At 69.7% G+C, this 444,112-nt stretch carries 422 protein-coding genes, 5 tRNA genes, 2 pseudogenes and 1 riboswitch (2 of these 430 only partly in view); of the genes and pseudogenes, 214 read left to right on the top strand and 215 right to left on the bottom strand.

Annotated features, from left to right (window positions below; all coding sequences use genetic code 11):
* Together ppk2 and RSP_RS12190 are read right to left on the bottom strand one after the other, a co-directional pair.
* On the bottom strand, positions 1-860 hold the 5' portion of the coding sequence (gene ppk2, locus RSP_RS12185) for a polyphosphate kinase 2 (protein ID WP_011338472.1). 151 nt of this gene lie to the left of the window's left edge; only the first 860 of its 1,011 coding nucleotides appear in the window; the start codon lies at positions 858-860; its stop codon lies beyond the left edge, outside the window.
* A 237-nt stretch (positions 861-1,097) separates the two neighbouring features.
* A complete protein-coding gene (locus RSP_RS12190; RefSeq protein ID WP_029534485.1) occupies positions 1,098-2,777 on the bottom strand; it encodes a LuxR C-terminal-related transcriptional regulator in 1,680 nt (559 codons plus the stop codon).
* Positions 2,778-2,922: 145 nt separating this feature from the next.
* Here RSP_RS12190 and RSP_RS12195 point away from each other — a divergent pair, with 145 nt between their 5' ends.
* Positions 2,923-3,582 (top strand): glutathione S-transferase family protein, encoded by a 660-nt coding sequence (locus RSP_RS12195; RefSeq protein ID WP_009561746.1) that lies wholly within the window; start codon positions 2,923-2,925, stop codon positions 3,580-3,582.
* 96 nt (positions 3,583-3,678) lie between these two features.
* Complete coding sequence (parE, locus tag RSP_RS12200; protein ID WP_023003707.1) at positions 3,679-5,634, top strand: DNA topoisomerase IV subunit B; 1,956 nt, start codon at positions 3,679-3,681, stop codon at positions 5,632-5,634.
* A gap of 218 nt (positions 5,635-5,852) precedes the next feature.
* Here parE and uxuA read toward each other — a convergent pair whose 3' ends face one another.
* The 6 genes from uxuA to proS form a co-directional block, all read right to left on the bottom strand.
* On the bottom strand, positions 5,853-7,073 hold the full coding sequence (gene uxuA / locus RSP_RS12205; RefSeq protein ID WP_011338476.1) for a mannonate dehydratase: 1,221 nt from the start codon (positions 7,071-7,073) through the stop codon (positions 5,853-5,855).
* A gap of 497 nt (positions 7,074-7,570) precedes the next feature.
* Entirely contained in the window at positions 7,571-9,892 is a 2,322-nt protein-coding gene (locus RSP_RS12210) for a Tex family protein (RefSeq protein ID WP_011338477.1), read from the bottom strand.
* 83 nt (positions 9,893-9,975) lie between these two features.
* Positions 9,976-10,365 (bottom strand): c-type cytochrome, encoded by a 390-nt coding sequence (locus RSP_RS12215; protein ID WP_017139951.1) that lies wholly within the window; start codon positions 10,363-10,365, stop codon positions 9,976-9,978.
* 58 nt (positions 10,366-10,423) lie between these two features.
* The gene (locus RSP_RS12220) at positions 10,424-11,098 is read right to left on the bottom strand and encodes an ABC transporter ATP-binding protein (protein WP_011338479.1); all 675 of its coding nucleotides are present in this window, start codon (positions 11,096-11,098) and stop codon (positions 10,424-10,426) included.
* Positions 11,091-12,377, bottom strand: coding sequence for a lipoprotein-releasing ABC transporter permease subunit (locus tag RSP_RS12225; protein WP_011338480.1), 1,287 nt, complete (start codon positions 12,375-12,377; stop codon positions 11,091-11,093). Before RSP_RS12225 ends, RSP_RS12220 begins: the two co-directional genes overlap by 8 nt.
* Positions 12,378-12,492: 115 nt before the next feature.
* On the bottom strand, positions 12,493-13,830 hold the full coding sequence (gene proS, locus RSP_RS12230; RefSeq protein WP_011338481.1) for a proline--tRNA ligase: 1,338 nt from the start codon (positions 13,828-13,830) through the stop codon (positions 12,493-12,495).
* A gap of 450 nt (positions 13,831-14,280) precedes the next feature.
* Here proS and RSP_RS12235 point away from each other — a divergent pair, with 450 nt between their 5' ends.
* The 11 genes from RSP_RS12235 to cobD all read left to right on the top strand — a co-directional run bounded on the left by RSP_RS12235 (position 14,281) and on the right by cobD (position 25,537).
* The gene (locus RSP_RS12235) at positions 14,281-15,357 is read left to right on the top strand and encodes an AI-2E family transporter (protein ID WP_002720964.1); all 1,077 of its coding nucleotides are present in this window, start codon (positions 14,281-14,283) and stop codon (positions 15,355-15,357) included.
* Positions 15,354-16,034, top strand: a complete 681-nt coding sequence (locus tag RSP_RS12240) for a P-loop NTPase family protein (RefSeq protein WP_002720965.1) — start codon at positions 15,354-15,356, stop codon at positions 16,032-16,034. Before RSP_RS12235 ends, RSP_RS12240 begins: the two co-directional genes overlap by 4 nt.
* A gap of 59 nt (positions 16,035-16,093) precedes the next feature.
* Positions 16,094-18,280 (top strand): RNA degradosome polyphosphate kinase, encoded by a 2,187-nt coding sequence (locus RSP_RS12245; RefSeq protein WP_011338483.1) that lies wholly within the window; start codon positions 16,094-16,096, stop codon positions 18,278-18,280.
* 136 nt (positions 18,281-18,416) lie between these two features.
* Complete coding sequence (locus RSP_RS12250; RefSeq protein WP_011338484.1) at positions 18,417-19,958, top strand: Ppx/GppA family phosphatase; 1,542 nt, start codon at positions 18,417-18,419, stop codon at positions 19,956-19,958.
* Positions 19,955-20,557, top strand: coding sequence for a VOC family protein (locus tag RSP_RS12255; protein ID WP_011338485.1), 603 nt, complete (start codon positions 19,955-19,957; stop codon positions 20,555-20,557). Before RSP_RS12250 ends, RSP_RS12255 begins: the two co-directional genes overlap by 4 nt.
* Before the next feature lie 22 nt (positions 20,558-20,579).
* Positions 20,580-21,056 (top strand): GNAT family N-acetyltransferase, encoded by a 477-nt coding sequence (locus tag RSP_RS12260; RefSeq protein WP_011338486.1) that lies wholly within the window; start codon positions 20,580-20,582, stop codon positions 21,054-21,056.
* A 31-nt stretch (positions 21,057-21,087) separates the two neighbouring features.
* On the top strand, positions 21,088-21,771 hold the full coding sequence (locus RSP_RS12265) for a molecular chaperone DjiA (protein ID WP_002720970.1): 684 nt from the start codon (positions 21,088-21,090) through the stop codon (positions 21,769-21,771).
* On the top strand, positions 21,772-22,791 hold the full coding sequence (locus RSP_RS12270; protein ID WP_011338487.1) for an endonuclease/exonuclease/phosphatase family protein: 1,020 nt from the start codon (positions 21,772-21,774) through the stop codon (positions 22,789-22,791). It abuts the gene before it with no gap.
* Positions 22,792-23,012: 221 nt separating this feature from the next.
* A riboswitch (cobalamin riboswitch) is annotated at positions 23,013-23,219 on the top strand.
* Between the two features lie 87 nt (positions 23,220-23,306).
* Positions 23,307-23,723 carry a hypothetical protein gene (locus RSP_RS12275; RefSeq protein WP_011338488.1) on the top strand — a complete coding sequence of 139 codons (417 nt, stop codon included), beginning with the start codon at positions 23,307-23,309 and terminating at the stop codon, positions 23,721-23,723.
* A complete protein-coding gene (gene bluE / locus RSP_RS12280; protein ID WP_017139952.1) occupies positions 23,720-24,553 on the top strand; it encodes an L-threonine kinase BluE in 834 nt (277 codons plus the stop codon). Before RSP_RS12275 ends, bluE begins: the two co-directional genes overlap by 4 nt.
* A 9-nt stretch (positions 24,554-24,562) precedes the next feature.
* Positions 24,563-25,537: a threonine-phosphate decarboxylase CobD gene (cobD, locus tag RSP_RS12285; RefSeq protein WP_011338490.1), complete on the top strand. Its 975-nt coding sequence runs from the start codon at positions 24,563-24,565 to the stop codon at positions 25,535-25,537.
* Positions 25,538-25,604: 67 nt separating this feature from the next.
* Here cobD and pqqE read toward each other — a convergent pair whose 3' ends face one another.
* From pqqE to RSP_RS12320, 7 genes are all read right to left on the bottom strand, one after another.
* Complete coding sequence (gene pqqE, locus RSP_RS12290) at positions 25,605-26,747, bottom strand: pyrroloquinoline quinone biosynthesis protein PqqE (RefSeq protein WP_011338491.1); 1,143 nt, start codon at positions 26,745-26,747, stop codon at positions 25,605-25,607.
* Positions 26,747-27,043 (bottom strand): pyrroloquinoline quinone biosynthesis peptide chaperone PqqD, encoded by a 297-nt coding sequence (gene pqqD, locus RSP_RS12295; RefSeq protein ID WP_002720976.1) that lies wholly within the window; start codon positions 27,041-27,043, stop codon positions 26,747-26,749. Before pqqD ends, pqqE begins: the two co-directional genes overlap by 1 nt.
* The gene (gene pqqC, locus RSP_RS12300) at positions 27,040-27,807 is read right to left on the bottom strand and encodes a pyrroloquinoline-quinone synthase PqqC (protein WP_011338492.1); all 768 of its coding nucleotides are present in this window, start codon (positions 27,805-27,807) and stop codon (positions 27,040-27,042) included. The genes pqqD and pqqC overlap by 4 nt, the downstream gene beginning before the upstream one ends.
* Positions 27,804-28,706: a pyrroloquinoline quinone biosynthesis protein PqqB gene (pqqB, locus tag RSP_RS12305; protein WP_002720978.1), complete on the bottom strand. Its 903-nt coding sequence runs from the start codon at positions 28,704-28,706 to the stop codon at positions 27,804-27,806. The genes pqqC and pqqB overlap by 4 nt, the downstream gene beginning before the upstream one ends.
* An 18-nt stretch (positions 28,707-28,724) precedes the next feature.
* Positions 28,725-28,805 (bottom strand): pyrroloquinoline quinone precursor peptide PqqA, encoded by an 81-nt coding sequence (gene pqqA / locus RSP_RS12310; protein WP_002720979.1) that lies wholly within the window; start codon positions 28,803-28,805, stop codon positions 28,725-28,727.
* A 230-nt stretch (positions 28,806-29,035) separates the two neighbouring features.
* Positions 29,036-30,043 carry a LysR family transcriptional regulator gene (locus RSP_RS12315; RefSeq protein ID WP_002720980.1) on the bottom strand — a complete coding sequence of 336 codons (1,008 nt, stop codon included), beginning with the start codon at positions 30,041-30,043 and terminating at the stop codon, positions 29,036-29,038.
* 294 nt (positions 30,044-30,337) lie between these two features.
* Entirely contained in the window at positions 30,338-30,757 is a 420-nt protein-coding gene (locus tag RSP_RS12320; protein WP_002720981.1) for a YciI family protein, read from the bottom strand.
* Between the two features lie 146 nt (positions 30,758-30,903).
* Between RSP_RS12320 and RSP_RS12325 the strand changes: the two genes are divergently transcribed.
* Positions 30,904-32,349, top strand: a complete 1,446-nt coding sequence (locus RSP_RS12325; RefSeq protein WP_011338494.1) for a cobyric acid synthase — start codon at positions 30,904-30,906, stop codon at positions 32,347-32,349.
* A 50-nt stretch (positions 32,350-32,399) separates the two neighbouring features.
* Entirely contained in the window at positions 32,400-32,783 is a 384-nt protein-coding gene (locus RSP_RS12330) for a hypothetical protein (protein ID WP_011338495.1), read from the top strand.
* On the opposite strand, the gene gltX is transcribed toward RSP_RS12330, so the two are convergent.
* On the bottom strand, positions 32,784-34,109 hold the full coding sequence (gene gltX, locus RSP_RS12335) for a glutamate--tRNA ligase (protein ID WP_011338496.1): 1,326 nt from the start codon (positions 34,107-34,109) through the stop codon (positions 32,784-32,786).
* Positions 34,110-34,421: 312 nt separating this feature from the next.
* Between gltX and RSP_RS12340 the strand changes: the two genes are divergently transcribed.
* Together RSP_RS12340 and RSP_RS12345 are read left to right on the top strand one after the other, a co-directional pair.
* Positions 34,422-34,832 (top strand): metallopeptidase family protein, encoded by a 411-nt coding sequence (locus RSP_RS12340; RefSeq protein WP_011338497.1) that lies wholly within the window; start codon positions 34,422-34,424, stop codon positions 34,830-34,832.
* 93 nt (positions 34,833-34,925) lie between these two features.
* The gene (locus RSP_RS12345; RefSeq protein WP_017139953.1) at positions 34,926-35,849 is read left to right on the top strand and encodes an MBL fold metallo-hydrolase; all 924 of its coding nucleotides are present in this window, start codon (positions 34,926-34,928) and stop codon (positions 35,847-35,849) included.
* Between the two features lie 219 nt (positions 35,850-36,068).
* Here RSP_RS12345 and RSP_RS12350 read toward each other — a convergent pair whose 3' ends face one another.
* Positions 36,069-36,326 carry a DUF167 domain-containing protein gene (locus RSP_RS12350; RefSeq protein WP_011338499.1) on the bottom strand — a complete coding sequence of 86 codons (258 nt, stop codon included), beginning with the start codon at positions 36,324-36,326 and terminating at the stop codon, positions 36,069-36,071.
* A gap of 59 nt (positions 36,327-36,385) precedes the next feature.
* Between RSP_RS12350 and RSP_RS12355 the strand changes: the two genes are divergently transcribed.
* Positions 36,386-37,525 carry a class II histone deacetylase gene (locus RSP_RS12355; RefSeq protein ID WP_011338500.1) on the top strand — a complete coding sequence of 380 codons (1,140 nt, stop codon included), beginning with the start codon at positions 36,386-36,388 and terminating at the stop codon, positions 37,523-37,525.
* Between the two features lie 341 nt (positions 37,526-37,866).
* On the opposite strand, the gene RSP_RS12360 is transcribed toward RSP_RS12355, so the two are convergent.
* From RSP_RS12360 to RSP_RS12385, 6 genes are all read right to left on the bottom strand, one after another.
* Positions 37,867-38,934 carry a dipeptidase gene (locus RSP_RS12360; RefSeq protein ID WP_011338501.1) on the bottom strand — a complete coding sequence of 356 codons (1,068 nt, stop codon included), beginning with the start codon at positions 38,932-38,934 and terminating at the stop codon, positions 37,867-37,869.
* Positions 38,931-39,686 carry an ABC transporter ATP-binding protein gene (locus RSP_RS12365; protein ID WP_011338502.1) on the bottom strand — a complete coding sequence of 252 codons (756 nt, stop codon included), beginning with the start codon at positions 39,684-39,686 and terminating at the stop codon, positions 38,931-38,933. The genes RSP_RS12360 and RSP_RS12365 overlap by 4 nt, the downstream gene beginning before the upstream one ends.
* On the bottom strand, positions 39,686-40,510 hold the full coding sequence (locus tag RSP_RS12370) for an ABC transporter ATP-binding protein (RefSeq protein ID WP_011338503.1): 825 nt from the start codon (positions 40,508-40,510) through the stop codon (positions 39,686-39,688). The genes RSP_RS12365 and RSP_RS12370 overlap by 1 nt, the downstream gene beginning before the upstream one ends.
* Positions 40,511-40,610: 100 nt before the next feature.
* A complete protein-coding gene (locus tag RSP_RS12375; protein ID WP_011338504.1) occupies positions 40,611-41,513 on the bottom strand; it encodes an ABC transporter permease in 903 nt (300 codons plus the stop codon).
* Entirely contained in the window at positions 41,510-42,580 is a 1,071-nt protein-coding gene (locus tag RSP_RS12380; protein WP_011338505.1) for an ABC transporter permease, read from the bottom strand. The genes RSP_RS12375 and RSP_RS12380 overlap by 4 nt, the downstream gene beginning before the upstream one ends.
* Positions 42,581-44,197, bottom strand: a complete 1,617-nt coding sequence (locus RSP_RS12385) for an ABC transporter substrate-binding protein (protein ID WP_011338506.1) — start codon at positions 44,195-44,197, stop codon at positions 42,581-42,583. It lies immediately after the preceding gene.
* 300 nt (positions 44,198-44,497) lie between these two features.
* On the opposite strand from RSP_RS12385, the gene RSP_RS12390 reads away from it, so the two are divergent.
* On the top strand, positions 44,498-45,076 hold the full coding sequence (locus tag RSP_RS12390) for a nitroreductase family protein (protein ID WP_011841687.1): 579 nt from the start codon (positions 44,498-44,500) through the stop codon (positions 45,074-45,076).
* Positions 45,073-45,765 carry an EI24 domain-containing protein gene (locus RSP_RS12395; protein WP_011338508.1) on the top strand — a complete coding sequence of 231 codons (693 nt, stop codon included), beginning with the start codon at positions 45,073-45,075 and terminating at the stop codon, positions 45,763-45,765. Before RSP_RS12390 ends, RSP_RS12395 begins: the two co-directional genes overlap by 4 nt.
* A 14-nt stretch (positions 45,766-45,779) precedes the next feature.
* Here the strand turns inward: RSP_RS12395 and RSP_RS12400 are convergent, their stop codons facing one another.
* On the bottom strand, positions 45,780-46,061 hold the full coding sequence (locus tag RSP_RS12400; protein ID WP_011338509.1) for a DUF1467 family protein: 282 nt from the start codon (positions 46,059-46,061) through the stop codon (positions 45,780-45,782).
* On the bottom strand, positions 46,058-46,462 hold the full coding sequence (gene mce / locus RSP_RS12405) for a methylmalonyl-CoA epimerase (RefSeq protein WP_002720998.1): 405 nt from the start codon (positions 46,460-46,462) through the stop codon (positions 46,058-46,060). The genes RSP_RS12400 and mce overlap by 4 nt, the downstream gene beginning before the upstream one ends.
* Before the next feature lie 258 nt (positions 46,463-46,720).
* On the opposite strand from mce, the gene RSP_RS12410 reads away from it, so the two are divergent.
* On the top strand, positions 46,721-47,422 hold the full coding sequence (locus tag RSP_RS12410) for a response regulator (RefSeq protein WP_011338510.1): 702 nt from the start codon (positions 46,721-46,723) through the stop codon (positions 47,420-47,422).
* A 160-nt stretch (positions 47,423-47,582) separates the two neighbouring features.
* Here RSP_RS12410 and RSP_RS12415 read toward each other — a convergent pair whose 3' ends face one another.
* The 4 genes from RSP_RS12415 to RSP_RS12430 form a co-directional block, all read right to left on the bottom strand.
* Positions 47,583-48,296 carry a GNAT family N-acetyltransferase gene (locus RSP_RS12415; RefSeq protein WP_011338511.1) on the bottom strand — a complete coding sequence of 238 codons (714 nt, stop codon included), beginning with the start codon at positions 48,294-48,296 and terminating at the stop codon, positions 47,583-47,585.
* Between the two features lie 3 nt (positions 48,297-48,299).
* On the bottom strand, positions 48,300-50,075 hold the full coding sequence (gene aspS / locus RSP_RS12420; RefSeq protein WP_011338512.1) for an aspartate--tRNA ligase: 1,776 nt from the start codon (positions 50,073-50,075) through the stop codon (positions 48,300-48,302).
* Positions 50,076-50,290: 215 nt separating this feature from the next.
* Positions 50,291-50,932, bottom strand: a complete 642-nt coding sequence (locus RSP_RS12425) for an aminotransferase class IV family protein (RefSeq protein ID WP_017139955.1) — start codon at positions 50,930-50,932, stop codon at positions 50,291-50,293.
* Entirely contained in the window at positions 50,884-52,029 is a 1,146-nt protein-coding gene (locus RSP_RS12430; RefSeq protein ID WP_009561701.1) for an aminodeoxychorismate synthase component I, read from the bottom strand. The genes RSP_RS12425 and RSP_RS12430 overlap by 49 nt, the downstream gene beginning before the upstream one ends.
* Positions 52,030-52,217: 188 nt before the next feature.
* On the opposite strand from RSP_RS12430, the gene carB reads away from it, so the two are divergent.
* The 4 genes from carB (at position 52,218) to RSP_RS12450 (ending at position 58,610) form a co-directional block, all read left to right on the top strand.
* Entirely contained in the window at positions 52,218-55,547 is a 3,330-nt protein-coding gene (gene carB / locus RSP_RS12435; protein ID WP_017139956.1) for a carbamoyl-phosphate synthase large subunit, read from the top strand.
* 600 nt (positions 55,548-56,147) lie between these two features.
* Positions 56,148-57,533, top strand: coding sequence for a DEAD/DEAH box helicase (locus tag RSP_RS12440; protein ID WP_011338516.1), 1,386 nt, complete (start codon positions 56,148-56,150; stop codon positions 57,531-57,533).
* Between the two features lie 361 nt (positions 57,534-57,894).
* Positions 57,895-58,071 (top strand): hypothetical protein, encoded by a 177-nt coding sequence (locus tag RSP_RS12445; RefSeq protein WP_002721006.1) that lies wholly within the window; start codon positions 57,895-57,897, stop codon positions 58,069-58,071.
* Between the two features lie 29 nt (positions 58,072-58,100).
* Positions 58,101-58,610, top strand: a complete 510-nt coding sequence (locus RSP_RS12450) for a cytochrome b (protein ID WP_011338517.1) — start codon at positions 58,101-58,103, stop codon at positions 58,608-58,610.
* A 39-nt stretch (positions 58,611-58,649) separates the two neighbouring features.
* On the opposite strand, the gene RSP_RS12455 is transcribed toward RSP_RS12450, so the two are convergent.
* Positions 58,650-59,420, bottom strand: coding sequence for an alpha/beta fold hydrolase (locus RSP_RS12455; RefSeq protein ID WP_002721008.1), 771 nt, complete (start codon positions 59,418-59,420; stop codon positions 58,650-58,652).
* Between the two features lie 93 nt (positions 59,421-59,513).
* On the opposite strand from RSP_RS12455, the gene RSP_RS12460 reads away from it, so the two are divergent.
* The gene (locus RSP_RS12460; RefSeq protein ID WP_002721009.1) at positions 59,514-59,885 is read left to right on the top strand and encodes a hypothetical protein; all 372 of its coding nucleotides are present in this window, start codon (positions 59,514-59,516) and stop codon (positions 59,883-59,885) included.
* Between the two features lie 67 nt (positions 59,886-59,952).
* On the opposite strand, the gene glyA is transcribed toward RSP_RS12460, so the two are convergent.
* Complete coding sequence (glyA, locus tag RSP_RS12465; RefSeq protein ID WP_011338519.1) at positions 59,953-61,248, bottom strand: serine hydroxymethyltransferase; 1,296 nt, start codon at positions 61,246-61,248, stop codon at positions 59,953-59,955.
* Positions 61,249-61,414: 166 nt separating this feature from the next.
* Between glyA and RSP_RS12470 the strand changes: the two genes are divergently transcribed.
* Entirely contained in the window at positions 61,415-62,179 is a 765-nt protein-coding gene (locus tag RSP_RS12470; RefSeq protein WP_011338520.1) for an NAD kinase, read from the top strand.
* Here RSP_RS12470 and pth read toward each other — a convergent pair.
* Positions 62,176-62,853, bottom strand: coding sequence for an aminoacyl-tRNA hydrolase (gene pth / locus RSP_RS12475; protein ID WP_011338521.1), 678 nt, complete (start codon positions 62,851-62,853; stop codon positions 62,176-62,178). The genes RSP_RS12470 and pth overlap by 4 nt on opposite strands.
* Before the next feature lie 131 nt (positions 62,854-62,984).
* Here pth and RSP_RS12480 point away from each other — a divergent pair, with 131 nt between their 5' ends.
* Entirely contained in the window at positions 62,985-63,299 is a 315-nt protein-coding gene (locus RSP_RS12480; RefSeq protein WP_002721013.1) for an antibiotic biosynthesis monooxygenase family protein, read from the top strand.
* 300 nt (positions 63,300-63,599) lie between these two features.
* Here the strand turns inward: RSP_RS12480 and RSP_RS12485 are convergent, their stop codons facing one another.
* Positions 63,600-64,211 carry a 50S ribosomal protein L25/general stress protein Ctc gene (locus tag RSP_RS12485; protein WP_002721014.1) on the bottom strand — a complete coding sequence of 204 codons (612 nt, stop codon included), beginning with the start codon at positions 64,209-64,211 and terminating at the stop codon, positions 63,600-63,602.
* Between the two features lie 297 nt (positions 64,212-64,508).
* Here RSP_RS12485 and RSP_RS12490 point away from each other — a divergent pair, with 297 nt between their 5' ends.
* Positions 64,509-65,666: an MFS transporter gene (locus RSP_RS12490; RefSeq protein ID WP_011338522.1), complete on the top strand. Its 1,158-nt coding sequence runs from the start codon at positions 64,509-64,511 to the stop codon at positions 65,664-65,666.
* A 4-nt stretch (positions 65,667-65,670) separates the two neighbouring features.
* On the opposite strand, the gene RSP_RS12495 is transcribed toward RSP_RS12490, so the two are convergent.
* From RSP_RS12495 to trpA, 3 genes are all read right to left on the bottom strand, one after another.
* The gene (locus RSP_RS12495) at positions 65,671-66,834 is read right to left on the bottom strand and encodes an alpha-hydroxy acid oxidase (protein ID WP_011338523.1); all 1,164 of its coding nucleotides are present in this window, start codon (positions 66,832-66,834) and stop codon (positions 65,671-65,673) included.
* Between the two features lie 346 nt (positions 66,835-67,180).
* A complete protein-coding gene (locus RSP_RS12500; RefSeq protein WP_011338524.1) occupies positions 67,181-68,281 on the bottom strand; it encodes an HPP family protein in 1,101 nt (366 codons plus the stop codon).
* A 44-nt stretch (positions 68,282-68,325) separates the two neighbouring features.
* Positions 68,326-69,117 carry a tryptophan synthase subunit alpha gene (gene trpA / locus RSP_RS12505; RefSeq protein ID WP_011338525.1) on the bottom strand — a complete coding sequence of 264 codons (792 nt, stop codon included), beginning with the start codon at positions 69,115-69,117 and terminating at the stop codon, positions 68,326-68,328.
* A gap of 492 nt (positions 69,118-69,609) precedes the next feature.
* Here trpA and ychF point away from each other — a divergent pair, with 492 nt between their 5' ends.
* The 5 genes from ychF to RSP_RS12530 all read left to right on the top strand — a co-directional run bounded on the left by ychF (position 69,610) and on the right by RSP_RS12530 (position 77,840).
* Positions 69,610-70,707 carry a redox-regulated ATPase YchF gene (ychF, locus tag RSP_RS12510; RefSeq protein ID WP_002721019.1) on the top strand — a complete coding sequence of 366 codons (1,098 nt, stop codon included), beginning with the start codon at positions 69,610-69,612 and terminating at the stop codon, positions 70,705-70,707.
* 340 nt (positions 70,708-71,047) lie between these two features.
* Positions 71,048-72,502, top strand: coding sequence for a mannose-1-phosphate guanylyltransferase/mannose-6-phosphate isomerase (locus tag RSP_RS12515; RefSeq protein WP_011338527.1), 1,455 nt, complete (start codon positions 71,048-71,050; stop codon positions 72,500-72,502).
* Complete coding sequence (locus RSP_RS12520) at positions 72,499-73,875, top strand: phosphohexomutase domain-containing protein (protein WP_011338528.1); 1,377 nt, start codon at positions 72,499-72,501, stop codon at positions 73,873-73,875. The genes RSP_RS12515 and RSP_RS12520 overlap by 4 nt, the downstream gene beginning before the upstream one ends.
* Positions 73,876-74,120: 245 nt before the next feature.
* On the top strand, positions 74,121-76,502 hold the full coding sequence (locus RSP_RS12525; protein ID WP_011338529.1) for a LamG domain-containing protein: 2,382 nt from the start codon (positions 74,121-74,123) through the stop codon (positions 76,500-76,502).
* A gap of 159 nt (positions 76,503-76,661) precedes the next feature.
* Entirely contained in the window at positions 76,662-77,840 is a 1,179-nt protein-coding gene (locus tag RSP_RS12530; RefSeq protein WP_011338530.1) for a TIGR03862 family flavoprotein, read from the top strand.
* Here the strand turns inward: RSP_RS12530 and RSP_RS12535 are convergent.
* From RSP_RS12535 to RSP_RS12555, 5 genes are all read right to left on the bottom strand, one after another.
* The gene (locus RSP_RS12535; protein WP_002721024.1) at positions 77,815-78,510 is read right to left on the bottom strand and encodes a hypothetical protein; all 696 of its coding nucleotides are present in this window, start codon (positions 78,508-78,510) and stop codon (positions 77,815-77,817) included. The two genes, RSP_RS12530 and RSP_RS12535, sit on opposite strands and share 26 nt — an antisense overlap.
* A 105-nt stretch (positions 78,511-78,615) precedes the next feature.
* Positions 78,616-79,608, bottom strand: a complete 993-nt coding sequence (gene holA / locus RSP_RS12540) for a DNA polymerase III subunit delta (protein ID WP_011338531.1) — start codon at positions 79,606-79,608, stop codon at positions 78,616-78,618.
* Positions 79,605-80,093 carry an LPS assembly lipoprotein LptE gene (gene lptE / locus RSP_RS12545; protein WP_011338532.1) on the bottom strand — a complete coding sequence of 163 codons (489 nt, stop codon included), beginning with the start codon at positions 80,091-80,093 and terminating at the stop codon, positions 79,605-79,607. Before lptE ends, holA begins: the two co-directional genes overlap by 4 nt.
* On the bottom strand, positions 80,080-82,623 hold the full coding sequence (gene leuS / locus RSP_RS12550) for a leucine--tRNA ligase (RefSeq protein ID WP_011338533.1): 2,544 nt from the start codon (positions 82,621-82,623) through the stop codon (positions 80,080-80,082). Before leuS ends, lptE begins: the two co-directional genes overlap by 14 nt.
* Positions 82,624-82,743: 120 nt before the next feature.
* Positions 82,744-83,280 carry a DUF3576 domain-containing protein gene (locus RSP_RS12555; protein ID WP_002721028.1) on the bottom strand — a complete coding sequence of 179 codons (537 nt, stop codon included), beginning with the start codon at positions 83,278-83,280 and terminating at the stop codon, positions 82,744-82,746.
* 283 nt (positions 83,281-83,563) lie between these two features.
* Here RSP_RS12555 and RSP_RS12560 point away from each other — a divergent pair, with 283 nt between their 5' ends.
* The 4 genes and pseudogenes from RSP_RS12560 to RSP_RS12570 all read left to right on the top strand — a co-directional run bounded on the left by RSP_RS12560 (position 83,564) and on the right by RSP_RS12570 (position 87,523).
* A complete protein-coding gene (locus RSP_RS12560) occupies positions 83,564-84,556 on the top strand; it encodes a porin (protein WP_011338535.1) in 993 nt (330 codons plus the stop codon).
* Between the two features lie 154 nt (positions 84,557-84,710).
* Positions 84,711-85,766, top strand: a pseudogene (locus RSP_RS22440) (tetratricopeptide repeat protein); the annotation flags it as partial.
* Positions 85,767-85,896: 130 nt separating this feature from the next.
* Positions 85,897-86,865, top strand: coding sequence for a sulfotransferase family protein (locus tag RSP_RS22445; RefSeq protein ID WP_011338537.1), 969 nt, complete (start codon positions 85,897-85,899; stop codon positions 86,863-86,865).
* Positions 86,858-87,523 carry a YggS family pyridoxal phosphate-dependent enzyme gene (locus RSP_RS12570; protein WP_011338538.1) on the top strand — a complete coding sequence of 222 codons (666 nt, stop codon included), beginning with the start codon at positions 86,858-86,860 and terminating at the stop codon, positions 87,521-87,523. Before RSP_RS22445 ends, RSP_RS12570 begins: the two co-directional genes overlap by 8 nt.
* Positions 87,524-87,542: 19 nt before the next feature.
* Here the strand turns inward: RSP_RS12570 and RSP_RS12575 are convergent, their stop codons facing one another.
* Positions 87,543-88,037: a L,D-transpeptidase family protein gene (locus RSP_RS12575; RefSeq protein WP_009561673.1), complete on the bottom strand. Its 495-nt coding sequence runs from the start codon at positions 88,035-88,037 to the stop codon at positions 87,543-87,545.
* Entirely contained in the window at positions 88,034-89,122 is a 1,089-nt protein-coding gene (gene ribA / locus RSP_RS12580; protein WP_011338539.1) for a GTP cyclohydrolase II, read from the bottom strand. Before ribA ends, RSP_RS12575 begins: the two co-directional genes overlap by 4 nt.
* 152 nt (positions 89,123-89,274) lie before the next feature.
* Between ribA and RSP_RS12585 the strand changes: the two genes are divergently transcribed.
* A complete protein-coding gene (locus tag RSP_RS12585) occupies positions 89,275-89,961 on the top strand; it encodes a response regulator transcription factor (protein ID WP_002721035.1) in 687 nt (228 codons plus the stop codon).
* A 348-nt stretch (positions 89,962-90,309) separates the two neighbouring features.
* Positions 90,310-91,098, top strand: coding sequence for an exodeoxyribonuclease III (locus RSP_RS12590; protein WP_002721037.1), 789 nt, complete (start codon positions 90,310-90,312; stop codon positions 91,096-91,098).
* Positions 91,099-91,128: 30 nt separating this feature from the next.
* Here the strand turns inward: RSP_RS12590 and RSP_RS12595 are convergent, their stop codons facing one another.
* A complete protein-coding gene (locus RSP_RS12595; RefSeq protein ID WP_011338540.1) occupies positions 91,129-91,752 on the bottom strand; it encodes a TetR/AcrR family transcriptional regulator in 624 nt (207 codons plus the stop codon).
* Positions 91,753-91,803: 51 nt separating this feature from the next.
* Complete coding sequence (locus RSP_RS22665; RefSeq protein WP_002721040.1) at positions 91,804-91,932, bottom strand: hypothetical protein; 129 nt, start codon at positions 91,930-91,932, stop codon at positions 91,804-91,806.
* Positions 91,933-92,097: 165 nt separating this feature from the next.
* Between RSP_RS22665 and mbfA the strand changes: the two genes are divergently transcribed.
* The 5 genes from mbfA to RSP_RS12620 all read left to right on the top strand — a co-directional run bounded on the left by mbfA (position 92,098) and on the right by RSP_RS12620 (position 96,598).
* Positions 92,098-93,075, top strand: a complete 978-nt coding sequence (gene mbfA, locus RSP_RS12600; protein WP_011338541.1) for an iron exporter MbfA — start codon at positions 92,098-92,100, stop codon at positions 93,073-93,075.
* 358 nt (positions 93,076-93,433) lie between these two features.
* Entirely contained in the window at positions 93,434-94,363 is a 930-nt protein-coding gene (locus RSP_RS12605) for an AEC family transporter (protein ID WP_002721044.1), read from the top strand.
* A gap of 15 nt (positions 94,364-94,378) precedes the next feature.
* Positions 94,379-95,209, top strand: coding sequence for an S-formylglutathione hydrolase (fghA, locus tag RSP_RS12610; RefSeq protein WP_002721045.1), 831 nt, complete (start codon positions 94,379-94,381; stop codon positions 95,207-95,209).
* Entirely contained in the window at positions 95,202-95,690 is a 489-nt protein-coding gene (locus tag RSP_RS12615) for a YaiI/YqxD family protein (RefSeq protein WP_011338542.1), read from the top strand. Before fghA ends, RSP_RS12615 begins: the two co-directional genes overlap by 8 nt.
* The gene (locus tag RSP_RS12620; protein ID WP_011338543.1) at positions 95,687-96,598 is read left to right on the top strand and encodes an ornithine cyclodeaminase family protein; all 912 of its coding nucleotides are present in this window, start codon (positions 95,687-95,689) and stop codon (positions 96,596-96,598) included. Before RSP_RS12615 ends, RSP_RS12620 begins: the two co-directional genes overlap by 4 nt.
* 4 nt (positions 96,599-96,602) lie before the next feature.
* Here RSP_RS12620 and RSP_RS12625 read toward each other — a convergent pair whose 3' ends face one another.
* Entirely contained in the window at positions 96,603-97,247 is a 645-nt protein-coding gene (locus tag RSP_RS12625; RefSeq protein WP_011338544.1) for a cytochrome c oxidase assembly protein, read from the bottom strand.
* Positions 97,248-97,621: 374 nt separating this feature from the next.
* On the opposite strand from RSP_RS12625, the gene RSP_RS12630 reads away from it, so the two are divergent.
* Positions 97,622-98,872, top strand: a complete 1,251-nt coding sequence (locus RSP_RS12630; RefSeq protein WP_011338545.1) for a DUF3419 family protein — start codon at positions 97,622-97,624, stop codon at positions 98,870-98,872.
* Positions 98,869-99,501, top strand: a complete 633-nt coding sequence (locus tag RSP_RS12635; protein WP_011338546.1) for a class I SAM-dependent methyltransferase — start codon at positions 98,869-98,871, stop codon at positions 99,499-99,501. The genes RSP_RS12630 and RSP_RS12635 overlap by 4 nt, the downstream gene beginning before the upstream one ends.
* 267 nt (positions 99,502-99,768) lie before the next feature.
* Here RSP_RS12635 and RSP_RS12640 read toward each other — a convergent pair.
* The 8 genes from RSP_RS12640 to leuC form a co-directional block, all read right to left on the bottom strand.
* Positions 99,769-99,845, bottom strand: a tRNA-Pro gene (locus RSP_RS12640).
* A gap of 61 nt (positions 99,846-99,906) precedes the next feature.
* Positions 99,907-100,860: a DMT family transporter gene (locus RSP_RS12645; protein WP_002721051.1), complete on the bottom strand. Its 954-nt coding sequence runs from the start codon at positions 100,858-100,860 to the stop codon at positions 99,907-99,909.
* Between the two features lie 364 nt (positions 100,861-101,224).
* On the bottom strand, positions 101,225-102,334 hold the full coding sequence (leuB, locus tag RSP_RS12650; RefSeq protein ID WP_017139959.1) for a 3-isopropylmalate dehydrogenase: 1,110 nt from the start codon (positions 102,332-102,334) through the stop codon (positions 101,225-101,227).
* 96 nt (positions 102,335-102,430) lie between these two features.
* Positions 102,431-103,360 carry an endonuclease/exonuclease/phosphatase family protein gene (locus RSP_RS12655; protein WP_011338548.1) on the bottom strand — a complete coding sequence of 310 codons (930 nt, stop codon included), beginning with the start codon at positions 103,358-103,360 and terminating at the stop codon, positions 102,431-102,433.
* A gap of 80 nt (positions 103,361-103,440) precedes the next feature.
* Positions 103,441-104,283, bottom strand: coding sequence for a hypothetical protein (locus tag RSP_RS12660; RefSeq protein ID WP_002721054.1), 843 nt, complete (start codon positions 104,281-104,283; stop codon positions 103,441-103,443).
* A gap of 232 nt (positions 104,284-104,515) precedes the next feature.
* Positions 104,516-105,121 (bottom strand): 3-isopropylmalate dehydratase small subunit, encoded by a 606-nt coding sequence (gene leuD, locus RSP_RS12665; RefSeq protein WP_002721055.1) that lies wholly within the window; start codon positions 105,119-105,121, stop codon positions 104,516-104,518.
* 3 nt (positions 105,122-105,124) lie between these two features.
* Positions 105,125-105,649 carry an HdeD family acid-resistance protein gene (locus tag RSP_RS12670; RefSeq protein WP_002721056.1) on the bottom strand — a complete coding sequence of 175 codons (525 nt, stop codon included), beginning with the start codon at positions 105,647-105,649 and terminating at the stop codon, positions 105,125-105,127.
* 63 nt (positions 105,650-105,712) lie between these two features.
* Positions 105,713-107,140 (bottom strand): 3-isopropylmalate dehydratase large subunit, encoded by a 1,428-nt coding sequence (gene leuC / locus RSP_RS12675; RefSeq protein WP_011338550.1) that lies wholly within the window; start codon positions 107,138-107,140, stop codon positions 105,713-105,715.
* A gap of 246 nt (positions 107,141-107,386) precedes the next feature.
* Between leuC and RSP_RS12680 the strand changes: the two genes are divergently transcribed.
* From RSP_RS12680 to RSP_RS12710, 7 genes are all read left to right on the top strand, one after another.
* Positions 107,387-107,926: an SOUL family heme-binding protein gene (locus RSP_RS12680; protein ID WP_017139961.1), complete on the top strand. Its 540-nt coding sequence runs from the start codon at positions 107,387-107,389 to the stop codon at positions 107,924-107,926.
* Positions 107,927-108,138: 212 nt separating this feature from the next.
* Positions 108,139-108,459 carry a ribosome silencing factor gene (gene rsfS / locus RSP_RS12685; RefSeq protein WP_011338552.1) on the top strand — a complete coding sequence of 107 codons (321 nt, stop codon included), beginning with the start codon at positions 108,139-108,141 and terminating at the stop codon, positions 108,457-108,459.
* Complete coding sequence (gene rlmH / locus RSP_RS12690) at positions 108,459-108,926, top strand: 23S rRNA (pseudouridine(1915)-N(3))-methyltransferase RlmH (RefSeq protein ID WP_011338553.1); 468 nt, start codon at positions 108,459-108,461, stop codon at positions 108,924-108,926. The genes rsfS and rlmH overlap by 1 nt, the downstream gene beginning before the upstream one ends.
* A 99-nt stretch (positions 108,927-109,025) precedes the next feature.
* Positions 109,026-109,481 (top strand): ribonuclease HI, encoded by a 456-nt coding sequence (gene rnhA / locus RSP_RS12695; protein WP_023003711.1) that lies wholly within the window; start codon positions 109,026-109,028, stop codon positions 109,479-109,481.
* 32 nt (positions 109,482-109,513) lie between these two features.
* Positions 109,514-110,005 carry a transcriptional regulator gene (locus RSP_RS12700; protein ID WP_011338555.1) on the top strand — a complete coding sequence of 164 codons (492 nt, stop codon included), beginning with the start codon at positions 109,514-109,516 and terminating at the stop codon, positions 110,003-110,005.
* A 243-nt stretch (positions 110,006-110,248) separates the two neighbouring features.
* Complete coding sequence (locus RSP_RS12705; protein WP_002721067.1) at positions 110,249-110,611, top strand: response regulator; 363 nt, start codon at positions 110,249-110,251, stop codon at positions 110,609-110,611.
* A gap of 111 nt (positions 110,612-110,722) precedes the next feature.
* Positions 110,723-111,073, top strand: a complete 351-nt coding sequence (locus tag RSP_RS12710) for a hypothetical protein (RefSeq protein WP_002721068.1) — start codon at positions 110,723-110,725, stop codon at positions 111,071-111,073.
* Between the two features lie 6 nt (positions 111,074-111,079).
* Here the strand turns inward: RSP_RS12710 and RSP_RS12715 are convergent, their stop codons facing one another.
* Positions 111,080-112,252 (bottom strand): MalY/PatB family protein, encoded by a 1,173-nt coding sequence (locus RSP_RS12715; protein WP_011338556.1) that lies wholly within the window; start codon positions 112,250-112,252, stop codon positions 111,080-111,082.
* Between the two features lie 140 nt (positions 112,253-112,392).
* Here RSP_RS12715 and def (RSP_RS12720) point away from each other — a divergent pair, with 140 nt between their 5' ends.
* Genes def (RSP_RS12720) through fmt form a run of 4 tightly spaced genes read left to right on the top strand, consistent with a single transcriptional unit; the run spans position 112,393 to position 114,829 of the window.
* The gene (def, locus tag RSP_RS12720; protein ID WP_002721070.1) at positions 112,393-112,926 is read left to right on the top strand and encodes a peptide deformylase; all 534 of its coding nucleotides are present in this window, start codon (positions 112,393-112,395) and stop codon (positions 112,924-112,926) included.
* On the top strand, positions 112,926-113,417 hold the full coding sequence (gene def, locus RSP_RS12725) for a peptide deformylase (RefSeq protein WP_011338557.1): 492 nt from the start codon (positions 112,926-112,928) through the stop codon (positions 113,415-113,417). The genes def (RSP_RS12720) and def (RSP_RS12725) overlap by 1 nt, the downstream gene beginning before the upstream one ends.
* On the top strand, positions 113,414-113,917 hold the full coding sequence (gene def / locus RSP_RS12730; RefSeq protein WP_011338558.1) for a peptide deformylase: 504 nt from the start codon (positions 113,414-113,416) through the stop codon (positions 113,915-113,917). The genes def (RSP_RS12725) and def (RSP_RS12730) overlap by 4 nt, the downstream gene beginning before the upstream one ends.
* A 3-nt stretch (positions 113,918-113,920) precedes the next feature.
* A complete protein-coding gene (gene fmt / locus RSP_RS12735; protein ID WP_011338559.1) occupies positions 113,921-114,829 on the top strand; it encodes a methionyl-tRNA formyltransferase in 909 nt (302 codons plus the stop codon).
* A gap of 92 nt (positions 114,830-114,921) precedes the next feature.
* On the opposite strand, the gene smc is transcribed toward fmt, so the two are convergent.
* Positions 114,922-118,377, bottom strand: coding sequence for a chromosome segregation protein SMC (gene smc, locus RSP_RS12740; RefSeq protein WP_011338560.1), 3,456 nt, complete (start codon positions 118,375-118,377; stop codon positions 114,922-114,924).
* Positions 118,378-118,514: 137 nt separating this feature from the next.
* Here smc and RSP_RS12745 point away from each other — a divergent pair, with 137 nt between their 5' ends.
* Positions 118,515-119,000 carry a GNAT family N-acetyltransferase gene (locus RSP_RS12745; RefSeq protein ID WP_011338561.1) on the top strand — a complete coding sequence of 162 codons (486 nt, stop codon included), beginning with the start codon at positions 118,515-118,517 and terminating at the stop codon, positions 118,998-119,000.
* On the opposite strand, the gene RSP_RS12750 is transcribed toward RSP_RS12745, so the two are convergent.
* Positions 118,951-119,835 (bottom strand): DMT family transporter, encoded by an 885-nt coding sequence (locus RSP_RS12750; RefSeq protein WP_002721079.1) that lies wholly within the window; start codon positions 119,833-119,835, stop codon positions 118,951-118,953. The genes RSP_RS12745 and RSP_RS12750 overlap by 50 nt on opposite strands.
* The gene (mnmD, locus tag RSP_RS12755; RefSeq protein WP_011338562.1) at positions 119,832-120,632 is read right to left on the bottom strand and encodes a tRNA (5-methylaminomethyl-2-thiouridine)(34)-methyltransferase MnmD; all 801 of its coding nucleotides are present in this window, start codon (positions 120,630-120,632) and stop codon (positions 119,832-119,834) included. The genes RSP_RS12750 and mnmD overlap by 4 nt, the downstream gene beginning before the upstream one ends.
* A gap of 54 nt (positions 120,633-120,686) precedes the next feature.
* On the opposite strand from mnmD, the gene RSP_RS12760 reads away from it, so the two are divergent.
* A complete protein-coding gene (locus tag RSP_RS12760) occupies positions 120,687-121,748 on the top strand; it encodes an NAD(P)/FAD-dependent oxidoreductase (protein WP_011338563.1) in 1,062 nt (353 codons plus the stop codon).
* Positions 121,749-121,980: 232 nt separating this feature from the next.
* On the opposite strand, the gene RSP_RS12765 is transcribed toward RSP_RS12760, so the two are convergent.
* The gene (locus RSP_RS12765) at positions 121,981-123,942 is read right to left on the bottom strand and encodes a lytic transglycosylase domain-containing protein (protein ID WP_011338564.1); all 1,962 of its coding nucleotides are present in this window, start codon (positions 123,940-123,942) and stop codon (positions 121,981-121,983) included.
* Between the two features lie 152 nt (positions 123,943-124,094).
* On the opposite strand from RSP_RS12765, the gene dapA reads away from it, so the two are divergent.
* From dapA to RSP_RS12785, 4 genes are all read left to right on the top strand, one after another.
* Positions 124,095-124,967, top strand: a complete 873-nt coding sequence (gene dapA, locus RSP_RS12770) for a 4-hydroxy-tetrahydrodipicolinate synthase (protein ID WP_011841738.1) — start codon at positions 124,095-124,097, stop codon at positions 124,965-124,967.
* Positions 124,968-125,227: 260 nt separating this feature from the next.
* Positions 125,228-125,701 carry an SsrA-binding protein SmpB gene (gene smpB / locus RSP_RS12775; RefSeq protein ID WP_002721091.1) on the top strand — a complete coding sequence of 158 codons (474 nt, stop codon included), beginning with the start codon at positions 125,228-125,230 and terminating at the stop codon, positions 125,699-125,701.
* Between the two features lie 289 nt (positions 125,702-125,990).
* Positions 125,991-126,839, top strand: coding sequence for a 3-mercaptopyruvate sulfurtransferase (gene sseA, locus RSP_RS12780; protein ID WP_011338566.1), 849 nt, complete (start codon positions 125,991-125,993; stop codon positions 126,837-126,839).
* 7 nt (positions 126,840-126,846) lie between these two features.
* Positions 126,847-128,031: an amino acid aminotransferase gene (locus tag RSP_RS12785; protein ID WP_011338567.1), complete on the top strand. Its 1,185-nt coding sequence runs from the start codon at positions 126,847-126,849 to the stop codon at positions 128,029-128,031.
* A gap of 185 nt (positions 128,032-128,216) precedes the next feature.
* On the opposite strand, the gene RSP_RS12790 is transcribed toward RSP_RS12785, so the two are convergent.
* Together RSP_RS12790 and RSP_RS12795 are read right to left on the bottom strand one after the other, a co-directional pair.
* Entirely contained in the window at positions 128,217-129,569 is a 1,353-nt protein-coding gene (locus RSP_RS12790) for an ammonium transporter (RefSeq protein WP_002721097.1), read from the bottom strand.
* A gap of 26 nt (positions 129,570-129,595) precedes the next feature.
* Entirely contained in the window at positions 129,596-129,934 is a 339-nt protein-coding gene (locus RSP_RS12795) for a P-II family nitrogen regulator (RefSeq protein ID WP_002721100.1), read from the bottom strand.
* Between the two features lie 260 nt (positions 129,935-130,194).
* Here RSP_RS12795 and RSP_RS12800 point away from each other — a divergent pair.
* A pseudogene (locus RSP_RS12800) lies at positions 130,195-132,463 on the top strand (transglycosylase domain-containing protein).
* Positions 132,464-132,639: 176 nt separating this feature from the next.
* On the opposite strand, the gene RSP_RS12805 reads toward RSP_RS12800, so the two are convergent.
* A complete protein-coding gene (locus tag RSP_RS12805; RefSeq protein ID WP_009561627.1) occupies positions 132,640-133,263 on the bottom strand; it encodes an MlaC/ttg2D family ABC transporter substrate-binding protein in 624 nt (207 codons plus the stop codon).
* Complete coding sequence (locus tag RSP_RS12810; RefSeq protein WP_011338569.1) at positions 133,253-134,041, bottom strand: MlaA family lipoprotein; 789 nt, start codon at positions 134,039-134,041, stop codon at positions 133,253-133,255. Before RSP_RS12810 ends, RSP_RS12805 begins: the two co-directional genes overlap by 11 nt.
* Positions 134,042-134,250: 209 nt before the next feature.
* Here RSP_RS12810 and RSP_RS12815 point away from each other — a divergent pair, with 209 nt between their 5' ends.
* The 7 genes from RSP_RS12815 to RSP_RS12845 all read left to right on the top strand — a co-directional run bounded on the left by RSP_RS12815 (position 134,251) and on the right by RSP_RS12845 (position 140,851).
* Positions 134,251-135,987, top strand: a complete 1,737-nt coding sequence (locus tag RSP_RS12815; protein ID WP_011338570.1) for a type I secretion system permease/ATPase — start codon at positions 134,251-134,253, stop codon at positions 135,985-135,987.
* Entirely contained in the window at positions 135,984-137,285 is a 1,302-nt protein-coding gene (locus RSP_RS12820; protein WP_011338571.1) for an HlyD family type I secretion periplasmic adaptor subunit, read from the top strand. Before RSP_RS12815 ends, RSP_RS12820 begins: the two co-directional genes overlap by 4 nt.
* 123 nt (positions 137,286-137,408) lie before the next feature.
* Positions 137,409-137,867 (top strand): RidA family protein, encoded by a 459-nt coding sequence (locus RSP_RS12825; RefSeq protein ID WP_009561623.1) that lies wholly within the window; start codon positions 137,409-137,411, stop codon positions 137,865-137,867.
* Positions 137,867-138,637 carry a glycerophosphodiester phosphodiesterase family protein gene (locus RSP_RS12830; RefSeq protein ID WP_011338572.1) on the top strand — a complete coding sequence of 257 codons (771 nt, stop codon included), beginning with the start codon at positions 137,867-137,869 and terminating at the stop codon, positions 138,635-138,637. Before RSP_RS12825 ends, RSP_RS12830 begins: the two co-directional genes overlap by 1 nt.
* Positions 138,638-138,772: 135 nt before the next feature.
* Positions 138,773-139,951 (top strand): GNAT family N-acetyltransferase, encoded by a 1,179-nt coding sequence (locus RSP_RS12835; protein ID WP_023003715.1) that lies wholly within the window; start codon positions 138,773-138,775, stop codon positions 139,949-139,951.
* 11 nt (positions 139,952-139,962) lie between these two features.
* Entirely contained in the window at positions 139,963-140,580 is a 618-nt protein-coding gene (locus RSP_RS12840) for a glutathione S-transferase family protein (protein ID WP_023003717.1), read from the top strand.
* Positions 140,573-140,851, top strand: coding sequence for a 4a-hydroxytetrahydrobiopterin dehydratase (locus RSP_RS12845; RefSeq protein WP_011338575.1), 279 nt, complete (start codon positions 140,573-140,575; stop codon positions 140,849-140,851). The genes RSP_RS12840 and RSP_RS12845 overlap by 8 nt, the downstream gene beginning before the upstream one ends.
* 153 nt (positions 140,852-141,004) lie before the next feature.
* On the opposite strand, the gene RSP_RS12850 is transcribed toward RSP_RS12845, so the two are convergent.
* Positions 141,005-141,493, bottom strand: a complete 489-nt coding sequence (locus tag RSP_RS12850) for a peroxiredoxin (protein ID WP_011338576.1) — start codon at positions 141,491-141,493, stop codon at positions 141,005-141,007.
* A gap of 100 nt (positions 141,494-141,593) precedes the next feature.
* Between RSP_RS12850 and RSP_RS12855 the strand changes: the two genes are divergently transcribed.
* The 8 genes from RSP_RS12855 (at position 141,594) to RSP_RS12890 (ending at position 148,701) form a co-directional block, all read left to right on the top strand.
* Positions 141,594-142,799, top strand: coding sequence for an NAD(P)/FAD-dependent oxidoreductase (locus RSP_RS12855; RefSeq protein ID WP_011338577.1), 1,206 nt, complete (start codon positions 141,594-141,596; stop codon positions 142,797-142,799).
* Positions 142,796-143,350, top strand: coding sequence for a 16S rRNA (guanine(966)-N(2))-methyltransferase RsmD (rsmD, locus tag RSP_RS12860; protein WP_011338578.1), 555 nt, complete (start codon positions 142,796-142,798; stop codon positions 143,348-143,350). The genes RSP_RS12855 and rsmD overlap by 4 nt, the downstream gene beginning before the upstream one ends.
* The gene (locus tag RSP_RS12865; RefSeq protein WP_011338579.1) at positions 143,347-143,991 is read left to right on the top strand and encodes an HAD family hydrolase; all 645 of its coding nucleotides are present in this window, start codon (positions 143,347-143,349) and stop codon (positions 143,989-143,991) included. The genes rsmD and RSP_RS12865 overlap by 4 nt, the downstream gene beginning before the upstream one ends.
* Before the next feature lie 72 nt (positions 143,992-144,063).
* Positions 144,064-145,143, top strand: coding sequence for a catalase family protein (locus tag RSP_RS12870; RefSeq protein ID WP_011338580.1), 1,080 nt, complete (start codon positions 144,064-144,066; stop codon positions 145,141-145,143).
* Between the two features lie 82 nt (positions 145,144-145,225).
* The gene (locus tag RSP_RS12875; protein ID WP_011338581.1) at positions 145,226-146,119 is read left to right on the top strand and encodes a metal ABC transporter substrate-binding protein; all 894 of its coding nucleotides are present in this window, start codon (positions 145,226-145,228) and stop codon (positions 146,117-146,119) included.
* Complete coding sequence (locus RSP_RS12880; RefSeq protein WP_011338582.1) at positions 146,116-147,009, top strand: manganese/iron ABC transporter ATP-binding protein; 894 nt, start codon at positions 146,116-146,118, stop codon at positions 147,007-147,009. The genes RSP_RS12875 and RSP_RS12880 overlap by 4 nt, the downstream gene beginning before the upstream one ends.
* Positions 146,996-147,856: a metal ABC transporter permease gene (locus RSP_RS12885; protein ID WP_011338583.1), complete on the top strand. Its 861-nt coding sequence runs from the start codon at positions 146,996-146,998 to the stop codon at positions 147,854-147,856. Before RSP_RS12880 ends, RSP_RS12885 begins: the two co-directional genes overlap by 14 nt.
* Positions 147,853-148,701, top strand: coding sequence for a metal ABC transporter permease (locus RSP_RS12890; protein ID WP_011338584.1), 849 nt, complete (start codon positions 147,853-147,855; stop codon positions 148,699-148,701). Before RSP_RS12885 ends, RSP_RS12890 begins: the two co-directional genes overlap by 4 nt.
* Here RSP_RS12890 and RSP_RS12895 read toward each other — a convergent pair.
* Positions 148,676-149,284: a response regulator transcription factor gene (locus RSP_RS12895; RefSeq protein ID WP_011338585.1), complete on the bottom strand. Its 609-nt coding sequence runs from the start codon at positions 149,282-149,284 to the stop codon at positions 148,676-148,678. The two genes, RSP_RS12890 and RSP_RS12895, sit on opposite strands and share 26 nt — an antisense overlap.
* Positions 149,281-151,266 carry a two-component system sensor histidine kinase NtrB gene (locus RSP_RS12900; protein ID WP_011338586.1) on the bottom strand — a complete coding sequence of 662 codons (1,986 nt, stop codon included), beginning with the start codon at positions 151,264-151,266 and terminating at the stop codon, positions 149,281-149,283. The genes RSP_RS12895 and RSP_RS12900 overlap by 4 nt, the downstream gene beginning before the upstream one ends.
* A 139-nt stretch (positions 151,267-151,405) precedes the next feature.
* Here RSP_RS12900 and RSP_RS12905 point away from each other — a divergent pair, with 139 nt between their 5' ends.
* From RSP_RS12905 to RSP_RS12915, 3 genes are all read left to right on the top strand, one after another.
* Positions 151,406-152,410, top strand: a complete 1,005-nt coding sequence (locus RSP_RS12905; RefSeq protein ID WP_002721134.1) for a TRAP transporter substrate-binding protein — start codon at positions 151,406-151,408, stop codon at positions 152,408-152,410.
* 85 nt (positions 152,411-152,495) lie between these two features.
* Positions 152,496-153,179 carry a TRAP transporter small permease gene (locus RSP_RS12910; RefSeq protein WP_002721136.1) on the top strand — a complete coding sequence of 228 codons (684 nt, stop codon included), beginning with the start codon at positions 152,496-152,498 and terminating at the stop codon, positions 153,177-153,179.
* Position 153,180: 1 nt separating this feature from the next.
* Positions 153,181-154,506 (top strand): TRAP transporter large permease, encoded by a 1,326-nt coding sequence (locus RSP_RS12915; protein WP_011338587.1) that lies wholly within the window; start codon positions 153,181-153,183, stop codon positions 154,504-154,506.
* 125 nt (positions 154,507-154,631) lie between these two features.
* Here RSP_RS12915 and RSP_RS12920 read toward each other — a convergent pair whose 3' ends face one another.
* Together RSP_RS12920 and RSP_RS12925 are read right to left on the bottom strand one after the other, a co-directional pair.
* Positions 154,632-155,252 carry an enoyl-CoA hydratase/isomerase family protein gene (locus tag RSP_RS12920; protein WP_002721140.1) on the bottom strand — a complete coding sequence of 207 codons (621 nt, stop codon included), beginning with the start codon at positions 155,250-155,252 and terminating at the stop codon, positions 154,632-154,634.
* Positions 155,249-156,001: an SDR family oxidoreductase gene (locus tag RSP_RS12925; protein ID WP_011338588.1), complete on the bottom strand. Its 753-nt coding sequence runs from the start codon at positions 155,999-156,001 to the stop codon at positions 155,249-155,251. Before RSP_RS12925 ends, RSP_RS12920 begins: the two co-directional genes overlap by 4 nt.
* A 123-nt stretch (positions 156,002-156,124) precedes the next feature.
* On the opposite strand from RSP_RS12925, the gene RSP_RS12930 reads away from it, so the two are divergent.
* From RSP_RS12930 to RSP_RS12940, 3 genes are all read left to right on the top strand, one after another.
* Positions 156,125-157,654 (top strand): DUF2125 domain-containing protein, encoded by a 1,530-nt coding sequence (locus tag RSP_RS12930; protein WP_002721144.1) that lies wholly within the window; start codon positions 156,125-156,127, stop codon positions 157,652-157,654.
* A 270-nt stretch (positions 157,655-157,924) separates the two neighbouring features.
* Positions 157,925-159,268, top strand: coding sequence for a TldD/PmbA family protein (locus tag RSP_RS12935; RefSeq protein WP_011338589.1), 1,344 nt, complete (start codon positions 157,925-157,927; stop codon positions 159,266-159,268).
* Positions 159,255-160,031: a 3'(2'),5'-bisphosphate nucleotidase CysQ gene (locus RSP_RS12940; RefSeq protein ID WP_011338590.1), complete on the top strand. Its 777-nt coding sequence runs from the start codon at positions 159,255-159,257 to the stop codon at positions 160,029-160,031. Before RSP_RS12935 ends, RSP_RS12940 begins: the two co-directional genes overlap by 14 nt.
* Before the next feature lie 247 nt (positions 160,032-160,278).
* On the opposite strand, the gene RSP_RS12945 is transcribed toward RSP_RS12940, so the two are convergent.
* Entirely contained in the window at positions 160,279-160,476 is a 198-nt protein-coding gene (locus RSP_RS12945; protein ID WP_002721150.1) for a hypothetical protein, read from the bottom strand.
* Between the two features lie 149 nt (positions 160,477-160,625).
* Here RSP_RS12945 and RSP_RS12950 point away from each other — a divergent pair, with 149 nt between their 5' ends.
* The 4 genes from RSP_RS12950 (at position 160,626) to RSP_RS12970 (ending at position 164,099) form a co-directional block, all read left to right on the top strand.
* The gene (locus RSP_RS12950) at positions 160,626-161,483 is read left to right on the top strand and encodes an SDR family oxidoreductase (RefSeq protein WP_011338591.1); all 858 of its coding nucleotides are present in this window, start codon (positions 160,626-160,628) and stop codon (positions 161,481-161,483) included.
* Between the two features lie 256 nt (positions 161,484-161,739).
* Positions 161,740-162,789, top strand: a complete 1,050-nt coding sequence (gene exbB, locus RSP_RS12960) for a tonB-system energizer ExbB (protein WP_011338592.1) — start codon at positions 161,740-161,742, stop codon at positions 162,787-162,789.
* Positions 162,790-162,792: 3 nt separating this feature from the next.
* On the top strand, positions 162,793-163,218 hold the full coding sequence (gene exbD / locus RSP_RS12965; RefSeq protein WP_011338593.1) for a TonB system transport protein ExbD: 426 nt from the start codon (positions 162,793-162,795) through the stop codon (positions 163,216-163,218).
* Positions 163,215-164,099 carry an energy transducer TonB family protein gene (locus tag RSP_RS12970; protein ID WP_011338594.1) on the top strand — a complete coding sequence of 295 codons (885 nt, stop codon included), beginning with the start codon at positions 163,215-163,217 and terminating at the stop codon, positions 164,097-164,099. The genes exbD and RSP_RS12970 overlap by 4 nt, the downstream gene beginning before the upstream one ends.
* A gap of 193 nt (positions 164,100-164,292) precedes the next feature.
* Here RSP_RS12970 and map read toward each other — a convergent pair whose 3' ends face one another.
* Entirely contained in the window at positions 164,293-165,174 is an 882-nt protein-coding gene (gene map, locus RSP_RS12975; protein ID WP_011338595.1) for a type I methionyl aminopeptidase, read from the bottom strand.
* Between the two features lie 74 nt (positions 165,175-165,248).
* Between map and RSP_RS12980 the strand changes: the two genes are divergently transcribed.
* The 3 genes from RSP_RS12980 to RSP_RS12990 are packed head-to-tail and all read left to right on the top strand — an operon-like array spanning position 165,249 to position 167,623.
* Positions 165,249-165,980 (top strand): competence/damage-inducible protein A, encoded by a 732-nt coding sequence (locus RSP_RS12980; protein WP_011338596.1) that lies wholly within the window; start codon positions 165,249-165,251, stop codon positions 165,978-165,980.
* A gap of 3 nt (positions 165,981-165,983) precedes the next feature.
* Complete coding sequence (locus RSP_RS12985) at positions 165,984-166,694, top strand: GNAT family N-acetyltransferase (RefSeq protein ID WP_011338597.1); 711 nt, start codon at positions 165,984-165,986, stop codon at positions 166,692-166,694.
* A complete protein-coding gene (locus tag RSP_RS12990; protein WP_011338598.1) occupies positions 166,691-167,623 on the top strand; it encodes an OmpA family protein in 933 nt (310 codons plus the stop codon). Before RSP_RS12985 ends, RSP_RS12990 begins: the two co-directional genes overlap by 4 nt.
* Before the next feature lie 22 nt (positions 167,624-167,645).
* On the opposite strand, the gene RSP_RS12995 is transcribed toward RSP_RS12990, so the two are convergent.
* Positions 167,646-168,551, bottom strand: a complete 906-nt coding sequence (locus tag RSP_RS12995; RefSeq protein WP_017139967.1) for a LysR family transcriptional regulator — start codon at positions 168,549-168,551, stop codon at positions 167,646-167,648.
* A 328-nt stretch (positions 168,552-168,879) separates the two neighbouring features.
* On the opposite strand from RSP_RS12995, the gene RSP_RS13000 reads away from it, so the two are divergent.
* A complete protein-coding gene (locus tag RSP_RS13000; RefSeq protein ID WP_002721169.1) occupies positions 168,880-169,020 on the top strand; it encodes a hypothetical protein in 141 nt (46 codons plus the stop codon).
* 156 nt (positions 169,021-169,176) lie between these two features.
* On the opposite strand, the gene RSP_RS13005 is transcribed toward RSP_RS13000, so the two are convergent.
* Positions 169,177-169,701, bottom strand: coding sequence for a hypothetical protein (locus RSP_RS13005; RefSeq protein WP_011338600.1), 525 nt, complete (start codon positions 169,699-169,701; stop codon positions 169,177-169,179).
* Positions 169,702-170,066: 365 nt separating this feature from the next.
* Here RSP_RS13005 and accD point away from each other — a divergent pair, with 365 nt between their 5' ends.
* Both accD and RSP_RS13015 read left to right on the top strand, forming a co-directional pair.
* Positions 170,067-171,020 carry an acetyl-CoA carboxylase, carboxyltransferase subunit beta gene (gene accD, locus RSP_RS13010; RefSeq protein WP_002721171.1) on the top strand — a complete coding sequence of 318 codons (954 nt, stop codon included), beginning with the start codon at positions 170,067-170,069 and terminating at the stop codon, positions 171,018-171,020.
* Positions 171,017-172,291: a bifunctional folylpolyglutamate synthase/dihydrofolate synthase gene (locus RSP_RS13015; protein WP_011338601.1), complete on the top strand. Its 1,275-nt coding sequence runs from the start codon at positions 171,017-171,019 to the stop codon at positions 172,289-172,291. Before accD ends, RSP_RS13015 begins: the two co-directional genes overlap by 4 nt.
* 134 nt (positions 172,292-172,425) lie before the next feature.
* Here RSP_RS13015 and RSP_RS13020 read toward each other — a convergent pair whose 3' ends face one another.
* From RSP_RS13020 to dapF, 6 genes are read right to left on the bottom strand one after another with little or no spacing between them, the layout of a single operon-like run.
* A complete protein-coding gene (locus RSP_RS13020) occupies positions 172,426-172,914 on the bottom strand; it encodes an RNA pyrophosphohydrolase (protein WP_011338602.1) in 489 nt (162 codons plus the stop codon).
* A 7-nt stretch (positions 172,915-172,921) separates the two neighbouring features.
* Positions 172,922-174,268, bottom strand: coding sequence for a S41 family peptidase (locus tag RSP_RS13025; RefSeq protein ID WP_009565257.1), 1,347 nt, complete (start codon positions 174,266-174,268; stop codon positions 172,922-172,924).
* Positions 174,269-174,275: 7 nt separating this feature from the next.
* Positions 174,276-175,388, bottom strand: coding sequence for a murein hydrolase activator EnvC family protein (locus tag RSP_RS13030; RefSeq protein ID WP_011338603.1), 1,113 nt, complete (start codon positions 175,386-175,388; stop codon positions 174,276-174,278).
* Positions 175,385-176,905 (bottom strand): 2,3-bisphosphoglycerate-independent phosphoglycerate mutase, encoded by a 1,521-nt coding sequence (gene gpmI, locus RSP_RS13035; RefSeq protein WP_011338604.1) that lies wholly within the window; start codon positions 176,903-176,905, stop codon positions 175,385-175,387. The genes RSP_RS13030 and gpmI overlap by 4 nt, the downstream gene beginning before the upstream one ends.
* Before the next feature lie 30 nt (positions 176,906-176,935).
* Positions 176,936-178,213, bottom strand: a complete 1,278-nt coding sequence (gene mtaB, locus RSP_RS13040) for a tRNA (N(6)-L-threonylcarbamoyladenosine(37)-C(2))-methylthiotransferase MtaB (protein WP_011338605.1) — start codon at positions 178,211-178,213, stop codon at positions 176,936-176,938.
* On the bottom strand, positions 178,210-179,049 hold the full coding sequence (dapF, locus tag RSP_RS13045; RefSeq protein ID WP_017139968.1) for a diaminopimelate epimerase: 840 nt from the start codon (positions 179,047-179,049) through the stop codon (positions 178,210-178,212). The genes mtaB and dapF overlap by 4 nt, the downstream gene beginning before the upstream one ends.
* Positions 179,050-179,192: 143 nt before the next feature.
* Here dapF and RSP_RS13050 point away from each other — a divergent pair.
* The 9 genes from RSP_RS13050 to purU all read left to right on the top strand — a co-directional run bounded on the left by RSP_RS13050 (position 179,193) and on the right by purU (position 187,950).
* Positions 179,193-179,267 (top strand) — tRNA-Lys (locus RSP_RS13050).
* Positions 179,268-179,446: 179 nt separating this feature from the next.
* Positions 179,447-181,093: an alpha-amylase family protein gene (locus RSP_RS13055; RefSeq protein WP_011338607.1), complete on the top strand. Its 1,647-nt coding sequence runs from the start codon at positions 179,447-179,449 to the stop codon at positions 181,091-181,093.
* A gap of 93 nt (positions 181,094-181,186) precedes the next feature.
* Complete coding sequence (locus RSP_RS13060) at positions 181,187-181,414, top strand: hypothetical protein (RefSeq protein ID WP_011338608.1); 228 nt, start codon at positions 181,187-181,189, stop codon at positions 181,412-181,414.
* Positions 181,415-181,613: 199 nt separating this feature from the next.
* Positions 181,614-182,393, top strand: a complete 780-nt coding sequence (locus tag RSP_RS13065; protein WP_011338609.1) for a DUF72 domain-containing protein — start codon at positions 181,614-181,616, stop codon at positions 182,391-182,393.
* 148 nt (positions 182,394-182,541) lie between these two features.
* Complete coding sequence (locus RSP_RS13070; RefSeq protein ID WP_011338610.1) at positions 182,542-183,549, top strand: ABC transporter substrate-binding protein; 1,008 nt, start codon at positions 182,542-182,544, stop codon at positions 183,547-183,549.
* Positions 183,550-183,606: 57 nt separating this feature from the next.
* Positions 183,607-184,500, top strand: coding sequence for an ABC transporter ATP-binding protein (locus RSP_RS13075; protein ID WP_011338611.1), 894 nt, complete (start codon positions 183,607-183,609; stop codon positions 184,498-184,500).
* Positions 184,500-185,264, top strand: a complete 765-nt coding sequence (locus tag RSP_RS13080; RefSeq protein ID WP_011338612.1) for an ABC transporter permease — start codon at positions 184,500-184,502, stop codon at positions 185,262-185,264. Before RSP_RS13075 ends, RSP_RS13080 begins: the two co-directional genes overlap by 1 nt.
* Positions 185,265-185,372: 108 nt before the next feature.
* Positions 185,373-186,755: a hypotaurine--pyruvate aminotransferase Tpa gene (tpa, locus tag RSP_RS13085; protein WP_011338613.1), complete on the top strand. Its 1,383-nt coding sequence runs from the start codon at positions 185,373-185,375 to the stop codon at positions 186,753-186,755.
* 310 nt (positions 186,756-187,065) lie between these two features.
* Entirely contained in the window at positions 187,066-187,950 is an 885-nt protein-coding gene (purU, locus tag RSP_RS13090) for a formyltetrahydrofolate deformylase (RefSeq protein WP_002721207.1), read from the top strand.
* A gap of 70 nt (positions 187,951-188,020) precedes the next feature.
* Here purU and RSP_RS13095 read toward each other — a convergent pair whose 3' ends face one another.
* Positions 188,021-189,646 (bottom strand): MFS transporter, encoded by a 1,626-nt coding sequence (locus tag RSP_RS13095; RefSeq protein ID WP_011338614.1) that lies wholly within the window; start codon positions 189,644-189,646, stop codon positions 188,021-188,023.
* Positions 189,647-189,944: 298 nt separating this feature from the next.
* On the opposite strand from RSP_RS13095, the gene RSP_RS13100 reads away from it, so the two are divergent.
* A complete protein-coding gene (locus RSP_RS13100; RefSeq protein WP_011338615.1) occupies positions 189,945-190,979 on the top strand; it encodes a DNA topoisomerase IB in 1,035 nt (344 codons plus the stop codon).
* A gap of 134 nt (positions 190,980-191,113) precedes the next feature.
* Here RSP_RS13100 and RSP_RS13105 read toward each other — a convergent pair whose 3' ends face one another.
* Complete coding sequence (locus RSP_RS13105) at positions 191,114-191,299, bottom strand: DUF3008 family protein (protein WP_011338616.1); 186 nt, start codon at positions 191,297-191,299, stop codon at positions 191,114-191,116.
* Positions 191,300-191,554: 255 nt separating this feature from the next.
* Between RSP_RS13105 and RSP_RS13110 the strand changes: the two genes are divergently transcribed.
* Positions 191,555-192,079, top strand: coding sequence for a DUF4142 domain-containing protein (locus RSP_RS13110; protein WP_009565275.1), 525 nt, complete (start codon positions 191,555-191,557; stop codon positions 192,077-192,079).
* Positions 192,080-192,131: 52 nt separating this feature from the next.
* On the opposite strand, the gene otsA is transcribed toward RSP_RS13110, so the two are convergent.
* The 3 genes from otsA to RSP_RS13125 form a co-directional block, all read right to left on the bottom strand.
* Positions 192,132-193,544 carry an alpha,alpha-trehalose-phosphate synthase (UDP-forming) gene (gene otsA, locus RSP_RS13115; RefSeq protein ID WP_011338617.1) on the bottom strand — a complete coding sequence of 471 codons (1,413 nt, stop codon included), beginning with the start codon at positions 193,542-193,544 and terminating at the stop codon, positions 192,132-192,134.
* Complete coding sequence (gene otsB / locus RSP_RS13120; RefSeq protein WP_011338618.1) at positions 193,541-194,323, bottom strand: trehalose-phosphatase; 783 nt, start codon at positions 194,321-194,323, stop codon at positions 193,541-193,543. The genes otsA and otsB overlap by 4 nt, the downstream gene beginning before the upstream one ends.
* Before the next feature lie 166 nt (positions 194,324-194,489).
* Positions 194,490-196,100, bottom strand: a complete 1,611-nt coding sequence (locus tag RSP_RS13125; protein WP_011338619.1) for a M20/M25/M40 family metallo-hydrolase — start codon at positions 196,098-196,100, stop codon at positions 194,490-194,492.
* Positions 196,101-196,432: 332 nt separating this feature from the next.
* Between RSP_RS13125 and RSP_RS22250 the strand changes: the two genes are divergently transcribed.
* Complete coding sequence (locus RSP_RS22250; protein ID WP_002721225.1) at positions 196,433-196,594, top strand: hypothetical protein; 162 nt, start codon at positions 196,433-196,435, stop codon at positions 196,592-196,594.
* Between the two features lie 103 nt (positions 196,595-196,697).
* Here the strand turns inward: RSP_RS22250 and RSP_RS13130 are convergent, their stop codons facing one another.
* The 4 genes from RSP_RS13130 to RSP_RS13145 form a co-directional block, all read right to left on the bottom strand.
* On the bottom strand, positions 196,698-197,582 hold the full coding sequence (locus RSP_RS13130) for a transglutaminase family protein (protein ID WP_011338621.1): 885 nt from the start codon (positions 197,580-197,582) through the stop codon (positions 196,698-196,700).
* Positions 197,583-199,967: a circularly permuted type 2 ATP-grasp protein gene (locus tag RSP_RS13135; protein WP_011338622.1), complete on the bottom strand. Its 2,385-nt coding sequence runs from the start codon at positions 199,965-199,967 to the stop codon at positions 197,583-197,585.
* Positions 199,967-203,290: a transglutaminase family protein gene (locus RSP_RS13140; RefSeq protein ID WP_017139971.1), complete on the bottom strand. Its 3,324-nt coding sequence runs from the start codon at positions 203,288-203,290 to the stop codon at positions 199,967-199,969. The genes RSP_RS13135 and RSP_RS13140 overlap by 1 nt, the downstream gene beginning before the upstream one ends.
* A 233-nt stretch (positions 203,291-203,523) precedes the next feature.
* Complete coding sequence (locus RSP_RS13145; protein ID WP_011338624.1) at positions 203,524-205,095, bottom strand: bifunctional metallophosphatase/5'-nucleotidase; 1,572 nt, start codon at positions 205,093-205,095, stop codon at positions 203,524-203,526.
* A gap of 158 nt (positions 205,096-205,253) precedes the next feature.
* On the opposite strand from RSP_RS13145, the gene RSP_RS13150 reads away from it, so the two are divergent.
* Together RSP_RS13150 and RSP_RS13155 are read left to right on the top strand one after the other, a co-directional pair.
* Positions 205,254-205,592 carry a DUF952 domain-containing protein gene (locus tag RSP_RS13150; RefSeq protein ID WP_011338625.1) on the top strand — a complete coding sequence of 113 codons (339 nt, stop codon included), beginning with the start codon at positions 205,254-205,256 and terminating at the stop codon, positions 205,590-205,592.
* Entirely contained in the window at positions 205,589-206,653 is a 1,065-nt protein-coding gene (locus RSP_RS13155; protein ID WP_011338626.1) for a quinone-dependent dihydroorotate dehydrogenase, read from the top strand. The genes RSP_RS13150 and RSP_RS13155 overlap by 4 nt, the downstream gene beginning before the upstream one ends.
* Before the next feature lie 171 nt (positions 206,654-206,824).
* On the opposite strand, the gene RSP_RS13160 is transcribed toward RSP_RS13155, so the two are convergent.
* The 4 genes from RSP_RS13160 to ccrA form a co-directional block, all read right to left on the bottom strand.
* The gene (locus tag RSP_RS13160; protein WP_002721241.1) at positions 206,825-207,061 is read right to left on the bottom strand and encodes an Lrp/AsnC ligand binding domain-containing protein; all 237 of its coding nucleotides are present in this window, start codon (positions 207,059-207,061) and stop codon (positions 206,825-206,827) included.
* 271 nt (positions 207,062-207,332) lie between these two features.
* Positions 207,333-208,871, bottom strand: coding sequence for an ATP-dependent DNA helicase (locus tag RSP_RS13165; RefSeq protein ID WP_043764015.1), 1,539 nt, complete (start codon positions 208,869-208,871; stop codon positions 207,333-207,335).
* Positions 208,872-208,905: 34 nt separating this feature from the next.
* Positions 208,906-209,079 carry a hypothetical protein gene (locus RSP_RS22255; RefSeq protein ID WP_023003723.1) on the bottom strand — a complete coding sequence of 58 codons (174 nt, stop codon included), beginning with the start codon at positions 209,077-209,079 and terminating at the stop codon, positions 208,906-208,908.
* Positions 209,080-209,249: 170 nt separating this feature from the next.
* Positions 209,250-210,542, bottom strand: a complete 1,293-nt coding sequence (gene ccrA, locus RSP_RS13170; protein WP_002721248.1) for a crotonyl-CoA carboxylase/reductase — start codon at positions 210,540-210,542, stop codon at positions 209,250-209,252.
* 371 nt (positions 210,543-210,913) lie between these two features.
* Between ccrA and RSP_RS13175 the strand changes: the two genes are divergently transcribed.
* The gene (locus RSP_RS13175) at positions 210,914-212,872 is read left to right on the top strand and encodes a protein meaA (protein WP_011338628.1); all 1,959 of its coding nucleotides are present in this window, start codon (positions 210,914-210,916) and stop codon (positions 212,870-212,872) included.
* A gap of 201 nt (positions 212,873-213,073) precedes the next feature.
* Here RSP_RS13175 and lpdA read toward each other — a convergent pair whose 3' ends face one another.
* The 7 genes from lpdA to mdh all read right to left on the bottom strand — a co-directional run bounded on the left by lpdA (position 213,074) and on the right by mdh (position 222,852).
* On the bottom strand, positions 213,074-214,462 hold the full coding sequence (lpdA, locus tag RSP_RS13180) for a dihydrolipoyl dehydrogenase (RefSeq protein ID WP_011338629.1): 1,389 nt from the start codon (positions 214,460-214,462) through the stop codon (positions 213,074-213,076).
* Between the two features lie 114 nt (positions 214,463-214,576).
* Positions 214,577-214,972: an MAPEG family protein gene (locus tag RSP_RS13185; protein ID WP_002721251.1), complete on the bottom strand. Its 396-nt coding sequence runs from the start codon at positions 214,970-214,972 to the stop codon at positions 214,577-214,579.
* 55 nt (positions 214,973-215,027) lie between these two features.
* Positions 215,028-216,557: a 2-oxoglutarate dehydrogenase complex dihydrolipoyllysine-residue succinyltransferase gene (odhB, locus tag RSP_RS13190; protein WP_023003725.1), complete on the bottom strand. Its 1,530-nt coding sequence runs from the start codon at positions 216,555-216,557 to the stop codon at positions 215,028-215,030.
* Positions 216,558-216,559: 2 nt separating this feature from the next.
* Positions 216,560-219,523 (bottom strand): 2-oxoglutarate dehydrogenase E1 component, encoded by a 2,964-nt coding sequence (locus RSP_RS13195; RefSeq protein WP_002721253.1) that lies wholly within the window; start codon positions 219,521-219,523, stop codon positions 216,560-216,562.
* Positions 219,524-219,577: 54 nt separating this feature from the next.
* A complete protein-coding gene (gene sucD / locus RSP_RS13200; RefSeq protein WP_002721254.1) occupies positions 219,578-220,462 on the bottom strand; it encodes a succinate--CoA ligase subunit alpha in 885 nt (294 codons plus the stop codon).
* 4 nt (positions 220,463-220,466) lie between these two features.
* Entirely contained in the window at positions 220,467-221,660 is a 1,194-nt protein-coding gene (gene sucC, locus RSP_RS13205) for an ADP-forming succinate--CoA ligase subunit beta (RefSeq protein ID WP_002721255.1), read from the bottom strand.
* Positions 221,661-221,889: 229 nt separating this feature from the next.
* On the bottom strand, positions 221,890-222,852 hold the full coding sequence (gene mdh / locus RSP_RS13210) for a malate dehydrogenase (protein ID WP_002721256.1): 963 nt from the start codon (positions 222,850-222,852) through the stop codon (positions 221,890-221,892).
* A gap of 202 nt (positions 222,853-223,054) precedes the next feature.
* Here mdh and RSP_RS13215 point away from each other — a divergent pair, with 202 nt between their 5' ends.
* The 11 genes from RSP_RS13215 to RSP_RS13265 all read left to right on the top strand — a co-directional run bounded on the left by RSP_RS13215 (position 223,055) and on the right by RSP_RS13265 (position 230,722).
* Positions 223,055-223,792, top strand: coding sequence for a sulfite exporter TauE/SafE family protein (locus RSP_RS13215; protein ID WP_011338633.1), 738 nt, complete (start codon positions 223,055-223,057; stop codon positions 223,790-223,792).
* A gap of 86 nt (positions 223,793-223,878) precedes the next feature.
* The gene (locus RSP_RS13220; protein WP_011338634.1) at positions 223,879-224,736 is read left to right on the top strand and encodes a (3S)-malyl-CoA thioesterase; all 858 of its coding nucleotides are present in this window, start codon (positions 223,879-223,881) and stop codon (positions 224,734-224,736) included.
* Between the two features lie 8 nt (positions 224,737-224,744).
* Complete coding sequence (locus RSP_RS13225) at positions 224,745-225,299, top strand: NnrU family protein (RefSeq protein WP_002721261.1); 555 nt, start codon at positions 224,745-224,747, stop codon at positions 225,297-225,299.
* On the top strand, positions 225,296-225,499 hold the full coding sequence (locus RSP_RS13230) for a DUF1737 domain-containing protein (RefSeq protein WP_002721263.1): 204 nt from the start codon (positions 225,296-225,298) through the stop codon (positions 225,497-225,499). Before RSP_RS13225 ends, RSP_RS13230 begins: the two co-directional genes overlap by 4 nt.
* Positions 225,500-226,531, top strand: a complete 1,032-nt coding sequence (locus RSP_RS13235; RefSeq protein WP_011338635.1) for a MaoC family dehydratase — start codon at positions 225,500-225,502, stop codon at positions 226,529-226,531.
* Between the two features lie 210 nt (positions 226,532-226,741).
* Positions 226,742-227,125 carry a succinate dehydrogenase, cytochrome b556 subunit gene (gene sdhC / locus RSP_RS13240; protein ID WP_009563028.1) on the top strand — a complete coding sequence of 128 codons (384 nt, stop codon included), beginning with the start codon at positions 226,742-226,744 and terminating at the stop codon, positions 227,123-227,125.
* A gap of 11 nt (positions 227,126-227,136) precedes the next feature.
* Positions 227,137-227,508: a succinate dehydrogenase, hydrophobic membrane anchor protein gene (locus tag RSP_RS13245; protein ID WP_002721269.1), complete on the top strand. Its 372-nt coding sequence runs from the start codon at positions 227,137-227,139 to the stop codon at positions 227,506-227,508.
* Between the two features lie 11 nt (positions 227,509-227,519).
* On the top strand, positions 227,520-229,322 hold the full coding sequence (gene sdhA / locus RSP_RS13250) for a succinate dehydrogenase flavoprotein subunit (RefSeq protein WP_002721271.1): 1,803 nt from the start codon (positions 227,520-227,522) through the stop codon (positions 229,320-229,322).
* On the top strand, positions 229,322-229,642 hold the full coding sequence (locus RSP_RS13255; RefSeq protein ID WP_002721273.1) for a hypothetical protein: 321 nt from the start codon (positions 229,322-229,324) through the stop codon (positions 229,640-229,642). Before sdhA ends, RSP_RS13255 begins: the two co-directional genes overlap by 1 nt.
* A gap of 3 nt (positions 229,643-229,645) precedes the next feature.
* Positions 229,646-229,924 carry a hypothetical protein gene (locus RSP_RS13260; protein WP_002721275.1) on the top strand — a complete coding sequence of 93 codons (279 nt, stop codon included), beginning with the start codon at positions 229,646-229,648 and terminating at the stop codon, positions 229,922-229,924.
* A gap of 18 nt (positions 229,925-229,942) precedes the next feature.
* Complete coding sequence (locus RSP_RS13265; protein ID WP_002721286.1) at positions 229,943-230,722, top strand: succinate dehydrogenase iron-sulfur subunit; 780 nt, start codon at positions 229,943-229,945, stop codon at positions 230,720-230,722.
* A gap of 285 nt (positions 230,723-231,007) precedes the next feature.
* On the opposite strand, the gene RSP_RS13270 is transcribed toward RSP_RS13265, so the two are convergent.
* From RSP_RS13270 to RSP_RS13280, 3 genes are all read right to left on the bottom strand, one after another.
* The gene (locus RSP_RS13270; RefSeq protein WP_002721287.1) at positions 231,008-231,370 is read right to left on the bottom strand and encodes a DUF1127 domain-containing protein; all 363 of its coding nucleotides are present in this window, start codon (positions 231,368-231,370) and stop codon (positions 231,008-231,010) included.
* 95 nt (positions 231,371-231,465) lie between these two features.
* Positions 231,466-232,116, bottom strand: a complete 651-nt coding sequence (gene agkR / locus RSP_RS13275; protein WP_002721288.1) for a GntR family transcriptional regulator AgkR — start codon at positions 232,114-232,116, stop codon at positions 231,466-231,468.
* Between the two features lie 32 nt (positions 232,117-232,148).
* Positions 232,149-232,835 (bottom strand): M48 family metallopeptidase, encoded by a 687-nt coding sequence (locus RSP_RS13280; RefSeq protein ID WP_011338637.1) that lies wholly within the window; start codon positions 232,833-232,835, stop codon positions 232,149-232,151.
* Between the two features lie 156 nt (positions 232,836-232,991).
* Between RSP_RS13280 and RSP_RS13285 the strand changes: the two genes are divergently transcribed.
* From RSP_RS13285 to RSP_RS13295, 3 genes are all read left to right on the top strand, one after another.
* Positions 232,992-233,327 carry a TIGR02300 family protein gene (locus RSP_RS13285; protein WP_002721290.1) on the top strand — a complete coding sequence of 112 codons (336 nt, stop codon included), beginning with the start codon at positions 232,992-232,994 and terminating at the stop codon, positions 233,325-233,327.
* 118 nt (positions 233,328-233,445) lie between these two features.
* Positions 233,446-233,521: transfer RNA gene (locus RSP_RS13290), tRNA-Ala, on the top strand.
* A 262-nt stretch (positions 233,522-233,783) separates the two neighbouring features.
* Complete coding sequence (locus RSP_RS13295; protein ID WP_011338639.1) at positions 233,784-234,038, top strand: glycine zipper 2TM domain-containing protein; 255 nt, start codon at positions 233,784-233,786, stop codon at positions 234,036-234,038.
* Positions 234,039-234,105: 67 nt separating this feature from the next.
* Here RSP_RS13295 and ade read toward each other — a convergent pair whose 3' ends face one another.
* Positions 234,106-235,803 (bottom strand): adenine deaminase, encoded by a 1,698-nt coding sequence (gene ade, locus RSP_RS13300; protein ID WP_011338640.1) that lies wholly within the window; start codon positions 235,801-235,803, stop codon positions 234,106-234,108.
* Positions 235,804-235,937: 134 nt separating this feature from the next.
* Here ade and RSP_RS13305 point away from each other — a divergent pair, with 134 nt between their 5' ends.
* Positions 235,938-236,894, top strand: coding sequence for a DMT family transporter (locus tag RSP_RS13305; protein WP_011338641.1), 957 nt, complete (start codon positions 235,938-235,940; stop codon positions 236,892-236,894).
* Here the strand turns inward: RSP_RS13305 and RSP_RS13310 are convergent.
* The 4 genes from RSP_RS13310 to RSP_RS13325 all read right to left on the bottom strand — a co-directional run bounded on the left by RSP_RS13310 (position 236,891) and on the right by RSP_RS13325 (position 240,548).
* Positions 236,891-237,487, bottom strand: coding sequence for a nucleoside/nucleotide kinase family protein (locus tag RSP_RS13310; RefSeq protein ID WP_011338642.1), 597 nt, complete (start codon positions 237,485-237,487; stop codon positions 236,891-236,893). The two genes, RSP_RS13305 and RSP_RS13310, sit on opposite strands and share 4 nt — an antisense overlap.
* Positions 237,484-238,260: an ATP-binding cassette domain-containing protein gene (locus RSP_RS13315; protein ID WP_011338643.1), complete on the bottom strand. Its 777-nt coding sequence runs from the start codon at positions 238,258-238,260 to the stop codon at positions 237,484-237,486. The genes RSP_RS13310 and RSP_RS13315 overlap by 4 nt, the downstream gene beginning before the upstream one ends.
* Positions 238,260-239,351 carry an ABC transporter permease gene (locus RSP_RS13320; protein ID WP_009563035.1) on the bottom strand — a complete coding sequence of 364 codons (1,092 nt, stop codon included), beginning with the start codon at positions 239,349-239,351 and terminating at the stop codon, positions 238,260-238,262. Before RSP_RS13320 ends, RSP_RS13315 begins: the two co-directional genes overlap by 1 nt.
* Positions 239,352-239,525: 174 nt before the next feature.
* Positions 239,526-240,548 (bottom strand): sugar ABC transporter substrate-binding protein, encoded by a 1,023-nt coding sequence (locus RSP_RS13325; RefSeq protein ID WP_011338644.1) that lies wholly within the window; start codon positions 240,546-240,548, stop codon positions 239,526-239,528.
* A gap of 197 nt (positions 240,549-240,745) precedes the next feature.
* Here RSP_RS13325 and RSP_RS13330 point away from each other — a divergent pair, with 197 nt between their 5' ends.
* The 8 genes from RSP_RS13330 to nhaD all read left to right on the top strand — a co-directional run bounded on the left by RSP_RS13330 (position 240,746) and on the right by nhaD (position 249,364).
* Positions 240,746-241,969: an ROK family transcriptional regulator gene (locus tag RSP_RS13330; protein ID WP_011338645.1), complete on the top strand. Its 1,224-nt coding sequence runs from the start codon at positions 240,746-240,748 to the stop codon at positions 241,967-241,969.
* Between the two features lie 124 nt (positions 241,970-242,093).
* The gene (locus RSP_RS13335) at positions 242,094-244,943 is read left to right on the top strand and encodes a monovalent cation/H+ antiporter subunit A (protein ID WP_011338646.1); all 2,850 of its coding nucleotides are present in this window, start codon (positions 242,094-242,096) and stop codon (positions 244,941-244,943) included.
* Entirely contained in the window at positions 244,943-245,278 is a 336-nt protein-coding gene (locus tag RSP_RS13340; RefSeq protein WP_002721306.1) for a Na+/H+ antiporter subunit C, read from the top strand. Before RSP_RS13335 ends, RSP_RS13340 begins: the two co-directional genes overlap by 1 nt.
* Entirely contained in the window at positions 245,275-246,786 is a 1,512-nt protein-coding gene (locus RSP_RS13345) for a monovalent cation/H+ antiporter subunit D (protein WP_011338647.1), read from the top strand. Before RSP_RS13340 ends, RSP_RS13345 begins: the two co-directional genes overlap by 4 nt.
* On the top strand, positions 246,783-247,274 hold the full coding sequence (locus tag RSP_RS13350; RefSeq protein ID WP_002721310.1) for a Na+/H+ antiporter subunit E: 492 nt from the start codon (positions 246,783-246,785) through the stop codon (positions 247,272-247,274). Before RSP_RS13345 ends, RSP_RS13350 begins: the two co-directional genes overlap by 4 nt.
* Positions 247,271-247,540, top strand: a complete 270-nt coding sequence (locus tag RSP_RS13355; RefSeq protein ID WP_002721312.1) for a K+/H+ antiporter subunit F — start codon at positions 247,271-247,273, stop codon at positions 247,538-247,540. The genes RSP_RS13350 and RSP_RS13355 overlap by 4 nt, the downstream gene beginning before the upstream one ends.
* Before the next feature lie 5 nt (positions 247,541-247,545).
* Positions 247,546-247,932: a Na+/H+ antiporter subunit G gene (locus RSP_RS13360; protein ID WP_002721315.1), complete on the top strand. Its 387-nt coding sequence runs from the start codon at positions 247,546-247,548 to the stop codon at positions 247,930-247,932.
* 133 nt (positions 247,933-248,065) lie between these two features.
* Positions 248,066-249,364, top strand: coding sequence for a sodium:proton antiporter NhaD (gene nhaD / locus RSP_RS13365; RefSeq protein WP_002721316.1), 1,299 nt, complete (start codon positions 248,066-248,068; stop codon positions 249,362-249,364).
* A 52-nt stretch (positions 249,365-249,416) separates the two neighbouring features.
* Here nhaD and RSP_RS13370 read toward each other — a convergent pair whose 3' ends face one another.
* Positions 249,417-249,971 (bottom strand): YqgE/AlgH family protein, encoded by a 555-nt coding sequence (locus tag RSP_RS13370; protein ID WP_011338648.1) that lies wholly within the window; start codon positions 249,969-249,971, stop codon positions 249,417-249,419.
* 138 nt (positions 249,972-250,109) lie between these two features.
* Between RSP_RS13370 and RSP_RS13375 the strand changes: the two genes are divergently transcribed.
* Entirely contained in the window at positions 250,110-250,907 is a 798-nt protein-coding gene (locus RSP_RS13375) for a protein-disulfide reductase DsbD domain-containing protein (protein ID WP_009563045.1), read from the top strand.
* A 176-nt stretch (positions 250,908-251,083) separates the two neighbouring features.
* Here RSP_RS13375 and RSP_RS13380 read toward each other — a convergent pair whose 3' ends face one another.
* Positions 251,084-251,866 (bottom strand): uracil-DNA glycosylase, encoded by a 783-nt coding sequence (locus RSP_RS13380; protein WP_011338649.1) that lies wholly within the window; start codon positions 251,864-251,866, stop codon positions 251,084-251,086.
* Between the two features lie 116 nt (positions 251,867-251,982).
* On the opposite strand from RSP_RS13380, the gene RSP_RS13385 reads away from it, so the two are divergent.
* The 3 genes from RSP_RS13385 to plsY all read left to right on the top strand — a co-directional run bounded on the left by RSP_RS13385 (position 251,983) and on the right by plsY (position 255,045).
* Positions 251,983-252,945, top strand: a complete 963-nt coding sequence (locus RSP_RS13385) for an aspartate carbamoyltransferase catalytic subunit (RefSeq protein ID WP_002721320.1) — start codon at positions 251,983-251,985, stop codon at positions 252,943-252,945.
* A complete protein-coding gene (gene pyrC, locus RSP_RS13390) occupies positions 252,942-254,219 on the top strand; it encodes a dihydroorotase (protein WP_011338650.1) in 1,278 nt (425 codons plus the stop codon). Before RSP_RS13385 ends, pyrC begins: the two co-directional genes overlap by 4 nt.
* A gap of 220 nt (positions 254,220-254,439) precedes the next feature.
* Positions 254,440-255,045, top strand: a complete 606-nt coding sequence (gene plsY / locus RSP_RS13395; protein ID WP_009563048.1) for a glycerol-3-phosphate 1-O-acyltransferase PlsY — start codon at positions 254,440-254,442, stop codon at positions 255,043-255,045.
* 103 nt (positions 255,046-255,148) lie between these two features.
* On the opposite strand, the gene RSP_RS13400 is transcribed toward plsY, so the two are convergent.
* The 3 genes from RSP_RS13400 to RSP_RS13410 are packed head-to-tail and all read right to left on the bottom strand — an operon-like array spanning position 255,149 to position 257,902.
* Entirely contained in the window at positions 255,149-256,513 is a 1,365-nt protein-coding gene (locus RSP_RS13400) for a glutamate--cysteine ligase (protein ID WP_011338651.1), read from the bottom strand.
* A 52-nt stretch (positions 256,514-256,565) separates the two neighbouring features.
* Positions 256,566-257,132, bottom strand: a complete 567-nt coding sequence (locus RSP_RS13405; RefSeq protein ID WP_011338652.1) for a hypothetical protein — start codon at positions 257,130-257,132, stop codon at positions 256,566-256,568.
* Positions 257,129-257,902 (bottom strand): 16S rRNA (uracil(1498)-N(3))-methyltransferase, encoded by a 774-nt coding sequence (locus RSP_RS13410; protein ID WP_011338653.1) that lies wholly within the window; start codon positions 257,900-257,902, stop codon positions 257,129-257,131. Before RSP_RS13410 ends, RSP_RS13405 begins: the two co-directional genes overlap by 4 nt.
* A gap of 11 nt (positions 257,903-257,913) precedes the next feature.
* Between RSP_RS13410 and ubiA the strand changes: the two genes are divergently transcribed.
* The 3 genes from ubiA (at position 257,914) to RSP_RS13425 (ending at position 261,386) form a co-directional block, all read left to right on the top strand.
* Positions 257,914-258,915, top strand: a complete 1,002-nt coding sequence (gene ubiA / locus RSP_RS13415) for a 4-hydroxybenzoate octaprenyltransferase (protein ID WP_011338654.1) — start codon at positions 257,914-257,916, stop codon at positions 258,913-258,915.
* Positions 258,916-258,984: 69 nt separating this feature from the next.
* Complete coding sequence (locus RSP_RS13420; RefSeq protein WP_011338655.1) at positions 258,985-260,943, top strand: OmpA family protein; 1,959 nt, start codon at positions 258,985-258,987, stop codon at positions 260,941-260,943.
* A gap of 119 nt (positions 260,944-261,062) precedes the next feature.
* Positions 261,063-261,386, top strand: coding sequence for a hypothetical protein (locus RSP_RS13425; protein WP_002721328.1), 324 nt, complete (start codon positions 261,063-261,065; stop codon positions 261,384-261,386).
* On the opposite strand, the gene RSP_RS13430 is transcribed toward RSP_RS13425, so the two are convergent.
* The gene (locus RSP_RS13430; protein WP_011338656.1) at positions 261,373-262,227 is read right to left on the bottom strand and encodes an alpha/beta hydrolase; all 855 of its coding nucleotides are present in this window, start codon (positions 262,225-262,227) and stop codon (positions 261,373-261,375) included. The genes RSP_RS13425 and RSP_RS13430 overlap by 14 nt on opposite strands.
* 86 nt (positions 262,228-262,313) lie before the next feature.
* Here RSP_RS13430 and RSP_RS13435 point away from each other — a divergent pair, with 86 nt between their 5' ends.
* From RSP_RS13435 to RSP_RS13450, 4 genes are all read left to right on the top strand, one after another.
* Entirely contained in the window at positions 262,314-263,792 is a 1,479-nt protein-coding gene (locus tag RSP_RS13435) for an NAD-dependent succinate-semialdehyde dehydrogenase (protein WP_017139973.1), read from the top strand.
* A 64-nt stretch (positions 263,793-263,856) separates the two neighbouring features.
* Positions 263,857-265,131 (top strand): hemolysin family protein, encoded by a 1,275-nt coding sequence (locus RSP_RS13440; protein ID WP_011338658.1) that lies wholly within the window; start codon positions 263,857-263,859, stop codon positions 265,129-265,131.
* Between the two features lie 42 nt (positions 265,132-265,173).
* Entirely contained in the window at positions 265,174-265,713 is a 540-nt protein-coding gene (locus tag RSP_RS13445; RefSeq protein WP_002721332.1) for an RNA polymerase sigma factor, read from the top strand.
* Positions 265,710-267,665: a vWA domain-containing protein gene (locus RSP_RS13450; protein ID WP_011338659.1), complete on the top strand. Its 1,956-nt coding sequence runs from the start codon at positions 265,710-265,712 to the stop codon at positions 267,663-267,665. Before RSP_RS13445 ends, RSP_RS13450 begins: the two co-directional genes overlap by 4 nt.
* A gap of 252 nt (positions 267,666-267,917) precedes the next feature.
* Here RSP_RS13450 and RSP_RS13455 read toward each other — a convergent pair whose 3' ends face one another.
* From RSP_RS13455 to RSP_RS13475, 5 genes are all read right to left on the bottom strand, one after another.
* Complete coding sequence (locus RSP_RS13455) at positions 267,918-268,394, bottom strand: Hsp20 family protein (RefSeq protein ID WP_011338660.1); 477 nt, start codon at positions 268,392-268,394, stop codon at positions 267,918-267,920.
* A 294-nt stretch (positions 268,395-268,688) separates the two neighbouring features.
* Entirely contained in the window at positions 268,689-269,489 is an 801-nt protein-coding gene (locus RSP_RS13460) for a trypsin-like serine peptidase (protein WP_017139975.1), read from the bottom strand.
* Between the two features lie 51 nt (positions 269,490-269,540).
* Positions 269,541-270,842, bottom strand: coding sequence for a glycolate oxidase subunit GlcF (glcF, locus tag RSP_RS13465; protein ID WP_011338662.1), 1,302 nt, complete (start codon positions 270,840-270,842; stop codon positions 269,541-269,543).
* A gap of 12 nt (positions 270,843-270,854) precedes the next feature.
* Complete coding sequence (locus tag RSP_RS13470) at positions 270,855-271,931, bottom strand: FAD-binding protein (protein WP_011338663.1); 1,077 nt, start codon at positions 271,929-271,931, stop codon at positions 270,855-270,857.
* A 64-nt stretch (positions 271,932-271,995) separates the two neighbouring features.
* Entirely contained in the window at positions 271,996-273,429 is a 1,434-nt protein-coding gene (locus RSP_RS13475) for an FAD-linked oxidase C-terminal domain-containing protein (protein ID WP_011338664.1), read from the bottom strand.
* Positions 273,430-273,510: 81 nt separating this feature from the next.
* Between RSP_RS13475 and RSP_RS13480 the strand changes: the two genes are divergently transcribed.
* Entirely contained in the window at positions 273,511-274,266 is a 756-nt protein-coding gene (locus RSP_RS13480) for a DUF599 domain-containing protein (protein ID WP_009563067.1), read from the top strand.
* Positions 274,267-274,268: 2 nt separating this feature from the next.
* Here RSP_RS13480 and RSP_RS13485 read toward each other — a convergent pair whose 3' ends face one another.
* From RSP_RS13485 to RSP_RS13500, 4 genes are read right to left on the bottom strand one after another with little or no spacing between them, the layout of a single operon-like run.
* Entirely contained in the window at positions 274,269-276,332 is a 2,064-nt protein-coding gene (locus RSP_RS13485; RefSeq protein ID WP_017139976.1) for a membrane protein, read from the bottom strand.
* Entirely contained in the window at positions 276,329-279,106 is a 2,778-nt protein-coding gene (locus tag RSP_RS13490) for a DUF4159 domain-containing protein (RefSeq protein ID WP_011338666.1), read from the bottom strand. The genes RSP_RS13485 and RSP_RS13490 overlap by 4 nt, the downstream gene beginning before the upstream one ends.
* Positions 279,106-279,978: a DUF58 domain-containing protein gene (locus RSP_RS13495; protein WP_011338667.1), complete on the bottom strand. Its 873-nt coding sequence runs from the start codon at positions 279,976-279,978 to the stop codon at positions 279,106-279,108. Before RSP_RS13495 ends, RSP_RS13490 begins: the two co-directional genes overlap by 1 nt.
* Complete coding sequence (locus tag RSP_RS13500; RefSeq protein WP_011338668.1) at positions 279,975-280,991, bottom strand: AAA family ATPase; 1,017 nt, start codon at positions 280,989-280,991, stop codon at positions 279,975-279,977. Before RSP_RS13500 ends, RSP_RS13495 begins: the two co-directional genes overlap by 4 nt.
* 82 nt (positions 280,992-281,073) lie before the next feature.
* Between RSP_RS13500 and RSP_RS13505 the strand changes: the two genes are divergently transcribed.
* The 4 genes from RSP_RS13505 (at position 281,074) to polA (ending at position 284,999) form a co-directional block, all read left to right on the top strand.
* Positions 281,074-281,640, top strand: a complete 567-nt coding sequence (locus RSP_RS13505; RefSeq protein ID WP_011338669.1) for a DUF1285 domain-containing protein — start codon at positions 281,074-281,076, stop codon at positions 281,638-281,640.
* The gene (locus RSP_RS13510; protein ID WP_011338670.1) at positions 281,637-281,861 is read left to right on the top strand and encodes a DUF2798 domain-containing protein; all 225 of its coding nucleotides are present in this window, start codon (positions 281,637-281,639) and stop codon (positions 281,859-281,861) included. Before RSP_RS13505 ends, RSP_RS13510 begins: the two co-directional genes overlap by 4 nt.
* 98 nt (positions 281,862-281,959) lie before the next feature.
* Positions 281,960-282,139 carry a zinc-finger domain-containing protein gene (locus RSP_RS13515; protein WP_002721359.1) on the top strand — a complete coding sequence of 60 codons (180 nt, stop codon included), beginning with the start codon at positions 281,960-281,962 and terminating at the stop codon, positions 282,137-282,139.
* A gap of 46 nt (positions 282,140-282,185) precedes the next feature.
* Positions 282,186-284,999, top strand: a complete 2,814-nt coding sequence (polA, locus tag RSP_RS13520) for a DNA polymerase I (RefSeq protein WP_011338672.1) — start codon at positions 282,186-282,188, stop codon at positions 284,997-284,999.
* 127 nt (positions 285,000-285,126) lie between these two features.
* Here the strand turns inward: polA and RSP_RS13525 are convergent, their stop codons facing one another.
* The 3 genes from RSP_RS13525 to nth form a co-directional block, all read right to left on the bottom strand.
* The gene (locus RSP_RS13525; RefSeq protein ID WP_017139977.1) at positions 285,127-285,510 is read right to left on the bottom strand and encodes an HIT domain-containing protein; all 384 of its coding nucleotides are present in this window, start codon (positions 285,508-285,510) and stop codon (positions 285,127-285,129) included.
* 469 nt (positions 285,511-285,979) lie between these two features.
* Positions 285,980-286,972 carry an adenosine kinase gene (locus tag RSP_RS13530; RefSeq protein WP_011338674.1) on the bottom strand — a complete coding sequence of 331 codons (993 nt, stop codon included), beginning with the start codon at positions 286,970-286,972 and terminating at the stop codon, positions 285,980-285,982.
* Positions 286,969-287,613 (bottom strand): endonuclease III, encoded by a 645-nt coding sequence (gene nth, locus RSP_RS13535; RefSeq protein ID WP_009563077.1) that lies wholly within the window; start codon positions 287,611-287,613, stop codon positions 286,969-286,971. Before nth ends, RSP_RS13530 begins: the two co-directional genes overlap by 4 nt.
* 112 nt (positions 287,614-287,725) lie before the next feature.
* Between nth and RSP_RS13540 the strand changes: the two genes are divergently transcribed.
* The 3 genes from RSP_RS13540 to RSP_RS13550 all read left to right on the top strand — a co-directional run bounded on the left by RSP_RS13540 (position 287,726) and on the right by RSP_RS13550 (position 290,383).
* On the top strand, positions 287,726-288,574 hold the full coding sequence (locus RSP_RS13540; protein WP_011338675.1) for a methylated-DNA--[protein]-cysteine S-methyltransferase: 849 nt from the start codon (positions 287,726-287,728) through the stop codon (positions 288,572-288,574).
* Between the two features lie 114 nt (positions 288,575-288,688).
* Positions 288,689-289,375 (top strand): OmpA family protein, encoded by a 687-nt coding sequence (locus RSP_RS13545; RefSeq protein ID WP_002721366.1) that lies wholly within the window; start codon positions 288,689-288,691, stop codon positions 289,373-289,375.
* Positions 289,376-289,615: 240 nt separating this feature from the next.
* A complete protein-coding gene (locus RSP_RS13550; RefSeq protein ID WP_002721367.1) occupies positions 289,616-290,383 on the top strand; it encodes a FadR/GntR family transcriptional regulator in 768 nt (255 codons plus the stop codon).
* Between the two features lie 211 nt (positions 290,384-290,594).
* Here the strand turns inward: RSP_RS13550 and RSP_RS13555 are convergent, their stop codons facing one another.
* The 5 genes from RSP_RS13555 to RSP_RS13575 form a co-directional block, all read right to left on the bottom strand.
* Positions 290,595-291,149 (bottom strand): F0F1 ATP synthase subunit B, encoded by a 555-nt coding sequence (locus RSP_RS13555; protein ID WP_017139978.1) that lies wholly within the window; start codon positions 291,147-291,149, stop codon positions 290,595-290,597.
* 5 nt (positions 291,150-291,154) lie between these two features.
* Positions 291,155-291,697 carry a F0F1 ATP synthase subunit B' gene (locus RSP_RS13560; protein WP_009563084.1) on the bottom strand — a complete coding sequence of 181 codons (543 nt, stop codon included), beginning with the start codon at positions 291,695-291,697 and terminating at the stop codon, positions 291,155-291,157.
* Between the two features lie 69 nt (positions 291,698-291,766).
* Complete coding sequence (locus RSP_RS13565; RefSeq protein ID WP_002721372.1) at positions 291,767-292,003, bottom strand: F0F1 ATP synthase subunit C; 237 nt, start codon at positions 292,001-292,003, stop codon at positions 291,767-291,769.
* A 52-nt stretch (positions 292,004-292,055) separates the two neighbouring features.
* Positions 292,056-292,841 (bottom strand): F0F1 ATP synthase subunit A, encoded by a 786-nt coding sequence (locus tag RSP_RS13570; protein WP_002721375.1) that lies wholly within the window; start codon positions 292,839-292,841, stop codon positions 292,056-292,058.
* 3 nt (positions 292,842-292,844) lie between these two features.
* Complete coding sequence (locus RSP_RS13575; protein WP_002721377.1) at positions 292,845-293,180, bottom strand: AtpZ/AtpI family protein; 336 nt, start codon at positions 293,178-293,180, stop codon at positions 292,845-292,847.
* A gap of 207 nt (positions 293,181-293,387) precedes the next feature.
* On the opposite strand from RSP_RS13575, the gene RSP_RS13580 reads away from it, so the two are divergent.
* On the top strand, positions 293,388-293,741 hold the full coding sequence (locus RSP_RS13580; protein ID WP_011841832.1) for an ArsR/SmtB family transcription factor: 354 nt from the start codon (positions 293,388-293,390) through the stop codon (positions 293,739-293,741).
* Positions 293,742-293,775: 34 nt separating this feature from the next.
* On the opposite strand, the gene RSP_RS13585 is transcribed toward RSP_RS13580, so the two are convergent.
* From RSP_RS13585 to RSP_RS13650, 14 genes are all read right to left on the bottom strand, one after another.
* Positions 293,776-295,281: a malonate--CoA ligase gene (locus tag RSP_RS13585; protein ID WP_011338678.1), complete on the bottom strand. Its 1,506-nt coding sequence runs from the start codon at positions 295,279-295,281 to the stop codon at positions 293,776-293,778.
* A gap of 27 nt (positions 295,282-295,308) precedes the next feature.
* Positions 295,309-296,118 (bottom strand): division plane positioning ATPase MipZ, encoded by an 810-nt coding sequence (locus tag RSP_RS13590; protein WP_002721383.1) that lies wholly within the window; start codon positions 296,116-296,118, stop codon positions 295,309-295,311.
* Between the two features lie 196 nt (positions 296,119-296,314).
* Positions 296,315-296,536 carry a 50S ribosomal protein L31 gene (gene rpmE / locus RSP_RS13595; protein WP_002721385.1) on the bottom strand — a complete coding sequence of 74 codons (222 nt, stop codon included), beginning with the start codon at positions 296,534-296,536 and terminating at the stop codon, positions 296,315-296,317.
* Between the two features lie 12 nt (positions 296,537-296,548).
* A complete protein-coding gene (gene rplS, locus RSP_RS13600) occupies positions 296,549-296,923 on the bottom strand; it encodes a 50S ribosomal protein L19 (RefSeq protein ID WP_002721387.1) in 375 nt (124 codons plus the stop codon).
* A gap of 48 nt (positions 296,924-296,971) precedes the next feature.
* The gene (gene trmD / locus RSP_RS13605; RefSeq protein ID WP_011338679.1) at positions 296,972-297,808 is read right to left on the bottom strand and encodes a tRNA (guanosine(37)-N1)-methyltransferase TrmD; all 837 of its coding nucleotides are present in this window, start codon (positions 297,806-297,808) and stop codon (positions 296,972-296,974) included.
* A gap of 58 nt (positions 297,809-297,866) precedes the next feature.
* Positions 297,867-298,733 (bottom strand): hypothetical protein, encoded by an 867-nt coding sequence (locus RSP_RS13610; RefSeq protein ID WP_011338680.1) that lies wholly within the window; start codon positions 298,731-298,733, stop codon positions 297,867-297,869.
* Between the two features lie 152 nt (positions 298,734-298,885).
* A complete protein-coding gene (gene rimM, locus RSP_RS13615; RefSeq protein WP_002721394.1) occupies positions 298,886-299,395 on the bottom strand; it encodes a ribosome maturation factor RimM in 510 nt (169 codons plus the stop codon).
* A 100-nt stretch (positions 299,396-299,495) separates the two neighbouring features.
* Positions 299,496-299,846, bottom strand: coding sequence for a 30S ribosomal protein S16 (gene rpsP / locus RSP_RS13620; RefSeq protein ID WP_009563092.1), 351 nt, complete (start codon positions 299,844-299,846; stop codon positions 299,496-299,498).
* A 39-nt stretch (positions 299,847-299,885) separates the two neighbouring features.
* The gene (locus RSP_RS13625; protein ID WP_002721398.1) at positions 299,886-300,185 is read right to left on the bottom strand and encodes a chorismate mutase; all 300 of its coding nucleotides are present in this window, start codon (positions 300,183-300,185) and stop codon (positions 299,886-299,888) included.
* A gap of 38 nt (positions 300,186-300,223) precedes the next feature.
* Positions 300,224-300,784, bottom strand: coding sequence for a GNAT family N-acetyltransferase (locus tag RSP_RS13630; protein ID WP_011338681.1), 561 nt, complete (start codon positions 300,782-300,784; stop codon positions 300,224-300,226).
* Complete coding sequence (locus RSP_RS13635; RefSeq protein WP_011338682.1) at positions 300,781-301,311, bottom strand: GNAT family N-acetyltransferase; 531 nt, start codon at positions 301,309-301,311, stop codon at positions 300,781-300,783. Before RSP_RS13635 ends, RSP_RS13630 begins: the two co-directional genes overlap by 4 nt.
* Positions 301,308-301,844: a GNAT family N-acetyltransferase gene (locus tag RSP_RS13640; protein ID WP_011338683.1), complete on the bottom strand. Its 537-nt coding sequence runs from the start codon at positions 301,842-301,844 to the stop codon at positions 301,308-301,310. Before RSP_RS13640 ends, RSP_RS13635 begins: the two co-directional genes overlap by 4 nt.
* A gap of 76 nt (positions 301,845-301,920) precedes the next feature.
* A complete protein-coding gene (gene ffh, locus RSP_RS13645) occupies positions 301,921-303,438 on the bottom strand; it encodes a signal recognition particle protein (protein WP_011338684.1) in 1,518 nt (505 codons plus the stop codon).
* Between the two features lie 280 nt (positions 303,439-303,718).
* The gene (locus RSP_RS13650) at positions 303,719-304,219 is read right to left on the bottom strand and encodes a hypothetical protein (RefSeq protein WP_002721408.1); all 501 of its coding nucleotides are present in this window, start codon (positions 304,217-304,219) and stop codon (positions 303,719-303,721) included.
* 213 nt (positions 304,220-304,432) lie between these two features.
* Between RSP_RS13650 and RSP_RS13655 the strand changes: the two genes are divergently transcribed.
* On the top strand, positions 304,433-305,311 hold the full coding sequence (locus RSP_RS13655) for a LysR family transcriptional regulator (protein WP_002721410.1): 879 nt from the start codon (positions 304,433-304,435) through the stop codon (positions 305,309-305,311).
* 73 nt (positions 305,312-305,384) lie between these two features.
* Here RSP_RS13655 and RSP_RS13660 read toward each other — a convergent pair.
* The 4 genes from RSP_RS13660 to RSP_RS13675 form a co-directional block, all read right to left on the bottom strand.
* Positions 305,385-305,461: transfer RNA gene (locus tag RSP_RS13660), tRNA-Arg, on the bottom strand.
* A 363-nt stretch (positions 305,462-305,824) separates the two neighbouring features.
* Complete coding sequence (locus tag RSP_RS13665) at positions 305,825-307,225, bottom strand: sensor histidine kinase (protein WP_009563098.1); 1,401 nt, start codon at positions 307,223-307,225, stop codon at positions 305,825-305,827.
* Positions 307,226-307,282: 57 nt separating this feature from the next.
* Positions 307,283-308,695, bottom strand: a complete 1,413-nt coding sequence (locus RSP_RS13670) for a dihydrolipoyl dehydrogenase family protein (RefSeq protein ID WP_011338686.1) — start codon at positions 308,693-308,695, stop codon at positions 307,283-307,285.
* A complete protein-coding gene (locus tag RSP_RS13675; RefSeq protein WP_011338687.1) occupies positions 308,696-309,424 on the bottom strand; it encodes a TVP38/TMEM64 family protein in 729 nt (242 codons plus the stop codon). It lies immediately after the preceding gene.
* A gap of 180 nt (positions 309,425-309,604) precedes the next feature.
* On the opposite strand from RSP_RS13675, the gene rpmH reads away from it, so the two are divergent.
* The 8 genes from rpmH to yihA all read left to right on the top strand — a co-directional run bounded on the left by rpmH (position 309,605) and on the right by yihA (position 316,302).
* Positions 309,605-309,739, top strand: coding sequence for a 50S ribosomal protein L34 (gene rpmH / locus RSP_RS13680; RefSeq protein WP_002721419.1), 135 nt, complete (start codon positions 309,605-309,607; stop codon positions 309,737-309,739).
* Between the two features lie 22 nt (positions 309,740-309,761).
* Positions 309,762-310,175 (top strand): ribonuclease P protein component, encoded by a 414-nt coding sequence (rnpA, locus tag RSP_RS13685; RefSeq protein WP_002721421.1) that lies wholly within the window; start codon positions 309,762-309,764, stop codon positions 310,173-310,175.
* Entirely contained in the window at positions 310,172-310,426 is a 255-nt protein-coding gene (gene yidD, locus RSP_RS13690; RefSeq protein ID WP_002721423.1) for a membrane protein insertion efficiency factor YidD, read from the top strand. Before rnpA ends, yidD begins: the two co-directional genes overlap by 4 nt.
* Positions 310,427-310,452: 26 nt before the next feature.
* Positions 310,453-311,331 (top strand): tRNA 2-thiocytidine(32) synthetase TtcA, encoded by an 879-nt coding sequence (gene ttcA / locus RSP_RS13695; protein WP_011338688.1) that lies wholly within the window; start codon positions 310,453-310,455, stop codon positions 311,329-311,331.
* 73 nt (positions 311,332-311,404) lie between these two features.
* Entirely contained in the window at positions 311,405-312,931 is a 1,527-nt protein-coding gene (locus tag RSP_RS13700; protein ID WP_011338689.1) for a putative bifunctional diguanylate cyclase/phosphodiesterase, read from the top strand.
* A 109-nt stretch (positions 312,932-313,040) separates the two neighbouring features.
* Positions 313,041-314,912: a membrane protein insertase YidC gene (gene yidC, locus RSP_RS13705; RefSeq protein ID WP_011338690.1), complete on the top strand. Its 1,872-nt coding sequence runs from the start codon at positions 313,041-313,043 to the stop codon at positions 314,910-314,912.
* Positions 314,909-315,652 (top strand): MOSC domain-containing protein, encoded by a 744-nt coding sequence (locus RSP_RS13710; protein WP_011338691.1) that lies wholly within the window; start codon positions 314,909-314,911, stop codon positions 315,650-315,652. Before yidC ends, RSP_RS13710 begins: the two co-directional genes overlap by 4 nt.
* Positions 315,649-316,302 carry a ribosome biogenesis GTP-binding protein YihA/YsxC gene (gene yihA, locus RSP_RS13715; RefSeq protein WP_011338692.1) on the top strand — a complete coding sequence of 218 codons (654 nt, stop codon included), beginning with the start codon at positions 315,649-315,651 and terminating at the stop codon, positions 316,300-316,302. The genes RSP_RS13710 and yihA overlap by 4 nt, the downstream gene beginning before the upstream one ends.
* 3 nt (positions 316,303-316,305) lie before the next feature.
* Here the strand turns inward: yihA and RSP_RS13720 are convergent, their stop codons facing one another.
* A complete protein-coding gene (locus RSP_RS13720) occupies positions 316,306-317,046 on the bottom strand; it encodes an SDR family NAD(P)-dependent oxidoreductase (protein WP_017139979.1) in 741 nt (246 codons plus the stop codon).
* Positions 317,047-317,169: 123 nt separating this feature from the next.
* Between RSP_RS13720 and argB the strand changes: the two genes are divergently transcribed.
* From argB to RSP_RS13735, 3 genes are read left to right on the top strand one after another with little or no spacing between them, the layout of a single operon-like run.
* Positions 317,170-318,051, top strand: coding sequence for an acetylglutamate kinase (argB, locus tag RSP_RS13725; protein WP_002721433.1), 882 nt, complete (start codon positions 317,170-317,172; stop codon positions 318,049-318,051).
* On the top strand, positions 318,051-318,695 hold the full coding sequence (locus tag RSP_RS13730) for a hypothetical protein (protein ID WP_011338694.1): 645 nt from the start codon (positions 318,051-318,053) through the stop codon (positions 318,693-318,695). The genes argB and RSP_RS13730 overlap by 1 nt, the downstream gene beginning before the upstream one ends.
* The gene (locus RSP_RS13735; protein WP_011338695.1) at positions 318,692-319,198 is read left to right on the top strand and encodes a SixA phosphatase family protein; all 507 of its coding nucleotides are present in this window, start codon (positions 318,692-318,694) and stop codon (positions 319,196-319,198) included. Before RSP_RS13730 ends, RSP_RS13735 begins: the two co-directional genes overlap by 4 nt.
* Before the next feature lie 83 nt (positions 319,199-319,281).
* Here RSP_RS13735 and RSP_RS13740 read toward each other — a convergent pair whose 3' ends face one another.
* From RSP_RS13740 to RSP_RS13770, 7 genes are all read right to left on the bottom strand, one after another.
* Complete coding sequence (locus RSP_RS13740; RefSeq protein WP_002721436.1) at positions 319,282-319,722, bottom strand: molybdenum cofactor biosynthesis protein MoaE; 441 nt, start codon at positions 319,720-319,722, stop codon at positions 319,282-319,284.
* A 1-nt stretch (position 319,723) separates the two neighbouring features.
* Positions 319,724-319,972, bottom strand: a complete 249-nt coding sequence (gene moaD, locus RSP_RS13745) for a molybdopterin converting factor subunit 1 (protein ID WP_002721437.1) — start codon at positions 319,970-319,972, stop codon at positions 319,724-319,726.
* Positions 319,969-320,634 (bottom strand): CDP-diacylglycerol--glycerol-3-phosphate 3-phosphatidyltransferase, encoded by a 666-nt coding sequence (gene pgsA / locus RSP_RS13750; RefSeq protein ID WP_002721439.1) that lies wholly within the window; start codon positions 320,632-320,634, stop codon positions 319,969-319,971. Before pgsA ends, moaD begins: the two co-directional genes overlap by 4 nt.
* Positions 320,635-320,713: 79 nt before the next feature.
* Complete coding sequence (uvrC, locus tag RSP_RS13755; RefSeq protein WP_011338696.1) at positions 320,714-322,585, bottom strand: excinuclease ABC subunit UvrC; 1,872 nt, start codon at positions 322,583-322,585, stop codon at positions 320,714-320,716.
* A 302-nt stretch (positions 322,586-322,887) separates the two neighbouring features.
* Complete coding sequence (locus RSP_RS13760; RefSeq protein ID WP_017139980.1) at positions 322,888-323,661, bottom strand: SDR family oxidoreductase; 774 nt, start codon at positions 323,659-323,661, stop codon at positions 322,888-322,890.
* The gene (locus RSP_RS13765; RefSeq protein WP_017139981.1) at positions 323,661-323,843 is read right to left on the bottom strand and encodes a hypothetical protein; all 183 of its coding nucleotides are present in this window, start codon (positions 323,841-323,843) and stop codon (positions 323,661-323,663) included. The genes RSP_RS13760 and RSP_RS13765 overlap by 1 nt, the downstream gene beginning before the upstream one ends.
* Positions 323,843-324,640: a S49 family peptidase gene (locus RSP_RS13770; protein ID WP_011338698.1), complete on the bottom strand. Its 798-nt coding sequence runs from the start codon at positions 324,638-324,640 to the stop codon at positions 323,843-323,845. The genes RSP_RS13765 and RSP_RS13770 overlap by 1 nt, the downstream gene beginning before the upstream one ends.
* A 476-nt stretch (positions 324,641-325,116) precedes the next feature.
* Here RSP_RS13770 and RSP_RS13775 point away from each other — a divergent pair, with 476 nt between their 5' ends.
* The 6 genes from RSP_RS13775 to RSP_RS13800 all read left to right on the top strand — a co-directional run bounded on the left by RSP_RS13775 (position 325,117) and on the right by RSP_RS13800 (position 332,009).
* Positions 325,117-326,007, top strand: coding sequence for a LysR family transcriptional regulator (locus RSP_RS13775; protein ID WP_011338699.1), 891 nt, complete (start codon positions 325,117-325,119; stop codon positions 326,005-326,007).
* Positions 326,008-326,107: 100 nt separating this feature from the next.
* Positions 326,108-326,581: a formate dehydrogenase subunit gamma gene (locus RSP_RS13780; RefSeq protein WP_002721449.1), complete on the top strand. Its 474-nt coding sequence runs from the start codon at positions 326,108-326,110 to the stop codon at positions 326,579-326,581.
* Entirely contained in the window at positions 326,578-328,107 is a 1,530-nt protein-coding gene (locus tag RSP_RS13785; RefSeq protein WP_011338700.1) for a formate dehydrogenase beta subunit, read from the top strand. The genes RSP_RS13780 and RSP_RS13785 overlap by 4 nt, the downstream gene beginning before the upstream one ends.
* Positions 328,104-330,986: a formate dehydrogenase subunit alpha gene (fdhF, locus tag RSP_RS13790; protein ID WP_011338701.1), complete on the top strand. Its 2,883-nt coding sequence runs from the start codon at positions 328,104-328,106 to the stop codon at positions 330,984-330,986. Before RSP_RS13785 ends, fdhF begins: the two co-directional genes overlap by 4 nt.
* Entirely contained in the window at positions 330,983-331,798 is an 816-nt protein-coding gene (gene fdhD / locus RSP_RS13795) for a formate dehydrogenase accessory sulfurtransferase FdhD (RefSeq protein WP_011338702.1), read from the top strand. The genes fdhF and fdhD overlap by 4 nt, the downstream gene beginning before the upstream one ends.
* Entirely contained in the window at positions 331,788-332,009 is a 222-nt protein-coding gene (locus RSP_RS13800; RefSeq protein ID WP_009563132.1) for a formate dehydrogenase subunit delta, read from the top strand. Before fdhD ends, RSP_RS13800 begins: the two co-directional genes overlap by 11 nt.
* Positions 332,010-332,030: 21 nt before the next feature.
* On the opposite strand, the gene RSP_RS13805 is transcribed toward RSP_RS13800, so the two are convergent.
* A complete protein-coding gene (locus RSP_RS13805; RefSeq protein ID WP_009563133.1) occupies positions 332,031-332,240 on the bottom strand; it encodes a hypothetical protein in 210 nt (69 codons plus the stop codon).
* A gap of 217 nt (positions 332,241-332,457) precedes the next feature.
* Here RSP_RS13805 and RSP_RS13810 point away from each other — a divergent pair, with 217 nt between their 5' ends.
* Entirely contained in the window at positions 332,458-333,675 is a 1,218-nt protein-coding gene (locus RSP_RS13810) for a glycosyltransferase (protein ID WP_011338703.1), read from the top strand.
* Here the strand turns inward: RSP_RS13810 and RSP_RS13815 are convergent.
* Positions 333,657-334,358, bottom strand: a complete 702-nt coding sequence (locus RSP_RS13815; protein WP_002721459.1) for a winged helix-turn-helix domain-containing protein — start codon at positions 334,356-334,358, stop codon at positions 333,657-333,659. The genes RSP_RS13810 and RSP_RS13815 overlap by 19 nt on opposite strands.
* A 537-nt stretch (positions 334,359-334,895) precedes the next feature.
* Here RSP_RS13815 and RSP_RS13820 point away from each other — a divergent pair.
* From RSP_RS13820 to RSP_RS13830, 3 genes are all read left to right on the top strand, one after another.
* The gene (locus tag RSP_RS13820) at positions 334,896-335,120 is read left to right on the top strand and encodes a hypothetical protein (protein WP_009563136.1); all 225 of its coding nucleotides are present in this window, start codon (positions 334,896-334,898) and stop codon (positions 335,118-335,120) included.
* Positions 335,121-335,205: 85 nt separating this feature from the next.
* On the top strand, positions 335,206-335,451 hold the full coding sequence (locus tag RSP_RS13825; protein WP_002721461.1) for a WGR domain-containing protein: 246 nt from the start codon (positions 335,206-335,208) through the stop codon (positions 335,449-335,451).
* Positions 335,448-336,503 (top strand): saccharopine dehydrogenase, encoded by a 1,056-nt coding sequence (locus RSP_RS13830; protein ID WP_011338705.1) that lies wholly within the window; start codon positions 335,448-335,450, stop codon positions 336,501-336,503. The genes RSP_RS13825 and RSP_RS13830 overlap by 4 nt, the downstream gene beginning before the upstream one ends.
* Positions 336,504-336,549: 46 nt before the next feature.
* Here the strand turns inward: RSP_RS13830 and RSP_RS13835 are convergent, their stop codons facing one another.
* Genes RSP_RS13835 through RSP_RS13855 form a run of 5 tightly spaced genes read right to left on the bottom strand, consistent with a single transcriptional unit; the run spans position 336,550 to position 341,102 of the window.
* The gene (locus RSP_RS13835; protein WP_011338706.1) at positions 336,550-337,287 is read right to left on the bottom strand and encodes an SDR family NAD(P)-dependent oxidoreductase; all 738 of its coding nucleotides are present in this window, start codon (positions 337,285-337,287) and stop codon (positions 336,550-336,552) included.
* Positions 337,284-337,844 (bottom strand): DUF3833 domain-containing protein, encoded by a 561-nt coding sequence (locus RSP_RS13840; RefSeq protein WP_011338707.1) that lies wholly within the window; start codon positions 337,842-337,844, stop codon positions 337,284-337,286. The genes RSP_RS13835 and RSP_RS13840 overlap by 4 nt, the downstream gene beginning before the upstream one ends.
* Positions 337,845-337,847: 3 nt before the next feature.
* Positions 337,848-339,053, bottom strand: a complete 1,206-nt coding sequence (locus RSP_RS13845) for an MFS transporter (protein WP_011338708.1) — start codon at positions 339,051-339,053, stop codon at positions 337,848-337,850.
* Complete coding sequence (locus RSP_RS13850) at positions 339,050-339,799, bottom strand: DUF1365 domain-containing protein (protein ID WP_011338709.1); 750 nt, start codon at positions 339,797-339,799, stop codon at positions 339,050-339,052. Before RSP_RS13850 ends, RSP_RS13845 begins: the two co-directional genes overlap by 4 nt.
* 10 nt (positions 339,800-339,809) lie before the next feature.
* Positions 339,810-341,102: an NAD(P)/FAD-dependent oxidoreductase gene (locus tag RSP_RS13855; protein ID WP_011338710.1), complete on the bottom strand. Its 1,293-nt coding sequence runs from the start codon at positions 341,100-341,102 to the stop codon at positions 339,810-339,812.
* 214 nt (positions 341,103-341,316) lie between these two features.
* Here RSP_RS13855 and rpoE point away from each other — a divergent pair, with 214 nt between their 5' ends.
* Together rpoE and chrR are read left to right on the top strand one after the other, a co-directional pair.
* Positions 341,317-341,862 (top strand): RNA polymerase sigma factor RpoE, encoded by a 546-nt coding sequence (rpoE, locus tag RSP_RS13860; RefSeq protein WP_011338711.1) that lies wholly within the window; start codon positions 341,317-341,319, stop codon positions 341,860-341,862.
* A gap of 8 nt (positions 341,863-341,870) precedes the next feature.
* Positions 341,871-342,512 carry an anti-sigma-E factor ChrR gene (chrR, locus tag RSP_RS13865; protein ID WP_011338712.1) on the top strand — a complete coding sequence of 214 codons (642 nt, stop codon included), beginning with the start codon at positions 341,871-341,873 and terminating at the stop codon, positions 342,510-342,512.
* Positions 342,513-342,567: 55 nt separating this feature from the next.
* On the opposite strand, the gene RSP_RS13870 is transcribed toward chrR, so the two are convergent.
* From RSP_RS13870 to RSP_RS13910, 9 genes are all read right to left on the bottom strand, one after another.
* The gene (locus tag RSP_RS13870) at positions 342,568-343,704 is read right to left on the bottom strand and encodes a DNA recombination protein RmuC (RefSeq protein WP_011338713.1); all 1,137 of its coding nucleotides are present in this window, start codon (positions 343,702-343,704) and stop codon (positions 342,568-342,570) included.
* Between the two features lie 10 nt (positions 343,705-343,714).
* Complete coding sequence (gene mutL, locus RSP_RS13875) at positions 343,715-345,565, bottom strand: DNA mismatch repair endonuclease MutL (protein WP_017139982.1); 1,851 nt, start codon at positions 345,563-345,565, stop codon at positions 343,715-343,717.
* An 84-nt stretch (positions 345,566-345,649) separates the two neighbouring features.
* The gene (locus RSP_RS13880) at positions 345,650-346,957 is read right to left on the bottom strand and encodes a M16 family metallopeptidase (RefSeq protein ID WP_011338715.1); all 1,308 of its coding nucleotides are present in this window, start codon (positions 346,955-346,957) and stop codon (positions 345,650-345,652) included.
* Positions 346,954-348,300: a M16 family metallopeptidase gene (locus RSP_RS13885; protein WP_002721485.1), complete on the bottom strand. Its 1,347-nt coding sequence runs from the start codon at positions 348,298-348,300 to the stop codon at positions 346,954-346,956. Before RSP_RS13885 ends, RSP_RS13880 begins: the two co-directional genes overlap by 4 nt.
* A 79-nt stretch (positions 348,301-348,379) precedes the next feature.
* Entirely contained in the window at positions 348,380-348,907 is a 528-nt protein-coding gene (locus RSP_RS13890) for a DUF3035 domain-containing protein (RefSeq protein ID WP_011338716.1), read from the bottom strand.
* Between the two features lie 53 nt (positions 348,908-348,960).
* Complete coding sequence (gene lspA / locus RSP_RS13895; protein WP_002721489.1) at positions 348,961-349,518, bottom strand: signal peptidase II; 558 nt, start codon at positions 349,516-349,518, stop codon at positions 348,961-348,963.
* Position 349,519: 1 nt separating this feature from the next.
* Positions 349,520-351,109 carry a bifunctional phosphoribosylaminoimidazolecarboxamide formyltransferase/IMP cyclohydrolase gene (purH, locus tag RSP_RS13900; RefSeq protein WP_002721490.1) on the bottom strand — a complete coding sequence of 530 codons (1,590 nt, stop codon included), beginning with the start codon at positions 351,107-351,109 and terminating at the stop codon, positions 349,520-349,522.
* Between the two features lie 37 nt (positions 351,110-351,146).
* Complete coding sequence (locus tag RSP_RS13905) at positions 351,147-352,850, bottom strand: heparinase II/III family protein (protein WP_011338717.1); 1,704 nt, start codon at positions 352,848-352,850, stop codon at positions 351,147-351,149.
* A 33-nt stretch (positions 352,851-352,883) separates the two neighbouring features.
* Positions 352,884-354,116, bottom strand: coding sequence for an RsmB/NOP family class I SAM-dependent RNA methyltransferase (locus tag RSP_RS13910; RefSeq protein ID WP_017139983.1), 1,233 nt, complete (start codon positions 354,114-354,116; stop codon positions 352,884-352,886).
* Between the two features lie 59 nt (positions 354,117-354,175).
* On the opposite strand from RSP_RS13910, the gene RSP_RS13915 reads away from it, so the two are divergent.
* Complete coding sequence (locus tag RSP_RS13915; RefSeq protein WP_011338719.1) at positions 354,176-354,364, top strand: DUF1674 domain-containing protein; 189 nt, start codon at positions 354,176-354,178, stop codon at positions 354,362-354,364.
* Positions 354,365-354,576: 212 nt separating this feature from the next.
* Here RSP_RS13915 and dapB read toward each other — a convergent pair whose 3' ends face one another.
* Entirely contained in the window at positions 354,577-355,386 is an 810-nt protein-coding gene (gene dapB, locus RSP_RS13920; RefSeq protein WP_011338720.1) for a 4-hydroxy-tetrahydrodipicolinate reductase, read from the bottom strand.
* 246 nt (positions 355,387-355,632) lie between these two features.
* Here dapB and rbfA point away from each other — a divergent pair, with 246 nt between their 5' ends.
* The 7 genes from rbfA to pnp all read left to right on the top strand — a co-directional run bounded on the left by rbfA (position 355,633) and on the right by pnp (position 362,795).
* Positions 355,633-356,046, top strand: a complete 414-nt coding sequence (gene rbfA / locus RSP_RS13925; protein ID WP_172825289.1) for a 30S ribosome-binding factor RbfA — start codon at positions 355,633-355,635, stop codon at positions 356,044-356,046.
* Complete coding sequence (locus tag RSP_RS13930; RefSeq protein ID WP_011338722.1) at positions 356,036-356,773, top strand: phosphodiester glycosidase family protein; 738 nt, start codon at positions 356,036-356,038, stop codon at positions 356,771-356,773. The genes rbfA and RSP_RS13930 overlap by 11 nt, the downstream gene beginning before the upstream one ends.
* 67 nt (positions 356,774-356,840) lie before the next feature.
* On the top strand, positions 356,841-357,746 hold the full coding sequence (gene truB, locus RSP_RS13935) for a tRNA pseudouridine(55) synthase TruB (RefSeq protein WP_011338723.1): 906 nt from the start codon (positions 356,841-356,843) through the stop codon (positions 357,744-357,746).
* Positions 357,747-357,966: 220 nt separating this feature from the next.
* Positions 357,967-359,043, top strand: coding sequence for a PLP-dependent cysteine synthase family protein (locus RSP_RS13940; RefSeq protein ID WP_011338724.1), 1,077 nt, complete (start codon positions 357,967-357,969; stop codon positions 359,041-359,043).
* Positions 359,044-359,441: 398 nt separating this feature from the next.
* Positions 359,442-359,954: a DUF1643 domain-containing protein gene (locus tag RSP_RS13945; protein ID WP_002721508.1), complete on the top strand. Its 513-nt coding sequence runs from the start codon at positions 359,442-359,444 to the stop codon at positions 359,952-359,954.
* Positions 359,955-360,194: 240 nt separating this feature from the next.
* A complete protein-coding gene (gene rpsO, locus RSP_RS13950) occupies positions 360,195-360,464 on the top strand; it encodes a 30S ribosomal protein S15 (RefSeq protein WP_002721510.1) in 270 nt (89 codons plus the stop codon).
* 180 nt (positions 360,465-360,644) lie between these two features.
* Positions 360,645-362,795 carry a polyribonucleotide nucleotidyltransferase gene (gene pnp, locus RSP_RS13955; protein WP_002721512.1) on the top strand — a complete coding sequence of 717 codons (2,151 nt, stop codon included), beginning with the start codon at positions 360,645-360,647 and terminating at the stop codon, positions 362,793-362,795.
* A gap of 322 nt (positions 362,796-363,117) precedes the next feature.
* On the opposite strand, the gene RSP_RS13960 is transcribed toward pnp, so the two are convergent.
* Positions 363,118-364,431, bottom strand: coding sequence for a calcium-binding protein (locus RSP_RS13960; RefSeq protein ID WP_011338725.1), 1,314 nt, complete (start codon positions 364,429-364,431; stop codon positions 363,118-363,120).
* Positions 364,432-364,650: 219 nt separating this feature from the next.
* On the opposite strand from RSP_RS13960, the gene RSP_RS13965 reads away from it, so the two are divergent.
* The 9 genes from RSP_RS13965 (at position 364,651) to RSP_RS14005 (ending at position 376,770) form a co-directional block, all read left to right on the top strand.
* Positions 364,651-365,493 (top strand): calcium-binding protein, encoded by an 843-nt coding sequence (locus RSP_RS13965; RefSeq protein ID WP_011338726.1) that lies wholly within the window; start codon positions 364,651-364,653, stop codon positions 365,491-365,493.
* A gap of 60 nt (positions 365,494-365,553) precedes the next feature.
* On the top strand, positions 365,554-367,599 hold the full coding sequence (locus tag RSP_RS13970; RefSeq protein ID WP_017139984.1) for a hypothetical protein: 2,046 nt from the start codon (positions 365,554-365,556) through the stop codon (positions 367,597-367,599).
* On the top strand, positions 367,599-368,840 hold the full coding sequence (locus RSP_RS13975; RefSeq protein ID WP_011338728.1) for a glycosyltransferase family 4 protein: 1,242 nt from the start codon (positions 367,599-367,601) through the stop codon (positions 368,838-368,840). The genes RSP_RS13970 and RSP_RS13975 overlap by 1 nt, the downstream gene beginning before the upstream one ends.
* The gene (locus tag RSP_RS13980) at positions 368,837-371,017 is read left to right on the top strand and encodes a hypothetical protein (RefSeq protein ID WP_011338729.1); all 2,181 of its coding nucleotides are present in this window, start codon (positions 368,837-368,839) and stop codon (positions 371,015-371,017) included. Before RSP_RS13975 ends, RSP_RS13980 begins: the two co-directional genes overlap by 4 nt.
* Positions 371,014-372,291 (top strand): glycosyltransferase family 4 protein, encoded by a 1,278-nt coding sequence (locus tag RSP_RS13985; protein ID WP_011338730.1) that lies wholly within the window; start codon positions 371,014-371,016, stop codon positions 372,289-372,291. Before RSP_RS13980 ends, RSP_RS13985 begins: the two co-directional genes overlap by 4 nt.
* Positions 372,284-374,005: a type I secretion system permease/ATPase gene (locus RSP_RS13990; RefSeq protein ID WP_011338731.1), complete on the top strand. Its 1,722-nt coding sequence runs from the start codon at positions 372,284-372,286 to the stop codon at positions 374,003-374,005. The genes RSP_RS13985 and RSP_RS13990 overlap by 8 nt, the downstream gene beginning before the upstream one ends.
* Positions 374,002-375,303: an HlyD family type I secretion periplasmic adaptor subunit gene (locus RSP_RS13995; RefSeq protein ID WP_011338732.1), complete on the top strand. Its 1,302-nt coding sequence runs from the start codon at positions 374,002-374,004 to the stop codon at positions 375,301-375,303. The genes RSP_RS13990 and RSP_RS13995 overlap by 4 nt, the downstream gene beginning before the upstream one ends.
* A 69-nt stretch (positions 375,304-375,372) precedes the next feature.
* Positions 375,373-376,179, top strand: coding sequence for a CatB-related O-acetyltransferase (locus tag RSP_RS14000; protein ID WP_002721525.1), 807 nt, complete (start codon positions 375,373-375,375; stop codon positions 376,177-376,179).
* A 3-nt stretch (positions 376,180-376,182) separates the two neighbouring features.
* Positions 376,183-376,770: a hypothetical protein gene (locus RSP_RS14005; RefSeq protein ID WP_011338733.1), complete on the top strand. Its 588-nt coding sequence runs from the start codon at positions 376,183-376,185 to the stop codon at positions 376,768-376,770.
* Between the two features lie 11 nt (positions 376,771-376,781).
* Here RSP_RS14005 and RSP_RS14010 read toward each other — a convergent pair whose 3' ends face one another.
* The 8 genes from RSP_RS14010 to dapD all read right to left on the bottom strand — a co-directional run bounded on the left by RSP_RS14010 (position 376,782) and on the right by dapD (position 387,024).
* The gene (locus RSP_RS14010) at positions 376,782-379,568 is read right to left on the bottom strand and encodes an error-prone DNA polymerase (protein ID WP_023003735.1); all 2,787 of its coding nucleotides are present in this window, start codon (positions 379,566-379,568) and stop codon (positions 376,782-376,784) included.
* Positions 379,569-379,648: 80 nt separating this feature from the next.
* Positions 379,649-380,902, bottom strand: coding sequence for a lytic murein transglycosylase (locus RSP_RS14015; RefSeq protein WP_011338735.1), 1,254 nt, complete (start codon positions 380,900-380,902; stop codon positions 379,649-379,651).
* A 182-nt stretch (positions 380,903-381,084) separates the two neighbouring features.
* Entirely contained in the window at positions 381,085-383,343 is a 2,259-nt protein-coding gene (gene rnr, locus RSP_RS14020; protein ID WP_011338736.1) for a ribonuclease R, read from the bottom strand.
* A gap of 45 nt (positions 383,344-383,388) precedes the next feature.
* Entirely contained in the window at positions 383,389-383,805 is a 417-nt protein-coding gene (locus RSP_RS14025) for a GNAT family N-acetyltransferase (protein WP_002721534.1), read from the bottom strand.
* The gene (gene dapE / locus RSP_RS14030; protein ID WP_011338737.1) at positions 383,802-384,944 is read right to left on the bottom strand and encodes a succinyl-diaminopimelate desuccinylase; all 1,143 of its coding nucleotides are present in this window, start codon (positions 384,942-384,944) and stop codon (positions 383,802-383,804) included. The genes RSP_RS14025 and dapE overlap by 4 nt, the downstream gene beginning before the upstream one ends.
* Positions 384,945-384,996: 52 nt before the next feature.
* Positions 384,997-385,329, bottom strand: a complete 333-nt coding sequence (locus RSP_RS14035) for a hypothetical protein (protein WP_011841891.1) — start codon at positions 385,327-385,329, stop codon at positions 384,997-384,999.
* Entirely contained in the window at positions 385,253-386,071 is an 819-nt protein-coding gene (locus tag RSP_RS14040; RefSeq protein ID WP_011338738.1) for a DUF421 domain-containing protein, read from the bottom strand. The genes RSP_RS14035 and RSP_RS14040 overlap by 77 nt, the downstream gene beginning before the upstream one ends.
* A 128-nt stretch (positions 386,072-386,199) precedes the next feature.
* On the bottom strand, positions 386,200-387,024 hold the full coding sequence (gene dapD / locus RSP_RS14045; RefSeq protein WP_002721542.1) for a 2,3,4,5-tetrahydropyridine-2,6-dicarboxylate N-succinyltransferase: 825 nt from the start codon (positions 387,022-387,024) through the stop codon (positions 386,200-386,202).
* An 84-nt stretch (positions 387,025-387,108) separates the two neighbouring features.
* Between dapD and RSP_RS14050 the strand changes: the two genes are divergently transcribed.
* Positions 387,109-387,915, top strand: coding sequence for an LOG family protein (locus RSP_RS14050; protein WP_017139985.1), 807 nt, complete (start codon positions 387,109-387,111; stop codon positions 387,913-387,915).
* A gap of 3 nt (positions 387,916-387,918) precedes the next feature.
* Here the strand turns inward: RSP_RS14050 and RSP_RS14055 are convergent, their stop codons facing one another.
* From RSP_RS14055 to RSP_RS14085, 7 genes are all read right to left on the bottom strand, one after another.
* On the bottom strand, positions 387,919-388,260 hold the full coding sequence (locus tag RSP_RS14055; protein ID WP_002721547.1) for a DUF2794 domain-containing protein: 342 nt from the start codon (positions 388,258-388,260) through the stop codon (positions 387,919-387,921).
* 279 nt (positions 388,261-388,539) lie between these two features.
* Entirely contained in the window at positions 388,540-390,453 is a 1,914-nt protein-coding gene (gene dxs / locus RSP_RS14060) for a 1-deoxy-D-xylulose-5-phosphate synthase (RefSeq protein ID WP_011338740.1), read from the bottom strand.
* A gap of 9 nt (positions 390,454-390,462) precedes the next feature.
* Positions 390,463-391,332: a polyprenyl synthetase family protein gene (locus RSP_RS14065; RefSeq protein WP_011338741.1), complete on the bottom strand. Its 870-nt coding sequence runs from the start codon at positions 391,330-391,332 to the stop codon at positions 390,463-390,465.
* On the bottom strand, positions 391,329-391,568 hold the full coding sequence (locus RSP_RS14070) for an exodeoxyribonuclease VII small subunit (protein WP_002721552.1): 240 nt from the start codon (positions 391,566-391,568) through the stop codon (positions 391,329-391,331). Before RSP_RS14070 ends, RSP_RS14065 begins: the two co-directional genes overlap by 4 nt.
* Positions 391,565-392,488, bottom strand: coding sequence for a histone deacetylase family protein (locus RSP_RS14075; protein WP_011338742.1), 924 nt, complete (start codon positions 392,486-392,488; stop codon positions 391,565-391,567). The genes RSP_RS14070 and RSP_RS14075 overlap by 4 nt, the downstream gene beginning before the upstream one ends.
* 120 nt (positions 392,489-392,608) lie before the next feature.
* Positions 392,609-393,307, bottom strand: a complete 699-nt coding sequence (locus tag RSP_RS14080) for a response regulator (RefSeq protein WP_009563182.1) — start codon at positions 393,305-393,307, stop codon at positions 392,609-392,611.
* Complete coding sequence (locus tag RSP_RS14085) at positions 393,304-393,813, bottom strand: MarR family winged helix-turn-helix transcriptional regulator (protein WP_011338743.1); 510 nt, start codon at positions 393,811-393,813, stop codon at positions 393,304-393,306. Before RSP_RS14085 ends, RSP_RS14080 begins: the two co-directional genes overlap by 4 nt.
* A gap of 155 nt (positions 393,814-393,968) precedes the next feature.
* On the opposite strand from RSP_RS14085, the gene RSP_RS14090 reads away from it, so the two are divergent.
* A complete protein-coding gene (locus tag RSP_RS14090; RefSeq protein WP_002721560.1) occupies positions 393,969-394,835 on the top strand; it encodes a branched-chain amino acid aminotransferase in 867 nt (288 codons plus the stop codon).
* A gap of 86 nt (positions 394,836-394,921) precedes the next feature.
* On the opposite strand, the gene RSP_RS22260 is transcribed toward RSP_RS14090, so the two are convergent.
* From RSP_RS22260 to RSP_RS14140, 11 genes are all read right to left on the bottom strand, one after another.
* On the bottom strand, positions 394,922-395,092 hold the full coding sequence (locus tag RSP_RS22260) for a hypothetical protein (RefSeq protein WP_009563185.1): 171 nt from the start codon (positions 395,090-395,092) through the stop codon (positions 394,922-394,924).
* A 68-nt stretch (positions 395,093-395,160) separates the two neighbouring features.
* On the bottom strand, positions 395,161-395,568 hold the full coding sequence (locus RSP_RS14095) for a DUF1294 domain-containing protein (RefSeq protein WP_011338744.1): 408 nt from the start codon (positions 395,566-395,568) through the stop codon (positions 395,161-395,163).
* Between the two features lie 28 nt (positions 395,569-395,596).
* Positions 395,597-396,643, bottom strand: a complete 1,047-nt coding sequence (gene queG, locus RSP_RS14100; protein ID WP_011338745.1) for a tRNA epoxyqueuosine(34) reductase QueG — start codon at positions 396,641-396,643, stop codon at positions 395,597-395,599.
* 59 nt (positions 396,644-396,702) lie between these two features.
* Complete coding sequence (gene fzlA / locus RSP_RS14105) at positions 396,703-397,368, bottom strand: FtsZ-binding protein FzlA (protein ID WP_023003737.1); 666 nt, start codon at positions 397,366-397,368, stop codon at positions 396,703-396,705.
* Positions 397,369-397,448: 80 nt separating this feature from the next.
* Positions 397,449-398,189 carry a monofunctional biosynthetic peptidoglycan transglycosylase gene (gene mtgA, locus RSP_RS14110; RefSeq protein ID WP_011338747.1) on the bottom strand — a complete coding sequence of 247 codons (741 nt, stop codon included), beginning with the start codon at positions 398,187-398,189 and terminating at the stop codon, positions 397,449-397,451.
* Between the two features lie 253 nt (positions 398,190-398,442).
* Positions 398,443-402,981, bottom strand: a complete 4,539-nt coding sequence (gene gltB, locus RSP_RS14115) for a glutamate synthase large subunit (RefSeq protein ID WP_002721575.1) — start codon at positions 402,979-402,981, stop codon at positions 398,443-398,445.
* 3 nt (positions 402,982-402,984) lie between these two features.
* Positions 402,985-403,422, bottom strand: a complete 438-nt coding sequence (locus tag RSP_RS14120; protein WP_011338748.1) for a GFA family protein — start codon at positions 403,420-403,422, stop codon at positions 402,985-402,987.
* Positions 403,412-404,140 (bottom strand): hypothetical protein, encoded by a 729-nt coding sequence (locus RSP_RS14125; RefSeq protein ID WP_227590612.1) that lies wholly within the window; start codon positions 404,138-404,140, stop codon positions 403,412-403,414. The genes RSP_RS14120 and RSP_RS14125 overlap by 11 nt, the downstream gene beginning before the upstream one ends.
* A 95-nt stretch (positions 404,141-404,235) precedes the next feature.
* Complete coding sequence (locus RSP_RS14130; protein ID WP_011338749.1) at positions 404,236-405,663, bottom strand: NAD(P)-dependent oxidoreductase; 1,428 nt, start codon at positions 405,661-405,663, stop codon at positions 404,236-404,238.
* A 164-nt stretch (positions 405,664-405,827) separates the two neighbouring features.
* The gene (locus RSP_RS14135) at positions 405,828-406,634 is read right to left on the bottom strand and encodes an undecaprenyl-diphosphate phosphatase (protein WP_002721584.1); all 807 of its coding nucleotides are present in this window, start codon (positions 406,632-406,634) and stop codon (positions 405,828-405,830) included.
* A gap of 32 nt (positions 406,635-406,666) precedes the next feature.
* A complete protein-coding gene (locus RSP_RS14140) occupies positions 406,667-407,653 on the bottom strand; it encodes a complex I NDUFA9 subunit family protein (protein ID WP_011338750.1) in 987 nt (328 codons plus the stop codon).
* Between the two features lie 151 nt (positions 407,654-407,804).
* Here RSP_RS14140 and RSP_RS14145 point away from each other — a divergent pair.
* The 8 genes from RSP_RS14145 to RSP_RS14180 all read left to right on the top strand — a co-directional run bounded on the left by RSP_RS14145 (position 407,805) and on the right by RSP_RS14180 (position 412,673).
* Positions 407,805-407,889, top strand: a tRNA-Leu gene (locus RSP_RS14145).
* 33 nt (positions 407,890-407,922) lie between these two features.
* Positions 407,923-408,537 (top strand): ribonuclease D, encoded by a 615-nt coding sequence (locus RSP_RS14150; protein ID WP_011338751.1) that lies wholly within the window; start codon positions 407,923-407,925, stop codon positions 408,535-408,537.
* Positions 408,518-409,483: a KpsF/GutQ family sugar-phosphate isomerase gene (locus RSP_RS14155; protein WP_017139988.1), complete on the top strand. Its 966-nt coding sequence runs from the start codon at positions 408,518-408,520 to the stop codon at positions 409,481-409,483. The genes RSP_RS14150 and RSP_RS14155 overlap by 20 nt, the downstream gene beginning before the upstream one ends.
* A 3-nt stretch (positions 409,484-409,486) precedes the next feature.
* On the top strand, positions 409,487-410,101 hold the full coding sequence (gene lptC, locus RSP_RS14160) for an LPS export ABC transporter periplasmic protein LptC (RefSeq protein WP_011338753.1): 615 nt from the start codon (positions 409,487-409,489) through the stop codon (positions 410,099-410,101).
* Positions 410,102-410,124: 23 nt separating this feature from the next.
* Positions 410,125-410,616, top strand: coding sequence for an LptA/OstA family protein (locus RSP_RS14165; RefSeq protein WP_009563197.1), 492 nt, complete (start codon positions 410,125-410,127; stop codon positions 410,614-410,616).
* On the top strand, positions 410,613-411,374 hold the full coding sequence (lptB, locus tag RSP_RS14170) for an LPS export ABC transporter ATP-binding protein (RefSeq protein ID WP_002721595.1): 762 nt from the start codon (positions 410,613-410,615) through the stop codon (positions 411,372-411,374). The genes RSP_RS14165 and lptB overlap by 4 nt, the downstream gene beginning before the upstream one ends.
* Before the next feature lie 225 nt (positions 411,375-411,599).
* The gene (gene hpf, locus RSP_RS14175; RefSeq protein ID WP_002721597.1) at positions 411,600-412,175 is read left to right on the top strand and encodes a ribosome hibernation-promoting factor, HPF/YfiA family; all 576 of its coding nucleotides are present in this window, start codon (positions 411,600-411,602) and stop codon (positions 412,173-412,175) included.
* 33 nt (positions 412,176-412,208) lie between these two features.
* On the top strand, positions 412,209-412,673 hold the full coding sequence (locus RSP_RS14180; RefSeq protein WP_002721599.1) for a PTS sugar transporter subunit IIA: 465 nt from the start codon (positions 412,209-412,211) through the stop codon (positions 412,671-412,673).
* A gap of 414 nt (positions 412,674-413,087) precedes the next feature.
* On the opposite strand, the gene galU is transcribed toward RSP_RS14180, so the two are convergent.
* The 3 genes from galU to cysQ form a co-directional block, all read right to left on the bottom strand.
* Entirely contained in the window at positions 413,088-413,981 is an 894-nt protein-coding gene (gene galU / locus RSP_RS14185) for a UTP--glucose-1-phosphate uridylyltransferase GalU (protein WP_009563200.1), read from the bottom strand.
* Positions 413,982-414,381: 400 nt separating this feature from the next.
* Positions 414,382-415,179 (bottom strand): 3-deoxy-manno-octulosonate cytidylyltransferase, encoded by a 798-nt coding sequence (locus RSP_RS14190; protein WP_011338754.1) that lies wholly within the window; start codon positions 415,177-415,179, stop codon positions 414,382-414,384.
* A 35-nt stretch (positions 415,180-415,214) separates the two neighbouring features.
* Positions 415,215-416,009, bottom strand: a complete 795-nt coding sequence (gene cysQ, locus RSP_RS14195; protein ID WP_011338755.1) for a 3'(2'),5'-bisphosphate nucleotidase CysQ — start codon at positions 416,007-416,009, stop codon at positions 415,215-415,217.
* A gap of 264 nt (positions 416,010-416,273) precedes the next feature.
* On the opposite strand from cysQ, the gene rimP reads away from it, so the two are divergent.
* The 4 genes from rimP to infB are packed head-to-tail and all read left to right on the top strand — an operon-like array spanning position 416,274 to position 421,686.
* Positions 416,274-416,888: a ribosome maturation factor RimP gene (gene rimP, locus RSP_RS14200; protein WP_011338756.1), complete on the top strand. Its 615-nt coding sequence runs from the start codon at positions 416,274-416,276 to the stop codon at positions 416,886-416,888.
* Positions 416,889-416,924: 36 nt separating this feature from the next.
* Complete coding sequence (nusA, locus tag RSP_RS14205; protein ID WP_002721609.1) at positions 416,925-418,532, top strand: transcription termination factor NusA; 1,608 nt, start codon at positions 416,925-416,927, stop codon at positions 418,530-418,532.
* A gap of 14 nt (positions 418,533-418,546) precedes the next feature.
* Positions 418,547-419,179 carry an RNA-binding protein gene (locus tag RSP_RS14210; protein WP_011338757.1) on the top strand — a complete coding sequence of 211 codons (633 nt, stop codon included), beginning with the start codon at positions 418,547-418,549 and terminating at the stop codon, positions 419,177-419,179.
* Positions 419,176-421,686: a translation initiation factor IF-2 gene (infB, locus tag RSP_RS14215; RefSeq protein WP_011338758.1), complete on the top strand. Its 2,511-nt coding sequence runs from the start codon at positions 419,176-419,178 to the stop codon at positions 421,684-421,686. The genes RSP_RS14210 and infB overlap by 4 nt, the downstream gene beginning before the upstream one ends.
* A 111-nt stretch (positions 421,687-421,797) precedes the next feature.
* Here infB and RSP_RS22265 read toward each other — a convergent pair whose 3' ends face one another.
* The 4 genes from RSP_RS22265 to RSP_RS14230 form a co-directional block, all read right to left on the bottom strand.
* Positions 421,798-421,938 (bottom strand): hypothetical protein, encoded by a 141-nt coding sequence (locus RSP_RS22265; protein WP_002721616.1) that lies wholly within the window; start codon positions 421,936-421,938, stop codon positions 421,798-421,800.
* A gap of 136 nt (positions 421,939-422,074) precedes the next feature.
* Positions 422,075-422,473 carry a (deoxy)nucleoside triphosphate pyrophosphohydrolase gene (locus RSP_RS14220; protein WP_002721618.1) on the bottom strand — a complete coding sequence of 133 codons (399 nt, stop codon included), beginning with the start codon at positions 422,471-422,473 and terminating at the stop codon, positions 422,075-422,077.
* Entirely contained in the window at positions 422,470-423,807 is a 1,338-nt protein-coding gene (gene argJ, locus RSP_RS14225) for a bifunctional glutamate N-acetyltransferase/amino-acid acetyltransferase ArgJ (protein WP_011338759.1), read from the bottom strand. Before argJ ends, RSP_RS14220 begins: the two co-directional genes overlap by 4 nt.
* A 22-nt stretch (positions 423,808-423,829) precedes the next feature.
* Positions 423,830-424,684 carry a peptidylprolyl isomerase gene (locus RSP_RS14230; RefSeq protein ID WP_002721622.1) on the bottom strand — a complete coding sequence of 285 codons (855 nt, stop codon included), beginning with the start codon at positions 424,682-424,684 and terminating at the stop codon, positions 423,830-423,832.
* 199 nt (positions 424,685-424,883) lie between these two features.
* Here RSP_RS14230 and secA point away from each other — a divergent pair, with 199 nt between their 5' ends.
* Both secA and RSP_RS14240 read left to right on the top strand, forming a co-directional pair.
* Complete coding sequence (secA, locus tag RSP_RS14235; protein WP_011338761.1) at positions 424,884-427,610, top strand: preprotein translocase subunit SecA; 2,727 nt, start codon at positions 424,884-424,886, stop codon at positions 427,608-427,610.
* A 114-nt stretch (positions 427,611-427,724) separates the two neighbouring features.
* Positions 427,725-429,263 (top strand): OmpA family protein, encoded by a 1,539-nt coding sequence (locus tag RSP_RS14240; protein ID WP_011338762.1) that lies wholly within the window; start codon positions 427,725-427,727, stop codon positions 429,261-429,263.
* Here the strand turns inward: RSP_RS14240 and radC are convergent.
* The 4 genes from radC to pip all read right to left on the bottom strand — a co-directional run bounded on the left by radC (position 429,241) and on the right by pip (position 434,560).
* Positions 429,241-430,005: a RadC family protein gene (radC, locus tag RSP_RS14245; RefSeq protein WP_011338763.1), complete on the bottom strand. Its 765-nt coding sequence runs from the start codon at positions 430,003-430,005 to the stop codon at positions 429,241-429,243. The genes RSP_RS14240 and radC overlap by 23 nt on opposite strands.
* Before the next feature lie 245 nt (positions 430,006-430,250).
* Positions 430,251-431,399 carry a molecular chaperone DnaJ gene (gene dnaJ / locus RSP_RS14250; protein ID WP_011338764.1) on the bottom strand — a complete coding sequence of 383 codons (1,149 nt, stop codon included), beginning with the start codon at positions 431,397-431,399 and terminating at the stop codon, positions 430,251-430,253.
* A 72-nt stretch (positions 431,400-431,471) separates the two neighbouring features.
* Complete coding sequence (dnaK, locus tag RSP_RS14255) at positions 431,472-433,382, bottom strand: molecular chaperone DnaK (RefSeq protein WP_002721635.1); 1,911 nt, start codon at positions 433,380-433,382, stop codon at positions 431,472-431,474.
* A 212-nt stretch (positions 433,383-433,594) separates the two neighbouring features.
* On the bottom strand, positions 433,595-434,560 hold the full coding sequence (gene pip / locus RSP_RS14260; RefSeq protein ID WP_011338765.1) for a prolyl aminopeptidase: 966 nt from the start codon (positions 434,558-434,560) through the stop codon (positions 433,595-433,597).
* 61 nt (positions 434,561-434,621) lie between these two features.
* Here pip and ubiG point away from each other — a divergent pair, with 61 nt between their 5' ends.
* Positions 434,622-435,365, top strand: coding sequence for a bifunctional 2-polyprenyl-6-hydroxyphenol methylase/3-demethylubiquinol 3-O-methyltransferase UbiG (gene ubiG, locus RSP_RS14265; RefSeq protein ID WP_011338766.1), 744 nt, complete (start codon positions 434,622-434,624; stop codon positions 435,363-435,365).
* Positions 435,366-435,410: 45 nt separating this feature from the next.
* Here the strand turns inward: ubiG and xylA are convergent, their stop codons facing one another.
* The 5 genes from xylA to xylF all read right to left on the bottom strand — a co-directional run bounded on the left by xylA (position 435,411) and on the right by xylF (position 441,335).
* Positions 435,411-436,712 (bottom strand): xylose isomerase, encoded by a 1,302-nt coding sequence (xylA, locus tag RSP_RS14270; protein ID WP_011338767.1) that lies wholly within the window; start codon positions 436,710-436,712, stop codon positions 435,411-435,413.
* The gene (gene xylB, locus RSP_RS14275) at positions 436,709-438,145 is read right to left on the bottom strand and encodes a xylulokinase (protein ID WP_011338768.1); all 1,437 of its coding nucleotides are present in this window, start codon (positions 438,143-438,145) and stop codon (positions 436,709-436,711) included. The genes xylA and xylB overlap by 4 nt, the downstream gene beginning before the upstream one ends.
* Positions 438,145-438,927, bottom strand: coding sequence for an ATP-binding cassette domain-containing protein (locus RSP_RS14280; RefSeq protein WP_011338769.1), 783 nt, complete (start codon positions 438,925-438,927; stop codon positions 438,145-438,147). The genes xylB and RSP_RS14280 overlap by 1 nt, the downstream gene beginning before the upstream one ends.
* Positions 438,924-440,222, bottom strand: coding sequence for a sugar ABC transporter permease (locus RSP_RS14285; RefSeq protein ID WP_011338770.1), 1,299 nt, complete (start codon positions 440,220-440,222; stop codon positions 438,924-438,926). Before RSP_RS14285 ends, RSP_RS14280 begins: the two co-directional genes overlap by 4 nt.
* 87 nt (positions 440,223-440,309) lie before the next feature.
* Positions 440,310-441,335, bottom strand: a complete 1,026-nt coding sequence (gene xylF / locus RSP_RS14290) for a D-xylose ABC transporter substrate-binding protein (protein WP_009563217.1) — start codon at positions 441,333-441,335, stop codon at positions 440,310-440,312.
* 191 nt (positions 441,336-441,526) lie between these two features.
* Between xylF and RSP_RS14295 the strand changes: the two genes are divergently transcribed.
* Positions 441,527-442,804 carry an ROK family protein gene (locus RSP_RS14295; RefSeq protein ID WP_011338771.1) on the top strand — a complete coding sequence of 426 codons (1,278 nt, stop codon included), beginning with the start codon at positions 441,527-441,529 and terminating at the stop codon, positions 442,802-442,804.
* 188 nt (positions 442,805-442,992) lie between these two features.
* A protein-coding gene (locus tag RSP_RS14300; RefSeq protein WP_011338772.1) for an autotransporter assembly complex protein TamA crosses the window boundary here: on the top strand, positions 442,993-444,112 show its 5' portion. The gene runs 704 nt beyond the window's last position; 1,120 of the gene's 1,824 nt are visible here — the first part of the coding sequence; it begins with the start codon at positions 442,993-442,995; its stop codon lies beyond the right edge, outside the window.

A 444,112-nucleotide genomic window follows, 5' to 3' on the forward strand; every position in this document is an offset into this window, starting at 1 on the left:
AGGAAGTGCCGCATGCAGTTCAGCCGCGCGCGCTTCTTGTCGTTGGACTTGACGATGGTCCAGGGCGCATCGGCCGTGTCGGTGTAGAAGAACATCGCCTCCTTCGCCTCGGTATAATCGTCCCACTTGTCGAGGCTCGCCTTGTCGATGGGCGAGAGCTTCCAGCGTTTCAGGGGATCGGTCTCGCGGGCGAGGAAGCGGGCGCGCTGTTCGTCGCGCGTCACCGAGAACCAGTATTTGTAGAGCCGGATCCCCGAGCGGACCAGCATCCGCTCGAGCTCGGGCGCCTGGCGCATGAATTCGAGATATTCCGAGGGGGTGCAGAACCCCATCACCCGCTCGACGCCCGCGCGGTTATACCAGCTGCGGTCGAAAAAGACGATCTCGCCCGCGGTCGGCAGATGTTCGATATAGCGCTGAAAGAACCATTGGCCGCGCTCGCGCTCGCCGGGCTTGGTCAGGGCCACGACGCGGGCATAGCGCGGATTGAGATGCTCCATGAAGCGCTTGATCGTGCCACCCTTGCCGGCGGCGTCGCGCCCTTCCATCAGGATGACGAACTTCTGCCCGGTCTCCTGCGCCCAGATCTGCACCTTCAGCAGTTCGGCCTGCAATCTGGCTTTCTCGGCCTCGTAGACCACGCGGCCCAACCGGCGCGGATAGGGATAATGCCCGCCCTCGAAGGCCTGCCGTATCGCATTCGCATCCACGGCCGGGAAATGGCGCGGTCCGTGCAGCGTCTGAAGAGGGGCCTCGGGCCCTGCGGGCCCCTCTTCCGGCAGGGCCGTGGGGGCGGCAGGCACCGCCTCGGCCGCGTCTGCGGCAGGCGGCATCACGGGCATCGCGCGGTCTTCGGCCATGGCATCTCCTTTCCGGCATTCCGCCAATTTATCGACAGATCGTTAAACATGAAATTGACCAGGGTCATTTTAGCCAGCTGGTCAGGAAATAATAAGGGGGTGGCGTTATCCGCCACCCCCAGCGCGGGAAACAATGCTGCGCATGAACGAGAAGTTAAAAAGTCTTGCGGGCCCTCCTTATCGGCGGGCAAGATTCCGCGCATACTCCATCTGCGGTAAAAGGTTTCCCGCCGCGCCTCAGTGGGCAACAATGCCGCAGAGACGGTCGATCACGACCTCCCACCGCTCAAGAAACAGGAGCCGCGCGGACCCAGACAGGGTCTCGACCTCTGCCCCGGCCAGAGTGGCGGCCAGACGATGGACCTCCGCCGGAGGTGCGAGCGGGTCGAGTTCGCCTTGCAGGAAGCGGATCGGCACCTGCGGCGGATGTGGCGGCAGCGCCCTGCCCGCCTCGAGACGGTTGCGGGCGAAGGCCGCATGGGCCGAGATCCCGGGCCCGAGGGCGAAGGCGCTGCCCGCGATCAGCGCCGCCCGAACGCCGGACCCGCGCAGCACCAGCCGGTCGGCCACCGCCCCGCCGCAGGCCGCCAGCAGGCACTCCTCTCGGTCCCGCCGGGCGGCCAGCGCGAAGGCCGCCCGCACCATCAGCGCCAGCGCCTCGGGCGAGTGCCGCGCCGTCTCGGCCAGAAAGCCCGGCCAGCGCGTCACCGGCCCGCCGGCAAGATCGGCCGCGCAAACGAGGATGCCCGCGACCAGCCCCGGGCGCAGCAGGGCAAGCATCCGGGCCGCCGCCAGATCGGATCCGAGCGCGAGGATCGCCGCGCGCGGCAGATCCAGATGGTCCGCCAGCGCCGCGATATCGAGCGCCCCGCCCTCGGCGATCCCCGCCCCCGCGGGCAGCGGATCGCTCCGGCCGTAGCCCGCCCGGATAGGCACGATCACCCGCAGGCTGCGGGCCCGCGCCGCGCGCTCGGCCGCCGGAGCCCAGCGGGCGAGGCTGAGTTCGCCATGCAGATGCAGGACCGGCGTGCCGCTCGGATCGCCGAATTCGAGCCATTCGAGCCGCCGCCCCTCCGGCAGCAGCAGCGCCTGCGGCACCAGCGGCTCCAGAAGCCGCCCGCCCGGCGCCGGCAGCGCCCCCTCCGGAGGCGCGAGCGCCAGATCCATCAGCCCCAGCACCAACCGCAGGAGCTCGGGCTGCGAATGGGTGTCGGTCTTCTGCTGGATCGAGCGCAGCTGGGTGCGCACCGTCTCGACCGAGCGGCCGCGCAGCGTGGCGATCTCGCGCAGCGGAAGGCCGAGGGTCAGGCCATGCACGATGTCGGTCTCGGCCGGGGTGAGCGCGAAGGTTCCCTGCAGGAAGCCGCCGAACCCGTCCGGCCAGACCGGCTCGGTCGCGAGCACCAGCGCGCGGGCCCGCCCCTCCGTCCCCTCGACCGGGCAGACCCGCAGCACCGCGGTCGCCCCGGTCGCGGTCGAGCGGAGGCGGAGATTGCGGGCGGGCTCGGCCCGGCGCGCCACCCGCCGGATCGTGGAGGAAAGCGCCACCACATCCGCCGGCTCGAACGGCAGCGCGGCGAGCGGCGCCCCGCCCGCGATGCGGAAGGCCGATTCGGCGGCGCGATTGCAGGCGGCGATCCGCACCACCCCGTCGCTCAGGAAGGCCGGCACCCGCAGGATGCCCGCCAGCACCGCCTCGGCGGAGCCGGTCTCGCCGCAGGGCAGCCGGCCGAGGATCCGGGCCGCCCGCGCGAAGTGACGCTCGAGCTCCGGCACAGGGTCCGGCTCACGCTGCAGCCGCTGCTGCCAGAGCCGCGCGAAGTCCGGCAACCGCTGCGGATCGAGCGCCAGCTCGTAGGCCAGATGCACCAGCGCCGCCTCGGCCTCCCCGCTCCCGCTCTCCCACAGCCTTGTCATTCCGCGCCTTCGCCTGTCTCGGCGCCGCTCGTGACACGGCCGCCAGGCGCCCTCCATCCGGGGCTTCCCGGATGGGCGCTTGGGTCGCAGGTCTTTCCTCTGGCCCGCCGACCGACTAGGCTCTGGGCCGATCAAGGAGAAGTCCATGCTGAAGATCTACGGCGTCTATCGCTCGCGCGCCTCGCGCCCGCTCTGGCTTCTGGCCGAGCTGGACCTGCCCTTCGAGCATGTGCCCGTGATCCAGGCGAACCGCGTGGCCCATCCCCATGGGCCGGAGGCGCCGCTGAACACGGCCTCTGCGGCCTATCTCGCGGTCAATCCGCTGGGCCAGATCCCCTGCCTCGAGGAGGAGGGGCTGATCCTCACCGAGTCGCTGGCCATCACGCTCCACATCGCGCGCACCCAGGGCGGCCAGCTCGGCCCCCGCAGCGAGCCCGAGGATGCGCTGATGGTCAGCTGGTCGCTCTTCGCCGCCACCGCCGTCGAGCCGCCCGCCCTCGAGATCCAGCTCATCCAGCGGTCGGGCGGCGGCACGAGCCCCGAGGGACAGGCCGCGATCGCCATCGCCGCCGAACGGCTGCGCCGTCCGCTCGCCCGACTCGAACGGCATTTCGCGGCCGAGGACTATCTCGTGGGCGGCCGGTTCACCGTGGCCGACCTGAACCTCGCCGAAACGCTGCGCTACGGCCAGGCCCATCCGGCGCTGCTCGAGCCCTTCCCCGCCGTCGCCGCCTGGCTCGACCGCTGCCAGTCGCGCCCGGCCTTCCGCCTGATGATGGAACGCCGCGCGGCCGAGCCCGAATAGGCGCCGCGCCGGCCTCCTTCCGGCCCCAGATCTTGCGTATCCCCTCTGCGGGATGCTCTATTGCTATTCCAATCGTCCAGAAAGAATCGAGCAGCCATGGCCAACGACCTTCTCTCCGGCCAGCCGGAAACCTATGACGCCTCCTCCATCGAGGTGCTCGAGGGGCTCGAGCCCGTCCGCAAGCGCCCCGGCATGTATATCGGCGGCACGGACGAGCGGGCGCTGCACCATCTGGTGGCCGAGATCCTCGACAACTCGATGGACGAGGCGGTTGCAGGCCATGCCACGCGCATCGAGGTCGAGCTCCATGCAGACCATTCCGTAACGGTGCGCGACAACGGCCGCGGCATCCCGGTCGATCCGCATCCGAAATTTCCCGGCAAGTCGGCGCTCGAGGTCATCCTCTGCACGCTGCACGCGGGCGGCAAGTTCTCCGGCAAGGCCTACCAGACGTCGGGCGGCCTCCATGGCGTCGGCGCCTCGGTGGTGAATGCGCTCTCGGACACGCTCCGGGTCGAGGTGGCGCGCAACCGCGAGCTCTGGGTGCAGAGCTTCTCGCGCGGCATCTCGCAGGGGCCGGTCAAGATGGTGGGCGCCGCCTCGAACCGCCGCGGCACCACGATCACCTTCCACCCCGATCCCGAGATCTTCGGCCATCTCCAGTTCAAGCCCGCACGGCTGATGAAGATGGTCCGCTCCAAGGCCTATCTCTTCTCAGGCGTCGAGATCCGCTGGAAATCCGCGATCCCCGACGGCGACACCCCGCAGGAGGCCGTCTTCCACTTCCCCGGGGGCTTGGGCGACTATCTCGCCGAACAGCTCTCGGGCGCCTCGACCTATGCCGAGCGCCCCTTTGCCGGCAAGGTGGGCTTTCAGGAGAAGTTCGGCGTGCCGGGCTCGGTCGAATGGGCGATCAACTGGACGCCCGCGCGCGACGGCTTCATCCAGTCCTACTGCAACACCGTCCCCACCCCCGAGGGCGGCACGCACGAGAGCGGCTTCTGGTCGGCGATCCTCAAGGGCATCCGCGCCTATGGCGAACTCGTGAAGAACCGCAAGGCCGACCAGATCACCCGCGACGACATGCTGGCGGGCGGCTCGGCGCTGATCTCGGTCTTCATCCGCGAGCCGCAGTTCGTGGGCCAGACCAAGGACCGGCTCGCCACCGAAGAGGCCTCGAAGCTGGTCGAGAACGCGGTCCGCGACCATTTCGACAACTGGCTCGCGGCCAACACGAAATCGGCCGGCGCCATCCTCGATTTCCTCGTGCTGCGCGCCGAAGAGCGCCTCCGCCGCCGGCAGGAGAAGGAGACGCAGCGCAAGTCCGCCACCAAGAAGCTGCGCCTGCCCGGCAAGCTCGTCGACTGCTCCGCCACCGCCCGCGACGGGACCGAGCTCTTCATCGTCGAGGGCGACTCGGCCGGCGGCTCGGCCAAGATGGCGCGCGACCGCGCCACTCAGGCGCTGCTGCCGCTCCGGGGCAAGATCCTGAACGTGCTGGGCGCCGCCTCGGGCAAGATGGGCGCCAATGCCGAGATCAACGACCTCTGCCAAGCGCTCGGCACCGGCATGGGCACGCGCTTCAACATCGACGAGCTGCGCTACGACAAGATCATCATCATGACCGATGCCGATGTGGACGGCGCCCACATCGCCTCGCTGCTGATGACCTTCTTCTTCACCCAGATGCGCCCGCTGATCGACCGCGGCCATCTCTATCTCGCCTGCCCGCCGCTCTACCGCCTCACCCAGGGGGCGAAGCGGCTCTATGTCGCCGACGATGTCGAGAAGGAACTCTGGATGGCCAAGGGCCTCGGCGGCAAGGGCAAGATCGACGTGCAGCGCTTCAAGGGGCTGGGCGAGATGGATGCCAAGGACCTCAAGGACACGACGATGAACCCGGCCACGCGCAAGCTCATCCGTGTCTCGATCGACGAGGACGAGCCCGGCGAGACGGGCGATCTGGTCGAGCGGCTGATGGGCAAGAAGCCCGAGCTGCGCTTCCAGTATATTCAGGAGAATGCGCGCTTCGTCGAGGAACTCGACGTCTGACCCCGCCCGGCGGCGCCCCGAGGCCCCTGCGCCGCATCGCGCCCCGAAGCCTCTTCTTCCCGGCCGCGCCGGATCCCCTCCGCGGCGCGCCCGGCCCCTGAACCCCGCGCGCGCCACAGGCCGCCCCGCCCACCGCCAGCCCGTCTTTCACTCTGCCCAAATATCCGCGGGGGTCCGGGGGCCGCCAGCCCCCGGCGGCCGGCTCCGGGCGCCGCCCGTCAGGCCCCGCGCACCAGCGGATGGTCGAGCGCCGTCATGATCCCGCGCAGCTCGGCCAGCCCCTTCAGCCGCCCGATCGAAGGATAGCCCGGCTGGCCCTTGCGGCCGAGGTCGTCGAGGATGTCCTGCCCGTGGTCGGGCCGCATCGGGATCGAGATATCCGTGCGCCCCTCGGCCTCGCGCCGCCGCTCCTCGGCGAGGATGGCCGCGATCATCGCCACCATGTCGGTGCCGCCCTCGAGATGGCCGTCCTCGAAGAAGGAGTTGCGCAGCGCGTCCCCGTCCCGCTCCAGCGTCACGTTGCGCAGATGCAGGAAATGCACCCGGTCGCCCAGCCGCTCCATCATCCCCGGCAGGTCGTTCTCGGCCCGTGCGCCGAGGCTGCCCGTGCAGAGCGTGATGCCATTGGCCTTCAGATCCACCGCCTCCATCACCGCGGCATAGTCGGCCTCGGTCGACATGACCCGCGGCAGGCCCAGCAGCGGGAAGGGCGGATCGTCGGGATGGCAGCAGAGCCGCACGCCCAGCTCCTCGGCGAGCGGCGCCACCTCGGACAGGAAGTCCACCAGATGCCGGCGCAGCGTCTCGGGGCGCATGGCGGCATAGTCCGACAGGTGCCGGCGCACATCGTCGAGTGTGAACTGCTCGGCCGCCCCCGGCAGCCCGAAGACCACGTTGCGGGCAAGCTCGGACCGGCGGGTCCCGTCCATCTCGGCAAAGCGCCGCGCCGCCTCCTCGACCACCGCCGCGGGCAGTTCCCCGGCCGCGCCGGGCCGCTCGAGGATATGGATGTCGAAGGCCGCGAAATCGGTCAGGTCGAACCGCATGCAGGTTGCGCCCGACGGCCGCCGCCAGGCGAGATCCGTCCGCGTCCAGTCGAGCACTGGCATGAAGTTGTAGCAGATGACCTCGATCCCCGCCGCGCGGAGATTGCGCATCGAGGCTTTCCAGGTCTCGAGATGGGCGCGCCAGTCGCCCTTCTGCTTCTTGATGTCCTCGGAGACGGGCAGGCTCTCGACCACCTCCCAGTTGAGGCCCGAGGCCGCGCCGTCGCGCATCACCCCGATCTCGCGCTGGCGGCGGGCGATCTCCTCGGGCGTCCAGAGCGCGCCGGTGGGAATGTGATGCAGCGCCGAGACGACGCCCTCCACCCCCGCCTGCCGCATGTCGTCCACCGACACGAGGTCCTTCGGTCCGAACCACCGCCATGTCTGCCGCATCGCCGTCCTCCCGCTGAGCACCCCAAACTAATATGCAAGTATGCCAGTTTGCAAGAGAGGACACAAAGCTCCGCGGAAATCCCCCACCCGCCCCGCAGTCGCCCGACGCTTCCAGACCTGCCCGTCGGCCCGTCCACCTGTCCGCCGAAGGAAGACCGGTCCGTCGGCATCCGAGGTCAGCCCTCATGAGGCTCCCGCCCGGTCACCCGCGCCGCGCCACGGCATGCGGCACCCATCGCCAAGAGGCCGATGGTCCGGCAGCCCCAGCAGCGGAAGACCTGCCTCCCGCCCCTCGCAGGGTCGCACCTGTTGCGGCTGTCAACTCCTGCGCGGCACGGTGCCCCGAGAGAGATGCGCTCCGCCCGGACGGACCCGTCGCGCGGGCGGAGCTGGCTCTCGACAGCAGAAGCGGTCCACTCCCGCGCCGGACGATCCGCCGAGGCGGCGGCGCCCAAAGCCCGGTCGGGCCTGCCGCGGCCCCGGCGAGAGCCCTTCGTTCACTCCCGACGCAGGCCCTTCAGCGCGTCCGCGAACGGGTTGCCCGCGCTCGTCTCGCGTGGTGCGGCCTGCCGGGGCAGGGGCTTGCCGCCCTTGCGTGGCGGTTCGGCGCTCCGGCGCTCGGAGGCCTGCGCGCGGGCGTCGGCGCTGTCCTTGCGCATGGTGAGGCCGATGCGCTTGCGCGCCACGTCCACCTCGACCACCCGCACCTTCACCACGTCGCCCGCCTTCACCACCTCGTGCGGATCCTTCACGAAGCGGTCGGCGAGCTGGCTCACATGCACGAGCCCGTCCTGATGCACCCCCACATCGACGAAGGCGCCGAAGGCCGCGACGTTGGTCACCGTCCCTTCGAGCAGCATCCCCGGCTTCAGGTCCGAGATCTCCTCGACCCCGTCGGTGAAGGTCGCGGTCTTGAAGGTCGGGCGCGGGTCGCGGCCGGGCTTCTCCAGCTCGGCGAGGATGTCCCTCACGGTCGGCAGGCCGAAGCGCTCGTCGGTGAAGTCCTGCGGGTCGAGCGCCCGCAGCCGCTGCGGCTCGGCCATCAGGCTGCGCAGGTCGCGCCCGCAGGCGGCCACGATCCGGCGCGCCACATCATAGGCCTCGGGGTGAACGGACGAGGCGTCGAGCGGCTCGGTCCCGTCCGGGATGCGCAGGAAGCCCGCCGCCTGCTCGAAGGCGCGGGGGCCCAGACGCGCGACCTTCAGCAGGTCACGGCGTTTCGCGAAGGGACCGTTCGCGTTGCGGTGCTGCACGATGGCCTCGGCCAGCCCCGGCCCCACGCCCGAGACGCGCGCCAGAAGCGGCGCCGAGGCCGTGTTCAGATCCACCCCCACCGCGTTCACCGCATCCTCGACCACGGCCTCCAGCGAGCGCCCCAGACGGTGCTGGTCCACATCATGCTGATACTGGCCCACGCCGATCGACTTCGGCTCGATCTTCACCAGTTCGGCCAGCGGATCCTGCAGACGGCGGGCAATCGAGACGGCGCCGCGCAGGCTGACGTCGAGATCGGGGAACTCGGCCGCCGCCAGCGCGCTCGCCGAATAGACCGAGGCGCCCGCCTCGCTGACGATCACCTTCACGGGCTTCGGCGCGTCGCCCGGCAGCGCCGCCAGAAGGTCCGCCACCATCTTCTCGCTCTCGCGGCTCGCGGTGCCGTTGCCGATGGCGATCAGCGTCACGCCATGGGCGCGGATCAGCTTCATCAGCTCGATCTGCGCCCCGCGCAGGTCGTTCTTGGGCTGGAACGGATAGACGGTCGAGGTGGCCAGAACCTTCCCCGTCGCATCCACCACCGCCACCTTGCAGCCGGTGCGGATGCCCGGGTCGATCCCCATCGTGACCTTGCCGCCCGCAGGTGCCGCCAGCAGCAGATCCTTGAGGTTCCGCGCGAAGACCCCGATGGCCTCGGCCTCGGCCCGCTCGCGCAGCTCGGCCATCAGGTCGAGCGTCAGCGAGGTTCTGAGCTTCACCCGCCAGGCCCAGGAAGCCGCCTCGCGCAGCCACTGATCGCCCGGCCCCTTCCCCGCCGCCTGAAGCGCCATGCCGGCCATCCGCTCGGCCGGGCTCTCGCCGCGGGCCGCATCGGCATCGACCTCGAGATCGAGCGTCAGCACGCCTTCGTTGCGCCCCCGCAGCATGGCGAGCACCCGGTGGCCCGCCGCGGTGGCCCAGGCCTCGGAATGGGCGAAATAGTCCGAGAACTTGGCGCCCTCGGCCTCCTTGCCTTCGACGACCTTCGCCGAAATACGGCCCACCTGCTTCATGTGCGCGCGCAGCCGGCCGAGCAGGTCGGCATTCTCCGCAAGCCCCTCGGCCACGATGTCGCGCGCCCCTTCGAGCGCCGCCTTCACGTCCGGCACCGCCTCGGAGACATAGGCCTGCGCCAGCTCCGCCGGCACCGCCGCACGGTCGGCGAGGATCGCCTCGGCCAAGGGCCCGAGGCCATTCTCGCGCGCGATCATGGCCTTTGTGCGCCGCTTCGGCTTGTAGGGCAGATAGATGTCCTCGAGCTCGGACTTGGTGGCGGCCTTCACCACCTGCGCCTCGAGCTCGGGCGTGAGCTTGCCCTGATCGCGGATCGAGCCGAGGATCGTCTCGCGCCGCGCCTCGAGCTCGCGCAGATAGGCCAGCCGCTCGGAGAGCGTGCGCAGCTGCGTGTCGTCAAGGCCGCCCGTCGCCTCCTTGCGATAGCGGGCGACGAAGGGCACGGTCGCGCCGCCGTCGAGAAGCTCGATGGCGGCCGCGACCTGATCGGGACGGGCCGCGATCTCGGCGGCGATCAGCGAGGGAATGCGGCGGATGGCGTCGGTGCTCATGGGGTCCGGCTCTGGTCAGTGGGAGGCGGACCATAGTCCCGCCCGCCCGCCAAGGGAAGCACCGCGCACCCGCCCTCCGCGGCTCATTGCTGAAGAGTGCGCAGATACTGCTCGAGTTGAACGAGCCGGATCGGCGTCGGCGTCAGGATCCCGTCGCCGCCGTCGAAGGGCACCGTCTCGCTGTCGAGAAGCGGGCCGAACTCGGGCATCACCCGGTCGCCCGTCTTCGCATAGCCCCAGATCTGCGCCATGACGCGGGTGCCGGGGAAGCGGCCGCCGTTGCGGGCAGAAAGCGTGGTGAGGTCGGCAGGCTTCCGGTCGAGCAGCGCCGCCATTTCGCCGTCGCCGTGGCCCGTGGCGCCGTGGCACCCGGCGCAGAGCACGCTGAAATCCGCGCGCCCCGTGGGCACGCCGGGCGCTGCCACACAGGCCGCAAGCGGCAGCACCGCGAGGGCGATCAAGGCATGTCTCATGGCATCCTCCCTTTCGGGCCAGATGACCACCCCGGCCGGCCGGCGGCCTTGACGCAGATCAGACGACCCGGCCGGCCTCGAGCCGCACCACCCGGTCCATCCGGGCGGCCAGCTCCAGATTGTGGGTGGCGATGAGGGCGGAGAGGCCGGTTCCGCGCACCAGATCCATCAGCACGCCGAACACCTGATCCGAGGTGCCGGGATCAAGGTTGCCCGTGGGCTCGTCGGCCAGAAGCAGCCGCGGGGCGTTGGCGAGCGCCCGGCAGAAGGCCACGCGCTGCTGCTCGCCGCCCGAGAGCGCCGCCGGCCGGTGTCCTTCCCGCGCGCCAACACCGACGCGGCCCAGCAGGTCGCGCGCCCGCGCCTCGGCCCCGCGCCGGGAAACGCCATTGGCCAGTTGCGGCAGCACCACATTCTCGAGCGCGGTGAATTCGGGCAGGAGATGGTGGAACTGGTAGATGAAGCCCACCTCGCGCCGCCGCGTCCCGGTCCGCGCCCGGTCGCCCAGCCCCGCCATCTCGGTCCCGCCGATGGCCACGCGCCCCTCGTCGGGCGTGTCGAGCAGCCCCGCGATATGGAGCAGCGTGGATTTCCCCGCCCCCGAGGGCGCCACCAGCGCCACCACCTCGCCCGTGCCCACCGAGAGCGTGGCGCCCCGCAGCACCGTCACCTCGCCGGGGCGGCCCCGGTTGTAGGCCTTGGTCAGCCCGTCCAGAACCAGCATCTCACTCATAGCGCAGCGCCTCGACCGGGTTCATGCGGGCCGCACGGCGCGCAGGGATCAGCGTGACGAAGAAGGACAGGCCCAGCGACAGCGCCACCGCCGACAAGACATCCGCCCATTGCAGCTTCGCGGGCAGCGCATAGATGCCGCGGATCGAGGGATCCCAGACGCCGCCTCCCGAGAGGTAGTTCACGAGCGAGAAGATCGGATCGATGTAGATCGTGAAGAGACAGCCCAGCGCCACCCCCGCCGCCGTGCCGATCAGCCCGGTCGAGGCGCCGCAGAGGAAGAAGACCCGCAGGATCGAGCCCTCGGTCAGCCCCATGGTGCGCAGGATGCCGATGTCGCGGCCCTTGTTCTTCACCAGCATGATGAGCCCCGAGACGATGTTCATCGAGGCGATCAGCACGAGGATCGACAGGATCACGAACATCACATTGTCCTCGATGGTCAGGGCGCGCAGGAACGAGCCCGCCGAATCGCGCCAGGTCCAGAGCATCGAGCCCTCGCCCGCCGCCTGCATCAGCGCGGGCGCCATCGCATCCACCGCCTCGGGATCCTCGACCATCACCTCGATCTCGTCGGCGAGGCCCTCGCGGTTGAAGTAGCTCTGCGCCTCGGCGAGCGGCATGTAGACCCGGGTGCGGTCGATGTCGTACCGCCCGGCGGTGAAGACATAGACCACCTCGTAGGCCGAGACGCGGGGCGAGGTGCCGAAGGCCGTCTTCACCCCGTCGGGCGAGATCAGCCGCACGCGGTCGCCCACGCTCACTCCCAGCTCCTGCGCCACGCCCGAGCCGAGCGCGATGCCCTCGTCGAAACGCTCGATGTCTCCCACATGCTCGGCCCCGATGCCGATGCGCGGGATGGTGGCAAGGTCGGCCTGCCGCATCCCGAACACCTCGACCCCCGAGGAGGCGCCATTGGCGGTGGCCATCACCTGCCCCTTCACCACCGGCGCCGCCCGCAGCACGCCCGGCACGGCGGCCACGCGCGCGGCCACCGGATCGTAGTCCTCGAAACCGCGGATCAGCTGGCCCGTCTCGGTGATGCGGCCGGCGGAATAGACGGTGACATGGGCATTCGCGCCGAGGATCGTGTCCACGAACTCGGCGCGGAAGCCCGCGCGGACCGAGAGCGTCGCGATCAGCGCGAAGACGGCGAGCGTGATCCCCACGAGGCTGATCCAGGTCATGACCGAGACGCCGCCCTCGGCGCGGCGGGCGCGCAGATAGCGCCAGGCGATCATCCATTCGAAGGCCGCAAAGGGCCGCGTCCGGTCAGCCATCCGTCCATCCTTTCGCGTCCGCCGCGAGGGCCCGCCCCGCCTGCTTTCAGTCTGGCTCAAATATCCTCGGGGGGTCCCGGGGGGCAGACAGCCCCCCGGCGGTTCCGAAGCGCCCTCAGATCCCGGCGTAGATCTGCGCCAGCCGGTCCACCGCGGCGCCCGAGGACATTTCCTCGCTCTCGCCCGTGCGGCGGTTGGTGAGTTCGACCTTGCCCGCCGAAATCCCGCGCGGCCCCACGGTGATCCGCCAGGGCAGGCCGATCAGGTCCATGGTCGCGAATTTCGCCCCCGCCCGCTCGTCCCGGTCGTCGTAGAGCGGCTCGAGCCCCCTGGCCGACAGATCCCGGTAGAGCGCCTCGCAGGCGAGGTCGGTCGAGCTGTCGCCCTGCTTGAGGTTCACGATGCCCGCATGGAAGGGCGTGACGCCCTCGGGCCAGATGATGCCCTTGTCGTCGTGGCTGGCCTCGATGATCGCGCCCAGAAGCCGCGAGACGCCGATCCCGTGCGAGCCCATGTGAACGGGCACCCGGCTGCCGTCGGCGGTCACCACGTTGGCGCCCATCGGCTCGGAATATTTGGTGCCGAAATAGAAGATCTGCCCCACCTCGATCCCGCGCGAGCTGCGGCGGCGCTCTTCGGGGATCTGGCCGAAGACCGCCTCGTCATGGGTCTCGTCGGTCCGCGCATAGGGCGCGGTCCATTCCTTCACGATGGCCTCGCATTCGGCGCGGTCGTCGTAATTCACCACCCGGTCGCCGAACTTCAGGTCGGTGATCGCCGCATCGTAGAACACCTCCGACTCGCCGGTCGAGGCCAGCACGAGGAACTCGTGGGTATTGTCGCCGCCGATCGGGCCCGAGGCCGCGCGCATCGGGATCGCCTGCAGCCCCATCCGCTCGTAGGTGCGCAGGTAGCTCACCATGTGGCGGTTGTAGGCATGGATCGCCGACTCATAGTCCAGATCGAAGTTGTAGCCGTCCTTCATCAGGAACTCGCGGCCCCGCATCACGCCGAAGCGCGGGCGGATCTCGTCGCGGAACTTCCACTGGATGTGGTAGAGCGTCAGCGGCAGGTCCTTGTAGCTCGACACATGGCTGCGGAAGATGTCGGTGATCATCTCCTCGTTCGTGGGCCCGTAGAGCATGTCGCGCTTGTGGCGGTCGGTGATGCGCAGCATCTCCTCGCCGTAATCGTCGTAGCGCCCGCTTTCGCGCCAGAGGTCGGCCGGCTGCAGCGTGGGCATCAGCAGCGGGATGTGACCCGCGCGGATCTGCTCCTCGTGCACGATCTGCTCGATGCGCTTGAGCACCTTGAAGCCGAGCGGCAGCCAGGAATAGATCCCCGCCGCCTGCTGCTTGATCATGCCGGCACGCAGCATGTAGCGGTGGCTGACGATCTGCGCCTCGGAAGGATTCTCCTTCAGGACGGGAAGGAAGTAGCGGCTCAGGCGCATGGGGGCCCCGTGTCTGTTCGGTGGACGTTCGGCAAGGGGTTTAGGCGAGGCAGCGGGGGCAGGCAAGCGCCGCCCGCAGGCGCCCGCGCCCTTCCGCCCGCGCTTTCCGCCGCGGCCGCCCCGCCGGGGCGCGCGCGGACCGGCCCGGACCGGGCCGAAGCCTCCCGCCCGTCCGGGAGCCTGCCTGTTGGGGGCCTGCCCCCGCCCGTCTCTGCGTCGGCGCCTCCCGCCCGCGCTGCTCGGGCGCGGGAGGCCGCGGCACCGGCCGCTTCGGAGCCGCCCCGCCCCGGCCCTGCCGCCCCCCGTTCGGAGGGTCCGCGCCGCCCCGGCGGCGGGGGCCTTCCCGGAGCGGAGGTCTCTCGCGACACCCGCTCCCGCTGGCCGAGCCCTTTCCCTTGCATGAACCGGGGCCATGGGCCATTTCTGCGGGACATCACCGAGGTATCAGGCATGGCCCTTCCGATCAGCGATCAAGCCAAGTGGTGGGGGCTCTCGACCCTCGTGTTCCTGCTCGTGCTCTGGCTGCTGGGCGACGTCATCCTGCCCTTCATCGTCGGCGGCGCCATCGCCTATTTCCTCGATCCGATCGCCGACCGGCTCGAGCGGGCGGGCCTGAGCCGCGTGGCGGCCACGGCCCTCATCTCGGTGGCGATGCTCCTCGTGGTCGTGCTGCTCGTCCTGTCGGTCATTCCGACGCTGGTAAGCCAGCTCACCGCGCTGATCGACGCGGCCCCCACGATCTTCCGCCAGCTCCATTCCTTCCTGCTCGATCATTTCCCGCAGCTCTCGGACGAGACGAGCACGGCGCGCCAGACGCTCCTCTCGATCGGCGACACGATCAAGGAGCGCGGCGGCGAGGTGGCCAATACGCTGCTGACCTCGGCCTACGGCGTCATCAATGCCATGATCTTCATGGTGGTCGTGCCGGTGGTGAGCTTCTACCTGCTGCTCGACTGGGACCCGATGGTGGCCAAGATCGACAGCTGGCTGCCGCGCGACCATGCGCCGACGCTGCGCCGCCTCGCACGCGAGATCGACGAGGTGCTGGCGGGCTTCGTGCGCGGCCAGATCTCGGTCTGCCTCGTGCTCGGCACCTTCTATGCCGTGGCGCTGGCGGCGGTGGGGCTGCAGTTCGGCCTCGTGGTGGGCGCCATCGCGGGGGCCATCACCTTCATTCCCTATGTGGGGGCCCTGATCGGCGGCGCACTGGCCATCGGCCTTGCCCTCTTCCAGTTCTGGGGCGACTGGCTCTCGATCGGGCTCGTGGCGGGGATCTTCGCGCTGGGCCAGTTCCTCGAAGGCAACGTCATCACCCCGCGGCTGGTCGGCGGCTCGGTGGGGCTGCATCCGCTGTGGCTCCTGTTCGCGCTCTCGGCCTTCGGCTCGATCTTCGGCTTCGTGGGGATGCTGGTCGCGGTGCCGGTGGCGGCCGCCATCGGCGTGCTGGCGCGCTTCGGCATAAGGCAATATACGAGCTCGCGCCTCTACCGCGGCACCCATCTGCTGACCCCCGAGGACGAGACGTGAAGGGCCAGCTTGCCTTCGACCTGCCGATCCGCCCGGCGCTGAGCCGCGAGGATTTCTTCATCTCTCCCGCCAATGCGCTCGCGCTGGCGAGCCTCGACGGCTGGCGCGACTGGCCGCGGGGCAAGATGGTGCTGGTGGGGCCGCGGGGCTCGGGCAAGACCCATCTCGCCCATATCTGGGCGGCCCAGGCCGAGGCACGGCTCATTCCCGCCGAGGCGCTCGCGCGGGCCGATCTGCCGGCGCTGGCCGCCGACGGGGCGGTGGCGGTCGAGGATGCCGAGCGGCTGGGCGGCGACCGCGCGGCCGAGGAGGCGCTGTTCCACCTTCACAACCTGATGCTCGAACGCGCGGGCGCGCTTCTCATCACCGCGGCCGGCCCGCCGCGCGACTGGGGACTGGGGCTCGCGGACCTCAAGAGCCGGATGCAGGCCGCCTCCGTCACCCGGCTCGAAGCGCCCGACGACGCGCTCCTCTCGGCCATGCTGGTGAAGCTCTTCACCGACCGGCAGATCGCGGTGCCGGGGATGCTCGTCCCCTGGCTCGTGGCGCGGATGGACCGGTCCTGCGAGGCCGCCCGGGCGCTGGTCGCGGCGCTGGACGCGCGCTCGCTGGCCGAGCGGCGGCCGATCTCGCGCCAGATGGCCGCAGAACTTCTCGGATTGACCGCCACAGACTGAGATCCGTCGCATAACCGTCACAAGAAGCGGGCAAACGGACCCGAACCGAGGCTGAGAGCATGACACCGGCAGATTTCCTGAGAGCCCCCTTCCCCGATCCCGTCACCCTGCCCGAGGAGGAAGTCTCGGGACCGAGGCGCTTCTTCAACCGCGAGCTCAGCTGGCTCGCCTTCAACTGGCGCGTCTTGGACGAGGCCGGCAATCCGCGCGTTCCCCTGCTCGAACGTCTGCGCTTCCTGTCGATCTCGGCCACCAACCTCGACGAATTCTATACGGTGCGCGTCGCGGGCCTGCGGGCGCTCGTCCGGGCGGGCAACCTCATGCTCTCCGAGGACGGGCGGACGCCTGCCGAGCAGCTTCAGCTCATCAACGCCGATGCGCGGCGGCTGATGCAGACCCAGCAGACGGTGTGGAACAAGCTGCGCCGCGAGATGGAGGAGCAGGGGATCTCGATCCTGACCCGCTCGAAGCTCACCGCCCGCGACCTGCGCCACCTCGAGGATCATTTCCTCTCGAAGGTCTTTCCGGTGCTCTCGCCGCTGGCCATCGACCCGGCCCACCCGTTCCCCTTCATCCCGAACACGGGCTTCACGCTCGGGCTCGAACTCGAGCGCATGTCGGACCGCCGCCCGCTTCAGGCCCTGCTGCCGATCCCGCAGCAGATCGCCCGCTTCATCGAGCTGCCGGCGAAGCCCGGCGAGCACCGTTTCCTGCCGCTCGAGGAACTGCTTCTTTTGCATCTGGGGATGCTCTTTCCCGGCTACAGCGAACGCGGGCACTGCGCCTTCCGCGTGCTGCGCGACAGCGACCTCGAGGTCGAGGACGAGGCCGAGGATCTGGTGCGCGAATTCGAGACCGCGCTGAAGCGGCGGCGCCGGGGCGAGGTCATCCGCATGAAGATCTCGGCCGGTGCGCCGAAGGAGCTGCATGCCCTCATCATGGAAGAACTCGGCGTCACCTCGGACGAGGTGATCGAGGTGCGCGGCCTGATCGGCGTGGCCGACCTGAAGGAGCTGGTGATCTCGTCGCGCGCCGATCTGCTCTGGCCCGCCTTCACGCCGCGCGTGCCCGAGCGGCTGGCCGACCACGAGGGCGACATGTTCTCGGCGATCCGGCAGAAGGACATCCTGCTGCATCACCCCTACGAGACCTTCGATCTCGTGATCCGCTTCCTCCAGCAGGCGGCGAGCGATCCGAACGTGCTGGCGATCAAGCAGACGCTCTACCGCACCAGCTGGGACAGCCCCATCGTCTCGGCGCTCTGCGAGGCGGCCGAGGCGGGCAAGTCGGTCACGGCGCTGGTGGAGCTGAAGGCCCGCTTCGACGAAGCCGCCAACATCCGCCAGAGCCGACGTCTGGAACGGGCGGGCGCGCATGTGGTCTATGGCTTCATGCACCTGAAGACCCACGCCAAGATCTCGACCGTGGTCCGGCGCGAGGGCGACAATCTCGTGACCTACACCCACTACGGGACGGGCAACTACCACCCGATCACCGCGCGGGTCTACACGGACCTCTCGTTCTTCACCTGCGATCCGGCCCTCGGGCGGGATGCGACCAAGATCTTCAACTATCTCTCGGGCTACGTTCAGCCTGCGGGGCTCGAGAATGTGGCGATCGCGCCCATCACCCTGCGCGGCCGCCTGCACGAGCTGATCGCGGCCGAGGCCGACCATGCCCGCGCCGGCCGCCCGGCCGAGATCTGGCTCAAGGTCAATTCGATCATCGACCCCGAGCTGATCGACGCGCTCTATGCCGCCAGTCAGGCCGGCGTGAAGATCAGCCTGATCGTGCGCGGGATCTGCGGGCTGCGCCCCGGCGTGAAGGGCCTGTCGGACAATATCCGGGTGAAGTCGGTGGTCGGACGCTTCCTCGAGCACAGCCGCATCGTCTGCTTCGGCAACGGATCGGGCCTGCCCTCGAAGAAGGCGCGGGTGTTCTTCTCCTCGGCCGACTGGATGGGCCGCAACATGGACCGCCGGGTCGAGACGCTGGTCGAGGCGCTGAACCCCACGGTGAAGGCGCAGATCGTGGGGCAGATCATGGCCGCCAACCTCGCCGACGAGTCGCAGAGCTGGCTGCTCCAGCCGAACGGCCGCTATGTCCGTCCGCCGGTCGCGGCCGACGAACCTCTCTTCTCCTGCCACGCCTTCTTCATGGAGAACCCCTCGCTGTCCGGCCGCGGCACGGCCGGCGCCAAGGACGTGCAGCGCCTCGCCACGTTGCGCGACGAGGGGCCGCTGTGAGGCAGAGCCGGCAGACGGCCGGCCGCACCGCGGAGGCGGGTTCGCTTCGGGCGGTCCGGCCCGCGGCCTCCGCATTCGGCATTGACGGAGCCTCCTCAGCCATTACCTTGACCGCAACCAAAGCGGGAGATGTGCCGTGAACGACCTCCCGGATCCGCATGACGAGTTCGGCCCGTTGGGCAGGCCCCTGTTCGAAGACCCGTCGGCCCGCGCGCTCTCGCGCGTGGGGGTTGTGGATGTGGGCTCGAACTCGGTGCGCATGGTCGTCTTCGACGGCGCGGCCCGCAGCCCCGCCTATTTCTTCAACGAGAAGATCATGTGCGGTCTGGGTCAGGGGCTGGCCGAGACCAACCGGCTGAACCCCCGCGGCCGCGAGCGGGCGCTGGCCGCGCTGAAGCGCTTCGCGCTGCTGGCGCGCGGCATGAAGGTCACGCCGATGATGGTCGTCGCCACCGCCGCCGTGCGCGAGGCCGAGGACGGGCCCGAGTTTCAGGCCGAGGTCCTGCGCGAGACCGGCCTCCGGCTCTGGGTGATCGACGGCGACGAGGAGGCGCGGCTCTCGGCGCAGGGCGTGCTTCTGGGCTGGCCCGACGCGCGCGGCATCGTCTGCGACATCGGCGGCAACTCGATGGAACTGGCGCGGATCGGCGACGGCAAGGTCGGCCGCCGCGTGACTTCGCCGCTCGGGCCCTTCCGCCTCCAGCAGGTCAAGGGCACACCCAAGGAGCGGCAGGCCCATATCTCGGGCATCATCAAGGGGCTGAAGGAGACGATCCAGCCCGACCACGACCGGATCTATCTCGTGGGCGGCTCGTGGCGCGTGATCGCCCGCCTCGACATGGAGCGGCGGGGCTATCCGCTGACGGTGCTGCACGAATACCGGATGATGCCGCGCTCGCTGATGGAGACGCTCGACTGGATCGCGGCGGGCGATCTGGCGGCGCTGCGCGTGCGCACCGGCACCTCGCCCGAGCGGATGGAGCTTGTGCCTCTCGCCGTCGAGGTGCTGCGCGAGCTGATCCGCATCTTCCGGCCGAAGGAGATCGACGTCTCCTCCTACGGCATCCGGGAGGGTCTGCTCTACGAGCAGATGCCGCCCCGGCTCCGCGCGCGCGATCCGCTGATCGAGGCCGCGCGCATGGCCGAGGCGACCTCCGCCCGCAGCCCCGGCTTCGGCAAGAAGCTGCACCAGTTCCTCTCGCCGCTCTTCAAGAACGCCCCCCCCGACCGGCAACGCCTCATCCGGGCCGCCTGCCTTCTCCACGACACGACATGGCGCGCCCACCCCGACTACCGCGCCGAAATGTGCTTCGACAACGCGACCCGCGCCAATCTGGGCGGGCTCGATCATCCCGGCCGCGTCTTCCTCGGGCTGGCCCTCCTCCACCGCTACAAGAACTCGCGCTCTGGCTCGCGGCTCGAACCCTTGTTCCGGCTGCTGAGCGAGGAGCAGATCCTCGAGGCGGAGGTGCTGGGCAAGGCCATGCGTTTCGGCTCGATGTTCTCGATCGAGGATCCGAGCACGGCGGGCAGCCTCAAGTTCATGCCGAAGAAGAAGATCCTCGAACTGACGCTGACGCCCGAGGGTGCGGCGCTCTACGGCGAGGTGGCGCAGGCGCGGTTCAAGTCGCTGGCGGCCGCGCTCCATGCGACGCCGCAGGTGAAGACCAGCGGATGATGCAGCTCGACCATGTGGCGATTGCGGCCACCGATCTGGCGGAGGGCACCGCCGCCGTCGAGGCGGCTCTGGGCCTTTCCATGGGGCCGGGCGGCGCCCATCCGCTGATGGCCACGCACAACCGGCTGCTGGGGCTGGGCGACAGCTACCTCGAAGTGATCGCGCCCGACCCGGCGGCGCCGCGCCCGCCCTTCCCGCGCTGGTTCGACCTCGACCGGTTCGAAGGTCGCCCCCGCCCCTCCAACTGGATCCTGCGCTGCGCGGATCTCGACGCGGCGCTGGCGCTTTTGCCCGAGGCGGGCCGCCCGCTGGAGTTGCGCCGCGGGGACCTGCGCTGGCGGATGGCCGTGCCCGAGGACGGGCGGCTGCCGTTCGACAATCTCTTCCCGGCGCTGATCGAATGGCAGGGCAGCCCGCCGTCTCTGCCCGATGCGGGCCTCAGGCTCGCGCGGATCGAGATCCGCCATCCCGAGGCCCCGGCGCTGGCGCGGCGGCTTGCGCCGCTTCTGGCAGACGACCGCGTGGCCTTTCTGGCCGACGAGCTCCCCGCGCTGCGCTTCACGCTGGACGGCCCGCAGGGCCCGCGCCTGCTCGCATGACCCGCACCCCGGAGCTTTCCCGATGATCCGTCCCGCTGTGGCTGCGGATGTGCCCGCCCTGCTTGCGATCTGGAACCCGATCATCCGCGACACGCTGGTGACCTTCAACGCCGAGGAGAAATCGGCCGACGAGCTGCGCACGCTGATCGCGGCGCGGCCCGCGTTCCTCGTGGCGGATCCGGGCGAGGGGCCGGTGGGCTTTGCGAGCTACGCCCAGTTCCGCGGCGGCGTGGGCTACCGGCACACGATGGAGCACACGATCATCCTCGGGCCTGCGGCGCGTGGTCGCGGGCTCGGGCGCGCGCTGATGACGGCGATCGAGGATCATGCGCGGGCGGGCGGCACCCATTCGCTCTTTGCGGGCGTGAGCGCGGGCAATCCCGAGGGCCGCGCCTTCCATGCGGCGATGGGCTTTGCCGAGACGGCGGTGCTGCCGCAGGTGGGCTACAAGTTCGGCCGCTGGCTCGACCTTGTGCTGATGCAGAAATTCCTCTCCTGACACCACCGGATCGGCGGTTTATGCTGGCCTCATGTCGATCTGGACCCGCATCACAGACGCGCTGGCCGCCCTCGCCTCCGGCGAGAGCCTGTCGGCCGTGCTCGACCGCCTGCGCACCCCGCCCGAGCGGTCGGTGGCCTTCACCATTGCCGTGATCGCGCTCGGCGCGAAGATGGCCAAGGCCGACGGGCAGGTGACGCGCGACGAGGTGGCGGCCTTCCGCGAGATCTTCGCGATCCCGCCGGGCGAGGAGGCGAACGCCGCCCGCGTCTTCAACCTCGCGCGGCAGGATGTGGCGGGCTTCGATTCCTATGCCCGCAAGATCAAGGGGATGTTCCGCGGCGACGACCGGATCCTCATCGATCTGATGGAGGGGCTCTTCCACATCTCGGTGGCCGACGGGAGCTATCATCCCGACGAGGACGCCTTCCTGACCGAGGTCGCCCGGATCTTCGGGATCGGCGACCGCTGCTTCCGCGCCCTGCGCGCCCGCTTCGTGAGCGATGCGCCGCGCGACCCCTACGACGTGCTGGGGGTCGAGCATGACGCGCCGATCTCGGAGGTGCGCAGCGCCTGGAAGCAGGCGGTGCGCGACTGCCATCCCGACCGGATGGTGGCCCGCGGCGTGCCGGAAGAGGCGGTGAGGCTCGCCGAGCGGCGGCTGGTCGACATCAACCGCGCCTGGGAGGAGATCAGCGCGAAGCAGGCGGCCTGAATGGCCCGCCCGCTGCGCATCGCCACCTACAATGTCGAATGGTTCAACGGGCTCTTCGACGACCACGGGCGGCTCAGGACCGACAACGAACTGTCGGGCCGCTACGAGATCACCCGCCGCAACCAGATCGAATCGCTGGGCATCGTCTTCACCGCCCTCGATGCCGACGCGATCATGGTCATCGAGGCGCCGAACCAGAGCCGGCGCCGCTCGACGGTGAAGGCGCTCGAGACCTTCGCGCGCACCTTCGGCCTGCGCGCCTCGCGCGCCGTCTTGGGCTTTCCCAGCGAGACCGAGCAGGAGATCGCGCTCCTCTACGACCCCTCGCGCATCGAGGCCCATCACGATCCGCAGTCGAGCGCCAGGGCGCCCCGGTTCGACGAGGTGTTCCGCTTCGACATAGACGTGGATGCCACGCCCGAGGCCATCCGCTTCTCCAAGCCGCCGCTCGAGCTTGCGCTCAGGGCCGACGGCCATCCGCTGCGGGTGATCGGCGTCCATGCCAAGTCCAAGGCCCCGCACGGCGCGCGCAACCCGGCCGAGGCGGTGCGGATCGGCATTCAGAACCGCCGCCAGCAGCTGGCCGAATGCGTCTGGCTGCGCAGGCGGGTGGCGGGCCTCCTCGCGCGGCACCAGAGCGTGATGGTGATGGGCGATTTCAACGACGGCCCCGGTCTCGACGAATATGAGAAGCTCTTCGGCCGGTCGGGGATCGAGATCGTCCTCGGGCTCGAGGAGCCTCCCGAGTTGCGCCTGCACGAGCCCCACGCGCGCATGGCGCTCACGCAGCGGGTGGGCATCCAGCCCAGCTCGGCCCGCTTCTGGCTCGCCCCGGAACAGCAGTATTTCGAGGCCCTGCTCGACTTCATCATGGTCTCGGCCGATCTGGCGGCGAAATCGCCCCGCTGGCGGATCTGGCACCCGCTGAACGATCCGAACTGCTTTCGCACCCCCGAATTGCAGCAGGCCCTCCTCGCAGCCTCGGACCATTTCCCGGTCACGCTCGACATCGACCTCTGACGCCTCCCGGCGCTGCGCTCTAGGCCAGGAGGTCTTCGCCGGCAAAGCCTCCTCGACCGTGCCCCTCCCCGGCGGCGCATCCGCGGCGAGAGGACGATTCCGTCGCCCCCGCCCCTATCGGGCGCGCGACCCCGGCAAGCCGGATTGCGCCCGGCCACCTCCCGCGCCCCGCGACGCGCAGCCGCTGCGATCCGGCGGGCCTTGCGCGCGGGGCGGGAAAGACGGAAGGTGCGGGCGACGGTTCCCGGAGGAAGCTCCGGGCGAAGAGGGAATGCGGTGCGGGCCTGACAGGCCCCAAGCCGCGACTGCCCCCGCAACTGTAGGCGGCGAGCGCGTCCCATCATGCCCACTGGCCCAGGACAGGCCGGGAAGGGCGGGACAAGCCCAGACCCGCGAGTCAGGAGACCTGCCGTCGACGGACCTGTAACAGCCGGGCGGGGTGTCCCGGGCGCAGGGCGCGTGCGCACGGGCGCCGCCCCTCCGCCTGCCCGCTCCCAAGATGCGCGGAGGGCGCGATGATCGTGACGCGGAACGGACGGACCTACAGCCTCACCGAATGCCGACACCGGAAGGAACCCTGCCTGAAGGGCCTCGCGGTGGTCGAGCATCTGGCCAGCTCGGCCCGATGCACCCAAGGGCTCATGGGACCCGACTTCGAAATGCAGGGCTGCGTGCGGCTCACGGGCTGCATCCGGCCCTGCACGGCGCTCTTCCGGCTAACGGCGGGCGGGCTCCAGCTCTTCTGCGACCTCGAGCCCGGAGACTGGTCGCCGGGCCTCGTGCGGCTGGCCGAGATGATCGAGGGCGGCGGCTCCTTCACCGGCACGCTGCCTGCCGAACCCGCGGCCATGGTGCTCGCCTCGGCGCCGGAGCCCGCGCCCGAGCGCGCCGCCCCGGCCCGCCCGCTCCCGCGGGAGGCGGCACTGCATTGACGCTGGCGGCGGGCCTCAGGGCGCCTGCGGAGGCGATCCGCCGGGCGCGGGTGGCGGGCCATCTGGGCGAGTTCCTGCAGGGCCGCCTCGGGCCCGACGGGCCGCTCGCGCTGGTGACCCTGCCCTGCCCCGGCCTCGGCGCCGAGGCGATCCGGGCGCCGGGTCCGCTGGCCCTCGACCAGCCCGGGGCGCAGATGCTGACGCTGCCCGCGCTCTGCGACCTGCTGGCCTCTGGCGGAGCCGCGCCGGACGGCCGCTTCCGCCTGACGCTCGACCTGCCGCCGGGCGGCGGGGCGGGCGCCTCGACCGCGGCGCGGGTGGCGCTCCTCCATGCGGCAGGCGTGACCGATCCGGCCACCGTTGCCCGCGCCTGCCTCGCCTCGGAAGGAGCGAGCGATCCGCTGATGTTCGACCGGCCCGAGCGGCTGCTCTGGGCCTCGCGCGAGGGGCGGGTGCTGGCAGAGCTGCCGCCCCTGCCGCCGATGGAGCTGGTGGGCGGCTTCTTCGGTCCCGCCCGGCGCACCGATCCGGCCGATCTCGCCTTCCCCGACATCTCGGACCTTCTCGAGGGCTGGGGCGCGGCCGACCTCGCGGGCGTGGCGCGCCGCGCGAGCCTCTCGGCCGCGCGCTGCCTTCAGCTGCGCGGCCCGGCGGAGGATCCGACCGCGGCCTTGGCCCACGGTCTCGGCGCGCTCGGCTGGGCCATCGGCCACACCGGCCCCGCCCGCGCGCTGATCTTCCCGCCGGGCGCCGTTCCGCGCGGGGCGGCCGGGGCATTGCGGGCCGCGGGCTTTTCCCGCATCACGCGCTTCCGCATCGGCGGAGCCTGAGGAGGGACCATGCGCGATCACGGCGGCAATCTCGACAGCGCGGCGGCGCTCTTTGGCGGGGCGGTCGAGGACTGGCTCGACCTCTCGACGGGGATCAACCGGGTGCCCTATCCGATGCCGCGCCTGCCCGCCCGCGCGCTGACCGCCCTGCCCGATGCAGCGGCCGAGGCGCGCCTTCTGGCCGCGGCGCGCGTGGCCTTCCGCACAGAGGCGCCGATGCTGGCCGTGGCCGGGGCACAGGCGGCGATCCAGCTCGTGCCGCGGCTCACCCCGCCCGGACGGGCGCGCGTCCTTGGCCCCACCTACAACGAACATGCGGCAAGCCTCCGCGCCGCGGGCTGGCAGGTCGAGGAGGTGAGCGAGCTTGCGGCGCTCGAAGGCGCCGATCTCGCCGTGCTCGTCAATCCGAACAACCCCGACGGCCGCCGCCACCCGCCCGAAACCCTCCGGGCGCTCCTGCCCCGCGTGGGCCGGCTTCTGGTGGACGAAAGCTTCGGCGATCCGCTGCCCGATCTGTCGCTCGCTCCCGAGGCCGGCGTGCCGGGGCATCTGGTGCTGCGCTCCTTCGGCAAGTTCTACGGGCTGGCGGGGCTGCGGCTGGGCTTCGTGCTGGGAAGTGCAGAGGATGTGGCGGCGCTGGCGCGGATGGCGGGGCCGTGGGCGGTCTCGGGCCCGGCCATCGCCGCGGGAACCGTGGCCCTGGCCGACCGAGATTGGGCGGAGACCACGACCGCGCGGCTCGAGGCCGAGGGGCCGCGGCTCGATGCGCTGGCCGCCCGGATGGGCTGGCGGCTGGCGGGCGGGGCGCATCTCTTCCGGCTCTACGACACGCCGGATGCCCGTGCGGCGCAGGATCACCTCGCCCGCGCCCGGATCTGGAGCCGGATCTTCCCCTGGTCGGACCGGCTGATCCGCCTCGGCCTGCCGGGTGGCGAAGCGGAATGGGCGCGCCTCGACGCGGCCTTCGGCGAAGGGATGCGGTAGAGGGCCGCTCCGGGAACGGGCCCATCTCCCCATGGACGCCGCGCCGCAGGCTGCCTCCGCCCGGGCCTCAGCCCTCCGGTGTGCCGCCCGAGAAGTTGCGATAGAGGAAGCGGTCGGCCCCCGCCTCCGCCTCGGCCCCCGCGAGCGAGAAGAGCTGCGCATGGAGCGGCGACTTGGCGCAAGCCGGGTCGGTGGCCGCCGCATCGCCCGCCAGCGCGAAGGCCTGACAGCGGCAGCCGCCGAAATCCTCCTCGGCATGGATGCAGGACCGGCAGGGCTCCTGCATCCAGCCGGTGCCGCGGTAGAGGTTCAGCGCCTCGGACCGCTGCCAGATCTCGGCCAGCGGCGCCTCGCGCACCGAATCGAACCGGAGCCCGGTGATCGTCTCGGCGGCGTGGCAGGGCAACACCTTGCCCGAGGGCGAGATGTTGAAGAACTGCCGCCCCCAGCCGCCCATGCAGGTCTTGGGCCGCACCGCGTAATAGTCCGGGATCACGTAGTCGATGGCGAGCACGCCCGAGAGCCGCGCCTGCGCCTCCTCGACGATCCGCGTCGCCTCGTCGAGTTGCGCGAGCGTCGGCATCAACGCCGCGCGGTTCTTCAGCGCCCAGCCGTAATACTGCACATGCGCCACCTCGAGCCGCTGCGCGCCCATCTCGACCGCCATCTCGACGATGCGCGGCAGTTCGTCGAGGTTCTGGCGGTGCATCACGGCGTTGAGCGTGAGCGCCATCCCCTCGGCACGCACCCAAGCGGCGGCCTCGATCTTCTTCGCATGGCCGCCGCGGAAGCCGCCGATCCGCTCGGCCACCGGCGCGCTTGCGCCCTGCAGGCTCACCTGCACATGGGCAAGCCCGGCCTCGGCCAGTTCGGCCACCTTGGCGCGGGTGAACATCACCGCCGAAGTGATGAGGTTGGTGTAGAGCCCCGCCCGGTCGGCATGGGCCACGAGCGCGACCAGATCGCGCCGCACCAGCGGCTCGCCGCCCGAGAAATGGATCTGCAGGACGCCGAGCGCCGCCAGCTCGCCGATCACCCGCTGCCAGTCCTCGGTCGAGAGCTCGCGGCTCGCGGCCTCCAGCTCCACCGGGTTCGAGCAGTAGGGGCATTGCAGCGGGCAGCGGTGGGTGAGCTCGGCCAGCACCGCCATCGGCAGCGCAGGCGCGGTCGGGGCGGCCGGTGCGGGCGCGGCGAAGGCGTGGTCGTCCATCACGCGGCCTCCCGGTCGATCAGATAGCCGCGGTCGGCCAGATCCTGCAGCAACGCCAGCACCTCGCGCGCGATGACGCCGGGCTCGGCCACATATTTCCGCTCGAAAAGCGCCGTCAGCCCCGCTACCGTCTCCTGCCCGTCGCAGGCCTGCAGGATCTCGACGCAGATCTCGTCGGGCGTCATCACCCGCTCGGGCACCAGAAGCACCCAGTGCTGGCGGCTCTGGTCGAAGCGCAGCCGGGCATGACGGGCGAGCTGCGGCACGCTTTCGGGCGAAAGCTCGAGGCGGCTCATCGCATCTCCTCCGGCACGAAGGCGCCGGGCGGGACATGGCCCAGCACATAGGCATGGTGGAGCGCGTCGAGCTGGGTCCAGAGCACCTGCGTCTTGAAGATCAGAGCGTTGCACACCGCCGCGCGCTCCTCGGGCGTGCGGGCATGATCGCGGACATAGCGCAGCGCATAGTCGGCGTCGCGCGGAGCCTGCGTCAGGCGGCGCTGGAAATAGGCCATGACGGTCGGATTGATGAAATCGTAATGCGACAGCATCCCCGAGATCCGGGTGGCATGGATGTTCGGCGCGAAGAGCTCGGTCAGGCAGGAGGCGATGGCCTCGAGCGGCGAGCGGTCGCGGACGAAATGGACGTAAGCCTCGACCGCAAAGCGGGTGGCGGGCAGGATGCCCTCGGTCGATTCCACATAGGCCCGGTCGAGCCCCAGCCCGTCCGTCAGGATCAGCCAGCGGTCGATCCCGCCCTCGGCCCCCTCGGCGCCGTCGTGATCCTCGAGCCGGTGGCGCCACTCGATGCGCGTGGCGCGGTCGCGGAAGCGCGAGATCACCACCGCATCCTTCACCGGGATCGTGCACTGGTAATAGTAGCGGTTCAGCGCCCAGGCCTGCACCTGACCCTTGGTGAGCTCGCCCCCGTGCAGCATGTGGTGGAACGGGTGGCGGTCGTGGTAGCGGGCCGCGCCGATCTCGCGCAGCCGCTCTTCCATGGCGTCGGCGCTTTCCAGCGGGCGGGCGGGCGACAGGCTCGTGCTCAGGTCGAGACTCATGCGACGAACTCCATTCCGGGGGCGGGAACACACCAACCGGCACGCTCGGCCTCGGCGCGCTCCGGCGAACCGGGCATCAGGACCGGGTTCGAATTGTTGATGTGGACGAAGACCTTGCGCGAAATGCCCAGAGGATCGAGCGCGGCCATCGCGCCCGCGGGCCCGCTCATCGAGATATGGCCCATGCGCCGCCCGGTCTTCTGCGACAGGCCCGCGCGGATCATCTCGTCATCCTGCCAGAGCGTGCCGTCGAAGAAGACGAGATCCGCCCCGGCGAGCCGGTCCGCCAGCGCGGGCGTGACCTCGGCGCAGCCGGGCAGGATGAAGGCGCGGCGGCCGCCGGCAGACAGCTCGAGCCCGATGCTGTCGCCTTCCGCCGCCCCCTCCTCCTCGCGCCAGAGCGCGGGCTTGCCGGGCACAGCGAAGCTCCGCACCGTGAGGCCGGAGGCGCGTCCGCAGGCCAGCACGGGCTCGAAGGGCGTCTCGGGCCGCATCGGGCGGCGCGGCACGATCTCGGGGCGCAGGACGCCGAAGATCGGGTTCGCGGCCAGCACCTCCAGCACGTCCGGATGGGCATGGATGGCGAAGGGCCAGCCCTCGCGCAGGGTCAGCAGCCCTGCCACCGCATCGACCTCGGCATTGGTGAGGATCACGCCCGCGATGGGCGAATGGCGCAGCCCATGGCGCGGATGCAGGGCCGGAGTGTCGAGGATCTGCTGGCGCAGATCGGGCGAGGCATTGACGAGAAACCAGCTCTCGCCGTCCGCGCTGGCCGCGAGCGCGCACTGGCCGTTGCGGAGCGCAGGCTCCGCGCGCGCGGCGCGGCAGCCCGCGCAGTTGCAGTTCCATTGCGGCAGGCCGCCGCCTGCTGCGGAGCCGAGGACGATGATCCGAAGCATCGCAGCAGGCTCCACTCGTTACTTGCGCTTGGCGCAGGAATACATGTTGATTTCCATCCCCACCGGGGTCTCGTCGTAACGCGGGGTCTTCCAGGCCATGGGATCTCCTCCTCCGTGATGGCGCCGCTCCGGGGCGGCTCCTTCGACTATCGGGGCTGCGTCAAATGGTCGCCAGCTATGGAGAGGATAGGCGCCGCCTATTGCGGCAGCGCAGCGGAAACCATGCTGCGGCAACAGCTTATCCGCCCCCCCCGGACTGGCGCCGAGGGCGGATGGCGGGGCTGGCGGCACAGGAGCGCAGGCCCCTGCGAGGCAGAGGCAGGGTCGCGTCAGGGCCGGGAGAGCAGGGCCGGCAGCGGCTCGATCGGGGGCAGCCGCATGGCGCTGCCTGCCGCCTGCAGCGCCGCGACGACGGCCGCGTGCCGGCCGGTCCGGTGCTGCGCAGGCTGGATCAGCGCCACGATCCGGCGCGGCTCGAGCCCCGCATGATAGAGCCGCACGCCCGGCGACGGCCCCACCGACAGCGCCGGCACGATGCAGATGCCGAGCCCCGCGCGCACCATCGAGAGCGCGGTCTCGAAGCTCCTGACCCGCGCCGTCATCCGGTTCTGCGGCAGCATGTCCGAGAACCAGCTCTCGATCCGGCGGCTGTGCTGGGTGCCGAAGGCGATCTGGATCGAGGCGCCGAGGATCGCCTGCGCCTCGGGGGCCAGATCCTCGATCCGCGCCACACAGCCGAGGTCGAGCGACTCGGGCACCGCGAGCACGGTCGGATCGGCCATGATCGGGATCTGGAGAAAGCCGGTGCTCGCCTCCGAGATCGAGTTGGCGGCGAGAAGCCCGATGTCCGCCTGCCGCGAATAGAGCATCTCGAGCACATCCGCGGGCGCGCCTTCCAGCAGGTCGCATTCGGCGGTGCCGTCGAGATCCATGTGCCGCAGCGCCTCGGGCAGGATCGTCCGCAGGAGCGATTCGACCCCTGCGAGGCGCAGCGGATGGCGCTGGCCGCTGCCATAGGCGGCGAGCGTGTCCTCCAGATCCTGCATCCCGCGCAGCACGGGCTCGGCCTTGCGCAGCATCAGGACGCCCGCCTCGGTCAGGATCATCCGGTTCGACCGGCGCACGAAGAGCGGATAGCCGAGGCTCTGCTCGAGCCCGATGATCTGCTGCGACAGCGAGGGCTGCGTGATGCCCAGAAGCTTCGCGGCCCCGGTCAGCGACTGCGACTGCGCCACGGCCCAGAAGGCCTTCAGCTTGCGGAAGGTCAGTTCCGGCCCCGCCTGCACCCCGACCCGGAGATCGGAGGGGGCAGGCTCCTCGCGCACGGCCTTCTGCATGTCCGGTCCTCCCTCCCGTCGGGCCAGAGTGGCAGCGGCGGGCCCCGGCGTCTGCCCCGACGAAGGGTGGAGGCCGCTCCCCGGAACTCTTCGGCGGCCGGCAGGGCACAGGCTCCTGACAGCAGGGCCTCCGAACTGCGCCTGCCGCGTCCGGGCCGCGCGGCATGCGGACATCGACCGCGCCTCTCCTGTGCCGTGTCCGGGCCTCCCGGCATCCACGTCGGCTTGCCCGGTCCGCAGGCGAGGCCTCGGGAGCGTGCGGTTCCTCGGCCGCCGGAGGAGATGCCCTCGCGGTCAGCTGTCGAGGCGGCGGCGATGCTCCGCCTCCTGCGCCGCCACGTCGGGGGGCAGCGCGTCGCCGAAATCCTCCATCTCGTAGAGAGGCCGGATCTCGATGTCTGAGGGGCCGGGCATCGGATTGGGGCAGCGCTTCACCCAGTCGATCGCCTCCTCGAGATCGCGCACCTCCCAGAGCCAGAAGCCCGCGACCAGCTCCTCGGCCGGGCCGAAGGGGCCGGGTGTGACGCTGCGGGACTTGCCGTCGAATCGCACGCGCGCCCCGTGGGCCGAGGGCTTCAGCCCGTCGCCCGCCTTCAGGATGCCGGCGGCCATCAGCTCTTCGTTGAAGCGGCCCATGGCCTCGAACATCTCGGGTTCGGGCATCAGGCCCGCCTCGCTGTCTCCGGTTGCCTTCACCATGACGATGACGCGCATGGCCCTCTCCTCCCCTGCTGCACGGAAACAGCATCGGGGCACGGCGGCCTCTGGCCTAGCCTTTTCTCGCGGCGCATCCGATCTTGGCAAATCGCGGCCGACCGGCGAGAACCGGGGGGGCAAGAGGATGCCCGAAGGAGACGCCCATGCCCGCCGTGATGATCCAGGGAACGGGCTCGGACGTGGGCAAGTCGCTGCTGGTGGCCGGGCTCTGCCGGGCCGCGCGGCGCCGGGGCCTGTCGGTCGCGCCCTTCAAGCCGCAGAACATGTCGAACAACGCGGCCGTCACCGCCGACGGCGGCGAGATCGGGCGGGCGCAGGCCCTGCAGGCGCGCGCCTCCGGGCTCGAGCCGCTGACCGACATGAATCCGGTGCTGCTGAAGCCCGAGAGCGATCACGGCTCGCAGGTGATCGTGCAGGGCCGCCGCGTCGGCACGCTGCGCGCCCGCGACTGGTTCGAGCGCAAGCCCGCGCTGATGGCGCCCGTGCTCGAGAGCTTCGCGCGGCTGACGGCGGCGCACGATCTGGTGATCGTCGAGGGGGCGGGCAGCCCGGCCGAGGTGAACCTGCGCCGGGGCGACATCGCCAACATGGGCTTCGCGCGCACGGCCGGGGTGCCCGTGGTGCTCGCGGGCGACATCGACCGCGGCGGCGTGATCGCCCAGCTTGTCGGCACGCAGGCGGTGATCGATCCCGAGGATGCCGCCATGATCGCGGGCTTCCTCGTGAACAAGTTCCGCGGCGACGTGCGGCTCTTCGATGAGGGCTACCGGCTGATCGAGGCCCGCACCGGCTGGCGCGGCTATGGCGTGGTGCCCTTCTTCCCCGAGGCGGCTCTCCTGCCTGCCGAGGATGCGCTGGATCTGGGGCGCCCCACCGGGCAGGGCGCGCTGACGGTCGCATGGCTCGCCTTCTCGCGCGTGGCCAATTTCGACGATCTCGACCCGCTGAAGCAGGAGCCGGGGCTGACCGTGCGGATGGTGCGCCCGGGCCAGCCCATCCCGGCCGAGGCCGATCTCGTGATCCTGCCGGGCACGAAATCGACGCGGGGCGATCTGGCCTTCCTGCGGGCGCAGGGGTGGGACGTGGATCTGCGCGCGCACCATCGCCGCGGCGGGCGGGTGCTGGGGATCTGCGGCGGCTACCAGATGCTCGGGCGGAGCGTGGCCGACCCCGAGGGTCTGGAGGGCGCGCCGGGCGTGACCGAGGGGCTGGGGCTTCTCGACGTCGAGACGGTGATGCATCCCGACAAGCGGCTCACCCGCGTGGCGGGGCGGCACCGGGCCAGCGGGGCCGAGCTCACCGGCTACGAGATCCATATCGGCGCGACCGAGGGCCCCGACTGCGCCCGCCCCTTCGCCGAGATCGAGGGCCGCCCGGAAGGGGCCACCTCGGCCGACGGACGGGTGGTCGGCAGCTACCTCCATGGCATGTTCGGCGCCGATGGCTTCCGGCGCGCCTTCCTCGAGAGCCTCGGGGCCGCGACCTCGGATCTCGCCTACGATGCGCGGGTCGAGACGGTGCTCGACGCGCTCGCGGACCATCTCGAGACCCATGTCGATGTGGCGGGGCTGCTGGCGCTCGCCCGCTGAGACGCCGGCGCGCCTCTGGCACGCGGCCGCCGCCGCCCTATATCTGGCGCATGACCCGGATCGTAGCCACCCTCGCCCTCTGCCTCTTCCTCACGCCCGCTCAGGCGGAGGACGCGCCGGCGCCCGACAAGGACGGGGATGTGGGCGAAGGGTTCAGCCTGCTGAACGAGGGGGCGAAGCTGCTTTTCCGCGGGCTGATGGACGAGATGGAGCCCGCCATGCGCGACATGGGCGAGGCGATGGGCGATCTGCAGCCCGCGCTGCGCGACCTGCTGGCAAAGGTGGACGATCTGCGCAACTACGAGGCGCCCGAGCGGCTGCCGAACGGCGACATCCTGATCCGCCGCAAAGCCGATGCGCCACCCCTGCCCGAGGAGACGCCCGCGCCGAAGCCCGACGCGCCCTCCGCGGACGCGCCCGGCATCGAGCTCTGATCAGCCCTTCGCGCGCACCTTCTGCAGAAGCGGCATGACCTCGGACATGTCCGGCCCGTGGGCCTGCCCGGTCAGCGCCTTCCGCAGCGGCATGAAGAGACCCTTGCCCTTGCGGCCCGTGGCTTCCTTCACCGCGGCAGTGAACTGCGCCCAGCTCTCGGGCCCGTAGGGCGGCGGAGGCAGAAGGGTCATGGCCTGACGGATGAAATCCTCATCCTCGGGGTCGATCTGCGGCTCGGCCCCTTCCGAGAAGAGCGTCCACCAGCCGCCCAGATCCTCCAGCACGCCGATATTGTCCTTGGCCACCCGCCAGAAGGGTTCGGCCAGATCGTCCGGCACGCCCAGCGCGGCGATGCGGCCGCGGACGGCCTCGAACGGCAGGCCCTGCACATAGTGGCGGGTCAGCGGGAACAGGTCTTCGGCATCGAACTTGGTCGGCGCCGCGCCGAAGGTGCCCACGTCGAAGCCCGCCAGAAGCTCCTCATGCGTGCGGAAAAGCTCGACCGGCTGCGACGAGCCGAGACGCGCCATCAGCGACAGGAGCGCCATCGGCTCCACCCCCCGCGCGCGCAGGTCGCGTAGGCTGAGCGTGCCCAGCCGCTTCGAGAGCGCCTCGCCCTGCGCCCCGGTCAGCAGCGAATGGTGCGCGAAGGAGGGCGGCGTGCCGCCCAGCGCCTGCATGATCTGGATCTGCGTGGCCGTGTTCGTCACATGGTCGCCGCCGCGGACGATGAAGGTCACGCCCATGTCGATGTCATCGACCGAGGAGGCGAAGGTATAGAGCACCTGCCCGTCGGCCCGGATCAGCACCGGATCCGACACCGAGGCCGCATCGATCGAGATCGGGCCGAGGATGCCGTCCGTCCATTCGATCCGCTCCTGATCGAGCAGGAAGCGCCAGTAGCCGCCGCGCTCCTCGCGCAGACGCGCACGCTCCTCGTCCGAGAGCTTCAGCGCGGCGCGGTCGTAGACCGGCGGCTTGCCCATGTTGAGCAGCTTCTTGCGCTTGAGGTCAAGCTCGGTCGGGCTCTCGAAACATTCGTAGAAGCGGCCCGCCCGGCGCAGCTCGTCGGCGGCCTCCGCGTAACGGTCCAGCCGGTCGGACTGCCGCTCGAGCCGGTCCCAGGTCAGGCCCAGCCACTCGAGATCCTCCATGATCCCGTCGGAATATTCCTGCTTCGACCGCTCGCGGTCGGTATCGTCCAGACGCAGGATGAAGGTGCCGCCGGACTTGCGGGCGATGGCCCAGTTCATCAGCGCGGTGCGGAGATTGCCCACATGGATGTAGCCAGTGGGCGACGGAGCGAAACGGGTAACGGTGGTCATCGGCGGCTCTCCTGATCCCGCTCCTGTTTCACAAGGCGGCGCGATTGTCCAGTTCGGGCCATCGACCGCAGGCGGCAAGGCAGCCTTGCCCGCCGCGGGCAGCTCGTGCGGAGGCACCTTGCCAAGCGCGGCGCACCAGTGCGCCGGCGCTCCGGCCGGCGCGGCGCGGAAGCTCATCCCGGCATCGGCGCCGCCCGCCCGCGAGGAGGCGGACGACGAGCCGTTCCTCCCCTGAGCCTCGCCGCAACGCTCCACCCGACCCGCCCCGAGAGCACGCTTCCCCGGCCGCTCCGCCCAGCCTATGGTTCAGGCATGACACACGATCTTGCCCAGGCTACCGCTCCCGACCTCGACCTCATCGAACGGCTCGCCTGCGAGGCGGTCGAGGCCCTGCCCGCCGCCTACCGCGCACCGGCCGCCGCGGTCCTCCTGCGCGTGGCCGACCTGCCGCCCGACGACATCCTCGACGAGATGGAGATCGACGATCCCTACGAGCTGACCGGCCTCTACGAGGGCGTGCCTCTCCCCGAAAAATCGGTGATGGACCAGCCCGTGCAGCCCGACGCGATCTGGCTCTTCCGGCGGCCGATCCTCGACGAATGGGTGGCGCGGGGCGATGTCACGCTGCGCGAGCTGGTGACGCATGTGATGATCCACGAACTCGCCCACCATTTCGGCTGGTCCGACGAGGATATCGCCTCCATCGATCCGTGGTGGGAATAGGGCCCCTCCCGATCACCTTTGCGTCAGAAGCGCTGTCAGCGGCCTGCGCGCCTCTATGATGAGCCATCACCGAGACAAACCCGGAGGATGCCGATGACCATGACGCGCCGAAACGCCCTTCTGGCCGGAGCCGCCCTGCCGCTCGTCCCTGCCTTCGCCGCCCGCCCCGTCCTTGCCGCGGCCGAAAAGCAGGGCGCGGCCACGCCGCCGTTCCGCCGCTACGCTCTCGGCAGCTTCGAGGTCACGCCGCTTCTCGCCGGCACCCGCGTGCAGGAGGGCCCGAAGGAGATCTTCGCGGCCAATGTCCCGCAGGAGGAATTCGAGGCCGCCGCCCGCGCGGCCTTCCTGCCGACCGACCGGGCGCAGGGCTTCTTCACCCCCACCCTCGTCAACACCGGCTCCGAGCTGATCCTCTTCGACACGGGCCTTGCGCCCGAGGGCATCGTGGCCGCGCTCGAGGCCGCGGGCCATGCGCCCGACGCGGTGGATGTCGTGGTCATCACCCACATGCATGGCGACCATATCGGCGGGCTGATGGAGGGCGACACGCCCACCTTCGCCAAGGCGCGCTACGTCACGGGCCAGGTGGAAAACGACCATTGGTCGGCGCAGGGCAACGAAGGCTACGAGAGCAAGGTGCGCCCGCTCCTCGACAGGATGACCTTCGTGGCGGGCGGCGACGAGGTGGCTCCGGGCATCACGGCGGTCGAGGCCTTCGGCCACACGCCCGGCCACATGGCCTGGCGGCTCGAGAGCGAGGGGCAGGCGCTGATGCTGACGGCCGATGCGGCGAACCATTACGCCTTCTCGCTCGGCCATCCCGACTGGGAGGTGCGCTTCGACATGGACAAGGCCGCGGCCGCCGCTACCCGGCGCGCCCTCTTCGGCCGGATCGCCGAAGAGCGCATCCCCTTCATCGGCTACCACATGCCCTTCCCGGCCATCGGCTTCGTCGAAACGACCGACGAGGGCTTCCGCTTCGTGCCCGAGAGCTACCAGCTGATGCTGAACGGCTGAGGGCACGGGGGGGAAGCGCTGCCGCGCACGGCCCTCCGTGCCCCGCGGCATCCCCTTTCCCCCCGGCACTCGGGGCCATCTCCCCCGCGCAGGCTCCGGCCTGCAGATGGCGCATCGTCAACCGAGAGGCTCGGCTGCAGGCAGCGCCGACGGAGGACCCGATCCGCAAGCGGCCATCCACGCCTTCTCCGAAAGCCGCGCCCGGCGGCCGAAGGCTCGTCAATCCAGCCGGAAGGTCTTGTCGCGGCTCGTGGCCCCCCGCACCAGCGTGAGGCGGCTCTTGGCCACGCCCAGCGCCTTGGCCAGCGCCTCGGTCACGGCGCGGTTGGCCTTGCCGTCCTCGGGCACGCAGGTGACGTGCACCCGCACCACGCCCTCCTGCAGCTCGACCTTCGCCCGCGCGGCGCGGGGCGTCACCCGCACCGCGAAGGGCACGCCCGGCCGGGCCAGATCGGCCAATGCGGGTCCCTCGTCCATCGCTTCCCCCTTGCGCGAGCCTTAGCGCGGACGCAGGCTCGGCGCAAACGGAGGACGGCATGGCCACGGGCTTCTTCTGGGACGAGCGGTGCTTCTGGCACCACGGCGGGAATTACGCCCTGACGCTGCCGGTGGGCGGCCTCGTCCAGCCGGGAGGCGGCCTGCCCGAAAGCCCCGAGACCAAGCGACGGCTGAAGAACCTGCTCGATGTCACCGGCCTCGCGGGCGCGCTCCGGATGCAGGGCGCCCCGCCCGCTTCCGAGGAGGAGTTGCGCCGCGTCCATCCCGCCGCCTACCTGACCGCGTTCAAGGCGCTCTCCGACCGCGGCGGCGGCGAGCTCGGCCTGCGCAGCCCCTTCGGCCGCGACGGCTACGAGACGGCGGCCCTCTCGGCGGGCCTCGCCACGGCGGCGCTCCGCGAGGTGCTGCGGGGCCGCCTCGCCAATGCCTATGCGCTGAGCCGCCCGCCGGGGCACCATTGCCTGCCCGACTGGCCGAACGGCTTCTGCCTCCTCGCCAATATCGCCATCGCGGTCGAGGCGGCCCTGGCCGAGCAGCGGGCGGAGCGGATCGCAGTGGTGGACTGGGACGTGCATCACGGCAACGGGACCGAGGCGATCTTCCTCTCCCGCCCCGAGGTCCTGACCGTCTCGCTGCACCAGGAGCGGAACTATCCGCTCGACACCGGCGGGGCGGAGGTGCGCGGCGAGGGTCCGGGGCACGGCGCGAACCTCAACATCCCGCTGCCGCCCGGCACCGGACACCGCGGCTATCTCGAGGCCATGGACCGGCTGGTGCTGCCCGCGCTCCGCCGTCACCGGCCCGACGCGATCGTGGTGGCCTGCGGCTTCGACGCCTCGGCCATGGATCCTCTCGGCCGCATGATGGCGTCGGCCGACACCTTCCGGGAGATGACGCGGAGGATGAAGGAAGCTGCGGCCGACCTCTGTGAAGGGCGGCTCGTCCTCGTCCACGAGGGCGGCTATTCCGAGGTTCATGTGCCCTTCTGCGGCCATGCGGTGCTGGAAGAGCTCTCGGAGAGCGGCATTCCTGCCCCCGATCCGCTCGGCGCCACGATCCGCGCGCGCCAGCCCGGCCCCGGCTTCGACCGGTTCCTGAGCGAGCATCTCTCGGATCTCGCCGCCCATTTCGGGCTGGGCGGGCCGCGCCCCCCGGGTCCCGTCCCCACCGCGTCCTGAGCCCATCCCCGCAGCTCACGGCACGGCGCCTGCCCCAGCCAGATCCCGTCCCGCCCTCAGGCCTGCCGGGGGCCCGATCAGCCTCCCGCAGGACCGGCTCTCCCCCGCACGGGCGACCCGACGCGTTGCCCAGTGCCCAGCCTCTCGCGGCCCGAGAGCCCTTCGGCCGCGCCTCCCCCCTGGCGCCCCTTACGACGCCGCCGCGCTCACCCGCCCGACACCGGCCGCGTTCCGCCTCGGCCCGCCCCCGCCGTCCCCCGACCCGCGGCCCCATCGCTTTCACTCTGCCCAAATATCCCGGGGGTCCGGGGGCAGCGCCCCCGGCGGTCGGCTCCACGCGCTCAGGCCCCCCAGCTGCGCTCCAGAAGCCCGTACCAGTTCTCGTGGCAGAGCTTGCGCATCAGCGGCTCGTCGTAGCCATGGGCGCGCATCGCGGCCTGCAGCGCGGGCAGGCCGGTCACGTCGGCGATGCCCTGCGGGATCGTGGCCCCGTCGAAGTCCGAGCCCATCCCCACATGATCCTCGCCCAGCCGGTCGATCAGATGATCGAGATGGCGCAGCACCGGCTCCCAGCCCATCTCGGCCGAGCGTCGGCCGTCCTCGCGCAGGAAGGAGGTGGCGAAATTCAGCCCCACCATGCCCCGGCTCTCGCGGATCATCGCGAGCTGGCGGTCGGTCAGGTTGCGGGTCGAGGGCGTGACCGCATGGGCGTTGGAATGGGTCGCGACCAGCGGCGCGTCGCTCAGGCGCGCGACATCGTCGAAGCCCTTTTCGTTCAGGTGCGAGAGGTCGAGCATGATCTTCAGCCGGTTGCATTCGGCCACGAGGCGACGCCCCGCCTCGGTCAGCCCCTCGCCGGTATCGGGCGAGCCGGGGAAGCGGAAGGGCACGCCGTGGCCGAACACCGTGGGGCGGCTCCAGACCGGGCCGAGCGAGCGCAGGCCCAGCGAATGGAAGAGGTGGAGCGCATCGAGATCCGCCCCGATCGCCTCGGCGCCCTCCATATGCATGATGCCCGAGACGATGCCGTCGGCATGGCAGGACCGGACCTCGGCCGCCGTGCGGCAGACCTTGAAGCGGCCGCGGGCCGCGCGTTCCATCCAGAGCAGGTGCCCCGCCATGGCGAGGGCCACGGGCTGCGCCTGCTCGGCCCGGATCATCGGGGGCAGCGGCAGTTCGAAGGGCGGAGCGTCCATCATCGCCTCGAAATGCGCGGCATCGTGGGCCTGCGGCGAGGGGACGTAGATGGCGAAGAAGCCGCCCGCAAAGCCGCCCTCCTTCATCCGCGGCAGGTCGAGATGGCCGGTGCCGTCGCCCTTCAGCCAGATCGTCTCGCGGTTGGCGGGATTGCGCAGGAGGCGCAGGAGGAAGTCGTTGTGTCCGTCGAAGACGGGGATCGTCTCGGTCATGGGCTGCTCTCGGCGGGGCGGTAGCCTTCGGACGCGGCCAGAAGGTCCCGGGTGTAGGGTTCGCGCGCGGCCCGGGCCCGGAGGCCGTCTCGGGTCAGTTCCTCGACCGCCTGCCCGTGCTGCATCACGAGGAGACGCTCGCACATGTGCGCCACGACGGCCAGATCGTGCGAGACGAGAATGTAGGTGAGCCCCCGCTCCGCCCGCAGCCGGTCGAGGAGGTTCAGCACCTCGGCCTGGATCGAGGCATCGAGCGCGGAGGTCGGCTCGTCGAGCAGCATCACCCGCGGCTCGAGGATCAGGGCGCGGGCGATAGCCACCCGCTGCCGCTGTCCGCCCGAAAGCTGGTGGGGATAGCGGAAGCGGAAGCCCTGGCCCAGACCCACCTCGTCGAGCGCGCGCAGGATGCGGGCCTCGCAGTCGTCGAAGCCGTGGATCGCCAGCGGCTCGGCCAGCACGCGGTCGATCGTGTGGCGGGGATGGAGCGAGGCATAGGGGTCCTGAAACACCATCTGCACCCGGCGGTGGAACCCGGCCGAGCGGCGGCGCCAGAGCTCCTCGCCCGCCAGCGTGACGGCGCCCGCCGAGATCGGCGCCAGCCCGCAGATCGCGCGGAGCACCGTGGACTTGCCCGAACCGCTCTCGCCCACGATGCCGTAGCTTTCGCCTTGGTCCACCTGGAACGAGACGCCGCGCACGGCATGGACCTCGCCGAAGCGGACATGGAGGCCGGAGAGGTCGATCAACGCCATCAGAGAGCCCACCGCGCGTCGCGTTCCAGCACCGGCAGCGGCCGGCGCCCCCCCTCGATCCGCGGCAGGCAGTTCAGCAGCCCCTGCGTGTAGGGATGGCGCGCCTGCGCCAGCTCAGCGGCGCGCAGCTCCTCGACCACGCGGCCGGCATACATCACCAGCACCCGGTCGCAGAAGCTGCCGACGAGGCGCAGGTCGTGGCTGATGAAGACGAGGCCCATGCCGCGGTCCTGCACCAGCCTGTCGAGGATGCGCAGGACCTCGATCTGCACCGTGACGTCGAGCGCCGAGGTGGGTTCGTCCGCGATCAGGAGGTCCGGCTCGGCGATCAGCATCATGGCGATCATGGCGCGCTGGCCCATGCCGCCCGACAACTCGTGCGGATAGGCGCCGAAGACGCGGGACGGATCGCGGATCTGCACGGCCTCGAGCATGGCCATCGCGCGGCCCTTCGCCTCGCCGCGCGAGGCGGTGCGGCGCGCGGCCTCGGTCAGCTGGCGGCCGATGGTCATCACCGGGTTCAGCGAGAACTTCGGATCCTGCATGACCATCGACATGCGGATGCCGCGCAGGGCCCGCCACTGGCGCGGCGTGGCGCGGTTGAGGTCGATGCCGTCGAAGGCGAGCCGGTCGGCGGTGGCCCGGCCGGGCGGCGGCGTGAGGCCCAAGATCGCGCGCCCGGTCTGGCTCTTGCCCGAGCCGCTCTCGCCCACGATCCCGAGCCGCTCGCGCCCGAGGGTGAAGCTCACGCCGCGGACCACCTCGGAGGGGCCCTGCCGGGTCGGGAAGGTCACGCGGAGGTTCTCGACCTGAAGGAGCGTCATCGGCGGGTGCTCCGCCCGGCGGAGGCGTCGGAGCCTCCGGCGGGGATATTTGGGCCAGAATGAAAGCCAGGGAGGGCGGCGGCGCGGGAGCGGTTCGGGATCATTTGCGGGCCTTCGGGTCGAGCACGTCGCGCAGCCCGTCGCCCAAGAGGTTGAAGCCGAGCGAGACGGCGAAGATGGCGAGACCGGGCATGGTGGCGACCCACCACTGGTCGATGATGAAGCGGCGGCCGCCCGCGATCATGGCGCCCCATTCGGGCTGCGGCGGCTGCGCGCCGAGGCCGAGGAAGCCCAGGCCCGCTGCGGTCAGGATGATCCCCGCCATGTCGAGCGTTACCCGCACGATCACCGAGGAGAGGCAGAGCGGGGTCACATGGCCCCAGAGGATGCGGGGGGCGGAGGCGCCCTGAAGCCGCGCGGCATTGATGAAGTCGCTGTCGCGGATGGTGAGCGTCTCGGCCCGCGCGAGGCGGGCGTAGGGCGGCCAGGAGGTGAGCGCGATGGCGATGATCGCATTCTCGATCCCCGGCCCGAGCGCCGCGACGAAGGCCAGCGCCAGGATCAGCCGCGGGAAGGCGAGGAAGATGTCGGTCGCCCGCATCAGCACCGTATCGACCCAGCCGCCGAAATAGCCCGCCGTCGTGCCGATGGCGAGGCCGATGGGCGTGGCGATCACCGCCACCAGCCCCACGACCATGAGCGTGAGCCGCGAGCCGTGGATCACCCGGCTCAGGATGTCACGCGCCAGATCGTCGGTGCCCATCGGATGCGCCCACGAGGGGGGCAGCAGCCGCTCGGTGCGCAGATCGCCGCCCACGATCGGATCGTGGGGCGCGATCCAGGGCGCGAGGATCGCCACCGCGATCAGTGCCAGCACGAGGCCCAGCCCCACCATGGCGAGCCGGTTGGCCCTCAGCGCGAGCCAGGTGCGGTAGGCCTGGCCCAGCCGCGCCTGCCGGCGCGAGGCGGGCTCTTCCGTGAGGAGCCATTCGGTCCGGGTCATGGCCGCACCTGCCGCCGCGTGCGCGGGTCGAGGAGCGTGTAGAGCAGGTCCGACAGCAGGTTCAGCGCCACGAAGACCGCGCCGATCACGAGCGTGCCGCCGAGGACGGCGTTCATGTCGGCCACCTGCAGGCTGTTGGTGAGATAGAGGCCGAGCCCCGGCCAGGCGAAGACCGTCTCGGTCAGGACCGAACCTTCGAGGAGGCCCGCATAGGAGAGCGCCACCACGGTCACGAGCGGCACGGCCGCGTTCCTCAGCGCATGGACCCAGACGATGCGCCACTCGGGCACGCCCTTCACGCGGGCGGTGGTGACGTATTCCTGCGCGAGCTCGGCCAGCATGAAGCTGCGCGTCATGCGGCTGATGTAGGCCATCGAGAAATAGCCGAGCAGCGCTCCGGGCAGGATGATGTGCGAGAAGGCATTGCCGAAGGCGTCCCAGGCGCCCTGCAGGGCGCTGTCGAGGAGGAGGAGGCCGGTTGTCACGGTGAAGCTGTATTCATAGGCGATGTCGATGCGGCCCGGCCCCGCGACCCAGCCGAGCCGGGCGTAGAAGACGAGAAGGCCGAGCAGCCCCAGCCAGAAGATCGGCGCCGAATAGCCGACGAGGCCCAGCACGCGGACGATCTGGTCGATGGCGCGGCCCTGCTTGACGGCCGAGACGACGCCCAGGGGAATGCCCGCCAGCGTGCCGATGAGGATCCCCACGGTCGCAAGCTCCAGCGTCGCCGGAAAGACCCGGGCCAGATCGTCGGCCACGGGGCGCTTGGTGAGGAACGAGCTTCCGAGATCGCCCGAGAGCACGTTGTGCAGGTAGATCCAGAACTGCTCCCAGACCGGGCGGTCGAGGCCCATGGCGCGATACATGGCATCGTAGGTGGACTGGCTCGCGCGGTCTCCGACCGCCCGCAGCACCGGGTCCACCGACATGTAGCGGCTGATGACGAAGGTGACGAGAAGGAGGCCCAGGAAGGTCACGGCGACGGTCAGCGCCACCTTGACGCCCTTCCAGAGCCAGAGCGAGAGGGCGCCCGTGCGCCCCCTCCCGATCTGCGGGGTTGCGGCCATCTACTTCGTCACGGCCCGGAACGAGTTGTCGTTGAACGACGGGCCGATGATGTAGCCCTCGACGTTCTTGCGCATGGCGACGACCTCGGATTCCTGGAACATGATGACGAAGGGCGAAGTCTTCAGCACCTCCTCCTGCATGTCGCGATACATCTGGGCGCGCTTCTCGGTGTCACGCTCGAGCACGGCGGCGTCCGCCTTGGCGGTCAGCTCGGGGATCTCCCAGGCGTTGCGCCAGGCCAGCGGCTTCGAGGCCGCATCGTCGGAATTGTCGGGGTTCTGCGCGAAGGTCGCGTTGGTATGCGGGTCCTGATAATCGGGGCCCCACTGGCCGATGTAGATGTCATGCGTCCGCGCGCGGTATTTCTCGAGCGTCTGGCCGCCGTCGCCGGGGATGATCTCGATGGTGATCCCGGCCTGAGCCATGGTCTGCTGGATCGCCTGCGCGATCGAGGTCACCTCGGGCGTGTTGCGGGTGTCCATCGTGACGGTGAAGCCGTCGGGCAGGCCCGCCGCGGCCAGAAGCTCCTTGGCCTTGGCCGGATCGAAGCTGTAGGGGTTCTCGTCCAGCGCGCCGAGGAAGCCCTCGGGCAGGAAGGTCTGGTGCTTCTTCTTCATGCCCTTGACCAGCGTCTCGGCGATGGCGTCGTAATCGACGAGCCATTTCATCGCCTCGCGCACCTCGGGCTTGGCCAGATTCTCGTTCTTCTGGTTCAGGCCGAGATAGAAGATCGTGCCCTTCACCCCGCTCTGGATCTTGATGTCGGGGTTCTGGCTCAGCGCCTCGATCTCTTCGGGAAGGAGCTTGCGCGCAATGTCGATGTCGCCCTGCTCGAGCAGCAGACGCTCGGTCGCGGCCTCGGGAATGTGGCGGTAGATCGCGCGCGCCATGGCGGGCTTGTCGCCGTCCCACTGGTCGTTGCGCTCCATCACGACGGCCTCGTTCGCGCGCCATTCGCGGATGGTGAAGGGGCCGGAGCCCGCGTAGTTCGTCTTGAGCCAGTTGTAGCCCCAGTCGCCGTCCGCTTCGTTCGACTGGACGAGATCCTTGTCCACCACCGAGGCGACCGTCGCCGTCAGGCAGTAGAGCAGGAAGGTCGGCGCATAGGCCTTGTCCATCTCGAAGGTGAAGGAATAATCGCCGGTCTGCTTCACCTTCTCCTCGACGTTGTCCGGCGTCAGGCCGAACTGGCCGAGGATGAAGGCCGGCGACTTGTCCAGCTTCACGGCCCGCACGAGGCTGTAGACCACGTCCTCGGCGGTCAGGTCGTTGCCCGAGGCGAACGTCTTGCCCTCGCGCACCTTGAAGCTCATGGTCAGGCCGTCCTCCGACAGCTCCCAGCTTTCCGCCACGCGCCCGAAGATGTTCGAGACGTCGTTGACGTCGTAGCCGATGATCGTCTCGTAGCTGTTGCCGATGATCTCCGATGCGGTGAATTCGAACACCTCGGCCGGGTCGAGCGTGATCATGTCGTCGATCGCCCAGGCCTGGATGAAGGTGTCGGGTGGCGTCTCGGCGGAAAGCGGAGCCGTGGTCAGGGCGAATGCGGCAACGGCCGCCGTCGCCAGCAAGCGCGCTCGGATGAACATGGAGGACCCCCTGTCGATGTTTTTCATGGCTCCTGTCCGGCAGCGCGGGGCGCTCGGGCGGGCCACCGCGCCATGGTGAGCCGCCGGTCACGAAGCTGTCAAGGCCGGCTCTCGGATTGGGAAAGATGACCCTCCGGCAGGAGCCCAGACCGTGAGCTTCGTGCATGGCGGACGGCGCGCGACGCCCATGAACCGGGCGCCACGGCGAAAGGCTCCACGCGCCGGGCGCAGGGGTCCGCGGCCCCTCCGCGCGCCGCAGGGCGGCGGGGCGATGGGCGCTTGACCCTGCGCGCCCGATCCTCAAGATCGCGGCCAAAGGAGACGCCCATGCCCGACCCGAAGCCCGAGGTTCTCGACTTCCTGCTGAGCCGCCGTTCGCGGCCCGCCAAGACGCTCGCCCTGCCGGTGCCCGACCGCGCGGCGCTGGCGCCGATCCTCACGGCCGCGCTGCGCACGCCCGATCACGGCAAGCTCGAACCCTGGCGGCTGATCGTGCTCGAGGCGGGCGCCATGCCGCGGCTGGCGGCGCTGGCCGATGCCCGCGCCGAGGCGCTGGCCCTCGACCCGGACAAGAGCGCCAAGGGTCGCGCGCAGTTCGCACAGAGCCACCTCGCCGTGGTGGTGGTGGCGCGCCCCGAGCCTTCCGACAAGGTGCCCGAGATCGAGCAGATCCTTTCGGCGGGCGCGGTCTGCCTGTCGCTTCTGAACGCGGCGCAGGCGGCGGGCTGGGGGGCCAACTGGCTCACCGGCTGGCCGGCCTACGACCGCGGCTTCCTCCGCGAGGGCCTGGGCCTTGCGGAGACCGAGTTCGTCGCGGGCATCGTTCATATCGGCAGCGAGACCGTCGCTCCGCCCGAGCGCCCGCGGCCCGATGTTGCCAGTCTCACCACATGGGTAAGCGAATGATCCGGGACTTCCTCCGCGCCATAGGCCAGATCGGCGACCCGCCCTTCCGGCGGGTCGTGCTCTTCGGCATAGGGCTCGCGCTCCTGCTGCTGATGGCCGTCTATACCGGCTTCCTGTTCCTTCTGAACAGCTTCGTGCCCGACACCGTCTCGATCCCCTGGGTGGGCGAGGTGGGCGGGCTCGACATGCTGCTCTCCTGGGGCTCGGCGGTCCTGATGCTGGGGCTTTCGGTCTTCCTGATGATCCCGGTCGCCTCGGCCTTCACCGGCCTCTTCCTCGACAGCGTGGTCGATGCGGTCGAGGAGAAGCACTATCCGCACCTGCCCCCCGCCACGCCACTGCCGCTGATGGATCAGCTGATCGACAGTGCGAATTTCTTCGCCGTGCTGATCTTCGTCAACATGATCGCGCTCGTGGTCTTCATCTTCGCCGGGCCGGTGGGGCCGATCCTGTTCTGGGCGCTGAACGGCTTCCTGCTCGGGCGGGAATATTTCACGCTGGTGGCGATGCGGAGGCTCGGCCGCGCCGGGGCGAAGTCGCTCCGGGCGCGGCACGCGGGCCAGATCTGGCTCGCGGGCACGCTGATGGCCGCGCCGCTCTCGATCCCGATCCTGAACCTCGTGGTGCCGGTGCTGGGGGTGGCGACCTTCACCCACATCTTCCACCGGCTGAACGGCCGCGGGGCCTGACCGCCCCGCCCGGATCAGAAGGCCGGCTGCGGGGGCATCCGGCCCATCACGTCGATGTCGCGCAGGCTGATCGCGCCCGACAGGATGATCCCGCAGAGAACCGCCCAGACCAGCGTGCCCCAGAGCGTCGTGAGCCAGGCCTTGCGCCGGATCACATAGCCCGCGGGCGCGCCGCGCGGCGTGCCGGGCACCACCTTCCCCGACTCATCCTGGCTCTGCACCCGCAGGGGCAGCAGGATGAAGAACACCATGAACCAGGTCACCGCATAGAGGACGATGGCGCCGGTGATGCTCATACCTGCTCGAGCTCCACGAGGCAGCCGTTGAAGTCCTTGGGATGGAGGAACAGGACGGGCTTGCCATGCGCCCCGATCTTCGGCTCGCCCGACCCCAGCACCCGCGCGCCCGCCTCCTTCAGCCGGTCGCGTGCGGCGAGGATGTCCTCGACCTCGTAGCAGATGTGATGGATGCCGCCGGCCGGGTTCTTCTCGAGGAAGCCCGCGATGGGCGAGCCCTCGCCCAGCGGATGAAGCAGCTCGATCTTCGTGTTCGGCAGGGTGATGAAGATCACCGTCACGCCGTGGTCGGGCTCGTCCTGCGGCGCCCCCACCTCGGCCCCGAGCGTGTTGCGATACTGTGCCGCCGCAGCCTCGAGGTCGGGCACGGCGATGGCCACATGGTTCAGGCGTCCGATCATTCTCTCTCCTCCGTCCGGTGGCCCGTTATGAAAGCCGCCCCCTGCCCGCGCAAGAGGGCAGCCCGTCGCGCGGACCTCCCCGGTCCGGCACGTCCGGGGCGGGCCCGGATCGCACGAGAGCCCTCCGCCCCGCCGGGCGCCGGCACCGGGCTTCGCTCGGACGGCGGCTTTTTTGTCATCGGGAGAGAGCCCGCTTAACCCGATCTTGACCCGGATCGGCTTCGATGGCGCCAGCCGAGAGCCCCGGAAGGATCCGCGATGCCCCACCTGCACCTCCTCCCCGATCCGATGCCGTCCTTCGTCCCGCGCCCCCTGCGCGGGCCGCTGCCCCTTGCGGGGCTCACGGTGCTCGCGGTGGAGGACAGCCACTTCGCGGCCGAGGCCATGCGGCTGCTCTGCCACCGCTCGGGCGCGAAACTGCGGCGGGCCGACGACATGGAGACCGCCCGCCGGCATCTGGACCGCTACTGCCCCGATGCGGCCATCGTCGATCTGGGCCTGCCGGACGGGGCAGGCGAAATGCTCATCGCCGAAATGGCGACGCGCCCCGGCCTCGTCATTCTCGCGGCGAGCGGCGACCCCTCGCGGCGCGAGGCCGCGCTCGAGGCCGGGGCGCACGCCTTCCTCGAAAAGCCGCTCGACAGTCTGGCGCTGTTTCAGCAGGTGCTGCTCGACCATCTGCCGGGCCGCCCCCGCCTCGCCGAGGACGAGATGCTGCCTCCGCCCGATCCCTTCTCCCTGCGCGAGGACCTGACCCGGGCCGCCGAACTCGCCGCGACCCTGCTGCCGGGCACGGCGCGGGCGCGCTATCTCGCAGGCTTCGTGGCCGGCGTCGCGCGCAGCAGCGGCGACAAGGCGCTGGAACAGGCCGCCCGCCACGCGCCCGACTGCCCCGACGCGCTCGACCTGCTCCGCCGGCTGATCGCCGTCCGCCTCGCGGCGGCGGCGCCGGCCTTCTGACCTATGGAAGAGGGTGATGCCTGCCCCTCAAGACGCCCGCACAAGGGCAAGCGGCGAGGCCCCGGGCCAGCCACGCTCCATCCGAGTTCCTTGGGACATCCCTCGGTCAGCCGATTGAGAGGTCTCATAAAGCCGGAGCCTCGGCGCGGCAGGATCGCACCTAGCCGAGAGCCGGATCTGCGGCTCCGCCGCGCGCCAGCGCCGTCAGATCCGACAGCCGCTCGATCTGCTGCCCCGAGGCGTCGAAATTGCGCGGCGCAAGCCACAGCTCGAATGCCTCGCGCAAGGCGGGCCATTCGCGGTCGATCACCGAGAACCAGGCTGTGTCGCGGTTGCGGCCCTTGACCACCGTCGCCTGCCGGAAGGTGCCCTCGTAGCTGAAGCCCAGCCGCTGCGCCGCCCGCCGCGACGCAAGGTTCAACGCGTCGCACTTCCATTCCACGCGCCGGTAGCCCGCGGCGAAGCTCCAGGCCATCATCAGAAACAGCGCCTCGGTCGCGGCCGGCGTCCGCTGCAGCCCGGGCGAGAGGCAGATATGGCCGATCTCGATGCTTCCCGCCTCGGGCGCGATCCGCAGGAAGCTCGCCACCCCGCCGCAATGGCCGGTGGTCCGGTCCCGGATCACATGAAACAGCGGATCGGCGCTCTCCTCGACCGTGCGCACCCAGTGATGATAGGCGGCCGTCGAGGCGAAGGGGCCGTAGGGCAGATAATCCCAGACCGCCTCGTCGGGCGAGAAGGCCTGATGGAGATCCGCCGCATGGCGGTCCGCCGACAGCCTCTCCAGCCGGACATGGCGCCCCTCGAGCCCCTCGTCCCCCGAGGGGCGCGGCGGCGCCTGCCAGCCCGGAACCGGCTCGCCGAACCGCTTCACGCCTCAGTCCTTCGGCACGACGCGCAGGCGCAGCTCGCGCAGCTGCTCGTTGGTGGGCTCCGAGGGCGCGCCCATCAGCAGATCCTCGGCGCGCTGGTTCATCGGGAACATGATGACCTCGCGGATGTTCGCCTCGTCGGCCAGCAGCATCACGATCCGGTCGATCCCGGCCGCGCAGCCGCCGTGCGGCGGAGCGCCGTAGCGGAAGGCCTTGACCATGCCGCCGAACCGCTTCTCGACCTCTTCCTTCGGATAGCCCGCCAGTTCGAAGGCCTTGAACATGATTTCGGGCTTGTGGTTGCGGATCCCGCCCGAGATCAGCTCATAGCCGTTGCAGGCAAGGTCGTACTGATAGGCATGCACCTTCAGCGGATCGCCCTCCAGCGCCTCCATGCCCCCCTGCGGCATCGAGAAGGGGTTGTGGCTGAAGTCGATCTTGCCCTCGTCGTCCTTCTCGTACATCGGGAAATCGACGATCCAGGCGAACTTGAAGCAGTTCTCCTCGGTCAGCCCCAGCTCGCGGCCGATCTCGGTGCGCGCGCGGCCCGCGACGGCCTCGAAGGTCTCGGGCTTGCCGCCGAGGAAGAAGGCCGCATCGCCCTCGCCCAGCCCCAGCTGCTGCCGGATCGCCTCGGTCCGCTCGGGGCCGATGTTCTTGGCCAGCGGCCCCGCGGCCTCCATCGCCCCGTCGTCGCCCTTGCGCCAGAAGATGTAGCCCATGCCCGGCAGGCCCTGGGACTGCGCGAAGGCGTTCATCCGGTCGCAGAATTTCCGGCTGCCGCCCGTGGGCGCCGGGATCGCGCGGATCTCGGTGCCCTCGTTCTCGAGAAGCTTGGCGAAGATCGCAAAGCCCGAGCCCGCGAAATGCTCGCTCACCACCTGCATCTTGATCGGGTTGCGCAGGTCGGGCTTGTCCGACCCGTACCAGAGCATCGCATCGCGATAGGCGATCCGCGGCCAGTCGGCATCCACGCGCTTGCCGTGGCCGAACTCCTCGAACAGCCCCTGGATCACCGGCTGCACGGCCGCGAACACATCCTCCTGCTCCACGAAGCTCATCTCGATGTCGAGCTGGTAGAAGTCGGTGGGCGAGCGGTCGGCGCGCGGGTCCTCGTCGCGGAAGCAGGGCGCGATCTGGAAGTAGCGGTCGAAGCCCGCCACCATGATCAGCTGCTTGAACTGCTGCGGCGCCTGCGGCAGGGCATAGAACTTGCCCGGATGGAGCCGCGACGGCACGAGAAAGTCGCGCGCGCCCTCGGGCGAGGAAGCGGTGATGATCGGCGTCTGGAACTCGTTGAAACCCGCGCCCCACATCCGGTTGCGCAAGGACCGCACCACGTTCGAGCGCAGCATCATGTTCTGGTGCAGCTTCTCGCGCCGCAGGTCGAGGAAGCGGTAGGTGAGCCGCGTCTCCTCGGGATAGTCGGTCTCGCCGAACACCGGCAGCGGCAGCTCGTCCGCCGCGCCCAGCACACTCATGCCGGTGGCATAGACCTCGATCTCGCCGGTCGCGAGCTTGGGGTTCACCAGCGACGCGTCGCGCGCCTTCACCCGGCCCTCGATGCGGATCACCCATTCGGCCCGCACCGTCTCGAGCTCGGCAAAGGCCGGCGAGTCGGCGTCGGCGATCACCTGGGTGATACCGTAATGGTCGCGCAGGTCGAGGAACAGGACGCCGCCGTGGTCGCGCACACGGTGCACCCAGCCCGAGAGCCGCACCTCCTGACCGACATGCGCGGCATTCAGTTCCGTGCAGGTATGGCTGCGATAGGCGTGCATTCGGCTCCCCTTCCCGAGGCTCTGGTTCGTCCGGGCCGATACACTCCGGGACGGGAGGGAAGTCAAGCCGCCGCCCTTTCACGCTGGCACAAATATCCCCCGCGGAGCGGCCTGAGCCGGGGCGGCCCCGCCGCCGCGGCGAGGCAGGAAACCGGGCGGGAACCGCCTCCTTCGGGCTTGGGAGGGATCCCCGCGCAGATCCCGGGCGCACGGGCTCAGGGCGTCTCGCCCGCCCACTCCGCCGGGATCAGCCCGCGCAGCGAATTGCCGACCCAGAGCCGCACCCGCGGCAGGGCCTCCCCCGGCAGCGGCGCCTCGCGGCACCGCCCTGTCTCGAGCATGGTCTCGCGCAGGATCCCGGGCAGGAGGCCCGCCTCGAGCGGCGGGGTCCGCATCCCCTCGCCCGCATCGAAGAAGACCGTGGTGATCGTGCCGTCGCAGACCTCGCCGCGCTCGTTCAGCAGGAGCCGTTCGTCGAGATCCGCGGGCAGGTCCGCCCGCGCCGCGTCATAGGCCGCCCGCCGGTTCGACTTCACCCGCAGCCACGGATCGCCCGAGGCGAGGCGCTGGGCGGCAAGCCCCACCCGCCAGACCGGCTTCGCCGCCGGCAGGGGGGTTGCCTCGACGGTCAGGCGACCCGTGCCATCGAGCGTGAGGCGCATCCGCGCCGGACCCTCGGGCACCGCGGCCTTCAGCGCGGCGCCCGCGCCCGCCGCGCACCAGCCCAGACGCGAGGCCGCCGTCTCGAGCCGCTGGAGATGCCGGCGCAACCGGATCAGCCGCATCCCGTCCCAGAGCATCGTCTCGATCAGCCGCAGGTCGGGGTCGTCGGCAGCTCGGCGAAGCGGGTCTTCCACAAGGCTTCCTCCCATTCACCGGGCGCGGTCGAATCCTGTACGATGCCGCCGCCCACATCGAGCCGCAGCTCCCCGCCCGGAAACAGGCGCAGCGTGCGGATCGCCACATTGAAGGCCGCGCGCCCGTCCGGCGCCATCCAGCCCATCGCCCCGCAATAGAGACCGCGGGGAAAAGGTTCCAGCTCGGCGATGATCTCCATCGCCCGGATCTTGGGCGCCCCCGTCACCGAACCGCAGGGAAAGAGCGCGGGCAGAAGCCCCGACAGGCCCGGCCGTCCGATCAGTCGCCCCGTCACCCGGCTCACCATCTGATGGACGGTGGCATAGCTTTCGATCGCGAACAGCTCGGGCACCCGGACGGAACCCAGCTCGGCGATCCGGCCGATGTCGTTGCGCAGGAGATCGACGATCATCAGGTTTTCGGCGCGGCCCTTCTCGCTCGATCCGAGGATCTCCGCGAGCTCCGCGTCGCGCGCGGGATCGGGGTCGCGGGGCGCGGTGCCCTTCATCGGCCGGGTCGAGATCCGCCCCTCGGCGTCGCAGTCGAAAAACAGTTCCGGCGAGGCCGAGATCGCCACCGGCCCGCCCAGATCGCAGAAGGCGCCCTGCCCCACCGGCTGGCGCGCCCGCAGCGCCCCGTAAAGGCCGAGCGCACTGCCCGCCTCGAGTCGGCCGTCGAGCGGGAAGGTGAGGTTCACCTGATAGCAGTCGCCCGCCGCGATATAGGCCATGAGCCGGCCGAAGGCCGCATCATAGTCGGCGCGAGCGATCCGCGGGCGGAAGGGCGCGAGCCGCACCTCTCCCGCCTCGGCCGCAGCCTGCGCCAGCAGATCGCCCGCGGGCAGCGGCGCGCGGAAGGCGCCGAAAGCCAGAAGCGGCTCCGAGCGCTGCGGCGGCATGAGGCGCGCGAGCCGCGGCTCGAACACCAGCCCCGCCTCGTAGGCCACCGTTCCCGCGATCCAGAACCCTTCGGCCCGCAGCGCATCGAGGCGCGCAAGCGCGGGCGCCAGCGCCGCGGGCTCCTCCACGATCACCGTCTCGACGGGCTCCCGGAACAGGGCCGGGCCGGACCGGGGTCCGTTCTCGCACAGGAACACGCTCTTCTCCCTTCTCGTCGGGAGCATCTAGCACGGCAGGCCGGCCCGCGGACAGCCCGGCTGCGACGTGACGCAAGAGGGTTGCGCCGCGCGGCGGCAAGTCTATAACCGCGCCAATTTGCGCAGAGCGTAGAATCCGGACAATCCTGCAGCCCGACCGGCGCGGGACCATAGATGTGGGGCCACAAATGCCGAAGAGAACCGATATCAGCTCGATCATGATCATCGGGGCGGGTCCCATCATCATCGGCCAGGCCTGCGAGTTCGACTATTCCGGCGCCCAGGCCTGCAAGGCGCTGCGCGAAGAGGGCTACCGGGTCATCCTCGTGAACTCGAACCCGGCCACGATCATGACCGATCCGGGTCTCGCGGATGCCACCTACATCGAGCCGATCACCCCCGAGGTCGTGGCCAAGATCATCGAGAAGGAGCGCCCCGATGCGCTCCTGCCCACGATGGGCGGGCAGACCGGCCTCAACACCGCGCTCGCGCTGGCCGACATGGGTGTCCTCGAGAAGTTCGGCGTCCAGCTCATCGGCGCGAACCGCGAGGCCATCGAGATGGCCGAGGACCGCAAGCTGTTCCGCGAGGCGATGGACCGGATCGGGCTCGAGAACCCCAAGGCCACCATCATCGCCGCGCCGAAGCTCGAAAACGGGCGCTACGACATCAATGCGGGCGTGGCCGAGGCGATGGCCGCCATCGAATATGTGGGCCTGCCCGCGATCATCCGCCCCGCCTTCACGCTGGGCGGCACCGGCGGCGGCGTGGCCTACAACCGCGACGATTACGAGGCCATCTGCCGCTCGGGGCTCGATGCCTCGCCGGTGGCGCAGATCCTCGTCGATGAAAGCCTGCTCGGCTGGAAGGAATATGAGATGGAGGTGGTCCGCGACCGCGCGGACAATGCCATCATCGTCTGTTCCATCGAGAACGTGGACCCGATGGGCGTCCATACCGGCGACTCGATCACCGTGGCGCCGGCGCTGACGCTGACCGACAAGGAATATCAGATCATGCGCAACGGCAGCATCGCCGTGCTGCGCGAGATCGGCGTCGAGACCGGCGGGTCGAACGTGCAATGGGCGATCAACCCCGCGGACGGCCGCATGGTCGTGATCGAGATGAACCCGCGCGTCTCGCGCTCGTCCGCGCTGGCCTCCAAGGCCACGGGCTTCCCTATCGCGAAGATCGCGGCGAAGCTGGCCGTGGGCTATACGCTCGACGAGCTCGACAACGACATCACCAAGGTCACGCCCGCCTCGTTCGAGCCGTCCATCGACTATGTCGTGACCAAGATCCCGCGCTTCGCCTTCGAGAAGTTCCCGGGGAGCAAGCCGGAGCTCACCACCGCGATGAAATCGGTGGGCGAGGTCATGGCCATCGGCCGCACCTTCCACGAATCGATGCAGAAGGCGCTGGCCTCGCTCGAGACCGGCCTGTCGGGCTTCGACGAGATCGAGATCCCCGGCGCCCCCGACAAGGCCGCGGTCATCAAGGCCATCTCGGCCCAGACCCCGGACCGGCTGCGGCTGATCGCGCAGGCGATGCGGCACGGGCTGACCGAGGACGAGATCCAGGCCGCGACGGCCTTCGATCCGTGGTTCCTCGCCCGCATCCGCGAGATCGTCGAGGCCGAGGCCGAGATCCGCGCCAAGGGCCTGCCCGTGACCGAGGCCGCGCTGCGCAGGCTGAAGATGATGGGCTTCACCGACGCGCGTCTGGCCAAACTCACCGGCCGCGACGAGGGTCAGGTGCGCCGCGCGCGCCGGAACCTCGGGGTGAAGGCGGTCTTCAAGCGCATCGACACCTGCGCGGCCGAGTTCGAGGCCCAGACCCCCTACATGTATTCCACCTACGAGGCCCCCGCGATGGGCGACGTGGAATGCGAGGCCCGGCCCTCGGGCGCGAAGAAGGTGGTGATCCTCGGCGGCGGCCCGAACCGGATCGGTCAGGGCATCGAGTTCGACTATTGCTGCTGCCATGCCTGCTTCGCGCTGACCGCGGCGGGCTATGAAACCATCATGATCAACTGCAACCCCGAGACCGTGTCGACCGACTACGACACCTCGGACCGGCTCTATTTCGAGCCGCTGACGCTCGAACATGTGCTGGAAATCCTGCGCGTCGAGCAGGACAACGGCACCCTTCACGGCGTGATCGTGCAGTTCGGCGGCCAGACGCCGCTGAAGCTCGCGCAGGCGCTGGCGGCCGAGGGGATCCCGATCCTCGGCACCACGCCCGACGCCATCGACCTCGCCGAGGACCGCGAGCGGTTCCAGCAGCTCCTGCACAAGCTGGACCTGAAGCAGCCGCACAACGGCATGGCGCGGAGCCGCGACGAGGCCTTCCGCATCGCGGGCGAGATCGGCTATCCGCTGGTGATCCGGCCCTCCTATGTGCTCGGCGGCCGCGCGATGGAGATCGTGCGCGACGACGCCCAGCTCGAACGCTACATCCGCGAGGCGGTGCAGGTCTCGGGCACCTCGCCCGTGCTGCTCGACAGCTATCTCTCGGGCGCCATCGAGGTGGATGTGGATGCGCTCTGCGACGGCGAGAACGTGCATGTCGCGGGGATCATGGAACATATCGAGGAGGCGGGGGTCCATTCGGGCGACTCCGCCTGCTGCCTGCCGCCCCATTCGCTCTCGGCCGAGACCATCGCCGAACTGAAGCGCCAGACGGTCGAGATGGCCCGCGCGCTGCATGTGGTGGGCCTGATGAACGTGCAGTTCGCGATCAAGGACGGGGTGATCTTCGTGCTCGAGGTGAACCCGCGCGCCTCGCGGACGGTGCCCTTCGTGGCCAAGGCCACCGACAGCGCCATTGCGTCCATCGCGGCGCGGCTGATGGCGGGCGAGCCGCTCTCGGCCTTCCCGGTGCGCGCGCCCTATCCGGCGGGCGTGGGTCCCGACACCGACCTGCCGCTGGCCGATCCGCTGACGCTCGCCGATCCGATCACGCCCTGGTTCTCGGTCAAGGAATCGGTGCTGCCCTTCGCCCGCTTCCCCGGCGTGGACCCGCTCCTCGGCCCCGAGATGCGCTCGACGGGCGAGGTGATGGGCTGGGACCGCAGCTTCGCGCTGGCCTTCCTCAAGGCGCAGATGGGGGCAGGCACGCATCTGCCCGAGAGCGGGCGCGTGTTCCTGTCCGTCAAGGATGCCGACAAGACCGCGGCGCTGGCCAAGGCCGCGGCCGGGCTCACCGCGATGGGCTTCGAGATCGTGGCGACGAAGGGCACCGCCGCGTGGCTCACCGGGCAGGGCATCGCCTCGACCTCGGTCAACAAGGTCTACGAGGGACGGCCGAACATCGTCGACCGGCTGAAGAACGGCGACATCACGCTGGTGATGAACACGACCGAGGGCGCGCAGGCGATCTCGGACAGCCGCGACATCCGCCGCGTGGCGCTGATGGACAAGATCCCCTACTTCACCACCGCCGCCGCCTCCATCGCCGCCGTCGAGGCGATGCAGGCCCGTGGCGAGGGCTACGGGGTGCGCACCCTCCAGGGCTGACGCGCCCGCGCCCCGGCCGCCATCGCCCGGCCGGGGCGCGCACCCTCCTCTCCCGCCCCGGCACCCCCTCTGCAGCGCGCCGACCCTTCGGTGAACCAGCGACCGGGCAGGCGACGACGCGGACCGGCTTGGTCGGAACGCCGGTGCCGACACGACCCTCGGCGGCAAGGACCAGAGCCGGGCCGGTGCGGACGTCATGACCGACCTGAGCGGCAACGACCGGATGTCCTTTCCGGCGGTCAGGGCAACGACAGAAGGATCGGAGGCGAGACGCCGACCGGTGCCGCCTCACGGCAGGTTCGGGCGCAGGCCGCCTCCGGAAGCGCTCCGGACGGGCGGCCGCCCGCGCCCGCCCTGCCGCGGGATCGGCCTCGCCGCGGGGGAAAGCGCGGCCCGGGCCAGCTATCGCTTGACTTGTGCCCCCAAATCCCCCATCTCCGCCGGGACGCCGACGATCCGCTGCCGCGTGAGCAGCCGCCCGCATGGGCCAGGATCCGGCCGACAGGTTCCCACCGTCACGCAGGGGCACCGCGACGCATCCGTGTCGCCCCGCCTCCCGCCTCCCCCCTCGCCGGGGAGACATTCCCATTCCGCGGGCCCATGCCCGCACACCGAAAGAGACCCATGGCTGATTTCAGCACCCTCGGGCTGTCCGAGCGACTCATGCAGGGCCTGGCCAAGGCCCAGTTCACCCAACCGACGCCGATCCAGGTCGAGGCGATCCCCTACGTCATGCAGGGCCGCGACCTGATGGGCCTCGCCCAGACCGGCACCGGCAAGACGCTGGCCTTCGGGCTGCCGCTCCTGCACCGGCTGCTCGGCGTGGGCCATCCGCCGCCGCCGCGCACCATCCGCGCCCTGATCCTCGCCCCCACGCGCGAGCTCGTGACCCAGATCGCGACCAACCTCGAGCTCTTCACTAAGGGCACGCCGGTCAAGGTCGTCACCATCACCGGCGGCGCCTCGATCAACCGCCAGACCGAGCGGCTCGCCCGCGGCGCCGACATCATGGTGGCCACCCCCGGCCGCCTGATCGACCTGCTCGACCGCAATGCGGTGGTGCTCGACCACACCGGCTATCTGGTGCTGGACGAGGCCGACCAGATGCTCGACATGGGCTTCATCCACAGCCTGCGGAAGATCGCCCGCTTCCTGCCGCTGAAGCGGCAGACGCTGCTCTTCTCGGCCACGATGCCGAAGCTGATCGAGGAGCTGGCCCACACCTACCTGCGCGAGCCGGTGAAGGTGCAGGTGGCCCCGCCCGGCAAGCCGGTCGAGAAGATTGCGCAGGGGGTGCATTTCACCCCGCAGGGCGACAAGGCGAAGCTGCTCGAGAGCTATCTCCAGAAGCATCCGGGCGAGCAGGCGCTGGTCTTCGGCCGCACCAAGCACGGGTCGGAAAAGCTGATGAAGCTGCTGGTCAGCTGGGGCTTCAAGGCGGGCTCGATCCACGGCAACAAGAGCCAGAACCAGCGCGACCGCACGCTGACCGAGTTCCGCGACGGCTCGCTCGACGTACTGGTGGCCACCGACGTGGCCGCCCGCGGCATCGACATTCCCGGCGTGAGACATGTCTACAACTACGACATGCCCAACGTGCCCGAGAACTACGTCCACCGCATCGGCCGCACCGCGCGCGCCGGCGCCGAGGGCAGCGCCGTGGCCTTCGTGGCCCCGGCCGAGATGGAGGAGTTCCGCGCGGTCGAGAAACTTCTCAAGCAGCCCATTCCGGTGATCGGCGGCGCACCCTGGGCCGCGGACATCGTGGCGGCGGCGCCCCGTCCCGGCCAGAAGCCGCGGCAGGGCGGACGGCCGAAGACCGGCGCCAAGCCGCAGGGCAAGCCCCAGGCCAAGGCGCAGCCGAAGCCGCAGGGCGCCGCCAAGGCCCATCCGCGGGCCGGGCGCCCGGCGGGCGCCCCCGGCGGCCATGCGGCCCCGAAGCGCGCGGCCCGCGGCCCGCGGCGCGGAGATGCCGCCCGCGGCTGAGAAAAGATGCATGGAACGCGGCCTGCTTCCTGGTGACGCAGGCCGCACTTCCGGCAGGCACTCGCATTCAGGATCGCGCATAATGAAGCTCCGGCACGCCGGAGTGGTAACGAGTATCCGGCGACTGCAGCGCCGGGGGTTCACAGTACGAGTATCATCGCATTGCGCGAAGGGGCCCGGCAGGCGCCGGTGACCGGATCACCCACCTGTCGGGCATCCTTCGCTGCGCAGACCTCCCCCTCCCCCCTCTCCGACGACGCGCCCCTGCCCCCGCAGGGTTGATGCGGATCAAGGCGATAGGATCGTCCTCCACGGCAGACTGTAGCCGGACACGCTGATCCACAGCCCGGAGACCTTACCCATGACCCGCCTGATGATGGTTCTTTTCTCGTTCATCTCCGTCACCCTGATGGGGATCTGCATCGTGGCAGCCCTCGTGACCGGCAACGACACTCTCATGCCGATCAGCCTCGCTGCGGCAATCGGCTTCGTGGCGGCGCTGCCCGCGAGCTTCATCATCGCCCGCAAGCTCGCCTGATTCCCGGCCAGCCACAGAAGGAGATCGCGATGGCGAAGGAAGCCCCCGCCGGCTATTCGAAAATGCAGATCCTGCTGCACTGGGCGGTGCCGGTGCTGATCGTCGTGCAGTTCCTGCTCGGCCCCGCGATGACATCGGTCTACGAGGGGATGAAGACCGGTACGCCCACGGGAAGCCCGGCGCTTGCCTGGGCCCATGTGGGCATAGGGCTTCTGGTGCTGGTGCTCGCGCTCTGGCGGGTGGGGCTGCGCTTCGCCCGCGGCGTGCCCGCCCCCGCCTTCGAGCCGAAGACGCCCGAGCAGGGCTTCCTCGCCTTCGTCACGAACGAGCTGACCTTCTTCCTCTATCTCGCCATCCTCGCCATGCCGGTGCTGGGCGCGGTCGGCTGGTTCTACGGCAACGGCGTCGCGGCCTCGGCCCATGCCAGCATGAAATATCTGCTGATCCTCGTCGTGGCCGTGCATGTGGGCCTGACGCTCGTCCATCAGTTCGTGCTGCGCGACGGCTCGCTCGACCGGATGCGGAAGGTGGGCGACTGAGGCCTGCGGCGGAGCCCCGGGCTCCGCCACCGCTGCGGCTCAGGCGTCGAGAAAGACGCGGACCGTATCCTCGAAGGCGCGGGGCTTCTCGGCATGGAGCCAGTGCCCCGCCCCCTTCAGTTCGGCAAAGCGCGCCGCCGGAAAGAGCCGCTGGATCGTCTCGCGATGCTCGGGCCGGACATAGTGCGACAACTCGCCGGTCAGGAACAGCGCGGGCCCCTCGAAGCGGCCCTCGATCCCCGGCCAGCCCACGATATGGGGCATCTCGGCCGCGAGCAGGTCGAGGTTCAGCTTCCAGCGCGGCGGATCGGCCCGCAGATCGAGCGACTGGAGGAAGAAGGCCCGGAGACCCGCATCCGGCAGAACCTCCGCGAGCTTCCGGTCGGCGTCGCCCCGCGTCGCCACCGTCGCCGGATCGAGGCTCCGCATCGCATCGACATTCTGCATCTGGTCGTGGCTGTAGGCCACCGGGGCCACGTCCGCCACCACCAGCCGCCGCACCCGCCCGGGCTCGGTCAGGGCGAGCGCCATGGCGGCCTTGCCGCCCATCGAATGGCCCAGCACATCCGCCTGCCCGCCCTGCGCCGCGATCACCTCGGCCAGATCGGCCGCCATGTCGGGATAGCGGTGGGTCTCGGTCCAGGGGCTCTCGCCGTGGTTGCGCATGTCGACCGCGATCACCTTGCGGGTCTCGGCCAGCCGGCGGCAGATCACGCCCCAGTTGCGCGCCGAGCCGAACAGGCCGTGCGCGATCAGGAGCGGCGGGGCGTCGGACGGGGTCTCCGCCTTGTAGAGCGTCGTGTTCAGCATGGCGGCCTTCTAGCCCTTTGCCGCACGGGCTTCCAGAGCGGTTGATCGCCTGCGCGACCCTTCCTAATCTGGCCGCCTGACGAGGGGATGGGCATGAGTGCGATTGCGATCAGGCAGATGGTGGACCGAGTGGCCGCGCTCATGGAAGAGCGGCTGCATGTGCGTGGACAGGATCTGCCCGCGAAACTGAGACGCGGCGCGGGCCGCCTGCCCCGCCGGGTGCGGGCCGCGGCGCGCGATCTCGCGCAGGCGGGCGAGATGGCGCAGAACCCGCGGCTGCTGATGCAGGTGGATTTCGAGAAGGTCTCGGCCGATTACGATCTCTGCGTGCGCCATCTGGGCAGCATCGACACGAAGACGCGCGTCGCGGGCCAGCTTCTGGCCGCCCTGCGGGTGCTCATCGTCGGAGGGCTCGTGGCGGCCGGCGCGGCCTATGGCTTCGCGCGCTGGCGCGGCCTCGTCTGACCCCCGGGACGGGAGGGCAAAGGCCCCGAAGGAGCGGCGCGCGCCGCGAGGGCGCGCGCCTGTCGGATCAGAGCGTCGGATAGAGCGGGAAGCGGGCGCAGAGCGCCGCGACCTTGGCCTTAACGGCCTCTTCCACCGCCGCATTGCCCTCTTCGCCGTTGGCCGCGAGCCCGTCGACCACTTCGACGATCAGCCGGCCGATCTCGCGGAACTCCGCCTCACCGAAGCCGCGGGTGGTGCCCGCGGGCGTGCCGAGCCGGACGCCCGAGGTCACGGTCGGCTTCTCGGGGTCGAACGGGATGCCGTTCTTGTTGCAGGTGATGTGGGCGCGGCCCAGCGCCTTCTCGGTCGCATTGCCCTTCACGCCCTTGGGCCGCAGGTCCACGAGCATCAGGTGCGTGTCGGTGCCGCCCGTCACGATGTCGAGCCCGCCCTTCATCAGCTCGTCCGCCAGCGCCTGCGCGTTCTTGACCACCTGCGCGGCATAGGCCTTGAACTCGGGCCGCAGCGCCTCGCCGAAGGCCACCGCCTTGGCCGCGATCACATGCATCAGCGGACCGCCCTGGATGCCCGGGAAGATGGCCGAATTGACCTTCTTCGCGATCTCCTCGCTGTTCGTGAGGATCATGCCGCCGCGCGGACCGCGCAGCGTCTTGTGCGTCGTGGTGGTGGCCACGTCCGCATGCGGGAAGGGCGAGGGATGGGCGCCGCCCGCCACGAGGCCCGCGAAATGGGCCATGTCCACCATCAGGAGCGCGCCCACCTCATCCGCGATGGCCCGGAAGCGGGCGAAGTCGATCTGGCGCGGGATGGCCGAGCCGCCCGCGATGATGAGCTTGGGCTTGTGCTCGCGCGCGAGCGCCGCCACCTGATCGTAATCGATCAGCTGGTCCTGCTGGCGCACGCCATACTGGATCGCGTTGAACCACTTGCCGGACTGGTTCGGCGCGGCCCCGTGGGTGAGGTGGCCGCCCGAGGCGAGCTCCATGCCCAGAATGGTGTCGCCCGGCTTGATGAGCGCCTGGAACACGCCCTGGTTGGCCTGGCTGCCCGAGTTCGGCTGCACGTTCACATAGGCGCAGCCGAACAGCTGCTTCGCCCGCTCGATGGCCAGCGTCTCGGCCACGTCGACATAGTCGCAGCCGCCGTAGTAGCGCTTGCCCGCATAGCCTTCGGCGTACTTGTTCGTCATGACCGAGCCCTGCGCCTCCATCACGGCGCGGCTCACGATATTCTCCGAGGCGATCAGCTCGATCTCGTCGCGCTGGCGGCCGAGTTCGCCGGTGATCGAGGCGAAAAGCTCGGGATCGCGGGAAGAGAGGCTTTCGGTAAAGAAGCCGTCGTCGCGGTGCGGGGCGTTCATGGGCGTCTCCTGTGGCAAGGGTTGCGCCCATTTAGAGCATCGTCGCCGCGACAGAAAGGCAGGAAAACGACGCATGTCCGGGATTGCGCGAAGCCCGGGCCCGGCAGGGCTTGAGTTTGCCGCACGGGGCGTCCAACACTGGCCGCCGCGGCAGCCGGAGGGGGACATGACGCCACAGCGCATCGGATTCGTGGCGAGCAATGCCCCCGTCGCCCAGGAGGCACTGAACGTCATGGCTGCCCGGTACGGCCAGTGCCCCCTGCCCGAGGCCGACGCCATCGTGGCGCTCGGCGGCGACGGCTTCATGCTCCAGACGTTGCACGAAACCCAGAGCCTCGACATCCCGGTCTATGGCATGAACCGCGGCACCGTGGGCTTCCTCATGAACGGCTATGCCGAAGACGGGCTGCGCGAGCGGCTGGCCGAGGCCGAGGAAGAGATCCTGAACCCGCTGGCCATGACCGCCGTCACCGGCGCGGGCGAGGTCTTCCACCGGATCGCGATCAACGAGGTCTCGCTTCTGCGCGCAGGCCCGCAGGCGGCCTGGCTGAAGATCTCGGTCGACGGCAAGGTGCGGATGGAAGAGCTCGTCTGCGACGGCGCGCTGGTCTGCACGCCCGCAGGCTCCACCGCCTACAACTATTCCGCCCACGGCCCGATCCTGCCCATCGGCGCCGACGTGCTGGCGCTCACCGCCATCGCGCCCTTCCGCCCGCGGCGCTGGCGCGGGGCGCTGCTGCCCAAGACGGCGCTGGTGCGCTTTGACGTGATCGATGCGCAGAAGCGCCCCGTGATGGCGGATGCCGACGGCCGCTCGGTCCGCGACGTGGTGTCGGTCGAGATCCGCACCGAGCCCGCCGTGCGCCACCGGCTGCTGTTCGACCCCGGCCACGGGCTCGAGGAGCGGCTGATCCGCGAGCAGTTCGTCTAGCGGAACCGGTCGGCCAGCTTCTGAAGCGCGCTGCGTTCGTCCGGCGCGGCCTCGGGCGCCTGGGCCTCGGGTGCCTTCGCGGCAGGCTTCGGCTTCTCGGGCTTCGGCGGCTGCATCCGGAGCGCCACTGCATTCTGGAACTTCGCCCCGTCGCCCCGCGCCAGCGCCTCGGCCCCGTCCGAGATCCCGCGCAGGAGATCCGCCAGCCAGTCCTGATCCGCCTTGGCGAAATCGCTCAGCACATAGGGCGCCACCGCATCCTTGTGCCCCGGATGGCCGATCCCCAGCCGCACCCGCCCGTAGGCCTCGCCGACATGGGCGTGGATCGAGCGCAGCCCGTTGTGGCCCGCATGGCCCCCGCCCTGCTTCAGCCGCAGCTTGCCCGGCGCAAGGTCGAGCTCGTCGTGGAACACGATCACGTCGGCGGGGGTCAGCTTGTAGAAGCGCATGGCCTCGCCCACCGACTGGCCCGAGAGGTTCATGAAGGTCTCGGGCTTGAGGAGCAGCACCTGCTCAGACCCGAGCCGCCCCTCCGAGGTCAGCCCCTGAAAGCGCGCGCGCCACGGGCCGAACCCATGGTCCGCGGCAATGGCCTCCACCGCCATGTAGCCGATGTTGTGCCGGTTGCCCGCATAGCGCGCACCGGGATTGCCGAGACCGACGAACAGCTTCATGGCAGGCTCCTTCCGGGATCCAGCCTGTTTACGGTCGCACCGGCCGTCCGGCAACCCGTTGCGCCACGAGACCGCCCTTGACCCCGCGGACATTCGGGGCTGAGACTTTCCGCAACCAGAGGAGTTGCGGAATGTATCTCACGATGAACCGTTTTCGGGTGAAGACCGGGCAGGAAGCCGCCTTCGAGGCGGTCTGGAAGAACCGCGACAGCCAGCTGCCTCAGGTGCCGGGCTTCGTGGCCTTCCACCTGATGCGCGGCCCCGACCGCGAGGGCTACCGGCTCTATGCCTCCCACACGGCCTGGGAGTCCGAAGAGGCCTTTATCGCCTGGACCAGGTCCGAGGCCTTCCGCACCGCCCACCGCGGCGCCGGCGGCAACGCGGATCTCTATGCGGGCCCGCCCGAGCTCGAGGTCTTCTCCTCGATCCAGTCGATCTCCGCCTGATCCCCTGGCGCCAACGGCAGCGCGGATCTTTGGGCCCGACCGGCCGTGGTAAAGGTCTTTTTCTCGATCCAGTTTGTTCCGCCCGCTCCGGGCACCCGCGGAACGGATCTGTTTGGAAAAATCCGGTCGCTGCAAGGACGGCCGCGCTCCGACCGACGCCCCTTGGGGCTCGCGCGTCCGCGCACCTTGTCGGGGGGGGGGGGGGGGGGGGCGGCCGCGGATCGCCGAAGCCCCCCGCGCCCAACGAAAAAGGGCGCGGACCCTGCGGTCCGCGCCCCCATTCCGTCCGATGACGCCGTCTCAGGCCTCTTCGGCTTCTTCCTCGTTGTCCGACGACCGCAGGCCCGACGGAGCCGAGATGTTCGCGATCACGAAGTTCCGGTTGATGGTCGGAACCGCGCCTTCCGGCAGCTTGATGTCGTTGATGTGGATGACATCGCCGATCTGACGGTCGGTCAGATCCACCGTCAGGTGATCCGGGATGTCGCCCGCGGTCACTTCCAGCTCCACCTCGGGGCGCACCACGGTCAGGGTGCCGCCACGCTTCAGGCCCGGGGCCTTGTCGTGGTTCTCGAAGGTGACGTGGATGAACAGGTTGACGCGGCTCGTGCGGCGCAGGCGCATGAAGTCGACATGCGTCGGCAGGTCCTTCACCACGTCGCGCTGGACGCCGCGGCAGATGACGCGCACGTCTTCCTGGCCTTCGACCTTGAGGTTGAACAGCGTCTGCAGGAAGCGGCCTTTCTTCAGCCGGTTCAGCAGGTCGTTGTACGGAACGTTGATCGACAGCGGCTCCTGGCCACCGCCATAGACGATACCGGGTACGTAGCCCTCACGACGAGCTTGACGAGCGGCCCCCTTGCCTGTCCCCGTCCGTACCTCGGCCTGAAAATCCGGGATTTCACCAGCCATTGAGGTTCTCCATATGTAAAACGCCCCATCCTCCAAGGGTGCATGGGGTCGCGAGGCGCCGCCATAGACGATCCCGCCTCGAAAGGAAAGGCCTGCGATGCGGAATGACCGGGGCGGGGGGCGAGAAAATCCCCCCGCGAGCGTTCGGTGCGGGCGGGGAAGCCGGGCGACACCCCTCCGGCTCCCGATCCTTCCCGCAGGGGGTTCGGCTCACGGGACACCGGGCGACGTCCATCCGGCTCCGATCCTTCCTGTAAGGGGCTCGGCGCGCGCGGGGAAACCGGCTAGGAGGATCCCATGCAGACGCTTCGCCCGACCCGAGTCGGCGGCCCCTTGCGGGTCGCCCGTCCCGCCCTCGCCGCCTTCGGCGCCATGGGCATCTGCTGGGGCGCCTTCGCCGCGGCGCTGCCCGACACCAAGGCGCTGCTCGGGGTGGACGAAGCGCGGCTCGGGCTCATGATGCTCTTCGCCCCCGTGGCCGCCATGGCCGCGATGCTGGCCGCCGCCCGGCTGGGCAGTGCGCTCGGGCGCCGGGCGCTGCCGCTCATGGTGCTGGCCATGGGGGCTGCCTTCGCGCTGCCGGGCCAGTCGCCCGCGCTCTGGGCCTTCGCCGCGGCGATGATCCTCTGCGGCGCGGCCACCGGGGCGCTCGACGTGCTGATGAACGCCCGCGTCACCGCGCTCGAGGCCGAGCGCGGGCTGCCGCTGATGAACCTCTGCCACGCGGTCTATTCGCTGGCCTATGCGGCGGCGGCCATCGGCACCGGCCTCGCCCGCGGCGCGGGTCTGGGCCCCGGCGCGATCCTCGGCGGCGCGGCCGTGGCGGCGATGCTCGCGTCCCTGATGGCGTTCGAGCGCGACGGGACGATCCACGGCCTCGCGCGGCCTCCGCGCGGCAGCGCGGCCCTCGGCGCGGCACCCTTCATCGGCGGCGCGATGGTGATGATCGCCTTTCTCTCCGAGAATGCGGCCGAGGCCTGGTCCGCGCTCCATATCGAGCGCACACTCGGCGGCTCGGCGACCGAGGGCAGCCTCGGGCCCGCGCTTCTGGCCATCACCATGGGGCTCGCGCGGCTGGCAGGCCAGGGCCTCCTCGCCCGCGTGGCGCCCGCGACGCTCCTCTCGGCCGGGGCGCTGGTGGCGGGGCTGGGCGCGCTGGTCGCCGCCTTCGCCCTCAGCCCCGCCATGGCCTATGCGGGCTTCGTCATCATGGGCCTCGGCGCCTCGGTGATCGCGCCCACCGCCTTCTCGATGGTGGGACAGGCCGCCCGCCCCGAGGCGCGGGCGCGCGCGGTGGCCCGCGCCACCTTCCTCGGCTACCTCGGCTATTTCTTCGGCCCGCCGACGCTGGGCTTTCTCGCCGCGGCCTTCGGCCTGCGCGCGGCCTTCGCCTTCGCGGCTCTGGCGCTCCTGTCGGTGCTCGTCCTCGCCCCGCTGATGGCGCGCCGCGGCTGAAGGCTCAGGCCCAGCGGCCCTCGAAATCATCGGGCACCAGCAGGTTGTGAGGCCCCAGCGCCTTCACGTCCTTCTCGCCGCAGAGCGCCATCGAGATGTCGAGCTCCTTCCAGATCACCTCGAGCGCGCGCCGCACGCCCGCCTCTCCCATCGCGCCCAGCCCGTAGATGTAGGAGCGGCCGATGAAGGTGCCCTTCGCGCCCATCGCCAGCGCCTTCAGCACATCCTGCCCCGAGCGGATGCCGCCATCCATGTGGATCTCGACCTGATCGCCCACCGCCCGCACGATCGGCGGCAGCATGCGGATCGAGGAGAGCGCCCCGTCGAGCTGGCGCCCGCCGTGGTTCGAGACGATGATCGCATCCGCGCCGAAGTCGGCCGCGCGGCGCGCATCCTCCTCGTCGAGGATGCCCTTCAGGATCAGCTTGCCGCCCCACTTGTCGCGCAGCCGGGCGATCTTGCCCCAGTCGAGCTGCGGGTCGAACTGTTCGGCAGTCCAGCTCGCAAGGCTCGAGGTGTCGCCCACGCCCTTGGCATGGCCCACGATGTTGCCGAAGCTGCGGCGGTGGGTCTTCAGCATCTCGAGCCCCCAGCCCCATTTGGTGGCGAGGTCGAGCATCACCGGCAGCGTCATCTTCGGCGGCGCCGAGAGGCCGTTCCGCAGATCCTTGTGGCGCTGGCCGAGGATCTGCAGGTCGAGCGTCAGCACCAGCGCCGAGCAGCCCGCCTTCTTCACCCGCTCGAGCATGCCATCGACGAATTCCTCGTCCTTCATCACATAGAGCTGGAACCAGAAGGGCTTGGTCGTGGCCGCGGCCACGTCCTCGACCGAGCAGATCGACATGGTGGAGAGCGTGTAGGGCACGCCGAAGGCCTCGGCCGCGCGCGCCGCCTTGATCTCGCCATCGGCGCACTGCATCCCGGTCATGCCCACCGGCGCGAGCGCCACCGGCATGGCCACCGGCTCGCCGATCATCTCCGAGCGGGTCGAGCGGCCGAGCATGTCCACCGCGACCTTCTGCCGGAGGCGGATCTTCTGGAAATCCGAGCAATTGTCGCGGAAGGTCTGCTCGGTGTAGCTGCCCGACTCGCAATAGTCGAAGAACATGCGGGGCGCCCGACGGCGGTGCATCCGCTTCAGGTCCTCGATGCAGGTGATGACGGGCATGGCGGTCTCCGGGCTGGAACTGGTCATGTTTCCTTACCGGTCAAGCGAGGCCAGATCAACGCAGGAGTGGGGTCAAGGGCGGCTTTCCCGGATCGGCGGCACGGCCGGAGGCCGCAGGGCAGGAGGCAGGGCCTGACCCGCAGTCCCCGAGCGGCCTCCGCAGGATCGACGGCAAAAGAGGGCACAGACGGCTCTCTTTTCGGGTCTCGGGGCCGCCCCGTGCGGCCCGCGCGCCGCCACGGGGCGCAGGAGGCCGGGACGGACAGAGCGCCGCCCTCGCCGGCCGGTCCGTGGCAACGCCGCCTGCGGGGGTTCGATGCCCCCGCGGGCGGCACCCCCCGGCCGGTCAGTCCCGGCTTCCGAGCCGGGTCGCCAGTGCCGCCACGAGGTCGGTGCGGGTGACGATCCCGACCAGACGGTCGTCCTCGACCACCGGGATCGCATCCATCCGCCCCTCGCCGAGGATCGGCAGCAGCGCGCCCGCGCTTGTGTCGGGCGCCACGCGGGGCACCTCGCGCTCCATCACATCGGCCGCCTCGGCCCCGGGCGGGGCGCCGATCAAATGGATCTGGAAGATCAGCCCCACCATCCGCGCGCCCTCCGTCACCGGCACCGAGGTGAAGCGGTGCTGGCGGAAGATCTGCGCCACCTCGGCCACGGGCGTGTCGGGGGTGACGGTCACCAGATCCCGCGCCATCAGATCCGCGCAGCGGATGGCGCCCAGCCTGTGGCTCGCCGCCTGCTGCTCGGCCGCGGCGATCAGGCGCGAGAGATCCTCGGGCCCGAGGTTCGCCTGCTGCCGGTTCGCCCGCAGGATGGCCTCCAGTTCCTCGGCGCCGAGCCCGAGCCGTTGCGGCGCGGGACGGTCGCGGGTGCCGAAGCGGTTCGGCCCGTGCGGCTGTCGCATCGGATAGACCCGCCCCGTCAGCCGCGCATAGAGGAAGGCCAGCAGCACCAGCGCTGCGGTCCCGAGCCCCACCGGGGCCAGCGCGAAATGATAGCCGAGCTCGCGCGTGGCATCGGGATTGAGCGCCGCCGTCATCGCCACCGCCGCGCCGGGCGGGTGGAGCGCGCGCAGCCCCATCATCGCGAGGATCGCCGCCCCCACCGCCAGCGCGAGGCCCAAGACCGGCCCGGGCACCAGATGCAGCACCGCCACCGCCGCGAGCGCCGAGGCCACATTGCCCACCAGCACCGACCAGGGCTGCGCGAGCGGGCTGTTCGGCATCGCGAAGAGCAGCACCGCCGAGGCGGCGAGCGGACCCACCAGATAGAAGCCGTGCGCAAGATCGATGTGGGGCGGCAGCACGAAGGCCGCGAGCAGGCCCAGCGCCAGCGCCACCCCGACCGAGGCCCGGAGCGCCTCGCGCGGCGGGATGGCCGGAATCGCCGGCCCGAGCGCCCTTGCCAGCCGCGCCAGCCGGCCGTCGTCCGCGTCGCCCGTCACATGCCTCTCCCGTCCCGCATGGCCCCGCCCGGAGCCCGGCCGCCTCAGGCCGCGTGAGCGCCGGCCGCGAGCGCCGCCACCCGGTCCAGCACCTCGGCCACCGGCCGGCCCTCGCCCACGAGCTTCACGATCGCCGAGCCCACCACGCAGCCGTCGGCGATACCCGCGAGGTCCTGCGCGGCCTCGGGGGTGGTGATGCCGAAGCCCACGATGACCGGCAGATCCGTCGCGGCCTTGATGCGCGCCACTTCGGGCGCCACATCGGCCGCCTGCGCGGCCGCCGCGCCGGTGATGCCGGTGATCGAGACGTAATAGACGAAGCCCGAGGTGTTCTGCAGCACCTTGGGCAGGCGGCGGCTGTCGGTGGTGGGGGTCGCGAGCCGGATGAAGTTCAGCCCCGCCGCCTGTGCGGGCAGGCAGAGCTCGGCATCCTCCTCGGGCGGCAGGTCCACCACGATCAGCCCATCGATCCCGGCCTCCGTCGCCTCGGCGAGGAAGGTCTCGACGCCGCGCGCATAGATCGGATTGTAGTAACCCATCATCACGATGGGCGTCTCGGCATTCTCCGCCCGGAAGGCGCGCACCATCTCGAGCGTCCGGGTCAGCGTCTGGCCGCCCTCGAGGGCGCGCTGGCCGGCCGTCTGGATCGTCGGGCCGTCGGCCATCGGATCGGTGAAGGGCATGCCCAGCTCGATGATGTCCACGCCCGCCTCCGGCAGGCCCCGCATCACCGCAAGCGACGTCTCGAGATCGGGATCGCCCGCCATGATATAGGCCACGAAGGCCTTCTTCCCCTCGGCCCGAAGCCGCCGGAAGGTGTCGTCGATCCGCGTCATTGCCCTGCCCTCTTCCGTGTCGGTTGCCGGTTTGCGTCAGCGGCGCGGGAAAATCAATGGGCGGAAGGCCCCGCGCGCCGCTCCGCCGCGAGGCCGGGGCCGCGGAAGGCAGGCCCGTCCCGCAGCGATCCGCAGGTCCGGCCCGCGGCCGGGTCGCGGTCCCGGGGGGCGCGGGGCGCTGCCGCAAGCGCATCCGGCGCTGGACCCTGCCACCGCCATCGGCTTCCCCCGCTCGCGGCAATCCGGTCGGGGCAGTTGCCGGCTGTCAACTCGGCTGTTCCTGGATGCCAAAGGATGACGGATGCCCGTGGGGGGCGGAGGCCTGTCGCAGACCGCGCGCCGGTGCCGTGAGTGCGGCCAGTGACGGGCTCCGCTCGGCGAACGAGCGTGCCGCGAGGCGTTGCGGGCGCCTTCGAGGCGGACTGTTCGGCGCCCGGCTTGCCTTGGCAGGGCGGCTTCCCTATGAAGCGGCAAACCTACAAGGAGTGGATCATGGGCTTCCGCATGGGGATCGTCGGCCTGCCGAACGTGGGCAAATCCACGCTCTTCAACGCCCTCACCCGCACCGCCGCCGCGCAGGCGGCGAACTTTCCCTTCTGCACCATCGAGCCCAACGTGGGCGAGGTGGCCGTGCCCGACGCGCGGCTCGAGATCCTCGCCGAGATCGCGGGCTCCAAGCAGATCATCCCGACCCGCATGACCTTCGTCGATATCGCGGGCCTCGTGCGCGGCGCCTCGAAGGGCGAAGGGCTCGGCAACCAGTTCCTCGCCAACATCCGCGAGTGCGACGCCATCGCCCATGTGCTGCGCTGCTTCGAGGATGGCGACATCACCCATGTCGAGGGCCGGATCGATCCCGTGGCCGATGCCGAGACCATCGAGACCGAGCTCATGCTCGCCGACATGGACTCGATCGAGCGGCGGCTGGCCAACCTCGCGCGGAAGCTGAAGGGCGGCGACAAGGAGGCGGCGGATCAGGACCGGCTCCTGCGCGTGGCCATGGCCGCGCTCGAAGCGGGTCGGCCCGCGCGCAGCGTGACCGTCTCGGCCGACGACCAGCGCGCCTGGCGGATGCTGCAGCTTCTGACCTCGAAACCCGTCCTCTATGTCTGCAACGTCGAGGAAGCCTCGGCCGCCAAGGGCAACTCGCAGTCGGCCCGCGTGGCCGAGATGGCGCGCGCGCAGGGCGCGGCGACGGTGGTGATCTCGGCGCGGATCGAGGAGGAGATCGCCCAGCTTCCCCCCGAGGAGGCCGGCATGTTCCTCGAGGAGATGGGGCTCGAGGAAGCGGGCCTCGACCGGCTGATCCGGGCGGGTTACGAGCTTCTGGGGCTCCAGACCTACTTCACCGTGGGGCCGAAGGAAGCGCGCGCCTGGACCATCACCAGGGGGATGCTCGCGCCGCAGGCGGCCGGCGTGATCCACGGCGATTTCGAGAAGGGCTTCATCCGCGCCGAAACGGTGGCCTATGCGGATTATGTCGCGGGCCGCGGCGAGGCGGGCGCCAAGGAGGCGGGCAAGTTCCGCGTCGAGGGCAAGACCTACGAGGTGCAGGACGGCGACGTGCTGCATTTCCTCTTCAACGCCTGACGGCTTCCGGGCGGGGTCTCCCCGCCCGCTCCGCCGCAGGGGCTTGCCAATTTCCCGTTGCAGCGGGGCGGCCTCCCCGCCCGTCCGGCCGCGGGAGCTAGCCCCATTTCCATGGCTCCGCGCGCGGCCTCCCCGCCCGTTACCTCTCCCGAGGAGGTAGATTTTCCCTCCCATCAGGTGGATGTCATCGCCCGAAAGGGCAGGCACCGCTCGCCCCGCCTCACCGGGGGGAGGATCCACGGAGGGCGCGGCCTCGCCATTCCGATGCCTCGGGCCGACAGAAAGTCCGTCGAAGCAAAGGCCTCTGCCTGCTACAAAGGTGTCATTCATTTGATGACGGATGGCCCCATTGAGCGATCTCATTCATCCCGTTCTTCTCTGCGGCGGTTCGGGCACACGCCTGTGGCCGCTGTCGCGCAAATCCTATCCCAAGCAGTTCGCCCGGCTGACGGGCGACGAGAGCCTCTATCAGGCATCGGCTCGGCGCCTGTCGGGGGCGGGGTTCGCCGCCCCCACCGTGGTGGCCGCCAGCGACTTCCGCTTCGTGGTGATCGAACAGCTCGCCGCGCTGAAGATCCAGCCCGGCTGCGTCCTGATCGAGCCCGAGGCCCGCAACACGGCGGGCGCCATCGCCGCAGCCGCACTGGCGCTCGAGGCGCGCAGGCCGGGCGCGCTGATGCTCGTGGCGCCCTCGGACCATGTGATCCCCGATGCGGACCGGTTCCGCGCGGCGGTGCAGGCCGCGGCCCCGGCCGCGCGCGCGGGGCAGATCGTGACCTTCGGCATCCGCCCCGACAGGCCCGAGACGGGCTACGGCTGGCTCGAGCTCTCGACGCCCACCGCCGATTTCGCGCCCGAGCCGCAGCCGCTGCGGAGCTTCGTCGAGAAGCCGGACCTCGCCACGGCCGAACGGCTGCTGTCGGGCGGGATGCATCTGTGGAACGCGGGCATCTTCCTCTTCACCACGACCGCGATTCTCGAAGCGCTCGAGCGGCACGCGCCCGAGGTGCTGGCCCCGGTGCGGCAGGCGGTGGAGGCGGCCGAGAAGGACCTCTCGTTCACGCGGCTCGCGCCCGGCCCCTGGGCGGACCTGCCCGACATCTCGATCGATTATGCGGTGATGGAGCGCGCGGAGAACCTGACCGTCGTGCCCTATGCGGGCGCCTGGTCGGATCTGGGCGACTGGCAGGCGGTCTGGCGCGACGCGCCGCCGCAGGAGGGGGGCGTCGTGCTGAGCGGCCCCGCCACGGCGATCGACTGCCACGACAGCCTCCTGCAGGCGACGAACGCCGCGCAGCAGCTGGTGGGGATCGGCCTCACCGACATCATCGCGGTGGCCATGCCCGATGCGGTGCTGGTGGCCCACAAGGACCGGGCGCAGGAGGTGAAGCGGGCGGTGGCGGCGCTGAAGGCCAAGGGCGTGGAGCAGGCCGAGACGCTGCCGCGCGACTACCGGCCCTGGGGCTGGTACGAGAGCTTGGTGAAGGGGCCGCGCTTTCAGGTCAAGCGCATCGTCGTGACGCCGGGCGCGACGCTCTCGCTGCAGAGCCATCACCACCGGGCCGAGCACTGGATCGTGGTGGAGGGCACGGCGAAGGTCACCATCGACAATCAGGTGACGCTCGTGACCGAAAACCAGTCGGTCTATATCCCGCTCGGCGCGCGCCATCGGATGGAGAATCCGGGCAAGGTGCCGCTGACGCTGATCGAGGTGCAGACCGGCGCCTATCTCGGCGAGGACGACATCATCCGCTACGAGGATGTCTATGCCCGCGGACAGGGCGCGCGGGGATGAGCGCGCTCGGCTGCTTCAAGGCCTACGACATCCGGGGGCGGCTGGGCGTCGATCTCGACGAGGGGATCGCCTACCGGATCGGGCGGGCCTTCGCCCGGGCGCTCGACGCGCGGACGGTGGTGCTCGGCCGCGACATCCGCGCCTCGTCCGAGGCGCTGGCCGCGCGGGTGGCGGAGGGCCTCGGGGACGAGGGCTGCCGGGTGCTGGATCTGGGTCTCTCGGGCACCGAGGAGATGTATGCGGCCACAAGCCACTTCGGGGCCGACGGCGGGATCTGTGTGACCGCCTCGCACAATCCCATGGATTACAACGGGATGAAGATGGTGCGGCAGGGCTCGGCACCGCTCGATGCGGCGAGCGGGCTTGCGCGGATCCGGGAGCTGGCCGAGGCGGAGGATTTCGGCGCGGCCCGTCCGGGCGGGGCGGTCATGCCGGTGGCAGAGGAGGCGCGGCGGGCCTATGTGGAGCGCGTGCTGTCCTTCGTCGAGGTGGAGGCGCTGAAGCCCCTGAAGATCCTCGTCAATGCCGGCCACGGCGCGGCGGGGCCCACCTTCGACGCCATCGCGGCCCGTCTCGAGGCGCTGGGGGCGCCGCTCAGCTTCGAGCGGATGCACCATGCGCCCGACGGCACCTTCCCCGCCGGCATCCCGAACCCGCTCCTGCCCGAGAACCGGCCCGCCACCGCGGCGCGCGTGCGCGAGACCGGCGCCGATTTCGGCGTGGCCTGGGACGGCGACTTCGACCGCTGCTTCTTCTTCGACCACGAGGGCCGCTTCATCGACGGCGAATATGTGGTGGGCCTGCTTGCCGAGGCCTTTCTGGCGCGGCATCCGGGAGCGACCGTCATCCACGATCCCCGGATCATCTGGAACACGCAGGATGTGGTGGCCCGTGCCGGAGGGCGCGCCGTCCAGACCCGGACCGGCCACGCCTTCATCAAGCAGGCGATGCGCGACGAGGCGGCCCTTTATGGCGGCGAGATGTCGGCGCACCATTATTTCCGCGACTTCTACCATTGCGACAGCGGGATGATCCCCTGGCTGCTCGTGGCCGGGCTGGTGAGCCGCCACGGCCGCCTCGCGGATCTGGTGGCGGACCGCAGGGCGGCCTTTCCCTCGTCGGGCGAGCTCAATTTCGTGCTGGAGGATCCGGCGGCCGCGATGGCGCGGGTGCGGCAGGCCTTCGCGCCCGAGGCGCGGGCGGTGGACGAGATGGACGGGCTCGGCTTCGACCTCGGCTCATGGCGCTTCAACCTGCGGAGTTCGAACACCGAGCCCGTGGTGCGGCTGAATGTCGAGGCGAAGGGCAAGCCGGAGCTGGTGGCGCAGGGGGTCACGGCGGTGAAGGCGCTGCTTCTGCCGACGGGCGGCTGACGGTCCGCAGGGGCGGGTGCGTTGGGTGAAGGCGCCGGTTCTGCCCGGGGGCTGAGAGCGCTCCGTCGGGGCAGGTCCGCGGGGGTGCCCCCTTCGATGCGCGTCGGAAGCTCGTGGCTCTCCCGTTTCGGGCCGCGTTGCAGGGCACCGTGCGGTGCGGTTCGCGGATGGCAAACTCTGCAGGCCATCACCCTCTGACGAAGGCGCTGCCCTCTGGCGGCGCCGGGCCCAGCAGAGGACGTGCCATGGCAATCGACCCCGACATCATCCCTCTTCTCGACGCGCAGGTGGCTCAGGTCGCCGCTCTCGAGGCGCGGCTTGCCGCCCATGTGAAGACCTCGGCGCAGCAGGACGCCGACCTCGCCGCCCGGATCGAGGGGGTGAAGGCGGATCTCCGCACGCTCGGGACGCAGGAGGGCGCGGCGAGCGCCGGGCTGCTCGTCCGGCTGTCGGCCCTCGAGGCGGCGCTGCCGGGCCTCGCCGACAGCAGCAGCCGTGGCGACACGGAGCTGTCTGCGCGTCTGGACACGCTCAGCGCGAGCTCGCGGTCGGGCGACAGCGCGCTCGGCCAGACGCTTACGGGGGTGCAGGCGGCGGTGAGCCGGATCGACACGGGCCTCACCGCCGCCCTCGGCCGCATCGACGCTCTGGAGGAGGCGAGCCCGCCCACGGCCGATCTGTTCGAGGACGGAACCGGCACGGCGCCGCGCGGCTGGACGCAGGTCTGGCACGCGCTGAGCTGGATCGAGAAAGGCGGCTACCTTCAGGCGCAGCCCGCCAGCGGCGCCCGGACGCTTCTGGCCTGCGATGCGCTGAACGGGACCAGAGATCTCGAGATGCTGGCGCTTTTCACCTTCGCCGAGGCCGCAGGCTATGCGGGGCTCGCCCTGCGCGCCTCGGGCGCGGCCGGCGCCGAAACCGGCTACCGGGTGATGTTCTACACCAACCCCGCCGGCCCCTCGCTGCAGGTGGCGCGCTTCAGCGCGGGCGTGGCGACGGGCCTGTCGAACGTCGCCTTCGCGCGGGCGGCGGCGGGCGACTACTGGCTGCGCGTGCGGCTGGTCGGCGCCACGCTGTCGTGGAAGGCCTGGGCCAGGGGCGCGGCCGAGCCCGCCGACTGGACGGGCAGCCTCACCGATCCGACCCCGGTCACGAGCGCAGGCTGGGCCGGGATCTGCGCGAGCGGAGTGAATGTGGCCGTGACGGTGCGCTGCCAGCAGATCTCGTGGGCGGTGCTGCCGCGTCCGGCCGACACGACCACGGCCGAGACGCTTCCGTGGGATCTGCTGGGCACCCTGCCGCTGCCGGTCATCGCCTTCGACGACGAGGCGGCGCGCACGGTGCATGTGCCTCCGGGCCAGCGCTATGCCCATGTGAAGGTCACGGCAGACCAGCCGATTCGCATGACCGCCATCGGGCGCCCCTCGGTCAGCAACGTGAACGGCGGCGGGATGAATGTGGGCGGCGACCAGGCGCTGTGGGTGGGGGACTATTGGGCGGTCTGGCGCCCCGGCGACGACCGCGAGATGTGGCTGACCGTCGACATGCAATACGGGCGGGCGGCGGGCAACCGGGTGGCCTTCTCGCTCGCGACGGACATGGGCGGCTGGCGCAGCGCCTCGCCGGTCACGGGCTTCATCGAGATCCGGGAGGGCGCGGTCAATGCGCTGCCCGCGACCCTGCCCCGGCACCGCGCGCCGATGCGGCTGACCATCACGGGCAGCCCCAAGGCGAGCCTCGATCCGGCCACCGCCCAATGGTCGGACACGGGGTTTGCGGGCAATGCGGCCACGGGCACGCCCTGCTGGCGCGCGCGCCTCGCCCATGGCTACACCCAGGACGGCAACGGCGAGGTCGGCCTCTACATGAACGCGGACGTCTGGCCCACGCAGTCGGCCGCGCCCCATGCCCGCGTCACCGACCGTCAGGGCCGCAAGGCGATCCGTCTGCGTTCCTGCCGGCTGCCCGCGCCCGTGACCCTCTCGGCAGAGGGGGGCGACCGGATCTTCTACCATCAGGCCTCGGCCCTCATCGCGCAGAACCTGCCCGAGTGGCGCGGCAAGACCGGTGTCTGGACCGCCCGCTGCATGACCGCGAACCGTCTCTATTCCTGGCCCGCCTTCTGGCTGCTGGCGGACGGATGGCCGCCCGAACTCGACATCTTCGAGCATTTCAACGGGATCTACGGCAGCTGGCCCGACGGCGGCTGGTCGACCTGCACCGGCCATTCCGGCCCCTATGGCGGGCTCGACGTCAAGACCCGCACGCCGCTGAAGTTCGACCTGCGCAAGCTGGGCTTCGCGAGCTTCGATGCCTATTCCCAGATCCATGACTATGCGGCCTATGTGGATCGCGACTGGATCTATGCTTTCGTCGACGGGATCGAGGTCTATTGCACGCCGAACATCGCCCGTCATCAGGACTGGGATGCGGCCTGGTCGCTCTATCCGATGTTCGATGTGGCGGCGAAGTTCGCCAACCCCTCGACCTATGCCTATGCCGACGGATCGGGCGACATGCATGTCTATGGCGCGGCCCATTATGCGACCTCGGCCGTGGCGCTGGTGCCCTGCACCGATGCCCGGCCTTGGCCCAACGGCCGGCAGCTGCCCGATCCGACCTTCTGAGCGTCTAGGCCTCTGGGACGGCCGCCCTTTGCGAGAGGGCGGCCGTCGTCTTGCGGAGGAGCGCCTTCCGCAAGGCCGCGGGCGAAAGGGCGCCCCGCGCCATTTCCAAGGCCGGACTGCTCGACTAGGGTGCCCCCGACGCGAAACGGGACGGACAGGATGGATGCTCTGGTGATCGGCGGCGGCCCGGCCGGCCTGATGGCGGCCGAAGAGCTGGCGCGCGCGGGCCTCCGCACCGTGATCTGCGAGACGAAGCCCAGCGTCGGGCGCAAGCTGCTGATGGCCGGCAAGTCCGGCCTCAACATCACCAAAGACGAGGCGCCGGAGCCGTTCCTTGCCCGCTATGCCGAGGCCGCGGACTGGCTCGCGCCGATGATCGGCAGCTTCGGCCCCCGGGAGGTGCAGGACTGGTGCCGGGCGCTGGGCCAGCCGGTCTTCACCGGCTCGTCCGGCCGGGTCTTTCCGCAGGCGATGAAGGCCTCGCCGCTGCTGCGCGCCTGGCTTGCGCGGCTGGCGGGGCTCGGGGTCGAGATCCGCACCCGCTGGCGGTGGGAGGGCTTCGGCGCGGGCTTCCGCTTCGCCACGCCCGAGGGCGGGATCGAGCTTGCGCCGCAGGTCACGGTGCTGGCGCTGGGCGGGGCGAGCTGGTCGCGGCTCGGTTCGGACGGCGCCTGGGCCCCGTGGCTCGCGGCCCGAGGGGTGGAGATCGCCCCCTTCCGGCCCGCCAACATCGGCTTCCGCATCGACTGGACGCCGCATATGGCGCGCCATTTCGGCACGCCGGTCAAGGGCGTGGCGCTGCTCGTGGGAGAGCGGCGCGAGCGGGGCGAGTTCGTTCTGTCCGAGCGGGGTCTCGAGGGCGGCGGGATCTATGCCGTCTCGCGCGCGCTGCGCGAGGGCGCGGGGCTCGCGCTCGATCTGCTGCCGGATCTGTCCGAGGAGGAGGTGGCGGCGCGGCTTTCCCGCGGGAAGCCGGGCGAGAGCCTCGCCAACCGGCTGCGCAAGCTGGGGCTGTCTCCGGCGCTGGTGGCGCTGGTGCAGGAATTCGCCCGGCCCCTGCCCGCGGGGGCGGCGCTGGCCTGCCGGCTGAAGGCGCTGCCGGTGCCGCTGGCCGGGCCGAGGCCGCTCGACGAGGCGATCTCGACCGCCGGGGGCATCGCCCGCGCCGCGCTGACGGAGGATCTCGAACTGAAGGCGCTGCCCGGCGTCTTCGCCTGCGGCGAGATGCTGGACTGGGAGGCGCCGACGGGCGGCTACCTCCTCACCGGCTGCCTCGCGACCGGCCGCCATGCCGGCCGCGCGGCGGCCCGTGTCACAGGCCCGGCGCGACCGCGCTGAGCGAGCGGCGGCTGAACATCGCCCCGCGGCCGAAGTCGAAGCGGGCGCCGATCCCGACATAGGGCTCGGTCCCGTCGAGGCCCAGATCGTCGGCATTCACGCCGCCGATCTCGGCCGTCAGCGCCAGCCCGTTCGGCAGCGTATAGTCACCCGTCAGGCCGAAGCGGGTCGTGTCGAGCCCCTCGACATCGAGATGGTTCACCTTGCCGCCGACGCCGAAGCCGTTGGCCATCAGCACCCGCCCCTCGAGGCCCATCATCGAGCCGGTCAGGCCGGAATTGTCGGCGCGCCCGACATAGGCCTCGACGTCGAACAGGTCGCTCTTCTGGCCCACTTCGAAACCGTAGAAATCGACGCTGTCGCCGGCCAGATCCTCGATGCCGTAGAAGGCGCCGATGGCAGTCTCGGGGTTCACATAGACCATGCCGTGCAGCGCGGCGGCGGTCGCATTCTCATGCACGCCGTGCAGGCGGCTGTAGCCGAGATCGCCCTGCAGCGCGAAGCTGGTGCCGAAGCCGAATTCGGCGCTGCCGCCGAGGCTGGTCTTCGAGATGTCGCTGTCTTCGGTGAAGAAGGAATGGCCGAAATCGAGGGTCGCACCCGTCATCTGCGCTGCCGCCGGCGATGCCGAAAGCGCCGCCACGAGGGCGAGCAGGGAAAGCCTGTTCATTGTCTGCTCCGCGTTTCTTGTTTTGCTTCCACAGCATGTAGCATGTTCCGAAACCGGATTCACCCCCGGTAGAGGGCGGCGCAGCGAAGCGGCCGAAATCAGCCGTCAGCGCACCGTGCAGAGCCTTATGAGGGCGCGCTCCATCACCGCCATGGCGGGCGCGCGGCTCGCCGAGCGCAGCGTGAGGTCGGTCTCGACCAGAAGCGCCATCGCCTCCTCGAGCCGGTTCACGCCCCACTGCCGCGCCTGCCGCTGCATCCGTTCCTGCCGGGGGTTGAAGCCGCCGCGGCCGGGGTCCGCGCCCGCGGCCAGACGGTGCAGGCTGCGGAAGTGGCGCATCGCGCCGATGCAGAGGGCGACCGCCGTCACGCCCTGCGCCTCGAGCCTGCGGACGAGGGGCGAGACCTCGGTCCGGCGGCCCTCGGCCACGGCATGGATCACCTCGTCGACCCCGGCCTCGATCGAGACGGGCGCCATCTCGGCCACGTCGGCGGCCGAGAGCGGCGCGGGATCGCCGAGCTTGTAGAGCGCGAGCTTCTCGACCGTCTGGCGGACGTCGCCCGGATCGAGATCGCGGGCCAGCGCCGTGAGCCCGGCCATCGCCTGCGGCTCGATCTGCCCGAGACCCGCCTGCCGCAGCATCGTATCGACCTCCTCGCGCGTCGGCGGATCGTCGTAGAGACCGATGCAGACGGCGCTGGGATGAGCCTCGAAAAGTTTTTTCAGAGAGGAGCGGCCGGTGAGGCCGCCGGCGGTCACCACCACCTGCGCATCGCCGGGGCGCCATTCCTTCAGCACATCGCCGATCAGGGCGGTAAGCCCGTCCGCAGCCTCTTCGACCAGCACGGCGCGCGGGCCTTCGAAAAAGCCTTTCGCCGTCATGGCATCCATCAGTGCCGCAGGATCGCGCCGGAGGTCGGAGGCCGGCAGGCGCGTGAGCCGCATCTCGGCCGCGCCCTCGGGACCGATCAGGCCCAGCACCGCTTCCTGCCGCTTCAGCGCCACGCGCATCGAATCCTGCCCGAAGATCAGCAGGCCGGCGCGCGAGGGATCGGGCTTCGCCAGATAGCGCACGGCCTCGGCGCCGCGCAGGATCATGCCAGCCAGCGCCCGGAGGTGGCGATCAGCTGCGTCACGATCTGGTCGGCGAGGATGCGCATCAGGCGGTAGTTCGCATCCTCCTCGGCAACGAGCGCCGCCACGGTCGAGCCCGTGGCCGACCAGGAGGTGAAGTTGGTGACCGTTCCGCTCTCGACCACCTCGCCCGTCGCGCGGCTCGTGACGGTGAAGGCGATGCGTCCCGTCAGATTGTAGCGGGTGATCGAGTTGGCGGTGGTGATGCCCACGCTGTCGATACTGGTCGAGATCCGGTAGGCGAGGTCGAAGCGCGGCGCCTCGGGACGGCCGATCCGCTCTTCCAGCCGTTCGACGAGGTCGAAGCCGTTCTTGTCGACCGGATCCGCCACGCGGATCGCGCCCTGCAGCGTCTCGGCCGGGCCGCCCGGCCCGTAGGCCGGACGGAAACCGCAGCCGGCCAGGGCCAGGGCTGCGAAGAGGAAGGTGCGGCGGTCAGATGACGACATTGACGATGCGGCCCGGGACGACGATGAGCTTCTTCGGAGCGGCGCCTCCGAGCGCCCGCTGCACAGCTTCGTCCGCCAGCACCAGCTTTTCAACCTCGGAAGCGGCCATCTCCTTCGGAACGGTGATTTCGCCCCGACGCTTGCCGTTGACCTGGATGGGCAGCGTCACCGTATCGTCGATGAGAAGCGCCGGATCGGCCTTGGGCCAGGCGGCCTGCGCCACCAGACCCTCGCCGCCGAGCATCGCCCAGACCTCCTCGGCCAGGTGCGGCACCATGGGCGACATGAGCTGCGCCATGGTCCGCATCGCGCGCTTCTTCGCCTCGGCGCCCGCGCCGGACCGCGAGAGCGTGTTGGTGAATTCGTAGAGCTTGGCGATGGCCTTGTTGAAGGCGAAGCCCTCGACGCCCTGCGTCACCTCGGCGATGGCGCGCGCCGTGGCCTTGTCGAGCGCCCCATCCTCGGCATTCGCTTCGCCGTCGGCGCGCGAGATCTCGTCCGCCAGACGCCAGACCCGATGGAGGTGCTTCGAGGCCGCCTCGGCGCCCGAGGCCGTCCATTCCACGTCCCGCTCGGGCGGGCTGTCCGACATCACGAACCAGCGCGCCGTATCGGCGCCGAACTGGCGGATGATGTTCATCGGATCGACGACGTTCTTCTTCGATTTCGACATTTTGGCCGAGGGGATGATCTCGACCGGCGTGCCGTCCGCGAGCTTGCCGTCGGTCACGTCCTCGGGGAGGTGGTAGACCGGGCGCCCCGCCGCATCGCGGGTGAGATAGATCTCGTGCGTGACCATGCCTTGCGTGAAGAGCGCGTTGAAGGGCTCGATGGCCTTCGCCGGCAGGTGCCCCGTCTTCTGCATCGCGCGGGCGAAGAAGCGGGAATAGAGCAGGTGCAGGATCGCATGCTCGATGCCGCCGATATATTGATCGACGTTCATCCAGTAGTCGGCTTCCTCGGCGTCGGTGGGCGTGGCCGCCCGCGGCGCGGTGAAGCGCGCGTAATACCAGCTCGAATCGACGAACGTGTCCATCGTGTCGGTCTCGCGCCGGGCCTTCGCCCCGCATTTCGGGCAGGTGCAGTCGCGCCATGTCGGGTGGCGGTCGAGCGGGTTACCCGGCACGTCGAAGCTCACGTCGTCCGGCAGGCGGACGGGCAGGTTCTCCTTGGCCTCGGGCACCACGCCGCAGGTCTCGCAATGGATGACCGGGATCGGGCAGCCCCAGTAGCGCTGGCGGCTGATGCCCCAGTCGCGCAGGCGGTAGTTGGTGACGCCGCGCCCCACGCCCTGCGATTCGCAGAAGGCGATGGCGGCGGCGACGCCCTCCTCGCCGGTCTGGACCTCGGCGCCGGCGAAGCCGCGGATGTAGTGCACGCGCTCGGATTTCATCGGCACGAAGGCTTCGGCGAGCGCCGTCTCTTCGCAGCCTTCGGGCAGGAAGACGGGCCGGATCGGCAGGCCGTATTTCGTGGCGAATTCGAAGTCGCGCTGGTCATGCGCCGGGCAGCCGAAGATCGCGCCGGTGCCATAATCCATCAGGATGAAGTTCGCGATATAGACCGGCAGCTCCCAGGCGGCATCGAACGGATGGCGCACGCGGAGGCCGGTATCGAAACCCTTTTTCTCCGCCTTCTCCAGCGCCTCTTCCGAGGTGCCGACGCGGCGGCATTCGGCCACGAACTCGGCCACCTCCGGATCGTGCCGCTCCAGATGCCGGGCCAGCGGGTGATCGGGCGAGATCGCCGCGAAGGAGGCCCCCATCAGCGTGTCGGGACGGGTCGTATAGACCTCGAGCCGGTCGAAGCCCTCGGGCGCGCCCGCCATCGAGAAGGCGAACTGCAGCCCGCGCGACTGGCCGATCCAGTTGGCCTGCATCAGCCGCACCTTCTCGGGCCAGTCCTTCAGCGTGTCGAGCGCCTCCAGCAGTTCGCCCGCATAGTCGGAGATGCGGAAGAACCACTGCGTCAGCTCGCGCCGCACCACGGGCGCCCCCGAGCGCCAGCCCTTGCCGTCGATCACCTGCTCGTTGGCCAGCACCGTCATGTCGACCGGGTCCCAGTTCACCACCGCATTCTTGCGGTAGACGAGGCCCGCCTCCATCATGTCGATGAACATGGCCTGCTGCTGGCCGTAATATTCGGGATCGCAGGTGGCGAATTCGCGGCTCCAGTCGATCGAGAGCCCGAGCGGCTTCATCTGCGCGCGCATGTCGGCGATGTTGCCGTAGGTCCAGTCCTTGGGATGGCCGCCCCGCTCCATCGCGGCATTCTCGGCAGGCATGCCGAAGGCATCCCAGCCCATCGGATGCAGCACCGAGAAGCCGGCGGCGGCCTTCTGCCGCGCCACCACGTCGCCCATCGTGTAGTTGCGGACGTGCCCCATGTGGATGCGGCCCGACGGATAGGGGAACATCTCGAGGACGTAATATTTCGGCCGGGCGGGATCGTGCCGGGCCGTGAAGACCCCCGCCGCGTCCCAGGCGGCCTGCCAGCGGCTTTCGGTTGCTGCGGGATCGTAACGCGACATGGGCGGCCTCTTCGGAAAGGATCGCCCGCAGTTACACCGAGGCGCGGCCCAAGGTCCAGAGCCGCCCCCGTCCGGTGCGGACCGCGGGCCGGGGCGAGCGCCCGGCCGGCGGCCTCAGCCTCAAAGGCGCGAGTCGCGCAGGCGGAGCTGCCGGGCGCGGGTGAGGATCGCATCCTCGACCGCGCGCTGCGTCTCGGCCGAGACCGGCCCGCCGCCCTGCCCCTGCAGCGCCACCTTGAGCGAGCGCGCATCGAGCGCCGGATCCTGCACATAGATCGTGGCGCGGTAGGCCCGACCGCCGCCCGGCGGCACGCCGTAGCCCGTCGAGATCACGCCGGTGAAGGGATCGACCGCCTGGACCGGCAGGAAGTTCAGCACCTCGAGCGCCGCGTTCCAGATATATTTGTTGACCTCGACCTTCGTGTTCGGGTCGTCCTTGCTGCCGAACAGGTCGAAGAGCGAGGACCGAGTGCTTCCCGTGCCGGCCACCGTCGCGCCCGCATTGCGCTCGGCGATTTCCGCCTGCCGTTGAGCCGCGCCCGCCTCGATCTGCCGATCGCCCGAGGAGGCGTCTCCCCCACCCAGGCCGCCGCAGGCAGAGAGCGAAAGCGCAAGCCCGACCGGCAGGGCAGCGCGCGCGAGGCTAAGGAAGGTCATGAAGTCCCCCGTGTGTGACGTCCCGTGCTGTCTAGCCGAGGCACCGGACCGTGCCAAGGTTTTTCAGGCATCCCGTCCGGCCCTGCCAGAAAGCGAAGGTTTTCCGACCTTTGGACGGGTGGCAGGGCACCCCGGCTCACTGTGGCAACTCTGCACCATCATCCACGTCTTTCCCCGCAACGGACCCGTTCCGTTTGCAATCGAGGCCATCCGGAGGGAAACAGAGGCAGGCCCACTCGGATTCCCCTGAGCTGGGGCGCAGACGAGACAAACGAGGGAAACTATGAAACAGATTCTTCTTGCGACCACGGCTCTGGTGATGACCGCTGGCGTGGCTGCGGCCGAAATCAGCTTCTCGGGCTACGCCGAGATGGGTGTTGTCGGCGGTGGTGACGATGCGCCGGCCCGCGCTGGCCACGCGGCTGGCGGCCAGACCGAGTTCCACAACGACTTCAACCTCATCGTCACCATGACGAGCGAGACCGACACCGGCCTCGCGTTCGGCGCCAGCGTCGAGATCTCGAAAGACGAAGGCGACTCGAACGGCAACTTCGCTGCCGACAACGAAGCCGCTTTCATCTCGGGCGCCTTCGGCACCCTGACCATGGGCGAAATCGACGGCGCCATGGACTGGGCCATGACCGAGAACGTGGGCAACCCCGGCACCATCGGTGACGACGAAACCACCCACGCCGGCTACTTCGGCGCCTACGGCGACGGCAAGTACGACAACCAGATCGCCCGCTACGAATACAGCTTCGGCGACTTCGGTGTGGCGATCTCGGCCGAGCTCGACGACACCGACACCAACGGCGACGGCTACGCCATCGGTGCGAAATACAAAGGCGACTTCGGCGGTTTCGGCATGGGCTTCGGCCTGGCCTACCAGACGTTCGAAACCGACGTGCTCGTCGGCCTCGGCAGCCAAGAAGCCGCTCTGGTCGGCGGTGACGTCGAGCTGCTCGGCGCCTCGGTCAACGCCGACTTCAACAACGGCTTCGTCGCTGGCCTCGCCTACACCGACATCAGCTCGGACGCTCAGGACGGCAACCACCTCGGTCTGTCGGCTGGCTTCACCACCGGTGCGTTCCAGATCGGCGCCAACTACGGTGTGTTCGACATGGACGTGCAAGACAAAGTCAAAGGCTGGGGCGTTGCCGCGGCTTATGACCTCGGCGGCGGTCTGAAGCTGCACGGCGGCTACGGCGACTCCGACATCGACGGCGTCGACGGCGACTTCGAGACCTACTCGGTCGGTCTCTCGATGTCGTTCTGATCGGAACTCCGATCCTGAACGGAAAGAGCGGGCTCCGGCCCACTCTTTTCATTTCCGCCTCTGCCGGCGATCCGCAACGGCCGAAGAGGTTTGCGAAAATCGACAGCGCGCCCGGTCCGTGCTAGTGGCGGGCCAGACCCCCGGATCGGATCCCATGCTGCCCCTGAACCCTGCCCACCTCCCCCGGCTCCTGACCGAGGCGCTGCGCCTGCACGAGGCCGGCCGCCTGCCCGAGGCCGAAGAGCGCTACCGCTCCGTGCTGGCCGTGGCGCCGGACGAGCCCGCCGCCAACTTCCATCTGGGCCGCCTGCTCGCCGCCCGCCGTGCGCCCGAGGCGCTGGACCGGCTGGGCCGTGCCGCCCGTGCCCGCCCGCAGGAGGCCGCGGGCTGGCAGGCCTGGACCGCCGCAGCCGCGGCCTTCGGCGATGCCGCCGCCCGCAAGGAGGTGGCCGAGGCGGCGCGGCAGGCGCGACTGCCTGCCCCGCTCCTGAGCCAGATCGAGACGCGCCTCTCGGGAGCGCCCGTGAAGCCCGTGGCGCAGCCGCGCATCGGCCGCGCCGCGCCGGCCGAGATCAAGGCGCTGCTCTCCGACTATCAGGCGGGCCGCATGGCCGCGGCCGAGCGCCGGGCCGGCGCGATCCTCTCCGCCGCGCCCGATTGCGCGCTGGCCGCCGACGTGCTGGGCAACGCGCAGATGGCGCAGGGGCGGCAGGCCCCGGCCCTCGCCGCCTTCCAGCGGGTCGTGGCGCTGGAGCCCGGCTGGCCGGACGGGCATCTGCATCTCGCGCAGGCGCTCTTGGCGCTCGGCCGGGCGGCCGAGGCGCTCGATCCGCTCGCCCGCGCGGCGGCGCTGACCCCGAAGCCCGCCCGGGCGCTGATGCTGCTCGCGGTGACGCTCGCGCGGATGGGGCGGCAGACCGCGGCGCTGGCGGCGCTGAAGCGCGCGGTCGCGGCCGAGCCCCGCCACCCCGAGGCGCAGTTCCAGCTGGGCATCCTGCAGACCGACCTGCGCGCCTATGCCGAGGCGGAGGCCGCCTTCCGCGCGGCCGAGGCTGCGGGCAATCGCTCGGCCGACCTCCAGCTCAGGCTGGGACAGGTGCTGCTCATGCAGGGCGACGAGGCCGGCGCCGAGGCGGCCTACGAGACGGGCCTCGCACGCGAGCCCGATCATGCAATGCTCCTGTCGCGGAAGGCGCTGCTCCTGCAGGGCCGCGGCGCCTTCGCCGAGGCCGAGGCGCTGCTGCGGCGCGCCATCGAACTCGCGCCCGGCACCGGCGAGTTCTACCGCATCCTGTCGGCCAGCCTGAAGATGACGCCCGAGGATCCGCTGCTTTTTCGAGATGCAGCGCCGGTTCGACGACCCGGCCACGGCCGAGGCCGACCGGATGCATCTGGGCTTCGCGCTGGCCAAGGCGATGGACGACCTGAAGCGGCCCGAGAGCCTGTTCACCTACCTCAGGCCCGCCAACCAGCTGATGCGCAAGGCGCACCCCTACGACATCGCAAGCCGCCGGGCCGAGCTCGAGGGGATCTTCGCCACCTTCGCCGATTTCACCCCCGCCCCCGCCCCGGAGGCGAGCGATTTCGCCCCGGTCTTCGTGACGGGAATGCCGCGCTCGGGCACCACGCTCGTCGAGCAGATCATCGCGAGCCACAGCCGCATGACCGGCGCGGGCGAGGCGGGCGTGGCCGTGCGCGAGGTGCAGAAGGTGATCCTCGATGCCGCGGGCCGCTACCGCGCCTGGAGCGAGATCGCGGGCGCGGAGGTGGCGGCCATGGGCCGGCGCTACGAGGCGGAGATGCGCCGCCGCTTCCCCGAGGCGGTGCAGGTCACCGACAAGTCGATCCAGACCCATGCCTGGATGGGCTTCATCGCCTCGGCCCTCCCGCAGGCGAAATTCGTCGTCGTGCGCCGCGATCCGCGCGACACGGCGCTGTCGATCTACCGCAACGTCTTTGCCGAGAACACGCATCTCTATGCCTACGACCTGCACGACCTCGGGCTCTATTTCCGCATGTTCGAGGAGCTGATCGACTTCTGGCGCGAGAAGCTGCCGGGCGGCTTCCACGAGATCCAGTATGAGGAGCTGGTGGACCATCCCGAGGAGCAGTCGCGCCGCCTGATCGCCGCCTGCGGCCTGCCGTGGGAGGAGGCCTGCCTCAGCTTCCACGAGAACAAGCGGCGGGTGCAGACGCTGAGCCTCTATCAGGTGCGCCAGCCGATCTATCGCAGCTCGACCCGCGCCTGGGAGCGGCATGCGGAGGAGCTGAAGGACTTTACCGACGCGCTGGAGGGCCGACATGCTTGAGACGATCCAGACCCGCATCGCGGCCGCCGAGGCCGCCGCCGGCCGGGCGCCGGGCTCTGTCGAGCTGATCGCCGTCTCGAAGGTCCAGCCGCTCGAGCGGGTGGTGGCCGTGCTCGAGGCGGGCCACCGGATCTTCGGCGAGAACTATGTGCAGGAGGCGCAGGGCAAGTGGCCGGATCTGCGCGAACGGTTCGGCCCGCTCTCCGTCCACATGATCGGACCGCTCCAGACCAACAAGGCGAAGGTGGCGGTGGGTCTCTTCGAGGCGATCCACACGCTCGACCGGCCGTCGCTGGCCGAGAAGCTCGCCCGGCTGGCGCAGGAGCGGGGCGCCTGTCCCCGGCTCTTCGTGCAGGTGAACACGGGCGAGGAGCCGCAGAAGGCAGGCGTCCTGCCCGCGGACGCCGACGGGTTCGTCGCCGCCTGCCGCGCGATGGATCTGCCGGTCGAGGGCCTCATGTGCATCCCGCCCGAGGGCTGTGACAGCGCGCCCCATTTCGCGCTCCTCGCGGCGATCGCGGCGCGGAACGGGCTTCAGGGTCTCTCGATGGGCATGAGCGGCGACTTCGAGGCGGCCATCGCGGTGGGCGCCACCCATGTCCGCGTGGGCTCGGCCATCTTCGGCGCGCGGGACTATTCCGGGCAGGCCCGCGGCTGACGCGCCGGGGGCCTGTCGCTCAGCGCACGATCAGCCGGCTCTCGGGCGTGAGGCTCCGCGCGAGCCACAGCAGATCGCCGCGCGCGAAGGCCACGCAGCCCGCCGTGGGATGGCGCGGCCGGCGCCATGTGTGCAGGAAGATCGCCGAGCCGCGCCCCGGCACCGCCTCGGGCCAGTTCCAGTCGGTGAGCAGGATCACGTCATAGAGCGGATCGGGCCGGCTCAGCCGCTCGTGGCTGGGGGCGTAGGGCGCGCGGACCATCTGGTTGTAATCCACGTCACGCGGATCGTCGGACCACAGATCCGCGGGCCCGAAGGGCAGCGCCCAGTCGGGCAGCTCCGAGGCGGCCACGCGGTCCGGGCGGTAGAGGAGCCCCGCGATCCGGTGGGTGCCGCGCGGCGTGGCGCCATCGCCCTCGCGCTTCGCCTGCGTGATGCCGCCGCGCCCGATGGCGCAGGGCAGGAAGCGGCGACCGAACCGGGCGCCCCAGCGGGTAACGACGAGATCCGTCATGCCAGATGCCCCGACTTGGCGGCCTTGGTGGCGAGATAGGCCGCGTTGAACTCGTTCCGGCCGACATGCAGCGGCACGCGCTCGGTCACGCGGATGCCGTTGGCCTCCATCATGCGGATCTTGGCCGGGTTGTTGGTCAGCAGACGCACCGCGGCAAAGCCCATCTGGCGCAGGATGCCCGCGCCGATGCGGAAATCGCGCTCGTCATCCTCGAAGCCCAGCCGGTGGTTCGCCTCGACCGTGTCGAACCCCTGATCCTGCAGGGAATAGGCGCGCATCTTGTTGGCGAGCCCGATGCCCCGCCCCTCCTGATTGAGATAGAGGAGCACGCCCGCCCCCTCCTCGCCCATCCGCGCCAGCGCCGAGCGGAGCTGCGGGCCGCAGTCGCATTTGAGGCTGCCCAGCACGTCGCCGGTGAAGCAGGCCGAATGGAGCCGCGCGAGCACCGGAAGGCCGCGGTCGGGCCTGCCGATCTCGATGGCGTAATGTTCTTCGCCGCCGTCCTCGGGGCGGAAGACATGCACGCGGCCCGCCTGCGAGGCGACCATCGGCACCCGCGCCGAGACGACCGGATGCAGCGGCGAACCACGGCTGAGTTCCGCCCTCGCCTCCTCGAGCGGCAGGACGGTCAGCGCGTGCTGCGCCGCGAGGCGCAGCGGATCGGCCACCGGAACGAGCACCGCGGCCGGCAGGAGATGGGCCGATTTCGCGAGCGCCAGCGCCGCGCGGGCAAGGCCCGCCCCGCCGCCCCGCAGGGCGCGCAGCGGCCCCTTCATCGGCAGGCGTAGATCGTCGGCCGGATCGGCCACCGCCCGCAGCCACTCGATCCCCGCGGCGTCCGGCAGCTCGATCCGCGCGAGATCGTCGTCATAGACCCGCGCCTTCAGCGTCTCGGCCCGCCGCGCGGTGATGGCGAGGACCGGCTCGCCCAGAAGCCGCAGGTCGGCGAGCCGGCCGGGCTCCAGCGCCTCGACGGCCACGGCCACGGCACCCGCCCCCTCCTCGGTCAGCACCACGGGCACGCCCATCCGGAGATCGCCCCGGGCGCGGTTCAGGCGTTCGACGATGCCAAGCGAGAGCGACATGGGAGGGTTCCTTTCCGCTTCTTCCTAGCCAGCTTTGCAGGAAATTGAAACATTCCGCCCTCTTGCGACACGAGCGCGTGAGAAATCCGCAGCAAATCTTGCCGTGCGAGCGAGGCACGCACATGTGATCGGCACGAACGAAGGAGTGACCGATGGCTTCCCTGAAGAAGATCCTCTTGGTGGACGATGACGACGACCTTCGCGAGGCGCTGAGCGAACAGCTGGTGATGACCGAGGATTTCGACGTGTTCGAGGCCGCCTCGGGGGCCGAAGGCATGGAGAAGGCCAAGGCGGGCCTCTACGACCTCGTGATCCTCGATGTGGGTCTGCCGGACACCGACGGGCGCGAGCTCTGCCGGCGGATGCGCAAGGCCGGCGTGAAATGTCCGGTGCTGATGCTGACCGGGCATGATTCGGACAGCGACACCATTCTGGGCCTCGATGCGGGCGCGAACGACTATGTGACGAAGCCCTTCAAGTTTCCGGTGTTGCTCGCGCGCATCAGGGCGCAACTTCGTGCGCACGAACAATCAGAGGATGCAGTGTTCCAGCTCGGCCCCTACAGCTTCCGGCCCGCCCAGAAGATGCTGGTGGACGAAAAGGAGCGCAAGATCCGGCTGACGGAAAAGGAAACCAACATCTTGAAATTCCTTTACCGGGCCTCACAAGGTGTTGTGGCTCGCGAGGTGCTTCTCCACGAGGTTTGGGGATATAACGCGGGCGTTACAACCCACACGCTAGAGACGCACATCTACAGGTTGCGCCAGAAGATCGAGCCCGACCCGTCGAATGCGCGTCTTCTCGTCACGGAGTCCGGCGGCTACAGGCTTGTTGCGTGAGATCAAATTAAGGATCACACTCCTATCATATAAAGACAGTAGAGACGGCGGGCTCGCCCGCTGCGCGAGTTCCCTCCCGTGTCGGGGTTAGAGACACGGACCCTCCCTGTTGGATCTGGCCGGGCCTCGTGCCCGGCCTTTTTTCTTGCTTCGTGCCAGCCTTCTCTCGCGCTTCCCGGCGGCCTTCTTTCGCGCTTCCAGGCGGTCTTTCCTCGCGCTTCGCGACCGGCATTTATCGCACTCTGCGCCCGGCCCTTTTCGCGCTTCGCGAATGACAGGGCCCTCGGTCGGACGGTGGACCCCTCGCGCCCGGCGGGCTAGGAAGGGGGCCTCAGACCGGAGCCTGCCATGACCTTCACCCTCGCCACCTGGAACATCAACTCGGTCCGCCTGCGCGAGGCGCTGGTCTCGCGGCTGCTGACGGAGGAGATGCCCGACATCCTCTGCCTGCAGGAATGCAAGAGCCCGGTCGAGAAGATGCCGCTCGAGGCGTTCCGGGCGCTCGGCTACCACTGGTGCGTGGCGCGCGGACAGAAGAGCTACAACGGCGTGGCGATCCTGTCGAAGCTGCCGCTGGTGGATGCGGGCGACCATGATTTCGCCGATCTCGGCCATGCGCGGCATGTGTCGGCGGCGCTCGAGAACGGCGTGACGATCCACAATTGCTATGTCCCCGCCGGCGGCGACATTCCCGACCGCGAGCAGAATGTGAAGTTCGGCCAGAAGCTCGATTACCTGACGCGGATGCGCGACTGGTGCCGGGCCGACACGCCGAAGAAGGCGATCCTCGTGGGCGATCTCAACATCGCCCCGCGCGAGGACGATGTCTGGAACCACAAGTCCCTGCTGAAGATCGTGAGCCACACGCCGATCGAGGTGGACCATCTGAACGCGCTGATGGAGGCGGGCGCCTGGATCGACGTGACCCGCAAGGACCTGCCCGAGGGGCGGCTCTATTCCTGGTGGTCCTACCGCTCGCCCGACTGGGAGGCGGCCGACAAGGGGCGCCGGCTCGACCATATCTGGGCCACGCCCGACATCGTCAATGCCGCGCACGGCAGCCGCATCCTCAAGGCGGCGCGGGGTTGGCTGCAGCCGTCGGACCATGCACCGGTCTTCGCCACCTTCGATCTCTGAGGGCCGCGCCCGATCTTATGAGGCGGCGCCTCAGGGCCGGGGCGCGTAGCGGGCGAGGAACATCTCGACCGCGCCCTGGGCCACCTTCTGCCGCTCCGCCTCGCTGACGCTGTTGCCCACGCCGAAGACGATGCGGTTGAAGAGATCCGCCTTGCAGAGCTCGGCGAACTGGTCGGCCGCCAGCTCGAGATCGTCGATGGCAAGCTCGCCCCGGCCCACGGCCTGCGCGAGATAGTCCACGATCCGCTGCCGGACGAGCGCCGGGCCGCTCTCGTAGAATTCGTGCCCGAGCTCGGGGAAGCGGTCGGCCTCGGCCACGCAGATCCGATAGGTGCGGATCCCGAAATCCGAGAGCACGAAGGCCACGATGCGGGTGGCGGCAAGCGTCAGCACGGCGCGCGGGGCGAGGTCGGCGGTGATGAGCGCCACCGCTTCCTCGGACTGGCGCAGGCATTCGGCCTTGGCCACCTCGAGAAACAGCAGCCGCTTGTCCGGGAAGTAGCTGTAGAGCGTGGCCTTCGACACGCCCGCCGCGCGGGCGATGTCGTCGACGCTCGCCCCCTCGAACCCGTCCCGCAGGAAGATCGTGCGGGCGCCCTCGAGAACCTGGGGCATCTTGCGGCCCTTGCGGGCCGGGGGCGTCTCAGCGGGCATCGGGCTCCTCCTGCCGGCGACTGTAGGCGCCGGACAGGAGGAGCCGCAAGGTCAGCGGCCGCAGGTCGTGCAGCTGTCCGGCCAGGTGAGGTGCGGAATGTCCAGCGGCAGCGCGAAGGACGGGGCCGCCAGCCCGAGCGCGAGAGTCAGGGTGGCAAGCGTCAGGGTCAGCCGTTTCATCTCGATCTCTCCCAATCTGAACCACTCGGTTCAGTTGCGATCCTGCGGTGAGTCGCGCTTTTGGGCAAGCCAAAAGTGAACGATACGGTTCAGTTCGGGCGCTTTTGCCACCTTGCCGCAGGCGCTCCCGTCCGGTAATTTAGAATGACTCTAAAAAGGTGAGCCATGTTCTCCTCATTCTCCAGCCGGCGGCGCTTCCGCGATCTGTCCGATGCCGAGATCCTCGCGCTGGCGATCTCGTCGGAAGAAGACGATGCCCGCATCTACCGCTCCTATGCCGACCGGCTGCGCGCGCCCTACCCCGGCACCGCCGCCCTGTTCGAGGCGATGGCCGAGGAGGAGGACAGCCATCGCCGCCGCCTGATCGGCACCTTCCGCGACCGGTTCGGCGAGACGATCCCGCTGATCCGGCGCGAACATGTCGAGGGTTATCCGTCGCGCAAGCCGGTCTGGCTGCTCGAGACCCTGCCGCTGGAGCGGGTGCGGCGCGAGGCTTGGGAGATGGAGAACGCTGCCCGCAGCTTCTACGAAACGGCGGCGCGGCATGTGACGGATGCCTCGACACGCAAGCTTCTGGGCGATCTCGCCGCCGCCGAGGCCGCGCACGAGCATCGGGCCGAGAGGCTGGCCGAGGAGCATCTGACCGACGAGGCGACCGCGGCGGAGGACGAGACCGCGCGTCGGCAGTTCATCCTGACCTGGGTGCAGCCGGGCCTCGCCGGGCTCATGGACGGGTCGGTCTCGACGCTGGCGCCGATCTTCGCCACGGCCTTCGCGACGCAGGATCCGGCCACCACCTTTCAGGTCGCGCTGGCGGCCTCGGTGGGCGCGGGCATCTCGATGGGCTTCACCGAGGCGGCCCATGACGATGGCGTGCTCTCGGGCCGCGGCGCGCCCTGGAAGCGGGGACTCGCCTCGGGGGTGATGACGACGGCAGGCGGGCTCGGCCATGCGCTGCCCTATCTGATCCCGGACTTCGCCTGGGCCACCGGCATTGCCATCGCGGTGGTGTTCTTCGAGCTCTGGGCCATCGCCTGGATCCAGAACCGTTACATGGAGACGCCCTTCCTGCGGGCGGCGCTGCAGGTCGTGCTGGGCGGCGGGCTCGTGCTGGCGGCGGGGATCCTGATCGGCTTCGGCTGAGCCCGGGGCCGAGGGCGGCGGGGGCTGCCTGCCCCCGTCTCCGGCCCTGCCGGAGACTCCCCCGGGGATATTTGCGCAGAGTGAAAGCGATGGGGTCGCGCGGGAGGCGGACCTGTCCGGTGGGGGCGCAGAGAGCCGCTTCAGGATACGGTCCGGCCCGGCGCACATGTCTTGCGGGAGGCGGGGCCTGCGGCACGAGCCTTGCGGCGGTCCCCGGCTTCGGGGGGCGACAGAGGACGGGCGGGCGCGGTGCGGAGAGGCGCCGGCGCTCCGTGAGGGGCGGCTCCGACGATTGGCCGAGCTTGCATCCGGCGGGGGGCCGTGAAACCTTGGCGGCGACCCGAGCCGAAAGCCTGCGATGCTGCCCGTCCTTCTCGAGACCCTGCCCTTCTTCGCACTGATCGGCACGGGCTACATGGCCGGGCGCATGGGGATGTTCACGCCGGAGGCGACGGCCTGGCTCACCAAGTTCGTGTTCTACTTCGCGCTCTCGGCCATGCTGTTCCGCTTTGCCGCCAATCTGTCGCTGGCGGAGATCTGGTCGCTTCCCTTCGTCGCGGCCTATCTGGCCGGGTCGGGGGCGGTCTATCTTCTGGCCACGCTGGTGGCCCGGATGCGGGGGGTGGGCACCGAGGTGGCGGCCATGGAGGCGCAATGCGCGGTCATCGGCAACACGGGGTTCCTCGGCGTGCCGATGCTCGTGCTGCTCCTCGGCGCAGGCGCGGCGGGGCCGGTGCTGATGATGCTCTCCATCGACCTCATCTTCTTCTCGTCGCTCATCACGCTCATCATCACCGGCAAGCGCGAGGGTCACATGAGCCTGCGCGTGGTCAAGGTGCTGGCGCTGGGGCTGCTGCGGAACCCGATGATCGTCTCGATGGTCGCGGGCCTCGGCTGGTCGGCCACCGGCGCCGCGGTGCCGGAGCCCGTGAACGAGTTTCTGGCGCTGCTGGGCGGGGCGGCCACGCCCGGCGCGCTCTTCGCCATCGGCGCCTCGCTCGCCGGCAAGTCGGCGGAGCGGCTCGAGATCGCGGCCTGGCTCTCGTTCTGCAAGCTCGTGCTGCATCCGCTGTCCGTGGCGGTTGCGGCGCTCGCGATCTTTCCCGTCGAGCGGCAGGCCGCCGGCGTGATGATCGCCGCGGCGGCGCTGCCGGTCGCGGGCAACGTCTATATCCTGGCACAGCATTACGGGGTCGCGCCGCAGCGCGTCTCGGCCTCGATCCTGATTTCCACCGCGGTCAGCATCCTGACCATCACCGGCGTGATCGCCTGGGTCACGACCTTCTGAGGAGAGGAGACCACCATGAAGACCCTATCCGAGAGCCGTTGCTTCGGCGGCACGCAGGGCGTCTACAGCCACACGTCGCAGGTCACCGGCTGCGACATGACCTTCGGCCTGTTCCTGCCGCCCGAGGCGGAGAACGAGGCCGTGCCTCTGGTCTGGTACCTGTCCGGCCTCACCTGCACCCATGAGAATGCGATGGTGAAGGCGGGGGCGCAGAAATGGGCGGCGCAGGAGGGGCTGGCGCTGGTCTTTCCCGACACCTCGCCCCGCGGCGAGGGCGTGCCCGACGACGAGAATTACGCGCTCGGGCAGGGTGCGGGGTTCTATGTGAACGCGACCGAGGCGCCCTGGTCCACGAACTTCCGCATGTGGGACTATATCACCGAGGACCTGCCCCGCGTCCTCTTCTCGGCCTTCCCGCTCGACGAGAGCCGGCAGTCGATCATGGGCCACTCGATGGGGGGTCACGGCGCGCTCACCATCGCGATGAGCTTCCCCGGACGGTTCCGCTCGGTCTCGGCCTTCGCGCCGATCACCCATCCCACCGCCTCGGACTGGGGGCGCAAGCAGCTGACCGCCTATCTCGGGACGGACGAGAGCAAGTGGGCGCCGCACGATTCGGTTCTGCTGATGAGGAAGCGCGGCTTCGACGGGCCGATCCTGATCGATCAGGGCGCCTCCGACCAGTTCCTCGACGCGCTGAAGCCCGAGGCCTTGGCCGAGGCGATGATGGCGCGCCGGCAGCAGGGCATCATCCGGATGCAGCCGGGCTACGACCACAGCTACTTCTTCGTCTCGACCTTCATGGAGGACCATATCCAGTTCCACGCCGAAGCGCTCTATGACTGACCTCTACATCGACGCCGACGCCTGCCCGGTGAAGGCCGAGGCGGAGCGGGTCGCCGTGCGGCACGGGGTGCGGATGTTCCTCGTGTCGAACGGCGGCATCCGGCCTCCGGCGCATCCGCTGGTCGAGAGCATCTTCGTGCCCGAGGGGCCGGACGTGGCCGACATGTGGATCGCCGACCGGGCACGGACCGGCGATGTGGTGGTGACATCGGACATCCCGCTCGCCGCGAAGGTCGTGGCGGCGGGGGCGCTGGTGGTGAAGCCGAACGGCGAGACGCTGACGCAGGCCAACATCGGCAATGCGCTGGCCACGCGCGATCTCATGGCCGATCTGCGCTCGGCCGATCCGTTCCGGCAGGGCGGCGGGCGGCCCTTTTCCAAGGCCGACCGGTCGCGCTTTCTCGACGCGCTGGAACGTGCGATGCGGAAGGCACAGGAGGCGGGCCGCTCCGCCTCCGGAGGAAACGAGGCAGGATCATGAGTATCGAGATCATCGGCCCGGAGGCCGAGGCCCATCTGAGCTGGGACGGACTGACGACGGCGCTGACGCAGGGCCACAAGCTGCCGCGGGCCGAGGTGGCCGACATCTTCCTCTACCGGGGCAAGGACACGGTGCTGTCGCGCGCGGCCTGGATCGACGGGCTGGGCCAGCTCGTGAAGACGGCGACCATCTTCCCGGGCAATGGCGCGGCGGGCAAGCCCACCGTCAACGGCGCGGTGACGCTCTATTCCGACCGCGACGGCACGCTCGAGGCGCTGGTCGATTTCCACCTCGTGACCAAATGGAAGACGGCGGGCGACAGCCTGCTGGCGGCCAAGAGGCTCGCCCGGCGCGACAGCCGCGAGATCCTGCTCGTGGGCGCGGGCAATGTGGCGCGCTCGATGATCGAGGCCTACGGAAGCCACTTTCCCGACGCGCGCTTCACGGTCTGGAACCGGTCTGCGGACAAGGCGCGCGCCATGGAGGGGCCGCAGGTGCGGGCGACCGAGGATCTGGAGGCGGCGGTGCGGGCGGCCGACATCATCTGCACCGCTACGATGAGCCAGGAGCCGGTGGTGAAGGGCGAATGGCTGAAGCCCGGCACCCACCTCGACCTGATCGGCGCCTATCGGCCCGACATGCGCGAGGTGGACGACGAGGCGCTGCGGCGCGCCACGGTCTTCGTCGATTCCCGCAAGACCACCATCGGCCATATCGGCGAGATCCAGGACCCGCTCGACCGCGGGATCCTTACCGAGGCCGACATCCGGGCGGATTACTACGATCTGGCCTCGGGCCTTTATGCCCGCCGCTCGGACGAGGAGATCACGCTGGCCAAGAACGGCGGCGGGGCGCATCTCGACCTGATGACGGCCTCCTACATCGCGGCCATGTGGCGGCAGCGCTGAGCGCTCAGTCCTCCGGCCCCTCGCGGGTGAGGCGCATGGTGAAGACCGCCGCGCCCACCAGATAGGGGCCGAGCCCCGCCACGGCCATCATCGCGCCGCCGAGCCGCTGGGTGTCGAGCGGCGCGAGCCCGAAGGCCGTGCCGCAGATCTCGGGCGCATAGAGGAGGCGCGGCGAGAGCGTGAGCAGCACGCCCAGCATCGTCATGTGCATGAGCGAGAAAAGCATGGCGAGGAGACCCGCTCCGGCGGCGGCCCGTCCCGGCGCGAGGCCCGGCAGCCAGACGAGCACGCCCGCCCCGAGGAAGGTCGCCTGCTGGATGCGGAAGAGAGTGGGATCGAGCGCCGCCGCCTCGTGCAGCCGGGGCGCGTGCCAGCCCCAGACCACGGCCAGTTCGAGCAGCGAGGCCGCGCCCGCGAAAAGGACGGGCCAGGCCGTCCGCAGCGGCGCGAGCCGGGCGAGGCCCAGCGCGATCAAGGGCGCCGCGCCGAGGATCACGCCGAGATGAAGCATCATGTGCCAGACGAAGGAGACCCGCGCGAGGTCGGGCAGCGGCCCGCCCCAGAGTCCCGCGAGCGCGGCGAGGCCGACCCCCAGAGAGAGGAGCCCCGGCGCCAGCTGCCGCCCCGTCTCGCTCTGCGTCCCGCTCACGTGCCCTCCGTGCCCCGTCTGCCCCACCAGCTAGCGCTTGGGAGCGGAGGGGAAGCCCCCGGCACGGTTTTCCGTTCCCGCCCGGGCCCGCTGCAGTGCCCTGAAGCGCCGCAAAATCGGACGTGGCAGCCCGGGGACAGGGCGGCTACTCGCGCGCCGATCGGAGCGCGGAGCTTTCACCACGCCGCACAGTCGGACGGGGCAGCCCGGGGACACGGCGGCCACCCGCGCGCTGATCGGAGCGCGGAGCTTTAGCCACCCACACTCGAGGCGAGGCAACGACAGGCGGATCGGCCCCCGATGCGTCCCCGGCCGTCACGCTCCCGTTGCCTGAAGGGCGTAGAAGGCGCGGCAGCCATCTCGGAGATGTTCCAGTGACGCAGTTCGCCCTCACCCACCTGCCCGCCCCGCCGGTTGCCCGCCAGATCGGCGCCGCCGTGCACCGCACGTCGCTTCTCAGCGCCGAAGGACTGATGGAGCGGATGTTCTCGCGCCTCTTCCACGGCCTCGTCTATCCGCAGATCTGGGAGGATCCGGCGGTGGACATGGCGGCCCTCGCCATCCGCCCCGGGGACCGGCTGGTGGCCATCGCCTCGGGCGGTTGCAACGTGCTTTCCTATCTCACGCAGGGGCCGGGCTCGATCCTCGCCGTGGATCTCTCGCCCGCCCATGTGGCGCTGGGGCGGCTGAAGCTCGCCGCCGCGCGGACGCTGCCCGACCATGCCGCCTTCTTCGATCTCTTCGGTCGCGCAGACCTGCCCGGCAATGCGGCCCTCTACGACCGCCACATCGCGCCCGCGCTCGACGGCCGGAGCCGCCGCTACTGGGAGGCGCGCAGCCCCTTCGGCCGGCGCATCCAGCTGTTCGAGCGCGGCTTCTACCGGCACGGTGCCCTCGGCCGCTTCATCGGCGCGGCCCATACGCTCGCGCGGGCCGCGGGCACCGACCTGCGGGGCTTTCTCGACTGTCCCGACATCGAGGCGCAGCGCAGCTTCTTCTACGCCCATATCGGGCCGCTCTTCGAGGCGCCCGTGGTGCAGGCGCTCGCCCGACGGCCGGCCGCGCTCTTCGGGCTGGGGATCCCGCCCGCGCAATATGCGCTTCTGGCGGGAGACGGCGACGGCGACGTGCTGCCGGTGCTGCGCCAGCGCCTCCACCGGCTGCTCTGTGACTTCCCCCTGCGCGAGAACTACTTCGCCTTCCAGGCCATCGCCCGCCGCTATCCGCGGCCCGGCGAGGGCGCGCTGCCGCCCTATCTCGAACCCACCGCCTTCGAGACGCTGCGCGAGAACGCGGGCCGGGTGCAGATCGAGAACCGCAGCCTGACCGAGGCGCTCGCGGCCGAACCCGAGGAGAGCATCCACGGCTTCACCCTGCTCGATGCGCAGGACTGGATGACGGACGCGCAGCTGACCGCGCTCTGGCGGCAGGTGACGCGCACTGCAGCGCCGGGCGCGCGGGTGATCTTCCGCACCGGCGGGGCGGCCGACCTGCTGCCCGGCCGAGTGCCCGAGGAGATCCTCGGGCACTGGCGCGCCGACCGGGCGGCGGGACAGGCGGGCCATGCCGCCGACCGTTCGGCGATCTACGGCGGCTTCCACCTCTACCGGCGGAGGGACGCATGACCGACGCCACCCATGCGGCGCTGATGGACGCGACCTACCGCCACCAGCGCCGGATCTACGACGTCACGCGGCGGCACTTCCTGCTCGGCCGCGACCGGCTGATCGCCGAGCTCGACCCGCCCCCCGGCGCCCGGGTGCTCGAGATCGCCTGCGGCACGGGGCGCAACCTCGACCTGATCGGCCGGCGCTGGCCCGGCTGCCGGCTCTCGGGGCTCGACATCTCGCAGGAGATGCTGGCCTCGGCCCGCGCGCGTCTGGGCCGGCGCGCGACGCTGGCGCTCGGCGATGCCACCCGGTTCGAGGCCCTGCCCCTCTTCGGCACCGACCGGTTCGAGCGGATCGTCCTCTCCTACGCGCTCTCGATGATCCCCGACTGGCGCGAGGCCCTGCGTGAGGCGGCGCTTCATCTCGTGCCGGGGGGGCGGCTGCATGTCGTCGACTTCGGCGATCAGGCGGGCCTGCCCGGCTGGGCCCGCGCCGGCCTGCGCGGCTGGATCGGGCGCTTCCACGTCACGCCGCGCGACGATCTGGGCACGGCACTGGGCGAAACGGCGCTCGGGATCGGGGGCTATGCCGAATACCGGTCCCTCGGCGGGGGATATGCGATTCTCGGCACGCTCACGCGGTGAGAGATCCCCTGCCCTGCGCGTGACGCTTGTCTGCCCGCAGGCGACCGGCCGCGCGACGGCCGGCCTGCGGGCGATCCGGCGCACTGAAGGCCCGGCGCGTCGCGCGCGGGGACGTAGCCCGCAGCGGCAAGCGGCCGACAGAGCCTGACAGACCGTTCACGGTGCGCGCTCCGGATCGGGTGTGGAGCCGGTGTTGCAGAGGTCAGGCCTCGAGGGAAAGCCCTCTGGCCCGACGGGCAAATTGTCCGGGATCTCTAATCGGGAAATTGGTCGGAGCGAGAGGATTCGAACCTCCGACCCCCTGCTCCCGAAGCAGGTGCGCTACCAGGCTGCGCTACGCTCCGACCTTGGCGTGCGGATTATAGGGTCGCGCATCCGAATGCAAGGGGGTCCGAACGCAATTCGCTACGGAGTGTCTCGCGTCTCGCGGCGGCGCAGAAGGCGCGGCATGAGGCCCACCTCGGGCCGCAGGCGCGTCTGGCTCGCCGGGCGGTTCTCCGACACGTTGCGGCGCGATTCGCGGCCGACGATATAGAGGCCGCTCGCGATGATGACCCCCGCCCCGACCCAGGTCCAGACGTCGGACCGCTCGCCGAAGATGAGCCAGCCGAAGATCGCGGCCCAGACCATCTGCGAATATTGCATCGGCGCCACGATCACGGCCTCGGCCATCCGGTAGGCAGTGATTGTGAGCAGCATGGCCACGAAGCTGAAGGCGGCGATGATGCCCATCATCCCCAGATGCTCGACCGGCATCGGGCGGTAGACGAAGGGCAGCGCCGCACCGAGTACGAAGAAGTTCGCCACCATCGGATAGAGGAGAAGCACGACCGACCGCTCGTCCTGCCCGATCTTGCGCACGATGACGGAGCCCAGCGACGAGGTGACGGCCGCGAGCAGCGCCGCGGCATGTCCGAGGCTGAGCGGCTCCGCCCCCGGGCGCAGCACGATGAGCACGCCCAGAAGGCCGGTGGCAATGGCCGCGCCCCGGTGGAGCCCGATGGTCTCGCCCAGCAGCGGGATGGCCAAGAGCGTGACGAGGAGCGGCATGGTGAAGAGGATGGCGTAGGTCTGCGCCAGCGGCAGAACCGAGAAGGCGTAGAAGGCGCAGAGGCCCGTCGTCACGATGCAGCAGGTGCGCAGCAGCACCCACCAGGGATGGCGCGGCCGAAGGTTCCCGTCCGCCCGGTCGCGCATCAGCATCATCGAGGCGAGCGGAAAGCCCAGAAGGGTTGCGAAGAAGAGGATCTGAACGGCGGTATAGTCGCGGCCCAGCACCTTCACCACGACGTCGTGGGTCGCGTAGATCGCGAAGGCCAGCAGGGCAAGAAGCGCGCCGCGCGTGTTCGATTTGGCCACGAAGAGGACCGCCGCTCGCTTATGGGAGGAACCTCGGCACCATTGCCCGGAAGCCCGGCGAGTGCAAGCGACCGGACCGTAAAAAGGTGGGCATCGGGTGTCTTATAGCCGCCGCGCGCTGCCGTGTGCGCCGGCCGCGCGGAACCGGAGGGGTTCCCGCTGGCGCTGTCCGCTATCGCGTCGGCGACGGCGCGGCAGGGTGCCGGCCGCGCCGGTCTGAAGGGCCACCCCATGAGCCAAGCGCTGAGGCTCGACAGCGGCTCCTCGGCTCCTTCCGTCAAAGAGGCACAGCGCAGCCGCCGCGGCGGTGCCGGCCCCCGCGCCGCGCGAAGGGGAAGGGGGCGGCGCGCCGCCCCCTGCATCGTCAGAGGCTCGCATCCAGCGCCGCGAGGACCGCGTCGCCCATGCCCGAGGTCGAGACCGGCGTGCCGCCCTCGGGGCCCATGAGATCGGCGGTGCGCACGCCGTCGGCCAGCACCGTCTCGACGGCTTTCTCGAGGCGGGTGGCTTCCTCGCCCATGTCGAAGGAATAGCGCAGCGCCATGGCAAAGCTCAGGATGCAGGCGATCGGGTTGGCCTTGCCCTGCCCCGCGATGTCGGGCGCCGAGCCATGGACGGGCTCGTAGAGCGCCTTCGGCCGGCCGTTCGCCATCGGCGCGCCCAGCGAGGCCGAGGGCAGCATCCCGAGCGAGCCCGTCAGCATCGCCGCGCAGTCCGACAGGATGTCGCCGAAGAGGTTGTCGGTCACGATCACGTCGAACTGGCGCGGCCAGCGCACGAGCTGCATGGCCCCGTTGTCGGCATACATGTGGCTGAGCTCGACATCGGGATATTCGTTGTCATGGACCCACTGCACTTCCTCGCGCCAGAGGATGCCGGATTCCATCACGTTGGCCTTCTCCATCGAGCAGACCCGGTTGTTGCGGCGGCGGGCCAGCTCGAAGGCCGAGCGCGCGACGCGGCGGATCTCCTCGGTCGTGTAGCGCTGGGTGTTGACGCCGAAACGGCCGCCCTCGTTGTCGGGGAAGATCCCGCGCGGCTCGCCGAAATAGACGCCCGAGGTCAGCTCGCGCACGATCATGATGTCGAGCCCGGCGACGATGTCGCGCTTCAGGCTGGAGAAGTCGGCCAGCGCGTCGAAGCACTGCGCCGGACGCAGGTTGGCATAGAGGTCCATCTCCTTGCGCAGGCGCAGCAGCCCGCGCTCGGGCTTCACCGAGAAATCGAGCACGTCGTATTTCGGTCCGCCCACGGCGCCGAGCAGAACCGCATCCACCTCCTGCGCCCTGGCCATCGTCTCATCGGCCAGCGGCGTTCCGTGCGCGTCATAGGCCGCGCCGCCGACGAGATCCTCGGAGACGTCGAAACTCACGCCGCGCTTCTCGCCGAACCAGCCGATGATGCGTTTCACCTCGGCCATGACTTCGGGGCCGATGCCGTCGCCGGCGAGGATGAGGAGGGAGGGATTGGCCAAGATGCGCTCCTGCTATCATTGGGGTTTGCCGTGGCCTATGCGCTTCCCCTCGCCCGGTCAAGCCGAGGGCGGCCGCCCCCGCCGCAGGAAGTGACGCTAAGGCAGATCCAGCTCGACCCAGACGGGGCGGTGACGCGAGGCCTGCGCGGCCACGGCCGCCAGAGGATCGCCCGGCGGGGGCCAGAGAACGCCCGACGCGGTGACAGGGAGGCCGCGCGCGGGCAGGATATAGTCGGTGCGCAGGAGCCCCGGACCGTCGTCCGCACGGAAGTCGGCGGTGGCGCGGCTGCCGTCGGGGCCTCGGGGCGCCGGATCCTGCAGCGCGGGATGGGCCAGCAGCGCCGCGATAGCGGCCCGCGGCCCGTCCCCTGCGAGGGGGTCGATGTTCGCCTTGCCCATGAGCAGCACCGGCCCCTCGGGCGCCGGGAACGGCAATCGCCCGTCGAGGAGACGGGCCCAGAACAGCGCTTCGTCCCCGGCCCGGCGGCCGTTGCGGTCCTCGGGCCCGTCGAAGACCGGGGGCGTGGCGGACCAGAGGAGGAGCTTCAGCGCAGGCCCCCCGGTCCGGGGCAGCGGCACCTCCCAGGCCCCCACCGAGGCGAGCCGTTGCACCGCGCGCGCCTCGGGCGGCATCGGCGGCAGGTTCGCCTCCGGCAGGTCCGCCCAGAGCAGGTCCGAGAAGTCGCGCGGCAGGCCGAGCGGCAGGCGCGAGAGCAGCACCATGCCCCCCTGCCCGCCGAACCGGCCCCAGCCCTGCGCGTCTCCCGGCCCGCCGAGGCGGCCGTCGCCGTCGAGGTCGATCCCGGTCGGCCGCCCGACATTGGGCCGCAGCGCCAGAAGATGGGGATAGAGATCGCCCGCCAGCGCCCGGGCCGCCAGAAGGTCCGCGTCGTAATCCACCCCCGTGAGGAAGAGCACATCCGCCCGAAGCGCCTCGATCATGCGCCGCACCGCGAGGATCTGCGGATCCTTCCCCGCGCGGATGTCCCGCAGAAGGAGACCCGGGCCCGCCCGCTCGAGATCCACGTCCCAGGTGGCGAACCGCAGCGTCTCGGCCGCGGCGGCCAGCGGCAGGAGCAGGAACAGGCAGAGCGCCGGAAGCGCCCTCAGACGGGCGCGAGGCCTCGGGTGCCGAAGACTTCGCCCGTCCGGCGCTTCTCGCGGATCATCTCGGCGATGCGGGCCATGCCCACGCCGCGCATCAAGAGGCTCGCCGGAAGGAATGCCCATGCCACCGTGATCCAGACCAGAGCCTGCGGCGAGGCCAGCGTCAGCGGATCGAGGCCGCTGGTGCCGATCTTCACCGCGATCGGGATCAGGAATGGCAGCAGGAACCCTAAGGCCAGGTTAAAGCGCGCGTCCCGGAGCAGGCGCTGCACCACGTCGCCCCCCGCCGTCGCCTCGAAGGTCGGCAGGTTCACCCACACGTTGAAGGCCAGATTGCGCGAGGGCCAGCGGTTCAGCCGGATCACCGCGACGAACATCGCGACCGCGGCGGTGGCAATGAGATAAGAGATGCCGGCGGCATTCCGCAGGACGGCCGTCTGCTCGGGCGTGGCGCGGTCGGACAGCATGAGGGTCGCGAGCCGCACGGGGCTGTAGGCGAAATCCATCGCCGTTCCGACGGCGCCCGCCGCCCGGGCCGACAGCGCCGTCAGGGCGGACGGGTCCGAGGCCTCACGCTGCATCAGGGTGAGGGTCAGCACCATCACGAGCAGGAGCGCGAAGCGCAGCCGGTTGAAGGGCGGGGCATCGCGGAACTCCACGAGCCCCGGGTAGGTCGCATTATATTCGACAAGGGTCAGGACACCGCCGAAGAGGGCCGCGAGCGCCACCATCTGCTGCCCGTCCGCCCCCACGCCCGGCAGCAGGACCGAGGGCAGTGCCAGCAGAAGAACCACGAGAGACGCGCGCAGAAGCGCCCCGGAGAGCCTTGAAAACACGTTCACCCCACCCTTCCCACGAGCCGCAGGCTCCACCGGGGCGATGGCTTCCCGCCTGTTGCGGCAGGGTCGCAGATGCCGTCCCATTGGCGCCTGACCTCACCTTCCGACGCAGGGAGACGTAGAGGAAGCTAACCTTTGTGAGGTATACACAGGGAAAAGGGCGGCATCCCTTTCCAAAAGGCGGGATGAAAAAGGCCGCCCGAAGGCGGCCCTGCATCTCAGGGTTGAAGAGGGATCAGACCCAGGGTCTCAGGGTTGCAAGGTCGCGTTCGAACCCGTCGATCGAGGCGGCCTTCTCCAGCGTCAGGCCGATGTCGTCGAGGCCGTTCATCAGGCAGTGACGGCGGAACGAATCGACCTGGAACGGGAAGGACTGCCCGTCCGAGGTCGTCACCGTCTGCGCCTCGAGATCGACAGTCATGCGCGCGTTGGCGCCCCGGCGGGCATCCTCCATCAGCACCTCGACCACCTCGGGCGGCATGACGATGGGCAGGATGCCGTTCTTGAAGCAGTTGTTGTAGAAGATGTCGGCGAAGCTCGTCGAGATCACGCAGCGGATGCCGAAGTCGAGCAGCGCCCAGGGCGCATGTTCGCGCGACGAGCCGCAGCCGAAATTGTCGCCCGCGACGATGATCTGCGCATCGCGATAAGCCGGCTGGTTCAGCACGAACTCCGGGATCTCGCTGCCGTCGGGATTATAGCGCATCTCGTCGAACAGGTTCTTGCCGAGACCCGAGCGCTGGATCGTCTTCAGGAACTGCTTCGGGATGATCATGTCGGTGTCGATATTGACGAGCGGCATGGGGGCCGCGACACCGGTCACTTTGGTGAATTCTTGCATGGCTCAGGGATTTCCAGATTTTCTGAGGGCAAAGCCCATGGCGACGAGGGTGGCGCCCATGACGATCAGCTCGACCGCGACGAGCGTGCCGAGCAGCACGAGGCTCGCTTCCGGCAGTCGCAGCAGGATGAAGAGACCGAGGCCGGCCGAGATCAGGCCGGAAAGCGCCATCAGCCAGAACATGACGGTGCCGCGCCAGGTGGCGAGGCTCAGCCCGAGCCGCACCACCCCCGAGACGAGGAAGAGCGCGCCCAGCATCAGCGTGAGCGACACCATTCCCGCCAGCGGGTTGGCCAGCATCCAGACCCCCGCGACGAGGCTGACGAGGCTGAAGAAGGCCGCGGCCCCCCGCGAGGGCATTCCCCTGTCGGAGAAGGCCGCCCAGAGCCCGAACGCCCCGCTCGCCACGAAGACACAGCCCGCAAGGACCGTGACCGCGAGCGAGACGGGCAGCGGGAAGGCCAGTGCGGCGATCCCGCCCAGAAGGGCGAGGATGCCGGAGACGATGAGCGAGCTCGTGCCTTTCATTCCGTTCTGTCCTGACTTGCTGCAAACCTGCGCGGGCGCGCTGTGCTGCGCGCCCGGCCGTCGTCACGCCGGCTCGGCCGGCGCCATCATCAGGTCGCGCACGTCGGTCAGGTGACCGGTGATCGCCGCAGCGGCGGCCATTCCGGGGCTGACGAGATGGGTGCGGCCGTTGCGGCCCTGACGGCCCTCGAAGTTCCGGTTCGAGGTCGAGGCGCAGCGTTCCCCCGGGGAGAGCTGGTCGGGGTTCATCGCGAGGCACATCGAGCAGCCCGCGAGGCGCCATTCGAAGCCCGCGTCGATGAAGATCTGCGCCAGCCCCTCTTCCTCGGCCTGCGCGCGCACGAGGCCCGAGCCCGGCACGACCATGGCCCGCATTCCCGGCGCCACCTTCTTGCCCTTCAGGATCTCGGCCGCGGCCCGCAGATCCTCGATCCGGCCATTGGTGCAGGAGCCGATGAAGACCGTGTCGATCTTGATGTCGGTCAGCTTCTGGCCCGGGGTCAGGCCCATGTATTCGAGGCTGCGGCGTGCGGCCTCGACCTTGCCGCCGGTGAAATCCTCCGGGGCGGGGACGGTCGCGGTGATCGGCAGCACATCCTCGGGCGAGGTGCCCCAGGTCACGACCGGGGCGATGTCCTCGCCGCGGATCGTCACGACCTTGTCGAACTGCGCGCCCTCATCGGTGAAGAGCGTCTTCCAGTAGGCGAGCGCCGCCTCCCAGGCTGCGCCCTTCGGCGCATGTGGACGGCCCATCACATAGGCGAAGGTCTTCTCGTCCGGCGCGATCAGGCCCGCGCGCGCGCCGCCCTCGATCGCCATGTTGCAGACGGTCATCCGGCCTTCCATCGACAGTTCGCGGATCGCCTGCCCGCAATATTCGATGACATAGCCGGTGCCGCCCGCGGTGCCGGTGAGGCCGATGACCGACAGCGTGATGTCCTTGGCGGTGACACCGGGGCGCAGGCTCCCGGTGATCTCCACCTTCATGTTCTTCGATTTCTTCTGGATCAGCGTCTGCGTGGCCAGCACATGCTCGACCTCGGAGGTGCCGATGCCGTGGGCCAGCGCGCCGAAGGCGCCGTGGGTGGCCGTGTGGCTGTCGCCGCAGACCACCGTCATGCCCGGCAGCGTCCAGCCCTGCTCGGGCCCGACGATATGGACGATCCCCTGCCGGATGTCCGACACGGGATAGTAGTTGATCCCGAAGTCGCGGGCATTCTTGTCGAGCGCCTCGACCTGGATGCGCGACTCCTCGTTGTCGATCTTCGTGTCGCGGCCTTCCGTCGTGGGGACGTTGTGGTCCGGCACGGCGATGGTCTTCTCGGGGGCGCGCACCTTGCGGCCCGTCATGCGCAGGCCTTCGAAGGCCTGCGGGCTCGTCACCTCGTGGACGAGATGGCGGTCGATGTAGAGCAGGCAGGTGCCGTCTTCGGACTGGTGGACGACATGGTCGTCCCAGATCTTGTCATAGAGCGTTCTCGGAGCGGTCATGGCTCTCTCGCGATGGCTGTTGATTTTATGGGGGGAAGGCAGGCGAAAGCCGCACGCCGACTCAAAGTCGGGCGAGGATCGAGAGGCTGGCGCCGTAGAACCGCCAAGGCAGCCGGGCGCGATCGTCCATGTCGAAGATGCGTTCCATGACTGTGGCTTTTACGCTCGAATTCCCGGACAGGCAACAACGGCGTGAACCGGAACCGCCTGCCGGCGTTGACCCCGGGCCTCGCATGGAGCCGCCCGATGAATGGAGCCGTCGACCACAAGGGATACGAACAGCCGACCTACGACCTCGAGTTCGCGGAGACCGCGACCGAGATCCGACGATACGGCCCCTATCTCGTGGCGGAAGTCACGATGGCGGGAGACCGCTCCACCGCCATCACCCGCGGCTTCCGCGTGCTCGCGCGCTACATCTTCGGCGGCAACGCCGAGAGCCGGAGGATCGAGATGACCGTGCCGGTCAGCCAGCTCCCCGCGGGCGAGGATCTGTGGACCGTGCGCTTCACCATGCCGGCGGTCCGGAGCGCCTCCCTCCTGCCCGCGCCGAAGGACAGCCGCATCCGCTTCGTGACGGTGCCCCCGTCGCGTCAGGCCGTGCGGCGCTTCTCGGGCTGGCCGACCGACCACGCGCTCCGGCGTCAGGCCGAGGGGCTCGCGCACTGGATCGCCGAGCGCGGCCTGCCGAAACGCGAAGGCCCCTACTTTTATTTCTACGACTCGCCCATGACCCTGCCCTGGCAACGGCGGAACGAGGTTGCCTTCGGCCTCGGCGAGGGCTAACCGCAGGCCGCTGCCTGCATTGAGATTGCGGGCCGGTGATGCTACCTTGAGAGAACAGCCCGGCGCCGGGGCTTGTCGGCGCGCCATACGGGAGGACGACCCTGTCACATTCTGACCCCGCGACCGGACTTCCGGTCGGGCAACGGCCGGCTCGGACGAGCACCGCACAAGACCCCGCCAACGACGCCTCCAGCGAGGAGCTTCTGCAGGCCGTGCTCGCCTCGCTCGACGACGACAAGGCCGAGGATATCGTGCAGATCGACCTGCGCGGCCGCTCGGACATGGCCGATTACATGGTCATCTGCTCGGGCCGGTCGTCGCGTCAGGTTGCCGCCATCTCGGAAAAGCTGATGGACCGGGTGAAGCAGCAGTTCGGGCGGTTCTCGAAGGTCGAGGGCAAGGAAACCGGCGACTGGGTGCTGATCGACACGGGCGACGTGATCGTGCATGTCTTCCGCCCCGAGGTGCGCGAGTTCTACCAGCTCGAGAAGATGTGGATGCCGGGCGGCGCTCAGGGCCTCTCGCGCGGCTGATGAAGCTGCAGCTCTGCGCCGTGGGGCGGCTGCGCAGCGGCCCCGAGCGGGATCTGGTCGAGGACTACCTCGCACGCTTCGAACGGACAGGCAGGCCGCTGGGCCTGCCGCCCGTGCAGCTCCTCGAGTTCGAGGATCGCAAGGGCGGCGGCATGGAGGCCGAGGCCGACCTGATCGCGAAGGCCGTCGCGCCGGGGGCGGCGCTTGTCGTCCTCGACGAACGCGGCCGCACCCTCTCCTCTCCCGAATTCGCCGATCATCTCGCGCACTGGCGCGACAGTGGTCGCGACGTGGCGCTGGCCATTGGCGGCGCAGACGGCCTCGCGCCCCGGCTCCGCGACAGGGCCGATCTCGCGATGTCGTTCGGGCGCATGGTCTGGCCGCACATGCTGGTGCGCGTGATGCTGGCCGAGCAGCTCTACCGCGCGGCCACCATCCTCGCAGGCTCTCCCTACCACCGCGTCTGAAGCCCGGGGTGCGGGCGGAAGCCTGCGATGGCACGCACTCGCCCCGCCGCCCGTCCGCACCGGCTTGTGCGCCGCCGCGGCTTCGGCTACCCCCGCCCCATGCCAGACCTCTATGCCTATACCGACGGTGCCTGCAGCGGAAATCCCGGCCCGGGAGGCTGGGGCGTGCTGATGCTCGCGCGCGAGGGCGAGGCGGTGGTCAAGGAGCGCACGCTGCAGGGCGGCGAGGTGCTCACCACCAACAACCGGATGGAACTGATGGCCGCCATCTCGGCGCTCGAGGCGCTGACGCGGCCGACCGAGATCACCATCGTGACCGACAGCGCCTATGTGAAGAACGGCGTGACGACCTGGATCCACGGCTGGAAGCGCAACGGCTGGAAGACCGCCGACAAGAAGCCGGTGAAGAACGCGGAACTCTGGGAAAGGCTCGACGCGGCCCAGCAGCGGCACAAGGTCGTCTGGCGCTGGATCAAGGGACATTCCGGCCACGCCGAGAACGAGCGTGCCGACGAGCTGGCACGCGCGGGCATGGCCCCCTTCAAGACGCGCTAGTTTTCGAGCTTTCGTTCGGTTACATTGGACGCATGGCCCGCCCCCGCACGCTTCCCGATGCCGACGTCCATGTTGCCATCTGCCGGATGCTGGCGGGCGGCGGCGAGCGGGCCGTGTCCTTCGGCACCGTCTCGCGCGCGACGGGCCTCGCCGCGGCAACCCTCGCAGGCCGGTTCGGCAGCCGCGACGGCATGATGCTGGCCGCGCTCGGTCACTTCTGGGACGGGCTCGACGAGGCGACCGACGCCGCCGCAACCGAGACGAAGGCGCCCGCCTTCCTCAAGGCGCTCGGCGAGGCGGCCGAGCCGCAGATCGTGGCCCTCTCGCTCACCCTGCCCGAGATGCGCCCGAGGGCCGAGGCCTGGCGGCGCAGCGTCGAGGCGGCGCTGTCCCTGCGCCTCGGCAAGGCCGAGCCCGCCGCGATGATGTTCGCGCTCTGGCAGGGCCAGCGGCTCTGGCAGGCGGCAGGCGGCCGCGGCTTCAAGCTGAAGGACGCGACGCGGCGCCTCGGCTCCTCCGGCTGAACCCTCCGCAGGGCCGGCTCCCGCCGGATGGCGCATGGGAGGGCAGCCGTGCCCTGAACGCTTGCATCCTCTGCGACCGTAAGTAGCAGTTGCTACGCCTTTTCCCCGCCTCTTTCGGCGACAAAATGGCGGCGATCCGCCGGTCGCGGAGCCGTTACCACTTTGATATATTCTGTTAACCACGCGTTAAAACATTCGGCCCAAAGGTAAGACAAGTTCTCGGCAAAGTCGAAGGAAGCCAGAATGCACGTCCTGATCGTGGAGACCCGCGCGGAGCTTGCCAGCCAGTGGGCAGAGCGGCTGCGCAGGGACGGCATCACTGTCCACATCACCCACAGCCAGGAATGTGCGGTGCGCGTGCTCTGCGCCCACCGGATTCAGGTCGTGATGCTGGATCTGATGCTCGACGAAGGCTCCGCCCTGGCCGTGGCCGACTTCGCGGCCTTCCGGCAGCCCTGGGCCAAGGTGATGTTCCTGACCGACAGCGCCGTCTTTTCGGACGGGTCCATCTTCACCCATTGTCAGAATGCCTGCGGCTACTTTGCCATCTCGACTCCGGTCAGCGATCTTGCGACCATCGTGGAGCATTACGTTCACGCGGCCTGAGCCGCGCAGCATTCGTAACGCCTGCACCCATTCTTGCGAAATATTCTTTCAGATAGCTTGATTTTTCGCCACATGACACCAGACTCGATTTTGAGCACCAGGGAGTCGTTCATGCTCGAATATCTGCCTCAGGACATCAGGGACGGTCTCGCTGCCGCGCAGAAGGCCGAAATGAAGCGCAAGTCACGGCTCCGCGTCCGTTTCGGAGGGACCGAGGTGCCGGTGCTGCGGCTGTGGGACGGGGGCTTCGCCCTCGACGCCGATCAGATCCGCAGCCTGCGCGGCCTCGTCAATCTCTTCGACGGCGAGCGGCTGGTCTGCCAATGCCTCATCGTCTGCGCCGTGGTGGACGGCGGCGAGCTCATCTGCGACTTCAAGCGCGCCACGGCCCCGACCGACCGGCCGCCGCTCGATTTCTGGCTCGAGAAGGAGCCCCCGGCCGGCTATCTGCCGGGAGCCTGAGATCCGCTATTGCAGATCCGAGAAGGCGCGCGCGATCCGGTCGAGCGCCTCTTCCACCTGCGCCCGCGGCGCGGCGATGTTGAACCGCAGGAAACTCTCGCCGCCCGCGCCGAAGGTGGCGCCGTGGTTGGCGGCGATCTGAGCGTCGGACTGCACGCGGCGATGGATCTCGTCGGTGCTCATGCCGGTGCCTGAAAAATCCACCCACGACAGATAGGTGGCTTCCAGCTTCATCGAGCGCAGGCCCGGGATCGCGTCGATCCGCGAGTCGAACAGCGTCCGGTTGCCGTCGAGATAGGCCATCAGCCCGTCGACCCAGTCCGCGCCCTCGGGCGAATAGCCCGCCGTCACCATGAAGAGGCCGAAGGAGTTGGGCGAGATCCCGAGCGCCGCCATCCGCGCGGCGAAGCTGGCCCGCAGCGCCGGATTGGGGATGATGACATTGCCGCAATGGGCGCCCGCGATGTTGAAGGTCTTGGTGCCCGCGGTCAGCATCACCAGCCGGTTCAGGATCTCGGGCGCGGCGAGCGGCATCACCGTGTGGCGCTGGCCCGGATAGACGAGGTCGTGGTGGATCTCGTCCGACACGAGGATCAGGTCGTGGCGCACGCAGAAATCGGCCACCTGACGCAGCTCGTCCACGCTCCAGACCCGTCCGCCCGGATTGTGCGGCGAGCAGAGGATCAGCATCCGCTCGCGCCCGGAAAGCTGGGCCTCCCAAGCCTCGAAGTCCATGACATAGCGGCCGTCTTCCTGGGCCAGGCGGCATTCCACCACCTCGCGTCCGGCGGCCCGGATCACCCGCGCGAAGGCGTGGTAGACCGGCGTCATGAGCATCACCCCGTCGCCCGGCTGCGTGAAGGCATCGACGCAGAGCGCGGTGCCGTTCACCAGCCCATGCACGGTGAAAATCCATTCCGGAGAAACGTCCCAGCCGTGCCGGTGCTCCATCCACCAGCGGATCGCGCCGAGATAGGCGCGGTCGTCGCCGAAATAGCCGTAGAGCCCGTGCGCGGTCATGCCCTCGAGCGCCTTCTGGATCGCCGCCGGCGGGCGAAACTCCATGTCGGCCACCCACATGGCGATGCCGGTGTCGGCCGGCACGCCGTAGAGGGTCTCCATCATGTCCCACTTCACCGAGTGGGAGCCGCGGCGGTCGATGCGCTCGTCGAAGTTCATGGTCGCTCCTGTTTGCGCGCGAGCGTAGCGGACGCTCCGGCAGGTGCAAGGGTGGCGCGCCCGCCGCGTGCGAAGGCGTGCCGCAGCCCGCACGCGCCCGGACCATTGCGCGAAGACCCGGCAGGTCGTAAATCACGGCCATGATACGCCCCATCCTGATCCACCCGGACCCGCGCCTGAAGAAGATCTGCGACCCTGTCGGCCAGATCACCGACGACCTGCGCCGTCTGGCCGATGACATGCTGGCCACGATGTATGACGCGCCGGGGATCGGCCTCGCCGCGCCGCAGGTGGGGGTGGTGCGGCGGCTGATCGTGCTCGACTGCAACAAGGAGAGCGACGGTGCCCGGCGCCCGGTCGCCATGGTCAATCCCGAGGTCGTGTGGCGCTCGGAGGATGTCTCGACCTACGAGGAAGGCTGCCTCTCGCTGCCCAACGTCTTCGCCGACGTGGAGCGCCCGGCCGAGGTGAAGGTCCGCTGGACCGGCCTCGACGGCCGCGAGGAGGAGGAGCAGTTCGCCGGCCTCTGGGCCACCTGCGTGCAGCACGAGATCGACCATCTCGACGGCAAGCTCTTCATCGACTACCTGCGCCCGCTCAAGCGGCAGATGATCACGCGCAAGATGGAGAAGTTCAAGCGCGCCCAGGCTTCGGGCATGGTGCAGAAGGCCTGATGGCGGTCCTGCCGATCCTGCGCTGGCCCGACCCGCGTCTGTCGCAGGCCTGCGCGCCGGCCGAGCCCGGCCCCGCGCTCGAGGCGCTGGCCTCGGACATGCTGGCCACCATGTACCACGCGGAGGGCCGTGGCCTCGCCGCGCCACAGGTGGGCCGCATGGTCCGGCTCTTCGTGATGGACACGCTCTGGAAGGAGGCTCCGGCCGCGCCGCAGGTCTTCGTCAATCCCCAGATCCTCTGGATGGCCGAGGCGCGGGTGGAGGGCCCCGAGGGCTGCCTCTCGATCCCCGGCGCCCGCCCCCTCGTGGCCCGCGCGCCCGAGATCCGGCTGCGCTGGACAAGCCTCTTCGGTGCCGAGCAGGAGGCGCACCTGACCGGCATCGAGGCCATCTGCGCCCAGCACGAGATCGACCATCTGGACGGGATCGTGACCCTCGACCGCCTGTCGCCCGCCGCGCGCGACGAGGCCCTGCGGGAGATGGAGACATGATCCGCCCCTTCGTGATGTATCCCGACAAGCGGCTGAAGACCGTGGCCACCCCCGTCGAAGCGGTGACGGACGAGATCCGCGCCATCTGGACCGACATGATCGAGACGATGGATGCGATGCCGGGCTACGGGCTGGCCGCGCCGCAGATCGGCGTGATGCTGCGCCTTGCGGTGGTGGATTGCTCGGAGAACCGCGGCAAGGCCATCCGGCTCGCCAACCCCGAGATCCTCCATGCCTCGGGGCAGTTCCGCGAGCATGAGGAGGGCAGCCCCAACCTGCCCGGCGCCAGCGCCGTCATCTCGCGGCCCCGGGCGGTCACGGTGCGCTTCCTGAATGAGGCGGGCGAGATCGAGGAGCGCGATTTCGTCGACATCTGGGCCACCTCGGTCCAGCATCAGATCGACCATCTGAACGGCAGGCTCTATATCGACCGCCTCTCGCCCCTGAAGCGCAAGATGGTGGTGGCGAAGTCCGAGAAATACCTGCGCCGGGTGGGCTGAGCCATGCGCCTGATCTTCATGGGCTCGCCCGACTTCTCCGTCCCGGTGCTCGAGGCGCTCCATGCGCATCACGAGGTGGTCTGCGTCTATTGCCAGCCGCCCCGCCCCGCGGGCCGCGGCAAGAAGGACCGCCCCACCCCGGTGCAGACCCGCGCCGAGGAGCTTGGCCTGCCGGTCCGCCATCCGACCTCGCTGCGCACGCCCGAGGCGCAGGCCGAGTTCGCGGCGCTCGGGGCCGAGGCGGCGGTGGTCGTGGCCTACGGCCTCATCCTGCCCCAGCCGATCCTCGATGCGCCCGAGCGGGGCTGCCTCAACATCCATGCCTCGCTCCTGCCGCGCTGGCGCGGGGCGGCCCCGATCCACCGGGCGATCCTCGCAGGCGATGAGGAGACCGGGATCTGCATCATGCAGATGGAGGCCGGTCTCGACACCGGCCCCGTGCTGATGTGCGAAAAGACCCATATCGGCCCCGAGGAGACGGTGCAGGATCTGCATGACCGGCTGTCCGACATGGGGGCGCGGCTGATCCTCGGCGCGCTCGGGGCGCTCGACGATCTGGTGCCCTGCCCGCAGCCCGACGCGGGCGTGACCTATGCCGAAAAGATCGCCAAGGCCGAGGCCGGGATCGACTGGACCCGCCCCGCCACCGAGATCGACCGGCAGATCCGCGGCCTCTCGCCCTTCCCCGGCGCCTGGACGCTGCTGAACGGCGAGCGGGTGAAGCTGCTGCGCTGCCGGCTGGCCGAGGGCCACGGCGCCCCCGGCGCGGTGCTGGGCGGGCTCACCATCGCCTGCGGCACCGGCGCGGTCGAGATCACGCTCGCGCAGCGCGAGGGCAAGCGGCCGATGGAGCCGGAGGAGTTCCTGAGGGGCTTCCCGCTGCCCGAGGGCAGCCGCGCCCACACGTCCTGAGCCTCACACCCGCGCGGCGCGAGCCCTGGCCTGATCTTTCTCCGCGCGGTCCCGCGAAGCGCCTCTGCCGTCCCCCGAGCCTGCCAAGAGACTCAGGCCACCAGCGCCTCGGCCCGCTTGAGATCGACCGAAACGAGCTGGCTCACCCCCTGCTCGGCCATGGTCACGCCGAACAGCCGGTCCATCCGCGCCATCGTCACCGCATGGTGGGTGATGATGAGAAAGCGCGTCTCGGTGCGCCGGGTCATCTCGTCCAGCAGGTCGCAGAAGCGGGTGACGTTCGCATCGTCGAGCGGCGCATCCACCTCGTCGAGCACGCAGATCGGCGCGGGGTTCGCGAGGAAGACCGCGAAGATCAGCGCCAGCGCCGTCAGCGTCTGCTCGCCCCCCGAGAGCAGCGAGAGCGTCGAGAGCTTCTTGCCCGGCGGCTGGCACATGATCTCGAGCCCCGCTTCCAGCGGATCGTCGCTCTCGACCATCACGAGCCGCGCCTCGCCGCCGCCGAAGAGATGAGTGAAGAGCGTGCCGAAGCTCGCATTCACCTGCTCGAAGGCGGTCAGAAGCCGCTCGCGCCCCTCGCGGTTCAGGCCCTGGATGCCCGCGCGCAGCTTCTTGACCGCCTCTTCGAGGTCGGTCTTCTCGGCCTTCAGCGTGTCATGCTCGGTCTGGACCGCCTGCGCATCCTCCTCGGCGCGCAGGTTCACCGCCCCCAGCGCCTCGCGCTGCCGCTTGAGCCGCCCGACATCGGTCTCGAGCGCCTCGACCGTGGGGATCCGCTCGGGATCGACCGCCAGCGCCTCGAGCAACTGCTGCGGTGTCCGCTCCGTCTCCTCGCGGATCCGCTCGGCCGCCAGCTGCAGCGCCTCGGTCGCGGCATCGGCGCGGGCCTCGGCCCGGGCGCGCGCCTCGCGGCTCTCGCCCGCCTGACGCTCGGCCTCGCGCTCGGCCTCCTGCGCGGCGCGGAGCGCCGCCTCGGCCGAGGCCAGCGCATCGGAGGCGCGGGCGCGGCGCTCCTCGGCGGCCTCGATCGCTTCTGCCAGCTCCTCCCGGCGGGCGGCGATCTCCTCGGGCGCCTCGGCGGCCTCGCGCAGCGCCTCCTCGGTCTCGGCCTTGCGCTCGGCCAGTTCGGCGCTGCGCTTCTCGGCGGTCTCCAGCCGGTGCTTCCAGCCCGAAAGGTCCTTCGTCACCTCCTGCCGCCGCTTGACCCGCGCCTCGCCCTCGCGGCGCAGCTCGTCATGCAGCGAGCGGCGCGACATCATCGCGATGCGCGCGGCCTCGACCGCCATCTTCAGATCCTCGAGCCCCGCGCGCGCCGCCTCGAGATCCGGCAGCGCCGAGGCCACGCCTTCCGCCTCGCGCAGCCGCGCGCGGGCCTCCATCGCCTCGTCCTCGTAGCGCTTCACCGCGAGCCGCGCCGATTCGAGCTTGCCGCCCGAGATCGAACGGTCCGCCTCGGCGCGGGCCGCCGCACGGCTCGCCTCGGTCACGCGCGCATCGGCGGCGCGGCGGGCCTCGCGGGCCTCCTGATCGGCGCGGGTGAGCTGCGCGAGCCGGGCCTGCAGCGCCTCGTGCGCCTGCCTTGCCCCCTCGGCGCGGGCCGCCACCTCCTCGAGATCGCGCTTCAGCGCCACCAGCCGGTTCAGCTGCTTCAGCCGCAGCGCCGCGGCCGAGGGCGCATCCTCGGCACCCGCGCGGAACCCGTCCCAGCGCCACAGATCGCCCGCAAGGCTCACCAGCCGCTGCCCCGGTTGCAGCAGCGGCTGAAGCGCGGCCCCCGCCTCGCGGCCGACGAGGCCGATCTGGCCGATCCGGCGGCGCAGCACCTCGGGCACGCCCACATGCGGCGCCAGCGGCTCGGCGCCCGCCGGCAGCGGGGCCGTCTCGTCATAATCGGGCAGCGCGGCCCAGCCGGAGGGCGCGTCCGCCGCCACCTCGGGCGCGCGCAGATCGTCGGACAGCGCGGCGCCGAGGGCCGCCTCGAAGCCCGGCTCGACCTGAATGCGGTCGAGAAGCTGGCTACCCGCCTGCGCCTCGCGGTCGACGAGCCGCGCCAGCGCCGCCACCTCGGCCCGCAGCGCATTGGCCTCGCCCTCGGCGGCCGACCGCTGCGCCCGCGCCTCCGCCTCGCGCGACTGCGCCTCGGCCCGCGCCTCGTCGGCCTGCACCAGCGCCTCCTCGGCGGCCTCGGCGCGCTCCTGCGCCTCTTCCTGCGCCGCCGCCGCCTCTTCCCAGGTCTCGGCCGCCCGCTCCTGCGCCTCGGCCGCGGCCTCGACCGTTTCGCGCGCCCGCGCCGCCTCGGCCTCGGATCTGGCCAGCGTTGTACGGCTGTCAACCAGCATCCGCTGCGCCGACTGGTGGCGCGCCGAGAGCCGCGCGGCATCCTCGGTGCGCTCGGACAGGATCTCCTCGCGCTCGCCGAGCGCCGCCCCCGCCTCGCGCGCCGCCTCGGCCGCCTCGGCCAGCCGCTCCTCGTGGCCCTCGTGCGCGGTCTCGAGCGCCTCGCGCTCCCATTCCAGCCGCCCGATGGTCTCGGCCGCATCGCGGTTGAGCCCTGCCTCGCGCTCGATGTCGCGGCCGAGCTGGTCCACCCGCGACACGAGCGTGGCGATGGTGGCCCGCGCGCGATCCTCCTCGGCGGCCAGCGCGTCGCGCTCGACCGTCAGCCGTTGCAGCACGGCGCCGGCGATGGCCTCCTCCTCGCGCTTCGGCGGCAGCGTCGCCTCGGCCTCGGCACGGGCAGCGGCGGCCTTGCGCGCCACGGCCTCGGCCTGCCCCGCCGCCGTCATCCGCTCGCGCAGGAGCGCGAGCGCCTCGGTCCGCGCGACATCCGCCTCGCGCCAGCGGCGATAGAGGAGCGACCCCTCGGCCCGCCGCAGCTCCTCGCCGATCTCGCGGTAGCGGGCCGCCTGTTTGGCCTGCCGCGCCAGCGTGGAAAGCTGCTGCGCCAGCTGGTCGAGCACATCCTCGACCCGCGCGAGGTTCTGCTCGGTGGCCGCCAGCCGCAGCTCGGCCTCGTGCCGGCGCTGGTAGAGGCCCGAGATGCCCGCGGCCTCTTCGAGGATCCGCCGCCGCGCCTTGGGCTTGGCGTTGATGAGCTCGGAAATCTGCCCCTGCCGCACCAGCGCGGGCGAATGGGCCCCCGTCGAGGCATCGGCGAACAGCATCTGGATGTCGCGCGCCCGCACATCCCTGGTGTTGGCCTTGTAGGCCGAGCCCGCGTCCCGGGTGATCCGGCGCACGATCTCGATCGTGTCGGCATCGTTGAAGCCCGCGGGCGCCAGCCGGTCGGCATTGTCGAGGACGAGCGCCACCTCGGCGAAGTTGCGCGCGGGCCGCGTGGCCGCCCCGGCGAAGATCACATCCTCCATCCCCGCCCCGCGCATGGCGGTGGGCCGGTTCTCGCCCATCACCCAGCGCAGCGCCTCGAGCAGGTTCGACTTGCCGCAGCCGTTCGGCCCCACGACACCCGTCAGCCCCTCGTGGATCACCAGATCGGTGGGGTCCACGAAGCTCTTGAAGCCGTTCAGTCTGAGGCGGGTGAACCGCAAGGCCGGATCCTTCTGATTCCCGATCGGGTCCGCATGGTCCGGTCTGGGGCGGCCCAAGTCAACCGGAGCCCCCTTGATCTGGCGGCATACGGCCGGTTATCCCCAAGATGTTGCAGCTCTCGGCAGGAAGGTGCGCCATGATCCCCCGCAAGGCCCGTGAGGCAGAGGACTGGGAGGCGATCCGCGGGCTGATCCTTCGCGCCTTCGCCTTCATGGAGGGGCGGATCGACCCGCCCTCCTCGGCCCACCGGCTGACGCCCGAGGCCATCGCCCGGCAGGCGCGCGAAGCCGAGGTCTGGCTGATGGGCGATCCGGCCGTGGCCTGCCTGTTCCTGACGCCCCTGCCGCAGGCGCTCTACCTCGGCAAGATGGCGGTCGAGCCCGCGCTGCAGGGGCAGGGCCTCGGGCGCGTGCTGATGGCCTTGGCCGAGGACCGGGCGCGGGCGCTGGGGCTGCCTGCGCTCGAACTCGAGACGCGGATCGAGCTGGTCGAGAATCAGGCGGCCTTCCGCGCCATGGGCTTCACGCAGGTTGCGGCCAAAGCCCATCCGGGCTTCGACCGGCCGACCTCGCTCACCTTCCGGCGCGCGCTCGGGCCCGCACCTGCTCGCGCCAGAGGGTGAAGAGCCCGGCCGAGACCACCACGCAGGCGCCGAGGACGACATTCCACCCCGGCCGCTCGTCGAAGACGAAGAAGCCGAGCATCGCCGCGAAGGGCAGTTGCAGATAGGCGAAGGGCTGCACCGCGCTCGCCTCGGCCACCTCATAGGCGCGGATCAGGCACCAATGCCCCAGCGCCGCCGTACAGCAGAGCGCCGCCATCCAGAACCAGTCGCCCGGCGCCATCGGCTCCCAGTGCCAGAGGCCCACGGCGGTCATGGCGACGGCGCCGACCGTGCCCGTCCAGAAGAAGCTGACGGCCGCCGAGTCGCCCCGCGCCACATAGCGCGTGAGCAGCGCATAGGTCGCAAAGAGCGTCGCCGCCGCGAGCGGCACCAGCGCCCAGGGCGAGAAGACCGCAAGGCCCGGCTGCAGGATGATGAGGATGCCCACGAAGCCCGCGCCGATGGCGAGCCAGCGCCGCCAGCCCACCGTCTCGCCCAGAACCGGCCCCGAGAGGGCCGCCACCAGCAGCGGATAGCAGATGAAGACCGCGTGGCTGGCCACGAGGCCCAGCTTCACGAACCCCACCACCATGACGCAGACCTCGGCCGCGAGCAGAAGTCCGCGCAGGACCTGCAGGACGGGAAAGCGCGAGCGGATCGCCGGGGCGAGGCCGCCCGCCTGCCGCGCGGCCACCGCGATCACGAAGGCCGCGAAGAACCAGTAGCGGATCATCACCACCATGAGGACGCTGTAATGCTCGGCGAGATGGCGCGAGATGCCGTCCTGCAGCGCGAAGATGCAGGTGGTGAGCACCATGAGCCCGATGCCCAGCCGCGTATTCTGTTCGGTCATCTGCCGAGGACTCCGGTCGTCATATGTCGCTTGCGCCCGTGGCCGGGCTGGCGCGTGACGGTGAAGCCCGCCTCCGCCAGCGCCCGCCGCACATGGCCCGCCGCCGTATAGGTGGCGAAGGTGCCGTCGGGGGCGGTGTGGCGGCCCACCTCGGCCATCAGCGCCTCCGACCAGAGCTCGGGGTTCTTCGCGGGCGAGAAACCGTCGAGGAACCAGGCGTCGGCCCGGCCCTCCCACCGCGGCAGGAGATCCCGCGCGTCGCCGATCCGCACCTCGACCTCCATCCCGTCGAGCTCGAAGCGCCTCTGGCCCGCCTCCCACGCCGTGAGGAAGGGGTCGGCCACCGCCCGGGCCTCGGGAAAGGCCGAGAGGGCGCGGGCGATGTCGGGGGCGGCCAGCGGGAAGGCCTCGAACGAGAGGTAGGACAGCCGCCCCGGCCGCCCCGCCGCGCGCCAGCCGATCAGCGTGGCCAGCATGTTGAGCCCGGTGCCGAAGCCCAGCTCGGCGATGGCGAAGCCGTCGCGGAACCGCTCCGGCAGGCGGTTGCCGGCCAGAAAGACATGGCGGGTCTCGGCCAGCCCGTCGGCCAGCGAGAAATAGGGATCGTCGAACCGGGTCGAGACCGGGATGGCCCCTTCGCGCCAGTCGAGATCGGGCGCTGCATTTCGCGAAGCGCGAATGGCAGGGGCGTTTTCCGCCCCCTCTGCGCCGGCAATCCGGGGGGCCGTCTCCGGGGCGCCCGGTGGCGCGGGCTCCTGCGCGGACGCGACATCCGCGCTCTGGCCTGTGGCTGGCATCTGTCCTAAGCCTGCTGTCTTCGAAAGTGCGGACATTGGGCGAGGACGGGGAAAATGGCAACGCCGGATCTGACAATTCGCGGCGGCGGGATCTTCGGGCTCGCGGTGGCCTGGGCGGCGGTGCGGCGCGGCGCGAAGGTGCGCCTGATCGAGAGCGCGCGGATCGGCGCGGGCTCCTCGGGCGGCGTCGTGGGGGCGCTCTCGCCGCATGTGCCCGAACAATGGAACGAGAAGAAGGCCTTCCAGTTCGAGAGCCTCGCCATGGGCGAGGCATGGTGGGCGGCGGTGGCCGACGCCTCCGGCCTGCCCACGGGCTACGATCGGTTGGGCCGGTTCCAGCCGCTCGCCGATGCGCGCGCCGTCGACCATGCCCGCGCCCGCGCCGAGGAGGCCCGGACCCTCTGGCAGGGCCGCTTCTCGTGGGAGGTGGTGCCGGCCGGCGGAGACTTCATGCCCGAAAGCCCCACGGGCCTCGTGATCCACGACACGCTGACCGCGCGGCTGAACCCGCGGCTGGCGGTGCCCGCGCTGGTGCAGGCGATCCGCGCGCAGGGCGGCGAGATCCTGATCGGCGAGGGCGAGGAAGCGGGCCCGGTGGTCTGGGCCACCGGCGTGGCGGGGCTCGAGGCGCTGTCGCAGGATCTGGGCAAGCCGGTCGGCAATGGCGTGAAGGGTCAGGCCATGGTGGTGGCGCTCGACGCGCGCGACCGGCCGCAGGTCTTCGGGCCGGGCCTCCTGATCGTGCCCCACGCCGACGGCACGACCGCCGTGGGATCGACCGCCGAGAAGGACTGGACCGCACCCGACACGACCGACGCCCAGCTCGACGAGGTCCATGCCCGCGCCGTGGCGCTCTGCCCCTGGCTCGAGGGCGCGCCGGTCCTGACCCGCTGGGCGGGCCTGCGCCCCCGCGCCCGCAGCCTCGCGCCGATGCTGGGCGAATGGCCCGGCCGCCCGGGGCAGTATGTGGCGAACGGCGGCTTCAAGATCGGCTTCGGCATGGCGCCGAAGGTGGGCGAGGTCATGGCCGCGCTGGTCCTCGAAGGCCGGGACGAGATCCCCGAGAGCTTCCGGGTCGAGGCCTCGCTGAAGAAGAAGGGGAAGGCCGAGGAGTAGGGGCGAAGGCCCAGCAGCGCCCTGCAGGACGGGCCTCGGAGGCGTTGCGACACGGCGCTAATGAGACCCACGGCACCCGATGGAGGGAGGCCTTGGCCTGCGCGGGACTGGGCTCCCTCCGCACCGTTCGTGGTCCGGAGGCACCAGCCTCCGCGAGACGCCACCCATTGGGCGCCCACGGGGCGCCCGTTCGTGGCTCGGAGGCTCCACTGGAGCCTCCGCGAGACGCCACTCACCCCTTCAGCTCGGGGGTGATGCGGACGGGGCCGCCGCTGCCGCGGAGCTTGGCGCGGTAGATCACCACCGACTCGGTCACGCGCATGACGTAGGTGCGGGTCTCGGAGAAGGGGATCTGCTCCACCCAGTCCACCGCATCCACATCCTCGGCACGCGGGTCGCCGAACTCGGTCACCCAGCGGCGCGGGCGGCCCGGGCCCGCATTGTAGCCCGAGGCCACCAGCGCGAGCGACGGGCCGAACTCCTCGACCAGCTGCGCGAGATAGGCCGTGCCGAGCCGCACGTTGTAAGCCGGATCCTGCGTGAGCTTCGCAGGCTCGTAGCCGAGCCCCACCTTGGGCGCCATGAGCTTCGCCGTCCCCGGCATGACCTGCATGAGGCCCCGCGCGCCGGCCGGACTCACCACCACCGGGTTGAACTCGCTCTCGCGCCGCGCGATCGACAGGGCCAGCGCCCGGCTCACCGGCAGCCCGTCGCCCGGCACGAGATCCGGCACCGGGAAATAGGCGCGCGGCAGGATCGTGCCCTCCTCGGCGGCCTGCTTGGCGATCAGCACCGCCACATGCGGCTCGCCCATCTCGAGCGCCATCTCGGACAGCCGCTCGAGATCCGGGGCCTTCAGGCTCTCGGCCAGATGCAGCAGGAACCGCTTGCCGAGATCGCGCTCGCCCGCCGCGAGAAGAAGCCGCCCCGCCGCCAGCACCGAGGAGGAGGCGAAGCCCGCCTGCCGCCAGTCGCCCGCCCGCGGCGCCGAGACGAGCGCCGGATCGAGCGGGATGCCCGCGCGCTCGGCGGAGAGAAGCCCGTAATAGGCGGTCTGGTAGCGCGCCCCCGCCGCGAAGGCCGCGCCCGCCTCGTCGTAGCGTCCGAGCTGCTCGAGCGCCCGTCCCTGCCAGTAATGCGCCCGCGAGAGGCTGATCGGCGTGCGCACCGCCGCCTGCAGCCGCTGGAAATGCTGAAGCGCCGCGGCCGGGTCGCCGAGCTTGCGCAGCGCGATGAAGCCCGCGAAGAACTCGAGCTCGGCAAAGTCGCCCCCGCCCTCGAGATGGTGGCTCGCGGCGATCCGGTAGGCGGTCTTCGGATCGCCCTCCTCGTTCAGGGCCCGCGCCAGCACCGCGCGCCGCCCCGCCCAGGCCGAGGGGCTGCCGAGGCCCGCCACGCTGGCCGACCGCTCCAGAAGCAGCTGCGCCGCATCGGCGTCGCGGCCCTTGCGCGCCCGCCAGAGGAACCGCTCGTAGGCGAGGCCGGGATCGGCGGCGAGCGCCGCGGGCACGGCCGCGATCAGCCCGTCCACCCCGTCGGCATCGGCGCGCAGCGCCATCCGCGCCGCCGCGAGCCGCTTCCAGCCGTCCGACACGCGCGGCAGCATCCGCCGCGCCTGCTCGGGCCGGTTCTCCCAGAGCAGCATGTCGAGCCGCGCCTCGTGCGCCCGGGCCAGCACCTCGGGGAAGGCGCCGATCGCGGCCGATTCCTCCTCTGCGGTGAAGGCGAGCGTCGTCCAGGCGCGGCGGATCACCGTCTCGGCCTCGGGCTGCTGGCCCGCCGCGGCGTGGGCGCGGGCGAGCGCGATGGCCCCGGTGGCGGTCGCGGGCGGACGCGAGCCGAACCACGCGATCACGCGCTCAGGCGTGGCCGAGCGGGCCACCGCCTCCTCGCCCTTGTCGCGCAGGAGCTTCAGCCCCGGCCAGTCGGGATGCTGCGCGAGGAAGGCCTCGTAGTCGGTCAGGCTGCCCTCGCCCGCCCGCAGCCGGTGCCACTCGACGAGCGACTGCGCGAGCGGGCCCGACCGGCGCGCCTGCGCCTCGGCACCGCTCCAGTCCTTCGACCAGGCGGCGCGGAGCGCGTCCTTCAGTGCGGCCGGATCCTCGGCCCGCGCCGCGAGGGGCGCGCAGAGCAGCGGCAGGATCAGCAGAAGGGCGAGGCGGAGACGGGCGGGGGCGGATCTGGGGCGCGACATGCGCGCAATCTGCCCAAGCCCGTGCCCGCCCGCAACACACAAGCTGACGAGCGCGCCGTGGCTTGGGGACAACTTGGCAAGCCCCGCGGCGGGCGATAGGAAGGCCCGGTTCAACCGGGCGAGTCTGCCCAAATCAGATGGAGATGCGTGTCATGATCAGAGGGTCCATTCCTGCCCTTGTGACGCCGTTCAAGAACGGCGAGCTGGATCTGGACACGCTGAAGAAGCTGGTCGACTGGCAGATCGCCGAAGGCTCGACCGGCCTCGTCCCGGTGGGCACCACGGGCGAGAGCCCGACGCTCAGCCACGAAGAGCACGAGACGGTGATCGAGGCGGTGGTGAAGGCCGCCGCAGGCCGGGTGCCGGTGATCGCGGGCGCGGGCTCGAACTCGACCGCCGAGGGGATCCGGCTGATCCGCTTCGCCGAGACGGTGGGCGCCGATGCGGCGCTCGTGGTGACGCCCTACTACAACAAGCCCACGCAGGCCGGGATGATTGCGCATTTCACCGCGCTCCACGACTGCTGCAGCCTGCCCATCGTGATCTACAACATCCCCGGCCGGTCGGTCGTCGACATGTCGCCCGAGACGATGGGCACGCTGGCGCGGCTGCCGCGGATCGTGGGCGTGAAGGATGCCACCGGCAAGATCGAGCGGGTGAGCCAGCAGCGCGCCTCCTGCGGGCCTGACTTCATCCAGCTCTCGGGCGAGGATGCGACGGCGCTCGGCTTCAACGCCCACGGCGGCGTGGGCTGCATCTCGGTCACGGCCAACGTGGCGCCGCGGCTCTGCGCCGAGTTCCAGCAGGCAACCCTCGCGGGCGACTTCGCCAAGGCGCTGGAGTATCAGGACCGGCTGATGCCGCTGCACGAGGCGATCTTCCTCGAGCCGGGGCTGGTGGGGGCGAAATATGCGCTCTCGAAGCTCGGGCTCTGCTCCGACGAGGTGCGCCTGCCGCTCGTGGGCCTCACCGACGCGACCAAGGCCCGCATCGAGGCGGCCATGCGTCACGCCGGCCTGATCTGATCCGCGCGGCCGGCTCTCCACGGAGCCGGCCCCCATCCGCCGCCATCCCTTCGGCGGGCTCCCGAGCCCGAGCCCGGGGCGATCCTGTGGCCTCCCACTCCGGTCGCAGGCCCGCATTGACCCCGCCTCCCGGGTCCGGCGGCCCCGTGCCCCGTCCGCGGCAGCGCCGGGCGAGGGGGTTCGATGCCCCCTCGCCCGGCTCCCCCTTTCCGCTTCGGGCGCTGGACAGCGGCCCGCCGCTCGCCTATCTCCGTCCGGTCATGGCCAAGCATTCCGATCCCAACAGCAAGCTCATCGCCGAGAACCGCCGCGCCCGCTTCGATTACTTCATCGAGGAGGAGATCGAGGCCGGCATCATGCTGCTCGGCTCCGAGGTCAAGTCGCTCAGGCAGGGCGGCTCGAACATCGGCGAGAGCTATGCCTCGGTGGAAGAGGGCGAGCTCTGGCTCATCAACGGCTATATCGCGCCCTATCTGCAGGCCAAGACCTGGGGTCACGAGGAACGGCGCAAGCGCAAGCTCCTCGTCTCGCGGCGCGAGCTGGCCCGGCTCTGGACCGCCACCGCCCGCGAAGGCATGACCATCGTGCCGATCCGCATGTATTTCAACGACCGCGGCATCGTGAAGCTGAAGATCGGCATCGCCAAGGGCAAGAAGCTCTCGGACAAGCGCGAGACTTCGGCCAAGCGCGACTGGAGCCGCGAGAAGCAGCGCCTCCTGAAGCAGAACAGCTGATCCGCGGGGGCGGCGCGTCCGTCGGGCGGCCGCGGTCCCCTGTCCCTCCCCCGCGTCCGCCCGGGCCGTCCGGCGCCCCCGCCGGATGCCGCAGTCCCCTCCCTGCGCATCCGCTCCGGCCGACCGTCGAGGACCGCCCGGACCTCGTCCGAAGATCGGCGAGCCCACCGGGCGATACGCGTCCAGTCGGGAAGACCTCCCCCTCCTTGCGCGCACCGGTCACGCCCGTCCGGGCTTGCCTGCGGGCGGCCACGGGATTAAGCGGGATTGGCTTTCCGAGGAGCCCGACATGACCGACGATCCCAGAACGCTCGTCTCCACCGACTGGCTGGCCGCCCATCTGCGCGATCCCGACCTGAGGCTCCTCGATGCCTCCTGGTATCTGCCGCAGGAAAACCGCAACCCGCGGGCCGAATACGAGGCCGAGCATATTCCCGGCGCGCGCTTCTTCGACATCGACGAGATCGCCGACCTGCGCTCGGCCCTGCCCCACATGGCGCCGCCGCCCGAGAAATTCATCAGCCGGATGCGCGCCATGGGCGTGGGCGACGGCCATCAGGTCGTGGTCTACGACGGCTCGGGCCTGCGCTCGGCGGCGCGGGTCTGGTGGACCTTCCGCCTGATGGGCAAGACGGATGTGGCGGTGCTCGACGGCGGCCTGCCGAAATGGAAGGCCGAGGGCCATCCGGTCGAGGACATGCCGCCCGTCGTCCGCGACCGGCACATGACGGTGCAGCGTCAGGCGGGCCTCGTGAAGGACGTGACCCAGGTGGCCCATGCCTCGAAGCTCGGCGAGGCCGAGATCATCGACGCGCGCTCGGCCGGCCGGTTCAAGGGCACGGATGCCGAGCCGCGGCCGGGCCTGCGCGCGGGCCATATTCCCGGCTCGAAGAACGTGCCCTTCACGACGCTCCTCGCGCCGGACGGCACGATGAAGCCGCCGGCAGAGCTGCGCGCGATCTTCGAGGCGGCGGGCGTGGATCTCTCCAAACCCGCGATCACCACCTGCGGCTCGGGCGTGACCGCGGCCGTGCTCAGCCTCGCGCTCGAGATCCTCGGGCACCGCAACCATGCGCTCTACGACGGCTCCTGGTCCGAGTGGGGCATGTATGACGATCTCAAGGTCGCGAAAGGATGACGAAGGAATGCTGACCGCCCTGAAGCCGCAGCCCGCGGACAAGATCCTGCAACTGATCCAGATGTTCCGCGAGGATGCGCGCGCGGACAAGATCGATCTGGGCGTGGGCGTCTACAAGGACCCGACCGGGCTCACCCCGGTCATGCGGGCCGTGAAGGCGGCCGAGAAGCGGCTCTGGGAGGTCGAGACCACCAAGACCTACACCGGCCTTGCCGACGAGCCGGCCTACAATGCCGCGATGGCGAAGCTGATCCTCGCGGGCGCGGTCCCGGCCGACCGGGTGGCCTCGGTCGCCACCCCCGGCGGCACGGGCGCGGTGCGTCAGGCGCTCGAGCTGATCCGCATGGCCTCGCCCGAGGCCACCGTCTGGATCTCGAACCCGACCTGGCCGAACCATCTGTCGATCGTGAAATATCTCGGCATCCCGATGCGGGAATACCGCTATTTCGACGCCGAGACCGGCGCCGTCGATGCCGAGGGCATGATGGAGGATCTGGCCCAGGTGAAGGCGGGCGACGTGGTGCTGCTGCACGGCTGCTGCCACAACCCGACCGGCGCCAACCCGAACCCGGTGCAGTGGCTGGCCATCTGCGAGAGCCTGGCCCGGACAGGCGCGGTGCCGCTGATCGACCTCGCCTATCAGGGCTTCGGCGACGGGCTCGAGATGGATGCGGCGGCGACGCGGCTTCTGGCCACCAGACTGCCCGAGGTGCTGATCGCGGCCTCCTGCTCGAAGAACTTCGGCATCTACCGCGAGCGCACGGGCATCCTGATCGCCATCGGCGAGGCGGCGGGCCGGGGCACGGTGCAGGCCAACCTCAACTTCCTGAACCGGCAGAACTACTCCTTCCCGCCGGACCATGGCGCGCGGCTCGTGACCATGATCCTCGAGGACGAGACGCTGAGCGCCGACTGGAAGGCGGAACTCGAGGAGGTGCGGCTCAACATGCTGACACTGCGCCGCCAGCTTGCCGATGCGCTGCAGGCCGAGACCGGCTCGAACCGCTTCGGCTTCGTGGCCGAGCATCGCGGCATGTTCTCGCGCCTCGGGATCACGCCCGCCGAGGTGGAGCGGCTGCGGACCGAGCACGGGGTCTACATGGTGGGCGATTCGCGGCTGAACATCGCGGGGCTGAACCGGACGACCGTGCCGGTGCTGGCGCGCGCGGTGGCCAAGGTGCTGCGCGGCTGAGCTGCGCTGCCAGAACGGATCGGAAGGGGCGCGGGCGCAGGTCCGCGTCCCTCGTCGTTCGGGGGCCGCCCTGACCGGGCGGCCCGCATCGCCTGAAGCGGAAAAACGACAGGCCCGGACCGTCGTCCGGGCCTGTCGCGGTCGGGCAGCGGGGGAGGAGGAACCCGCCGCCCGATCCTTCGTCCTCAGCCGTGGTAGGCCGACTCGCCGTGGGCGGTCTGGTCGAGACCGATCCGCTCGCTCTCGGTGTCTACGCGCAGGCCCACCACCAGATCGGCGATCTTGAAGGCCACGACCGAGACGATGGCCGTCCAGATCAGCGTCACCACCACGGCCTGCGCCTGGATGATCGTCTGGCCGACGATGGAATAGTCGTCGCCGTTCACGCCGCCGAGGCTCGCCGCCGAGAAGATGCCGGTGCCGATGGCGCCGATGATGCCACCCACGCCGTGGATGCCGAAGACGTCGAGGCTGTCGTCATAGCCCATGGCGTTCTTCACGGTCGTCACGAAGAAGTAGCAGACCGCCGAGGCGATGGCGCCGAGCACGATGGCGCCCATCGGGCCGATGGTGCCGCAGGCCGGGGTCACGGCCACGAGGCCCGCGATCATGCCCGAGGCCGCACCCAGCATCGAGGCCTTGCCGCGCGCCAGACCCTCGATCAGCGACCAGGCGACGACGGCCGCGGCAGTGGCCACGAAGGTGTTGATCATGGCGAGCGTGGCGCCGCCGTTGGCCTCGAGGTTCGAGCCCACGTTGAAGCCGAACCAGCCGAACCACAGCATCGAGGCACCGATCATGGTCATGACCATCGAGTGCGGCGCCATGTTCTCCTTGCCGAGACCGATCCGCTTGCCGACCATCACCGCGCCGATCAGCGCCGCGACGCCCGCGTTGATATGGACAACGGTGCCGCCCGCGAAGTCGATGGCGCCCCAGTTGAAGATCAAGCCCGAGGCATCCCAGACCATGTGGGCGATCGGGAAATAGGCGAAGGTCACCCAGATCACGGTGAAGATCAGCACGGCCGAGAATTTGATCCGCTCGGCGAAGCCCCCGATGATCAGCGCGGGCGTCAGCGCCGCGAAGGTCATCTGGAAGCAGATGAACAGATATTCCGGGATCACGAAGCCGTCCGAGAAGGTGGCGGCCATGCTGTCGGTCGTCACGCCGGCCAGGAAGAGCTTGCCCATGCCGCCCCAGAACGGGCTGGTGCCGCCGCCGAAGGCGAAGGAATAGCCGTAGATCACCCAGATCACCATGACGGTGCAGCCGATCAGCGTGGTCTGCATCAGCACCGACAGCATGTTCTTCGCGCGCACGAGACCGCCGTAGAACAGCGCGATCCCCGGCAGGATCATGAAGAACACGAGCACGGTGGACATCAGCATCCAGGCGACGTCGCCCTTGTCCATCACCGGCGTCACGACGGCCTCGGCGGCCTCTGTCACGACTTCGGCGGCTTCCTGCGCCCAGGCGGGCAGGGCCGCGGCCGCGGCCAGCGCGGTCAGCCCCATCAGTTGCGAGATCTTCTTCATTTTACCCTATCCCTCTGCCGGCCGCGTCAGAGCGCGTCGTCGTTGATTTCGCCCGTGCGCACGCGGACGGCCTGTTCGACGTCCAGCACGAAGATCTTGCCGTCGCCGATCTTGTCGGTCTTGGCGGTGGTGCGGATCGTCTCGACGACCGACTCGGCCAGCCCGTCCGACACGACGATCTCGAGGCGGACCTTCGGCACGAAGTTCACGGCATATTCCGCCCCGCGGTAGATTTCCGTGTGGCCGGACTGGGAGCCGAAGCCCTTGATCTCGGTCACCATCATGCCGCGCACGCCGATGGTGGTGAGCGCCTCGCGCACCTCCTCCAGCTTGAACGGCTTGATTGCTGCGATGATGAGTTTCACGACGATCCCCTGTTCTGCTTGGGCCGCTTCGGACCCCACGGGGTCACAAGGCTTGCTCCGGGCGCAGCGCACAACAAATCGGCGGCAGAAGAAGAGAGGGCGAACGGGGAAGTTGCACATCTTTTGCACTACAGCGCCCATTCGCCCAATTTTAATGCAACATGCGGAGAGGAATTGAAGACGCGCCCGCTCCACATTCGCGGCCCCTGCAGGTAGAGTCGCGGCAAAGTCCACAAGAGACAAAAGGCGGGCAACGAGGCATGAGCGGGTCGAACGGGCGGCGTCCACCGCTGATCGCGGACAGGCGGTACGGGCCGTCTGCCGCGAAGAAGACGGCATCGAACGGAGGCGGCGGCCGGGGCTCCAAGCCTCCGCCGAAAGCCGCGCCGAAACGACGGACGAAGAAGCGCGATCCGCTTTCGGCGGCGGTGGCGTGGGTCTTCGGGCTGATCTGGGGAATCGTGATGTTCTTCTGGCGCATCCTCTGGGGCGTGGGCTGGCGCATCCTCGCGGCCGTGGCCCTCGTCGTGGGCCTGTCCTCCTATTATTTCTATTCGCAGCTGCCCGAGGTGGCCCAGCTCGTCGACGGACGCGCCCGCGGCTCGGTCACGATGCTCGACCGCGAGGGTAAGGTCTTCGCCTGGCGCGGCGAGACCTACGGCGGCATGGTCACTTCGGACAAGGTCTCGAAATACCTGCGCGAGGCGGTCGTCGCCACCGAGGACCGGCGGTTCTACCGCCATTTCGGCGTGAGCCCCCGCGGCATCGCTTCGGCCGTGCGCATCAACCTGAGCGAGGGGCGCGGGCCGCTGGAAGGCAACGGCGGCTCGACCATCACGCAGCAGGTGGCCAAGCTTCTGTGCCTCGGCGTCCAATACGATCCGAAGGAATGGAAGAGCGAGGCCGACTACGAGGCCGACTGCCGCAAGGGCGGGATCTGGCGGAAGGTGAAGGAGGTGCCCTTCGCCCTCGCGATGGAGGCGAAATACACCAAGGCCGAGATCCTGACGATCTACTTCAACCGCGCCTACCTCGGCGCGGGCGCGCGCGGCTTCGAGGCTGCGGCGCAGCGCTACTTCGGCAAGTCGGCGAGCGAGGTGAGCGCCTCCGAAGCCGCGATGCTGGCGGGCCTTCTGAAGGCGCCCTCCTACTACGCGCCCACGGCCAACCTCGAGCGCGCGCGCGACCGGGCGAATGTCATCATCGGCCTCATGGAGGAGCAGGGCTACCTGACCCGCGCCGAAGCCGATCAGGCCCGCGCCCATCCGGCACAGCTCTCCGAGGCGGCGCAGAGCCGCTCCGGCGGCTTCTTCGCCGACTGGGTGATGGAATCGGGCCCGGCCTTCCTGACCCGCGACACGACCGAGGATGTCATCATCCGCACGACGCTCGACCAGCGGCTGCAGCGCGCGGCGGAAGGCGCGCTCGATGACGTGTTCAAGACCAAGGTGAGCGAGGGCTCCAAGGCGCAGGCGGCGGTCGTGGTCATGTCGGCCGACGGCGCGGTGCGCGCCATGGTCGGCGGGCGCAAGGTTCAGGCGGCGGGCTCGTTCAACCGCGCGACCCAGGCGCTGCGGCAGACGGGCTCGGCGTTCAAGCCCTTCATCTATGCCGCCGCGATGGATCTGGGCTACAGCCCCGCGGACTTCGTCGACGACAGCCCACTCACCGTGATGGTGAAGGGCTCGGGCCCCTGGTCGCCCTCGAACTACGACCGGAAGTTCCGCGGGATCGTGACGCTGACCAGCGCGCTCAAGCAGTCGCTGAACATCCCCGCCGTCCGCATCACCGAGGCCGTGGGCCGCGAGAAGGTGCGTCAGGTGGCGTCGGAATTCGGCATCCAGAGCGATCTCGCCGCCGGGCCCGCGCTTGCGCTCGGCGTGTCGGAGGCCACGCTCCTCGAGATGACCGGTGCCTATGCGGGCATCCTGAACGGCGGCTCGGCAGTGAAGCCCTACGGGCTCGTCGAACTCCGCCTGCAGGGCGAGGATACGCCACTGATCGGTCAGGAGGGCGGCATCGGCGAGCGGGTGATCTCCGAGCAGGCGGCCCAGCTTCTGACCTACATGATGACCCAGGTGATCGAGAGCGGCACCGGCGCCCGGGCCCGCCTGCCGGGCTGGGAGGCCGCGGGCAAGACCGGCACCACCCAGGCGGCCCGCGATGCATGGTTCGTGGGCTTCACCGCCGATTATGTGGCGGGCGTCTGGATGGGCTACGACGACAACACACCGCTGAAGGGCGTGACGGGCGGGGGGCTTCCCGCCGACATCTGGCGCGAAGTGATGGTGCGGGTCCACGAGGGGCTTCAGCCCCAGCCGCTGAAGAAGATCGTGCCCGAGCCGCGCATGCCGCCGCAGACGACGGCCGACGTGCGCACCGATCCCGTGCCGCAGGACACGGGCGACTGGCAGGCGCAGCGCCCGAACGATACCGGCGACTGGCAGGCGGCCCCCCCGTCCGCCGAGCGCGGGCGAGCAGATCGTGCGCGACGTGCTCGGCATCTTCGGCGGCGGCGGGCGGAACTGAGGTCCCGCCCTGCCCGGCCCCCGCCGCCTTGCCGGGCGGCGGGCCTTGCCTTGCAGACGAAGGTCGGGGCCGAGGGGCCGCCCTCCGCATCGCCCGTGCGGGCGTCACGCACAGCTCCCTGAACTGAAAACGCCGCCCCAAGGGGCGGCGTTCTGCAGTCTCGGGAGGGTCTCGCCTCAGCTCGCGCGGCGCAGCTGTTCGGTCAGCGCCGGGATCGAGCCGCGGTTGCGGTCCAGAAGCGCGCCGACCTCGGCCCGCTCGGACGCCAGCATGTTCACGCCCTCGATGATGATGTTGAAGAAGGCCGGGCGGCCCGACCGGTCCGACACATGCCAGCGGACCTCGAACGGGTTCTCGTTGCGCAGATAGGCGGTCGAGATCACCTCGACGGCGCTCTTCATCGGACGCGCATCGTTGACCTTGATCTCGCTGCCGATGAACTCGCGGAAGCGCTTGCCGTATTTCCGGGCGATATAGCCCTGGTAGGCCTGGGTGAAGGCCGAGATCTCCTGCCGGCTCGCGCTGCGGGCGGCGACACCCAGCGCCGTGCGGGCGATGGCCGGCACGTCGGCATAGCGCGCGAAGAGCCGCTCGAAATCGGCATACATCTGCCCCTCGGACTTGCCCGAGTTGATCGTCCGGTTCACCTGGGCCACCGCCTCGACCACCAGCGCACGCGCCGTGCCGGTATCGAGCGCCTGAGCCCGCCAGGGCAGAAGGGCCGCGGCAACGCCCGCCGCGAGGCCCATCGTCACGGTGCGGCGGCTGGGCCGGAGGTCGAAGGGAAGATCATTGGGCATCGAATTCCTCATATGGATCGATGGCGTAGGGGTCGATGTAGGCATCGTCCGCCCCGCCGGTCTGGCCGAGCTCGAAACGCCGGTTCTGAAGATAGAGGAGCCGGGTCTGCGAGTAGCTATCGGCGCTTTCATATAGAACCGAGTCGATCGTTTCGGAATAGCGGGCCCGATCACCAAGTATTGAGCCGGCCTCCGCCGCCCTGCCGGCCGTCCGCACGCCCGAGGGCACGATGAGCCGCAGCGGGTTCAGCGCCACGTCCACCACATCGCCCACGAGGTCGCGCTCGGTGCGCGGCCCGAGGAACGGCACCTCGCCGTAGACACCTTCGTTCGCGCCCCAGACATAGAGCGTCTCGCCGAAGTCCGTGTTGCGCCCCTCGATCCCCATGGCGTGCGCCGGGTCGAACAGGCCGCCGATCCCGATCGTCGTGTTGACGACGAAGCGGGCCGCATTCTCGACGGCGGCGCCCGGCCGCCCCTGCAGCAGGCTGTTCAGCGTCTCGCCCGGCAGGTCGAGGTTGTCGGCGAAGTTGTTGATGCCGCGCTCGACCGGGTCGGGCAGCACCGCATAGGCGCGCGAGGCCGGGCGCAGCACGGCCTTGTCGACCGACTTGTTGAACTCGTGGATCTGGCGGTTGTCCGCCTCATCCGGGTCGTTGATCGCCTGAGTGGGGTTGGCCGAGCCCGCACAGGCCGATACGAAGGCGCCGAGAAGGGCAAAGAGGGCGCCGTGGGCTGCGATTCGGCATCCACGGAGTATGGCAGTTCGATGTTCCACGCTGATGACCCCGGGCTGCGAGAGATGCCGAAAGATGAGGAATCGCTTTTCCGATCAAGGCTCAAGGCATAAGCAGCTTACCTCCGCATGGCAACGCGGGAAACGCGCCGCCGCAGGGCGGAAAGGGGAATCTCGCCGAATTCCCACGGTGTGAACTATATTGAAGTCTGGCAGTGCGACATGATTGCCACGCGGGAGACGAGGAAAGCATGACGCGAAGCGACAATCGCAAGGGACTGGAGGAGCTGCGCGCCGTCCGCCGCAGCACCATGGGCGCGCTGACGTCCGTGTTCCTCTTCAGCATCTTCGTCAATCTGCTGATGCTGACGGGCCCGCTCTACATGCTGCAGGTCTACGACCGGGTGCTCGGCTCGCGCTCCGAGGAGACGCTGCTCGCGCTGTCCCTGCTCGTGACCTTCCTGTTCGTCGCCATGGGCGTGCTCGACCATGCGCGGGCGCGCGTCATGGCGCGCGTGGGCGCAGGCTTTCAGGAGAAGCTCGACCGCCGCGTCTTCGAGGCCGCGGTGCGGCGGCTCTCGCTCGCGCCCGGCGATCCGTCGGCCGTGGCAGCGCAGCGCGATCTCGAATCGGTGCAGCGGCTCTGGGCCTCGCCGGTGCTGATCGCGCTCTTCGACATTCCCTGGACCCCGTTCTTCCTCGCGGCCATCTTCGTCTTCCACCCCTACATGGGCTGGCTCGCCATCGGGGGCGGCGTCGTCCTCGTGATCGTGACGATCCTGAACCAGCGCCTGTCCGAGGGGCCGATGCAGAAGGCCAACATCGTGGCGCTGCAGGCCGACCGGTTTGCCGAGAACCTCAAGTCGGAATCCGAGGTGGTGCAGGCGCTCGGCATGGCGGGCAACGGCTTCGACCGCTGGCACAAGGCGCGTGCCGCCGCGCTCGACGCGAACATGGCGGCGGCCGACCTGACGGGCGCCTTCGGCACGCTGACCAAGACGCTGCGCCTCTTCCTGCAGTCGGCGATGCTGGGGCTCGGCGCGTGGCTCGTCCTGCAGCAGGAACTGAGCGCGGGCGCCATGATCGCGGGCTCGATCCTGATGGGCCGGGCGCTCGCCCCGATCGAGAGCGCCATCGGCCAGTGGGCGCTGGTGCAGCGCGCCTCCGAAGGCTGGCGACGGCTGGGAGAGCTGCTGACCCGCCAGCCGGTCGAGCCGCCGCGCATCGCCCTGCCCCGCCCGCGGGCGCTGATCGAGGCGCAGAACCTCTCCGTGGTGCCGCCGGGCGAGGCGGTCGCGGTGCTGCGCGGCGTGAGCTTCCGGCTGGATCCGGGTCAGGCGCTCGGGGTCATCGGCCCCTCCGGGTCGGGCAAGTCCACGCTGGCGCGGGCCCTGATCGGGGTCTGGCGTCCGGCCGCGGGCAAGGTCCGGCTCGATGGCGCCGCCCTCGACCAGTATGACCCGGACGTGCTCGGCGGCTATATCGGTTACCTGCCCCAGCGCGTGACGCTGTTCGAGGGCACCATCGCCGAGAATATCGCGCGCCTCCGGGGCGCGCCCGATGGTGACGCCGTGGTGGCCGCCGCGCGCAAGGCCGCCGCGCACGACATGATCGTGGCACTTCCCTCGGGCTACGACACCCGCGTCTCGGCCCTGGGTGGCCGGCTGTCCGGCGGGCAGATCCAGCGCATCGGGCTCGCGCGCGCCATGTACGGCAACCCCGTGTTCCTCGTCCTCGACGAGCCGAACTCGAACCTCGACAATGAGGGCTCGCTTGCGCTGAACGCGGCGATCCGCTCGATGAAGCAGGCGGGAGGGTCGGTGTTCATCATGGCCCACCGCCCCGCCGCAATTCAGGAGTGCGACCTCCTCATGGTGATGGAGAACGGAATGCGCGCCGCCTTCGGCCAGCGCGACGCCGTGCTGCGCGACATGGTGAAGAACCATACCGAGATCGTGCGAAACGCAGGCCCCGGAGGCGTGACATGAGCCGCCCCGTCCCCTGGTCGAGCCGCAAGCCGCTGATCCTCGGCTTCGCGACGCTCGCCCTCCTCGTCGGCGGCTTCGGCACCTGGAGCGTGGCCTCCTCCATCTCGGGGGCCATCGTGGTGCAGGGCCAGATCGAGGTCGAGCAGAACCGGCAGGTCGTCCAGCATCCCGACGGCGGAGTGGTCGAGAGCATCGAGGTCTCGGAAGGATCCGTGGTGCAGGCGGGCGACATTCTGCTGCGGTTCGACGGCACGACGCTGCGCACCGAGCTTGCGATCGTCGAGGGGCAGCTTTTCGAGATGCTGGCCCGCCGCGCGCGGCTCGAGGCCGAACGCGACGACGCCAAGGGCCTGGGCGTCTTTCCGGCCCTCCTGGAGGCGGAGAAGAACCGTCCCGTCGTGGCCGAGCAGATCGAGGGGCAGAAGCGCCTCTTCGCCGCGCGGAGCGAGAGCTTCGCCCAGCAGATCGAACAGCTCGGCAAGCGCAAGGCGCAGATCGTGAGCCAGATCGAGGGCGTGGATGCCCAGATCTCCGCTCTGGGCACCCAGCTGCGGCTGATCGAGGAAGAGCTCTCCGACCAGCAGGACCTTCTGTCCAAGGGTCTGGCGCAGGCCAGCCGGGTGCTCAGCCTGCAGCGCGAGGAAGCGCGGCTCGAGGGCGAGCTGGGCGAGCTCACCGCCTCGCGGGCCAACAACGAAGGCCGCATGACCGAGCTCGACATCGAGATGCTGCGCTTGGGCTCGACCCGCCGCGAGGAGGCGATCACCCAGCTGCGCGACTTCGGCTACCGCGAACTGGAACTGGCCGAACGGCGCAGCGCGCTGATCGAGCAGATCAACCGGCTGGATCTGCGCGCCCCGGTCTCGGGCATCGTTCTGGGGCTGCAGGTGACGACCCCCCGGGCCGTGGTGCGGGCGGCCGATCCGGTGCTCTACATCATCCCGCAGGATCGCCCGCTGGTGATCGCGGGCCATGTGCCGCCGATCCATATCGACGAAGTGGCGGTGGGCCAGCCCGTGCGCCTCGTCTTCTCGGCCTTCTCCAGCCGCACGACACCCGAGCTCACCGGCCATGTCACCGTGCTCTCCGCCGATGCGCTGACCGACAACCGGACCCAGACCTCCTACTACCGGGCCGAGATCATGCTCGACCCCGGCGAGACGGCAAAGCTCGAGGATCGCAACCTCGTCCCGGGGATGCCGGTCGAGGCCTTCATCCGCACGGGAGAGCGCTCGCCGCTGGCCTACCTGCTGAAGCCCTTCACCGACTATTTCAACCGCGCCATGCGCGAGACCTGAGACGGCCGGCCGGCGGGTCCGGCCGCTCTTCCGGCCCGGGGGGCCTAAGGGTCGGAAGAGGTCGTGCTTGCCCCCCGGCCCATCCGCCTCTAGCCTCCGGCTGAAATCACCGGAGCCTGCCCCATGACCATCGAAGCCCGCCTCGCCGAACTCGGCGTCACCCTTCCCGACGCCCCCGTCCCTGCGGCGAACTACGTCCCCTTCGTGAAGACGGGCGCGCTCGTCCATGTCTCGGGCCAGATCAGCCAGGGGCCCGACGGCCTCATCCGCGGCAAGCTCGGCGCCGACATGGAGGTGGCCGCGGGCGCCGCGGCGGCGCAGGCCTGCGCGATCAGCCTGCTCTCCCAGCTGCGCCGCGCCTGCGACGGCGATCTCGAGCGTCTCGTCCGCGTGGTCAAGCTGGTGGGCTTCGTCAATTCCACACCGGACTTCACCGACCAGCCCAAGGTCATCAACGGCGCCTCGGACTTCCTCGTCGAAGTGCTGGGCGAGGCCGGCCGCCATGCACGATCGGCGGTCTCGGCGGCCAGCCTGCCCTTCGGCGTGGCGGTCGAGATCGAGGCGATCTTCGAGATCCGCTGATGCGCGCGCCCCTGCCCGAGGCATTCCTGCGCCTGCCCATCGCCCACCGCGCGCTGCACGACCGTGCCGCGGGCCGACCCGAAAACTCGCCCGGCGCGATCCGCGCCGCCATCGAGGCGGGCTACGGGATCGAGATCGACCTGCAGCTCTCGGCCGATGGCGTGCCGATGGTGTTCCACGACGAGACCCTCGACCGGCTCACCGCCGAGACGGGCCCTCTCGCCGCCCGCACCGCGGCCGAGCTCCGCGCCATCCCGCTTCGCGACGCCGCGGACACCATCCCCACGCTCGCCGAGGTTCTGGAGCTGGTCGCAGGCCGGGTGCCGCTCCTCATCGAGATCAAGGATCAGGACGGGGCGCTCGGCCCTGCGGTGGGGGCGCTCGAGGCCGCGACCGCCGCGGCGCTCGAAGGCTACGGCGGCCCCGCCGCGGTCATGTCCTTCAACCCCCAGTCCATGGCCGAGATGGCGCGCCTTCGTCCCGACCTGCCGCGCGGCCTCGTCACCTCGAGCTACGATCCCACCGACTGGGCGCCGGTGCCGCCCGAGACCTGCGCCCGCCTCCGCGCCATCCCCGATTACGACCGGGTGGAGGCGAGCTTCGTCTCGCACGAGGCCCCCGATCTCGACCGCCCCCGGGTGGCCGAGCTCAAGGCCCAAGGCGCCGCGATCCTCTGCTGGACCATCCGGTCGCCCGAGGCAGAGGCCCTCGCGCGCCGTGTCGCCGCCAACGTGACCTTCGAGGGCTACCGCGCCGCCCTTCCGGCTTGACCCCGACCCGCGCCGCCCCAGTTCACAGGCGGCGCAAGCCTCTTTCACTCTGCGCAAATATCCTCGGGGGTGCGGGGGCAGACAGCCCCCGCGGACGCCCGCCGCTTCCTGCCCTGTCCGGACAAGCCCGCCTCCATGAGCACCGCCGCCATCGAGATCACCGCCCACGCCGGACTGACCGAGATCCCGGCCGCCGACTGGGATGCGGTGGCCTGCCCCGAGGCGGCCTCCGGCCGCCCGATCGATCCCTTCACCACCCACCGCTTCCTCTCGGCCCTCGAACGGTCGGGCTCGGTCGGCCCCGGCACCGGCTGGCAGCCCCATCCGCTGGTGGCCCGGATGGGCGGACGGCTCATCGCGGCGGCGCCGCTCTATGCCAAGCTCCACAGTCAGGGCGAATATATCTTCGACCACAACTGGGCCCATGCCTACGAGCGGGCGGGCGGGCGCTATTACCCCAAGCTCCAGATCGCCGTGCCCTTCACCCCCGCCACCGGGCGCCGCTTCCTCACGCTGCCCGGGCTCGAGGACACGGGCCGCGCGGCGCTCGTGCAGGGGGCGGTCGAGATCGCCGGGCGGAACGGGCTCTCCTCGCTCCACGCCACCTTCTGCACCGAAGCGGAGGCCGAGGCGGGCGCCGGGCTGGGTCTCCTGCACCGCGTCACCCAGCAGTTCCACTGGGTGAACGAGGGCTATGCCGACTTCGGAGAGTTTCTCGACGCCCTCTCCTCGCGCAAGCGCAAGGCCATCCGCAAGGAGCGCGAGACCGCCCGCGCCTTCGGCGGCACCATCCGCTGCCTCACCGGCGACGAGATCGAGCCGCGGCATTGGGACGCGTTCTGGACCTTCTATCAGGACACCGGCAACCGCAAGTGGGGCCGCCCCTACCTCACCCGCCGCGCCTTTGCCGAATTTCACGCCACGATGCGCGACGACATCCTGCTGGTGCTGGCCGAGCGCGAGGGTCGGCCGATCGCGGGGGCGCTCAATTTCATCGGCCGCGACACGCTTTTCGGGCGCTATTGGGGCTGCATCGAGGATCATGCCTGCCTGCATTTCGAGCTCTGCTACCATCAGGCCATCGACTGGGCCATCGCGCACGGGCTTGCCCGCGTCGAGGCCGGAGCGCAGGGTGAGCACAAGCTCGCCCGTGGCTACCTGCCGGTGCCGATCCATTCGCTGCACTGGTTCGCCGACCCGGGGCTGGGCGATGCGGTGGCCCGCTATCTCGACGCCGAGCGGCGCGCGACCGACGAGGAGATCGAGGTGCTGACCGCCTACGGCCCCTTCCGCCGCGGCGGCGGAGAGGAATGACGGAGAGAGGCATGGACAGGCTCACGCTCTATACGAACCCCCGCTCGCGCGGGCGCATCGCGCGCTGGATGCTCGAGGAGGTCGGCCAGCCCTACGACCTCGTGACGATGGATTACGGCCCCGAGATGCATACGTCCGACTATCTGGCGCTCAATCCGATGGGCAAGGTTCCCACCGTCACGCACGGGTCGCGGGTCATCACCGAGACGGCCGCGATCTGCGCCTATCTCGCCGACGCCTTCCCCGAAGCAGGGCTCGTGCCCGAGAACCGGGCCTCCTACTACCGCTGGCTCTTCTTCGCCGCGGGCCCCTTCGAGGCGGCGGTGATCGACCGGGCGCTCGGGGTGCAGATCCCTCCGGAGCGGACCGTGATGGTGGGCTACGGCGACTTCGACCGGGCCGTGGCCACGCTCGAGCACGCGGTCTCGGATACGCCCTTCATCGCCGGCGAGCGGTTCAGCGCGGCCGACGTGCAGGTCGGTTCCCAGATCGGCTGGGGGCTCCAGTTCGGCACGATCCCCGACCGGCCGGCCTTCCGCGCCTACTGGGAGCGGCTGGCAGACCGCCCGGCGCGGGTGCGGGCGGCAGCCATGGACGATGCGCTGATGGCCGGGGCCTCCCATGGCTGATGCGCTCGATCTCGCTCCCCTGCTGGCCGCAGGATGGAGCCACGATCCCGAACGCGGCGTGCTCTCGAAGACCTTCGGCTTCGAGACCTTCGTCGCGGCCTTCGGCTTCATGACGCGCGTGGCGCTCTGGGCCGAGAAGTGGAACCATCACCCGGACTGGAGCAACTCCTACGGAACGGTCGAGGTCAGCCTCACGAGCCACGACGCGGGCGGCCTGACGGAGCGCGACCTGAAGCTCGCCCGCAAGATCGACGAGCTGGCGGCGGCCTGACGGAGTTTCCACCGGGCGCGCCGGTCCCCGGGACAGGCCGCGCCTCCCCCCGGGGCCGGGTCAAGAGCCTTGCCCCGCGGCAAGCGATGTCGCCCCGGGCGCGCCCCGGATCCCCGGGGCAGGCCGTGCCTCCCCCGGGGGTCGCGTCCGCGGTCAGATCGCGGCCAGCAGCGCCTCGCCGCCCGAGGTTTCGCAGACGCCGGGGCTCTCCTCGAGATGGATCACGGCGACCACCCCGTCCTTGGCCTGCAGCGCATAGCGGCGCGAGCGGCCGATCAGCCCCACGGGCGGCGCGTCGAAGGCCAGACCCAGAGCCTTGGTGAAGGCGCCATCCGCATCGGCGAGCATGGTGATGCCCGCCCCCGAAGCGCCGGTGGATTCGCCCCAGGCCTTCATCACGAAGGGATCGTTGACCGAGACGCAGATGATCTCGTCCACGCCCTTGCCCGCGAACTGGTCCTTGGTGCGGATGAAGGAGGGCACATGGGCCGAGTGGCAGGTGGGCGTGAAGGCCCCCGGCACGGCGAAGATCACCACGTTCCGGCCCTTCAGCCGCTCCGACAGCTGCACCTGCTCGGGCCCCTCGGCCCCGATCCGCACCAAAGTCGCTTCGGGCAGCCGGTCGCCTACCGAAATCACCATCTCTTGTCCCCATCGCGTTGCGTTTCCGATGCCGCGAGTTATAGGGTCGCGCCGGACGCCCGGCCAGTCGATTTGTCGCAGGGCTATGGAGTGAAGGGTCATGCCGGACATCGTGGTGGTCGGAGCGGGACAGGCGGGCGCCGCGCTGGTGGCGAAGCTCAGGGCGCTGAAATTCGAGGGCAGCATCCTGCTTGCCGGCGAAGAGCCGAGCCCGCCCTACCAGCGTCCGCCCCTGTCCAAGGCCTATCTGCTCGGCACGATGGAGGAGGAGCGGCTCTGGCTGCGCAACCGTGCCTTCTATGCCGAGGCCGGGATCGAGCTGCGTCTGGGCGCGCCCGTGACCGCCATCGACCGCGCCGCGCGCACGGTGACGGTGGGCGGCGAGGCGATCCCCTATGGCCGGCTCGCGCTGACGACGGGCTCGGCCGCGCGGCATCTGCCCGAGGCCGCGGGCGGCGGGCTCGACGGGGTCTATACCGTCCGCACCCTCGCCGATGTGGACCGGATGCGGCCCGAGTTCCGGGCGGGCCGCCGGCTCGTGGTGATCGGCGGCGGCTATATCGGGCTCGAGGCCGCGGCGGTGGGCGCGAAGCTCGGCCTTGCCGTGACGGTGGTCGAGATGGCGCCGCGCATCCTGCAGCGGGTGGCGGCCCCCGAGACGGCGGACTGGTTCCGCGCGCTCCATGCCGCGCACGGGGTGCGCATCCTCGAGGGCGTGGCGCTCGAACGGCTGACCGGCGAGGGCCGGGTGACAGGCGCGCTTCTGGCCGACGGCACCCATCTTCCCGCGGATTTCGTGATCGCGGGCGTGGGGATCCGCCCCGTGACGGAGCTTGCCGAAGCGGCGGGCCTCGCGCTCGACAACGGCATCGCGGTGGATGCGCTGGGGCAGACCTCGGACCCCGCCATCTGGTCGGCGGGCGACTGCGCCTCCTTCCCCTGGAGGGGCGGGCGGCTGCGGCTCGAATCGGTGCAGAACGCCATCGATCAGGCCGAAGCGGTGGCCGCGAACATGCTGGGCGCAGGCGCGCCCTACCTGCCCGCGCCCTGGTTCTGGTCGGACCAGTTCGACACCAAGCTCCAGATCGCGGGGCTCAATCTCGGCTACGACCGGGTGGTGACGCGCGGGCCCGAGGGCGGCTCGGTCTCCTTCTGGTATTACCGCGGCGTGGAGCTGCTGGCCGTCGATGCGGTGAACGAGCCGCGCGCCTATATGGTGGGCAAGCGGCTGATCGAAGCCGGCCGCAGCCCCGCGCCCGACGCGGTGGCCGATGCCGCGGTGCCGCTGAAGTCGCTGCTCGTATGAGGATCATCGGCGGGCAGCGGCGCGGGCTGAAGCTCGCCGAGGTGGGCGACGGCGACGCCAGGGCGCATCTGCGCCCGACCTCGGACCGGGTGCGCGAGGCGATCTTCAACCTCCTCCTGAACGGAGGCTACGGCAATCCGGTGGCAGGCGCCCATGTGCTCGACCTCTTTGCGGGCACGGGCGCGCTCGGGCTCGAGGCGCTGTCGCGGGGCGCGCAGCGGGCCAGCTTCGTGGAAAACGGGACGGCGGCGCTGGCGCTCCTGCGGCGCAACATCGCCCTGATGCGGGCCGAGGCGGCCACCGCGGTCGAGCGGCGCGACGCGACGCAGGCCCCTCCAGTGCCGGCCACGCCCGTCACGCTCTGCTTCCTCGACCCGCCCTATGGCAAGGGACTGGGCGAGCGCGCGCTTGCCGCCCACGCGGGCTGGCTCGCTCCCGGCGCCCTCGTCCTGTGGGAGGAGAACATCGCCCCGGTTCCGCCGGAAGGCTTCACGCAACTCGACCAGCGGCGCTACGGCGACACGCTGGTCACCATTCTGGAGGCGCCATGATCGAGGCGGTGATCTTCGACTGCGACGGCGTGCTGGTGGACAGCGAACCCACGGCCTTCGCGCTTCTGGGCGAGGATCTCGCCCGCCACGGCCTTGCGCTCGACCATGCGACGCTCGAGGCGCATTTCCTCGGCGGCACCATTCCCGGCGCGGCCGTGACGGCCCGCCGTCTGGGGGCCGACCTGCCTGCGGACTGGGTGGAGGATTTCTACGAGCGGCTCTATGCGCGACTGGCCGAGGGCACGCCGCTCATCCCCCATGTCGAGGAGGTGGTGGCCGCGCTCGATCAGGCGGGCATCCCCTATGCGGTGGGCTCGAACGGGTCCGACCGCAAGATGCAGGTGACGCTCGGCCAGCATCCGGCCCTGATGGCGCGGCTCGACGGGCGGCTGTTCTCGGGCCAGTCGATGGATGCGCCGAAGCCCGCGCCCGACCTTTATCTCCATGCCGCCCGCGCGCTGGGGGTGGAGCCCGACCGCTGCGCGGTGATCGAGGACAGCCCGACCGGCGCCCGCGCCGCCCGCGCTGCCGGCATGACCTGCTTCGGCTATGTGCCCGACGGCAGTCCGGAGGCGCTCGTGGCCGAGGGCGCGCGGCCCTTCTCGGACATGCGCGAGCTGCCTGCCCTCCTCGGTCTCTAGCGGCCGCCGCGATCTTCGACTGGAACCCGGCGCCGCCAGCGCCGGTTGCCCTCCGACAGTCACGGAGGCTCCATGCGCGACCCGATCCGATATGCGCCCGACATCGAACGTCCCGAGGCGGAGGAAGAGCAGACCGAGCGTTTGCTCTGCCGGGCGCTGACCGAGATCCTCGACACGACCTCGGGCAACTACGGCCATGCGGTGCGCGCGGTCCATGCCAAGAGCCACGGGATCTTCGAGGCGCGCTTCGAGATCCTGCCCGATCTGCCGCCCGAGCTGGCGCAGGGCCTGTTCGCGCGGCCGGGAAGGCACCCGGCGCTGGTGCGCATCTCGACCAATCCGGGCGATCTGCTGCCCGACAGCGTCTCGGTGCCCCGCGGGCTCGCGCTGAAGATCCTCGAGGTGGAGGGCGAGCGCCTTGCCCATGCCGAGGGCGACACGCAGGACTTCGTGATGGTCAATGGCCCGGCCTTCGCGGCACCCGATGCGGCGAGCTTCCTCAAGAGCCTGAACCGCCTCGCCCGGACCACCGATCAGGCGACCTGGGCCAAGGTCGCTCTGTCCTCGGTGCTCCGCGGGGCCGAGAAGGTGCTCGAGGCCGCCGGCGGCGAGAGTGCCACGCTGAAGACCATGGGCGGCGCCCCGAACGTGCATCCGCTGGGCGAGAGCTACTTCAGCCAGACGGCCTTCCGGCACGGCGACTTCATCGCGAAATATCAACTGGTCCCCGTCTCGGGCAGCCTCACCCGCCTTACGGGCGAGGAGATCCCCGCCGCCGGCGCGCCGGACGCGCTGCGCGAGCGTGTGGCGCAGGATCTGGCCGAAGGCGGCGTCTGGGAGTTTCGCGTCCAGCTCTGCCGGAACGCCGAGACGATGCCGGTCGAGGATCCAAGCCGGATCTGGAGCGAGGAGGAGAGCCCCTTCGTGACGGTGGCGCGCCTGACCGCACCGCCGCAGCCGGGCTGGAGCGAAGCGCGGGCCGAGGCCGTCGACGATCCGATCCGCTTCTCGGTCTGGACAGGGCTTGCCGCGCACCGGCCGCTTGGCGCGATCAACCGCGTGCGGCTGGCGACCTACAGGCTCTCCTCCGACTATCGCGCGGCCTGCAACCGCTGCCCGATCCACGAGCCGGACCGGGTGGACCTGCCCTGACGATCACTTACTTGCGAACGGCTCGCAGATTATCCTTGAAGTTTTGCGAATGCCTCGCATTATCATCCCCGGAGGTGCGAGCATGAACATGCGACGGATCGGATGGGCCGCCTCGATGGCGACGCTCCTCATGGCAGGGCCGGCGCTCGCCGACCGGCTGAAGGTCGCCACGACCTTCACGGTCATCGCCGACATGGCGCAGAACGTGGCGGGCGACGCGGCCGAGGTGGTGTCGATCACCCGCCCCGGCGCCGAGATCCACGGCTACGAGCCCACGCCGCGCGATATCGTGCGCGCCTGGGACGCGGACCTGATCCTCTGGAACGGGCTCAATCTCGAGCTCTGGTTCGAGCAGTTCCTCTCCAACCTGAAGGATGTGCCGTCGGTGACGGTGAGCGACGGGATCGAGCCGCTGGCGGTCGCGGGCGGCGAATATCGCGGCAGGCCCAATCCGCACGCCTGGATGGGCCTCGACAATGCCATGATCTACATCGACAACATCGCCCGCGCGCTGGCCGAGGCCGATCCGGCCCATGCCGAGACCTATCGGGCCAATGCGGCAGGCTACAAGGAGCGGCTCCGGGCGACCATCGGGCCCCTGCGCGACCGGATCGCGGCCCTGCCCGAGGAGCGGCGCTGGCTCGTGACCTGCGAGGGCGCCTTTTCCTATCTCGCCCGCGACTTCGGGCTGAAGGAGCTCTATCTCTGGCCGATGAACACCGATCAGGTCGGCACGCCGCAGCAGGTGCGCACGGTGATCGACGGGGTGAAGGCCCACGCGATCCCGGCGGTCTTCTGCGAGAGCACGGTGAACAACGCCCCCGCCCGGCAGGTCGCGCGCGAGACGGGGGCGGCCTACGGCGGCATGCTCTATGTGGACAGCCTGAGCCCGCGCGACGGGCCGGTGCCGACCTATCTCGACCTCCTGCGGGTGACGGCCGAGACCATCGCGAACGGGCTGGAGGGCACGAGATGAGACCGGAGATCCCCTCGGCCGGGGCGGAGGCGGGCGCGGGCATCTCGGTCCGCGACGTGACCGTGACCTACCGCAACGGCCATACGGCGCTGCGCCATGCGAGCTTCTCGCTGCCGCGCGGGACGGTGGCGGCGCTCGTGGGCGTCAACGGGGCGGGCAAGTCCACGCTCTTCAAGGCGGTCATGGGCCTCGTGCCGGTGGGCTCGGGCGAGATCCGGCTGCTCGGTCGCACGGTGCCCGAGGCACTGCGGCAGAATCTCGTCGCCTATGTGCCGCAATCCGAGGAGGTGGACTGGACCTTCCCGGTGCTCGTCGAGGATGTGGTGATGATGGGCCGCTACGGCCACATGGGCTTCCTGCGCCGCCCGAAGGCCGCCGACCGCGCCGCCGTGGCCGAGGCGCTGGCCCGCGTCGGCATGGAGGGGCTGCGCCACCGCCAGATCGGCGAGCTCTCGGGCGGTCAGAGGAAGCGCGTGTTTCTCGCCCGGGCGCTGGCGCAGGAAGGGCAGGTGATCCTGCTCGACGAGCCCTTCACCGGCGTCGATGTCCAGACCGAGGGCGAGATCGTGGCCCTCCTGCGCGAATTGCGCGCCGAGGGGCGGGTGATGCTGGTTTCGACCCACAATCTCGGCTCGGTGCCGGAATTCTGCGACCGCACCGTGCTCGTGAAGGGCACCGTGCTGGCCTACGGGCCCACCGAGACCACCTTCACCCATGCCAATCTCGAGGCGGCCTTCGGCGGCGTGCTCCGGCGCTTCACCCTGTCGGGCACGCTCCTGCACGACGACGACGACCCGCGCGAGGTCAGCATCCTCACCGACGACGAGCGGCCCTTCGTGCAGTATGGCGGCCGCACCCACCGGCAGGAGGCCGAGGATGAGCGCGGCTGAGCTCTGGGAGCCGTTCCTCTACGGCTACATGACCAACGCCATGTGGGTCTCGGCGCTGGTGGGGGCGGTCTGCGCCTTCCTGTCCTGCTTCCTGATGCTGAAGGGCTGGTCGCTGATCGGCGACGCCCTCTCGCATTCCGTCGTGCCGGGCGTGGCGGGCGCCTATGTGCTGGGCCTGCCCTTCGCGCTCGGCGCCTTCCTTGCGGGCGGGCTCGCGGCGGGGGCCATGCTCTTCCTCTCCGGCCGCAGCGGGCTCAAGACCGACGTGGTAATCGGGCTGATCTTCACCTCCTTCTTCGGGCTCGGCCTCTTCATGATCTCGGTCGATCCGATGGCGATCTCGATCCAGACCATCATCATGGGCAACATCCTCGCCATCTCGCCCTACGACACGGCGCAGCTCGCGGTGATCGGGGTGGTCTCGCTCGCGATCCTGCTCGCGACATGGAAGGACCTGATGGTGACCTTCTTCGACGAGACCCACGCCCGTTCCATCGGGATCCGCACGGGGGCGATGAAGCTTCTGTTCTTCACGCTGCTCTCGGCCTCCATCGTGGCGGCGATGCAGACGGTGGGGGCCTTCCTCGTGATTGCCATGGTGGTGACGCCCGGCGCCACGGCCTACCTGCTCTGCGACCGCTTCCCGCGCCTGCTGACGCTGGCCGTGGCCATCGGAGCCGCCACGGGCTTCCTCGGGGCCTACATCTCCTATTTCCTCGACGGGGCCACGGGGGCGGTGATCGTGACGCTGCAGACGGCGCTCTTCCTGCTGGCCTTCACCTTCGCGCCCAAGCACGGGATGCTGGCCGCCCGCCGCCGCGCTGCCGAGGCGCTGGAGCAGCCATGACCGAGACGCTCCTCTTCCCGTTCCAGTTTCCCTTCATGCAGAACGCCTTCCTCGTCTGCCTGCTGGTGGCGGTGCCGACGGCGCTTCTCTCCTGCCTTCTGGTCCTGAAGGGCTGGGCGCTGATGGGCGATGCCATCAGCCACGCCATCCTGCCGGGCGTGGTGCTGGCCTATATCGCGGGCGTGCCGCTGCTGGTGGGCGCCTTCGGCGCGGGCATGGCCTGCGCGCTCGTCACGGGCTTCCTCGCGGGCAACAGCCGGGTCAAGCAGGACACGGTGATGGGCGTGGTCTTCGCCGGCATGTTCGGGCTGGGGCTGCTGCTCTACACCTCCATCGAGACGGACGTGCATCTCGACCATATCCTCTTCGGCAACATGCTGGGCGTGGGACCCGAGGATCTTCTGGTCTCGGGGGCGATCTCGGCGGGCGTGACGGGGGCGCTCCTGCTCACCTGGAAGGATCTGCTTCTCCATGCGTTCGATCCGGCGCAGGCGCGGGCCTCGGGCCTCAGGGTGGGGCTGCTGCATTACGGCCTCCTGACCGCGCTCGCGCTGACCATCGTGGCCACGCTGACCGCCACCGGCCTCATCCTCGCCGTGGGCCTGCTGATCGCGCCGGGAGCCATCGCCTTCCTGACGGTGCGGCGCTTCGGGCCGATGCTGATCGTTGCGGTGGCGGTCTGCCTTGCCGCGATGCTGGCCGGCACCTATGCGAGCTTCTTCCTCGACAGCGCCCCCGCCCCCACCATCATCCTGATCCTGAGCGGGATCTTCGTGCTGGCCTTCCTCGCCCGGCTGCGGCGTAACCGGCGCGCGGCGCTCAGCGCGGCAGCCCCGCCTCGCTGAGCAGCGCCGCCAGCTCCACCGCATTGCGCGCCCCCATCTTCGCAATGAGGCGCGAGCGGTGCAGCTCGACCGTGCGCATGGCGATGCCCAGCGTGTCGGCGATCTGCTTGTTGAGCCGCCCCTGCAGCATCAGCCGCAGCACCTCCTCCTCGCGCGCGGACAGGGTGGCGAGGCGGCGCGCCACATCCTCGCGCGCGCCGCTGTGGGCCAGCTGCGCGGCATGGGCCTCGATGGCGGCGAGCACCAGATCGACCAGCGCATTGTCGTTGAAGGGCTTCTCGACGAAATCGAAGGCGCCGGCCTTCAGCGCGCGCACCGCCACCGGCACATCGGCATGGCCGGTGAGGAAGATCACCGGCGCGGCGCAGCCCGCCGCGCGCAGCCGGTCGAACGTGTCCGGCCCCGAGATGCCCCCCATCCGCACGTCGAGCATGATGCAGGCGCAGTCGGGCAGCGGCAGCGCCTCGAGAAAGGCCTCGCCCGAGGGCCAGCCCTGCACGCGCAGCCCCCGCGAGGCGAAGAGAAACGAGAGCGCGTCGCGGATCGCCTCGTCATCGTCGATGATATGGACGCACCCTGTCATTCGGCGGCCACTCCTTCTTCGGCGGCGGCGGGCAACGCCACCCGGAACACGGTGCCCCCGCCCTCGCGCGGGCGGTGGGTCAGGCGGCCGCGGTGCATCTCGACGATGGTGCGGCAGATGTTCAGCCCGATGCCCATACCCTCGGCCTTGGTCGAGGTGAAGGCGTCGAACAGCCGGTCGGCCACCTCGGGCGCGATGCCGGGGCCCCGGTCGGCCACCTCGATCACGGCGCGCGCGGGCCCGGGGCGGAGGCTCACGGTCAGCGCATCGACGGCTCCCGCCTCGCCCATCGCCTCGATGCCGTTGCGCATGAGGTTGATGAGGAGCTGCTCGAGCAGGATCCGGTCGGCGAGCACAAGCGGCGCGGGCGCCACGTCGACCGCGATCCGCACCCCGCGCACCCGCGCATCCGCCTCGAGGAAACCGGCGGTCTCGCGCACGACCGTCGCCAGATCGAGCGCCGAGAACCGCGGCTCGCGCTTGCGCACGAGATCCTGGATCCGGCGGATGATCTGGCCCGCCCGGTCGGCCTGATGCGAGAGCTTGGCCAGCGCCGACGACAGAAGCGCCGGATCCGCCCGCTCCTGCCGCAGGAGGTTCGCGGCCCCCGCCGCATAGCTCGCGATGGCGGCGAGCGGCTGGTTCAGCTCATGCGCCAGCGTCGAGGCCATCTCGCCCAGCGTCACCAGACGGCCCGTCCGCGCAAGGCTCTCCTCCTGCTCGCGGGCGAGGCGGGCGGCGCGGCGGGCCTCGGTGATGTCGATGATCGAGCCCATCCAGCCGCGGTGCATCCCCTTCGCGTCGATCAGCGGCGCCTCGTAGACCTGCACGTCGATCTCGGTCCCGTCGCTGCGGCGGAAGCGGGTCTCGAAGGCCTGCGGCTCGGCGCCGCCCACGGCCAGCGCCCGCTGGCGGCGCAGGGTTTCCTCGATCCGGTCGGGGGCCCAGTAGGGCATGGGCTGGTCGTGGCCGACCAGATCCTCGGCATTCCACCCCACGAGCTTGCAGAAGGCGGAATTGACATAGAGCACCCGCCCCGCATGGTCCTTGGCGCGCAGGCCCACGGTCAGGCTCTCCTCCATCGAGCGGCGGAAGGCCATCTCCTCGTTCAGCCGCAGTTCGGCCGCACGCCGCCGCTGCGCGTTGCGGTAAAGGGCGAGGAGCGCGAGGATCGCGAAGGCCGCCAGCCCCGCGATGGCCGCGGGCAGGAGGGCACGGGCGAAGGGCGCGGCCCCCTCGTAGGAGGTGATGCGCAGCACCGCGCCCGGAAGCGGCGGATCGAAGCTGATCGAATGGCTGGGGCCTTCCGGCTCGGGCGTCCCGCGCGAACGGCGGGCCCGCACCGAGTCGCTGCCGTCGAGCAGCCAGACCGCATATTGCTCGGCGATCCACCAGGGGATGTGTCGCTCGAGCATCAGGGGCAGCGAGACGGTGGCGGTGATGACCTCGTCCGAGCCCTGCGGCCGCAGGCCCATCGTCACCGTCTGCCCGTCCATCAGCGCATAGACCGGGCGGGCCCGGGCCTCGGCGCGCCGGAGCTGCGCGGCCAGCTCCTCGTCGGCGCGGGTGTCGGCGGGGCCCGGCACGGCCCGACGGATGCCGCCCTCCGCATCGTGCCAGACGATCGAGAGGATCTCGGGATTGGCCGCGATATGGGCCCGTGCCCGCGCCTCGAGCACGGCGGGCGCCGTGCCGCCCGCCTCGTCCAGCCCAAGGCGCGCCAGCATGTCCTCGTCGACCGAGAGCTGGAAGCGCAGCGTCTGCTCGACCCAGAGCGCGTCGGTCGCAAGCTTGGTGCGGATCTGCTCGGTCTCGCTGCGGCCCGCGATCCAGACCGAGGCCGCCACCAGCGCCACCAGCGCGACGATGGCCACCAGCGGCATGAGCGAGAGCAGATCCACGCGGCCACGGTCCGCGGGCGGATCGAGCGCCCACGGCTCGCTCGGGCGTGCGCCCGCCTGCCGGCCTGTCCGCTCTTCCACCCGTCCTCCCTCGCGCCGCCCCGCCTGCGACAAGCTGTCGTCCCTGCGGCCCCTTGCGGAAACCCACAATAGCGGCAGGCCGTCGCGACTGGCAAGGAAGGGCAGGACCGCCGGGAGGGCGGCACAGAGGAGGATACCCATGTTGACCCGTCGCAGCCTCGCCGCTCTGGCAGGCGCCGCCGCGCTGGCGCTCGCCGCCGCCGTGCCGGCTCTCGCCCAGCCGATCGTCATCAAGTTCAGCCACGTCGTCGCCCCCGACACGCCGAAGGGCAAGGGCGCCACGAAGTTCGAGGAACTGGCGGAGAAATACACCGACGGCGCGGTGGATGTCGAAGTCTACCCCAACAGCCAGCTCTACAAGGACAAGGAAGAGCTCGAGGCGCTGCAGCTCGGCGCCGTCCAGATGCTCGCCCCGTCGCTGGCCAAGTTCGGCCCGCTCGGCGTGCAGGATTTCGAGGTCTTCGACCTGCCCTACATCTTCAAGGGCTATGACGCGCTGCACACCGTGACCAACGGCGAAGTGGGCAAGATGCTGTTCTCGAAGCTCGAGGACAAGGGCATCAAGGGCCTCGCCTACTGGGACAACGGCTTCAAGATCATGTCGGCCAACAGCCCGATCGCCACGCCCGACGACTTCCTCGGGCTGAAGATGCGCATCCAGTCCTCGAAGGTGCTCGAGGCGCAGATGAACGCGCTCGGCGCGGTGCCGCAGGTCATGGCCTTCTCCGAGGTCTATCAGGCGCTGCAGACCGGCGTCGTGGACGGCACCGAGAACCCGCCCTCGAACATGTATACCCAGAAGATGCACGAGGTGCAGAAGCACGCCACGGTCTCGAACCACGGCTACCTCGGCTATGCGGTGATCGTGAACAAGCAGTTCTGGGACGGCCTGCCCGAAGAGGTGCGCGCCGGGCTCGAGAAGGCGCTGACCGAAGCCACCGACTATGCCAACGGCATCGCCAAGGAAGAGAACGACAAGGCGCTGCAGGCGATGAAGGACGCGGGCACGACCGAGTTCCACGAGCTGACCCCCGAAGAGCTCGCGGCCTGGGAAGAGGTGCTCGCCCCCGTCCATGAGGAAATGGCCGGCCGCATCGGTGCCGAGACCATCGCCGCCGTGAAGGCCGCGACCGGGACCAACTGACCCATCCGACCTCTCCCGGGCAGCCGGCCGCGCCGGCTGCCCGCCTTTCCCTTTCCCGCAACATCCTAGCCACAGGAGGCCCGCCATGATGCGCCTTCTCGACCGGCTGGAGGAAACGCTCATCGCCTCGCTCATCGCGGCGGCGACAGGGCTGATCTTCGTCTCGGTCGTCCAACGCTATTCGCTGGGCCTTCTGGCCGATGGCGTGGCCTTCTTCCGTGGCCACGACATGCCCGAGCTCTCGGCCATGATGCGCAGCGCCTATCTCGGCCTGCGCGAGTTCAACCTCGTCTGGGCGCAGGAGCTCTGCATCATCCTGTTCGTCTGGATGGCGAAGTTCGGCGCGGCCTACGGGGTGCGGACCGGCATCCATGTCGGCATCGACGTGCTCATCAACAAGCTCGACGAGCGCAAGCGCGGCTTCTTCATCCTGCTGGGTCTCGGGGCGGGCGCGCTCTTCACCGGGATCATCGCGACGCTCGGCGGCAATTTCGTCTGGCACATGGCCCAGACCAGCGCGATCTCGCCCGATCTCGAGCTGCCGATGTGGCTCGTCTATCTGGCGATCCCGCTCGGCTCGGCGCTGATGTGCTTCCGCTTCCTGCAGGTGGCGGTGATCTTCGCGCGCACGGGCGAGCTGCCCCATCACGACCATGGCCATGTCGAGGGCGTGGACACAGAGGACGAGGGGATCGACGTGCTCGGCAGCACCTTCCTCAAGTCGCCGCTGACGCCGCGCGACCTCGTCGAGAAGCCGAAGGACGAATGAGATGAACGCAGCCCTCATCTTCGGCGGTCTCATCGCCCTCATGCTGACCGGCATGCCGATCTCGATCGCGCTCGGCCTGACGGTTCTGACCTTCCTCTTCACCATGACGGCCGTGCCGATCGACACGGTGGCGCTGAAGCTCTTCACCGGCATCGAGAAGTTCGAGATCATGGCGATCCCGTTCTTCATCCTCGCGGGGAACTTCCTGACCCACGGCGGGGTGGCGCGGCGGATGATCGCCTTCGCCACCTCGATGGTGGGCCACTGGCACGGGGGCCTCGGCCTCGGCGGCGTCTTCGCCTGCGCCCTCTTCGCCGCCGTCTCGGGCTCTTCGCCCGCGACCGTGGTGGCCATCGGCTCGGTCATCCTGCCCGCCATGGTGGCGCAGGGCTTCCCCACCCGCTTCGGCGCGGGCGTCATCACCACGAGCGGCGCGCTCGGCATCCTGATCCCGCCGTCCATCGTGATGGTGATGTATTGCGTGGCCACCTCGGGGATGATGGTCGAGGGGCCGGACGGCACCATCGTCGATGCGGCCTCGGTGGGCGAGATGTTCATCGCGGGCGTGATCCCGGGGATCATGCTGGCGGGCGCGCTCGCCCTCACCACCTGGTATCGGGCCTGGAAGAACGACTATCCCCGCCTGCCGAAGGCCAGCTGGGGCGAACGCTGGCAGGCCTTCCGCCGGGCGATCTGGGGCCTCCTGCTCATCGTGATCGTGATGGGCGGCATCTATACCGGCACCTTCACCCCCACCGAAGCCGCCGCCATGAGCGCCGTCTATGCCTTCGTGATCGCGGTCTTCGTCTACAAGGACATGGGGCTCAGGGACGTGCCGCGGGTGCTGCTCGCCTCGGCCAACATGTCGGCGATGCTGCTCTACATCATCACCAATGCGGTGCTGTTCAGCTTCCTGCTCACGCACGAGAACATCCCGCAGGCGCTCGGCCAGTGGATGGTGGATTCGGGCCTGACCTGGTGGATGTTCCTCATCGCGGTGAACATCATCCTGCTCGCGGCCGGCAACTTCATGGAGCCCTCCTCCATCGTGCTCATCATGGCGCCGATCCTGTTCCCGGTGGCCGTGCGGCTCGGGATCGACCCGGTGCATTTCGGGATCATGATCATCGTGAACATGGAGGTCGGCATGTGCCACCCGCCCGTGGGGCTGAACCTCTATGTGGCCTCGGGCATCACCAAGATGGGCATCACCGAGCTCACCATCGCGGTCTGGCCGTGGCTGCTGACGATGCTGGCCTTCCTCCTGCTCGTGACCTACGTCCCGCAGATCTCGCTCTTCCTGCCGCATCTGCTGGGCATGCGCTGACCGCGAAGGTCCGGCGCCTTGACGGAGAACCCGGACGCCTGCCGACGGAAGTCGGCAGGCGTTCGACATTTGCAGGGGGGCGCCTCCTCGGGCCCGGTCTTCCGAAAGGCCCCGAGGCGCGGGCCTCAGGCCTCCGCGATCATCGCCTTGATGGCCGCGCCATGGCCGTCCTTCGCGCCGAGCGCATCGGCCGCCAGCGCCGCGGCCTCGGCCAGAAGCGCCTCGGGCGCCACGATCCGGTCGAGAAGACCCCAGGCCAGCGCCTCCTCGGCCGAGGCCTTCACGCCGCCCATCAGGATCATCTTGGCCCGCGCGGGCCCCGCCAGCGCCTTCAGCCGCCGCACGTCCGACGGCTGCGGCCGGAAGCCGAGCTTCATCACCGGATAGAAGAGCTTCGTTCCCGGCACGGCGATCCTCAGATCGCAGGCGAGCGCCATCCCCATGGCCCCGCCCGCCAGCGTGCCATTCAGCGCGGCGACGGTCAGGCAGGGCAGAGCCGCCACCGCCGCCGACACGCGCTCCCACACCGGGTCGACCGCGAGCCCCGCCCGCGCCTCGTCGAGATCGGCCCCGGCCGAGAAGACGCGCCCCTCGCCGGTCAGGACCAGCGCCCGCACGCCGTCGGCCGCGGCCTGCGCCACCGCCGCCTCGATCTCGAGCAGCATGGCCTTCGTCAGCGCATTGGCCTTGTCCGGCCGGTCGAGCGTCAGGGTCCGAAGCCCCTCCGCCTCCGCGATGCGGATCATGCGCCGAGCCCCACCGCCCGCCGGATCGCCTCGTCGCGCAGCGAGATCTCCTGCCCGAGCCACTTGTCCGCGCCCGGGCCGCACATCCACAGAAGCGCCTTCGCCGGCCAGTCGGCCGGGATATGGACCGAGGGATCGAGACGGCTCACCGGGTTGATGCCGCTCTCGCGGATCTTGTCCTGCATCTCGGTCGCGACCGTCCCGGGCGACAGGCCCAGGATGCGGATGCGGTGGACCGCCTCCTCGAGATGGGCGCAGCGGGTCAGCATGGCCGCGCCCGCCTTCGAGCTGCAATAGGCGCTCCAGCCCTCGAGCGCATTCTGCGCCGCGCCGGAACTCACGGTGATGATGGTGCCGCCCCTGGCGCGCATGTACGGCACCGCCGCCCGCATCCCGTGGAAGACGCCCTTGAGGTTGACGTCGATGGCGCGGTCCCAGGCGTCGGGATCGGCATCCGCCAGCCGCGCGATGGGCTCGATCACGCCCGCATTGTTGATGAGCACGTCGATCCGGCCCGCCGTCTCGACCACCCGGTCGATCGCCGTCTGCACCGAGGCCCGGTCGGCCACATCGCAGGTCAGGGCGAAGGCGCCCTGCCCCGCCTCGGCCGCCAGCGCCTCGATCTCGGCCCCGCTGCGGGAGAGGAGCGCGACGCGCGCGCCCGCCGCCGCGAAGACGCGCACCGCGGCCGCTCCGATCCCGCGGCTGGCCCCGGTGATTGCCACGACCTTGCCCTGCATGTTGCCCATTGCGCTGCTCCTTCCCTGGCCTTCTGACAAACGTGTTAGCCGATCCTTGCATTCGACGGAAAGGCTTGACCCTCCAGGACCCACGGAAGAATGTGGGCCGATTGTTCGCGTTGGGGAAGGCATATGACGTATTTCAGCACACTGGCAGGCACCACCGCTCTGGCGACGCTGGTTGCGGCGGGATCGGCGCAGGCCGATGTGACGCCCGAGCAGGTGTGGCAGAGCTGGCAGGAGCTCGGCGCCACCTACGGCCAGACCCTGACCGCCGCGAACCAGAGCCGGACGGGCGACACGCTGAAGCTGCAGGATGTGCGGATGCATTTCGCGCAGGACGGCACCGTGGTCGAGGGCACGATCCCCGAGGTGAACCTGACGCAGCGCGGCGACGGCACGGTGGAGATCACCATGTCGCCGGAGTTCCCCGTCGAGATGACGATCCCGAACGAGCCCGATGCCGAAAATCCCGCTCCCGAGCCGACCGAGCTCGCGCTGGCCCTGCGCCAGCCCGGCATGGTGATGGTCGCGGGCGGCGACGATCTGGCCACCACGCTCGCCTTCGACGCGCCCTCGACCACCATCGCCGTCACGGAAGTGGACGGCGTCTCGGCCCGCGAGATGAACCTCACGGCCGAGATGACGATGAGCGACGTGGCCGGCACCTACCGCACCGAGGGCACCGACACGCGCTCCATCACGAACGACTTCACGGCCGCGGTGGCCGAGATGACCTTCGCGATGACCGACCCCGAGACGAAGGGCAAGGTCAATGTCCGCGCCAGCGCCACCGACCTCAAGGGCACCTCCAGCGGGAAAATGGTGGGCACGCTCGGCATGGCCGACATGGCGGCGGCGCTGCAGGCGGGGGCGGCCTCGACCGGCAGCTTCACCTATGGCCCGGCCACGCTCGAGTTCGACTTTGCCGATGCGACCGACAAGGGCAAGGGGTCGGCCAGCGCCGCGGGCGGCAATCTCGACGTGTCGATGAGCGGCGACAGCCTTTCCTACGGCGGCGGGACGAAGAATGTGAGCCTCACCCTCAGCGGCAGCCAGATCCCGTTCCCGCAGTTCAACATGAGCTACGCCGAGGCCGCCTTCCAGCTGCTGACGCCGGTCACGACCTCCGAAGAGCCGCAGGACTTCCGCCTGCTCACCCGGCTCGTCAACTTCAAGGTCTCGGACGAGATCTGGGCCATGTTCGATCCCCAGGCGCAGCTGCCGCGGGATCCGGCGACGCTGGTGCTCGATGCCAAGGGCAAGGCGCGGCTCGACATCGACCTGCTCGATCCCAAGCAGGTCGAGACGCTGGGCGAGAAGGCCCCGGGCCAGATCGAGGCGCTCGATCTGGATCAGCTGCAGCTCACGATCGCGGGCGCGGACCTGACCGGCGACGGCAGCCTCACCTTCGACAACAGCGACACGACGACCTTCGGCGGCGTGCCTGCGCCCACGGGACAGATCGACCTGAAACTGGTGGGTGGCAACGCCCTGATCGACAAGCTGGTCAGCATCGGGATCGTGCCGCAGGATCAGGCGATGGCCGCGCGCATGATGCTCGGCCTTTTTGCCCGTCCGGGCGAGGGCGAGGACACGCTGACCTCGACGCTCGAGTTCAAGGACAAGGGCTTCTACGCCAACGGCCAGCGCCTCCAGTAAGCTCGGCGCCCCCGCCCTGCGGCGGGGGCGGCCCTCCATTCCGCGGGATCGCGGCCCCGCGCCACGGCGCACCTCTCTGGCCCGGCCGTCCCATCGGGCAGTCTGCGCGCCTTCCGATCAGTCCGACCGAACGCCGTTCCATCAGACAGACCGCGCGCCGTCCCATCGGCGCGCACCTCTTCCCGACGGAACGTCGGTTCCTGCGGCTCCGGCGCTTGTCACGACGGGCGCGCCCGATTACCTCGGGACGGAACCCAGAGGAGCCAGCCCATGACCGAACCGCTCGACCGCCTGACCGACCGGCTGCTGCAGGTCGCCCGCAGCGCCGGAGCAGAGGCCGCCGATGCGATCGCGGTGCGCGGCACGTCGCTCTCCATCGACATCCGCGAGCGCGCGCTGGAGCAGGCCGAGCGGGCCGAGAGCGTCGAGGTGGGCCTGCGCGTGCTCCTCGGCGGCCGGCAGGCCTGCGTTTCGGCCTCCGACATCTCCGAGGCCACCCTTTCGGCCATGGCCGAGCGCGCGGTCGCCATGGCGCGGGAAGCGCCCGACGATCCCTGTGCGGGCCTCGCCGACCCCGCCGAGATCGCGCGCGGATGGGATCTGGCGGCGCTCGAGCTGGTCGATCCGTCCGACGAGCCCTCGCCTGCGGCCCTGGAGGAGGATGCCCGCGCGGCCGAGGCCGCGGCGCTCGAGACGGCCGGCATCTTTCAGGTCGAGGCGGGCGGCGCCTGGTCGCGCCGCGAGATGCATCTGGCGGCCAGCAACGGCTTTTCCGGCGGCTATGCGCGCAGCTCGCGCTCGATCTCGGCCGTGGCCTTCACCGGCTCGGGCACGCAGATGGAGCGCGACTGGGCGGCCGAGACCCGCATCTTCGGCGCGGACCTGCCGGCGGCCGCCGAGGTGGGCCGCCTCGCCGCCGAACGCGCCATGGCCCGCAAGGGCTCGCGCAAGCCGCCCACCGGCAGCTTCCCGGTGCTCTATGACGAGCGCATCGCGGCCTCGCTGATGAGCCACCTGTTGTCAGCTGTCAACGGCGCCACCATCGCCCGCGGCGGCTCGTGGCTGCGCGACGCGCTGGGACAGCAGGTGCTGCCCGCGCATCTGTCCTTCATCGAAGATCCGCTGCGGCCGCGCACCGGCTCGTCGCGCCCCTTCGATGGCGAGGGGCTGCCCACGCGCCGCCGCGCCATCGTCGAGAACGGGATCCTGACCGGCTGGACGCTCGACCTCGCCACCGCGCGGAAGCTGAAGATGGCGAGCACGGCCAATGCTGCGCGCTCGACCTCGCAGCCGCCCTCGCCCTCGGTCTCGAACACCGAGCTCACGCCCGGCACGGCCACGCGGGCCGAGCTGCTGGCAGAGATGGGGACGGGCCTTCTCGTGACCTCGCTCATGGGCTCGTCGATCAACGGCAACACGGGCGACTATTCGCGCGGCGCGTCGGGCTTCTGGGTCGAGCGCGGCGAGATCGTGGGGCCGGTGAACGAATGCACCATCGCGGGTAACCTGCGCGACATGCTGCGGACCATCGTGCCCGCGAACGATGCGCGGCCGCACCTGTCCAGCCGGGTGCCGAGCCTCCTCGTGGAGGGCCTCACGATTGCCGGCGCGTGACCTCGCGCTGCTGAGCGAGGCCGCGCGGGCGGCGGGGCCGGTCGCGCTCCGCTACTGGAAGAATGCGCCCCGCGCGTGGGAGAAGGACGGGAATGCGGGGCCGGTGACCGAGGCCGACCTCGCGGTGAACCAGGCGCTCGAGCAGAGGCTCCGCTCGGCACGGCCCGATTACGGCTGGCTTTCGGAGGAGAGCGCCGACAGCGGAGAGCGGCAGGGGGCCGAGCGCGTCTTCATCGTCGATCCCATCGACGGGACGCGCGCCTTCATGGCGGGCGAGGATACTTTTGCCGTCTCGCTCGCCGTGGCCGAGGCAGGGCGGATCGTGGCCGCGGCGGTCTATCTGCCGGCGCTCGACCGGCTCTATACCGCGGGCGAGAGCGCGCCTGCGCTGCGCGACGGGCAGCCCATCGCCGCCAGTCAGCGCACCGAGACCCAAGGCGCCACGCTCCTGGCCACGCGCCACACGCTCGGCGACAGCCACTGGCCCGGGGGCGTGCCGGATGTAAAGCGCAGCTTTCGCGCCTCGCTCGCCTTCCGGCTCTGTCTCGTTGCCGAGGGGCGGCATGACGGGATGCTCATGCTGCGTCAGGCATGGGAATGGGATATAGCCGCAGGCAGCCTGATCGCCGCCCGCGCGGGCGCCGCCGTCTCCGACCGGTTCGGCCAGCCGCTGACCTTCAACGGCAGCCCTCCGCAGACCCCCGGCGTGATCGCCGCCGCCCCGGGCGTGCATGCGGATCTGCTGCGTCGTCTCATGCCCTGATTGCGGGACGAGACCCCGGACGGTCCCCGGCGCCCCTTCGGCTGTGAAAAAGCTGGGCGGGGAAAGAGCGGTTCAGCCGGGCCGCATCTCCTGCCGCCTTCGACTGTGGCGGAGCCGAGCGGGTAAAAGAGCGGGTCTGTCCGACTCCGGTCCTCTGCCCCGCCTCGTGATCCTGCCGAAGCTGTGAGCGCGCCGCTCCGAGGCGCACGGCAGGCGTCACCGCCAAGGCAACGCCCGCCGCAGGCCCTCACTTGTTCGTGCGGCCGCGCTGGTTGGGATCGATCCCGCCCCAGGGGTTCGTGTCGTTCATCACGTCGCCTTCGAACGTATTCTCGCCCTCCATCGGCGCCTCGCCGCGCCGCAGACCTGTCGAGCGCCCGATGCCCGGATCGCCCTTGAGGTCGGCGTCGAAGGGCTGCTTCGTCTTCGGATGCTTGCTGGACATGGATCCGTCTCCTCTTTCTGGAAGGAGGAAAACCGGGTGCGTCCGCCCTCTGTTCCGGCGCGGGCCGGGGATCGGCAAGCCCTCGCCGCACGGAACTTCGGCGGCGCCCGTCGGTTGCGCCCGCCCACCCTGCCCAACAGGAGGCTCCGATGACCCACCATCCCAAACCGCCGTTCCCCGATCAGGAACAGCCGATGCCCGGCAAGACCTCCCGCCTCGATCCGCAACCCGATCACGGAGAGAAGAGCTATCGCGGCTCGGGTCGCCTGCAGGACATGAAGGCGGTCATCACCGGCGCGGACAGCGGCATCGGCCGGGCCGTGGCGCTGGCCTTCGCGCGCGAGGGGGCGGACGTGCTGATCTCCTACCTGTCCGAGGACGAGGATGCGGCCGAGACCGAGCGGCTGGTGACGGAAGCCGGGCGCAAGGCGGTTCTGGTGCGCGGCGACCTTCAGGACGCGGCCCACTGCCGCGCCGTGATCGACCGTGCCGTCGAGGAATTCGGCCGGATCGACCTCCTCGTGAACAATGCCGCCCATCAGGCGAGCTTCTCCGATCTGGGCGACATCCCGGACGACGAATGGGAGCTGACCTTCCGCGTGAACATCCATGCGATGTTCTATCTGTCGAAGGCGGCGGTGCCGCATATGGGCCCGAACAGCGCGATCATCAACACGGCCTCGGTCAATGCCGATTCGCCGAGCCCGCATCTTCTGGCCTATGCCACCACCAAGGGCGCGATCCAGAACTTCACCGGCGGCCTCGCCCAGATGCTGGCCGAGAAGGAGATCCGGGTGAACTGCGTGGCGCCGGGCCCGATCTGGACGCCGCTCATCCCCTCGACCATGCCTGCGGAGAAGGTGAAGAACTTCGGAACGCAGGTGCCCATGCAGCGGCCGGGACAGCCCGCGGAACTGGCCACGGCCTATGTGATGCTGGCCGATCCGCTCTCGAGCTACACGTCGGGGGCGACCATCGCGGTGACGGGCGGCAAGCCCATCATCTGACCGGCTTCCGGCGGCCCGGCGCCAAGGGGCCGGGCGCTGCCTTGCCTGTCCGCGCGCGCGAGGAGCTGCCTGTCCGGCGTGGCGCGCTGCGCCAGGGGGCAGGCCCTTGGGCGGCCTCGAAACTTGACTGTTTTCGTAAACATAAGTAGAGCACGGGCAGCCGTGACCTTGCTGCGACTCGACCTTGCGTCGCGAGCGGGAGACAAGCCAGAACATCAAGCTCCGCGCCCCGCGCGGCCGAAGACCGGAAGACCTCATGGCCTTGCTCTTGCGTTCGATCCTGCTGATCCTTCTGACCGCCGCCGCGGCCCAGGCGCAGGAGCAGCCTCCCGCCGTCCCCGATCTCGCGCCCCAGATGCAGGCGCCCGCGCCCGAGACGGCGGCACCCGCTCCGGCCCTGCCCCCGGCCGCGCCCGAGGCGGGCCCGGCGCTCGATGCGCCCGCGGCCCCGGCCAGCCCCGAAGCGCAGGGCTCGCAGGCGCCCGCCGATGCGGCCGACGCACAGGAGGCCCCGGCACCGGCGGGCGAGCCCGAGGCGCCGGCGGCCGCGGGGGCAGATCCCGCCCCGGCCGCCTTCGACACCGAAGCCGCAGAGGCGCCTGTTGGGCCGGGCCTTCCGATCCCGCACGATCTGACGCCCTGGGGCATGTTCGAGGCCGCGCACTGGGTGGTGCAGGCGGTGATGATCCTGCTCGCCGCGGCCAGCTTCGTGACCTGGACGGTGCTTCTCTTCAAGCTGGTCGAGATCGCCATCGCCCGCCGCAGGCTGGCGCGGACCGCGGCCACCGTGGAGACCTCGGCCACGCTCGAGGAGGCGGTCCGGCGTCTTGCGGGGCGCAAGGATCCGGCCGCCTTCATGGCGCGGGCGAGCTTCGAGGAACTGCAACGCTCGGACGCGGCGCTCGATCTGGCCGGCACGGCGGGCCTGAAGGAGCGCGTGCGCTCGATCCTCGAGCGGGTCGAGGCGCAGGCGGGCGAACGGCTGCGGCGCGGCATCGGGCTTCTGGCCACCATCGGCTCGGTCGGGCCCTTCGTCGGGCTGTTCGGCACGGTCTGGGGCATCATGAACGCCTTCATCGGCATCTCGCAGAGCCAGACGACGAACCTCGCCGTGGTGGCCCCCGGCATCGCCGAGGCGCTGCTGGCCACGGGCCTCGGCCTCGTGGCGGCCATTCCGGCCGTGGTGATCTACAACCATTTCGTGCGGTCCATCGCCTCGTGGCGGCTGAGCCTCGCCGATGCGGGCGCCGCCATCGAGCGGATGCTGAGCCGCGATCTCGACTACCGCAGCGCCGGGAGGTCCTGAGCCATGGCGGGGTTCCGCGGCAGCGACGGCGACGATCTGAACCACGAGATCAACGTCACGCCCTTCATCGACGTGATCCTCGTGCTGCTCATCATCTTCATGGTGGCGGCGCCCCTCTCGACGGTGGATGTGCCGGTCGATCTGCCGGGCTCGACCGCGAGCCAGAGCCAGCGGCCGGAAGAGCCGATTTTCCTCACGCTGCAGAAGGATCTGACGCTGTCGCTGAAGAACACGGCCATCGCGCGCGCGGCGCTGCAGGCGGATCTCGACGCGGCGACGCAGGGCAATCGCGACACGCGGATCTTCCTGCGCGCGGATGAGGCGGTGCCCTACGGCGACCTGATGGAGGTGATGAACCTGCTGCGCGGCGCGGGCTACCTGAAGGTGGCGCTGGTCGGGCTGGAGGCGCTTCCGGGAGGCACGCCATGAGCCATTATGCGGACTGGCGGCAGAGCCTCGGGCCCGGACGGCTGCGGCGCGAGGCGGCGGGCTGGTCGCTCGCCGCGCTGACGGTGGCGGCGACAGCGACCGCCGCGGCCACGGCGGCCTTCCGCGTCGAGGAGCTGGGCCACCGGGATGCCCTGCAGGAGGCGCTCTATCTCGATCTCGAGCCGGTGCCCCCTGCCCCTGCGGCGCTGGCCGCCCCCGAGGCGGCGCCCGAGGTGCCGCAGGTCGAGGCGCCCGTCGCCCCGGAGCCCGAGGAGATCGCCGAGCAGGAACCGGAGCTGGCTCCGCCGCCGCCCGACGTCCGGCCGTCGGCCGAGACGGTGGACCTGCCCGACATTCCGGTGCCCACCTCCGAGACCTTCGCCTACGACCCACCGCCCCCGCCGCCGCCCGAAGAGGAAGAGGTGGCCGAGATCCCGCCCGATGCGCGCCCGATGCCGCGCCCCGAGCGCACGCCGCCGCCCGAGAAAAAGCCCGATCCGCCGAAGCGCGAGGTGAAGAAGGCCGCCGCTCCGCCGCCGCAGCAGGCCGCAGCGCCGACCCGCTCGACGGGCAGTGCCGCCGCGGTGGCCTCGCGCGGGCAAGTGCAGAACCTGACGGCGAAATGGGGCGCCGAGATCCGCAAGCGCATCCAGCGCCACACGCGCGGCGCGCGCGGTCAGGCGGGCGAGGTGACGGTGCGGCTGACGGTGTCGCAGGGCGGCGCGCTCGGCGGCGCGTCGGTGGTCCGCTCGTCGGGCAATCCGCGGATCGACCAGCTCGCGCTGCGCGCGGTGCAGTCGGCAGGCCGGTTCCCGGCTGCGCCGGCGGCGCTGACCGATCCGCAGTATACCTTCACCCTGCCGATCACCTTCGCGCGCTGAGGCCGCGGAGGAGCGCTCCGGCGAGGGCGCGCCTGCCGCCCTGCTCCTCCGGGCAGCAGGGGAGCATCTCGCGCCCCCGACATCCGGCGATCTTCGCCGGGGCACGCCCGCCGTCAGGATGCGGGTTGCGGCCCGTAACAAAAGGCCCGCGCCTCACGGGCAGCGGGCCTCGCTCCTCGGAAAGCGTGAATGATCAGTCGGCGGTGGGCCAGGTCGGGTAGAACAGGCCGGCGGGCGAGAGGGTGAAGATCTCGCAGCCATCGGCGGTCACGCCTACCGAATGTTCGAACTGCGCCGACAGCGACTTGTCGCGGGTGACGGCGGTCCAGTCGTCGGCGAGCACCTTCGTCTCGGGGCGGCCGAGGTTCACCATCGGCTCGATGGTGAAGATCATGCCCTCTTCCAGCACGGGCCCGGTGCCGGGGCGGCCGTAGTGCAGCACGTTCGGCGGCGCATGGAAGACACGCCCGAGACCGTGGCCGCAGAAGTCGCGCACGACCGACATGCGGTTGTTCTCGACATAGGTCTGGATCGCCGCGCCGATGTCGCCGAAGGTGGCGCCGGGCTTCACGACCTCGATCCCCTTCATCAGCGCGTCGTGCGTGACCTCGAGCAGACGCTCGGCCTTGCGGCCGAGGGTGCCCGCCACATACATCCGGCTCGTGTCGCCGAACCAGCCATCCACGATCACCGTCACGTCGATGTTGAGGATGTCGCCGTCCTTCAGCACCTTCGTGCCGGGAATGCCGTGGCAGACGACATGGTTGACCGAGATGCAGGAGGCGTGCTGATAGCCCTTGTAGCCGATGGTGGCCGAGGTGACCCCGCGCCGCTCGATCTCGTCGGTGATGAAGCGGTCGATCTCGGCCGTGGTGGCGCCGGGCACGACCAGCGGCCCCACGAGATCGAGGATCTCGGCCGCGGCCCGTCCGGCCCGGCGCATGCCCGCATAATCCTCGGGCTCGTAGATCCTGATGCCGTTCTTGGTGATGCGGCCGCGCGACTCGTCCACTGGGACTGATCCTTCTGGTCTCGGTGTCGTCTCAAGATAGTCAAGGTTCCGCTCCTTTGCCATACCTGCGCCGGCCGCGAAAGGTTTGAAACGCCGCGCGGCGGGGCCTATAGCTGAGCGATCCGAAGGAGAAGCCGATGCCCGCGAACCCCACCGCCGCCATGCTCGTGATCGGAGACGAGATCCTCTCGGGCCGCACCCGCGACGGGAACAGCCATTATCTCGCCGGCGAACTGACCCGCCACGGCATCCGCCTGAGCGAGATCCGCTGCGTGGCGGACGACCGCGCCGCCATCATCGAGGCGGTCCGGGCGCTGGATGCGCGCTGGGATCACGTCTTCACCTCGGGCGGCATCGGCCCGACCCACGACGACATCACCGCCGAAGCCGTGGCCGAGGCCTTCGGCGTGCCGATCGGCATCCGGCAGGACGCCTACGACCTGCTGGCCGCCCATTACGCGCGCACTGGGCTCGAGTTCAACGAGGCCCGCCAGCGCATGGCCCGCATCCCCGAAGGCGCCACCCTGATCGAGAACCCCGTCTCGACCGCGCCGGGATTCACCTTGGGCACCGTGCATGTGATGGCGGGCGTGCCCAACATCTTTCAGGCGATGGTGGCCTCGGTCATCCCGACCCTCACCGGGGGCGAGCCGCTGCTCAGCCAGTCGCTGCGGGTGGACCGCGGGGAGGGCGAGATCGCCGGTCCCTTCGGCGCGCTCGCGACCGAGTTTCCCGACCTGCAGATGGGCAGCTATCCCTTCGTGCAGAACGGCGCCTTCGGCTCGAACCTCGTGATCCGCGGCACCGATGCGGGGCGGATCTCGGAGGCGATGACCCGGCTGGCCGCCCTCTTCCCGCAGGCGCGCTAGAGCATGACCCCAGAGGACATCTACGCCACCGTCGAGGCCACCTGGCCCGCGGCGCGGCTGGAGCGCTCGGGCCCCTGGACGATCCGAGAGGGTCGGGGCGGCGGCAAGCGCGTTTCTGCCGCAACCGCCGCGGAGGGCTGGACGGAGGCGGATCTGCCCGCCGCCGAAGCCGCGATGGAGGCCCTCGGGCAGGAGCCGCTCTTCATGATCCGCGCGGGGGACGAGCCGCTCGACGCGGCGCTTGCCGCGCGCGGCTACCGGATCGTCGATCCCGTCACCGCCTATGCCTGCCCGGTGGGGCGGCTCTCGGCCGAGCCGCCGGCGCAGATGGCGGCCTTTCCGCACTGGCCGCCGCTCGGCATCGTCCGCGATCTCTGGACCGAGAGCGGCATCGGCCCCGAACGCGTCGCGGTGATGGAGCGGGTGGCGGGGCCGAAATGCTGCCTGCTCGGGCGGCAGAACGACCGACCCTCGGGCGCGGCCTTCGTGGGGCTGGCGGGCCCGTTCGCCATGCTCCACGCGCTCGAGGTCACGCCCGCGCTGCGCAGGCTCGGCTCGGCGCAGGCGATGATCCGCCGCGGCGCCTGCTGGGCCGAGGCCGCGGGCGCCCATTGGTTCTCGCTCGTCGTCACCACCGCCAATGCGCCGGCCCGCGCGCTCTACGAGGCGCTCGGGATGGAAGAGGTGGGCCACTACCACTACCGGCTGAAATGATCCGGCAGCTCCTTCTCGCCGCCCTCATCCTCTGCCCGGGAGCCGCCGCCGCGCTCGAGCTCGGCGCGCCCTGGACGCGCGTCGAACGGCAGGAGGAGGACTCTGCCAGCTACCGGCTGCCGACGGGCCCCTGGACCGAGGCGGGCCTGCCCATGCGCCCGATCGAGGGCCGGATCGTCCGCAGCGTCTGGCAGCGCGATCTGGCCGAGACCTCGACGCTCGACCTTCTGGCACCCCTCCGCGCGGCGCTGGAGGCAGAGGGCTTCCGCCCGCTCTTTGAATGCGAGACGCGCGGCTGCGGCGGCTTCGACTTCCGCTATGCGACGGATGTGCTGCCCGAGCCGGAGATGCATGTGGATCTGGGCGACTTCCGCTTCTTCGCGGCGATCCGCGAGGGGGCCGAAGGTGCCGAGGCCGTGAGCCTCCTGATCAGCCGGTCGGATGCGACGGGCTTCGTGCAGGTGATCGAGGCCCTGCCCCGCACCGCCACGCCCCCGGCCCCCGTCGCCGTGCCGGACGAGCCTGTCGCGGCGGAGGCCCCCGCTCCTGCCGCCGGCACCCTCATCCTGCGGCTCGAGGAGACGGGGGCCGCGGTGCTCGAGGGACTGGTCTTCGGCAGCGGCTCGGCCGAGCTCGAGGACCGCGCCTATCCCGCGCTCGCGGATCTGGCGCAATGGCTGAAAGAGGATCCGGCCCGGCGCGTGGTGATCGTGGGCCATACCGACGCGTCGGGCGGGCTCGAGGGCAATGTGACGCTGAGCCGGGCCCGGGCCGTTTCGGTGCGCGAGCGGTTGATCGCGCGGCACGGGGTCGATGGGGCGCAGGTGACGGCGGACGGCGTGGGCTATCTCGCTCCGCGCGCCACGAACCGCACCGAAGAGGGCCGCGCCCGCAACCGCCGGGTCGAAGTCATGCTGCTCGCCGGCTGAGAGCGCCCGGAAAGGCCACGCCTCAATTCCCGATCGGCCCCTTTTCCAGAAAGCGGCGCACGAGGAAGTCGATGAAGGCGCGCACCTTGGGCTGGGTGAACCGGCCCGCGGGATAGATGGCATGGATGCCCAGCGTCTCGACCGGCAGGTCCGGCAGCACCTCCTCGACCAGCCCCGCACGCATGGCCTCCGCGAAGAGGAACTCGGGCAGATGGGCGATGCCCAGCCCCGAGACCGCCGCCTTGAGCAGCGAATGGCCGTCGTTCACGGTCAGAAAGCCCGGCGCCCGCACCTGCCGCGGCTCGCCCGAGGGTGACAGGAGCCGCCAGACGTTTCCGTGCGCCTGCGTCGAATGATAGAGCAGCCTGTGATCGGTGAGGTCGTCGATCTTCATCGGCCGCCCGTGCCGCTGGAGATAGCCCGGAGACGCGATCATCCGCCGGGTGGTCTCGGTCAGCTTGCGTGCGCGCAGGCTCGAATCCTCGAGATCGCCCACGCGGATCGCCATGTCGAACCCTTCCGAGATCAGCTCGACGCTGCGGTTGTTCAGCACCATGGTCACGGTGATGTCGGGATAGTCGAGCAGGAACTCCGCGAGGATCGGCGCCAGCAGGGCCACGCCGAAATCCGTCGCGACCGAGAGGCGCAGGTGTCCCGACGGCGCGGTCTGCATCGAGGTCACCAGCGCATCCGCCTCGCCCGCGTCGGTCAGCACCCGCCGCGCCCGGTCGTAATAGGCGAGCCCGATCTCCGTGGGCGAGACCCGGCGGGTGGTGCGGTTGAGAAGCCGCGCCCCCAGCCGCGCCTCGAGCGCCGAGACATGTTTCGAGACGGCGGACTTGGAGATCCCCATCTTCCGGGCCGCATCGGTGAAGCCGCCCTGATCCACCACCATGGCGAAGGCTTCCATTTCCGTCAGTCGATCCATGGCGGCTCCCGTGCACTGTCCGGACCCTGCCCTCATGGGTGGCAAATCGGGCAGGATTGCGGAAAGCAACAGGCAAGTCCGGGATTTATGGCCGGAAAGCCCGGGGCAGGCATCGGGGTGAGTCGCCGTGCCGGGACAGGGGCCTGCGCCCTCGCGCCGCAGCTTCGACGGCGCGCCGGACAGAATGTCACCTCCCCAAGCGCCAAGACGCAACAAAATTGCGTCATCGCGTCGCGCTGCGTTGCAGCGACGGCATGGGTGGCATGCGCCTTTTGGGAGAAGTCATCAGAATTGAGGGGTTTATATCGGGGGGCAAAGGAGAACGACCATGATACACGATCCCCGCCCGATGACCGCCGCTCAGGCCGCCGAAACCGTGCCGGCCTATTTCACGCCCGAGCGGAACACCCGTCAGCTTCGCAATCTGAGCGCGCTGGAGCAGATGTACGGCTACTACAACCGCGATTGATCCTTCGCTGCCACGACGGCGGGCACAGGGCCCGTCGTCCCGGCAGAGCCCCAGGTGCGGTCTGAGGCAGACCCCTCCCGACGCCCGGCTCCCCTCTTTTCCCCTCTCTCCACGACGCGCCCGAGACCGCGGTCTCCCAGTGGGCCTGCCGCGGCCCTAGCGGTTCGCCGCTTCCATTGCATCGACGAAGCTCACCATCAGGCGCTTTCCGTTCTCGCGCCCGAGCGGGGCTTTCCCCGTGCCCGAGGCCGTCAACGTCACCATCCGCCCGTTCAGCGTGAGCACCGCGCGCCAGCTCTCCGGCGGCGCCCCGCGGCTCCGGTCCCGGATCCGGATCAGGAAGGCCTTCCCCCGCCCCAGCGCCTCGAGAACCTGCACGCTATCGGCACGACCCGAGGCGCTCAGAGCCTTCCGCCCCGCCGCCGACTGGAAATAGGCCGCCAGATCCTGCCCCCGCCGCGCCACGTCGATGCCCGAGCCGGGCACGCCGACCGTCGCGGTCAGAACCGCAGGCGGGCGATCGGTCACGCCTGCACAGCGACCCATCAGCACGAGGCCCGGCCCGGTCCCGGGCTCGCGGACGATGCAGTAGCCGGCGGGCGCCGCGACGCGCACGCCCTCCGCCACGGCAGGCAGGGCCGGAAAGAGGGCGAGGAGGCCTGCGAGGAGAAGATGCCTCATGCGTCTCCTCCGAAGCAGGCGCCGCAGTCTCGGGCGCGGGGATGGGGCGCGAGGAAGGGCTGTCTCATGGCAGGTCTCCGGTCGGTGGGCACGGGCATAGCGGCCGCTCCCGCAGCGGGCAAGGCGCGACCTGCCGGTCCACCGGCAGCTTTCGGCGCAGAGCGGCACGCACGGGCCCCGGATCCGCGACACCTTCACGGACGCTGCGCCCACTCACCCCGGATTGCCGTGATCTGTCCCAAGGCGCGTCCGCCGCATGCCCCCTCTCCCCGCGCGCGGGCGTCACAGGGGCAGCCCGCGCGATTGCATTTCCCGCCCCTCCGGACTATCTCGGCACCATCGCCGCGACCGGAAGGCTTGCCCGCATGAACTGGATCTCCAACTACGTCCGCCCGAAGATCAACTCGCTCTTTTCGCGCCGCGAGGTGCCGGAGAACCTCTGGACCAAGTGCCCGGAGTGCGGGACGATGCTCTTCCACCGCGAGCTGGCCGAGAACCTGAACGTCTGCTCCACCTGCGACCACCACATGAACATCAGCCCGCGGGACCGGTTCGCCGCGCTCTTCGACGGCGGGATCTTCACCGAGGTCGAGGTGCCGGTGCCGCTCGCCGACCCGCTCCAGTTCCGCGACCAGAAGCGCTATCCCGACCGGATGAAGGCGGCGCAGAAGACCACGGGCGAGAAGGAAGCCATGCTGGTCGTCGAGGGCGAGATCGCCCGGACGCAGGTGGTGGCCGCGGCCCAGGACTTCAGCTTCATGGCGGGCTCCATGGGCATGTATGTGGGCAATGCCATCATCGCCGCCGCCGAGCGCGCGGTGAAGCTCAAATGCCCGCTCATCCTGTTTGCCGCCGCCGGCGGCGCGCGGATGCAGGAGGGGATCTTGTCGCTCATGCAGATGCCGCGCACGACGGTGGCGGTGCAGATGCTGCGCGAGGCGGGCCTGCCCTACATCTGCATCCTGACCCACCCGACCACGGGCGGCGTCACCGCCTCCTATGCGATGCTGGGCGACGTGCAGATCGCCGAGCCCAATGCGCTGATCTGCTTCGCCGGCCCCCGCGTGATCGAGCAGACGATCCGCGAGAAGCTGCCCGAGGGCTTCCAGCGCGCCGAATATCTGCTCGACCACGGGATGCTCGACCGGGTGACCCACCGCAAGGCGATGCGCGAGGAGCTGGTCACCATCATCCGGATGCTGATGAACCAGCCGCCGGCGATCAAGGGCGACCTGCCTGCGCCCGAGCCGAAGCCGGTGATCGACCTGCCGCCGCCGCCGACGCCGGAGGCGGTGGTCGACGACAAGGCCGCCGAGTGAGCCTGCCCGCCTCCGACCTCATCCTGCAGCGGATGATGTCGCTGCATCCGAAGATCATCGACCTGACGCTCGACCGGGTGCACCGGCTGCTGCAGGCCCTCGGCCATCCCGAGCGGTCGCTGCCGCCGGTGATCCATATCGCGGGCACCAACGGCAAGGGCTCGACCCAGGCGATGATCCGGGCCGGTCTCGAGGCGCAGGGGCTGAAGGTGCACGCCTATACCTCGCCCCATCTGGCCCGCTTCCACGAGCGAATCCGGCTCGCCGGCAGCCTGATCTCCGAGCCCGCGCTGGCCGCCCTCCTCGACGAATGTCTCGCGGCAAACGGTCCCGAGCCCATCACCTTCTTCGAGATCACCACCTGCGCGGCCTTCCTCGCCTTCGCGCGCACGCCCGCCGATTACACGCTCCTCGAGGTGGGCCTCGGCGGCAGGCTCGATGCCACCAACGTGGTCGAGGATCCGCGGCTCACCATCGTGACCCCGGTCTCGATCGACCATCAGCAGTATCTGGGCGAGACCCTGCCCGAGATCGCGGCCGAGAAGGCGGGCATCCTCAAGCGCCGCGTGCCCTGCGTGGTGGGCCCGCAGCAGGCCACGGCGCTCGAGGTCATCGAGGCGCGCGCGGCCCGTCTCGGCGCGCCCCTCCTCGCCCACGGCCAGCAGTGGCAGGTCTGGGAAGAGCGCGGCCGGACGGTATTCCAGGACGAGGCGGGCCTTCTCGATCTGCCGCTCCCGGTCCTGCCCGGGCCGCACCAGATCCAGAATGCCGGCGCGGCCCTGATGGCGCTGCGCCATCTCGGCGCGCCCGAGGCCGCCTGCGAGGCGGCCCTCACCCGCGCCGACTGGCCCGCCCGGATGCAGCGCCTGCGCCAAGGACCGCTTCCCCGGAGCGCGCCGGGGATCGAGCTCTGGCTCGACGGCGGCCACAACCCCGCGGGCGGCGCTGCAGTGGCGGCCACGCTGTCGCGGATGGCGCCGCGGCCCACCCATCTCATCTGCGGGATGCTGAACACCAAGGACGTCAAGGGCTACATGCGCCCGCTCGCCCCCCATGTGACGCGCCTCCATGCGGTCTCGATCCCGGGCGAGGCCAACACGCTCCCCGCGGAGGCCACCGCCACCGCCGCCCGCGCCGCAGGCATCGCAGCCTGCACGGCGCCCTCAGTCGCCGACGCCCTCGCGTCCATCGCCGCCGAAAACCCCGCCGCCCGCGTGCTGATCTGCGGCTCGCTCTATCTCGCCGGCGCGATCCTGCGCGAGAACGGCTGACCCTGCGCCGATCTGCGGCGCAGCCTGCACGAGACGGTCCGACCCGCTTTCACTCTGCCCAAATATCCCGCGGGGGAGTCGCTCCGCCCGCAGGGCGGGGCGGCGGGGGCGCGAAGCCCCCTCTTCTCCGGCGATCAGGCAAGATGCGGCCGGAAGGTCGCCACCACCTCTTCATAGACCGCGCGCTTGAAGGGCACGATCGCCGCGACCATCTCCTCGGCCCCGATCCAGCGCCAGCAGGAAAACTCGGCATGATCCGTGCCGATCCCCACCTCTTCATCGGTCCCGAGATAGCGGTAGAGGAACCATTTCTGTCTCTGGCCGCGATACTTGCCGCCCCAGACCCTGCCCAGCAGCTCGGGCGGCAGGTCGTAGGTCACCCAGTCCGGCGCCTTGGCCACGAACTCCACCCGCTCGGCCGGAATGCCGGTCTCTTCCCACAGCTCGCGCAGCGCGGCCTCGCGGGGCTTCTCGCCCTCGTCGATCCCGCCCTGCGGCATCTGCCAGGCGGGCACCGGACTGTCGATCCGCTGCCCGGCGAAGATCAGACCCTCGCGGTTGATGAGCACGATGCCCACGCAGGGGCGGTAGGGCAGCGTCAGGGGATCGATCGTGCGCTCCATGGCCGCCTCAGGGCTTCACTTCGATGGCCGAGAGGCCCTTGAGGATGTCCACCGCATAGGCGAGCTGGTAATCCTCGTCGCGCAGTTTCGCGGATTCCTCGGCCCGGGCGCGGTCGGCTTCCAGCTGCTTCTTCTCGTCCTCGGTCATCGAATCGTTCGACAGGACGCCGCGCAGGTCGGCCTCCGACCGGTTGCGGGCGGCGCTCGTCGCGGGGCTCTCCTCCTCCTCGGGGACGGCGGGCTTCGCGGGCGGCTGGTTCACCACGATGTCGGGCGCCACGCCGAGCGCCTGGATCGAGCGGCCCGAGGGCGTGTAGTAGCGCGCCGTGGTCAGCCGCATGGCCCCCTCGCCCCGCAGCGGGATCACGGTCTGGACCGATCCCTTGCCAAAGCTCTTGGTGCCCACGACGATGGCGCGGCGATGGTCCTGCAGCGCGCCCGCCACGATCTCCGAGGCCGAGGCCGACCCGCCGTTGATGAGCACGACCATGGGCTTGCCGTCGATCAGATCGCCCGGCGTCGCGTTGAACCGCTCGCCGTCGCCCGCGGCGCGGCCGCGCGTCGAGACGATCTCGCCCTTGTCGAGGAAGGCGTCCGAGACCTGGATCGCCTGGGTCAGGAGCCCGCCGGGGTTGTTGCGCAGGTCGAGCACCACGCCGTTGATCTTGTCCTCGCCGCCGAGCGCCTTGATCTCCTTCTCGAGACCCTCCTTCAGGCCCGAGAAGGTCTGGTCGTTGAAGGTGGTCAGCCGCACGACGACCGTGTTGCCCACCACGCGGCTGCGGGCGGCCACGAGCTTGATCGTGTCGCGGACGATCGAGACGTCGAAGGGCTCGGGGGTGCCTTCGCGCACCACCGTGATGAGGATCTCGGAGCCGACCGGCCCGCGCATCATGTCCACCGCCTGATCGAGCGTCAGGCCCAGAACGGATTCGCCGTTCACATGGGTGATGAAGTCGCCGGACTGGATGCCGGCCGCGTCCGCGGGGGTGCCGTCCATCGGCGACACGACCTTGACGAAGCCCTCCTCCTGCGTGACCTCGATGCCGAGGCCGCCGAACTCGCCGCGGGTCTGCACCTGCATGTCGTCGAAATCGTCGGGCGGCAGGTAGCTCGAATGCGGATCGAGCGAGGTCAGCATCCCGTTGATCGCGGCCTCGATCAGCTTGTCGGTCTCCACTTCCTCGACATATTGCGCGCGGATGCGCTCGAAGATGTCGCCGAACAGGTCGAGCTGCTCGTAGACCGATTTCGACCGCTGCTGCTCCTGCGCGATGAGGGGCCCCGCCACCTGGGTCGCCAGCAGGACGCCGGCCACCGTGCCGCCGAGCGCGGCCATCATGTATTTCCTCATGGCGGTCCTATTCCCCGTTTGCCTCGAACCAGTCCGCCGGATCGACCGGCTCGGCTCCTTGCCTCAATTCCAAGTAAAGCGTTTCCGTATCCCGAGCGCCAGCGCCCTCTCCGCCTGAGGCCGCAGGACCGGCAGGGCGCGGCTCGCCCCCCATCAGCCCGAGCGGTGCGCCGGCGGCGACCACCTCTCCCGTCTCACCATAGACGGTGCCCAGACCCGCCAACACCAGCAGATAGCCGGCGCCGGGCTCGAGGATCATCACATTTCCGTAGTCGAGAAGCGGCCCGCGGTAGCGGATCGTGGCGGGCCAGGGCGCGGTCACCAGCGCCTGCGGCCGGGCCGCGATCAGGATGCCCGGCCGGCGCACGCCCGCCGCATCCGCCTCGTTCGCCCGCCGGAGGATCGTGCCCAGCACCGGCAGCGGCAGCCGCCCGCGCGCCGCCTCGAAATCGCGCGCCGCGGCGTCGGGATCGCCGGTGGCCAGCCCGCCCGCGAAGGCGTCGAGCGTGTCGGCGCTTTCCAAAAGCCCCTTCAGCACCGCCGGGTCGTCGGTGAAGCGCGTGGGCAGGTCCACCCGGTCGCCGATGGCCTGGCTCAGCGCCGTCCGGGCCTCCTGCGCCGCGGCCAGCCCTTCGGCCAGCGTCCTGCCCGCGGCGGTCTGCAACTCGCGCAAGTCGCGCATCTCGCTCACCTGCTGGCGGAGCGACTCGGCCTGCGCCAGAAGCGCGGGCGTCACATCCGACAGGATCATGCCTGAGCGCGCTGTGCCGAGCGGCCCCGCAGGATGCATCAGAAGGAGCGGCCCCGGCCGTGCATCCATCCGCGCGAGCACGCCCAGCAGCTGCGCGATCTCGTCCCGTTTGGCCTCGAGCAGCATCTCGAGCACCGACTCGCGGATCGCCGCCTGCCGCAGGTTCTCGCGCAGCGCGGCGAGCCCGCGCTCGTAGGCGCGGATCGTGGTCGTCAGCGCCGAGACCCGGTCGCGCGCACCCTTGGCCTCTTGCAGCGCCGTCACCGCCGCCTGCAGGTCGCGCGCCGCCTGCGCTGCCTCCTGCGCCACGGTCACGGCCGCGGCCGGCGTGGCGAGAAGGCCCAGCGCAAGGACGAGCGCGCGGATCATGCGTCGATCAGGCTCCGCCCGGTCATCTCCTCGGGCTGAGGCAGCTGCATGAGTTGCAGCAGCGTCGGCGCGAGATCGGCGAGACGGCCCGCATGGAGGCGCGCACCCGCAGGCCCGTTCACGAGGATCACCGGCACCGGGTTCGTGGTGTGCGCCGTGTGCGGGCCGCCGGTTTCGGGATCGACCATCGTCTCGCAGTTGCCGTGATCGGCCGTCACGATCATGGCCCCGCCCGCCTTCGTCACCGCCTCGACCGCCCGGCCGAGCCCGCGGTCCACCTCTTCGACGGCGGCCATGGCGGCCTTCAGATCGCCCGTGTGGCCCACCATGTCGGGGTTGGCGTAGTTCACCACGATCAGGTCATAGCCCGCGCCGATGGCCTCGACGAGATGGTCGCTCACGTCGGGGGCGGACATCTCCGGTTGGAGGTCGTAGGTCGCGACCTTGGGCGAATTGGCCATGTAGCGATCCTCGCCCGTCTCCGGCGCCTCGCGGCCGCCGTTCAGGAAGAAGGTGACATGGGGATATTTCTCGGTTTCCGCGATGCGGAACTGCCGCAGCCCATGGCTCGCCACCCATTCGCCCAGCGTGTTGCGGATCACGGGCTTGGGATAGGCCGTGGTCATGAAGCGGTCATGCTCCTTGGAATAGTCGACCATCCCGAGGAAGGCCGACCAGTCCGGCCGCGCGCCCGTGTCATAGGCGTCGAAGCCCGGCTGGGCGAGACCGGCGAGGATCTCGCGCGCCCGGTCGGCGCGGAAGTTGAGGCAGAAGAAGCCGTCGCCGTCGCGGGCGCCTGCATAGTCGCCGACCACGGTCGGCGCGATGAATTCGTCGGTCTCGCCCCGCGCCAGTGCGGCCGCCACCGCGGCCTCGGCGTCGGGCGCGTGCTCGCCCGTGGCATGGAGCATCGCGTCGGAGGCGCGCTTCACCCGGTCCCACCGCTTGTCGCGGTCCATCGCCCAGTAGCGGCCGATGACCGTGCCGATACGGGCGCCCTCGGGCAGCACCCGCACGAGCTGGCCCACGAACTCGCCCGCCGAGGTGGGGGCCACGTCGCGCCCGTCGGTGATCGCATGGATTACGACCGGAATGCCCTCGCCCGCCAGAACCTCGACCGCGCTGATGAGATGCTGGATATGCCCGTGCACGCCGCCGTCCGAGACGACGCCCATCAGATGCGCCGTGCCGCTTTTGGCCTTCACCTTCCCGATGAAGTCGCGCAGCGCCGGGTTTTGCGGAAACGACCCCTCCTCGATGGCAAGGTCGATGGCGCCAAGGTCCATCGCCACCACGCGGCCCGCGCCGATGTTGGTGTGCCCGACCTCGGAATTGCCCATCTGGCCCCGCGGCAGTCCCACATCCGGGCCGTGGGTGACGAGGGTCGCGTTCGGGCAGGTCGCCATCAGCCGGTCGAAGGTCGGGGTTTCGGCCAGCGCCACGGCATTCGCCTCGCGCTCGGCACGAAGCCCCCAGCCGTCGAGGATGCAGAGGACGACGGGTTTCGGTGCGGTCATGGAAGGGCCTTTCGCTGGAATGGCCGGGTTTTACGCCGCGAGATCGGCCTCGGCAACCGTGGCGGTCAGGCGCCCCTCCGCATGACCCGTGACGGTGGCGGACAGGATCCGCCCCTCGGGCTGGTCGGCGGCGAAGGCCACTTCGGTGAACTGTTCGGTGCGGCCTAGGCGCGGGCCCTCCATCAGCACCCGGTGCGTCCGGCCCCGCTCGCCCTCGAGATGGGCCAGAAGCCGCGCCTCACCCAAGGCCCGCAGCTGCGCCGCCCGCTCGCGGATTACCGGCCCCGCCAGCTGCGGCATCCGCGCGGCGGGCGTGCCCTGACGCGGCGAGAAGGGAAAGACATGCAGAAAGGTCAGCCCGCATTCCTCGACCAGCTTCAGCGAATTGGCGAAGGCCGCCTCGGTCTCGGTCGGGAAGCCCGCGATGATGTCGGCGCCGAAGACGATGTCGGGCCGCAGCCGCCGTGCCTCCTCGCAGAAGCGGATCGCATCGTCGCGCAGGTGGCGGCGCTTCATCCGCTTCAGGATCAGGTCGTCGCCGTGCTGGAGGCTGAGATGCAGATGCGGCATCAGCCGTGCCTCGGTGGCGATGGCCCCCATCAGCGCTTCGTCCGCCTCGATCGAGTCGATCGAGGAGATCCGCAGCCGCGCGAGGTCCGGCACGAGCCGCAGGATCCGCATCACCAGATCGCCGAGACGCGGGGCGGCAGGCAGATCCGCCCCCCAGGAGGTGAGGTCCACGCCTGTCAGCACCACCTCGGCAAAGCCGCGGTCCACGAGCCGCCGGATCTGCTCGACCACCACGCCCGCCGGAACCGAGCGAGAATTGCCGCGCCCGTAGGGGATGATGCAGAAGGTGCAGCGGTGGTCGCAGCCGTTCTGCACCTGCACATAGGCGCGGTGGCGGCCGAAGCCGTCGATCAGATGGCCCGCCGTCTCGCGCACGGACAAAATGTCGTCCACCTGCACACGCTCGGTCTCGCCGATCAGGTCGGGCGCCATCGCGGCCCAGGTGGCGGGCTGCATCTTCTCGGTATTGCCGATCACCCGGTCGACCTCGGGCATGGCCGAGAAGGTCGCAGGCTCGGTCTGCGCCGCGCAGCCGGTGACGATGATCGTGGCTTGCGGGTTCTCGCGGCGCAGGCGGCGGATCTCCTGCTTGGCCTTGCGCACCGCCTCGGCCGTGACAGCGCAGGTGTTGACCACCACCGCATTGTCGACACCCGCCGCGGTGGCGAGCTCCTTCATGGCCTCGGTCTCGTAGGCATTGAGCCGGCAGCCGAGGGTGGAGAAGACCGGCGCACTCATGCCAGCGCCATCATCTCGGGTGAGAGGTGCCCCTCGAACACCCGCGCGACCGGCCCCGAGAGCCAGACGCCCTCGTCGCGCCAGTCCACTTCCAGCACGCCCCCGTCCATCTCGAGCCGCACCTGCCGCCCCGTCAGGCCGCGCCGGGCCGCCGCCACCGCCGTGGCGCAGGCGCCCGAGCCGCAGGCGAGCGTGATGCCCGCCCCGCGCTCCCAGACGCGCAGCCGCAGCCGGTCCGGGCCGATCAGGCTCGCGAACTCCACATTGGTGCGCTCGGGAAACAGCGGATCGGTCTCGACCGCCGCCCCCCGCCCTGCCAGATCGACCGCCTCGGCATCCTCGACGAAGTAGATGCAATGCGGATTGCCCATGCCCACCGCCGAGGGCGTGCCCTCGAGCGGCAGGCTGTCGGTCTCCATCGCGCGGGCGAGCGGGATCTCGGACCACAGGAGCTGCGGCGCGCCCATGTTCACCGCGACGAGCCCGTCCTCGCGCCGCCGCGCGTGCAGGCGGCCGCGCGCGGTGACGAGATTCACCTCGTCCCGGCCCAGATCCCGCATCAGGTAGTCGCTGACGCAGCGCGTGGCATTGCCGCAGGTGCCCGAGCGCGAGCCGTCCGAGTTCCAGAAGTCGAGCGCGCAATCCGCCCCCTCCTGATCGCGGATCTCGGCCAGCTGGTCGAAGCCCACGCCGCGGTGTCGGTCGCCCAGCGCCCGCGCGAGGCCGGCCGTCACCAGCGCCCCGCCGCGTCCGCGCGAGTCGATCACCACGAAATCATTGCCCGCCCCATGCATCTTCATGAAGCCGAGGCCCGAGGAAGCGCCCATGTCCATCATGGCGCACCCTATACGCCCGTCAGGATCTTTTTGCCAGAGCAGGCGATCTTTCTGCACATTTGGCCCTTGACCCCCCGCAGCCGGTTGCGTAGAGAGCGGCGCAGTCGAGATCGACGGTCGCAACCGCGATTTCGACATGGTGAGGGCGGGTAGCTCAGTGGTAGAGCAGCTGACTTTTAATCAGCTGGTCGTGGGTTCGATACCCACCCCGCTCACCATTTTCCCTGACAGGCAGGACGGAGGAAACGTGGACTGCGGTCCATGGCGCCGCCTGTCGACCGGCCGACCCTGACCGTTTCCCCCAAGCTCTGCCGAGGCTTAGGAACCCCGCCTCTGCCGGGCGCGTTCCCTTGCGTGATCTAGGGAGGTGAACGATGCGGATCTGGGCAGGCTGAGGATGGATATCAGCCGCACGAGCGATGTCTGGTGGAAGAACGCCGTCTTCTATTGTCTCGATGTCGAGACCTTTCAGGACAGCAACGGCGACGGGATCGGAGATTTCGCGGGGCTGACCCGGCGGCTCGACCATCTCGACCGGCTGGGGGTGAGCTGCATCTGGCTGATGCCCTTCTATCCCAGCCCGAACCAGGACGATGGCTACGACATCACCGACTATTACTCCGTCGATCCCCGCCTCGGCACGCTGGGCGATTTCGTCGAGTTCCTGCGCGCGGCCCATGACCGCGGGATGCGGGTGATCGCGGACCTCGTGGTGAACCACACCTCGCGCGAGCATCCGTGGTTCCAAGCCTCGCGCGCCGATCCCGATTCGCCCTACCGCGACTGGTATGTCTGGCGCGATGAGAAACCCGACGAGGATGCCGCCTCGCTGGTCTTCCCCGGAGAAGAGAACAGCAGCTGGACCTGGGACGCGAAGGCGGGGAAATACTATCTCCACCGCTTCTACAGCCACCAGCCGGACCTGAATGTCGAGAACCGCGCGGTGCGCGACGAGATCCAGCGGATCGTGGGCTTCTGGCTCCAGCTCGGCCTGTCGGGCTTCCGCGTGGATGCCGTGCCCTTCCTGCTCGAGCAGATGTCGACGGTGGACACGGGCTTCGCGCCGCACCGCTGGCTGCGCGACCTGCGCGCCTTCATCAACCGCCGGTCGGGCGATGCGGTGCTTCTGGGCGAGGTGAACCTCGACTACCCGGACGTGCGCCGCTTCTTCGGCGACGAGGATGGCGACGAGCTGCACATGTGCCTCGACTTCAACCTCAATCAGGCGATGGCGCTGGCGCTGGCCCGCGAGGATGCGGGGCCCATCGTCCACGGGCTGCGCCACATGCCCGAACTCGCGCCCGACGATGGCTGGGCGCATTTCCTGCGCAATCACGACGAATGGTCGCTCGACAAGCTGACCGAGGCCGAGCGGCAGGAGGTCTTCGCCTCCTTCGGGCCCGATCCCTCGATGCAGCTCTTCGGACGCGGCCTGCGGCGGCGGATGCCCACCATGCTGAAGGGCAATCCCGACCGGCTGCGGATGGCCTATGCGCTGATGGCCTCGATGCCGGGCTCACCCGTGATCTTCTATGGCGAGGAGATCGGCATGGCGGAAAATCTCGAGATCCCCGGACGGCTCGCCGTGCGCGCGCCGATGCAGTGGGATGCCGGCCCGCATGGCGGTTTCTCGAACGCGAGCACCGAGGCCCTGCACCGGCCCATGGTCTCGGATCCGCAATGGGGACCCGGGAAGGTCAATGCCATCGACCAGCAGGACCGGCCGGACACGATGTTCCACTTCATGGAGCATCTCCTGCGGCGGCGGCGGGAGTGCCCCGAGATCGCCTTCGGCGAGCATGCCGTGCTGCCGTTTCCCGAGCCCGAGATCTTCGCCATCCGGCACGACTGGGAGGGCCGTACGCTCATCGCTCTCGCCAATCTCGGCGCAAAGCCGCAGAAGGTGACGCTCACGCTGCCGAAGGCCTCGGGGCTGGGCAGGCTGCGGCCCATCCTCGGCGAGGGGAAGGTCTCGCTGCGCAAAGACGAGCTGACGGTCGAGCTCGGGGGCTACGGGCTGCGCTGGGTGCGGTTCGAGAGCTGATCGCGCACCGCTCACGCAGGCTTGCGGGAACATCCGCCCCGAGCCTCCGGTTGGCTCCCTGACGGCGAAGCGATGCGCCGAAAGGAGGACCAGATGGCACATGCGGACAAGAAGCACTTCGGTCAGGGCGTGCAGGGCAAGGGCGATGGCACCGGCGCCATGACCGAGGCCGACACCGCCGAGATCCCGGCCAATGGCGTGCTGTCCAACCGCGACAAGCAGGGCAGCGAAAGCCGCGGCAAGGACGGAGGCTACGTCAAGACGCAGCAGTATCAGGACCATGCCGGCAACCGCAGGACCGACGACGAGGATCGCCCATGACCGCGAAGACGCCCCCCATTCCGCCCGCGAACCGCAGCGACAAGGGCCCCGGCGGCCCGGCCCACGAGGCGCCGCCGGACGGGAAATGAAAGCAGGCGCGGGCGCGGCATCCTCCGCGCCCGCGCCGCTTCGGCAGATGCCCGGTTGCACCGCCGGACAGGTCCGGCCATGCTCGGCTTTCCGCGGCAGGGAGGACGCCATGATCCGCATCGGCATCGGCGGCTGGGTCTTCGAGCCCTGGCGCGGCACCTTCTACCCCGAGGGGCTGCCGCAGAAGCGCGAGCTCGGCCACGCCGCCTCGCGCCTGACCACCCTCGAGATCAACGGCACCTACTACGGGTCGCAGAAGCCCGAGAGCTTTGCGCGATGGCATGACGAGGTGCCCGACGATTTCGTCTTCGCCCTCAAGGCGCCCCGATTCGCCACCAACCGCAGGAAGCTCGCCGAGGCCGGCGCATCGGTGGACCGCTTCCTGAACAGCGGGATCCTGCGTCTCGGCGCCAAGCTCGGGCCGATCAACTGGCAGTTCCTGCCGACGAAGGCCTTCGATCCCGAGGATTTCGCGGCCTTCCTCGCGCTCCTGCCGCCCGAGCACGAGGGCCAACGGTTGCGCCATGCTGTCGAGGTGCGCCACGAGAGCTTCCGCGATCCGGCCTTCGTCGCCCTGGCGGCCGAGCGGAACGTGGCGATCGTGGTCGAGGGCGACAGCGAGCATCCGCAGATCGCCGACCCCACCGCCGATTTCGTCTATGCCCGCATCATGGGCACCCGCGAGGGTGAAGCGGACGGCTATCCGCCGGAGGCCCTCGACCAGTGGGCCGCCCGCGCCCGCGACTGGGAGGCCGGGCGCGCGCCCGAGGGGCTCGCGCGCGTGACCGAGACGCCCGACACGCCCCGCGACGTGTTCCTCTATGTCATCTCGGGCCACAAGGTCGCGAACCCGGCCGCGGCCGAGGCGCTGCTCGCCCGTCTGCGCTGACCGGAGCGCCCGTTTCGCGGGCACGGCATCGACTTTCGAGAGATATTTGGGCACATTGGCCGCGGAGACTCCCGCCGCGCGGGCGGTCCGCTTGCACCTGCCCGCCAGCCGGTCAGCCTCGCCTGCAACGTCAGATCGGGAGAGAGCCATGTTCCGCGCCTCCGCCGCCCTCGCCGCGGCCTTCACCGTCACCGCCACATGGGCCGGGGCCGAGACCGCCATGCCCTTCGCGCTCGACTGGAAGTTCGAGGGTCCGGCCGCTCCCTATTTCGTAGCGCTCGACAAGGGCCATTTCGCGGCCGAGGACCTCAAGGTGGAGATTTCCGAGGGCGCGGGCTCGCTCGATGCGATCCCGAAGGTCGCGACCGGCGCCTTCCCGGTGGGGTTCGCCGACATCAACAGCCTGATGAAGTTCCTCGACCAGAACCCGGGCGCGCCGGTTATCGCCGCCATGATGATCTACGACAAGCCGCCCTTCGCGGTCGTCGGGCGCAGGTCGCAGGGCGTCGAGGCCCCGAAGGATCTCGAGGGCCGCAAGCTCGGCGCGCCGCCCCCCGATGGCGCCTGGGCGCAGTTCCCGATCTTCGCCGCCGAGAACGGGCTCGACATGGCCGCCATCACCGTCGAGCCGGTGGGCTTTCCCGTGCGCGAGCCGATGCTGGCCGAGGGTCGGGTCGATGCGGTGACGGGCTTCTCCTTCTCCTCGGTCCTGAACCTCGTGCGGCTGGGCGTGCCCGAGGAGGATCTCTCGACCCTGCTCATGGCCGATCACGGCGTGGCGCTCTACGGCAATGCGATCATCGTCAATACCGACTTCGGCAAGGACCACCCCGAGGCGGTGACGGGCTTCCTGCGCGCCGTGGCGAAGGGCTGGAAGGATGCGGTGGCCGAGCCCGGCGCAGCCATCGCGGCGCTGATCGAGCGCAACCCGGCCGCCGATGCCGCGCTCGAGGAGCGCCGCCTCGGCATGGCGATCCGCGACAATGTCCTGACCGACTGGGTGAAGGCCAACGGCATGGGCAATATCGACCCCGAGCGCATGGCCCGCGCCATCGAACAGACGAAATCCGTCTACGAGTTCCAGAACGAACCCGACGCCGCCCTCTACTTCGATCCGCAGTGGCTGCCCGCCGACGGCAGCCTGACCTTCGAGTGACGTCCGAGTGACCGGGGCGCGGGCCATCGGCCCCGCCCCCTCCCCGACGGGAAGACCATGCCCGACCTCATCGACATCCGCGGCGTGAGCCACGCCTACAGAACGCCCGCCGGCCCGCTGCCGGTGCTGGAGGACCTGAACATCTCGGTCCCCGAGGCCACCTTCTGCGCGGTCGTGGGCCCCTCGGGCTGCGGCAAGTCCACCCTCACCCGGCTGGTGGCCGGGCTGATGAAGCCCGACCGCGGCGAGGTCTGGCTGCATGGCGAGCGCGTGACCTCGCCGCGCCGCACGGTGGGCATGGCCTTCCAGAACCCGGTGCTGCTCGAATGGCGCACCATCCTCGAGAACGTGATCCTGCCGCTCGAGATCGTGGCGCCGCGGATGCCGCGGAAGGAGCGGGTCGAGCGGGCGATGACGCTTCTCGAGATGGTGGGGCTGAAGGGCTTCGAGGCCAAGCGGCCGAGCCAGCTCTCGGGCGGGATGCGCCAGCGCGCCTCGCTCTGCCGGGCCATCGTGCACCGGCCCGACGTGCTCATCATGGACGAGCCCTTCGGCGCGCTCGACAATTTCACCCGCGAGGATCTGTGGCAGACCATGCGCGACCTGCGTGCGGCCGAACCCTTCACCTGCGTGCTCATCACCCACGACCTGCGCGAAAGCGTCTTCCTCGGCGATCAAGTCATCGTGCTGTCGGGCCGCCCGGCCTCCACCCAGTTCATCCTGAACGTGGGCCTGCCCGCCGACCGGCGCATCGACGTGCTCTATACCCCCGAGGCCACCGACATGCTGCATCTCCTGCGCGACCAGATCCGCATCGCGCAGGGACGCGAGGAACCTGTCGCAGGGACCCGCGGAAGCCCGGTCTCCACCCCGCGCGGTGAGCAGACCGCTGTCCCGGGACGCGACGGCCCCCCGGCTGCCCCGTTGCCTCGCGACGGCGAGGCCCGCTGATGGATCTCCTGCGCAAGATCGGCGTGCCGCTCGCCGCGATCCTGATCTTCCTCGCGCTCTGGGAGGGGATCGTCTGGTGGAACGGCTGGCCCAACTACAAGATGGCCTCGCCCTCGGACCTGCCCCCCGCCTTTGCCCGCTACTGGGAGCTCTTTCTCACCATGGGCTGGCAGACGCTCTGGCGCACGGTGGCCGGTCTCGGCCTCGCCGTGATCTTCGGCACCCTCCTCGGCATGGTGATGGGCTTCTCGCGCATCGCCCGCGACGGGCTCTATCCGCTGCTCGTGGGCTTCAACGCCATCCCCAAGGCCACGCTCGTGCCGGTGCTTGCGCTGATCTTCATCGGCCAGCACGATTTCAACACCGTGCTCATGGCCTTCCTGATCTCCTTCTTCCCCATCGCCGTGTCGGTGGGCATTGGCCTCTCGACGCTCGAGCCGGAATATCGCGACATCCTCCGCTCGCTCGGGGCCTCGAAGCTCACGATCTTCTGGAAGATCGCCCTGCCCAAGACCCTGCCCGAGTTCTTCGGCGCGCTGAAGGTCTCGGTCACGCTCGCCTTCATCGGCACCAACCTGGTCGAGATCGTGAGCCCGCACGGCCGCGGCCTCGGCGCGCTCTTCAAGTCGGGCGAGACCAACGGCGACTATCCCCTGATGTTCGCCGTCCTCATCGCGCTCGCCTTCCTCGGCATCCTGCTCTACTATGCCGTGGTCGCGCTCGAGCGGATCTTCGCCGGATGGGCCGAGCGTCCGCAGCACTGAAATTTCACGAAGCGCGAATGGCGGGGCCGCCCCATACCGGCCTGTTGCCTTTTCGCCGGATCGCGTCTCAAACTCGACCGAACGGTCAGGAATCACGGCAGGGAGAAGATGATGGAAGGCTTGGCGCAGGCGAACGACCTCAGCGAGGTGATTGAGGCGGACCGCGCACATATGTGGCACCACCTGAGCCAGCACAAACAATACGAGACGGTCGATCCCCGGATCATCGTCGAGGGCAAGGGGATGCGGGTCTGGGATGCGGCCGGCAAGGAGCATCTCGACGCGGTCTCGGGCGGCGTCTGGACGGTGAACGTGGGCTACGGCCGCGAAAGCATCGCCAATGCAGTGCGCGACCAGCTCATCAAGATGAACTATTTCGCCCATTCCGCAGGCTCGATCCCGGCCTCGCGCTTCTCCAAACGCCTGATCGAGAAGATGCCGGGCCTCTCGCGCGTCTACTATTCGAACTCGGGCTCCGAGGCGAACGAGAAGGTCTTCAAGATGGTGCGCCAGATCTCGCACCGGCACCATGGCGGCAAGAAGGGCAAGATCCTCTTCCGCGAGCGCGACTATCACGGCACCACCATCACCGCACTCGCCACCTCTGGCCAGCCGCAGCGCGCCGAGCAGTACGGGCCGCTCACGCCGGGCTTCGTGATGGTCCCGCACTGCCTCGAATACCGCAAGCAGTGGGACGTCGAGAATTACGGCGAGCGCGCCGCCGACGCCATCGAGGAGGTGATCCTGCGCGAGGGCCCCGATACGATCGGCGCGCTCTGCCTCGAGCCGGTAACGGCCGGCGGCGGCGTGATCGTGCCGCCCGCGGGCTACTGGGAGCGGGTGCAGGAGATCTGCCGGAAATACGACATCCTCCTCCATATCGACGAGGTGGTCTGCGGGCTCGGCCGCACCGGCACCTGGTTCGGCTATCAGAACTTCGGCGTGAAACCCGATTTCGTCACCATGGCCAAGGGCGTGGCCTCGGGCTATGCGGCCATCTCCTGCACGGTCACGACCGAGGCCGTCTTCGACATGTTCAAGGACGATCCCTCCGATCCGATGAGCTACTTCCGCGACATCTCCACCTTCGGCGGCTGCACCGCGGGCCCGGTCGCGGCGCTCGAGAACATGCGGATCATCGAGGACGAGGGTCTGCTCGAGAACACGCTGAAGATGGGCGCGCGCGTGGTCGAGAACCTCTCCGCGCTGCAGGAGAAGCACGCCGTCATCGGCGACGTGCGCGGCAAGGGTCTGTTCTGCGGGGCCGAGCTCGTGGCCGACCGCGCCACGAAGGAGCCCATGGACGAGAAGCGCGTGGCGGCCGTGGTGGCCGACGTGATGGCGCAGGGCGTCATCATCGGCATGACGAACCGCAGCCTGCCGGGCTTCAACAACACGCTCTGCCTCTCGCCCGCGCTGATCGCCACGCCCGACGACATCGACCAGATCACGGACGCCATCGACCGCGCCCTGACCCGCGTCTTCGGCTGATCCCACCGGCGCCCGCCCCCCGGCGGGCGCCCCCCCTCCTGCGCCGGGTCCCGGTCTCCGGGGCCGCACCGGAGCGCCCGCCCGCCGTGGCTGCCTCGCCCGACGCCTCGCCCTCCGCACCCACGCCGCACCATCGAGCGGGCCCTCGGCCCTCTCGGCAGCCACCGGGCCGACAAGGGCGGGCCCGCGGGCTCTCTCCGCCCGCCCTGCGACCCGATGTCAGATTCCGCTCACCCTAGGTCGCTTTGTGATGTGCCCCGCAGGCCCCGGCGCTATAGCCCCTTCGGAAAGACCACCGCGAGGGAGCCCCATGCCGAAGTTCGTCCTCACCGTCACCTGCCCGACCCGCCGGGGCATCGTCGCCGCCATCTCGACCTTCCTCGCCGACCATGGCTGCAACATCACCGATTCGGCCCAGTTCGACGATCAGGAAACCGGGCGCTTCTTCATGCGCGTGGGCTTCCAGTCCGAGACCGGCGCCACGCTCGACGGGCTCACCGCGGATTTCGCCGCCGTGGGCGAGACGCTCGAGGCCGACTGGCAGATCTTCGACAGCGCCAGCAAGATCAAGGTCCTGCTGATGGTGTCGAACTTCGGCCACTGCCTCAACGACCTGCTCTACCGCTGGCGCATCGGCGCCCTGCCGATCGAGATCGTGGGCGTCGTCTCGAACCACCTGACCTACCAGAAGGTCGTCGTGAACCACGACATCCCCTTCCATCTCATCAAGGTCACCAAGGACAACAAGCCCGAGGCCGAGGCCCGCCTCATGGCGCTGGTCGACGAGACCGGGGCCGAGCTCGTCGTGCTCGCCCGCTACATGCAGGTCCTGTCGGATGCCTTCTGCGCCCGCATGTCGGGCCGGATCATCAACATCCACCACTCGTTCCTGCCCTCCTTCAAGGGCGCGAACCCCTACAAGCAGGCCTACCAGCGCGGCGTGAAGCTGATCGGCGCCACGGCGCATTACGTCACCGCCGATCTCGACGAGGGCCCGATCATCGAGCAGGACACGGTGCGCATCACCCACGCCCAGAGCCCGGACGATTATGTGAGCCTCGGCCGCGACGTCGAGGCCTCGGTCCTCTCCCGCGCGATCCACGCCCATATCCACCACCGGGTCTTCCTCAACGGCAACAAGACCGTGGTCTTCCCGGCGTCCCCCGGCGCCCACGCCTCCGAACGGATGGGCTGAGCCCCGCTTTCATTCTGGCCGAAATATCCCGGGGGTGCGGGGGCAGCGCCCCCGCTCCTTCCCGTGACGCTCAGGTCAGATCCTCGGGCTTCAGCGGCAGATCGTCGTGCAAGGGCACCGTCTGGCGCTCGATCATCCGGCGCACCCGCGGCTTGCCCGGCCCTGCGTGCAGCGCGAGCAGCCGGTCCGTCACCTCGGCATCCGCCTTCGTCCGCCGCTCGTGGTGGCGCAGATATTCCGCCCAGGTCGCGACATGGTAGCTTTCGGCCCAGATCCCCGGCCGCTCCAGATCGCGCAACAGCACCCACTGCCGCGCCCCGTCCCGGATCCGGATCCGGCGCCGGTCCGCCATGGCGGCGAGGAACTCGTCCACATTCTCGGGCACCACGTCATATTCGACCGTCACCATGATCGGCCCCGAGCGCATGCGCAGGTCCACCGGCAGGCTCGGCTCAACGAACCGCCCCAGCGGATCGAGATCCTGCATCCCGAAGGCCGGCAGCGGCATCCGCAGCCCCACCAGCGCCCCCAGCACGAGGACACCGGCCGCCCCGAACAGGGCCCCGTCCACGCCGCCCGCCTCGGCCGCCTGCCCCCAGAGGAAGCTGCCCGCCGCCATCCCGCCGAAAGTGGCGGTCTGATAGAGGGCCAGCGCCCGCCCCACGACCCAGCGCGGCGTGGCGAGCTGCACGCTCACATTGAACAGCGACAAGGCCAGCACCCAGGCCGCCCCCGCCGGCAGGAGCATGAGCCCCGACAGCCACAGCGCGCGCGACAGGCCGAGCCCGGTCAGCGCCAGCGCGAAGATCACGAAGCCCGCCCGCACGATGGTCTCGTTCTGGAACCGCTCGCGCAGGCGCGCGCCGGCGAAGGCGCCGCCGATGGCGCCCACCCCGAAACAGCCCAGAAGCACGCCATAGGTGAAGGCGCCCCCGCCCACGAGGTCGCGCGCGACGACAGGCAGCAGCGCAAGCAGGCTCACCGCCGCAAGGCCGAAGAGGAAGCCGCGGAAGAGCACCTTGAGCAGGATGGGCGACATCGAGACATAGCGCAGGCCCGCGGCCACGGCCGATCCCAGCGTCTCGCGCGGCAGCCGCCGCGGCGCATAGTCGGGCCGCCAGAGAAAGAGCGTGAGGACCAGCGGCAGATAGCTCGCCGCATTGATCGCGAAGGCCGCCGCCGCGCCACCCGCCGCTACGATGATCCCGCCCAGCGCGGGGCCCACGCTCCGCATCAGGTTGAAGCCCATGCTGTTCAGCGCGACCGCCGACGGCAGGTCCTTGCGGGGCACGATGTCGCCGACCGAGGCCTGCCACGAAGGGTTGTGCAGCGCCACGCCCGCGCCGATCAGGAAGGTGAAGGTCAGCAAGAGCCACGGCGTCAGCAGATCCGCGAAGGCCGCCAGCGCCAGCGCCGCCGAGGCCGTCAGCATGAAGAGCTGCGCCGTCAGCATCAGGCGCCGCCGGTTGAGGCTGTCGGCCAGCGCGCCCGAGGGCAGCGAGAAGAGCATGATCGGCAGGGTCGTCGAGGCCTGCACCAGCGCCACCATCCCGGCGGAATGGGTGAGCTCGGTCATCATCCAGCCTGCGCCCACCGCCTGCACCAGCCCGCCGAAGTTCGAGACGATGCTCGCCATCCAGAGGTTGCGGTAGGTGGGCAGGCGGAAGGGCGCGAGGGGAGAGACACGGTCGGGCAAGGGAGAACCTTCTGTCGGGCCGGCTGCCCCATGGGATAGGTCGCGCGAGGGCGGCTGACAAGGGAGGGCCCCTCCGGAGCCCCGCAGGCGCCCTCGGCGCGCCCGCGATCCAACGCCGGGAACCCTCGGCCCGTTCCGCCGGTTGAGCGCGGCGACAGGCAACCGCGGGTGCGGGGCCATGTCCGGGACGGGGCGGACGGGTCCGACCCTCCCGGCGCGGCAACGACCCGCAGACGGTCATCTTCGCCGGACGTCGGGGCGGCAGAGGCCGCAGGCCGGATCACAGGAGGGCTGCAAGGTGAAGGATGGCTGCGTTCTGGTCGAGATGTCGGACGGCAGCGAGGCCACCGTGCCGCGCGGCCTCGTCTATGTCACCGATGCCGAGCCGGGCATCACCCGGCGGCGCTGCGGGCGCGGCTTCGTCTTCCGCGGCCCCGACGGCAGGCTTCTGGACCGCGCCGAGCGCGCACGGATCCTGCGCCTCGGGGTTCCGCCCGCCTACGAGAAGGTGTGGATCTGCCCGCTCGAGAACGGCCATCTGCAGGCCACCGGGTTCGATGCGCGCGGGCGCAAGCAGTATCGCTACCACCCCGACTGGGGCAGCTGGCGGTCGCAGGCGAAATACGCCCTCCTGCCGGCCTTCGGAGAGGCGCTGCCCCGCCTGCGCCGCCGCGTGGCCCGCGACCTCAAGGCCGAGGCGGGCGAGCTCGCCTTCTCGCTCGCGGCCCTCACCATGCTGATCGACCGGACCTTCCTGCGCGTGGGCAGCTCGGCCTATGCCGAGGAGAACAAGACCTTCGGCGCCACCACGCTTCTGGCGCGCCATGTGAAGCTCAAGGACGGCGAGGTGCGGCTCGACTTCCGCGCCAAGGGCGGCAAGCGCGTGCGTCAGGTGCTGAAGGACCGCCGCCTGCACCGCATCCTGCAGGAGATCGAGGACCTGCCGGGCCGCAACCTCTTCACCTGGATCGACGAGGAGGGCCAGGTGCGGCGCGTGGCCTCGCACCATGTGAACGACTATCTGGCCGAGGCCACGGGCCTTGCCGGCGCCTCGGCCAAGACCTTCCGCACCTGGGGCGGCTCGCTCGCTGCCTTCGCCGTGGCCCGGGCGACCGAGGGCAAGCTCACCGTGAAGATGATGGCCGAAGGCGCGGCCGAGCGGCTGCACAACACGCCGACGATCAGCCGCACCTCCTACATCCATCCCCGGATCCTCGGCCTCGCGGATCTGAAGCCCGACGAGCGGCTCGCGCAGCTCGAGGCGGTCCAGCCCGCCGACCTGCCCGACCTGCGCAGCGACGAGCGCCGGATGCTCGGCTTCCTGCTGGGCTGACCCCCGGCACAGACGCCGCCGGCACCGATCAGCAAGCGCCCAGATGAGCGCTCGGGCGGACATTCATCCGATGGCGAAAAACAATTGCGCCGCGCCGGGGAGCGACGGCGCGGCGCAGGCCTCGCTCGCGCGGATCAGCCGGATTTATGCTCCGGCTTGCCCTTCCGCTCGGTCGCGGCCATTTCCTTCAATTCCTTCTCCGACATGGAGTCCTCCATGCTGCGGGAGGCTCCCTTCAGATCGCTCTTCTTCGTGTCGCCGCGCTTGGCCGACAGGGCGGCTCCGGCGGCTTTCTGCTGGGCCTTGGACGTCGCTGGCATCGCACACCTCGCAGGCTCGGATCGTCAGGCTGCCGGGCAGCCCGGCCTCATCCTCTGCGCAGAAAACCGCGCCGCGCGCGCCCGGTTCCCGCGGCGGCTCGCCTTTCGGGCGAGTTTTCCGTGACAGGCAGGTTTCCGGCCCCGCTCGGCGGGATGCCGCCGACATGAGCCCAGCCGGAACCTCCCCGAGGCCAGCGCGGTTGATCCCCTGTCCAGCGCGACGATGATGCGATCCGAAGTTCCCGGAGTCGAAAGATGAGACCTGTTCCGCTCGCCCTCGCGGCTCTGCTCCTCGCCACGCCCGTGGCCTTCTCGCAATCCGACGCGCCGCCGCCGCCGCTGGTGGTGGTCGATGACGCGCAGGTCTTTGCCGGCATGGCCGTCTCCTCGGCGCTCTTCGGCGTCGAGGCGAGCGAAACCGCCCTCTCCCGCACCCGGAACGAGACGGTGCGCGCCTTCGCCGAGAAGGTCCTGCAGGAACGGCGCGAGACGGCGGAGCGGCTGGTCAAGGCCGCCGAGGCCGATGCGCTGCCGATCACGCCGCGCATGTCGCCGCGCCACGAGGCCGAGGCGCAGTCCCTGCGCGGGGCGGATGACCAGATGTTCGACGACCTGTATCTTGCAGGCCAGCGACGCGCCATCGACGAGGAGGTCACGCTCTATCAGGGCTTCGCCACCGCAGGTCAGGAAAGCGCGCTGCGCGAGACGGCGGGCGAGCTTCTGCCGCGTATGGTGGCCGGACAGGAACAGGTCCGCGCCCTTGCCGCGCCGCGCGGCTGACCTCTCCCTCGGATGATCGCTCCGGCCGCGAGACGCAGCCGGAGCGCGCCCGTCAATCGCTCTCTCGGGTGAGGGCACCGTTGTCCTCGGGCGCCTCGTTCAGGGCGGCGAGGAACGTGCGGCACCACCAGAGCACATCGTGGGACTCGAGATGATCCATCATGCGCCGCCAGCGCGCGATCCGCTCGTCGAGCGGCATCGAGAGCGCACGGCCGATGGCCCCCGCCGTCTGCTCGGTGTCGTAGGGGTTGATGAAGATGGCCCCGTCCAGTTCGCGCGCGGCGCCCGCGAAGCGCGAGAGGATGAGGACGCCCGGATCGGCCGGATCCTGCGAGGCCACATATTCCTTGGCCACCAGGTTCATCCCGTCGCGGAGCGGCGTGACGAGCCCCACTTTCGCCAGCCGGTAGAGGCCCGCCAGCACAGGCCGGGTGAGCGACTGGTTCACATAGCGGATGGGCACCCACTCGATGGTGCCGTGCGCGCCGTTCACCCGGCCGCAATGCGACTCCACCTGCCCCTGCATCTCGAGATACTCGGGCACGTCCGAGCGCGAGTGGGGCGCCACCTGCAGCAGCGTGACCTTGCCCGCCTGATCGGGATTGCGCATCAGATACCGCTCGAACGCGTCGATCCGCGCGGCGATGCCCTTGGAATAGTCGAGCCGGTCAACCCCGATGATGAGCGAACTGCCATGCAGGCTCTGCTGCATGTCGGTGACCAGATCGAGCCCGTCCGTCTTGGCCGCGAGCCGCGCGAAATCCCCGGTCTCGATGCCGATGGGGAAGGCCGCGGCCGCCACCTCCTTGTCGAAGGCGCGGAGCCAGCCCGGCGTCGACCAGTCGCCCCAGCCCTCGCGGCGCAGACAACCCACGAAATTGTCGAGATCGTAGTCGGTCTGGAACCCCACGAGGTCGTAGGCCGCAAGGCCCCGCATGATGATCTCGTAGACCGGCAGAGCGGTCAGGATGTCGGCCGGGGGCCATGGAATGTGGAGGAAGAAGCCGATCCGGTTGCGCACGCCGCGCTTGCGCAGCTCCTGCGCCAGCGGGATCAGGTGGTAATCATGCACCCAGATCACGTCGTCGGGCTCGAGCATCGGCACCAGACGGTCGGCGAACAGGCGATTGACGCGGAAATAGCCCGCCATCTCCTGCCGCGCATATTCGGCCAGATCGAGACGGCAGTGGAAGATCGGCCAGAGCACCCGGTTGGCGAAGCCGTTGTAATATTCGTCGAGGTCCGCCTGCGAAAGGTCGGTCAGCACATAGCTGATCTTGTCCTGCTCCAGCGTGGTCAGGCCCTGCGGCTCCTCCTCGCCGGTCGAGCGGCCCGACCAGCCCATCCAGATCCCGCCGTTCTTGCGCAGCGCGGCATGGACGGCGACGGCCAGCCCGCCGGGCGGCGGGTTGCCGTTCTCGTCCGGCAGCGGCACGCGGTTCGAGACGACGACGAGACGACTCATGCGCCGAGCTCCGCCACGAGGTCGCGGAGCGCCTGCGGCGAGGCGAGCCGCGCCCGGGCCAGCGTCGGCGCCTCGGTCTCGCAGATCCGCACCGAGAGGCCGCCGCAGGCATTGACCACCCGGAACATCTCCTCGTCGGTCACGTCGTCGCCTATCGCAACGGGCCTCCGCCCGGCGAAGGGCGGCTCCGTCAGAAAGGCCTCGAGCGCCGTGCCCTTGTTGGCCGAGGCCGGCCGCAGTTCCACCACCATCTTGCCGTGCTGCAGCACCCAACCGTCTCCCATCACCTTCAAAGCCATTTCCATCATCGCCCGCACATCGGGCTCGCGTTCGGGCGCCTGCCGGTAATGCAGCGCCACCGCAGCCACCTTGTCCTCGAGGAGGACGCCGGGCATCCGCGCCGTGCGCCGACCCAGATCCTTGCGCAGCGCGTTCAGGGACGGCGCGAGGCCCGCGCGGTCGAGTTCTCCCGAGGCGCGGCGGCGCTCGACCCCGTGAAGACCCGCGGCAGGAAAGAGATGCGGCCCGAAGTGGGCGTCGATCCAGTCGACCCGCCGCCCGGTCACGAGAGCCAGAGCCCCCCCGAGCCGGTCGGCCAGTCGCGCCAGATCCTGCGGCAGACTCGCGGCCACGCGCACGTCGTGCGGCTGCTCGGCGATGTCGACCAGCGTCCCGTCGATGTCGAGAAAGAGCGCCCACTCGTCGGGCGCATCGCGCAGCGCGGATCGCAGGACCGCCGCGCCGTCATCTTGGTCGGGATGCAGGGCAGGTTGGTGCATGAAGCCTCCAGCGAAGTTGCGGACAGAAGGGAACGCTTCAGAGGCCGATCGGGTTCACGGAAAAGTGGGCGAACTCATGGAAAAGGCGCTCCGCGAGGGCGGAGGAGCCTTGTTCCGCGGGGATCTCGCGCCGCCGGCGCGACCGGAGGCCGCAGGGCCGGCCGCCTCAGCGTCCGCCCGTCGCCAGAACCTCCCGCGCGATCCGCAGCAGGAAGTCCGGCAGCACGTCGAAGGCATAAGGCGCATGCAGGCGCTCGAGCGGCGTGTGATAGGACCGCCCCCACGGCCCCACATTCACCGCAGGCAGGTTGGCGATCCGCCCGCTCCAGCCTGTGGCGCCCCAGGCCAGCGTGTTCGCCGCCATGAAGGGCACCTCCGACGCATCCCCCTCGCCGAAGAAGGAGAGGTCCGAGATGCCGGGGAAGAACTCCATGGTCCCGATCCGGCAGCCATGCGCGGCCTCGACCGCGGCGCGGGCCCGGTCGAGCGCGGCCCGCAGGCCCTGCGCCTCGGGCCCGTGACCCAGATGCACCGGCAGGTAGGGGAGCGCGCCGAAGCCCAAAAGGATGGCCGGCCCCGAGCGGCCCGAAAGCCGCCAGGCCTCCTCGGCGAGCAGCCGGTTCTGGTCGGGCAGCGACAGCCCCTCGCTGCCCAGAGCCGTCGCGCGGGCGGCGAGCCGCTCCGCCGCCGCCTCGGGAAGGCTCGCCGCCAGCTCCGCAAGGGTCGAGACCGGGATGCCTGGCACCTCGGCCGGTCGGCCCGTCACCGCCTCCTGCCGGGCCGCGAGGGCCGCGGCCAGACCCGCCGCCGCCTCGAGCGCGATGGCCCGGAAGGCGCCGAGCGTGGCCATCGCGCCCCGCCCCTGCGAGAGCACGTTCCAGGTCGCGAAGACCGTGGCGGGCGTGGTCACGTCGTAGCCCTCGCGCCCGTCGCGCAGGCTGAGAAGGACGGGCGGGATCCCGGCCGCACCCTCCTGCCCGTCCGCAAGCTCGGGCGCCCATTCCGCCCGCGCCACCAGCGCCGCGGCGATGGCGCCTGCATTCAGCCCCTCATAGGGCTGGCTCGCATGGGCGGGCACGCCCGCGACGAGCGCGGTCACCAGAAGCTTGCCCACGCTGCCCAAGGCCACCACCTGCCCGAGGCTGCCGTCGCCCTCGTCGGTCACGCAGTCGCAGTTGATCGCGGCCCGGACCGCAAGGCCCCTCTCGGCCGCGATCTGCGGCAGCGCCTCGGCCAAGGCCCGCGCGCCGACCGAAGTCACCTCCTCGTCCGGCACCGCGACAAAAAGGAGGTTGCCCGCGCGCTCGGGTCCGGCGGCCCAGAGTTCCAGCGCCGCCAGCGCCGCGCCGAGACCCGCCTTCATGTCGAGAAGCCCCCGCCCCGGCAGGAAGTCCCCCGACTCGAGATCGGCCTTCGCCAGCCGCTCGGCGCTGGTGCCGGGGCTCGCCAGACGGCGCAGGAGCGCCCCCGCGAGCGCCTCGGGCTCGCAGGCCACCGGCTGGAGATCGCCGTAGTCCGCATCCGTCACCGTGTCGAAATGGCCCGTCAGCAGGACAGTATCGGGCCCCTGCCCGCGCACGAGCACGGCGCAGCATTCCCGCCCCAGCGCATCGCCGCAGCCGATGGTCCAGACCTCGGCCCCGGCGAGGGCGGGCGTGGCCCGGATCCGCTCGGCGAGCCTCTGCGCCAGCGCCGCCTCGCCGGGCGTGCCCGTGACCGACCGTTGCCGCGTCAGCCACAGCGCCCAGTCCCGGGCGCGGTCACGATAATGGGCCATGTCTCTCTCCTGCTCGTCCGCCGGATCGCCTGCCCGGCTGTGTCTTGTCCGCCCGCACGGTTCTCGTGCGCCGCGCCCCGGCCCATCCTGCGCCGAAGGCCGGGCGACCGGAAGCCCCGCGCAGAGCGGGCAGTCCGAAGGCCGGCTTTCCCTGCGCGGGCTCTGCCCGCAGCTATTCCTGCGCCCCTCCGCCGGGAAGCGCCCGCCACGAAAGCGTGAGAGGGGGCGGCGTGATGTCGCCCATGGGCCGCAGCGTCGCCCTTCGGCTTGACGCACCCCCTGCCGGGCGGCAACGGTGAGGGCTGGCCCAGCTTGCATCTGAAGGAGGCACCATGCCCGAAGTCTCAGAATTCGCCTTTCGCCTGATGATGGCCGCCGTCATCTTCGTCGGCGTCGGCATCATGTTCGCCTTCGCCGGCGGTCACTGGTTCGTGGGCCTCGTGGTGGGCGGCCTCGTCGCCGCCTTCTTCGCCGCGACCCCGAACAGCAACTGACGGCGCGCCCCCGGGCTCCGGCCCGACGAGCGAAAACGCCCCGATCACCAGAAGATCACAGGGCGCCGCCACGCAGCGGCGCCCTTTCCGTTTCCGGGGCAGTTCAGCCCGGGGGCAGCGGGATCACATCGACGGCGTGGCTCGTCCTCTGTCGGCCCGCGATGCGCAGGATGCCCGAGACCGGCGCCACATCGCCGTAATCCCGGCCGACGGCCGCCACGATATGATCGGCCCCCGCGAAACAGCGGTTGGTCGGATCGTAGTCGATCCAGCCCTCGGCCCGGCCGCACCAGGCCCGCACCCAGGCATGCATCGCATCCGCCCCTTCGAGCCGCGGGCGGCCGGGCGGCGGCACCGTCCGGAGAAACCCCGAGACATAGGCCGCGGGCACGCCTGCGCCGCGCAGCCCCGCAATCATGATCTGGGCGAAATCCTGACAGACACCGTGGCGGTGGGCGAAGGCCTCCTCGGGGGGCGTGTCGACCGAGGTCGCACTGCCGTCGAACCGCATCTCGCGGTAAAGCCGCTGGCCCAGAGCCTCGACCGCGCCGCGCACCGTGGCGGCCCCCGCCATCGCCTCGCGCGCATGGTCGGTGATGGCCGTCACCGGGCGGATGCGGGGCGAGGCGGGCAGGAAATGGTGCGGCGCGGCGGGGCCCAGATCCCGCACCGCCGCGATCTCGGCGGCCAGCGCCGCGAGCGGGCCCGAACGGTCGGGGCCCGGCCCCTCGAACAGCCGGTCCACCCTGCAGGCGGCGGTGAAGACGATCTCGGAATGGTCGCAGCCGATGGCCACCTCGACCGTCCGGTTGCCGAAGAAATCGGTGAACTCGCCCCGCTCAGCCGGACGCGGGCTGATGGCGATCATGTCCTGCGACACCTCCTGCAGGCCCGGCAGATGCGCGGGCAGCAGCCGCAGCAGGTGCCGCCCCCCCGAGGCGGGCCGGGCATAATGGTAGGTGACGGAGAGGCGGACCTGATAGAGCATTCAGCGCAGCCAGCTGTCGGTGATGAGGTCGGAAATCTCCCAGATCGCGCCGCGCAGCGCCCAGAGCGCCTCGGTATCGAGCTGCTCGGCCCGTTCGGTGGCAAGGTTGGTGCGGGTGCGCAGGACGAGCCGGAGGAGGTCGGGCATCGGGCTCGCCGTGGCGCCGGGCAGAAGGCGCACCTGCTCCTCGATCCCGTCGAGCTGGAACAGGATCGAGCGCGGGTTCATCGCATCGAGCGCCAGCAGGTCCACCACCGTCTCGCGCGAGGTGGTGACGGCGAAGCGGCGGCGGTGGGTCATGACGCTGTCGCCCACCTCGACCGCCAGATCGAGCCCGCCATCGGGCGCGAACGGATCGGCCAGCGTGGCCAGCACCGCGGCCATGCCCGCCCCCCGCTCGACATGGCGGCCGAGCTCGAGAAAGCGCCAGCCGGTCACGCGATACATGTTCTCATGCACGAGGCCCGAGAAGCCGGTGATCTTGCGCAGGAGCGCCGACAGGGCGCGGGCCGCGTCGTCGCCGGGGGCCACCCGCTCGGCCATGCGCCGCATCGTCTTGTCGAGATCGGCGAGCGAGGACCAGCCGTCGGGCGAGAAGCGGTCGCGCACCTGCCCCGCGCTCGCGATGGCCGAGCGCAGGGTCTGAATCAGACCCTTGGGAATGCCCTCCTCGGGATCCACCCCCTGCCCGCGGAAGAGGGGCGCCAGCGCCGCGAGAAGCGGCGCACTCGCATCGCCCGTCTCGGCCAGCCGCACGTTGCGCGCCCGCAGGAGCCGCATGAGGCCCTCGGTGCGCTCGACGTAGCGGCCGAGCCAGAAGAGATTGTCGGCCGACCGCGAGGGCAGCGCGCCCTCGCGCGCCTGAAGCTGGCGGCCCTGGGCGGGGATGAGGCTCGCCGCCTCGACCGGGGTCTCGCTCACGATCCAGACATCGGCCGCGGCACCGCCGTGCTGCATCGCCACGGCCCGCGGCTCCGGCGTGCGGCCGATCCGGGCGAAGCCGCCCGGCATGACCTGCCAGCCCGACGGGGTGCGGGCCAGAAACACCCGCAGGCTCATCGGGCGCGGCACCAGCGCGCCGCCGATATGGGCGGGCGTGGTCGAGAGCACCACCGACTCCTGCCCCACGAGGCCCGCCCCCTCGCGCTCGAGCCAGGCCACCGGATCGCGCGGCGCGGGGCAGCCTTCGGCCAGCGCCGCCAGATCGTCCTCGATCGGCTGCCGGGTCGAGAGCGCGGGCGAGATCAGCATCCGGGACACGTTGGCCGCGACATGGGCGCGCTCGGCCTTCTGTCCGCACCACCAGGTGGCGATGTTGGGCAGCCGCAGCTCCTCGCCCAGAAGCGCGCGGGCGATGCGCGGCATGAAGGCCAGAAAGGCGCGGGTCTCGAGCACGCCCGAGCCGAGATTGTTCACGAGCGTCGTCGATCCGTGGCGCAGCGCCGAGACGAGGCCCGGCGTGCCGAGCTGCGAGCCGCCCTCCAGCTCCAAGGGATCCGCATAGGCGCCGTCGAGCCTGCGCCAGAGCACCGACACGGGCTCCGGCCCCGCCACGGTGCGGACCTTGAGTTGACCGCTGTCAACCGTCAGATCCTCGCCCTGCAGCAGCATGAAGCCCAGATAGCGCGCGATCCAGGCGTGCTCGTAATAGGTCTCGTTCAGCGGCCCCGGCGTGAGGATGCCCACCCGCCCCTGCGGATCGGCCTGCCACTCCTGCAGCGCGTCGCGGAAGGTGCGGAAGAAGCCCGCCAGCCGGTGGACATGGGCCTCGGCATAGAAGTCCGAGAAGACGCGCGAGGTAGCAACCCGGTTCTCGAGCGCGAAGCCCGCGCCCGAGGGTGCCTGCGCCCGGTCGCCCAGCACCCACCAGTCGCCGTCCGGGCCGCGGCCCACCTCGAAGGCCAGGAAATGCAGATGATGCCCGCCGCGCGGCGCGATGCCCACCATCGGGCGCAGCCACTCGGGGTTGCCCGCCACCAGCGCGGCCGGCAGGACCCCCTCGGCCACCAGCCGGTTCGCGCCGTAGAGATCCGCCATCAGCGCCTCGAGCAGATCCGCGCGCTGGATCAGCCCTTCGCCCAGACGCTGCCATTCCGCCTCGTCGATCAGCACCGGCACATGGCTCAGCGGCCAGGCGCGCTCGTCCGAGCCTTCGGCGGAATACTGGCGGAAGAACACGCCCGCATCGCGCAGATACTGGTCGCCGCGGGCGAAGCGGCGGTGGAGATCGTCGGGCGAGAGCCCCGCCAGATGGCGCAGGAAGCCGCGCCAGACCGGGCGGATCCCGCCCGCCGCATCCATCATCTCGTCGGGCACGCCGGGCTGGGGCCGGTAGCCGTCGGCCAGTCCGGTCAGGCCCGGCGCGAGGCGCGTCTTCCGCTCCATCAGAGCCCCGCGGGCCGTCTCAGGTCGAGCGTCATCGGAAACTCCGGATGCGGCCGCTCGGGCGCGAGCGGCCAGAGGCCGGCACTGTGCCCGTGGGGCTGGAAGCGCGCAAGCCTACGCGCCTCGGCCTCGTTGCCGTTCACCGGGAAGGTCTCGTAGTTGCGCCCGCCGGGATGGGCTACATGATAGACGCAGCCGCCGAGCGACCGGCCCGACCAAGTGTCGTAGATGTCGAAGGTGAGCGGCGCATCGACGGGCAGGGTCGGATGCAGCGCCGCGGCGGGCTGCCAGGCCTTGAACCGCACCCCCGCCACCGCGCGGCCATTGGCCACCGGCACGAGCGGCACCTCGCGCCCGTTGCAGGCCACTCGGTAGCGCGCGGGATCGGCGCCCGAGAGCGTCACCTGCAGCCGCTCGGTCGAGCTGTCGGTGTAGCGCACCGTCCCCCCGATGGCGCCGGTCTCGCCCAGCACATGCCATGGCTCGAGCGCCTGCCGGATCTCGAGATGCGCGCCCTCGTAGGTCACCTCGCCGCAGAAGGGGAAGCGGAACTCGGCCTGCGCCCGGAACCATTCCGGGTCGAGATCGAACCCGTGCGCCCGCAGATCGGCCAAGACGTCCAGGAAATCCTCCCAGACGTAGTGCTGGAGCATGAAACGGTCGTGCAGCGCTGTGCCCCAGCGGGTGAGCGGCCCCGTCACCGGGTTCTGCCACATGCGCGCGATGAGGGCGCGGATCAGAAGCTGCTGGGCGAGGCTCATGCGCGGGTCGGGCGGCATCTCGAAGCCGCGGAACTCGACGAGGCCGAGCCGCCCGGTGGGCCCGTCTGGCGAGAACATCTTGTCGATGCAGATCTCGGCGCGGTGGGTGTTGCCGGTCACGTCGGTCAGGATGTTGCGCAGGAGCCGGTCGGGCAGCCAGAGCGGCGCGCGCGGATCGCCGGGACCGGGGATCTGCGACAGCGCGATTTCGAGCTCGTAGAGGCTGTCGTGGCGTGCCTCGTCGATGCGCGGCGCCTGACTGGTCGGGCCGATGAAGAGGCCCGAGAAGAGGTAGGAGAGCGACGGATGCCGGTTCCAGTGCAGGATCAGGCTGCGCAGCAGGTCCGGCCGCCGCAGGAAGGGCGAATCCGTGGGCGTGCGCCCGCCCACGACGACATGGTTGCCGCCGCCGGTGCCGCAATGCTTGCCGTCGATCATGAACTTGTCGGCGCCGAGGCGGCACTGGCGGGCCTCCTCGTAGACCGCCGTCGTGATCGACACGCACTCCTCCCAGCTGGTGGCGGGGTGGATGTTCACCTCGATCACGCCCGGATCGGGGGCCACGCGGATCACGTTCAGCCGCGGATCGTGCGGCGGCGCGTAGCCCTCGACATGGACCGGCAGGCCCAGCTTGCGCGCGGCCTCCTCGGCGGCGGTCAGGAGGTCGAGGTAATCCTCGACCGCCTCCACCGGCGGCATGAAGATGCAGAGCCGCCCGTCCCGCACCTCGACGGCGAGCGCGGTGCGCACGGCGCCCTCGTCGCCGAGGATCTGCTCGACCATCGTCTGGCCCGGCGCCGAGGCGGTGAAGCTTGCCACCGCGGCATCGGGGGTCTGGAGCGGCACGATCTGCGCCTCGCCCGCGGGCGGCAGCGGCCCGCGCTCGACCGTGGGATCGGTCGGGTTGATGTAGGGGTAGCGCGAGGCCGGGATGTGGGGCAGCGCGCCCAGCGGCAGGCGGTAGCCCACCGGGCTGTCGCCGGGCACGAGGAACAGGTGCCTGCGCCGCAGCTTCCACCGCTCGGACCGCCAGCGCGGGCGGGGCGCCTGCGCCTGCCAGCGCTGCACCGGCAGGACGAAGCCCGAGGGCTCGGTCAAACCGCGCTCGAAGACGCGGGCCATGCGCAGCCGCTCTTCGGGGTCCTTCAGCTCCGAATTCTCGGGCGTCACATTTTCGGGAAGGTTCGCCTCCTTCAGAAGCCACTCGCCCGGATCCTCGTAGGCGGGCACCACGAGGTCTGGCTCGAGCCCGAGCTCGGCCGCGATGCCCTGCATCAGCCGCTCCGCCTCGGCCGGGCCCACACCGCCCTGCCCCGTCTCGCCCGCCACCAGCGCGCCGTCGCGCCAGATGGGCGCCCCGTCCTCGCGCCAGTAGAGCGAGAAGGTCCAGCGCGGCAGGGTCTCGCCCGGATACCATTTCCCCTGCCCGTAATGCAGGAAGCCCCCCGGCGCGAACCGGTCGCGGAGCCGCCGAATCAGCCGGTCGGCGAGGACGCGCTTGGTGGGGCCCACGGCATCGGTGTTCCACTCGCCCGATTCGAAATCGTCGATCGAGACGAAGGTGGGCTCGCCCCCCATGGTGAGCCGCACGTCGCCCGCCCTCAGCGCCGCATCGACCCGGTGGCCCAGCGCATCGAGCCGCTGCCAGCTCTCGTCGGAAAAGGGTTTCGTGATCCGCGGATGCTCGGCCACGCGGGTCACCTTCATGTCGAAGGCGAAATCCACCTCGGCATAGCTCGCCATGCCGGCGATGGGGGCGGCGTTGCGGTAATGCGGGGTCGCGGCCAGCGGAATATGGCTCTCGCCCGTCAGAAGCCCCGAGGTGGCGTCGAGCCCGATCCAGCCCGCCCCCGGCAGATAGACCTCGGCCCAGGCATGGAGGTCGGTGAAATCGTGATCGGTCCCCGACGGCCCGTCCAGCGCCTCGAGATCGGGCTTGAGCTGGATCAGGTAGCCCGAGACGAAGCGGGCGGCGAGGCCAAGGTGGCGCAGGATCTGCACCTGAAGCCAGGCGCTGTCGCGGCACGAGCCGCGCCTCTGGGCCAGCGTCTCCTCGGGGCTGAAGACGCCGGGCTCCATGCGGATCACATAGGCGATCTCGCGGGCGAGGCGCGCGTTCAGCCCCACCACCATGTCGACGGTCCGCTGCCGGTCGCGCGGGATCGTCTGAAGGAAGGCCTGAAGATGCGGCCCCGCAGGTTCGGGGCTGCGGTAGATCGAGAGATCCTCGACAATCTCCTCGGGATAGTCGAAGGGCCAGTGCTCGGCCGTCTCCTCGACGAAGAAGTCGAACGGGTTGTAGACCGTCATGTCGGCCACCAGATCGACCTCGATGCGGAACTCGATCACCGGCTCGGGAAAGACCACGCGCAGCAGCCAGTTGCCGTAGGGATCCTGCTGATGATTCTCGAAATGCCCCCCCGGCGAGACCTTCAGCGCATGCGAGATCACCCGCGTGCGGGAATGGGGCGCGGGGCGCAGGCGGATCAGCTGCGGCCCGAGCGTCACCGGACGGTCGTAGCGGTAGTGGGTCAGGTGGTGAATGCTCGCCTTGATCGACATGTCGCGCGTTCCTTGCCCGGTCCGGTCGACGGTTTCACGCATCGCGGCAGGCTGCCAATGGCCCATCGCCCGGGCGCGGCGAAAAAACCGGCGGCGCGGGGCGGAGCGCCCAAATCCTGTGCGTCCGCGCCCGAGAGGCCGGGGCCGCACCCGCGCAAGGCGGCGGGGGCCCCCCGGCCGGCCGGGGACCAGCCGCACCCGCAAGATGGGGGGTGCGGCCCCGGGCGACCGCCCTACTTGCGGGTGATGCGGCCCTCGATCACCGGCGTGTAGGGGGCATGGGCCACCAGATAGTCCGCCGTCACATCGGCGAGGTCCGGGCCGAAGTCATAGGCATTGGCCGCATCGACGAACATGGCAAAGCCGTCGCCGCCCTGACGGACATAGTTGTTGGACACGACGCCATAGGTTTTGGCGAGATCGATGGGCTGCCAGCCGCCCTCCTCCATCACCATCACGTCCGAGATGCGCGCGCCCACCGGCGCCGCCGGGTCGAAAGCATATTTCAGCCCGGCCACCTGCGCGAAGCGGCCCGCCCCCTCCTCGAGCTCGCTCACCCCGTTCTCGAGCGCCGCCACCACGGCCTCGCCCTTGACCTGAAAGGTCGAGAGCGTGTTCTGGAACGGCAGCACGGTCAGCACGTCGCCCATGGTGACCGTGCCCGCATCGATCGAGGCGCGCAGCCCGCCTCCATTGGAAATCGCGATCTGGATGCCCTGATCGCGCACCCGGTCGAGCATCGCATCGGACACGAGATTGCCCATCGCGCATTCGCCGCTGCGGCAGCTCTCGCGCGAGCCGTCGATGGGCGCGCTGACCTCGGCCACCACGCGCGAGCGGATCTCTTCCAGCGGCGCCGCCAGTTCCTTCACCCGCGCAACCGTCGCCTCATCCTCGGCCACGGAGGCGTCGAGCAGCATCGGCGCGCCCTCGGCCGAGACGATCCTGCCCGCATCGTCGAAGGTGACGTTCAGCTCGCCCAGATACTTGCCATAGGCATAGGCGGTCACGATCGCCACATCGCCCACCATGGTGGGATAGGGGCCGGCCGCCGCCCCATCCTCGTTCGACAGAAGCGTGTGGGAATGGCCGCCCACGATCACATCGACATTCTTCAGCGCCGAAGCGATCTCCTTGTCGGCCTCGTAGCCCAGATGCGAGAGCAGCACGATCTTCGTCACCCCCTCGTCCGTCAGCCGGTCCACCTCGGCCTGTGCGGCCTGCACCGGCTCGGTGAAGATCACGTTCGGCCCCGGGCTCGCGAGTTCCGCCGTGTCGAGCGGCGTCAGCCCCACGATGCCGATCTTCTCGCCGCCCTTCTCGACCACCACCGACTTCTGCAGCTCGGCCCGCAGCCCGGGCTCGCCGGTCAGATCGGCATTGGCCATCAGAAGCGGCGCCTCGAGCTTTCTCGCGAAGTCGGTCAGCACGGCGGGGCCGTCGTCGAATTCGTGGTTGCCCACCGTCATGGCGTCGTAATCGAGCGCATTCATGAATTCGGCCGCCAGCTCGCCCTTGTAGCGCGAATAGAACAGCGAGCCCTGGAACTGGTCGCCCGCATCCACGAGAAGCCGCGTTCCGCCCTGCCCGCGCGCCTCGGAAATCGCCGTCACCAGCCGCGCGATGCCCCCGAAACATTCGCCCGCCGTATTGTCCTCTGGCGGACAGGTCGAATCGTATTTCGAGATCGGCTCGAACCGGTCGTGGAAATCGTTCGTGTGCAGGATGGTGAGCGCGAAGTCGGCCCGCGCCGCGCCCGTGGTCAGCGCCACCAGCGCCGCCGAGGCGAGAAGGGTGGATTTCATGTCAAAGCTCCCGGTCTGGACAGGTGCCGACACAGTGCGGGGACGCCCGCCCCCTGTCAAAGGCCGAGGCCCGGATGACGTTGAGGCAGGTCCTTCGGCGGAGGTCATCCGCGAAGGGCCATATTGACCGCCGCACGGTCCGGGTGCATGAGGCTTGCATGCTGATCTTCAAGATTTTCCGCCGCTCCGAATGGGATGACTTCCGCCGCGCCGGCGCCACAGCCGGAGCTCCCGTCGATCTGGCGGACGGCTACATCCACTTCTCGACGGCAGCGCAGGTGGCCGAGACGGCCGCCAAACATTTCACCGCCGAAAGCGATCTCGTGCTGGTGGCCATCGATCCCGACCGGGCCGGCCCCGACCTGAAGTGGGAACCCTCGCGCGGCGAGCAGCTGTTTCCGCATCTCTACCGCAGACTGACGCTCGACGACGTGGTGTGGGACAAGTCGCTCCCGCTCGGCGCAACCGGCCATATCTTCCCCGAGGGGCTCTGGTGAACATCCTTGAACGCGCGGCGCTGACGGCCCTTCACCGGATGGACCCGGAGAAGGCCCATTCCCTCTCGCTCTCGGCGCTGCGATCGGGCCTCGTGCCCCTCCCGGGTCCGGTCACCTCGCCGCGGCTGGCGACCGTTGTCGGAGGGCTCGTGCTGCCGAACCCGGTGGGGCTCGCCGCGGGCTACGACAAGAATGCGGTGGCGCTCGCCGCGCTGATGCGGGCGGGCTTCGGCTTTCTCGAAGTGGGCGCGGCCACGCCCCGGCCGCAGCCCGGCAATCCGCAGCCGCGGCTCTTCCGGCTGACCGAGGACCGCGCGGCGATCAACCGCTTCGGCTTCAACAACGACGGCGCCGCCACGATCTGCGCCCGCCTCGCCATGCGGCCGCGGGGCGCGGTGCCGGTGGGGCTCAATCTCGGCGCGAACAAGGACAGCCCCGACCGGGCCGCCGATTTCGCCGCCGTGCTGGCCGCCTGCGGCCCCCATGCCGATTTCGCGACCGTCAATGTCTCCTCGCCCAACACCGAGCGGCTGCGCGACCTGCAGGGGCGGCAGGCGCTGACGGCGCTGCTCGAGGGGGTGATGCAGGTGCAGGCCGGCTTCGCGCGGCCGGTGCCGGTGTTTCTCAAGATCGCGCCGGACCTGTCGGACGCGGATCTGGCCGAGATCGCCGAGGTGGCGCTGGCATCGGGCATCGCGGGGATCGTTGCGACCAACACGACGCTGGCGCGCGACGGGCTGCGCAGCGCCCATGCCCGCGAAACGGGCGGTCTGTCGGGCGCGCCGCTCTTCGAGCGGTCGACCCGCGTTCTGGCGCGGCTGTCGGAGCTGACCGAGGGGCGGCTGCCGCTGATCGGCGTGGGAGGCGTGGCGAGCGCCGAGGAGGCCTATGCCAAGATCCGCGCCGGCGCTTCGGCGGTGCAACTCTACACCGCGATGGTCTATCAGGGCATCGGGCTGGCCGCGCGCATCGCCCGGGGGCTCGATGCGCTCCTGCTGCGCGACGGCTTCGGCTCGGTCGCCGAGGCGGTGGGCACGGGGCGCGCCGACTGGCTGACGTGAGGCGCACCGGCGGCTGAAAAAGCATTCCGTCGCCGAACGTGGCCCCGCTTTGGTGTGGTCCGCTCTTTTATCACGAGGCGGCTCGCCTCTCCGCCCGTGCATCATTGCGCTGCCGGAGAGGGTGAGGCTGCCTGTCCCTGTTTTTGATAGAGGCAGGCTGTTCCAGACGTCTCAGAAGGCCTTGAAGGTCATCGTGGTCAGGGTGCGCTGGATGCCCGGTATATCGAAAAGGTTTTCCGAGAGAAACCGGCCCACGTCCTGATCGGCCGGCACATAGACCTTGGCGATGAGGTCGTAGTCGCCCGAGGTGGAATAGAGCTCCGAGACCACCTCGCGGTCGTAGATCGCATCGGCCACCTCGTAGGTCTTGCCGGGCATGCAGCGGAACTGGACGAAGACGCAGCGCATGTGCTTGCTCCCTGAACGTTTGCCGGACCTTAGCCGCCTCCGCAGCCGAAGTCACGCCCGCCCGCGCGCCGGGCAGAGGCAGGGTCCGTGGACGGCGAACTGGGTGCGGTGAGCCGAGAGCCGAGAGCCGAGAGCCGAGAGCCGAGAGCCGAGAGCCGAGAGCCGAGAGCCGAGAGCCGAGAGCCGAGAGCCGAGAGCCGAGAGCCGAGAGCCGAGAGCCGAGAGCCGAGAGCCGAGACGGTCCCGGCGGGCGGGGGCCGTCAAGGTCGCGTCAGGGCGTTTCCGTCTCGGACTGGAGCTTCAGCTTCGGCGCCGTGCGCGGCAGGTCCTCGACCGACAGCGGCTGCTGCGGCAGGGCGAGCCGGTTGCGGACCACCCAGACGAGGCGTTTCTCGGCGCGGGTGATCGCGACATAGGCGAGGCGTTTCCAGAGCGGGACGCCGGCCTCGGACCGGCCCGCCTGTGCCGCGGCCCAGAGGTCGGGGGCGAAGACCTGCACCACCTCCCACTGCGAGCCCTGCGCCTTGTGGATCGTGACCGCCGCCCCGTGCAGGAAGGCCGCCCCCATGCGCGCGGCCGAGGGGATGAAGGGCTCCTCCTCGCCGGGCTTCTCGATCTTGATGATGGAGGCGGCCGAGACCTGCGGGTCCTCGGCGCCCACGACATGCAGCCGCGCGAAACCCTCGCGGTTGCCGGGGCCGAGATAGATCACCTGAGCGCCCTTGATGAGGCCGCGCGCCTCGAGGTCGATCCGCTTCTTGCGGTGCTTCAGCGGCAGCTCGATCCCGTCGCAGATCAGCGGCTCGCCGGGCAGGAGCTCGGTCTCGGGCGCACCCTGCGCGGCGCGGAAGGCGGTGATGAGCCGGATGCGGGTCTGGTTGCGCCAGACGAGGACCGGCGAGCGGGCCATGAGATCGGCATCCACGCGCTGCGCCACCTGCACCCGCTCGTCCTGACGGGCGGCACGCTCCACCATCGCTTCGAAGGTCTCGAAACTGAGGTCGGGGTCGGCCAGCGCATGGGCGAGGTCGAGGATCGGATTGTCCTCGGCCTGCCGGTGGATGCGGCTCAGCGTCAGCTTCCGCGCCTCGCCCATCGTGTCGAACACCATCTTGCCCGACTGGCCCACCGGCGCGAGCTGGGCCGGATCGCCGAACAGGACCAGCGTCGGAAAGATCTCGCGCAGATCGTCGAACTGTCGTTCGTCAAGCATCGAGGCCTCGTCCACGAAGCCCACGTCGAGCGGTTCGTCCCGTCTTTTCCAGCCCTTGATGAAGTCCGACCCCCTGAGACCGGCCGCGGCCAGCGCGCCGGGGATCGAGGGCACCTGCTCGTAGAAGGCCTTCGCGCGATCCAGCGCCATCTCGGACAGGCCCTCCACCTCGGGGCGCTTGCCGTTTCCGGCCAACCATTCGGCAATCCGCTCGTACTGCGGATCGTAGACCGGGGAATAGAGGATGCGGTGGATGGTGGTGGCCGGCACGCCACGCAGGCGCAGCACGCTCGCGGCCTTGTTGGTGGGGGCGAGGATGGCGAGCGTCCGCCGCTCCTTGCGCTTCCTGCCCTCCCAGTCGCCCGAGACCACCTCGAGCCCGGCCTCGATCAGCGCCTTGGTCAGCGAGGCGAGCAGCATCGTCTTGCCCGAGCCCGCCTTGCCCACCACCGCCAGCACCGAGGACTTGCCTTCGACCGGCACCGAGAGCGCGCCATTGGCCAGATCCACCCCCATGCCGCGCAGCTGGTCGGCCACGCGGTCGTAGGCTTCCGCCTGGTCGTCGGAGAAGGACACGGCCTGCATGGGCGCGACCATAGCCGCAGGCGCCAGCCAAGGCCAGCGCCGGCGCTCAGTTGGGCCGCGGCGGCGGCTCGTCCTGCTCGGGCACCGGCGGGGCGGCCCCGAGCTCGGCCCGGGCAAGCCGGAGCGTCTCGTCGAGCCCGGCCGCCAGCTCCGAAAGCGCGTTCCGCTCGGCATAGGCGCGGAGGTCGCTCAGCACGTCGAGGATCCAGTCATGTGTCATTGCGGCATCTGCGCCGGAATCGCCTTTCGGACCGAGGTTTTTCTACCGTAAGGCGAGCGCGACTGGGGCACGCTGTCAATCGCGCATTTCCGCAGAGGGCCAGTAAATCCTTAAAATGCAAAGCCGCCGCGGCCGGGGCCACGGCGGCTGAGACTTGCGGATCGCTCCGATCAGGCCTTGCGGCCGGCCTCGAGCACGTCGGCGAAGGTGCGCAGCCCCGTGCGCGGGGCCTGCACCAGCACCGCCATGTTGCCGGGCTTGTGCTGGTTTCTGTACATCTTCGTATGGGCGGCCGGGATCTCGGCCCAGGGGAAGACCTCGGACATGCAGGGATCGAGGCGGCGCTCGATCATCAGCTGGTTGGCGGCCGACGCCTGCTTGAGGTTGGCGAAGTGGCTGCCCTGCAGACGCTTCTGATGCATCCACATGTAGCGAACGTCAAAGGTGCAGTTGAAGCCGGTGGTGCCGGCGCAGATCACGACCATGCCGCCCTTCTTCACCACCAGCGACGAGACCGGGAAGGTCGCCTCGCCCGGATGTTCGAACACCATGTCGACGTTGATGCCCTTGCCGGTGATGTCCCAGATGGCCTTGCCGAACTTGCGCGCCTCTTTCAGCCACTCGTTATATTCGGGCGAGTTCACCTTGGGCAGCTGGCCCCAGCATTTGAAGTCCTTGCGGTTGATGACGCCCTTGGCGCCCAGCCCCATGACGAAGTCGCGCTTGTCTTCCTCGGAGATGACGCCGATGGCATTGGCGCCCGCCGTGTTGATGAGCTGGATCGCATAGGAGCCGAGGCCGCCCGAGGCGCCCCAGACCAGCACGTTCTGCCCCGGCTTCAGGTCGTGCGGCTTGTGGCCGAAGAGCATCCGGTAGGCGGTGGCGAGGGTCAGCGTGTAGCAGGCCGCCTCCTCCCAGGTCAGGTGCTTCGGACGCTTCATCAGCTGCTGCGCCTGCACGCGGGTGAACTGGGCGAAGGAGCCGTCCGGCGTCTCGTAGCCCCAGATCCGCTGGGTGGGCGAGAACATCGGGTCGCCGCCGTTGCATTCCTCGTCGTCGCCGTCGTCCTGGTTGCAGTGGATCACGACCTCGTCGCCCACCTTCCAGCGCTTGACCTTATCGCCCACCGCCCAGACGATGCCTGACGCGTCGGAGCCCGCGATGTGATAGGGCTGCTTGTGACCGTCGAACGGCGAGACGGGCACGCCGAGGCCGGCCCAGATGCCGTTGTAGTTCACGCCCGCCGCCATCACGAGAACGAGCACCTCGTGGCTGTCGATCGAGGGCGTCTCGACCACTTCGATCTGCATGGCCTGATCCGGCTCGCCATGACGCTCGCGCCGGATGGCCCAGGCATACATCTCCTTCGGCACATGGCCGAGAGGCGGCATCTCGCCGATCTCGTAGAGGTCCTTCTTGGGCGCGTCGTAGGCGACGATATCGCTCTGCACGTCGAGGGCCATGCTTGCCTCCTGTAGGGCCGAAAGGGATGCGCCGCGTCGCAGAATCGGCAGCGCTGATGGGATGAGATACGATTGGCCGAGTAACATTGCAATAGTTGATGGTCTCATTTTGTAATAATCTGTCTGCTGCAACGCAGCGTCACCGCGGGCGGGTCCCTTTCCCGCGTTTTCCGGCCAGGTGTCGGGACGCGCATGCCGCTCCTTCGACCCGGTTTTCGCGGGGGAGCGCGACGCAGGATCCTGTTTTCCGTCGGATGCAACGGAGGTCACGGAACCATGCCGCGTCGCGGCGAATTGACAGGGACATTATCTTTCGCATAAATGCGACATGCAGCAATATCCTTGCCCTCGTCGAGTGGAGTCCCCTTGCCATGACCCAGAAGGATAGCCCCTGGCTGTTCCGCACCTATGCCGGCCATTCCACGGCGAAGGCCTCGAATGCGCTCTATCGCACCAACCTCGCCAAGGGGCAGACCGGGCTCTCTGTCGCCTTCGACCTGCCGACCCAGACCGGCTACGACAGCGACGATGCGCTGGCGCGGGGCGAGGTGGGCAAGGTCGGCGTGCCGATCTGCCATCTGGGCGACATGCGGATGCTGTTCGACCAGATTCCGCTCGAGCAGATGAACACCTCGATGACGATCAACGCGACCGCTCCCTGGCTGCTCGCGCTCTATATCGCGGTGGCCGAGGAGCAGGGCGCCGACATCTCGAAGCTGCAGGGCACGGTGCAGAACGATCTGATGAAGGAATATCTCAGCCGCGGCACCTACATCTGCCCGCCGCGGCCCTCGCTGCGCATGATCACCGACGTGGCGGCCTATACGCGGGTCCATCTGCCGAAGTGGAACCCGATGAACGTCTGCTCCTACCATCTGCAGGAAGCCGGGGCCACGCCCGAGCAGGAGCTGGCCTTCGCGCTCGCGACCGGCATCGCGGTGCTCGACGACCTGCGCACTAAGGTGCCGGCCGAGCATTTCCCGGCCATGGTCGGGCGCATCTCGTTCTTCGTGAATGCGGGCATCCGCTTCGTGACCGAGATGTGCAAGATGCGCGCCTTCGTCGATCTCTGGGACGAGATCTGCCGCGACCGCTACGGCATCGAGGAAGAGAAATACCGCCGCTTCCGCTACGGGGTGCAGGTCAACTCGCTGGGCCTGACCGAGCAGCAGCCCGAGAACAACGTCTATCGGATCCTGATCGAGATGCTGGCCGTGACGCTCTCGAAGAAGGCTCGCGCCCGGGCGGTGCAGCTGCCCGCCTGGAACGAGGCGCTGGGGCTGCCGCGGCCCTGGGACCAGCAATGGTCGCTCCGGATGCAGCAGATCCTGGCCTACGAATCGGACCTGCTGGAATATGAGGATCTGTTCGACGGCAACCCCGCCATCGAGCGCAAGGTCGAGGCGCTGAAGGACGGGGCGCGGGAAGAGCTGGCCCATATCGAGGCGATGGGCGGCGCCATCGAGGCCATCGACTACATGAAGGCGCGGCTCGTCGAGTCGAACGCCGAGCGCATCGCCCGGGTCGAGACCGGCGAGACGGTGGTGGTCGGCGTGAACCGCTGGACCTCCGGCGCGCCCTCGCCGCTCACCACGGGCGACGGCGCGATCATGGTGGCCGACCCCGAGGCCGAGCGCGACCAGATCGCCCGGCTCGAGGCCTGGCGCGCGGGTCGCGACGGGGCGGCCGTCGCGGCAGCGCTGGCCGAGCTGCGCCGTGCCGCCACCTCGGGCGAGAATGTGATGCCGGCCTCGATCGCCGCGGCGAAGGCGGGGGCCACGACCGGCGAATGGGCGGCCGAGCTGCGCCGCGCCTTCGGCGAGTTCCGCGGCCCCACCGGAGTGGCCCGGGCGCCTTCGAACCGCACCGAAGGGCTCGATCCGATCCGCGAGGCGGTGCAGGCGGTTTCGGCGCGGCTCGGGCGGCCGCTGAAGTTCGTCGTGGGCAAGCCCGGCCTCGACGGCCATTCCAACGGCGCCGAGCAGATCGCCGCCCGCGCCCGCGACTGCGGCATGGACATCACCTACGACGGGATCCGCCTGACCCCGGCCGAGATCGTGGCCAAGGCCGCCGACGAGCGCGCCCATGTGCTGGGCCTCTCGATCCTGTCGGGCTCGCACATGCCGCTCGTGACCGAGGTGCTGGCCGAGATGCGGCGCGCGGGGCTCGACGTGCCGCTGATCGTGGGCGGCATCATCCCCGAGGAGGATGCCGCCGAGCTACGGGCGTCGGGGGTAGCGGCGGTCTATACGCCCAAGGATTTCGAGCTGAACCGGATCATGATGGATATCGTGGGTCTGGTGGACCGCACCGCCCTCGCGGCGGAATAGGATCCCTCGCGTCCCGGCTCTCTTGGCCGATCGGCCGGGACCCTGAGCCCTGCGCCCACGGGCGCGGGGCGAGGCGAAGGGCGTGACGCCTGGCCCCGCGGGGCCAGGCGTCTCCGTTTGGTGAGCGGTCTCAAGGGAAGGCCCCCGAAAGCGAAGGGACCGGTCGGGGGGACCGGTCCCTGTCGTTCCTCGCGGAAGGGATCAGGCGTGGATCGCGCCGTCGCCGCAGGCCAGCGCCGCCTCGCGCACCGCCTCGGACCAGGTCGGGTGGGCGTGGCAGGTCATGGCCAGATCCTGCGCCGAGGCGCCGAATTCCATCGCCACGCAGACCTCGTGGATCAGGTCGCCCGCCGCCGGGCCGATGATGTGGCAGCCGAGGATCCGGTCGGTCTCCTTGTCCGCGATCATCTTCACGAAGCCCTCGGCCTGGAAGACCGCCTTGGCGCGGGCATTGCCCATGAAGGGGAACTTGCCGACCTTATAGGCGCGGCCCTCTTCCTTCAGCGACTCCTCGGTGCGCCCGACGCTTGCCACCTCGGGCGTGGTGTAGATCACGCCCGGGATCACGCCGTAGTTCACATGGCCATGCTTGCCGGCCAGGATCTCGGCCAGCGCCACACCCTCGTCCTCGGCCTTGTGGGCGAGCATCATGCCCGGCACGCAGTCGCCGATGGCATAGATTCCCGGCACGCTGGTGCGGAAATGGTCGTCGATCTTCACCACGCCCCGCGGCAGCATCTCGACGCCCAGAGCCTCGAGCCCGAGCCCTTCGGTGAAGGGTTTGCGGCCCGTCGCCACCAGCACCGTATCGACGGTGAGGCTGGTTTCCTTGCCGTCCTTCTTCGCGGCCCAGGTGACGGTTGCCTTGCCGTCGGACACCGTCGCGCCCTTGACGGCCGCGCCGAGGACGAAGCTCAGCCCCTGCTTGGCGAGGATGCGCTGGGTGGTCTTGACCACCTCGGCATCCATGCCGGGCAGGATCGCCTCCATATATTCGACGACCGTCACCTTGGTGCCGAGCCGGGCATAGACCGAGCCGAGCTCGAGCCCGATGACGCCCGCGCCGATCACCACCATGGTCTCGGGGATCCTGCCGAGGCTGAGGGCGCCGGTCGAGGTCACGATCACCGACTCGTCGGCCTCGACGCCCGGCAGGCTCGCGGGCTCGGAGCCGGTGGCGATCACGATGGACTTGGCCTCGTGGATCTCCTCGCCCACCTTCACCTTGCCCGGCTCGGGGATCGAGCCCCAGCCCTTGAGCCAGGTGATCTTGTTCTTCTTGAAGAGGAACTCGATGCCCTTGGTGTTGCCGTCGACGACCTCCTGCTTGTAGCCCTGCATCTTCGACCAGTCGACGGTCGGATGGGCGCCCATCAGGCCCATCTTCTCGAAATTCTCGTGGACTTCATGCAGGTTGTGGGTCGCGTGCAGCAGCGCCTTCGAGGGGATGCAGCCCACGTTGAGGCAGGTGCCGCCCAGCGCCTCGCGGCCCTCGACCACGGCGGTCTTCAGCCCGAGCTGGGCGCAGCGGATGGCGGAGACATAGCCGCCGGGGCCCGCGCCGATGATGATGACGTCGAAAGTTGCCATGATGGCCTCCGGGTTGCGAGGCGCCCTGCGGGTCCGCGGGCGGAGAGGCGGGGGGCTGTCTGCCCCCCGTGCCCCCCGAGGATATTTGAACAGAGTGAAGGGGCGCGGAAAGGGTCAGACGAGCGCGGCGAGAAGCATCGCCACGGTGGCTACGAAGCCCGCGGCCCAAATGGCCGAGCGCCAGGGGCGCCAGCCGAGCACATAGGCCGGGACATAGAGGATGCGGGCAGCGAGGTAGATCCAGGCCATGGCGGCGGTGAAGCCGGTGGACTGGCCGCCGAGGGTCACGACGACGACCGCGAGCGTGAAGAGGATCAGACCCTCGAAATGGTTGTTGAGCGCGCGCTGGAGCCTGCCCGGCACGGTGGAGAGCGGCTGGTTCGGCGGCTCGTCCCGCGGTCCGGTCGTCCATTTGTAGCCGAGCTCCATATTGGCGAGGAGCGCGAAGGGCAGGAAGGTCAGGGCCTGCAGCAGGCCTGCCAGACAGAGGGCGGTGAGTTCGGCGGTCATCTTGGTCCCCGGACGCGCGCGGGCCCCGGGACGGTCCCGGGGCCCTGACTTCGGTTCAGAGGTCGAGCAGCAGGCGGCGCGGATCCTCGAGCGCCTCCTTGACGCGGACGAGGAAGGTCACCGCGCCCTTGCCATCGACGATGCGGTGATCGTAGCTGAGCGCGAGATACATCATCGGGCGGATGACGATCTGGCCCTTCTCGACCACCGGCCGCTCCTGGATCTTGTGCATGCCGAGGATGCCCGACTGCGGCGGGTTCAGGATCGGCGAGGACATGAGCGAGCCATAGACGCCGCCGTTCGAGATGGTGAAGCTGCCGCCCTGCATCTCGGCCATCGAGAGCTTGCCGTCACGGGCACGCAGCCCGAGTTCGGCGATCTTCTTCTCGATCTGGGCGAAGCCCATCTGGTCGGCGTCGCGCACCACCGGCACCACGAGGCCCGAGGGGGTGCCCACCGCCACGCCCATGTGGACGTAGTTCTTGTAGACGATGTCGGTGCCGTCGATCTCGGCATTGACCTCGGGCACTTCCTTCAGCGCATGGCAGCAGGCTTTCACGAAGAAGGACATGAAGCCCATCTTGGTGCCGTGCTTCTTCTCGAACGCGTCCTTGTATTCGTTGCGCAGGCCCATGACGCCCGACATGTCCACCTCGTTGTAGGTGGTGAGCATGGCGGCGGTGTTCTGCGCCTCCTTCAGGCGGCGGGCGATGGTCTGGCGCAGACGGGTCATCTTGACCCGCTCCTCACGCGCCGCATCGTCGGCCGGGACCGGCTGGCGCGGCAGCGCGGGCTGCGGGGCGGGCGTGGGGGCCGCGGCCTGCGAGGCGCCCGAGACGGCGCGGGCTACGTCGTCCTTCATGATGCGGCCATCGCGCCCGGTGCCCTGCACCGCGTCGGGCGAGAGGCCGGCCTCGGCCATCGCCTTCCTGGCCGAGGGTGCATCCTCGACATCCTTCTTCGGCGCGGGCTCCTGCGCGGGGGCGGCCTCGGTCTTCTTCGGCGTCTCGGCCTTCGGCGCGGCGGCCACGCCCTGCCCGTCGGACGAGATCAGCGCGAGCTTCGAGCCCGCGGCGACCGTCGTGCCCTCGGTCACGAGGATCTCGGCCAGCACGCCCGCGGCGGGCGCCGGCACCTCGACCGAGACCTTGTCGGTCTCGAGCTCGCAGAGCATCTCGTCCTGCGCCACGGTATCGCCCGGCTTCTTGAACCAGGTGGACACGGTCGCCTCGGACACCGATTCCCCAAGGGCAGGCACCATCACGTCGATCATCTTGCTCTCTCCCGCGCCGGCCTTCGCCTCGGCGCCCGCATGAGTCTTCTCCGGAGCCGGGTCTTCGCCGGCCTCCGCTGCTCCGATCTGCGCCAGAAGCGCCGAGACCGCAACCGTCGTCCCCTCGGGGGCGACGATCTCGACCAGCCGGCCCGCGACCGGCGCGTGAACCTCGACGGTCACCTTGTCGGTCTCGAGCTCGCAGAGCATCTCGTCGGCCGCGACCCGGTCGCCCGGCTTCTTGAACCAGGTGGCGACCGTCGCCTCGGAGACGCTCTCTCCCAGCGTCGGAACCCTTACTTCCGTTCCCATCATCAGCTCCCGATCGTCAGCGCGTCATTCACCAGCGCGTCCTGCTCGGCCTTGTGGCGGCTGGCGAGACCCGTGGCGGGCGAGGCCGAGGCCGACCGGCCGGCATAGATGGCGCGCGTGTGGCTGGCGCCGATCCGCGTCAGCACCCATTCGAGGTTCGGCTCGACGAAGGTCCAGCCGCCCTGGTTCTTGGGTTCCTCCTGGCACCAGACGATCTGGGCATTCTTGAAGCGGCCCAGTTCCTTCACGAGGCTCAGCGCCGGGAAGGGATAGAACTGCTCGAGACGCATCAGGTAGACATCGTCGATGCCCCGCTTGTCGCGCTCGGCGAGGAGGTCGTAGTAGACCTTGCCCGAGCACATGACGACACGGCGGATCTGCTCGTCGGGCTTCAGCACCGTTTCCGAGTGGCCCTTCTGCGCATCGTCCCACAGCACCCGGTGGAAGCCCGAGCCGGTGGTGAAATCCTCGGCGTTCGAGATGCAGAGCGGATGGCGCAGCAGCGACTTCGGCGTCATCAGGATCAGCGGCTTGCGGAAGTTCCGGTGGATCTGCCGCCGCAGGATGTGGAAGTAGTTCGCGGGCGTCGAGCAGTTGGCCACGATCCAGTTGTCGTTGGCCGACATCTGGAGGAACCGCTCGAGCCGGGCCGAGGAGTGCTCGGGGCCCTGCCCCTCGAAGCCGTGCGGCAGCAGGACGACGAGGCCCGACATGCGCAGCCACTTCGATTCGCCCGAGTTGATGAACTGGTCGAACATGATCTGGGCGCCGTTGGCGAAATCGCCGAACTGGGCCTCCCACATCACCAGCGCATTGGGCTCGGCCAGCGAGTAGCCGTATTCGAACCCGAGCACGGCATATTCCGACAGCATCGAGTCGATGACCTCGTAGCGCGCCTGACCCGACCGGATGTTGTTCAGCGGGTAGTAGCGTTCCTCGGTCGACTGGTTGATGAAGGCCGAATGCCGCTGGCTGAAGGTGCCGCGGGTGCAGTCCTGCCCCGAGAGGCGCACCGGATAGCCCTCGACCACGAACGAGCCGAAGGCCAGAGCCTCGCCCGTCGCCCAGTCGAAGCCGCGGCCGGTCTCGAACATCTGCTTCTTGGCCTCGAGCTGGCGCCCGACGGTCTTGTGCAGGTCGAAGCCCTCGGGCACGCGCGTCAGCGCCTGACCGATCTCCTGCAGGGTCTCGGCCGAGATCGAGGTGCGGCCCGGCTGATATTCGTCGCCGTGCCGGTCGATGTGCTTCCAGCGCCCGTCGAGCCAGTCGGCCTTGTTGGGCTTGAAGTCCTTGCCGGCCTCGAACTCCTCGTTGAGCTTGGCCTGGAAGGCGGCCTTCATGTCCTCGATCTCGCCCTCGGGGATCAGCCCGTCGCGCACCAGACGCTCGGTATAAAGCTGGAGCGTCGTCTTGTGCTTCTTGATCGAGGTATACATCGAGGGGTTGGTGAACATCGGTTCATCCCCCTCGTTGTGGCCGAAGCGGCGGTAGCAGAAGATGTCGATGACGACATCCTTGTGGAACTTCTGCCGGAACTCGGTCGCCACCTTGGCGGCATGGACCACCGCCTCGGGATCGTCGCCGTTCACATGGAAGATCGGTGCCTCGACCATCAGCGCGATGTCGGTCGGATAGGGCGAGGAGCGCGAGAAGGAAGGCGCGGTGGTGAAGCCGATCTGGTTGTTCACCACGATATGGATCGTGCCGCCGGTGCGGTGACCGACGAGGCCCGACAGGCCGAAACATTCGGCCACGACGCCCTGCCCCGCGAAGGCCGCGTCGCCGTGCAGCAGGATCGGCAGGACCGTGTGGCGCGTCTTGTCGCCGGCCTGCTCCTGCTTGGCGCGGACCTTGCCCAGCACGACCGGGTTCACCGCCTCGAGGTGCGAGGGGTTCGCGGTCAGCGACAGGTGGACGGTGTTGCCGTCGAAGTCACGGTCAGAGGAGGCGCCGAGGTGATATTTTACGTCGCCCGAGCCGTCGACCTCTTCCGGCTTGAAGCTGCCGCCCTGAAATTCGTTGAAGATGGCGCGGTAGGGCTTGGCCATCACGTTGGCCAGCACCGAGAGGCGGCCGCGGTGCGGCATGCCCACCACGATCTCCTTCACGCCGAGCGCGCCGCCGCGCTTGATGATCTGCTCCATGGCGGGGATGAGCGCCTCGCCGCCGTCGAGACCGAAGCGCTTGGTGCCCATGTACTTGACATGGAGGAACTTCTCGAAGCCCTCGGCCTCGACCAGCTTGTTCAGGATCGCACGCCGGCCCTCGCGGGTGAAGTGGATCTCCTTGCCGTAGCCCTCGATGCGCTCCTTGAGCCAGGCCGCCTGTTCGGGGTCGGAAATATGCATGTATTGCAGCGCAAAAGTGCCGCAGTAGGTGCGCTTGACGATATCCACGATCTGCCGCATGGAAGCGACCTGAAGACCGAGCACATTGTCGATGAAGATCGGCCGGTCCATGTCGGCATCGGTAAAGCCGTAGGACTTCGGGTCGAGCTCGGGGTGGTTCGTGGTGTTGCGCAGCCCGAGCGGATCGAGATCGGCGGCGAGGTGGCCGCGGATCCGGTAGGCCCGGATAATCATCAGCGCCCGGATCGAATCGAGCACGGCGCGCTGCACCTGAGCGTCGCTGAGACTCACGCCCTGTTCGGCGGCCTTGGCCTGAATCTTCTGCCCGGCAGCCTTCGCCTCCTTGGCAGGAGCGGCGGGCCATTCGCCGGTCAGCGCGGCGGTCAGGTCGTCCGCCGGCATCGGCGGCCAGTCCGGCCGCGACCAGGAGGGGCCATGCGCCTGACGCTTGGCGTCGAGCTCGCTGTCGCCCAGCGAACGGAACAACTCCGCCCAGCCCGCATCGACGGAGGCGGGGTCTTCGGCATAACGTGCCTGCAACTGGTCAATATACTCGGCATTCTGCCCCTGGAGGAAACTCGAGGCATGGAACTGCGCGTTCGGAGACTGTTCCGTCATGGCTGCACCTGACATCTGAAGGGTCCGCGACGCGGCGCCGCGGACCCGGGAAGTTTACTTGCCGAGCGCCTGCATCACCGCTTCGCCCAGATGGGCCGGGCTGTCGGCGACGACGATACCCGCGCTCTTCATCGCTTCGATCTTCGACTCCGCATCGCCCTTGCCGCCCGAGACGATGGCACCGGCATGGCCCATGCGGCGGCCCGGAGGCGCCGTGCGGCCGGCGATGAAGCCCGCGGTGGGCTTCCAGCGGCCGCGCTTCTTCTCGTCGGCGAGGAACTGGGCCGCTTCCTCTTCGGCCGAGCCGCCGATCTCGCCGATCATGATGATCGACTGGGTTTCCGGGTCGGCGAGGAACATCTCGAGCACGTCGATGTGCTCGGTGCCCTTGATCGGGTCGCCGCCGATGCCCACGGCCGAAGACTGGCCGAGCCCGAGATCCGAAGTCTGTTTCACGGCCTCATAGGTAAGCGTCCCCGAGCGCGAAACAACACCGACCGAGCCCCGCTTGTGGATATGGCCCGGCATGATGCCGATCTTGCAGGCGCCGGGCGTGATGACGCCGGGGCAGTTCGGCCCGATCAGCCGCGAGGACGAGCCCTGCAGCGCGCGCTTGACCTTCATCATGTCGAGCACCGGGATGCCCTCGGTGATGCAGACGATGAGCTCCATCTCGGCGTCGATCGCCTCGAGGATCGAGTCGGCCGCGAAGGGCGGCGGGACATAGATCACAGAGGCGTTGGCGCCGGTGACTTCGCGGGCCTCGTAGACCGAGTTGAACACGGGCAGCCCCAGATGCTCGGAGCCGCCCTTGCCGGGCGTCACGCCGCCGACCATCTTCGTGCCGTAGGCGATCGCCTGCTCGGTGTGGAAGGTGCCCTGGCTGCCGGTGATGCCCTGGCAGATGACCTTGGTATTTTCGTTGACGAGAACGGCCATCGGATTATCCCTTCACCGCTTTGACGATCTTCTGTGCCGCGTCCGACAGATTGTCGCCCGCGATGACGTTGAGGCCGGAATTCGCGATGATCTCCTTGCCCTTCTCGACGTTCGTGCCCTCGAGGCGCACGACCAGCGGAACCTGCAGCCCCACTTCCTTCACCGCGGCGATGATGCCTTCCGCGATGATGTCGCAGCGCATGATGCCGCCGAAGATGTTGACGAGGATGCCCTTCACGTTCGGGTCCGAGGTGATGATCTTGAAGGCCTCGGTCACCTTCTCCTTCGTGGCGCCGCCGCCCACGTCGAGGAAGTTCGCAGGCTCCGCGCCGTAGAGCTTGATGATGTCCATCGTGGCCATGGCGAGGCCCGCGCCGTTCACCATGCAGCCGATCTCGCCGTCGAGCGCGATGTAGTTCAGGTCGAACTTCGAGGCCGCGAGTTCCTTCGGATCCTCTTCGGTCTCGTCGCGCAGCGCCATGACGTCGGACTGGCGGTAGAGCGCGTTGTTGTCGAAGCCCACCTTGGCGTCGAGCACCTTGAGGTTGCCGTCGGTCATGACGATCAGCGGGTTGATCTCGAGCATCTCCATGTCCTTCTCGACGAAGGCGCGGTAGAGGTTCTTGACCAGCTGCACGCATTGCTTGACCTGCGCGCCTTCGAGCCCGAGGGCGAAGGCGACGCGGCGGCCGTGGAAGTCCGACAGGCCCGAGGCCGGATCGACCGAGAAGGAGACGATCTTCTCGGGCGTCGAGGCCGCCACTTCCTCGATGTCCATCCCGCCTTCGGTCGAGACGACGAAGGAGATGCGCGAGGTGCCGCGGTCCACCAGCAGCGCGAGGTAGAGCTCGCGCGCAATGTCCGAGCCTTCCTCGATGTAGATGCGGTTCACCTGCTTGCCGGCCGGGCCGGTCTGGTGGGTGACGAGCGTGCGGCCCAGCATCTGCTTGGCAAGCTCGGCCGCTTCGCCCACGGACTTGGCCAGACGCACGCCGCCCTTCTCGCCCGCTTCCGGCTCCTTGAATTTGCCCTTGCCGCGTCCGCCCGCATGGATCTGCGCCTTGACGACCCAGAGCGGCCCGCCGAGCTCGCCTGCCGCGGATTTGGCTTCGTCGGCCTTCAGCACGACCCGGCCGTCGGACACCGGCGCACCGTAGCTGCGCAGGAGCGCCTTCGCCTGGTATTCGTGGATGTTCATTGAACTGTCCCATCGCTGATGATTTGCGGCGTGATGCCACAGAAACGGGCGCGATCAAAACGGGTTTTGCGCTACCAAGAGTAATTCCGCGCAAAATTCCGGGTTTGTGATCACGGGCTCGAAGGGTGTGATCACAAGCGTGGATGCCGCGCCCCTGAGCGATCCAGACGCTTAAAGAAAAAGGCGCGCCGGAGATCCGGCGCGCCCTGTGAAACTGCGTTGGACCGACTCAGGCGAGCGAGGAGTCGATGCCCTTGCAGGCCTCGACGAGGCCCTTCACCGCATTGACCGACTTGTCGAACATCGCCTGCTCGTCGTCGTTGAGCTTGATGTCGACGATCTTCTCGATCCCGCCCGCGCCGATGATGGTGGGCACGCCCACATACATGCCGTTCAGGCCGAAGGCGCCGTCCACATAGGCCGCGCAGGGCAGCAGACGCTTCTGGTCCTTGAGATAGGCTTCCGCCATCTCGATGGCCGAGGTGGCGGGCGCGTAGAAGGCCGAGCCGGTCTTCAGCAGGCCCACGATCTCGGCGCCGCCGTCACGGGTGCGCTGCACGATCTGGTCGAGCTTCTCCTGCGTGGTCCAGCCCATCTGCACGAGATCGGGCAGCGGGATGCCGGCCACCGTCGAGTAGCGGACGAGCGGCACCATCGTGTCGCCATGGCCGCCCAGAACGAACGCCGTCACGTCGCGCATCGAGACGTTGAACTCGACCGACAGGAAATGCCGGAAGCGCGCCGAGTCGAGCACGCCCGCCATGCCCACCACCTTCTCGGCCGGCAGGCCCGAGAATTGCTGCAGCGCCCAGACCATCGCGTCGAGCGGGTTGGTGATGCAGATCACGAAGGCGTTCGGCGCATGGGCCTTGATGCCCTCGCCGACCGATTTCATCACCTTGAGGTTGATGCCGATCAGGTCGTCGCGGCTCATGCCGGGCTTGCGCGGCACGCCCGCGGTCACGATGCAGACGTCGGCGCCCGCGATCTCTTCGTAGCTGTTCGCGCCCTTCATCACGGCGTCGAAGCCTTCCGAGGGGCCCGATTGCGCGATGTCCAGAGCCTTGCCCTGAGGGGTGCCTTCGGCGATGTCGAACAGGACGACGTCGCCCAGTTCCTTGATCGCGGCGAGATGGGCGAGCGTGCCGCCGATCTGCCCCGCACCGATCAGCGCAATCTTGGGTCTGGCCATGAGTGGATCTCCCGTGAGGAATTGTCGCGGCGATGGGTAGACCTTCGTTTTCATGCGCGCAAGCCTCGTGCGGGGCGCCGCAGGGTCTTCGGCTGTTTCTCCGCAGATGTTTGCGCTAAAGGCAGGTCGGCCCGATGGCCCATGGGCGGCGGCGCGGTATCCAATCGCATACCGCAACGGCCCGACTGATTCGGAGTGAGGAATGGACGGCTACGGCTTCTGGGCGCTGGCGGTGATCGCCTCTGTGCTCGTGGGGATGAGCAAGGGCGGCCTGCCGGTGGTGGGCATCATGAGCGTGCCGCTCCTGTCGCTCGTGATCTCGCCGGTGACGGCGGCGGGGCTGCTGCTGCCGATCTATGTCGTCTCGGACATGTTCGGGCTTTACGCCTACCGGCACGAGTTCGACCTCAAGGTGCTGAAGATCCTGATCCCGGGCGCCACGGCCGGGGTGTTCCTCGGCTGGCTCACCGCGAGCGTGGTGCCCGAGGCCGCGGTCGAGGGGCTGGTGGGGCTGATCGGCGCGGTCTTTGCCGCGAACCTGCTTCTGCGCCGCACCGATCCGGCCGCAAAGCCCGCGCGCCTTCTGCCCGGCCTCGTGTGGGGCACGGCCACGGGCTTCACCAGCTTCGTGAGCCACGCGGGCGCCCCGCCCTATCAGGTCTATGTCCTGCCGCTGAAGATGCCGAAGATCGTCTTCGCGGGCACGTCGACGATCCTCTTCGCCTATGTCAACGCGATCAAGCTGATTCCCTATGCGGCTCTGGGCCAGCTCTCGACCGAGAACCTGCGCGTCGCGGCCTGGCTCATGGTGCCTGCCGCCGTCTCGGTCTTCTTCGGCTACCGGCTGGTGCAGATCGTGCCGCAGGCGCTGTTCTTCCGCATCGTGACCTGGGCGCTGCTGCTGATCTCGCTGCGGCTGATCTGGCAGGCTGTCGCCTGATTTCTGCGCCGCGGCAAATCAGGACTTGCCGAATATGCCGAAACTGTGCTCCCAAGCGCAAGATTGTTGCTTGGAGGAGAATCGTCATGGCGCATCAGGCTCATCCCTTCCGCTCCGTGCTCTATATTCCCGGCTCGAAGGAGCGGGCGCTGGAGAAGGCGCAGGGCCTTGCCGCCGATGCGATCATCTTCGATCTCGAGGATGCCGTCGCCCATGACGAGAAGATCCACGCGCGCCGGCTCCTGAAGACCACGCTCGAGACCGCCGATTACGGCCATCGCTTCCGCATCGTGCGGGTGAACGGGATGGACACCGAGTGGGGCCGGGCGGATCTCGAGGCCTTCGCGGAGGCAAAGGCGGACGCGATCCTCATTCCCAAGGTCTCGCGGGCGGCGGATCTGGAGGCGGTGGCGGCCCTCGTGCCCGACCTGCCGCTCTGGGCCATGATGGAGACGGCGCAGGGCATGCTCAACGCCGCCGAGATCGCGGCCCACCCGCGCCTCTCGGGCATGGTGATGGGCACGAACGACCTCGCCAAGGAGCTCGGCAGCCGCTACCGGCCCGACCGTCTGGCGATGCAGGCGGGGCTGGGCCTCTGCCTGCTTGCGGCCCGCGCCCATGGGCTCACCATCGTCGACGGCGTCTACAATGCCTTCAAGGACGAAGAGGGCCTGCGCGCGGAATGCGAGCAGGGCCGCGACATGGGCTTCGACGGCAAGACGCTGATCCATCCCGCGCAGCTCGAGATCGCGAACGCGGTCTTTTCGCCCTCGCCGGCCGAGATCGAGCTGGCCAACCGCCAGATCGCGGCCTTCGAGGAGGCAGAACGCCACGGGCAGGGCGTGGCCGTTGTGGATGGCAAGATCGTCGAGAACCTGCATATCGTGACCGCGCGGCAGACTCTGGCCAAGGCCGAGGCGATTGCCGCGTTCAGGGCAAGCTGAGGAACGATATGCTTCTGTTGATCTTGGGGGTCGCGCTCTGGTCCGCGGCCCATTTGTTCAAACGGGTGGCTCCGGGCCTTCGCCAGCCGCTGGGGAATGCCGGCAAGGGAATTGCCGCACTGCTTCTCGTGGCGTCGCTGGTGATGATGGTGCTGGGCTACCGTCAGGCCGAGTTCATCCCGGTCTATTCGCCGCCGCCGGGCATCGGGCACGCGAACAACCTCCTGATGCTGATCGGGCTGATCGTCTTCGGCGCCGGCATGTCGAAGGGCTGGCTCTGGACGAAGATCCGCCACCCGATGCTTTACGGCGTGCTGATCTGGGTCGTGGCGCACCTCCTCGTGAACGGCGACGTGGCCTCGCTGATCCTGTTCGGCGGCATGGGCCTCTGGGCCGTGGCCGAGATCGTGCTGATCAACCGGCAGACCGCATGGCAGCGCCCCGTCTCGGGCGGGCCGAAGCGCGATCTCGCCCTCGTGGGCGTGGTTCTGGTGATGTACGGGCTGATCGCCCTCGTCCATATCTGGACGGGCCACAACCCCTTCCTCGGAACCTACGCATGAAACTCTACCGCTACCTGACCGAAGACGACACCGCCGCCTTCTGCCACAAGGTGACCGCCGCCCTGAACAAGGGCTGGCACCTGCATGGCAACCCCTCTTACGCCTTCGATGCGGCCCGGGGCGTCATGCGCTGCGGTCAGGCGGTGGTGAAGGACGTGCCGGGCACCTACACGCCCGAGACCAAGCTGGGAGACCACTGAATGAAGACCAACGCGGGCCGTTTCTTCGAGGATTACCGGCTGGGCGAGACCATCGCCCATGCCGTGCCGCGCACCGTCTCGGGCGGCGAGCGGGCGCTCTATCACGCGCTCTATCCGGCGCGCCATGCGCTGTCTTCCTCGGATGAATTCGCCCGCGCCTGCGGCCTTCCGGCCGCGCCGGTCGACGAGCTGATGGCCTTTCATCTGGTGTTCGGCAAGACCGTGCCGGACATCAGCCTGAACGCGGTGGCGAACCTCGGCTATGCCGAGGGACGCTGGCTGAAGCCGGTCTTTCCGGGCGACACGCTGCGCGCGGAAAGCACCGTCATCGGGTTGAAGGAGAATTCGAACGGCGCTTCGGGCGTGGTCTGGGTCCGCACCCGCGGCCTGAACCAGCAGGGCGAGGCCGTGCTGTCCTATGTGCGCTGGGTCATGGTGCGCAAGCGCGACACGGCGGCCCCCGCCCCTGCCCCGACCGTGCCCGAGCTTGCGGGATCGGTCGCGGCCTCGGATCTCGTGATCCCCGAGGGGCTGAGCTTCACCGATTACGACCTGACGCTTGCGGGCGAGCCGCATCGCTGGGGCGACTATGCCGTGGGCGAGAAGATCGACCATGTCGATGGCGTCACCGTCGAGGAGAGCGAGCACATGCTCGCGACCCGGCTCTGGCAGAACACGGCCAAGGTGCATTTCGACGCCACCAACCGCCCCGACGGGCGGCGGCTGATCTACGGCGGCCATGTGATCTCGCTGGCGCGGACCCTGAGCTTCAACGGGCTCGCGAACGCGCAGATGATCGTGGCGCTGAACGCGGGCGCACATGCCAATCCCTGCTTCGCCGGCGACACGGTGCGGGCCTGGTCGGAGGTGCTCGACAAGGCCGAGACCGCCGATCCGGGCGTGGGGGCGCTGCGGCTCCGGCTGGTGGCGATGAAGCACGGCACCGAGCCCTTCGTGACCCGGTCGGAGGACGGCAAGTATCTGCCCGGCGTCCTCCTGGATCTCGACTACTGGGCGCTCGTGCCACGTTGACGTGCCCTGCAGGCGCCCCCTGCATGATTGCGCAAACATGTGATCACAGGCCCGCATCTTGTGATCACATGACGAATTTTTTTGGGTTGATGCCCTATTTTGAAGCGTGAGCCGGGTGCGGCCCTCGTGACTCGGGCAAAAAAACCGCTATTGAGTGACCAGCGAGACAGCCGCCCCACCCGGCGGGGCCGGCCAGCGAAAGGCAACGACATGGCTGAAACGAAGCGGGTCGAGCGGCCCCTTTCCCCCCATCTCCAGATCTACCGGGTGCAGCTGACCTCCACGACCTCGATCTTCACCCGCCTGACCGGGAACGGTCTGATCGTCGGCACGATGCTCGTGACATGGTGGCTGCTCGCCGCGGCGCTGAGCCCCGAGCAGTTCGAGACGGCCGACTGGGTCCTGACCTCGTGGTTCGGCGACATCGTGCTGCTGCTGTCGGTCTGGGCGCTCTGGTACCACTATCTCGCCGGCCTGCGGCACCTCTACTGGGACACCGGCAAGGGTCTCGAGATCAAGACCGCCGAGAAGCTGGGCATGGCCTGCATCGGCGGCTCGCTGGTCCTGACCCTCCTCACCGTCATCATCATCTGAAAGGGCGCCCCATGCGTTTCATCACCGCCCGCAAGCGCGCCGAAGGCATGGGTGCCGCCCATCACGGCACCGACCGGCACTGGTACATGATCGTGAGCGCGGTGGGCCTCGCCGTGCTGATCCCGATCTTCGTGTATATCGTCGGCAACGCCATCGGCGAAGGCCGCGAGCGTGTGCTCGAGATCTTCTCGCACCCGTTCAATGCGATCCTGTCGGGCCTCGTGCTGTTCTTCGGCATGCGCCACTTCGCAGAAGGCTCGACCATGATGATCGAGGACTACTGGCAGGGCGTGCCGCGGCGCCTGCTGGTGATCTGCGCCCAATCCTTCGCCTATGGCGTGGCGGCGATAGGGCTGTTCGCCCTCGCCAAGATCGCCCTCTGAGGACCTGAGTAATGGCAGCTTACACTTACGAGACGCATGACTACGACGTCGTGGTGGTGGGCGCCGGCGGCGCCGGCCTCCGCGCGACGCTCGGCATGGCCGAACAGGGCCTGCGCACCGCCTGCGTCACCAAGGTTTTCCCCACGCGCAGCCACACGGTGGCGGCGCAGGGCGGCATCGCCGCCTCTCTCGCCAACATGGGCCCGGACAACTGGCAGTGGCACATGTACGACACCGTGAAAGGGTCGGACTGGCTGGGCGACACGGACGCGATGGAATATCTCGCCCGCGAGGCCCCGAAGGCGGTCTACGAGCTCGAGCATTACGGCGTGCCCTTCTCGCGTACCGAGGAGGGCAAGATCTACCAGCGCCCGTTCGGCGGCCACACCACCCAGTTCGGCGAGGGCCCGCCCGTGCAGCGCACCTGCGCCGCGGCCGACCGCACCGGCCACGCGATCCTGCACACGCTCTACGGCCAGTCGGTCAAGAACAACGCCGAGTTCTTCATCGAATATTTCGCGCTGGATCTCATCATCCAGGACGGCCGCTGCACCGGCGTGGTGGCGTGGAAGCTGGAAGACGGCACGATCCATGTCTTCAACGCCAAGCTCACGGTTCTGGCCACGGGCGGCTACGGCCGCGCCTACTTCTCGGCCACCTCGGCCCACACCTGCACCGGCGACGGCGGCGGGATGGTGGCGCGCGCCGGCCTGCCGCTTCAGGACATGGAGTTCGTACAGTTCCACCCGACCGGCATCTACGGCTCGGGCTGCCTCATCACCGAGGGCGCGCGCGGCGAGGGCGGCTACCTCACCAACTCGAACGGCGAACGGTTCATGGAGCGCTACGCTCCGACCTACAAGGATCTGGCCTCCCGCGACGTGGTCAGCCGCTGCATGACGCTCGAGATCCGCGAGGGTCGCGGCGTGGGCGAGCATGGCGACCATATCCACCTGCACCTGAACCACCTGCCGCCCGAGACGCTGGCCCTGCGCCTGCCGGGCATCTCGGAATCGGCCAAGATCTTCGCGGGGGTCGACCTCCACAAGGAGCCGATCCCGGTGCTGCCGACCGTGCATTACAACATGGGCGGCATCCCCACCAACTACTGGGGCGAGGTGCTGGCACCCACCGAGGGCGATCCCGACCGCGTCTTCCCCGGCCTGATGGCCGTGGGCGAGGCGGGCTGCGCCTCGGTGCACGGGGCGAACCGCCTCGGCTCGAACTCGCTCATCGACCTCGTGGTCTTCGGCCGCGCCGCGGCGATCCGCGCGGGCCAGATCGTGAAGCCGCACGAATTCCATCCCGACGTGCCGAAGGTCCAGGTGGACGAGATCCTCGGCCGGTTCGACGATCTGCGCCACGCGAACGGCGCGGTGCCGACGGCCGAGCTGCGGCTCGAGATGCAGCGCACCATGCAGGCCGACGCGGCGGTGTTCCGCACCGACAAGACGCTGGCCGAAGGCGTCGAGAAGATGAAGGGCATCGCGGCGAAGCTCGGGGACCTGAAGGTCACCGACCGCAGCCTCATCTGGAACTCGGACCTGATGGAGACGCTCGAGCTCACGAACCTCATGCCGAACGCGCTCGCCACCATCGTCGCGGCCGAGGCGCGCAAGGAGAGCCGCGGGGCCCATGCCCACGAGGACTGGCCCAACCGCGACGACGAGAACTGGCGCGTCCACAGCCTGGCGGTCGTGAAGGGCAACGAGGTCACGCTGACCACCCGGCCCGTCCATCTCGATCCGCTCACGAAGCAGACCGAGGGCGGGATCGATCTGAAGAAGATCGCCCCCAAGGCGCGGGTCTACTGATGCGCGGCGCGGTCCTCCTCTCCGGTGCCCTCGTCCTCGCCGCCTGCAGCCCGCAGACCGTGGCCGACAGCGTCGCCCGGCGGACCGCGCGCACCGTGGTGCTGCCGGTGGTCGAGCAATACATGCCCGGCCCCGCCGCCCAGGGTGTCACCACCTGCATCATCGACAATGCCACCGCGCAGGAGCTGAATGCGCTCGCCCGCGACGTGGGCGTGCGGGCCGGCACCACGACGGTGCAGAACGTCATGACCGTCGCCACCCGGCCCGAGACCATCCGGTGCCTGCAGACGAGCGGCCTGCCGCTCCTGCCCGCGGTCTAGCCCATGCGCGCGCTGCCCGCCCTGCCGCTCCTCTGCCTGCTCGCCGCCTGCGGCCCCATGTCGGTCCAGCGGGCCGAGGAGGTCTGCGCCGAGCGCGCCCGCCTCGCCGAGGCGCCGCGCGGGACGATCGGCGTGGGAGCGGGCAAGGGCGGCATGGTCAGCGACCTCGAACTGACCGTGACCTCGGACTATCTCATGGGCCGGGACCCCTCGGCCCTGTTCGACGCCTGCGTCTATCAGAAATCCGGCCAGCCCCCGACGCGGCCGTTCTACTCCCGCTAAGACCAGAAGGGATGAACCATGGTCCAGCTCACGCTCCCCAAGAATTCCAAGGTCCGCACCGGCAAGACCTGGCCGAAGCCCGCGGATGCGAAGAACGTCCGCAAGTTCATGATCTACCGCTGGGACCCGGACACGGGCGAGAATCCGCGCGTCGACACCTACTTCCTCGACATGGACAAGTGCGGGCCGATGGTCCTCGACGCCCTCATCAAGATCAAGAACGAGGTCGACCCCACCCTCACCTTCCGCCGCTCCTGCCGTGAAGGGATCTGCGGCTCCTGCGCGATGAACATCGACGGCATCAACACGCTGGCCTGCATCTACGGTCTCGACGAGATCAAGGGCGACGTGAAGATCTACCCGCTGCCGCACATGCCGGTGATCAAGGACCTGATCCCCGACCTGTCGCTGTTCTACGCCCAGCATGCCTCGATCATGCCCTGGCTCGAGACGAAGACGGTGGAGCCCGCCAAGGAATGGCGCCAGTCCGTCGAGGACCGGGCGAAGCTCGACGGCCTCTATGAATGCGTCATGTGCGCCTGCTGCTCGACCTCCTGCCCGAGCTACTGGTGGAACGGCGACCGCTACCTCGGGCCGGCGGCGCTCCTGCACGCCTACCGCTGGATCGTGGACAGCCGCGACGAGGCCACGCCCGAGCGTCTCGACATGCTCGAGGACCCGTTCAAGCTCTACCGCTGCCACACGATCATGAACTGCGCCAAGACCTGCCCCAAGGGTCTGAACCCGGCCAAGGCCATCGCCGAAATCAAAAAGATGATGGTCGAACGCGTCATCTGACGTCCAGCGGCGCCCGCTTGAGGGCGCCGCCCCCTCGCCCTCTCCCGGCCCGTCCCGTCGACCGACACCTGCCGCGCCGCAAGCGCCCGGCCCGCACCGCCCTGCCCGAACGCGCCTGCCCGTGCCTCCCCCTTCCCCGCTTTCACTCTGCCCAAATATCCTCGGGGGGCGCCGCCCCACCGGGGCGGCGGAGGGGGGCAGACAGCCCCCCTTCTTCGCCAAAAGAGAAGCCTCCGCGGGGAGGACGCGGAGGCTTTCCGGCAGCAGAAGCCGCCGCAGAAGGCCCTAGTGCAGCGTATGCCGGGCCATCAGTTCGTAGGTGCCCGCATTGGGGCAGAAGCTGCAGTCGGCAGGCTCGACCCGGTCGGCCTCGGCCAGCGTGCATTTGCAGAGCTTGGTGCTGCCGCACCGCCGGCACACGTCCAGCAGGTCGAGATAATCGGCATAGGCATGCTGCACCGCGGCGGGCTCCAGTCCGAAGACCTGCGCCATCTGCAGCAGGCGTTCGCCCACATCCTCGGGCATGCGCGCGAACTGTTCCATCTGCCAGCGCGTGATGCCCAGATCGTCCAGATCGCGGTCGCTCAGCGCATGGATCTCCTGAAGCCGGTGCCAACGGTCGAAGAGGGCGCGAACTCGGTTCAGCATGGCTATTCCCCTTGGGTCTGATCCTATTTCATCGACCCTTGAGTATCCTTTTCCCGACTCGCGAAACATGATCCCGGTCAAGTTTTCTGACCGCATCAGCCGATGAGATGTCGCAGTCCCTGCGTCACATCGGTGCGCACCGCCAGCCGCAGGCCCGGCTCATCGCCTGCCCGGAGCGCGGCGAGGATGTTGCGGTGGTGCTGCGGCGGCTCGTTACGCCGAAGCCGGCCATAGAGGGCGCGCATCGTGGGCCCGAGCTGCAGCCAGACCGTCTCCGCCATGGCCAGCATGGCCGGGGCCTGCGCGCGCAGATAGAGCGTGCGGTGAAATTCGAGGTTGGTGCGGATATAGGCCACCGCATCCGCCTTCGCGACCGCCTCGGCATTGGCCGCATTGATCGCGGCCAGCCGGTCGATCAGCGCGAAATGCGCCCGCGGCAGGGCCCGCGCCGCCAGCTCCGGCTCCAGAAGCGCCCGGATCGCCGCCAGTTCCTCGATCCGCTCGGGGCTGAGTTCCGGCGTGGCCACCCGCCCCGAGGAGGAGAGCGACAGCGCCCCCTCGGCCACCAGCCGCCGCACCGCCTCGCGCGCGGGCGTCATCGAGACCTCGAAGCTGCGCGCCAGACCGCGCAGCGTCAGCGCCTGCCCCGGCGCCAGCTCGCCATGCATCACCTGCGCGCGCAGGCTGCGATAGAGCCGCTCGTGGGCGGAGGCGGTCAGATCGGAGGGGCGGGACGGGTTCTGCATGGGCGCGAGCAAGCACCGCCCGGCGGCTCCGGTCAATCCCCGAAGCGGAAGCCGTGCAGCGCCTGCCCCTGCCGCCGCAGCCAGGCCCGGTGCAGGGCATAGTCGGGATCCAGCCGCGCCACCTCGGCCCAGAAAGCGGGCGAGTGGTTCATCTGCGCGAGATGGGCGACCTCGTGGGCTGCCACATAGTCGAGGATCGGCGGCGGCGCGAGAATCAGCCGCCATGAGAACATGAGGCAGCCGTCCTGCGTGCAGGATCCCCAGCGCGACCGCGTGTCGCGCAGCGTGAGCCGGGCATAGGTCCGGCCGAGGCTGCGGGCATGGCGGTCGCAGGCCGCGGCCAGCCGCTCGCGCGCCATGGCCTTGAGGAAGGTCGCAAGGCGCAGCGGCACCGAGGCCGGATCTCCCGGCACGAGGAGCGAATCGTCGGTGACCCGCACCGAGCGTCCGCTGCCCGGCCGAACGGTGAGCGGGCGCCCCTCGAGGGGCAGGACCGATCCAATTCCCACGGAGGCTGACTCGGGCACATCCGACAGCGCGCGGCGGATCCAGCCCTCCTGATCGCGGACGAAGTCCAGCGCCTCGGCCTCGCGGGCGCGCAGCGGCAGCGTCAGCGTCACGCGACCGTCAAGCCGCGACACGCGCAGCGAAAAGCGCCGGGCCTGCGCCGAGCGGCGCAGCGTGATCTCGACGGGGGGCGAACCGGGCAGGACGGGCATCGGGGGCTCCTTCGGGCGCCAGATTAGCGGGGCCCGGAGCAGAGAAAAGCCCTGAAAATCCGGGGAAACGCGGGGGTCGGAAAGGCTTTGACACTCCGGGGGGCTTGTGGCATGGCTCCCCAATTCTGCAGCAGCCAGCCTTGCAAGGGGATCACCATGCCCAAGGAAGAATGGGGCACGAAGCGCATCTGCCCGACGACGGGCAAGCGCTTCTACGACCTCAACCGCACGCCCGTCGTCAGCCCCTACACCGGCGAAGTCGTGGATATCGAAAGCGCGCGCCGCAAGGCGGTGGCCGCGGTCATCTCGCGCGCGACCCCCGAGAAGGACGACGACATTCTCGTGGACGATATCGAGACCGAAGACGATCTGCTCGACACGGAATCGACCGAGGATTCGGATGTCGATGACGATCTGCTCGAGGACGATTCGGACGACAATGTGTCGCTCGACGACCTGGCCGACGTGGCCGGCGACGACGAGGAAGGCTGACCGCCTCGGGGGGCGAATTTTCCTCTTGCGCCCCCCGCCGCGAGCCTCTAGATAGCCCGAGCGAACCGGAAGCGGTTCGCGAAGCCCAAGCGGATCGGCAACGGTCCGCACCTCCGGTGGGGTCATAGCTCAGTTGGGAGAGCGCTTGAATGGCATTCAAGAGGTCGGCGGTTCGATCCCGCCTGGCTCCACCAAAAAAATCCCTGACTGACACGGCGACCTTACTCGATCCACGAGAGTGGCCATGGTCGTCTGCGCGGATCCCGATCCTGCGGCTTGGGTCCTGACGGCTCGACAGGCCTCGACCCGGACCGCGTGACCGGCAGGAGGCAGCACACGAAACAGGCTGTGCCGACGCCCGGGATCCCGGAGGCATCCCGCCGACCGATGTTCCGCGACGGAACCGCTGTGCCCAGATCACGGTTGTCCTCCCGCAGTTCATCCCCGGAGGATCTCATGAAGAAATTTCTCGTCCTGCTTCCCGTCTTGGCCTTCGCCGCAGGCTGCCAGACCGCCGACCAGACGACCGCGGCCAGCGCCCTTGGCGGCGCGGCCCTCGGCGCGGCGGTGTCGAGCAACGATGACCGCGTGCAGGGCGCAGCTCTCGGGGCCGCGGCCGGCGCCGTGGCGGGCACGCTGATCGGGCCGACCGGCTCGGGCACCTGCTACTACCGCAACACCCGCGGCCAGCGCTTCACCGGCCCCTGCTGATCTTCCGCTGACGCCGACCGGATGATGAGGCCCCGCGATCCGCGGGGCCTTTGGTCTTTCCGGGCCCTCAGGGCAGGATCTCGAACCGGTCCACATCCACCATGCCCCGGTCGGTGATCTTCAGATGCGGGATCACCGGCAGCGCGAGGAAAGCGAGCTGCAGGAAGGGCTCCTCCAGCGTCACGCCGAGGCTGCGCGCGGCCTCTCGCAACGTCACAAGGGCGTCCCGCACCTCCTCGAAGGGCCGAAGGCTCATCAGCCCGCCCACCGGCAGCGCGAGCTCGGCAAGGATCTCGCCGCCGGCCGCCACCGCGAAGCCGCCCTCGAGTGCGCGCAGCCGGTTCGCGGCCAGCGCCATGTCGGCATAATCGATCCCCACCACCGCGAGATTGTGGTGGTCGTGGCAGACGGTCGACGCGATCGCGCCGCGCGCCATGCCGAAGCCGCGCACGAAGCCCGTGGCGCGGCCGCCCGTCTTGCCATGCCGCTCGATGACCGCGATCCGCGCCAGATCGCGGACGGGATCCGGCCGCTTGTCTCCGTCCACGGGCTCGATCTCGGCCGTCAGATGCTCGGTGATGATCTTGCCGGGCAGGATGCCGATGACCGGGGTATCGGCCCGGTTGCCGGGGCAGCGGAAGGCCTCGGGCGCGATCTCGGCCACCTTCACCGAGGCCCGCGCCACCGGCTCGATGTCTGATCGCGCGGAAAAGGCCGCATCGTCGGCCACGACGCCCCCCGCCAGCACCAGCGCCGCGTGGCAGCCTTCGAGCGAATCGAGCACCGCGATATCGGCCCGCCGGCCCGGCGCGATCAGGCCGCGGTCCTTCAGCCCGAAAGCGTCGGCCGCCGACAGGCTTGCCGCGCGGTAGACGGCCAGCGGCGGGGCGCCCAGCCGGATCGCGGTGCGGATCATGTGGTCGATGTGCCCGTGCTCGGCGATGTCGAGCGGGTTGCGGTCGTCCGTGCAGAGGCAGAGGTAGGGCGCATGGCGCTCGGTCAGGATGGAGACGAGCGCATGCAGGTCCTTCGACACCGACCCCTCGCGGATCAGCACCCGCATCCCCTTTCGCAGCTTCTCGAGCGCCTCCTCGGCGGTGGTCGCCTCGTGCTCGGTGCGGATCCCGGCCGCGATATAGCCGTTCAGATCCTTGCCCCGCAGCAGCGGCGCATGGCCGTCGATGTGGCGGCCGCGGAAGGCCTCGAGCTTGGCCATGCATCCCGGGTCCTTCATCAGGACACCCGGGAAATTCATGAATTCGGCGAGCCCGATCACCCGCGGATGATCCATCAGCGGCGCGAGATCCTTGGCCTCGAGCGCGGCGCCCGCCGTCTCCATATGCGTGGAGGGCACGCAGGACGAGAGCTGTACCCGCAGGTCCATCACCAGATGGGCCGAGGCTTCGAGGAAATAGCGGATACCTTCGAGCCCGCAGACATTGGCGATCTCATGCGGATCGCAGATCGCGGTGGTGATGCCGCGCGGCGTCACGCACCGGTCGAATTCGAAGGGCGTGACCAGCGAGCTTTCGACATGAAGGTGGGTGTCGATGAAGCCCGGCACGAGGATCCGGCCCCGGCAGTCGATCTCGCGCCGGCCCGTGTAGGTGCCAAAGGTGCCGACGATCCGGTCGCCGCAGATCGCCACATCGGTCTGCACCAGCTCGCCCGTCACGAGATCGAAGACGCGGCCATGCTTGAGGACGAGATCGGCCGGAACGAGGCCCCGCCCCTGATCGATACATTCGGAAAGGCTGCGGCTCATGGATCCTCCTGTCGCTCGCCTCAGAGAAACCCAAGGCCGCGGGCGCGTCCAGCGGATTGGCCTTTCCTGACGCGCACGGGCCGCGGCGGGACGGCCTGCGGAGAACGTTTAGCTCTTGCACACGGCGGCGGGGGATGATCCTTCTCGGGTCTCATACCGAGAGATTTTCCATGCACCCGCTGCGCGGCATCGGCCTCAAGGTCGCCTCCGTCCTCATCTTCATCGTCATGTCCGCGCTCATCAAGGCGACGTCAGACCGGGTTCCCGCGGGCGAGGCGGTGTTCTTCCGCTCGTTCTTCGCCATGCCGGTGATCTTCGTCTGGCTGGCCTGGCGGCACGAACTGCGCACGGGGCTCAAGGCAGTCAATCCGATGGGCCATGTCTGGCGCGGGGTCGTGGGCACGATGGCCATGGGGCTCGGCTTTGCAGGGCTGGCCTACCTGCCGCTGCCGGAGGTCACCACCCTCGGCTATGCGGCGCCGCTTCTCACCGTGATCTTCGCCGCGATGTTTCTCGGCGAAGAGGTGCGCGCCTTCCGCATCTCGGCGGTGGCCCTGGGGCTCGTCGGCGTGCTGATCGTGCTCTCTCCCCGCCTCACGGTGCTGTCGGGCGGGATGGGCCATCGCGAGGCCTTCGGCGCGGCGCTCGTGGTTGGCGGGGCGGTCTTCGCCGGGCTCGCGCAGGTGTTCATCCGCAAGCTCGTCCATACCGAGGCCACCTCGGCCATCGTCTTCTATTTCTCGCTGACGGCGACGCTTCTGTCCTTCGTGACGCTGCCCTTCGGCTGGGTCTGGCCCACGCCCGCCGAGGCGGCCCTGCTGATCGGGGCCGGCGTTCTGGGCGGTGTCGCGCAGATCCTGCTGACCTCGGCCTACCGGTTCGCCGACGCTTCGCTGGTCGCGCCCTTCGAATATGCCTCGATGATCTTCGCGCTGCTGATCGGCTATCTGGCCTTCGACGAGGTGCCGACGCTGGTCATGCTCGGCGGCGCGAGCCTCGTGGTGGCCGCGGGCATCCTCATCATCTGGCGCGAGCGCCGGCTGGGCCTCGAGCGGGCGCGGCAGCGCAAGGCCATGTCGCCCCAAGGCTAGGGCCAGCGCAGGATGCGGTCGGCGGGGGCCGACCTCTGCAGCACGCGGCGCACGTTGGGCATGTCGTTCGAGGCCACCCACTCGGCACCGCCGGGCCGCGCCGCCCATCGCGCCAGAAGCCGCCGCTCGAGCTCGGCCTCCGGCACGTCGAGGAAGAGCGTGAGATCGAAGAAGCCCCGCAACCGCCGCCAGGGCTCTTCGTCGAGAAGCAGGTAGTTGCCCTCGACCACGAGGATCCGGTCCTGGTCCGTCACCACATCGGCCGCGGCGCGCGCGAGCTCCATGCTGCGGTCGAAGACCGGGATCGCGACCTCGCCGCCTGCCCTGAGCCGCTCCATCAGGGCGAGGAAGCCCCAGATGTCGAAGGTCTCGGGCGCGCCCTTGCGGTTGGAAAGGCCGCGCCGGGCCAGCACGCGGTCGTCGAAATGGAACCCGTCCATCGGCACCAGCCGGGCGCCGGGGCCGAGGCCTGCCACCAGCGCCTCGCCCAGCGTGGACTTGCCCGCCCCGGGCGGACCGGCGAGAGCCACAATGAACCGCCCCCGCCCCTCCGCCGCCGCCCGGATCTCCTGCGCCAGCGTCTCGGGCGTCATGCGAACTCGTTGAGGCTTTCGGGGGCCATGGCGCCCGTCATCAGCGCCACGGCATCGGACATCGAATGACGCTTGGGATCGATCACGCAGAGCCTCCGCCCCAGCCGGTGCACATGCACCCGGTCTGCCACCTCGAACACATGGGGCATGTTGTGGCTGATGAGCACGATGGGCAAGCCCCGCCGCTTCACGTCGAGGATCAGCTCCAGAACGCGGCGGCTCTCCTTCACGCCCAGCGCCGCGGTGGGCTCGTCCATGATGACGACCTTGGAGCCGAAGGCCGCCGCCCGCGCGACCGCCACCCCCTGACGCTGCCCGCCCGAAAGGGTCTCGACCGCCTGCCCGATGTTCTGGATCGTCATCAGGCCCAGCTCGGTCAGCTTCTCGCGCGCCTTCTGCTCCATCGCAGGACGGTCGAGGGCGCGCAGCCACTTGCCCATGAAGCCCGGCTTCCGGATCTCGCGTCCGAGGAACATGTTGTCCGCGATCGACAGGGCGGGCGACAGGGCGAGGTTCTGATAGACCGTCTCGATCCCTGCCTCGCGCGCATCGAGCGGCGAGGCGAACTGCATGGGTCTGCCGTCGAGCTCGATGCTGCCCTCGTCCACCCGGATCGCCCCCGAGAGCGCCTTGATGAGCGAGGATTTCCCGGCGCCATTGTCGCCGATCACCGCGAGGATCTCGCCCGGATAGAGGTCGAAGTCGCAGCGGTCGAGGGCGGTGACGCGGCCGTAGCGTTTCACGAGGCCCCGGGCCTTCAGGATCGGTTCCATCACGCAGCCGCCTTTCTGATCCACTGGTCCACGGCGACCGCCGCGATGATGAGGATGCCGATGAGCAGGTAGGTCCATTGCGGATCCGTCCCCATGAGCTTCAGCCCCAGCGAGAAGACCCCCACGATCAGCGCGCCGAAGAGCATGCCCAGAACCGATCCCCGGCCGCCGAAGAGGCTGATCCCGCCGATCACCACGGCCGTGATCGATTCGATGTTGGCGAACTGGCCCGCCGTGGGCGAGACCGAGCCCAGACGGCCGATCATCACCCAGCCCGCCAGCGCGCAGATCAGGCCCGACAGCGTGTAGACGGTGACGAGCACGTTGCGGGTCTGCACGCCCGCAAGCTCGGCCGCATCGGGATCGTCGCCCACCGCATAGACATGGCGGCCCCAGGCGGTCTGGCGCAGCACATAGGCGATGACCAGCACCAGAAGGATCAGGAGCACCGCGCCATAGGTGAAGACCGCCCCGCCCCGCCCGGCCTCGTCCGCGCCGAGCCGGAAGGTGTTGCCGAAGAACTGCAGGATCGGTGCCTGAGCCGAGATGTCCTGCGAGCGGATCGTCTCGTTGGCGGAATAGAGGAAGTTCGCGGCCAGCACGATCTGCCACATGCCCAGCGTGACGATGAAGGGCGGAAGCTTCATCCGCGCGACGAGGGTGCCGTTCACGAACCCGATGCCTGCGCCCGCGGCAAGGCCGCAGAGCACCGAGAGCGGCGCCGGGATCCCGTAGCGGAAGGTGAACTGGCCCATGATGACCGAGGAGAGCACCATGATCGCGCCGACCGACAGGTCGATCCCCGCCGTCAGCACGACGAGCGTCTGCGCCGCGCCCACGATCCCCACGATGGCCACCTGCTGGAGGATGAGCGTGAGGGTGAAGGCCGAGAAGAACTTCTGGCCCAGCAGCGCACCGAAGATCGAGATCGAGACGACCAGAACGATCAGCGGCACCAGCGAGGGCGTCTGGTGCAGAAGATGCCGTGCCTGCTGGACGAAGCTCTTGCGCTGCTCGAACTCGGCCACGGCGTCCGGGCTGCGGTTCAGCGCAGCCTCGAAGCCCTGCGGTCCGTGGGTTTCCGTTGCCATCTTCCTAGACCTCCCGTTGCCGCGCTCTCCGTGCCGCGCGAAGCGGCGCAGGATGGATCTGTCCGAAACCGCCCTGCGTGCCGCCCGTGACGGACCCCGAGGGGCGGGCTCCGTCATCGCAGGATCCTCCGGCGGGCCGGGGGTGCGCCCGGCCCGACGGACCGGGCGCGCCGCTCACCCCCAGCAGAGCTCCGCGCCCTTGGTGCTGTCGATGGACTCGACGCCCTCGACCGGCTGGTCGGTCACCAGCGCCACGCCGGTATCGGTGAAATCCTTGCCCTCGCTGGTGGCGGGCTTGGTGCCATCCTTGGCGAAGGCCGCGATGGCCTCGACCCCCAGCGCCGCCATCTGCAGCGGATATTGCTGCGAGGTGGCCCCGATGACGCCGTCCTTGACGTTCTGCACGCCCGGGCAGCCGCCATCGACCGAGACGATCAGCACATCCGCTTCGCGGCCGATGGATTTCAGCGCCTCGTAGGCGCCCGCGGCCGCGGGTTCATTGATCGTATGGACGAGGTTGATGGTCGGATCCTGCGCCAGCAGGCTCTCCATCGCGCGCCGGCCGCCCTCCTCGTTGCCCTGCGTCACCTCCTGCCCCACGATCCGCGGGTCGTCCTCGTCGCCCCAGCGGGTCTTGTCGCCGAGTTCGACGCCGAAGCCCTGTAGGAACCCCTGATTGCGCAGCACATCCACCGAGGGCTGCGACACGTCGAGGTTCAGGAGCGCGATCCGCGCATCGCCGGCCGCATCGCCCATCCGCGCCTTGGCCCATTTGCCGATCAGCTCGCCCGCAAGGAAGTTGTCGGTGGCGAAGGTGCCGTCGGCCGCATCGATCGGATCGAGCGGCGTGTCGAGCGCGATCACGAGAAGGCCCGCGTCGCGCGCCTTCTGCACCGAGGGCACGATGCCCTTCGTGTCCGAGGCGGTGATGAGGATGCCCTTGGCCCCGTCGGCGATGCAGGTCTCGATGGCCGCCACCTGGCTCTCGCTGTCGCCGTCGATGCGGCCCGCATAGGACTTGAGCGTGATCCCCAGTTCCTCCGCCTTCGCGGTGGCGCCTTCCTTCATCTTCACGAAGAAGGGGTTGGTGTCGGTCTTGGTGATCAGGCAGGCCGTCATGTCCTGCGCAAGGGCGGGCAGGGCCGACAGGGCAAGCGCCGCCGCGCCCCCCATGAGGGCGAGTTTGAATTGGGTCACGATGTCTCCTCCCGGAAGCGGGCCTCTCTCCGCCCGCCGTTCATGTGGCGCTGGCGTCCTCCCGCCGCGACGCCTTCATGGAAGCCGATTCCCGATCTTGCGTCAATAAATAATTCAAAGTGATTTAGTATTGACAGGATGGCCCTTCGCCGCCCCAATGGCTAAGGGAGGCCCGCTCGTCGGGCAGGGAGAGCGGGGTGAGACAGGGACAGGAGACGGCGGAACGGTCGGGCGGGGCCGAGCCCGGGCTGCGCGGCTCGAACCAGAGCGGGATGCGCGCGCATAACGAGCGCCTCGTGCTGTCGCTCGTTCGCCGCGAGGGGGCGCTGGCCAAGTCCGACATCGCGCGGATGACGGGGCTGTCGGCACAGACCGTCTCGGTCATCATGCGCGAGCTGGAGCGCGACGGCCTCCTGCGCCGGGGCGAACCGATCCGCGGGCGGATCGGCCAGCCGTCGGTGCCGATGTCGCTCGCGCCGGAGGGCGCCTATTTCCTCGGCCTCAAGATCGGCCGCCGCTCGGCCGAGCTGGTGCTGATCGACTTTCTCGGCCGGCCCGTCGCCTCGCGCCGGAGGCTCTATCCCTACCCCACGCCCGATGCGGTGGTGGCCTTCACCGCCGAGACCCTGCCCCGGCTGATGGAGAGCCTGTCGCCCGAAAGCCGCACGCGTGTGGGGGGCCTCGGCATCGCCATGCCGTTCCAGCTCTGGAACTGGGTCAGCTATGTGGGCGCGCCGCAGGCCGAGATGGACGCCTGGCGCACCCGCGACATCCAGAGCGAGCTCGCCGCCCTGACCGGCCTGCCCGTCCATGTCCGCAACGATGCAACGGCCGCCTGCGGGGCGGAACTCGTCTTCGGCAGCGGCGCGCGGCCCAAGGACTTCCTCTACTTCTACTTCGCCTATTTCATCGGCGGCGGCCTCGTCCTCAACGGGCACCTCTTCGCGGGGCGGACGGGCAATGCGGCGGGCGTGGGCCCCATGCCGGTGCCGGGCCGCGACGGCCAGATGCGGAGGCTTCTGAACGTGGCCTCGATGTCCGTCCTCGCCGAGGCGTTGGAGCAAGCGGGCGAGCCCTCGGCCGCGCTCTGGGAGGATCCCGGGCGCTGGGAGGTGAGCGGCCCGATCCTCGAGGAGTGGCTCGAAGGAGCGGCAGCAGGCCTCGCCTCGGCCATCCTCTCGGCCGCCGCGCTGGTCGAGATGGAGACGGTGGTGATCGACGGCTGGATGCCGCCCGCGATCCGGGCCGACATCGTGCGGCGCACCCATGCGGCGCTGCACCGGCTCGACCTGTCCGGCATCGAGCCGCCGCTGATCCGGGAGGGCACCGTCGGTGCTCAGGCCCGTGCCCTCGGGGCGGCTGCGATCCCCCTGTCGCAACGCTACCTCGTCGAGGCGATGGGCGCCGGGCAGGAGAGCTAGCTTTTCGCGCCTGCGACGCTTGACTTGTGAAGGTCAGAGCACCAGTTTGGCCAAAATCTCGCTGAACGTGAAAGAAATTCATGACCTCACGACCTTTCGCACCCGGAAAGGAGGCGCCGGCGGCATGTCTCTGGCTCTGATTGCCGCTCTCCCGTTTCTCGGGGCCCTGCTTCCGGGCCTGATGATCCGATCCGGGCGCACCGCCTGCGCCGTCGTCACAGGCAGCGTCACCGCCCTCGCGCTTCTGATGCTGGGGCTCCATGCCCCCGCCGTGCTCCGGGGCGAGATCGTGCAGACGCGCATCGACTGGATGCCCGGCCTCGGTCTCAACGCGAATTTCTTTCTCGACGGGCTCGGACTGCTGTTCGCCGGGCTGATCCTCGGGATCGGCCTGCTCATCATCCTCTACGCGCGCTTCTACCTCTCGCGGCAGGATTCGATGGGGCAGTTCTACAGCTATCTCATGCTGTTCCAGGGCGCGATGGTGGGGATCGTCCTGTCGGACAATATCCTTCTGCTCCTCGTCTTCTGGGAGCTGACCTCGCTGTCGTCCTTCCTGCTCATCGGCTACTGGAAGCACCTGCCCGCGGGCCGTCAGGGGGCGCGGATGGCGCTGACCGTCACCGGCATGGGCGGCCTCTCGATGATCGCGGGGATGCTGATCCTCGGCCAGATCGCGGGCAGCTACGATCTGACGGTGATCCTTCAGGCGCGGGACGCGATCCATGCGTCGGAGTGGTATCTGCCGGCGCTGGTGCTGATCCTGATCGGCTGTTTCACCAAGTCGGCGCAGTTCCCGTTCCATTTCTGGCTGCCGCACGCCATGGCCGCGCCCACGCCGGTCTCGGCCTATCTGCATTCGGCCACGATGGTGAAGGCGGGGCTCTTCCTCATGGCGCGAATGTGGCCCGCGCTGGCCGGCACGCCGGAGTGGTTCTATCTCGTCGCCACCACCGGCCTCGTGACGATGGTCGTGGCCGCCAAGATCGCACTCTTCAAGGACGATCTGAAGGCGCTCCTCGCCTTCTCGACCGTCTCGCATCTCGGCCTCATCACGATGCTTCTGGGCTTCGGCACCAAGTCCGCCGCCATTGCCGCCATCTTCCACATCATCAATCACGCGACCTTCAAGGCCGCGCTCTTCATGACCGCGGGCATCGTCGACCACGAGGCCCACACGCGCGACCTGAAGCGGCTCGGCGGCCTGCGCAAGCTGATGCCCATCACCTTCACCATCGGCACCGTCGCGGCGCTGTCGATGGCGGGCATCCCGCCGCTGAACGGGTTCCTCTCGAAGGAGATGATGCTCGAGGAGGCCGCCCACACCGTCTGGTCCGGCCAGGCCTGGCTGATGCCGGTCTTCGCCACGCTGGGCGCGCTCTTCTCGGTGGCCTATTCGCTGCGCTTCGTGGCCCACACCTTCCTCGGGCCGGTGCGCGACGACTATCCCCACCGCCCGCACGATCCGGGCTTCGGCATGTGGGCGGCCCCCGCCTTTCTCGCGGCGCTCGTCGTGGCCATCGGCCTTGCGCCGATGCCGATGGCGGCCTGGCTGGTGGATGCGGCGGCGGGCGCCACCACGGGCGAGGCGGTCCATGCCCATATCTACCACTGGCACGGGCTGACCCCCGCGCTCTGGATGTCGGTCGCGGCCATCGGCGGCGGCCTCGTGCTCCTCGGCCTCCACGCGCCGCTGATGCGCGCGTGGCTCGCCACCCCGCGCCCCGAGGCCAAGCGCCTGTTCGACGGTGTGGTGGAGCCGCTCGCAGCCTTCGCGCGGCGTCTCTCCACGGGGCTGCATGACGGGGCGCTCAGCCGCTATTTCGCCATCGCCACCTTCGCGATCCTTGCCGTGGGTCTCTATGCCTTCTTCTCGGGCGGCCACTCCGCCGGGACGCGGGCCCCGACCCCCGTCGAGGTGGTGCCTGCCGCGGGCTGGCTTCTCCTGATCGTTTCGACCGTGACGCTGGTCCTCTTCCACCACAACCGCGTGGTGGCACTGGTGGTGCTGGGCGTGGTGGGCCTCGTCGTCTCGATGGGGTTCGCCTATCTCTCGGCCCCCGACCTCGCCCTGACGCAGATCCTCGTCGAGGTGGCGACGGTGATGCTTCTGCTGCTCGCGCTGAACTTCCTGCCCAAACGGACGCCGATGGAGAGCTCGGCCTCGCGGCGGTTCCGCGACGGGATCCTGTCGGCAGGCGCGGGCCTTGGCGTCGGCTGCCTCATCTACATGATGATGACGCGGGACTTCGCCTTCCCCACCATCGCGGACTATCACCTCGCGAATGCCAAGACGGGCGGCGGCGGCACCAATGTCGTCAACGTGATCCTCGTCGACTTCCGCGGCTACGACACGTTCGGCGAGATCACGGTGCTGGGCATCGCGGCCCTCGTGATCTTCGCCGTCACCGAGACGATCCTGCGGCCCGGCCCGGCCAACAGCCGCCTCCTCTCCTGGGCGCAGGAGCATCGGCAGGCGGGCGACCGCCATCCGCTGATGCTCGTGGTGGCCACGCGGATGATGCTGCCGGTGGCGATCGTCGTGGGGATCTACATCTTCCTGCGCGGCCACAACATGCCGGGCGGCGGCTTCATCGCGGGCCTCGTGGTGGCCATCGCCGCGCTCATGCAATACATGGCCTCGGGCTTCGGCTGGACGGCCGCGCGCAAGCGGTTCGAATATCACGCGCTGATCGCGATGGGCGTGCTCATCGCCGGCGCGGCCGGGGTCGGCGCCTGGTTCGCGGGACGGCCGTTCCTGACCTCGGACTACGGCTACGTCCACCTGCCCCCGCTCGAGGAGTTCGAACTGGCCACCGCGATGATCTTCGACACCGGCGTCTTCCTCGCCGTGCTGGGTGCGGTTCTGCTGGCGCTGGCCTCGATCTCGCGGATCGCCGTCCGCGCCGGCGAGGAGGTTTCCTCGTCGCCCTATGACATCGACCTGCCGCGCGACGGCTTCGGAGACCGCTGATGGAGATCCTCGTCGCTTCCGCCGTGGGCACCCTGACCGCCGCCGGGATCTACCTGATCCTGCGGATGCGGACCTTCCCCGTGATCGTGGGGCTGGCCCTGCTGAGCTATGCCGTGAACGTCTTCATCTTCGCCTCTGGCCGTCTCGCGGTCGGTCTGCCGCCGGTTCTGTCCAAGACCGCTGAGGCCTACACCGACCCGTTGACCCAGGCGCTCGTGCTGACGGCCATCGTGATCTCCTTCGGCATGACCGCGGTGATCGTGATGGTGGCGCTCGGCGCCTTCCTCGAGGCCGGCACCGACCGGATGGACAGCGACGACGAGGCCGGCCAATGAACCACTGGATCATTGCCCCCGTCGTCCTGCCGGCCGTGATCGCGCCCCTGATCGTGCTGCTCATGCGCCACGATCTCGTGCTGCAACGGGTCTTCTCGCTGGCCGCGACCGTCGCGCTCTGCGGCGTGGCGGGCGTGCTTCTGGCCACCGCCGCCACCAATCCGCCCGAGGCCTATTTCCTCGGCAACTGGCCCGCGCCCTTCGGCATCGTGCTGGTCCTCGACCGGCTGGCGGCGATGATGGTGGCGCTCACCGCCTTTCTCGCGCTGATGGTGCAGCTCTACGCGATCGGCAGCGGCTGGGACCGGCGCGGCCAGCATTTCCACGCGCTCTTCCAGTTCCAGCTCATGGGGATCTGCGGCGCCTTCCTGACGGGCGACGCCTTCAACCTCTTCGTCTTCTTCGAGGTTCTGCTGATCGCGAGCTACGGGCTCATGATCCACGGCGGCGGCCGGGCGCGGCTGCGCTCGGGCGTGCAGTATGTGGCCTACAACCTCGTGGGCTCGACCCTCTTCCTCTTCGCGCTGGCCACGATCTACTCGGTGGCGGGCACCCTCAACATGGCCGATCTGGCCGAGCGGATCGCCGCCCTGCCCGAGGGCGAGGCCGCCATCCTTCGCGTCGCGGGCGTGCTGCTGCTGGTCGTCTTCGCGATCAAGGGCGCGCTGGTGCCGTTCCAGTTCTGGCTGCCCGGCACCTATGCCTCGGCCCCGGGGCCGGTGGCCGCGCTCTTCGCCGTCATGACCAAGGTGGGCGCCTATGCGGTGATCCGGGTCTTCAGCCTGATATTCCCGCCCGAGACGCCCGCCACCGGCGCCTTCTTCTCCGAGCTCCTCTTGCCCGCGGCGCTGGTGACGCTCGCGCTTGGCGCTGTGGGCGTTCTGGGCGCGGCGAGCCTCGGGCGGCTCGTGGCCTTCGGCGCCATCGCCTCGATGGGCACGCTCTTCACCGCGATCTCGGGCTTCTCGCCCGAGACGACCGCCGCGGCGCTGTTCTACCTCCTGCATTCGACGCTGGCGACGGCGGTCCTGTTCCTCGTGGCCGATCTCGTGCTGGCCCGGCGCGGCAGCGAAGACCTGATCCAGCGCCGTCCGCCCATCGCGCAGGAGGGGCTGATCGCCTCGCTCTTCTTCCTGGGCGCCATCGCGCTGGCGGGGATGCCGCCGCTGTCGGGCTTCCTCGGCAAGCTCCAGATCCTCGACGCGCTGCGCGGCCCGAACATGGTGGCGGTCTGGGCCACCGTGCTCGTCACCTCGCTCCTGATGATCGTGGGCTTTGCGCGGGCGGGCAGCCTCCTGTTCTGGAAGTCGCATGAAACGCTGATGGAGGCCGATCCGCACGAGCCCGATGTGCTGTCCTTCGCCGCGGTTGGCGGCCTCGTGGCTGCTCTCGTGGCCCTGACGCTCGCGGCGGGCCCGGTGTCGGGCGCGCTCGGCTCGGTGGCCACGGAACTGGCCGAACGCACGCCCTACATCGCCGCGAACCGCCTCACGGAGCAGCCGCAATGATCCGCAGGCTCTTTCCCCATCCGTGGCTCACGGTCACGCTGATCTTCGTCTGGATGCTACTCGTCAACAAGCTGGCTCTGGGCAGCCTCGTCTTCGCCGTGCTGCTCGGCATCGCCATCCCGCTGCTCGTGGCGCCCTACTGGCCGGGACAGACCCAGCTCAAGAGCCCGCTGCGCCTCGCGGCCTATGTGGGTCTGGTGATCTGGGATATCATCAAGGCCAACCTCACGGTCGCCAAGATCGTGCTGTTCTATCCGACCGAGAAGATCCGCTCGGCCTGGATCGCCGTTCCGATCGAGCTCACCTCGCCCGAGGCGATCTCGATGCTGGCGGGCACGATCACCCTCACGCCCGGCACGGTCGTGACCGACGTCTCGGCCTGCGGGCGGGTGCTGCTCGTGCACTGCCTGCACGCGCCCGACCCCGATGCGGTGCGCGAGGAGATCAAGACCCGCTACGAAGCCCGCCTCAAGAGGATCTTCGCATGATCGCACTCGCCCTGACCTACGCGCTCGGCTGCTTCGGCGTGGCGCTCCTGTTCAACCTCGTGCGGCTCCTGCAGGGGCCGACCATCGCCGACCGGATCCTTGCGCTCGATACGATGGTCATCAACATGATCGCGCTGATCGTGCTCTACGGCATCCGCGGCGGCGGGACGATGACCTTCGAGGCCGCGCTGCTCTTCGCGATGACGGGCTTCGTCTCGACGGTGGCCTACGCGAAGTTCGTCCTGCGCGGCAACATCATCGAGTGATACTCATGGACATGGCCCTCGAGATCCTGATTTCCGCCCTGCTCGTCATCGCCGGCACCTTCGGCCTGATCGGCAGCTTCGGCCTCCTGCGGCTGCGCGATGCGGTGCAGCGGCTCCATGCGCCGACCAAGGCCACCACGGTGGGGGTGGGTGCGGCGCTGATCGCTTCGGTGATCGACCTCTACCACTATCAGGACACGCTCACCTGGCAGGAGCTTCTGGTCGCCGCCTTCCTCTTCATCACCGCGCCGATCACCGCCCTCTTCCTCGGCAAGATCCACATGCACCAGAGCATCCCGCGCGAGAAGCTGCCCGACACCGGCACGAAGCGCGACTGGGCCACGTTCGATCCGACTTTCAAGGGCCCCGAGCCGAAGCTGCCCGGAGACTGACCTTCCCGCGACGCTTCCCGGGCCGCCTGCAAACGGAGCGTGGCCCCGCGACGCTACTTAACGTCGCTTGACCGGCGGCGGGCCGCATGCTTCTGGAGCAGGAGCTTTGCTCCGCGGAAAGGTGCGCCCTCCAATGCTCGATCTGACGTCTCACTGGGCGGGGATTCTCTCCCTCGTCATATTCGTGGCTGCCTACATCCTCGTGGTGTTCGAAGAGGCCACGCACCTGCGGAAAAGCAAGCCGGTGATGCTGGCTGCGGGCCTGATCTGGTTGCTGATCGGGCTGGCCTACGCGATCGCCGGCCGCGGCGAGGAGACCTACGAACTCTCCGCCCACATCATCGAGGAATATGGCGAGCTGTTCCTGTTTCTGCTCGTCGCCATCACCTATGTGAACACGCTCGAGGAGCGGCGCGGCTTCGAGGTGCTGCGGGCGAAACTCGTGAGCATGGGGCTCAGCTACCGCAGCCTGTTCCTCCTCACGGGCGCGCTGTCGTTCTTCCTGTCCGGCATCCTCGACAACCTGACGACGGCCCTCGTGATGGGCACGGTGGTCATGGCGCTCGGCTCGCACTCGCCGCGCTTCGTCACCATCGGCTGCATCTCGATCGTCGTGGCGGCCAATGCGGGCGGCGCCTTCACCCCCTTCGGCGACATCACCACCCTGATGGTCTGGCAGAAGGGCAGGCTCGACTTCTTCGAGTTCTTCGCCATCCTGATCCCCTCGCTGGTGAACTGGGCGGTGCCTGCCGCGATCCTGTTCTTCGCCGTGCCGAAGGGCACTCCGGACGCGCAGGCCGAAACGATCCGCGCCAAGCCCGGCGCGCTCGGCGTGGCGATCCTCTTCGCCGCCACCATCGTGACCGCCGTCAGCTTCAAGAACTTCCTCAATCTGCCGCCGGCCCTCGGCATGATGCTGGGCCTCGGCTATCTCCAGCTCTGGTCCTATGTCCTCAAGCAGAAGGGCACGCGCTGGCGCGACGACGACATGGTGCTCGACAGTTTCCACCAGATCCAGCGGGTCGAGTGGGATACGCTGCTGTTCTTCTTCGGCATCATCTTCGCCGTGGGCGGGCTCGGCGTTCTGGGCTACCTCACGCTCGCCTCCGAGCTGCTCTACACCGACCTCGGACCGACTGCCGCCAACATCATCATCGGCGCCCTCTCGGCCATCGTCGACAACATCCCGCTGATGTTCGCGGTGCTGACGATGGACCCTGCCATGTCGCACGGCGAATGGCTGCTCATCACCCTCACCTGCGGCGTGGGGGGCTCGATGCTCGCGATCGGGTCGGCGGCCGGCGTCGCGCTCATGGGGCAGGCCAAGGGCGCCTACACCTTCATGGCGCACCTGAAATGGACCTGGGCCATCGCGCTCGGCTATTTCGCCTCGATCGGCGCGCATCTCGTCATCAACGCGCACCATTTCTGAGGTGCGGGCCGCGCCTTCGGGCGCGGCCTTCCCGTTCCGCCGCGGTGGCCGGTCAGGCGTGGCCTGCGGTCGACGAGAGCGTCAGCGGGTCGATCCCCATATGGCGCAGCATCCCGGTCCATTTGCCGGGATCATCGTCCGAGAAGACGAGTTCGGAGGGCGCCTCGGCCGTCAGCCAGTCGTTGCGCTGCACCTCCGCCTCGAGCTGCCCCGGCCCCCAGCCGGAATAGCCCAGCGCCATCAGCGCCGAGCTGGGCCCCTGCCCCCGCGCCAGCGCTTCGAGAATGTCGACGGTGGCGGTCATGCCGAACTTGCCCGAGACCAGCATCGTGGCCCCCACACTCATGTAATCGGGCGAATGGAGCACGAATCCCCGCCCCCTCTCCATCGGACCGCCAAGATGCACCCGGATGTCGCGGCCGTTCGGCGCACGCGGGATGTTCAACTGCTCGAGCATGCCGGCGAAGCTGAGGTCCTCCACCGGCTTGTTGACGACAAGCCCCATCGCGCCGTCGGGCGAATGAGCGCAGATCAGCACGAGGCTGCGTTCGAATCGCGGATCCGCCATGCTGGGCATGGCGATGAGCAGGCTTCCTGAGAGATCCATGCGCGCCTCCCTTTCCCCGACTATGGGGCGGCGCAGGCACCGGCTCAAGGGGGGGACGCCGCCACAGTCGCGCGAGGCGCGGGCGGGTTGGCGCAGTTGTGACTTTCCAACCGCCCCCTGCTGCGGAATTGTGCGTCCATGCTGATCCGATTGTTCCTCGCCTCGTGTCTGGCCCTGGCTGCTCTGCCGGCCGCCGCGACTCCGCCCGACCAGATCCTCAAGGCCGAACTCCTGCCCGGCTGGCGCGAGGGCGGCCGGCATATCGCCGCCCTCCGGCTGAAACTCGCGCCCGGCTGGAAGACCTACTGGCGCAGCCCCGGCGAGGCCGGCATCCCGCCCGAGTTCGACTGGAGCGGCTCCAGGAACGTGTCGGGCGTGCGGATGCACTGGCCCGTGCCGCATGTCTTCAGCCTGAACGGGATGCAGACCATCGGGTACCGCGACGAGGTGGTGCTGCCCTTCGAGGTCGAGACCCGCGACGCGCGAGAGCCCGTCCGCCTCAGGGCGCGGGTCGATCTGGGCGTCTGCCGCGACATCTGCGTACCCGCGGAATTCGAGCTCGACGGCGAGCTGGGGCCCGTGGGCGCGCCCGATCCGATCATCTCGGCCGCGCTCCGCTCGCGCCCCGAAACCGGCCGCGAGGCAGGCGTGGGCCGGGTGGCCTGCCGGGTGGACCCGATCGACGACGGGCTGCGGCTCACGGCCGAGCTCGACCTGCCCGCGACCGGCGGCGCCGAGGTGGTGGTGATGGAGCCCGGAACGCCGGCGATCTGGACCTCCGAGGCGGTCACGTCCCGGCAGGGAGCCCGACTCGTCGCCGTGTCAGACATGGTCGGGCCGGACGGCGTGCCCTTCGCTCTCGACCGCTCGGCGGTCACGCTCACCGTTCTGGGCGACCGCCGCGCGGTCGAGATCCGGGGCTGCCCGGCACCCTGAGGCGGGACCGCCGCGACTGCGGCCGCCGGGGCGGGGGCTCGATGCCCCCGACGCGGCGTCCTCCCCGTCCCACACTGCCCCGCCGCCTCGCTGTCCGCAGCCCAGCCGCGCCGAGCCCAGCCGCGCCGAAGTCGGCTCCCCCGCACGAACTTCCGCGCGCCCGGCCCCCGCCCGCCTCAGCGCGTGAGCCGCGCCTTCACCTCCAGAAGATCCGCCCAAGCCTCGCGCTTGGCCTCGGGATTGCGCAACAGATAGGCCGGGTGGCACATCGGCATCACCGGCCGGCCCCAGGCCTCGGCCCAGCGACCGCGGAGCCGGGTGATTCCCGTCCGCCCCAGCAGCGCCGCGCAGGCCGTGTTGCCCGTCACCACGATCAGGTCGGGCGCGGCCAGCTCCACATGCCGTGCGAGGAAGGGCGTCATCATCGCCACCTCCTCCGCCGAAGGATCGCGATTCTGCGGCGGCCGCCAGGGCATCACATTGGTGATATAGAGCGCGGTCTCGGCATCCGGGCTCGTGCGGGAGAGGCCGATCGCCGCGAACATCCGGTCGAGAAGCTGCCCCGCCCGGCCCACGAAGGGCCGGCCCGCCGCATCCTCCTCGCGCCCCGGCGCCTCGCCGATCAGCATGAGCCGCGCCGCCGGATGGCCGTCCGAGAAGACCGTGTTCCGCGCGCCCCGCTTCAGATCGCAGTGGTCGTAGGCCGCCATCGCCTCCCGCAGCGCCTCGAGGGTGGGCGCGGCCGCGGCCGCGCGCCGCGCCTCCTCCACCGGATCGGCCGCCGCGACCGGATCGGGCGCGGCCGTCGCCGCCACCGCGGCGGCGGCAGCCTTCGGCACCGGTTGCGCGTCGCCCAGCTCGTAACGGTTCACCGGCGCATCGAGGATCGCCTCGGTCGCGCCGAGATCCACCTGCCAGGCCAGCGCCGCCAGCGCCGCGTTCCAGTCCAGCCCGTCCATCGCCCCTCCGACTCGCGCGCCGACCCTAGGCCGCGGCCCGTCTCCCGGCAACCGCCTTGCCCCGCGGGGCCCGCCTTCCTATAAGCGCCGCAGCCCGGTCCTCGAGGGAGTTGCCCATGACCTTCCGCGCCCGCCACCTGCTCGGCATCGAGCATCTGGCCCCCGACGAGATCCGCTCCGTCCTCGACCTCGCCGACAGTTATGTGGACCTCAACCGCCGCACGATGAAGCAGTCGGACGCGCTGGCGGGGATGACCCAGATCAACATGTTCTTCGAGAATTCCACCCGCACCCAGTCGAGCTTCGAGCTTGCGGGCAAGCGGCTCGGCGCGGATGTGATGAACATGGCGGTGGCGCAGAGCTCGGTGAAGAAGGGCGAGACGCTCCTCGACACCGCCATGACGCTGAACGCGATGCACCCCGATCTCCTCGTGGTGCGCCACCCGGCCTCCGGCGCCGTCAACCTCCTGGCCTCCAAGGTGAATTGCGCCGTCCTCAACGCGGGCGACGGACGGCACGAACATCCGACGCAGGCGCTCCTCGATGCGCTCACCATCCGCCGCGCCAAGGGCCGCATCCAGCGCCTGACCGTCGCCATCTGCGGCGACATCGCCCACAGCCGGGTCGCGCGCTCGAACCTGATCCTGCTCGGCAAGATGGAGAACCGCGTGCGCCTGATCGCGCCGCCCACGCTGATGCCGCCGGGGGTGGGCGAGTTCGGCTGCGAGCTGTACGACGACATGAAGAAGGGCCTCGAAGGCGCCGATGTGGTGATGATGCTGCGCCTCCAGAAAGAGCGGATGGACGGGGCCTTCATCCCTTCCGAGCGCGAATACTACCACCGGTTCGGTCTCGACGCCGAGAAGCTCGCCTTCGCCAAGGAGGATGCGATCGTCATGCATCCGGGCCCGATGAACCGCGGGGTCGAGATCGACGGCACGCTCGCCGACGACATCAACCGCTCGGTGATCCAGGATCAGGTCGAGATGGGGGTGGCGGTGCGCATGGCCTGCATGGATCTTCTGGCGCGGAACTTGCGTGCCGAGCGGGGCCGTGCGGCCGTGGGGGTGATGGCATGAGCCTGCTTCTCACCAACGCCCGGCTGATCGACCCCGAGGGCGGCACCGAGACCGAGGGCGACCTGCTGATCGAGGGCGGCCTCATCGCCGCCGTGGGCGCGCTCGAGCCGCCGCCCGGCGCCGAGGTCATCGACTGCGGCGGCAAGTGCCTCGCCCCCGGCATCGTCGATCTCGGCGTGAAGGTGGGCGAGCCCGGCGAGCGCCACCGCGAGAGCTTCCGCTCGGCGGGCCTCGCCGCCGCCGCGGGCGGCGTCACCACGATCATCGCCCGCCCCGACACGATGCCCGCCATCGACACGCCCGAGGTGCTGGAATTCGTCACCCGCCGCGCCGCCGAGGCGAGCCCGGTCCGCATCCGCCACATGGCGGCGCTGACCAGAGGCCGCGAGGGGCGCGAGATGGTGGAGCTCGGCTTCCTGCTCGACACCGGCGCCGTGGCCTTCTCCGACTGCGACCATGTGATCGAGACCACCAAGGTCGCCGCCCGCTGCATGACCTATGCCCGCAGCCTCGGCGCCCTCGTGATCGGCCATCCGCAGGATCCGGGCCTCTCGGCCGGCGCCTCCGCCACCAATGGCAAGTTCGCGAGCCTGCGCGGCATCCCGGCCGTCCATCCGATGGCCGAGCGCATGGGCTTCGACCGCGACATGGCGCTGGTCGAGATGTCGGGGGTGCGCTACCACGCCGATCAGGTCACCACCGCCCGCACCCTGCCCGCGCTGGAACGGGCCAAGGCCAACGGGCTCGACGTGACGGCGGGCGTGGGCATCCACCACCTGACGCTGAACGAGTTCGACGTCGGCGATTACCGCACCTTCTTCAAGCTGAAGCCGCCGCTGCGCTCGGAAGAGGACCGGCTGGCGATGGTCGAGGCGGTGGGGTCGGGGCTGATCGACATCATCTCCTCGATGCACACGCCGCAGGACGAGGAATCGAAGCGCCTGCCCTTCGAGGAAGCTGCCTGGGGCGCCGTCGCGCTCGAGACCTTCCTGCCCGCGGCCCTCCGGCTCTATCATGCGGGCCGCCTGACCCTGCCGCAGCTGTTCCGGGCCATGGCGATCAACCCGGCGAAGCGGCTCGGCCTGCCGCAGGGGCGGCTCTCCGATGGGGCGCCGGCCGATCTCGTGCTCTTCGATCCCGACGCGCCCTTCGTGCTCGACCGCTTCACCCTGCGCTCGAAATCGAAGAACACGCCCTTCGACGGCCAGCGGATGGAGGGGCGGGTGCTCGCCACCTATGTCGGCGGCCGACGGGTCTACGCCGCGGGTGAATGAGTCCTCGCCCGGGCCTGTCATTCACGCTTCGCGAACGGCAGGCCATCCTCGGGGCCCGGCCGCAGCGGCAGGCCATCCTTGCGACCCCGGCCTGCGATTGCAGGCCACTTTCGTGACCCAGGCCTGCGGCGGCACGCCCTCTTCGCGCCGGGGCCTCGGCCGGACCAGACTAGAGCAGACCGTCCCGGCGCCCGGGACCAGCAGAGCGGGAGAGAGTGACATGCCGGCCATCGAAAGCGGCCTTTGGGCGCTGATCCTGACGGGAGTGCTGGGCTATCTGCTCGGCTCGATCCCGTTCGGCATCGTCATCACCCGCGCGCTGGGGCTGGGCGACCTGCGCAAGATCGGCTCGGGCAATATCGGCGCGACCAACGTGCTCCGGACGGGCAACAAGCCCGCGGCGCTGGCCACGCTGCTCCTCGATTCGGGCAAGGGCGCCATCGCCGTGCTGATCGCGCGCGCGGCCGTGGGCGAGGATGCGGCGCAGCTTGCGGCCTTCACCTCGTTTCTGGGGCACCTTTTCCCGGTCTGGCTCGGCTTCCGCGGCGGCAAGGGGGTCGCGACCTTCCTCGGCACGCTGCTGGCACTCGCATGGCCCGTGGGGCTCGCCTGCTGCCTCACCTGGCTCGCGACCGCGGCCCTGGGCCGGATCTCCTCGCTCTCGGCCCTCGTGGCTGCGGCGAGCGGTGTCCTCTGGATGATCCTTCTGGGCTACGGCCAGATGGCGGCGCTGGGGGCGGTGCTCGCGGTGCTGATCTTCATCCGCCACCATGCGAACATCCGCCGGATCCTCGCCGGCACCGAGCCGCGGATCGGGAAGAAGTAACCCTTCGAGGGCTCGTCCGCGGCAGCGCCGGCGAGCGGGGGCTCGATGCCCCCCGAGCCGGCCCCTCCGGCCCGGTCCGCGCGCCGGGACGGGGCGGCCCCGCTCAGTAGCTCATCTCGGGATAGATCCGGCGCAGGTCGCCCTCCCAGGGGCCGTGGAACCGCTCGAGCAGCAGATCCGCCACCGCCCGGCCCGAGGTCACGCTCTCGGCCAGCACCTCGAGATGGCCCGCCTCGTCGGCAAAGCCCTCGCCCGCCAGCGCCCGGGCGCGGAGCCCGGCAGCGGCGATTGCCACGGCCTCGCGCGCCACGTCGAGGAGCCGCACGCCCCCCGCCTCGCCCTGCAGCCCGTCGACCGAGGCCGCCACGCGCAGCCCCTCGCGCGTCTCCGCGCTCCAGTCCCGGGCGAGATCCCAGGCGGCATCGAGGGCCGCGCCGTCATACATGAGCCCGACCCAGAAGGCGGGCAGCGCCACCAGATGCGACAGCGGGCCGGCGTCGGCTCCGCGCATCTCGATGTATTTCTTCACCCGCGCCTCGGGGAAGACCGTGGTCATGTGGTCGGCCCAGTCCGACAGCGTGGGCTTCTCGCCCGGCAGCGCCGGCAGCTCGCCCTTCAGGAAGTCGCGGAACGACTGGCCCAGCGCGTCGATATACTGCCCGTCGCGGTAGACGAAATACATCGGCACATCGAGCACCCAGTCCACATAGCGCTGGAAGCCCATCCCCTCCTCGAAGGCGAAGGGCAGCATGCCCGTCCGCGAGGCGTCTAAGCTGCGCCAGATGCGCGAGCGCCAGCTCTTGTGGCCGTTCACCCGGCCGTCGAAGAAGGGCGACGAGGCGAAGAGCGCGGTGGCGACCGGCTGCAGCGCCAGCGCGACGCGCAGCTTCTTCACCATGTCGGCTTCCGAGCCATAGTCGAGATTCACCTGCACGGTGCAGGTGCGATACATCATCTGGGTGCCGTGGGTGCCCACGCGCCCCATATAGTCGGTCATCAGCCGGTAGCGCCCCTTTGGCATCACCGGCATCTCCTCGTGGCTCCAGATCGGGGCCGCGCCCACGCCCATGAAGCGCACGCCCATCGGGTCCGCCACCTCGGCCACCTCGCGCAGGTGGCTCTCGAGTTCTGCCCTGGTCTCATGCACCGACAGGAGCGGCGCGCCCGACAGCTCCAGCTGCCCCCCCGGTTCGAGCGAGACATTGGCACCGTCGCGCTGAAGGCCGATGATCGCGTCCCGCTCCATGACCGGCTCCCAGCCGAACCGGTCGCGCAGACCTTCGAGGATGGCGCGCACCGAAGCCGCACCCTCGTAGGGCAGCGGCTTCAGGTCGGCGGTCAGATAGCCGAACTTCTCGTGCTCGGTGCCGATGCGCCAGTCCTGGGCCGGCTTGCAGCCCGCTTCCATATAGGCCGCCAACTGCTCGTAACTCTCGATCGGCCCGCCGCCGGACTGGGGAATGGACATGCACGCGCTCCGATCGCTTGTTCGGGAGGCAAGACCTGTCGTGTCGTCGCAGTCAAGTCAAGACCGCGCGCGAGGGCCTCCGCCAGATCAGCTGCCCTGCCGTCGGGGCTTGCGACGAAAGGCTGATGACATTGCCGCCCGGCGCCGGGGCCTCCGCGGGGCCGGACAGGGCCGCGAGCAGGCGGCTCGTGTCGAGGCCGGGCAGCGCTGCGAAGGCGTCGAACAGGCGGTGAGCCCCCTCTGCGCCGACGGGAATGGACAGCACCTGCCCGTCCGATTGGCGCAGCCGCCAGTGCCGCTCTCCCCGGACAAGGACGAGGCGCAGTTCCTCGAGATCGTCGAGGGCGACATAGCCGCCCCAGTCGGGGCCGAGATAGCCGATCTGGCCCTCGTCGAGTTCGACGAGGCCCGCCGCCCCGCCGCTCTGGCCAAAGCGCACCCGGCGGAGCGCGATCACGGCCCAGCCCGCGGCCACGGCGAAGGCGAGCCCGCCCAGCGGCACGAAGAACCACCCGCCCAGCGAGGCGAGCCAGAGCGCCCCGGCCATCGCCGCCGCCGCCGCGGCAGGTTCGCGCCAGCGGAGGAGGAGCCCCTGCACCTTCGGCCGCAGAAAGCTCACCGCCAGTCTCCGAGCACCGACTGCCAGAGCGTCAGCGCTGCCACCGCCGCCGTGTCCGCGCGCAGGATGCGCGGGCCGAGGCTCACGGGCACCACCTGCTCCATCCGGCGCAGGCGCGCCTGCTCTTCCTCCGAGAAGCCGCCCTCGGGCCCGATCAGGATGGCCCAGGGCCCGGGCGACGGCCGCTTCGGCCCCTCCTCGAAGCCGCGCGCCTCAAAGCCGCCCGCGGCCTCGAGTAGCCCCGCCCGCGCACCCACGAGGCTCTCGTCGCACCACATGATCCGCCGGTCGGCCGGCCAGTCGGCCAGGAGCCGCTCGAGGTTCGTCAGATCGGCCACCTCGGGCACGAAGGTGCCGCCGCACTGCTCCGCCGCCTCGACGGCGTGGGCCTGCAGCCGGTCCTGCCGGATCCGCTCGGAATTGGTGAAGCGGGTCTGCACCGGCAGGATCCGCGCCGCGCCCATCTCGGCCGCCTTCTCGACGATGAAATCGGTGCGCGCCTTCTTGATCGGTGCGAACAGGAGCCAGAGGTCGGGCGGCAGGCGGAGCGGCGCAGTCTGATCCTTGCAGAGGAGCGTGCCGCCCCGCTTGCCCGCCTCGGCCACCTCGGCCCGCCACTCGCCATCCCGGCCGTTGAAGAGGGACACCGCCGCCCCCCGCGCGAGCCGCATGACCCCGAACAGGTAATGGGCCTGATCCTGCGTCAGAGGAACGGGTTGCCCGGGTCCGAGGGGCTGCTCTACATAAAGCCTGACTTTCGCATCCGACATGGGGGCACCTTATGCAGCAGCCGCGCCAAGCGCCAGAGGCTCCCGCCGGGGGACCGGCGGCCGGGACGACGCAGGGTACGGTGGCCGATGCCCCGCCCGGTAACTGGGTCGACCGGCTCGCGCCCGCCGCCACGCGGCCCTATCTGCGCCTGTCGCGCGCCGACCGGCCGATCGGGACATGGCTTCTGCTGATCCCCTGCTTCTGGGCGGTGGCGCTGGCGGCGCTGGCCGATCCCGGGGGATACCGGCCGCTCGACCTCTGGCTCGTGATCGGCAGCTCGGTCGGCGCCTTCCTCATGCGCGGGGCGGGCTGCACCTGGAACGACATCACCGACCGCGAGTTCGATGCCGCGGTGGCGCGCACCCGCTCGCGCCCGATCCCCTCGGGGCAGGTCAGCGCGAAGGCCGCGGCGGTCTGGATGGTGGTGCAGGCGCTGGTCGCCTCGCTCATCCTCTTCAGCTTCAACGGCACCGCGATCCTGCTGGGCGTGGCCTCGCTCGCCCTCGTCTGCATCTATCCCTTCGCCAAGCGCTTCACCTGGTGGCCGCAGGCCTTCCTCGGGCTCGCCTTCAACTGGGGGGCGCTGCTGCTCTGGGCCGCCCACACCGGCAGCCTCGGCTGGGCACCTGTGGCGCTCTATGCCTCGGGGATCGCCTGGACCCTGTTCTACGACACGATCTACGCCCATCAGGACAAGGAGGACGATGCGCTGATCGGGGTGCGCTCGACCGCGCGGCTCTTCGGGCAGCATACGGGCAAGTGGCTCGTGGCCTTCATGATGGCGGCGACCCTCCTGATGACGCTCGCGGTGCTGCTGACCGTGCTGCCGCAGGGCTCGATCCTCCAGCTCTTGATCGCGCTCGCGGGCGTCTGGGGCTTCGGCGCCCACATGACCTGGCAGATCGCCCGGCTCGACACCGAGGACACCGCGCGCTGCCTGCGCCTCTTCCGCTCGAACCGGGACGCGGGCCTGATCCCTGCGCTGTTTCTCGCCACAGCCGCGCTCCTTTGATTGAAGGGGCGGGGCGCAGAGCCTAAAGCACGGGACGACCGACGACCTTTCGACGGGAGAATCCGCGCCATGCGCCTGAAACCGAGCCTCCTTGCCTCCGCCGCCTTCGTCACGGCCGCGGCGCTTGCCGTGGTGGGGGCCTCCGTGGCCGCGACCGTGATCGAGAACCGATCCGTCGAGGCCGTGCAGTCGCGGCTCACCGCCGCGGGCCTCACCTTCGTCGAGGTCCATGCCGACGGGCTGCAGGTCTGGCTGCGCGGCACCGCCCCGAACGAGGCCACGCGCTTCCGCGCGGTGAACCTCGCGGGGGGGGCCGTCGATGCCACGCGGCTGCGCGACGCGCTCGAGGTGACGCCCGTGCGCGAGATCGAGGCGCCGCGCTTCTCGGTCGAGATGCTGCGCAACGACGACGGCGTGTCGCTGATCGGCCTGCTGCCCGAGGCGGGCGGCACCGAGGATCTGGCCAATGCCGCGCGCGGCCTCGGCACCGGGCTTCAGGTGGCCGACATGCTGGAGACTGCCGATTTCCCGACGCCCGAGGGCTGGTCCTCGGCGCTCGCCTTCGGGCTCGAGGCCCTGCGCCTCCTGCCGCAATCCAAGATCTCGGTCGATGCCGACCGGGTCTCGATCACGGCCATCTCGAACAGCGAGGACGAGAAGCGCAAGCTCGAGGGGCAGCTTTTGCGGCTCGCGCCAGAGGGGCTGGAGCTCGTCATGAACATCTCGGCGCCGCGGCCCGTGCTCACGCCCTTCACGCTGCGCTTCGTGATGGACGAGGAGGGTGCGCGCTTCGACGCCTGTTCGGCCGACACGACGCGGGCGCGCGACCGGATCCTCGCGGCCGGCACCGCGGCCGGCGTGACCGAGGAGACCACCTGCACCATCGGGCTGGGCGTGCCCTCGCCCCGCTGGGCCGAGGCCGCCGAGGCGGGCGTGCGGACCGTGGCCGAGCTCGGCGCAGGCAGCGTGACCTTCTCGGACGCCGACGTGACGCTCGAGGGCAAGCCGGGCACGCCGCGCGCCCAGTTCGACCGGGCGGTGGGCGCGCTCGAGGCGGCGCTGCCCAAGGTCTTCTCGCTCGAGGCGACGCTGCCCCCTGCCCCGCAGGCGGTGGCCGAGGGCCCGGCCGAGTTCCGCGCCACCCTGTCAGATCAGGGCCGGGTCGAGCTGTCGGGGCGCGTGACCGACGAGCTGACGCGCAAGGCGGTGGACAGTTTTGCCCGCGCCCAGTTCGGCGCGAGCAAGGTGCGCAGCGCGACGCGGCTCGACGGCGAACTGCCCGAGGGCTGGCCCACCCGGGTCCTCGCGGGGCTCGAGTCGCTGGCGCAGCTGCATTCGGGCGAGCTTCTGGTGCGGGCCGACACGGTCGAGGTGACGGGCGTCACCGGCTCGAAACAGGCCAGCGGCCGCATCTCGCAGGTGCTGTCGGCGCGGCTGGGCCAGGGCCGCAGCTTCAAGGTGGACATCGTCTACGACAAGAAGTTCGACCCCGAGGCCGCGCTGCCCACCGCGCAGGAATGCATGTCCCGCATCCGCCGCGTGCTCGCCGGGCAGAAGATCACCTTCGAGCCGGGCTCGGCCGAGATCGACCAGAGCGCGCGGGGCACGCTCGACGGGCTGGCCGAGGTGTTCAAGGTCTGCAAGGCCATGCCGCTCGAGATCTCGGGCCATACCGACAGCCAGGGCAGCGAGGGCGGCAACAAGGCCCTGAGTCAGGCCCGGGCCGAGGCGGTGCTTCTCGCGCTGCAGGGCCGGCGCGTGGACGTGGGCCGGATGAAGGCCGTGGGCTACGGCGAAGAGCGCCCGATCGCCGACAACGGCAAGGAGGAGGGCCGCGAGGCCAACCGCCGGATCGAGTTCACGTTGCTGGGCGAGGACGGCAATCCGGTTGACGACGCGGCTCCGGTCGTGGAGGAAACGGCGGAAGCCACGCCGTCCGACGGCGCGGAGGCCGCCGCGGACGACGAACCCTCGGCGGCGCCGACCGAAATGACGCGGCGCCCGAAGCGCCGTCCCGCGGAGGACTGACCGGGGCCCGGTCCCGGGACCCGGCCGCACGAGGGGCCGGATCGGAAGCGCCGCCCGCCTCCGGCTCCGGCCGGAGAGACCATCCGACGCGCCCCTGACGGGCAACGACCGAGAAGAGCATGAACCGCACCGAATTCATCATCGCGACTGCTGTCATCCTGTTCGTGGCCTTCGGCATGGGCTGGCTCGCCCACTGGCTCGTCAGCCGCTTCTCGCGCGTGACGGGCGACATGTCCGAGGTGGACCGGCTGGCCCAGCATCTCCACGAGGCCGAGGAACAGCGCGATCAGGCGCTGCTCTATCTCGAAAGCCGCGAGGCCGAGCTCGGCGCGCAGCTGGCGCAGACCGAAGCCGAGCTGCGCGCCACGATGGACGGGCTGCGCGAGGCCCGCGCGGAATCCGAGGAACTGCGCGACTATATCGACCGGATCAGGGCCGGCTGACCGCGCCGGACCCCAGAAGATCGGTCACCAGCCGCGAGGCCGGATCGGCCAGCGCATCGATCACGTCGAAATGGTGCCGCCCCGGCTCCACATGCCAGGGGCAGGACCAGGCCTCCGACAGAAGCCGCGCCTGCCACAGGAAGGCGGGCCGCTCCTGCCCGCCCACATGGACGGTGACGGCGGTCGAGGGACGGCGCGCGGCGCGGGCAGGGCTCTCGGCCGCGGCCTCGGCCGGATCGAGGCGCAACCTGTCGTTCATCGCGGTCGGAATCAGCGGCTCCAGCTCGGACAGGGGCGAGATCGGCACGCAGCGCAGGAGCCGCGCGGCAAGGTCGGGCGCGACCGGCGCCTCGGCACAGGCGAGGCGCGCCGCGAGGTGGCCGCCGGCGGAGTGGCCGGTCAGCACCACGGGTCCCGCCACCTCGTGCGCCGCCGCGGCAGTGGCGCGGGCCGCATCCTCCACCATCTCCGCAATGCGCGCCGCGGGGGCGAGCCGGTAGGAGGGCATCGCCACCGCCCACCCGAGGGCCAGCGGCCCCTGCGCCAGATGCGACCAGGTCTCGCGGCCGAAGGCCATCCAGTAGCCGCCATGGAAGAAGATCGCGAGGCCCCGCGGCGTGCCCTCGGGCAGGAACAGATCGAACCGCTGCCGCGGGTCCGGCCCGTAGGCAAGATCCAGCCGGGCCCGGGATCCGAGCCCCGCACGGAAGGCTGCCGCCTCCGCCTCCCAGCGCGGCGGGTAGGTTTCCGCGCCCTCGATGAAGTCGCCATTGGCATAGGCGCGGCTCGCCTCTTCCCTTTCTCTCACACTGACATCTTTCGCCCTGCCGTTACTGGACATGTCCCCCGCCCCGTGCTTTCCATTGTGCGATGCACTCTGCCCGGCCCTCCGGGCAGCCGCAAATCCATTGTCCCCGGGAGGATCAGATGCTCGACTCCGTCACCGACCTGCGCTCGCTGCTCAAGGACCCGTCGCTGCTCGAAACCCGCGCCTTCGTGGCCGGCGAGTGGGTCGATGCCGACGACGGCGCAACCTTCGAGGTGACGAACCCCGCCCGCGGAGACGTGATCTGCACGGTGCCCGACCTCGGCCGGGCCGAGACGGCGCGCGCCATCGCCGCCGCCGAGGAGGCCATGAAGGAGTGGGCCGCCCGCACCGGCAAGGAGCGCGCGCAGGTCATGCGCAAGTGGTTCGACCTGATGATGGCGAACCAGGACGACCTCGGCGCGATCCTCACCGCCGAGATGGGCAAGCCGCTCGCCGAGGCGAAGGGCGAGATCGCCTACGGCGCCTCGTTCATCGAGTGGTTCGGCGAAGAGGCCAAGCGCATCTATGGCGAGACCATCCCCGGCCACATGCGCGACAAGCGCATCACGGTTCTGAAGCAGCCGATCGGCGTCGTGGGCTCGATTACGCCGTGGAACTTCCCGAACGCCATGATCACCCGCAAATGCGGGCCCGCGCTGGCGGCGGGCTGCGGCTTCGTCGCCCGCCCCGCGGCCGAGACGCCGCTCTCGGCGCTGGCGCTCGCCGTGCTGGGCGAGCGGGCCGGGCTGCCCAAGGGCATCCTCTCGGTCATCACCTCGAGCCGCTCCTCGGACATCGGCAAGGAGATGTGCGAGAACCCGATCGTCCGCAAGCTCACCTTCACCGGCTCGACCGAGGTGGGCCGCATCCTGCTGCGGCAGGCGGCCGATCAGGTGATGAAATGCTCGATGGAGCTCGGCGGCAACGCGCCCTTCATCGTCTTCGACGATGCCGATCTCGACGCCGCGGTGCAGGGCGCCATGGCCTCGAAGTTCCGCAACAACGGCCAGACCTGCGTCTGCGCGAACCGGATCTACGTCCAGTCGGGCGTCTATGACGCCTTCGCCGAAAAGCTCGCCGCCGCCGTGAAGAAGCTGAAGGTGGGCGACGGGCTCGTCGAAGGCACCGAGGCCGGCCCGCTCATCAACGAGAAGGCGGTGGCCAAGGTCGAGGAACATATCCGCGACGTGCTCGACGGCGGCGGTCAGGTGCTGACCGGCGGCAAGCGCCACGCGCTCGGCGGCACCTTCTTCGAGCCGACGGTCGTGACCGGCGTGAAGCAGGAGATGAAGGTTTCGACGGAAGAGACCTTCGGCCCGCTCGCCCCCCTCTTCCGCTTCGAAACCGAGGATGAGGCGGTGGGCTACGCCAACGACACGATCTTCGGCCTCGCCTCCTACTTCTATGCGCGCGACGTGGGCCGCATCACCCGCGTGCAGGAGGCGCTGGAATATGGCATCGTGGGCGTGAATACCGGCATCATCTCGACCGAGGTGGCCCCCTTCGGCGGCGTGAAGCAATCCGGCCTCGGCCGCGAGGGCTCGCGCCACGGGATCGAGGATTACCTCGAGATGAAATACATCTGCCTCTCGATCTGAGGCGGATCCGACGCGCCCCTGCCCGGCATCCGTCCGGGCAGGGTTCCTTTTCCCAAGGGCTCCGATGCTCGTTGAGATTCTCGTCGTCCTCGCCCTGATCGCGCTGAACGGCGTGCTGGCCATGTCCGAGCTGGCCATCGTCTCTGCCCGCCCCGCCCGGCTGAAGCCGATGGCCGAAGCCGGAAGCCGCGGGGCCGCGACCGCCCTCTCCCTCGCCGAGGATCCGGGCCGGTTCCTCTCCACCGTGCAGATCGGCATCACCCTCGTGGGCGTGCTGTCGGGCGCCTTCTCGGGCGCGACGCTCGGCGCGCGGCTGGCCGGCTTCCTCGCCGCCGAAGGGATCGAGCCCAAGCTTGCCAGCACGCTCGGCGTGGGCGGCGTGGTCGTGCTGCTCACCTATCTCTCGCTGATCGCGGGGGAACTGGTGCCGAAGCAGCTGGCCCTGCGCAATGCCGAAGGGGTGGCCGCCAAGGTCGCGCCGATGATGCGGCTTCTGTCGATCGTGGCCGCGCCGGTGGTGTGGTTCCTCGACCGGTCCGGCAAACTCGTGCTGGCGCTGCTGGGCCAGGGCGGCGCCTCGCGCTCGCGCGTGACGGACGAGGAGGTGCGCTCGCTCCTGACCGAGGCCCACGAGGAGGGGGTGATCGAGACCGAGGAGCGGGCCATGCTCTCGGCCGTGATGCGGCTGGCCGACCGCTCGGCCCGCGCCCTGATGACGCCCCGGCGCGACGTCGAGATGCTCGATCTCGAGACGCCCGCCGAAGATCTTGCCGAGACGCTGAGCCGGATCGGCCGCGCCCGGGTGCCGGTGCGCCGCCGCGCCACGGACGAGGTGCTGGGCGTGCTCTACCTGACCGACGCCTTCGCGGCCCTCTCCGAAGGCCGCCCGCTCGATCTCGCGGCCCTCGTGCGCGAGACGCCCGTGGTTTCGGACAAGGCCGATGCGCTGAACGTCGTCGAGATCCTGCGCGCCTCGCTGAGCCATGTGGTCCTCGTCTACGACGAATACGGCCATTTCGAGGGCATCATCAGCCGCGGCGACATCCTCGAGGCGGTGGCGGGCAGCTTCCGCGAGACGGTCGAGGAAGAGCCCGAGATGGTCGAGCGCGAGGATGGTTCGCTCCTCGTGGCGGGCTGGATGCCGGTCGACGAATTCTGCGACCGGCTGGGCGTGCCGCGGGCCCTCGCGGGCGATTACGAGACGGTTGCGGGCCTCGTGCTGAACCAGCTGCGCGCGCTGCCGCAGCTCGGCGATCACGTCCTTGTGCCGGGCTGGCGCATCGAGGTGGTGGACATCGACAACCGCCGGATCGACAAGGTTCTTGTCAGCAGGGCCTGATTTTCTGCCTGCGAAGCGATCGACAGGAGCGACCGTCCCGAGATGGAGACATCCGATGAAAGGCTGGCCGGGGCGGCCGCGGAGGGCGACCGCGGGGCCTTCGCCCTGCTGGTCGAACGGCATTACGACCGGATCTTCGGGCTGAGCTGGCGGTTGACCGGCAGCCGCACCGAGGCCGAGGATCTGGCGCAGGACATCTGCGCCGCCCTGCCGATGAAGCTGCGGGGCTGGCGCGGCGAGGCGCGCTTCACCACTTGGCTCTACCGCGTGGTGGTGAACGCGTCCCACGACCTGCGCCGCCGGCAGTCGGCGCACAGCCGCGCGGCCGCGGGCTGGGGCGACTGGGAACTGGCGCGGCAGGACGAGATCGGCGAGGCGCGCGCGGCCGAGGAATGGCTGGCCGCCGCCATGACCGCCCTGCCGGTCGAGCTGCGCGACACGGTGGCGCTGGTGCTGGGCGAGGAGATGACGCAGGCCGAGGCCGGCGCCGTTCTGGGGCTGGCCGAGGGCACCGTGGCCTGGCGCATGTCGGAGGTGAAGAAACGCTTGAGGGCCATGGCTCTCCGGGAGGCCCGCGCATGAGCGACGACCGCACCGACGACGATCTCGAGGCTCTGCGCCGGGCACTCGCGCGCGAGGCGGCTCCAGCGCCCGATCCCGAGGCACGGGCGCGCGCCATGGCGCTGGCGCTCGAGAATTACGACAGGTTCCAAGGACGGGCGAGCGGGCTGCGTCAGGGGAAGGACCGCCCGGCCGGGGCGGGGTTCCTCAACGGAGTGCGCCGCATGTCGGGTTCCTTCTTCTCCCGCCCCCTTCTCGCCGCCACCGGATCGGTCGCGGCTCTGGGCCTCGCCCTCGTCGTGGTGATGCCGAACGCGCGGCTGGCCGAGCCGCCGCAGACCGCGCCGGACGCGCCCGAGGCGGATGCCCGCCTCGCCGCCGCGCCGGACGCGGGTGGCGGGGCCGAGACGGCCGGTGCGCCGGTTCCCGCGGAACCGCGGGCACGGAGCGCCGAGGGCGCCGCCCCGCAGACCTTCGCCGCCGACGAAGCGATGCCCATGGCTGCGCCGCCCGCGCCGGATCTCGCCCTCTCGAAGCAGGCCGCCGAAGCCCCCGCGCGCGCCCTTCCGCAGGGCGACAGCGAGGCCTTCGCGAATGCGCCCGACAATCCGCTCCGCGTGACCGCCGAGGATCCCGTCTCGACCTTCTCGATCGACGTGGATACGGCAAGCTACGCGATCCTCCGCTCGAGCCTGCGGGCCGGGCAGCTTCCCCCGCGCGAGGCGGTGCGGATCGAGGAGATGATCAACTACTTCCCGTACGATTACCCGGCGCCGGAGAACGGAACGCCGCCCTTCCGCCCCACCCTCTCCGTCACCCGGACGCCCTGGAACCCGGAGACGCAGCTCGTCCATGTGGCGCTGCAGGGCCGGATGCCCGCCATCGAGGACCGGCCGCCGCTGAACCTCGTCTTCCTGATCGACACGTCGGGCTCGATGCAGGATCCGGCGAAGCTGCCGCTCCTCAAGCAGTCGTTCGGGCTGATGCTCGGCCGCCTGCGCCCCGAGGATCAGGTGGCCATCGTGACCTATGCCGGCTCGGCGGGCGAGGTGCTGGCGCCCACGGCCGCGAACCAGCGCAGCACCATCCTCTCCGCCCTCGACCGGCTCGATGCCGGCGGATCGACCGCGGGAGAGGAGGGGCTGGCGCTCGCCTACCGGACGGCCTCGGAAATGGCGGGCGCGGGCGAGGTCACGCGCGTGGTGCTGGCCACCGACGGAGACTTCAACCTCGGGATCAGCGACCCGGAAGAGCTGGCCCGCCTCGTGGCGCACGAGCGCGACACCGGCATCTATCTCTCGGTGCTGGGCTTCGGGCGCGGCAATCTCGACGATGCGACGATGCAGGCGCTGGCGCAGAACGGCAACGGGCAGGCCGCCTATATCGACAGTCTGAACGAGGCGCAGAAGGTTCTGGTCGACCAGCTCAGCGGCGCGCTCTTTCCCATTGCCGACGATGTGAAGGTGCAGGTGGAGTGGAACCCGGCCCGCGTCGCGGAATACCGGCTCATCGGCTACGAGACCCGCGGCCTGCGCCGCGAGGATTTCGCCAACGACCGGGTCGATGCGGGCGAGATCGGCGCCGGCCATGCGGTGACGGCGATCTACGAGATCACGCCGGTGGACAGCCCCGCGCGCCTGACCGATCCCCTGCGCTACGGCGCCGAACCGCCCGAGGGCGCGCATGGCGACGAACTGGGCTTCCTGCGGCTGCGCTACAAGGCGCCGGGCGAGAGCACATCGACCCTGATCGACACGCCGATCCCGGACATGCTGACCGAGGCCTCCGAGGACGTGCGCTTCTCCACCGCCATCGCGGGCTTCGGCGAGCTTCTGCGCGGGTCGGACAAGCTCGGCGCCTGGGGCTGGGACGAGGCCATCGCCTTGGCCGACGGGGCGCGCGGGGCCGATCCCTTCGGCTACCGGGTAGAGGCCGTCCAGCTGATGCGCCTGGCCGAGAGCCTCAGCCGCTGAGGGGCGAAGGCGTTCGGGCGCCTCTCCCGCCGCAGCCTCCCTGCCGCCGACGGAGAGCCAGGAAGCAGGAGGGCCAAGCCACCGTTGACGCGGGGGCACGAGCCCACTCTGCCGAGCGCGTCCTGTCTGCGGCAGCGGTCGCGCGACGGGCGTGCATTTCGCGCTTCGCGAATGGCGGGGTCGTGGCGGCAGAGGCACACAGCAAAAGGAGCGCGCCTTGCGGCGCGCCCCCGAACGACATCGACAGAGAGATCAGGCCTCGACCGGCTCCTTCACCGCCTCGATGGACCTGGTCCCACCGAGGTCGCCGCGGGCGATCTCGATGCGGCGCGGCTTCAGCGCTTCGGGCGTCTCGCGCACCAGATCGATGTGCAGCATCCCGTGCTCGTGCGTGGCACCGGAGACGCGGACATGATCGGCCAGCGCGAAGCGGCGCTCGAAGGCCCGGGTGGCAATGCCGCGGTGGAGATAGGTCCGCTCGGCTTCGTCCGCGGCCTTCCGGGCGCCGACATGGAGCGTGTTCTCCTTGACCTCGACCGCCAGCTCGTCGGGCGTGAAGCCCGCCACCGCGATCGAGATGCGATAGGCATTCTCGGCGGTCTTCTCGATGTTGTAGGGCGGATAGGTGGGCTGGGCGACCTCGCTGGTCATCACGCGGTCCATCAGGTCGGCAATCCGGTCGAAGCCGACGGTGGCGCGGTAGAGCGGCGAGAAATCATAGCTACGCATGGTCATCCTCCAAGAAGCGATGCTGTGCGGTCCTCCCCCCGGGGGACGGACCAGACGCCGGGCCCGTTGTGGCACCCGGCAGGGAGAATCTGGGCAGGCGCCGCGGCGATTTCAAGAGCCTCCCAAGGCACCCCGCGCGGCTGACGCCGAAGCACCTCACGGCCGCCCTCCGCCATATGCGGGGGGGGCGCCACTGAAGCTGGAAGCCGCCCGGCGAGAGAGAGGTCCCGCGCCGCCTCGCCAGAGGATCGCACCTCCGGCCCACGGAAACCGCCAAGGCTGGCCCGCGTCCCCTTAGGGCAACTCGGGCCGCACGAACTTCGCCCCGCCGCCTTCCATCCGCACCATCGGCTCGACCCGGCGGATCTGGCCGCCTGCATGGTCGAGCTCGGCCAGAAGGTCCTCGAGCGGATCGCCGATGTCGGTCCCCAGCGCGATCGGCCTGCCGTCCAGCTCCGCCTTGGCCGAGACGATCGAGACGAGGCGCGGCATGCCTTTGCGCAGGATGAAGACCGGCGCGCCCGAGGATCCGAAATCGACCGAGCAGGACAGGACCAGCGCGCCCGGCAGCCGCCCGATCACGCTGCAGACCTCCTGCAGCGACGGCGCCTCGGCCCGGTCCTGCGCATAGGAGACGACGCCCACCCGGTCGCCGGAGAGGGCGCCCGGCTCCAGCCCGAACGGCCGGACCGAAGGCAGCCGGATCGGCCGGTCGAGCTCGAGCAGGGCCAGATCGAACCGCACCCGCTCGGCCGGTTCGCTGCCGGAAAAGACATAGTCGGGATGGGCCAGCGCCCGCCGCACCCTCCGGTAGGCCGCCGCGCGCCCGTTCCGCCAGCCCGCCAGAAACTCGAGCGCGCCGGCCTCGATCCGCGCGCCTGTCTCCCTGTCGTAGAGGCAGTGCGCCGCCGTCAGCACGAGGCCGGGCCGGATCAGCACCCCGGTGCAGAACCCCCGGTCGCCGAGGAGAATCTTGCCCACCGCCTCCCAGCCGCGGCTGTCGTCCCCGGTCTCGAGGCTCTTCAGCCGCGCCTCCTGCGCCGGGGCGGGCCCCGCAAGGCAGAGGATCAGCCCGAGGATCGTGAGGAAGCGCATGGATGCTCCGGAAGCCATGGCCCCTCGGGCTAGGCCCGGCTCATGGCCTTTTCATGGCGGATCGTTGCCGAGCTCCAGACGGCGCGGCTTCGGGCCGCCCGTCGCCCAGTCCAGAAGCTCGACCGTATGGACGACCGGCACGCCCATCCCCGATCCGATCTGCATGATGCAGCCGATGTTGCCCGCCGACACCACGTCGGGCTTCCGCGCCTCGAGGGTTGCCACCTTGCGCGCCTTGAGCTCGGCCGAGATCTCGGGATGGAGCAGGTTGTAGGTCCCGGCCGAGCCGCAGCAGAGATGCGGGTCGGCGGGCTCGGTCACCTCGAAGCCCGCGCGGGCCAGAAGCTCCTTGGGCGCCTGCCGGATGCGCTGCCCGTGCTGGAGCGAGCAGGCCGAATGGTAAGCCACCCGCAGGCCCTTCGGCGCGCCCTCGGGCAGGCCTAGCCGTTCGAGCAGCTCGGTCACGTCGAGCGCCAGCGCCGAGACCTCGGCCGCCTCCGCCGCCAGCGGATCGTTGCGGAAGATGTGGCCGTAATCCTTGATCGTCGTGCCGCAGCCGCTCGTGTTGATGACGATGGCGTCGAGCCCCCGCGCCCGCTTCTCCGCCATCCACGCCCGGATGTTGGTCGCGGCCAGCCCGTGGCTCTGCTCCGCGCGGCCCATGTGATGGGTGAGCGCCCCGCAGCAGCCCATGCCCTTCGGGATCACCACCTCGCAGCCCATCCGCCGCAGAAGCCGGATCGTCGCATCGTTGATGTCGGTGTCGAGCGCCCGCTGCGCGCAGCCCGTGAGCAGCGCCACCCGCATCCGCTTCGGGCCTGTCGCCTCGAACACCTGCGGCCGGTCGTTCGGCGAGGGCTTCGGCACATGATGCGGCGCCAGCGCCAGCATGGCCTTCAGCCGCGCGTCGGGCACCAGCCCCGCGAAGGGCCGGCCCAGCTGCGCCAGCCGCAGCGCCGCGCGGAACCGCGCCGGATAGGGCAGCAGCTGCGCCACTGTCCAGCGCAGCAGGCGCTCGAACAGCGGGCGGCGGTAGGTCTTCTCGATATGATCTCGGGCGTGGTCGACGAGATGCATGTAATGCACGCCCGAGGGGCAGGTCGTCATGCAGGCGAGGCAGCCGAGGCAGCGGTCGATATGCTTCACCGTCCTGGCATCGGCGGGCCGCCCGGCCTCGAGCATGTCCTTGATGAGGTAGATGCGGCCGCGCGGGCTGTCGAGCTCGTCGCCCAGCACCTGATAGGTCGGGCAGGTGGCCGTGCAGAAGCCGCAATGGACACAGGCGCGCAGGATCTCGTTCGAGCGTGCGACGCCCGGATCCTGCAGCTGCTCGTCGGTGAAGGTCGTCTGCAAGAGGCTCTCCCGTCAGGCCATGAGGCCGGGGTTGAAGAGGCCGCGCGGGTCGAACCTCGCGCGGAGGCCGGCGGCCAGGGCCGCGAGCGGCAGCGGCTCGGGATGGAAGGCCGCGACCGGCGCCGTCCCGCGCACCAGCGTGGCATGGCCCGCGAAGGGAGCGATCCGCGCCCGCAGGTCGGTGCCGGGCTCCGTCAGGATCCAGACCAGCCCGCCGCCCCAGTCGAAGAGCGCCGCCCCCCCCGCCCGCGCCGCCACGGCGGGCGCCTCCGACGGCTTCAGCGAGAGCCGCCAGACGTCGCCCTCCCGGCCGTGGAAGGGCGCCACATCGCGGATCGCCGCCCAGGGGCTCTCCACTTCGGCCGCCTCGCCGAAGCCCGTGAGCAGCCGACGGAGCCTCTCCGCACGGTAGCGCACCGAGGCCTCGAACCCCTCGATCCGCAGGAAGGTCCCCCGCCCCGGCCAGTGCGCCGCGCCCGACACATCGAAGGGCGATCCGAGCGCCGCGGCCATCGCCTCCACCGCCCGCTCCGGCGCGAGGTCCGGCAGGGCCAGGGTCAGCTCCGTCTCGGGCAGCGGCAGAAGCTTGAAGGCCACCTCGCTCAGCACGCCCAGCGTGCCGTGGCTGCCCGCCATCAGCTTCACCAGATCGTAACCGGTGACATTCTTCATCACCCGCCCGCCGTTCTTCACCACCTGCCCCACGCCATCGACGAAGCGCACGCCGATCAGACTGTCGCGGCAGGCCCCCGTCTGGATGCGCCGCGGCCCCGAGCCATTGGCCGCCACCACGCCCCCCAGCGTCGAGACGCCCTCCCGTCCGAGGAGCCCCCGCAGGTCCGGCGCCTCGAAGGGCAGCCGCTGGCCTTCGGCCGCGAGCATCGCCTCGATCTCCCCGAGCGGGCTGCCCGCCCCCGCCACCAGCGTGAGCGCCCCGGGCTCGTAGAGCCGCACGCCCGCCAGTCCCGCCGTCTCGAGCGGCGCGCCGTCGGTGCGCCCGATCGCGCGCGTGCCCCCGCCCCGGATCCGGAGCGGGCCAGCGGCGCCGCGCACGATCTCCGCCAGTTCCTCCTCGGTCGACGGCCGCATCCTGCCCCTTTCATTCTGGCTCAAATATCCTGCGGGGGTCCGGGGGCGCACGGCCCCCGGCGGTTCAGCCGGCACGCCGGTCCCCGCTCGCATCCAACGGAAAGACCTTGGCCGGATTGAGCAGCCAGCGCGGATCGAACACATCCTTCACCCGCATCTGCGCCTCGAGATCCGCGGGCGCGAACTGCACCCCCATCAGGTCGCGCTTCTCCACCCCCACGCCATGCTCGCCGGTCAGGCAGCCGCCCACCTCGACGCAGAGCTTCAGGATCTCGGCTCCGAGCCGCTCGCAGCGTTCGAGATCGCCGGGCCGGTTCGCATCGAACAGGATCAGCGGATGCATGTTGCCGTCACCCGCGTGGAAGACATTGGCCACCTCGAGCCCCGCCTCGGCGGCCAACTCGCCGATCCGCCGCAGCACCCGCGGCAGCTCCGTCACCGGGATCGTCCCGTCGAGGCACATGTAGTCGTTGATCTGCCCCATCGCGCCGAAGGCCGATTTCCGCCCGAGCCAGATCCGCCGGCTCTCCTCCTCCGAGCGGCTCTCGCGCAGCTCGACCGGATCGTGCCGCCGCGCGATCTCGAGGATCCGGGCCAGCTGGTCGTCGATCTCGGCAGGCGAGCCCTCCACCTCGACGATGAGGAGCGCCTCGCAATCGGGATAGCCCGCCTTGGCGAAGGCCTCCGTCGCCCGGATGCAGGGCCGGTCCATGAATTCGATCGCCACCGGCAGGATACCCGCACGGATGATGTCCGACACGCAGGCGCCAGCCACCTCGTTCGAGCCGAAGCCCATCAGCACCGGTCGCGCCCCCTCGGGCTTGGGCAGGATGCGCAGCGTGGCCTCGGTCACGACGCCGAGCTGCCCCTCCGAGCCGCAGATCACGCCCAGAAGATCGAGGCCCGGCGCGTCGAGATGCGCCCCGCCGATCTCGACCACGGTCCCGTCCATCAGCACCATGGTGACGCCCAGCAGATTGTTGGTCGTCACACCGTATTTCAGGCAATGGGCCCCGCCCGAGTTCATGGCGATATTGCCCGCGATGGCGCAGGCGAGCTGGCTCGAGGGATCGGGCGCATAGAAGAAGCCGTCCACCTCGACCGCGCCCGTCACCGAGAGGTTCGTCCGCCCGGTCTCGACCCGGATGAACCGGTTGGCATAGTCGGTCTCGAGCACCCGGTTCATCCGGGCCACGCCCAGAATCACGCAATCCGCGGTGGGCAGCGCGCCTCCGGCCAGCGAGGTGCCCGAGCCGCGCGGCACCACCGGCACCCGCTCCTCGTGGCAGATCCGCAGGACGGCGGAGACTTCGGCCGTGGAGCGCGGCAGCACCGCCGCAAGCGGCGGGCAGCGATAGGCGGTCAGCGCGTCGCATTCGTAGGCGCGGGTCTCGGCCTCGTCATGGATGACGGCATCGGCCGGCAGCACGGCCAGGAGCCGCTCGACGATGCGGGCCTTGCGGGCCAGGACAGCCTTGTCCGGTGGCGGCATGAGCATGGCGATCCTCCCTCGCGCGGTCAGCTTTTATAACCAATTTTGCCCCATGGCAACAGCGCCTCCTTGCATTATCGTGCCCGCATGCTGAGCCACCTGCCCGCCGTCCTGATGCCGCTCGACCTCCTCGCCGTGGTGCTCCTGCTCCTCGCCTGGGCGGGCACCGGGCATTTCTGCGAACATCCTCCGGCGCACCGGCCGTCGGTCTCCTGGCTGATGAAGGAGCATCGCCGCGCCTGGATGCGCGAGATGGTGAGCCGCTCGCCGCGGATCTTCGACGCGAGCGTGATCGACAGCCTGCGGCGGGGCACCGCCTTCTTCGCCTCGGGCTCGATGATCGCCATCGGCGGCGGCATGGCCCTGATCGGCAATCAGGACCGGCTCGAGACGCTGGTGGAGGACCTGACGCTGCCCACCGACACGGTGCGGCTCGAGCTGCGGGTGATCCTCGTCCTCTTCATCGTCGCCAACGCCTTCCTGAAGTTCGTCTGGGCGCACCGCGTCTTCGGCTATTGCGCGATCCTGATGGCGGCGGTGCCCAATGCACCCGAGGATCCCCGCGCCTATCCGCTGGCGGCGCAGGCGGCCGAGGTGAACATCAACGCCGCCCGCAATTTCAACAGCGGGCTCCGTGCGGTCTTCTTCGCCCTTGCGGCACTCGGCTGGCTGCTGGGGCCGGTGGCCCTGATCCTCACCACCCTCGCCACGAGCTTCGCCATCCTGCGGGCCGAATTCAACTCGGGCACCCGCGCGGCGATCCTCGACACGAGCCGGATCGACCCGCGGCTTCTCTATCCCGTGGGGTTCGGCCCGCCGCCTTCGACCGGCAAGGGCGGCTGAGGTCAGGCCCTGCGGCCGAAGCGCCCCTCGCGGAGCCAGGCGCCGAGTGCCAGGCCCGCGGCCAGCAGAAGATAGAGCCAGCCCGGCAGCAACGCCGCCACCCGCACATCCTGCGTGACATGGGCGCCGCGCGGCGTGATCCCGATCCAGCCGCGGCCCGCCGCCACCCGCCCCTCGCGCACCGAGCGGATGTCCGGCGCGCCGTCCTCCAGCCGGAGGGTGCCCCCGTTGGTGGGCGCGATCACCGGGGCGAGCTTGTCGCCGCTGGCGATGGTCTCCTCGAACTCGCGCGGCGCCGACGGGCCGACGGCGATCACCGCCTTCTGCTCGCCCTGCGCCAGCCGGTAGACCCCCATTTCGGGCGCCTCCCAGGTGACGGCCCAGCGCCCGGGCGCGGCTTCCTGCATGGGAAGCGCCGTCTCGGTGCCGTCGGGGCCGGTGACCGTGACATCGCCCGGATCCTCGCCGATGGTGCGGCGCGTAACGGTCATGGTGGCGCCCTCGGCCGAGGCGACCAGTGCCTCCTCCTCGAGGTCGGGCTCCTTCATCATCCAGTGCGCGAGCCGCCGCAGCAGTTCGAGCTGCGGCCCGCCGCCCTCGTAGCCCCGGCCCCAGAGCCAGATCTGGTCCGAGGCGAGCACGGCGATCCGCCCCTCGCCCACCCGGTCGAGGACGAGGAGCGGCCGGTCGCCCGCCCCGTTCATCACCACCTGCCCCGAGGTGGCGGAAAGCTCGATCTGGCGGAACCAGCGGCCCCAGCCGCCTTCGGGCGCCTGTGCCTCCAGCCCCTGCGTCACGGGATGCTTGCGGCCGATGTCGGTCAGGGTCGGGCGGAAGCCGCCCTCGATCACCCGGCTCGTGGCCTGCACCGGCATCACGTCGGCCAGAGGCGAGCGCCAGAGACTGTCGGCCGAGCCGAATTCCGGCCCCGCAGCCACCAGCACCGTGCCGCCGTTGCGCACATACTCCCGCACATTCTCGAGGTAGGAGGTCGGCAGGATCCCTCGCAGCCGGTAGCGGTCGAAGATGATGAGGTCGAACTCCTCGATCTTCTCGACGAACAGCTCGCGCGTGGGAAAGGCGATCAGCGACAGCTCCGAGACGGGGATGCCATCCTGCTTCTCGGGCGGGCGCAGGATGGTGAAATGCACCAGATCCACGGACGCATCGGATTTCAGGAGGTTGCGCCAGACCCGCTCGCCCGCGTGCGGCTCGCCCGAGACGAGCAGCACCCGCAGCCGGTCGCGCACCCCGTTGATCTGGACGACCGCCGAATTGTTGCGGTCTGTCAACTCGTCGGGCGAGGCCGCGACCTGAAACTGCAGCACGTTCATGCCCCCGTGCGGCAGCGTCACCGGCAGCTCCAGATCCTCGCCCACCGGGACGGTGAAGGTCTGCGGTTCGCCCCCGTCGATCGAGACCACGAGATCCGCCGATGTCCCCGCCGAGGCCGGGACCTGTCCCTGATCCTCGATCCGAAGCGTGAGCGACACGGGCTCGCCCAGAATGGCGAAGGCCGGCGCGTTGCGGATTACGAGCCGCCGATCCCAGTCCTCCTCGTGGCCGGTCAGCAGCACATGGAGCGGCGCGGGCATCTGCGGCGCGAGCTCGAGATCGTGGACCTGCCCGTCGGTGATGAGGATGGCGCCCGCCACCCGCGCCCGCGGCTCTTCGGCCAAGGCCTCGGAGAGCGCGGTCATCACCAGCGAGCCCTCGTCGCCCTCGCCGTCGCCCACCCGGACCACGCGCAGCTCGGTGTTGCCGAGCGCCCGAACCTCGGCTTCGACGGCGGCCAGCGCCGCGGCACTCTGGTCCGCCCGGTCGCCGATGCGCTGGCTTGCGCTCTCGTCCACCACCGCGATCACGATGTCCGAAAGGGGGGCGCGGTCTTCCTCCTGCAGGGCCGGATTGGCCAGCGCCAGAAGCAGCACGCCCAGCGCCAGCCCGCGCAGCCACCAGCCCGAAAGCCCCCGCCAGAGCGCCACCGCCACCATGAGGCCGCCCAGCGCGGCCAAGGCCCAGATCCCCGCCCAGGGCAGGATCGGGTCGAAGACGAGTCCGGTCATTGGCCGAGCCTTTCCAGAAGCGCCGGCACATGGACCTGATCCGACTTGTAGTTGCCGGTCAGCACATGCATCACGAGGTTGATCCCGAAGCGCCACGCGATCTCGCGCTGCCGCTCGCCGGCATAGCCCCGGCCCACCGGCAGAAGCTCCATCCCGCGCGCATCCACCGCCCAGGCCGAGGCCCAGTCGTTGCCGCCGATCACCACCGGCGTCACGCCGTCATTGAGATTGCGGAACGGCATCCCCTCGGCCTGCTGCGCATCGGGCGGCGCGGCCTCGACCCAGACGGGCGCGTTCTGGTAGCGGCCTGGGAAATCCTGCAGGAGGTAGAAGGTGCGCGTCAGCACATGGTCCTGCGGGATCACCTCGAGCGGCGGAATGTCCAGGGGCGCGGCCAGCTGTTGCAAGCGCCGCGCCTCGGGCGTGGAGCCGCCGCCGCCCGTTCCGGCGTCGCGCGTGTCGAAGAGGATCATGCCGCCGGTGCGCAGATAGTCGTTGAGCCTGCCGTAGGCTTCGGCCGAGGGCATGGGCTGGCTTGCCGTCACAGGCCAGTAGAGGAAGGGGAAGAAGGCCAGCTCGTCCCGCTCGATGTCGAGTCCCATGGGCGCGCCCGGCTCGACCGAGGTCCGCTCGCGCAGCCTGAGGCCGAGGCCGCGCAGGCCCGCCTCGGCGATGCGGTTCACCTCCGGGTCGTCGGTTTCGACATAGGCCAGATGCACCTCGGCCGTCGCCTCGACCGCGAAGCTCTCGGCGGCGGGATCCGGAGGGGCCTCGTCCTGCGCCCGCGCCTCGCCCGCGCCGAGCGCGAGGACCGCCGCCAGCAGCGCCGCGCCGCGCACCGCCCCCACGCGCGAGCCGAGACGGCCCGAGACAAAGAGCGCGGCCAGCACGTCGATGAGCAACAGCGCAAGCGCCCCCGCGAGGAAGGCGCCCTTCAGCGCCTGTTCCTCGCCGGCCTCCAGCCCCTCGACCGGGATCCGGTCGGGCCAGACCGCCGCGGCAAGCTGCGTTTCGGGGCCGACCGCGTTCAGCGCCACCCGCCGGTCGGACCCTGCATAGAGGCCGGGCAGCAGCGCGGGCCCCGGCGCGCCCTCGGCCAGCAGTTCGCCCGGCACGCCCGCCACCTCGCCCGCGTCGCGCGGCGCGCCGAAGCCGTCGAGCACCACCTCGGGCACCCAGACCTGCCCCGCCAGATCGGCCGCATCCGGGGCCGCGGGACGGGTCGAGACCGCCAGCCGCTCCAGCATCTGCACGAAGAGGCCCGAGAGCGGCAGGGTCGACCATTCCGCATTCGCCGTCACATGGATGAGCACCACCTGCCCCTGCCCCACCGGTTTGCGGGTCACGAGCGGCGTGCCGTCGGCGAGCGAGGCGATGGTGCGCGAGCCGAGCTCGGGATCGGGCTGCGCCAGCACCTGCGCCGTGACCGAAACCTCGGGCGGGATCGGCAGGCCGTGAAAGGGCGAGCCTTCGGGGAAAGGCGCGAGCGTCTTGGGCTCGCCCCAGCTCATGGCCCCACCGACCGTGCGGCCCCCTTCGCGCAGCCGCACCGGCAGCAGCGGATCCTCGGCCATCCGGCTCACGTCCGACGAGGCGAGCAGCGGGCCCGCGAACCGCAGGAGGAGGCCGCCGCCGTCGAGCCAGTCGAGGATGCCGTCCTGCTCGGCCTGCGTGAGGCGCGCCACATCGGCCAGCACGATGACATCGGGGCTGGCCAGCAGCACATCCTGAAGCGAGCCGTCGATCAGGTCCGCGACCGGTTCCAGCGCCTGCCGCAGGTAATGGGTGGGCGACAGGAGTTGAAGCTGCTCGCGCCCCTCGCGGCCCGCGATCAGCGCCACCTTGCGCCGCTTGAGGCTGTCGTCGGTGAGGCTCACGGCGCCTGCCGATCGCACGCCGGCGATCTCGAAGCGCGAGATCCGGTTGCGCAGCTCGGGCGGCAGCGAGAGGGCGGCGCCTGCCTCGCGCGCACCGGCACCGAACTCGACCGTGGCGCGGGCCAGCTCGCGCTCGATCCCCGCCGGGTCGAGGCCGCGTGCCGAGACATCGATGGAAACCGCATCGGAGGCGGGCTCGCGCAGAGCCGAGAGCTGCACCGCACCGTCGGCAAAGCCCGACGGGCGCAGCGCCAGCACCGGGCGCGGGCTCTGGAACAGAGTGACGGCGCCGCGGGCTTCGAGGGCCGACAGCAGCGCCTCCCGTCCCGGATGATCGAGCCCGTCCGACAGCCAGAAGCTCTGGAACCGGCCCTCGGGCAGGGAGTCCGCCCAAAGGGTCAGGTCCGGCAGCCACGGGTTCGGGGCGAGGCCCGCCAGACGGCCCTCCCAGGCGCCCGCGCTCTGGAAGGCGGGGGTCTCGGGCCGGTCGGTCAGGCGGGCCACGGCCACGGTGCGGCCATCGCGCCCCGCCTCTTCGACCAGCGCCTTGGCGCGCTCCATCCGCCGCGGCCAGTCGCGGGCATCGGCCCAGCTTCCGTCCACGAGGATGAGGAGCGGCCCCGTGCCCGGCTCGCGCGCCTGCGGGTTGAGCACCGGGCCCGCGAAGGCCACGATGGCCGCGGCCACCGCCAGCATCCGCAGCAGCAGAAGCCACCACGGCGTCTTGTCGGTCTCGGTCTCTTCGTCCGATAGGCCCAGAAGCAGCGCCACGCCCGGAAAGCGGCGCCGGATCGGCGCGGGCGGCACGGCGCGCAGCAGAAGCCACAGGACCGGCAGCAGCAGAAGCCCCAGAAGCAGCCAGGGCGCCGTGAAGCCGATGGGGCCCAGGATCCACATCAGGAGGTGCGCTCCAGCGCGCGGTAGAGCCAGAGGAGCGCAGGCAGCGCCCCCTGCCCCGTGTGATGGCAATCGTAGTGCCAGCCCGAGGCCCGGGCGAGCGTGGCGAGCCGGTCCTTCCGCTCTGCCAGCCGCTCGAGATAGCGGGCACGCAGGTCGCCCGCGCGCAGCGTCTCGTGCCGGAGGCTGCCACCCATCGACTCGAAGATCGTCCGCCCGTCGAAGGGGAAATCCTCCTCGGCCGGGTCCAGCACCTGCAGCAGCACGCCACGCACGTCGCGCTCGGCCGCCCGCTCCATCGCGCGCTCGACGCCCTCCATGTCGCCGAGGAAGTCCGACAGGAACACCATCCGCCCGTGCGGCACGAGGCCCGTCATGTCGGGCCGGCCGTAGTCGGCGGCGCCCTCCTCGGTCAGCGCATCGGCGAGGCGCAGCACCTGCGCCCGGCCCGAGCGGGGCCGCGCGGCCTCGCCGGTCAAGCCCACCCGCTCGCCGCCGCGCAGGAGGAGCACGGCCAGCGCCAGCGCCACCAGTTTCGCACGCTGGGCCTTGGTCTCGCGGTTGCCGTCGCCGGTGAAGGCCATCGAGCGCGAACTGTCGACCCAGAAGTTCACCGTCTGCGCCGCCTGCCATTCGCGCTCGCGCACGAAATGGCTGTCGGAGCGGGCCGAGCGACGCCAGTCGATCATGCGCGCGCTGTCCCCCTCGTGCGCGGGGCGATACTGCCAGAATTCGTCGCCCATCCCGGCACGCCGGCGCCCGTGCTCGCCGAGGATCACGGTCGCGGCGAGATGTTCGGCCGAGGCCAGAAGGGGCGGCAGCGCCTGCCCCAGCGCCTCGGCCCGCGGGCGGAGGGCGAGGATGTCGGTCACTGAGCGGCCCAGTCGGCCGAGCCCGCACCCATCTGCCGGGTCACCACCCGCTCGATCACGCCGGCGAGCGACTCGCCCCGCGCCCGGGCGGCGAAGTTGAGCTGCATCCGGTGGGTGAGCACCGGCCGGGCCAGCGCCGCCACATCCTCGACCGAGGGCGCGAGCCTGCCCGACAGGAGCGCGCGCGCCCGCACGGTCAGCATCAGCGCCTGCGCCGCGCGGGGGCCGGGACCCCAGGAGAGGACCTCGCCGAGGCCCGCCCCCTCGACCTCGCCCGGGCGGCAGGCGCGCACGAGATCGAGGATCGCCTCGACCACCGCATCGCCCACCGGCATCCGCCGCAGCAGGGCCTGCGCCGCGATCAGCTCCTCGCCGGTGAAGACCTGATGCACCTGGGCATCCTCGGCGCCGGTGGTGGCGATCAGGATCTCGCGCTCGGTCTCGCGGTCGGGATAATCCACATCCACCTGCACGAGGAAGCGGTCGAGCTGCGCCTCGGGCAGGGGATAGGTGCCCTCCTGCTCGATCGGGTTCTGGGTGGCGAGCACATGGAACGGCCGGCCGAGCGGGCGGTGGCGGCCCGCGATGGTCACCTCACGCTCCTGCATCGCCTGCAGCAGCGCCGACTGGGTGCGGGGGCTGGCGCGGTTGATCTCGTCGGCCAGCAGGAGCTGGCAGAAGATCGGCCCCTCGATGAAGCGGAAGGCGCGCGCGCCGTCCGCGCCCATGTCGAGCACCTCGGAGCCGAGGATGTCGGCGGGCATCAGGTCGGGCGTGAACTGGATGCGGTTGCCCTTGAGGCCCATGACGGTCGAGAGCGTGTCCACGAGCCGCGTCTTGCCGAGGCCCGGCAGGCCCACCAGCAGCGCATGCCCGCCGCAGAGCATCGCGCCGAGCACCAGCTCCACCACCCGGTCCTGCCCGATGAACCGCCGCGAGATGCTGGACTTCGCCAGCGCGAGCTTCTCCTCGAGGGCTTCGATCTCGGCAACCAGTGCAGTGGCGTCGGCCATGACATCTCTCCCCGCGGCGTTATATGAGCATCAGACCAAACTATGACAGGCGGCACAAATGGCAAAAAGCGGGGAGACACAAATGATCGTGAAACCCTCGGCCGAGGGCGTGATGGCCTCGGCCGCCGCGGCCGTGAAGCAGCGCGGCCCCGCCCCGGTCCATCTGTGGAACCCGCCCTTCTGCGGCGACCTCGACCTCCGCATCGCCCGCGACGGCACATGGTTCTACCAGGGCACGCCCATCGGCCGGCCCGAGATGGTGCGGCTCTTCTCCACCATCCTGAAGCGCGAGGACGGGAAGTATTTTCTCGTGACGCCGGTCGAAAAGGTGGGGATCGAAGTGGACGATGCGCCGTTCGTGGCGGTCGATTTCGAGACCGAGGGCAGCGGGCGGGACCGCCGCGTGACCTTCGTGACCCAAGTGGGGGACATGGTGACGGCAGATCCCGAGCATCCGCTGCGGGTCGCGCGCGCGGAGGATGGCGAACCCTCGCCCTATGTGCTCGTCCGCGGCGGCCTCGAGGCGCTCATCGACCGCAAGTCCTTCTACCGGCTGGCCGAGATCGGCGAGCATCACGAAGACTGGTTCGGCCTCTGGTCGGGGGGCGCCTTCTTCCCGATGATCCCCTCGGCCGAACTGCCCGCATGATCCCGCCGCGGTTCGCCCCCTATCTCTTCGGGTTTCTCCTGTCGGGCTTCATGTCGGCCATCGTCTCGGGCGTGGCCACCTTCCGCGCGGCGGGCCTGCCGCCCGGCTTCGGCGGCCTCTGGCTCGGCGCCTGGCTCACCTCCTGGAGCATCGCCTTCCCGTCCGTGCTGGTCGCAGCCCCCCTCATCCGACGGCTGGTCGAGCGGCTGGTCCGGCGCTGAGTCCCGGATCGCGCGAAGCTGACCAGTCGGCCCTTGCCCCTGCGGCCTCGGCCGCTATCATGCGCCGCCAGCCTAAGACGCGCCAGGAGAGTGCCCGAATGTCGATCGAAGCCCCGGAAACCGTTGTCGTCTCGACCTGGAAGGTCGCCTGCGACGGAGGCGAGGGCGCGCTCGGCCATCCGCGCGTCTGGCTCTCGATCCCGCACGAGACGGGCTTCGTCGAATGCGGCTACTGCGATCGCCGCTACATCCACGAGAGCTTCGCCGCCGCGAAGTGAGCGCACGGCCCTTCTCGGGGCGACCTGATCATTCCGGGGAGGGACCATGACGTTCGGCAAGGGCCACCATCTGCATCTCATCGACGGTTCGGCCTTCATCTTCCGGGCCTACCATGCGCTGCCGCCGCTGACGCGGAAGTCGGACGGCCTGCCCGTGGGCGCGGTCGCGGGCTTCTGCAACATGCTGTTCCGCTATGTCGAGAACAACAAGGGCCCCGACGCGCCGACCCATGTGGCGGTGATCTTCGACCATTCCTCGAAGACCTTCCGCAACGAGATCTACCCGCTCTACAAGGCGCAGCGCCCCGAGCCGCCCGAGGATCTGCGCCCGCAGTTCCCGCTCACGCGCGAGGCGACGCGGGCCTTCAACATTGCCTGCATCGAGACCGAAGGGTTCGAGGCCGACGACATCATCGCGGCCCTCTCGTGCAAGGCGCGCGACGCGGGCGGCTCGGTCACGATCCTGTCCTCGGACAAGGATCTGATGCAGCTGGTGGGCGACGGGGTCGAGATGCTCGACCCGATGAAGAACAAGCGGATCGGCCGCGACGAGGTGTTCGAGAAATTCGGCGTCTACCCCGAGCGCGTCGTGGATGTGCAGGCGCTGGCGGGCGATTCCATCGACAACGTGCCGGGCGCGCCGGGCATCGGCATCAAGACGGCCGCGCTGCTGATCCAGGAATACGGCGATCTCGAGAGCCTGCTCGCGCGGGCGGGCGAGATCAAGCAGCCCAAGCGCCGCGCCGCCATCGAGGAGAATGCCGAACAGATCCGCATCTCGAAGCGGCTGGTGGCGCTTGACTGCAACACCCCGCTTACGTTCTCGCTCGAGGATCTCGAGGTGCGTCTGCCGGTGGCCGACGACCTTCTGGGCTTTCTCAACCGGATGGAATTCCGCACCCTGACGACCCGTGTGGCCGCGAGCCTGAAGGTCGAGCCGCCTCCCGCCCCCACCGCCGCCGTCCTCCGGAACGAGGGCGTGCCCGAGATCGTCGAGCAGGTCGAGGCGGCGCTGCCTTTCGACAGCGCCTCCTATGCCTGCATCCGCGATGCCGAGGCGCTGGCCGCCTGGATCGCGCGCATCCGCGACCTGGGCCATGTCGCCATCGACACCGAGACCACCAGCCTCGACGAGATGCGTGCCGAACTGGTGGGGATCTCGCTCTGCGTCGAGGCGGGGGCCGCCTGCTACATCCCGCTCGGCCACCGGGCTGGCGGCGGCGATCTCTTCGGCGCCTCGGAGCTCGTGGCCGACCAGATGCCGCTGGGTCTGGCGCTGTCGATGCTGAAGCCGGTGCTCGAGGATGAGTCCATCCTCAAGATCGGCCAGAACATGAAGTACGACGCGAAGATCCTCGCGCGTCACGGCATCCGGGTGGCGCCGATCGACGATACGATGCTCATGTCCTACGCGATGCACGCGGGCCGCCACGGCCACGGGATGGACGAGCTCTGCGACACCTACCTTGGCCACAAACCCATCGCGATCAAGACGCTCCTGGGTTCGGGCAAGAGCCAGATCACCTTCGACCGGGTGCCGGTCGAGCAGGCCGTCTGCTATGCGGCCGAGGATGCGGATGTGACCTTCCGGCTCTGGAAGCTGTTCAAGCCGCAGCTGCACCGCGCCCGGGTGACGACGGTCTACGAGACGCTCGAGCGGCCGCTGGTGCCGGTGCTGGCCGAGATGGAGATGGCGGGCGTTCAGGTCGACCGCGACACGCTCTCGCGGATGTCGAACGCCTTCGCGCAGAAGATGGCGGGGCTCGAGGCCGAGATCCACGCGCTGGCGGGCGGCCCGTTCAACGTGGGCAGCCCCAAGCAGCTGGGCGAGATCCTGTTCGAGAAGATGGGCCTGCCCGGGGGCCAGAAGGGCAAGAACGGCGCCTGGGGCACCGGGGCCGACGTGCTCGAGGATCTGGCGGCCGAGGGGCACGACCTGCCCGCGCGCGTGCTCGACTGGCGCCAGCTCTCCAAGCTGAAATCGACCTACACCGACGCGCTGCAGGAGCATATCCACCCCGAGACGGGCCGCGTCCACACCTCCTATTCCATCGCCGGAGCGAACACGGGCCGCCTCGCCTCGACCGATCCGAACCTCCAGAACATCCCCGTGCGCAGCGAGGAGGGCCGCCGCATCCGCGAGGCCTTCGTGGCGCCGCCGGGCAAGCTTCTGGTCAGCCTCGACTACAGCCAGATCGAGCTGCGCATCCTCGCCCATATCGCCGACATTCCGGCGCTGAAGCAGGCCTTCCGCGAGGGGCACGACATCCATGCGATGACCGCCTCCGAGATGTTCAACGTGCCGCTCGAAGGCATGGATCCGATGATCCGGCGGCAGGCCAAGGCCATCAACTTCGGCGTGATCTACGGGATCTCGGGCTTCGGCCTCGCACGCAACCTGCGCATCCCGCGGGCCGATGCGCAGGGCTTCATCGACCGCTATTTCGAGCGTTTCCCCGGCATCCGCGGCTATATGGACGAGACCATCGCCTTCGCCAAGGCGAACGGTCATGTGGAAACCCTGTTCGGACGCAGGATCAACACGCCCGAGATCAATGCCAAGGGGCCCGGCGCGGGCTTCGCGCGCCGCGCGGCCATCAACGCGCCGATCCAGGGCACGGCGGCCGACGTGATCCGCCGGGCGATGATCCGGATGCCGAAGGCGATCCGGGGCATGCCCGCGACCATGCTGCTGCAGGTCCATGACGAACTGCTGTTCGAGGTGGAGGAAGAGGCCGCTGACGCGCTCATCGAGCGCGTGCGCGAGGTGATGGAAGGTGCGGCCGACCCGGCGGTGAAGCTCACCGTGCCGCTGACGGTGGAGGCGGGCCGCGGCCTGAACTGGGCCGCCGCCCACTGACGCCGGTGCATGACCGGCAGGGCGTGACGGCCCGTCCTCGCCTCTGCCTCGGGCCGGCATCACGGGAGGCAGGCCCAAGGCGACGTCTCCCGCGCGTCCCCCTTCAGAGAGGCCGCGCGGGTGCGGTTCAATCGCGCTGCGAGAGCATGGGCCCGAGCGGCCGGCCGGCGAGGATGTGCATGTGGTAATGCGGCACCTCCTGTACCGCATCGAGCCCCGCATTCGAGACGGTGCGGTAGCCGTTGCCGCCCTCTCCCGGGCCGATGCCCAGATCCGCACAGACCTTCGCCGCCGTGCGGTGGAAATCCACGATCTCCTCGGCGCTGGCCTCGGCCGCGAAATGGTCGAAACAGACATAGGCGCCCTTCGGGATCACCAGCACATGATGCGGCGTCTGCGGCCGGATGTCCCGGAACGCAAGCGTATGGTCCGTTTCCAGAACCGTATCGCTCGGGATCTCGCCCCGCAGGATGCGCGCGAAGATGTTCTGGGGATCGTAGTCGTAAGCCATGGGTCTACCCACCTTCAGTCGTTCAGGGATCTGTCGCAGAGGAGCCTCCCGGATCGGGCGCGCCTGTGCAAGAGGGTCATGAGCGAGCGCTCAACGCTCCGTCCTCCGCGCCTTCCCCTCCCGATGCGCGCACCGTTCTGTGGCCCCACAGGGGCCATGTCGCGCAGGGGGCCCGTTGCTCGCTCGCATCGGTCGAGGCCTTTCCCGCCTGCAGAGCTGTCCGCCCTGCCCGACAGAAGCCGAAGCAGGGGCAATGCGTTGCCTGCCGTCACATGAGGTCGAACGGCCCTCTGCCTCGATGACCGTCGAAGCGGCAGCGCGGGCTCTCCGTCCGCTCAGTGGCCGATGTCTCCCCGGAAAGGCCGCAGAAGAGCCGGGACAGCCGGTTCCGCCATCCGCGGCAGCGGCGCGCGGCGATGGCCCCTGTGGGGCCTGAGCCGCGCGCCCGCCCCGCTCCCGTTCGGGCCGCTCAGAGCACGCCCTGCGCGCGGAAGAGCGCACGCAGATCCGCCTCGGGCCGGGCGCCGAGGTGGGAAATCACTTCCGAAGCCGCGATGCAGCCCATGCGCCCCGCCGTCTCGTAGCCGTGCCCGTGGGTCAGCCCCCAGAGGAAGGCGCCGGCGAAGAGGTCGCCCGCCCCGGTCGCATCCACGATCTGCGTGGGCAGGGCCGGCACATGCCAGTGCTGCCCGTCCGCGAGGATGTGGGCCCCCTTCTCGCTCTCGGTGCAGGCCACGATCGCCACCTCCGCGGCCGCGGCCTTCAGCGCCGCACCGAAATCCTCGGTCCGATACATCGACAGGATCTCGGCGCGGTTGGCGAACAGAAGATCCACATCCTCCCGGATCATCCGGCGGAAGGCGTCGCGGTGCCGTTCGACGCAGAACGGATCCGACAGCGTCAGCGAGACGCGCCCGCCCGCGCCCCTGCAGGCGGCGATGGCCTTGGCGAAGGCCGCATGGCTCTCCGGCCCGTCGAAGCGGTAGCCCTCGAGGTAGATCCATTCGGTCGAGGCCATCTGCGCCTCGTCGATGTCGTCGGGTGTCAGGAACTCGGACCAGCCAAGACAGGTGTTCATCGACCGCTCGCCATCGGGCGAGACCAATATGATGCAGCGTCCGGTCTCCTGCGCGCCGCCCTTCGGCGCCATCGGCGTCTCGTAGACCGCGCCCTGCGCCCGCAGGTCGTGGGCGAAGATCGCGCCGAGCTGGTCGTCGCAGACCTTGCCCACATAAGCCGTCCGCCCGCCGAGCTGGGCAATGCCCGCGATGGTGTTGGCGGCCGACCCGCCCGAAATCTCCTGCGCCGGCCCGATCCGGCCGTAGAGATCCACCGCGCGGCCCATGTCGATGAGCTGCATGATCCCCTTGGCGATGCCGTTCTCGGCCAGGAAGGCATCGTCGCAATGGGAAAGCACGTCGACCAGCGCATTGCCGATGCCGACGATCTGGAACTGTTTCATGCCGTCTTTTCCTCGTAAGGGCAGAGATCGCGGATCGGGCAGATGCCGCATCTGGGTTTGCGCGCGACGCAGATGTAGCGTCCGTGCAGGATGAGCCAGTGATGCGCATGGAGCGCAAAGGGCGCCGGCACATGATCCTCGAGCGCCCGCTCGACCGCTTCCACATCGCGGCCGGGGGCAATGCCGGTGCGGTTGGCCACGCGGAAGATATGGGTGTCGACCGCCATCGCCGGCTGGTGGAACCACATGTTCAGCACCACATTGGCCGTCTTCCGCCCCACGCCCGGCAGCGACTGGAGCGCCGCGCGCGACGAGGGCACCTCGCCGTCGTACTGATCGACGAGCAGGCGGCTCAGCGCGATCACGTTCCTGGCCTTGTTGCGATAGAGGCCGATGGTGCGGATATGTTCGGTAAGCCCCTCCTCGCCCAGCTCCAGCATCTGGGCGGGCGTCGTCACCTGGGCGAAAAGCGCCCGCGTGGCCTTGTTCACCCCCGCATCCGTCGCCTGCGCCGAGAGCGCCACCGCCACGAGGAGCGTATAGGCATTCACATGCTCGAGCTCGCCCCTGGGCTCCGCCTCCAGCGCATGGAGGCGGGCGAAGATCTCGTGGATCGTGCGGTAATCGAGTTGGCGGGCCATCGGTGCAACCTATGCCCGAGCCGGTCGGGCGGAGCAAGCGAAGCCGCAGGAATCGGGTCGCGGCGGCCCGTCGCGGCGGCTAGGGTCAGCCCCACCAGCCCGAGGACCCGCCATGACCGACAGCCTCGCCGCCGAGCGGCCCGCCTACCATTATGCCGTGATCGCCCGCGCGCTCGCCGAAATCGACGCCGGAGGCCCGGCGCTTTCGCTCGAGGATCTGGCGGCGCGGATCGGCCTCAGCCCCGCCCATTTCCAGCGCATCTTCTCGCAGTGGGTGGGCGTGTCGCCCAAGCGCTACCAGCAATATCTGACGCTCGATCATGCGCGGCGGCTTCTGGCCGAGCGGTTCACCGTGCTCGACACGGCGCTCGCCACCGGCCTTTCCGGGCCGGGGCGGCTCCATGACCTGTTCCTGCGCTGGGAGGCGATGAGCCCCGGCGATTTCGCGCGGGCGGGGGAAGGGCTCGAGATCGGCTGGGCCTGGGTGGCCTCGCCCTTCGGCGAGGCGCTGGCCATGGCCACCCCGCGCGGGCTCTGCGGCCTCGCCTTCTCGGCCGAGATGGGCCGCGAGGCCGCGATGGCCGATCTCGCGGGTCGGTGGCCGGCTGCGCGGCTGACCGAGGATCCCGACCGCGTGGTCCCGCTCGCCGAGGCGGCCTTCGGCGGCGCGGGGGCGGATCTGCATCTGATCGGCGCGCCGTTCCAGATCAAGGTCTGGGAGGCCCTGCTGCGCATCCCCTCGGGCCATGTCACCACCTATTCCGAGATCGCCCAGTCGATCGGCCACCCTGCCGCGGTGCGGGCCGTGGGCACGGCGGTGGGGCGCAACCCGATCTCGTTCCTGATCCCCTGCCACCGGGCGCTGCGCAAGTCGGGCGGGCTCGGCGGCTACCACTGGGGCCTGCCGGTCAAGCGCGCCATGCTGGCCTGGGAGGCGGCCCGCGCGGACGCAATCGCGTGATCTCGGCAGCTTTTCGCCATATCCGCCCCCGGAACCCTCTCCCCCGCGCGATGCTTGTGCAATATGCAGGGATGCACCCATCCCCGGGAGCCAAGGACAATTCGTGAGGCGGCAATGAAGATCGTGAAATCCCCCTTTGTGCTGATGACGGCCGGTGTCGTGCTTCTGGCAGGCTGCGACCCTTACGCATCCGGCGGCAACCCCGGCATGGGCGCGCCCGGCAGCTACACCCGTGAAAACCCCCGCGCCTCCGCCGGCATCGCCACCGGGGCGATCCTCGGCGGCCTCGTCGGCGCCTCGGCCAGCGACAACAAGCTCGAGAAGGCGGTCGTGGGCGCCGCGGTGGGCGGCATCCTCGGCGGCGCCGTGGGCTCGGCGCTCGACCGTCAGGCGGCCGACCTCCGCAACTCCATCGGCAACAGCCAGGTGAGCGTGACCAACACCGGCTCCGAGCTGGTGGTGACCATGCCGCAGGACATCCTGTTCGCGACCGACAGCGCCAACCTGCGCCCGGACCTGCAGCGCGACCTCGGCGCCGTCGCCCAGAACCTGCTGCGCTACCCGAACTCGACCATCGCGGTCGTCGGCCACACCGACAGCACCGGCGCCGCCGCCTACAACCAGGATCTGTCGATGCGCCGCGCCCAGTCGGTGGCCGGCGTGCTGATCGGCAACGGCGTGCCGTCCTATCGCGTCTCGGCCATCGGCCGCGGCGAGGACCAGCCCATCGCCTCGAACCTGACGCCCGAGGGCCGCGCCCAGAACCGTCGCGTGGACATCATCATCCGCCCGACCTCGTGATCCGGACGGGCGGGCCTCTGGCCCGCCCTCCACCGGAGGCCGCACGACGGCCCCTCTGACGACGTCTGCCGGGCTCCGGAACGCAGCCCGGCGCCCCTGCCGGCAGCAGTCCGCGCGGCTCCGCCCCTCACCGCTTGGCACACCTCCGTTCGCAGCACCGGAAGGGAGGCCCGCGCCGCCTTTCCCGTTGAGCTTCCGCCCCCGCGGTCATAGATTCTGACCAGTTCGAGGGGAGCTCCGATGCCGTTCCAGAAGATCCAGTCCGAAAAGCTGTCGCAGAGCGTCATGCGGCAGATCGAGCTTCTGATCCTGCGCGGCATCCTGCGGCCGGGAGAGCGGCTGCCCTCCGAGCGCGACCTGTCCGAGCGGCTGGGCGTCTCGCGCCCCTCGCTGCGCGACGCCATCGCCGAGCTGCAGGAGCGCGGGCTCCTCGTCTCGCGGCCGGGCTCCGGCATTTTCGTGGCAGAGGTGCTGGGATCGGCCTTCGCCCCCGCCCTCGTCGAGCTCTTCGCGAGCCATGAAGAGGCGGTGTTCGACTATATCGACTTCCGCCGGGATCTCGAGAGCCTCTCGGCCGAGCGGGCGGCCGTGCGCGCCTCCGACACCGACCTCAAGGTGATCGACACGATCTTCCGCAAGATGGAAGCCGCGCATCTGAAGCGCGATCCCTCCGACGAGGCGGCGCTCGATGCGCAGTTCCACATGGCGATCATCGAGGCGAGCCACAATGTCGTCATGCTGCACATGATGCGCTCGATGTTCGACCTGCTGCGGAACGGGGTCTTCTACAATCGCCAGATGATGTTCCGGCAGCGCACGACGCGCGAGTCGCTGCTCGATCAGCACCGGCGCATCAATGCGGCGCTGCAGGCGCGCGACCCGCAGGAGGCCCGGGCGGCGGTCGAGACGCATCTGTCCTATGTCGAGAAGGCGGTGACCGAAGGCCTGCGGTCGGAACGGCACGAAGCCATCGCGCGTCAGCGGCTGGAGCACGAGCGGAACCGCTGAGACCGCTGAGACCGCTGAGACCGCTGAGACCGCTGAGACCGCTGAGACCGCTCCGCATGTGGCGCCGCGCAGTCCACCGCAAACCCTTTGGGGCCCCATCGGGGAGGGCGCGCCCTCCTGTCCCAGAGACCCTGCCCTCATTCCGGCTCGTGAGCCATGACAAAGGCCCGGTCCTCGCGGACCGGGCCCTGTCTTGTCTGAGGCAAGGCGCTCAGTGGAAGCGGGCTTCCACTTCCTTGATCGACTCGTCGATGGAGGCCGAGGCCGCCGCCGGGGTCATCTGGCGCGAGAGCAGGTCGGCCGCAGCCGCCACGGCCACCGAAACGGCCTGCTCGCGGATCGCCCGCACCGCGCCGGCTTCGGCCGATGCGATCTGGTCCTCGGCCGCGGCGAGACGCCGGGCGATCGAGGCCCGGAGGTCGGCCTTGGCCTGTTCGGCCGCCGCCTGCGCCTCGTCCCGTGCCGAAGCGACGATACGGGCCGCCTGCTCCTGCACTTCCTTCTGCTTGCGGTCGTAGGAGGCGAGGATGGTCCGCGCTTCCTCACGGAGCGCGCGGGCCTCTTCCAGTTCGGTGCGGATCTGCACCGACCGCTTGTCCAGCATCCCGAGGATGCGTCCCGGAACCTTGGCGTAGAGGAGGATCCCCATGAAGAGGAGGAAGGCCAGTGTCACGATGAAGTTGGTGTTCGACAGCGACAGGAACGGCCCCGTGGCCGCCATCGCCGGCGACGCGGCCAGCACCGCGAGGATCGAGAGCTTCTTCATCCCGCTCACCCCTTCATCCGCGCCGCGACGGCCGCATCCACGGCAGCCGCATCGGACTTGCCGCCCAGAGCCGCCACCAGCGCCTCGGCCGTGTCCTTCGCCACTTCGCTCACGCTTTGCAGCGCACCGGCCCGGATCTCGGCGATGCGCGCCTCCGACTCCGCCGACTTGGCAGAGATCTCGGCATCCGCCTTCGCCGTGGCCTCGTCCAGCTCGGCCTGAATGGCCGCACGGGTTTCGGCGACGATGGCCTGCGCTTCGGCCCGGGCTTTCGCCAGCGCCTCGTTATAGGCTTTCTCGGCCAGAACGGCCTTCTGCTTCAGCTCTTCGGCCGCGGCCAGATCGTTGGTGATCGTGCCACGACGTTCGGCGAGAACGGCCCCGATCCGGGGCAGAGCCACCCGCGTCAGCAGGAAATAGATCGCGACCAGTGTGACCAGAAGCCAGAAGATCTGGTTCGGCCAGTAGTCGAAGTTGAGCTGCGGCATGCCGACGGCTTGCCCAGCGTGGCCGGCCGCACCCGCCGCTTCATGCACTTCGGTTTCCATCTCGTTCTCCTGCAGCCCCGATGCTCCGGCCGGAAGGGCACGAGGCCCGCCCGGCCGGGTTCGCCGTCATCAGACGGCGAACATCAGCAGGAGCGCGATCAGGAACGAGAAGATGCCGAGAGCTTCCGCGAAGGCAATGCCGACGAAGAGGTTCGCCATCTGGCCCGGAGCGGCCGACGGGTTGCGGAGGGCGCCGGCGAGGAAGTTGCCAGCAACGTGGCCCACGCCGATCCCAGCGCCGCCGAGGCCGATGGTGGCCAGGCCCGCGCCGATGAATTTGCCCATTTCTGCGATATCGCCTTCCATAGCATTCAGCTCCTTGGTGGAATGGTCAATTGAGGGTTTTCGGGGTCCGACCTCAGTGGTGGGCGTCGCCCACCGCGTCACGAAGATAGACGCAGGTCAGGATGGTGAAGACATAGGCCTGGACGACGGCGACCAGCAGTTCGAGCGCATAGATCGCGGTCACGGCGCCGACGACGACCGGCGAGACCACCACGATCGAGGCGAAGCCCGCGATCACCTTGATCACCGCATGGCCGGCCATCATGTTGCCGGCAAGCCGGATCGAGTGGCTGACGGGGCGCACGAAGTAGGAGATCACCTCGATCACGGCCAGAACCGGACGGATGGCGAGCGGCGCCGAGGTCACCCAGAACATCTTGAGGAAGCCCGGGCCGTTCTTCATGAAGCCGAGCGCGGTCACGCCGACGAAGACCATGAGCGCGAGCGGCACCGTGACGGCCATGTGGCTCGTGGTGGTGAAGGAGAGCGGCAGCAGACCCAGCACGTTCCCGCAGAGCACGAAGAGGAACAGCGTCATCACATAGGGGAAGTATTTCACGCCCTCGTGGCCGGTCACTTCCTCGACCATGTTGTGGATGAAGCCGTAGAGCAGCTCGGCGACCGACTGGCTGCGCGAGGGGACGATCGCCCGCCGCCGGGTCCCGAGCACGAGGATCGCCGCGATCACCAGCACCGCGATCGCCATCCACATGGTGACATTGGTGATGTCATACCAGTGGATGTTCGTGGTGCATTCGTTCATCGGCGCGGTGCTCTCCGTGTGGCAGAAGAGCTTCTTCACGATGAACTGGTCCATCGGGTGAATGGCCAACCCGGTGTGCTCGACTTCCGTTTCCACGCGTCAATCCCCTTTTGCAGACGTGTCTGCCGTTCTGTCCCGATTCGACGCCTGAAGCTGCTGCGCGGTCCGCAGCATGGTCTTCACTCCGGCGACGAACCCCAGCAGGGCGAAGATCATCAGGAAGATGGGCATCGTGCCGAACACCCAGTCCAGCCCGTAGCCGATCGCGAGGCCCAGCAGCATGCCGGAAACCAGCTCGATCACCATCCGCCAGGCGACTTCACCCTGCGAAAATCCCTTGCCTGCGCCGGAACGCTTGATCTGGCGGCCCGAGTGCGCCTTCGCGATCCGCTCTTCCAGCGCCCGCAGCCGGTCGGGATCGGGCTCGTCCGCCATCCTGAGCGTCCCTTCAACAGTCCCGGCTTTCCTAAGCAGGGGGGGCAACTGAGTCAAGCAACCATTTACCTCGACTTACCCATTGAATTTGCTTCGCTTTGCAGCCTGGGCCGGAGAGCCTTCCGCCCGGTTTGGGCGCTAACGGAAGCCTCCGGCACATTCAACCCGGAGGTTGACGATGCCGCGGCGCCGCGTCACATGAAGGTCATGGCCTGCACGCTCGACATCATCTTCTCGGCCCTGGCCGACCCGACGCGGCGGGCAATCCTGACGATGCTGCTCGAGGACGACATGGCCGTGACCGACGTGGCCGAGCCCTTCGACATGTCGCTGGCCGCGATCTCGAAGCATCTTCAGGTGCTGGCCGAGGCGGGGCTTATCACTCAGGAAAAGCGCGGCCGGGTGAAATGGTGCAAGCTCGAGCCGGATGCGCTGAAGGCCGCTTCGGTCTGGATGCAGGGCTTCGGCCAGTTCGAGCCGGTCAATCTCGACGCCTTCGAACGGTTCCTCGCGCGGGAGCTGGAGGAGCCGCCGGAGCTGCCCGACGCGGCCGCCTCCTGACGGGCCCCTCGCCGCCGGTTGCGAACTCCGGCGGTCAGGCAAAGAGACCCGCATAGCGCGCACGCAGGAGGGTCTTCTGCACCTTGCCCATCGTGTTCCGCGGCAGCTCCTCGACCAGCACGGCCGCGCGGGGCTGCTTGAACCGCGCGAGCCGGTCCGCGATCGCCCCCAGAACCGCCTGCGGGTCCAGCGTCACGCCCGGCCGCGGCACCAGCACCGCCAGCGCCGCCTCGCCCAGATCGGGAAGGGGCAGCCCCACCACCGCGCTTTCCAGCACGCCCGGCTGTTCGTCGAGCAAAAGCTCCACCTCCTTGGGGTAGATGTTGTAGCCGCCCGAGATGATGAGGTCCTTCTGGCGGCCGACGATCTGCACATAGCCCTCGGCATCGCGGCAGCCGAGATCGCCCGTGACGAAGAAGCCGTCCGGGCGCAGCTCCTCGGCGGTCTTCTCGGGCATCTGCCAGTAGCCCTGGAAGACGTTGGGCCCCCGCACCTCGATCACGCCGATCTCGCCGGGCGCGACCTCGCGGCCCTGGTCGAGGATCCGCAGCTCGACTCCCGGCAGCGGGAAGCCCACCGTGCCCGCCCGCCGCTCGCCCTCGTAGGGGTTCGAGGTGGACATGTTGGTTTCAGTCATGCCGTAGCGTTCGAGGATGCGGTGGCCGGTGCGGGCCTCGAACTCGGCATGGGTGTCGGCCAGAAGCGGGGCCGAGCCGGAGACGAAGAGCCTCATGCCAGCCGCAAGCGCGCGCGTCAGGCGCGGGTCGCTCAAGAGCCGCGTGTAGAAGGTGGGCACGCCCATCAGCGCCGTGGCCGCGGGCATCCAGCGAAGGATCGCCTCGAGATCGAAGCCGGGCAGGAAGATCATGGAGCCGCGGGTCAGGAGCGTCACGTTCGAGGCGACGAAGAGGCCGTGGGTGTGAAAGATCGGCAGCGCATGGATCAGCACGTCGCGCTCGGTGAAGCGCCAGAGGTCGGCCAGCGCCTCCGCGTTCGACAGGAGGTTGCGCTGGCTCAGCATCGCGCCCTTCGAGCGGCCCGTGGTCCCCGAGGTATAGAGAAGCGCCGCCAGATCCTCGGCGTCCCGGGGTTCGGCGCCGATCTCTTCGGGCCGGTCCCTCGTCCTCTGCGCGAGATCGCCCGTTCCGTCCGCGTCGAGCGTCAGGAGCCGCGCCCCGTGCCGCTCGGCCACCGGCGTAAGCGCCGGGGCCTGCGCGCTGTCGCAGAGGAAGATCCGCGGCGTGGCATCGCCCAGGAAATAGTCCACTTCGGCCGGCGTATAGGCGGTGTTCAGCGGCAGGAAGACCGCTCCCAGCGCCACCGCCGCCCCATAGACGGCCAGCGCCTCGGGGCTCTTGGCGACCTGCACGGCGATCCGGTCGCCGGGGCGCAGCCCCTCCGCCCGCAGCGCATGGGCCGTCCGGGCGAGGAGACGGAAGAAGGCGTCGCCGCTCAGCCGCGTGCCGTCCTTCAGGATTATGAGGTCGCTCGCCCGCCCTTCCAGCGGGGCGAACAGCGCATCGAACAACGGATTGGCCATCGGGTCCTCCCTCCCTTGGGCCGGGGATCAGAAGTCGGGCTTCACCCCCGGCAGCTTCAGCTCGATCAGCAGGTCACGCACCTCCTGCCGCGCCGCGATGTTGGAGAGGCTGAGCTGCTCCACCCCCGTGTCGCGCAGGTCGAGAAGCGTGAGCCCGCGCGGAAAGAGCTCGCGGAAGATCACCCGCTCGGAGAAGCCCGCGGCCACCCGGAAGCCGATCCGGCGCGAGAGATCCTCGAGCGCCGCCCCCACCTTCTTCTTGTTGTGCATCTGCTGCGCGCCGAGGCGGTTGCGCAGCACGATCCAGTCGATCGGCTTCAGCCCGGCCTGCGCGCGGAACTGGCGCGCACTCCAGACCATCTCGGCATAGATCGAGGGGCCCTTGACCTTGCCGGTCTCGGGATCGATCCGGGCCAGAAGGTCGAAATCGACGAAACTGTCGTTCAGCGGCGTCACCAGCGTGTCGGCCAGCGAATGCGCCACCTGGCTCAGCCGCGTGTGCGAGCCGGGGCAGTCGATCAGGATGAAGTCCGAGACCGGCTCGAGCGCGGCCATGGCCTTGGCCATCCGCACGTCGAGCGGGTTCTCGCCCTCGGGCACCTCGCTCTCCTCCACCTCGGGCAGGACGCGGTAGTCCGGCATCGGCAGGGAGAGACCCGAGCTTTCGGCGAAGGCCAGCCGGTTCTCGACATAGCGGCCGAAGCTGCGCTGGCGGAGATCGAGGTCGAGCGCCCCCACCCGGAAGCCCAGCCGCACCAGCGCGGTCGCCACATGCATGCAGGTGGTGGATTTGCCCGAGCCGCCCTTCTCGTTGCCCACCACGATGATATGCGCCACGGGAAGCCCTCATTCTTGCCCTGTGTCCGCGACTAGCCGCTGTCCGCCATCGGCGCAAGGGCGCCGGGGGACGCGGCCACATTCCCGCCCGCCGCCATGGCGCGGAGAACGCAGCGGACGGGGCAGGATCCGGCGCTGCCCCCCAATGCAAAAGGGCGCGCCCGAGGCGCGCCCTTCGCAGACGTGGGGTCCGAACTCAGAAGCCGAGGCCCGCGTATTTGTTCTTGAACTTCGACACGCGGCCCCCGGTGTCCATCAGCTTGGCGGTGCCGCCGGTCCAGGCCGGGTGGGCGAGCGGGTCGATCTCGAGCGCCATCTGTTCGCCTTCCTTGCCCCAGGTGGAGCGGATCTGGAACACGGTGCCGTCCGTCATCTTGACGTCGATCATGTGGTAGTCGGGGTGGATGCCCTTTTTCATGTCCGCCGCTCCTTACTCGGATTTTTCTTTGTAGTTGGTGACTTCCGCGATCCGGGCCGACTTGCCGCGGCGCGAGCGGAGGTAATAGAGCTTCGCCCGGCGGACGCGGCCGCGGCGGACGACCTCGATCGAGTCGATGTTGGTCGAGTAGAGCGGGAACACGCGTTCCACGCCTTCGCCGAAGGAGATCTTGCGCACGGTGAACGAGGCGGAGATCGTGTTGCCGCCCTTGCGGCCGATCACGACGCCTTCGTAGTTCTGCACGCGCGAGCGGGTGCCTTCGGTCACCTTGTAGCCGACGCGGACGGTGTCGCCGGCCTTGAAGTCCGGGATGGTCTTGCCGAGAGCGGCGATCTGCTCGGCCTCGAGTTGCGCGATCAGGTTCATCGCAAGTCCTTTCCAATGCTCGCGGTTGCCCCGCGAAGTGATGCCGCCTCAGAGCTCTCGGTCTTCATCCGGGTCCCTACCGCGCGCCGCGCAGTAAGCCCGCCAGAGATCAGGCCTGCGTTCCTTCGTCAGCCTCTCGGCCTCGGCTCTCCGCCAGCGGGCGATGTTCGCGTGATGGCCGGAGAGAAGAACCTCCGGGATCGTGCGATCCTGCCAGACGGTCGGCCGTGTATACTGCGGAAATTCAAGAAGTCCCTCCGAAAAGGATTCCTCTTCGGTGGACGCATGATTCCCGAGCACGCGCGGTATAAGGCGCACAGTGGCGTCGATCAAGGCCTGAGCCGCGATCTCGCCCCCCGTCAGGACGAAATCGCCGAGGCTGACCTCCTCGACCGCATAGGCATCGAGAACCCGCTGGTCGACGCCCTCGAACCGGCCGCAGAGAAGGGTCAGGCCCTCGGCCCCGGCCCAGTCCCGCGCCATGGCCTGGCTGAAGGGCTTGCCGCGCGGCGAGAGATAGACCACCGGCCAGCGCGACCGCTCGGGCGGGGTGCCCACGGAGGCGGCATCGAGCGCACGGGCCACGATGTCGGCGCGCAGGACCATGCCCGCCCCGCCGCCCGCGGGATTGTCGTCGACATTGCGGTGCCTGCCCTCGCCGAAGGGGCGCAGGTCGATGGTCTCGAGCGACCAGAGCCCCATCTCGAGCGCCTTGCCGGTCAGCGACAGGCCCAGCGTGCCGGGAAAGGCCTCGGGGAAGAGGGTGACGATGCGCGCCTGCCAGGCGCCCTTCAGCACCGGCGGCCCGCCCAGCTCGCGCGGCTGCAGCGAGGGACGGATGGACAGCCGTCCATGGGATCGGGGGGCGTCGGTTGGGTCGCTCATGGCGCGCGGTATGGGCGAAACCGGCCTTCTGGGCAAGGGCGCGGATCGGGCGGGCGCGTCAGGCCGCGCGCGACGCTCCGCGGCGCAGGCCCATGCGGTCGAGCGCCGTGGCGTGGGTCGCCGCGGCCCGGAGCGCGGTGATCGACGGGCAGTCCGGCTCGGCCTGGGGACGCTGCTCGAGCAGGTCCTGCAGGCGCAGGGTCAGCAGATGCAGGAGACCCCGGTCGCTGCCCGCCACGCGCAGAGCCCGCACCGGCTCGGCCCGGCCGGGGCAGGTGTCGGCCGCGGCGACCGAGGTGGCCTGCAGGATCAGCGCCCGCCGCGCGGCAAGGCTGCCGTCCCGCGCCTCCGCCAGTCCCCGGTCGAGCGCATCGAGGAGGGCCGCGCTGGTGACCGCGGGCGCCAGCGCCACGAGGCGCGCCATCAGCTCCGCCTCGTCCGTCTCGTCGGGCAGCCGGAAGAAGGGAGCGACCAGCCGGTCTGCCCGCTGGCTCTCGAGCTCGACCGCGAGTTCCTCGGGCACCTCGTCGAGATAGCCATGGGCGAAGGCCAGCCGCTCGGGCTCGAGCGTGAGGCGCGAGAAGGGGATGGACAGCAGCGCGAGGGTGAGCGGCAGGGAGATCTCGATCGCGACGGGACCGGGCAGAAGGCCGGCCGTCCCGCGCCCGACGGCGAGGAGGAGGAGCACGAGACCGCCCTGCAGGGCCACCGTCGCCGCCGCGCGGGCCAGGGCCTGCGGCTCGCGCCATCCCGCGGGATCGGCCGGCCAGTGTGCGGGCCGCATCACCATGGTCCAGAGGGTGAAGAGCGCCACGAAGGGCGGCACGACGGGCCAGGGATGTCCGCCGAGCCCTGCGAGGAACGGCCCGAGATAGAGAAAGGCCGTGAAGAGCAGCGAGAGGCGGAGCTGAAGCCCGAGCGGCATGGGATCACCTTTTGCGGTCCTGCGGCAGGATCGGGCGCAAAAGTGGTGAAGGTTGGGCGAGGACGGGCTGAATTCGGGACGCGGGCCGGCCGCCGGGGGCTGTCTGCCCCCGGACCCCCGAGGATATTTGGGCAGAGTGAAAGAGCGGACGCTCAGTCGAGCCCCTCGGGCGGGTCGGCCACGATGCGGCCTGCGGCCAGATCGACCGTCGGCACGACGGCGCGGGTGAAGGGCAGGAGGAGACCCTCGCGCCCGGCCGCGCCGGCGACCTCGAGAATGTCGCCCGCGCCGTGGTTGTGCACGGCATGGACCCGGCCCAGAAGCGCGCCCCCGGTGTCGCGCACCTCGAGCCCGATCAGGTCGGCATGATAGAATTCGTCGTCGCCGAGCGAGGGGAGCCGCGCGCGGTCGACATAAAGCCCCACGCCGCGCAGGGCGTCGGCCTCTTCCTTGGTCGTGACGTCCGACAGACGCGCGCCGAGCCCGCCCGCGACCGGCCGGGTGAGCGTCACGCGGAAGCTGCGGTCGCCCTTTTCGGTCGAGAGCGGGCCGTAGGAGGCGATGTCGGTCGGCTCGGTGCAGAAGGACTTCAGCCGCACCTCGCCCTTCACGCCGAAAGCTCCGGCGATGGCACCCACGCAGACGCGGTCGGTCTTGGTCATCTTCGGCCCCGGAAAATGCAAAGGGTCGGCGGGACGCGCCCGGAGGCCGCGCCCCGCCGCCGTGGATCCGGGCAGCCCGCCGAACGGGCCGCGCTCACGATCACTCGGCCGAAGCCGCGGCCCGGTCGGCCTTCTTCTTGGCCAGCTCGGCCATGCGCTTGCCCGGCACGGCGGCCTTGGGGTTGTTGCGCACGGCCTTCTCCTTCAGGCCCGCGGCCTCGAGGAAGCGGGCCACGCGGTCGGTCGGCTGCGCGCCCTGGGCCAGCCAGTATTGCACGCGCTCGAGGTTCATCTTGATGCGGTCCTCGCTGTCCTTGGCGAGAAGCGGGTTGTAGGTGCCGAGCTTCTCGAGGAAGCGGCCATCGCGCGGCATCCGGCTGTCGGAGGCGACGATGGAATAGTGCGGACGCTTCTTCGAACCGCCACGGGCGAGACGGATTTTCATAGCCATGGGTTTTCTCCTGTCTTGGCTGTCACCGGGCGGGCCCGGTCATTTCTGCAGTTTCTCGTGATGCCTGATGACTTCGGAAATGATGAAGTTCAGGAATTTCCTGGCGAACTCCGGATCCAGGTCGGCCTCCTTCGAGAGCCATTCCAGCCGCTCGATCTGGCGCGCCTCACGCGCGGGATCGGAGGGAGGAAGGTCGTGCTCGGCCTTCAGCCGCCCGACCGCCTGGGTCTGCTTGAACCGTTCCGCGAGCGTATAGACAAGGATCGCATCCAGCCGGTCGATGCTGTCGCGGTGGTCGCGGAGCAGGCCCTGGGCGCGGGCGGCAGCGGCATCGGTCATGGGGACGGGATCCTCCGGATGTTCGGGACGCGGGGCACTCATACGGACAATTCCGGCACGGGGTGACGGTAGACGAGCACGCCGTCGAGCGTGCCCGGATCGGGACGGGCCCCGAGCCGCTCGGCCAGCCGGCGCGAGCGGAAATTCTCGGGGGCGATGCAGGAGACGAGACCGGGCAGGCCCAGGGCGCCGAAGGCATGGGCGCGGGCGGCCTCGGCGGCTTCCTGCGCGTGACCCTGCCCCTCGGCCTCGGCGGTGAAGAGGAACCCCAGCTCCGGCTCGGGGTCGCCCGGCTCCATGCCGATCAGCACGAAGCCCAGAAGCTCGCCCCGGCGCTCGACCGACCAGAGGCCGTGGCCGCGCAGGAGCCAGGTGGCCACCATGCGGCAGAAATCGTTCCAGGCCTCGGCGGGCGCCATCGGCCCGCCGAGGCCCAGCCCGCGGTCTGAGCCCACGATCTCGGCGTAGGTCGCGAAATCCTCGAGCCGGGGCGCACGGAGCCGCAGACGCGGGGTCGCGAGCTCGGGCACCGCGGCGGCGAGGCTCGCGGCCTGCATCGCCGCGGCGCGGGTCAGGGGATGGGTCCAGGGCTCGCTCATCCGCGCCCCCCGGGGCCGGGGTGGCGGAAGACCAGCGTCGGCCCGTCTCCCGGATAGGCCGCCGTCTCGTCGCGCACGGCCCCCAGCCGCTCGGCCAGGGCGATCGATCGGACATTGTGCGGATGGATGTAGCTGACGGCGGTCTTCCAGCCGAGGTTCTGGAAGGCATGGCGCCGGGCAGCTTCGGCCGCCTCGCGCGCATAGCCCTGCCCCTCGCCGGCGTCGGTGAAGACCGACCAGCCGATCTCGTGCTCGGGCCAGCCCTCGGGGAACCAGGGGCCGACCATGCCCAGCGCCTCGTCGCTGCCGCGGCGGGTGAAGACGAACATGCCGTAGCCGCGCAGCACCCAGTGGCCGACCATGTGGCCGAAGGCGCGCCAGGCCTTGTCGCGCGTCAGTGCGCCGCCGATGAAGCGGGCCCGCTCGCCGGTGAGGAAGGCCGCGATCGGCTCCCAGTCGCGCGCAGCAGGCATCCGCAGCGTCAGCCGTTCGGTGGTGAGGGCGGGGCTTCCGGTGACCGAGATCATGCGTAGGCCTCGATCCCGCCGTCCGCGTCGGACGGGTGGCGGTAGATATGGATGAGCCGGCCGCCTTCCTCGAAGGCGCGTTCGAGCGTGGCGCCGAGGCGCCGGACCAGCGAGAGGCTGCGGACGTTCTCGGCATCGATCATGGAGATGAGCGGCCCCATGCCGAGACGGACCTGCATGTGGTCGCGCGCCGCGAGCGCCGCCTCATGGGCATAGCCCTTGCCTTCGTGGCCCTCGTAGAGGTGCCAGCCGAGTTCCGGTTCGGGCCAGCCGATGTGGTTGATGACCCCGACCCGCCCCACGAAGGCGCCCTCGCGCGTATCGACCGACCACATGCCGTAGCCGCGCAGCGCCCAGTGGCCGATGCCGGCGAGAAAGATCCGCCAGGTGCCGAAACTGTCCTGCCGCCCGCCGATGAAGCGCGTGCGGTCGCTCTCGCCGAAGGCGATCATCGCGGGCAGGTCGCTCTCGCGCGGGCCGCGCAGGACGAGGCGGTCGGTCCGCAGGACCGGGATCTCGAACGGCAGGTTCATGCGCGCCCCTCCGGGCCACGCGCCTCCGGCCGCCGGACGGCGGGGAGGCTCGCGGAGGCGGGGCGCACGGCCTGCCTCATTTCTTCTTGCCCATGCCGAGGCCCGAGAGGCCCGGCGGCAGCTTCATGCCGCCCGGCATTCCGGGAAATCCGCCCATCCCGCCCATGCCCGGCGGCAGCTTGCCCTTCATGGCGGCCGCCGCGGCCTGCATCTCCTCGGGGCTGACGCCGGACATGTCCGGCATGCCGCCGCCCTTGCCCATCATCTGCTTCAGGGCCTGCTTCATCATGCCGCCCTTGCCCATCTTCTTCATCATGTCGGCCATCTGCCGGTGCTGCTTCAGCAGCCGGTTCAGCTCCTGCACCTCGAGGCCGGCGCCTGCCGCGATGCGCTTCTTGCGGCTGGCCTGCAGCAGGTCGGGGTTCGCCCGCTCCTTCTTGGTCATCGAGTTGATGAGGGCCACCTGACGGCGGATGAACCTGTCGTCGAAGCCCGCTTCCTCGGCGGCCTTCGACATCTTGCCCATGCCCGGCAGCATGCCCATCATGCTCTGGATGCCGCCCATCTTGAGCATCTGCTCGAGCTGCATCTTGAGGTCGTTCATGTTGAAGAGGCCCTTCTGGAACCGCTTCATCATCTTGGCGGCCTGCTCGGCCTCGAACGTCTCCTGCGCCTTTTCGACGAGGGCCACGATGTCGCCCATGCCGAGGATGCGGCCGGCGATCCGCTCGGGCTCGAAGGTCTCGAGCGCATCCATCTTCTCGCCGAGGCCCACGAAGCGGATCGGCTTGCCGGTCACGGCGCGCATCGAGAGCGCGGCGCCGCCGCGGCCGTCGCCGTCCATCCGGGTCAGCACCACGCCCGAGATGCCCACCTTGCCGTCGAACTCGGCCGCGACATTCACCGCGTCCTGCCCGGTGAGGCCGTCGACGACGAGCAGCGTCTCGCGCGGCTGCGCGAGGTCGCGCACCGCCTGAACCTCGTCCATCAGCACTTCGTCGATGTGCAGACGGCCCGCGGTGTCGAGCATGATGACGTCGTAGCCGCCCATCGCCCCTTGCGTCTTGGCGCGCTTGGCGATCTGGACCGCGCTCTCGCCCTTGACGATGGGCAGCGTGTCCACGCCGATCTGCGCGCCGAGGATCTGAAGCTGCTCCATCGCCGCCGGGCGGTTGGTGTCGAGCGAGGCCATCAGCACCCGCTTGCCCTGCCGCTCGGCCAGCCGCTTGGCGAGCTTCGCCGTCGTCGTCGTCTTGCCCGAGCCCTGAAGGCCCACCATCAGGATGGTGGCGGGCGGGTTGTCGATCTTGAGCGCGTCGGCTTCGCCCTCGCCGCGCAGCACGGACACGAGCTCGTCATGGACGATCTTCACGACCTGCTGGCCCGGCGTCACCGACTTGGTGACGCCCTGGCCCGTGGCCTTCTCCTGAACCTTCTTGACGAAATCCCGCGCCACGGGCAGCGACACGTCGGCTTCGAGCAGGGCGACGCGCACTTCGCGCAGCGCGGTCGCCACGTCGTCCTCGGTCAGCGACCCCTGCTTGGTGAGCCGCTCGAACACGCCGCCTAGGCGTTCGGACAGACTTTCGAACATCGCGGTCTCCCCCGACCTGTTGAACTCTGCCCCGACCTAGGACGGGACGGCGAAAATCACAACGGCACCCATGGGCGCATCGCGCTGATGGGTGGCGATCCCGGTCGTGCACCGGGACCGGAGGCTCCAACGGAACTCCGGAAATCTTCGCGGCGATACGCTTCCTCGGGCGCGGAGTCAACCCATGCAGGGGATCGAGGCGCAGCCCATGCAAAAGGCGCGTCCCTTGCGGGGCGCGCCTTTCCTCCGGCGGGAGCGGCCGGAGCGCGGCAACGGGAGGTCAGCCGTTGCTGCGGTCGACCGGTTGCAGCGCGATCAGCTCCGACAGGGTGTAGTCGGCCGGGTTGACGCCCAGCGACCGGGCGAGCTGCGCCTTGGCCACGACCGAGTCGGCCTGCACCGTCGTGCCGGTCTCACCCTTCAAGATGAAGGCCTCGGTCGCGCGGTTGCCCGACTCGATGGCGCCGTAGAGCTTCACGAGCTCGGTGGGGCTGTATTGCCCGTGCGGAACCCCGAGCGCGAGCTCGAGCTGACGCACCGAAGCGGCGTCCATCGCCTGCGTCGCATCCGCGCCTTTCGGATGGGCGAGGATCCACTGCACCAGCGCGGGCTTGTGGGCCGCGCGCGCGGCCTTCAGGCTGACGATCTGGCCGAGGCTGTAGCTCTCGGCCGAGACGCCTGCGCCGGCGGCGATCTGCGCGGTGTTGGTGTCGGCGAAGGCGGCCCCGGTCGAGCCGGCAATGGCGAGGACGAGGGCGGCGGGAATGAATTTGAACGACATCTCATGTCTCCTGCTGGGCCGTCCGCCCCTGCGGATCGGCCGATTATCCTTTGCGGGCCGTGGCTTGCGCTCCCTCCGTCTCCGGCTTGGGGCGATCTCCGCGGCTCGTGAGGAGGATGTAGGCTCTGAGCGTTAGCCGTGTAAGTTCCCGGCTCGGCCAGTATGCTGTGCACAGGCGCACATCACTTCCACGCGATTCGGACGGGGGCAGACATGGGATTCGAAAACTGGGACGAGGTGCGGACCGCCTTTCAGGTGGCGCGGCTCGGCACCGTGTCGGGAGCGGCCGAAGTGCTCGGCGTGCATCACGCGACCGTCATCCGTCACATCGACGCGCTCGAGCGCCGGCTCGGCGCGCGGCTCTTCCAGCGCCATGCGCGCGGCTACACGCCGACCGAAGCGGGCCGCGACCTCCTCCTCGTGGCCCAGACCACCGAGGAGCAGTTCTCGCAGCTGTCGAGCCGCATCAAGGGCAATGGCGAGACGGTGGCGGGCGAGCTGGTGGTGACGTCGGTACCGGGCTTCTCGAGCCTCATCACGCCGGTCCTCACCAGCTTTCAGGAGCGTCATCCCGCTGTCGTGGTGCGCTACCTGACAGACCTGCGCCTCTTCCGCCTCGAATATGGAGAGGCGCATGTGGCGATCCGCGCGGGCTCGACCCCGGAAGAGCCCGACAATGTGGTCCAGCCGCTCGCACGCCTGCGCACCGCGCTCTATGCCGCGCCCGCCTATGCGGCCGCGCACGGCCTGCCCGCGGGCCCGGAGGAGTTCGAGCGGCACCGGTTCGTCGGCGCCGACATTCCCCGCGCGCCCTATCATCGCTGGCTGCGCGATCAGGTCTCGCCCGACCGGATCACCTTCCGCGGCACGGAATCGGCCGCGCTCGCGGATGCGGTGCGGCAGGGCGCGGGGCTGGGCTTCCTGCCGGTGCGCGAGGCCACGGGCACCGACCTGATCGAGATCCTGCCGCCCCGCCCGGAATGGGAGTCCCCGATCTGGATCGTCACCCATGTCGATCTGCACCGCACGCTGAAGGTGCAGAACTTCCTGTCACATCTGAAGGAAGCCGCGAAGGACTGGGTGGACGTCTGATTCCCCGGGGGCGAGGCAAGAGCGCCCGGCTCACGGGCGGAGGCCCGATCGACGACTGACAGGAAGGGGAAAGTGGCGCACCCGGAGCGATTCGAACGCCCGACCCTCAGATTCGTAGTCTGATGCTCTATCCAGCTGAGCTACGGGTGCGTGGTGACGGCGATTTAGCCGGGGCCGCCGGACAATGCAAGGGCCGATCCGAAGATTTCTTCGGGACCCGGACGCCGCACGGGCCGCAAGCCCTGTCGGAAGGGGCCGCGGCCCTTCTGCGAAAGGCGTCAGAGCCTTGCCGGTCTCGACGCTTTTCTGATGCGGCTGTGCGTGCTCAGCCTTCCGGTTCGCTTCTGATGATGCAAGGGGCGCGGCCCGCGGACGCAGGGCCGGACAGGCGGCGCGCACGAAAGGGCTGCTCCACCCCGGGCCTCGTCGGGTTTTACCCACGTCAGGGCCTCGGCTTAGGGATGACCGGCCGGGCGGGCAATGCGCAAGGACGGCCGAGGGGCCGACAGATCATCAGACGAGGGCGCTGAGACCGGCCCCCTTGGGCAGGCGGATGATGAACTCCGTCCCGTCGCTGTCGCTCCGCAACAGGTCGAGCCGTCCGCCGTGACCACGCACCAGCTCGGCCGAGATGGCGAGCCCGAGGCCCGAGCCCCCCTTGCGCGCCCCGCCCTGGAAGGCGGTGAAGAGATGTTCGCGCGCCTTGGGCGGCAGGCCCGGCCCGGTGTCGCCCACCTTGATCCACCACTCTTCCTCGCCCTCGCCCGCCGAGAGCTCGATGGTGCCGGGCCGGCCCGCCGTCTCCAGCGCCTGCCGCGCATTGCGCACGAGGTTGCCCAGCACGCGGTAGAGCTGCTCGCCGTCGGCACGGATCACCATGTTCGGCGCCACATCGATCAGGCAGCCCACGCTGGCATCCGCCACCAGCGATTCGGCCTCGGCCACCTCCTCCATCAGCCGGCGCAGCGGCACGCGCGCGATCTGGGGCGGCGGCTCCTCGGCGCGCCCGAAGGTCAGCGTCGATTCGCAAAGCGAGACCGCGCGCCGGATCGATCCCACCAGCTTCGGCGCCGCCCGGGCCACCGCCGGATCGTCGGAGGCCGACAGCCGGTCGGCAAACAGCTGCGCCGTCGTCAGGATGTTGCGCAGGTCGTGGCTGATCTTGGCCACCGCCCCGCCGAGCTGGGCCAGCCGCTCCTTCTGGCGCAGCGCGCCGATGAGCTGGGTCTGCATCATCTGCAGCGCCTCCTCGGCCTCGCGCAGCTCGCGGATGCCCGCGGTGGGCGCGATCACGCGGCGCGCATCCTCGGGCGCTTCGGCATAGGCGGTCATGTGGGTGACGACCCGCCGGATCGGCACCACCAGAAGCCGCCGCACCGCAAGGAACAGCAGAAGCGCCGTCACCATCGAGATCAGCGCCGAGAAGACGAGCACCCGCGCCCCATGCTCGAGCATGGCCTTGCGCATGGGGCCCCGTTCGAGCGCGACCTCGATCTGCTGGCCGCCGCTCTCCACCGGTTCGCCGATCACCCGAATCACGCCCTGCTTGTCGAGCACATCCATGAAGGTGTCGCGGATCAGCCCGAGGGGGCCCGCGAAGCGCAGGTCGTAGGTCTGCTCCACCGGCACGGGAATGGGCGAGGACAGCACAAGCTGGCGCACCTCGTCGCGGCGCAGCACCACGTTGTAGACGCCCGCATTGGCCAGAAGCTCCGCCTCGAGGTCGGGCGCGATCATGTCGTCCGCCGCCAGCAGGGCCAGCGACGCGATCTGCGCCTTCTCCAGCCGGAGGAGGAGGTAATCCTCGCGGAAGCGCGCCACCGAGGGCACGAGGATCAGCACCTCCGCCAGCATGACGAAGGCGGCGGTCAGCATCAGGAACCGCCCGGAGAGCGTGTTCAGGAACCGCCGCAAGATCTTGTCCTTCCGACTCTACCGGTTACCAACGCGCCCATCGGATCCACGGGTCCGTCAGGGCAACAGGCGTTGCAAAGTGCGCACCGCCGTCCTGACCACCCGACTATCAAAGAGCTTCGGGGAAAAATAGGCTCCTGCCGCGCGTTTCGACAGTTCGTTGAGCGTGGGATAGGGCAGCACCAGACCCGCCACCGTCGAGAGCTTGGCGCCCGAGGCCAGCGCCATGGCCCAGAGGCCGATCATCTCGCCTGCGTGGGGGGCCACGATGGAGACGCCCACCGGCCGGCCGCGCGCCACCATGAGCTTCACGAGCCCCTCCGTCGCGGCTTCCGCCTGCGCCCGGTCGCTGCCCGCAACCGGCACGCGCAGCACTTCCAGCCGGTCGCCGTGGATCTCGCGCGCCTGCGCCTCGGTCAGGCCGATCTGCGCCAGTTCCGGCTCCGTATAGGTGACATGCGGAATGAGCGCCGTGGCCTTCGAGGGCAGCCCGAACAGGATCGAGCGGATCACGACCGAGGCGTGATAGCCTGCGAGATGGGTGAACTGCGGCCCGCCTGCGGCATCGCCCACCGCATAGATCCGCCGGTTCGAGGAGCGCAGATCGGGCCCGACCTTCACACCCTTCTCGGTCACCTCCACCCCGGCGGCCGCCGGATCGAGCGCGTCCAGCGCAGGCTTTCGGCCCGCGGCTACCAGAAGATGCGAGCCCGCGATGCGCCGGTCTCCGGCCGTCACCTCGAGGCCATGGGCCAGAGGCTGCACCGCCTCGGCCCGGGCGCCCTCGACGATCTCCACCCCCTCGGCCCGCAGCCGGTCGAGCAGGACGGCCGCCAGTTCGGGATCGTCCTTGGGCAGCGCCTTTTCCCCCGCGATCACCGTCACGCGAGAGCCCAGACGCCGGTGCGCCTGCGCCATCTCGATGCCGACCGGCCCGCCGCCGATCACGATCAGATGCTCCGGCCGTTCGCGAAGCGCGAAAATCGTCTCGTTCGTCAGGGCCTTGACCCGGTCGAGCCCAGGGATCGGCGGCAGGAGGGGCCGCGAACCGGTGGCGATCACGAAGCGGCGCGCCACCACCGTCCGCGCGCCCACGCGCAGTTCGGTCGGCGAGACGAAGCGGCCCCAGTCGCGCAGGACGCGCACGCCCAGCCCCTCGAACCGCTCCTGACTGTCATGCGGAGCGATGGCGGCGATGGTGCGCGCCACATGGTCCTTGACCGCGGCGAAGTCGATCTCGGGCTCGACCGGACGGATCCCGAAGGCCCCGGCCGTCCGCATCGCCTGCGCGGCCTTGCCTGCGGCGAGCAGCGCCTTCGAGGGCACGCAGCCCGCGTTCAGGCAGTCGCCACCCATCTCGCCCGCCTCGACCAGCACCACCCGCGCGCCCATCTGCACCGCCCCGGCCGCGACCGACAGCCCGCCCGAGCCCGCGCCGATCACGCAGAGATCCGTCTCGATCCGCTCCATTCACCGTCCCTTCCGTGCAAGTTTCAGGACGATAGGCAGCGCCGAGAGCGCGGCAAGGCCGAGAAGCGGCCCGAGCACCTGCGGCGTGAAGATGATGCCCAGATCCGGCGCTTCTCCGCGCGCGAGCACGGCGCCGAGGCCGGTGCCGACCGAGGTATAGACGAGCGCGCCGGGCAGGATGCCCAGCACCGTGGTCACGGCGAACCGGTGGAGCGGGACATTCAGGAAGGCCGGCAGGAGGTTCGCCACGAAGAAGGGCACCACGGGCACCAGCCGCATGAGAAACAGCACGGACCACTCGCTCTCGCGGATGCCGGCCTGAAGGCGCGCGACCGCCCCGCCCTGCGCCTCGATCCGCTGCGAGAGCCGGGCGCCGAAGCCCGCCCGGGCCGCGAGGAACAGGAGCACCGCCCCCACCGACGCGGCCGCGACATTATAGAGCACGCCCGGAAAGAGCCCGAAGAGGAAGCCCCCCGTCAGGGTGCAGAGCAGCGAGCCCGGCAGGCTGAAGGTGACCACCGCCACGTAGGCCGCCAGAAAGGCCAGCACGGAGGCCCCGTAATGGGCATCGCGGAAGGCCAGAAGCGCCTCGCGGTGCTGCGCCAGCGCCTCGAAGGACAGCCGGTCGTGCAGCAGCACCGCCCCTCCCGCGGCCACGAGGAGAATCACGAGGATCGGCAGGCGGCGGAGAAGGTCGGCGGATCGGCGCGTCTGCAAGGGCGGCTCCATGGGGTCGCGGTCAAGATGGGGTCTTGCCCGCGCGACGGCCAGTGCTGCGGCGCCGGGGGCCGGGATTTTCTTGAACCGGACGAATTGACTTGGCTCCGCGTCGCCACTATGAGGCGGGCTTCAAAGGAACGTGGCCTGCGAATCCGCGGGGGTTCCGGCTGCATACCTAGGAGATCCGCGATGAAGCGCACTTTTCAACCGTCGAACCTGGTCCGCGCGCGTCGCCACGGCTTCCGCGCGCGCATGGCCACCAAGGGCGGCCGCCTCGTGCTGAACGCCCGCCGCGCCAAGGGCCGCAAGAAGCTCTCGGCCTGAGCGACCGCAAGGGCCCAGTGACATGACGCCGCCGGAGGCCGGAGGGACAGGCAGCGATGCCGCGCCCGCCGGATCTCCGGCGGCGTCGGCACATCCCGCCCCCGAGATCCTGAGGAAACGCGCCGACTTCCTGCGCGCGGCCCAGGCGCGCCGGCAGGGCACGCCCGGCTTCCTGCTGCAGGCCCGCCGCCGCGAGGCGGAAGGCGGCATCCGGGTGGGCTTCACCTGCTCGAAGAAGGTGGGCAACGCCGTCCTCCGCAACCGCGCCAAGCGGCGGCTCAGGGCGATTGCGCGCGCGGTGCTGACGGTGCAGGGCCATGCCGGCTGGGACTATGTCCTCGTCGGCCGCCCCGGCGCCACGGTCGAGCGTCCCTATGCCGCCCTCCTCGCCGATCTCGAGCGCGCGCTCCGCCAGATCCACGGCGAGCGGGGATGAGCCCGCTGGCGCAGGTCCTGGCCCTGCCCGTGCGGGCCTACCGCCTGCTTCTCAGCCCCTGGGTCGGCCATGGCTGCCGCTACCAGCCCACCTGTTCGGTCTATGCGCTCGACGCGCTGGAGCGGCACGGGGCGCTGAAGGGCGGCTGGCTGGCCGCCCGCCGCATTCTCAGCTGTCATCCCTGGGGCGGATCGGGCTACGATCCCGTGCCGGGCGCCGATCCCGAGCACGACCGGCGCCCCCGCGGCTGAGCGTCCCCATCCCGCCGGAGACCCGCATGTTCGACGATCAGGACGAGATCCATCCGCTGCTCGCCGGCGCCCCGCAGACGACCGAGTTCCGCAAGCTGCGCAAGCGGATCGTGCGCGAGGTGCGCGAGGCCATCGAGACCTACGGCATGGTCGAGCGCGGCGCGCGCTGGCTGGTCTGCCTCTCGGGCGGCAAGGACAGCTACACCCTGCTCGCAGTGCTCCACGAGCTGAAATGGCGCGGTCTCCTGCCGGTGGATCTGCTGGCCTGCAACCTCGATCAGGGCCAGCCGGGCTTTCCCGCCACGGTCCTGCCCGAGTTCCTGAGCCGGATGGGGGTCCCGCACCGGATCGAATATCAGGACACCTATTCCATCGTCATGGACAAGATCCCGCAGGGGCGCACCTACTGCGCGCTCTGCTCGCGGCTCCGGCGCGGCAACCTCTACCGGATCGCGCGCGAGGAAGGCTGCTCGGCCGTGGTGCTGGGCCACCACCGAGACGACATCCTCGAGACCTTCTTCATGAACCTCTTCCACGGCGGCAGGCTGGCCACCATGCCGCCCAAGCTCGTGAACGAGGACGGGGATCTCTTCGTCTACCGCCCGCTGGCCTTCGTGGCCGAGGCCGATTGCGAGAAGTTCGCCCGCGACATGGCCTATCCGATCATCCCCTGCGACCTCTGCGGCTCGCAGGAGGGCCTGCAACGCCAGCAGGTCAAGCAGATCCTCGACGGCTGGGAGGCACGGAGCCCCGGCCGGCGACAGGTGATGTTCCGCGCGCTGATGAATGCGCGCCCCTCGCACCTGCTCGACCCCGGCCTGTTCGACTTCCTCGGTCTCGCCACCGCCCCGCGCGCCTCCGAGGAGAGGCAGGACGAGCCGCCGCACCTTCGGGGCGAAGCTTAACCTTCCACTGAGATTCCCTTCGTAGGGTGTGCAGTCGGGGCCATGGCCCAGCCACCACGAAAAGGGGGTCGCAATGCAGCTCTCGGGCCGATCATCCTCCGGTCTCGGACGCGCGGGACAGCTGCTGCGCCGGCCCGAGGTCCTGGCCTTCCTGCCCGCCCTGTCGCTGCTCGCCTACTGGCTCGGGGGCGAGCGGGCCCTCGTCTTTGTCGCACTCGGCCTGCCGCTGTTCTACGCGACGGTGGGCGCCTTCCGCCCGGCCGCGCCGTCCGTGACGCCCGACGGGCTGGCGCTGCGCCCGCAGGTGATCGCGTCGCTCGACCGGGTGCTTCAGGACCGCGAAAGCACCGGACGGACGACGGCCTGCCTCGTGCTGCAGTTCGACGGGATGGACAAGCTTCTCGACCGGCACGGGCGTGCCACGCAGTCGGAGGTGCTGGCCCGCTGCTGCGACCGGCTGTGCAGCACCCTGCGCGAAGGCGACACGGTGGCCCGGCTGGAAGGCGGCGGCCTTGCCGTGGCCCTGCATCCGGTGCGCCGGCTCGACCTTCAGTCGGTGGTGCTGCTGGCGGGCCGTCTGCAAACCGCGATCGCGGCTCCGATCAGCGTGGAGGGCACGCGGATCCATGTGACCTGCTCGATCGGCTTCTGCCTGGCGGAGCGCACGCCCGCGCCCACCGGGCGTGCGCTGCTCGATGCGGCGCAGATGGCGGCAGACGAGGCCAGCCGGAACGGCCCCGGCGCCGTGCGCGCCTATGCCCTCGGCATGAGCCGCAACCGCGCCGACCGGGACGCCGACCGGGGGCTTCTGGAGACCGCCCTCGACACCGGCCAGTTCACGGGCTGGTTCCAGCCGCAGATCCGCACCGAGGACGGTGCCATAGGCGGGTTCGAGGTCCTCTCGCGCTGGCAGCATCCCGAGCGCGGACTGCTCCTCCCGCAGGATTTTCTGCCCGCCATCGAGCGGGCGGGCCTCTCCGAACGGCTGGGCGAGGTCATGCTCTTTCAGGCGCTCACCGCCCTGCGCCACTGGGACCGTGCCGGTCTCTGCGTCCCCTGCGTCGCGGTGAACTTCTCGGCCACCGATCTGCGCAACCCGCGCCTCGTCGACCGGCTGAAGTGGGAGCTCGACCGATTCGAGCTGACGCCCGCGCGCCTCTCGGTCGAGATCCTCGAGACGGTGGTCGCCGAGGGCGCGAGCGATGTCGTCGTTCACAACATCGCGGGCCTCTCCGCCTGCGGCTTCGGGGTCGATCTCGACGACTTCGGCACCGGCCACGCCTCGATCACCACGATCCGCCGCTTCGCCCTCCGGCGGCTGAAGATCGACCGCAGCTTCGTGACACGGGCCGATTCCGACGCGGCCCAGCGGACGATGCTGGCCGCGATCATTTCCATGGCGCGACAACTCGGGCTCGAGACACTGGCTGAAGGCGTGGAAACGCCGGGAGAACTGGCCACGCTCACCGCCCTCGGCTGCGGCTACCTGCAGGGCTATGCCATCGCCCGCCCGATGCCGCTTTCGGACGCCACCGCCTGGCTCGAGAACCGGCGGGTGCGCCTGCCCCTTGCCGCCCGGTGCGCAACGCCCGGTTCCTGACCCCCGGGCGGCACGGCGACCCCCGGTCGCTCACGGGGAAAAGCGCTTGACCTTTGCCCCCCCCTTCTGTTGAACGGCCGCACCCCTGAACAGGAACCGCGTGTCTTTCATGGACGATCAGAACAAGAACCTCATCCTGGCGACCGGACTCAGCTTCCTCGTGATCATGGTCTGGTTCTTCCTGTTCCCGCCCCCGGAGGCGGTGACGGAAGGCGAGCCCACGGTCGCGACGCAGCAAACCGCCGTGGCCCCCTCGGCCACCCCGGATGCTCCGACGACCGCCGTGCCGCCGGACGCGGATCTGCCCGAGACCCAGCGTGTCGTCATCGACACGCCGCGGCTGCAGGGGTCGATCTCCATGCTGGGCGGGCGGCTCGACGACCTGTCGCTCAAGTCCTACCACGAGACGCTCGATCCGCAGTCGCAGATCGTCCGCCTGCTCTCGCCGGTGGGCCAGCCCAACGCCTATTACGCCCTTTACGGCTGGACCCCCGCCGGGGCGCTCGGCTACGAGGACGTGCCCGGCGCCAACACGACCTGGACCCAGGTCGGCAGCGGCGCGCTCGGCGTGGACCAGCCGGTGACGCTGCAGTGGGACAATGGCAAGGGTCTCGTCTTCACGCGGACGATCTCGGTCGATGACCATTACATGTTCAGCGTGGCGCAGACGGTCGAGAACAATTCCGGCCAGGCCGTCCAGCTCGCGCCGTACGGCATCGTCGCCCGCCATGGCAAGCCCCTGAACCTGCAGAATTTCTTCGTTCTTCACGAGGGTGTCGTCGGCCGCGCCGACGGCAAGCTCACCGAGACGAAATACGACAAGGTGGCCGAGCTGCCGCAGGTCGCGCGCGAAGGCGCGCAGGCCGAGGTGATCGACGCGCAGCAGGACGGCTGGATCGGCTTCACCGACAAATACTGGATGACGACGCTGATCCCGCAGCAGGGCCAGCCCTTCACCAGCGTCACGAAATACGTCCCCGGCGCCGACATCTATCAGGCCGAGACGCGCGAACAGCTCGTCACCGTCGCGCCCGGCGCCACGGCCGAAGTGAGCTCGCGCCTCTTCGCCGGCGCGAAGGAATGGGAGACGATCCGCGCCTACCAGAACGAGGGCGCGACTGAGCCCACCGAGGGAGCCGAGCCGATCCCGGGCTTCATCGACTCGATCGACTGGGGCTGGTTCTTCTTCCTGACCAAGCCGATCTTCACGGTGCTGCACTGGCTCAACCACATGATCGGCAACATGGGTCTTGCCATCATCGCGCTGACCTTCCTGCTCAAGGCGCTGGTGCTGCCGCTGGCCTACAAGTCCTACGTCTCGATGGCCCGCATGAAGGAACTGCAGCCCGAGCTCGAGGCGCTGCGCGAGCGCGCCGGCGACGACAAGATGCTCATGCAGCGCGAGATGATGCGGCTCTACAAGGAGAAGCAGGTGAACCCGGCCGCGGGCTGCCTGCCGATCCTGATCCAGATCCCGATCTTCTTCTCGCTCTACAAGGTGATCTTCGTCACGATCGAGCTGCGCCATGCCCCCTTCTTCGGCTGGCTGAAGGACCTGTCGGCGCCCGATCCGTCCTCGATCTTCAACTTCTTCGGCCTCGCCCCCTGGGCCGCGCCGACGCCCGGCACGACGATGGCGCTGATCTTCATCGGGGCCCTGCCGATCCTGCTCGGCGTCTCGATGTGGCTGCAGCAGAAGCTGAACCCGGCACCCGGGGACAAGGCGCAGGCGATGATCTTCGCCTGGATGCCCTGGGTCTTCATGTTCATGCTCGGCCACTTCGCCTCGGGCCTGGTGCTCTACTGGATCGTGAACAACCTCATCACCTTCACCCAGCAGTATGTCATCATGCGCAGCCACGGCCATCACCCGGACATCTTCGGCAACATCAAGGCCAGCTTCAGCCGCAAGCCCGCGGCGCAGCCCGCCGGCAAGGCCGCGAACGACGGTGCGGCGCCGGCGAAGAAGCGGAAACCATGACGGCGCGGCTCCGCCACATCTGCCGTCACCCGATCAAGGCCCACGGACGCGAGGAACTCGCGTCCGTTCTGCTTTCGCCGGGGGCCTGCCTGCCGTGGGACCGCCACTGGGCCGTCGCGCACGAGGGCGCGCGCCTCGACGGCGGCTGGGCGCCCTGCCAGAATTTCACCCGCGGTGCGAAGGCGCCGGGGCTGATGGCGATCACGGCCGCGCTCGACGAGACCACCGCCTGCGTCCGGCTTTCGCATCCGGACCTGCCCCCCCTCGCCTTCCGCCCCGACGATCCGGCCGAGACGGCGCGGTTCCTCGACTGGGTGGCGCCGCTCATGCCCGAGGGCCGCGCGCGGCCCGCCCGCATCGTCTCGGCCGGTCGCGGCATGACCGACAGCGCCTTCCCCTCGGTCTCGATCCTCTCGCTCTCGAGCCTGACCGACCTCTCCGTCCGAATGGGCCGGTCGCTCTCGATCCACCGCTGGCGCGGAAACCTCTGGGTCGAGGGCTGGGAGCCCTGGGCCGAGTTCGACCTGATCGGGCGCGAGATCCGCGTGGGCCCCACCCTTCTGCGCGTCGAGGAGCGGATCACCCGCTGCCGCGCCACCATGGCCGATCCCGGGACCGGCGTGGTCGATGCCGACACGCTCGGCGCGCTCGAGACCCACTATGGCCACCGCGACTTCGGCATCTATGCGACCGTCCTCGAGGGCGGCCCCCTGACCATCGGCGACGAGGTGAGATCGTGACATCCCTGCCCTTCCCCCTCTCCCCCGAGCCCGACGAGGCGAGCCGCGAGGCCGGCCGGCTTCTCTTCGCCGGACCCTGCGACTTCGTGAAGGGCGTGACCACGATGGAGGCGCTGCCGCCGGCCGACCGGATCGAGGTCTGTTTCGCCGGTCGCTCGAACGTGGGCAAGTCGAGCCTCATCAACGCGCTGACCGGCCGCAAGGCTCTGGCGCGGGCCTCGAACACGCCGGGCCGGACGCAGGAGATCAACTATTTCGCGCTCGGCCCCAGCCGCTATCTCGTCGACCTGCCGGGATACGGCTATGCCGAGGCGCCGAAGCCCATCGTCCAACGCTGGCAACGGCTGCTCAAGGGCTATCTCGCCGGCCGCCAGACGCTGCGGCGGGCCTTCGTGCTGATCGACACCCGGCACGGGGTGAAATCGGTGGACGAGGAGATCCTGACCCTGCTCGACCGCTCGGCCGTGACCTTTCAGGTGGTGATGACCAAGGCCGACAAGGTGAGCCAGGCCGAGCGCGAGGCGGTGCTGGATCAGGTGCGGGGCGCCCTCAAGAAGCACCCGGCCGCCTACCCCGAGCTTGTGATGACGAGCTCGGAGAAGGGGATGGGGATCGAGACCCTGCGGACGATCGTGGCCACGCTCGGCTGACGCTCAGACGTGCTGGGCGCCGTTGACCTCGATCTCGGCGCCCGAGATGTAGCTCGACTGGTCGGAGCGGAGGAACCAGATCGCATCCGCGACCTCGCTCGGCTGACCCAGCCGCTGCAGCGGCAGCTTCTCGACGATCTTGTCGGTGCCGGGCGAGAGGATCGCGGTCTCGACCTCGCCGGGCGCAAGCGCATTCACCCGCACGCCGAGCGGCCCGAAATCGTGCGCCATCTCGCGCGTGAGCGCCGCCAGCGCCGCCTTCGAGGTGGCATAGGCCGCGCCCGCGAACGGATGCACCCGGCTGCCCGCGATCGAGGTCACGTTGACGATCGAGCCCTTGCCGGCTGTCAACTCTTCCTGCAGGCCGCGGGCCAGCACGACACAGGCGAAGAAATTGACGTGGAACACCTGTCCCCAGGTGCGCAGGTCGGTGGTGATCGTGCTCAGCCGCTCGCCCTTCGGCCCCTTCGGCGAGACGCCCGCATTGTTGACCAGCGCATGGAGCCGGCCGTCGATCTTGTCCTTGATCGCCTCGATGGCCCGGATGGTCATGTCGGGATTGGCGAGATCGACCTGGATATGGTTCTCCTCGCCGCCGGGCCAGGGGCAGCGCGGATCGAACGGCTGACGCGAGCAGGTCAGCACCCGCCAGCCCTCGCGCGAGAATCTCTTGACCGTTGCGTGGCCGATGCCGCGGCTGGCGCCGGTCAGCACCATCGTCTTCTGTTCGCCCATGATCGCCATTCCCCTTTTCGGCGAAGCTACGCGAGCGGGGCGCATTTGCAAGGCACCGCCGCTTGGCAGGCCCCCGCAAAGGCGCTACCAGAGGCGCGACCCCGACAACCGCCCGCAGATGAGGCCGCCGCCATGACGCGAGATCCGATCGCCACCGCCCGCACCCTGTCGGAGGCCCTACCCTATCTTCAGCGCTACGCGGGCGCCGTGGTGGTGGTCAAATTCGGCGGCAACGCCATGGGCGACGAGGCCGCGATGGCCGAATTCGCGCGCGACATCGTGCTGATGCGGCAGGTGGGGGTGAACCCGGTCGTGGTGCACGGCGGCGGGCCCATGATCAACGAGCTTCTGGGCAAGCTCGGCATCAAGTCGGAATTCGTGCGCGGCAAGCGCGTGACCGACAAGGCCACGGTCGAGGTGGTCGAGATGGTGCTCTCGGGCCTCGTGAACAAGCGGATCGTGCAGGCGATCAACGATCAGGGTGGCCGCGCGGTGGGCATCTCGGGCAAGGACGACGACCTGATGGTCTGCGTGGCCGACGACCCGGATCTCGGCTTCGTGGGCAAGCCTGTCGAGATGAACGTGCAGGTGCTGCGCGATCTCTACAATGCGGGGATCATCCCGGTCGTCGCCCCGGTCGCGACCGGCATGGCCGACAACGAGACCTTCAACGTGAACGGCGACACGGCGGCGGGCGCCATCGCCGGCGCGCTTCAGGCCGACCGCCTGCTCCTTTTGACCGATGTGGCCGGCGTGAAGGATGCCAGCGGCGAGGTGCTGAGCCAGCTCACCCCGAGCCAGGTGCGCGAGATGGTGGCCTCCGGCACGATCTCGGGCGGCATGATCCCCAAGACCGAGACGGCGCTCGCCGCCCTCGACGAGGGCGTGCGCGCGGTGGTGATCCTCGACGGCCGCACCCCCAACGCCTGCCTGATCGAGATCTTCACCGACGAGGGCGCGGGCACCATCATCCGCTCGACCGAGCCCCGGGTGAAGCCGCGCGTGCGGCGCTGATGCTCGAGCGGATCGAGGCGCGGGCGGCGGCCGAGCGGCTCACGATCCTCGGGGGCTTTGCGACCGAGCCCGGCGACGGGCTGCCCGAGGGGACGCAGAGCCTCCTCCTCCTCGGTCCGCGCGAGCCGGGATTCTGGCCGCACCTCACCGCCCAGCCCGAATGGCAGGACGGCCGCCCGGACCCGGTCGACCGCTGGTCCGAGCGCGTGATCGCGCGCCTCGCCCACGAGATCGGCGCCTTTCCGGTCTTTCCCTTCGGCGGCCCGCCCTGGTGGCCCTTCTACGGCTGGGCCCTGCGCACGGGCCGCGCCTTCGCCTCGCCGGTGCGGCTGATCGTCCATGACGAGGCCGGGCTCTTCTTCTCCTGCCGCGGGGCGCTCGCGCTGCGCGAACGGCTGGAGCCCGCCCGAGGGGTCTCGCCCTGCACCGACTGCGCCAACCGGCCTTGCCTCACGGCCTGCCCCGCGGGGGCGCTCGGCGCCGGGGGCTATGACGTGCCGGCCTGCCATGCCTTCCTCGAAAGCCCTGCGGGCACCTCCTGCCTCGACCGCGGCTGCGCGGTTCGCCGCGCTTGCCCCCGCTCGCAGGGCCATGCAAGGATGGAGATCCAATCCGCCTACCACATGAGGCAGTTCCACCGATGACCAAGCGCCTGATCCTGATCCGCCATGCGAAGTCGGCCTGGGACGATCCCCTGCTCCCGGACCACGACCGTCCGCTCAATCCCCGCGGCGAGGGTGCCGCGCGCGACCTCGGCCAGTGGCTCGCCTCGCGCGGCTATGTGCCGGGCGAAGTGCTCTGCTCCGACGCGCTGCGCACCCGGGCGACCTGGGAGGGCATCGCTCCCTTCCTCTCCGACGCGCCGGAGCCCACGCTGAAGCCCGCGCTCTACCATGCCGGCGCCGACGTGATGCTGGCCGTCCTGCGTCATGCCACCGCCGACACGGTCTGCCTGCTCGGCCACAATCCGGGCATCGCCGAATTCGCCCATCGGCTGGTCAAGCACCCGCCGCTCAGCCCCGAGTTCCAGAAATATCCGACCGGCGCGACGCTGGTCGCCGATTTCGGCGAGATCGACTGGGCGGATGCGGGCTACGGCATGGCCGAGCCGGCAGACTTCATCGTGCCGCGCGAACTGGTGAGCTGAGCCGCGGCCGCCCCTTTCATTCTGGCAGAAATATCCTCGGGGGAGCCGCCCCGCCGGGGCGGCCGGGGGCAGACAGCCCCCGTCTACCAGCGCCCGAGCGCGGCCTCGTCCGCTTCCTTGGCCGCCACCCAGTCGGCGCCCCCGGCGGTGACTTCCTTCTTCCAGAAGGGCGCCCGCGACTTCAGATAATCCATCAGGAACTCGGCTGCGGCGAAGGCCTCGGCCCGGTGCGCCGCAGCGGTCGCGACCATCATGATGGGCTCCGAGGGCCCGAGCCGGCCGTGCCGGTGGATCACCAGCGCATCGATCAGGTGCCAGCGCTGCCGGGCCTCCTCGGCGATGGCGGCGATGGCGCGTTCGGTCATGCCCGGATAATGCTCGATCTCCATGGCCTCGAGCGCGCCCGACAGGTCGCGCACGAGCCCGGTGAAGGTCACGATGGCCCCCGCCCCTGCAGCGCCGTCCGCGAAGGTCTGCGCCTCGGCGCCGAACTCGAAGGGCTCGGCCTGAACCAGAACGCGCATCTCAGCCCCCGGTCATCGGCGGGAAGAAGGCCACCTCGCGCACGCCCTCGAGCGGCGCGTCGAACTCGGCCAGCTCCTGATCGAGAGCGACCCTGAGGCTCGAGAGATCGGCAAAGGCCAGATCATAGCGCTCCTCGCGCGCGCGGAGCTCCTCGACCAGCTCCGCCACGGTGGCGGCCTCGGTCTCCAGCCGCTCGCGCGGCAGCCCGATCCGCTCGCGGACCCAGGCGAAATAAAGCAGATCGATCATTTCTCGTCCTTGAGGTAGGGAAGCGCCTTCCTGAAATAGTCCCAGCCGGTGATGAAGGTAAGGGCCGCCGCGATCCAGATCAGCGCAAGCCCCAGCCAGGTTGCATAGGACGAGCAGCCGTGCATCCCGCAGCTACGGATCGGATCGGCCTCGCCGGCGCTGACCGCCCGGGCATATTGCTCCCAGGTCATGCCCTGCCGTGCGATCCCTTCGAGATGCTCGAGCCCGGTGCCGAGGAACAGGATGGCGATCGCCACCATCTGCGCCGTCGTCTTCCACTTGGCGAGCTTGGTGACTTTCAGGAGGCTGGCCTTCGCGCCGAGGAATTCGCGCAGGCCAGAGACGAAGACCTCGCGGAAGAGAATCAGCGTCACCGGCAGGATCAGCCAGGGGTTCATGCCGGAATAGCCGGTGATGATGACCAGCGCGATCACCACCATCGCCTTGTCGGCGATGGGATCGAGCATGGCGCCGAACTTCGATTCCTGCTTCCACAGCCGGGCGAGATAGCCGTCGAAGAAGTCCGTCACCGCCGCCAGGATGAAGAGCGTGAGCGCGAACCAGTCGGCCCAGGGCCTATGGAAATAGAGGAACATCACCGCCACGCCGGGCGCGGCCAGCAGGCGCAGAACGGTGAGAATATTCGGGATCGACCAGTTCATGCCGCAGGTCTAGCCATTCGCCGCCGCGGGGGGAAGAGGGTTGGAGAGCGGCGCCCCGCCTCAGGGGCCCGAACCGGCCTCAGCTCCCGTGGAAATAATCGTGGATGGACTGCGCCATCGTCTCCGAAATGCCCTCGACCGCGCAGAGATCGGGCACGCCCGCCCGGGCCACCGCCTTGGCCGAGCCGAAATGCGCGAGCAGCGCGCGCTTGCGCGCGGCCCCCACCCCCGGGATCTCGTCGAGCGGCGTGGCGCTGACGGCCTTGGCCCGCTTCGCCCGGTGGGCGCCGATGGCCCAGCGGTGGGCCTCGTCGCGCAGGCGCTGCACGAAATAGAGCACCGGATCGTTCATGCGCAGCGCGAAGGGCGGCTCGCCGGGGCGGTGGAACTCCTCCTTGCCCGCGTCGCGGTCGATGCCCTTCGCCACGCCGATGAAGGGCACGTCGTCCACCCCCAGCTCCTGCAGGATCTCCTGCACGGCCGAGACCTGCCCCGCGCCGCCGTCGATCAGCAGAAGATCCGGCCAGGCGTCGGTCTTGCGCTCGGGGTCTTCCTTCAGCAGGCGCTCGAAGCGGCGGGTCAGCACCTCCTTCATCATGCCGAAGTCGTCGCCCTGCGCCCCCGCCGCGCCACGGATGTTGAACTTGCGATACTGGCTTTTCAGGAAACCCTCGGGTCCGGCGACGATCATGCCGCCGACCGCATTGGTGCCCTGGATGTGCGAGTTGTCGTAGACCTCGATCCGCTTCGGGGCCGCATCGAGCTCGAAGGCCTCGGCGAGCCCCGCGAGCAGCCTGTTCTGCGTGGCGCTCTCGGCCATGCGGCGGGCAAGGCTTTCGCGCGCATTGCGGGCCGCATTCTCGACCAGCTCGGCCTTCTCGCCCCGCTGCGGCACCCCGAGCGTCACCTTGCGCCCCGCCCTCTCGGACAGGAGCTGCCCCACGAGATCGGGATTGTCCACCGGATGCGAGAGCAGGATCATCCGCGGCGGCTCCTTGTCGTCGTAGAACTGCGCGAGGAAGGCCTCGAGAATCTCCGGTTCTTCCGCCCCGGCGCCGGTGCGGGGGAAGAAGTCGCGGTTGCCCCAGCTCTGGTTCGCCCGGATGAAGAAGACCTGCACGCAGGCCTGACCGCCCTCCAGATGGACGGCGATCACATCGGCCTCGGCCACGCCGCGGGGGTTGATCCCCTGCGAGGACTGCACCTGCGTCAGCGCCTTGATCCGGTCGCGGAGAGCCGCGGCGCGCTCGAACTCCATGGCCTCCGAGGCCGCCTGCATCTGCTCGGCGAGGTTGGCCTGAACCTTCGTCGTCCGCCCCTGCAGGAAGCGTTCGGCATCGCCGATCAGCTCGGCATAATCCTCGGCCGGCACCCGGCCCACGCAGGGGGCCGAGCATCGCTTGATCTGGAAGAGAAGGCAGGGCCGCGTGCGGCTTTCGAAGGTGGCATCCGAGCAGGTGCGCAGAAGAAAGACCCGCTGAAGCTGGTTCAGCGTCCGGTTCACGGCGCCGGCGCTTGCGAAGGGGCCGAAGTAGCTGCCCTTCTCGGACTTCTTGCCCCGGTGCTTCTTGAGCATCGGGAAGGGATGGTCCTTGGCGATCAGGATGTTCGGGAAGCTCTTGTCGTCGCGCAGGAGCACGTTGTAGCGCGGCTTGAGCTGCTTGATGAGGTTCTGTTCGAGCAGGAGGGCCTCGGTCTCCGTTCTCGTTGTGAGAAACATCATCGAGGCGGTCTCGCGGATCATCCGGGCGATGCGGCCGGAATGGCCCGAGGGGCGCGCGTAGTTCGACACCCTCGCCCGGAGGTTGCGCGCCTTGCCTACATAGAGCACCTGGCTCTGGGCATCGAGCATCCGGTAGACGCCCGGCGAGCCGTCGAGCGTCTTCAGGTAGCCCTGAATCACCGCATGTCCGGTCGGCACATCGCGGCCGTCCGTCTCGTTATCCTGCACGTCCGACTCCGTCTTCCTCGCGCTTCGGCGATTCCCTCTCTCGCTGCAACGATAACGGGGGGTCTACAAGAGGAAACCTGTCCACCGTTTCTGTGGATAAGTCTGAGGGAAAGCTTGGAGCAGCGCCGATTTTCCCTTGTTCCATGGCAGCTTCCCTCATTTGCGCAAAAATTAAGCTACTTTTTAACACGCTGAATAAACTTGAAAATTTCCTGCGCGTTACCGCAATGTCATGAAAGGTTTGGGAATTTCATGCGTCTGAGCCACCTCTTTGCGGACAGTGGACAACTCGGCGGGAGACCCTAGAAGCCGAAGCCGCGCGGGCCCCCGGCGCCCAGATGCTGGCCTCCGTCCACGCAGATCATCTGCCCGGTCACCGCCGGCGCCTCGAGGAGGTAGCCGAGCGCCGCCGTGATGTCCGAAGGATTGGCGCCGCGTCCGAGAACCGTGCCGGCGCGCTCGTCCGCGAAATCCCCGGGCGACTGGTGCGCGCCCTGCAGGGTGGGTCCCGGGCCGATGCCGTTGACGCGCACGCGCGGCCCCAGCTCCTGCGCCGCAAGGCGCGTCAGGGTCCAGAGGCCGACTTTCGCGAGCGTATAGGTTGCAAAATCCGGCGTCGGATGCAGCACCCGCTGGTCGATCATGTTGACGACAAGCGCCTGCGCCACCGGTTCATTTTGAGCATCCCGCACCGGCGCAGGTGCCTGAGCCGCGAAACTCTGGATCAGCACGAACGGCGCCCGGAGGTTCGATTCCATGTGCCGGTCCCAGCTTTCGCGGGTGGCCCCGGAGATCGTGTCCCTCTCGAAGATCGAGGCGTTGTTCACGAGAAGATCGAGCGGGCCGCCCAGAGCCTCGGCCGCCCGCGCCACGAGGGCCTGCGTCTCGGCCTCGACCAGGAGATCGGCCCGGAGCGCCACGGCGCGCCGTCCGAGGGCCGCGATTTCTTGCGCCACCGCCTCGGCCTCGTCGGCCGAGCCCGCGTAATGCACCGCCACATCCGTGCCGCGCCGCCCGAGCCAGAGGGCCATCTCGCGCCCGAGCCGCCGGCCGGCTCCCGTGACGAGGGCCCGCATCAGCCCTTGCCCTTCCGGCAGGGGCACGGCTCCTTGCCGACGATGAACCGTCCGCAATGGCCGCAGAGCGTCGGCGGCGGCACCTCGGCGCGGCGCCGCGGCAGGCGCGGCGCCCGGAACCGCCCGATCATCGCGATGGCCGCCATGCCGAGCAGGAAAAGCGTGATGATCTTGACGAGCATCAGAGACCGTAGCGCGCCCAGAGGGCCCTGTTCTCGACCTCGGCCAGCGCCTGCCCCGCGAGACTCATGCCCAGCCGCTGCAAGAACGGCCGGCGCTGGCCGTAAGGCACGAGCCGCACCTTGTCGCCGTAGTTCTCCTGCAGCTTGGGCACCAGATGGGCCACGCCGTCGGCGAGGCCCAGACGCACCGCTTCCTGCCCGGTCCAGACGTCGGCGTTGAAGAGATCGGCGTTCAGGTCGAGGCGCGTGCCGCGGTGGCGCTTCACATACTCGATGAAGGCGCGATGGATCGGCTCCTGCAGGGCCTTCAGCCGCTCCACATCCTCGGGCTTCTCGGGCAGGAACGGGTCGGCCAGCGATTTCGAGCGCCCGGCGGTATGGACGCGCCGCTCGATGCCGTTGCGGGCCATGAATTCGTGGAAGCCGAAGCTCGAGAAGATGACCCCGATCGAGCCCACGAGCGAGCTCTCGTCCACCCAGATCTCGTCGCCCGCGCAGGCGAGCCAGTAGCCGCCCGAGGCCGCCACATCCTCGACGAAGGCATGGACGCGCACGCCCTTTTCGGAGGCGAGGCGGCGGATGCGGGCGGCGATCAGGCTCGACTGCACCGGCGAGCCGCCGGGCGAGTTGATGACGAGCGCGACGCCGGCCGGTTTCCCGCGCCGGAAGGCCTTCTCGATCACGGCCGCGAGGCCCTGATCCGACAGGCCGCCGCGCGGCCCGGAGGCGATCACACCCTGAAGCCGGATCACCGGGACAACCGGGTCCTTCCTGATGAACGGGATATACTGTTTCATGTGCCCGATGTAGGCCGAGGCCGGGTGCCGAACAAGAAGAGAGGAGGCCGCGCCGGGGAAATCTTGCCATGGGTCAGGAAGGCTCTCTCGACAAGGTGGCCTGCGCGAGGCGGGCCCGCCGCGAGGGTCGGCCGGCGTGCCTCGGGATGGGAACCGGCGAGCAGGCACGATCCCCGCCAGAAGAACCGGCACAAACCCATGGGGGCGAGGGACAGGCGCCGTCAAAGAAGACCGCTGCACCGAGAGGGCCACGGACGAAACGGCAGAAGGACTTGGGAGCCGAGGGCCAGAAGGCACCGCAAGGCGGCAACGTATTGGGGCAAAGGGGGCGCGCCATGCCCCGTGGGCACCGGCTCGGGGAGAGGGGCCGGCAACGAGGGGTGCCGGCTCCGGGGGAGAGGGTCCGGCAACGAGGGGCGCCGGGGCTTGGGGAGCGGGCCCTGAAGAGAGGGCGAACGGGAGAGGAAGGCCGCGCGGTGATCGACAAGCTGGAGATGTTCATAGCGCTCGCGCGCGAGCGGCACTTCGGACGCGCGGCCGAGGCCTGCGGGGTGGCGCAGCCCACGCTCTCCTCGGCGATCCGTCAGCTCGAGGACCAGCTCGGCGTGCAGCTCGTCTTCCGCGGCTCGCGCTTTCAGGGCCTGACGCCTGAAGGCGCGCGCGTGCTGGACTGGGCGCGGCGGATCGTGGGCGACGCACGCGCACTCCGCGATGAGATGCGCTCGGCCCGCTCGGGCCTTTCGGGCAACCTGACGCTCGGGGTCATCCCGACGGCGGTGCCCATGGTGGCCGATCTCACCGCGCCCTTCCTCGAGCGCCACCCGGCCGTGCATGTCCGCATCCTGTCGCGCACCTCGACCGAGATCCTCTCCGGCATCGAAAGCCTCGAGTTCGACGCGGGCATCACCTATCTCGACAACGAACCGCTGGGGCGGGTGACGCAGGTGCCGCTTTATGCCGAAAGCTACCGGCTGGTCTGCGGCCCCGCCTTCCCGCTGCCCGAGACAGGGAGCCTCGGCTGGGATGAGGTCGCGCGTCTGCCGCTCTGCCTCCTTACCGCCGACATGCAGAACCGCCGCATCGTGAACCAGCATCTGGCCGGCACCGGCGCGCCGGCCTCGCCTTCCGTCGAATCGAACTCGACCCTGACGCTCTTCGCCCATGTGATGACCGGCCGCTGGGCCAGCGTCCTGCCGAAGAAGCTCGCCGATCTCTTCGCAGGGACCGGCCGTCTGCGCGCCATCCCCATCGTGGGGCCCGAAGTGTCGCATCAGGTGGGATTGATCGCCGCCTACCGCGAGCCGCACACCCCGATCCTCACCGCCCTGATCGAGGCGGCGCGACGGCTGGAGGAGCCGGCGGGCTGAGGCGGTCGATAGGCATTACCTATCGAACCACGGTTTGTTGATATTGATATACCTATCGGGGTGCGTATTTTTGTCGCTCATCCAGGGAGGGAGGGGCCGCATGCGTCTGGACGAAGCGGAGGTTCACGCGCGCGTCGATGACATTCTCGACGCTCACGAGGGGTTGGAAGGGCCGCTCCTGCCGATCCTTCATGCGGTGCAGGAGGCCTTCGGCCACGTTCCTCTCGACTCGCTGCCCCGGATCGCCGAGCGCCTGAACCTCTCGCGGGCGGAAGTGCATGGGGTGATGAGCTTCTATCACGACTTCCGCACCCGGCCGCACGGGCGGCATGTGCTGAAGCTCTGCCGGGCCGAGGCCTGTCAGGCGATGGGCGGCGACCGGCTGGCCGAGGCGACGCAGGCGCGGCTCGGGATCGGCTGGCACCAGACGACGGCCGACGGCGGCGTGACGCTGGAGCCCGTCTTCTGCCTCGGCCTCTGCGCCTGCGGCCCCGCCGCGCTGGTCGACGGGCGCGTGGTGGGCCGGGTGGACGAGGCCCGGCTCGAGCGGATCCTCGAAGAGGTGCGCGCATGAAGATCTACGTTCCCCGCGACGCGGCCGCCAAGGCGCTCGGCGCCGACGAGGTGGCTGCCGCCATCGAGGCCGAAGCCGCGCGGCGCGGCCTGCCGCTGACGCTCGTGCGCAACGGCTCGCGCGGGATGGTCTGGTTGGAACCTTTGGTCGAGCTTCAGACCGGGGCCGGCCGCGTGGCCTTCGGCCCGGTCACGGCCGCCGATGTGCCGAGCCTGTTCGAGGCGGACTGGAAGCGGCATCCGCTGGCGCTGGGTCTGACGGAAGAGCTGCCGTGGCTCATGATGCAGACGCGCCTCACCTTCGCCCGCTGCGGGATCACCGATCCGCTCTGCCTCGAGGAGTATGAGGCGCACGGCGGGTTCGAGGGGCTTCACCGCGCTATCGCCATGAGCCGCGCCGAGATCCTGCAGGAGGTGATCGATTCCGGCCTCCGCGGGCGAGGCGGCGCGGGCTTTCCCACCGGCATCAAGTGGAAGACGGTTTCCGAGGCGGAGGCCGCGCAGAAATACATCGTCTGCAACGCGGACGAGGGCGACAGCGGCACCTTCGCCGACCGGATGATCATGGAGGGCGACCCCTTCACCCTGATCGAGGGCATGACCATCGCCGGCCTCGCGACCGGGGCCACGCGCGGCTATGTCTACATGCGCTCGGAATATCCCGATGCGGTCGAGGTGATGGGCGAGGCGGTGCGGATCGCCCGCGCCCACGGGCTGCTCGGGCCGTCGGTCATGGGCTCGGGCCGCGCCTTCGACATGGAGATCCGCGTCGGCGCCGGGGCCTATGTCTGCGGCGAGGAGACCTCGCTTCTGAACTCGCTCGAGGGCAAGCGCGGCGTGGTGCGCGCCAAGCCGCCGCTTCCGGCGCTCGAGGGATTCCTCGGCAAGCCCACGGTCGTGAACAACGTGATCTCGCTGGCCTCGATCCCGGTGATCTTCCAGAAGGGCGCCGCCTACTACCGCGACTTCGGCCTCGGCCGGTCGCGCGGCACCATCCCGCTGCAGATCGCGGGCAATGTGAAGCGCGGCGGCCTGTTCGAGATCGCCTTCGGCATGAGCCTCGGCCAGATCGTCGATGACATCGCGGGCGGCACGGCCTCGGGTCGGCCGGTCAAGGCCGTGCAGGTGGGCGGGCCGCTCGGCGCCTACTTCCCGCGCGCCCTGTTCGATACGCCCTTCTGCTACGAGGAATTCGCCGGAGCCGAGGGCCTCGTGGGCCATGCGGGCATCGTCGTCTTCGACGACACGGCAGACATGCTGAAGCAGGCGCGCTTCGCGATGGAGTTCTGCGCCATCGAGAGCTGCGGGAAATGCACCCCCTGCCGCATCGGCGCGGTGCGGGGCATGGAGACGGTCGACCGCATCGCCCGCGGCGACGCGGCCGCGATCCCGCTGCTCACGGATCTGTGCGCCACGATGAAATCGGGATCGCTCTGCGCGCTGGGCGGTTTCACCCCCTACCCGGTGATGAGCGCCCTTACCCACTTCCCGGACGATTTCGCCCCGATGAAGGAGGCAGCAGAATGAAGGACTTCATCCTTCCCGACGACCGCGACTTCGGCACCCCGCGCTCGCGCGCGACCGAGACGGTGACGCTCGAGATCGACGGCTTCCCGGTGACCGTGCCTGCGGGCACGTCGGTGATGCGCGCCGCCGCCGAGGCGGGGATCTCGGTGCCGAAGCTCTGCGCGAGCGACACTCTCGACGCCTTCGGCTCCTGCCGGCTGTGCCTTGTCGAGATCGAGGGCCGCGCGGGCACGCCCGCCTCCTGCACCACGCCGGTGGCGCCCGGCATGAAGGTGCGCACCCAGACGCCGAAGCTGAAGCAACTGCGCCGCGGGGTGATGGAGCTCTATATCTCGGATCACCCGCTCGACTGCCTGACCTGCGCCGCCAACGGCGATTGCGAGCTGCAGGACATGGCGGGCGCGGTGGGCCTGCGCGATGTGCGCTACGAGGCCGTGGAAAATCATTTCACGCCCCGCAGTGCCGCCGGCGACCTCAATCCGCAATGGATGGCCAAGGACGAGTCGAACCCCTATTTCACCTACGATCCATCGAAATGCATCGTCTGCTCGCGCTGCGTGCGGGCCTGCGAGGAGGTGCAGGGCACCTTCGCGCTGACCATCGATGGCCGCGGCTTCGACAGCCGCGTCTCGGCCGGGATGGCCAGCGACAGTTTCCTCACCTCCGACTGCGTGAGCTGCGGCGCCTGCGTGCAGGCCTGCCCGACCGCCACGCTGCAGGAGAAGTCGGTGATCGAGATCGGCACGCCCGAGCGTGCGGTCGTGACCACCTGCGCCTATTGCGGCGTCGGTTGTTCCTTCAAGGCCGAGATGCGCGGCGACGAGCTGGTGCGGATGGTCCCCTACAAGGGCGGCAAGGCCAACCACGGCCATTCCTGCGTCAAGGGGCGCTTCGCCTATGGCTATGCGGCCCACAAGGACCGGATCCTGAAGCCCATGGTGCGCGAGTCGATCCACGATCCCTGGCAGGAGGTGAGCTGGGACGAGGCCTTGGGCTTCGCCGCGCGCCGCCTGACAGCGATCCAGGAGAAGCACGGCCGCCAATCCGTGGGCGTCATCACCTCGTCGCGCTGCACGAACGAGGAGACCTACCTCGTCCAGAAGCTGACCCGCGCCGTCTTCCGCAACAACAACACCGACACCTGCGCCCGGGTCTGCCACTCGCCCACCGGCTACGGCCTGGGCCAGACCTTCGGCACCTCGGCCGGGACGCAGGATTTCGATTCGGTCGAGGCTGCGGACGTGGTGATGGTGATCGGCGCGAACCCGACCGACGGCCATCCGGTCTTCGCGAGCCGGCTGAAGAAGCGGCTGCGCAAGGGGGCGAAACTGATCGTGGTCGATCCGCGGCGCATCGATCTGGTGAAGAGCCCCCATATCGCGGCGGCCCACCATCTGGCGCTCAGGCCCGGAACCAACGTGGCCGTGGTGACGGCCATGGCCCATGTCATCGTGACCGAGGGGCTAGCGGATGAAAAATTCATCCGCGAACGCTGCGACTGGGACGAGTTCCAGGACTTCGCCGAATTCGCCGCCGATCCCCGTCACGCGCCCGAGGCGATCGAGAGCCTGACCGGCGTGCCCGCGGCCGAGCTGCGTGCGGCGGCCCGCCTCTATGCCACCGGCGGGAATGCCGCGATCTATTACGGGCTGGGCGTGACCGAGCACAGCCAGGGCTCGACCACCGTCATCGGCATCGCGAACCTCGCCATGCTCACCGGCAACATCGGCCGGCCCGGCGTGGGCGTGAACCCGCTGCGGGGCCAGAACAATGTGCAGGGCTCCTGCGACATGGGCTCGTTCCCGCACGAGCTGCCGGGCTACCGGCATGTGAAGAGCGATGCGGCGCGCGCGGTGTTCGAGCGGCTCTGGGGCGTCGAGATCGATCCCGAGCCGGGCCTGCGGATCCCGAACATGCTCGATGCGGCGGTGGAGGGCACCTTCAAGGGCCTCTATTGCCAGGGCGAGGACATCCTGCAATCGGATCCCGACACGCGTCATGTCGCGGCGGGCCTTGCGGCGATGGAATGCGTGATCGTCCACGACCTCTTCCTGAACGAGACCGCCAACTATGCCCATGTCTTCCTTCCGGGCTCCTCCTTCCTCGAGAAGGACGGCACATTCACCAACGCCGAGCGCCGCATCAACCGCGTGCGCAAGGTCATGGCGCCGAAAAACGGCTTCGCCGACTGGGAAGTGACGCAGATGCTGGCCAATGCGCTGGGCGCGGGCTGGGGCTACACCCATCCGAGCCAGATCATGGACGAGATCGCGGCCACCACGCCCTCCTTCGCCGGCGTCTCCTACGAGCGGCTGGAAGAGGCGGGCTCGATCCAGTGGCCCTGCAACGAGGAGCATCCGCTGGGCACGCCGCTCATGCATGTCGAGGGCTTCGTGCGCGGACGCGGAAAACTCATCCGCACGGAATATGTGGCGACGGACGAGAAGACGGGCCCGCGTTTCCCGCTGCTCCTCACCACCGGGCGGATCCTTTCGCAGTACAACGTCGGCGCGCAGACGCGGCGGACGGCGAACAGCGTCTGGCACCCCGAGGACGTGCTCGAGATCCATCCGCACGATGCCGAGGTGCGCGGCGTGGCCGAAGGCGACTGGGTGCGCCTCGCCTCGCGGGCGGGCGAGACGACGCTCCGGGCGCGGCTGACGGATCGCGTCTCGCCGGGCGTGGTCTACACGACCTTCCACCATCCCACGACGCAGGCCAATGTCATCACCACCGACTTCTCGGACTGGGCGACGAACTGCCCGGAATACAAGGTGACGGCGGTGCAGGTTGCGCCGTCGAACGGGCCGTCGGACTGGCAGGAGGATTACCGCGCCCAGGCGAACCTCGCGCGGCGCATTCTGCCGGCTGCCGAATGAAAGAGACCCGCCATCTCCTGCCGCGTCTCGCCCTGTCGCCGGGGCGAGCCGAACAGGGTGCGCGCTGCCTGCCCGAAGAGGTGGCGGTGGCGCTCAGCTTCAACGGCACGACGCAGGCGGTCATGATGGCAAGCCCCTCGGATCTCGAGGATTTTGCCATGGGCTTCGCCCTGACCGAGGGGTTCGCGCGCCCCGAGGAGATCGAGAGCCTTACGCCCGTCGAGACCCCGCGCGGCATCGACCTGCAGATCTGGCTTCGCCCCGAGGCGGAGGCCCGGCTGGCGGCGCGCAGGCGGCGGATGGCGGGCCCGGTGGGCTGCGGTCTCTGCGGCATCGACAGTCTCGCGGAGGCGCTGCGCCCCCCGCCTCCGGTCGAGGGCACCCTGCGCCTTGCCGCGGGCGACTGTCTCGCGGCCGTCGCCGGCCTGACCGATCATCAACCGCTTCACGATGCCACGCGCGCCGTCCATGCCGCCGGGTTCTGGATGCCCGGACAGGGCCTCGTGACCGTGCGGGAGGATGTGGGGCGGCACAATGCGCTGGACAAGCTCGCGGGCGCGCTGCTGCGCCGTGACGTGGCTGCGGATCGCGGCGCCGTGGTGCTGACCTCGCGCGTTTCCATCGACATGGTGCAGAAATGCACGCGCCTCGGCGCCCCGATCCTGATCGCGGTGTCCGCTCCCACCGCTCATGCGGTGCGGATGGCCGACGAAGCCGGGCTCACGCTGGTGGGGCTGGCCCGCGGCGAGCGGTGCGAGGTCTTCACCCATCCCCACCGCATCATCCCAGACGAGGCCGCGCATGTCGCCTGACAAGCTGATCTATATGGCGAATCAGATTGCCACGTTCTTCGAGTCGAAGCCCCATGCCGAGGGCGTGGCGGGCACGGCCGCCCATATCAACGACTTCTGGGAGCCTCGGATGCGCCGTCAACTGCTGGCGGTGATCGAGGAGGGACGCCCCGGCCTGCGCCCCCTCGTGCTGGATGCGGCGCAGGAGATCCGGCGTCCGGCGGACGCCTGACCCTCTCGACCGGAGGAGAATTCAGGGGGCCGACCGCTCCTTGGCCGACCTGAACTCCTCTCGGTTCAGGTTGGGACGGATCATGGCGAAGGCCAGGAAGACGACGGCGCCGACGCTTCCCCCCAACATGTGCATCAGGATGGCGGCCGGGATCGAGTAGCCCTGCCAAAGCCCCCAGACCGCGAGCGACAGTCCCGCGAGGATGCTGGAAAAGATGAGTCCGAATGCCATGGTGAGCCTCCCTGAGGTGATAATTGTCACCCTGAGAGTGGAAGATGGACAGCGATTCGCGCATAAAGAGGAAGGCTTTATGGCGCAAAGGTGGCACTTCGGTCGTGCGCCCTCCTCCTTCTGATCGGGGACCGTCCCGCCTCGGCCGGACGAGGGGCTAGGCACGGCTGCGGCGCGCGCCTATGCAGGACGCATTGCTTCCGCCGGTTTTCAGCACATGCGCCTTGGCTATCTGGTCAATACCTACCCACGTGCGTCCTACAGCTTCATCCGCCGCGAGATCCGTGCGCTGGAGCGCGCGGGTCACTGCATCCACCGCTTCGCGATCCGCAGCGAGAGGCTCTCGCTGGCCGAGACAGCCGATCTCGACGAGGACCGCGCAACCGAGCATCTGGTGGAGGTGCCGCCCCTGCGGCTCGCCCTGTCGGCCTTGGGCTGGCTGCTGCTGCGTCCCCGGCGGGCCTCGCGCGGCATCCGGCTCGCCGCCCGTTGCGGCACTCAGGGCGGTCGCCTGCGCCACCTCGTCTTCCTTGTCTTCGCGGCGCATCTCGCGCGGCGGGCACGGACCCTAGGGCTCACCCATATCCACGCGCATTTCGGTGGCGCGGCGGCCAGCGTGGCCATGCTGGCCGAGGTGCTGGGGGGGCCGCGCTTCAGCTTCACGGTGCACGGCCCCGACGAGTTCGACTCGCCCGTCGCCCTCAATCTGCCGATCAAGATGCACCGCTCGGCCTTCACCGTGGCCGTCAGTTCCTACGGCCGCAGCCAGCTTTATCGCTGGGCCGAGCCGGCAGACTGGCGGCGCATCCATGTCGTCCATTGCGGCATCGAGCCGGAAGCCTTTCCCGAAAGCCTGCCGCTCCCCGCGAGCGGGCCGCGCCTCGTGGCGGTCGGGCGGCTGGCCGAACAGAAGGGCTATGCGCTGCTGGTCGAAGCGATTGCGCTGGCCGCCCCCACCCTGCCCGACCTGCATCTGACCCTCGTGGGCGACGGCCCGCTGCGGGGCCTGATCGAGGAGATGATCGCCGAGCGCGATCTGGCACGGCGCATCACCCTCACCGGCTGGACCGACGAGACCCGCGTGCGCCACGAGCTTGCAGCGGCTCAGGCGCTGATTCTGCCCTCCTTCGCCGAAGGGCTGCCGATGGTGGTGATGGAGGCGATGGCGGCCGGCCGCCCGGTGATCGGCACGCTGGTGGCCGGCATTCCGGAACTGGTGCTGCCGGAAGAGACCGGCCATCTGGTGCCGGCGGGCGACGCGCAGGCGCTGGCCCGCGCCATCGAGCGGCTGGCGGACACGCCGCTCGAGGTCCTGACCGAGATGGGGCGCGTCGCGCGCCTGCGCGTGCTCGAGCGGCACGACATCAACCGCGAGGCATCACGGCTCGCCCAGCTGATCGCGGGGGTGGATCCCCGTCAGCCGGCGAAGGTGTAGCCCACGCCGTGCACCGTGCGGATGAAGGGACTGCCGCTGCGGCTGGCCGGAAGCTTGCGGCGCAGGCGGCTCACGATCCCGTCGACGACGCGGTCGTAACTCTCCCACTGCCGGCCCTTGATCGCATTCATGATCTGGTCGCGGCTGAGAACCTGCCCCCGCCGCCCGAGCAGCGCGGCCAGCAGTTCGAACTCGGAGGTGGTGAGCTCGACCTCCCGCCCGTCCGGCGCCCAGAGCTTGCGCGCCTGAAGGCTGAGGCCGTAGCCGTCGAACTCGTGGTCGATGCCCGGGCGGCCCGCGGGCAGGCTGGCGACCGGACGCCCGGTCCGGCGGAAGACGGCCCCCACCCGCGCTGCCAGCTCGCGCTCGCGAAACGGCTTCAGCAACGTGTCGTCGGCCCCGAGCTCCAGCCCCAGCACGCCCTCGGCCTCGTCGCGCTGCGGGGCGAGCAGGATGATGCCCCGGTCGCTGACCTTCCGCAGCTCGCGCAGCAGCGAGAGGCCGTTGCCGTCCGGCAGCGAGGTGTCGATGAGATAGAGATCCACCTGCTCCTGCGCGTCGACCTTGCGGAACTGCGCCAGGCTCTTCGCCGTGACCACCCGGAACCCCCGCTGCTCGAGGGTCGAACGCACGATCGTCAGGATCGCTGCTTCGTCATCGAGCGCAAGAATGCACGGGACCATCCGCTTCTCCGCTGTCGTTATCTTGTCATTGAGACAACCTTAGCGTGTTTCGGCGCGGTGACAATGTCCGGCAGGCCGTCCTTCTGCCCCAAGCACTGCCGGAGGGAATCCGTCTCCCTCACGCACCGCACGGGCGTTCGCACCTCCGGCCCCTGCCGATCACGGTGCTGCGGCGTGAAACCGCCGATCCCGACCAGACCGACCAGAAAGACCGCATCGGCTACCTCCTTTGGGAGTGCACGAACCTTCGCCCAGCAGGAGAAAGAGGCGGAGGTGCACGCCCTAAGGTTGCATCGCCCAATTTGTCTCAACCTGTTGGAGTGCTTGGCTTTCCGTTCCTGTGACCTTTTTGCCAGACCCTGCGAAAAATCTCGAATAGAGGGGCGCTTTACCGCCTTTCGCATAATCGGCACAAATCCGCCTACTACCGTTAGGGTATAGTGTGACACACGAATCAAGGAGCTGGCGAGCAGCCGTCGTTTCGCTCGCCAGGGCAGAGGGCCCTCAGAAGGCACATCGTTTTGGGAGGCGATATTCATGAGACTGCTTTTTGACGATGATGAGCGCGCCGGCTTTCGACTGGTGTGGCCGTTCGTCCTGCGCCTGTCGCGCAGGCCCGCGGCCAATCTCAAGACGCCGAAGATCCTCACACGAGAAGAACTGAAGGAACTTTTCTCGCTCGAGCTTTCTCAATCCGCGACAGGAACCGAGCAGCGTCCGCGCCCGGTGGGCATGAGCCCGCGCAGTCGTTTCTCCGCCTGAGAGCGCCGCCTCCACGGCCATTTTTTCTGTCATCCGGGAGCAGATCTGGTATTTCCAAGCGGGAGACTGCCACCGGAGACCCCAGATGCTGACCTATCTCTGTCTGAGCGACGCCGACGGCCCTGCCCGCTTCTACCGGGTGGAACTCGCGTACAATCTCTTCGGCGAATATACCGTCCTGCGCGAATGGGGCCGTCGCAGCCCCGGCCGCGCCGGACGACGTCTCGTCACATGGTTCTCCAACCTGCGCGACGCCTGCCTCGCGGCGGAACGCTGGCACCAGCGCGCCCGGCGGCGCGGTTATCACACCACCATCGAAGGCAGAGCATGACGCATCTGTGGGTCCGGGCCGAGCAGCGGCCGAACGAGGAACGGGTCGGGCTGACGCCCGAGGGCGCCGCGGCGCTGATCGCACGGGGCCTCCGGGTGACCGTCGAGGCCAGCCGCCCGCGCGCCCTCTCGATCGAGGGCTATGCCGCCGCGGGCTGTGCGATCGCGCCCGAGAATTCCTGGCCCACGGCCCCGGCCGATGCCATCGTCTTCGGCCTGAAGGAGCTGCCCGAGGACGGCACGCCGCTGCGGCACCGCCATATCCTGTTCGGCCACGCCTACAAGGGCCAGCCCGCCGGGCGCATCCTGCTCGAGCGGTTCCGGGCCGGCGGCGGCACGCTCTACGATCTCGAGTCGCTCGTGGATGAGAGCGGGCGCCGCGTCGCGGCCTTCGGCTACTGGGCGGGCTATGCCGGCGCCGCGGTGGCGCTGAAATGCTGGGCGGCGCAGGCACGGGGCGGGATCTGCGCCCCCGTGACGACCTGGCCCGGACGCGAGGGCCTGCTGGCCGACCTCGGAGCCGAGCTCACGTCCGCCGGCGCCCGCCAGCCGCGCGCCCTCGTGATCGGGGCCCGCGGCAGGGTCGGCACCGGCGCCGCCGACCTCTGCGAGTCGATGGGCCTCGCCGTCACCCGCTGGGACATGGAGGAGACGGCCCACGGCGGCCCCTTCCCCGAGGTGCTCGCGCACGAGATCTTCCTGAACTGCATCCTTGCCCGCCCCGGCTGCCCGGTCTTCGTGCCCGCCGAGGCGCTCGAGGCGCCGCGCGCGCTGCGGGTGATCGGAGACATCGCCTGCGATCCGACCTCCGACTTCTCGCCGGTCAAGGTCTACGACCGCACGACGAGCTGGACCGCCCCGGCCCTGCGGGTCCATGACGATCCGATGCTCGACGTGATGGCCATCGACAACCTGCCCTCGCTCCTGCCGGTCGAGAGCAGCGTGGATTACGCGGCCCAGCTTCTGCCCTCGCTCCTCACCCTCGACCGGATCGAGGAGGGCGTCTGGGGCCGCGCGAAGGCCGAGTTCGACCGGCACATGACCCCGGCCTGACGGTCCCGTCGGGGCAACGCGCCCCGCGAGGCAGGGCGCGTCCGTCTCAGCCCTTGCCGAGCAGCCGGTAGAACAGCCCGTCCGGCAGGAGCTGCGAGAAGCGGAAGAACGAGGCGAAGAGCACCGGGAAGTTGGCACGGAAATTGTCCGCGCACATATGTTCGAACATCCGCTGCGCGGCCGCCTCGGGCTCCATGATGAAGGGCATGCGGAACCGGTTCTTCTCGGTCAGCCGCGTGCGGATGAAGCCCGGGTTCACGAGCTGCACCTCGACGCCCGTGTCGCGCAGATCGGCATAGAGCGACTCGGTCAGGGCCATCACGCCTGCCTTGCTGGCCGAATAGCCGATGGCGCCCGGCAGGCCGCGATAGCCGCCGATGCTGCCCGTCACCACCAGATGGCCGCGGTTCGCAGCGATCATGCCCGGAAGCACCGCCGACAGAAGCCGCACGAGCCCCAGAAGGTTCGTGTCGATCATCGCCTCGACCCGGCTCGCCTCCCAGGCCTGCGCCTTCATCGGCCAGTAGGCGCCGGCGAGGTAGACCACCCCGTCGAAGGCGCCGACCTGCGCGAGCGCCGCCTCGATCGAGGCCTCGGAGGTCACGTCGAGGGTGACCGCCTCGGCGGGCGCCGGCATGGCCGCCACGGCCTCTGCCAGCCGGGCCTCGTCGCGACCCGACAGGATCACCTTCGCCCCCGCGCCGCTCAGTTTCTTCGCCAGCGCGAGACCGAGGCCCTCGCTGCCGCCGATGAGCCAATACCGCTTACCTACAAAGTCTCTCATCTCTCGATCCGTCTCAGTGTCGCCACAAGCTCGGCCACCTTGATCCCGAACTTACGGAACTGGCTCCGATTGATGATCGTGCCATTCTCCAGCCGGTACATCCAGTCAATGACGTCCAGCACATGGCCCCCTGCGTCATCTTGAAGCCGCAGCCGGTAGCGCAGGCAGAGCGCCGATCCGAGGGCCCGTCCGAGGCCCACGCCCACCACATCGTCGGCCTCGGCGCGCAGCGTTCCGTCATTGCCGAGCGTGAAGCGCCACTCGCGCCGGTCGGTCGCGCCGCTGTCGTAGCGGAAGCTCTCGGTCAGCACCCCGGAGCTGCCATCCCAGCGGCCTTCCACATCGGCCACGAAGCGCGAGACGACCCGCCCGGTCGGCCCGTAGACGACGCCCTCGCAGAGGATCGGCCCCGAGAGATCCCGCCGCGGATCGAGCGACGGCCCCTGCGCGGCATAATCCTCCGGGCGCTGCGCGGCGAAGGAGAGCATGCGGTGGCGCAGAGCCAGCAGCGTAAGGGGGATGAGGGCGCCGAGGGCCACGAACAGGAACGAACTCACGGGTCAACTCTCCGGGATGGGGGTGGCAAGGAGCAGGAGGATGGCGATGGCCTTCAGTCCGCAGGGCACGAGCGCATAGAGCACCGACAGGAGCATGAGCGCCTCGGCCGGCCCGCCGCTGCCGGGCTCGAAGCCTGCGCGCTGCAGGAGGGGCAGCAGCGTCGCCGCGGCGAGGGCGAGCGCCAGCTTCGAGGCGAAGGACCAGAGACCGAAGGCCGTGGCCTCGCCCGCCCCGCTCTGCGCCAGATGGCGGGCGAAGATCGCGGGCAGGAGCACCATGTCCGCGCCCAGCGCCGCTCCCGAGGCCGCGCAGATCAGGGCGAAGGCCGCGACGTCGCCGGCGTCCAGCGTGAAGGCGAAGATGAAGGCGACCACCGACAGCGCCATGCCGGCGAGGAGCGCGCGCCTCGCTCCGACATGCCGGGCCATGCGGCTCCAGCCCGGGGCACTGGCCGCCGCCGCGAGGAAGAAAAGCAGGAGGAGCGGCCCCTCGGACCCCGGGGCGCGGAGGCGGCTTTCGACGAAGAACAGGAACAAAGTGGAGGTGACGGCCACCGGCGCCGCATTGACCAGCGCGAGGAGGAGAAGCCGCCGGATCGTCGGATCGCGCAGCACCGCGCGCAGGTCGGGCTGCGGCGCGGCGGCCGAGCCCGTCCATTCGCGCCTCATGGCCAGCCAGGCCACCGCCGCAAAGGCCGCGAAGCCCCAGGCGAAGAGGCCGAAGCTGCCGAGCGCCACCGGAGCCACCGCCGCAAGCGACACGCCCACGAGCGCCCCGGCCTCGCGCCATCCTGCGAGCTGCAGGTGCCCGCCGGGGCCGAGCCGCCCGGCCTTGGCCACGCCTTCGGAGTAGAAGGCGATGGTGAGAAAGGAGAAGGCAGAGAACAGCACGACCAGCATCAGGGCGAACCACAGGAGCGGCGCCACCGGCGGCACGACCGCGAAGAGCCCGACCATGGACAGCGCGAGCAGGAAGAGCGCCCCCGCCACCATGGCGGCCCGCCTCTGCCGCGTCACCTCGGCCAGCCAGCCCAGGGCCGGATCCTGCACCACATCGACAAGCCTCAGGCCCGCCAGCACCGCCCCCAGCGCGCCGAGGCTCACGCCATATTCGTCCACATAGACCTTCGGCGCATGGATGTAGATCGGCAGGCCGGCAGCCGCGATCAGCCCCGCGAGGAGCGACCACGGCAGAAGCCGCGCACTCACCGCGTGACGTCTTGCAGCGGCGGCGCGGGGCGGCTGCGGTAGCGCGCCCCCTTCAGCGCCAGCTTAAGCGCCTGCCAGTGGATCAGCGCCAGCACGCGGCGCGACCCGAAGGGCCGCCGGAGGCAGGCGCGCAGGATCCCCCGGTTCGACAGCCGCGCTCGCCGGCCCGTAAGCGTGGCATAGAGCCCGCCCTCGGCGGAGCTGTAGTCGATCCAGACGCCCACCCGATCCTCGCGGATGTCGAAGCGGAAGCGATAGCCGCCCTCGATCGGCTGGAAGGGCGAGACATGCATGATCTTGGCCGCCTCGAGCGTGTCCGTCCGCTCGATGACGGAGCCGTCGGGCTTGGCGCAGAGATACCAGTGCCGGTCGCCGAAGGTGTTGCTGACCTCGGCCACCACGCAGCGGAGCGCGCCCGCGGCATCCTCGCAGAGCCAGAAGCTGACCGGGTTGAACACATGGCCCAGCACCCGCGGCTGGGTCAGCAGCAGGATGCGCGCGGCGGGCGGCAGCCCCTGCGCCGCCAGCACCTCGCGCACCCACGCTGCGCCCCGTCCCTCGCCCGGCGCACCGCCGTAGTCGCGATCGTGGAGCGAGATGAGGTTGGCCCGGTTGCGCGAGAAGAGCGCCGGCCCCTCCACCGCCTCGGGATCGATCAGCAGATAATCCACCCCGTAGCGAAAGCTGTTGCCGAGCGCCCCCTTGCGCCCGTGGAAGGTCTCGCCCTGCACATGATCGACCCACATGACGCGCCCCTCAGGCCGCGGCCGAGGCGGGAATGCGCCGGCGCATCGCCTCGACAACATCCACAGCGCTGGCAAAGCCATCCTCGTGGAAGCCGTTGCGCATCCAGGCGCCCGCGAACCAGGTCTGACGCTGGCCGTTCATCATCCGCAGCGCCGCCACGCCCAGCTGCGCCGCGAGGTCGTAGACCGGGTGGCGGAAGGTCGCCACATCATGCACCAGTTCCTCGCGCACCGGGCGGGTGCCGTTCAGCGTCACGAACAGCGGATCGTCCTGCGGGATGGGCTGCAGCGAGTTCATCCAGTAGGTGATGTCGATGGGCGCCTCCGGATCGTCAGGCTCGACATAGACCCAGGAGGCCCAGGCGGCCTTGCGCTTCGGCATGACCGACGGATCGGAATGCAGCACCGCCCGGTTCGGCTGGTAGCGCACGGCCCCGAGCGCGCTCGTCTCGGCCTCCGTCGCATCGGACAGAAGCCGCAGCGTATCGTCGGAATGGGTGGCGAAGATCACCTCGTCGAAGGCCTCCCACTCGCCGCCCTCGGCCCGCACCCGCACCCCGCCGTCCGCGCGGCGCACGCCGGCCACCTGCGCCCCGGTGCGCAGGTCCACCCCGCGCGCCGCCATCGCGGCCTGCAGCCGGGTGACATATTCGATCGAGCCGCCCTCGACCGTGAACCACTGGTGCTGCCCCGTATGGGACAGGAGCGCATGGTTCTGGAAGAAGCGCAGCAGTGCCTGCGCCGGGAAGTCGAGGATCCCGCGCGAGGGCGTGGACCAGATCGCCCCCGAGATCGGCAGGAGGTAATAGTCCCGGAACCAGTCGCCGAGGTCGAGCCGCGCGAGCAGCTCGCGGATCGTCATGGCCGGATCGTCCGCATGGTCGAGCGCATGGGCGTTGAAGCGCAGCACATCCATCATCATGTTGAGGAAGCGCGGATCCGCCATGTTGCGCTTCTGCGCGAAGACGGATTTCAGGTTCTTGAGGCCGTATTCCAGCCGCCCGCCGCGAACCGAGGCGCCGAAGCTCATGTCACTCTTCGCCACCGGCACGCCGAGCTCGTCGAAGAGCCGCGTGAGGTGCGGATAATTCACCTTGTTGAACACGATGAAGCCCGTGTCGACAGGCTGGTCGCCGCGCTTGCCCGCGAGGACCGTGCGGGCGTGCCCCCCGAGCCGCTTCTCGGCCTCGAACAGCACGACCGCATGGTCGGAGGCCAGAAGATGCGCCGCAGCCATCCCCGAGATGCCCCCACCGATCACCGCAACGCGCCGCCGCGCGAACTCAGACGTCTCGAATGGCATGCCAATTTCCCCGTTCCCTTGCGACAGATACGGACTGTCGCCCAAGGCGGATCAGTCCGCCCGCGCTTTTTCCCGCCTCCCGCCTGATCCAGACTGGCCCGGCCGCCGTAAGAAGGACGTTAAGATCACGGCAGGAGTCCATCCGAAAAATGCGGATGCAAGCCGGGGGAGGGTTTCCTATCTTCACCTCCGGGCGGCAAGGGGAAGGCCTGTTGTGACGGACAAGAGTGACAGGACGGACTGGGTGGCGCTCATGCGTGCGATCCGGGATCATCGGGACGAGGCGGCCTTCGCAGAGCTGTTCCAGCACTTTGCGCCGAAGGTGAAGGGCTTCCTGATGAAATCCGGCAGCGTGGCCTCCCAGGCCGAGGAATGTGCGCAGGATGTGATGGCAACGGTCTGGCAGAAGGCTCATCTCTTCGATCCCTCGCGGGCATCGGTCGCGACATGGATCTTCACGATTGCGCGGAACCGCCGGATCGACGGCCTGCGCAAGGACCGCCAGCCCGAGCCCGAGGATCTCTTCTGGGGCCCCGACAGCGAGCCTGACCAGGCCGACGTCTATGAGATGCAGCAGGAGAACGCCCGCCTGGGCCGCGCCATCGCCCGCCTGCCCGAGGCGCAGCGGGCCCTGATCGAGCGGGCCTTCTTCGGCGACCTCACCCACCGGGAACTCGCGGCCGAGACCGGACTTCCCCTCGGAACCATCAAGTCGCGGATCCGGCTCGCGCTGGACCGTCTGCGCCAGCATATGAGTTGAGTGAGACCATGACGATCCGGCACCATGTTTCCGACGCCCTGCTGACCGCCTATGCGGCGGGCACGCTTTCCGAAGCCTTCTCTCTGGTGGTGGCCACGCACCTGTCGCTCTGCGACGAGTGCCGCGCCCGCGCCGGCGCGCTCGATGCGGTGGGGGGCAGCCTGATGGAGGAGACGGCGCCGGTCGCGCTCTCCGAGGGCAGCCTCGCCTCCGTCATGGCCCAGCTCGACCGGCAGATCCAGAGGCCAGCCCCGGCGCGCCGCGCCGATCCGCGCGCGCCCGCGCCGCTGGCCGATTATGTGGGCAGGCGGCTCGAGGACGTCCGCTGGCGCACCCTCGGCGGCGGCGTGCGGCAGGCGATCCTGCCGACGGGAGGAGAGGCCATCGCCCGGCTGCTCTGGATCCCCGGCGGGCAGGCGGTGCCGGATCACGGCCACCGCGGGCTCGAGCTGACGCTCGTCCTGCAGGGCGCCTTCCGCGACGAGACCGACCGGTTCGGCGCCGGCGATATCGAGATCGCGGATCAGGAGCTGGAACATACGCCGGTGGCCGAGCGGGGCCTCGACTGCATCTGCCTCGCCGCCACCGATGCGCCGCTGCGCTTCAACAGCTTCCTACCGAAGCTGGTGCAGCCCTTCTTCCGCATCTGACCGCCGCGCCGGTTGGGCGACCCCTGTCATTCACGAAGCGCGAATGACAGGGGCATCACTCGGCCGCGTCGGTGCGCGGGCTCATCTCCTCGAAGTCGAAATTGTCCAGACGCCGCGCCTTCTTGCCCGCCTTGCCGGCCGAGATGCGGATCTCCTCGACGTCGCGCGCCGCCTGGGTGAAGTGGCGGTCGAGATTGCCCACCCGGTCCGTCAGCCGGTCGATCTCGCGCCCGAGCTCGGCCAGTTCGCGGCGGATGGCTCCGGCCTGCGCCCGCATCCGCGCGTCCTTCAGCACCGCCCGCATCGTGTTCAGCACCGCCATGCAGGTGGTGGGCGAGACGATCCAGACCCGCGCCGCAAAGCCCTCGCGCACGATGTCGCCGAAATTCGCATGAAGCTCGGCATAGACCGCCTCGGAAGGCAGGAACAGCATCGCCCCGTCCGCCGTCTCGCCCTCGAGGATGTATTTCTCGGAGATGGCGCGGATATGGGCGCGGAGCGCCACCCGCATCATCCGCTGCGCCTCCATCTGCGCCGCGGGATTCTCGGCCGCCCGCAGCGCCTCGTAGGCCTCGAGCGGGAATTTCGAATCGATCACGATCGGCCCCGGCGGCTCGGGCAGATGGATCAGGCAGTCCGCCCGCTTCCCGTTCGAGAGCGTGGCCTGCATCGTGTAGCTGTCGGAGGGCAGCGCCTTCTGCACGATGTCATGCAGCTGGATCTCGCCGAAGGCGCCGCGCGTCTGCTTGTTCGACAGGATGTCCTGCAGGCCCAGCACATCGCCCGACAGTTTCTCGATATTGGCCTGCGCCCGGTCGATAGTCTCAAGCCGCTGATGCAGGTCGCCGAGCGAGCGCGCCGTGCGCAGGGAGGTGCCGTGCAGACTTTCGGCCATGCCGCGCTGCACCTCGGCCAGCCGCCGCTCCATCAGCTGCAGCATGGCGCCCTGCGTCGAGGCCTGCGCCTCCGACACATGATGCAGCCCGCCCGCCAGCCGCTCCTGCCCGTCGGACAGCATCTGCACCTGCTGGCCGAGCCAGCCGAGCTCGTTCAGCATCGGCTCGACCATCCGCGCCGCGCGCCCGGCGGCCCGCAGGATCAGCAGGAGGAACAGGATCGCCACCAGCGCCCCGCCCACGCCCAGCACCAGCGGGTCGTCCCAGCCGAAGCTCCGGTCGCCGATGCGGATCATTGCGGGCGCGTCATCGCCGGCCGAAGAGCCGCTCGATGTCGGCCAGCTTCAGCTCGACATAGGTGGGCCGGCCGTGGTTGCACTGGCCCGAGAGGGGCGTGGCCTCCATCTCGCGCAGAAGCGGATTCATCTCTTCGGCCCTGAGCGCCCGGCCCGAGCGCACCGATCCGTGACAGGCCATGCGCGAGAGCACCGCATCCATCCGGGCCTGAAGCCGGTCCGAGCTGCCGAGATCGGCCAGATCGTCGAGGATGTCGCGCAGGAGCGGTGCAGCCTCGACCTTGCCGAGGATCGCCGGCACCTCACGCACCGCGACGGCACCGCCGCCGAACGGCTCGATCACGAGGCCCGCGGAGGCCAGCTCGTCCGCGGCCTCCAGCAGCCGGGCGGCATCGGTGGGCGACAGTTCGACGATCTCGGGGATCAGCAGCGCCTGCCGCGCGATCCCCGTCTCGTCGCGCTGGCGCTTGAGCTTCTCGTAGACCAGCCGCTCGTGTGCGGCATGCTGATCCACGATCACGAGGCCGCTCTCGGTCTGGGCGAGGATCCAGTTGCCGTGGATCTGCGCCCGCGCGGCGCCGAGAGGGCGGTCGTGGGCCTCCTCGGCCGCCGGCGCTTCGACCCTTGCGGCGGGCGCCTCGGCCAGACCCGGCATCGCAGGCTCGGGCGCCTGAAAGGCGAAGCTGCGCGCCACCGCGGCGACCGAGGGCCGGTCCATCTGATAGATCCGCGACGCCGGACCCGGACCCGCCGCCGCGGGCCTCTCCGGCCGGAAGGCCTCGAGCGTCTCGCCCGCGACGGTGGTCGAGGCCCGGTGCCCCGCCCCCGCCAGCGCCTGACGCAGCGCGGTGACGATCAGCCCGCGCACCTCGCCCGCCTCGCGGAACCGCACCTCGGCCTTGGCCGGATGCACGTTCACGTCGACCCGCTGCGGATCGCAGATCAGGTTCAGCACCGCGGCCGGATAGCGATCGCGGCTCAGCACATCCATGTAGCCCGCCCGGAGCGCGCCGAGGAGCATCCGGTCGAGCACCGGGCGACCGTTCACGAACAGGAACTGCGCCACGCCCGAGCCGCGGGAATAGGTGGGCAGCGCGGCATAGCCCTGCAGGCGCAGCCCTTCGCGCGCCACATCGATCCGGAGCGCATTCTCGGCAAACTCCGCCCCCACCACCCGCGCCACGCGGCGGTGGAGGGCGTCGAACAGATCGCCCCCTTCGGCCTCGGCGCGGAACAGAAGCCGCGGCTCGCCCGCAGAATGGTCGGTGAGGGTGAAGCCCACCTCGGGCTCGGCCAGCGCCAGACGGCGCACCACCTCGGCGATGGCCTGGGTCTCGGCGCGGTCGGTGCGCAGGAACTTGAGCCGCGCGGGCGTGGCGAAGAAGAGGTCGCGCAGTTCGACCACCGTGCCCGCCCCGAGCGCCGCCGGACGCACCGGCTCGATCCGGCCCGCGCTGACGGCGATCTGCGCGCCCTCGGCCTCGGCCACCCGCGAGGTGATGGTGAGCCGCCCCACGGCCGCCAGCGAAGGCAGCGCCTCGCCGCGGAAGCCGAAGCTGCGGATGTCGAGAAGGTCGGACCCGTCGATCTTCGAGGTGGCATGGCGCGAGAGCGCGAGCGGCAGGTCGTCGGCCGTCATGCCGCAGCCGTCATCGGTGACGCGGATCAGGGCCTTGCCCCCGCAGGCGATGTCGACGGCGATGCGCCGGGCGCCCGCGTCGAGCGCATTCTCGACCAGCTCCTTCACCGCCGAGGCCGGCCGCTCGACCACCTCGCCCGCGGCGATGCGGTTGATGGCAGCTTCGTCGAGCTGCCGGATCACCGGGCGGGCGGCGCCTATCTTGGGGCTGAGGAGCGTCATGCCACCAGCCTTAGCAGAATCGCTGTCGCTCCGCCACCGGCTTCCCACCGGACGGCGGGGCAGGCCCGCCGACCGACCACTGCGTCAGCCGTCCGAGGCGACCCCTTCCGGCTGGCCCACCACGACGAAATGCAGCGCCTCGGGCTTCAGGAGGCTCTGCGCCACGCGCTTCACATCCTCGAGCGTCACCGCCTCGATCTTCTCATTGCGCGTCACCGGATAGTCGATGGGCAGCCCCTCCATCTGCATCCCCACGAGGATGCTCGCGATGGGGCCGTTGCCGTCGAAGCGCAGCGGATAGGAGCCGGTGAGGTAGGTCTTCGTCGCCTCCAGCTCCTCGGCCGTCACGCCTTCGGCCGCGGTCCGCCGCCATTCCTCGCGCACGAGGTCGATGGCCTGCCCCACCGTCGCATTGGAACTGGCGAAAGCGCCCATCATCGTCTCGGCATGATCCATCGGCAGCAGATAGGAGCCGATGCCGTAGGTGAGCCCCCGCTTCTCGCGCACCTCGGTCATGAGCCGCGAGCCGAACCGGCCGCCGCCGAGGATCTCGTTCAGCACATAGGCCGGGAAGAAGTCGGGGTCGTCGCGCTCGATGCCCGTCTGGCCGAAGCGCACCGAGGCCTGCGGGGTCGGGAAATCCACCACCGTCACGCCGCCGTCGAGCTTCCAGTCCGCCCGCGGCGGCATGGGCGCGCCTTCGGCGGGCAGGTCGCCCAGCAGCCGGTCGAGGAGCAGGCCGAGGCTCTCGGCGTCGATGTCGCCCGCCGCCGCCACATAGATCCGGTCGCGGGCGAGCGCCGCGCGATGCGCCGCGACCACCTGCTCGCGGGAGAGGCCCTGCACGCTCTCGGGCGTACCCGAGCCGTCGCTGCCATAGGGATGGTCGCCGAAGGCCTGCGCATCGAACACCTGCCCCGAGATGTGGTTCGGGTCCTTGGCGTCGGAGGCGAGGCCCGACAGCACCTGTCCGCGCACCCGGTCGATGGCGTCGGCATCGAAGCGCGGCTCGACCAGCGCGAGGCGCAGCAGATCCACCGCCTCGTCGCGGTTCTCGGTGAGGAACCGGGCCGAGACCGAAACCGCATCCGTCGAGGGCCGGAAGGAGAAGTTCGCGGCGAGGCCATCGCGGGCCCGGGCAAAGCCCTGCGCATCAAGATCGCCCGCGCCTTCCTCGAGCAGGCCGGTCATCAGGTTGACCGCCCCCCGCGCGCCCTCGGCATCGAGCGAGGTGCCGCCGCGAAATCGGATCTCGAGCGCCGTGAAGGGCAGTTCGTGCGACTCGACCAGCCAGGCGTGAATGCCGCCGGGCGAGGTCACGTCCTGGATCTGGACATCCGCCCGGACGGGCAGGGCGAACAGGATCAGCGCGGCAGCCAGGCGCAGCATCATTGGCTCTTCTCCTCGTCTTCCTGCATCAGCCAGCCGGTCACGGCGCGGCGGCGGTCGAACACTTCGCGCGCCGCGGCCATCACCTCGTCGGGCGTCACGGCCTGAAGCACTTCGGGCCAGGCCTGCACATCGGCCACCGTCAGCCCCGTCGTGAGGGCGGCACCGTAGCGGCGGGCGAGCCCGTCCACATTGTCGCGCGAGTAGATGTCCTGCGCGCCGAGCTGGGTCTTGATCCGCTCGAAATCCTCGGCGTCGGGGCCTTCCTTCAGGAAGCGCGCGACGACGGCATCCATCGCATCCTCGGCCTCCTGCAGCGAGACGCCCGCGGCCGGCACGACCGCGAGGCCGAAGGTGCCCGAATCGAGCCCGCCCCCGTCGTAATAGGCCTGCGCCCAGACCGCCTTGGGCTCGGGCCCGAACTGCAACTCGCGCGACAGAAGCGAGGTGGTGGGGCTGCCGCCCAGAAGCTCGGCGAGGATCGTGAGCGCCGCGGCCTTCTCCTGCGCGCCGGTCTCGCGCGTGGCGGCGAGATAGCTGCGCGAGACATAGGGCTGCGCCACCCGCGGATCCGAGAAGGTCAGCCGGCGCTCGGCGAGCTGCGGCGGCTCCTGCGGGCGCAGCCGCTCGGGCAGGTTCGGCGTGGGTTCGAGCGCGCCGTAATGCTCTTCGGCCATGCGGCGCACCTCGGCCGGATCGACATCGCCCGCCACCACGAGGATCGCATTGTTGGGCGCGTAATAGGTCCGGTAGAAGCTGAAGGCATCCTCGCGGCCCAACTGCTCGATCTCGTGCCGCCAGCCGATGATCGGAATGCCGTAGGGATGGTTCAGGTAGGCCGCGGCGCGGCTCTGCTCGGAAAAGACCGCGCCCGGATCGCTGTCGGTGCGCTGGCTGCGCTCTTCCAGCACCACCTGACGTTCGGTGCGCACATCCTCTTCCGTCATCTGGAGGTCCCGCATCCGGTCGGCCTCCATCTTCATCATCAGGTCGAGCCGATCAGCGGCAACCCGTTGAAAGTAGGCGGTGTAGTCCCACGAGGTGAAGGCGTTGTCGTCGCCCCCCTGCGCCTCGACCGTGGCCGAGAATTCGCCCGCCGACATCTCGTCGGTGCCCTTGAACATCAGATGCTCGAGGAAATGCGCGATGCCCGAATGGCCGGGCGGCTCGTCGGCGGCGCCCACGCGATACCAGACCATGTGGGTGACGACGGGGGCGCGGTGATCCTCGATCACCACCACCTCGAGCCCGTTCGGCAGGCGGAAGTCGCTCACCGTCTCGGCCAGGGCCGGAAGCGCGAGCATGAGCCCGGTTGCGGCCGAGAGGGCCAGTCGGCGCAGCATCATCTTGTCCTTCCAAAAGATGGATCTGCGCGAAAGCTACCGTCGGACCGCGGCGCCGCAAGTCCCCCTACGGGCTTGTGATCTATTCGCTGCCGCCCGCCGGGGGGGCGGAGGGATTGCGGGCACCCGCCGCGCGCCAGCGCGCAAGCTCGGCCTGCTGGTCGAGAGCCATCGGCCGGTAGGCCTTGAAATAGACGTTCACGTTGAACACCCGCTCGAGGAGGCGCCCGTCGTGGTCGCGCCGCCAGGCATAATCCTCGGTGGCCAGCGTCGGGCGGATGCCTGCATCGCGGCCGAACCGGGCCGCATGGGAAACGACCGACGCGTCGGCGGCAGGGATCGTCCCGGACCGGGCCGGGTTGCCGCCCAGGGCCGCCACCGCGTCGCCCAGCGGATTCGGATCGGCGAGGTTCGCGCCGCCCGGCGTCGGCGCCGGCAGGGCCGCGATCGTCTCGGGAATCTCCAGCGGCTTCACCGGCATGATGCCGAATTCGTCCGGCCCGGGTCCGGTGGAACGCAGGTTCATCAGCTGCGGCTCGCCTCCGCCACAGCCGGCCAGCAGGAGCATCGCCAGTGCCGCACCCGCCCCTGCGCCTCGAGCTGCCCGCATCCCTCGTCTCCTTGCTGCCTCGTGCCCGTCTTTAGCGCAAAGGTTCCAAGCCGTCACGGGGTCTTTCCACCGCCGGGCCGCCCCGAGCCGTTGGCCTTGCGCTCCGCAGGCTTGCGCTTCGGCGTGCTCTTGAGCTTCTCGGGCTCGGGCTTCGTCTCGCGCGTGAAGAGCACGAGGCCGAAGGCGCCCGCGAAGATCGCGATGTCCGCCACGTTGAAGGCATAGGGATTCTCGATGCCGCAGCAGGACATGTTGAGGAAGTCCGCCACCGCCCCGTAGAGCACCCGGTCCACCACGTTGCCCAGTGCCCCGCCGATCAGGAGCCCGCCCGAGATCCGCGCGAGCCGCGTGGGCGTGCTGCGCCAGACCCAGCGCCAGACCCAGGCCGAGATGGCGAGCGAGACGATCACGAGGCCCCAGCGCACGATCTCCTGATCGGAGGAGCCGATGCCGAAGTTGATGCCCCGGTTCCAGGCCATGCGGAAGGTGAGCCACGGCGCAACGAGGTCGATCGCGCCCCGATTGGCGAGATCCAGTCCCCAGACGACGAGCCATTTCGTCAGCTGGTCGAGGACGAAGACGCCGAAGGCCGTGAGCGCCGCGAGCCGCATGTCAGTGCCGGAAGTGACGCTGGCCGGTGAAGACCATGGCGAGCCCCGCCTCGTCGGCCGCCGCGATCACCTCGTCGTCGCGCATCGAGCCGCCGGGCTGGATGATCGCGGTGGCGCCCGCCTCGGCCGCGGCGAGCAGGCCGTCGGCGAAGGGGAAGAAGGCGTCGGAGGCCACGACGGACCCTTGCGTCAGCGGCTGGGCCAGACCCAGCGCCTGCGCCATGTCCTGCGACTTGCGCGCAGCGATCCGGGTCGAGTCGACGCGGCTCATCTGCCCCGCCCCCACGCCCACGGTGGCCCCGTCCTTCACATAGACGATGGCGTTCGATTTCACATGCTTGGCCACGGTCCAGGCAAAGAGGAGGTCGGCGAGTTCCGCGTCCGAGGGCGCGCGCTTCGTCACCACCTTCAGGTCGAGCGCATCGACATGGCCCGCGTCGCGGTCCTGCACGAGGAAGCCGCCCGCCACCTGCTTGAAGGCGAGCCCCGGCGCCAGCGGATCGGGCAGCGCCTCGGTCGTCAGCAGCCGGAGGTTCTTCTTGGCGGCGAAGATCGCGCGGGCTTCCTCGTCGGCGCCGGGGGCGATCACCACCTCGGTGAAGATCTCGGTGATCTTTTCGGCCGTGGCCGCATCGAGCGGCTGGTTCAGCGCGATGATGCCGCCGAAGGCCGAGACGCGGTCGCAGTCGAAGGCGCGGGCATAGGCTTCGGCCAGTGTCGCGCCCCGGGCCACGCCGCAGGGGTTGGCGTGCTTGACGATGACGCAGGCCGGGCCCTCGGCCGGGTCGAACTCGGCCACCAGCTCGAAGGCCGCGTCGGTGTCGTTGATGTTGTTGTAGGAAAGCTCCTTGCCCTGCCACTGTTTCGCGGTGGCGACGCCCGGACGGGCCGAGCCGTCGGTGTAGAAGGCGGCCTTCTGGTGCGGGTTCTCGCCGTAGCGCATGGTCTGGGCGAGCGTGCCCGCGAAGGAGCGGCGGCGCGGCGCCTCGGCCTTCAGCGCGCCCGCCATCCAGGTCGAGACGGCCGTGTCGTAGGCCGCGGTGCGCGCATAGGCGGTCAGCGCGAGTTTCTGGCGGAAGGAGAGCCTCGTGGCGCCGTCATGGGCGCGCAGCTCGTCGAGCAGCGCCTTGTAGTCGGCCGTGTCGGTCACGACGTTCACGAAACGGTGGTTCTTGGCCGCGGCCCGGATCATGGCCGGCCCGCCGATGTCGATGTTCTCGATGCAGTCGTCGTAGGAGGCGCCCCGCGCGACGGCCGCTTCGAACGGATAGAGGTTCACCACCAGGAGGTCGATCGGCTCGATCCCGTGGGCGGCCATCGCCACCAGATGCTCGTCGTCGTCGCGCAGCGCCAGAAGCCCGCCGTGGACCATCGGATGCAGGGTCTTGACCCGGCCGTCCATCATCTCGGGAAAGCCCGTGACCTCGGCGACGTCCCGCACCTTCAGCCCCGCCGCCCGCAGCGCGGCCGCCGTGCCGCCGGTCGAGATCAGCTCCACCTCCAGATCTGCCAGGGCACGGGCGAGGTCGAGGAGACCCGACTTGTCGGAAACCGACAGAAGGGCGCGGCCAACGGGAACGAGGTTCGTCATCTGAGTGCCTCCAGGTCAATGCCAGGTCTGGGCCGGGTCACGGTCGATCGGGCGGGTCGGGCAGATCGGGCCGGTCCAGGTCACGAATGGCCAGCGGAGTATCCTCTGTCTTCGCGAAGGTCCAGCCGATCCGGGCTTCGGAACTCACAAGAACCCCATGCAGCACGATCTGTTTCGTCGCCCGCGGCAACAGATGGGTGCGGTCGAGATAGACCGAGGGATCGAGCGTCAGGCGCGCCTCGCCCTCGAACTGGAAGCTCCAGCCCTCGCCGCTGGCGAGCCTGAGACCCACGCAGAGCCCTCCGCCCTCGACCGTGGGCCGCACGTCGGGATGGAGGTGAAAGCGCAGCGCGAAGCGCACGCCCTGCCCTCCGGCGCTCTTCAGCACGGTCTCGAGCCGTTTCTTCTCGGCCGCGGTCAGTGCGGCCAGCGTATCCGCGCCCGAGAGGCTGCGTCCGTCCGGCGCCAGCAGAAGCTCGCGCCGGTGGGTCAGCCCGTGCGTCTCGGCCCAGCCGGCATGGACGAGGCCGAGCTGCGCGCCCGCCGCGCTGCGCTGGCGGTGTGCGGAAAGGACGCGGGCGCGCTCGGTCATCTCCTCGCCCGACCGGCCGAGCCGCGAGGAGGAAAATCCCTCGATGGCGAGCGTCGAATGCGAGGGAGTCGCGCGCCCGGCCCGGTGCCATTCCGCCCCCCAGGCGCGGCCCGAACCGCAGGAGATGATGACGGGCCTGCGCCCCGAACTCATCTCGAAGCCGAGCGTCGAGGCATGGCCGTGCGGACCCGCGGGCGGATCGGCGGCATCGACGATCACGCTCGTCCGGCCCACCGACAGGCGCAGATAGCCCATGGCGGCGCCCTCGGTCCGCAGCGGCGGCGCGGTGGCGGCCGCGAGGGCGCGCTCCACCCGTTCGGCCACGGTCCGGCCGCCGCCGTGGAAGCGGGCCAGCCCGCCGTCGGAATGGCGCAGCGTCCGCAGCACGGGCGCGATCCGGCGCAGGGCAGCGCGGTGCGGCTCGGCCACGGGGCGGCCCGCGGCCGTCAGGGCGGCCTCGGCCTCGGCCAGCAGCGCAAAAAGCAGGGCCAGATCCTCGGGGCTGCGCGAGGCGATGGCGCCATGGGCATCGACCTGCGCCTCGGCCTCGCGGCCCAATGCGGTGGCGGCGGCGCCGACATGGCGCTCCATCCCCTCGAGCGCGAGGCCCGCGCGCAGGATGGCCGCAAGCGCCTCGATCCGGGCCGGGCCGCGCGCCGTCGTCCAGCGGCGGTCGAGAAAGCGCAGCGTCTGCGAGGCGGCGCGGGCGAGCGTCGCCTGATCGCGGCCCTGCGCCTCGGTCAGCAAGGCCGCATGGCTCATCCAGCGGCCGAGACGGCGCGCCGCGAGCGCAGGCGTCCAGCCGGGTCCGCGGCCCCGGCCGAAGCGGGCGATCCAGCGGAAGGTCCAGTCCCGCGCCAGCGCCCGTGCGGGCCGGTCTCCCAGCCCCGCCAGATCGTCGAGCCAGGCAAAGCCGTGGGCCTCGGCCGTCTGCCCGAGCCCGGCCCCCGGCACCTCCCAGGGGGCTGCGCCCGGTGCCTGCACCAGACGCCCCTCGACGAGGAAGCTGCCGGCCAGCAGCCAGCGTCCGCGCTCGGGCAGGCCGAGCGAGGCCGGTTCGGGGATCGTGGCGAAGCGGCGGGCAGGCCGGTGCAGGAGCGCGCGCCGCGCGGCAAGCCGGTCGAGGAGCGCCACCCTGCCGTCAGACACGGCCAGTCCTCCGGGACGGAGCGACGCGCGGGCTCATGGTCTGCGCACCCGCGCCATGAAGAAGCCGTCCATGCCCCCCGCCTCGGCCCAGAGGTCGGGACGCAGCCGCAGCCCGCCCTCGGCGCCGATCCAGTCGGGCTCGACCCCCGGCAGGGTGGGCCGCTCGACCGTGAGCTCCGGATGGCGCTCGAGAAGCGCCGCGAGCTGCGCCTCGCCCTCTTCCTCGAGGAGCGAGCAGGTGCAGAAGACGAGCCGCCCGCCGGGCGCGAGCAGGCCCAGCGCGTGGTCGAGCATCGCCGCCTGCAGCGCGACGAGGCTAGGAAGCTCGCTGCCGTCCTTCACGAAGGGCAGATCGGGATGGCGGCGGATGGTGCCCGTGGCCGAACAGGGCGCATCGAGCAGGATCGCCTCGAAGGGCCCGCCCTGCCAGGTCAGGAGATCGGCCGCCACCACCTCGGCCTGCAGGCCCGTCCGCGCGAGATTCTCTCGGAGCCGCCCGAGGCGGGCCTCGGAAATGTCGAGCGCCGTGACGCGCGCGCCCGCCGCGGCGAGCTGGAGCGTCTTGCCGCCCGGCGCCGCGCAGAGATCGGCCACGGCCTCGCCCGGCTGCGGATCGAGGAGCTTCACCGCGAGGGCCGCCGCCGCATCCTGCACCCACCACTGGCCCGCCTCATAGCCGGGCAGTGCCGAGACCTGTCCCGGCGCGCGCAGACGGAAGCTGCCGGTGGGCAGCGGCTCGCCCGGGGCGGAGAGGCCCGGCCGCGCCGTCAGGTCGAGCGGCGGCGGCGCGGCCTGCACCGCCTCGATGGCGGTGACCACGGCCCGGCCCCAGCGGCGCACGAGCGGCTGGCGCAGCCACATCGGCAGATGCTGTGCGGGCAGGCCTGCGAAGGAGGCGGGCGCGATCCGGCGCAGGACCGCATTGACCAGCCCCGCCAGATGCTGCGTGCGCCGTCCGCGCCGCGCGAGATCCACGGCCGAACTCACCACGCCGTGCGGCGCGGCGCCGTCGGCGGCCATCTCGACCGTGGCGAGCCGCAGGATGTTGCGCACCGTGAGCGGGGGCGCCTTGCGCAGATGCGGCGCGAGCAGCCGGTCGGCCGGGCCCAGATGGCGCAGGACCGAGGAGGCGAGCCGCTGCGCCCGCGCCCGCTCGGCCGGAGCCGCCGCCGCGGGCAGATCCGCCAGCGCCTGCGACAGGAGCTTGCCCTCGCCCAGCACGGCATCGAGCAGAGTCACCGCCATGCCCCGCGCCTCGTCCGCCATGCCGCCTCCTTGTTCCGCCCTTCCCCGGCGGTATATCATGGAGAAAGCCCTTACAAGGAATGCGCGACATGACCGAAGAGACCCGGAAGGATCTTCCGCCCGAGGCGCTGCGCGCGCTGGCTGAGGCAGAGGAGCGGCGCCGGCGGGCGAAGGCGCTGGACCTGCCGAAGGAGATCGGCGGACGCAACGGGCCGGAGCCGGTGCGATTCGGGGACTGGGAGAAGAAGGGGATCGCGATCGACTTCTGAGAGCGGGCTCTCTCACCGGCCATGGGACGTGGGGGCGGGAGGCCGGGGCTCTGCCCCGGACCCCGGGATATTTGGGCCAGAATGAAAGGGCCGCGGGGCGGGGCCGCGCGCGCCATCCGGGGGCTCCGGCATCCGGGGCGGGCGGGACGCCTGGTTCCTGGAGGCCCGGTTGTGCCGAGCCTGCGGGAGCCCGCCCAGATCGCTGCGGGCTCTCAGAGCCCGAGCACGTCCATCATGTCATACTGGCCGGGTCGCCTGTCCTGGCCCCAGAGCGCGGCCTTCAGCGCGCCGCGGGCGAAGATCGCGCGGTCGGTGGCGACATGGCGCAGGGTGATGCGCTCGCCCGCCGCGGCAAAGATCACGTCGTGCTCGCCCACGATGTCGCCGCCCCGGATGGCCGAGAAGCCGATGCTGCCCGGAGCGCGCGGGCCGGTGATGCCGTCGCGTCCCGACACGCGGGCCTGCGCGAGATCGACGCCGCGTCCGCGCGCGGCAGCCTCGCCCAGCATGAGCGCGGTGCCGGAGGGCGCATCCACCTTCATGCGGTGGTGGGCCTCGACCACCTCGATGTCCCAGTCTTCGTCGAGCGCCTCGGCCACCTTCTGCGTGAGCCGCGTGAGCAGATTGACCCCGAGGCTCATGTTGCCCGCCCGCACGATGACGGCGTGATGCGCGGCCCAGGCGAGCCTTTCCAGATGGGCCGGCTCGAGCCCGGTGGTGCCGATCACATGCACCGCCCGCGCCTGAGCGGCCAGCTCGGCGAACTGCACCGTGGCCTCGGGCGCGGTGAAGTCGATGACCGCCTGCGCCTGCGCGAAGGCCGCGAGCGGATCGTCGGTCACGGTGACGCCGACGGCGGCGCCTCCCATGGCCGCGCCCGCGTCGCGCCCGACCCAGTCGCTGCCCGGCCTTTCGACCGCCCCCACGAGCCGCGCCTTGCCGGAGGCGAGCACCGTCTTCATCAGCATCTGCCCCATCCGGCCCGAGGCCCCGGTGACGACGATACCCGGCAGATCCGACATGACGCGCTCCTTCGCTTTTGCGCCTTCCTAGCCAGTTGGCGGCCGCCTGCAAAGAGCCGGTCGCCATGCGAGAAGGGTGGGCAGAGGAACCGGGCACCGCCCGCGTCCCTGCACGCCCCTCCGCATGGGCCCGGCGCCGCCGGGCCGCGGTCGGCGCCCCGGCGATCGCCCCCTCCTGCGCGGCAGCCTGCGGCGCGGGCGCCGGCGGGCGTTGCGGGGCCGCACGAAAGGCCCTACATGGGCCCCATGGCACACAGATCCCACACCGGCACCGGCCCCTCGCAACGCCAGCTTCGCGTCGGCGAACTCATCCGCCGCACTCTGGCGGATGTGCTGAACCGGGGCGAGATCCACGACCCCGAGCTCAACCGCCTGTCCATCACGGTGGGCGAGGTGCGCTGCTCGCCGGATCTGAAGGTGGCGACCGTCCATGTCATGCCGCTGGGCGGCAAGGATGTGGAGGAGGCGATCTCGCTTCTGTCCAAGCACCGGGGCGAGCTGCGCCACCACATCACCCGGCAGATGACGCTGAAATACGCGCCCGACCTGCGCTTCCGCCCGGACGAGACCTTCGACCGGCTGGACGAGACGCGGCGGCTGTTCTCGGACAAGACGGTGATGCGCGACATCCGCGGCGGCGGAGAGGCGGATGAGGACTAGGCTCCTGGCCATCCTGCTCGCGGTCTGGCCCGCGGCTTGCGCGACGGCCGAACCCGCCTGCCGCGATCTCACCTTCGAGGACACGCGCTACAGCCTCTGCGAGGCGCAGGCGGGCGACGACATCCGCATCTTCCAGACTGCGCCGGACGGCAGGCCCTACGGCAGTTTCGAACGCATCAACAGCGCGCTGGAGGGCGAGGGACGCCAGCTCGCCTTCGCGATGAACGCGGGGATGTATCATGCCGACCGCCGCCCCGTGGGGCTGCTGATCGAGGAGGAGGTCGAGCGCGCGCCCCTCGTGACCTCGGCCGGGCCCGGCAATTTCGGACTGCTGCCGAACGGGGTCTTCTGCGTGGGCGACGGCTTCCGCGTGATCGAATCGCGCGCCTTTGCCGCCGAACGTCCCACCTGCCGCCATGCGAGCCAGTCGGGACCGATGCTGGTGATCGGGGGCGAGCTTCATCCGCGTTTCCTCGTGGACAGCGACTCGCGCTACATCCGCAACGGGGTGGGCGTCAGCGCCGACGGCCGCCGCGCGGTCTTCGCCATCTCGAACCGCCCCGTCACCTTCCACGAATTCGGCCGTCTCTTCCGCGACGAGCTCGGCCTGCCCGAGGCGCTCTATTTCGACGGTTCGATCTCGCGGCTCTACGACCGCGGCGCGCGCCGGTCCGACTGGGGCACGCCGATGGGGCCGATCGTGGGTCTCGTGGTTCCGAAGCCCTGAGACCGGGCGCCGTTGACGCGCCGGGCGCGAGCGGCTAGCAGGCGGCCTTCTTTCTGGAGGGACGAGCATGGGACGGACGCGCAAGGGCCGGGCGATCTCGGGCTGGCTGGTGGTGGACAAGCCTGCGGGCATGACCTCGACCGCGGTCGTGAACAAGGTGCGCTGGGCGCTCGAGGCGCAGAAGGCGGGCCATGCGGGCACGCTCGACCCCGATGCGACGGGCGTTCTGGCCGTAGCCCTGGGCGAGGCCACGAAGACCGTGCCCTACATCACCGATGCGCTGAAATGCTACCGCTTCATGGTGCGGCTGGGCCTGTCCACCCGCACCGACGACGCGAGCGGCGAGGTGATCGCCACCTCCGAGGCGCGCCCGACGGATGCGGAGATCGAGGCAGCGCTGGCGGCCTTCCGGGGCGAGATCCAGCAGGTGCCGCCGCAGTTCTCGGCGGTGAAGGTCGAGGGCGAGCGCGCCTATGATCTCGCCCGGGACGGCGAGCGGCTGGATCTGGCGGCCCGTCCGCTCTGGGTCGAAAGCCTCGAAATCCTTTCGCGGCCCGACGCGGACCATGTCGAGCTGGAGATGGTCTGCGGCAAGGGCGGCTATGTCCGCTCCATCGCGCGCGATCTCGGCGAGGCGCTCGGCTGCCACGGCCATGTCGCCTGGCTGCGCCGCACCTGGTCGGGGCCGTTCGAGGCCGAGGACGGGATCTCGGTCGCGACCATCGACGAGCTCGCGCGGAGCGAGGCGCTGCTTTCCCATGTGCTGCCGCTGGCGAAGGGCCTCGCGGATCTGCCCGAACTGCCGGCCACGCCCGAGGGGGCCGCGCGGCTCCGGTGCGGCAATCCCGGCATGGTCATCGCCTCGGATGTCGAGTTCGGCGAGGAAGCCTGGGCGAGTTTCCAGGGCCAGCCCGTCGCGGTGGGCATCTACAAGTCGGGCGAGCTGCATCCGAGCCGGGTGTTCAACCTCTGATCCGGCGGCGCGGGGCCCTGCGCCCGGCCCTTGCGCAAGCTGCCGGAACGGGGCGCAGAATCGGCCATCCCCCCGGATGCTCCTTCCGCTGCGGCAGGTGACACCGTTCCGGGTGCGGCCCCTTGCCGGGGACAGCGCTCCAAGCCTCTCGCGAAAAAGGGGAAACACACCGCGCCGGAACGGGTTAAGCTCGGGCAAAGGGAATGACAGGAGACGCATCATGGATGCTCAGAAGATCCGGACGACCGAGGGCCGCGGCAGGCTCTACGACAGCGTGCTCGACACGGTGGGCAACACGCCCGTCATCCGCATCAACAACCTCTCGCCCGAAGGCGTGACGATCTACGTCAAGGCCGAGTTCTTCAATCCGGCGGCCTCGGTCAAGGACCGGCTCGCGCTGAACATCATTGAGGCGGCGGAACGGTCGGGCAAGCTCAAGCCCGGCATGACCGTCGTCGAGGCGACCTCGGGCAATACCGGCATCGGACTCGCCATGGTCTGCGCCCAGAAGGGCTATCCGCTGGTCATCACCATGTCCGAAGCCTTCTCGGTCGAGCGGCGGCGGCTGATGCGGCTTCTGGGCGCGAAGGTCGTCCTGACCCCGCGCGGCGGCAAGGGCTTCGGCATGTATCGCAAGGCGCAGGAGCTGGCCGAGGCGAACGGCTGGTTCCTCGCGAGCCAGTTTGAGACCGACGCCAATGCCGACATCCACGAGGCCACCACCGCGCGCGAGATCGTGGCGGATTTCGCGGGCGAGCGGCTCGACTGGTTCGTGACCGGCTACGGCACCGGGGGCACGGTCACCGGCGTCGCGCGGGTGCTGCGCCGCGAGCGACCGGAGGTGAAGATCGTGCTCTCCGAGCCTGCGAATGCGCAACTCGTGGCCTCGGGCGTGCCGCAGGACCGCAACGCCGACGGCACTGCGGCCTCGGGCCACCCGGCCTTCGAGGCGCATCCGATCCAGGGCTGGACGCCCGACTTCATCCCGAAGGTGCTGCAGGAGGGGCTCGACGCCGGGGCCTATGACGAGCTGATCCCGGTTGCGGGCGAGGACGGGATGAAATGGGCGCGCGAGCTGGCGGCCAAAGAGGGCATCCTCACCGGCGTCTCGGGCGGTTCCACCTTCGCGGTGGCGCGGCAGGTGGCCGAACGGGCGCCGAAGGGCTCGGTGATCCTCGCGATGCTGCCCGACACGGGCGAGCGCTACATGTCGACCCCGCTCTTCCAGGCGATCGGCGAGGACATGAACGAGGAGGAGAAGGCCCTTTCGGCCTCGACGCCGAGCTTCCAGCTCTGAGTCTCGCTGAGGCCGGGCGCTTCGCCGGGCACGCTCCGGCCTCGGCTGACGCGGTGCGCAAGGGGCCGCGCCGTCATCCCGTCCCGGAGGGAGGAGCTGCGCGAGGGGGCATCGAACCCCCTCGCGCAGCCCTGCCGGGGACAATGGACAGCCCGGCACCCAAACGGAGCCGGGGAACAGCTGTTTCGCCCCCGATGGGCTGAGACGGATTGCCTGCGTCGTGCCGCCCCCACGCGCCGCGGTCCTTCACGAGCCGCGCGAGCGCCGCTCTCCGGAACAAGGCCAGCCAGCGTGGAAGCGCAGGCGCCCCTGGCCGGGATCCGCTTCGGCCGGGCAGGCGCGGCCCTTGCCTCTGCCGCCGGGGCTGCCTTAGGTGGGGGCCTCGAACCGGAGGCCAGATGATCACCCGCAGCTTCGTGAAGGGCGACGCGCCCTCGACGGCGGTCTATTCCGACTGCGAGCGCTACCGCTATCTCCTGACCCGGGTCTGGGATCCCGAGGGCACGAAGGCGCTGTTCGTCATGCTGAACCCGTCCACGGCCACGGAATTCCAGAACGACCCCACCGTCGAGCGCTGCGAGCGGCGGGCGCGCACCCTGGGCTTCGGCGCCTTCCGGGTCTGCAACATCTTCGCCTGGCGCGACACCGATCCGAAGAAGATGCGCGCCGCGCCCGATCCGGTGGGCAATCCCGAGAACGATGAGGCCATCGCCCATTCCGCGCCCTGGGCCGACCGGATCGTCTGCGCCTGGGGCGCGCATGGCGCCTTCCTCGACCGCGGGCGGCAGGTGGAGGCGCTGCTCCGGGCGACGGGGCTTCCGCTCCACCATCTCGGGCTGAACCGCGACGGCCAGCCGAAACATCCGCTCTACATCGGCTACGACCAGCAGCCGATTCTCTGGGACGCCTGAAGCGAGGAACCGGGACCGGACGCTCGCCCTTCCCGGCCGTGGAAAGGCTCGCGATCAACCGCAGCGCGACCACCCCGGCACCGGCCGATGGCCGCCCGGACGGGGGCTTGCGGGAAAAGCCGCTTTCCTTTCAGGCGTTTTTCCCGTATAGGCGCGCATCCGCCCTTGCCGGGCGGAAGCCAAGGGCCTTGCTGGACGACATCCCGGCTCGTGCCGTCACCTGCAGATATGGAGTATCCGATGTCGATCACCGTCGAAGAAAAAGCCCGCCTCATCAAGGAATATGCCACCAAGGAAGGCGACACCGGCTCGCCGGAAGTCCAGGTGGCCGTGCTCAGCTCGCGCATCGCGACGCTGACCGAGCACTTCAAGGCCCACAAGAAAGACAACCACTCGCGCCGGGGCCTGCTGATGATGGTGGCGCAGCGCCGCAAGCTGCTCGACTACCTCAAGAAGAAGGACGAAGGCCGGTACACCGCGCTCATCGCGCGTCTGGGCCTCCGCCGCTGACCTTGAAGCGCGCCCTGCGGGGCGCGTTTTCCTATTCCGGACGCGGGGACGTTCCCCGCGGATGACGGCCTCCCCGACGGGCTCCGCGGGACAGGCCACGGCATAAGACAGGAGCCACGGGCATGCGGCCCGTACGCAACAGGCCGGGCGGAGGGTCCCCCGGTCAGGACAGGATAAGAGATGTTCAACGTTACAAAGAAATCGATCGAATGGGGCGGCGAGACGCTGACCCTCGAGACCGGCAAGGTCGCCCGTCAGGCGGATGGCTCGGTCATCGCCACGCTGGGCGAGACCTCGGTCATGGCCAACGTGACCTTCGCGAAAGCCGCGAAGCCGGGCCAGGACTTCTTCCCGCTCACGGTTCACTATCAGGAACGCTACTATGCCGCGGGCAAGGTGCCCGGCGGCTTCTTCAAGCGCGAGGCGCGCCCCTCCGAGAAGGAGACGCTGACCTCCCGCCTGATCGACCGTCCGATCCGCCCGCTCTTCGTGGACGGCTTCAAGAACGAAGTGCTGCTGATCGTCACCGTTCTCAGCCATGACCTCGTGAACGAGCCCGATATCGTGGCGATGATCGCGGCCTCGGCGGCGCTGACCATCTCGGGCGTGCCCTTCATGGGCCCGATCGGGGCGGCGCGCGTGGGCTTCGCGGGCGGCGAGTATGTGCTGAACCCCGATGTCGACGACATGCAGAAGCTGCGCGAGAACCCCGAGCAGCGGCTGGATCTGGTCATCGCCGGCACCAAGGACGCGGTGATGATGGTGGAATCGGAAGCTTACGAGCTCTCCGAGGCCGAAATGCTGGGCGCCGTGAAGTTCGGCCATGAGGCGATGCAGCCGGTGATCGACATGATCATCGACTTCGCCGAGGAAGCCGCCCACGAGCCCTTCGACTTCTCGCCGCCGGACTATGCCGCGCTCTATGCCAAGGTGAAATCGCTGGGCGAGACGCAGATGCGCGCCGCCTTCGCGATCCGCGAGAAGCAGGACCGGGTGAATGCCATCGACGCGGCCCGCGCCGCGATCAAGGCGCAGCTCTCGGAAGCGGAACTGGCCGACGAGAACCTCGGCACCGCCTTCAAGAAGCTGGAAAGCTCGATCCTGCGCGGCGACATCATCAACGGGGGCGCGCGCATCGACGGCCGCGACACCAAGACCGTCCGTCCGATCATCTCGGAGACGAGCGTGCTGCCGCGCACCCATGGCTCGGCGCTCTTCACCCGCGGCGAGACGCAGGCGCTGGTCGTGACCACGCTCGGCACCGGCGAGGACGAGCAGATCATCGACGCGCTGCACGGCAACTCGCGCTCGAACTTCCTGCTGCACTACAACTTCCCGCCCTATTCGGTCGGCGAAGTGGGCCGCTTCGGGCCTCCGGGCCGTCGCGAGATCGGCCACGGCAAGCTCGCCTGGCGCGCGCTGCAGGCGGTGCTGCCGGCGGCGACCGACTTCCCCTACACCATCCGCGTGGTCTCCGAGATCACCGAATCGAACGGCTCCTCGTCCATGGCTTCGGTCTGCGGCGGGTCGCTGTCGATGATGGATGCGGGCGTGCCGCTGAAGGCGCCGGTCGCGGGCGTGGCCATGGGTCTCATCCTCGAGGATGATGGCAAATGGGCCGTGCTGACCGACATCCTCGGCGACGAGGATCACCTCGGCGACATGGACTTCAAGGTCGCCGGCACCGAGAACGGCATCACCTCGCTGCAGATGGACATCAAGGTCGCGGGCATCACGCCCGAGATCATGGAGCAGGCCCTCGCCCAGGCGAAGGACGGCCGGATGCACATCCTCGGCGAGATGTCGAAGGCGCTGTCGTCGGCCAATTCCTTCTCGGCCTATGCGCCGAAGATCGAGACGCTGACGATCCCGACCGACAAGATCCGCGAAGTGATCGGCTCGGGCGGCAAGGTGATCCGCGAGATCGTGGAAACCTCGGGCGCCAAGGTCGACATCAACGACGACGGCGTGATCAAGATCGCCTCGAACGATCAGGCTGCCATCAAGAAGGCCTACGACATGATCTGGTCGATCGTGGCGGAGCCGGAAGAGGGCCAGATCTACACCGGCAAGGTGGTGAAGCTCGTCGATTTCGGCGCCTTCGTGAACTTCTTCGGCAAGCGTGACGGCCTCGTGCACGTCTCGCAGATCGCCAACAAGCGCCTGACGCACCCCAACGAGGTGCTGAAGGAAGGCCAGGAAGTGAAGGTCAAGCTCCTCGGCTTCGACGAGCGCGGCAAGGTCCGTCTCGGCATGAAGATGGTCGATCAGGAAACCGGGCAGGAGATCCAGCCCGAGAAGAAAGAGAAGGAAGAGGCCGGCGAGGCCTGATCCTCTGCAGAACGAAGGCCGCCCCGGCTTCTGCGGGCGCCTTTCGGAATGATGCGCACGCCTGCCGACGGACGTCGGCAGGCGTGCTGCATTTTCGGGGTCGATGTGGAGCAAGTCCCGCTCCGGGAAACTTGTCCGGCTCGACAGCCCGGCGAGATGAACATCCCACTTGCCGCCACGGCTGGCGTTTCATCAAGCGCACATGCGGCTCCCGGACACGCCAGGGGGCCCTGTCGAAACACCCCGCCGCAAGGAGCGCGGCGGGACCGGAGCGCCGCTGAAATCCCGACAGGCGCGAAGCCTCTGCCGGGACCTTCTGCCTTCAGAGATATTCCAGATGCGCGGGGAGCAGCCCCCCGAGCTCGTCGGCAGTGATACCGAGAAACATCGCGCCGTTGCCGCCGCCGAGATCGAGAAAGCAGTCGCTGCCCAGATCCTCGATCCGCCCGGTCAGCTCTTCCACCGAAACCAGACCGTCCGCCCCGCCGATGCCGTTGATGTTGCGGGTGATCGTCAGCACGTCTTCGGACGAGAAATCCGCGATCGTGTCGATCCCGTGCGCGCTGCGCATCTGGAACGCGTCTGCGCCCGCTCCACCGGTCAGGAAATCGTCGCCCGCGCCGCCGTTCAGCACGTCGGCACCCTCGCCGCCATCGATCTGGTCACAGCCGCGGCCGCCGAGCATCGTGTCGTTGCCCTCGCCGCCGAAGATCACGTCGTCCCCCCGCCCGAGATCCTCGATGGCGGCCACGAAATCGTCGCCCGCTCCCAGATCGATCAGGTCGTCGCCACCGCCGCCGTCCACCCAGTCGTCGCCCTCGCCCGCCGTGATCTGGTCGTCGCCGTAGCCGCCGAACAGGACGTCGCGCGCCGCGCCCCCGTCCATGACGTCGTTGCCGTTGCCGCCGATCAGCCGGTCGCTCCCCTCTCCGCCGTCGAGCCGGTCGTCGCCGAGGCCCCCGTCGAGGCTGTCGTCCCCCTCGCCACCGGAGAGGACATCGGCGCCCGCATCGCCCATGAGCGTGTCCTGCCCCTCGCCGCCCTCCAGCTGGTCGTCGCCGTCCTGACCGCGGATGACGTCATCGCCCGCGTCGCCCGTCAGCGTGTCGTTCCCGAACGAAGCCTCGATCCGGTCGTTCCCGTCGCCGCCGTGCATCTCGTCGCCGGTGCCGATCTTCGCCGCGCGCCACGTCTCGAAGGAGAGGCCGCCCCGGTCAGGATCGGTCGACCAGCGGCTGTCCAGCAGGTCGTCTCCCGCCCCTCCGATCAAGAGGTTCGCACCGGTGCCGCCGTGCAGGCTGTCGTTCCCGGCGCCGCCCGCCAGAAGGTCGTTGCCCGTTCCGCCCGTCAGGATGTCCGCGCCGCCGCCGCCCCGCACGAGATCGTTGCCGCCGTTGCCGTAGAGCTGGTCATTGCCCCAGAGGCCGACGAGCACGTCCCCCTCCGGCCCCCCGGGCAGAGAGGAGCCGAAGGGAGACGCGATCAGGAGGTCGCGGCCGCAACTTCCCATCGCCAAGGCGCCCCACGGCGGCGCGATCAGGGCGGACTCGAACCGCAGGCCCGTTGCGAAGAAGGAGCCGAGCCAGCCCGGCGGTTCGGCCCAGGGTAAGGTGGTTGTCGTCACTGCCAGTTCCATGGAGCCTCCCGAAGCGTCCTTGGCGGCGCGGCCCCTGCCGCAACCCGCAGGCGACCATCAAGCGACGAGCCTGTTACGCAGGAGTTAAGGCTTCAATCTGAAGTGGTGGCAGTTTCGACAAAGCCTAAACAACCAAAGGCTGAGTTTAAGGCCCTGTTAACACCCTCGGAGCAGAGGTTTGCACACGCAGAAAGTGCGGGTTCAAGGAGAGGGGTTTCCATGGCCACAATACCGGGAGGCGCGTTCAGCGACTTCATCTTCGGCACCTCGGGCAACGATTATGTGTTGTCAGGAGCCGGCAACGACACCGTCTCGGGCGCCAGCGGCGACGATCTCATCCGCGGCGGACTGGGCGACGACCTGCTGAACGGCGGCAGCGGCGCCGACCGATTGTTCGGCGAGGAGGGCGACGACCAATTGCTCGGCGGCACCGGCGACGACATGCTCGACGGCGGCATCGGCAACGACACGCTCTCGGGCGGGGCGGGGCAGGATCTTCTGTTCGGCGGCGCCGGAGACGACCTTCTTGCAGGCGGCGCGGGCGACGACACGATGGAGGGGGGCAGCGGGAACGATGCCCTTCTGGGCGGGGCCGGCAACGACGCGCTGGACGGTGGCGAGGGAGACGACACGCTCTCGGGCGACGCGGGCGACGATCTGCTGTCGGGTGGCCTCGGCGACGACCGGCTCGACGGCGGGGACGGCAACGACGTACTGTCCGGCGGCGGGGGCGATGACCTGTTCCTGGGCGGGGCGGGTGACGACCAGATCGACGGCGGCGCCGGAGACGACGTGATCTACACCGGAGAGGGCAACGACCTCGTGACCTTCTCGGGCGGCGGAGACGTCATCATGGACTTCTCCGAAGGCGACATGCTGCAGATCTCGGGCAGCCTCGAGGGGGTGACCCTCGCTTCGGCCGAAGATGTAGCCGGCTATGCGCTCGATCTGGGCGACGCCGGTACGCTGATCGACTTCGGTCAGGGCGACAGCGTGCTGCTGCAGGGCGTCTCCTACGATGACGTGGCGGCCGACCCGTCGCGCTACTTCTCGATCGTCTGAGACCTGCCGGCCGGGCGCATCCGCGTGCCCGGCCCGCTTCCCGCGAACCGGACGGCTGCCATGAACATGAGACCTGACGCCTTCGGCGAGGCGCGCGCGCCGGCCATCGCGTGCCCTCCCCGTCCGCTGGATGAGTTGCGGATCGTGCCGCTCTCGACCGGCCTGGCCGCGATCTATCTGGATGCGCCCCCGGCTGGCGGGCGGCGCCCGCGGCTCGCAGTGACGCTCGATGGCCGTCCGGTGCCGTCGCCCTCGCTGTCTGCGGCCCTGCCGCTCGAACGCGGCGGTCTGCGCCATCTCGTTCTTTTTACGCAGGACATGCCGGAACTCCTTGCGCGCGACCTGCTCCTGACCCTCGACGGCGTGCCCCGGGCCGAGGCACGGTCCGAATGGCTTCAGCCCCCGCTCAGGCCCCTGCCCGCGCTGGTCGAGGGGCTGGCGGCAAGCGGCCGGACCCGATTCCTGAAGATGCTTCTCACCACCGCCGCCTCGCTGTTCTCGGGTCATGGCGCCGAGCTGGCGGCGCTGGCGCAGCGGATGCTCGACCTCTGCGCGGTGCCCGTGGCGCGGCCGCTCGGCGCCGCGGCCTTCGGGGCGGGCCATGCCATCCGAAGCCACGCCTGGGCCGAGCCGCCCGCGCCGGGGGCGCCGGTGGTGGCGCTCGGCCGGCAGATCGGGCGGCTGGCCGGTTGCGACGCACGGAGCGACGGGGGCCTGCTGCATCTCCACCTGCCGCCCGCCGCCCGCGCGGAAGGGGACCTTGTGATCTTCACCCCCGATCCGGTGCGGCTGCCGGCTCCCAACAAGGCTGCGGCGCCCATGACCGCGTGGCTCAACGGTCGAAGCCCCGCCATCCGCGCCTGGGCGCTCGGCCGTGTGCGCTCGGCCGCGGCGGGGGACCCGGCGGCGCAGGCGCTTCTGGCCGAGATGCAGCGCCCCGACCTGCCGGTGCGGCTGGCTGTCCGCTCCCTCTGCGTCGCCCCGGGCGGCCTGCTCTATGCCTTTCGGCTCGAGGATCCCGAGCGGCTGGTCCGCACCCTGCGGCTCGAAATTGCCGGCCGGCATCTCGATCTCGATCTGCACCGCGGCCCTGCTGGAACGGGCCTGTGCGCGGGCTTCGCGCCGCTCGAGGCGGAGGCGGCCCCCTGCCGCATCCAGATGGTGCTCGGCTCGGGACGGATCACGACCATGGCGACGGTGCAGCCCGCAGCCTTCGACGGCAGCGAACCGGACGGCTTCGCCGAGGTCTGGCAGGCCTGGCACCGCATCTCGGGCCCGCCGGAGGTCAACCCTGCGCGGGTGCTCGCCGCAATCCGCAGCGCCCGTGCTCCGCGCCGGATCCCGGTGCTGGTCCAGCGGTTCGGATCCCCCCGGACAGGTCGGATCGCCCTGATCGCCCCGGCGGGCGCCCATCCCGATCTGATCTCCGCCCGTGCCGCTGCGGTGGGGGCCGGCGGCTGGCAGGCCGAGATCCTCCTCACCCTTCCCGAAGGACCCGCGGCTGCCCGGATGCGCGACGCGGCGGCGGCGGCGGCGGCGCTCCACGACCTGCCGCACCGCCTCGTCCTGCACGATGCGCGGGCCCATCCGGCCGAGGTGCTGCGGGCGGCGGCGGCCCTGATCGAGGGGCCGCTCCTTCTCCTTGGGGCCACCGTCCTGCCGGCGACCCCGGGGTGGCTCGAAGACTGGCTCCGGCATCTGGAGGAGACGCCGGCCCTCGTCACCGCAGGGGCGGTTCTCGATCATGAAGGCGCCGTCTGGGAGGGACCCCTCGATCTCGGTGCGGAAGGGCTCCTGCGGCCCCTCGACGGGTTGCCCGCGCGACGTCTCGCCGGGACCTCCACCTCTTTCCCGTCGCCCGAGCTTGCGGGACTGTCCCGCGCGGGGGTGATGCGGCTTCTCGCTTCGGCCACGGGTCATGCTGACCTCGCCCCCGCCCTCGCCGAACTGGCCGCGGCGGATCGCGCCGCAGGCACAGCCTCGCCCTTCCGCGTGAGCCACCCCTTCCGCCGCTTCGGAGGCACCGCCCATCCCACGGGGTTCGCGGAAGCCCTGCGCGGCGAGGAGCTGCGGCGGCAGGCGCTCCCCGCGGCGGAGGGCCTCTGATGGCGCTCCGCATCCTGCAGATCGCGCACGATCATCCCGACTGGACGAGCGGCGGCACCGAGATCGTGGCGCATGACCTGCATCGCGCCCTGTCGCGCCGCGGCCTCGACTCGCGCTTCCTTGCGGCCGCGACCTCGCTTCAGCGGCCCGAGGCGATGGCGGGCAGCCTCGGCCATCTCGGCGAGGACATGGTGCTGCGCACCGGCGGCTACGACCGGTTCCTGATGAAGCGGCACGACGGGCTGCGCTGGCTGGAATCGGTCCGGCGCCTTCTGACCGATGCTGCGCCCGATGTGGTCCATCTGCACGGGCTCGACCGGATCGGGGCAGAGATCCTGCCGGCTCTTCGCCGCTTCGCCCCGGCGGCCCGCATCGTCATGACATTGCACGACTATCAGATCATCTGCCCGAACGAAGGGTTGCTGCTCACCCGCCCCGACGGATCCCGCTGCCGCGGCGCCCGGCCCGACAGCTGCCGCGCCTGTTTTCCGGAGCTCGGCGCCGACCGGCACGCCCTGCGCAAGACCTATCTCGCGACCCTGCTGCAGGGCGTGGACTGTTTCCTTGCCCCGAGCCGCTTCCTGAAGGACCGCTTCCTCGACTGGGGCCTGCCCGCGACGAAGCTGCAGCTCATGCCGAACGCGGTGGCTCCGCTCGCGCTGATGCAGGACAAGCCGCGGGTGCGACGGGACCGCTTCGCCTTCTTCGGCACGCTCGCCCTGCACAAGGGCGTGCTGACCCTGCTCGAGGCGGCGGCGCAGCTGAAGGCCGAGGGCGCGGAGCTGCGGCTCGCCTTCCACGGCGGCCTGCGCCATCCCGAGCCGGCCTTCCGCACGGCGTTCGAGACGGCGCTGGCGGCGGCACGCCCCCTCGCCCAGCACCCCGGTCCCTATGACCGGGCCGCGCTGGCCAGCCGGATGGCCGATGTGGATTGGGTCGTGGTGCCCTCGCTCTGGTGGGAGAATGCGCCGCTCGTGATCCTCGAGGCGCAGGCCGCGGGACGGCCGGTCATCGCCTCGGGCATCGGCGGCATGGCCGAGATGGTCAAGGACAGCGAGACCGGCCTCCTCGTTCCGCCCGGAGATGCCGCGGCCCTTGCCGAGGCGCTGCGCACGGCTGCGGGGGATGCCGATCTCTGGGCGCGGCTCGCGGCGGCGCAGCCCCGCACCAGCCACGAGCGCTTCGTGGACGCCCATCTCGATCTCTATCGGACCCTTCTGGAGGGGAGGCACGCGGCATGACCCCGGCAGACGGCTCTTTCCTTCTTCCCGGCTCCGCCACCGTGGCCGAGGTCCGGCTTTCGCTCGTCCTGCCCGGGGGGCGCAGTCTCCTTGGCCTGACCTCGACCGAGGATCTGCCGCGCGCAGGCCACGCACACTGGTCGGGCGGTCAAGCGGCCTGGCAGGCCGAGGTCTGGGCGCACCACGCAGGCTTCGCAGGCCTGGCCCTCGTGGAGGCCGCGCTGTGCGAGCGGGCCACCCTGCGCGGTGCCGACGGTCAGGCGGCGCGGATCGAGACGCCGCGCCGGATCGAGATCGCGCCGGAGGCGCTTGCGGAGTTCGTTCGGGAAGCGGGCCTCATGCCGCGGGAGGTGCTGGCCTTCCTCCTTCGGGCGCTGCTGGCCGATCCCGCCCTGCCACCCGCCGAGGCCCGCGCGCATCGGGCCTTCGCGGCCGGGTTCCTGCAGGCCGCCGCGCTGCCCGACGGCTTCATCGAGATCCTCGCCACGCCCGAGACCGACGGCCTCTTCGCGCAAGGCTGGGCGATGAGTCTCGGCACCGGACGCAGCCGGATCGCCAAGCTCGACGGAGACCTCTCCTTCTGCGAGGCCGAGATCGCAGCCTTCGCCCGGAACGACATCCTGCCGCCGGGCCAGGGGATCGCGCTCTACTGCCGCGACTGGCGCGGACAGGATCACGAGGCGGTACAGGCGCTGATCTTCGACACCGAAGGCGAGTTCCGGCGGCTCGAGCTGGTCCGCGGGTCGGTCCAGCATCTGAGCGGATCGGTGGCCTCCGCGCATGTGGCCCGGATGCTGCCGCGCCTGTCGGGGCCCGAGAGCTCGCGGCGCGCGCTGCGACGGATCTGCCGGCCGCGCTATCCGGGAAGCGATACGCTCTCGGCGACGACCCTGCCCATCGCTGCCGCCTTCGAGGCGATCTATCAGGCGCCCGATGGCGGGCTCCTCGCCATGGGCTGGCTGCTCGACCCCCTGTCCCGGGTCGAGCGGGTGATCCTGAAGAGCGACGCCAATCTCTACGCGCCGTTGCAGGATCGCTGGCATGCGATGCCCCGGCCCGACCTGCACGAGGGCTTCGCCCGCGATCCGCGCTTCGCGAACCTGCTCGACCCGCGCGACACGATGCACGGCTTCGTGGCCTACGCGCCCGCCTCCCGCGCCAAGGTCGAGGGAGCCGAGGTCTATCTCGAGCTCGTGCTCGACGACAATTCCTGCCTGTTTCGCCCCATCGCCATCACGCCGCTTGCCGGCCGCGAGCGGTTGCCTGCGCTGCTGGCCCCGATCTCACCCGAGGATCCGGCCCTGGGCCCGCTGGTCGAGCGGGTGCTGGCGCCGTTCCTCGCGGGTCTGCCCGCCACGCCGCCGCGCGCAATCGCCCGGCGCAGGGCGACGGTGCCCCTTGGGGCCGAGGCGCCGCCGCGCGACATCGCGGCCGTCATGCCGTTCCGGACCCTCGCCCAGCTTCAGCCCGTCTTCGCCCTCCTCTCCGGCACGCCCGAGGCCGCCGCTCTCGACCTGACGCTCGTCAGCACATCGCGGGCGGCGCAGGGGCTGGCCGAGCGGCTGGATGAGGCCTTCCGCTTCTACGGCCTCTCCGGCCGGCTTCTTCTGGTGCCCGAGAGCGAGAGCCTGCTGGCGCGGATGGAGAGCGGGATCGCCGTCAGCCGCGGCTCCCACCTCCTGCTGTGGGAGCCCTCGGCGCTGCCCTCCAGCAGCAACTGGCTGGCCCGGCTTCTCCGCGAGGCGCAATGGGCGCAGCCCCCGGGCCTCGTCTCGCCGCGCCTCGTCTATGAGGACGGCTCGATCTGCTTCGGCGGCGGAGAGGAGCACGGGGCGGGGGCGCAGACGATCTGCCCGCAGCTCGGCTATCCCGCGGCCTGGCTGGCACAGGGCCGCCCCCGCCGCACGGGCTTCGGGGCCGCCGAGATCGCGCTCGTCGGCCGCGCCGCGCTGGAGGCCGCGGGCGGACTGACCGGGCGGCTCTTCGGCGACCGGATGGCGCACCGGGATCTCGCCGACCGGCTCCATGCCACGGGGTCGGGCACCTGGTGCTCGGGCTCGGTCACCTTCTGGGCACTGCAGGAGCCTTCGGACAGGAACGATTCCTTCACCACCCTGATGGCAAAGGTGGATGGCGCGCTGATCGCCGCGCGCGCCAGGGAAAGGCTCGGCCCTTGAAAGCGCTCGTCCTGAGTCACGCCCACCCCGCCTTCTCGATCGGCGGCGCGCAGGTCGCCTCGCACAATCTCTTCACCGGGCTGAAGAGCCTGCCCGGATGGCAGGCGCATTACATGGCGGGCGTCGGTCCGCCGGTCGCGCGGCATGATGCGACGCCGCTCATGTCGCTCGGACAAGCCCCGGACGAGACGCTGTTCTGGACCGGCGACTACGACTGGTTTCATCTGGGCACGACCGATCTCGATGGGCTGATGCGCCATTTCGAGCGGTTCCTGTCCGACCTCAGGCCAGACGTCGTGAATTTTCACCATGTCATGGGCTTCGGCATCCAGGCCATCGCCTCGGTGCGCCGGGCGCTCGGCCCGGTGCCCATCGTGATGACCCTGCACGAATATCTGCCGATCTGCGCCCACCACGGCCAGATGATCAAGGCCCGCAGCCATTCGCTCTGCCTGCGCGCCTCGGCGTCGGACTGCGGCCTCTGCTTCCCGGAGCTGGGGGCCGCGGCCATGAAGCGGCGCGAGCTCTTCATCAAGAGCTTCTTCGACCGTGTCGATGCCTTCGTCAGCCCGAGCCGCTTCCTGCTGACGCGGTTCGAGGACTGGGGGCTGCCGCGGCAGAAACTGGTGATGATCGAGAACGGGCTCGAGGGCGGGCCCGTCGCCCCGCCCCGGCCGCTGGCGGAGGGAAGGCCACGCAACCGCTTCGCCTATTTCGGCCAGCTCAACCCGTTCAAGGGCATCAAGGTGCTGGTCGAGGCGGTGACCCGCATCCCCGACCGGATCTGGGGCGACGCGATCCTCTACATCTTCGGCGGCAATCTCGAGCACCAGCCCGAGGAGTTCCAGACCCAGGTGCGCAACCTCTTCCGCATGGCGGGGCGCCGCCTGCGCTTCATGGGCTCCTACAAGAGCGCAGACCTGCCCCATCTCATGCGCGAAGTGGACTGGACCATCGTGCCTTCGACCTGGTGGGAGAATGCGCCGGTCGTGATTCAGGAGGCGTTCCACCACGGGCGGCCGATCATCGCCTCCGACATCGGCGGCATGGCCGAGAAGGTGCGGGACGGGATCGACGGGCTGCATTTCCGCGTTTCGAACCCCGAAAGTCTGGCCGAGACGATGATGCGCGCCCTCCGGGACCCGGCTCTCTGGGACAGGCTGCGAGCGGGCATCGAGCCGCCGACCGATGCTGCAAGCGCCGCGCGCGAGCATGCCCGGCTGTTCGAGCGGCTGCTCACCCGGCAGGGGACGGCGGGCGCGAACCATGGCTGACCCCGCCGAACCGGCCGGCCTCTACCGGCTCATCCTGCGCGAGGCAGCTCTTGGGGCGGGGGCGGCAGCCTTTGTGGGCTTCTTCGTGAATCTCCTCCACCTCGCCTTGCCGCTCTATAATGCGCAGGTTTACGACCGGGTGATCGGCAGCGCCAATCTCGACACGCTGGTGGCCCTCACAGGGCTGGTCGCGATCCTGCTCGTCTTCGGCGCGGTCCTCGACGTGCTGCGGGCCCGGATCTTCGCGATCCTCGCGGCGCGGCTGGCCGGACAGCTCGGCCAGCCCGTCTTCGTGGCAGCCGTCGAGACCGCGCTCCGTGGCGGCCCCACCGCTGCGGCCGAGGGGATGCGCGCCGTGGCCGACCTCCGCAGCTTCCTCGCGGGCGGGGCCATCGCGCTGCCGATCGACCTGACCTTCACTCCGGTCCTCCTCTTGGTTCTCTTCGCCCTCGATCCGGCCTACGGCCTGATCGGTCTCGGCGGGGCCGCCGCTCTGGCCGGGACGGGCATCGTGACGGAGATCCTCGCCCGCCGCCCCGTGGCCAGCGCGCTCGCGGCGGGCGGCAGCGTGCAGGCCGAGACCGCGACCGCCCTGCGCAGCGCCGAAGTCATTGCGGCCATGGGAATGCTGCCAGACATCGCCCGGCGCTGGCGAAGGGCTCAGGCGCGGTCGCTCGCGGCCGCCGATCGCGGGCAGGCGCGGGCCAAGGCCCTGTCCTCGCTGGCGCGCTTCCTCCGCACCGCCATCCAGATCGCCGTGATCTGCACCGGCACGACCCTTGTCGTCGATCAGGCCGCCACCATCGGCACCATCGTGGCGGCGATGGCGATCATGTCCCGCCTGCTCCTGCCGTTCGAGCATCTGATCGACGGCTGGCGGCAATGGATGGATGCGGCCGAGGCGCACGGTCATCTGCGGCGCCTCCTGCGAGAAGGCGGCAGCCCCCGCTCGTCCCTGCCCGCGCCGGTCGGGCGCGCGCTGCTGGTGGCCGACCGCGTCACCTATATCCCTGCGGGCCAAGACCTGCCCCTTCTGCGCAACGTCTCGTTCCGCATCGAACCCGGCGAGCTCCTCGGCGTCATCGGCCCGTCGGGCGCAGGCAAATCGACGCTCGCGCGGCTGACGGTCGGTCTCTGGCCGCCCAGCGCCGGCGGTCTTTTCCTCGACGGACAAAGCACCTTTCTCCACGAACGGACGAGCTTCGGACGGGCGGTGGGCTATCTGCCGCAGGAGCCGCTTCTGCTCGACGGCAGCGTGCGCGACAACATCGCGCGCTTCCGGGACGCGCCGATGGACGAGGTGATCGCCGCCGCCCGGCAGGCCGGCGTGCACGAGCTGATCGGCCGCCTTCCGAGGGGCTACGGCACGCGGCTCGCCGATGCCGGCGCGCGGCTGAGCGGGGGACAGCGCCAGCGGATCGCGCTCGCCCGGGCCATCTTCGGCGACCCGCAGCTTCTCGTGCTCGATGAACCGAATGCCAGCCTCGATGCGGAAGGCGAGGCCGCGCTGGTCTCGGCCGTCGAGCAGGCGCGGGCGCGCGGCGCGGCGGTGCTCGTGGTGGCGCAGCGGATGTCGGTGCTGGCCAAGGCCGACCGGCTGCTCGTGCTACGCGAAGGGGCCGTGACCCATTACGGGCCTCGGGCAGAGGTGATGGCCGCCATCGGACCGCAACGACGCCCCGCCCCGGTCCCGGTTGCGCAGGCGTGCTCATGAGCGCGGCCGGCTCCTGGGACGACCCTGCTCCCCCGAGTTACCGCCCCATCTTTCAGGCGGCGCTGGTCCTCATCCTGTCCCTCACCGTATCGTTGGGCAGCTGGGCGGTCTACGCCCGGCTCGACGGTGCGGTCATCACCCAGGGCGTCGTCCTGGCCGAAAGCCGCCGCAAGACCGTCGAGAACCTCGAGGGCGGCCTCCTTGAGCGGCTTCTGGTGGCGCCGGGAGACAGGGTCGCCGCCGGTCAGCCCGTAGCCCAGCTCGCCACCGTCCAGGACCGCGAGCGGCTGATCCAGCTCGAGGCCGAGCGGGAGGGGCTGCTCTTCGACATCTGGCGCCTGCGGACCGAAGCCGCCGGCGCCAGGGTCCTCGATCCCGCCACGGCGCCGGGTCCCGACGCCGAGCGGACGGCCGCGCAGCTGCGGCTCTTTCAGAGCCGCCTCCATGCGCACCGCGACCGGATCGGATCGCTCGACCGCCAGATCGAGCTTCTGATCGCTCAGGGAGCGGCGAACGATGCACAGGCGCGGGCTGCGGATCTCCAGATCGAAAGCTGGCGGGCGGAGCGGGCCGACCTCGTGACGCTGGTCGATCGGGGCGCAAGTCCGCGCCAGAAACTCGTCGAACTCGATCGCAACATCACGACGCTGACGGGAACGCGCGAGCAATATCTGGCTCTTGCCCGGGCGGCGCGGGCCGATGTCGAGCGGGCCCGGATGGATCGCTCCACCGCCGGTCAGCTGCGTCTGGCCGAGGTGGCCGAGCAGCTCGCCGCTGCCGGGAGGCAGCTTCCCGGGCTCGAGGCCCAGATCCGCGCCACGCGCGACGTGCTCGAACGTCGAACGCTGCGGGCCCCACAGGCGGGACTGGTGGTCGAGGTACCCACCGTGACGCCCGGCGCCGTGATCGGCTCCGGAACGGCCGTGATGGAGATCGTGCCCGATCTCGATCACCTCGTGATCCAGATGCGCGTGCCGCCCGAGGCCATCGACAACGTCCGCAAGGGCGGGCTGGCGCGGGTGCGGCTGACGGCCTATCGGCGCGCCCTGGCGCCGGTCGTCCGCGGGCAGGTCTCCTTCGTCTCGCCGGATCTCATCGAGGATCCGCGCGACGGCACGACCTATTTCGAGGCTCGGGTGACGCTCGATCCCGAGTCGCTTGCCGAGCAGCCCGACTGGGTGCGGCTCAGCGCGGGAATGCCGGTCGAAGTGTCGGTCAGCACAGGCGAACGGCGGGCGGGGGATTATCTGCTCGAGCCGATCCTCCGCCACCTGCGCGGCGCCCTGCACGATCCCTGAGCGCTTCACCCACCGTCAATGGATGGCCGTTAGGCTGAAGCCGCGAAGCCGAGCCTGAAAGGAGAATCGATGGCCCAGATCCCCTTCGACCTGAAGCACGCGGATTTCGCTCGCCTGGCCGAGGTCGGGCTGCGCCTGCCCGGCCTGCGCGAGGTCAAGACCCTCACCCAGACCTCGTGGATCGAGGCCCCCACCACCATCATCGGCACGGTGGTCTCGGGCGCCGAACTGCAGGTCGGCGCCTTTTGCAGCCTGTCGGGCGGCACGCTCAACAATGTCCACATTGGCCGCTACAGCTCCATCGCCGCCGGCACGATCATCGGAGTCCACGAACATCCGACCAGCTGGCTCACCACCTCGCGCACCTCCTACTGGCCGCAGGTCTACGGCTGGGACGAGCTGATAGCCCCCGACCGCGCCGCCGAGATCCGCGCCGGCAAACGGCCCTTCACCAGAAGCTGCCCCATCACCGAGATCGGCCATGATGTCTGGATCGGTCAGGGCTGTTTCATCAAATCGGGCGTGCGGATCGGCCATGGCTCCGTCATCGGCGCGCGCGCCACGGTGACGAAGGACGTGCCCCCCTATTCGATCGTGCTGGGCACGCCCGGGCGCGTGGTACGGACCCGCGTGCCCGAGCCCTTGATCGAGCGGCTTCTGGCCGTCGAATGGTGGCGCTATTCGATCTACGACCTGTTCGCAGCCCCGTTCGATGACGTTGCCCGCGCGCTCGATGTGATCGAGGATCGCATCGCCGAGGGAGCGATCAAACCCTATGAGGCGCCCCTTGTCACGCCCGCCGACCTGGCCGAACCGCTGGGGCTGGCGGCGCGGCTCGCGGCCCGGTTCCCGCGTCCCCTCGCCCGGGCGAGCTGACCGATGACGCTGGCGGACCCCGTTCCGGACAAGGCGAAGGAGGCGGTCTCTCCGCTCTATGGGGTCGTCGACGTCCTCAGGCGGGACCGGATCGCCGGCTGGGTCATCGACCGGCGCGATCCCGGGGCGTCTGTCACTGTCGAAATCCGCCGCGAAGGCCAACGCATCGCCAGCGTTCCCGCAAATCGGCGGCGCCGGGACCTCGAGGCGAACCGGTTCGGCAGCGGGCTCTACGGGTTCGGTGCTGCGATAGATCCACCGCTCATGGAGGGGATGGAGTTCACGGTCTCCGTCCGGGCCATGGCGGCGGACGGCACGGAAGCGATCCTCCAGCCGTTGAGCCGGGTTCTCGAACCGAGCGGCGAGCAGAGGGCTCTGGCGCGCCTGCTGGAGGAGGTGGCCGCCTGCCGTGCGCTGCTCGAGGCGCAGCAGTCCCTTGCCGAGCGCGTGGAGCGGGCCCAGCTCCGGATGGAAACCCTCTGGCCGGAACCGGATCCCGTCCCGCCCACCGGCTGGGGACTGCGCCTTCTGTCGCTCGCCGCCCTCGCTCTGGCGCTCCTGTCCCTCACGCTCTCGGTGATGTCGCTGTGACCTCCGCGTCGCTAGACCAGCTCGCGCAAAAGCGCCATCGGATGCGAGCGCAAGCTCAGACGGAAGGAGACGTAATCCTCGACCACCTCCTCGCCCAAGGTCATCTCCCGCAGGACGACCTCGGGCTCGACGATCCCCTCGCCGTCCATGTCCCCTGCAAAGAGCGGCAGCGGCCTGTCACCCGACAGGGCGCGGGCCTGCCACTGGGCCTCGCGCCGTGTCAGCCCCAGGGCGGCGAAGCAATCCGCCTCGGCCAGACGGGTCACGGTTGCAGGCGGAACCCCGGCCCGCCGCCAGATATCCTCCACGGCGCGGTAGCCATTGCCCCGCGCCGCCACGATCCACTGCGCCTCCTCCTCGGCTACTCCCTTGATCTGGCGGAACCCGAGCCGCAGGGCGAGACGGCCCTCTCTGTCGCGCTCCATCACATTGTCCCAGAGGCTCGCGTTGATGCAGGGCGGCAGCACGATCACCCCGTGGGCGCGCGCATCCCGCACGATCTGCGCCGGCGCATAGAACCCCATCGGCTGCGCATTCAGCAGCGCGCAGGCGAAGATGCCGGGATGATGGCACTTGATCCAGGCGGAGGCATAGACCAGCAGGGCAAAGCTTGCCGCATGGCTCTCGGGAAAACCGTAGGAGCCGAAGCCCTCGATCTGGGAAAAGCAGCGGGTGGCGAAGTCCTTATCGTAGCCGTTGGCCAGCATCCCGTTCATGAAGCGCTCCTTCAGTTCCGTCACGTTGCCGTGCTTCTTGAAGGTGGCAAGCGCGCGACGCAGCCGGTCGGCCTCTTCCGGCGAGAAATTCGCCCCGATGATGGCGATCTGCATCGCCTGCTCCTGAAAGAGCGGCACGCCCAGCGTCTTGCCCAGAACCTTGCCCAGCGCATCGGAGGGAAGATGCGGATCCTCCTGCCCATTCCTGCGGCGGATGTAGGGATGGACCATGTCACCCTGAATCGGACCCGGCCGGATGATCGCCACCTGAACCACCAGATCGTAGAAGCAGCGGGGCCGCATCCGGGGCAGGAAGTTCATCTGCGCGCGCGACTCGACCTGAAAGACACCCAAGGAGTCGGCGCGGCACAGCATGTCGTAGGTCTGGGAATCGTCCCGCGGCAGGGTGGCGAGCGTGTAGCTGGTGTGGTGGTGGCTTTCGATCAGATCGAACGCCTTGCGGATGCAGGTCAGCATCCCCAGCGCCAGCACATCCACCTTGAGGATGCCCAGCATGTCGATGTCGTCCTTGTCCCAGCAGATGACGGTCCGACCCTCCATGGCCGCATTCTCGATCGGCACCAGCTCGTCCAACCGACCTTCGGTGATGACGAACCCTCCCACATGCTGGGAAAGATGACGCGGAAAGCCCTGGATCTCGTCGATGAGCTGCAGGGCCAGCCAGAGCCGCCGATCGTTCGGATCGAGACCGATCTCGCGCAGGCGCCGCTCGGTCAGGGCGCCGGGGCCGCCCCAGCCCCAGATCTGGCTCGCCATGGCGGTCAGCGTGTCCTCGCTCAGCCCCATCGCCCGTCCGACCTCGCGCACCGCCCGCTTGCCGCGATAATGGATGACCGTGGCGCAGAGCCCGGCACGGTCCCGCCCATAGCGGCTGTAGATGTGCTGGATCACTTCCTCACGCCGCTCATGCTCGAAATCCACGTCGATGTCGGGCGGTTCGTTGCGCGCCTCCGACACGAACCGCTCGAAGACCATGGTGCCCACCTCGGGGTCGACCGATGTCACCCCCAGCGCATAGCAGACGATGGAATTGGCCGCCGATCCCCGGCCCTGGCACAGGATGCCGCGGTCGCGCGCGAACCGGACGATATCATTCACGGTGAGAAAATAGGGCTCGTAGCCGAGCTTGCCGATAAGCTCCAGTTCGTGCCGCGCCTGGGCCGCGATCTTTTCGGGCACGCCTGCGGGAAAGCGCCAGACGAGGCCCTCGCGCGTCAGCCGCGCCAGCCGATCCGCCGGGCTCTCTCCCTTGGAGATCTCCGACGGATATTCGTAGCGCAGCTCGCTCAGGCAGAAGTCGAGCCGCCCGGCGATCTCGGCGCTGCGGAAGACAGCCTCCTCGTGCCCCGGATAGAGCCGCAGCATCTCGGCCTCCGACCTCAGGCGCTGCTCGCCGTTGACGAGCGCGCGGCGGCCCAGCTCGTCCACCCGGCAGCCCAGGCGGATCGCGGTCAGCACGTCGGCCAGCCGCCGCCGCGCCCCGTGATGCAGGATCGGCAGACCAGAGGCGACCGTGGGGATCCCCAGCCGCGCGGCGAGCAGAGCCTGCCGCTCGAACCGGACACGGTCCTGACCTGCATAATGGGGGGCCAGGATCAGCGCGACCCGCCCCGGGCAGGCCGCGGCCAGCCTCGCGGCCAGGGTTTGCCAGCCCCCCGAGGACCGCGCGGGCGGGTGGAGCAGCATCTCCTGTCCCTCGGCATGGGCAAGAAGATCGGCAAAGCCCAGGTCGCAGCTGCCCTTGGGCGCGGCCCTCCGTCCGAGGGTGAGCAGGCGGCAGAGCCGGCCCCATGCGGCGCGATCGCGCGGCAGGACGGTCACGCTCATGCCCTCGCGCACCACGATCCGCGCGGCCGGAATGAGGCGCGGGGCGCTGCCCGTCTCGCGCGCGATCTCCTTGGCCTCTCCATAGGCGCGCACGATGCCGGCGACGGAATTCTCGTCGGCGATCGCCAGCGCGGGCAAGCCCAGAGAGGCGGCGCGCCGCATCAGCTCCTCGGGATGCGAGGCGCCCGTGAGAAAGGTAAAATTCGACGTGGCCGACAGTTCCACGAACGGCATGGCAGTGCCCGAGTCGCTTGAACGAACCCGGAACATACTCGGCTGTGTCGCGAAAGGGGAGTCCCCTCGCGCGGTGCCGGTCAGGCCCCTTCGCGCAGCCGGTTCAGGACCGCTTCATTGGCATAGCCATCGGCCACCAGACCACGCGCTGCTTGCCAGGCCCGCAGCGCGGAAAGCGTGTTCGGACCGATCATGCCGTCGGCTCCGCCCGTGTCAAAGCCCGCCGCGGTCAGGAGGCGCTGCAGCTCGGTCCGCTCGGCCGAGGCCAGCGCCCGGTCGCCGCGCGGCCAGCCCCCCGCGATGGCCGGCGCGCCTTTCAGCCGGTCCGCGAGATGGCCCACGCCGATCACATAGGCATCCGCAGGATTGTAGCGCGCGATGGCACGGAAGTTCGGATAGATCAGGAAGGCCGCTCCCTGCGCCCCCGCCGGAAGCAGAAGGGCCGCCTCTCCTGCCGGCAGCGGCGACCCGTCGACGCGTCGCACCCCCAGCGCCTCCCAGCGGGCGGCCGGCTGGCGCAGGCTCTTGCCGCTCTGGGCGAAGTCGAAGCCCGCGGGCAGACGCACCTCGACGCCCCAGGGCTCACCCCTGCGCCACCCCGACTTGGCCAGATAGGCCGCCGTCGAGGCCAGCGCGTCCGACGGATCGTCCGACCAGATGTCGCGCCGCCCATCGCCGGTGAAATCCACCGCGAAGTCGAGATACGAGGTCGGCATGAACTGGGTGTGGCCCATCGCCCCCGCCCAGCTGCCGGTCATGGCCTCGGGGCGCACATCGCCATTGTCGAGAATTTTCAGCGCCGCGATCAGCTGCTCCTCGAAGAAGCGGGCACGCCGCCCGTCATGGGCAAGCGTCGCAAGCGCCCCCACCAGCGGATGATCGCCCCGTCGCGTCCCGTAGGAGGTCTCCATCCCCCAGACCGCCACGACGATCTCCTTCGGCACCCCATAGCGCGCTTCGATCCGCCCGAGGAGCGCCCCATGCTGCACGAGAGCCGCCCGCCCGCCCGCGATCCGCGTCTCGGACACAGCCGAATCGAGATAATCCCACAGCGTGCGGTTGAATTCGGCCTGATTGCGATCGCGCGCCACCGCATCGGCATCGTAGCGCAGATCCCGGAAGGCGGCAGCGAAGGTCGCCGGCCGGATGCCTGCGGCCAGCGCCCGCGGCCGGAACTGGATCACCCAGGCCTCCAGCCCCGCCTGCGCCGCCCGCTCCGCCTCCGTCACCGCCGCCTCCGCCCGTGCCGCCGGTCGCTGCGACACCGTCACCGGATCGGCCATCCCCGGCGCAGCCGCCAGCGCCAGGCCCAGTCCCAGAAGGAACGTCCGCATCCCCTGCCTCCGCCTGCTCTTGTCGTTCCGGCAACCCTAGCGCGACGAGCCTCACCCGCAAAGAGCGGAGCCGCCCCGCCCCGATAACAAGGGCTCGACCGGCCCTGTCTCTCACTCTGGAAAAATATCCTCGGGGGGCACGGGGGGCGGAAGGCCCCCCGCCCCGGCCATGAAGACCGCCGTCAGCGGCGCGTGCGCAACACCCGCCGCTTGACCTTGCCGGCCTTGGCCGCCTCCCGGCCCGGCTTGCGCGGCGCGGACCGGCCCCGGCGGCGCTTCGGCGCGGGCAGCCCGCGGTCCTCGACCGTCAGCAGCTCCAGCATGAGGCCGCCGGTCAGCGGCACCGCCTCGGCCAGCCGCACCGTCACCCGCTGGCCGATGCCCAGCACGAGGCCGGTGTCCGACCCCATCAGCGTCTGGCTTTCCGGATCGAAGTGGAAGAATTCCCGGCCCACCGAGCGGATCGGGATCAGCCCGTCGGCCCCGCTCTCGTCGAGCTTCACGAACAGTCCGAACCGCTGCACGCCCGAGATCCGGCCGGTGAACTCCGCCCCCACCCGGTCCGACAGCCAGGAGGCGAGATAGCGGTCGGTCGTGTCGCGCTCGGCCGCCATGCTGCGCCGCTCGGTATCGGAAATCTGCTTGGCCGTCTCCTCGAGCATCTCGATATCCTGCGCCGACAGCCCGTCGTCGCCCCAGCCATGCCCAAGGATCAGCGCCCGATGCACGATCAGGTCGGAGTAGCGCCGGATCGGCGAGGTGAAATGGGCGTAGCTGCGCAGGGCCAGCCCGAAATGGCCGAAGTTCTCGGGATGGTAATAGGCCTGGGTCATCGAGCGCAGCGTGGTGATGTTCATCAGCTCGTCGAACTCGGTGCCCTGGGCCTGCGCCAGCAGCCGGTTCAGATGCGCGGTCTTCAGCACCTGCCCCTTGGCCAGCGTGAAGCCCGAGGCCTCGGCCACCTCGCGCAGCGCCTCGAGCTTGTCCGCCGACGGCTCCTCATGGACACGGAAGAGCAGCGGCCGGCGCAGGCGCACGAGCTCTTCGGCGGCGGCCACATTGGCCAGCACCATGAATTCCTCGATCAGCCGGTGGGCATCGAACCGGTCGCGGAAGGCCACCGACAGGACCCGCCCCTCGTCGGAAAGCTCGATCCTGCGCTCGGGCAGGTCGAGTTCGAGCGGCTGGCGCAGGGCGCGGGCCTGCTTGAGCGCCGCGTAGGCCTCGTAGAGCGGGCGGATGATCGTCTCGAGCAGCGGCGCCGTCGTCTCGTCCGGCTCGCCGTCCTGCGCCTTCTGCACCTGCGCGTAGTTCAGGCTCGCGCGCGAGCGCATCATCCCACGCGTAAAGCGGTGGGAAAGTTTTTCGCCCTGTGCCGAGAGCCGCATCCGCACCGCCATGCAGGGCCGGTCCACCTCCTGATGCAGCGAGCAGAGATCGCCCGACAGCGCGTCGGGCAGCATCGGCACCACGCGGTCCGGGAAATAGGTGGAGTTGCCCCGTCGCCGCGCCTCGCGGTCGAGCGCCGAGCCGGGCCGCACATAATGAGCCACATCGGCGATGGCCACCCAGAGGATGTGGCCGCCCGGGTTCTGCGGATCGGGATCGGGCTCGGCCAGAACCGCATCGTCGCGGTCGCGCGCATCGACCGGATCGATGGTGACGAAGGGCAGATGCCGCAGATCCTCGCGTTCGGCCATGGGCGCAGGGCCCGCCGCCTCGGCTTCCGCCAGCACCGCATCGGGGAAGCTGTCGGGAATGCCATGCTGGTGGATCGCGATCAGCGACACGGCGCGCGGGCCTGCCGGATCGCCCAGCCGCGCGGTGATCCGCGCGAGCGGCAGCCCGAGGCGGCGCGGCCCGGCCTGCTCGGCCTCGACCAGTTCGCCGTCGCGCGCCCCGGCCGCCCCGTCGCGGGCCACGCGCCATTCCTTGTCCTCGCCCTTGTCGATGGGCAGGATCCGCCCGCCGTCGTCGCTGGCGCGGAAGATGCCGAGGATCTTCGGCTTCGATCCGCCGAGCCGCCGGATCAGGCGCGCCTCGTGGGTGTGACCCTCATCCTCGCCCTCGACCTCGGTCAGCCGTGCGAGGATGCGCTCCCCCTGCGCCAGCGCCGGATCGCCCTTCTTGGCCACGAAGAGGATGCGCGGCGGCTCGCCCTCGCCCGCCCATTCCAGCGGACGCGCGAACAGGTCGCCCTGCGCATCGGACCCCACGATCTCGAGCACCGACACGGGCGGCAAGGCACCCTGCGGCGTGAAGGTCCGCTTGCGTTTCTCCAGCGCGCCCTCGGCCTCCATCTCGCGCAGGAGGCGCTTCAGTTCGATGCGCGCGGCACTCCCCTTGATGCCGAAGGCACGCACGATGTCGCGCTTCGCGGAAAGGGAGGGATTCTGGGCGATCCAGTCGAGGATCTGGGCTTTCGAAGGGAGCTGGTCCATCGCTCTCGCCTAGCACGCGCCGCGGGAGCCGTCATCCGCAAAGCCTCAGAGGTCCAGCACCATGTCGCGATGGGGGATGCCCGCATCGAGATATTCCTCGCCCACCTGCCGGAAGCCCAGCTTCTCGTAGAAGCCGGTGGCATGGCTCTGCGAGCCGAGCTTCAGCTGGCGCAGGCCCGGCTCGCCCCGAAGCTCGGCTACGGCGGCCCGGATGAGGGCGGCGCCGACGCCCGTGCCCCGGCAATGGGCCAGCACGCAGACCCGGCCGATCTTGCCGGTCTCGCCCCGGACGAGGAGCCGCGCCGTGCCCACCGGGCGGCCCGCATCGGTAGCCAGCAGATGGATCGCCTCGCCGTCGAGATCGTCGATCTCCTCGGCCTCGGAAACACCCTGCTCCTCGATGAAGACGGTGCGCCGCAGCGCCCGGCAGGCCTCGATATCGTCGGTCCGCTCGATCTTCATGCGAAATAGTCTTTCAGAATGCGGAGGTAGATGGCCTTCAGCGGTTCGATCTGCGCGACTTCGACACGCTCGTCCACCTGATGCATGGTCTTGCCGACAAGGCCGAATTCCACCACCGGGCAGTGGGCGCGCACGAAGCGCGCGTCCGAGGTGCCGCCCGAGGTCGAGGGCTCGGGCCGCAGGCCGGTCTCGGCCTCGACCGCGCGGGCCACCAGTTCGGAAAGCTCGCCCGGCGGCGTGAGGAAGCTCTCGCCCGAGATCTTGGCGCTGAGCGCAATCTCGACGCCGGTGTCAGCCGCGACGCGGGCGGCCTCCTCCTCCAGCCAGCGGGTCAGGCTCGCACCGCTGTGGGCATCGTTGAAACGGATGTTCACCGTCGCGCGGCAGAGAGCCGGGATCACGTTGGTGGCCGGGTTGCCGGTGTCGAAGGTGGTCACGGCCAGCGTCGAGGCATCGAAATGCTCGGTGCCATAGTCGAGATCGTGCGAGGACAGCCGATCGATCAGCCGCGCCAGCGCGGCGACCGGGTTCTTCGCCCGATGCGGATAGGCCGAATGGCCCTGCACGCCGCGGGCGGTGAAAAAGGCCGTCATCGAACCGCGGCGGCCGATCTTCATCATCTCGCCCAGCCGCTCGGGGCAGGTGGGCTCTCCGACGAGGCAGACCGACATGGCCTCGCCCTCCGCCGCCATCCAGTCGAGAAGCGCGACCGTGCCGTCGGTCGAGTCGCCCTCCTCGTCACCGGTGATGGTCAGGACCACCGCCCCGTCGGGCGGGGTCTCCTGCACGAAATCGACCGCCGCTGCCACGAAGGCCGCGACGCCCGACTTCATGTCGGTGGCCCCGCGCCCCCAGAGCCAGCCGTCGGCGATCTCGCCGCCGAACGGATCGCGGGTCCAGGCGGCGGCATCGCCCACCGGCACCACATCGGTATGGCCGTTGAAGCCGAAGGTCCGGTTCGCGCCCTTCCGGCCCCAGCGGGCGAAGAGGTTCGGCACCCCGTTGCGGTCCACGCGGGTGCAGTCGAAGCCCGCCCCGCTCAGGATCCGCTCGATCAGGTCGAGCGCGCCGCCCTCCTCGGGCGTGACCGAGGGGCAGCGGACGAGATCGGCGGTCAGCGCGACGGGATCGATGGGCATGGAAGTCTCCGGAGAAGAATGGTGCGGGACGCGAGCGCCCCGAAAGACAGGCTCAGTCGTAGAACGGCGTCACCTGCGCCACGACGACCGAGTTCTCGGCCAGCGCCCGCTGCATCAGCGCGCGCTCTTCGGCGTCGATCTCGTCGCCGTTGGCCAAACGCTCCTCGAGCGTGCCGTAGCCCGAGACATCGAGCGGCGCCATGTCGGCGGTCTTGAGCAGGGCCACCGTCTCGCGCACGGCTTCGGCCTCGTCCACGCCGCTTGCGTAGCACATCAGCGCCGCGCCGGTCGCGCCCTTGGGCAGCCCGTCACCGGCGCAGCGCCCGACCTCGATCACCAGCGTGAAGACCTGCTGCGGCCGCTTCGGTTTCTTCTCTTCCGTCATGCGGCATCCCTCCTTGGGTGTCCGCGACCGGTTCGCAGGAATCGCCGCCCCGTGCAAGGGAGACGCGCGTGCGTCGCAGCTCTCCGCAGTCGGGACAGGGCTCCGGTTCGTCCTTCAGGGGCCGGGGCGCGAAGAGCCGGCCGCAATGGAGGCAGCAGGGATGCTCGCCCGGCGCGACCGGCACCGGCGGCGCCACCTCGAAGGGGGGCACGATGGCGAGGCCCGGCCGCGGCGGCTCGGCCCGGAAGATCGAGAGCTGCCCGTCCGCTTCCAGAAAGGCGTGGCGCACTTCGCCCAGATTCTCGATCCCGTTCATCCGCAACAGCGCATGCAGCTCGGGCATGCCGATCCTGCGGGCGGCGACGCCTTCGGTCAGCACCCGCCCGTCGCGCATCACCGCCACCGCCTTGCCGTCCACGGCCAGCTTCACCGGACGGAAGCGCCGGATGAGCGCGTCGAGCAGCTTGTCGATCCCCACGACCGCCGCCACCACCAGCATGGCATGAAGGAGCGGCACCTCGGGGTAGAAGAGCGCGTCGCCCACGGCCGAGCCCAGCGCGATGACCAGCAGGAACTCGATGATCGAGAGCTGCGCGATGCTGCGCCCGCCCACCCAGCGCAGCAGAAGCAGCGTCCAGCCGTAGATGATGAGCGTGCGGACGAGGATCTCGGCGAGAAAGAGCGGCGGATCGTCCCCGAGCAGCATCCGGCCGAGATCGAAGGCAACGACGGGCTCGTCCATGATACAGGCACTCCGCAACGGCCGGCACTCCGGCGCTGCCCAACGCGAGGCCCGGGGCCGGGTTCCTCGGCCGGGTCCTGCCCGAAGACGGCCGGGTGGGGCCCGGCCGGCGCGGCCCGCAGGGGGGATCAGTCCCGCAGCAGCTCGTTGATCGAGGTCTTCGAGCGCGTCTGCGCATCCACGCGCTTCACGATCACGGCGCAATAGAGGTTCACGCCGCCCTTCGAGGGCATCGACCCCGCCACGACGACCGAGCCTGCGGGCACTTCGCCATACATGACCTCGCCCGTCTCGCGATCCACGATCTTCGTCGACTTGCCGATGAAGACGCCCATGCCCAGCACCGAGCCCTCGCGGACAATGCAGCCCTCGACCACTTCCGAACGCGCGCCGATGAAGCAGTTGTCCTCGATGATGGTGGGGCCGGCCTGCATCGGCTCCAGCACGCCGCCGATGCCGACGCCGCCCGACAGGTGCACGTTCTTGCCGATCTGCGCGCAGGAGCCGACGGTGGCCCAGGTGTCGACCATGGTGCCCTCATCGACATAGGCGCCGAGGTTCACGAACGAGGGCATCAGAACCACGCCCCTGGCGATATAGGCCGAGCGACGGACGACGCAGTTCGGCACCGCGCGGAAGCCCGCGGCCTTCCATTGCGCCTCGCCCCACTGGGCGAACTTGCTGTCGACCTTGTCCCACCAGGTCCCTGCCTGCGGGCCGCCCGTCTGCACTTCCATGTCCTTCAGCCGGAAGCCGAGCAGCACGGCCTTCTTCGCCCACTGGTTGACATGCCAGTCCGCGCCGCGCTTCTCGGCCACCCGCAGGCTGCCCTTGTCGAGCGCCTCGAGCGTCGCCTCGATGGCCTCGCGGGTCTCGCCCTTGGTGGCCGGGGTGATCGTCTCGCGCGCCTCCCAGGCGGCTTCGATGGCGGCTTCGAGCGCGGAATACGACATGCGGATCACCCTTTTCCCGTGGTTCTTTACCCTCGAAGCCTATAAAGGCTGGGCCCATTCGCCGCAATGCGCCGAAGGATCATCATGAAAGACGACCGCCGCCACCCGTTCCGCGACAGTTCGCAGGACATGGAATCCGCCCACCGTGTGCCGGACACGCCGCAGAGCCGTGCGCCGGCCTACCGGCTGGCCTTCGCGGATCCGGAATTTCTCATGCGGGACGAGTTGCGTCCCGTCCGGCTCCAGCTCGAGCTGATGAAGCCGCAGATCGTCATGGACGAGCGCGGGATCGTCTCGACCGTGGTGATGTTCGGCGGCGCCCGCATCCCCTCGCCCGAGCGCAAGGACACGGCGCCCGAGGGGCTGGCCGCGCTGGCGCCCTATTACGACGAGGCGCGGAAGTTCGCCCGCATCGTGACCGAGCGCAGCATGGAAACCTACGGCCGCGAGCTGGTGATCGTCACCGGCGGCGGGCCGGGCGTGATGGAGGCCGGCAATCTCGGCGCGTACGAGGCGGGCGGGCAATCCATCGGGCTGAACATCGTGCTGCCGCACGAGCAGGCCCCGAACGCCTATGTGACGCCGGACCTCTCGTTCAACTTCCACTATTTCGCCGTGCGGAAGATGCATTTCCTGATGCGCGCCCGTGCCGTGGTGGTCTTCCCGGGCGGGTTCGGCACGCTGGACGAGATGTTCGAAAGTCTCACCCTGATCCAGACCAAGCGGATGAAGCCCATTCCCTTCCTCCTCTTCGGCCGCGAGTTCTGGGAGAAGATCATCAACTGGCAGGCGCTGGCCGAGGTGGGCACGATCGCGCCCGAGGATCTGCGCCTCTTCCGCTTCGTCGAGACGGCCGACGAGGCGCTCGATGCGCTCGACGAGTGGGAGTGAGGGTCAGTCAACCGGCCGGATGAGCTTGCGCTCGAGCACGCGCAGCACCTGCGCCAGATCCTGCCCGCGGCGGAGGATCTGGCCGTCCATCGCCACCACCGCATACATGCCCTGCCGGGCGCGCAGCTTCGGGCGCTTCTCGATCCGGTAAAGCGGGCTCTCGGCCGTCCGGCGGAAGATCGAGAAGACCGCCACGTCGCGCAGGTGCGAGATGCCATAGTCGCGCCATTCGCCCAGCGCCACCATGCGTCCGTAGAGGGTCAGGATCTGCCCCAGTTCGTGCCGGTCGAAACTCACCTGCTCGGGTGACTGCGGCGCGAAAGGGATCGGCGGCTGCACGGTCATGTCACGAGGCTGACGCAATCGGCCGGGCAAGGCAAGCCCGCTCGGACGCGGCTCTGCGGCGAGAGACCGGGGCACACAAACCTCTCGAACTTGTCCGGCGCGCCCGAAAATGGCCATTGATCGACCTCTGCCGCGACGCAATCCGCCGTCATCTTCGATCCCGTAGCAGATGCCGAAAACCCCGGCGGCGGCAGAAACTGTCCCCTGCCTGCCGTCGGACCGGCATTCGAGCTCGCGGAAGCTCCGGCGTGCCGGGGCTTCCGATCGCCCTCCTCCGGATCAGGCGCGGCGGGCGAGGACCTCCACCCCCAGCGTCTCCAGCGCCTTCCGCTCTATGTCGGCCGCATTCAGCCCGGCGGTGGCATACATCACTTCGGCGCTGTTGTGGTCGATGAACGTGTCGGGCAGCACCATCGAGCGATACCGGAAGCCGCGGTCGAAGACCCCGGCCTCGGCCAGAAGCTGCGCCACATGGCTGCCGAAGCCGCCGATGGCGCCCTCCTCGATGGTAATGAGCGCCTCGTGATGGGCCGCGAGCTGCAGGATCAGATCCCGGTCGAGCGGCTTTGCAAAGCGCGCATCCGCAACCGTGGGAGAGATCCCGCGCGCAGCCAGCGCCTCGGCGGCCACCTGCACCTCGGCCAGACGGGTGCCGAAGGACAGGAGCGCGATTCGCGTGCCCTCGCTCACCACCCGGCCACGGCCGATCTGGAGCGGCACGCCCTTCACCGGCATCTCGACCCCCACGCCGTCGCCGCGCGGATAGCGGAAGGCGATGGGCCCTTCGTCATGGGCGGCGGCGGTGGCTACCATATGGACGAGCTCGGCCTCGTCGGCGGCGGCCATCACCACGATGCCGGGCAGGTTCGACAGGAAGGCCACATCGAACGAGCCCGCATGGGTGGCGCCGTCCGCCCCCACGAGGCCGGCGCGGTCGATGGCAAAGCGCACCGGCAGGCGCTGGATCGCCACGTCATGCACGATCTGGTCGTAGCCGCGCTGGAGGAAGGTGGAATAGATGGCGCAGAAGGGCCGCATGCCGCCTGCCGCAAGCGCCGCCGAGAAGGTCACCGCATGCTGTTCCGCGATGCCCACATCGAAGGTGCGCTTCGGAAACCGCTCGCCGAAGAGGTTGAGCCCCGTCCCGTCCGGCATGGCGGCCGTCACCGCGCAGATCCGCTCGTCGACCTCGGCCTCCTTGATGAGGCTCTGGGCGAAGACCTTGGTATAGGAGGGGGCGTTCGAGACCGGCTTCACCTGCGCGCCGGTCAGGACGTTGAACTTGTTCGTGGCATGGCCACGGTCGCGCGCGGCCTCGGCCGGAGCATAGCCCCTGCCCTTCTTGGTGATGACATGGATCAGCACCGGCGCATGCGCCCGCTGCTTGACGGTCCGCAGCACCGGCAGAAGCTGGTCGAGATCGTGCCCGTCGATCGGGCCGACATAGGAGAAACCCAGCTCCTCGAAGAGCGTGCCGCCGACGGTGACGCTCTTCAGCATCTCCTTGGCGCGGCGCGCGCCCTCCTGGAACGGTTCGGGCAGAAGCCCGAGCGCTCCCTTGGCGGCCGCCTTGAAGTCCTGGAACGGCGCGCCCGCATAGAGCCGCGAGAGATAGGACGACAGCGCCCCCACCGGCGGCGCGATGCTCATCTCGTTGTCGTTCAGGATCACGATCACCCGGTTCTTCAGGTGCCCGCCGTGGTTCAGCGCCTCGAAGGCCATGCCGGCCGACATCGAGCCGTCGCCGATCACCGCCACCGCGTCGCCCGTGTCGCCGCCCATCTCGCGTGCCGCGGCAAAGCCCACCGCGGCCGAGATCGAGGTCGAGGAATGGCCCGCGCCGAAACAGTCATAGGGGCTCTCGGAGCGCTTGGTGAAGCCCGAGAGACCCCCGCCCTGCCGCAGGGTGCGGATGCGGTCGCGCCGCCCGGTCAGGATCTTGTGGGGGTAGCACTGGTGGCCCACGTCCCAGATGATCTTGTCGCGGGGCGCATCGAAGATCGCATGCAGCGCAACCGTCAACTCCACCACGCCGAGGCCTGCGCCCAGATGCCCGCCCGTCACCGACACGGCCGAGATCGTTTCGGCCCGCAGCTCGTCGGCCAGCGAGCGCAACTCACGGTCCGTGAGGCCCTTTATGTCCACCGGGAGCGTCACCCGGTCGAGCGTCGGCGTGCAGGGTCTGTCGGTCATGCTCTTCCTTCAGCTTTCACGCGAGATGACGAAGCGCGCCGCCTCGATCAATGTTCCTGCCTCTGGCCCATAGGGCGCAAGCGCCGCCTCGGCATCCTCCACCAGAGCCCGCGCCCGCGCCTTGGCGCCGTCGAGCCCGAGAAGCGAGACGAAGGTGGCCTTCCCGGCTTCGGCATCTTTCTGGAGCCGCTTGCCCGCCTTCTCCGCATCGCCCTCGACATCGAGAATGTCGTCCGCGATCTGGAACGCAAGCCCGAGGGCCGTGGCGTATCGGCGCAGCGGCACCCGGTCCGCCTGCCCGAGGATCGCCCCCGCTTCGGCGGACCAGCGGATCAGCGCGCCAGTCTTGCCGGCCTGAAGGTGGGTGATCTGATCGAGCGTGAGGGGCACGGCAGCCGTCTCGGCCGCGATGTCGAGTGCCTGGCCCAGCACCATGCCCTCGGCGCCCGAGGCTTTCGCAAGGCTCGCCACCAGTTCGATCCGCACCGCGGCGGGTCCGAGCGCCGGATCGGCCAAGAGCTCGAAGGCGAGAGTCTGCAGCGCGTCGCCCGCCAGCACGGCGGTGCATTCGTCCCACTTGCGATGCACGGTCGGCAGGCCGCGGCGCAGGTCGTCATCGTCCATGCAGGGCATGTCGTCATGCACGAGGCTGTAGGCATGCAGCGCCTCGATAGAGGCCGCAGCACTCACCGCCGCCTCGGGCGCGATCCCGTGCAGCCGGGCGGATTCGAGCACGAGGAAACCCCGCAGCCGCTTGCCGCCCTGCACCGCATAGCGCATGGCATGGACGACCGGCAGATCCTCGCGATCCGCCAGCGCCGCATCGAGCCGCCCCTGAACGCGCGCGGCCGCATCCGTCAAAGCCTTGGAAAAACTCACAATCCCTCCGCCGGAACCGCCGCCGTCGCGCGCCCCTCGGCGGCACGGATCAGCTCCACCTTGTCCTCGGCGTCCTTCAGCTTCTGCGCGCAATGCGCCTTGAGCGCCGAGCCGCGCTCATAGAGGCGGATGGAGTCTTCCAGCGGCACGTCGCCTTTCTCCAAAGCCGTGACGACCGCCTCCAGCGCCGCCATCGCCTCTTCGAACGTCATCTCTGCCACTGCTTTTTCCGTCATGCGCTCCGCTCCAGAAGGACGCCCACATGCGCCGCGCTGCTCGCGGCGAGGGCAGCCAGATCATATCCCCCCTCGAGTGTCGATACCACCCGCCCGCCGCATGACGCCGCAGCCAGATCGCAGAGCCGCCCCGTCAGCCAGGCGAAATCCGCCTCGCGCCAGTTGAGATTGGCCAACGGATCGGCGGCATGGGCGTCGAAGCCCGCCGAGATCAGGATCAGCTCCGGCTGCCAGGCCTCGATGCGTCGGAAGGCTTCCTCCCAGGCCGCGCGCATCTCGGCGCTGCCGCTTCCGGGCGCCAGCGGCAGGTTCAGGATCTGGCCGTGCGCGCCGCGCTCGTCGGCCGCCCCGGTGCCGGGATAGAGCGGCATCTGGTGACTCGAGACGAAGAGCGCGCGGCTCTCGTCCCACAGCAGGTCCTGCGTGCCGTTGCCGTGGTGGACGTCGAAATCCACCACCGCGACCCGGTCGAGCCCGTGATGATCGAGGGCGCGCTTGGCCGCGATGGCGGCCGAGCCGAAGAGGCAGAAACCCATCGGCCGCTCGCGCTCGGCGTGATGGCCGGGCGGGCGGCAGCCCACGAAGGCCGAGGAGGCTTCGCCCGCCAGCACCAGATCGACGGCGGCGCAGGTGCCGCCCACTGCCCGCATCGCCGCCTCGAACGAGCCCGGCGACATCCAGGTGTCCGGGTCGAGCCCGCGAATACCCTCGGCGGGCTCGGCCGCGCGGATCCGGTCGAGATAGGCCTGCGGATGGCAGCGCAGCACGTCAGCCTCTTCCGCCAGCGGCGCCTCGCGCCGCTCGAGCGGCAGCCGGTCGATCCCCGCCGCCACCGCTGCCATCCGCTCGATCCGCTCGGGGTGCCCCTCGGGCGTCGCATGTGCTTCGGATGCTGCGTGCGAAATCCAGACCACCGTCATGCCGTCTCCTCCCTGTCGTGCCGGAGCAGACTGCGGGGAAAGCCGCGGCATCTCAACCCGGCCGTGCGGAGGAGGGCCCGCCATTCGCGCTTCGTGAATGACACCCTGGCAAACCCGCTGTCAGTCCGGCGCGAGCATGTAGCCCGAGCCGCGCACCGTCTGAAGATAGCGTGGCTGCCGCGGGTCCACCTCGATCTTCCGGCGCAGCCGCGTGATCTGCACGTCCACCGCCCGCTCCTGGCTCTGGCTGTCGTCGCGGCCGAGATCTCCCACCAGCTTCTCGCGGCTGACCGCCTCGCCGGGCTGGGCCGCGAAGATCCGCATCAGCGCGGCCTCGGTCGCCGTCAGCCGCACGGGCTCGGTGCCGCGCCACAATTCGCCCCGCTCGAGATCGTAGCGCACATCGCCCAGATGCAGCACCTTGGGCCCCAGCTCGGGCCGCGCCGAGGGCACGCGCCGCAGGATGGCGTTGATGCGCAGCAGAAGCTCCTTGGGTTCGAAGGGCTTGGCCAGATAATCGTCGGCCCCCGCCTCGAGACCCTCGATCCGGTGCGAGGTCTCGCCGCGCGCGGTCAGCAGAAGGATCGGCGTGGCCAGATCCTCGCGCAGGGACCGGGTCAGCGACACCCCGTCCTCGCCCGGCATCATCACGTCGAGCACGATCATGTCGAACTCGAGCCCGTCGAGCAGCCGCCGCGCCTGCGCCGCATCGCGGGCCGTCGAGATGAGGAATCCGTTCCGGATCAGGAACTTCTGCAGAAGGCTCCGGATGCGCTCGTCATCGTCCACCACGAGAAGATGCGCCTGTGGCTCACTCACGCCCCACCCTCCTTCAGCGTCTGATACTGACGCCGCAACTCCGGATCCATCATCGCCTCGAGCACCTGCCGGAACCCCTGCACCACCGCGGGTCCGGCAGACCGATAAGCCGCCCGCATCCGCGCCCGCTGCGCGTCCGACAGGGTGCGCTCAAGCTCCGTTCCCTTCGGCGTGAGGTAGAGGTGGCGCTCGCGCTTGTCCACCCGACCGATCCGGCTCTCGACCAGCCCATCCTCGATCAGCGTCCGCAGCACCCGGTTCAGGCTCTGCTTCGTGGCGCCCAGGATCGACAGGAGATTGTTCACCGTGGTGCCGGGGCTGCGATGGATGAAGTGCATCGCGCGGTGGTGCGCGCGCCCGTAATCGAGATCCTCGAGGATGCGGTCGGGATCGGCGGTGAAACCCCTATAGGCAAAGAACATCGCCTCGATGCCCTTCCTGAGCTGCTCGTCCGTCAGGAACAGGAGCGACTCGCCGCCCCCGGGTCCCGGTGCTCCTTGCGACATGATCTTCCCCCCCGTTGTCGCCCAGATTTTATGTCAGCCTTGTTGACTTTCCAAGACTCAACTGTTACCGACAGCCCGTCATTTGCGCAACTTTATGCCCGGTGCGGACCTATCTTGCGCAATTTATGCAAAGCGCCTATGCGCAGGAGGGTGACATGGCTGGATATGACGATCGCGACGGCAAGATCTGGATGGACGGCAAGCTGGTGGAATGGCGCGAGGCGAAGGTGCATATCCTGACCCACGCCCTCCACTATGCCTCGTCCGTCTTCGAAGGCGAGCGCTGCTACAACGGCAAGATCTTCAAGTCGGTCGAACATTCCGAGCGGCTGCGCAGGTCCGGCGAGCTGCTGGACATGCCGCTGCCCTATACGGTCGAGGAGATCGAGGCGGCGAAGAAGGCCACGCTCGAGGCCAACGGCCTGACCGACGCCTATGTCCGGGCCCTCGCCTGGCGCGGCGCCGGCGAGGATATGGGCGTCGCCTCGTCCCGCAACCCGATCCGCGTGGCCGTCGCGGTCTGGTCCTGGGGCAACTACTACGGCGACGCCAAGTTCAAGGGCGCCAAGCTCGACATCTCGAAGTGGAAACGGCCCTCGCCCGAGACGATCCCCTCGGCGGCCAAGGCGTCGGGCCTCTACATGATCTGCACCATGTCGAAGCACGCAGCCGAGGCGAAGGGCTGCTCGGACGCGATGATGTTCGACTACCGCGGCTATGTCGCCGAAGCGACCGGCGCCAACATCTTCTTCGTGAAGGATGGCGAGGTTCACACCCCGCTGCCGGATGCGATCCTGAACGGGATCACCCGCCAGACGGTGATCGGGATGCTGCGCGACAAGGGCATCAAGGTGCATGAGCGCTACATCGAGGCCTCGGAGCTCGAAGGGTTCGAGCAATGCTGGCTGACCGGCACCGCCGCCGAGGTCACCCCGGTCGGCCGGATCGGCGACTACAGCTTCGAGGTGGGCGCCCTCACCCGCGAGATCGCGACCGACTACGAGAAGCTCGTCCGCGCCTGACCGGACAGGGCGCGTCGCGCGGGCGCGCCCGCAATCAGAAGGGCGCGCCCGCAGGCACGCCCCCGACCCTCGTCTTCAGCCTTCGATCAGGCCTCGCGGCCCCGCGCGATGCGCAGGAACTCGAGCACGCGGCGGTTGCCGGCCGGCCGGGCCTCCTCGCGGTGCCAGAGGGACCGCGGATGGCGGGCCAGCCGCAGGAAGTTCTTCACCCGTCCGCCGTCCGAAGGGGTGCGCTTGTCAGCGAGGTGACGGCTCATGTCTGTCCTCCTTCAGTTTCAGACCGCCCCAGCATAGGGCAGAACGGCCCTCCAACCAAGCTTTCCGCCTAAGGTTCCGAGCCCGGACCGAAGCGGTGCGGCAATCGGCGCGGCGCTTCCGCCGGCGCAAACAACGATCCCGCCCCTGCAAGACCGGCAAGCGCCGCCGTCGCGCGGGCGGCCAGCGGCTCCTGCGCACCAAGGACAAGCGCCGTGCCCAGCGCGATCCAGCCGGCCGCTACGACATTGAGACGGCGCGCAAAGGGCTGCTTGCGCGTCTTGTGCCGGAACTGGCGCTGCGCGATCTTCGCCCCGATCCAGCCCCCCGCCGCGCTGAGCGCGAGCAGGTTGGCCTCCGGAAAGCGCCAGCCGCCCGACGCAGCGCGCCGCTTGTCCAGACGGAAGGCGAACCAGGTAAGAAGGTTCGCGAACAGGAGGTAGATCGCCAGGGCGGCGGGAAGACTCGGAACGGGCATCGGCACCTCACGCCACGGATATGGCCCCTCACTGTGCCGATTTTTCGTCCAGCCGCGCCAGCGCCCAGCGTGCCGCATCCGCCACCGCCATGTCGGGGTCGTCCACATGCGGCGCAGCCGCCGCCCGAAGCCGCCGATCGCCCGAATTGCCGATGGCGTAAAGCACGTTGCGCAGGAACCGGTCGCGCCCGATGCGCTTGATCGGGCTGCCCGAGAAGCGCGCCCGGAAGCCCGCCTCGTCCAGTCCCGCCAGCTCCGCGAGGGGCGGAGCCCCCACCCGCGCCGCATAGCCGATCTCGGAAGCCGCCTGCGCGAACTTGTTCCACGGGCAGGCCGCAAGGCAATCGTCGCAGCCGTAGATCCGGTTGCCCATCCGCGCCCGCAGCTCTTCCTCGACCGGGCCCCGGTGCTCGATGGTCAGATAGGAGATGCAGCGCCGCGCATCGAGCTGGAACGGCGCCGGAAAGGCCCCGGTGGGACAGGCGTCGAGGCAGGCCCGGCACGAGCCGCAATGCTCGCGCCCGGGCGCGTCGCGCGGCAGCTCGAGCGTGGTGAAGATGGCGCCCAGAAAGAACCAGTTGCCCAGCTCGCGGCTCAGAAGGTTGGTGTGCTTGCCCTGCCAGCCGAGCCCGGCGGCCTGCGCCAAGGGCTTCTCCATCACCGGCGCCGTATCGACGAAGACCTTGATCTCGCATCCCGTCTCCGCCACCAGCCAGCGCCCGAGCCGCTTCAGCCGCTTCTTGACGAGATCGTGGTAATCCCTGCCCTGCGCATAGACCGAGACCGCCCCGTGCCCCCGCGCCTCCAGCACCTGCCGCGGATCCTCCTCCGGCGTATAGAGCTCGGCCAGCATGATGATCGAGCGCGCCTCGGGCCAGAGCGCCGCGGCCGAGCCGCGCCAGGCCTCGCGCTCCTCCATCCAGCCCATCTGCCCCTGCCGCCCGGCGGCGAGAAACGCGCGCAGGCGCCCCGCCGTTTCCGGTGTCGCGTCGGGGGCACAGATGCCGAGCCGCGCGAAGCCTTCCGCCCGCGCACGCGCCTCCAGGCGCTCCCTCAGCGTCTCATCGGCTTTCATTCTGGCTCAAATATCCCACGGGGGGCGCGGGGGGCGTGAAGCCCCCCGCACGGGTCCGCTCAGAAATCCAGATCCGCATAATGGGCGGGCTGCGGGAAGCCCGGCACCTGATCGGCCAGAAGCGGCCGGAAGGCCGGGCGCGACTTGATCTTGGCATACCAGTCCTTGACCACCGCATGTCGGTTCCAGTCCACGTCCGAGATGTAATCGAGACAGGACAGCTGCGCGGCTGCGGTGAAATCGGCGAGCGTCATGACATCGCCCGCCAGCCACCGCCGCTGGTCCAGAAGCCAGGCCATGTAATCGAGGTGATACTTGATCCGGTTCGAGCCGAACTTCACGTTCTTCGAATCCGGATAGCCCTGCCCCATCAGCTTCTTGTTCACCCGCTCATAGAGCAGCTTCGAGGTGACCTCGTTGTGGAACTTGTCGTCGAACCAGGCGCAGAGCCTGCGCACCTCGAAGCGCCCATCCACGTCGCGCGGCATGAGCGGCGGCGCAGGCACGGTCTCCTCGATATATTCGCAGATCGCCTGGCTCTCCGAGAGAACCCTGGTGTCCATCCGGAGCACCGGAACCTTGCCGGCCGGGTTGCGGCGCAGGAAGTCGGGCGAGGGGTCCCAGAAGCGCTCCTCGACCAGCTCCACCTCGATCTTCTTCTCGGCAAGCGTGAGTCGCACCTTGCGGCAGAAGGGCGACAGCGGAACGTGATAGAGACGGTTCATCGCAAATGTCATCTTTCGGAGGCGGGGAGCCCCCCTTCAATGCCGCGAAGGGCGCCGGGATGCAATCCCGCTCGGGCCCGCTACTCGAAGCAGGCGGCCCGCCCGTCGCGCCGGATGGTGTTCGCCCCATCGAGAATCGCGGCCGAGCGGCGGCGCACCACCGGCCCCGGGCTGGCGGCCGAGCGCACCTTCGGATCCGGCAGGACGGCCGCCAGACGCGCCGACTGCTGCGCAGTGAGCTTGGCCGGTTCGACACCGAAATAATGTTCCGAAGCGGCGCGGATCCCGAACACCCCCTCGTCGAATTCCGCCACGTTCAGATAGACTTCGAGGATCCGCCGCTTGGTCCAGATCGTCTCGACCAGCGGCGTCATCATCGCCTCGAGCGCCTTGCGCGGCCAACTGCGGCCCTGCCAGAGGAAGACGTTCTTCGTCACCTGCTGCGACAGGGTCGAAGCGCCCCGGTTGCCGCCCGCATCGATTGCCGCGCGGATGGCGGTCATGTCGAACCCCCAGTGCAGGCAGAAATTCGCATCTTCCGCCGCCACCACCGAACGCGCCATCACCGGCGCGATCTCGTCCCAGTCCGCCCATTCGTGATCGACCGAGCCGAGCCGGAGGCTCTCGCTCATCATGTAGGGCGTGGTGGGCGGGTTCACGAGGCCGAAGAACAGCACGAGCAAGATGGCCGTGACCACCCCCCAGCCGGCGCCGGTCAGAGCCCAGCGCCGCAGGCGGCGCCGCAGCGGAAGAGCGGGCGGCGCCTCGGGCTCGGGCGGAGGCGGGGCGGCCTTGCGACGGGTCGTCTTGCGCGCGGTCATGAGCCGACCTTGGACACGAACCGTCTCCACGGGTCAAGCGAACTTCCGCCCACCCGGACCAGCGCTGCGAGGGGTCGCGCCATGACGGGGCGCCCTCCTCGATTTCGTCGCGGCCCGCGCGGGCGGCGCGGCCGCCCTCGGGAGACAGCGCGCGAGGCGGGCTCTGCCGGCGGACGGCCGGAGCGGCCCCGTGGGCAGAGGATGCCGTGGCACGCGGATAGAAAGGGGGGCCGCAGCCCCCCTCTCCGTCGCTTCACTCCGCGGGGACGGCCTGCGGCTCGTCCGACAGCGGGAAGGGCAGATGCACCAGCATCTCCTTCGGGCAGACCTGCAGGAAATTCGCCCGCTCGGTCTCCCAGTCGTTCAGGATGCGCGCAGCGTGGCGGCTGCCCGTCTCGCGCACATGGCGCTCGATCAGGCCCTTCAGCTGAGCCTCCCAGTGCGGATGGCCGATCGCACAGGTCACGAGAGTCTCGAGGTTCATGAAATCCTCCGCCACGCCCGAAGGGTCGTAGAGATAGGCCATGCCCCCGGTCATGCCCGCGCCGAAGTTCGCGCCGATCCGCCCGAGGATCACCGCGACGCCGCCGGTCATATATTCGCAGCCGTTCGAGCCGCAGCCCTCGACCACCACCTTGGCGCCCGAGTTCCGCACCGCGAACCGCTCGCCCGCACGGCCGGCGGCAAAGAGGAAGCCGTCGGTCGCCCCGTAGAGCACGGTGTTGCCGATGATCGTGTTCTCGGCCGCCACAAGCGGGCTCTCCATCTGCGGATGGACCACGATGGTGCCGCCCGACAGGCCCTTGGCCACATAGTCGTTGGCATCGCCCGCGACCTCGATCTTCAGCCCCTTGGCCGCGAAGGCGCCCAGAGACTGCCCGCAGGAGCCTGTCAGCTTCACCGTCAGATGGTCGGGCTGCAGGTTGTTCCGCATCCCGTATTTCCGCACGATATGGCTCGAGGCGCGCGTGCCGATGGTGCGGTGCGTGTTCCGCACCGCGTAGGAGAGCTGCATCTTCTCGCCATCCTCGAAGAAGCGCGCGCCATCCTTGACGATCTCGGCATCGAGCGTGTCCGGCACCGCATTGCGCGGCTTCGACCGGTCGTAGGTGATGCGGTTCGACCCGTCCACGGTGATGAGGAGCGGGTTGAGGTCGAGGTCGTCGAGATGCGCGGCCCCCCGGCTCACCTGGGTCAGGAGGTCGGCGCGGCCGATGATCTCGTCCATCGAGCGGGCGCCGATGGAGGCGAGGATCTCGCGCACTTCCTGGGCATAGAAGGTGATGAGGTTCACCACCTTGTCCGCCGAGCCGGTGAACTTCTCGCGCAGCTTCTTGTCCTGCGTGCAGACGCCCACCGGGCAGGTGTTCGATTGGCACTGGCGCACCATGATGCAGCCCATGGCGATCAGCGCGGCGGTGCCGATGCCATATTCCTCGGCCCCCATCATCGCGGCCATGACGATGTCGCGGCCCGTCCTGAGGCCGCCGTCCGTGCGCAGCGTCACCCGGTCGCGCAGGTTGTTCATCGCCAGAACCTGATGCGCCTCGGTCAGGCCCATCTCCCACGGCAGGCCCGCATATTTGATCGAGGTGCCGGGCGAGGCCCCGGTGCCGCCGTTGTGGCCCGAGATCAGGATCACGTCGGCCTTGGCCTTGGCCACGCCCGCCGCAATCGTGCCCACGCCCGAGGCCGCCACCAGCTTGACCGTGACCTTGGCGCGCGGGTTGATCTGCTTCAGGTCATAGATCAGCTGCGCGAGATCTTCGATCGAGTAGATGTCGTGGTGCGGCGGCGGCGAGATCAGCGTCACGCCCGGCGTCGAATGCCGGAGCCGCGCAATGAGTTCGGTCACCTTCATGCCCGGAAGCTGGCCGCCCTCGCCGGGTTTGGCACCCTGCGCCACCTTGATCTCGAGCTCTTCGCAGGCGTTCAGGTATTCGGCGGTCACGCCGAAGCGGCCCGAGGCGACCTGCTTGATCTTGGCCGACGGGTTGTCGCCGTTGGGCTCCGGCACGAAATGCGCCGGATCCTCGCCGCCTTCGCCCGAGTCGGATTTGGCGCCGATCCGGTTCATGGCGATGTTCAGCGTCTTGTGCGCCTCGGGCGAGAGCGCGCCCAGCGACATGCCCGGCGTCACGAACCGCTTGCGGATCGAGGTGATCGATTCGACTTCCTCGATGGGCACCGGACGGCCGAGCGTCTTGATGTCCAGCAGATCGCGCAGATGGATCGGCGGGTTGGCCCGCAGCGTGGCCGAGAACTGCTTCCAGATGTCGTAGCTGGCCCGGTCGCAGGCTTGCTGCAGCATATGCATGGTCGAGGCTTCCCAGGCGTGTTTCTCGCCCGAGCGCCGCGCCTTGTAGAAGCCGCCGATGGGCAGCACGTCCGACCCGCCGAGCCAGCCCTTCGCGTGGATCTGCTCCAGCTTGTGCTGGATGCCCGAGGTGCCGATCCCCGAGATGCGGCTGTGCATGCCGGGGAAATATTCGGCCACCATGGCCCGCGAAAGACCCACGGCCTCGAAGTTCAGACCGCCGCGATAGGAGGAGATCACCGAGATCCCCATCTTCGACATGATCTTCAGAAGCCCCGCGTTGATCGCGTCGCGGTAGCGGCGCATCGCGTCGTTCAGGTTGCCCTCGAGGAGGCCGCGCTCGATGCGGTCGGCGATCGTGTCCTGCGCCAGATAGGCGTTCACCGTGGTGGCGCCGCAGCCGATCAGCACCGCGAAGTAATGCGGGTCGATGCACTCGGCCGAGCGCACATTGATCGAGGTGAAGGTCCGAAGCCCCTTGCGGGTCAGCCAGGAATGGACCGCCGAAGTCGCGAGGATCATCGGCATCGGCACTGCCCCGGGGCCCTGGTTCTGGTCGGTCAGCACGATATGGGCCGCACCCGAGCGCACCGCATCCTCGGCCTCGGCGCGGATCCGCTCGAGTCCGTGGCGCAGCGCATCGTGGTGATGGTCGGCCGGGAAGGTGCAGTCGATGGTCGCCACGTTGGTGCCGAACTGCGACAGCATCGTCTCGAACTCGGAGTTCGCGACGAAGGGGCTCTCGAGGATCAGGATCTCGGTCTGGCTCGAATGTTCGTCGAGCACGTTCTTGAGGTTGCCGAACCGGGTCTTGAGGCTCATCACCCGGCTCTCGCGGAGCGAGTCGATGGGCGGGTTCGTGACCTGGCTGAAGTTCTGCCGGAAGAAGTGGCTGAGCGGCCGGTAGACCGACGACAGCACCGCGGGCGGCGTGTCATCGCCCATCGAGGCGATCATCTCCTTGCCGTCCTCGGCCATCGGCACGAGCACCTGCTCGATCTCCTCGACCGAGAAGCCGGCCGCGATCTGGCGCTTGCGCAGCTCCGCCGGCGCGAACATGCGCTGCTCTGGCACGTCGGCGAGGATCGCGTTCAGGTCCACGACCTTCTCGATCCAGTCGCCGAAGGGCTGCGAGGCCGCCAGCGTGTCCTTGAGCTCGGCGTCGTGGTAGAGCTTGCCCTCGGCCATGTCGACCGCGATGAGCTGGCCCGGCCCGAGCGCGCCCTTCTCGCGCACGTTCATCTCGTCCACCGGCACCATGCCGGCTTCCGAGCCCGCGATGAGCATCCCGTCACCCGTCACCACATAGCGCATCGGGCGCAGGCCGTTGCGGTCGAGCCCGCCGCAGACCCAGCGGCCGTCGGTCATGGCCAGCGCCGCCGGCCCGTCCCACGGCTCCATCACCGCGTTGCAATAGGCATACATGTCCGCCCATGCCTTCGGCATGTCGGTCGTGGTCTTCGACCAGGCTTCCGGCACCATCATGGTCTTGACCATCGGCGCCGAGCGGCCCGAGCGCACCATGACTTCGAAGACGGCATCGAGCGCGCCCGAGTCGGACGAGCCCTGCGGGACGATCGGCTTGATGTCCTCGGCCGCATCCCCGAAGGCCGAGGAGGCCATGCGGATCTCGTGGCTCTTCATCCAGTTGATGTTGCCCTTCAGCGTGTTGATCTCGCCGTTGTGGGCGAGCATGCGGAAGGGCTGCGCCAGCCACCATTGCGGGAAGGTGTTGGTGGAATAGCGCTGGTGGTAGATCGCGAACGAGCTTTCGAACCGCTCGTCCTGCAGGTCGGGGTAGAAGGTGGCGACCTGCTCGGCCAGCATCATCCCCTTGTAGATGATCGACCGGCACGACAGCGAGCAGAGGTAGAGCCCCTGGATCGAGCCCGCCTGCGCCGCCTTCTCGATCCGGCGGCGGATGATGTAGAGCTCGCGCTCGAACTGCTCGTCGTCGATGTCCTTCTCGCAGCGGATCAGGATCTGCTCGATCTCGGGGCGCGTGGCATTGGCCTTCTCGCCGAGGACGGAGGTGTCCACCGGCACATGGCGCCAGCCGTAGATGTAATGGCCCATGCGCAGCACTTCGGACTCGACGATGGTCCGGCAGCGTTCCTGGCCGGAGAGGTCCGTGCGCGGCAGGAAGACCTGACCCACGGCCACGAGCTTGTGCATGTCGGGCTCGTGGCCGGTGCGGCGGATCTGGTCGTAGAAGAACTTGACCGGGATCTGGACATGGATGCCCGCGCCGTCGCCGGTCTTGCCGTCGGCATCGACCGCGCCCCGGTGCCAGACGGCCTTCAGCGCGGCGATGCCGCTCTCGACGACCTTCCGCGACGGCGTGCCCGAGATCGAGACGACGAGGCCCACGCCGCAGGAGGCATGCTCGTCCTCGGCCTTGTAGAGTCCGTTCGCGTCCAGCCAGGCCCGCTTCGCCTCTTCGGCTTTCACCCAGGCTTCATCATAGATCGTCATGGCTCACTCCTCTGGGCTGGCTGGAAGCGTGGCGAGAAACTCGGCTTCCGTCATCTGGTGGGTCGGACCGGCAAAACTCCAGGCGTCGGGCTTGCGGTCGATGTAGATCTCGTGGGCGAGGCGGATGCCGCTCAGGTCATCCAGAAGCCCCGCCGCCATGTAGTAGTCGCGCGGCATTCCCGGTCCGGTCAGCCGATACCAGAGCGTCGAGCCGCAGCTGCCGCAGAAGCAGCGCTCGGCCCAGGCCGACGAGGCATAGGCCTTCACATGTTCGGCGCCGGTCACGGTCATGGCGGCCTCGGGCACCATCATCGTGACGAAGGCCGAGCCGGTCCAGCGGCGGCACATCTCGCAATGGCAGGCGCCGATCTCGTGCGAGACGGTCGCCACGGCGATCTGCACCCCGCCGCAGAGGCAGTGTCCGGTCCGGTCAGCGGTCATGGCGCACCTTCACGATCAGGCCGTCCTCGGGCGCCTGCGACAGGATCGCGTCGCAGTCGAAGATCGGCTCGGTGGCAAGAAAGCCCGGCTCGCCGGGGAAGACGAAATCGACGGGGCTGCCGTCCACGGGCAGCGAGCCCCCGGTGCCGTCGCTCCACCGGGTCGGGCCGGCGAAGAAGAGACGCCATTCGGGATGGATATATTCGTTCCCCTGCGCCTGCCGCAGGACCGTACCGCCGATGCTCGTCTCGGTGAATTCGAACTCGGTCTCCTGAAGCACGATCCCGTCGATGGTGAAGCTTCGGCCGGTCAGCCGGTCGTAGCCGGTCACGCGGCTCCGCTCGCCCGTGCTGCGGGTCAGGCCGAAATCATAGCTGTCCGCCCCGCTCAGGAGCTCGGTGAAGGAGGCCGGATCGGCCGGGTTCGGGTCGAGCGCCTGCCGCACGGTGGGGAACATCTCGTAGCTCTCGACCCACTGCGCCTCGCGGTCGATGTGGGAGGAGAAGAAGATGCCTTCCTGATCGAAGTCCACGCGCCACTTGTCGCCCGCAGGATCCTTGTCGCAGCGGTAGTGGTGCGACACGCGGCAGCCGCGCGACTGCACGGTGAGAAAGGCGGTGCAGCCCTCGGGCGGCGTGAAGGTCCGCCCGGAGCCGAAAGCGGGGGCGGCCGCGATCAGCGCGAGCCCTCCCGCCAGGATCTTCGTCAGAAGCGTCATGCCCATGGTCCCATCACCTCGCGCCCGGCCTCTCCAGAGGCCCGGCCCGCACCGGCCGCCCGGGACCTTCCGGGCGGTCGCATCCAGCAGAGGCGCTATTCGGCCGCGACGACAGCCGGCTGCGCCAGATAGTCGAGGATCGACTGCGCCGCATCGCGGCCGTCGCGGATCGCCCAGACGACGAGGCTCGCGCCCCGCACGATGTCGCCCACGGCATAGACGCCGGGAAGGCTCGTGGCATGGGTGCGGAAGTCGGCCTTGATCGTGCCCCAGCGGGTCACGGTCAGGTCGGGCACGCCCCAGAGTGTCGGCAGATCCTCGGGCTCGAACCCGAGCGCCATGATCGCGAGATCGGCAGGCTCGACATAGTCGGCGCCCTCGATGATCTCGGGCATCTGCCGCCCCGTCGCATCCGGCTCGCCGAGCCGCATCTTCTGCACGATCACGCCCTCGACCGCATCGCCCGCAATGAAGCCGCGCGGCGCCGAGAGCCAGACGAACTCCACGCCCTCCTCCTCGGCATTGGCCACCTCGCGCTGCGACCCCGGCATGTTGGCCCGGTCGCGACGGTAGAGACACTTCACGCTGGTGGCGCCCTGCCGGATCGCGGTGCGGACGCAGTCCATGGCCGTGTCGCCGCCGCCGATCACCACGACGCGCTTGCCGTTGGCATCGAGGCCGTCGTCGTCCACCTCGTCGCCGAAGCTGCGGCGGTTCGAGGCGGTGAGGTAGGAGAGCGCCTGCACCACGCCTGCCGAGCCCACACCGGGGGCCGCGAGGTCGCGCTGCTTGTAGACGCCGGTCGCGATCAGCACCGCATCGTGCTGGCCGCGGATCGCATCGAAGCTCAGATCCTCGCCCACGTTGCAGTTCAGCACGAACTGGACGCCCGCCTGCTCGAGCTGCTCGACGCGGCGCGCGACCACGTCCTTCTCGAGCTTGAAGCCGGGGATGCCGTAGGTCAGCAGGCCGCCCGCGCGGTCGTAGCGGTCGTAGACCGTGACCTGAAGGCCCGCCCGGCGCAGCGCGTCGGCCGCGGCGAGGCCGCCCGGGCCCGCACCGATGATACCGACCGACTCCGACCGCTCGTAGGCGGGCTTGCCCGGCACGACCCAGCCGTTTTCCCAAGCGGTGTCGGTGATGTATTTCTCGACGGCGCCGATGGTGACGGTGCCGTGGCCCGACTGCTCGATCACGCAGTTCCCCTCGCAGAGACGGTCCTGCGGACAGATCCGGCCGCAGATCTCGGGGAAGGTGTTGGTGGCCTGGCTGATCTCGTAGGCTTCCTGAAGCCGGCCCGTCGCGGTCAGGCGCAGCCAGTCGGGAATGTTGTTGTGCAGCGGGCAGTGCGACTGGCAGAAGGGCACGCCGCACTGGCTGCACCGGCTCGATTGCTCGGCGGCCGTGGCCGCGGCGAACTCGCGGTAGATCTCGTGAAAGTCCTGAGAACGCAGCGAAGCCGGACGTTTCTCGGGGGTCTCCCTCGCCATCTTGACGAACTGGAGCATCGGTTCTTTTGCCATGCGGAGCCCTCCCTCGAGGCCGACTGCGGGGTGCGGTCGTGTTACTCCAGGTCCGGCGGGCATAAAAGTCAGCAAGGCTGACCTATTTGTCGATTTTTCGCTGACGCGGACCTGATGCCGCGCAATTTCCGCAGATTTTAGGTCAGCTCCACTGACCCAACCCCTCAGTAGCCTGCCAGCAATGCCGCCAGAGCCACCGATCCCACTGCGATTCGCCACCAGCCGAACAGCGCGTAGCCATGCCGGCTCACATAGCCGAGCAGCCAGCGCACCACGAGAACCGCCGCCACGAAGGCTGCCACGAAGCCTACCGCAATCTCGCCCAGAGCCGAAGCGTCCAGCACGTCGCGGTTCTTGAAGAGGTCGAAGGCGAAGGCGCCGGCCATGGTGGGCATGGAGAGGAAGAAGGAGAACTCCGCCGCCGCGCGCTTGCCCGCGCCCAGCATCAGCCCCCCGACGATGGTCGCGCCCGACCGCGACACGCCCGGCACCATGGCGAGACACTGGATGAAGCCGATCTTCAGCGCCACGTTCAGCGGCAGGTCCATCGCATCGTCATAGCGGGGCTCCGGCGCCATCCGGTCGACGAAGAGCAGCACGATCCCCCCGAGGATCAGCATGGTCGCGATGAGGATCGGCGTCTCGAACAGCACCGCCTTGATGAAGCCGTGCGCAAGCACGCCGATCACCACCGCGGGCAGGAAGGCCACCAGCACCGCCACGAGAAAACGGAAGGCCCTCGGGTCGTGCGGCGCGGCCCGGATCACCGAGACGAGCTTGGCGGCATAGACCGTCAGCACCGCCAGCACCGCACCGAGCTGGATCACCACCTCGAAGCTGCGCCCCGCGCTTTCAAATCCAAGGAAGTGCCCGGCCAGCAGCAGGTGCCCCGTCGAGGAGACGGGAATGAACTCTGTCAGGCCTTCCAGCAGTCCCAGAACAAGAGCGACCAAAGTCGTCGAGTCCAGCATGATCGCTCCGTCTTGTTCGGTCCGGGCTCGGCTCAGGTCTTGCGCAGGTTCCGCGCCGAAGCCTTGATCGAGGCATATTGCCCCGACGGCCGGAAGCTCCAGAGATATTCCGGCAGCACGGCCTCCATCGCGGTGGGCGAGATGCCGAGATCGGCGAGGCCCTTGGCGTCGGGGGCCACGATATTGTCGCGGCGGAGGTTGCGCACCTGATCGCGGGTCAGGGTCTTGTTGGCCAGCAGCCCGAAGGTCGCCGTCTGCACCAGATCCAGCGCGCCGCCGATCAGGTTCGCGACCCAGAAGGGCACGTTCACGATCAGCTTGCGCCGCTCGACCACGCGCAGAAGCATCTTCATCAGGTCGCGGAAGGTCTCCACATCCGGGCCGCCCAGTTCGTAGGTGCCCGGCGCCGCCCGGCCGAGGACGCCCGCCACCGCCGCCTGCGCCACGTCATCGACGAAGACCGGCTGGAATTTCGTCGCGCCGCCGACGACCGGCAGCACCGGACTGAAGCGCGTCATCTGGGCGAAGCGGTTGAAGAAATCGTCCTCGGGTCCGAAGATCACCGACGGACGCAGGATCACCGCCCGCGGGAAGGCCTCGCGCACGGCCGCCTCGCCTGCGGCCTTGGTGCGGCCATAGGCGCTCGGCGACTGCGCATCGGCGCCGATGGCCGACAGCTGCACCAGCGTCTGCACGCCCTCGGCGGCGGCGATCCGCGCCACGCGGGCGGCGCCTTCGGCCTGCACCGACTGGAATCGGTTCTTGCCGCTTTCGGCAAGGATCCCCACGCAGTTCACCACCGCATCCGCGCCGTGCATGACGGCGCGCACCGAGGCATCGTCGCGGATGTTGCAGAAGACGGGCTCCACCTGCCCCACGACACCGTAGGGCTTGACGAACAGCGCCTCGTTCGGACGGCGAACGGCCACGCGCACGCGCCAGCCTTCCTGGGCCATCCGGCGGGCGATGTAACGTCCCACGAAGCCCGACCCGCCGTAGATCGTCACAAGCTTGCTCATCTTCCGTCCTCGCCCGGCATGGTCATCAAAGATTGCCCCTTCCCATAACTTTACGGGGGCTGCGGAACAAGCGCCAATGAGCTTCGCCTTTTTTCGTGACACCCCGTTGACACTGCCGAATCCCCCATATAAATCGCCCCTCACGACACCTGCCCAGGTGGCGGAATTGGTAGACGCGCACGGTTCAGGTCCGTGTGCCGCAAGGCGTGGAGGTTCGAGTCCTCTCCTGGGCACCATCGATCCTTCGTGCCAATTCGAAGGATCAGGCAGTGACAATCCATCTGCATCGCAACGACCTGCCGGACGGTCTCGTCCTCGGCCCGGTCGTGGCCATCGACACCGAGACCATGGGCCTCGACCCGCGGCGCGACCGTCTCTGCGTCGTTCAGCTCTCGGCGGGCGACGGCGATGCGCATCTGGTGCAGATCGAGCGCGGTCAGACCAGCGCCCCCAATCTCGAGCGTCTTCTGACCGACCCGCAGGTGCTGAAGCTGTTCCATTTCGGCCGGTTCGACATCGCCGCGCTGAAGCGGGCCTTCGGCGTGCGCACCGAGCCCGTCTGGTGCACCAAGATCGCTTCGAAGATGGTGCGAACCTTCACCGATCGGCACGGGCTGAAATATCTGTTGCTCGAACTGGTCGGCGTGGACGTCTCGAAGCAGCAGCAGACCTCCGACTGGGGCGCGGCCGAGCTGACGGATGCGCAGAAGGACTATGCCGCCTCCGACGTGCTCCATCTGCACCGGCTCAAGGACGAGCTGGAGGCACGGCTGCTGCGCGAGGGCCGGATGGAACTGGCGCAACGCTGTTTCGATTTCCTTCCCACGCGGGCAGAGCTCGACCTCATGGGCTGGGACGAACCGAATGACATCTTCCACCACTGACTTTCTCGCGACCGCCCGGCGGGTGATCGAGGCCGAGACCACGGCCCTCACGATGCTGGGCGCGAGCCTCGACGACAGTTTCGGCGCTGCGGTCGAGACGATCCTGCGCGCCCGCGGGCGCGTGATCGTCTCGGGCATGGGCAAGTCGGGCCATATCGGGCGCAAGATCACCGCGACCCTCGCCTCGACCGGCACGCCTGCGCAGTTCGTCCATCCGGCCGAAGCCAGCCATGGCGATCTCGGCATGGTCACGCGGGACGATGTCGCGCTGGTGCTGTCGAATTCGGGCGAGACGCCCGAGCTGGCCGACATCATCGCCCACACGCGGCGCTTCGACATTCCGCTGATCGGCGTCGCGAGCCGCGCCCAGTCCACGCTGCTGCGCCAGTCCGACGTGGCCCTGCTGCTGCCGCCCGCCCCCGAGGCCTGCGGCAACGGCATCGTGCCCACCTCCTCGACCACGATGACGCTGGCCCTGGGCGATGCGCTGGCCGTGGCGCTGATGGAGCACCGCCAGTTCACGCCCGAGCATTTCCGCGTCTTCCATCCGGGCGGCAAGCTCGGGGCGCGGCTCGCGCGCGTGGCCGATCTCATGCACCGCGACCTGCCGCTGGTTGCGATGGGCACCTCGATGGGCGAGGCCCTCATCACCATGAGCCGCCTCGGGTTCGGCGTCCTCGGCGTCACCGGACCCGAGGGCCGGCTTGCGGGAATCATCACCGACGGCGACCTCCGCCGTCATCTCGACGGGCTTCTGTCGCTCTCTGTCGAAGATGTGATGACGCGCCACCCTCTCACCATCGCCCCCGACGCTCTGGCCGAGAAGGCCGTGGCGGTCATGAACGGCCGCAAGATCACGTCGCTCTTCGTGGTCGATCCCGAGGGGTCGGGCGCGGCGGAGGGGCTGATCCATATTCACGACTGCCTCCGCGCCGGAGTGGCCTGAGCCATGGCGCCCCCGCGGCCCGACAACCTTCATTCGCGGCTGGTCTCCTGGCTGAAGGTCGTCCTGCCGCTGGCGGCGCTGGCGATCCTGTCGACGCTGTTCCTCGTGGCACGGACCATCAATCCCGACGACGCGATTCCCTATGCCGATGTGGATGTGGCCGACCGGGTCCGCGAGCCGCGGATCACCGCGCCCACCTGGGCCGGGATCACCAGCGACGGTGCGGCGCTCAGCGTCGAGGCCGCCGCGGCCCGTCCGGGACAGTCGCCCGGCGAGGAGGGTCGGGCCGCCGCCCTGCGCGCGCGGATCGACACGCCCGACGGCGCAAGCGCCACGATGGCGGCCGAGACCGGCGCGCTCGACAGCGATGCACGGCTCCTGCGGCTGGGTGGCGGGGTGGAAGTGACCACCTCCACCGGCTACCATCTGACGACCGAGGCGGTGACCGCCGATCTCGATGCGACCGACGTGCGCTCCGACAGCGCGCTCGACGCCACCGGCCCGCTCGGCCGGATCGAGGCCGGCTCGATGCGCCTGACCGAGGATCCCGAAGCCGCCGGCAGCTATGTGCTGACCTTCGGGAATCGCGTGAAGCTGATATACGATCCGAAGAAGTGATGGACGCGATGTCGAGGCGAGAGATGAGGACGATCCTGATGGCGGCGGCGGCCGCGCTTTGGCTGCCCATGGCAGCGCACGCGCAAGGGGCCGAGGTCGCCTTCGGAGGCGGGCTCAAGCAGGACACGACGCTTCCGGTCGAGATCGGATCGGACCAGCTTCAGGTGAACCAGGCCGACGGAACGGCGGTCTTTTCGGGCAATGTCCGCGTCGCGCAGGGGCCGATGCGGCTCGGCGCACAGTCGGTGCGGGTCGAATACGCCCCCGGAGGCGGCGCGATCCGCAGGCTCCATGCCTCTGGCGGCGTCACGCTCGCCAATGGCAGCGAAGCCGCCGAGGCGAAGCAGGCCGTCTACACGATCGAGAGCGGCGAGGTTGTCATGACGGGCGACGTGCTGCTCACGCAGGGGCCTAATACGCTGGCCGGGCAGAAGCTCGTGATCGACCTGACCGCCGGCACCGGCCGGATGGAGGGGCGCGTGCAGACCGTCTTCCAGCCGGGCAAGGCGCCATGAACGTGAAATCGGAGTTCGTCGTGACGCGCGGCGGGTCGGGCCTGCAGGTGGTGGGGCTGCGCAAGAGCTACAAGCGCCGCCCGGTGATCCGCGACGTCACGATGCATCTCGACCGCGGCGAGGTCGTGGCCCTGCTCGGCCCCAACGGCTCGGGAAAGACGACCTGCTTCTATGCCATCGCGGGCCTCGTCAGCCCCGAGGGCGGGCAGGTCATGATCGAGGGCCGCGACGTCACCGCCCTGCCCATGTATCGCCGCGCACGGATGGGGATCGGCTACCTGCCGCAGGAGGTCTCGATCTTCCGCGGCCTGTCGGTCGAGGACAACATCCTTGCCGTCCTCGAGATCACCGAGAAGGACCCGCACACGCGGCGCGAACGGCTCGAGGAGCTGCTCGGCGAATTCTCGATCGCGCACCTGCGGCGGACGCCCGCGCTCGCTCTCTCGGGCGGCGAGCGGCGCCGGGTGGAGATTGCGCGGTGTCTTGCCGCAGATCCGCGCTATCTGCTGCTTGACGAGCCCTTCGCAGGGGTCGATCCGATCGCGGTGGGCGAGATTCGCGGGCTGGTGCACGACCTCAAGAGCCGGGGTATCGGCGTCCTCATCACCGACCACAATGTGCGGGAAACGCTTGAGATTGTGGACAGAGCCTACATCCTGCACGACGGCACCGTGCTCAAGAGCGGCACCACCGAAGAGGTGGTCCGCGACGAAACGGTGAGGCGGGTTTATCTGGGCCAGAACTTCCGCATCTCCTGATGCTTTCGGCTCAGTCGAAGGGCGTGAGCTTGCTGTTGACAACCGCGCGCCAAAAGCAGCCAAATGACCTTGATGCGTGCAGAACCCGCCCTCGCCGCCGATCCGCTCAGGCCCCGCTCTCCGGCCAGGCCTCGTGGATCCCGGCGTTTGCCCGCGTCAGCAATAACAGTCGGCGGGCACCCCGGTCTGGGGCGGACTGGCCTTGCCGAGTCAAAAGGAGGAATCATGCGATACCAGATCAGCGGGAAACAGATCGACATCGGTGAAGCGCTTCAGACTCACGTCAAATCCGAACTTGGCGAGGTGATCGAGAAGTATGCCCAGCGTCCCACCGAGGCGACGATCGTCTTTTCGCGCGTTGCGCATGAACATGTCTGCGAATCCACGATCCATCTGTCGACGGGTCTGACGGCCCAGGCGACCGGCCGTGCGACCGAAATCTACGCCGCCTTCGAGAGCTGCCGCGAGAAGATGGACAAGCAGCTCCGTCGCTACAAGCGCCGCCTCCGCGACCATCACCGCGAGCGGACGGCCCCGGTTGAATTCGGTCCGGGTTCCTCCTATATCCTCGCCGCATCCGAGGAAGCCGAGGATGGTGAGGTCGAGAACCTTCAGCCGATGGTGATCGCCGAGATGGAGACGAAGGTTCCTTCGATCACCGTCGGCGAGGCCGTCATGCAGCTGGAACTCGCCGGCCAGAGCATGCTTGTCTTCCGCAATGAAGGTCATGGCGGGGTGAACGTCGTTTACCGTCGGGATGACGGGAACATCGGCTGGATCGACCCGCGCAACAGCAAATAGCGCGCGCCCGAGGCGCAGGACAAGCGACCGCCCATGGAACTATCCAAACTTCTGATGCCAGGAGCCGTTCGGGTTCTGAGCCAGGTCACGAGCAAGAAGCGCCTCTTCCAGGAACTGGGAGAGGTCGCCGCGCAGGCCTATGCTCTGAATGCGTCGGTCGCCATCGACGGCCTGCAGGAGCGCGAGAGCCTGGGGCCGACCGGCGTCGGGCATGGCATCGCCCTGCCCCATGCCCGGCTCGAGGATCTCGACCGGATCGTGGGGGTGTTCCTGCGCCTCGAGAAACCGCTCGACTATGACAGCGTCGACCGCCAGCCGGTGGATCTGGTCTTCGCCCTGTTCGCGCCCAAGGATTCGGGCGTCGATCACCTGAAGGCTCTGGCGCTCGTCTCGCGCACCATGCGCGACGCGGGCGTCTGCACCAAGCTCCGGTCGAACACCGACCCGGCCAAGCTGCACGCGATCCTCACCGAGACCCGCGCTCCGCAGGCCGCCTGAACGGTCCCGGGGCGGCCCCGTGCCGCCCGTTCTTCATCACATCCTCTGTTTTAGCGAGCGAGATCAACGCGGTGTCCGTCGACCCGTGTGGGCCGGATCTGCGAGAGCGGCCGTGGCCTGCGGGACAGGCGGAGGCCGGGTCCGCAGAGCGGCTCGGGTTTGGCCCTGCCCATCCCGATGCCGGCCTGACCCGGACCTCCGATGCACAAACCATCGTTCAGGCGCAGCAGCGCCGAGGATCCCGCGCGACTGACGCGAAAAAGGCCTGTCTTGTCCGGTCAGGCGGCGCGGAGCGGCAAGGCCGTGTCGCGAACGGCGGTCTCAGCGAACCCGACCGCATCCGGAAATGAAAACGGCCCCCGGGCCGGCGCGTCAGGAACGCCGAACCCGGGGGCCGAACTGCATGTCGGGCGGTTATTGCGCCGCCTTCTCCAGAGCCAGCATGTCGTGCAGGTAGCCCGAGAACTCGTCCCGCAGCTCGGGGCGCGCGAGGCCGAAGGCCACGGTCGCCTGCAGGAAGCCTGCCTTCGAGCCGCAGTCGTAGCGCTGGCCGCGGAAGCGGAAGCCGTAGACCTTGCCGGACTCGTCGATCTCTTCGGCGATCGCATCGGTCAGCTGGATCTCCCCCCCGGCGCCTTCCTTCTTGCGGTTCAGGTTGTTCAGAACCTGCGGCGTCAGGATGTAGCGCCCGATCACGGCAAGATTGGACGGCGGATTTTCCTTCGGTTTCTCGACCATGCCATTGACCTTGACGATCGAGCCCATGTCCTCGGCGACCGAGAGCACGCCATAGGCCGAAGCTTTCTCGGGCGGCACTTCCATCGCGGCCACCATGTTGCCGCCGGTCTGTTCGTAGGCCTCCACCATCTGCTGCAGGCAGGGCTTCTCGGCCGCGATCACGTCATCCGGCAGCATCACCGCGAAGGGCTCGTCGCCGATCAGGCGGCGCGCGCACCAGACCGCATGGCCAAGGCCCAGCGCCTTGTGCTGGCGGACATAGGCGATGGCGCCGCTTTCCATGTTGGTGCTTTCCAGCACGTCGAGCAGATGCTCCTTGCCGGGCTTCTTCAGCGCGGCTTCGAGTTCGGGCGCATTGTCGAAATAATCCTCGAGCGCGCTCTTGCCGCGCGAGGTGACGAAAATGAATTCCTTGATGCCGGCCGCCCGAGCCTCATCGATCGCATATTGGATCAGGGGGCGGTCGACCAGCGTCATGATCTCTTTCGGGATCGACTTGGTCGCCGGCAGAAAGCGCGTGCCCAGTCCTGCGACGGGAAATACGGCCTTGGTAACCTTGTTTGTTGTCATAGCTCTCACTCTGGTTCGCCTGCCCTGATCCGCAGGCACCGTGCAAACTACACGGAGTTGGAACTCGCCGCACCCTATCGCAGCAATATGTCGGCAATTTGGTGCCGGCAGGAAAAGTTCCGTCCTGTGGATAAGATTCTTGCATTCCGGTGCGGGACGGGCAGCGAAACAGCGGCAGCGCTCAAGGGCGCAGACCGCTGAAAAACGGCCACCTCGCTGCGACGTGCGAGGACAAGGCAGCTCGCTGTCGCCCGCCGACCGGTGCGGCCTTCGATAGTACCGGACCGGAACGCCTTGTCGGGCGCCCCATTCCGCACGACCCCGCCGGCCGGGGACCGTATCCTTCGCAGAAGGGATGCGGCATGACGCCGCGGCCGCACCCTCTCCAGCCGGAGGACCGTCAGCCGCGCTGCATCTCGGCCAGCATGGTCTCGATCCGCGCCACATCCTCGGGATTGTTGAGCTCCCAGAACTGACGCCCGCGGGCCTCGACCTCGACGCAGAGCACCGACCGGCCGTTCTCGAGGAAGCGGAGCTGCTCGAGCCCCTCCAGCTCTTCCAGCGGGCCGATGGGCCAGGAAGGATAGGCCGCCAGCGCCGCGGGCCGGTAGGCATAGACGCCGACATGATGGAAGACCGGCGTCTCTTCGGCATCGCCGTAGGCGCGACCGGTGTAGGGGATCACTTCCTTCGAGAAATAGAGCGCGTGGCGCGTGGCGCCGAAGACGGCGGTCGTGCCGCCGACGCGGCCCGCGCGACGGTCGGTCAGAAAGCCGTTCAGCGCCCGCCCGTCGCAGCGCAGCACCGGCGTCGCCACCTCTGCGGAAGGATCCTCGCGCAGGCCCGCCACCAGATCCTCGATGAACCACGCGGGCGTGAGCGGAGCATCGCCCTGCAGGTTCACCACGATCTCGAAGCCCGGCAGCGCCGCCGCCACCTCGGCGCAGCGTTCGGTGCCGTTGCGGCAGTCGGGCGAGGTCATGACCACCTCGGCGCCGAACGCCTCGGCCGCGGTGCGGATGCGGTCGTCGTCGGTCGCGACCACCACGCGGTCGATGCCGCGCACCGCCATTGCCGCCTCCCAGCTGCGGCGGATCAGGGTCTTCTCGGTGCCGTCCGGGTCGCGGAGCGCGACCAGCGGCTTGCCCGGATAGCGGGTCGAGGCGTAGCGGGCGGGGATGGCGATCAGGACGGACATGGGCACTTCCGGATGGGAACGGGGAGGACGGGGCGTCAGGACTTGAGCGTCACGCCCGGCGCGTGGGCGATGAAGAAGGGATTGTCCCAGCCGGACTTGCCGTAGGCGAGCGGCTGATGATCGTCGAACCGCACCACGATCCCGCCCGCGCCGCGCAGCACCGCATCGCCCGCCGCCGTATCCCACTCCATCGTGCGGCCGAGCCGCGGATAGAGGTCGGCCTCACCCGTTGCCACGAGGCAGAACTTCAGGCTCGAGCCCGCGCTCGTCATGTCCTTCACCGCATATTTCGCGATGTAATCGTCGGTTGCCTGATCGCGGTGCGATTTCGAGGCCACCACCATCAGCGCGCCATTGTCGGGCTTCGAGACCGAGAGCCTGCGCAGGTTGCCGGGCTTCGTCTTGTCAAGCGCGCCCGTCTCCTCGACGGCGGTGCCGTCCGCCTGGGTGTAGAAGAGGCGGCCCTTCGCGGGGGCATAGACGACGCCGCGGACCGGCACGCCGTCTTCGACATAGGCGATGTTCACGGTGAAGTCGCCGCGCCGCTGGACGAACTCCTTGGTGCCGTCGAGCGGATCGACGATCAGAAAGGTGCTGGCGCTGAGCCCGTGCGAGTCGGCCTGTTCTTCGGTGATGAGCGGGATGTCGGGATAGGCCGCGCGCAGACCGGCCGAGATCAGCCGGTCGGCGGCCTCGTCGGCCTCGGTCACGGGGCTCGCGTCGGACTTCGCCTTCACCTCGAAATCGGGGCCGTTGTAGACCTCCATGATCCTGTCGCCCGCCTCCAGCGCGAGACGGCGGATGAGGGCGGTCAGATCGTCGTAATTCATGGAAGATCCTCGATGTGGGGAGCGATGCCGGATGCGACCTTATCCCCGCTCGGCCGCCGGACGGCAAGGTTTCCATGCCCGCCCCGGCGGCGGGCCGCAACCGCGCCGAGGCCCCTCACCCGCGGCCTCCGCACTCCAAGCTTGCGTCCCGGCCGGAATGGGCCTATACGCCCTTCCATAGCGGCGCCTCGGCTTCCAAAACCGATGGCTCCACCGATGATCGCAACGGGCCGCTCGGCCCGTTTTTTCGTTTTGGGGGTTCCCATGTCCGACCTCGTCGCCAAGACCGCCATCGACCGCCGCCTCGCCGACATCGTGACGCCGGTGATCGAGGGCATGGGGTTCGAGCTCGTCCGCCTCCGGCTGATGAGCGGCAAGACCCGCACGCTGCAGATCATGGCCGACCGGCCCGACGGCGGCATCGTCGTCGACGAATGCGCCGAGATCTCGACCGCCGTCTCCGCCGCGCTGGACGTCGAGGACCCGATCGAAGAGAATTACACGCTCGAGGTCTCGAGCCCGGGCATCGACCGGCCGCTGACCCGGCTGAAGGATTTCGAGGTCTGGACCGGCTACGAGGCCCGGATCGAGACCACCGAACTCATCGACGGACGCCGCCGCTTCAAGGGCGAGCTGGCGGGCACCGAGGGGGACGAGGTTCTCATCACCATCGAGGACGGCCGCGACAGCTATGTGACCATTGGGCTGAAGTTCGACTGGCTGGCCGATGCCAAGCTCATCCTCACGGAAGAGCTGATCGCCGAGATGCTGCGCCAGAAGAAGGCGTCGGGCAATTTCGACGAAAGCCAGTTCGACGAGATCGAGGAATCGGAAGGCGAGGAGGCCGACGAGGCCGAGCAGCCTCCCACCAAGCACTGACCAACCCGCCACTGACCGTTTACCGGGAGCACGACCATGGCAATCACCTCTGCCAACCAGCTTGAACTGCTGCAAACCGCCGAGGCGGTCGCGCGGGAGAAGATGATCGATCCCGATCTGGTGATCCAGGCGATGGAAGAGAGCCTCGCGCGGGCCGCCAAGTCGCGCTACGGCTCGGATCTCGACATCCGGGTGAAGATCGACCGCAAGACCGGCCGCGCCACCTTCGCCCGCATCCGCACCGTGGTCGAGGACGAGCTGATCGAGAATCACCACGCTCAGGTGACGGTGAAGCAGGCGAGAAGCTATCTCGCGGATCCCAAGATCGGCGACGAGATCATCGACGAAGTGCCGCCGGTGGATCTCGGCCGGATCGCCGCGCAATCGGCCAAGCAGGTCATCCTGCAGAAGGTGCGCGAGGCCGAGCGCGACCGTCAGTATGACGAGTTCAAGGACCGCAAGGGCACGATCATCAACGGCGTGGTCAAGCGCGAGGAATACGGCAACATCATCGTCGACATCGGCCGCGGCGAGGGCATCCTGCGCCGCAACGAGAAGATCGGCCGCGAGAGCTACCGTCCGAACGACCGCATCCGCGCCTATATCAAGGACGTCCGCCGCGAGGCCCGTGGCCCGCAGGTCTTCCTCAGCCGCACCGATCCGCAGTTCATGGCCGAGCTCTTCAAGATGGAAGTGCCGGAGATCTACGACGGCATCATCGAGATCAAGGCCGTGGCCCGCGACCCGGGCTCGCGCGCGAAGATTGCGGTCATCTCCTACGACAACTCGATCGACCCGGTCGGCGCCTGCGTCGGTATGCGCGGCAGCCGCGTGCAGGCCGTCGTGAACGAGCTGCAGGGCGAGAAGATCGACATCATCCCGTGGAACCAGGATCAGGCCACGTTCCTCGTGAACGCGCTGCAGCCGGCCGAGGTCTCCAAGGTCGTGATCGACGAGGAAGCCGGCAAGATCGAGGTGGTGGTGCCCGACGAGCAGCTCTCGCTCGCCATCGGCCGCCGCGGCCAGAACGTGCGCCTCGCGAGCCAGCTGACGGCCCTCGACATCGACATCATGACCGAAGCCGACGAATCGGCTCGCCGCCAGGCCGAGTTCGCCGAGCGGACGAATCTCTTCATGGAGACCCTTGATATCGACGAGATGATGGCCCAACTACTGGTGTCCGAAGGGTTCACGAACCTTGAGGAAGTCGCTTACGTCGATCCCGAGGAACTCCTTTCGATCGATGGGTTCGACGAGGACACGGCCGCCGAGCTTCAGGCCCGCGCCCGCGACCATCTGGAAGAAGCCAACCGCAAGGCCCTGGAATCCGCCCGCGCCCTCGGGCTCGAGGATTCCCTCGCCGGTTTCGAAGGGCTGACCCCGCAGATGCTCGAGGCGCTCGCGAAGGACGGCATCAAGACGCTCGAAGACTTCGCCACCTGCGCGGACTGGGAGCTGGCCGGCGGCTGGACCACGGTGAACGGGCAGCGGGTGAAGGACGAGGGCGTCCTCGAGAAGTTCGACGTGAGCCTCGAGGAAGCGCAGCATCTGGTGATGACCGCACGCGTCATGCTGGGCTGGGTCGATCCGACCGAACTCGCGCCGGAAGCCGAGGAAGAAGAAGAGACGGAGGGCGAGGCCTGAGCCTCGCAGAAGCGATGACTCGCGGAGGCCGGGACGACATGCGGGACGAGCCGGAACGGCGCTGCCTCGCGACAGGTGAGAGCGGGCCCAAGGCGGGCCTCGTGCGCTTCGGCCTCGGCCCCGAGAGCCAGGTGGTGCCCGACATCCTCGGGCGCCTGCCGGGCCGGGGCATGTATGTCTCGGCCGACCGCAAGGCGATCGAGAAGGCGGCGGCCAAGGGGCTCTTCGCCCGGGCGGCGCGCCAGCCGGTGAAGGTGCCGGAAGGACTCGCCGACCTTGTGGAGGCGCAGCTCGCCCGGCGGGTGATCGATCTCATCTCGCTTGCTCGCAAGGCGGGAGAGGCGGTTGCCGGATACGAGAAGGTGAAGGACTGGCTGTCGAAGGACGAGGCGAAAGTTCTCATCCAGGCCAGCGACGGGTCGGAACGCGGCAAATCGAAGCTGCATCCGCCCGAAGGCAAAAGGTCGTTCATCGGCTGTCTGACCGCCCGGGAATTGGGTTTGGCATTCGGCCGTGAACATGCGATACACGGCGCGCTCGCGGCTGGTGGACTCACGACGCGCGTTCAGGATGAAGCGGCCAGACTGGCCGGGCTTCGCGGGCAGATCGGCGGCAGGGCCGCCGGAAGGGATACGAAAGACGCATGAGCGATACAGACGGCAAGAAACCCCTCGGCCTGGGTGGCGGCTCGCGTTCGGGCCAGGTGAAGCAAAGCTTCAGCCACGGCCGCACAAAGAGTGTCCTGGTCGAAACGAAGCGCAAGCGCGTGGTCGTTCCGAAGCCGGGTGCCTCGGGGTCTTCGACCACGACGAGCTCGCCGTCGCATCTCGGCGACCCGGCGAAGCGCCCCGCCGGCATCTCCGATGCCGAGATGGAGCGCCGCCTCGCCGCCCTGCGCGCCGCCAAGCTGCGCGAAGTCGAGGACGCCAAGCGCCGCGCCGATGAAGAGCGCCAGCGCGAGGAAGAGCGCCAGCGCCGCCGCGAGGAACTCGAGGCGAAGGAACGCGAAGAGCGTGAGCGCGCCGAGGCCCTGCGCCAGAAGGCCGAGGACGAGGAACGCGCCCGCCGCGAGGCCGAAGAGGCCGCCCGCCGCGCCGAAGAGGCCAAGCGCGCCCCGGCTCCGGCCGCGCCGCAACCGGCGCCCGCCGAGTCGCGCGCATCCGCGCCGCCGTCGGCCAAGCCCGGCCTGCCGCCCTCGCGCAAGGAGCGTGAGCGCGAGGCCGATCGCGACCGCACGACCAAGAAGGACGACTCGCGTCGTTCGGGCAAGCTCACGCTGAACGAGGCGCTCTCGGGCGAAGGCGGCCGCACGCGCTCGCTCGCCGCGATGAAGCGCAAGCAGGAGAAGGCCCGCCAGAAGGCGATGGGCTTCGGCCACAAGGCCGAGAAGCAGGTCCGTGACGTGCAGCTGCCCGAAACGATCCTGGTGCAGGAGCTCGCCAACCGCATGGCGGAGCGGGCGGCTGATGTGGTCAAGGCGCTCATGAAGATGGGCATGATGGTCACGATGAATCAGTCCATCGACGCCGATACGGCCGAGCTGGTGATCGAGGAATTCGGCCACCGCGCCGTGCGCGTGTCGGATGCCGACGTCGAGCATGTGATCGACACGGTCGAGGACAAGGCGGAAGACCTCCAGCCGCGTCCGCCGATCATCACGATCATGGGTCACGTCGACCACGGCAAGACCTCGCTTCTGGATGCGATCCGCAAGACCAGCGTCGTTTCGGGCGAGGCGGGCGGCATCACGCAGCATATCGGCGCCTATCAGGTGAAGACCGAGAGCGGCGCGGTCCTGACCTTCCTCGATACGCCCGGCCACGCGGCCTTCACCTCGATGCGCGCCCGCGGTGCGCAGGTGACGGACATCGTGGTGCTGGTGGTGGCGGCCGACGACGCGGTGATGCCGCAGACGGTCGAGGCCATCAAGCACGCCAAGGCGGCCAAGGTCCCGATGATCGTGGCGATCAACAAGATCGACAAGCCGGACGCGGACCCGAACAAGGTGCGCACCGACCTGCTCCAGCACGAGGTGATCGTCGAGAAGATGTCGGGCGACGTGCTCGATGTGGAAGTCTCGGCGAAGACCGGCCTCGGGCTCGACGAGCTGCTCGAGAACATCGCCCTTCAGGCCGAGATCCTCGACCTGCGCGCCAACCCGAGCCGGCAGGCGCAGGGTGCGGTGATCGAAGCCAAGCTCGACGTGGGTCGCGGCCCGGTGGCCACGGTTCTGGTGCAGTACGGTACGCTCAAGCGGGGCGACATCTTCGTGGTCGGCCAGCAGTGGGGCAAGGTGCGCGCGCTCATCAACGACAAGGGCGAGCGTGTGGATGAGGCCGGCCCCTCGGTTCCGGTCGAGGTGCTGGGTCTGAACGGCACCCCGGAAGCGGGCGACGTGCTGAACGTCGTCGAGACCGAAGCCCAGGCGCGCGAGATCGCCGATTACCGTGAGAAGGCGGCGCGCGACAAGCGTGCGGCAGCCGGCGCGGCGACGACGCTCGAGCAGCTGATGGCGAAGGCCAAGGCCGATGCCGACGTGGCGGAACTGCCGGTGGTCATCAAGGCCGACGTGCAGGGCTCGGCCGAGGCGATCGTGCAGGCGCTGGAGAAGGTCGGCAACGACGAGGTCCGCGTGCGCGTGCTCCACTACGGCGTGGGCGCGATCACCGAGACCGACATCACGCTGGCCGAGGCCTCGCAGGCGGCGGTCATCGGCTTCAACGTCCGGGCCAATGCCTCGGCACGTCAGGCCGCGAACCAGAAGAGCGTCGAGATCCGCTACTACAGCGTGATCTACGACTTGGTGGACGATGTGAAGAAGGCGGCCTCGGGCCTGCTCAAGGCCGAAGTGCGCGAGCATTTCATCGGCTATGCGCAGATCAAGGAAGTCTTCCGCATCACCGGCGTCGGCAACGTGGCGGGCTGTATCGTCACCGAGGGCGTGGCCCGGCGGTCTGCCGGCGTGCGCCTGCTGCGCGACAACATCGTGATCCACGAGGGCACGCTGAAGACGCTCAAGCGCTTCAAGGACGAGGTCAAGGAAGTGCAGTCCGGGCAGGAATGCGGCATGGCCTTCGAACGCTACGAAGACATCCGTCCCGGCGACGTGATCGAGATCTTCGAGCGCGAGGAGGTCCAGCGCAAGCTGGCCTGATACCGGATACCCGCGGCCCGCTTCGGCGGGCGGCGGGATCCCGAGATTAGAAAGGCCGGGCAGCTGACGCTGCCCGGCCTTTTCGTTCGTCACGAGTTGAGCGCCAGAAGGTCAGGCGGCGCGCTTCGACGGGATCGGGTAACCGACATACGTCTTTTCGTCGACCCTAACCATCACCTTACCATCCGCCATCTGGCCGACGAGAAGGCCCTGAACCGAGACACAGCTACCGATCGTGATCGTCCTGAGCATCTGCTTTCCCCCAAGAAGCAAGTTTCCCCAGTCACAGGTTAGTCATAAAGCGATAAATAAACACTCACGATTTTGGTCGTAGAGCACCTTTGGGGTGCGACATATGAACGATTGAGGCGCTTGTGCCACAGAACCGTTACAGCCAGTCGCGCAGGATGGGGATCAGCGGCAGGTCTGCGGGCGGCATCGGATAGTCGCGAAGCGCCTGTGGCCGCACCCAGGCCAGCGTCTGGCCCTCGCGCGGCTGGGGGATTCCCTCCCACCGCCGGCAGGCGAACAGCGGCATCAGCAGATGGAAGGTCTCGTAGGCGTGGCTCGCGAAGGTGAGCGGCGCAAGGCAGCTCGCCTTCGTGTCGATGCCCAGTTCTTCCTTCAGCTCGCGGATCAGCGCGGCCTCCGGGCTTTCGCCCGGCTCAACCTTGCCGCCGGGAAATTCCCAGAGACCCGCGAGCGACTTGCCCTCGGGCCGCTGGGCCAGAAGCACGCGGCCGTCGCCATCGATCAGGGCCACGGCCGAGACGAGGACGATCTTCACGAGCGGTAGTCGGCGTTGATGTCGATGTAGCGGTGCGTCAGGTCGCAGGTCCAGACCGTGCGGCTGTCGGTGCCGAGGCCAAGATCGACCGCCACCACCAGTTCGGCCTGCTTCATGTAGGCCGCGCCGTCCTCTTCGCGGTAGTCGGGGCTGCGCCAGCCCTTCTCGGCCACGAGGATGTCGCCGAAGCGGATCGAGAGCTTGTCGCGGTCGGCCGCGGCGCCCGACTTGCCCACCGCCATGACGATCCGGCCCCAGTTCGGGTCCTCGCCGGCGATCGCGGTCTTGACCAGCGGCGAATTGGCGATCGCCATGGCGACCTTGTGGGCATCCTCGGCGCTGGCCGCGCCCGTGACCCGGACCTCGACGAATTTCGACGCGCCCTCGCCGTCGCGCACCACCTGCTGCGCGAGATCGAGCATCACCCGCCCCAGCGCCGCCTCGAAGTCGCGCCCGGCCTTCGAGCGCCCGTTGAGCTCGGCAGCGGGGCTCGTGCCGGTGGCGGCGAGCAGCAGCGCGTCCGAGGTCGAGGTGTCGCTGTCCACGGTGATCGCGTTGAAGGTGGCCTCCACCTGCCGCGACAGCATCTTCTGCAGCAGCGGCTGCGGGATCTTCGCGTCGGTGAAGATATAGACCAGCATCGTCGCCATGTCGGGCGCGATCATGCCCGAGCCCTTGGCGATGCCGGCGATCTGGATCGATCCGCCCTCGCCCTCGACCGTGGCCGAGGCGCCTTTCGGGAACGTATCGGTCGTCATCATGGCGCGCGCGGCCATCTCGATGGCGTCTCCCGACAGGCCCTCGACCAGCGCGGGGATCTGCGCGGTGATGCGCTCGTAGGGCAGCGGCTCGCCGATCACGCCGGTCGAGGAGGAGAAGACGCGCTCCACCGGCAGGCCAAGGGCCTCGGCCACGCCGCGGGTCACGGCCTCGACCGCCTCGACGCCCACGGCGCCGGTGAAGGCGTTCGAGTTGCCCGAGTTCACGATGATCGCCGCACCGGCCTCGGAGGCGGCGCCGATCTTGGCCTGACAGTCGAGCACGCAGGCCGCCCGCGTCGAGGAGCGGGTGAAGACGCCCGCCATGGCCGTGCCCGGCGCGAGCCGGATCAGCATCACATCCTTGCGGTTCTGGTAGCGCACTCCGGCCTCGACGGCGGAGAATTCCACCCCGCCGATGGCCGGCAGGGTGGGGAAGGAGGCGGGGGCCAGCGGCGACACCGGCTTGGCGCCCGCGGTCTTCGCTTCGGGCTTCTCGGCCTTCACGCGGGCCTTGAGCTTCGACAGCTTCTTCTTCAGCGACTTCGCTTCGTCTTTCCAGTCCGTCTTGCCCATGCCCGTGCCTCCGGTTCGCGGATCAGTCGAGCAGTTCTTCCTTCCGAAGCGCGGCGGGGTCAATCCCCTCGCCGGGCCGGGTGATCTCGGCCTTGGCCGTCACCTCGTCGATGTGGCGGGCAACCGCCTCCTGCTCGATCTGGCCCGCCAGCTCGTCGCGCATGTCGTCGAGCGAGGGTTTCTCGGCGATCCGGGTTTCGTTCAGCTTGACGAGGTGCCAGCCGAACTGGGTCTGGATCGGGCCCACGACCTCGCCCGGCTTCATCTTCACCACGGCATCCTCGAAGGGCTTCACCATCATGCCGAGACCGAACCAGCCCAGCGAGCCGCCGTTGGCGGCCGCGCCGTCCGAGGAATGCTCCTTGGCGAGCGTGGCGAAGTCGGCCCCGCCGTCGATCTCTTCCTTCAGCTTCTTGGCCTCGTCCTCGCTCGAGACGAGGATGTGCGAGGCATTGTATTCGGTCTGGGGCGCGGCATCGGCAAAGCGCGCGTCGTAGGCGGCCTGCAGCGCCTCGTCGGTCACCGCCCCCTCGACCACGCGGCGCATCGCCACGGCCGACAGGAAGCCACGCTCCTCGTTCTGCAGCGACAGCTGGTCACGCTTCGTCACCGAGCCCTCGATGGACTGGGCGAGCGCCGCCTGCTGGATCAGCTGCTCGAGGATGCCCTTGAAGAGCGCATCGTCGGGCAGGCTCTGATACTGGTCGGGCAGGCCCGCGCGGAGCGCGATCATGTGGCCCAGAGTGATGTCCTGACCGTTCACCGTGGCCACCACCGTGTCGGCCGTCGGCTCATCCGCACGGACCGGAGCGGCCAGCGCCAGCGCGCAGACGGCCGCGACGGACGCACCCCGCCAGAACCTTGCAATGTTCGCCATTCTCACCTTCTCCTGAACGGGCGCGCCCTCGCGCGACGTTGACTTGACCCCTCCATCCCCTTACATCGCTTGGGTCGCGTGAGCCGGGGCCGGGCTGTTCTGCCTTCTAGGAGACTACGGGCGGAGGGGGCAAGGCCGATGCCTCACACGATCATGTCAAGAGGACTTGGCTTGTCAGGAACGACCAGGCGGAGAAAACATGCTGGGTCTCGGAACGCTCGCGCGCAAGATCTTCGGAACGCCCAACGACCGCAAGGTGAAGTCCGTCCGCAGCCTCGTGGCGCGCATCAACGACCTTGAGCCGGAATTTCAGGCTCTCTCGGACGAGGGCATCAAGCAGAAGACCGCCGAATTCCAGCGACGGGTGCAGGAAGGCGGAGAAAGCCTCGACGATCTTCTGCCCGAAGCCTTCGCCAACTGCCGTGAGGGCGCGCGTCGCGCGCTCGGCCTGCGGGCCTTCGACGTGCAGCTGATGGGCGGGATCTTCCTGCATCAGGGCAATATCGCCGAGATGAAGACGGGCGAGGGCAAGACCCTCGTCGCCACCTTCCCCGCCTATCTGAACGCGCTCGCCGGCAAGGGCGTGCATGTCGTGACGGTGAACGACTATCTCGCCAAGCGCGACGCCGAATGGATGGGCAAGGTCTATGCCCAGCTCGGCCTCGCGACCGGCGTGGTCTATCCGTTCCAGTCCGACGAGGAGAAGAAGGCCGCCTACGCCGCCGACATCACCTATGCCACGAACAACGAGCTCGGCTTCGACTATCTCCGCGACAACATGAAGGCCTCGAAGGAAGAGATGCGCCAGCGCGGCCATTTCTTCGCCATCGTCGACGAGGTGGACTCGATCCTGATCGACGAGGCGCGGACGCCGCTCATCATCTCGGGCCCGAGCCAGGACCGCAGCGACCTCTATACCAAGGTGGACAAGCTGATCCCGGAACTCCTGGAAGAGCATTACAAGCTCGACGAGAAGACGCGGAACGTGACCTTCACCGAAGAGGGCAACGAGTTCCTCGAGAAGCGCCTGCTCGAGACCGGTCTCCTGCCCGAGGGCCAGTCGCTCTACGACCCCGAGAGCACGACCATCGTGCACCACGTCAACCAGGGGCTCCGGGCGCACAAGCTCTTCAACCGCGACCAGCAGTATATCGTCCGCGACGATGAAATCATGCTGATCGACGAATTTACCGGCCGGATGATGCGTGGCCGCCGCCTGTCCGACGGCCTGCATCAGGCCATCGAGGCCAAGGAAGGCGTCTCGATCCAGCCCGAGAACGTGACGCTCGCCTCGGTGACGTTCCAGAACTACTTCCGCCTCTACGAAAAGCTGGGCGGCATGACCGGCACTGCGGCCACCGAGGCCGAGGAATTCATGGAAATCTACGGCCTGGGCGTGGTCGAGGTGCCGACGAACCGGCCCGTGGCGCGCGCAGACGAGCATGACGCCGTCTATCGCACGGCGCGCGAGAAGCACGACGGGATCGTCGCCTCGATCAAGGACGCGCACGAGCGCGGCCAGCCGATCCTCGTCGGCACCACCTCGATCGACAAGTCCGAGGCCCTGTCCGACCTCCTGAAGACCGCGGGCATCCCGCACAACGTCCTGAACGCGCGCCAGCACGAGCAGGAGGCGCAGATCGTGGCCGATGCCGGCAAGCTCGGTGCCGTCACCATCGCCACCAACATGGCCGGCCGCGGCACCGACATCCAGCTCGGCGGCAATGTCGAGATGAAGGTGATGCAGGCGCTGGCCGCCGATCCCGCCGCCCACCCCGACGAGGTGCGCGCCCGGATCGAGGCCGAACATGCCGAAGAGAAAGAACGGGTGAAGGAAGCGGGCGGGCTCTTCGTGCTGGGCACCGAGCGCCACGAATCGCGCCGGATCGACAACCAGCTCCGCGGCCGCTCGGGCCGTCAGGGCGACCCGGGCCGCTCGGCCTTCTTCCTCAGCCTCGAAGACGACCTGATGCGGATCTTCGGCTCCGACCGTCTCGACAAGGTGCTCTCGACCCTCGGGATGAAGGAAGGCGAGGCCATCGTCCATCCCTGGGTGAACAAGTCGCTCGAGAAGGCGCAGGCCAAGGTCGAGGCGCGCAACTTCGACATCCGCAAGCAACTCCTCAAGTTCGACGACGTGATGAACGATCAGCGCAAGGCGATCTTCAGCCAGCGCCTCGAGATCATGGAGACCGAGGACCTGTCCGAGATCGCGCAGGACATGCGCTATCAGGTGATCGACGACCTGATCGATCAGCACATGCCGCCGCGCAGCTACGCCGACCAGTGGGACATCGAGGGGATGCACCGCGCGGTGCAGGACAAGCTCGGCCTCGATGCGCCGCTCGCCAAATGGGCGCAGGAGGAAGGCGTCGATCAGGATGTGGTGCGCGAGCGCCTCTGCGAGGCCTCCGACCGGCAGATGACCGAGAAGGCCGAAGCCTTCGGCCCCGAGACCATGCGCTCGATCGAGAAGCAGATCCTGCTCCAGACCATCGACGCCAAGTGGCGCGAGCATCTGCTGACGCTCGAACATCTGCGCTCGGTCGTGGGCTTCCGCGGCTATGCGCAGCGCGATCCCCTGTCGGAATACAAGACCGAGGCCTTCGCTCTTTTCGAATCGATGCTGAACTCGCTCCGGCAGGATGTGACGCAGAAGCTGGCCCAGGTCCGTCCGCTGAGCGAGGAAGAGCAGCAGGCGATGATGCGCCAGTTCCTCGATCAGCAGCGCGCGGCGGCCGCGGCAGAAGCGCCGGTCGCGCCCGCGCCGCAGCCGGCGGCGGCGGCTCCGCAGCCGACCCCCGAGCTCGTCGGCGCCGAGGCGGGCGAGCCGGATCCCGCGGCCTGGGGCAATGTGGCCCGGAACGACCCCTGCCCTTGCGGCTCGGGGCTGAAATACAAGCACTGCCACGGCCGTCTCGACTGACCGCCCTCTCCCACCTCATCCGCGCCCGCCGCGGATGAGGTTGACAGCTGTCATCTTTCGCGCCCGCATGCGTCTCGTCTCCCCCATGGTCTGCTGGAGCATCCGTCCGGAGTCATGAACAGGCTGCCTCGCATCATGGGCAGGCTATCGCGGACGGGCTTCAGAGGATGGTCCGGGGCCCTGTCGGCCGCACTTTTCTTGGCGGCTGCGCCCGCCCCGGCGCAGGACATCACCCTCACCTCGCGCAGCGGCGCCATCGTGCTCGATGGCACGCTTCTGGGCTTCGACGGGGAATTCTACCGGATCGCCACCCGCTTCGGCCCCCTCACGGTCGATTCTGCCGGCGTCACCTGCACCGGACCGGGCTGCCCGGACCTGATCGCCCCGCTGGCCGAAATCCGCATCCTCGGCGCGACCGAGGCGGGCGAGAGCCTGCTGCCGCGGCTGCTGCGCGCGCAGGCCGCGGCGCGCGGCTACACGCTGCGCCCGCTCGCCGCCGACGCCGGATTTGCGACCGAGATCCTCGACGCCCATGGCACAGCGGTGGCGCGCGTGAGCTTCTCCCCGGCCTCGCCCGCCGCCGCGGCCGAGGCGCTCGGGGCGGGCGCGGCCGAGCTGGTCATCGCGGCCCATGCCGATCCCGGCATGACGACGCGCGTGCTGGCGCTCGATGCGCTGGTGCCGATCGTGGCGGCCGACAATCCGGTGCCGCGCGTCTCGACCCCCGATCTGGCGCGGGCGCTGTCGGGCGAGATCTCGAACTGGAAGGAACTGGGCGGGCCCGACATGCCGCTCGTCCTGCACGCGCTCGCACGCGACATCAGCCTCGAGGCGGCGCTCGAGGCCCGGCTGGGGCGGCCGATCGCGGCCGAGATCACGCACCCGGATCTGGCGAGCCTCGCCGCAGCGGTGGCCCGCGACCCCTATGCGCTGGCGATCACGGGCCAGACCGCGCGCGGCGCCGCGCGGGTCCTGCCCCTGACCGACAGTTGCGGCTTCCCGCTGGTGCCCTCGCCGCTCGCCGTCAAATCGGAGGATTACCCGCTCGCCCTCCCCGTCTTCCTCGTGAGCCCGCCGCGGCGCCTGCCGCTGTTTGCACGCGAGTTCCTCGAGTTCCTCTCCAGCGCGCCGGCGCAGGCGGCCGTGGCCGAAGCGGGCTTCGTCGACCGCCGCCCGAGCCAAGTGCCGCTGGCGTCGGACGGCCAGCGGCTCATGAATGCGATCCGCATCGCGGGCGAGGAAGTTCCCCTCGACGAGGTGAAGCGGCTGACCGATCTCATGGCGGGGGCCGACCGGCTGTCGATCACCTTCCGTTTCGAGGAGGGGACGGACAGTCTTGAGCCGCAGAGCCGCGAGAGTCTGAGCGAGCTGATCAAGCTGCTGGAGATCGGCCGGTTCCGCGGGCAGCAGCTGATGCTGGTCGGGTTCTCGGACGGGCGCGGGCCGGCCAGGGGCAATCTCGACCTGTCGCGGGAGCGGGCGGAGGCCGTCGCTGCGGCGTTGCGCGAGGCCGTGCCGGAACTGGGCCCGCCGCTGGTCGAGGGCTTCGGCGAGGCGCTGCCGCTTGCCTGCGACACGACGGTGGCCGGGCGGCGGATGAACCGTCGGGTGGAGCTCTGGTTGCGGCCGCTCACAGATAGCCCTGCCCCCTGAAGCTGACCTCGCGTCCGCGCCCGATGACCAGATGGTCATGGAGAACGATCCCGAGCGTGGAGGCCGCCTCCTGGATCTGCGCGGTCATGGCCACATCCTGATCCGACGGCGTGGGATCGCCGGAGGGATGGTTGTGGACGAGGATCAGGGCCGAGGCGTTCAGCTCCAGCGCGCGCTTCACCACCTCGCGCGGATAGACCGGCACATGATCCACCGTCCCGCGGGCCTGCTCTTCGTCGGCGATCAGCACGTTCTTCCGGTCGAGGTAGAGCACCCGAAACTGCTCGGTGGCGCGGTGCGCCATGGTGGTGTGGCAATAGTCGAGAAGCGCGGCCCAGGACGTAAGCACCGGCTGGTTCATCACCCGCGCCCGCGCCATGCGCTGCGCCACCGCCTCGAGAATTTTCAGATCCTGCGCCACCGCCTCGCCCACACCCTCCACATCGAGGAGGCGCGCCATGTCGGCGGTGACGACCCGGTTCAGGTCGCCGAACCGGTCGATCAGGCGGCGGGCGAGCGGCTTCACATCCTGCCGCGGGATCGAGCGGAAGAGCAGAAGCTCCAGCAGCTCGTAATCCGGCATGGCGGCGGCCCCGCCCTCCTGAAACCGGGCCCGGAGCCGCTTGCGGTGATCGGCGATGTAGGACGGCAGCCGAGCGCCGAGCGGCTCGGCCAGAGCCTCGTCCTCGTCGCCGGGGAAGAGGGGAAGGGACGCTTCCTGAAAGGCGCGAGTCGCACACATTCGGGCAGTCTGGGGCAGCGCTGGTTGCAAAATGGTTAATTCCCGCCACCCAGACCGGGAGCCGGGAGCCGGGAGCCGGGAGCCGGGAGCCGGGAGCCGGGAGCCGGGAGCCGGGAGCCGGGAGCCGGGAGCCGGGAGCCGGGAGCCGGGAGCCGGGAGCCGGGGTTCTCCCGAGGGCGGGCCGTGGCAAGAGCCCTCGGAGAAACGGACGAAAAGCCGCGCCCGTTAGGGGCGCGGCGCTCGGGTCAGCCGGTCATGCCGTCCCAGAAGCCCTTCACCTTCGAGAAGAAGCTCTTGCCCTCGGGGTTGTTGTCCTCGGAGAGCTTCTCGAACTCGCGCAGGAGCTCCTTCTGGCGGGCGGTCAGGTTGACCGGGGTCTCGACCGCCAGCTCGATCAGCATGTCGCCCGCCCCGCCGCCGCGGAGCGCGGGCATCCCCTTGCCGCGCAGGCGCATCTGCTTGCCGGTCTGGCTACCGGCCGGGATCTTCACGCGGCTCGACCCGCCGTCGATGGTGGGCACCTCGACCTCGCCGCCGAGGGCCGCGGCCGCGATCGAGACCGGCACGCGGCAGAAGAGATGCACCCCGTCGCGCTGGAACAGCGCATGTTCGCGCACCTCGATGAAGATGTAGAGGTCGCCGGAGGGGCCGCCCCGCATCCCGGCCTCGCCCTCCCCGGCCAGCCGGATCCGCGTGCCGGTCTCGACCCCCGCGGGGATATTGACCGAGAGCGACCGTTCCTTCTCGACCCGTCCCGCGCCGTGGCAGACCTTGCACGGGTTCTTCACGATCTGCCCCATGCCGTTACAGGTCGGGCAGGTGCGCTCCACGGTGAAGAAGCCCTGCTGCGCCCGCACCTTGCCCATGCCCGAGCAGGTCGGGCAGGTGACGGCCTCGGCCCCGCCTTCGGCGCCGGTGCCCTTGCAGGCGTCGCAGGCCACCGAGGCCGGGACGTTGATCGTCTTCTGGACGCCGCGATAGGCCTCGTCGAGCGTCACGCGCAGATTGTAGCGCAGGTCCGACCCGCGTTGCGCGCGGCTCCGCGGGGCGCCGCCGCGGCCCCCCATGAAGTCGCCGAACAGATCCTCGAACACGTCGGAGAAGGCGGAGGCGAAATCCCCCTGCTGGCCGTAGCCGCCGCCGGCGCGGGCGCCGCCGCCCATGCCGCCCTCGAAGGCCGCATGGCCGTAGCGGTCGTAGGCGGCCTTCTTGTCGGCGTCGCGAAGGACGTCGTAGGCCTCGTTCACTTCCTTGAACTGGGCCTCGGCCTGAGGGTTGTCCGCGTTCCGGTCGGGGTGGAGTTCCTTCGCCTTCGTTCGGTAGGCCTTCTTCAGCTCGTCAGCCGAGGCCGTGCGGGATACGCCCAGAACCTCGTAATAATCGCGCTTTGCCATTGGCACATCCCCTTGGGCCACGCGAGTGGGGCGGCCCTTTCGAGACCGCCCCCCTCACGTTCCGTTGCGGCCTTACTTCCGCTTGTTCTCGCCGAGATCCTCGAAGTCGGCGTCGACGATGTCGTCATCCACCGACCGGGGCCCCTCCTCGTCCGGCGTGGCGCCTCCCTCGGCCTGGCTGGCCTTGTAGATCGCCTCGCCGAGACGCATCGCGGCCTCGGTCAGGTTCTGGATGCCGCCCTTGATCTTGCCGGCGTCCTCGGACTTGAGGGCCTCTTCGAGCGCGCCCATGGCCAGCTCGATCGCCTCGACGGTGGACGGGTCCACCTTGTCGCCGTGCTCCTCGATCGACTTGCGGGTCGAGTGCAGCAGGCTTTCGCCCTGGTTCTTGGTCTCGACCAGCTCGCGACGCTTCTTGTCGGCCTCGGCATTGGCCTCGGCGTCGCGCACCATCTTCTCGATATCCTCGTCGGAGAGACCGCCCGAGGCCTGGATCGTGATGTTCTGCGACTTGCCGGTGCCCTTGTCCTTGGCGCTGACCGACACGATGCCGTTGGCGTCGATGTCGAAGGTCACCTCGATCTGCGGCATCCCGCGCGGGGCCGGCGGGATATCTTCGAGGTTGAACTGGCCGAGCAGCTTGTTGTCGGCCGCCATCTCGCGTTCGCCCTGGAAGACGCGGATCGTCACCGCGTTCTGGTTGTCCTCGGCGGTCGAGAAGACCTGGCTCTTCTTGGTCGGGATCGTGGTGTTGCGGTCGATCAGGCGGGTGAACACGCCGCCCAGCGTCTCGATGCCGAGCGAGAGCGGGGTCACGTCGAGCAGCACGACGTCCTTCACGTCGCCCTGCAGCACGCCCGCCTGGATCGCCGCGCCGAGCGCCACGACCTCATCGGGGTTCACGCCCTTGTGTGGCTCCTTGCCGAAGAACTTGGTGACCTCTTCGACCACCCGCGGCATCCGGGTCATGCCGCCGACGAGAACGACCTCGTCGATGTCCGACTTCGAGACGCCCGCATCCTTCAGCGCGGCTTCACAGGGCTTCAGCGACTTCTTGATGAGATCGCCCACGAGGCTTTCCAGCTTCGCGCGGGTCAGCTTCATCACCATGTGCAGCGGCTGCCCGGTGTTCCGGTCCATGCTGATGAAGGGCTGGTTGATCTCGGTCTGCTGGCTGGAGCTGAGCTCGATCTTGGCCTTCTCGGCGGCTTCCTTCAGCCGCTGCAGCGCCATCTTGTCGAGCGTCAGGTCGACCCCGTGCTCTTTCTTGAACTCGTCCGCGAGGTAGTTGACGATCCGCATGTCGAAGTCCTCGCCGCCGAGGAACGTGTCCCCGTTGGTCGATTTCACTTCGAACAGGCCGTCGTCGATCTCGAGGATGGTGATGTCGAAGGTGCCGCCGCCGAGGTCATAGACCGCGATCGTCTTGGTGTCCTTCTTGTCGAGACCGTAGGCGAGCGCCGCGGCCGTCGGCTCGTTGATGATGCGCAGCACCTCGAGGCCCGCGATCTTGCCGGCGTCCTTGGTCGCCTGACGCTGGGCGTCGTTGAAGTAGGCAGGCACCGTGATGACGGCCTGCGTCACCGACTCGCCGAGATAGGCCTCGGCGGTTTCCTTCATCTTCTGCAGGATGAAGGCGGAGATCTGGCTGGGCGAATATTTCTCGCCACGCACCTCGACCCAGGCGTCGCCGTTGCCGCCGTTCACGATGGAATAGGGAACGAGCTTCTTGTCCTTTTCCACCTCGGCGTCGCCCACGCGGCGGCCGATCAACCGCTTGACGGCGAAGACGGTGTTCGAGGGGTTCGTGACCGCCTGACGCTTGGCCGGCTGGCCCACGAGGCGTTCGCTGTCGGTGAAACCGACGATGGAGGGCGTCGTCCGCGCCCCTTCGGAGTTCTCGATCACGCGGGGTTGCGCGCCGTCCATGATGGCGACGCAGGAGTTGGTCGTCCCGAGGTCGATCCCGATGACTTTGGCCATGTTGTGCACCTCTCTTGCGGCGATGTTGTGGGGGTCAGGCCCGACTGTCGGCGTCCGATCCCCGATCCCGAAATTCCTGCCATCCGGGGTGGCGCCCCTTCCGGCTACCGGGCGTATATAGGGGGGGGGATTTGGGGCTGCAAGCGTCACGCGGGCGTGAAAATCATGTCAAAGACCGCGGGTCCGCGGTCCCTCCGCAGGCTGCGGCCTCGTCAGGGAAGCGTGTCCATCACGCGGACGAGTTCGGCGCTGATGCCGGGTTCCGAGAGCGCGTGGCCCGCGAACGGCACGATCCTGAGATCCGCCTTCTCCCACCCGTCGGCCAGCGTCCAGGCGGAGACCGGCGGGCAGATCATGTCGTAGCGCCCCTGCACGATCACCGCCGGGATATGCTCGATCCGGTGGCGGTTGGCGAGGATCCAGCCGTCGTGCTCGAGGAAGCCTGCGTGGGAGAAATAGTGGTTCTCGAGCCGGGCGAAGGCGCGGGCATATTCCGACGGGCTCTCGCCCAGCGGCCCGTCCTGCGCGACCGAGGCCAGCGCATTCTCCCAGTTGGCCCAGGTGCGGCCGAAACGCGTCTCTTCCATCAGGTTTCCCGAGAAGAGCCGCCGCCGATAGGCCGCGACGAGATCGCCCCGCTCCTCCGGCGGGACGGGGGCCACGAACCGGGCCCAGATGTCGGGGAAGAAGGCCGCCGCTCCGCCGCCGTAGAACCAGTCGAGCTCGGCCTTGGTCATCAGGAAGACGCCGCGCAGGATCAGGTTCGACACCCGCTCGGGGTGCGAGATCGCATAGATCAGCGCAAGCGTCGCCCCCCAGCTGCCGCCGAAGCAGGTCCAGCGGTCGATGCCGAGCTTCCGGCGGATCGCCTCGATGTCCGAGACGAGGTGCCAGGTCGTGTTCGCCTCGACCGAGGCATGGGGCCGCGACCGGCCGCAGCCGCGCTGGTCGAACAGGATCACGCGGTAGCGGCTCGGGTCGAAATAGCGCCGCATCGAGGGGCTGCATCCGCCCCCGGGGCCGCCATGCAGCACCAGCACCGGCTCGCCGTCCGGGTCGCCGCATTGCTCGACATAGATCCGATGGCCGTCGCCCATGTCGATGACCCGCTGATCGTAGGGATCGATCGACGGATAGAGGAACTCGACTGCGCGCTTTTGGCCTGATCTTTGATCCATGTTCGTCCTATATAACGCCGCCAGCCTGATCCGCCATCGGGGAAACCGCAAGGAGTTTGCAATGGAATCGTCCAGCACCATCGACCCGGCCGAGGTTGCCAAGTTCGAGGCCATGGCAGCCGAATGGTGGAACCCGCACGGGAAATTCAAGCCGCTGCACCAGATGAACCCCTGCCGGCTGGATTACATCACCCAGCAGATCGCCGCCGAGTTCGACCGCGACCTCTCCGCCCCCCTGCCCTTCGAGGGGCTGCGGCTCCTCGACATCGGCTGCGGCGGCGGGCTTCTGTCCGAGCCGATGGCGCGTCTGGGGGCCGAAGTGATCGGCGCCGACGCCGCACCGCGCAACATTCCGGTGGCAAAGCTCCATGCCGAGCAGTCGGGCCTCACCATCGACTATCGCAACACGACGGCCGAGGCCCTCGCCGCCGCGGGCGAACGGTTCGACGTGGTGCTGAACATGGAGGTGGTCGAGCATGTGGCCGATCCGCTGACCTATCTGACGGCCTGCCGCGAGCTTCTGAAGCCGGGCGGCCTGATGATCTGCTCGACGCTGAACCGCAATCCCAAGAGCTTCGCCATGGCCATCGTGGGCGCCGAATGGGTGATGCGCTGGCTGCCCAAGGGCACGCACGACTGGTCGAAATTCATCACGCCCGACGAGCTTTACGATCTGATCCGCAAGGCGGGCCTCGATCCGGTCGACCGCAAGGGCATGGTGTTCAATCCGGTCAGCTGGAGCTGGAGCCTGTCTGCCCGCGACCTGTCGGTGAACTACGTTACCGCGAGCGTGCGGCGCAGCTGACAGGAAAAGGCCGCCCCGGGGGCGGCCTTCGCTTCCGGTCCTGTCTCAGACGAAGCGGTTCCAGAGGTTTTCCAGCCGCTCCTGCCGGCCCGAGCGCGGCTCGGGGTTGATCCCCTCGGCCAGCACGCGGGCCTCGATCTTCTCCAGCGAAGAGGCGAGCATCGCCTGCGCCTCGGGCGTCTCCCAGCCCGCATAGCGCGCGGCGCGCGCGGTCTCGAGGCTTCCGTCCTCATAGAGCCGCGCCGCGGCCTTCAGCGCACGGGCGCAGGTGTCCATGCCACCCACATGGGCCAGCACGAGATCCTCGGGATCGAGGCTCTGGCGGCGGATCTTCGCGTCGAAGTTCGTGCCGCCCGTGGTGAAGCCGCCCGCCCGCAGGATCTCGTAATAGGCCAAGGCCATCTCGGGGTGGTTGTGCGGGAACTGATCGGTATCCCAGCCCGACTGATAGTCGTTCCGGTTCATGTCGATCGAGCCGAGGATGCCGAGGCTCGCCGCCAGCGCCAGCTCGTGCTCGAAACTGTGGCCGGCGAGGATCGCGTGGCCCTGCTCGATGTTGAGCTTCACCTCCTTCTCGAGGCCGAAACGCTTGAGGAAGCCGTAGACCGTCGCCACGTCATAGTCGTACTGGTGCTTCGAGGGCTCCTGCGGCTTCGGCTCGATCAGGATCGTGCCCTGGAAACCGATCTTGTGCTTGTAATCCACCACCATCTGAAGGAAGCGGCCCGCATTCTCGGCCTCGCGGGTGAGGTCGGTGTTGAGCAGCGTCTCGTAGCCCTCGCGCCCGCCCCAGAGCACATAGTTCGCGCCGCCGAGCTTCATCGTCGCGTCCATGCAGCCCTTCACCGTGGCCGCCGACCAGGCGAAGACGTCGGGGTCGGGGTTGGTGGCCGCGCCCGACATGAAGCGGCGGTGCGAGAAGAGGTTCGCCGTGCCCCAGAGGAGCTTCGTCTTCGACCCTTCCATCCTGATGCCGATATGGTCGACGATCTCCTCGAGGTTGCGCTTGCTTTCGGCGAAGGTCGCGCCTTCCGGGCGGATGTCGGCATCGTGGAAGCAGAAGAAGGGCGCGCCGAGGATGTCGAACATCTCGAAGGCCACGTCGGCCTTGAGCTTTGCGAGGTCCAGCGTATCGCCGAACCACGGCCGGTCGAAGGTCTGGCCGCCGAACGGATCGCCGCCCGGCCAGGCGAAGCTGTGCCACCAGGCGACCGCGAAGCGCAGATGGTCTTCCATCCGCTTGCCGAGGATCACCTCGTCGGGATTGTAGTGGCGGAAGGCGAATTCGTTGGAGGAGCCTTCGCCCTCGTAGCGGATCTGCGGGATACCCGCGAAGAAGTCGGTCATGAAAGGCTCCTGATGGCTGTCTGGGCGGCGCGATGGCGCGCGTGGGCGTCGTCGAAGGCGGCGGTCAGGCCGCGGTCGGGCGAGAGGGTCCGGGCGATGGGCGGCAGGGTCGCGATCTCGGCCCCGGCTCCGGTGGCGGCCATGAGCGCAAGCCGCGCGGCTCCGAAGGCGCCGCCGAAATCGCCTGCCGCGGGCAATAGAACCGGCACGTCGAGCGCGGTGGCGATGGCCGAGAGCCAGTAGTCCGAGCGCGAGCCGCCGCCCACGGCGATCAGGCTCTCGAGCCGGGTGCCGGTGGCGGCCAGCGCGTCGCGGCAGTCGCGGATGGCGAAGGTCACGCCCTCGAGCACGGCGCGGGTGCCCGCCGCCCGGTCGGTCGCATGTTCGAGCCCCGTGAAGGCGCCCCGGATCGCGGCATCGTTGAGCGGCGTCCGCTCGCCGCCGAGATAGGGCAGGAACAGGGTCCGGCCGGGGGCCTGAAGGCCGCCCAGTTCCTTCGTCAGGGCCGAGGCTTCCTGTCCCACGAGGCGCGCATACCAGTTGAGCGCGTCGGTCGCGGCGAGGATCACCCCCATCTGGTGCCAGGCGCCGGGCAGCGCGTGGCAGAAGGTATGGACCGCGGTCTCGGGCGCGGGCTGGTAGCCGTCGTTGGCGGCAAAGAGCACGCCCGAGGTGCCGAGGCTGACGAAAGCCTCGCCCGCGCGCACGACGCCCACCCCCACCGCCGAGGCGGCATTGTCGCCGCCCCCGCCCGCGACCGCCACGCCCTGGGGCAACCCCCAGCGGGCGGCCAGCGCGGGCCGCAGCGCACCCGAGACGGCCGAGCCCTCCACCAGCCGCGGCATCGCATCGCGCGTGAGGCCGGTCGCGGCGAGGAGCGCGTCCGACCAGTCGCGTGCGCCCACGTCGAGCCAGCTCGTCCCGGCCGCGTCCGACATCTCGGCCACATGCTCGCCGGTCAGCCAGAGCCGCAGATAGTCCTTGGGCAGAAGCACCTTGGCCACCCGCTCGCGGATCGCCGGCTCGTGCCGCTCGACCCAGACGAGCTTCGGCGCCGTGAAGCCCGGAAAGACGATGTTGCCCGTGACGGCCCGGAAGCGCGGGTCGGCGTCGAGCGCCGCCGCCTCGGCATGGCTGCGGGTGTCGTTCCACAGGATGCAGGGGCGGAGCACCTCGTCCGAGGCATCGAGCAGGGTCGCGCCATGCATCTGGCCCGAGAGGCCGATGCCCTTCACGTCCGAGAGCCCATGGGCTGCCAGCTGATCCATCACCGCCTCGGCGGCGGCGATCCAGTCGGCGGGCGACTGTTCGGACCAGCCCTTGTGCGGACGGCTCACGGCGAGCGGCGCCACCGCTTCGGCGAGGACGCGCTGCTCCTCGTCGATGAGGATGCCCTTGAGCCCCGAGGTGCCGAGATCGAGACCGATATACATCAGACAGCTCCCGCCCGTTCGGGCTTCTTGCCGAGGATGATCATGCCGAGGATCTCGTCCTCGGTGACATCGCCCACCTGTTCGGAGCCGACCAGCACCCCGTTCTTCATCACCGAGATGCGGTCGCAGAGATCCATCACGTCATGGATGTCGTGGCTGATGAGGAAGATGCCGAGGCCCTGCCGCTTCAGCTCCTGGATCAGCTCGCCCACCATCCGCGTCTCCTGCGGGCCCAGCGCCGCGGTGGGCTCGTCCATGATGAGGATTTTGGCATTGAAATAGACCGCCCGTGCGATAGCGACCGACTGGCGCTGGCCGCCGGAGAGTGCCGCGACCGGCACCTTGAACTTGCGGAAGTTCGGGTTGAGCCGCCCCATGATGCGGCGCGTCTCGGCCTCCATCCGCGCATCGTCGACGAAGCCCAGCGGCGTGACCAGCTCGCGCCCGAGGAACAGGTTCGAGGCGGCATCGAGATTGTCCGCCAGCGCGAGCGTCTGGTAGATCGTCTCGATATTGTAGCGGCGGGCGTCGCGCGGGTTGTGGATCTCGGCCTTCTCGCCGTTGATGCGGATCTCGCCCGAGTCCATCCGGTAGGCGCCCGAAAGGCATTTGATGAGGGTGGATTTTCCCGCGCCGTTGTGGCCGAGCAGACCCATCACCTCGCCCGCATGGAGGTCGAGCGAGACGTGATCCACCGCGCGGATGCCGCCGAAGCTGATCGAGACGTCGCGCATCTCCACCAGCGGCGTGGCGCCGGCGGCGCGGTTCGGGTTGAGCGTCATTTGAAGCCTCCGGTCCGCTTGCGGTAGATGATGTCGATCAGCACGGCGAGGACGAGGACCGAGCCCACGACGATGTTCTGGAACGGCGCATCCACCCCCACCATCGCCATCCCGGACTGGAGCGACTGCATGATGATCGCGCCGAGGATCGCGCCGTAGATCGTGCCCATCCCGCCCGAGAGCGCGGTGCCGCCGATCACGGCCGCGGCGATCACGCGCAGCTCGTCGAGCGTGCCGATGTCGTTGGCGTGGTTGGTCAGGCGCGCCGAGGCCACCACCGCCGAGAGCGCGCAGAGCCCGCCCAGCAGCGCGAAGATCTTGACCGTCAGGAGCCGCGTGTTGATGCCCGACAGCTCGGCCGCATCCGGGTTGCCGCCGGTGGCGAAGATGTAGCGCCCGAAGCGGGTGCGCTTGGCGATGACGGTCATGGCGATGGCGACCGCCACCAGCAGAAGAACCGAGATCGGCAGGCCGTAGCCCGTCGTATAGCCCTCGGGCAGAGTCTCGCCGCGGGCCTCGAACAGGCGGCGCAGGCGCGCGGCCGGCACTTCGTAGGCATTGACGATGGCGATGAAGCCCAGGATTGCGGCCGAAAGGACGCCGCCCATCACGAGCTCGGCCCAGACCGGCTTGACGGCGAAGCCGTGCGACTGCTTGGCCCGCCGCGCGCTCCAGAGCCCCCAGAGCGCCGCGGCCGTGCCCACGCCGCCGAGGATCCAGGACCAGAAGGGGCCGATGGTGCCGTTGATCCCGCCGAAGAGCTGGAAGGTCTGGTCGAGCGGGCCGATGGTCTGGCCCGAGGTCAGATACCAGGCCACGTTGCGCCAGATGAGCAGCCCCCCCAGCGTCACGATGAAGGAGGGGATGCCGAGATAGCCGATCAGCCAGCCGTTGAAGGCGCCGATCGCCACGCCCACGACGAGGCCGGAGGCGATCGCCACCGGGGCGATGAGCGGGCTGCCGAAGTCGATGCCCATCATCTGCGGCAGCACCACCACCTGCATCATGCCCATGACGGCCGAGCAGAGCGCAAGCAGCGAGCCCACCGACAGGTCGATGTGGCGCGTGACGATCACGAAGACCATCCCCGTCGCCATGATCGCGACCGAGACGGTCTGGATCGCGAGGGTGAAGATGTTGCGGGGGGTCAGGAACCGCCCGTCGGTCTGGAAATGGAACACGAGACAGAGCACGACGAAGGCACCGATCATGCCCAGAAGGCGGGTGTCGATCTCGAGGGTCTCGATGAAACTGCGCTTGCGGGCGGCGCCCGGCGCATTGGCGGTATCGCTCATGGGGGCTCGTCCTGCTGGGCCGGTCACGGCCGGCGGTCAGGGGCGCCCCGGCCTATGGGGCGCCCGATCATGCGATCCGGTGGCGGATCAGTTGCAGGGGGCCGGGCCGTTCGAGACGCCCTGGCAGAGCGCGTCCTTCCCGATCCAGCCCGCATCCACGACGACCGAGAGGTTGTCCTTGGTGATGGCGATGGGCTCGAGGAACACGGCGTTCATCTCGGTGCCCTTGGGCGAGGTCCATTTCTGGGCGCCCTCGACGCCTTCCATCTCGGTGCCCTTGGCCATCGCCACGGCGATCTCGGCGGCGGCCTTGCCCAGCTCGCGCGAGTCCTTCCAGACCGAGACGGTCTGCGTGCCCTTGGCGATCCGGTTCAGCGCCGCATGGTCGCCGTCCTGACCCGAAACCGGGATGCCCTGCATCCCCTGCGCCGTCAGCGCGGCGATGGCGCCGCCCGCGGTGCCGTCGTTCGAGGCCACGACCGCATCGACCTTGTTGTCGTTGGCGGTCAGGATCTGCTCCATGTTCCGCTGGGCGTTGGCGGGCAGCCAGCTGTCGGTATAGGCCTCGCCCACGATGGTGATGTCGCCCGCGTCGATGGCCTTCTGCAGCACCTCCTGCTGGCCGCCGCGCAGGAAGTCGGCGTTCGGGTCGGCGGCATTGCCCTTGATCATGACATAATTGCCCTTCGGCGCCTGCTCGAACACGGCGCGGGCCTGCATGCGGCCCACCTCGACGTTGTCGAAGGTCAGGTAGAAGGCGCGGTTGTCCTCGATCAGCCGGTCATAGGCTACGACCGGAATGCCCTCGTCGGCGGCCGCCTGCACGGCCGGGCCGATGGCGTCGGCATCCTGCGCCAGGATGATGAGCGCATCGACGCCCTGCGAGATCAGGGCCTCGACGTCGGACAACTGCTTGGCCGAGGAGGATTGCGCGTCGGCCGAGACATAGGTGGCGCCCGCCGCTTCGAGGGCCTCCTTGATCGCAGCCTCGTCGGTCTTCCAGCGTTCTTCCTGAAAGTTCGACCAGCTGACGCCGACCGTCAGATCCTGGGCGAGCGCGGCAGAGGAAAAGCCGGCCGTGGCGACCACGGCGGCCAAAAGGGCCTTATGCATTGTGAACCTCCCTGGTGCGGCGGAATCGCCGCCACGCCCACAGGATTGGCGCGAATAATTTCAGTTGTCAAAGTAAAGTTGAACGATCAATCTGAGGCCTACGGTCGAAAGCCGCGCATCCCGCCTGACATCAGCCACTTGAGGCTGAAATGCCGAGGATCTGCGAGATCATTATTTTGGACAGGAAATAAATGCGCCGGCAGGTCCGCAAGCGGTCCGCCCCCGACCCCACGGTCGGATGCGGTCCCCTGATTCCCCCGCTCGTCGAGAGCGCCCGCCCCCTGCGCCAGCAGGTGTTCGAGCGGGTGCGGGCGGCGGGCCTCACGGCACGGGTGCAGGTGGCCCGCGATCTGAGCGTGAGCCCCGCCTCGGTCACCACCATCGTCTCGGAACTGATCGAGGCGGGTCTCATCGAGGAAGTGGCCACCCGCCGCGAGGGCGAGAGCGGCCGCGGCCGGCCGGTGGTGGCGCTCGGCGTGCGGGCCGCGGCGCATCGCGTCGTCGGGCTGAAGATCTCGGATCGCGACCTGTCGGCGGTGGTGATGGATTTCGCGGGGCATCTGCTGGCCGAGCATCATGAGGAGCGCAGCCCCGCGGCCCTGCCGCCCGACCGGATCCTGAGCCTGATCGAGACGCTGCTCGACCGCGTGACCACCAAGGCGGGCCTGACCCGGCAGGAGCTGTCGGCGGTGGGAATCGGGCTGCCGGGCTATGTCGACAGCGCGGGCGGGCGGGTGCTCTGGTCCTCGATCCTGTCCGAGCGCAATGTGCCGCTCGGCCGGCTCGTGACCGAGCGGCTCGGCCTGCCGGCCCAGATCGACAACGATGCCAATCTCTGCGCCATGGCCGAGCTGTGGTTCGGCGCGGGGCGGCGGCTGTCGGATTTCGTCGTCGTCACCATCGAGCATGGGCTCGGCATGGGCATGGTCACGAACCACCGGATCTTCCGCGGCGCGCGCGGCATCGGGATGGAGCTCGGCCACACCAAGGTGCAGCTCGACGGCGCGCTCTGCCGCTGCGGCCAGCGCGGGTGCCTCGAGGCCTATGTGGCGGATTACGCGCTGGCCCGCGAAGCGACGACCGCCCTCAACTGGACCCACCGGCAGACACAGTCCACGGCCGTGCTGCTCGAGAGCCTGCATGACCATGCGAAGGCCGGCAATCAGGCCGCCCGGTCGATCTTCCGCCGCGCGGGGCGTTATCTGGCCGTGGGGCTGGCCAATGTGGTCAATCTCGTCGATCCGCCGCTTCTCATCCTCGCGGGGGCGCGGCTGCGTTTCGATTACCTCTATGCCGAGGAGACGCTGGCCGAGATGAACGCTCTCGTGCTGGAAACCGGGCGGCCGCTGCCCGAGATCGAGATACACGCCTGGGGAGAGATGCTGTGGGCGCATGGTGCGGCGGCTCTGGCCCTGTCGGCCTTGGGCGAAAGGCTGCTCGCGCTGCCGCGGGAGGGGGTCGCGCAATAGTTGGACGTGGCCGTTGCGCCACATGAGGATTCGCGCAGAAGTGGGTGAAACCCCGGAACTTCCGGCGGAATTAGGGCATTGGTGCCGTTGGGGCATTCCGTTGCGACCGGACGGAATGGGTTCTGTCGGTTGCCGCATGGTGTTCCGCCTGCAATAGTTTCAGCAGATGCCTAATTTCGGGGGAATGCGTGTCCGTCTCCAGCTACCGATCGCCGAGCCTGCGGGCCGCCCTCGTCCTGCTCGCCATCGCCGCGGCGGCCCCTCAGGCTCGGGCGCTCGACCGGCTCGAGTTCCGCGTGGCCGGCAGCACCGACGAGGTCGAAGAGGTGATCAAGGGCGCCTCCGCCCTGATCGCGGCACGCGCGGCCGAAGACAGCGAGACGCAGGACATCTTCTCGGCCGCCCGGTCGGAATACGGTCGGCTGGTGACGGCCCTCTACGGCCTTGGCTACTATTCTCCCGTGGTGAGCGTGCTTGTGGACGGGCGCGAGGCGGCGCAGATCCCGCCGCTCGACGCCCCCGAGACCATCGGCACCATCATCGTGCAGGTGCAGGTCGGCCCGCCCTTCCGGTTCGGCGCGGCGCGGGTGGCTCCGCTCGCCCCCGAGACGGAGATGCCAGAAGGCTTCCGCACCGGCGAGCGCGCGCGCAGCACGCTGGTGCAGGACGCGGTAAGTGCTGCAGCGGACGGCTGGCGCTCGGCGGGCTTCGCGAAGGTCGATGTGGGATCGCAGACGGTGGTGGCCGATCATGCCCGGCGCACGCTCGATGCCGATGTCCGCATGGCGCCCGGGCCCCGGCTCCGCTTCGGGGACCTGCGCATCAACGGCGAACAGCGCATGAGCGAGCGCCGCATCCGCAAGATCGCCAATCTGCCCACCGGCGAGACCTACGACCCCGAGGAACTGGCGGACAGCGCCGACCGCCTGCGCCGGACGGGCGTCTTCCGCTCGGTCTCGCTGACCGAGGACGAGACGGTGACAGCGCCCGACCTGCTCGGCATCACCGCCACCGTCGTCGAGGAACTGCCGCGCCGCTACAGCTTCGGCGTCGAGGTCTCGAGCCTCGAAGGCGCCACCATCTCGGGCCAGTGGATCCACCGCAACCTTCTGGGCGGTGGCGAGCGGCTGACCGTGACGGGCGAGGTGGACAATCTCGGCGCCTCGAACAGCGGCGTGGACTACCGCCTCGGGGTGACGCTCGACCGCCCCGCCACCCCCACCGCCGACACGACCCTCGGTTTCGGGGTGCTGGTGGAGCGGCTGGACGAGGAGGATTACCTCGCAGATACCGTGTCGCTCTCGACGA

Origin of the sequence: Cereibacter sphaeroides 2.4.1 (assembly GCF_000012905.2) — a bacterium.
Lineage (GTDB): Bacteria > Pseudomonadota > Alphaproteobacteria > Rhodobacterales > Rhodobacteraceae > Cereibacter_A > Cereibacter_A sphaeroides.

What these genes read in the sequence shown, in the direction of transcription:
- RSP_RS12190 (WP_029534485.1), bottom strand. Translation starts at nt 2,777, where the DNA reads ATGACAAGGCTGTGGGAGAGCGGGAGCGGGGAGGCCGAGGCGGCGCTG.
- RSP_RS12195 (WP_009561746.1), top strand. Translation starts at nt 2,923, where the DNA reads ATGCTGAAGATCTACGGCGTCTATCGCTCGCGCGCCTCGCGCCCGCTC.
- parE (WP_023003707.1), top strand. Translation starts at nt 3,679, where the DNA reads ATGGCCAACGACCTTCTCTCCGGCCAGCCGGAAACCTATGACGCCTCC.
- uxuA (WP_011338476.1), bottom strand. Translation starts at nt 7,073, where the DNA reads ATGCGGCAGACATGGCGGTGGTTCGGACCGAAGGACCTCGTGTCGGTG.
- RSP_RS12210 (WP_011338477.1), bottom strand. Translation starts at nt 9,892, where the DNA reads ATGAGCACCGACGCCATCCGCCGCATTCCCTCGCTGATCGCCGCCGAG.
- RSP_RS12215 (WP_017139951.1), bottom strand. Translation starts at nt 10,365, where the DNA reads ATGAGACATGCCTTGATCGCCCTCGCGGTGCTGCCGCTTGCGGCCTGT.
- RSP_RS12220 (WP_011338479.1), bottom strand. Translation starts at nt 11,098, where the DNA reads ATGAGTGAGATGCTGGTTCTGGACGGGCTGACCAAGGCCTACAACCGG.
- RSP_RS12225 (WP_011338480.1), bottom strand. Translation starts at nt 12,377, where the DNA reads ATGGCTGACCGGACGCGGCCCTTTGCGGCCTTCGAATGGATGATCGCC.
- proS (WP_011338481.1), bottom strand. Translation starts at nt 13,830, where the DNA reads ATGCGCCTGAGCCGCTACTTCCTTCCCGTCCTGAAGGAGAATCCTTCC.
- RSP_RS12235 (WP_002720964.1), top strand. Translation starts at nt 14,281, where the DNA reads ATGGCCCTTCCGATCAGCGATCAAGCCAAGTGGTGGGGGCTCTCGACC.
- RSP_RS12245 (WP_011338483.1), top strand. Translation starts at nt 16,094, where the DNA reads ATGACACCGGCAGATTTCCTGAGAGCCCCCTTCCCCGATCCCGTCACC.
- RSP_RS12255 (WP_011338485.1), top strand. Translation starts at nt 19,955, where the DNA reads ATGATGCAGCTCGACCATGTGGCGATTGCGGCCACCGATCTGGCGGAG.
- RSP_RS12260 (WP_011338486.1), top strand. Translation starts at nt 20,580, where the DNA reads ATGATCCGTCCCGCTGTGGCTGCGGATGTGCCCGCCCTGCTTGCGATC.
- RSP_RS12265 (WP_002720970.1), top strand. Translation starts at nt 21,088, where the DNA reads ATGTCGATCTGGACCCGCATCACAGACGCGCTGGCCGCCCTCGCCTCC.
- RSP_RS12270 (WP_011338487.1), top strand. Translation starts at nt 21,772, where the DNA reads ATGGCCCGCCCGCTGCGCATCGCCACCTACAATGTCGAATGGTTCAAC.
- RSP_RS12275 (WP_011338488.1), top strand. Translation starts at nt 23,307, where the DNA reads ATGATCGTGACGCGGAACGGACGGACCTACAGCCTCACCGAATGCCGA.
- cobD (WP_011338490.1), top strand. Translation starts at nt 24,563, where the DNA reads ATGCGCGATCACGGCGGCAATCTCGACAGCGCGGCGGCGCTCTTTGGC.
- pqqE (WP_011338491.1), bottom strand. Translation starts at nt 26,747, where the DNA reads ATGGACGACCACGCCTTCGCCGCGCCCGCACCGGCCGCCCCGACCGCG.
- pqqD (WP_002720976.1), bottom strand. Translation starts at nt 27,043, where the DNA reads ATGAGCCGCCTCGAGCTTTCGCCCGAAAGCGTGCCGCAGCTCGCCCGT.
- pqqC (WP_011338492.1), bottom strand. Translation starts at nt 27,807, where the DNA reads ATGAGTCTCGACCTGAGCACGAGCCTGTCGCCCGCCCGCCCGCTGGAA.
- pqqB (WP_002720978.1), bottom strand. Translation starts at nt 28,706, where the DNA reads ATGCTTCGGATCATCGTCCTCGGCTCCGCAGCAGGCGGCGGCCTGCCG.
- pqqA (WP_002720979.1), bottom strand. Translation starts at nt 28,805, where the DNA reads ATGGCCTGGAAGACCCCGCGTTACGACGAGACCCCGGTGGGGATGGAA.
- RSP_RS12315 (WP_002720980.1), bottom strand. Translation starts at nt 30,043, where the DNA reads ATGCAGAAGGCCGTGCGCGAGGAGCCTGCCCCCTCCGATCTCCGGGTC.
- RSP_RS12320 (WP_002720981.1), bottom strand. Translation starts at nt 30,757, where the DNA reads ATGCGCGTCATCGTCATGGTGAAGGCAACCGGAGACAGCGAGGCGGGC.
- RSP_RS12325 (WP_011338494.1), top strand. Translation starts at nt 30,904, where the DNA reads ATGCCCGCCGTGATGATCCAGGGAACGGGCTCGGACGTGGGCAAGTCG.
- RSP_RS12330 (WP_011338495.1), top strand. Translation starts at nt 32,400, where the DNA reads ATGACCCGGATCGTAGCCACCCTCGCCCTCTGCCTCTTCCTCACGCCC.
- gltX (WP_011338496.1), bottom strand. Translation starts at nt 34,109, where the DNA reads ATGACCACCGTTACCCGTTTCGCTCCGTCGCCCACTGGCTACATCCAT.
- RSP_RS12340 (WP_011338497.1), top strand. Translation starts at nt 34,422, where the DNA reads ATGACACACGATCTTGCCCAGGCTACCGCTCCCGACCTCGACCTCATC.
- RSP_RS12345 (WP_017139953.1), top strand. Translation starts at nt 34,926, where the DNA reads ATGACCATGACGCGCCGAAACGCCCTTCTGGCCGGAGCCGCCCTGCCG.
- RSP_RS12350 (WP_011338499.1), bottom strand. Translation starts at nt 36,326, where the DNA reads ATGGACGAGGGACCCGCATTGGCCGATCTGGCCCGGCCGGGCGTGCCC.
- RSP_RS12355 (WP_011338500.1), top strand. Translation starts at nt 36,386, where the DNA reads ATGGCCACGGGCTTCTTCTGGGACGAGCGGTGCTTCTGGCACCACGGC.
- RSP_RS12360 (WP_011338501.1), bottom strand. Translation starts at nt 38,934, where the DNA reads ATGACCGAGACGATCCCCGTCTTCGACGGACACAACGACTTCCTCCTG.
- RSP_RS12365 (WP_011338502.1), bottom strand. Translation starts at nt 39,686, where the DNA reads ATGGCGTTGATCGACCTCTCCGGCCTCCATGTCCGCTTCGGCGAGGTC.
- RSP_RS12370 (WP_011338503.1), bottom strand. Translation starts at nt 40,510, where the DNA reads ATGACGCTCCTTCAGGTCGAGAACCTCCGCGTGACCTTCCCGACCCGG.
- RSP_RS12375 (WP_011338504.1), bottom strand. Translation starts at nt 41,513, where the DNA reads ATGACCCGGACCGAATGGCTCCTCACGGAAGAGCCCGCCTCGCGCCGG.
- RSP_RS12380 (WP_011338505.1), bottom strand. Translation starts at nt 42,580, where the DNA reads ATGGCCGCAACCCCGCAGATCGGGAGGGGGCGCACGGGCGCCCTCTCG.
- RSP_RS12385 (WP_011338506.1), bottom strand. Translation starts at nt 44,197, where the DNA reads ATGAAAAACATCGACAGGGGGTCCTCCATGTTCATCCGAGCGCGCTTG.
- RSP_RS12390 (WP_011841687.1), top strand. Translation starts at nt 44,498, where the DNA reads ATGCCCGACCCGAAGCCCGAGGTTCTCGACTTCCTGCTGAGCCGCCGT.
- RSP_RS12395 (WP_011338508.1), top strand. Translation starts at nt 45,073, where the DNA reads ATGATCCGGGACTTCCTCCGCGCCATAGGCCAGATCGGCGACCCGCCC.
- RSP_RS12400 (WP_011338509.1), bottom strand. Translation starts at nt 46,061, where the DNA reads ATGAGCATCACCGGCGCCATCGTCCTCTATGCGGTGACCTGGTTCATG.
- mce (WP_002720998.1), bottom strand. Translation starts at nt 46,462, where the DNA reads ATGATCGGACGCCTGAACCATGTGGCCATCGCCGTGCCCGACCTCGAG.
- RSP_RS12410 (WP_011338510.1), top strand. Translation starts at nt 46,721, where the DNA reads ATGCCCCACCTGCACCTCCTCCCCGATCCGATGCCGTCCTTCGTCCCG.
- aspS (WP_011338512.1), bottom strand. Translation starts at nt 50,075, where the DNA reads ATGCACGCCTATCGCAGCCATACCTGCACGGAACTGAATGCCGCGCAT.
- carB (WP_017139956.1), top strand. Translation starts at nt 52,218, where the DNA reads ATGCCGAAGAGAACCGATATCAGCTCGATCATGATCATCGGGGCGGGT.
- RSP_RS12440 (WP_011338516.1), top strand. Translation starts at nt 56,148, where the DNA reads ATGCCCGCACACCGAAAGAGACCCATGGCTGATTTCAGCACCCTCGGG.
- RSP_RS12445 (WP_002721006.1), top strand. Translation starts at nt 57,895, where the DNA reads ATGACCCGCCTGATGATGGTTCTTTTCTCGTTCATCTCCGTCACCCTG.
- RSP_RS12450 (WP_011338517.1), top strand. Translation starts at nt 58,101, where the DNA reads ATGGCGAAGGAAGCCCCCGCCGGCTATTCGAAAATGCAGATCCTGCTG.
- RSP_RS12455 (WP_002721008.1), bottom strand. Translation starts at nt 59,420, where the DNA reads ATGCTGAACACGACGCTCTACAAGGCGGAGACCCCGTCCGACGCCCCG.
- RSP_RS12460 (WP_002721009.1), top strand. Translation starts at nt 59,514, where the DNA reads ATGAGTGCGATTGCGATCAGGCAGATGGTGGACCGAGTGGCCGCGCTC.
- glyA (WP_011338519.1), bottom strand. Translation starts at nt 61,248, where the DNA reads ATGAACGCCCCGCACCGCGACGACGGCTTCTTTACCGAAAGCCTCTCT.
- RSP_RS12470 (WP_011338520.1), top strand. Translation starts at nt 61,415, where the DNA reads ATGACGCCACAGCGCATCGGATTCGTGGCGAGCAATGCCCCCGTCGCC.
- pth (WP_011338521.1), bottom strand. Translation starts at nt 62,853, where the DNA reads ATGAAGCTGTTCGTCGGTCTCGGCAATCCCGGTGCGCGCTATGCGGGC.
- RSP_RS12480 (WP_002721013.1), top strand. Translation starts at nt 62,985, where the DNA reads ATGTATCTCACGATGAACCGTTTTCGGGTGAAGACCGGGCAGGAAGCC.
- RSP_RS12485 (WP_002721014.1), bottom strand. Translation starts at nt 64,211, where the DNA reads ATGGCTGGTGAAATCCCGGATTTTCAGGCCGAGGTACGGACGGGGACA.
- RSP_RS12490 (WP_011338522.1), top strand. Translation starts at nt 64,509, where the DNA reads ATGCAGACGCTTCGCCCGACCCGAGTCGGCGGCCCCTTGCGGGTCGCC.
- RSP_RS12495 (WP_011338523.1), bottom strand. Translation starts at nt 66,834, where the DNA reads ATGCCCGTCATCACCTGCATCGAGGACCTGAAGCGGATGCACCGCCGT.
- trpA (WP_011338525.1), bottom strand. Translation starts at nt 69,117, where the DNA reads ATGACGCGGATCGACGACACCTTCCGGCGGCTTCGGGCCGAGGGGAAG.
- ychF (WP_002721019.1), top strand. Translation starts at nt 69,610, where the DNA reads ATGGGCTTCCGCATGGGGATCGTCGGCCTGCCGAACGTGGGCAAATCC.
- RSP_RS12515 (WP_011338527.1), top strand. Translation starts at nt 71,048, where the DNA reads ATGGCCCCATTGAGCGATCTCATTCATCCCGTTCTTCTCTGCGGCGGT.
- RSP_RS12520 (WP_011338528.1), top strand. Translation starts at nt 72,499, where the DNA reads ATGAGCGCGCTCGGCTGCTTCAAGGCCTACGACATCCGGGGGCGGCTG.
- RSP_RS12525 (WP_011338529.1), top strand. Translation starts at nt 74,121, where the DNA reads ATGGCAATCGACCCCGACATCATCCCTCTTCTCGACGCGCAGGTGGCT.
- RSP_RS12530 (WP_011338530.1), top strand. Translation starts at nt 76,662, where the DNA reads ATGGATGCTCTGGTGATCGGCGGCGGCCCGGCCGGCCTGATGGCGGCC.
- RSP_RS12535 (WP_002721024.1), bottom strand. Translation starts at nt 78,510, where the DNA reads ATGAACAGGCTTTCCCTGCTCGCCCTCGTGGCGGCGCTTTCGGCATCG.
- holA (WP_011338531.1), bottom strand. Translation starts at nt 79,608, where the DNA reads ATGATCCTGCGCGGCGCCGAGGCCGTGCGCTATCTGGCGAAGCCCGAT.
- lptE (WP_011338532.1), bottom strand. Translation starts at nt 80,093, where the DNA reads ATGTCGTCATCTGACCGCCGCACCTTCCTCTTCGCAGCCCTGGCCCTG.
- leuS (WP_011338533.1), bottom strand. Translation starts at nt 82,623, where the DNA reads ATGTCGCGTTACGATCCCGCAGCAACCGAAAGCCGCTGGCAGGCCGCC.
- RSP_RS12555 (WP_002721028.1), bottom strand. Translation starts at nt 83,280, where the DNA reads ATGACCTTCCTTAGCCTCGCGCGCGCTGCCCTGCCGGTCGGGCTTGCG.
- RSP_RS12560 (WP_011338535.1), top strand. Translation starts at nt 83,564, where the DNA reads ATGAAACAGATTCTTCTTGCGACCACGGCTCTGGTGATGACCGCTGGC.
- RSP_RS22445 (WP_011338537.1), top strand. Translation starts at nt 85,897, where the DNA reads ATGCAGCGCCGGTTCGACGACCCGGCCACGGCCGAGGCCGACCGGATG.
- RSP_RS12570 (WP_011338538.1), top strand. Translation starts at nt 86,858, where the DNA reads ATGCTTGAGACGATCCAGACCCGCATCGCGGCCGCCGAGGCCGCCGCC.
- RSP_RS12575 (WP_009561673.1), bottom strand. Translation starts at nt 88,037, where the DNA reads ATGACGGATCTCGTCGTTACCCGCTGGGGCGCCCGGTTCGGTCGCCGC.
- ribA (WP_011338539.1), bottom strand. Translation starts at nt 89,122, where the DNA reads ATGTCGCTCTCGCTTGGCATCGTCGAACGCCTGAACCGCGCCCGGGGC.
- RSP_RS12585 (WP_002721035.1), top strand. Translation starts at nt 89,275, where the DNA reads ATGGCTTCCCTGAAGAAGATCCTCTTGGTGGACGATGACGACGACCTT.
- RSP_RS12590 (WP_002721037.1), top strand. Translation starts at nt 90,310, where the DNA reads ATGACCTTCACCCTCGCCACCTGGAACATCAACTCGGTCCGCCTGCGC.
- RSP_RS12595 (WP_011338540.1), bottom strand. Translation starts at nt 91,752, where the DNA reads ATGCCCGCTGAGACGCCCCCGGCCCGCAAGGGCCGCAAGATGCCCCAG.
- RSP_RS22665 (WP_002721040.1), bottom strand. Translation starts at nt 91,932, where the DNA reads ATGAAACGGCTGACCCTGACGCTTGCCACCCTGACTCTCGCGCTCGGG.
- mbfA (WP_011338541.1), top strand. Translation starts at nt 92,098, where the DNA reads ATGTTCTCCTCATTCTCCAGCCGGCGGCGCTTCCGCGATCTGTCCGAT.
- RSP_RS12605 (WP_002721044.1), top strand. Translation starts at nt 93,434, where the DNA reads ATGCTGCCCGTCCTTCTCGAGACCCTGCCCTTCTTCGCACTGATCGGC.
- fghA (WP_002721045.1), top strand. Translation starts at nt 94,379, where the DNA reads ATGAAGACCCTATCCGAGAGCCGTTGCTTCGGCGGCACGCAGGGCGTC.
- RSP_RS12615 (WP_011338542.1), top strand. Translation starts at nt 95,202, where the DNA reads ATGACTGACCTCTACATCGACGCCGACGCCTGCCCGGTGAAGGCCGAG.
- RSP_RS12620 (WP_011338543.1), top strand. Translation starts at nt 95,687, where the DNA reads ATGAGTATCGAGATCATCGGCCCGGAGGCCGAGGCCCATCTGAGCTGG.
- RSP_RS12635 (WP_011338546.1), top strand. Translation starts at nt 98,869, where the DNA reads ATGACCGACGCCACCCATGCGGCGCTGATGGACGCGACCTACCGCCAC.
- leuD (WP_002721055.1), bottom strand. Translation starts at nt 105,121, where the DNA reads ATGCAAGAATTCACCAAAGTGACCGGTGTCGCGGCCCCCATGCCGCTC.
- RSP_RS12670 (WP_002721056.1), bottom strand. Translation starts at nt 105,649, where the DNA reads ATGAAAGGCACGAGCTCGCTCATCGTCTCCGGCATCCTCGCCCTTCTG.
- leuC (WP_011338550.1), bottom strand. Translation starts at nt 107,140, where the DNA reads ATGACCGCTCCGAGAACGCTCTATGACAAGATCTGGGACGACCATGTC.
- RSP_RS12680 (WP_017139961.1), top strand. Translation starts at nt 107,387, where the DNA reads ATGAATGGAGCCGTCGACCACAAGGGATACGAACAGCCGACCTACGAC.
- rlmH (WP_011338553.1), top strand. Translation starts at nt 108,459, where the DNA reads ATGAAGCTGCAGCTCTGCGCCGTGGGGCGGCTGCGCAGCGGCCCCGAG.
- rnhA (WP_023003711.1), top strand. Translation starts at nt 109,026, where the DNA reads ATGCCAGACCTCTATGCCTATACCGACGGTGCCTGCAGCGGAAATCCC.
- RSP_RS12700 (WP_011338555.1), top strand. Translation starts at nt 109,514, where the DNA reads ATGGCCCGCCCCCGCACGCTTCCCGATGCCGACGTCCATGTTGCCATC.
- RSP_RS12705 (WP_002721067.1), top strand. Translation starts at nt 110,249, where the DNA reads ATGCACGTCCTGATCGTGGAGACCCGCGCGGAGCTTGCCAGCCAGTGG.
- RSP_RS12710 (WP_002721068.1), top strand. Translation starts at nt 110,723, where the DNA reads ATGCTCGAATATCTGCCTCAGGACATCAGGGACGGTCTCGCTGCCGCG.
- RSP_RS12715 (WP_011338556.1), bottom strand. Translation starts at nt 112,252, where the DNA reads ATGAACTTCGACGAGCGCATCGACCGCCGCGGCTCCCACTCGGTGAAG.
- def (WP_002721070.1), top strand. Translation starts at nt 112,393, where the DNA reads ATGATACGCCCCATCCTGATCCACCCGGACCCGCGCCTGAAGAAGATC.
- def (WP_011338557.1), top strand. Translation starts at nt 112,926, where the DNA reads ATGGCGGTCCTGCCGATCCTGCGCTGGCCCGACCCGCGTCTGTCGCAG.
- def (WP_011338558.1), top strand. Translation starts at nt 113,414, where the DNA reads ATGATCCGCCCCTTCGTGATGTATCCCGACAAGCGGCTGAAGACCGTG.
- fmt (WP_011338559.1), top strand. Translation starts at nt 113,921, where the DNA reads ATGCGCCTGATCTTCATGGGCTCGCCCGACTTCTCCGTCCCGGTGCTC.
- RSP_RS12745 (WP_011338561.1), top strand. Translation starts at nt 118,515, where the DNA reads ATGATCCCCCGCAAGGCCCGTGAGGCAGAGGACTGGGAGGCGATCCGC.
- RSP_RS12750 (WP_002721079.1), bottom strand. Translation starts at nt 119,835, where the DNA reads ATGACCGAACAGAATACGCGGCTGGGCATCGGGCTCATGGTGCTCACC.
- mnmD (WP_011338562.1), bottom strand. Translation starts at nt 120,632, where the DNA reads ATGCCAGCCACAGGCCAGAGCGCGGATGTCGCGTCCGCGCAGGAGCCC.
- RSP_RS12760 (WP_011338563.1), top strand. Translation starts at nt 120,687, where the DNA reads ATGGCAACGCCGGATCTGACAATTCGCGGCGGCGGGATCTTCGGGCTC.
- RSP_RS12765 (WP_011338564.1), bottom strand. Translation starts at nt 123,942, where the DNA reads ATGTCGCGCCCCAGATCCGCCCCCGCCCGTCTCCGCCTCGCCCTTCTG.
- dapA (WP_011841738.1), top strand. Translation starts at nt 124,095, where the DNA reads ATGATCAGAGGGTCCATTCCTGCCCTTGTGACGCCGTTCAAGAACGGC.
- smpB (WP_002721091.1), top strand. Translation starts at nt 125,228, where the DNA reads ATGGCCAAGCATTCCGATCCCAACAGCAAGCTCATCGCCGAGAACCGC.
- sseA (WP_011338566.1), top strand. Translation starts at nt 125,991, where the DNA reads ATGACCGACGATCCCAGAACGCTCGTCTCCACCGACTGGCTGGCCGCC.
- RSP_RS12785 (WP_011338567.1), top strand. Translation starts at nt 126,847, where the DNA reads ATGCTGACCGCCCTGAAGCCGCAGCCCGCGGACAAGATCCTGCAACTG.
- RSP_RS12790 (WP_002721097.1), bottom strand. Translation starts at nt 129,569, where the DNA reads ATGAAGAAGATCTCGCAACTGATGGGGCTGACCGCGCTGGCCGCGGCC.
- RSP_RS12805 (WP_009561627.1), bottom strand. Translation starts at nt 133,263, where the DNA reads ATGCCCAATGATCTTCCCTTCGACCTCCGGCCCAGCCGCCGCACCGTG.
- RSP_RS12815 (WP_011338570.1), top strand. Translation starts at nt 134,251, where the DNA reads ATGACGCGAAGCGACAATCGCAAGGGACTGGAGGAGCTGCGCGCCGTC.
- RSP_RS12820 (WP_011338571.1), top strand. Translation starts at nt 135,984, where the DNA reads ATGAGCCGCCCCGTCCCCTGGTCGAGCCGCAAGCCGCTGATCCTCGGC.
- RSP_RS12825 (WP_009561623.1), top strand. Translation starts at nt 137,409, where the DNA reads ATGACCATCGAAGCCCGCCTCGCCGAACTCGGCGTCACCCTTCCCGAC.
- RSP_RS12830 (WP_011338572.1), top strand. Translation starts at nt 137,867, where the DNA reads ATGCGCGCGCCCCTGCCCGAGGCATTCCTGCGCCTGCCCATCGCCCAC.
- RSP_RS12835 (WP_023003715.1), top strand. Translation starts at nt 138,773, where the DNA reads ATGAGCACCGCCGCCATCGAGATCACCGCCCACGCCGGACTGACCGAG.
- RSP_RS12840 (WP_023003717.1), top strand. Translation starts at nt 139,963, where the DNA reads ATGGACAGGCTCACGCTCTATACGAACCCCCGCTCGCGCGGGCGCATC.
- RSP_RS12845 (WP_011338575.1), top strand. Translation starts at nt 140,573, where the DNA reads ATGGCTGATGCGCTCGATCTCGCTCCCCTGCTGGCCGCAGGATGGAGC.
- RSP_RS12850 (WP_011338576.1), bottom strand. Translation starts at nt 141,493, where the DNA reads ATGGTGATTTCGGTAGGCGACCGGCTGCCCGAAGCGACTTTGGTGCGG.
- RSP_RS12855 (WP_011338577.1), top strand. Translation starts at nt 141,594, where the DNA reads ATGCCGGACATCGTGGTGGTCGGAGCGGGACAGGCGGGCGCCGCGCTG.
- rsmD (WP_011338578.1), top strand. Translation starts at nt 142,796, where the DNA reads ATGAGGATCATCGGCGGGCAGCGGCGCGGGCTGAAGCTCGCCGAGGTG.
- RSP_RS12865 (WP_011338579.1), top strand. Translation starts at nt 143,347, where the DNA reads ATGATCGAGGCGGTGATCTTCGACTGCGACGGCGTGCTGGTGGACAGC.
- RSP_RS12870 (WP_011338580.1), top strand. Translation starts at nt 144,064, where the DNA reads ATGCGCGACCCGATCCGATATGCGCCCGACATCGAACGTCCCGAGGCG.
- RSP_RS12875 (WP_011338581.1), top strand. Translation starts at nt 145,226, where the DNA reads ATGAACATGCGACGGATCGGATGGGCCGCCTCGATGGCGACGCTCCTC.
- RSP_RS12880 (WP_011338582.1), top strand. Translation starts at nt 146,116, where the DNA reads ATGAGACCGGAGATCCCCTCGGCCGGGGCGGAGGCGGGCGCGGGCATC.
- RSP_RS12885 (WP_011338583.1), top strand. Translation starts at nt 146,996, where the DNA reads ATGAGCGCGGCTGAGCTCTGGGAGCCGTTCCTCTACGGCTACATGACC.
- RSP_RS12890 (WP_011338584.1), top strand. Translation starts at nt 147,853, where the DNA reads ATGACCGAGACGCTCCTCTTCCCGTTCCAGTTTCCCTTCATGCAGAAC.
- RSP_RS12895 (WP_011338585.1), bottom strand. Translation starts at nt 149,284, where the DNA reads ATGACAGGGTGCGTCCATATCATCGACGATGACGAGGCGATCCGCGAC.
- RSP_RS12905 (WP_002721134.1), top strand. Translation starts at nt 151,406, where the DNA reads ATGTTGACCCGTCGCAGCCTCGCCGCTCTGGCAGGCGCCGCCGCGCTG.
- RSP_RS12910 (WP_002721136.1), top strand. Translation starts at nt 152,496, where the DNA reads ATGATGCGCCTTCTCGACCGGCTGGAGGAAACGCTCATCGCCTCGCTC.
- RSP_RS12915 (WP_011338587.1), top strand. Translation starts at nt 153,181, where the DNA reads ATGAACGCAGCCCTCATCTTCGGCGGTCTCATCGCCCTCATGCTGACC.
- RSP_RS12920 (WP_002721140.1), bottom strand. Translation starts at nt 155,252, where the DNA reads ATGATCCGCATCGCGGAGGCGGAGGGGCTTCGGACCCTGACGCTCGAC.
- RSP_RS12925 (WP_011338588.1), bottom strand. Translation starts at nt 156,001, where the DNA reads ATGGGCAACATGCAGGGCAAGGTCGTGGCAATCACCGGGGCCAGCCGC.
- RSP_RS12930 (WP_002721144.1), top strand. Translation starts at nt 156,125, where the DNA reads ATGACGTATTTCAGCACACTGGCAGGCACCACCGCTCTGGCGACGCTG.
- RSP_RS12935 (WP_011338589.1), top strand. Translation starts at nt 157,925, where the DNA reads ATGACCGAACCGCTCGACCGCCTGACCGACCGGCTGCTGCAGGTCGCC.
- RSP_RS12945 (WP_002721150.1), bottom strand. Translation starts at nt 160,476, where the DNA reads ATGTCCAGCAAGCATCCGAAGACGAAGCAGCCCTTCGACGCCGACCTC.
- RSP_RS12950 (WP_011338591.1), top strand. Translation starts at nt 160,626, where the DNA reads ATGACCCACCATCCCAAACCGCCGTTCCCCGATCAGGAACAGCCGATG.
- exbB (WP_011338592.1), top strand. Translation starts at nt 161,740, where the DNA reads ATGGCCTTGCTCTTGCGTTCGATCCTGCTGATCCTTCTGACCGCCGCC.
- exbD (WP_011338593.1), top strand. Translation starts at nt 162,793, where the DNA reads ATGGCGGGGTTCCGCGGCAGCGACGGCGACGATCTGAACCACGAGATC.
- RSP_RS12970 (WP_011338594.1), top strand. Translation starts at nt 163,215, where the DNA reads ATGAGCCATTATGCGGACTGGCGGCAGAGCCTCGGGCCCGGACGGCTG.
- map (WP_011338595.1), bottom strand. Translation starts at nt 165,174, where the DNA reads ATGGCAAAGGAGCGGAACCTTGACTATCTTGAGACGACACCGAGACCA.
- RSP_RS12980 (WP_011338596.1), top strand. Translation starts at nt 165,249, where the DNA reads ATGCCCGCGAACCCCACCGCCGCCATGCTCGTGATCGGAGACGAGATC.
- RSP_RS12985 (WP_011338597.1), top strand. Translation starts at nt 165,984, where the DNA reads ATGACCCCAGAGGACATCTACGCCACCGTCGAGGCCACCTGGCCCGCG.
- RSP_RS12990 (WP_011338598.1), top strand. Translation starts at nt 166,691, where the DNA reads ATGATCCGGCAGCTCCTTCTCGCCGCCCTCATCCTCTGCCCGGGAGCC.
- RSP_RS12995 (WP_017139967.1), bottom strand. Translation starts at nt 168,551, where the DNA reads ATGGATCGACTGACGGAAATGGAAGCCTTCGCCATGGTGGTGGATCAG.
- RSP_RS13000 (WP_002721169.1), top strand. Translation starts at nt 168,880, where the DNA reads ATGATACACGATCCCCGCCCGATGACCGCCGCTCAGGCCGCCGAAACC.
- RSP_RS13005 (WP_011338600.1), bottom strand. Translation starts at nt 169,701, where the DNA reads ATGAGGCATCTTCTCCTCGCAGGCCTCCTCGCCCTCTTTCCGGCCCTG.
- accD (WP_002721171.1), top strand. Translation starts at nt 170,067, where the DNA reads ATGAACTGGATCTCCAACTACGTCCGCCCGAAGATCAACTCGCTCTTT.
- RSP_RS13020 (WP_011338602.1), bottom strand. Translation starts at nt 172,914, where the DNA reads ATGGAGCGCACGATCGATCCCCTGACGCTGCCCTACCGCCCCTGCGTG.
- RSP_RS13025 (WP_009565257.1), bottom strand. Translation starts at nt 174,268, where the DNA reads ATGAGGAAATACATGATGGCCGCGCTCGGCGGCACGGTGGCCGGCGTC.
- RSP_RS13030 (WP_011338603.1), bottom strand. Translation starts at nt 175,388, where the DNA reads ATGATCCGCGCGCTCGTCCTTGCGCTGGGCCTTCTCGCCACGCCGGCC.
- gpmI (WP_011338604.1), bottom strand. Translation starts at nt 176,905, where the DNA reads ATGACCGCACCGAAACCCGTCGTCCTCTGCATCCTCGACGGCTGGGGG.
- mtaB (WP_011338605.1), bottom strand. Translation starts at nt 178,213, where the DNA reads ATGAGTGCGCCGGTCTTCTCCACCCTCGGCTGCCGGCTCAATGCCTAC.
- dapF (WP_017139968.1), bottom strand. Translation starts at nt 179,049, where the DNA reads ATGATGGACATGGGCGCTTCCTCGGGCCTCGGCTTCATGAAGATGCAT.
- RSP_RS13055 (WP_011338607.1), top strand. Translation starts at nt 179,447, where the DNA reads ATGGATATCAGCCGCACGAGCGATGTCTGGTGGAAGAACGCCGTCTTC.
- RSP_RS13060 (WP_011338608.1), top strand. Translation starts at nt 181,187, where the DNA reads ATGGCACATGCGGACAAGAAGCACTTCGGTCAGGGCGTGCAGGGCAAG.
- RSP_RS13065 (WP_011338609.1), top strand. Translation starts at nt 181,614, where the DNA reads ATGATCCGCATCGGCATCGGCGGCTGGGTCTTCGAGCCCTGGCGCGGC.
- RSP_RS13070 (WP_011338610.1), top strand. Translation starts at nt 182,542, where the DNA reads ATGTTCCGCGCCTCCGCCGCCCTCGCCGCGGCCTTCACCGTCACCGCC.
- RSP_RS13075 (WP_011338611.1), top strand. Translation starts at nt 183,607, where the DNA reads ATGCCCGACCTCATCGACATCCGCGGCGTGAGCCACGCCTACAGAACG.
- RSP_RS13080 (WP_011338612.1), top strand. Translation starts at nt 184,500, where the DNA reads ATGGATCTCCTGCGCAAGATCGGCGTGCCGCTCGCCGCGATCCTGATC.
- tpa (WP_011338613.1), top strand. Translation starts at nt 185,373, where the DNA reads ATGATGGAAGGCTTGGCGCAGGCGAACGACCTCAGCGAGGTGATTGAG.
- purU (WP_002721207.1), top strand. Translation starts at nt 187,066, where the DNA reads ATGCCGAAGTTCGTCCTCACCGTCACCTGCCCGACCCGCCGGGGCATC.
- RSP_RS13105 (WP_011338616.1), bottom strand. Translation starts at nt 191,299, where the DNA reads ATGCCAGCGACGTCCAAGGCCCAGCAGAAAGCCGCCGGAGCCGCCCTG.
- RSP_RS13110 (WP_009565275.1), top strand. Translation starts at nt 191,555, where the DNA reads ATGAGACCTGTTCCGCTCGCCCTCGCGGCTCTGCTCCTCGCCACGCCC.
- otsA (WP_011338617.1), bottom strand. Translation starts at nt 193,544, where the DNA reads ATGAGTCGTCTCGTCGTCGTCTCGAACCGCGTGCCGCTGCCGGACGAG.
- otsB (WP_011338618.1), bottom strand. Translation starts at nt 194,323, where the DNA reads ATGCACCAACCTGCCCTGCATCCCGACCAAGATGACGGCGCGGCGGTC.
- RSP_RS13125 (WP_011338619.1), bottom strand. Translation starts at nt 196,100, where the DNA reads ATGGCCCATTATCGTGACCGCGCCCGGGACTGGGCGCTGTGGCTGACG.
- RSP_RS22250 (WP_002721225.1), top strand. Translation starts at nt 196,433, where the DNA reads ATGCCCGAAGTCTCAGAATTCGCCTTTCGCCTGATGATGGCCGCCGTC.
- RSP_RS13130 (WP_011338621.1), bottom strand. Translation starts at nt 197,582, where the DNA reads ATGCTCTATCAGGTCCGCCTCTCCGTCACCTACCATTATGCCCGGCCC.
- RSP_RS13135 (WP_011338622.1), bottom strand. Translation starts at nt 199,967, where the DNA reads ATGGAGCGGAAGACGCGCCTCGCGCCGGGCCTGACCGGACTGGCCGAC.
- RSP_RS13140 (WP_017139971.1), bottom strand. Translation starts at nt 203,290, where the DNA reads ATGTCGATCAAGGCGAGCATTCACCACCTGACCCACTACCGCTACGAC.
- RSP_RS13145 (WP_011338624.1), bottom strand. Translation starts at nt 205,095, where the DNA reads ATGAAATCCACCCTTCTCGCCTCGGCGGCGCTGGTGGCGCTGACCACG.
- RSP_RS13150 (WP_011338625.1), top strand. Translation starts at nt 205,254, where the DNA reads ATGCTGATCTTCAAGATTTTCCGCCGCTCCGAATGGGATGACTTCCGC.
- RSP_RS13160 (WP_002721241.1), bottom strand. Translation starts at nt 207,061, where the DNA reads ATGCGCTGCGTCTTCGTCCAGTTCCGCTGCATGCCCGGCAAGACCTAC.
- RSP_RS13165 (WP_043764015.1), bottom strand. Translation starts at nt 208,871, where the DNA reads ATGGTCGCGCCCATGCAGGCCGTGTCCTTCTCCGACGACCAGGCGGAA.
- RSP_RS22255 (WP_023003723.1), bottom strand. Translation starts at nt 209,079, where the DNA reads ATGACACATGACTGGATCCTCGACGTGCTGAGCGACCTCCGCGCCTAT.
- ccrA (WP_002721248.1), bottom strand. Translation starts at nt 210,542, where the DNA reads ATGGCCCTCGACGTGCAGAGCGATATCGTCGCCTACGACGCGCCCAAG.
- RSP_RS13175 (WP_011338628.1), top strand. Translation starts at nt 210,914, where the DNA reads ATGACCCAGAAGGATAGCCCCTGGCTGTTCCGCACCTATGCCGGCCAT.
- lpdA (WP_011338629.1), bottom strand. Translation starts at nt 214,462, where the DNA reads ATGGCAACTTTCGACGTCATCATCATCGGCGCGGGCCCCGGCGGCTAT.
- RSP_RS13185 (WP_002721251.1), bottom strand. Translation starts at nt 214,972, where the DNA reads ATGACCGCCGAACTCACCGCCCTCTGTCTGGCAGGCCTGCTGCAGGCC.
- odhB (WP_023003725.1), bottom strand. Translation starts at nt 216,557, where the DNA reads ATGGGAACGGAAGTAAGGGTTCCGACGCTGGGAGAGAGCGTCTCCGAG.
- RSP_RS13195 (WP_002721253.1), bottom strand. Translation starts at nt 219,523, where the DNA reads ATGACGGAACAGTCTCCGAACGCGCAGTTCCATGCCTCGAGTTTCCTC.
- sucD (WP_002721254.1), bottom strand. Translation starts at nt 220,462, where the DNA reads ATGGCCGTTCTCGTCAACGAAAATACCAAGGTCATCTGCCAGGGCATC.
- sucC (WP_002721255.1), bottom strand. Translation starts at nt 221,660, where the DNA reads ATGAACATCCACGAATACCAGGCGAAGGCGCTCCTGCGCAGCTACGGT.
- mdh (WP_002721256.1), bottom strand. Translation starts at nt 222,852, where the DNA reads ATGGCCAGACCCAAGATTGCGCTGATCGGTGCGGGGCAGATCGGCGGC.
- RSP_RS13215 (WP_011338633.1), top strand. Translation starts at nt 223,055, where the DNA reads ATGGACGGCTACGGCTTCTGGGCGCTGGCGGTGATCGCCTCTGTGCTC.
- RSP_RS13220 (WP_011338634.1), top strand. Translation starts at nt 223,879, where the DNA reads ATGGCGCATCAGGCTCATCCCTTCCGCTCCGTGCTCTATATTCCCGGC.
- RSP_RS13225 (WP_002721261.1), top strand. Translation starts at nt 224,745, where the DNA reads ATGCTTCTGTTGATCTTGGGGGTCGCGCTCTGGTCCGCGGCCCATTTG.
- RSP_RS13230 (WP_002721263.1), top strand. Translation starts at nt 225,296, where the DNA reads ATGAAACTCTACCGCTACCTGACCGAAGACGACACCGCCGCCTTCTGC.
- RSP_RS13235 (WP_011338635.1), top strand. Translation starts at nt 225,500, where the DNA reads ATGAAGACCAACGCGGGCCGTTTCTTCGAGGATTACCGGCTGGGCGAG.
- sdhC (WP_009563028.1), top strand. Translation starts at nt 226,742, where the DNA reads ATGGCTGAAACGAAGCGGGTCGAGCGGCCCCTTTCCCCCCATCTCCAG.
- RSP_RS13245 (WP_002721269.1), top strand. Translation starts at nt 227,137, where the DNA reads ATGCGTTTCATCACCGCCCGCAAGCGCGCCGAAGGCATGGGTGCCGCC.
- sdhA (WP_002721271.1), top strand. Translation starts at nt 227,520, where the DNA reads ATGGCAGCTTACACTTACGAGACGCATGACTACGACGTCGTGGTGGTG.
- RSP_RS13255 (WP_002721273.1), top strand. Translation starts at nt 229,322, where the DNA reads ATGCGCGGCGCGGTCCTCCTCTCCGGTGCCCTCGTCCTCGCCGCCTGC.
- RSP_RS13260 (WP_002721275.1), top strand. Translation starts at nt 229,646, where the DNA reads ATGCGCGCGCTGCCCGCCCTGCCGCTCCTCTGCCTGCTCGCCGCCTGC.
- RSP_RS13265 (WP_002721286.1), top strand. Translation starts at nt 229,943, where the DNA reads ATGGTCCAGCTCACGCTCCCCAAGAATTCCAAGGTCCGCACCGGCAAG.
- RSP_RS13270 (WP_002721287.1), bottom strand. Translation starts at nt 231,370, where the DNA reads ATGCTGAACCGAGTTCGCGCCCTCTTCGACCGTTGGCACCGGCTTCAG.
- agkR (WP_002721288.1), bottom strand. Translation starts at nt 232,116, where the DNA reads ATGCAGAACCCGTCCCGCCCCTCCGATCTGACCGCCTCCGCCCACGAG.
- RSP_RS13280 (WP_011338637.1), bottom strand. Translation starts at nt 232,835, where the DNA reads ATGCCCGTCCTGCCCGGTTCGCCCCCCGTCGAGATCACGCTGCGCCGC.
- RSP_RS13285 (WP_002721290.1), top strand. Translation starts at nt 232,992, where the DNA reads ATGCCCAAGGAAGAATGGGGCACGAAGCGCATCTGCCCGACGACGGGC.
- RSP_RS13295 (WP_011338639.1), top strand. Translation starts at nt 233,784, where the DNA reads ATGAAGAAATTTCTCGTCCTGCTTCCCGTCTTGGCCTTCGCCGCAGGC.
- ade (WP_011338640.1), bottom strand. Translation starts at nt 235,803, where the DNA reads ATGAGCCGCAGCCTTTCCGAATGTATCGATCAGGGGCGGGGCCTCGTT.
- RSP_RS13305 (WP_011338641.1), top strand. Translation starts at nt 235,938, where the DNA reads ATGATCCTTCTCGGGTCTCATACCGAGAGATTTTCCATGCACCCGCTG.
- RSP_RS13310 (WP_011338642.1), bottom strand. Translation starts at nt 237,487, where the DNA reads ATGACGCCCGAGACGCTGGCGCAGGAGATCCGGGCGGCGGCGGAGGGG.
- RSP_RS13315 (WP_011338643.1), bottom strand. Translation starts at nt 238,260, where the DNA reads ATGGAACCGATCCTGAAGGCCCGGGGCCTCGTGAAACGCTACGGCCGC.
- RSP_RS13320 (WP_009563035.1), bottom strand. Translation starts at nt 239,351, where the DNA reads ATGGCAACGGAAACCCACGGACCGCAGGGCTTCGAGGCTGCGCTGAAC.
- RSP_RS13335 (WP_011338646.1), top strand. Translation starts at nt 242,094, where the DNA reads ATGTCTCTGGCTCTGATTGCCGCTCTCCCGTTTCTCGGGGCCCTGCTT.
- RSP_RS13340 (WP_002721306.1), top strand. Translation starts at nt 244,943, where the DNA reads ATGGAGATCCTCGTCGCTTCCGCCGTGGGCACCCTGACCGCCGCCGGG.
- RSP_RS13345 (WP_011338647.1), top strand. Translation starts at nt 245,275, where the DNA reads ATGAACCACTGGATCATTGCCCCCGTCGTCCTGCCGGCCGTGATCGCG.
- RSP_RS13350 (WP_002721310.1), top strand. Translation starts at nt 246,783, where the DNA reads ATGATCCGCAGGCTCTTTCCCCATCCGTGGCTCACGGTCACGCTGATC.
- RSP_RS13355 (WP_002721312.1), top strand. Translation starts at nt 247,271, where the DNA reads ATGATCGCACTCGCCCTGACCTACGCGCTCGGCTGCTTCGGCGTGGCG.
- RSP_RS13360 (WP_002721315.1), top strand. Translation starts at nt 247,546, where the DNA reads ATGGACATGGCCCTCGAGATCCTGATTTCCGCCCTGCTCGTCATCGCC.
- nhaD (WP_002721316.1), top strand. Translation starts at nt 248,066, where the DNA reads ATGCTCGATCTGACGTCTCACTGGGCGGGGATTCTCTCCCTCGTCATA.
- RSP_RS13370 (WP_011338648.1), bottom strand. Translation starts at nt 249,971, where the DNA reads ATGGATCTCTCAGGAAGCCTGCTCATCGCCATGCCCAGCATGGCGGAT.
- RSP_RS13375 (WP_009563045.1), top strand. Translation starts at nt 250,110, where the DNA reads ATGCTGATCCGATTGTTCCTCGCCTCGTGTCTGGCCCTGGCTGCTCTG.
- RSP_RS13380 (WP_011338649.1), bottom strand. Translation starts at nt 251,866, where the DNA reads ATGGACGGGCTGGACTGGAACGCGGCGCTGGCGGCGCTGGCCTGGCAG.
- RSP_RS13385 (WP_002721320.1), top strand. Translation starts at nt 251,983, where the DNA reads ATGACCTTCCGCGCCCGCCACCTGCTCGGCATCGAGCATCTGGCCCCC.
- pyrC (WP_011338650.1), top strand. Translation starts at nt 252,942, where the DNA reads ATGAGCCTGCTTCTCACCAACGCCCGGCTGATCGACCCCGAGGGCGGC.
- plsY (WP_009563048.1), top strand. Translation starts at nt 254,440, where the DNA reads ATGCCGGCCATCGAAAGCGGCCTTTGGGCGCTGATCCTGACGGGAGTG.
- RSP_RS13400 (WP_011338651.1), bottom strand. Translation starts at nt 256,513, where the DNA reads ATGTCCATTCCCCAGTCCGGCGGCGGGCCGATCGAGAGTTACGAGCAG.
- RSP_RS13410 (WP_011338653.1), bottom strand. Translation starts at nt 257,902, where the DNA reads ATGTCGGATGCGAAAGTCAGGCTTTATGTAGAGCAGCCCCTCGGACCC.
- ubiA (WP_011338654.1), top strand. Translation starts at nt 257,914, where the DNA reads ATGCAGCAGCCGCGCCAAGCGCCAGAGGCTCCCGCCGGGGGACCGGCG.
- RSP_RS13420 (WP_011338655.1), top strand. Translation starts at nt 258,985, where the DNA reads ATGCGCCTGAAACCGAGCCTCCTTGCCTCCGCCGCCTTCGTCACGGCC.
- RSP_RS13425 (WP_002721328.1), top strand. Translation starts at nt 261,063, where the DNA reads ATGAACCGCACCGAATTCATCATCGCGACTGCTGTCATCCTGTTCGTG.
- RSP_RS13430 (WP_011338656.1), bottom strand. Translation starts at nt 262,227, where the DNA reads ATGTCCAGTAACGGCAGGGCGAAAGATGTCAGTGTGAGAGAAAGGGAA.
- RSP_RS13435 (WP_017139973.1), top strand. Translation starts at nt 262,314, where the DNA reads ATGCTCGACTCCGTCACCGACCTGCGCTCGCTGCTCAAGGACCCGTCG.
- RSP_RS13440 (WP_011338658.1), top strand. Translation starts at nt 263,857, where the DNA reads ATGCTCGTTGAGATTCTCGTCGTCCTCGCCCTGATCGCGCTGAACGGC.
- RSP_RS13445 (WP_002721332.1), top strand. Translation starts at nt 265,174, where the DNA reads ATGGAGACATCCGATGAAAGGCTGGCCGGGGCGGCCGCGGAGGGCGAC.
- RSP_RS13450 (WP_011338659.1), top strand. Translation starts at nt 265,710, where the DNA reads ATGAGCGACGACCGCACCGACGACGATCTCGAGGCTCTGCGCCGGGCA.
- RSP_RS13455 (WP_011338660.1), bottom strand. Translation starts at nt 268,394, where the DNA reads ATGCGTAGCTATGATTTCTCGCCGCTCTACCGCGCCACCGTCGGCTTC.
- RSP_RS13460 (WP_017139975.1), bottom strand. Translation starts at nt 269,489, where the DNA reads ATGCGCTTCCTCACGATCCTCGGGCTGATCCTCTGCCTTGCGGGGCCC.
- RSP_RS13470 (WP_011338663.1), bottom strand. Translation starts at nt 271,931, where the DNA reads ATGCGGCCGTCGACCGAGGAGGAACTGGCGGAGATCGTGCGCGGCGCC.
- RSP_RS13475 (WP_011338664.1), bottom strand. Translation starts at nt 273,429, where the DNA reads ATGCTCATGCCGCCACCGGACAAGGCTGTCCTGGCCCGCAAGGCCCGC.
- RSP_RS13480 (WP_009563067.1), top strand. Translation starts at nt 273,511, where the DNA reads ATGCTGAGCCACCTGCCCGCCGTCCTGATGCCGCTCGACCTCCTCGCC.
- RSP_RS13485 (WP_017139976.1), bottom strand. Translation starts at nt 276,332, where the DNA reads ATGACCGGACTCGTCTTCGACCCGATCCTGCCCTGGGCGGGGATCTGG.
- RSP_RS13490 (WP_011338666.1), bottom strand. Translation starts at nt 279,106, where the DNA reads ATGTGGATCCTGGGCCCCATCGGCTTCACGGCGCCCTGGCTGCTTCTG.
- RSP_RS13500 (WP_011338668.1), bottom strand. Translation starts at nt 280,991, where the DNA reads ATGGCCGACGCCACTGCACTGGTTGCCGAGATCGAAGCCCTCGAGGAG.
- RSP_RS13505 (WP_011338669.1), top strand. Translation starts at nt 281,074, where the DNA reads ATGATCGTGAAACCCTCGGCCGAGGGCGTGATGGCCTCGGCCGCCGCG.
- RSP_RS13510 (WP_011338670.1), top strand. Translation starts at nt 281,637, where the DNA reads ATGATCCCGCCGCGGTTCGCCCCCTATCTCTTCGGGTTTCTCCTGTCG.
- RSP_RS13515 (WP_002721359.1), top strand. Translation starts at nt 281,960, where the DNA reads ATGTCGATCGAAGCCCCGGAAACCGTTGTCGTCTCGACCTGGAAGGTC.
- polA (WP_011338672.1), top strand. Translation starts at nt 282,186, where the DNA reads ATGACGTTCGGCAAGGGCCACCATCTGCATCTCATCGACGGTTCGGCC.
- RSP_RS13525 (WP_017139977.1), bottom strand. Translation starts at nt 285,510, where the DNA reads ATGGCTTACGACTACGATCCCCAGAACATCTTCGCGCGCATCCTGCGG.
- RSP_RS13530 (WP_011338674.1), bottom strand. Translation starts at nt 286,972, where the DNA reads ATGAAACAGTTCCAGATCGTCGGCATCGGCAATGCGCTGGTCGACGTG.
- nth (WP_009563077.1), bottom strand. Translation starts at nt 287,613, where the DNA reads ATGGCCCGCCAACTCGATTACCGCACGATCCACGAGATCTTCGCCCGC.
- RSP_RS13540 (WP_011338675.1), top strand. Translation starts at nt 287,726, where the DNA reads ATGACCGACAGCCTCGCCGCCGAGCGGCCCGCCTACCATTATGCCGTG.
- RSP_RS13545 (WP_002721366.1), top strand. Translation starts at nt 288,689, where the DNA reads ATGAAGATCGTGAAATCCCCCTTTGTGCTGATGACGGCCGGTGTCGTG.
- RSP_RS13550 (WP_002721367.1), top strand. Translation starts at nt 289,616, where the DNA reads ATGCCGTTCCAGAAGATCCAGTCCGAAAAGCTGTCGCAGAGCGTCATG.
- RSP_RS13555 (WP_017139978.1), bottom strand. Translation starts at nt 291,149, where the DNA reads ATGAAGAAGCTCTCGATCCTCGCGGTGCTGGCCGCGTCGCCGGCGATG.
- RSP_RS13560 (WP_009563084.1), bottom strand. Translation starts at nt 291,697, where the DNA reads ATGGAAACCGAAGTGCATGAAGCGGCGGGTGCGGCCGGCCACGCTGGG.
- RSP_RS13565 (WP_002721372.1), bottom strand. Translation starts at nt 292,003, where the DNA reads ATGGAAGGCGATATCGCAGAAATGGGCAAATTCATCGGCGCGGGCCTG.
- RSP_RS13575 (WP_002721377.1), bottom strand. Translation starts at nt 293,180, where the DNA reads ATGGCGGACGAGCCCGATCCCGACCGGCTGCGGGCGCTGGAAGAGCGG.
- RSP_RS13580 (WP_011841832.1), top strand. Translation starts at nt 293,388, where the DNA reads ATGGCCTGCACGCTCGACATCATCTTCTCGGCCCTGGCCGACCCGACG.
- RSP_RS13585 (WP_011338678.1), bottom strand. Translation starts at nt 295,281, where the DNA reads ATGGCCAATCCGTTGTTCGATGCGCTGTTCGCCCCGCTGGAAGGGCGG.
- rpmE (WP_002721385.1), bottom strand. Translation starts at nt 296,536, where the DNA reads ATGAAAAAGGGCATCCACCCCGACTACCACATGATCGACGTCAAGATG.
- rplS (WP_002721387.1), bottom strand. Translation starts at nt 296,923, where the DNA reads ATGAACCTGATCGCGCAACTCGAGGCCGAGCAGATCGCCGCTCTCGGC.
- trmD (WP_011338679.1), bottom strand. Translation starts at nt 297,808, where the DNA reads ATGAGCGACCCAACCGACGCCCCCCGATCCCATGGACGGCTGTCCATC.
- RSP_RS13610 (WP_011338680.1), bottom strand. Translation starts at nt 298,733, where the DNA reads ATGCCGCTCGGGCTTCAGCTCCGCCTCTCGCTGCTCTTCACGGCCTTT.
- rimM (WP_002721394.1), bottom strand. Translation starts at nt 299,395, where the DNA reads ATGACCAAGACCGACCGCGTCTGCGTGGGTGCCATCGCCGGAGCTTTC.
- rpsP (WP_009563092.1), bottom strand. Translation starts at nt 299,846, where the DNA reads ATGGCTATGAAAATCCGTCTCGCCCGTGGCGGTTCGAAGAAGCGTCCG.
- RSP_RS13625 (WP_002721398.1), bottom strand. Translation starts at nt 300,185, where the DNA reads ATGACCGATGCCGCTGCCGCCCGCGCCCAGGGCCTGCTCCGCGACCAC.
- RSP_RS13630 (WP_011338681.1), bottom strand. Translation starts at nt 300,784, where the DNA reads ATGAGCGAGCCCTGGACCCATCCCCTGACCCGCGCCGCGGCGATGCAG.
- RSP_RS13635 (WP_011338682.1), bottom strand. Translation starts at nt 301,311, where the DNA reads ATGATCTCGGTCACCGGAAGCCCCGCCCTCACCACCGAACGGCTGACG.
- RSP_RS13640 (WP_011338683.1), bottom strand. Translation starts at nt 301,844, where the DNA reads ATGAACCTGCCGTTCGAGATCCCGGTCCTGCGGACCGACCGCCTCGTC.
- ffh (WP_011338684.1), bottom strand. Translation starts at nt 303,438, where the DNA reads ATGTTCGAAAGTCTGTCCGAACGCCTAGGCGGCGTGTTCGAGCGGCTC.
- RSP_RS13650 (WP_002721408.1), bottom strand. Translation starts at nt 304,219, where the DNA reads ATGTCGTTCAAATTCATTCCCGCCGCCCTCGTCCTCGCCATTGCCGGC.
- RSP_RS13655 (WP_002721410.1), top strand. Translation starts at nt 304,433, where the DNA reads ATGGGATTCGAAAACTGGGACGAGGTGCGGACCGCCTTTCAGGTGGCG.
- RSP_RS13670 (WP_011338686.1), bottom strand. Translation starts at nt 308,695, where the DNA reads ATGGAGCGGATCGAGACGGATCTCTGCGTGATCGGCGCGGGCTCGGGC.
- RSP_RS13675 (WP_011338687.1), bottom strand. Translation starts at nt 309,424, where the DNA reads ATGGAGCCGCCCTTGCAGACGCGCCGATCCGCCGACCTTCTCCGCCGC.
- rpmH (WP_002721419.1), top strand. Translation starts at nt 309,605, where the DNA reads ATGAAGCGCACTTTTCAACCGTCGAACCTGGTCCGCGCGCGTCGCCAC.
- rnpA (WP_002721421.1), top strand. Translation starts at nt 309,762, where the DNA reads ATGACGCCGCCGGAGGCCGGAGGGACAGGCAGCGATGCCGCGCCCGCC.
- yidD (WP_002721423.1), top strand. Translation starts at nt 310,172, where the DNA reads ATGAGCCCGCTGGCGCAGGTCCTGGCCCTGCCCGTGCGGGCCTACCGC.
- ttcA (WP_011338688.1), top strand. Translation starts at nt 310,453, where the DNA reads ATGTTCGACGATCAGGACGAGATCCATCCGCTGCTCGCCGGCGCCCCG.
- RSP_RS13700 (WP_011338689.1), top strand. Translation starts at nt 311,405, where the DNA reads ATGCAGCTCTCGGGCCGATCATCCTCCGGTCTCGGACGCGCGGGACAG.
- yidC (WP_011338690.1), top strand. Translation starts at nt 313,041, where the DNA reads ATGGACGATCAGAACAAGAACCTCATCCTGGCGACCGGACTCAGCTTC.
- RSP_RS13710 (WP_011338691.1), top strand. Translation starts at nt 314,909, where the DNA reads ATGACGGCGCGGCTCCGCCACATCTGCCGTCACCCGATCAAGGCCCAC.
- RSP_RS13720 (WP_017139979.1), bottom strand. Translation starts at nt 317,046, where the DNA reads ATGGCGATCATGGGCGAACAGAAGACGATGGTGCTGACCGGCGCCAGC.
- argB (WP_002721433.1), top strand. Translation starts at nt 317,170, where the DNA reads ATGACGCGAGATCCGATCGCCACCGCCCGCACCCTGTCGGAGGCCCTA.
- RSP_RS13730 (WP_011338694.1), top strand. Translation starts at nt 318,051, where the DNA reads ATGCTCGAGCGGATCGAGGCGCGGGCGGCGGCCGAGCGGCTCACGATC.
- RSP_RS13735 (WP_011338695.1), top strand. Translation starts at nt 318,692, where the DNA reads ATGACCAAGCGCCTGATCCTGATCCGCCATGCGAAGTCGGCCTGGGAC.
- RSP_RS13740 (WP_002721436.1), bottom strand. Translation starts at nt 319,722, where the DNA reads ATGCGCGTTCTGGTTCAGGCCGAGCCCTTCGAGTTCGGCGCCGAGGCG.
- moaD (WP_002721437.1), bottom strand. Translation starts at nt 319,972, where the DNA reads ATGATCGATCTGCTTTATTTCGCCTGGGTCCGCGAGCGGATCGGGCTG.
- pgsA (WP_002721439.1), bottom strand. Translation starts at nt 320,634, where the DNA reads ATGAACTGGTCGATCCCGAATATTCTCACCGTTCTGCGCCTGCTGGCC.
- RSP_RS13760 (WP_017139980.1), bottom strand. Translation starts at nt 323,661, where the DNA reads ATGCGGGCCCTCGTCACGGGAGCCGGCCGGCGGCTCGGGCGCGAGATG.
- RSP_RS13765 (WP_017139981.1), bottom strand. Translation starts at nt 323,843, where the DNA reads ATGCTCGTCAAGATCATCACGCTTTTCCTGCTCGGCATGGCGGCCATC.
- RSP_RS13770 (WP_011338698.1), bottom strand. Translation starts at nt 324,640, where the DNA reads ATGAAACAGTATATCCCGTTCATCAGGAAGGACCCGGTTGTCCCGGTG.
- RSP_RS13780 (WP_002721449.1), top strand. Translation starts at nt 326,108, where the DNA reads ATGCGTCTGGACGAAGCGGAGGTTCACGCGCGCGTCGATGACATTCTC.
- RSP_RS13785 (WP_011338700.1), top strand. Translation starts at nt 326,578, where the DNA reads ATGAAGATCTACGTTCCCCGCGACGCGGCCGCCAAGGCGCTCGGCGCC.
- fdhF (WP_011338701.1), top strand. Translation starts at nt 328,104, where the DNA reads ATGAAGGACTTCATCCTTCCCGACGACCGCGACTTCGGCACCCCGCGC.
- fdhD (WP_011338702.1), top strand. Translation starts at nt 330,983, where the DNA reads ATGAAAGAGACCCGCCATCTCCTGCCGCGTCTCGCCCTGTCGCCGGGG.
- RSP_RS13800 (WP_009563132.1), top strand. Translation starts at nt 331,788, where the DNA reads ATGTCGCCTGACAAGCTGATCTATATGGCGAATCAGATTGCCACGTTC.
- RSP_RS13805 (WP_009563133.1), bottom strand. Translation starts at nt 332,240, where the DNA reads ATGGCATTCGGACTCATCTTTTCCAGCATCCTCGCGGGACTGTCGCTC.
- RSP_RS13810 (WP_011338703.1), top strand. Translation starts at nt 332,458, where the DNA reads ATGCGCCTTGGCTATCTGGTCAATACCTACCCACGTGCGTCCTACAGC.
- RSP_RS13815 (WP_002721459.1), bottom strand. Translation starts at nt 334,358, where the DNA reads ATGGTCCCGTGCATTCTTGCGCTCGATGACGAAGCAGCGATCCTGACG.
- RSP_RS13820 (WP_009563136.1), top strand. Translation starts at nt 334,896, where the DNA reads ATGAGACTGCTTTTTGACGATGATGAGCGCGCCGGCTTTCGACTGGTG.
- RSP_RS13825 (WP_002721461.1), top strand. Translation starts at nt 335,206, where the DNA reads ATGCTGACCTATCTCTGTCTGAGCGACGCCGACGGCCCTGCCCGCTTC.
- RSP_RS13830 (WP_011338705.1), top strand. Translation starts at nt 335,448, where the DNA reads ATGACGCATCTGTGGGTCCGGGCCGAGCAGCGGCCGAACGAGGAACGG.
- RSP_RS13835 (WP_011338706.1), bottom strand. Translation starts at nt 337,287, where the DNA reads ATGAGAGACTTTGTAGGTAAGCGGTATTGGCTCATCGGCGGCAGCGAG.
- RSP_RS13850 (WP_011338709.1), bottom strand. Translation starts at nt 339,799, where the DNA reads ATGTGGGTCGATCATGTGCAGGGCGAGACCTTCCACGGGCGCAAGGGG.
- RSP_RS13855 (WP_011338710.1), bottom strand. Translation starts at nt 341,102, where the DNA reads ATGCCATTCGAGACGTCTGAGTTCGCGCGGCGGCGCGTTGCGGTGATC.
- chrR (WP_011338712.1), top strand. Translation starts at nt 341,871, where the DNA reads ATGACGATCCGGCACCATGTTTCCGACGCCCTGCTGACCGCCTATGCG.
- RSP_RS13870 (WP_011338713.1), bottom strand. Translation starts at nt 343,704, where the DNA reads ATGATCCGCATCGGCGACCGGAGCTTCGGCTGGGACGACCCGCTGGTG.
- mutL (WP_017139982.1), bottom strand. Translation starts at nt 345,565, where the DNA reads ATGACGCTCCTCAGCCCCAAGATAGGCGCCGCCCGCCCGGTGATCCGG.
- RSP_RS13880 (WP_011338715.1), bottom strand. Translation starts at nt 346,957, where the DNA reads ATGATGCTGCGCCTGGCTGCCGCGCTGATCCTGTTCGCCCTGCCCGTC.
- RSP_RS13885 (WP_002721485.1), bottom strand. Translation starts at nt 348,300, where the DNA reads ATGATGCTGCGCCGACTGGCCCTCTCGGCCGCAACCGGGCTCATGCTC.
- RSP_RS13890 (WP_011338716.1), bottom strand. Translation starts at nt 348,907, where the DNA reads ATGCGGGCAGCTCGAGGCGCAGGGGCGGGTGCGGCACTGGCGATGCTC.
- lspA (WP_002721489.1), bottom strand. Translation starts at nt 349,518, where the DNA reads ATGCGGCTCGCGGCGCTCACGGCCTTCGGCGTCTTCGTCCTCGACCAG.
- purH (WP_002721490.1), bottom strand. Translation starts at nt 351,109, where the DNA reads ATGACGAACCTCGTTCCCGTTGGCCGCGCCCTTCTGTCGGTTTCCGAC.
- RSP_RS13910 (WP_017139983.1), bottom strand. Translation starts at nt 354,116, where the DNA reads ATGGCGGACGAGGCGCGGGGCATGGCGGTGACTCTGCTCGATGCCGTG.
- RSP_RS13915 (WP_011338719.1), top strand. Translation starts at nt 354,176, where the DNA reads ATGCGCGACATGACCGAAGAGACCCGGAAGGATCTTCCGCCCGAGGCG.
- dapB (WP_011338720.1), bottom strand. Translation starts at nt 355,386, where the DNA reads ATGTCGGATCTGCCGGGTATCGTCGTCACCGGGGCCTCGGGCCGGATG.
- rbfA (WP_172825289.1), top strand. Translation starts at nt 355,633, where the DNA reads ATGGCACACAGATCCCACACCGGCACCGGCCCCTCGCAACGCCAGCTT.
- RSP_RS13930 (WP_011338722.1), top strand. Translation starts at nt 356,036, where the DNA reads ATGAGGACTAGGCTCCTGGCCATCCTGCTCGCGGTCTGGCCCGCGGCT.
- truB (WP_011338723.1), top strand. Translation starts at nt 356,841, where the DNA reads ATGGGACGGACGCGCAAGGGCCGGGCGATCTCGGGCTGGCTGGTGGTG.
- RSP_RS13940 (WP_011338724.1), top strand. Translation starts at nt 357,967, where the DNA reads ATGGATGCTCAGAAGATCCGGACGACCGAGGGCCGCGGCAGGCTCTAC.
- RSP_RS13945 (WP_002721508.1), top strand. Translation starts at nt 359,442, where the DNA reads ATGATCACCCGCAGCTTCGTGAAGGGCGACGCGCCCTCGACGGCGGTC.
- rpsO (WP_002721510.1), top strand. Translation starts at nt 360,195, where the DNA reads ATGTCGATCACCGTCGAAGAAAAAGCCCGCCTCATCAAGGAATATGCC.
- pnp (WP_002721512.1), top strand. Translation starts at nt 360,645, where the DNA reads ATGTTCAACGTTACAAAGAAATCGATCGAATGGGGCGGCGAGACGCTG.
- RSP_RS13960 (WP_011338725.1), bottom strand. Translation starts at nt 364,431, where the DNA reads ATGGAACTGGCAGTGACGACAACCACCTTACCCTGGGCCGAACCGCCG.
- RSP_RS13965 (WP_011338726.1), top strand. Translation starts at nt 364,651, where the DNA reads ATGGCCACAATACCGGGAGGCGCGTTCAGCGACTTCATCTTCGGCACC.
- RSP_RS13970 (WP_017139984.1), top strand. Translation starts at nt 365,554, where the DNA reads ATGAACATGAGACCTGACGCCTTCGGCGAGGCGCGCGCGCCGGCCATC.
- RSP_RS13975 (WP_011338728.1), top strand. Translation starts at nt 367,599, where the DNA reads ATGGCGCTCCGCATCCTGCAGATCGCGCACGATCATCCCGACTGGACG.
- RSP_RS13980 (WP_011338729.1), top strand. Translation starts at nt 368,837, where the DNA reads ATGACCCCGGCAGACGGCTCTTTCCTTCTTCCCGGCTCCGCCACCGTG.
- RSP_RS13990 (WP_011338731.1), top strand. Translation starts at nt 372,284, where the DNA reads ATGGCTGACCCCGCCGAACCGGCCGGCCTCTACCGGCTCATCCTGCGC.
- RSP_RS13995 (WP_011338732.1), top strand. Translation starts at nt 374,002, where the DNA reads ATGAGCGCGGCCGGCTCCTGGGACGACCCTGCTCCCCCGAGTTACCGC.
- RSP_RS14000 (WP_002721525.1), top strand. Translation starts at nt 375,373, where the DNA reads ATGGCCCAGATCCCCTTCGACCTGAAGCACGCGGATTTCGCTCGCCTG.
- RSP_RS14005 (WP_011338733.1), top strand. Translation starts at nt 376,183, where the DNA reads ATGACGCTGGCGGACCCCGTTCCGGACAAGGCGAAGGAGGCGGTCTCT.
- RSP_RS14010 (WP_023003735.1), bottom strand. Translation starts at nt 379,568, where the DNA reads ATGCCGTTCGTGGAACTGTCGGCCACGTCGAATTTTACCTTTCTCACG.
- RSP_RS14015 (WP_011338735.1), bottom strand. Translation starts at nt 380,902, where the DNA reads ATGCGGACGTTCCTTCTGGGACTGGGCCTGGCGCTGGCGGCTGCGCCG.
- rnr (WP_011338736.1), bottom strand. Translation starts at nt 383,343, where the DNA reads ATGGACCAGCTCCCTTCGAAAGCCCAGATCCTCGACTGGATCGCCCAG.
- RSP_RS14025 (WP_002721534.1), bottom strand. Translation starts at nt 383,805, where the DNA reads ATGAAGATCGAGCGGACCGACGATATCGAGGCCTGCCGGGCGCTGCGG.
- dapE (WP_011338737.1), bottom strand. Translation starts at nt 384,944, where the DNA reads ATGCCCATCGATCCCGTCGCGCTGACCGCCGATCTCGTCCGCTGCCCC.
- RSP_RS14035 (WP_011841891.1), bottom strand. Translation starts at nt 385,329, where the DNA reads ATGACGGAAGAGAAGAAACCGAAGCGGCCGCAGCAGGTCTTCACGCTG.
- RSP_RS14040 (WP_011338738.1), bottom strand. Translation starts at nt 386,071, where the DNA reads ATGGACGAGCCCGTCGTTGCCTTCGATCTCGGCCGGATGCTGCTCGGG.
- dapD (WP_002721542.1), bottom strand. Translation starts at nt 387,024, where the DNA reads ATGTCGTATTCCGCGCTCGAAGCCGCCATCGAAGCCGCCTGGGAGGCG.
- RSP_RS14050 (WP_017139985.1), top strand. Translation starts at nt 387,109, where the DNA reads ATGAAAGACGACCGCCGCCACCCGTTCCGCGACAGTTCGCAGGACATG.
- RSP_RS14055 (WP_002721547.1), bottom strand. Translation starts at nt 388,260, where the DNA reads ATGACCGTGCAGCCGCCGATCCCTTTCGCGCCGCAGTCACCCGAGCAG.
- dxs (WP_011338740.1), bottom strand. Translation starts at nt 390,453, where the DNA reads ATGACCGACAGACCCTGCACGCCGACGCTCGACCGGGTGACGCTCCCG.
- RSP_RS14070 (WP_002721552.1), bottom strand. Translation starts at nt 391,568, where the DNA reads ATGACGGAAAAAGCAGTGGCAGAGATGACGTTCGAAGAGGCGATGGCG.
- RSP_RS14075 (WP_011338742.1), bottom strand. Translation starts at nt 392,488, where the DNA reads ATGACGGTGGTCTGGATTTCGCACGCAGCATCCGAAGCACATGCGACG.
- RSP_RS14085 (WP_011338743.1), bottom strand. Translation starts at nt 393,813, where the DNA reads ATGTCGCAAGGAGCACCGGGACCCGGGGGCGGCGAGTCGCTCCTGTTC.
- RSP_RS14090 (WP_002721560.1), top strand. Translation starts at nt 393,969, where the DNA reads ATGGCTGGATATGACGATCGCGACGGCAAGATCTGGATGGACGGCAAG.
- RSP_RS22260 (WP_009563185.1), bottom strand. Translation starts at nt 395,092, where the DNA reads ATGAGCCGTCACCTCGCTGACAAGCGCACCCCTTCGGACGGCGGACGG.
- RSP_RS14095 (WP_011338744.1), bottom strand. Translation starts at nt 395,568, where the DNA reads ATGCCCGTTCCGAGTCTTCCCGCCGCCCTGGCGATCTACCTCCTGTTC.
- queG (WP_011338745.1), bottom strand. Translation starts at nt 396,643, where the DNA reads ATGAAAGCCGATGAGACGCTGAGGGAGCGCCTGGAGGCGCGTGCGCGG.
- fzlA (WP_023003737.1), bottom strand. Translation starts at nt 397,368, where the DNA reads ATGAACCGTCTCTATCACGTTCCGCTGTCGCCCTTCTGCCGCAAGGTG.
- mtgA (WP_011338747.1), bottom strand. Translation starts at nt 398,189, where the DNA reads ATGACCGCGCGCAAGACGACCCGTCGCAAGGCCGCCCCGCCTCCGCCC.
- gltB (WP_002721575.1), bottom strand. Translation starts at nt 402,981, where the DNA reads ATGACGATCTATGATGAAGCCTGGGTGAAAGCCGAAGAGGCGAAGCGG.
- RSP_RS14120 (WP_011338748.1), bottom strand. Translation starts at nt 403,422, where the DNA reads ATGACCGCTGACCGGACCGGACACTGCCTCTGCGGCGGGGTGCAGATC.
- RSP_RS14125 (WP_227590612.1), bottom strand. Translation starts at nt 404,140, where the DNA reads ATGACGCTTCTGACGAAGATCCTGGCGGGAGGGCTCGCGCTGATCGCG.
- RSP_RS14130 (WP_011338749.1), bottom strand. Translation starts at nt 405,663, where the DNA reads ATGGCAAAAGAACCGATGCTCCAGTTCGTCAAGATGGCGAGGGAGACC.
- RSP_RS14135 (WP_002721584.1), bottom strand. Translation starts at nt 406,634, where the DNA reads ATGCTGGACTCGACGACTTTGGTCGCTCTTGTTCTGGGACTGCTGGAA.
- RSP_RS14140 (WP_011338750.1), bottom strand. Translation starts at nt 407,653, where the DNA reads ATGAGCAAGCTTGTGACGATCTACGGCGGGTCGGGCTTCGTGGGACGT.
- RSP_RS14155 (WP_017139988.1), top strand. Translation starts at nt 408,518, where the DNA reads ATGACATCTTCCACCACTGACTTTCTCGCGACCGCCCGGCGGGTGATC.
- lptC (WP_011338753.1), top strand. Translation starts at nt 409,487, where the DNA reads ATGGCGCCCCCGCGGCCCGACAACCTTCATTCGCGGCTGGTCTCCTGG.
- RSP_RS14165 (WP_009563197.1), top strand. Translation starts at nt 410,125, where the DNA reads ATGAGGACGATCCTGATGGCGGCGGCGGCCGCGCTTTGGCTGCCCATG.
- lptB (WP_002721595.1), top strand. Translation starts at nt 410,613, where the DNA reads ATGAACGTGAAATCGGAGTTCGTCGTGACGCGCGGCGGGTCGGGCCTG.
- hpf (WP_002721597.1), top strand. Translation starts at nt 411,600, where the DNA reads ATGCGATACCAGATCAGCGGGAAACAGATCGACATCGGTGAAGCGCTT.
- RSP_RS14180 (WP_002721599.1), top strand. Translation starts at nt 412,209, where the DNA reads ATGGAACTATCCAAACTTCTGATGCCAGGAGCCGTTCGGGTTCTGAGC.
- galU (WP_009563200.1), bottom strand. Translation starts at nt 413,981, where the DNA reads ATGACAACAAACAAGGTTACCAAGGCCGTATTTCCCGTCGCAGGACTG.
- RSP_RS14190 (WP_011338754.1), bottom strand. Translation starts at nt 415,179, where the DNA reads ATGTCCGTCCTGATCGCCATCCCCGCCCGCTACGCCTCGACCCGCTAT.
- cysQ (WP_011338755.1), bottom strand. Translation starts at nt 416,009, where the DNA reads ATGAATTACGACGATCTGACCGCCCTCATCCGCCGTCTCGCGCTGGAG.
- rimP (WP_011338756.1), top strand. Translation starts at nt 416,274, where the DNA reads ATGTCCGACCTCGTCGCCAAGACCGCCATCGACCGCCGCCTCGCCGAC.
- nusA (WP_002721609.1), top strand. Translation starts at nt 416,925, where the DNA reads ATGGCAATCACCTCTGCCAACCAGCTTGAACTGCTGCAAACCGCCGAG.
- RSP_RS14210 (WP_011338757.1), top strand. Translation starts at nt 418,547, where the DNA reads ATGACTCGCGGAGGCCGGGACGACATGCGGGACGAGCCGGAACGGCGC.
- infB (WP_011338758.1), top strand. Translation starts at nt 419,176, where the DNA reads ATGAGCGATACAGACGGCAAGAAACCCCTCGGCCTGGGTGGCGGCTCG.
- RSP_RS22265 (WP_002721616.1), bottom strand. Translation starts at nt 421,938, where the DNA reads ATGCTCAGGACGATCACGATCGGTAGCTGTGTCTCGGTTCAGGGCCTT.
- argJ (WP_011338759.1), bottom strand. Translation starts at nt 423,807, where the DNA reads ATGGGCAAGACGGACTGGAAAGACGAAGCGAAGTCGCTGAAGAAGAAG.
- RSP_RS14230 (WP_002721622.1), bottom strand. Translation starts at nt 424,684, where the DNA reads ATGGCGAACATTGCAAGGTTCTGGCGGGGTGCGTCCGTCGCGGCCGTC.
- secA (WP_011338761.1), top strand. Translation starts at nt 424,884, where the DNA reads ATGCTGGGTCTCGGAACGCTCGCGCGCAAGATCTTCGGAACGCCCAAC.
- RSP_RS14240 (WP_011338762.1), top strand. Translation starts at nt 427,725, where the DNA reads ATGAACAGGCTGCCTCGCATCATGGGCAGGCTATCGCGGACGGGCTTC.
- radC (WP_011338763.1), bottom strand. Translation starts at nt 430,005, where the DNA reads ATGTGTGCGACTCGCGCCTTTCAGGAAGCGTCCCTTCCCCTCTTCCCC.
- dnaJ (WP_011338764.1), bottom strand. Translation starts at nt 431,399, where the DNA reads ATGGCAAAGCGCGATTATTACGAGGTTCTGGGCGTATCCCGCACGGCC.
- dnaK (WP_002721635.1), bottom strand. Translation starts at nt 433,382, where the DNA reads ATGGCCAAAGTCATCGGGATCGACCTCGGGACGACCAACTCCTGCGTC.
- pip (WP_011338765.1), bottom strand. Translation starts at nt 434,560, where the DNA reads ATGGATCAAAGATCAGGCCAAAAGCGCGCAGTCGAGTTCCTCTATCCG.
- ubiG (WP_011338766.1), top strand. Translation starts at nt 434,622, where the DNA reads ATGGAATCGTCCAGCACCATCGACCCGGCCGAGGTTGCCAAGTTCGAG.
- xylA (WP_011338767.1), bottom strand. Translation starts at nt 436,712, where the DNA reads ATGACCGACTTCTTCGCGGGTATCCCGCAGATCCGCTACGAGGGCGAA.
- xylB (WP_011338768.1), bottom strand. Translation starts at nt 438,145, where the DNA reads ATGTATATCGGTCTCGATCTCGGCACCTCGGGGCTCAAGGGCATCCTC.
- RSP_RS14280 (WP_011338769.1), bottom strand. Translation starts at nt 438,927, where the DNA reads ATGACGCTCAACCCGAACCGCGCCGCCGGCGCCACGCCGCTGGTGGAG.
- RSP_RS14285 (WP_011338770.1), bottom strand. Translation starts at nt 440,222, where the DNA reads ATGAGCGATACCGCCAATGCGCCGGGCGCCGCCCGCAAGCGCAGTTTC.
- xylF (WP_009563217.1), bottom strand. Translation starts at nt 441,335, where the DNA reads ATGCATAAGGCCCTTTTGGCCGCCGTGGTCGCCACGGCCGGCTTTTCC.
- RSP_RS14295 (WP_011338771.1), top strand. Translation starts at nt 441,527, where the DNA reads ATGCGCCGGCAGGTCCGCAAGCGGTCCGCCCCCGACCCCACGGTCGGA.